This is a genomic window from Bradyrhizobium sp. HKCCYLS20291, assembly GCF_051167715.1.
GTDB lineage: Bacteria > Pseudomonadota > Alphaproteobacteria > Rhizobiales > Xanthobacteraceae > Bradyrhizobium.
Window position 1 is genome coordinate 115343 of sequence record NZ_JBNPTO010000003.1, and the last position, 458778, is coordinate 574120.

Genomic DNA, 458778 nt, shown 5'->3' on the forward strand with positions numbered 1-458778 from the left:
CATAGAGCAGGCTGGCCTTGGCCTGGCGGATCGAAGTGCCGCCCATCGAGCCGGAATTGTCGATCACGAAGATGACGTCGCGCGGCTGCGGGCGCTGCGCTGCTGCCGCGACCGCCGGCGGCGTCACGAAGGCAAGCAGGTAGTCGGCATCGCCGACCTGCTCGTGAAACAGCCCGACCGACGGCATCTTCTCCGACGCCGGCTTCCAGGTCAGCTCGAAGTCGCGATCGGCCGGCACCACGCCCTCGGCCAGGGTGATGACGCGCGTCTTCGCATCAGGGCTGTCGATGGTGACCTGGTGATGGTGGCTCTTGACCTCGCCCAGCGCGAAGCCCGCCTGCAGCCGCACCGTGATCTTCGTCGGATTGACCGGATCATTCTTGACGGGATCGAGCACCTCCGGCGCGATGCGGTCGCGATCCGGCACCGGATCGTTGCTCGCCGCACCCCAGCCGTCGCTGCCCGGGCGCAAATCGACGCTCTGCACGATCGGCTTGGGATTGTAGCGCGGCGCGACCACGAGCGGCACACGCAGGGAGAACGCGCCGCCGCTCGACGCCACCTGCTGCTGATACTCGATCTGCACCAGCACGGTCTCACCGGGGCCGATATTGGCGAGCGAGTTGGTGAAGATGTTTGGCCGCTCCTGCTCGGTCAGCGCGGCGGTCTTGCCCTCGCGCTTGGCCTGCTCGTAGATCACCTTGGCTTGCTGGCGCGGCTTGATATCGCCGACCACGACGCGGTCGCCGACGATCATCTTCAAGGTGTCGACCGCGCTGTCCGGCGGCAGCGGGTAGACGTAGACCGCCTCCATCCATTGCGAGCTGGTGTTCTTGAACAGCTGCGTCACGCGGGCCCGCGCGGTCGGGCCCGACACGACGATGTCGACATCGATGCCGAGCCGCGGCGCCTCGGCATAGCCGGCATCGGACTTGAACAGCAGCGCGCCGGAGCGCGCGTCGCCCGGCCTGGTCAGCGGTGCGAGCGGTCCCTCGGCCGACCAGCCGGGTGTGATGTTGATAAACAGCGCGGTGATGCCGACCAGCGCCACGGCGGCGGCTTGCAGCAGCAGGAACAGCAGCATGGTCACGATCCAGGACCGGACCGGGTGGGCACTGCTGCGAATGTCATAGTCGATCGTTTGGCTCATCGGGGGCTCCGCAACGAACAGAATGGGGCAGGCCGAACCTGAGCGCGGCGCGCGCTCGTCGCGAGCGGAATGGTCGGTCTTGTTCGGCCCGGGTCCGCCGCATCGCGTGCGGTGGTCGCCGCGGCAAAGGCTGGATTGTGCGGGTTTGTGCCGGTTTGTCCGTCTGCTAAAGAGATCGGCGTCACGCGGCAGGGGGCAGGATGTCGATACCGGACAACGAGTTGTCGGACGAGCAGAGCCGGCAGGTGGCGGAGACCATCCGCGAGGAGATCGCGCGCCGGCGGATGTCGCGGCAGACGCTGGCGGAGCAGGCCAAGCTGAGCCTGTCGACCTTGGAGAAGGCGCTCGGCGGCCGCCGCCCGTTCACGCTCGCCACCATCGTCCGGCTCGAGCAGGCGCTCGGCATGTCCCTGCGCAAGGCGCCGAGCGCGCCGGCTGCTGCGCCGGCCACGAGCGGCGGCATTGCGCCTGATAGCCTCGGCTCCTACTCGCGGCGCGCCGTGGAATGGATCGAAGGGACGTATGTCACGCTGCGGCCGTCGTTCGGCGATCGCGAAGCCATCTATGCGTATCGCACCGACATCGTCTGGGACGATGCGGCTTCGTCACTGGTGTTTCGCGAGGGCGCGCGGCTCGATGCGGCGTTTTCGCAGTTCGGCGAGGTCGCCGTGCCCAACCAGTCCGGCTTCGTCTACCTCGTCACCAACCGCCACGGCCAGCATCGCCTGATCACGGTGTCACGCCCGACCATCACCGGCGAGATGTACGGCATCATCACCACGCTGCTCGCCGGTCGCGGCTCGCTACTGACCCCGATCGCTGCGCCGATCGCGCTGCTGCCGCTGCAGAATGTGGTGGAGCCGAGTTTCGGAAGGCTGGGCGCTGACGATCTGCATTATCAGCTGTATCGCGAGCACCTGCGCAAGACCGTCGAGGAGCCGTTCGCGCTGTTCGTGCAAGGCGTGCCGTGAGTCGTTTGCTGACCTAGCCACCGTCATTGCGAGGAGCCAACGGGTCCGCGCAAAGCGCGGCCCGATGACAGGCTCCGCGACGAAGCAATCCAGAGCCGCACACTCGGCCCTGGATTGCGTCGCTGCGCTCGCAATGACGGAGCTTGTGGTGCGCGGCCTGCTTCGACAAACACGCTGTCGTCCCGGCGAACGCCGGGACCCATACCCCCAGGGAGCGGTTTGAGGCGCGCTGGTCATTGGCCTTTTGCCCAACACGCCCGCCGCGGCGTATGGGTCCCGGATCGGCGCCGCGCCGCGCTTCGCGCGTCGTGGCTTGTCCGGGACGACGGCGGTGGGTGAGGCGCAACTGCATCAACACCCACCAGTGTCGTCCCGGCGAACGCCGGGACCCATACCCCCAGGGAGCGGCTTGAGGCAGGGCTGGTCATTGGCCTTTTGCCCAACACGCCTGCCGTGGCGTATGGGTCCCGGATCGGCGCCGCGCCGCGCTTCGCGCGTCGCGGCTTGTCCGGGACGACAGCGGTGGGGAGGGCGGATTTACGATTCAAACAGCCGGGAAGTTGAGGCGCGTGAAATCTGAGGGACGTGTCGGTGCAATCTCGCGGCACATCGTGCCCGAGGTCTGCTCTCAGTTCGTCCCTCGCAAGCAGTGCAGAGGGCGCAGGGAATGCCGGGTGAGGGCCTCACCCATGGCCCGCCTGCGAAAAAAATGCAGGCGGCAGGTACCACAGGCAAAGCCGAACACGCCGGCATTCCCTGCGCGATGGGTTGAACGCTTATACGCAGTCTCCCTGGTGCGCCGGCTTGTTGGCCACCATTCGCGAAAATGCTTGCGCACTACGCGGGACACCAGCTTCGGGGTGTCAGGACGCTGCGACTTCACGTCCGCAAGCGATCGTTCGTCCGCGCCCTCGTCAAGAAGACGCTGCGACCTCCCGCGGCCATCGCTCCCCGCCTCGCGTGTCGTGACGATCGCGCGCAACGCCCCTCCGCAGTGAGGCGGGATGGGGCGAGAGAAACATGAATTCGGTAAAATAGCAAGATATTTTTATTTTACAGAATTCGCGCCGTCTTTGCTGCGCTATAGGCCAACTCGTGCGGCGGTGACGGTAGGCTCCCTCTCCCGTTCTTCACGGGGAGGGTCGGGGTGAGGGGCAGCGGAACGGGAGGTGCTGCTATTGAGAGTGAACTTATGAGTCCGATGGATCTGCGATGCGGCTCCGCTTGTGCCATGCCCCTCACCCGGATTGCTGCGCAATCCGACCTCTCCCCGCAAAGGGCGGGGAGAGGTTGCACCGTTCACGCTGCGCCGCCGGTGGCTCGAGCGAACGGACGAGAGCGGCCGACGCGCAACCTCGCTGCTACCCCCCGACATCCGCGCTGATGATGTCGCCGAACAGATCCCACTTGCCGCCCTTGAACTGCATCATCTTGAGCTGCTCGATCGGTGCAAAATCATTCGGGCCGGTGTTGACCTTGATGCCTGGGATCAGGGTGTCGGGCGCAAAGTCCTTCAGGCTGGCGGCCTGCTTCATGACGTTGTCGCGGGTGAGGTTGTCGCCGCACTGCTTGAGCACCTGGACCATGGTCTGGGCCGCGGCAAAGCCGTAAGCGAGGTTGGCATCGGAGGTGTTGGCGCCCGGCATGTACTTGTCGATGAAGGCCATGAACTTCTTCATGCCCTCGTCGTCCTTCCACTGCGGATCCGACGGGTCCTTGATATAGCCGGCGGACAGCACGCCTTCGGACGCGTCAAGGCCGGCCGGCTTCATCACCGCGCCGATCGAGATCGACACGTCGGTCATCAGGTGCATCGGCTTCCATTCCAGCTCGGCGATCTTCTTGATCGCCTGCGCGGCGAATTTCGGCGTGGAGATGTTGACGAACACGTCGGCGCCGGTGCCCTTGAGCTTGACGATGTGGGAGTCGATCGAGGGCTCCGAGGTCTCGTAGCTCTCCTCGGCGATGATCAGATCCTTTGCCTTGTCGCCGAAGACGTCCTTGATGCCGGCGACGTAGTCCTTGCCGAAATCGTCGTTGGCATAGAAGATCGCGACCTTGCCGTTCGGCTTGTTCTTGAGGATATATTTGGCGAAGATCCGCGCCTCGACGCGGTAACTGGGCTGGAAGCCCATCGTCCAGGGGAATTCCTTGGGATCGTTCCACTTGCTGGCGCCGGTGGCGACGAACAGCTGCGGCACCTTCTTGGCGTTGTGATACTTCTGCACCGCGGTCTGGGTCGGCGTGCCCAGCGCGTTGAACACCAGCAGGACCTCGTCGCTCTCGATCAGCTTGCGCACCTGCTCGACCGTCTTCGGCGGGCTGTAGGCGTCGTCATAGGAGATGAAGTTGATCTTGCGGCCGTTGATGCCGCCCTGATCGTTGATCATCTTGAAATAGGCTTCCTCGGTCTTGCCGATGATGCCGTAGGCCGAGACCGGGCCGCTATAGGTCTCGACATTGCCGATCTTGATTTCGGTGTCGCTGGCACCGGTGTCGTATTTCTTCTGGGCGAGCGCGCTCTGGCTCGCCGCGATGGAGAGCGCGGCTGCGGCTGCGAGAGAGAGCAGAGTCCTGGTCGTCATCGGCAACATTCCCTGGGCTTCCTCTTGGTTGATCGTGTGGTTCGTTGAACGGCGGCGCGATGCGCACAGCCTTGGGTTTATGCAGCCTTGGGTCTATGACGCCTGCTGGACCAGATCGATCGCAGATGCCGTCGCAAAGCTCTTGCGCAAGGTCGGCTTGTGGATCTTGCCGGTGGCGTTGCGCGGCAGCGCGTCGACGAAGCGGACGGTGCGCGGGCATTTGAAGCGGGCGAGGTTGGCCTGGCAGTGGGTGTGGATGTCCGCCTCGCTCAGCGTCTGGCCCGGCTTGACCGCGATGATCGCCATGCCGGTCTCGCCCCATTGCGGGTCGGCGATGCCGATCACGGCGGCCTCGGCGACGGCGCTCAGCTGGTGCAGCACGTTCTCGACCTCGGCCGGATAGACGTTCTCGCCGCCGGAGATGTACATGTCCTTCCAGCGGTCGACGATGTAGTAGAAGCCTTCGTCGTCGACGCGCGTGGCATCGCCGGTGTGCAGCCAGCCGTCGGTGAAGGAGGAGCGGTTGGCATCCGGCCGGTTCCAGTAGCCCGGCGTCACGTTGGGACCGCGCACCCAGAGCTCACCAAGCTCGCCGACATCGGCGTCGGTGCCGTCGGGACGGACGATGCGCACCTCGGTATGCAGCACCGGCTTGCCGGCCGAGCCGGCCTTGCGTCCGGCATCCTCGCGATCGAGCGCGAGCACCGCCGGCGAGGTCTCGGTCATGCCATAGCCCTGCTGGAGCGCGACGCCGCGCGTCTCCCAGGTGTTGAGCAGCGGCACCGGCATCGGCGCGCCGCCGACGCCGCCGATCGTGAGCCGGCTGAAATCGGCGGTCGCGAACGCCGGATGCTGCGCCATGAACTGATAGATCGCGGGCACGCCGAAGAACACGTTGATGCCCTGGGCGGGATCGCTGATCAGCTGCAGCGCCGCGCCGGGATCGAACGCGCGCATGATCAGCACGGTGCCGCCGGCATGCATCACCGGATTGGTGTAGCAATTGAGACCGCCGGTGTGGAACAGCGGCAGCACGGTCAGCAGCACCGAGGACGGGGTGATGTAGGCGGGGCCACCGAGATTGACGCAATTGTAGAACGTCATGCCGTGGGTGATCATCGCCCCCTTCGGCTGGCCCGTGGTGCCAGACGTGTACATGATGGTGGAGATATCATCGAGCGTGACCGGCTCGACCGCGCCGAGCGGTTTTGCGGCGGTGATCGCCTGCTCGTAGCTGCCGCCTGGGCCGTAGCGCAGCGCCGTGGCGACGCCGCACAGCCGGCTCACCGCCAGCGCGGTGTCGGCGAGGTCGTCGTCATGGATCATGACTTTCGGCGCGGCGTCGCCAACGATGAACTGCAGCTCGGGCACGGTGAGGCGGGTGTTGAGCGGCACGAAGACCGCGCCGACGCGGAAGCAGGCGAACTGCACCTTCAGCGTATCGGTGGAATTCAGCGCCAGCACGGCGACGCGGTCGCCCTTGCCGACGCCGCAGGCGTCGCGCAGATGAGCTGCGAGCCGCGCCACACGGGCGTCGAACTCCGCGTAGTTGAAACGCCGGTTGCTGCCGAGATCGACCATGGCGGTCTTCGTCGGCGTCCTCCGCGCATGATGCGCAATCCAGTCGTAGTACCGTACTGGCACGGGGTCCCTCCTCGTGTCCGGCGAGCTGTCGCCGGCTTGCTTGGCCGGCGCGTTCCCGCCCCCGACGATGCAGGGCAGGACGCGCGGCGTTTTTGGTTGCAAGTGGGCCGGTGAGTGCATTGCACTGTCTTGCGTCAAGGCGCTGGTTGGGCGTCACGAAGGCGGGTCGCGCTGCACGCGATTTCGGCAGTCAGCCACTCGACGCAAGGCGATACCGACGCTTCCGGTCATCCTGGCGCCGCAGCAACCAGAGCTTCGGCGGTCATGACGAAAAGCCCGTTCTATACGGCCGAGCACGAGGCCTTCCGCGACGTCGTCAGGCGCTTCGTCGACAAGGAGATCGCGCCGTTCGCGAGCGCCTGGGACGAGGCCGGCGAATTCCCGCGCGCGCTGTATGCGAAGGCGGCCGAGATCGGCCTGCTGGGCTTGGGTTTCCCGGAAGAATTCGGCGGCGTCCCGGCCGACCAGTTCATGAAGATCGTGTCGTCGCAGGAGCTGGCGCGCGCCGGGGCCGGCGGCGTCAGCGCCAGCCTGATGAGCCACACGATCGGCGCGCCGCCGATCGCGCGCGCGGCACGGCCGGAGGTGCGCGCGAGGGTGCTGCCGGAGATTCTTGCCGGGCGGAAGATCTCGGCGCTCGCCATCACCGAGCCGAGCGGCGGTTCCGACGTCGCCAATCTCCGCACCAAGGCGGTGCGCGATGGTGATCACTACGTCGTCAGCGGCGAGAAGACGTTCATCACCTCAGGCATGCGCGCCGACTATATCACCGTGGCCGTGCGCACCGGGGGACCTGGTCCGGCGGGCGTGAGCCTGCTGCTCGTTCCCGGCGATACGCCTGGGCTGACGCGCACCAAGCTGAACAAGATGGGCTGGTGGGCGTCTGATACCGCGACCCTGCATTTCGACGGCTGCCGCGTGCCGGTCGAAAATCTGATCGGCGAGGAGGGGCAGGGCTTCAAGCTGATCATGCACAATTTCAACTCCGAGCGCATGGGCATGGCGGCGAGCTGCACGGCGTTCGCCCGCGTCTGCCTCGACGATGCGATCGCCTATGCCAGGGAGCGCCAGACCTTCGGCAAGCCGCTGGCGCAGCACCAGGTCATCCGCCACAAGCTGGTCGACATGGCGCAGCGCGTCGCGGCGACGCAGGCGATGCTGGAGATGCTGGCGTGGCGGCTCGAACAGGGCGACAATCCCGTCGCCGAGATCTGCATGATGAAGAACCAGGCGACGCAGACGATGGCCTACTGCGCCTCCGAGGCGGTGCAGATCTTCGGCGGCGCGGGGTTCATGCGCGGCATCCGCGTCGAGCGGATCTATCGCGAGGTCAAGGTCAACGCCATCGGCGGCGGCACCGAGGAGATCATGAAGGACCTCGCCAGCCGGCAGATGGGATTGTGAGCCGCGCTCTCTCCACTCGTCATGCCCGGGCTTGACCCGGGCATCCAAGCTGTGCGCCACATCGGAACAACGACGTGGATGGCCGGGACAAGCCCGGCCATGACGTCAAAGAAAAACGACAGGAGCCTGAGGACGAATGCTCTTCACCGCCGACCACGACGAACCGCGTCGCATCCTGCAGAAGTTCATTGCTGCCGAGATCAATCCCCATGTCGACGAATGGGAGGAGGCCGGCATCTTTCCGGCGCATGAGCTGTTCAAGAAGCTCGGCGACCTCGGCTTTCTCGGCCTCAACAAGCCGGTCGAGTTCGGCGGGCAGGGGCTGGACTATTCCTACGCGCTGATGATGGCCGAGGAGCTCGGCGCGATCAATTGCGGCGCCATTCCGATGGCCATCGGGGTGCAGACCGACATGGCGACGCCGGCGCTGGCGCGGTTCGGCTCCGACGAGGTGCGCAAGGAATTCCTGGCGCCGGCGATATCAGGCGACTACGTCGCCTGCATCGGCGTCTCCGAGCCGGGCGCCGGCTCCGACGTCGCCTCGATCAAGACCCAGGCGCGCGCCGACGGCGACGACTACGTCATCAATGGCGGCAAGATGTGGATCACCAACGGCACCCAGGCGGATTTCATCTGCCTGCTCGCCAACACCAGCGACGGACCGGTTCATCGCAACAAGTCGCTGATCTGCGTTCCCATGAAGAGCAAGGGCGTGCAGGTCGCGCGCAAGCTCGACAAGATGGGCATGCGCTCCTCCGACACCGCGCAGATCTTCTTCGACAATGTCCGCGTGCCCAAGCGCAACCGCGTCGGCGAAGAGGGCATGGGCTTCACCTACCAGATGATGCAGTTCCAGGAGGAGCGGCTGTGGGCCGGCGCCGCCTGCCTGAAGGCGCATGAGGCGATCATCAACGCGACCATCGAGTACACCCGCAACCGCAAGGCGTTCGGCCGCTCGATCCTCGACAACCAGGTCGTCCATTTCCGTCTCGCCGAACTGCAGACCGAGGTCGAGCTGCTGCGCGCGCTGACCTATCAGGCCGCCGAGGCGCTGGTCGCCGGCGAGGACGTGACGCGACTCGCGACCATGGTGAAGCTGAAGACCGGCCGGCTGGGGCGGGAGCTCACCGACGCCTGCCTGCAATATTGGGGCGGCATGGGCTTCATGAACGAGACGCCGGTCAGCCGCGCCTATCGTGATTCGCGGCTGAGCTCGATCGGCGGCGGCGCCGACGAGGTGATGCTGACGATCCTGTGCAAGATGATGGGTACCCTTCCGGGCATGGCCAAAGCGGGGAACGCCTGATGATCACGCTGTATCATTGCGACGGCGCCCGCTCGTTCCGCCCGTTGTGGATGCTGGAGGAGCTTGGAGCCAACTACGAATTGAAGATGCTGCCGTTCCCGCCGCGGGTGCTCGCCAAGGAATATCTGGCGATCAATCCTCTCGGCACGATCCCCTTCATGATCGATGGCGAGACGAAGATGACCGAGTCCTCCGGCATCTGTCACTATCTCGGCATCAAGCACGGCCCGACGCCGCTGATGGTTGCGCCTGAGGAGGCCGCCTACGGCGCGTTCCTGAACTGGATGTATTTCTCCGATGCGACGCTGACGTTCCCGCAGACGCTGGTATTGCGGTACACGCAGCTCGAGCCGGAGGAGCGGCGGTCGCCGCAGGTCGCCGCCGACTATGCCAAGTGGTTCCTGGGCCGGCTGCGAGCGGTCGAGGCAGCGACGGCGAATGCCGAATTCCTGAGCGCGGGTCGCTTCACCGCGGCGGACATCGTCATCGGCTATGCGTTGCGGCTGGCCGAGACGCTCGGGCTCGCCAAGGATTTCGGGCCGAATGTCGCCGCCTATTGGGCGCGCCTGCAGCAGCGCGATGGCTACCAGCGGGCGCGCGCCGCCGAGCAGCGCGCCGGCGTGGAGCAGGGCATCAAGCCGCGCGTCCGGCCCTGAGTTGCGCACGTCATTCCGGGGTCGATGCTGCGTGTCGCCCCGGGAATGGCGACCATCTCAAAGCCGTGAGTTAACCGCGACAAAAATCGGCAGTCGTCACCGATGACAGCGGCGCGATTTGCGTTATGGTTCTCGTCCAAAGAAGCGGCCGACAGAGCCGCGCCTCAGGAGGAAGACCATGGATGTGACCCGCCGGGAGTCCGGCCATCTCATGCTGATCACGCCCGAGCGCGTCTTCTACGCCGGGCTGCTCGGCCGACCGCGCCAGCGCTGCTCGGGCGCGTTCCATGTCTATGTCGCGCTGACCGGCAGCCTGCGGCTGCTGGCCGACGGCGAGGAGCGCCGCGGCGAACTGCTGGTGGTGCCGCCCAACAAGCAGCATACGATCGAGAGCGATTATCGCACGGTCATCGTCGTGACGATGGAGCCGGAGAGCGTGCCGCTCGGCATCCTCGACCGTTTCGCCGCTCGTGTCGCCCGCGAGGCCGAGGTTTTTGCCTGCCGCATCCGCGCCGCGTATGAGGAACTGGTGCAGCGCCCGCTGAGCGGCGACGTCACCAGCGCGGTGTTCGACCGGCTCTGCTTCGGCGAGGTGCTGCCGCAGCGGACGCTGGATCCGCGCGTCGTCAAGGCGATCGGCCTGATCAGCCGCTTCTCCGGCGAGCCGGCCACCGCCGAGAGCTGCGCAGCAGCGGTGGGCTTGTCGACCTCGCGCTTCCTGCATCTGTTCAAGGAGGAGACCGACATCTCCTTCCGCTCGTTCCGCGCCTGGAAGCGCGCGCGGCATCTCCTCAACTACGCCAACCAGGATCTCAACCTCGCGCATCTCGCGCAGGACATCGGCTATCCCGATTCGACCCATTTCAGCCATTCGATCCGTCGCTTCTACGGGCTGAAGCCGCGCGCGATCTTCTCCGGCTCGCGCGACCTCGCGATCTACCGCAGCGGCGAGGCCGCACTGACCTGATCCTGTCCCGCTGCGCGCCGCGTCAGCGCCGCGCGCAGCGGAAACTTCGACAGTTCGAGCACGATCAGCGTGGCGATGGCGGCCCCCGCCGTCAGTGCGAGATCGTCGGCGTGCAGCGGCCCGAATTTGAACAGCGCCGCGACCGGTGCCGCGGTCAGGCTGGTCGCGAGCACGGCGATGACGATCGCGATCACCAGCAGCAGCATGCGGTTCGGCCGCAGCAGGGCGTCGCGCAGCGAGCTCGAGAACGAGCGGTTGACGAAGATCAGGCTGACGATCACCGAGACCAGGGTGAAGAACACCAGCGCGCGCAGCTCGTCGTCGGGCAGGCCGTTGCGATGGGCCAGCAGCAGCACTCCGCCGGTCGTGATCACGGCGAGCAGGCCCTGCAGCGCGCCCCACAACACCAGCGGGCGCGGCAGCAGTGCTTCCTGTGGATCACGCGGCCGCCGCCGCATGATGTCGTCCTCCTCGGTCTCGGCCTCGAACACCAGCGAGCAGACGGGATCGATGATCATCTCCAGGAAGGCGATGTGCACGGGGCCGAGCAGCAGCGGCAGGCCGGTGACGAGCGGCAGCAGAGCGAGGCCCGCGATCGGGAAATGCACCGCGAGGATGAAGCTCATCGCCTTGCGCAGATTGTCATAGATGCGCCGGCCCAGCCGGATCGCCTTGACGATCGAGCCGAAATCATCGTCGAGCAGCACGATCGCGGCGGCCTCGCGCGCGACGTCCGTGCCGCGGCCGCCCATCGCGATGCCGATATGCGCCGCCTTCAGCGACGGCGCGTCGTTGACGCCGTCGCCGGTCATCGCGACGATCTCGCCATCGGCCTTGAGCGCCGAGACGATGCGCAGCTTCTGCTCCGGCATGATGCGGGCGAAGGCGGTCGGCGTGCGCGCGGCCTGCGCGAGCGCATCGTCGTCGAGATCAGACAGCTCCGCGCCGGTGATGACTTGCTCGGGATCGAGCCCCGCCTGCCGCGCGATCGCGGCCGCGGTTGCCGGATAGTCGCCGGTGATCATGAGCACGCGGATGCCGGCCGAGCGGCATTCCGCAACGGCACCGGGGACCTCGGCCCGCAGCGGATCGGCGAAGCCGACGAGACCGCAGAAGGTGAACGCGAAGCCTTGCTGCGTCTCGGGCAATTCGTCGCCGGTCCAGTTCGCGCGGGCGACGCCGAGCACCCGCAGGCCTTCCGCGGCGAGCGTTTCGATACGTGCCTGCAGCGCCGTCAACTCGGTGGCGTTCAGGCCGCACAGCTTTGCGGTCGCTTCCGGCGCGCCCTTGGCCGCGACCATGACGATGCCGTCGTGCGACCAGACATTGGTCATCGCGAGCAGATCAGGACGCAGGCCATAGCGCCGCTGCAACGTGGCGCCGGCCGTTGCGTCCACGTCGATCGCCTGTAGTGCCTTCTCCATCGGGTCGTGCGACTGCGGGTCGCAGGCGAGCACCGCGGTGGCGACGAGAGCGCGGAAATCAGTCGTCACAGCACCGGGTGACGCCGTCGCCGGTTGCAGCATTGCGCCGTCAGGCCGTACCAGCCGGGCCACCATCATGCGGTTCTGCGTCAAGGTGCCGGTCTTGTCCGTGCACAGCACGGTGGCGGCGCCCAGCGATTCGATCGCGGCAGCCCGCCGCGTCAACACCCGCGCCTGCGAGATGCGCCAGGCGCCCATCGCCAGGAACACCGTCAGCACCAGCGGAAACTCCTCGGGCAGCATCGACATGCCGAGCGCGATGCCGGCCAGCAACCCCTCCAGCCAGCCGCCACGATACAGCGCATAGAGCACGACCGTGATCGCGACCACGATGCCGCCGCCGATCGCGAACGCCATCACGAGGCGCCGCGTCTGCTGCCGCAGCCGCGGCGTTTCCGTCTCGAGGGTGCTGACCGACTGCCCGATCTTGCCAATCGCGGTGCGCGGTCCTGTTGCCATCACCTCGGCAATGCCGCCGCCGCGCACCACGAGGCTGCCGGAGAACACGAATGGCTGATCGTCGCCGCCGGCCGCAACGGGTACCTTGCCATCTTCGGCCGCAGCCGCCCGCTTGCGCACCGGCACGGATTCGCCGGTCAGCAGAGATTCGTCGGTCAGCAGATCGTCGCACTCCCGCAGCACCGCATCGGCCGCGACGCGATCACCTTCCACCAGCACGATGAGATCGCCGCGCACCACCTCGCGGCCGGCGATGCGGATGCGCTCGCCGTCGCGGATGACGAGGGCACGCGGACTGGAGAGATCGCGTAGCGATTCCAGCACCCGCTCGGTCCGCGCTTCCTGCACGATGGTGATGACGATCGAGGCCGAGGCGAACACGCCGAGCAGCAGCGCCTCGGCCGTATCGCCGAGCGCGAGATAGATCCCGGCGCCCGCCAGCAGCAGGAGCAGCATCGGTTCCCTGAGCACGTCGGCCACGAGGCGCAGGATCGAGCGCGAGCCCGCCTGCGGCAGCTCGTTGAAGCCTTCGGTCTGCAGCCGGCGCGCGACCTCGGCGGCGCGCAGCCCACGCGATGAGATCGGTGCCGGTTGAGTGTCGATTGGCATTGTACGCCCGGTGAGGAGGACAGACAGGAAACCGCCTAGCGTGGACCATCGGCCGCAGGCTTGACGCAAAGCAATACCGGGAATGCGCCGCCGCAACCAGCGAGTCAACGCAAGCAGATCGCGCCGCGGCATCATCATATGGGCCGACAGCAGCACCGCGCGGCGTGCGCGCAAGCCTTCATCGAACGAGTGCCAGAACGACTGCCATGAGCGACAAAGCCGTCATCACCTGCGCGCTGAACGGCGTGCTCACTGACCCGAAGCAGCACAACGTTCCGGTCACGCCGGAGGAGATGGCGCGCGAGGCGCGCCGCGCCTATGACGCTGGCGCCGCCATCATGCACATCCATCTGCGGCAGCAGGCGCCGGGCAAGGGGCATCTGCCGTCCTGGGAGGTGAATGTCTCGCGCGAGATCCAGCAGGCGATCCGCGAGGCCTGCCCCGGCGTGATCATCAATCACACCTCGGGCGTCTCAGGTCCGAACTACCAGGGCGCGCTGGATTGCATCCGCGAGACCCGGCCGGAGATCGCGGCCTGCAATGCCGGCTCGCTGAACTATCTGAAGGTCAAGGCCGACAACAGCTGGGCCTGGCCGCCGATGATGTTCGACAATTCGGTCGAGAAGATCCAGGATTATCTGGCCGTCATGAAGGACGCCAAGACCATCCCGGAGTTCGAGTGCTTCGACGTCGGTATCGTGCGCTGCGTCGGCATGTATCGCCAGACCGGCATGTATTCAGGACCGCTCGAGTACAACTTCGTCATGGGCGTGGCCTCGGGCATGCCGGCCGATCCCGAGCTGCTGCCGATCCTGCTCAAGCTGAAGCTTAAGGAGGCGCATTGGCAGGTTACCGCGATCGGACGCGCCGAGATCTGGCCGCTGCATCAGCGCTGCGCCGATCTCGGCGGCCATCTGCGCACCGGGCTCGAGGACACGTTCTACCTCGGCGACGGCACCAAGGTGACCTCGAACGGCCAGCTGATCGAGGCGATCGCCGCCTGCGCCCGCCGCGCTGGACGCGAGATCGCGAGCCCTGCCGAGGCCCGGCAGATGTTTGGTACATTGAACTGACTGTTGAAGCGCCGTCATTGCGAGCGCAGCGACGTGTCCGCCGAAGCTCGAAGAGCGAAGGCGGAAGCAATCCAGGGGCCAAACAGGAAGTCTGGATTGCCTCGTCGCGGAGCTTGCCATCGGGCCGCGCTTTGCGCGGACCCGTTGGCTCCTCGCAATGACGGCGTCGTTATTCCCCGGGTATTCGCGACGACAAAGCATGGCCATCATCGACAGCACCATCTCTCCCACCGGCGCCGCGTTCCAGGCCAACCGCGACGGCATGCTCGGCCTGATCGCGCGGATGCGCGATCTCGAGGCGCGGACGCGCAATGCGTCGGCGGCGGCGAAGGACCGCTTCCATCAGCGCGGCCAGCTGCTGCCGCGCGAGCGTGTCGCGCTGGTGCTCGATCCCGGCGCGCCGTTCCTCGAACTGTCGACGCTCGCCGGCTACATGTTCGATACGCCGGATCCGGCGAAGAGCGTGCCGGGCGGCGGCGTCATCGCCGGCATCGGCTTCGTGTCCGGCGTGCGCTGCATGGTCTCGGCCAACGATGCCGGCATCGATGCAGGCGCGCTGCAGCCTTATGGACTGGACAAGACGCTGCGCGTGCAGGAGCTCGCGCTAGAGAACAAGCTGCCCTACGTGCAGCTGGTCGAGAGCGCCGGCGCCAATCTGCTGCGCTACCGCGTCGAGGATTTCGTCCGCGGCGGTAACATCTTTCGCAACCTGGCGCGGCTGTCGGCCGCGGGTCTTCCCGTGGTGACCGTGACGCACGGCTCGTCGACCGCGGGCGGCGCCTACCAGACCGGTTTGTCCGACTACATCGTCATGGTCCGTGGCCGCACCCGCGCCTTCCTGGCTGGCCCGCCGCTGCTGAAAGCCGCGACCGGCGAGATCGCGACCGAGGAGGAGCTCGGCGGCGCCGAGATGCACACCTCGATCTCCGGGCTCGGCGACTACCTCGCCGAGGATGATCGCGACGCACTGCGCATCGCCCGCGAGATCATGGCCAAGCTCAACTGGGACCGGTCGTCGCACGAAGCGTCGCCGGCGAAGCCGCCGCGCTACGATCAGGACGAACTGCTCGGCATCATGCCGCTCGATCACAAGCGCCCGGTCGACATGCGCCAAATCATCGCGCGGATCGTCGACGACAGCGACTTCGTCGAGATGTCGCCGAACTATGGTCCAGCCACCGTCTGCGGCCATGCGCGGATCGAAGGCCAGGCGATCGGCATCATCACCAACAACGGTCCGCTCGATCCGGCCGGCGCCAACAAGGCGACGCATTTCATCCAGGCCTGCTGCCAGAGCCGCACGCCGATCCTCTATCTCAACAACACCACGGGCTACATGGTCGGCCGCGCCTATGAGGAGGCCGGCATGATCAAGCACGGCTCAAAGATGATCCAGGCGGTGACCTCGGCGACGGTGCCGCAGATCACGATCTATTGCGGCGCCTCGTTCGGGGCTGGAAATTACGGCATGTGCGGCCGCGGCTTCCACCCGCGCTTCTGCTTCTCCTGGCCGAACGCCAAGACCGCCGTGATGGGCGGCGAGCAGGCGGCGGAGACGATGGCGATCGTCACGGAAGCCGCCGCCGCGCGGCGCGGCAAGCCGGTCGAGCGCGAGAAGCTCGATGCGATGAAGGCCCAGATCGTCGGCGTGTTCGACAGCCAGATGGACGTGTTCGCGACCTCGGCGCGCGTGCTCGACGATGGCGTGATCGATCCGCGCGACACCCGCGCGGTGCTGGCGGAGGTGCTGGCGATCTGCCGCGAGGCCGAGGCGCGCACGCCGCAGCGCATGCAGTTCTCGGTGGCCCGGCCATGAGCGCAGAGGTGAGTGCGATGTCGCGCAGGCCGTTCCACAAGGTGTTGATCGCCAATCGCGGCGAGATCGCGTTGCGGATCATGCGCACGGCGCGCCGGCTCGGCCATGGTGTGGTCGCCGTCTATTCCGACGCGGATCAAGATGCGCCGCATGTGCGCCTGGCCGATCAGGCGGTGCGCATCGGCGCGCCGCCATCAGCGCAGTCCTATCTGAACATCGCCGCGATCATTGCGGCAGCCAAGGCGACCGGCGCCGACGCCGTGCATCCCGGCTATGGCTTCCTCGCCGAGAACGAAGAGTTTGCTCAGGCGTGCAGGGACGCGGGGCTGGTGTTCATCGGCCCGTCGCCGGAGGCGATCAAGGCGATGGGCAACAAGGCCGGCGCCAAGGCGATCATGCAGCGCGCCGGCGTGCCCTGCGTGCCCGGCTATCAGGGCGAGGACCAGGGCGACGACGCGATGCTGCGCGAGGCCCGGCGCATCGGCTTCCCCGTGATGATCAAGGCGGTCGCCGGCGGCGGCGGCCGCGGCATGCGGCTGGTGAGCGAAGCCGATGCGTTTGTCGACATGCTGCGCAGTGCGCGCTCGGAAGCGGCCGCGGCGTTCGGCGACGGCACCGTCATCCTCGAGAAGGCAATCGCCAATCCGCGCCACATCGAGATCCAGGTGTTTGGCGACAGCAGCGGCAACGCCGTGCATCTCGGCGAGCGCGACTGCTCGGTGCAGCGCCGGCATCAGAAGCTGATCGAGGAAGCGCCGTCGCCGGCGGTCGGCCCGGAGTTGCGCGCGCGCATGGGCGCGGTGGCCGTGCAGGCGGTGAAGGCACTCGCCTACGAAGGCGCCGGCACCCTGGAATTCCTGCTCGACGGCGACGGCCAGTTCTACTTCATGGAAATGAACACGCGGCTGCAGGTCGAGCATCCCGTAACGGAGGCGCTGACGGGACTCGATCTGGTCGAGTGGCAACTCCGCGTCGCCGCCGGCGAGCCGCTGCCGCTGCGCCAGGAGCAGATCAGGCTCGACGGCCACGCCATCGAGGTCCGGCTATGCTCGGAGGACGCCGCGCACGACTTCATGCCGCAGTCCGGGCGCATGGCGCTGTGGCAGATGCCGGAGACGATCCGCGTCGAGCACGCGCTGGAGTCGGGCGCGGAAATTCCGCCGTACTACGATTCGATGATCGCCAAGCTGGTCAGCCATGGCGCTTCGCGGGAGGAAGCGCGCGCGCGGCTCATCGTCGCTCTGGAGCAGGCGGTCGCGCTGGGCGTTGCGACCAACCAATCCTTCCTGCTGTCATGCCTGCGGCATCCGGTTTTTGCCGCGGGCAAGGCAACCACCGCCTTCATCGCGGCACATCGTGACGAGTTGCGCGCGCCAACGTTCGATCCGCCGGCGGTTGCGCTCGCGGCGCTGCTGCTGTCGGTCAGCCATCCACTGGCGCATCCCCTCCGCGGCGGCCGCTCGCTGTCGGCAGCCTTCGCGACGCCGCTCCGGTTCGAGCTTGGTGGTGAGGTGAAGGAGTGCGAGCTGCTGCGCGAGCGCGACGGCAGCTATCGGGTGACGTCGGATGGCGCCGAGCATTGCTGCGAGATCGTTTCGCTCACCAGCGAGACGATCCGGGTCCGTCATGCCGGTGTGACGGAAGCCGCGCGCTTCGTGCGCGACGGCGATCGGCTGTACATGCAATCTCGCGGGCAGACGCTGATGCTGCGCGACCTTACGCTGGCCGCACCGCAGTCCACCGCGGTGACCGGCGGCGACGGCAAGGTCCGCGCGGCCTTGAACGGCCGTGTCGTCGCAGTGCTGGTCAAGCCCGGCGATCGCGTTGCTTTGGGGCAACCGGTCGTGACGCTGGAAGCCATGAAGATGGAGCACGTCCACACCGCCGGTCTCGCCGGCACGGTGAGCGCGATCGACGTTGCCGAGGGCGATCAGGTGACGACAGGGCGGATCGTGGCGGAGATTGCGGAGTGAGGGCTGGATCGCCGCGTCGTGTCTAGTCGATCGCAGCAAATCAGCTCCTAATAACACCACCCGCGTGGTTGCCCCTCACCCCGACCCTCTCCCCGTGAAGAACGGGGAGAGGGAGCGCGCTGCCGGTGCGGCGACGGTTCGTATCGCATCGATGATTGGTGGCTGACTCATTGAGGCAGTGTTTGTCGGCGCGCACGGTGCCACCTCTCCCCGCCCTTCTGCGGGGAGAGGTCGGATTGCGTAGCAATCCGGGTGAGGGGCATGGCACTGATGTAGCCGGTGGGAGGTCCATCGGACTCGCAGGCCGGCGCCGCGAAACTGCAGGACCGTGCTTGTTGCAAGGCGGATGTAAAACTAATTAGTATAATGGATACAGTCTGCCGACGGGCAAGCCCGTGCCACCGCTCCCAAAAACCTCACCGCGGCAATTGTCGCCGCAACGTCGCGACCAGGCGGGAGGTCTGGAAGGGCTTCGACAGCAGCGGTGCGGTGGCGAATTCTTCGGGGCACTGGTCGACGGAATAGCCGGTGACGGCGACGAAGGGCACGCCGGCGGCGATCAGGGCGCGGGCGATCGGCGCCGAGGTCTCCTGGCCGAGATTGACGTCGAGCACGGCCACGTCGCAGCGATGCCGCTGCAGCAGATGCAGCGCCTTGCCGACCGTCGGCGCGACGCCGATCACGGCGAAGCCGGATTCCTCGAGCTCGACGGAGAGGTCGAAGCCGATCATGGGATCGTCTTCCACGATCAGCACGTTGATCTTGTCAGCGCCGGACATGGCTGTTGCTGCGGGTGAGACGTTGCAGCGGGCACCGCAGGTGCCAGTGGAGTCCGGACGGTGCAAAGTCGACCTCGACCGTTCCGTCGAGCCCGGCGCGGACCATGTCGGAGATTACGCGGCTGCCGAAGCCGCCATGCTCGGGAGCTGAGACCTGCGGTCCGCCACTCTCGCGCCAATCCATGTCGAACCGATCGCCGTCGTGGCCCCAGGCGAGCGTGATCCGCCCGTCATCGGTCGAGAGCGCACCGTATTTGGCGGCGTTCGTCGCCAGCTCGTGGATCGCCATGCCGATCGCCTGCGCCGCTTCCGGCGTCAGCTCGATCGGCGGCCCGTCGATCGCGATGCGGTTGCCGACCCAATCGGCGAAGGCGCTCAGTTGCGATCGCACCAGGCCGACGATCGGAATGAAGCGCCAGTCGTTCTGGATCAGCAGGTCCTGGTTGCTCGCGATCGCCTGCAGGCGCTCGAGGAAGCGCTCGAGATCGAGCTGGCGGCCGTGGCGGGTCATCTGCCGGGCGATCGCCTGCACCAGCGACAATAGGTTCTTGCTGCGGTGATTGACCTCGGCGAGCAGGGTGCGCAGTTGCTCACGTGTCTGGCGCTTGTCAGTGATGTCGCGCACGATCTTGGACGCGCCGATGATGCGGCCAGCCGAATCGCGCACCGGCGACACCGTGACCGAGACGTCAATGAGCGCGCCGTCCTTGCGCAGCCGGATGGTCTCGAAATTGTCGATCATCTCGCCGGAGAGGACGGTCGTCAGGATGCGGTCCTCCTCGGCTTGGCGTTCCTGCGGAATGATCGTCCGGATCGAGCGGTTGATCATCTCGCGTTCCGAAAAGCCGAAGATGCGCTCGGCGCTCTTGTTCCAGCTGGTGATGGTGCCGTCGAGCGTCTTGCTGACGACGCCGTCCGACGACGAGGCGACGATCGCCGCGAGCATCGCGGCACCGCGCTCCGCCTTGTTCGACAGTGTGACATCGCGAAGGATTTCGGAGATGCCGACGATGGCGCCGCTGCCGGCGCGGATCGGCGAAAACGTCACGGCCACCTCGATCGGCTGTCCCTGCCTGGTCAGGCGCACGGTGTCGAAGCTCTCGATCGATTCACCGGCGCCGACCCGGGCACGCAGCGCACCCGCTTCGTCGGACAGCTCCGGGGGGATGATGTCGGCGATCGGCCGGCCGATCATCTCTGCGGCGCTGAATCCCAGCATCCGCTCGGCGCTCTTGTTCCAGCTGCAAATGATGCCGTCCACGGTCGTGCTCAGGATGGCGTCCGCAGCCGAGTCGACGATCGCGGCCAGATACGCCGTGTCGTCAGAGGCGATGCGTGAGGCGGGGGAGGCGCCGGGCATTCCGTGCACGTCGCAGGCTCCTTGCTAGCAGGTCGACGAGGAAGACGGCGCGCAACCGATTACCAACTTGTTTGTGTACGAATGCAAGGACAATCTCGTTCGCTGCTTGTTGTTGGCTTTTTCCGGCAACGACGACAAAGAGCCTGCCGGCCGTCAGCAGACGCAGAGGTCATGCGACGTGCTCGGAAGACGACGGCGAGTACACGAAACGCGCAATTGACAGATTTGTTCCCGGGGATCCGGCCGAAAGCCACTGCGGGGGTGGGCACTCGCCCTGAATCGACCGGCGGCGCTTGGCGCGGGGTCTCTCCCTCCTGGCTTACCGGCGGCTGCCCAAAACTACTTCCTGAGGCTGAGAATGTAGCCCGCCAGATCCGCCGCATCGGTCGCGGTGAGCGGGTTGTTGGCCATGGTTGCGTGGGGCAGCAGGAGGAACTTGACCAGCATGTCCCTGGTCACGCTCTCCCTGGCGGCGATGGCAACGAACGGCTGGGCGCGGCGGAACCTGGTCGGCTCGGTGCCGACCGCGTGGCAAGCGGCGCACCAGCGCTCGGCAAGCTGGCGGCCGTGATCGACGTCCTCAGCGGCCACAGCGGCCGCGAGCGAGAGCATCAGCAGGATCGTGGAGGCGATGACGCGACGCAACGGCGATCCTCCTCACAGCGGCTGGTCGTCATCGGTCGACGGCTGGCTCTGCAGCGAGACGATGTCGCCGCCGCCATAATCCTCCTCCGGAGGCGGATAGACCCACATGTGGTCGTGCACGTCCTTCACACCCGACACGCTCTTGGCCGCGACGATGGCGGTGGCCCGCTCGCCTTCGCTGCGCACGGCGCCGCTCAGATGGGCGATGCCGTTGCGGACCACGACGTTGAAGCGGCAGTGCTTGCAGGCGGCATGGTCGAGCGAATCGAGGATGGCATTGCGGATCGCGTCATCGTCGGCGCCGGGCACCGGCACGGTCGCCGCCAGATCGGCCAGGGTCTGCACGAAGTCGGTATGCGTCACCATGCCGACCAGCCGGTCGCCGCTGATGACCGGAAGGCGCTTGATGTTGCGCTTCTCCATGGTTTCGGCGATCTCGGCCAGGCTGGCATCCGCACTGACGGTGACCGGCGGCCGGCTCATGATGTCGCCGACGGTGCGGCCATGGGAATGCACGAAGTCGGCGCCGATGCGACCGCGTCCGACCAGCAGATCGAGCCAGCGGCCCTGCTTGCGCTCGGTGCCGAGTTCGGCCCGGCGCAGGAAGTCGCCGTCGGTGACCATGCCGACGAGCCGGCCGGCGGCGTCGATCACCGGCAGGCCGCCGATATGGTTACGGAGCATGATCCGCGCCGCCTCGGCCACCGGCGTACCGGGCGTGACGGTGATCACCGATCGGGTCATGATTTGATGAGCGCGCATGTCGTCATCCATGCAAAATGCAGCGGCCGCAATCGGTGAAGCATAGTCCGGCCGCCGGGCGCGCGCTTGACCAGGATCAACCCGACCGAGCCGTCCTACACGATCCGCGAGGTCTTGTTGCCCCAGTATCGGTCGCGCAGCAGCCTCTTGTAGAGCTTGCCGGTCGGCAGCCGCGGCAGTTCCTTCTCGAAGTCGATCGAGCGCGGCACCTTCTGCCGCGACAGCGACTGCCGGCAGAACGCGATCAGCTCTTCTTCCAGATCGGGACCGGGCGTGATGCCCGACATCGGCTGGATCACCGCCTTAAACCTCCTCGCCGAGATCGGGATTGGGCACGCCGAACACGGCGGCATCGGCGACCTTTGGATGGGTGATGAGCAGGTTCTCGCATTCCTGCGGATAGATGTTCACGCCGCCGGAGATGATCATGAAGGTGGCGCGGTCGGTGAGGTAGAGATAGCCGTCGGCATCGACGTAGCCGACGTCGCCGACCGTGCTCATGGTGCCGTCGGCGGAGCGCGCCTCCTTGGTGCGCTCGGGATCGTTGAAATACTCGAACGGCGAGCCGGTCTTGAACCAGACAGTGCCGGGAGTGCCGACCGGGCAGGGCTGCATGTTTTCATCGAGGATGTGCAGGTCGCCGAACAGCACCTTGCCCACGCTGCCGCGATGCGCGAGCCATTGCTCGCTGTCGCAGGCGGTGAAGCCGAGGCCTTCGGTCGCGCCGTAATATTCGTGGATGATCGGTCCCCACCATCTGATCATGTCCTCCTTGACCTGCGCCGGGCAGGGCGCGGCGGCATGGATCGCGATCTCGAGCGAGGACAGGTCGTAGCGGTTGCGCACCTCCGCTGGCAGCTTCAGCATGCGCGAGAACATCGTCGGCACCAGCTGGGTGTGGGTGATGCCCCATTGCTGGACGAGCTCGAGATAGCGCTCGGGGTCGAACGTCTCCATGATGATGGCGGTGCCGCCGCTGCGGATGGTGAGATTGACCGCGGCCTGCGGCGCGGAGTGATACAGCGGCGCCGGCGACAGATAGATCATGCCCTCGCGATAGCGCCACAGCTTCTCGAGAAAGTCGAAGATCGGCAACTGCTGTACCGGCGGCTGCTCGGGCAGCGGCCGCAGGATGCCCTTCGGCCGGCCGGTGGTGCCGGACGAGTACAGCATCGCCGTGCCCACGCACTCATCGGCAATCGGCGTCGCCGGCAAGCCCGCGGTCGCCTCCGCCAGCCCCACGATGCGGTCGCTCTCGCCCGGACCATCGGCCACGATGCACAGCTCGATGCCCGGCGCCTCCTTGAGCGCCTCGCGCGCGACGTCGAGCTTGGCGACCGAGGTGATCAGGAGCCGCGACTGGCTGTTGTTGAGAATGTAGGCGAGCTCGCCCGCGGTGAGATAGGAGTTCACGCAGGTGAAATAAAGCCCTGAGCGCTCGCCGGCGCCGCATGCTTCGAGATAGCGGCCGTTGTTCTCCATGAAGATCGAATAATGGTCGAGCCGCTTCAGGCCGTGCTGGCGGAGCAGATGCGCCAGCCGGTTCGAGCGCGCCTCCAGCTCGCGATAGGTCACCGCCTCGCCGGTGGAGGCCATGATGAAGGCGGGTTGCAGCGGGCGCAGTTTTGCGTGCTTGCCGGTGTACATGCGTTCTCCCTCCGGGCGCTTGCCGTTCGGCCGCAGCACGGCGCGCGATGGCGGGGGGGCAGGGCATCGCCTTCAGGCCCGACGCGGAATCGCCACGCCGTACGCCCTCAGGCTGTTTCCTTCCACACGCACCATCCCTGCGGGACGGCTCTTTGTTGCTTGGGGAGGAATGTAGCGGAGGAACCCCGCGCCCTCAACATGGCTCTCAGTCCTTGGGCCAGGGCGGGAAGGGATGGGCGCGGCCGGGGTTCTGGCATAACATGAGTACGCATTCCAACGAATGACATCGCAAAACCAAGAAACTCTGGGAGACACCACATGAAATCGGGCTTGCTGGCTTTTGCTGCGGTGGGCGCGCTGCTTTCAGCGGCGCCGGCGTCGGCACAGGTCAAGATCGGCATCCTCAACGACCAGTCCGGCGTCTATGCCGACTACGGCGGCAAATATTCCGTCGAGGCCGCCAAGATGGCGATCGAGGATTTCGGCGGCGAGGTGCTGGGGCAGAAGATCGAGCTGGTCACCGCCGACCACCAGAACAAGCCGGACCTCGCCTCGTCGATTGCGCGGCGCTGGTACGACACCGAAGGTGTCGACATGATCACCGAGCTGACGACCTCCTCGGTCGCGCTGGCGATCCAGGAGCTGTCGAAGGAAAAGAAGAAGATCGACATCGTCGTCGGCGCCGCGACCTCGCGCATTACGGGCGATGCCTGCACGCCCTACGGCTTCCACTGGGCCTATGACACCCGCGCGCTCGCGGTCGGCACCGGCGGTGCGCTGGTCGAGTCCGGCGGCGACAGCTGGTTCTTCATGACCGCCGACTATGCCTTCGGCTACGCGCTGGAAAAGGACACCAGCGATATCGTGACCTCGAAGGGCGGCAAGGTGCTGGGCTCGGTGCGCATCCCGCTGAACTCGTCGGACTTCTCGTCCTTCCTGCTGCAGGCACAGAGCTCGAAGGCGAAGATCATCGGGCTTGCCAATGCCGGCCTCGACACCACCAACTCGATCAAGCAGGCGGCCGAGTTCGGCATCGTCAAGGGCGGCCAGAAGCTCGCCGGCCTGCTGATGACCCTGGCAGAGGTGCACGGCCTCGGGCTCGAGGCGGCGCAGGGCCTGGTGCTGACCGAGGGCTTCTACTGGGATCACGACGACAAGGCCCGCGCCTTGGGCGAGCGCTTCATGAAGCGCACCGGGCGGATGCCGAGCATGATCCACGCCGGCACCTATTCGGCGACGCTGTCCTATCTGAAGGCGGTCAAGGCCGCCGGCACCAAGGACTCCGACGCCGTCGCAGCCAAGCTGAAGGAGCTGCCGGTCGACGACGCCTTCGCGCAAGGCAAGGTGCTCGCCAACGGCCGCATGGTTCACGACATGTATCTGTTCGAGGTCAAGAAGCCGTCGGAATCGAAGAAGCCGTGGGACTACTACAAGCAGCTCGCCACCGTGCCCGGCGACAAGGCGTTCTTCTCCGCCAAGGACAGCGGCTGCCCGCTGACGAAGTAGGCCCGCTCCGCCACCGGTGTCGTCCCGGCCCAGTGCGCAATTGCGCACGCGGAGCCGGGACCCATACCGCGTGATCCATCTTGAGGCAGGCTGAGCGTAGAACCGCCGCGGGCAACAAACACCCGCCGGCGATTATGGGTCCCGGCTCAAGGCCGGGGCGACGGTCGAGTGCGGAGCTGTCAGCCGTGCAGCATCCGCCAGAGGATCGCGGCCAAATCGCCGACCAGCAAAGTGGACGCGGCCAGCGCCTGCACGCCGAAGCCGGGGCCGCGCTTGTCGGCGGCCTTGCTGTAGGACAGCATGTACATCGTGCGGCCGGCGATCCAGACCAGCCCGATCAGCGCGGCGATCGCGTCGCTGACATAGATCGCGAACAGCCATAGCGCCGGCAGGAAGATCGGCAGCCACTCCAGCGTGTTCACCTGAACGCGATAGACGCGCTCGAAATCGGCATTGCCGGTGACGGCGGGCGCCTTGACGCCAAACCTGGCGCGCGCCTGCGCCACCCGCACGGCCATGTAGAAGAAAAGCATCAGTGCGAGCACCGTGACCAGTGCCGTGAAGTGATACATGCGCGGTTCCCCCTTGTAAGCGTCTTCTAATAACCGGTCAGCTCGAGATAGCCCACCCCGCTGTGGCTGCCCCTGAAGCTGATCGGACCTTCCCAATAGGGCACGCGCGTGCCCATCCAGGCCTTTGGATTGAGCGGCATCGAGTCGATGGCGATGCCGAGCGCTGCGATTTCGACGCGCCAGCCCACCGGGAGCTTGCGCTCGCCGATCGCGATCGTCTCCTTCGGTGTCATGACGATGCCGTCGGGACCGAGCGCGCGCGAGGCGCCGTCCGCCGTGATCCAGGTGCCGGATGTGTAGTCGCCATTGCCCTGCCGCATCCGGTACAGCATCAGCTTCTCACCGCCGGCAAAATGCAGTGCGAACCAGTCCCAGCCGCTCTGGTCGGAGGCCAGCGGCTGGCTGCTCCACTCGCGGTCGAGCCAGGCTGACCCGATCACCTCGACCGGATGGTCGTCGAATGTGATGCGGCCGCGGGCGCGGTAGAAAGGCTGGCTGTAGTAGTACGATGCCTGGCCGCGCTCGGACTTGCGGCTGTAGCCGTCGACGCCCTGCAGCACGACGGGACGATCCGCCTCCAGACGCAGCGCGTAGGAGAAGTCGCTTGCGCTCGCGGTCATGTCGAGCGGCGCCAGAATCTGATCGCCGGTCGTAGCCGAGCCGCGCAGTTGCCAATCGTCGATCCAGGCCTGGAATGGCTTGGCCTCGACGCCGGCCTGGCCGACGCCGCCGCGCGCGTACTTCTCGGTCGAGCGGTGGCTGTCAGCGCGCGTCACCGCCGCATGCGCCATCCAGAGCTGCTGATTGTCGAAGCTCTCGCCTTGCGGCCGAGGCCGCGACGCTGAGCGGAACAGCGTCCATTGCAGGCCGTAGGCCTTGCCGCTGGCGTCGCTGAGATTTGCGGTGATGTACCACCATTCGATGCGGTATTCATTGTGCGGCGCGTGGTCGGCGGGAAAGCTGAATTGCTTGCCCGGCGTTACCGGCGCAAAGCCGTCGGGATTGTCGCTCAGCCCGGCAAAGCCCTGCGCGCGAGCGAGGGAGGGTACGGCGAGGAGCCCGAGGCCGCTGATCAACCGCCGTCGTGTGATGATGGAGTTAGCGCTCAATGGTGAAGGTCCTCACCAGTTGGGCCGGCTGCATCCGCGCCAGCCGCAGCACCGGGAGCAGCGAGGCGACCAGCGCCGCGATCAGCGTGACGATCAGCAGCCGCATCAGCTGCAGCGGAAACACATCGAACGGCAGCCGCCAGCCGAACGCTTTCACATTGACGATCGCGATCAGGCACCACGCCACGACGAGTCCGAGCGGCAGCGCCAGCAGTGCGGTGAGGCCGGCCAGCGACAGCGTCTTCAAAAGCTCGACCTCGGCGAGCCGCCGCCGCGTCAGCCCGATCGCCCAGAGCGGCGCGAGCTGCGGCAGGCGGGAGTTCGCCAAGGTCAGCAGGCTCGTCAGCAGCGCAATCGCGGCGACGCCGAGCGTGAAGGTGTTGAGCGCGCCGGTCACCGCAAAGGTGCGCGTGAAGATCTGCTTCGATTCTCGTTTCACGCTGGCCTGATCCACGACGTTGTGGCCATCGAGGCCGAACTTGGTGCCGAGATCGGCGATCAGTCGCGGCACGTCGGCCGCATCAGCACGGACCGCCATGCGGGTGATCGGCGTCGCCGGAAAACGCCGCGTCAGCGCGGCGACGTTGACCGTGACCTGGCCCTTCGGATTGCCGTAGTCGGCATAGATGCCGGCGATGCTGATGTGCCAGTCGCCGGTCGGCGCTGATATGTCGATGCTGTCGCCGAGCGACAGATTGAGCCGTCGCGCCAGCTGCTCGCTGACGAAGCCGGCATCGCCGCGCACCAGTTGCTTCCAGGCGTCGGCGCCGGCCTGCAGCAGCGGCCAGTGGTCGCGATAAGTGGCATGATCGGGCAGGCCGAGCACGTCGATCGGTTCGCCCGCGAGCTGTGTCTCGGCGCGGCCGCCCGGCAGCACCGCCTGTACATCAGGGCGCGCGCGCAGCCAGGTCTGGATTTCACGCGCCTGGGCTTCATCGGCTGCACTGATGTAGATATCAGCGGCGAGCCGGCCATCGAGCCAGACCAGGAAGGTGCGGCTGAACGTCTCCACCATCGTCGCGACGCCGACATTGACGGCAAGCGCCATCAAGAGCGCCATCAGCGCCAGCGACAGGCCGGAGATCTGCTGGCGGCTGTCGGCCCAGAACCATTGCGCCAGCGCCGCCCGCGCGCCGCGCTCGCCCAGCCGCAGCACGAGCTCCAAGATCGCCGGCAGCAACAGCGCGGCGCCGAGCATCATCGCCGCGAGCACGCCGAAGCCAGCCAGCAGCGACTGCCCGAGCCATAGCAGCAGGCCCGCGGCGGCGAAGAGGGCGAGCGCGACGGCGCTCTGCAGCCGCAGCCAGCGCCGCTGCGCCTCCTGCCAGGCGTAGGGCTGCGCCGTCGAAAGGATCGGCAGCCGCATCGATTTGATCAGGCTGGTGGTGGCGGCCGCGAGTGCGCCGGCGATGCAGATGACGAGGCCGGCCAGCCACCACTCGGGCCGTAGGCTCAGCTCGCCCGGCACCTGCGCGCCATAGAGCCCGCGCAGCGACGCTGCGACGTTCGGCAGCAGGGTCGCCGCGATGACATAGCCGCAGACCAGGCCGATGGCGCCCGCGACCAGCGCAAACGCGATGAGCTCGCCGATCAGCACGGCGTTGAGCTGCCGCGCCGATACGCCGCAGGCGCGCAAGGTGCGCAGCACCGGCAGGCGCTGCTCGAAGGCGAGCCCGATCGCGGAGTTGACGATGAACAGGCCGACGACGAACGACAGCAAGCCGAAGGCGGTTAGGTTGAGATGGAAGCTGTCGGTGAGCCGCTCCAGGTCGGTCTCGGCCTCGGGCTCGACCTGCTGCAGACGGCCGCCGGCGAAATCTTGTAACGGCCGGAGCTTGCCCGGTGCCTTGCCGACCAGCAGCCGCGAGATCTGTCCGGGCTTGTCGAGCAGCCGCTGCGCGTCGCTGATGTCGACCACGAGCACGCCCGGCGCGAGCTGCTGCTGCGCCATCAGCGGCGGCATCGCGGCGTCGTTGCTCAGCCGCGGCGTGGCGCCGTCCTTGTATCCGAGATCGGCCAGAGTCTCCGGCGAGATCAGCGTACGATGTGGTGGCGTCAGAAAGGCTTCGAGCTCGCTGCGCCCGACCGTCGGCGCATTGCCGACCTCCTTGGGAATGCTGAATGGCTCGATGCCGAGCAGCCGGATTGAGCGCCCGTCGATCTGCACGCGACCTTCGACCACCGGCGACACCGGCCAGCCGGCGCGGCGCAATTCGGCGAACACGCTCTGTGGCAGCATCTTTCCGTCGCGCGCGACCAGCATCGGCGTGCGCGCGCCGCCGAAGATCGCGGCCGCGCGGTCGTAGGAGCTGCGCGCCTGCTGGTTCAGCGCCTGCACGCCGCTCCACAGCGCGGTGGCCGAGATCAGCCCGATCAGCAAGGTCGCGAGCTGCATCGGATGCCGGCGCCAGTGGCTGAGTAGCACGGCGAGAATCCACAGCGCCCGCCTCATGCGACGCGGCCCGCATGCAGATGGACGTGACGGTCGAGCATCGCGGCGAGCCGCGCGCTGTGCGTCACCATCAGGAAGCCGCAGCCGGTACGCGTGACGAGGTCGCGCGTCAGCGCCATGACCTCGTCGGCGGTGTCCTCGTCGAGATTGCCGGTCGGCTCATCCGCGAGCAGCAGGCTCGGCTTGATCGCCAGCGCGCGGCCGATCGCGACGCGCTGCTGCTGGCCGCCCGACAATTGCTCGGGATAGCGCTTCAGCAGCGGCTTGAGCCCGAGCCGCTCCGCCAATTCGGTGTGCCATGCCGGATCATGCCGCCCGGCGAGCCGCGCCTGGAAGCTGAGATTGTCCTGAACTGACAGGCTCGGCACCAGGTTGAACTGCTGAAACACGAGGCCGAGCTGCTCGCGCCGGATCGCCGCGCGTCCGGCATCGTCGAGTGCGCCGACCGAGGCGCCGTTGAGCACGATCTCGCCGCCGTCGGCCGCGTCGAGGCCGGCAATGAGATGCAGCAGCGTGCTCTTGCCCGAGCCGGATTCGCCGGTCAGCGCCACGCGCTCGCCAGGGGAGACGTCGAGGTCGACGCCGCGCAGAACGTTGATCGGCTCGCCGCCGGATCGATAGGACTTGGTGAGATGACGGACACTGAGCACGAGCATGTCTTGCGGTTGTTGCATCACAGCATAACAAGGGCCGACGCGAACATCACGTGCTCGTTCTCGGCAGGGCACATGATGTGATCACCCAATCAGGTTGCAGCGGTCGCGTCGCGCAGCCCAGGATTGGAAATTCTCGCGCTGCAACAATGACTTAGCTCATGAAGCGGTTGCCCGCGACGATACTTCGTGGGTAGCATCCTCGAACGCCCGAACCACAGAGGCGGATCAAGACGATCACGGGGAAGCACCATGGCGCCCACGACGCTCAAGAGCTCATCGCGCGCGAGCGCGACGCCCACGCCGAAAGGCGCCTGGAAGATGACCTTCCTGCTGTTCCTGTTCATGCTGGTGAACTTCGCCGACAAGATCGTGGTCGGGCTCGCCGGCGTGCCGATCATGACCGAGCTCAATCTCGACGCCGGGCAGTTCGGCCTGCTCGGCTCCGCGTTCTTCCTGCTGTTCTCGATCGCGGCGATCGTGGTCGGCTTCATCGTCAACAAGGTGCCGACGCGCTGGGTGCTGCTGGTGCTGGCGTTGATCTGGGCGGTCGCGCAATTCCCGATGGTCGGCACCGTCGGCTTCACCACCTTGCTGATCTGCCGCATCATTCTCGGCGCCGGCGAAGGGCCGGCGGCGTCGGTCGCGGTTCACGCGGTCTACAAATGGTTTCCGGACGAGAAGCGTGCGATGCCTACGGCGATCCTGTCGCAGGGCTCCGCCTTCGGCGTCATCCTCGCCGTGCCGGCGCTGAACTGGGTGATCGTGAATTACAGCTGGCACCACGCGTTCGGCGTTCTCGGAGTCGTCGGGCTGGTGTGGAGTGCGGCGTGGCTGTGGCTTGGCCGGGAAGGACCGCTGGGCGACATCGAGCTTGCCGGCGTACGCGAGCAGCGCGTGCCCTATCTGCAGCTGCTGACGTCGCGGACCTTCGTCGGCTGCGTCGCTTCGACCTTCGGCGCCTATTGGGCGCTGTCGCTTGGACTGACCTGGTTCACGCCATTTCTGGTCAAGGGGCTCGGCTTCTCGCAGCAGCAGGCCGGCCTCATCTCGATCCTGCCGTGGATCTTCGGTGCTTGTGTCGTGCTGACCACGGGCTGGTTGTCGCAGATGCTGATGGCGCGCGGCGTCTCGACGCGCGTAGCGCGCGGCGTGCTCGGCGCGATGCCGCTCATGATCGGTGGCGTCCTGATGGCGGTGACGCCGCATGTCGATGCGGCCTCGGCCAAGATCGCGCTGCTGGTGGTCGGTTCGGGCCTGTGTGGTTCGATCTACGTCGTCTGTCCGCCGATGATCGGCGAGTTCACCCCGGTCGCGCAACGCGGCGCAGCCATCGCGATCTACGGCGCGCTCTACACGCTCGCCGGCATCATCGCGCCCTTCGTGATGGGCAAGATGATTCAGGCCTCGGGCAGTTTGATGGACGGCTACATGGCCGGCTACACCGTCAACGCGGTCATCATGGTGATCTCAGGCCTGCTGGGCATGGCGCTGCTCTGGCCCGATACCGAACGCGCCCGCCTGCAGGCGCGGCAGGGTGCGGCACCGGAATTTGCGTGATACAACCCCGATATGGGGTCATCAGGAGGCGGCCTCGCGTTCACTCGTCGTGAGGTCCCGCATGATTCGCCTGTTGTCCCATATGCTGCAGTATTGGCGCGGTGCGCGATGCCTGAAGCTCGACGACTTCCCAGGCGCCATCCTCCATTTCAGCAAGGTGATCCGGATCAATCCGCGCAACTACTACGCCTATCACAATCGCGGCGTGGCGTTTCAAGGCTTAAGCAGCTACGCCAGTTCGATCGAGGACTTCAGCCTCGCCCTCAGCCTGAAACCCAGCGCGCATACGTATGCCGCCCGCGGCGTGTCGCGGAAGTTCCTCGGCGACTTCGACGGCGCCATTGACGACCAGACGCGAGCTCTCGCGCTCGACTCCGGGCTTGCCGCGGCTCATGGCGAGCTTGCTTTCCTCCACCACGTAAAAGGCGATCCGGATCGCGCGATCGTCCAGTGCACGACAGCTATCGGCCTCACGCCGAACGATCCCATCTTTCATAGAGGGCGTGGCTATATCCAATTCTGCCGTGGCAAATTCGAAGCTGCGGCAGCGGACATGGAACGATCGCTCGCGCTCCAGTTCGATCCCTATGCGGTCCTGTTTCTTTACCTGTCACTCGTGCGATTGCCGGGGCGCGCGAGGCCCGACCTCGCCGCTATCGCGTCGCGCTGGACTGCAGCGCAGTGGCCTGGACCGGTGTTCGATCTTCTGATCGAGCGTGCGACGGCGCAGCAGGTGCTCAATGCGACCGCAACGGCTCCCGAACAGGCGGAAGCGTATTTCTACATCGGCGAGTGGCATCTCCTGAACGGCCGCAACGACGATGCCTGCGGGGCTCTCGAGATTGCCCTTCGCTCATTGCCGCCGTGGTTCAACGAGCATTCGGCTGCGCAAGCCGAGCTCGCGCGGCTCGCCGACAATGCGGTGGCTGCGGTCGGCTGACGTCTCAGCTCGCTGTGGCCGGCGCTCAACGACCGGCTCCTGCCGGTCGTTGGCATCGCACCGGTTTGCCCAAAGCGGGGCCTTACAACCGGTGTCGTCCCGGGCAAGTCCGGCAACGCGCAGCGTTGGCGGACGCCGACCCGGGACCCATACGCCGCGGCGGATGAGGCTGGGCGGAATCGATCGACCAGCGTGCCTCGAACCACTCCCTGGGAGTATGGATCCCGGATCGGCGCGCGCGCGCCGCGCGCTTGTCCGGGACGACACCGCGTGTGAGGCGCGCGCCGTGCAAGCTCAGGCTACAGCCATCATTGCATCCCGCTCCGCGCTCCCCTGACCAGTCGCCCCGGCCGCGCGCCCGTGGCTTCGCCATGTCGCCGCGTCACAACGCCGGACACGATCGTCGCATCGTAGCCGTCGACTTCCTGCATCAGGCGGCGGCCGCCGACGGGCAGGTCGTAATGCACTTTCGGCGGGTGCAGATGCAGCCGGTCGTAGTCGATCACGTTGACGTCGGCCTTGTAGCCGGGCGCAATCAGCCCGCGATCGTCGAGGCCGACGGAGAGTGCCGTCTTACGTGACTGTACCGCGACCACGAATGGAATCGACAGCTTGTCGCCGCGGCGGCGGTCGCGGGTCCAGTGCGTCAGCAGATAGGTCGGGAAGCTGGCGTCGCAGATGATGCCGCAATGGGCGCCGCCATCGCTGAGGCCGGGTACGCTCGTGGGATCGCGCAGCATTTCATAGGTGGCGTCGAGATTGCCGTCCGAGTAGTTGAGGAACGGCACGTAGAGCATGCCGCGTCCGCCATCCGTCAACATTGCATCATAGGCCAGCTCTTCGGGGCGGCAGAAGCGGGCGCGAGCCTGGGCGCCGAGCGAGCGTTCCGGCGGCTGCTCGTAGTCGGGCGGATCGCCGAGCAGATACATCTTGTCGTAGTTCGGCTTGAAGAACAGCGGGTCGTCGGTGGCGCTGGCCTGCTCGCTCAGGATGGCAGCGCGGAGCTGCGGGTCACGCATGCGTATGACGCGCTCAGCCAATGGCAGGTGCGCGATCGCCTGGTAGCTCGGATGCGTCTGCAGCGGATTGCGCGACAATTCCAGCCCGAGCAGCAGCCCGACCGGGCGCGCCGCGATCTGCGCCGTCACCGACAGTCCGCGCGCGGCGGCGGCGTTGATCTCGGCGAGCGTCTGCCGCCAGCGCTGCGGCGCGCGGTCGTTCTGGGTCACCGAGAACGAGATCGGGCAGTTGGTCTGCTCCGCGATGCGCAGCATCATCGGCAGGTCTTCATGGATGGTGGAGATGTCGAGCACGAATTGCAGCACGCTGCGGCCGGCGCCGTGCATGGCGCTCGCAATCGTCGTCAGCTCGTCCTCGCTGGCCTTGAGCGTCGGCGTGTAGTCGCCGGTCGAGGTGCGATGGTTGAGCGTGCGCGAGGTCGAGAAGCCGAGCGCGCCGGCCTTGACCGCGTCGCGCGCCAGCGCCGCCATGGCGCGGTTGTCGTCGGCGGTGGCCGGATCGCGCCGCGCGCCGCGCTCGCCCATTACATAGACGCGCAGCGCCGCATGCGGCAGCTGGGCGCCGATGTCGAGATCGAAGGCGCGCTTGCCCAGCCACTCCATGTAGTCCGGAAAGCTCTCCCACTCCCAGGGAATGCCGGCCTCGAGCACCGGCTCGGGAATGTCCTCGACGCCCTCCATCAGCTGGATCAGCCGTTGATGATCCGCCGGCCGGCACGGCGCGAACCCGACGCCGCAATTGCCCATGATCGCCGTGGTGACGCCGTTCTGCGACGACGGTGAGATGTCGTGGCTCCAGGTGACCTGGCCGTCGTAGTGGGTGTGGACGTCGACGAAGCCGGGCGTGACGAGCTTGCCGCGCGCATCGATCTCCTCGCGGCCGGAGGCGGCGATTTTGCCGACCTCGACGATGCGCCCCTGTGAGATCGCGACATCGGCCTCGTACATCTCGCCGCCCGACCCATCGGCAACGGTCCCGCCGCGGATCACGAGATCAGGCTGCGTCATGGCGTGTCTTCCCCGGGTGTTGTTATTATGGAGACATCATCGGCGGGCGGGCCGTGATGTCAACACGCGAGAAAAGACAGCAGAGTTGCACGGCAGAGTAAGCGCGGGTGCAAGTAGGTCCGAGGTCATGCCAAGCCCGAGCGCTGCCCATGACTGCGCCCTCGCCCCTTGTGGGAGAGGGCATGCACACTCGAGCAGCGGGCTCGGTTGGGTGAGGGGTATATCTCCACGAGCGTCGGGCGCGGAGATAAACCCCTCACCCAACCGAGTGCGCCGATGAGCCGGTGATGCCCTCTCCCACAAGGGGAGAGGGCGCTGTATCCGGCAGTTTGGACGAACCAACACTTTCCGTAGGGTTGGCAAAGCGACGCCGTCAGGCGTTGCGTGCCCACCGTTGGGAGCTGTGATGTTGGCGAGAATGGTGGGCACGCTTCGCTTTGCCCACCCTACGATGCCAGCGAGCTACGCCTTCGCCTTCTTCGGCTCGGTGAAGAACGCCAGCACGATGGTCAGCAGCATGAACACCACGGAGGTGCCGAACACCCAGCGGGGTGCGTTCATGTCCATGATCCAGCCGAACAGCAACGGGCTGACGACGCCGGCGAAGTTGAAGCCGGTGGAGACGATGCCGAACGCGCGGCCGGCGGCGCCGGCAGGGGCGGCGTTGCGCACCAGCATGTCGCGCGACGGCGCGATCACGCCGCTCATGAAGCCGGCGGTCAGCATGATCGCGACCAGCAGCACCGTCGGCAGGCTGACGAAGGTGATGATCAGCACCAGCACGGCGTTGATCGCATAGGCGACGGCGGCAACCAGGTTGTGATGGCGGATGCGGTCGGCGAGCTGGCCGCCGGCGAGCACGCCGACGGCGCTGGCGCCGAGGAAAGCGGTCAATGCGACGTTCGCTGTCGAGAACGAGATGCCGTAGCCGTTCATGAACGCGACCACGCCGAAGCTGGAGATGCCGGCGTTGGACAGGCTGAGCAGCATGAAGAACACCGTCAGCAGCATCAGCATCGGCGTCAGCAGGCTCGGCTGCTTAACCTTGGAGCCGTCGGCCTGTGTCGGGTGCGGATGCGGCGGCACCTCCGGCACGTTGCCGACGAGCAGCAGCAGTGCGGCGAGCGGACCGACCAGGCCGGCCGCGATCAGCGCGCCCGAGCCGCCGACGGTGGTCACCAGCGCGGCCATGACAGCCGGCGCGACCGCGCCGCCGAGATAGCCGGCGAAGGTGTGCACGCCGAAGGCGCGGCCCATCCGCTTCTCTTCCATATGCGCCGACAGCAGCGCGTAATCCGACGGATGATAGACCGCGTTGGCGAGACCGAGCAGCACTGCCGAAACGACCAGGCTGGCATAGGTGAGGTACAGGCCGAGTATCGCCAAGGACAGGCCGCCGAGCGTGAGGCCCAGCAGCAGGATGCGGCGGGCGCCGGCGCGGTCGACGAGATAGCCGACGGGAGCCTGGGTCAGCGCCGAGACCACGGCGAACACGGTGAGCGGAAAGCCGAGCTCGACATAGCCGACATCGAGCTTGTCCTTCAGATACGGAAACAGCATCGGCAGCACGAGCATGTGCAGATGGCTGACCCAGTGCGCCAGCGAAATCAGCGCCAGCGTGCGCAGCGACGACGCAGCCCGGACCGGAGCACCGGTATGTTGCGATGCGGCGAGAACGTCAGCCATGGTCGATCCGTCGGGCCTTCGGAGTCAGGAATGAAACTTCAGGAATGGAACTGGAGAATTAAAGCGGTCGAGAGCACCGCATGCGGCGCCTCGCCGCAACGATCACACTATCGGCGATTGTGGTTCATTGTCCATGAACGCGACTGCATGGCACGTGCGCGTAGCTCACGCCTGGCCGGCACGAACAGCTCGAATTCATCATTCGCAGGGTCGTTGATCGCCGCCGTGCTCCTGATTCGCGCTGGCAACTTCGGCGCGTGATAGCGACTTCTCGCCATCCGCGAGCCACATTTCGTTGACCGTGCAAGTTGTTGCCAGTGCAACTTGTGTGGCCATGCCGCATGTCCTATGGTCCGGTGTGTGCGTTAGTCGAGCAGTACGAGTTGGTGTGACATGCACGTGCGTGTGCTGAGAGCGTTCGTGCTGCGTCTTGCGCCTTGGCTGTGCGTCCTGCTGCTGTGGTACGCCGTGCGACTGAGCGGCTTCGTCAACGACGTCCTGGTTCCCGCTCCCCAGCAGGTCGCCGCCCGCTTCGTCGATCTGCTGCTGCATCACGGCCTGCTCTACGACATCTTCGCCTCCGCCCGCCGCGTTCTCCTGGGCGTCGCACTCGGTATTCTCGCGGCGGTTCCCGTTGGCTTCCTGATCGGCTGGTATCGACCGGCCCGCAGCTTCGCCGACCCGCTGATCAACTTCTTCCGCGCCCTGCCGCCGATCGCGCTGATCCCGCTGGTGATCGTCTATTTCGGCGTCGACGAGCTCGCCAAGCTGGTGATCCTGTTCTACGCGGCGTTCTTCTCCGGCGTGATCGTGATGTATGAGGGCGTTTCGCAGATCACGCCGCTCTACATCCGCGTCGCGCAGACGCTCGGCGCGAGCGAACTCGAGACATTTCTGAAGGTGATCATTCCGCTCACGGTGCCGCATATCCTGACGGCGCTGCGGGTGGCGCTCGGTGTGACCTGGGCGACACTGGTCGCCTCCGAGCTCATCGCCGCGCAGCGCGGGCTCGGTGCGACGATCCAGAATGCCTCGACCTACTTCCTGCTCGACGTCATCTATGTCGGCATCATCTGCATCGGTTGCGTCGCCCTGATCATGGACACAATCCTGCGCCGGCTCAGCGCGTGGCTGCTGGTCTGGCAGGATCGGGCCGTCTCATGACGAACGAAACCGGAGCACGGCGGGCGCGGTTCGATCACGTGTCGCTGCAGTACGCGACGGCGAGCGGCCCGCTGACGGTGATCGACGACGTCAGCTACGACATCAACGAACGCGACTTCGTCGCCGTGATCGGCCCGTCCGGATGCGGCAAGACCACGATGCTGAACATGCTCGCCGGCTTCCAGAAGCCGACCACCGGGCGCGTCCTGTTCGACGGCGCCCCGGTCGCGGGGCCTGGTCCCGAGCGCGGCGTGATCTTCCAGGAGTATGGCGTGTTTCCCTGGCTCACCGTGCGCGACAACATCGCGTTCGGGCTGCGCCTCAACGCCAACCGGGTCTCGGCGGCCGAGCGCGACGAGATCTGCGCGCATTATCTCGATCTGATGGGGCTGACCGAGTTCGCCGACGCCTACCCCAAGCATCTTTCCGGCGGCATGCGCCAGCGCCTGGCGATCGCGCGCGTCTACGCCGTCAAGCCGCGCTTCCTGCTGATGGACGAGCCGTTCGGCGCGCTCGATGCGCAGACCCGCATCCACATGCAGAACCTGCTGCTTCGGGTGCTGGCGGCCGAACGCAAGACGGTGATGCTGATCACGCATTCGGTCGAGGAAGCCGTCTTCCTGGCGTCGCGGATCGTGATCGTGACGGCGCGGCCGGCGCGCATCAAGGACATCGTCGAGGTGCCGTTCGGCTATCCCAGGGCCGAGCAGCTCCGCGACGGCAAGGCGTTCGCCGAGTTGCGGGCGCGTGTCAGCCGGCTCGTCATGGACGAGTACAACGCGCCGGCCCCACGACGGACCGTTGCAGCAGACTGAGCAACAAGCTTGAGCAACAACAACAAGGGAGGCGTATCATGGATCGGAGACAATTCTTGGTCACGGCGGCCGCGGGCGTGCTTGGCGGCACGGCGCTGGCAGCTCCGGCAATCGCGCAGGCGAAGACCCGCATTCGCGTCGGCTACCTGCACACGCTCGCCGTCGACGGCCAGATCTGGACCGGCATGGACAGGGGCTCGTTCGACAAGCAGGGGCTGGAGCTCGAGCTGCGCCAATTCAACACCGGCCTCGAACTGTTTCAGGCCCTGATCGGCGGCAGTCTCGACGTGCTCGCCACGGGAGCCGTGGTGTCCAACTTCCCGGCGCGTGGCCAGGGCAAGGTGTTCCTGATCAACGACATCGAGGTGGCGACGGCGCAGCTCTGGGTTCGCTCCGACCAGGGCATCACGTCGTTCGCCGACCTCAAGGGAAAGCGGATCGCGACCACCACCGGCACGACCGCGCATGTCTTCCTCGACAAGGCGCTGCGTGCCAACAATGTCGACCCCAAGGAGGTCGAGCTCGTCAACCAGGCCATGCCGGCGGCGGTGACGGCCTTTATCTCCGGCGCGGTGCCCGCGGTCGCGCTCTGGGTTCCGTTCAACATCACGGTGCGCGACAAGGTGCCGGGCGCGGTCAAGCTCACCGATGCCTCGGCCTATTACCCGCAGGCCGCCATCATGGGCGGCTGGGCCGCCAGCAACACTTACTACGATGCCAACAAGGACGCGCTCGCCCGCCTGATCGCGGGATGGGCCGAGGCCAACGATCATCTCATCGCCCATAGCGAGGAGGCGCTGGAAGCGCTGCAGAAGGCACACTACGGCCAGACACCGCTGTCCGACCTGAAGGAGCAGTTCGGCGCCCAGAAGATGTTCACCTCGCAGCAGTGGAAGCCGATGTACGCCGACGGCACCGTGACCAAATGGCTGCAGCAGTCGACCGACTTCTTCATGGCCAATGCCGGCATCAAGGAGTTCACGCCGGCCAGCAGCTATTTCGATTCGAGCCTGTACCTCAAGACGGTGGCGTGATCTGCGCTGAGCTCGTCGTCCAACCGTCGGCGGCGGCCGAACTGCCGCTGACGAGTACTCAGAGGCGAGTACTCAGAAATGACGCGTGAGTGAAGCGCTTACGCGTCGTGTTCTCTATTGTCGCTTGCGCTCGCTCTCCGACCACTCGCGAAATTCGCGAAACAGGCGCTGCTTGTCGGCGACCGTCTCGGGCATCGGCTGTCCCTGCGCGCGGGCTGCCCGGAACTGCTCGAACTGCGCCTGCTGGAGCAGATCCTGCGCCAGGGGAAAGCGCTGCCATCCCGGCAGGTCCCGGCTGACATCGACCTCGCGCCACTTCGGATGCCGCGGCGGCTTCTTCAGGTCGGGCAGGCGTGCAAACAGTTCCTCGACGAATCTCGCGACGCGGCGATAACGCTCGCTGGCCGGCGGCCAATTGTTGGTGATGAGAACGGAATCCACGCTCACGGTCTGCACCGCCTGGGCCGAGTCCATGAGGTTCGGATACAGCGCGGGCTCGAGCTGGCCGGGCTGATACACGTTCTGCAGGCTGCGGCTGTAGGGCACTTCGAGCAGGTGCAGATTGTCGCTGGCCGACAGCCGGGCCAGAAGGTTGGCAGGCTTGCCGGAAAACACCACGGTGGCCGCAAGCTCGCCTTTCTTGATCGCCTCGATCGCGTCGGCCTGGCTGAGGTTGACCTCCTGGACCGAGATGCCGAGCAGTCCGAACACGTCTCGCGCCGTGATCTGCGTCGTCGAACCGGCCTCGGAGAAGTTCACCTTCTTCCTGGCCAGTTCCTCGATCGTCTTGATGTTGCGGCTGGCGACGACGTGCATCTCCTCGGCGAACAGCCGCGTGATGTAGGTCAACCGCGTCTCCAGGTTGGCGCCCAGTTCGCCGGTCGATGCGAAATAGCGCAGCATCTGCGTCGAGGTCAGTCCGATGTCGACACCGCGGAGATAGAGCACGTCGCGGATGTTCTGCGCGCCGCCGAGGCCCACGATCGGAAGCAGCCGCAGATTGTCGTTGTTGAGAACCACGGCGAGATCATGCGTGATGTCGAGATAGGTTTCCTCCGGGCTGCCGGCCACGATCGCCACCGTGTTGGCGTTGAGCTTGGCCTTCCATTGCTCTTCGAGGCGAGGCGCCCGGGCCGGCTCCGGCGCCGCGTTCTGCTCGATCGCCAGCGCGGGCGTGAGCGCGACGCCGGCGATCCCGATGCCTGTGATCGTGAGCAGGGCTGCAAGGATGGCCGCTATGCGCCGCGGGACTCGACGCGCATGAGCGCGCTCGCCGACGCGTGTCACTTTACTGGGCTGTTTGCAGTTTGCACGGTCGATCATCGGACCCTCCAGAGCGTGGATCTGCAGACAACGCAGGCGTGTACGATCAGCGGCGCGCGAAATTGATCGCTGCGCAACCTCTCGGTGCGTAGTGTCGTCGCGCCGGCGAAGATTTAGCGAGATCAAGGCGGTTGTTTGATCGCTCATACAATTTTAAGGGATCAAGTCGACAAAAATAAAGCAGAGATTGAGGCGGTTGTCATGATCAGGCCATACATACCTGAGTTGTTTGATCTGATCGACGCTCGCCGGCGCTCTTGATGTTCGCCGACGAGTCGCGGGGAGAGCGGACGCCGGGGCGCGTCGTCCGCTGGGCATGGTGATGTCGTGGGCACGCAGCCGGTGATGTGGCCGCGGACGACGCATGTGGGGAGACGATTCATGGACCGGCGCAGATTCATAACGACGACGTGCGGATCGCTCGGCTTGGCGGCGGTCGGCATCTCTGCCCCCGCGCTGGCGCTCGCGCAGGCGCGAACGAAGATTCGCGTGGGCCATCTGCATACGCTCGCCGTCGACGGTCAGATCTGGCTGGCGGATCATCTCGGATCCTGGGCGAGGAACGGGCTCGATCCGCAGTTCAAGGAGTTCAAGACCGGCATCGAGCTGTTCACGGCGCTGTCGGCCAACGAAATCGACATGCTGGCCACGGGCGCCGTGATCTCCAACTTCCCCGCGCGTGGCCAGGGCAAGATGTTTCTGGCCAACTCGATCGAGTTCGCCACGGCGCAACTGTGGGTCCGCGAGGACCAGGGCGTCCGCCAGTTCGCCGATCTGCGCGGCAAGCGCGTCGCGACGACGGCCGGAACCACCGCGCACGTCTTCCTCGACAATGCCCTGCGCGAAAACCAGTTTGCGCCGACGGATATCGAGCTGGTGAGCATGCCGATGCCGGAGGCGGTCAATGCCTTCATCAACGGCAGCGTTCCCGCCGTGGCGCTGTGGGTGCCGTTCAACATCGCGGTGCGCGAGAAGGTGACCTGGGCAAAGAAGCTGCTCGATGCGGGCGCCTACTATCCGAGCGCCGCCGTCGTCGGCGGCTGGGCGGCAACGGCCACCTATCTCGCCAACAACCGCCCGGTGCTGGCCCGCGTGATCAAGGCCTGGACCGAGGGCAACGACATGCTGATCGCGCGGTCGAACGACGCGCTCAATGTGTTGCATGAAAAATACTACACCCAGGTGCCCGATCGTGACATGCGCGAGCAGTTCGGCGCGATGCGGGTATTTCCGACTGCGGTGTGGCGTCGGCTCTACGGCAATGGCGCGATCACGGACTGGTTGCAACAGGTGTCGAACTTCTACGCGCGGATCGGAAAGATCGAAAAGCCCGTCGCCGCGATCGACTACTTCGATCCGAGCCTGTTCCTGTCCGTGATCAAGGCATGATGCAGGTGCAATTTAGGAGCGATCAGCGAGCGAGGCCGAATTCAGGCTTTTTCCTAATGATCCTGTTACGAACGTATTTTCCGCCACATTTTGATTTATCTTATGCTATCTTAGCGTGTCTCGTCGCTGTGGGCCGGACTTGACGATTCGGGGTGGGGACTCGCGATGTCTGAGCAGGGCCAATGTCCGGGCAGGGCCGTGTATTGACCTCGCATGAGGTCGTCGTCGCAGATGCACGGCCATGCAGGCCGGACCAACGAGATCACGCTGTCGGGCGCGAATGCCGGGCGTGGCGATCAACCGCCAGAGCGGAGCAGAATGTAGGCGACGCGGCCATGTTGGCTGCTGACGGTTTGATGGCTGACCTTGCGAGACGCTCGATCGCCGCCGTTGCAGGCATTCGCGACCGGCGAGGAAAGGGGGAACTGGCGTGAGTGAGCAGGACGACGACAAATCCCCCAACAGCTTGCGTTACTACGCGCCGCGGCGGTCGCGCGATACGGATGGCCGGGACGGGAACGCTGCAGACCCGCCGGCGGCTGGCGGTCATGCGACCGGAACCTCCGTCTCCAATCCGCTCGATCGCAGCGGAGATCCGTTCACCGAGGCTGTGGCCCGCGTGCAACGGCAGCGCCGCGATCCGAAGTACACGGCCGGGCCAGAACCTGCGGTCAGTCGCCGCGCCCGCCATGCCGGGGTCAGGCTCGCCTTCGCCATCGTGGCGGCCATCGTGGTGGCGCTGGCCTATGTTGCCGTAATCCCGATGTCCGGCATGACCAAGGCGGCCTCGCTGTGGTCGGCATTCAAGACCGCCTACCTGCCAGGCGCCCATGCATCGCTCGCTCCGGCGTTGATCGTGCGTGGCAGCAGTGGTCCGGCGAATGCGCCGCTGGACCTCGGCGTCGTGGTCGAGAAGCCGACACCGGGCATGATGGTGATCATCGGCCGGTTGCCTCTCGGCTCCCGGGTCACCGCGGGCCGGCGCGTCGGTGGCGATGAGTGGCGCATCCCCGCCGGGGACGTGGCCGATGCCGCGATCATTCCACCGAGCGATTTTGCAGGCGAGATGAATCTGCCGCTCGACTTGCGCGATGCCGATGGGACGTCGCTGGTGAAGTCGTTCGTCCACCTCACCTGGGCCGCTCCTCCGAGCGCTGTCCTGGTCACCGGCTCGACGACGCCAGCGCCTGCGGAGCCTAAAGCGGTAGCGCACGAGACTCCGCCGGTGGCCGCGCCGCCACCCCCAGTGGCCGCTGCCATTCCGCCCGTCGATCCCGCGCCGGCATGGACACCCAACGAAGTCGCGGCGTTCGTGCGACGAGCGCAGGAGCTGCTGGCGAGCGGCGAGGTGCAGGCGGCGCGGCTCCAGCTTCTGCGCGCAGCGGAAGCCCGCGATGCGCGCGCGGCGATTCTCCTGGCCAAGACATTCGATCCGGTCTCGCTGAAGCAGTTCGGCGTTGCCGACGCCGGTGCCGATCTGGCACAGGCGCGGATCTGGTATCAGCGCGCCCGCGAATGGGGATCGCCCGAAGCGCAGCGCCAGCTCGATGCGCTGGCGAGCTATCCGCGACGCTGACGATTGCGCGCGCTCAACGCGCGTCCGCCAGCTCTCCGCCGCGGACGAGCGCCGCGCCGCGCTCGCCGATCATCAGGCTCGTGGCATTGGTGTTGGCCGAGGTGATCTGCGGCATCACTGAGGCGTCGATGACGCGGAGCCGCTCGACGCCGCGCACGCGCAGCGCCGGATCGAGCACCGCGTCATCATCGCTGCCCATGCGGCAGGTGCCGACCGGGTGAAACACCGTGCCTCCGGTGGTGCGGGCGAAATCCCACAGGCCGGACGGGGTCGCCACCGCCTCACCGGGCGCGACCTCGATGTCCCACAGCGATCGGAACGACGGCTGCCTGAAGATGTCGCGCAGCATTTGAAGGCCGGCGACGATGGTGTTGCGGTCGATGTCCTCGGCAAAATAGTTCGGCGTGATCGTGGGCTGCGCGAACGGGTCGGTCGAGCGGATCGCCACCCGGCCACGCGATTGCGGATGACATTGCCAGACCGACGCGGTGAATCCCGAATAGGCGTGCAGCGGCATGCCCGGCTTGTCGACCGACAGCGGCATCACGTTGAACTGTACGTCGGGGCGTCCGTCGGCTGCCAGATGCGTGCAGGCGGCGCCGCCGACCTGGCCGGCGCCCGCCGTGAGCGGACCACTGCCGGCGAACAGCCATTGCAGCCCCATCTTGGCGAGCTCGTAGGGATTGCGGACCTGATCGTTGACGGAGATCGGCTGGCGCAGTCGCACGATCATGCGCGCCTGATAATGATCCTGCAGATTGCTGCCGACCTCCGGTGCGTCGGCGATGACGGGAATGCCGAGCGCGCGCAGCAGATCGGCCGGACCGATCCCCGACATCTGCAGCAGCTGCGGCGATTGCAGCGATCCGGCCGCGAGCAGAACCTCGCGATCGGCCGTGGCGGAGACCGCGGTCCCGTCCTTGATCCATTCGACGCCGGTCGCCGATTGTCCGCGGAACGTCACCCGGCTGGCCTGGGCACCGGTGACGACGGTCAGGTTGGCGCGATCCATGACGGGGTGGAGGAAAGCGGTCGCGGCGCTGGAGCGCCAATGGCGGCCGATGCCGAGTTGATAGCTGCCGACACCCAGCGTCTTCGGACCGTTGAAATCGGGATTGCGCGGCAAGCCGAATTCCGCGGCGGCCTCGACCCAGGCTTTCGAGGCGGGATTGCCGGTGCGCAACTCCGAGACGGCGAACTCGCCGAGGCCGCCATGATACTGACTGTCGCCGCCCTGGTAGCGCTCGTAGCGCCGGAAGTACGGCAGCAGATCGTTGTAGCTCCAGCCGCGGGCGCCGGCACGCTCCCAATCATCGAAGCCGGCCGGCTCGCCGCGAATGAAGATCAGGCCGTTGATCGAGGATGAGCCGCCGAGCACGCGGCCGCGCGGCCAGACGATGCCGCGGCCCCCGGTGAGCTCGCTCGGCTCGGTCTCGAACAGGCGTGAGAAACGCTTGTCGTAGATCGTCCTGTAGTAGCCGATCGGGATCTTGAGCCAGAAATTCCGGTCGGCTCCGCCTGCCTCGAGCAGCAGCACGCGGCACGCCGGGTCGGCGGACAACCTGTTGGCGAGCACGCATCCCGCCGAGCCGGCGCCGACGATGATGTAGTCATAACCGAGCGCCGCCATCGCAATGCCTGTCATTCCCAGGTGAGCAGACTCCGTCGACGATCGCCGGCGACCGTCCTCGCCCCGTCTTCAACGCGGACCACACGAACGGACACCGCGCCGTCATCTCACCTTATCGCGCGAAGGTTGATTGTCCATCGCGGCAGGTTCATGACGCCGCGCGCGAGATCGAAGATGGCTGCGGCAGAGGTCTGCTAGCCGCAGATCACCGGTCCGCCGGCCTTCTTCCACGCGTCCAGCCCGCCCTCGATATGCGCCGTGTTGACCAATCCGGCCTCTTGCGCGGTCTGCACCGCCATCGCGGAGCGTTCGCCGTAGGCGCAGAAGAACACGATGCGGCGGCCGGTGGCGGCAGTGACCTCGCGCAGCAGGCCGCCGGGCTGCAGACTGTCGAGGATTCCGGGATAGGGCGCATGCAGCGCGCCCGACAGCGTGCCGTGCTTGGCGCGCTCGGGCGCCTCGCGCAGGTCGACCAACAGCACGTCCGGCCGGCCCAGGCATTCGATCGCCTCGCGCGCCGACAGCGACAGGCCCTGCCGGGCCAGCTCCTCCTGATGCAGGCCGACGCGCATGTTGGCCGGCACCGCGACATCCATCATCGTCGGGTTCGGCAGCTTCAGGCTGGCCATCAGTGTCACGTACTCGTCGACGGATTTTACCTGCAGCCGCGGATTGTAGCGGCGCTCCTCGCCGATGGTGGAGACGGTGTCGCCCTTGTAGTCGTGCGCGGGATAGACCAGCGTGTCCTCGGGCAGTCGTAGCAGCTTGTGGAAGATCGACTCGTATTGCATCCGCGCATCGCCGTTCTGGAAATCGGTCCGGCCGGTGCCACGGATCAGCAGCGTGTCGCCGGTGAAGACGCGATCGTCCATCAGGAAGCTGTAGGAATCGTCGGTGTGGCCCGGCGTGTACATCACGTCGAGGCTGATGCCTTCGATGGCGATCCTGTCGCCCTCGCCGACGCGCATCGCCACCACGTCGGCCTTGGTCTGCTCGCCCATGATGGTGACGCAATGCGTGCGGTCGCGCAGTGCGCCCAGTCCCGTGACGTGGTCGGCATGCAGATGCGTGTCGACGGCCTTGACCAGGCGCAGGTCGAGCTCGCGCAGCAGCTGGCAGTAGCGGTCGACCTTCTCCAGCACGGGATCGATGATGACGGCCTCGCCGCCGCTGCGGCTGGCGAGAATGTAGCTGTAGGTGCCGGAGACGCTGTCGAACAATTGGCGGAAGATCATCGGCGTGTTCTCCGTTGACACTATTGACAGTGTTCCACAGCCATCTGCTTTACAGAGCAACGCAGATATGGCACGGATAACGAAATAAGCTTTGTCGATTGAGCAGTGCAAGAGCGCTGCGGCAACCCGCGATGAATATATTCGATCTGTCGATCTCAAATCCAAAGCAGAAGAAGCGGTCTCAGTCGGCTTGGAATCAGATTTTTCCATATTACGCGGGGTACCCTGACTACTTCGCTCGAAGCATTATTGCGTCTGCTCGACTCAATGATGGTGCAGTCGTCCTCGATCCGTGGAACGGAAGTGGGACTACCACCTATGCCGCGTCGCAGGTGGGTGTTGCGGCGTTGGGGTTGGATATAAATCCCGTAATGGTTGTTATTGCCCGCTCTCGTACGTTGCCTCTCAGTGAAGCCGACAGTCTTCAGCCGCTAGCAGCCGAGATCCTTCGGCGGGCTCAAGGTGAGCAGGTAAATTGCGATGAAGGGGACCCGTTACTTTGCTGGTTTGCCAAAGGAACTGCTGACCGGCTTCGTTCCTTAGAACTAAGCATCCGATCTACTTTGTTGGGCGACCAAACCTTGACGCCTCGAGGAGTAAATTTCGACCGCGTGTCAAGCATTGCGGCAACCTTTTATGTTGCCTTGTTTAACCTAGCTAAGAATCTCGTTGCCGCCTTTCAGTCGTCGAATCCTACTTGGCTTCGTAAGCCAAGGGCTGGCGAGGGGCGGGCCGAGTATGGGCGAGATGATGTAGTCGATGGGTTCAAGGAAAAGATCAAGAGCTTTTCCGACGCTCTATTCGCGAACACTGATCTTCTACGATTTGAGCCTGCACCAGTAGGTACCAAGCTGCATGACAGCACGCTCCCATTCGGAATGGACAGTTGTATTGACCTTGTTCTTACCTCGCCGCCGTACTGTACGCGCATTGACTATACAGCCGCGACCCGTATCCAGTTGGCCGTCCTGTCTCCGCTCCTCGACTCGTCGGTCGATGATCTGAGTCGCAGCATGATCGGTTCGGTCAAGGTTCCAAAAGAGATCGTTCGGATGCGCGCTGAATGGGGGGCGAAGTGCGTGGAATTTCTTGAAAGGGTGCGGGCGCACGGCTCATATGCTTCCGGCACTTACTACTTAAAAACGCACATAGACTATTTCCATAAAATGGATCGATCTTTGTCTAATATCTATTCCTCGCTTAAGAGCGGAGGAGTTGCGGTGCTGGTGGTCCAAGACTCTCACTACAAGGATGTGCACAATGATGTTCCATCTATCCTATCCGAGATGGCGAAGCAGCGAGGGTTGAAGCTGAAGCGAAGGGAAGACTTTGAGGTGAAGACTTCAATGTCTGGCATTAATCCCAGGGCTCGGACGTACAACAAGCGTTGCGCGTCGGTCGAATCTGTTCTCTGCTTTCAGAAAGATTCATAGCGATAGCGAGGGTGCCTTGGCCCGCAGACCAGAGCCGATTGCCAAAACGAGCGAAGAAGTTAGAGCGTTGGACGCGCAGATCGACGTCGAGCGCAACAATCTACGTACCGATAAGATTGATCTTTCTTACGGCGAACTCGCTTCAATGTATGAGCGCCACGAGCTGATTATTACGCCAGAATACCAGCGCTTGTTTAGGTGGGGCGCCGATAAGCAGGCAAATTTTATTGAGTCGCTATTGCTGGGGTTCCCGGTCCCAGCAATTTTCGTTGCGGAAGGAGAAGATGGGGTTTGGGAGTTAGTTGATGGACTGCAGCGCATATCCACTGTCTTTGAATTTATGGGGGTTCGCAGGAGTGTCGAAGGGCAGCTCATTCCTCCTTCCACGCTCAGCTTCTCGGTGAGGGATGACCGTAAATTACCTTTGCTCGATGGTTTCACATATGAAGGTATGTCCTTACGATCTCGTCTTGCTCTGAAGCGGACTTATTGCCGTGTTGAGGTAATCAAGACTGGCAGCGCGCCAAATATGAAATTCGATGTGTTTGAGCGGCTAAATACGGGTGGTTCCAGGTTGGAGCCGCAGGAAATCAGGAATGCGATATTTCGAGCTACTGATCCTGCCTTCATGATCTACTGTGATCAGCTTGCTTCTTTTCCGTCATTCAAGGATCATTTGCTGATATCTGAAAATCAGCGACAGGCGATGTACGATCGTGGATTGGTCCTACGATTCTTTACGTTGAAGAACAATGCCGACAATTTTGATCACGACGTAGAGCCGTTTATTACAAGTTATATCAAGAAGGTTCTCAGGGCAGAAGTGGAATTCGATAGAGATCTCGAGAAAACTAGCTTTGAGCAGACATTCAACCTGATCGCTCGGGCGCTCGGGGATGACTCTTGGCGGCACTTCAGAGATGGATCACACAGGGGTGGCTTTTCTGTATACGTCTTCGATGCGCTTTCTACAGGCGTGGCTAAGAATCTTACCGTGGCCGAGAGGTTGGCGGGGCCTGAACTGGCTAGTCGTTGTCTCGCAATCAAGGAGTCTCCTGATTTCAAAGACAACGTTGGGCCGGGTGCTAATACTCAGGCTAAAATGAAGGCGCGCCTCGAGGTTGCGGCTCGGATAGTAGAGCAGGGTCAGTAATGACCAGAGATGAGTTCGTGCTCACAATGGCGGACGCCGTCGATAGACGCCGCCAAGAAATCAGCTTGATATTACGTGTAGTCTCTAATTCGCATGGCTCAGTTCTGGAGCAGACGGCTTCGGTTATGGCTTTGCCCGTGCTCTATGCTCATTGGGAAGGTTTTGTGAAGGAAGCTGTCGGTGAGTATATTGAGTTCGTCGAGAGACAGCGACTCATTCCTAGCCAGGCCCACCCAACGATTTTTTCGTTTGCAATGAAGAAGCAGCTCAGAGGCTTAATCTCTAGTGGATCAGTGGAGAGGATGACCAATTTCGCCACGTGGGTCATTAGCGCTGCGGTTGCGCCGGTGTGCTTCGATGACAAGAGCATCGTTACAGGCGGAAATCTGTCTTTTAAAAATCTGAAGGAGCTGTGCGACAGTCTAAAAATTGATGTCTTGCGGCTGGATTCGGATCGAAGAAAGATCGACGCTCTAGTAAATCGACGGAATAACGTTGCTCATACTGGACGAGTGCAAAGATTTGATCGGGCCGACGTCGCGGACGACGCCGCGCTCGTTATCGGGCTTATTGAAACATTTGAAGCCATTCTGATAGAGTGCGTGGACGCTAAGCAATATAGGCTTCCTGAGTTGGCGTTAGACGATTAGTAACTTTTAATGGCTGCTAGGTTGCCGACGCAAAGCCGGGATTGCCGTCGACGCCCGACAGTGTGACCTTGTTAGTTCCCACAAGAACCAGCTGGCCGTCGCGCAGATGGTTGGCGACGACGTCCCACACCGGCTTGCCGTCCTGCGCGTTCATCGAGGCCCAGCCGGCAACCTTGTAGCGCTTGCCGGCGGCGAGCGCCTTGCCATTGTCGAGCGTGAGATCCGAGATGCGATGGCCGATCGCCTCGGCTGGTGTGCAGCGGTAGGACAGGCCGCCGACACGCACCATGTCGCCGCCCTGCTGCAGATAGGGATCGGCGTTGAAGAGATTGTCGCAGACGTCCTCGAGCACGTCCTTGATGTCAGCCCCCGTCATCGGCTGCACATAGGTCTCGGGATAGCTGATCGCGGTCTGCGCCAGCACGTCCTCGAGCAGGATGGACTGGCTCGCGAGCATTGTCGTGCCCCAGCGGAACCCCGGCGACAGCGCGATCTCGGCATCGAGTTCGCGGCGCAGCGCAGCGCAGATCAGGTCGTCGGTCGCGCCTTCGAAATTGCCGCGTCGGTACAGCAGCCGGTCCGAGGTCGCGAGCTTCTCGCTCCAGGCCGCGACCTGCGGCTGCTGCGTCTGATCGATCAGCGCCTGCATCGCCGGATCGGGCTTCAACAGCTCCGAATAGACCGGCAGCAGCCGATAGCGCACATCGGCGACACGGCCCTTGCCGATGTCGAGATCGAGCACGGCGACAAACTTGCCGTTCGAGCCGGCATTGGTGACGAGCGTCGTGCCCTTGGCGTTGCTGACGGCGACCGGCTGCGGAATCGCGTCATGGGTATGTCCGCCGAGAATGACGTCGATGCCGGTGACGCGGCTGGCGAGCTTCAGGTCGACATCCATGCCGTTGTGCGACAGCAGGATGACGGCGTCGACCTTGTCGGCGCCGCGCAACGCATCCACCAGCTTCTGCAGCTCCTCCTCGCGAATGCCAAAACTCCAGTCCGGCGTGAAGCGGCGCGGATGGGCGATCGGCACGTAGGGGAAGGCCTGGCCGATCACCGCGATACGCGCGCCGCCGATCTCCCTGATCATGGCCGGCTTGAACACGCGGCCCGAGCCGGCGTCGAACGCCTTGGCGTCGTTGAACGCGGCCTCCTCGGTCAGGAACACGTTCTGCGCCAGGAACTCGCCCTTGAAGCGGGCGAGGTTGGCGCGCAGCGCCGCCTCGCCATAGGTGAACTCCCAATGCCCCGTCATCGCATCGATGCCGAGCAGGTTGGCGGCGCTCACCATGTCCGCGCCGCGCATCGCGTTGGCGAGCCCGGTGCCCTGCCAGAGATCGCCGCCGTCGAGCAGCAGCGAGCGGTGGTCGCCGGCGTCAGCGCGCAGCTTGTCGATCAGCGTCTTCAGATGCGCGAAGCCGCCCATCCGGCCGAACCGACCGGAATATTTCTCGAACTCGAACGAGGTGAAGGCATAGGCCTCGGCGCTGTCCGGCCTGATGCCGTAGCGGTCGAGGAAGGCGCGCTCGACCAGATGCGGCGGCCGTCCCCACATCTCGCCGATGCCGAGATTGACGCTGGGCTCGCGGAAGAACACCGGCCGCAGCTGCGCATGCGTGTCCGTGATGTGCAGGATGCGGGCGTTGCCGAACTTCTCGACGTCGTAGAGGCTGACGGTGTCGGCGGCGCGGGCGCTGCGCAGCAGCGCCGGTGCGGCGAGCGCGGCGGCACCTGACAGTTTCAGAAATTCCCGGCGCCGAATCATGGCTCGCGTCCTAGACCGTGATGCGATTCCATGGAATCGCATCATGATCCATCCCCTTGTTTGAGCATGATCCACTTTTCCGGATCATGTCCTAGCGGATCTCCATCTCCCTCCAGCGCTGCTTCTCGCTGGTGGCCTGGACGATCGAGGCCTTGGCGAGCGCCTCGGCCTCCTGCGCCGACTTCAGCGCCGAATCGAAATTGCCGGACTCGGCTGCCTTCTTCGCAGCGGTCAGTGCGGCCTGTGTCACAGTCCATTGGTTGCGCAGACGTCCGGCTTCCTTGTTGGCGCTCTCGGCCGCCGCGACAGCCGCGAGATAATCGGCTTCCGACGCGGCCCGCGCGGAGCCGGCGCAGACCGCCGACACCATCATGGCGAAGGCGATCTTTTTCATGACGTTTGTTGTCGAGATATTTCTCATGGCCGCGCTCCCGGCCCTGAAACCGGCAGGCCGTTCGACACGTAGGAGAGATAGTATTCGAGGTTGCGGTATTCGTCCGACTGCGGCTCCAGCGGCACGGCGCGCGTCTGGCTGTTGCAGGTGACGAAGCGCCGGCTGATCGTGCCCATGCCGCTCCATTCGGAGCGGTAGATCGGCATCGCGTTGAGGATGCCGAGTGCGGGCGCCAGGATCTCGGCGCGGATGCGCTCGCCCGGGCTCTGCACGTGGCAGCTCGCGCAGGAGAAGTTCAACTGGCCGCGGCGGGTGTAGAAATACTCCTTGCCCTTCTCGAAGGCGTCGAGCGCGCGCGGATCGTCGGGGATCTTGATGTCGAAGCGCTTGCCGCGCGAGGTGAACGCCATGTAGGCGGTCAGCGAGGCCATCTCGTCCTTGACGTAGGAGTAGGGCGGCTCGCCATTGGCCTCGCGGCAGCGGTTCAGTGCCAGCTCGAGCGTGACGACCTTGCCTTCCTTGTCGTCGAAATAGGGATAGTTCTGCCGGATGCCGATGCCGCCGTTCGGGAAGCAGTCGGCGTAGGTCTTGCCGTTCTTGAACGGCTTGGCGAACATCTCCTTGCCGGCGTCGAGCGCGAACTCGTAGGGCGGAAACTGCTCCTTCTCCTCCCACTGCCGCCGCATATCCTCGTTCATCGAATACGGTCCGTTGACGAAATCGTCGAACGCGACCTTCGGGAACTTCTTGCGGTAATAGTCCTGGAACGCCTTGGCGTTGGCGACCGGGTCGGGCTTGTCTGCGGCCGCGACGCCGGCTGCGCCTGTTGCGAGCAGGGCGGTGAACGCAAGCGCGAGGCGCATCGCCCTCATTGGATGGTCGCCGTCAGGCTGTCGGTCGCGCCCTTGCTGTCGACCCAGCTCACCTTGAGCTCGTCGCCCTTGGCTGCGCCCTTGAAGCCGAACTTGACGTAAGGATCCTTGGAGACCGCGGTGCCCCAGTCGGCCAGGAACACGGTCTTGTCCTTGTGCGTGAAGGTGAGCTGCTGGATGTAGTGCGCCGGGATCAGTTCGCCCTTGGCGTCCTTGACCAGACCGGTGTCCATCGGATGCTGGATCAGGGTCTGGACCTCGGCGACGTCGCCGTTCAGGACCGCGCGGACGCGAATGCTCGATGCCATGATCGATCTCCTCCCCTCAACCGCCGCAGCCGCCGACGGTGACCTTCACTTCCTTGGTCGCGCTGTACAGCTTGCCGCCGGATTCGACGAGCGCGATGACGCTGGAGGTCTTGGCCATCTTGAGCCGGTTCGCCACCGCCGGCACGGTGCCGTCGGGGATGTGGTACGACGCCGCCAGCGCGAACGGATTCTCGCTGACCACGAACGAGATCGTGGTCACGTTCGGCAGGCTGGTGGTGACCGAGATCGGCACCACGCCGCCGTTCTCGGCGATCTCCGGCGCATCCAGCTTGATCTTGTCGGAGGCCTCGTGATCCCGGCCATACAGCGCCTTGATCGCGTCGCCGGCGTTCTTCTGCTTGAAGGCGTCGTCGGGATATTTGTTGTCGTTGGTCGCGGCGAAGGCGGGCGTCGCGTGCAGCACGGCGTTGCCGAGACCGATCAGCGCGACGAGGCCGGCGCCTTTCAGGAACAGGCGGCGGTGGACCAGCGGGCCGGGCGAGGCAGTCATGAGAGGGTCTCCAGAACGCGTCAAATCAGAGGGTCTGCAGGAAATCGACGACGGCGCTGATTTCCTGCTCGGTCAGGATGCGGTGGCGGCCGAACGGCGGCATCACCGTCAGCGGATTGCGCTTGGTCTCGTCGGTCAGGATCGCGATCAACTCGGCGCGGTCGTACCTCTCCTTGAGGTTCTCCAGCTTCGGCCCGATCGAGCCGGGCAGGTCGCCGCCCTTGATCTGGTGGCAGGTCAGGCAGTTGCCCTTGCCGCGGTCGAAAGCGATCTTCTGGCCTTCGGCGGCGCCGGATTGGGCGTGAGCGGCGGTGGACACGGCAAACCCGAGCCCCAGCGCCAGGGCGGTACGCATGACGGATGTGATCAAGATGAAGTTCCGACGTCTCGGTGATCCCAGCAATATAGGGGTTGGAAAGCATAAAGACCATCGGCTGACAATGCGGCTATGGTGGCCGGCGCAACGCGGTTAACGGGGGCCGTTCAGGTCGGGGCGGGGAGCTTGGAAATGGCGGAATATGTCGTGGAGTTCGGCAGGGACGGCCGGCCGGTGGAACCGGACGGACGGCTGGATGCCGCCGCGTTCCACCGCAACCACCAGCCGATCTGGGCTGTGCTGGGCCGGCTGCTGGAGGGCCGGACGGGTGACGTGCTGGAGGCGGGCAGCGGCACCGGCCAGCATGCCGTGCATTTCGCCACGCAGCGCCCGGATCTGACCTGGTGGCCGAGCGACCTCAATGACAATCACCTGGCGAGCATCGCGGCCTGGCGGAAGCATAGCGGGCTCGCCAATTTCCGCGACGCCCAGCGTATCGACCTGTCCGATCCGGGCTGGGTCGCCGCGTTCAAGGCCGCCGGCGGGCCTGCGCAGCTGACCGCGATCTTCTGCGCCAATGTCATTCATATTGCGCCCTGGCCGGTGGCCGAGGGCCTGTTCGCCGGCGCCGGGCAAGTGCTGGTGCCGGACGGCCTGCTCGTGCTCTACGGCCCGTTCAAGCGCGACGGCAAGCACACCGCCGTCAGCAACGCGGTGTTCGATACGTCATTGCGCGAGGGCAATCCGGACTGGGGCGTCCGCGACATCACCGATCTCGAAGCGCTCGCGGCGCGAAATGGTCTGGCCTTGCGCGAGACGGTGGAGATGCCGGCCAACAACATGATTTTGGTATTCGCGCGCAGCGCGTGAGTTGCCACGGCTCTGCGTAAGTTGCCGACGGCGCCTCGCCAACCTCCGGTGTCGTCCCGGCGAACGCCGGGACCCATACTCCGCAGCAGGAGTTTGGGGCGCCGACAGTTGTCACGACGATCTCGCGTCACAACTGGACCCTGTGGCTATGGGTCCCGGCGTTCGCCGGGACGACAGCGGTGAGGATCGGCGCCAGATTGCCTGACGGCAGCAAGCAGCCGCTACTCCATCTCCAGCCCCACATGCCGTGCGAGAAAGCGCGTGCCGAGCGTGATGAAGCTGGCGCGTTCGCGGTTGTCGGTGCCGTAGCCGTGGCCGCCGGCGGCGGGCTCGTAGAAGTAGCTGTCGTAGCCCATGGCCTGCAGCTTGGCGGTCATCTTGCGCGCGTGGCCCGGATGCACGCGGTCGTCGCGCCGCGTGGTGGCGATCAGGATCGGCGGATAGGGCTGGCCGGGCTTCGCCGTATGATAGGCCGAGTAGGTCGAGAGCCAGCCCCAATCCTCATCCTTGTCGGGATCGCCGTATTCCGCGATCCAGCTCGCGCCGGCGAGCAGCCTGGTGTAGCGGCGCATGTCGATCAGCGGGATGGTGCAGAACAAGGCGCCGAAGCGCTCGGGATAGCGCACCAGCATGTTGGTGATGAGGATGCCGCCGTTCGAGCCGCCCTGCGCGGCGATGCGCTTCGGCACCGTGACGCCGCGGCGCACGAGGTCGGCGGCCACGGCGGCGAAGTCATCATGCGCGAGCCGCTTGCCGGCGTAGCGGCCGGCATCGTGCCAGGCGGTGCCGAACTCGCCGCCGCCGCGGATGTTGGCCTCGACCAGCGTGCCGCCGCGCTCCAGCCACAGCTTGCCAAGCGCCGCATTGTAGGCCGGACGGATGGTGTGGCCGAACCCGCCATAGGCGCTCATGTACACCGGCGCGTCGCCGGTCGGCTCGGCCGGTCCGGTTTGGGTGTAGGGGATGCGTGCGCCGTCGACCGAGATCGCCTCGTGGCGCGTCACGACGTAGCCGTCTGCGGTGAAGGTGCGCGGCGCTTGCTTCAGCACGGTCGGCGCGCCGAAGGTCTCGATGAGCTGCAGCGTCGGCGGCGTCAGCGGGTCCTGGACATTGGCGAGCAGGTCGCCATGACTTTCCGTTTCCTCGATGTCGAGCCGCCACACATCGACCGTTGCAATCTCCGGCAACCCCGGCAGCAGCTGATCAGACCAGCCCTCGGGCGATGGTGTCCACAACTCGAAGCGCGGCTTGAGCTCGTCGAGGACCGACAGCACCAGCCGGCCGCCAGCCCAAAACAGCCCCTGCAGCGCAAGCCGCGGGCCGGGCTCGAACAAGTGGACGAAGGCGCGCGAGCCCGCAAGAAATTCCGACAGCGGAATGCCCAGCAGCACATCGGCAGAGTGGGTGGCCTCGCCGACCGTCCACGGCTGGCGTAGCTTCACGGCCATCCAGTCGCCATCCACCGTCACCCAGCAATCCGTCGGCAGGTCCAACTTGGTGCGGGCACCGTCGGCGTCGCCGAGCCACAGATGATGGTTGAAGAAGTCGAGCCCCTCGGTGAACCACACCCGCGCCGGCGAGACGCTGCGATCGACGCCAGCGCGCACCCACACCGACTCGCTGTTCTCGGCCGCGAAGATCACCTGCGCCGCCTCGATCGGCTGGCCCCGCCGCCACAGCCGCACTGCGCGGGCATAGCCGGACGGTGTCGCCATGCCCTCGCCGAACGCGCTCGACAGCAGCAGCGTATCGGCATCGAGCCAATCGACACTGCCCTTGGCCTCCGTCAGCGTGAAGCCGTCGGTGACGAAGCGCTTTGTGGTGAGATCGAACTCGCGCAGCACCACCGCGTCACTGCCGCCGCGCGACAGCGCCAGGATTGCGCGCTCATGGGTGGGCGGCAGGCTCGACACCCAGTTCAGCGCCCAGTCCTCGCCTTCGTCGGCGGCGAGGCGGTCGATGTCGAGCAGCACGTCCCATTGCGGCTCCGCCTTGCGGAACTCGTCCAGCGTCGTGCGCCGCCACAGCCCACGCGGATGCGCCGCGTCCTTCCACTGGTTGTAGAGCAGCCCGCCGCGCCGGCTGACGAACGGAATGTTGTCGGGCCGGTCGAAGATCGCCGCCAGCGTGTCGCGATCGCGTTCGAAGCCGGCGCCGCCGAATGCGGCCAGCGTGCGCTGGTTCTGCGCTGCGACGAATTCCAGTGCGCGCGCACCCTCGATGTCCTCGAGCCAGAGATACGGATCGTCATCGGGCGCGGCGAGGGTCGGACGATCGTCGATTGACATGGCTCAAGCTCCGCAGGCGACTTTGACGCGAGAATACCGTTCGCCTGATTAGCCGTGGTGGCCGGGGCTGTCGAATCACGCATCGCGCTGCACGGCTCATCGTGGCCTGCCTTGTCGCTGCATGGCTTGTCTCCGTTGCGGCCGGTTGCCTCCGGCGCTGGCTTCCCGCAATAGTGCCGCCACAGCAGAGCAACAAGGGAGCGCGGCGCGCGCCTTCCGGACAACCCATGATCGACGTGACCGTGACCGAAGACACCTCCGATGATGCCCGAGCGCGCCGCAACGTCGCCCGCCTCGCTGCCGCGCAGGCCCTGACCGGCGCCAACTCGGCCGTGATCTTCGCCACCGGCGCGATCGTCGGCGTCACCATCGCGCCGAACATCGGGCTCGCAACCGTGCCGATCTCGATGTACGTCGTCGGGCTTGCCGCGGGCACCTTGCCGACCGGCGCCATCTCGCGCCGCTACGGCCGCCGCGCCGCCTTCCTCATCGGCACCGGCTGCGGCGTGGTCACCGGCGTGCTCGGCTGCCTCGCCATTTTGCGCGGCTCGTTCGTGCTGTTCTGCCTCGCCACCTTCCTCGGCGGCCTCTATGGCGCCGTCGCACAATCCTACCGCTTCGCGGCCGCGGACGGTGCCAGCGCCGCGTTCCGCCCGAAGGCGGTGTCGTGGGTGATGGCCGGCGGCATCTTCGCCGGCCTGCTCGGTCCGCAGCTCGTGCAATGGACCATGGACGTCTGGCAGCCCTATTTGTTCGCCTTCAGCTATCTGATCCAGGCGGCGGTGGCGCTGATCGCGATGGGCATCGTCGCCGGCGTCGACCTGCCGAAGCCCGCCGCGGCCGACCTGCATGGCGGCCGGCCGCTGTCGGAGATCGTGCGCCAGCCGCGCTTCATCGCGGCGGCGCTGTGCGGCACCATCGCCTATCCGGTGATGAATCTGGTGATGACCTCGGCACCGCTGGCGATGCAGATGTGCGGGCTCACGGTGTCGGATTCCAATTTCGGCCTGCAATGGCACATCGTTGCGATGTACGGCCCGAGCTTCTTCACGGGCTCGCTGATCGCCCGCTTCGGCGCTCCGACCATCGTCGCGATCGGGCTGGTTTTGGAGGCGGTTGCGGCGGTGATCGGCCTGTCGGGCCTGACCGCGATGCACTTCTGGGCCACCCTGGTCGCACTCGGCGTCGGCTGGAATTTCGGCTTCGTCGGGGCCTCCGCGCTGGTGCTGGAGACGCATACGACAGCCGAGCGCAACAAGGTGCAGGCGTTCAACGATTTCCTGATCTTCGGCCTGATGGCGCTGGGCTCGTTCTCGTCAGGCCAGCTGCTCGCCAATTTCGGCTGGTCCGCGGTCAACCTCGTGGTATTCCCGCCGGTGCTGCTGGGCCTGTGCGTGCTGGCGCTGGTGTGGTCGTCGAAGCGCCGCGCGGCGGCGGCGGGCTGACGCTGGCGGAGCGGAAGCTAGCAAGTTCGTCTACGAGAGTGCTGACTATCAAGCGGCACGGGTGGTGCACCCTCTCCCCTTGTGGGAGAGGGTGGCTTTCATGCGCAGCATGAAAGCCGGGTGAGGGGTTGCCACGAACTCAGTCCTGAATGTGCCGCACGAACCCCTCATCCGAGTGAGCTCGTGGCTGGCATTTGTGTAGCCCTCTCCCACAAGGGGAGAGGGCGCAATCATTGGCAGCGCAAATCTGGAAGCACCGTCTGTGCTTCTTACCTTAACTCCGATACCTCGCCTTCCGGCAGGTCGAACTCGAACGCATTCAGCGTCATCGAGACCATCGTGTAGTAGCCGCACAGGCCGATGATCTCGACGACGCCACGCTCGCCGAGCGTTGCGATCGCATTCTTATACAGCGTGTCCGTCAGCCCGTGGCCTTCATGCAGCGACTTGGCGACGTCGTAGATCATCTGCGCCTTGGCATCGGAGAATTCCGGTGTGCGGCGGTCGCGGATGGCGTCGATGATCTTGATGTCCAGCCCGCCGGCCAGTGCCAGGCGCTTATGCGCGTACCATTCGTAATGCGCGGTCCAGTGCCGCGCCGTCACCAGGATCGCGATCTCCGACAGCGCGGCCGGAAACATCGTGTCGTAGCGCAGGAAGGCGCCGAGCCGCGTTGCGTGGCGCGCCATCTCCGGGCTGTTGAGCCAGGCCATCATCGGCGGCGGCGGCGAGCCGCGCTTGCTGGCGATCGACTCGTCATAGGTCTGGCGCTGGTCGGCGCTCATTTCGCCAGGCGAAAGAAGTTTCAGGCGCATGGTCGTTTCCTCGTATTTTCACGCGGCGGCATCATGACCATAGATCACGGCGCAAGGCGAGGCCGCCCGCGGCGACATCGATGTTGAATTCCCTGATGCGCTGAGGTTAGGTCGTTCCAACGACAGCATTCATGGAAACGCGCGAGGACCAGACATGGCAGATCTCGACACATTCCGCCGCGAAACGAGGGCCTGGCTCGAGGCCAATTGCCCGCCCGAAATGCGCCAGCCGATGACCTCCGAGGAGGACACATTCTGGGGCGGCCGCAACGCCAAATTCTCCTCCGAGCCGCAGCGCATCTGGTTCGAGCGCATGCGCGACAAGGGCTGGACCGTGCCGCACTGGCCGCGGGAATATGGCGGCGGCGGGCTCGACGGCGAGGAGGCCAAGATCGTGCGCCAGGAGATGGCGGCAATCGGCGCGCGGGCGCCGATCACCTCGTTCGGCATCTCGATGCTCGGGCCGGCGCTGCTGAAATACGGCACCGACGAACAGAAGCGCGAGCATCTGCCGAAGATCACCGCCGGTCTCATCCGCTGGTGCCAGGGCTATTCCGAGCCGAATGCCGGCTCCGACCTCGCCTCGCTGCAGACCCGCGCCGAGAGCGACGGCGACGACTACATCATCAATGGCCAGAAAATCTGGACGTCGTATGCCAACTACGCCGACTGGATCTTCTGCCTGGTGCGCACCGATCCCACCGCGAAGAAGCATGACGGCATCAGCTTCATCCTGTTCGACATGACCTCGAAGGGCGTCTCGACCAAGCCGATCCTCCTGATCTCCGGCCGCTCGCCGTTCTGCGAGACCTTCTTCGACAACGTCCGCGTGCCCAAGTCCCATGTGCTCGGCACCGTCAATCGCGGCTGGGACGTCGCGAAATATCTGTTGCAGCATGAGCGCGCGATGATCTCCGGCATGGGCGAGCGCGGCGGCAGCCGGCCGCTCGGCCAGGTCGCGGCGGACAGCGTCGGCAGCGATGCACTGGGTCGTCTCGACGATGCGCTGCTGCGGGCCGAGATCGCCACCTTCGACGTCGATGAGGCGGCGCTCGCGGCGGCCGCGGAGCGCATGGTCGATCTCGCCAAGGCGGGGCAGGGCCATCCGGCATTCTCGTCGGCGATGAAGTACTACGGCACCGAGCTCAACAAGCGCCGCCACGAGCTGTTGATGTCATCAGGCGGCATCGATGCGCTCGAATGGGAGAGCGAGCGCTCCGGCGAAGGCGCGCGTCCCCGCGCCTGGCTGCGCACCAAGGCCAACTCGATCGAAGGCGGCACCTCCGAGGTCATGCTCGGCATCGTCGCCAAGCGCATCCTCGATCTGCCGGGGGCGTGACTTGCTTCTCCTCATCCCCGGGGAGCGCGCCCCTTGGCGCGCGTCTCGAAGGATGAGGCCCCACTGTCGGCCTCATGGTTCGAGACGGCGCAAGGGCGCCTCCTCACCATGAGGGTTGAGTGCGAACCGGTCAGACGCAGTTAAGGAAATTCGTCACATGCCTCTCCTCCTCACCGAAGAACAATCCATGCTGCGCGACAGCGCGCGGGGCCTGATCTCCGATCACGCGCCGGTCGCTCATCTGCGCAAGCTGCGCGATCAGCGCGACGCGACCGGCTTTTCCAGGGAGCTCTGGGCCACCTTCGCCGAGATGGGCTTTGCCGGCCTGCTCGTGCCCGAGGCGCATGGCGGCTCGGGTCTCGGCGCGGTCGAGGCCGGCGTCGTGATGGAGGAGATTGGCCGCACCTTGATGCCGTCGCCGTTCCTGGCCACGGCCGTGCTGTCGGCCTCGGCGCTGACGCGTGCCGGTTCAGCGGCGCAGAAGTCGGAGTACTTGCCGAAGCTCGCGAGCGGCAAGCTGCTCGCCGCGCTCGCGCTCGATGAAGGCGCAAAACATCGTCCTCTGCACACCGCGCTGCAGGCGGTGCGCTCGGGCAACGGGTTCAAGCTGAACGGCGCCAAGGCGATGGTGGTCGATGGCCATGTCGCCGATCTGCTGCTCGTCGTCGCCCGCAGCGCCGGCGTGCCGGGCGAGCGCGACGGCCTCACGCTGTTCCTGGTCGATCCCAGGGCCAAGGGCGTCGCGATCGAGCGCACCATCATGGTCGACGCGCACAACGCCGCGCGCATCACCTTCGACGATGTAGAGGTGACCGCGGATCACGTGCTCGGCGATGTCGATGCCGGCGCGGCCGTGTTGAACGGCGTGCTCGATCTCGGCCGCGGCGCGGTCGCCTCCGAGATGGTCGGCCTGAGCGAGGAGGTGTTCGGCCGCACGGTGGCGTATCTCAAGGAGCGCAAGCAGTTCGGCAAGGCGATCGGCGAATTCCAGGCGCTGCAGCATCGTGCCGCGCATCTCTACATCGAGATCGAGATCACCCGCGCCGCCGTGCTGAAGGCGCTGCAGGCACTCGATGCAGATCCCGCAGCCGCGACGGCTGCCGTCGCCGTGGCGAAGGCCCGTGCCGGCGCCACCGCAACGCTCGCGGTGCAGGAGGGCGTGCAGATGCATGGCGGCATGGGCATGACCGACCAGTTCGACATCGGTTTCTTCATGAAGCGCGCGCGGGTGTGCGAGGAACTGCTCGGCGACGCCAACTACCACGCGGCGCAGCTGGCGCAGCTGAGAGGGTATTGAGTCAGGCTGCGCTCGCGCGACGTCACGATCCTCGCAGGATGCAGCCGAGCTGGCGCCACACCCACCGCCGTCGTCCCGGCGAACGCCGGGACCCATAACCACGGAACCAAGTGGTGGGCAGCGCAGGCAGCTCCAGCCTTCGCCAAATTCCGCACGGTGGCTATGGGTCCCGGCTCAAGGCCGGGACGACACCGATTTTGTTGGGACGACATCGGTCCTCATAGGCCATTTGCGTCCCCGTGATCTTCAACTTCGCAGTCTTAGCGATCACCAACAAAGAGCGCGCCGTCGTCGACGGCGCGCTCTCGTTCCATCAGTGATGCATCGGCGCCTTGGCGGGCGGCAGCAGCACCTTGTCGATGACGTGGATGACGCCGTTCGAGGCCATGATGTCGGCCTGCACGACGTGGGCGTCGTTGACCTGCACGCCGAAGAAGGTGCCGTCGACCGACACCGGCTGGCCTTGCGCGGTCTTCACGCTGAGCTTCTTGCCGGCGACGTCGCCGGCCTTCACTGCGCCGGGAATGACGTGATACTTCAGGATCGCGGCGAGCTTGCCCTTGTTCTTCGGCTTTAGCAGGTCGTCGACCGTGCCGGGCGGCAGCGCGGCGAAGGCCGCGTCGGTCGGCGCGAACACCGTGAACGGGCCCTTGCTCTTCAGCACCGGCACGACACCTGCGGCCTTGGCGGCCGCCACCAGCGTCTTGAACTGGCCCGCGCCGACGGCGGTGTCGACGATGTCAGCGGCACGTGCCGCGGTTGCTGACATGGAGAGCGCGCCCAGCATCAACGCGCCGGCCACGAACGAACGGATTCCCAGCGTCATTCGAATTTTTCCCTGTGAACTGAACTGATGAGTTGGCTGATGCGCAAAAGGATTTGCGGCCCTCGTTCTCCCTGTGGTTCAGGGTCGCATCACCCTGACCGAATGGTCGAGGTCGTTACGATCGTTGCGAACGGATGGATTTGAGGCGACGTTCACGAACTCGTGAGCACGATTTTTCTACGGTACGTGATGGTGGGCAGCGCCGTGAATCCGCTGAACTAATCGCGCGATGTCAGCAGACGCGTTGCCCGTCGTGCCATTTGGTCGCAACCCGACGGACGTTGTGTCGTCGGGCAAATCAGCTGCACATTTCCGCTCGTCACGGCCTGCACGAGGGGCGTTTCGCGATCGTCATGAAGCGCGGGCCGTTGATGCGATGGACGCGTCGAATCGCAGCGTGAGTGATCGCGCCGACGAACGATTGTGATGCGGACGTGAAAGCGCGTGGTCCCGGCATCCCGATGCTGATGCCAAACCGGCGGGTGATGATCCCCTGCCGGTGACGGTGGCCAACAAGCCGGTGCACCGAGGAGAGCGCGCCATAGGCGTTAACACCATCGCGCAGGGAAGGCCGGGTTGCCCCGGCTGAGCCTGTGGTTCTGCCGCCTGCATTTTTTACGCAGGCGGACCGCAGGTGCCAGCCGGCACCTGGCCTTCCCTGCGCCCTCGATTTTCCGGAGGGTGGAGAATTTGACAAAGCTCGGGCGCGGGATGCGTCGCGAGGATGATTTCGGCCGCTTCGCTGCCGGCGCTCGTTGTTATGACCGTCAAAAATCGAAGTGATTTATGCAAGCGCAGTGCACATGAATGCGCCCTCTCCCCTTGTGGGAGAGGGCTACACGAAAGCCAACTACGAACTCACTCGGGTGAGGGGTTGGCTCCACACATTCAGGTCTGAGTTCGTGGCGACCCCTCACCCGGTTTCGATGCTTCGCATCGAAACCACCCTCTCCCACAAGGGGAGAGGGTGCACCGAGTTCTGCGCGAAATGGAGCAACGACAGGCGGAGGTCGGATGAAGAGAGCCAGTTCCTACCTGATCGGCGGTGCGTACTGGATGCCGCCGGCGTTCCACAGCTGGTTCATGCCACGCGGGATCTTCAGCTTGGATTCGGTGCCGACGTTGCGCTCGTAGACCTCGCCGTAGTTGCCGACGTGGCGGATGATGCGTGCGGCCCAGTCCTTCGACAGGCCGAGATCCTGGCCATAGGTGCCCTCGTTGCCGACCAGCCGCATCACGTCCGGCTTCTTCGACTTCAGCGCCTCGTCGATGTTCTTCGAGGTGACGCCGAGCTCCTCGGCATTGATCATCGCATACAGCGTCCACTTCACGATCATCATCCAGTCGTCGTCGCGCTGTCGGACGACCGGCGCGAGCGGCTCCTTGGAGATCAGGTCGGGCAGGATGTCGTGATCCCCTGGCTTGGACAGGATCTGGCGCAGCGCATAGAGCTGCGAGACGTCCGCGGTGAAGGTGTCGCATCTGCCGCTGTCATACGCCTTGATGACGTCGTCCAGCTTCGGCAGCTTCACCTCCTCGTATTTCATGTTGTTGGTGCGGAAGTAGTCGCCGAGATTGAGCGCGTTGGTGGTCGCGTCCTGGACGCAGACCTTGCTGCCGTTGAGGTCGAGCGCGGTCTCCAGCTTGCGCGCGCGCGGCACCATGAAGCCCTGGCCGTCATAGTAGGCGACGGCCGGGAAATACAAATCGTAGTTCTGCTCGCGCGCCATCGACCAGGTGGTGTTGCGCGAGAGGATGTCGACCTTGCGGCTCTGCAGCTCCTTGAAGCGCTCGTTGGCGTCGAGCGGGATGAACTTCGCCTTCTTCGGATCGTCGAAGATCGCCGCGGCGACCGCGCGGCAGAAATCGACGTCGAAGCCGGTCCAGTTGCCCCGGTCGTCGGGAATCGAGAAGCCGGGCAGGCCGGCATTGACGCCGCACAGCACCTCGCCGCGGCGGACGGTGCGCTTCAGGGTGCGGGTGTCGTACATCTCATAGGTGACGGCGAGCGCCGCGACGAGCACGGCAACGGCGAGCCCGATCAGCAGGCCGCCTCGGAAAGTGCGCATGATGAATCTCTTTCGGAAAATGTCAGGACAAAGCGATGGCTGAACGTCCGGCGGCAGCGGCCGCCGTCACAGTTCCGGCTTCTGCTTCACGACGACCTTGGTGCCGACCGGGACGCGGTCGAACAGGTCGGCGACGTCGGCATTCACGAGGCGGAAGCAGCCGGAGGAAATCTTGGTGCCGATCGTCCAGGGCTGGTTGGTGCCGTGGATGCGGTACACGGTGGTGCCCAGATACATCGCGCGCGCGCCCAGGGGATTTCCCGGACCGCCGGCCATGAAGCGCGGCAGATAAGGCTGGCGCTGGATCATCTCCGGCGGCGGCGTCCAGTCCGGCCACTCGGCCTTCTTGGTGATCGACAGCAGGCCCTGCCACTGGAAGCCGTCACGTCCGACGCCGATGCCGTAGCGGATGGCGCGGCCACCCGGCTGCACCAGATAGAGGTGACGCTCGGCGGTGGAGACGATGATGGTCCCCGGTGGCTCGGTGGTGCGGAAATAGACGACCTGCTTGCGCCATTCGGGATCGAGCTCGTAGCCGTCATCGGCAACGAGACCGGGCTGGTCGCCGGGGTCTTCGGACTGGGCGAGGCTATGCGACGTGGACAGCGCCAGCGCGATGATGGCGCTGGCCGCACACAGCAGGCGACGGAAACTCGGCATTCAAAGCTCTCCTCAACGGACCCCTGCGAAGCTTGCCCGATCAAATCCACCCGCCAAATTTCAGGGGCAAATTCGCTGCAAAGTCAAGTTGAGCGCAGCCCGCTTGTCGTCATCCGAGCTTCATCCAGAGCCGCAGCAGGACGGCGACCGCGCCGACGCTGGCCACGCCGGCAAGCCACAGGCCTGCAAACCAGGCCAGGCGCTTTGCGAGCGGTGCAGGCTGCTCCGACGGCATCAATGATAGCCGGCGTCGTGGCCGACCTTGCCGCGAAACACCCAATAGGCCCAGGCGGTGTAGCCGAGGATCAGCGGCACCAGCACCAGCACGCCCGGCAGCATGATCAGCTGGCTGCGCTCCGGCGCCGCCGCCTGCCAGATCGTGACGCTTTGCGGCACGATGTAGGGATAGATGCTGATGCCGAGGCCGGCATAGGAGAGGAAGAACAGCGCCAGCGCCAGGAAGAATGGCCAGCCGTCACGCTTCTGGGCGAGATTCTTCAGCATCAGCACGGTGACGCCGACGACGGCGAGCGGCACCGGTGCGGCGAGGAAGATCGTCGGCCGGGTGAACCAGCGGTCCGCATATTGTTGAATGGGGAGCAACGGCGTCGCCAGGCTGACAGCGGCGATCGCGAGCAGCATCAGAAACAGCAGAACCCAGCTGATCCGGTAAGCCTTGTCGCGCAGGTCGTCTTCGGTCTTCAGGATCAGCCAGGTCGCGCCGAGCAGCGCGTAGCCGACGACCAGCGAGATGCCGGTGAGGATGGAAAACGGCGTCAGCCAGTCCCACCAGCCGCCGGCATAGTGGCGGCCCTCGACATGCACGCCCTGCAGGATGGCGCCGAGCGCGATGCCCTGCGCCAGCGCCGCGACCCAGGAGCCGCCGGCAAAGGCGATGTCCCAGAGATTGCGTGTGCTGCGGGTGCGCCAGCGGAATTCGAAGGCGACGCCGCGGAAGATCAGGCCGATCAGCATCGCGATCAGCGGTGCATACAGGGCCGGCAGCAGGATGGAATAAGCCAGCGGAAACGCCGCCATCAGCCCGCCGCCGCCAAGCACCAGCCAGGTCTCGTTGCCGTCCCACACCGGCGCCACGGTGTTGGTGATGACGTCGCGGTCATGCTTGGCCGGAAACAGCGGGAAGAGGATGCCGAGCCCGAGATCGAAGCCGTCCATCACGACATAGATGAACACCGCGAGCGCGATGATGAACGCCCAGAGCGTGGCGAGATCGATGGCGACGCTCATGATCCCGCTCCCTGCACGACACCAGCGGCCGGGGTGATGCCGGCGGATCGAACCGGCTCCGTGCTGCTCGGGCCCGGCTCACCGGGATGCGGCGGCTCGGCCATCAGGCGCAGGATGTACAGCACGCCGGCGGCGAAGATGATGAAATACACGATGATGAAGGCGAGCAGCGACGTGCCCACCGCCGGCGCCGCCAGAGGCGAGACCGAGTCGGCGGTGCGCAACAGCCCGTACACGGTGAAGGGCTGGCGGCCGGTCTCGGTGGTCACCCAGCCGGCGATCACGGCGATGAAGCCGGCCGGTCCCATGGCGATCGCGAAGCGATGCAGGCCGCGATTGATGTACAGCCTTCCGCGCCAGCGCTCCCACAGGCTGAACAGGCCGAGCGCCAGCATCAGCATCCCCAGGCCGACCATGATGCGGAACGACCAGAAGGTGACCGGCACCGGCGGCCAGTCCTGGCGCGGCACGGTGTCGAGCCCGGCCATCGGCGCGTCGATCTGGTGCTTGAGGATCAGCGAGCCGAATTTGGGAATGCCGAGCGCCCATTTCAGCTCGCCCTTGGCCTGGTCAGGCCAGCCGAACAGATACAGCGGCGCGCCGTCCTTGTGGCTCTCGAAATGGCCTTCCATGGCCATGATCTTCACCGGCTGGTGCTCGAGGGTGTTGAGGCCATGCTGATCGCCGACCAGAATCTGCAGCGGCGCGACCAGCGCCGCCATCCACATCGCCATCGAGAACATCACGCGCGGTCCCGGCAGATGCGGATTGCGCAGCAGGTGCCAGGCGCCGACCGCGCCGACCACCAGCGAGGTGGTGAGGTACGCCGCCAGCACCATGTGAACGAGGCGATAGGGGAAGGAGGGGTTGAAGATCACCTTCAGCCAGTCGACCGAGACGAACTGGCCGTCGGCATTCATCGCGTAGCCGGCCGGCGTCTGCATCCAGGAATTGGCGGAGAGGATCCAGAACGCCGAGATCAAGGTGCCCACGGCGACCATCAGCGTGGCGAGGAAATGCAGCTTCGGGCCGACGCGCTTGAGGCCGAACAGCATGACGCCGAGGAAGCCGGCCTCGAGGAAGAAGGCGGTCAGCACCTCATAGGCCATCAACGGGCCGATCACCGGTCCGACCTTGTCCGAATAGACCGACCAGTTGGTGCCGAACTGGTAGGACATCACGATGCCGGAGACGACGCCCATCGCGAATGCGATGGCGAAGATCTTGAGCCAGTAATTGAAGACGTTGAGATAGACGTCGCGGCCGGTCCACAGCCACAGCGCCTCGAGCACCGCGAGGTAGGAGGCAAGCCCGATCGAGAAGGCGGGGAAGATGATGTGGAAGGTGACCGTGAAGGCGAATTGCGCGCGTGCCAGCTCCACCGCATCCAAACCGAACATTCGCACCGTCCGTCATTGCAGGCCGCGCTCGGCCGCTTGGAGCGGAAGATTGCACCTCGAACGGGCGATATCAAATGGTCAAATCGCCCTACGGCGGCATCGAACGGCCGCAAAAGACGAAGACCCGGCGGGGGGGAGCCGCCGGGCCTTCGGAGCAACTGGGGAGGTGGAGGAATTTGCTCGTTCAAAACCGAGATCAGCTGGGGGACTGAGGCCCGGTTGATGGGTAACGTTCTAGCGGCCGAAGTTTTCCGGGTGATTTCGCCGATTGTTTCAATTGTGTCATTCGGCGATTTTCTCGATGTCGTCACGGGAACCCGCCGGGATATCGGCCCCGACGAGAATGAAGCAAGATCAGGCCGCGATGCTGTGGACGCCGGCGCCGCGCAGCAGTTCCGCGAGATGCTTGCGGGCATAGAACATCCGGGTCTTCACCGTCGACTGCGGGATGCCGATGATCTGGCCGACCTCTTCCACGGACTTCTCGTGGTAATAGATCAGGGTGATGATCTCGCGATGCGCCGGCGACAGCTTGGCGACGCAGGCGCGCAGGATGGCGCTGGTGGTGGCGCGCTCGAGCGAGGTCTCCGGCGTATCGCTATCGTCGGCGATCTCGCGCACCTCGTCCTGGTCGATGTCCTCGAAGCGGCGCTGGCGCAGCGCGGTCAGCGCCTTGAAGCGGGCGATCGACAGCAGCCAGGTCGAGACCTGCGAGCGGCCTTCGAACTGCTTTGCGGTGCGCCAGACGTCCAGGAACACCTGGCTGACGAGGTCCTCGGCGATCGTGGTGTCGCGGACGATACGCAGGATGAAGCGATAGACCCGCACATTGTGACGCGCATAAAGCGTGTGCATCGCGGTGCGATCGCCATCGGAAATGCTCTCCAGGAGCATGTCGTCCGTGGTCGCCTGGGCCGCGATGATGCCCTGGCTGGCTGCGGAATTGATGGCAACGACGTTCTGCATGGCACTCTCCCGTTCCGCCGCCCCCTTGCGGCGTTTCGACGGGATGGATTGTTACGGAGCGCCCGTTTCGGGACGTCTGCACCGCAAGGCAAAAATGGTTTCGTGGGGGTGCAGAAATGTTTCGTCACGTCGTGCAGCGCGAAACAGTCGTGGCGGAATTGTGCCTCATTCCAAAATAAGGCGTTTTTCGTTCCGTTCCACGGAAGTGGCCGGAATTCAGCAACCCGACCCGGAGGGTTTTTTGGGCGGCGGTCAGGCCTTCTCGCCGGCCGGCGAAAACAGGTAGCCGCCGCCGCGAATGGTGCGGATCACGGCCGGCTTCGTCGGATCGGGCTCGATCTTGCGGCGGATCCGCATGATTCGCAGGTCCACGGCGCGATCGAACGCCTCCGCGTCCCGGGCATTGGCGAGTTCGAGCAGCCGCTCGCGCGACAAAACCCGCTTCGGGTTGGCGGCGAACACCTTGAGCAGGCCGAATTCGGAGGCGGTCAACGGGTGCTCGTTGCCCTCGTCGTCACGCAGCGCCTGGGCATCGAGATCGAGCCATTTGGTGCCGAACCGCACCAGCTGCGGATCCGGCGCCTTGGCCGGAGCAGCCTCCGCCACTGGCGCAGCGGCGGTTTTGGCCGGCGTGCTGCGGCGCAGCACGGAACGGATGCGGGCCATCAATTCGCGCAGCTCACACGGCTTGGCGACGTAATCGTCGGCCCCGAGCTCCAGGCCGACCACCCGGTCGATCGGGCTTGCGGTGGCGGTCAGCATGATGACCGGGATGTTGGTGCGGCCCTTGAGGTCGCGGATGATCGACAATCCGTCCTCTTCGGGCATGTTGAGGTCGAGCACGACGAGATCCGCCGGACCGGTCTCGATGGCGCTGCGCAGGCTTTTGCCGCCATCACACAGCGTCACGGTAAAACCGTGCATCTTGAGGTAATCACCCACCATCTCGCGGGCAGGGGCTTCATCGTCGACGATGATGATGTGCTGGCTCTGACTCATGACAACTCGGCCGCCGGCAGTGTGATGGTGAAGGTTGACCCCGATCCCGGCCCATCGCTGTTGGCCGTCACGTCGCCACCATGCATGTCGACGATGCGTTTGACAATCGACAGGCCGAGCCCGGTCGAGCTCTCGCCGGCGGTCGGTTTGGCCGAGAGCCGCTGGAACCGCCCGAACAGGCGACCCAGATCTTCCGGCGACAACCCCGCGCCCTGGTCGGTGACGCTGATGACGGTGTTGTCGCCGTCGTCCGCGGCGTGGACGGTGATGCTGCCGCCGATCGGGCTGTATTTGATCGCGTTGCTGAGGAGATTGTCGATCGCCTCGCGGATGCGGTCGATGTCACACATGGTCGACAGATGCGGCGGCGCCGAGACGGCGATCACCTGCTGCTTGTTCAGCGCCAGCGGCTGGTTGGCCTCGGCCACCTCGCGAACCAGCGCTGCGATGTCCACCGGCTCGCGGCGAATGGTGATGTCGAACGCATCGGCCATCGCATCCGAGATCAAATGGTCGACCATCGAGGTCAGCCGCTTGGCGGCATCGCGGATGTGCCCGACCTGGCTGGTGATGCCGTCCTTGGAGGCGCCGGTCGCGATCAGCTCGGTCAGCATCTCGGTGCGGCCGAGGATCACGCCGAGTGGATTCTTCAGGTCGTGGGCGACGGTGCCGAGGATCTCGTTCTTGAAGCCGTTGGCGCGCTGCAGCCGCAGCCATTGCGCCGACAGCCGCCGGTTGGCCTGCGTCAGCGCGCGGGTGCGCTGGGCGACGCGGTCCTCGAGCTGGGTGTTGGCCTCGTGCAGCTGCTGATAGAGGATGACGTTGTCGAACGCGATCGACAGCCGGCTGGAGAAGATCTCGACAAGCGAGCGGTCGGTCTCCGACAGCGGCCGCTCCGCCTGCAGCAGCACCACGACCTCACGGCCGGAGCCGGTGCGGACATAGAGCACGGTGCGGTGGTCGGCAAATTCGTTGTCGCGCTGCCTGAAGGCGGCCTCGACCATCTCGCGCAGATCGGGATCGAGCGAGCGCGAGGTGACTGCGCCGGAGAAGCGGCTGTAGCAGCCGGACCCCGCCAGCACCGAGAAGTCCTCGCCCGGGCTGCCGTCGTCGCGCAGCACCAGCATGCCGGCGCAATCCACGTTGAGCAGCGAGGCCATCTGCGTCAGCACGCCCTCAGCCAGCCGCTGCATCGACTTGAAATCATACAGCGTCGATGCGGCGTCGATGATGATCTCGAGGCCGCGCCGGGTCTGCACCATCCGCTCGAGCTGCTGATAGCTGCGCAGCGCCGCGGTCAGCGAGGTGAACAGCTTGTCGGCCGTCAGCTCGGTCTTGGCCTTGTAGTCGTTGATGTCGTACTGGACGATGACGCGCCGCTCCGGCGCCTGGCCGGGTTGCCCGGTGCGCAGGATGATGCGGACCGTCTCGTTCCTAATCTCGTTGCGGATGTATTCGACCAGTTCGAGACCGGCGACGTCGGTCTCCATGATGACGTCGAGCAGCACGGCCGCGACGTCGGGATGCTCCCGCATCAAGGTGCGGCCCTCAGCCGCCGAATAGGCCGAGAGGATTTCGAGACCCTGGCCGTTCAGACTGTAGTCGGACAGCGCAAAGCGCGTGCCTTCGTGCACCGCATGGTCGTCGTCGATGACGGCGATCTTCCATTTCCGGGCCGAACGGTCTTCCTCGTCGAATCCGGTATCCTCGATCAGGTGGAGGACATCGTCCTGTTCGGCCATTGCGTCGTTCCGTCACCCATTGCTGTCTCGGTGCCGCCCTTGGCGACCCGCGGCATGATAATCCGAAAGGTGGTGCCTTGTCCCTCGCGGGATTCCAGCATCATCCTGCCGCCGAGCTGCTGCGTCACGAGATTGTAGACGATATGCAGACCCAGTCCCGTCCCGCCTTCGTTACGTCGCGTCGTGAAGAACGGATCGAAGGCCTGGCGCTGGACGTCGGGCGGCATTCCGGCGCCGTTATCGGCGAAAATGATCTCGATGTCATCCGTGCCGCGCGGCCGCGCCGTGATCGAGATCGTGCCGGCGCGGCGGTCGGCGAAGGCGTGGTTGACCGCGTTGAGAAACAGGTTGGTCAGGATCTGCCCATACGAGCCCGGATAGCCGTCGACCGGCAGCCCCTCGGGAACATCGATCGACAGCGTGATCGGCGCCCTCTTGAGCACCGGTTTCAGGCTATTGACGATCTGGTCGGTGGCTTCGCTCAGCATGAAGGTCCGCCGCTCGGCATGGGAACGGTCGACGGCGACCTGCTTGAACGACTGGATCAATTCGCCGGCCCGCTGCAGGTTGGCGACCAACTGCTCCGATGCATCGCGCGAGGTGCGCACGAATTCCTCGAGCTGCGACCGGCGCAGGCCGCCTTCAGGGGACCGCAGCGCGGCCTCGAACATCTCGACACGGCGCGCGAAGCTCGAAGCTACCGTCAGGCTGATGCCGATCGGATTGTTGACCTCGTGCGCCACCCCGGCAACGAGTCCGCCGAGGGCCGCCAGCCGCTCGGCGTCGATGAGATTGCGCTGTGCGGCATTGAGTTCGAGCAGCGCGCTTTCGGCCTTCTCCTTCGCGGTGCGCAGTTCGTCCTCGGTCTTGCGCTTGGCGATCGCGTTCTCGCGGAAGATCTCGACCGCCCGGGCCATGGCGCCGACCTCGTCGCGCGCGTCGGTGCCCTGCACCTTGCGATCGTAGTCGCCGAGCGTGATCGCGCGCATCGAGGCCATGATCTGCTGCAGCGGCAGCCGGATCGAGAGTGCGATCAGCACGCCCGCGGACAGGATGATGCCGAGGAAGATCACTGCGATCGACAGCACCCGGCGCGAGATGTCGCGCAGCGTCTTGTCGAAGGTCGCCTGCGCCTTCTGCTCGTGCTGGCGCATCTTCACCGACAGGCCGTCGATGGCGGCGATTGTCTCGGCCTGGCTGGCATCGATGGTGTTGCGCAGCAGCTCGGTGCGGTTGGTCAATTGCTCGGTCAGCTTGGAAAACCCGGCGCGCAGCGCTGCGGTGCGGGCCGCCAGCCGCTGCAGCGCCAGCCGCTGCAGATCGTTGTCGGCGAGGCCGGACATCACCGGGATGGTCTTCTCGATGGTCTCGGTGTTGCGGCGGGCGTCGTCGGCAGAGGCGGGCGCGAGCGACAAATAGTAGGAGTTTGCCGCGACCAGCATCGCGGTGAAGGCCTCCCGGGACTTGCCGAGCGATGGCCAGATCTGCGCATCGCGGTGGCCGGTCGCGCCTTCGATCACCGAGTAGAGTCCGGCGATGTCGCGGGCGGGACCGAGCACCTCCTCCTCATAGGTTTTCGAGATCGTGGCCTGCAGGCCGCGCAATTCGCCGAAGCCGTCGAGGAAGCGCACGGTCACGCGCTCGAGCTCCTCGACCGATCCCGACAGCATCGGGTCGGTCGAGGCGCGCGTCGTCAGCGTGCCGAGCACGGCCTCGCGGAGCAGCAGGATCTCGGCGAACAGCTCCGGGCTCGGCTGGTTGATGTAGCGATGGATCAGGTTCTGCAGCCGGCTGGTTTCGCTCTCCAGCATCGCCAGCACCTTGTCGGACTCGCGCACCTGGCGGACGTCGTCCCAGGCGGTTCCCAGCACCTGCGCGCCGTTCCAGATCAGCGCGGCGAGCACGATCACGACCGCGGAGTTGAGGGCGGCGATGGAGAGAATGCGCCAACGGATCGGCACCGCCCGCAAGGCACGGACGATCCGGGCCCGACCAAATGCAGTCACACCGATCGGTTGCCGCGTAGATCCTCCTCCTTTGTCCGATCGCGCCACGGCACTCTACCTCGCCATCTCCAAAGGGAACTCCGGCGGACGCGGCTTCTGACGCACCTGGCCAGCAGGACGGCGGTTTGCATCGAGCGAGCGCACATTGTGCGTTGCAGCCAAACACGGTCGACGGATCACGCCGCCACGTCCGTGCACAGCCAGCCCGGGCCGCCGCGCGCTCGCCGCGACCTGGGTCTGCACCGGCGTCACGTCGATGATCGGGATCCGCGAATGGCGGGCGCGGTACACAGGCAACATGTTCCCCCTGGTCATGAGGTCGGCCTGAGGACGAAAAGGTTCAAAGCGTCCACGAACAGGTGCTATAAGGCCATTTTGACGCCAAGGCGATACGCGTCAATGGTTCGCCGCAAAGTTGTTGCAGCCATTGGTTGTCGATGGTGGGGTGGCCGGTTGCGGCCGAGTCCCGTCCAACATGCTTGTTGCGTGACCTGCCAGTGCTTGACGTCGCACGACATGATTTGGAGTTGGCTTCGGTGACGTTGGTCAGGCGTGTTGTATGGATCGGCCTGTTTCTCTGCAGCGGCCTCGGCACGGTCTCCGCGCACGCCGCAACCGAGATCATGTGGTGGCACGCCATGTCCGGCCAGCTTGGCAAGCAGCTGGACAAGCTCGCCGCCGACTTCAACGGCTCGCAAAGCGACTATCACATCGTGCCGACCTACAAGGGCACGTATACGGAGACCGTCACGGCTGCAATCTTCGCATTTCGCTCGCGGAGCCAGCCTGCGATCGTGCAGGTGAACGAGATCGCGACAGCCACGATGACCGCGGCAAAGGGCGCGATCTATCCCGTATTCGAGCTGATGCGTGACGAGCAGGAGGCATTCTCGCCGTCAGCCTATCTTCCGGCCGTGACCGGTTATTATGCCGATGCCGACGGCAACATGCTGTCCTTCCCGTTCAATGCATCGACGCCCATCCTGTATTACAACAAGGATCAGTTCCGCGCGGCAGGGCTCGACCCCGAGACGCCACCGAAGACCTGGTCAGAACTCGGCAAGATGGCCAAGCGGTTGCGTGAGCACGGCATGGTGTGCGGCTTCACGACGTCGTGGCCGTCATGGATCAACATCGAGAACTTCTCTGCGTACCACAATCTGCCGATCGCGACGCGCGACAACGGTTTTGCCGGACTGGACGCCGCCCTGAGCTTCAACAATCCCCAGGTGACGCGGCACATCGCGCAGCTCGCGGAGTGGCAGAAGAGCAAGGTCTTCGACTATGGCGGGCGCGGCCAGGCGGCCGAGCCGCGCTTCCAGAAGGGCGAGTGCGGCATCTTCATCGGCTCGTCGGCGACCCGCGCCGACATCAAGGCGAACTCCAAGTTCGAAATCGGCTACGGCATGATGCCGTACTGGCCTGATGTCGCGGGCGCGCCGCAGAATTCGATCATCGGCGGCGCGACGCTGTGGGTGCTGCGCGACCGACCGGCCGCAGAATACAAGGGCGTTGCCAAGTTCTTCGCCTATCTGTCGCGGCCGGACATCCAGGCCGCATGGCATCAGAACACGGGCTATCTGCCGATCACCCAGGCGGCGTTCGATCTGACCCGGACGCAAGGCTTCTACGACCGCAACCCCGGAGCGGCGATCTCCATCGAGCAGGTGACGCTGCATCCGCCGACGCAGAATTCACGCGGCCTGCGGCTCGGCTCGTTCGTGCTGATCCGCGACGCCATCGAGGACGAGATGGAGCAGGCCTTCAGCGGCCGCAAGCCAGCCCAAGCCGCTCTCAATGCGGCCGTCGAGCGCGGCAACCGCCTGCTGCGCCAGTTCGAGCGCGCGAGCCCGGACCGTTGATGGTGGGATTGCCTCGCGTCGCGGATGCCGAGCAGTTGCGGCGCCTGCGTGCCGATGCGGCGCGTTGGCTGCCGGCGGCGCGTGACATCGTCAGATCGCATAGCTATGGCGCAGCGCCGCTCGTGCCATTTGCGGCGGGCACCAATCTGGTCGCGACGCTCGGCGAGGGTGCGATCCTGAAGATCTTCCCAGCCTTTCTTCGCCGACAATTCCTGTCCGAGCGGGCGTCGCTGCGCCTGATTTTCAGGCGCCTGGCCGACGTTGCCACGCCCGAATTGCTGCACGAGGGCGAGCGCGACGGCTGGTCCTATCTGATCATGACACGGCTCGACGGCGTTCCTGCATCCGACGTCTGGCCGCTTCTGGCAGAGCCGGACAAGCAGCATTTGCTCCGGCAGGTCGGCCGCGTGATCGCCGACGTCCAGCGAGTCCCGCCCGGGCAGCTGATGGAGCTTGGCCCGAGCTGGTCGGACTTCCTGCGGGCGCAAGTCGCGGGCTGTCGCAATCGCCATCAGCGGCTCGGGCTGCCGTCGCCGCTGCTGGCGCAACTCGATGATCTCTTGCGGGAAGCGACCGCGCTGCTGCCGCGTGATCCGCAGCCGGTCATCCTGACCGGCGAATACATTCCGGAGAACTTCCTGATCGCAGGCGGCAGCCAGGGCTGGCGCGTGAGCGGGCTGTTCGACTTCGGCGACGTCATGACCGGGTTCGGCGAATACGACCTGCTGGGACCGAGCGCCTTCATGGCCGCCGGCCGTCCGGGACGCGTGCGCGCCCTGTTCGAAGGCTATGGCGTCCCGCCGGCGGGCATCACCTGGCAGCTCAAGCGACGGCTGCTCGTGCTGATGCTGTTGCACCAGCACAGCGATCCGCTCCGGCACATCTGCATCCCGGATTGGGCGTCCAAGGTACGCGACTTCGATGAGCTGCAGGCGCTGATCTGGCCCGATTGAGCGGCGCGGCTCAGCCCTTGGTTTGGATCAGCTTGGCGGCGCGCGCGAGCACGTCGGCCACGGCGGCGAGGCCCGATCCGCCTCCGGCGCCGCCGCCCCAGCCGGACACGTAGCCGCCACCGAGCGCGCGAACCTTGGCCAGCGCGCCCGCAACCAGCGCCCGGCACTGCGAGACGGCGGACAAGGCCTGCGCCTTGGTCGTGGCTACCCGCAGCTTTGCGGCGGCATTGCTGAGGGCGCGGCGCGTCTCCGGCACGCCCGGCGCGGTGATCTCGTTGCTGAGCTTGTCCAGGACGTTGGCAACGCAGTCATACAGCGCCTTGCCACTGTTGGTGGCGCAGCCCGCAAGACCGCCATTCGCGGTCACCGCGGCAGCCGCCATGCCGGCATCGGCGCGCGCCGGCGTGCCGGCGAGCAGGCCCAGTCCCAGCACGGCGAGGACCATCGCCATCACGGTCAGGCGGTGCGATCTTTCCTTGATAGACATGCTTGTCTCGCTGCTGCGTCAGCCCTTGCTCTGGACCAGTTGGATCGCGCGCGACAGCACGCTGGAGATGGAGGTCAGGCCCGTGTCGCCCAGTCCGGTGACGTAGCGGCCGCCGGCCGCGCGGACCTGCTTCAGGTATCCCGATATCACCGACTGGCAGCGCGAGATCGCCGAGATGGCTTGCGCCTTGGAGCTGGCCGCGCGCAATCCGGCTGCGGCCGTCTGCAACGCGCGTTGCGTCTCCGGAACGTTGGCCGCGCCGATGTTGGAAGCCATCCGATCGATCACGTCGGCGACACAGTTGTAGAGGTCCTTGCCCGTCCTGCTTCTGCACATCTCGAGCCCGCCCGCGGCAGTGCTCGCCGCAGCATTCAGAACGGCCGACGCCATGGCTGGTCGTGTCGGCACAGATCCGAGCAGGGTGAACAACGCCAGCATGGCCATCAGCGGCCAAAATCGAGATCGCCGCGCGACGGGCGCGCTCCGAGCGTTTGCTTTCGTCATACCGTCCCCCCCTTGGTGCGCCCCTCACGGAGCCGTCGATGGCATGATCGCGTTGCCGACGAGGAAGTCGCAGGGCACCGTCGTCATCTTTGGCTCTCCCTTGAGCGAAAATAGCCTCTCCCACTGTGATCTGCGACACACAACGCCCCCCGGCGCGTCTTCGACGATCAGCACCGCATACAGCCGGTCGCGCTTCTCGAACGCCTTGAGACTGGTGTCGTCGGGAAAGGTCTGCAGCAACGTCAGAATGCCGTGTCCGCTGTCGCTGTCGGCGGCGATCCCGGCAATGCCGGTGATCGTGCGCGGCTTGCCGTTCTCGATCGATGCGCTGACGAAGACGCCTTCGGCGACGGTGCTGCGCAGGATCTTCTGCTTGATGAAATCGGGTCCCAGTTCAGGGCTCGCGCGCAGCCTGTTCTTCAATGTGGGCGAGAAGTACAGTTTGTCCGTTCCGCCGCGAAAGACGATGGTGGTGCCCTCGGGCCCGCCCGCCAGCAGGTTCTGGAATTCGCGGCCGCTCAGAACCTCGGCCGTCGCCGGAGCGCTCCACAGCAGGAAACTCATCAGCAATATGAAATAAGGTCGCGGCATCAGGCGCTGTGCAATGGAGGCCATGAAGCGGATCATACGTGCTGTCTGCCGTCAATTCGATGAATGGTGGCCGGCTGTCGCGGCTTCGATATAATGCCGACATGCGAACAGGATTTTTCCGCCATTCAGTCTGGTCCATCGCGGCACTCGCGCTCGGGCTCATCTTGCACGGGATCGCGCCAGCTATCGCGGCCGAGGCTCAGAGGAAGATGGTACCTGCGTCAGCGCCACGCGTGGCGCTCGTCGTCGGCAATGCCAACTACGCGCGGCTGCGGCCGCTGGAAAATCCCGGCAAGGACGCCGACCTGATCGCGGAACGGCTTCGGCAGCTTGGCTTCGAGGTGACGCTGAAGACCAATCGCGACCTGAAGGCGATGGGCGAGGATGTCGAGGCTTTCGCGCAGGTCATCAAGCAGCGCGGCCCCGACGTCGTATCGGTGTTCTACTATGCCGGACATGGTCTGGAGAGCGACGGGCTGAACTACCTTGTCCCTGTCGACGCCGACATCAAGCGCAAGGCGGATCTCGCCGGCCACGCCGTGAGCGTCAAGCGCATTGCGGACCGGCTGTCATCGGCCGGCAACCGCGTCAACATCCTGATCCTCGATGCGTGTCGCGACAATCCGTTTCCCGCGGGGGCGTCGACGGCCAACGGGCTGCTCGGGCTGGCCCCGATGGGCGCGGTCTATGGCGCCTTCATCGCGTCCGCCACCGGCTCCGGCAAGGCGGCTTTCGACGGCGACAACGGCCACAGCCCCTATACGCTGGCGTTGGCGCAGGCGATGAGCGCACCCGGCGAGAAGCTGGAGGACGTGTTCAAGAGCGTCCGCCGCCAGGTCCGGCTGGCGACAGCCGAGCAGCAGATCCCGTGGGAATCCACGTCGATCGAGACGGACTTCTACTTCGTGCCACCGGCGCCGCCGCCAAGCCAGGCTACCCAGCTTCTCGCGGCTGCGACCGAGACTGACAACCTTGCGCTGTTCGAACTGCTGGCCGACCGCTTTCCCGACAGCGAGGAGGCCGCGCGCGCCCGCAAGATCCTGGAGCAGCGCCGGGCCGCAGCGGTCGATCGCAAGCCGCCGGACGCCTCGAATGCCGCCGAGGTGCTGGCGAGAGCTCGCCAGGTCCGAACGCCCGAGGCGTTCGATCTGGTCGCCTCACTATTTCCAGACGCGCCCGAAGCCGCCGAGGCGCGCGCTTTGGCGTCCCGATTGCGCGAAGCCGTGGTGCTGGACAGCGCAGGGCCGAGCTTCGAAGGGCGTGAGCTGATTGCCCGGCTTCAGGACGAACTGACCCGGCTCGGCTGTCTCAGTGGACCGCTGAGCGGATCGTTCGATCCATCGACGGTCGGGGGTCTGAGACGGGCCTCGCTGCTGACCGACGAACACTATCTCTGGTACCGGCCGACCATGGCCGCACTCCGGGCCTTGAAAAAGATCGACGCCAAGGAGGGATGCGCGCGTCAGAGGATCGCGGCCGGCCCGCGTTGCCAGCGCATCAACAACGAGGACTACTGCCAGTAGCCATGCCGCCCATCCGGGCAGCCTTCTCCGGGTGCCTACAACATAGTCAAAACTTGATTTTTGTATGCAATGGGCTTGAGGCGCGCTTGCCAACTCGTCGAAAAGTCTAATTTATTCAATAGTTTGTCTTTTCCGCCGGCTTGGCACGAAGCTTGCGAAATCTACTCCCGCCGGTCGTACTCCGTGGGAGCATTTGATGAAGCGTCGCGATTTTCTGAAGTCGGTGTCTGGTCTTGCCGCGGGTGCCGCGCTGCCGATGGCGCCGGCGGTGATGTCCTCCGCCAAGGCCGATGCACGGTCCGAGACGTTGCTCATCGTGTCCGAGGGCGGGCCGAACAATCTGGACATCCATGGCATCGGCACCAACGTGCCGGGCTACGAGGTCTCCTGGAACTGCTACGACCGGCTGATCGGCCACGAGATGAAGAGCGGTCCCGGCGGCGTGCCGTATTACGACCGCGACAAGTTCAAGCCAGAGCTCGCCGAGGACATGACGATCGGCGACATGTCGGCCACCTTCAAGCTGCGCAAGAACGCCAAATTCCACGATGGCACGCCGGTCACCGCCAAGGACGTGAAGTGGTCGCTCGATCGTGCGGTCAGCGTCGGCGGTTTCCCGACTTTCCAGATGAGCGCGGGCTCGCTGACCAAGCCCGAGCAGTTCGTCATCGTCGATGACTATACGGTGCGCGTCGACTTCCTCAGGAAGGACCGGCTGACGATTCCCGATCTCGCCGTCATCGTGCCCTGCATCGTTAACTCCGAACTTGTCAAGAAAAACGCCACTGACAAGGACCCGTGGGGCCTCGAATACACCAAGCAGCAGACGGCGGGCTCCGGCGCCTACAAGGTGACGAAATGGACCGCCGGCACCGAAGTGATCATGGAACGCAATGACGACTGGGTGTGCGGTCCGCTGCCGAAGATCAAGCGCGTGATCTGGCGCATGGTGCCGCAGGCCGGCAACCGCCGTGCGCTGCTCGAGCGCGGCGATGCCGATATCTCCTATGAGCTGCCGAACAAGGACTTCCAGGAGATGAAGTCGAACGGCAAGCACACCGTGATCTCGCTGCCGATCTCCAACGGCATCCAGTACATCGGCATGAACGTGACCAAGCCGCCGTTCGACAATCCCAAGGTCAGGCAGGCGCTCGCCTATGCGATGCCGTACCAGAAGATCATCGACGCTGTCATGTTCGGGCTCGCCAATCCGATGTTCGGCGCCGCGCCCGACAAGGCGACCGACGTCGCCTGGCCGCAGCCGACGAAATACGTCACCGACATGGAGAAGGCGAGGGCGTTGCTGGCCGAGGCCGGCTATGCCAACGGCTTCGAGACGACGATCTCGTTCGATCTCAATTTTGCGCAGGTGAACGAGCCCTTGTGCGTGCTGGTGCAGGAGAGCCTCGCCCAGCTCGGCATCAAGACCACGATCAACAAGGTGCCCGGCGCCAATTGGCGCACCGAGCTGAACAAGAAGGAGATGCCGCTCTTCACCAACATCTTCTCGGGCTGGCTCGATTATCCCGAGTACTTCTTCTACTGGTGCTACCACGGCAACAATTCCGTGTTCAACACGATGAGCTACAAGTCGCCCGAGATGGACAAGCTCATCAACGGCGCGCGCGACGCCGCCGCCACCGGCGACAAGGCGGCCTATGATGCCGACGTGAAGGGCTTCGTCGACCTCGCCTTCGCCGAGGTGCCGCGCATCCCGCTGTACCAGCCGTTCGTTAACGTTGCGATGCAGAAGAACATCTCCGGCTATCAGTACTGGTTCCATCGCCGGCTCGACTATCGCGCGCTGGTGAAGGGGTGAGAGGTGGCGAATGGCGAGTGGCGAATAGGGAGTAGGGAATGGTGAAGGCTCGTCGAGGATCCAGGCCGGGAGGCCGCTACTCGCTATTCGCCAATCACTATTCGCCTGCGCTCCGAGCGGAGCGCCGCGCATGATCGGCCTCATCGCAAAGCGCCTCGCTTTTGCCATCCCCTCGCTGATCGGCGTGGTAATTGTCACCTTCCTGCTCACCCGCGCTTTGCCCGGTGACCCCGCCGCCTATTTCGCCGGTCCTGCCGCGACCAAGGAAGCCGTCGAACAGATCCGCAAGAAGCTCGGCTTCGACAAGCCACTGGTCGAGCAGTTCTTCCGCTACACGGTTGATCTCGCCCATGGCGATCTCGGCAGCTCGCTGACGACGGGCCAGCCGGTCGCGACCGAGATCCGCAACCGCTTACCCGCTTCCGCCGAGCTCACTCTGCTCGGCCTGCTGGTCTCTGTCGCCATCGCGCTGCCGCTCGGTGTGCTTGCGGCGACCCGGCCGGGCTCATGGATTGACCATACCTGCCGCGTCGTCACCACAGCCGGTGTCTCACTGCCGGTGTTCTTCACCGGGCTCGTGCTCGTGTATGTGTTCTACTTCCAGCTCGGCTGGTCGCCGGCGCCGCTCGGCCGTCTCGACGTGTTCTACAGCGCACCGCCAACCATCACCGGCTTCTACTTGATCGACACGTTGATCGCGCGTGATGGCGAAGCGTTCCGCTCAGCGCTCAGCCAGCTGATCCTGCCGGCCGCAACGCTTGCGATCTTCTCACTCGCTCCGATCGCACGCATGACCCGGGCCTCAATGCTGTCGGTGCTGTCGTCGGAGTTCGTGCGCACCGCGCGCGCCTCCGGCCTGTCGCCGTCGACCGTCACGGTCACCTACGCGTTCCGTAATGCGATGCTGCCGGTCATCACCACGCTGTCGATGGTGTTCTCCTTCCTGCTCGGCGCAAACGTGCTGGTGGAGAAGGTGTTCGCCTGGCCGGGCATCGGCTCCTATGCGGTGGAGGCGCTGATCGCCTCCGACTTCGCGCCGGTGCAGGGCTTCGTGCTGACCATGGCGATCATGTACGTGGTCCTGAACCTCATCATCGACATTCTCTATGGCGTCATCGATCCCCGAGTGAGGCTGGAAGGATGAGCACTGTCGCGCCGACAATCGAACCCGCGGCCATATCGGCCCGCACATCCGGGGTCATGGCCCTGATCGGGCACACGCGCTATGTGCTCGCCGAGAACAAGGTCACCGGCTTTGCCTTCGGGCTTCTCGTCGTGATCCTGTTCGCAGCGATCTTCGGGCCGTGGATCGTGCCCTATGATCCGCTAACCAGCGACACCGCCGCGGCGTTGAAGCCGCCCTCGGCTGCGCACTGGTTCGGCACCGACCAGCTCGGCCGCGACATCTTCAGCCGTGTCGTGGTCGCGAGCCGGCTGGATACGTTCATCGCCGTTGCCTCAGTGGCGCTGGTGTTCTTCATGGGCGGCCTCGCCGGCGTCGCCGCCGGCTTCTTCGGCGGCTGGACCGACCGCATCGTCGGCCGCGTCGCCGATACGATCATGGCGTTTCCGCTGTTCGTGCTGGCGATGGGCATCGTCGCCGCGCTCGGCAACACCGTGCAGAACATCATCATCGCCACAGCGATCGTGAACTTTCCGCTCTACGCCCGCGTCGCGCGCGCGGAGGCCAATGTCCGCCGCAATGCCGGCTTCGTGCAGGCGGCGCGGCTGTCGGGCAACAGCGAAATGCGCATCCTGCTCGGCCACATCCTGCCGAACATCATGCCGATCATGATCGTGCAGATGTCGCTGACGATGGGCTATGCGATTCTCAATGCTGCCGGCCTGTCCTTCATCGGCCTCGGCGTGCGGCCGCCAACGGCCGAATGGGGCATCATGGTCGCCGAGGGCGCGTCGTTCATGGTGTCGGGCGAATGGTGGATCGCGCTGTTTCCCGGCGTCGCGCTGATGATCGCGGTGTTCTGCTTCAACCTGCTCGGCGACGGCCTGCGTGACATTGTCGATCCGCAGCGCAGGACGTGAGGCGATGGGCGCGCCACACCCACACTCCGTCATTGCCGGGCTTGACCCGGCAATCCATCCCTTCAGACAGCCCTTCCTTGGCTTGATGGATGCGCGGGTCAGGCCCGCGCACGACGAGCGGGAAAAGTGGAGGCATCGATGACCGCCCAGCCGCTGCTCGACGTTCGCGATCTCACGGTCGAATTCTCCACCCGCCGCGGCATCGTCAAGGCGGTGCAGCATGTCGACATCTCCGTGGCGAAGGGCGAGACGCTCGCGATCGTCGGCGAGTCCGGCTCGGGCAAATCGGTGACGTCCTACGCCGTCATGCGCATTCTCGACCGGGCCGGCCGCATCGCCGAGGGCTCGGTGATGTTCTCCGGCGTCGACGTCAAATCGGCCGACGAGAGCGCGATGCGCGATCTGCGCGGGCGCGAGATCTCGATGATCTTCCAGAACCCGCGCGCGGCGCTGAATCCGATCCGCAAGGTGGGCCAGCAGATCGAGGACGTGCTGAAGCAGCACGCCCAGGCGGCTGCCAGCGATCGCGCCGAGAAGGCGATCGCCGCGCTGGAGCAGGTCAAGATCGCGCGCCCGCGGGAGCGCTATCACGCCTATCCGTTCGAATTGTCGGGCGGCATGTGCCAGCGTGTGGTCATCGCGCTGGCGCTCGCGTGCAATCCGCAGCTCCTGATCGCCGACGAGCCGACCACGGGTCTCGACGTCACGACGCAGAAGGCGGTGATGGATCTCGTCGTCGAGCTGACCAAGAGCCGCGGCATGTCGACGATCCTGATCACGCATGATCTCGGTCTCGCCGCCGCCTATTGCGACCGCGTTGTGGTGATGGAAAAGGGCCGGGTGGTCGAGACCGCCAAGGCCGCCGACATCTTCGCCAACCCGCAGCATCCCTACACACGCAAGCTGATGCGGGCCACGCCGCGGCTCGGTGTCTCCTTGCGGGAGCTGCTGCCGGAGGAGGAGACGTCAGCGTCGTCTCACGCACCCTCCGTCATGGCCGGGCTTGACCCGGCCATCCATCTCGCTTCGCAAGAGTCGTTCAAGGTGATGGACCCCCGGGTCGAGCCCGGGGGTGACGAGCGGAAATCGGGGACGTCGCGCCCGCTCCTCCTCGTCGACAAGCTCGTCAAGGAATATCCGCGCCAGGGCGCCTCGGCGACGTTGTCAAAACTGTTCGGCCGCAAGCCGGCGATCGAGCCTGAGATGTTCCGCGCCGTCGACGGCATCAGCTTCACCGTCGGTCATGGCGAGAGCGTCGGCCTGGTCGGCGAGTCCGGTTGCGGCAAGTCGACCACGTCGATGATGGTGATGCGGCTGCTCGACCAGACGTCCGGCCGTATCAGCTTCGATGGCGAGGAGATCGGCAACATCCTGCCGCAGGCGTTTGCGCGGCTGCCGCTGCGCAGCCACATCCAGATGGTGTTCCAGGATCCAACCGACAGCCTCAACCCGCGCTTCACCGCAGCGCGGGCCATCGCCGATCCGATCCTGCAGCTCGGCGAGATCAAGGGGCGCAATGCGCTCCGTGCGCGCTGCGAGGAGCTCGCGACGATGGTCGGCCTGCCGCTCAACCTGCTCGACCGGTTTCCGCACCAATTGTCGGGCGGCCAGAAAGCGCGCGTCGGCATCGCCCGCGCCATTGCGCTGCACCCAAAGCTCGTCATCCTCGACGAGCCGACTGCGGCGCTCGACGTCTCCGTGCAGGCGGTCGTGCTCAATCTGCTGCAGGACCTCAAGCAGCAGCTGGGCATGAGCTATCTGTTCGTCTCGCATGATTTGAATGTGGTGCGGTTGTTGTGCGATCGTGTGATCGTGATGCGGTCGGGCCGAATCGTCGAGCAAGGCACGTCCGAGCGTGTGCTAGGTGATCCGCAGGACGCCTATACGCGCGAGCTGCTGACGGCGATTCCGCACCCGCCGCTGCCGGCGCATTGAATGCGAGTTTGAGGGAGAGGCTGATGGCCGAAGCTTCGGACGGTTCTTGGGACGACTACATCGACGCGGTCGGACGCGCTCTCGCGCTGCCGATCGAGGACGCCTGGCGGCCGGCGATCCGGGCCAATCTCGAGGTCTCGCTGCGCATGGCGAAGCTGGTCGACGAATTCTCCCTGCCTGATGAAACCGAGCCCGCCAGTGTCTTCACCGCTTGATTCGACCGAGATGTCCGCAATTGCCATCGCTGCCGCGGTGAAGGCCGGCAAGCTTTCCGCCGTGGAAGCGACCGAAGCTGCGCTTGCCTGCATCGCACGGCGCAACGGCGTGCTGAATGCCTTCACCGACGTCACCGCCGAGCGCGCCCGCGCCAAGGCGCGCGAGGTCGACGTGGCGATCGCGGCGGGCAAACCCGTTGGCCCGCTCGCCGGCGTGCCCTATGCGGTCAAGAACCTGTTCGATGTCGCGGGATTGCCGACCCGGGCCGGCTCCAAGATCAACCGCGACCGTCCGGCGGCGGCGCGTGACGCGACACTGATCGAGCGAATGGACGCCGCTGGTGCCGTGCTCGTCGGCGCGCTCAACATGGGCGAATACGCCTATGACTTCACCGGCGAGAACGTTCACGACGGCCCGTCGCGCAATCCGCACGATCCGACGCGGATGAGCGGCGGCTCGTCAGGCGGATCGGGCAGCGCCGTCGGCGGCGGCCTGGTGCCGATCGCGCTCGGCTCCGACACCAACGGCTCGATCCGCGTGCCGTCATCGTTCTGTGGCATCTTCGGGCTGAAGCCGACCTATGGCCGGCTGTCGCGCGCGCGCTCCTTTCCGTTCGTGGCGAGCCTCGATCACCTCGGTCCGTTCGCGCGCTCGGTCGAGGATCTCGCGCTTGCTTACGATGCGATGCAGGGGCCCGATCCGGATGACGCAGCCTGCACGGCGCGCGCGCCGGAGCCGGTCTCTGGCCTGCTCTCGCAGGGGCTCGGCGATCTGCGCATCGCCCTCGCGGGCGGCCATTTTCAGAAGCATCTGTTTCCTGAAGCGACTGAGGCGGTCAGCCGTGTGGCCACGGCGCTGAAGGCGACGGATGTCGTCGAGGTGCCCGAAGCTGCGCGCGCCCGCGCGGCCGCCTACGTCATCAGCACCACGGAAGGCGCCTCGCTGCATCTCGACCGCCTGCGCACGCTGCCCAACGATTTCGATCCCGCGGTGCGCGATCGCCTGATCGCAGGCGCAATGATTCCCGCACCGATGGTCGATCGCGCGCAGAAATTCCGGCGCTGGTATCGCGCGCAGATGCTCGACATCTTCAAATCCGTGGACGTGCTGATCGCGCCCGCGACGCCCTGTATTGCGCCGAAGCTCGGGCAGGCGACCTTCGTGCTCGACGGCGTCGAGCTGCCGGTGCGCGCGAACATCGGCATTCATACCCAGCCGATCTCGTTCATCGGGCTGCCGGTCGTTGCGGTGCCGATTCCGCTCGAGCCCATGCCCATCGGCGTGCAGATCATCGCGGCACCCTGGTGCGAACATATCGCATTGCGTGTGGCCCACGCCTTGCAACAGCTTGGTGTCGCCGCCGCGCCGGCCCCGAGAGGAGTTCTGGAGAATGGAAGTCGATCTGCCTGACGTCGTTGCTGAAGTCACCGCCCAGTTCCAGCTCTATGAACAGGCGCTGGTCAGCAACGATGTCGCCGTGCTCGACCAACTGTTCCGACAGGACTCCCGCACGCTGCGCTATGGCATCGGCGAGAACCTCTACGGTTATGGCGAGATTGCGGCGTTTCGCGCCGCACGTTCGCCGGCCGGCCTGATGCGGCGCACGGCGCGCACGGTGATCTCGACCTACGGCCGCGACACCGCCGTCGCCTCGACCTTGTTCTATCGCGACACCGCGCCCGGCAAGGTCGGGCGGCAGATGCAGACCTGGATCCGGTTTCCCGAGGGATGGCGGATCGTAGCCGCCCATGTCAGCATCATCGACGAAGCAAAAGGCGGCTGATCATGAGCCTGGACGATCTTCCGCCGCGCACGCAGCCGCGGCTCGTTCGCGATTCCGCTCTGCCGCGCACCGATCGTGCGCCGCCTGCGGTCGCCAAGATCACCCGCGCGGAGGAGCTGCGCCTGCAACTCGCCGACGATATCGTGCGCGGCGCATTGGCGCCCGGCGCGCCGCTGGACGAGACCGAGATCGCCAAGCGCTTCAACGTATCGCGGACGCCGGTGCGCGAGGCGCTGCGCCAGCTCGCAGCCTCAGGACTGATCGAGGCGCGCGCGCATCGCGGCGCCGTGGTGGCGCGTCCGTCGATCGACCGGCTCACCGGCATGTTCGAGGCCATGGCGGAGCTCGAAGGCCTGTGCGCGGGGCTCGCGGCGCAACGCATGACGCCGGTCGAGCGGCAGCGGCTTGAGGCCATCCACGAGGAGCTGCGCAATCTCAGCCACGCCGGCAATCCCGAGCGCTTCCACGAGGTGAACGAGCGCTTCCACAACGCGATCTATGCCGGCGCGCACAATGCCTATATCGCCGAGATCACCCTGGCGACGCGGGTCCGCGTGCAGCCGTTCCGCCGCGCCCAGTTCCGCAATCTCGGCCGCCTCGCCAAGTCGCATGCCGAGCACGACCGCGTCGTCGTCGCCATCCTGCGCGGCGACAAGGCCGGCGCGGCGAACGCGATGCGCGCCCACATCGAGCTGGTTCGCGGCGAATACGAGATCTACGCGGTGTCGGTGTAGGTGGTCGTTCGAGCGGTAGGGTGGGCAAAGGCGCTGCCGTGCTCTTTCACCGCGCAAGACAGCTGTGGCGCCGTGCCCACCATCTCACGCCAGATTCGCTGACAGCCGGTGGGCACGCTGCCGCCTTTCGGCGGCCGCTTTGCCCACCCTACGTCTTCATCGCCGATCAGCTCTTCCGCGCCATATACGCGCGCCAGCCGCCGAACTCCGAGATGTCGCGGGCGCCGTCGAGCGCTGCGGGCTCGACGAGGAAGCCCTTGGCGGTGCGGCCGTCGCTAAGCCTGATGGTACCGATCGAGAGCGGCGGCGGAATCAGGTTGACGAACTTGCCGAAGCTCGCCGCCGACAAGGCCCAGAGCTCGACCGCCATGGCGGTGCCTTGCCCCGGCTCGATCCTGAGCATGCCGGGCTTGGGCGGCGTGGTCGAGAGCGCATAGAGCTTGTAGTCGGGCGCGGTGTTCGCCGCTTCGAGCAGGCGGCCGCCGAGGCTGGTCAGCTCGTGGTTGAGCGCCATGCCGGAGAGATGCGCACCGACGACGACGATCGCGATCTCGTCGCCATGCAACGACGATGACACGGGCGCGAGCGGCGGAAGCGGGATCGATTTCGCGCCGACCGGCAGCGCGGTGTCGGCATGGAACGCGCGGCCGAGGCTCGCGAGCGCCGCATCGTGCCCGGCAGGTGCCAGCAGCGTGATGCCGAATGGAATGCCGTCACCGCGCATCGCGGCCGGCACCGCCAGTCCGCACAGGTCGAGCAGGTTGACGAAGTTGGTGTAGGTGCCGAGCCGGCTGTTGAGCAGGATCGGATCGGCGAGCACCTCCGCGGTCGTGTAGGCGGTCGGCGCCGTCGGCAGCACCAGCGCATCGACATCGGCGAAGGTGCGCTCGGCCACCTTGCGTAGCGCCTGCAGGCGATACAGCGCCGCGAACGTCTCGGCCGCGCTGCCGCGCGCGCCGCCGATGGTGATCTCGCGCGTGACCGGATGGATCGCGTCGGGATCGGAGGCCAAGAGATCGCGGATCACGAGATAGCGCTCGGCCACCCAGGGTCCCTCATAGAGCAGCCGTGCGGTCTCGTAGAACGGCTCGAGGTCGAATTCCACGAGCTCGGCGCCGAGCGCTGCGAACCGCGCGACCGCCGCGCCGTAGGCGGCTTCTGCGGTCTTGCCGCCGTAGAAGATCAATTGCCCAGGACGGGGAATGCCGAGCTTCACGCCCTTTGGAAAGGCGGTCACGGCCGCCACCGGCCGGTCGCGCGAGAACGGGTCGAGCGGATCGGGCGCGGCCATCACCGAGAGCGCCGTGACCGCATCGTCGACCGTGAGCGAGAACACCGAGATGCAGTCGAGCGTGCGGCAGGCCGGCACCAGCCCAGCGGTCGAGATCATGCCGAGGCTCGGCTTCAGGCCGACGATGTTGTTGAGCATCGCCGGCACGCGGCCGGAGCCCGCGGTGTCGGTCCCGAGCGACAGCGGCACCAGTCCTGCCGAGACCGCGACCGCGGAGCCGGAGCTGGATCCGCCGGGCACGAGATCGGCGCGGACCGGATTTCTGGGAATACCATAGGGCGAGCGCACGCCGACCAGGCCGGTGGCGAACTGGTCGAGATTGGTCTTGCCGACGATGATCGCGCCGGCCGCGCGCAGCCGCGCCACCGCCGTGGCATCGCGCGCAGGCGTGTAGGCGAAAGCGGGGCAGGCCGCCGTGGTTGGCAGGCCGGCGACGTCGATGTTGTCCTTGACCGCGACCGGCACGCCGTAGAGCGGCAGCGCCGCGGCGTCCTTGTCCGCAAGGGCCTCTGCCTCAGCGAGCGCGGCCTTCTCATCGCGGAGGCTGATGAAGATGGCCGGATCATCGTGCGCGCGGATACGATCGAACGTACGCGCGACCGTGTCCTTCGGCGTCATCAGGCCGGCGCGATGCGCGGCAACGATCTCGGCGATGGTCTCGGTCACGCGGCGCCTCGCGTGTGGATTGCGCCTGAGGTCTGGCTTGCCATCTTCCTATGCTCCCGCACCGCCGATCAGGCTGAGATGGTAGCAAGCGGCGTGCCATTGTGTACATTGCATGCAGCAAGGCTGCTTTGGAAAAACCTTCCCTTTCAGCGGTTTAGAGGCCTGGCTACGCCGGAGATGGCTCGGCGCGTCCTGCAAAGCAGGCGGTTTGCCTATGTTTTGATCAGTCGATCACCCTGCTGCTCCGCGGCGTGCTATCAGTAGCCGCGCCGCCCGGCAGCGCTGCCGGTGATGCGCGCCAGCCGTGTCTCGCTGGCCGAGACGGGGCCGCGTGAGTTTCGGGCGGGAGCCGGCGTCCGGCTGATGCGAGTTCCGCCCGATGACGACGTATCGCCGGCGCTGCTGGGAAAGAACAGCAATGCGACGGTCAAGCCGAGATTGATCAGCGCCCCGGGCCACGTGCCGGCGTGCGACGACGTCGCTGCATAGTCCGGAAACCGGGTGGCGATGACGTAGTCCAGCGCCATGACGGCAATCCAGGCCGGGATCACGCAGACAGGATCCCAGCCGATGTCGCGGAAGCGCATCGCCTGCAGCATCAGGTTCGCGATCAGGAACAGGCCGATCATCACCAAGACCGGCCCGGTAATCGCCAACGCCGACGTGTGCTGAAACGCGGCCGCGAGGCCGAAGGCCACGACGAAGGTGAGAGCGAGCGTGACGATGACGAGGCCGATCGAGGCGAGGAAATAGTGCAGCCGCCCGAGGCGGAGATTGAAACCGAAGATGAACCCCAACATTCCGCCGCATCCCTTCCGCGCCGCGGCGCGACATCGCCCCGTCAATCCATAGCAGCGCGACATTTCCGGCCGGCTTCGCAGATCCATAAAAGTCGAGGCATTGCACGGCAGCAGTCGAATCCGATGAATTCTATCGTTGCCAAAGCAACTATTATGTGGAACGATCGGCCGTGAAGGTGAGGGCGCGGCAGAGCCGTGCCTCGAACAAGGGACGGAGACGCCATGCGCAGCCTGCTTGACGCAGGCGCGACCGCTTGCGTGCGCGCGAACATACCGCCGAGCCGGGCCGGTCGACCACCGCTTGACGGGGTTGATCGACGAGATTCAGCTTGCGCCGGTGACGGTGTCGAGATTGTCGTGGATGCGGCGGAGCAGCGCGATCAGGACCTCCTGCTCGTCCTTGTCGAGGCACGCCAGCAGCCGCCGCTCGCGCTCCAATGCGGCAATGATGACCTTGTCATGGGTCGCACGGCCTTTCGCGGTGAGCGAGATCGAGTGGCTGCGGCCGTCCTGCGGATCGTTGCGGATCGCGATCAGGCCGCGGCTCTTCATCAGGGCCAGGGTGCGGCTCACCGGTCCCTTGTCGAAACCGATCACACTGCAGATGCGCGAGGCCGGAATGCCGGGCTCGATCGCCAGCAGCGACATGATCCGCCATTCCGTGACGTTGACGGCGAAATTGCGCTGGTAGAACGCGGTGGCGCTGTTCGACAGCTTGTTGGCGATGAAGGTGATGAAGGCCGGCACATAGCGGTCGAGATCGAGCGTGAGGCCGTGCCCCTCAGTCTCGCGCGGCCGCGCCTTGCGCGGCGTCCCCTGTTTCTCGCTCATGTCACCAGTCATAGGGATACGAAAAGCCGCATGACAAGGCCAAACTTCGGGAGGTCAGCATGAACCCAACAGGTCTTTCCGCCAGCGCTGTCGCGGCCGCAATCCCGCATCTCGGCATCGATCCGTTCTCGCTCGCCTTCTTCGACGATCCCTATCCGGCGCACCGGGAGATGCGCGAGGCCGGCCCCGTCGTCTATCTCGATCAGTGGAAGGTCTACGGCGTCGCCCGCTACGCCGAGGTCTACGCCGTCTTCAACGATCCCCAGACCTTCTGCTCCAGCCGCGGCGTGGGCCTGAGCGACTTCGCCAAGGAGACGCCGTGGCGGCCGGCGAGCATTATCCTCGAGGCCGACCCGCCGGCGCATACGCGGACGCGCGCGGTGCTGAGCAAGGTGCTGTCACCGGCTGTCATGAAGCGGCTGCGCGACGGCTTCATGGCCGCGGCCGAGGCCAAGGTCGATGAGCTTCTGGCGCGCGGCTCGTTCGACGCCATCCCTGATCTTGCCGAGGCCTATCCGCTGTCGGTGTTCCCCGATGCGCTCGGACTGAAGCCCGAAGGTCGCGACCATCTCATTCCCTATGCGAGCCTGGTGTTCAATGCGTTCGGGCCGCCGAACGACTTGCGCCAGCAGGCAATCGAGCGCTCCGCGCCGCATCAGGCCTATGTCACGGAACAATGCCAGCGCGACAATCTCACGCCCGGCGGCTTCGGCGCCTGCATCCATGCCTTCAGCGACAGCGGCGAGATCACGCCGGCCGAGGCGCCCTTGCTGGTGCGCTCGCTGCTCTCGGCCGGGCTCGACACGACGGTCTACGGCATCGGCGCGGCGGTGTACTGCCTGGCGCGCTTCCCCGATCAGTGGCAGCGGCTGCGCGCCGATCCATCGCTGGCGCGCAACGCCTTCGAGGAGGCGGTGCGGTTCGAGAGCCCGGTGCAGACCTTCTTCCGCACGACCACTGTTGACGTCGAGCTCGGCGGCGTCACCATCCCGGAAGGCGAGAAGGTGCTGATGTTCTTAGGCGCCGCCAATCGCGATCCGCGCCGCTGGGAGCAGCCGGACAACTACGACGTCACGCGCAAGGTCTCCGGCCATGTCGGCTTTGGTTCGGGCATCCACATGTGCGTCGGCCAGCTCGTCGCACGGCTCGAAGGCGAGGCGGTGCTGACCGCGCTGGCGCGCAAGGTCGCGAGCATCACGATGAGCGGCAAGCCGGTGCGCCGCTACAACAACACGCTGCGCGGGCTGGAAAGCCTGCCGGTCACCTTCACTCCAGCCTGAGCGACCCCATGACGACGATCACCTTCATTCATCCCGACAACCGCAGTGAGACCGTGGAGGCCGCGGACGGCGACAGCGTCATGCTGGCGGCGCTGACGCATGGCGTCGACGGCATCGTCGCCGAATGCGGCGGCAACGCGGTCTGCGCCACCTGCCACGTCTATGTCGACGACGCCTGGACGGCGAAGCTCGGTCCGGTCTCCGACGACGAGGATGCGCTGCTGGACGGCACCGCCGCCGAGCGGCTGCCGAACAGCCGGCTGTCGTGCCAGATCAAGGTGCAGCCGGCGCTCGCCGGGCTCGTGATCCGGATTCCGGACCGGCAGAGCTGAGTCTTTCAACAACAAAACAAGAAACACACGGGGAGGGAATTCATGAAACAGCTCAACAGATGCGCCTTGGCGCTGGTGACGTCGCTTGGACTCGCGGCCGGCGCTTCCGCCGGAGAGATCTCGGACAATGTCGTGCGCGTCGGCGTGCTCAACGACATCTCCGGCATCTTCCAGGACACCAATGGCATGGGCTCGGTCGAGGCCGCGCGCATGGCGGCGGAGGATTTCAACGGCGGCGGCAAAGGCATCAAGGTCGAGATCGTCTACGCTGATCACCAGAACAAGGCCGATGTCGGTTCGGCGATCACGCGCAAATGGCTCGATGTCGACAAGGTCGACGCCGTCGTCGACGTGCCCAATTCGGCCGTCGGCCTCACCGTCAACGAGCTGTTGCGCAACAGCCGCATGACGTTCCTGGCGTCTTCGACCGCGAGCTCGGATCTCACCGGCAAGGCCTGCTCGCCGAACACCATTCAATGGGTCAACGACGCCTGGGCAACCGGTAACACCACCGCAGCCGCGATGATGGGCCGCGGCGGCAAGGATTGGTACTTCATCACGGTCAACTACGCGCTCGGCCAGGGCATCGAGGCGGAGGCCACCAACTACATCGAGAAGCACGGCGGCAAGGTGCTCGGGTCGGCCAAGCATCCGCTCGGCACCGCGGATTTCGCGTCCTTCCTGCTGCAGGCGCAGGGCTCCAAGGCGAAGGTGATCGGCCTCGCCAATGCCGGCGGCGATACCATCAATGCGGTGAAGCAGGCCGCCGAGTTCGGCATCCAGCAGGGCGGCCAGTCGCTGGTCGCGTTCCTGCTGTTCATCAACGACATCCACGGCATGGGCCTGAAGGCCGCACAGGGCCTGCAACTGCTCGAAGCGTTTTACTGGGACATGGACGATGACACCCGCGCCTTCGCCAAGCGCTTCGCAGCCCGTCCCGGCATGAACGGCAAGATGCCGAGCGGCAACCAGGCCGGCGTCTACGCATCCACCCTCGCTTATCTCAACGCGGTCGCGGCGACCGCGAGCGATGATGCCAAGGACGTCGTTCCGCAGATGAAGACGTTCAAGGGTAAGGACAAACTGTTCGGTGACGTCACGATCCGTACCGACGGCCGCGTGGTGCATCCGATGTATCTGTTCGAGGTCAAGAAGCCTGACGAGTCGAAGTACCCCTACGACTACTACCGCCTGGTCTCGACGATCCCGGCGGAGCAGGCGTTCCGGCCGATGGCGGATGGTGGGTGCACGCTGGTCAAATAGCCCGCTGCTCCGGGACCCTATGCCAGTTAGTCTCTCGTCATGCCCGGGCTTGTCCCGGGCATCTACGTCTTGCGGCGGACGCCGGCCGACGTGGATGGCCGGGACAAGCCCGGCCATGACGAACCCGCGGAAGCGGCTTTTCTCATCACATTGTGCGCACCCGATGCGGCCCAGCTCTGCTGTGCTGCAGCATCCGTTAACAGGCACTATAGTTCTTGCCTTTGCCCGTTTGCGGGAATTATGGTGCATGGGTTGGCGCGCGACGGGACGCTGCGGCGAAACGCCGCCGCGCGCCGTGCCGTTGCATGCCGATGGTGTAACAACGATAAGAACGATTTGATCAGGGGAGGGAAGACCATGAAGACGAGCTTCTGGCTGGCTGGCGCCGCGGCGCTGCTGTTTTCGAGCACGGCGTTTGCCGGCGACACCATCAAGATCGGCTTCGTTTCGACCTTCAGCGGTCCGACCGCCGTGATCGGCAACGACATGCGCAATTCGTTCGAGCTCGCGCTCGATCATATTGGCCGCAAGATGGACGGCAAGCCGGTCGAGGTGATCTACGAGGACGACCAGCAGAAGCCTGACGTGGGCAAGCAGAAGACCGAGAAGTTGGTGCAGTCCGACAAGGTCGATTTCATCGTCGGCTATATCTGGTCGAACGTGCTGCTGGCCTCGCTGAAAACAGCGGTGGATTCCCAGACCTTCCTGATCTCGGCGAATGCCGGCCCGTCGCAACTCGCCGGCGAATTGTGCTCGCCTTACGTATTCTCGACCTCCTGGCAGAACGACCAGACGCCCGCGGCGATGGGCCTCTACATGAACCAGAAGAACGTAAAGTCGGTGTTCCTGATCGGCCCGAACTACGCGGCCGGCAAGGACATGCTGGCGGGCCTGAAGAGCACCTTCAAGGGCCAGGTGGTCGGCGAGGAATATACGGTGTGGCCGAGCCAGCTCGACTTCTCCGCCGAGCTCTCCAAGGCCCGCGCCTCGGGCGCCGAGTCGATCTTCGTGTTCTATCCGGGCGCGGCCGGCGTGCAGTTCCTCAATCAATACGCGCAGGCCGGCCTCAAGGAGAAGATGCCGCTCTACACCGCCTTCACCGTCGACGAATTGTCGCTGCCGCTGCAGAAGGACAATGCGATCGGCGTCCCCGGCGCCCAGGAATGGGTCAACGACCTGCCCAACCAGCAGAACAAGACCTTCGTCGCCGACTACCGCAAGAAGTACACCGGCCTGCGCCCGACCTATTACGGCGCCCAGGCCTATGACGCGGCGCAGCTGATCAACAGCGCGGTGGTTGCGGTGAAGGGCGACACGTCCAAGAAGGACGCGATAAAGGCCGAGATGGAGAAGGCCAACTTCAAGTCGCTGCGCGGCGGCTTCAAGTTCGGCAACAACCACATCCCGATCCAGAACTTCTATCTGCAGGACGTGGTCAAGGATGCCGACGGCCAGCTGTCGCTGAAGACGGTGGCGACCATCGTCGAGAACGACCAGGACCGCTTCCACGACAAGTGCCCGATGAAGTAAGCAAAAAGAATCCTGGCCGGGCGCGGACCGGCCTGGAATTTGCTTGAAGCTTAAAACATCTTCGTCCTATGATCGAAGGGACGGACATGGCGGCAGCGCCTGCAACGGTTCTGCCGCCGTCTTTTTGAGCGTGAAGTGAGGGGCATGCTTCTCGTCGTCGAACAATTCCTGAACGGGCTGCAGTTCGGACTGCTGCTGTTCCTGCTGGCTGCGGGCCTGACGCTGGTGTTCGGCATCATGGACCTCGTCAACCTCGCCCACGGCTCGCTCTACATGATGGGCGCCTATTTCGCGGCGACCTTCGTGGCCTGGACCGGCAGCTTCGTGCTCGGCGCCGTCCTGGCGCTCGGTGCCACGCTTCTGCTCGGCATCGTGCTCGAATTCACGGCACTGCGCCATCTCTATGGGCGCGACCATCTCGATCACGTGCTCGCGACCTTCGGCCTGATCCTGTTCTTCAACGAGGCGGTCCGGCTGATCTGGGGCCCGGCGGGTCTCGCGCTGCCGCTGCCGTCCTGGCTCGCCTTTCCGGTCACGATCCTGCCCGGCATCCAGTATCCGGCCTATCGTCTCGCCATCATCGTGGTCGCGCTGCTGGTGGCGCTGCTGCTCTATCTCGGAGTGATGCGGACGCGGATCGGCATGCTGATCCGCGCCGGCGCCTCCAACCGCGAGATGATCGGCGCGCTCGGCATCAACATCAAGCTGCTCTACACGCTGGTGTTCGGCCTTGGTGCCGCGCTCGCCGGCCTTGCCGGATTGATGCAGGCGCCGATCCTCACGGTGCAGATCGGCATGGGCGAGAACATCCTGATCCTTGCCTTTGTCGTGATCGTGATCGGCGGCATCGGCTCGATCCGCGGTGCCTTCATCGCCGCGATCATGATCGGCCTGATCGACACGATTGGACGCGCCTTTCTGCCCAACCTGCTGCGCCAAGTGCTGAACTCGGCGTCGGCTTCCACCGCGGCGCCGGCGCTGTCCTCGATGCTGATCTATCTCCTGATGGCGATCGTGCTGGTGGCGCGGCCTGAAGGTCTGTTTCCGGCCAACCGCAGATGAAATCACAGCTCAACGTTTCGACCATCGTAGCCGCCCTGGTCGTGGCCGGCCTGGTGCTGCTGCCGGTCTATTCGAACCTCAGCGGCAACATCTTCATCCTGACGCTGTTCACCCGCATCGTGATCCTGGCGTTGGCGGCCGTCAGCCTGAACCTGCTGATGGGCTATGGCGGCATGATGAGCTTCGGCCATGCCGCCTATCTCGGCATCGGCGGCTACGCCGTTGGCATCCTGGCGCAGGAGGGCATCGGCTCCGGCTGGGCGCAGTTCGCCGTGGCGATCGCGGTGTCGGCGGTCTATGCGGTGGTGATCGGCGCGCTCTCGCTGCGGACCCGCGGCGTCTACTTCATCATGATCACGCTGGCCTTCGCGCAGATGGCCTATTACGTCGCCTCCGGCCTCGCGCGCTACGGCGGCGATGACGGCCTCACCGTGTACAAGCGCAGCGATTTCGGCGGCCTGATCAATCTGGGCAACCGCGTGCAGTTCTATTATCTCTGCCTGTTCTGTCTGCTCGGCGTCGTCGCGCTGGTCTGGCGCATCGTCAATTCGCGCTTCGGCCTGGTGCTGCAGGGCCTGCGCTCCAACGAGCAGCGCATGCAGGCGATCGGCTTCCCGTCGAAGCGCTACAAGCTCGCCTGCTTCGTCATCGCCGGCATGCTGTGCGGGCTGTCGGGCGCGCTGCTCGCCAACAACACCGATTTCGTCAGCCCCGCTGTGATGTACTGGACCCGCTCCGGCGACCTGATGGTGATGGTCATCCTCGGCGGCATGGGCACCTTGATGGGACCGGTCGTCGGCTCCGTCGTGTTCCTGGTGCTGGAAGAGGTGCTGTCGCAGCTCACCGAGTATTGGGCGCTGATCATGGGGCCGCTGCTGCTCCTGATCGTGCTGTTCGGCCGCGGCGGCATCATGGGCATGCTCGGGAGGGTGAACCGTGGCTGAGCCGTTGCTTCGCGTCGACAATCTCGTGCGCCGCTTCGGCGGCATCATTGCCACCGATCACGTCTGCCTTGACGTGTCCAAGGGCGAGATCCACGCCATCATCGGACCCAACGGCGCCGGCAAGACCACGCTGATCAGCCAGCTCACCGGCCACCTCGCGCCGCATGGCGGCCGCATCTTCCTCGGCGGCCGCGACATCTCGCATTTCCCTGCCTACAAGCGCAGCGCGCTCGGGCTGGCGCGCTCGTTCCAGATCACCTCGCTGCTGACCGATTTCACCGCAGCCGACAACGTTGCCCTGGCGGCGCAGGCGCATGACGGCAAGCATTCGTTTCGCTTCTTCGCCAATGCGCGCAAGGAGAAGGCGCTGCGCGATACCGCGCGCGCCGCGCTGGAGCGCGTCGGGCTCGGCCATCGTGCCGATGTTCTGGTGTCGAAGCTCAGCCACGGCGAACAGCGCGAGCTGGAGCTCGCGGTTGCGCTCGCGACCAAGCCGCAAATCATGCTGCTGGACGAGCCGATGGCCGGCCTCGGCGTAACGGAATCCCAGCGCATGGTGAAGCTGTTGGCCGAGCTGCGCAGCGAGGTCTCGATCGTGCTGGTCGAGCACGATATGGACGCGGTGTTCGCGCTGGCCGACCGCATCTCGGTGCTGGTCTATGGCCGCATCATCGCCTCGGGCGCGCCGGATGACATCCGCCAGAACGAGGAGGTCAAGCGCGCCTATCTCGGCGATCAGCACGTGGTGGTCGGCCATGGCTGATCAGAAGGCGGACGGCATGCTGCTCGAGGTCGACGGCATCGAAACCTGCTACGGTCTGAGCCAGGTCCTGTTCGGCCTGTCGCTGGCGATCCGTCCGGGCGAGATGGTCTCGCTGATGGGCCGCAACGGCATGGGCAAGACCACGACGATCCGCTCGATCATGGGCCTGACGCAGGCGCGCGCCGGCATGATCCGCTTCTCTGGCCAGGAAACGCGCAAGCTGCCGTCCTACCGGATCGCCCAACTCGGCATCGGCCTGGTGCCCGAGGGCCGGCAGATCTTCCCGAATCTCACCGTCACGGAAAACCTTGTCGCAGCGTCGACCAACCGGCTCGGCGCGTCGGATCCGTGGACGCTGGACAAGATCCACGCGCTGTTCCCGCGGCTCGCGGAGCGCGGCAGCAACATGGGCAATCAGCTCTCCGGCGGCGAGCAGCAGATGCTGGCGATCGGCCGCGCGCTGATGACCAATCCCAAGCTCCTGATCCTCGACGAGGCGACCGAAGGCCTGGCGCCGCTGATCCGCGAGGAGATCTGGAATTGCCTGTCGCTCTTGAAATCGCGCGGGCAGTCGATCCTGGTGATCGACAAGAATGTCGGTCACCTCACCCGCATCTGCGACCGCCACTACATCATCGAGCGCGGCCGCACGGTGTGGAGCGGCACCTCGGAGCAGCTGATGGCGGAACCGGAACTGCAGCATCGCTATCTCGGGATTTGACGGCGCGCTGCCGGCAAGACGACTTGGATGCGGATTGACTCACGTCAAGATCATGTTGCCTGCGGGTGCGTAGATCTTCCGCAGCCGCGCGGGTGCGCCGATTTTTCGCATTGAGGCGCGGCGGGGACGGGACTATTCTCCAGGGTAGTGTTTTGTTTTGCCTTTTATCAAAGGTTGAGCAAATGCGTGTGCCTCATCTTCGCATGGAAGCACCGAAACGAGCCGTGGCCGGCCTGCGCGGCTTCTGGTCGGACCACTCCGACCTTGAGACGGCGCTGTGCATCGCCTTCATGCTGATCGTCGGAATCATCGTCAAGCTGACGCCGCCAACCTAGGCGCCCGCGCGCTGCGATATCCGAACAGATCTCAACGCTCGAACGGGATGTATCTCTGGTACTCCTTCGGCACCCGGCTGCGGTAGCGCGACGGCACCGTGCCGCTGCGCAACGAGTGCTCGACCTCCTGCCGCGTGGTGCGCGTGCGCTTCTTTTTCGGCGCGGCTGCCTCGCTGGCCGGCTTCGCCTCGCCTGCCTTGTCGGAGGACGCGGCCGGGGCTGGAGCGGTCGGCGTTGCGGCAGGAGCCGAACTGGGGCCGGGGCTCGGGCTGGGTGTGGGCTGGGCCGGCGCATCAGCAGCCGGGGCGCTCTGTGCGACCGCCGCGCCGGATGCGAGGCTCAGAGCCAGGACGCTCGCGACTGCAATCCCCGAGAACTTGATCATATCGACGGAACTCCACACCATGGCGACTGATGAGCTGGCCTCGTAAGGTCGTCCGCCCGTTGCGATGGGTTCATGCAGCATGTGCATGGCCAATGTTCGTCGCGGGCCTCATCGCTCAAGAAGAATTCTGTGTGCCAGCTTTTTGAGCACAGCGTGCCGCCGGTTCCATTGAATCGCAAGCGTTTTTCCCTGGCACGCGGCTTGCTGACCTTGTTGCTCAGAGTTGGCAGCTAGGGTTCCGGTTCTCTTCGAGAGAACGCTGGTCCGAGAGCAGCCGCCAGGGGAGAGCCCTGGTGCACGGCGGGATAAAAACCCGGGAGACCTCAGTGGCCGCGCTTGGCAGGCTCGAGGTTGTTTTTGCCAGTCCGCAGGTCACAAAACCAATGAGGGACTGGACATGTTCAACGCACGAAAACTGTTTGTTGCCCTGCTCGCGGCGTCGACGCTGGCGACCGCATCGTTGTCATCAGCAGCAGCCGAGAAGAAGAAGGAATTCAACATCGCCTGGACGATCTATGTCGGCTGGATGCCGTGGCCCTACGCCGCCGAATCCGGGATCGTCAAGAAATGGGCCGACAAATACGGCATCACGATCAAGGTCACCCAGATCAACGACTACGTCGAGTCGATCAACCAGTACACCGCCGGCAAGTTCGACGGCGTGACCGTCACCAACATGGATGCGCTGACGATTCCCGCCGCGGGCGGCGTCGACACGTCCGCGATCATCATGGGCGACTACTCGAACGGCAATGACGGCGTCGTGCTCAAGAAGGGCAAGACCATGGCCGACATCAAGGGCCAGAAGGTCAACCTCGTCGAACTCTCGGTGTCGCATTATCTGCTGGCGCGCGGCCTTGAGACCGCGAAGCTCTCGGAGAAGAACATCAAGACCGTCAACACGTCGGACGCCGACATCGTCGCCGCCGCGAAATCGCCGGATACGACGGCGGTCGTCACCTGGAATCCGCAGCTGCTCGAAGTGAAGGCGGAGCCCGGCGCCACGCTGGTGTTCGACTCCAGCAAGATCCCGGGCGAGATCGAGGATCTTCTCGTCGTCAACAGCGCGACGCTGAAGGACAATCCGGAGCTCGGCAAGGCGCTGGTCGGCATCTGGTACGAGACCATCGCGCTGATGAAGGATCAGAGCGAGAAGGGCAAGGCCGCGCGCGAGGCGATGGCAAAGCTAAGCGGCACCGATCTCGCCGGCTTCGAGACCCAGCTCAAGACCACCTTCATGTACTACGAGCCGAAGGACGCGCTCGCCTTCATGACCGGGCCGGAGCTGCCGAAGATCATGGACCACGTCCGCACCTTCTGCTTCGACCACAACCTGCTCGGCGAGAACGTGAAATCGAAGGACGCCGTCGGCATCTCCACGCCGACGAAGGCGCTGGGCTCCACGACCAACGTCAAGCTGCGCTTCGACCCGACCTACATGAAGATGGCGGCGGACGGGAAGCTCTGAGCTGTCTGTCGCGCGCAACCGGTCTCAACCCTCATCCTGAGGAGCTCGCGTAGCGAGCGTCTCGAAGGATGAGGCAGGGACTGAGGCCTCATGGTTCGAGACGGCGCTTTCGCGCCTCCTCACCATGAGGGGCAGCTCTGACGCCGGCGCTGCACGTTGATCGTGCGCAGCGTGGTCATGGAGAGGATTGAGGGAGTCTCGCGATGCCGCGTGCGATGAACATCGTTCCGAACCGGGGCAGCCGAATGCTGCTGGCGCTGCTGCCGTTCCTGCTGATCGCGCTGATCTACGTGGTCGGCTCGGCGCAGCGGCGCGCTGACAATCCCGACGACAAGCTGCTGCCGCCGGTCTCGGAGATGGTCGCGACCTCGAAGCGGCTCGCGACCGAGCCGGACCGGCGTTCCGGCGACTACGTGCTGTGGTCGGATACGGCGGCGAGCCTGCAGCGCCTCGCGCTCGGGCTCGGCATCTCCGCAGCCATCGGTCTTACGCTCGGGCTCGCTATCGGATTGCTACCGGTCGCCGGCGCTGGCTTCGGCACCTTGGTCGCGGTGCTGTCGATGATCCCGCCGATGGCGGTGCTGCCGGTGCTGTTCATCGTGTTCGGTCTCGGTGAGCTTTCAAAAGTCGTGCTGATCATCATCGGCGTGACGCCGACCCTGGTCCGCGACCTCTCGCTCGAGGTGCAGAACATGCCGCGCGAGCAGCTGATCAAGGCGCAGACATTGGGCGGCTCGACCTGGCAGGTCGCGATCCGCGTGGTGCTGCCGCAGATCATGCCGCGGCTGATCCAGGGGCTGCGGCTGATGATCGGCCCGGCCTTCCTGTTCCTGATCTCGGCAGAGGCGATCGCCTCCGACGTCGGGCTCGGCTACCGCATCTTCCTGGTCCGGCGCTATCTGTCGATGGACGTCATCCTGCCCTACGTCGTCTGGATCACCTTGCTCGCCTACGTCTTCGACTACGCGCTGGTCTGGTTCGGCCAGCGCGCCTTCCCCTGGGCCTATGCGCGAGCGAGCCACTGATGAGCACGCTGTCCTTCCGCAACGTCTGGGTCGAATACGGCAACCAGGTCGTGCTCGAACGCATCAATCTCGAGATCGCCTCCGGCACCTTCTTGTCGATCGTCGGTCCCTCCGGCGCCGGCAAGAGCACGTTCCTGCGCCTGATCCTCGGCCAGGAGAGACCGAGCCAGGGCGCGGTGCTGCTCGACGGCCAGCCGTTTCCGGCGGAGCCAGGTCCCGACCGCGGCATCGTGTTCCAGCGCTACTCGGTGTTTCCGCATTTGACCGTGCTGGGCAACGTGCTGCTCGGCTATGAGATGGCCGCCAGTCCGCTCACGGCGCGGCTGTTCGGCGTGGCGCGCAAGGACGCGTTGAAAAAGTGCCGCGCGTTGATCGAGGCGGTCGGCCTCGGGCCTCACGCCGACAAATATCCGAGCGCGCTGTCCGGCGGCATGCAGCAGCGGCTCGCGATCGCGCAGGCGCTGGCAAAGCAGCCGCGCGTGCTGCTGCTCGACGAGCCCTTTGGCGCACTCGACCCCGGCACCCGGGCGCAGATGCATGCGCTGATCAAGCCGCTGTGGCGCGAGCACAAGATGACCATCGTGATGGTCACCCACGACATCAAGGAGGCGTTCGGCCTCGCGACGCGGCTGATCGCGCTCGACCGCCCGCGCAAGGATCCGCAGGCGCCGGAGCGGTTCGGCGCGCGCATCACCTACGACCTCGATCTCACCCGCGACAGCCCCGTGCCCGTGCTCGGCTTCATCCGCGCCAACGTGCAGGCGGCGCAATAACAACACCCAGAAGAAACGAAGAAGGAGACTTTCCATGTCATTCCGAGCCATGCGGCGCACCCGCCGTGCCGGCCTGCATCCGCAGCGCACCAGCCTGCGCCGCCATCATCCGGACTTCGACAAGATGGCCACCCAGGGCTGGCAGGCGCTGGAGGCGGAAGGCAAGCTGCCGAGCAATGGCTGGCGCAGGGAGAAGCAATGGGCGCTCGACATGGGCCTGCCCGGCTCCGACAGCCTGACCGATCGCGAGATCCCGACCTTCGCGCGTGGTGAGCTGCCGCATTTCGCGGGCATCAACACCTTCATGAAGGCGCCCTATGTCGAGAACGTCCGCGACGTCGGCAAATACGACGCGGCCGTGATCGGCATCCCGTTTGATTCCGGCACCACCTATCGTCCCGGCACCCGCTTCGGGCCGCAGGGCATCCGCCGCATCTCCGCGCTCTACACGCCCTACAACTACGAGCTCGGCGTCGACCTGCGCGAGCAGATGACGTTGTGCGACGCCGGCGACGTCTTCACCATTCCGGCGAACCTGGAAAAGAGCTTCGACCAGATCAGCCGCGGCGTGGCGCATGTGGCCTCGTCCGGCGCGCTGCCGATCATGCTCGGCGGCGACCATTCGATCGGCTTCCCTTGCGTGCGCGGCATCGCGCAGTGCACCGACAAGCGCATCGGCATCATCCATTTCGATCGTCACATCGACATCCAGGAGAAGGATCTCGACGAGCGCATGCACACCACGCCCTGGTACTGGGCGACCAATCTGCCGAACGTCTCGCCGACCAATCTGGTGCAGCTCGGCATCGGCGGCTGGCAGGTGCCGCGCGAGGGCGTCGAGGTCGCGCGCAAGCGCAACACCAACGTGCTGACCATCGCCGACATCGAGAAGATCGGCCTGGAGAAGACCGCCGAGATCGCGCTGGAGCTGGCCTGGAAGGATGCCGACGCCGTCTACATCTCGTTCGACGTCGACTCCATCGATTGCGGCTTCGTGCCCGGCACCGGCTGGCCGGAGCCAGGTGGCTTCCTGCCGCGCGAGGCGTTGAAGCTGCTCGGCCTCGTCGCGGCTGAAGGCTTGTGCGGGCTCGAGGTCGTCGAGGTCTCGCCGCCCTACGACACCTCGGACATCACCGCGCTGATCGGCGTCCGCGTCGTCGTCGAGGCGCTCGGCTCGATGGTCGCCCATGGCAAGCTCGGCAGCCACAAGCACATCATCAACAAGCCGGTCAGCTTCTGAGGTCCGCGATGCGCCATCATCACCACCATCACGGCCATCATCATCACGACCATGGCCACCAGCATGATCATGATCACCACCATGATCACCACCATGATCACGATCATCCGCCACATGGCCCGGGTCATAACCACCCGCACGGCCATCGCTCCCCGGTGCAATGGCAGACGCCGCATCAGCCGGAGGGCGCCAAGCCGGCGGCGGTGGTCGAGCCCGATCTCGACAAGGTCGAAGCCGCCTTCGTCGACGGCTTCATCGCTGCGCCCGATCCGACCAGCTTCCTGCGGCTTGCGCGCATCCCGTTCGAGATCTTGCGGGAGGGCGAGAGCCTGAAGCTACTCCGCGTCGAGATCGACGCGCTCACCGACGTCGGCAGCCTGACGCCGCATCTCGGCGGCGGCACCTTCCGCTACGATCCGCTGCCGTCGAATTTCATCTCGCGCCGCCGCCGCCTGCGCTTCATCTATTTCGACGGCGCCGGCCTGACGCCGCTGACCTATGCGGAGCTGCGCGAGATCGAATGATCTCAAGGCAGCGGCGTTCGCTTGAGCGCCGCTGCCAGCGCCTCGAAGCGGCCTACGACTTCTGGCAGCACGACCGCGCGCACGGTCGATGCCGCCGCTACGCCGATCAGCAGCACGATCACATATTGCGCGACGAGCAGCAGCGCGAGGCGCCCCAGCCAGGACCTGCGCTGAGTACGTCCGGCAGCGAACGCCGCGTGCCGCGCAAGCGGGGCGGGCAATGGGAGCATCAGCTCATCGTTCTCGGGTGAGGTCTCGGACATCAGCTCAATGGCCCGACAGCATCTGCTCGAGACGCGATTTGAGCTGCTTGTTGGTGCGATCGCGCAGGCGCTGCGCGCGCGCCCATTCCAGCGGAATCACGTCGCGGTCCGGCGCGTCGAAGACGAGGCCGGCACCCTCGCTGTCGCGCCAGACCATGCGGGCCGGCCGTGACCAGCCGCGCCGCTCGATCGCCAGATCGACGCGATCAGGCAGCAGCGCGGACCCGTCGACCTCGAGCCTGACGCCGCGGTCGCTGAAGTTGCGCACGACGCAAGCGAGCGTCGAGCAGCCGGAATTGAAGGTGAGAACCCCGCCATAATAGACGCGCTGGCGGGCCTCGCGACGGCGTTCTTCCATGATACGTCCTCCGATCACTTAACGCTTTATTAAGCAATCAGAGGGTGTGTGGCCACCGTCGGCGGTACTAAAATGACGGCAGTGGTTAATGTGGGGGCTTGTGGTGTCGCGGCCGTCACGCGGGCGGTTTCACCCCCGCGCGAACATCCGCGCCTCGTTGGCGATCACCGGCTTCACCGCGTCGCCGAGCCGTGCGGCCGCAGCATCGACCGACAGCCCCGCCGTATCGACCACCGCATTCGCCCGCGCATACAGCGGCTCGCGGCTCGCCAGAATGTTGCGCAGCTCGACCATCGCCGAGCGGTCGTCGGCCATCGGGCGGAGGTCGCCCTGCTTGCGCACGCGGCCCATGTGCTCTTCGGGCTCGGCCTTGAGCCAGATCGTGTAGAACGCGTTGAGGATGAGGTCGAAGGTCACGGGCTCGGAGACGATGCCGCCGCCGGTCGCCAGCACCATCAGCTCCTTGCGCGCCAGCAGCTGCACCAGCGCGGCCTGCTCCATGCGGCGAAAACCTTCCTGGCCATAGAGCGCGATGATCTCGGCGACCGACAGCCCGTTCTGCCGCTCGATCTCCTTGTTGAGCTCGACGAAGCTCCAGCCGATCCGCTCGGCGAGCATCCGGCCCAGCGTCGATTTGCCGGCGCCGCGCAGGCCGATCAGGGCGATGCCGGAGAACGCGCGCCGCAGCGGCGCTGACGGGCCGCCGGCGAGCAGCTCTTTCACTTGCGCGATCTGGCTCGGGCTCGCCTTCTTCAGCAGGTCGCGGATGACCGGCCAGTCCGGCGGTGGCTCGCCGCCGGGTATGATGTCGTCGAGCGGGGCGTTGATGGCGTTGGCGATGCGGCGCAGCAGCACGATCGAGACGTTGCCCTTGCCGCTTTCGAGCTGGGCGATGTAGCGCTCGGAAATGCCGGAGACCTCGGCCAGCACCTTGCGTGACATGCCGGCGAGACCGCGCATCCGCCGCACCCGCTGGCCCAGCTGGTCGAGGAAATCGGTCTCGGCCGCGGATTGGCCGGCATCGTCCCTGGCAGCGTCGCTGTTGAGCGCCATGTCCCTCTGACTTCTCTTGAAGCGGAAACATAATGCCGGGGAGGATTGACAGCAAGCGATGTTGGTGGCCATCTATGAATTATAATTCAAAAATCCGGGGAGGAATGCCGTGAAGTCGTACAATGCGGTGTCGTGGCTGCTCGACCGCAATGTCGAAGCGGGCCGCGGCGACAAGCTCGCCTACACGGACACTGTCTCCGAGCTGACCTATCGTGGCCTGCAACAGCAGTCCTGTCGCGTCGCCAACATGCTGCGCCGCCTCGGCGTCCGCCGCGAGGAGCGCGTGGCGATGATCATGCTCGACACGGTGGATTTCCCGGCGGTGTTCCTCGGCGCCATGCGCGCCGGCATCGTCCCGGTGCCGCTCAACACGCTGCTGACCTCGGAGCAATACGCCTATGTGCTGGCCGACTGCCGCGCCCGCGTGCTGTTCGTCTCCGAGGCGCTGTATCCCGCTGTGAAGGACATCGTCGGGCGGATGCCCGATCTCGACTGCGTCGTCGTCTCCGGCGCCAATGCGTTCGGCCACAAGCTGCTGTCGGAAGAACTTGCGGGCGAGAGCGATCAGTTCGACACGGTCGCGACTCACGAGGACGAGCCGGCGTTCTGGCTGTATTCGTCGGGCTCGACCGGCATGCCCAAGGGCGTGCGCCATCTGCACGGCAATCTCGCCGCGACCGCCGAGACCTATGCGAGCCAGGTGCTCGGCATCCGCGAAAGCGACGTCTGCCTGTCCGCGGCAAAACTGTTCTTCGCCTATGGCCTCGGCAACGCGCTGACCTTCCCGCTCTCGGTCGGCGCCACCACGATCCTCAATTCCGAGCGGCCGACACCGTCTCTGATGTTCAAGCTGCTCAACCGCTACAACCCGACCATCTTCTACGGCGTGCCGACCTTGTTCGCCGCAATGCTGCACGACGAATCGCTGCGCCACGAAAAGGCGGGCTCCGCCTTGCGCATCTGCACTTCGGCCGGCGAGGCGCTGCCGGAATCCGTCGGCAATGCCTGGAAGGCGCGCTTCGGCGTCGACATTCTCGACGGCGTCGGTTCGACCGAACTCTTGCACATCTTTCTGTCGAATGCGCCCGGCGACATCAAATACGGCTCCTCGGGCCGCCCGGTGCCGGGCTATCAGGTGCGCCTCGTCAACGATGCCGGGCAGGACGTGCCGGACGGCGAGGTCGGCGAGATGCTGGTGCACGCGCCGTCGGCCGGCGAGGGTTACTGGAATCAGCGCCACAAGACCCGCACCACTTTCGAGGGTTATTGGACGCGCACCGGCGACAAATACGTCCGCGATGCCGACGGACGCTACACCTTCTGCGGCCGCTCCGACGACATGTTCAAGGTCTCCGGCATCTGGGTGTCGCCGTTCGAAGTCGAAAGCGCGCTGATCACGCATCCTTCGGTGCTGGAAGCCGCCGTCGTGCCCGACGCCGATCCCGAAGGGTTGTTGAAGCCCAAGGCCTATGTCGTGCTGCGTCCGAGCGTCGACCGTTCGACCCTGCACGATCAGCTGAAGGAGCACGTCAAGCAGAAGATCGGCCCGTGGAAATACCCGCGCTGGATCGAGGTGGTGGACAGCCTGCCGAAAACCGCAACCGGCAAGATCCAGCGCTTCAAGCTGCGCGAGGGGGCTAATTAGTCGTTGGCCTTCCCCTTAGTCGTTGGCCCAACTGACAATGTTCGTCATGGCCGGGCTTGACCCCGCCATCCATCCCGCTGCGACGTAGAAAGACGTGGATGCCCGGGTCAAGCCCGGGCATGACGAAGGAGAGAGTGACCCGTGCAGCTTTCATCGAACGGCTTCCTCACCATCGACTCCTCCGAACTCGAATATCGCCTCATCGGTCCGCAGCCCTCTCGCGCTCCGTGCATCGTGCTGCTGCATGAAGGCCTCGGCTCGGTCGGGCTATGGGGCGATTTCGCCGACAAGCTCCAGGCCGCGACCGGCGCATCGGTGTTCGTCTATTCGCGTGCTGGCTACGGCGCCTCCAGCCCCGTCGCTCTGCCGCGCCCGCTCGACTACATGCAGCGCGAGGCGCGCGATGTGCTGCCGAAACTGCTCGATCAAATCGGCTTCCAACGCGGTCTCCTCGTCGGCCATTCTGATGGCGCCTCGATCGCGGCGATCTATGCCGGCAGCCATGCCGATCACCGCCTCGACGGCATCGTGCTGATCGCGCCGCACGTCATCGTCGAGGACGTTTCGGTCACGTCGATCGCAGCGATCAAGACCGCGTACGAGACCACCGACCTGCGCGCCAAGCTGTCGCGCTGGCACAAGGACGTCGACAACGCGTTCCATGGCTGGAACGGCGCCTGGCTCGATCCGGCGTTCCGGGCCTGGGACATCACCGGCGAACTCGCCTACATCCGCGTTCCCGTCACTGTCATCCAGGGCGTCGACGACCAGTACGGCACCGTCCGCCAAGTCGAGATCATCCAGGAGGAGTGCTACTGCCCGGTCGAGGTGACGATGCTGCCCAGGACCGGCCATTCGCCGCATCGCGAGGCGCCCGAGGCCACCTTGCGCGTCATCGCCGAGTTCGCGGCGGCCACTTTGCCGAGCCCGGCATCACAAACATGAAATAAAATGCATGTTTCGGCTTTTTACCGTAGACGTCAGCCAGAACATGCATTATTTTACATCTCAACGATAAGCACTCCAACGAAGGGTGACTCATGGCCGGGGAAGACCGCGTACTCGCGGGAGGCAAGACGTTCATCGATTTTCAGACCGATCCCTCCCGCTACAAGCATTGGAAGCTTTCGATCGACGGCGACGTGGCGACGCTCGCCATGGACGTCGACGAGAATGGCGGCCTGTTCGAGGGCTACCAGCTCAAGCTCAATTCCTATGATCTCGGCGTCGACATCGAGCTCGCGGATGCCGTGCAGCGGCTGCGCTTCGAGCACCCCGAGGTCAGGGTCGTGGTGCTGCGCTCGGCCAAGCCGCGCGTGTTCTGCGCCGGCGCCAACATCCGCATGCTGGCGGGCGCCACCCATGCCCACAAGGTGAACTTCTGCAAGTTCACCAACGAGACCCGCAACGGCTTCGAGGATTCGTCCGAGAATTCCGGCCAGCGCTTCATCACGGTCGTGAACGGCACCGCCGCCGGCGGTGGCTATGAGCTCGCACTCGCCACCGACCACATCATCCTCGCCGATGACGGCTCGTCCTCGGTGTCGCTGCCGGAGGTGCCGCTGCTGGCGGTGCTGCCGGGCACCGGCGGTCTCACCCGCGTCGTCGACAAGCGCAAGGTGCGCCGCGACCGTGCGGATGCGTTCTGCACGACGGAGGAGGGCGTCAAGGGCAAGCGCGCGGTGCAGTGGCGGCTGGTCGACGAGATCGCGCCGAACTCCAAGGTCGATGCCAAGGTCGCCGAGCGCGCCAAGGAGTTCGCCGCGGCGTCCAAGCGCAACGGCAGCGGCAAGGGCGTAGCACTCACGCCGCTCAAGCGCGTGATCGATGCGTCGAGCGTGCGCTACGGCTTCGTCAATGTCGACATCGACCGCGCCGCCCGCATCGCCACGCTGACGATCTCGGCGCCAGAAGCCGCGCCGCCGGCCGACATCGACGGCATGATCGGGCAGGGCGCCGCGTTCTGGCCGCTGCAGGTCGCGCGCGAGCTGGATGATGCCATCCTGCATCTGCGCATCAACGAGCTCGGCATCGCGATGCTCGTGTTCAAGTCGCAGGGCGAGAACTCCCAGGTCCTGGCCTACGACGCCTTCCTCGAAGCCAACAAGGCGCACTGGCTGGTCAACGAGATCAGGCATTATTGGAAGCGCGTGCTCAAGCGCATCGACGTGACATCGCGCACGCTGGTGACCCTGGTCGAGCCCGGCTCCTGCTTCGCCGGCACCTTGGCCGAACTCGTGTTCGCCTCGGACCGCTCCTACATGCTGATCGGCACCATCCAGGGCGACAACCGTCCCGCGCCGGCGATCGAATTGTCGGCGATGAACTTCGGTCCCTATCCGATGAGCCACGGCCTGACCCGGCTGCAGTCGCGCTTCCTCGACGATCCCAACGGCCTGGAGCGCGTGCACGAGCAGGTCGGCAAGCGGCTCGAGGCCGATGAAGCCGAGGAGCTCGGCCTGGTCACCTTCGCGCTGGACGACATCGACTGGGAGGACGAGATCCGCGTCTTCCTCGAGGAGCGCGCCAGCTTCTCTCCCGACAGCCTCACCGGCTTAGAGGCTAATCTGCGCTTCGCCGGTCCCGAGACGATGGAATCGAAGATCTTCGCCCGCCTCACCGCCTGGCAGAACTGGATCTTCCAGCGCCCCAACGCGGTCGGCGAGGAAGGCGCACTCCGGCGCTACGGCACCGGCGAGCGGCCGCAATACGACATGACGAGAGTGTAAGGGAGCGAATAGCGAGTGGCGAATAGCGAATAGGAGGACGTCACGATCCCTATTCGCTACTCGCCATTCGCTACTCGCCTCCAACGGATAGAAGCCCCCGGGAGGTCTCCATGAACATGAACATCATGAACGTCGACTACTCGACCAAGATTCCCAACAACGTGAATCTCGCCGAGGACCGCCAGGTCCTGAAGGCGCTGGAAGGCTGGCATCCCGGCTATGTCGACTGGTGGAACGACATGGGCCCGGAGGGCTTCCAGCAGTCGCTGGTGTATCTGCGCACGGCCTATTCGGTCGATCCGCGCGGCTGGGCCAAGTTCGACTACGTGAAGATGCCGGACTATCGCTGGGGCATTCTCCTTGCTCCGCAGGAAGAAGACCGCAAGATCCCGTTCGGCGAGCACTACGGCGAGCCGGCGTGGCAGGAGGTCCCCGGTGAATACCGCGCGCTGATGCGCCGCCTGATCGTGATCCAGGGCGATACCGAGCCGGCCTCGGTCGAACAGCAGCGCCACCTCGGCAAGACCGCGCCGTCGCTCTACGACATGCGCAACCTGTTCCAGGTCAATGTCGAGGAGGGCCGTCACCTCTGGGCGATGGTCTATCTGCTGCAGAAATATTTCGGCCGCGACGGCCGCGAGGAGGCCGACGAGTTGTTGCGCCGCCGTTCGGGCGATGCGGATTCCCCGCGCATGCTCGGCGCGTTCAACGAGAAGACGCCGGACTGGCTGTCGTTCTTCATGTTCACCTACTTCACCGACCGCGACGGCAAGATGCAGCTGCACTCGCTGGCGCAGTCCGGCTTCGATCCGCTGTCGCGCACCTGCCGCTTCATGCTGACCGAAGAGGCGCACCACATGTTCGTCGGCGAGACCGGCGTCGGCCGCGTCATCCAGCGCACGGTCGATGCGATGCGTGAAGCCGGCATCGACGATCCCACGGATATCGCCAAGGTGCGCGCGCTCGGCGTGATCGATCTGCCGACCATCCAGAAAAAGCTGAACCTGCACTACACGCTGTCGCTCGATCTGTTCGGCTCGGAAGTCTCGACCAACGCGGCGAACGCCTTCAACGCCGGCATCAAGGGCCGCTATCACGAGACCCAGATTCAGGACGACCACCAGCTCAAGAATTCGACCTATCCGGTGCTCAAGCTGGTCGACGGCGAGATCAAGCGGGTCGACGAGCCGGCGCTGACCGCGCTCAACATGCGCCTGCGCGACGACTACTCGCAGGATTGCATCAAGGGCCTGCTGCGCTGGAACAAGATCATCAGCACGGCCGGCTACGAGTTCCAGCTCAAGCTGCCGCACACGGCCTTCCACCGCGCCATCGGCGAGTTCAAGGATGTCCAGGCCACGCCGGACGGCATCCTGATCGACGAGGCCACGTGGCAGAAGCGCAAGGGCGACTGGCTGCCCTCGACCGATGACGGCGCCTATATCGCCTCGCTGATGAAGCCCGTCACCGAAATCGGCGAATACGCCTCCTGGATCGCGCCCCCGAAGGTCGGCATCGACAACAAGCCGGGCGACTTCGAATACGTGAAGATCGAGACTTGATGAGAGGCGAATAGGGAGTTGCGAGTAGCGAATAGGCTGGCAGCCTATTCGCTATTCGCTATTCGCTATTCGCTATTCGCTATTCGCTATTCGCTATTCGCTATTCGCTATTCGCTATTCGCTACTCGCTATTCGCCATAAGTCAGCTCCAAGCGCCGGCCTCTCCAAACCTCTCCCCGCCCTTCGCGGGGAGAGGTCGGATTGCGCAGCAATCCGGGTGAGGGGCATGGCACATACGCGGCTCAGGCCTCAAATACATCGGACGGGCACGACGGCGTCGCTCAACGCGAGCAGCTGAGCTCTGACGGCTACGCTGCAGATCAGAGGCATCTCCCGTGTGGCTGCCCCTCACCCCAACCCTCTCCCCGTGAAGAACGGGGAGAGGGAGCGCACCGTTCGTGTTGTGAATCCGCTGCCTCAGCTATCCCAGCCTGCGCCCGGAATGCCGGGGTTCGCGTAGACGATGCCGCCGTCCACCGCGATCGTGTTGCCGACCACGTAGTCGCCGGCACGCGAGGCCAGGAAGATCGCCGTGCCCGCCATGTCCTCATCCGTGCCGACGCGACCTGCCGGCACGCGTGCGGCGACCTCGTCGGCGTTGTCGCGGGCGGCCTTGTTCATGTCGGACTTGAACGGCCCCGGCGCGATCGCGGTGACGACGATGTGGTCCTTGATCAGCTTCGCCGCCATCCGCCGCGTCAGGTGGATCAGCCCCGATTTGCTGGCCGCATAAGAATAGGTCTCGAGCGGATTGACGAAGATGCCGTCGATCGAGGCGATGTTGATCACCTTCGCCGGACGAACGGCGCTCGCCGCCGCGCGCAGCGGCGTGGCCAGCGCCTTGGTCAGGAAGAACGGCGTCTTGAGGTTGAGGTTCATCACCTTGTCCCAGCCGCTCTCCGGAAATTCATCGAACTCGGCGCCCCACGCCGCGCCGGCATTGTTGACGAGGATGTCGAGCTTCGGCTCGCGCTTCTTGATCTCGGCCGCCAGCATGTCGATGCCGGCCATCGTCGAGATGTCGATCGGCAGCGCGATGCACTCGCCGCCATATTCCGCGGTCAGGGCCTTGGCGGTCTCCTCGCAAGGCCCAGCCTTGCGCGCGGTGATGTAGACCCGCGCCGCGCCCTGCGCGAGCAGGCCGGACGCGATCATCCTGCCGATGCCGCGCGAGCCGCCGGTGACCAGCGCGATGCGGCCGTCGAGCGAGAACAGATTCTTGAGCATGATGCCTCCCTTTGCTTGTTGGCTGCGCTTGTGGGCGGGACGGGTCGGCACTGTCAAGTGAGACGCAGTCGCACGAATTTGCCGCAATCCGTCCGGGGGAGATGCTGGCTTGGCTATGCCGCGTCGATGCGGCGGAAGCCGTTCCACATGGCGGTGGCGGCGCCGGACGTCAGCACCGGCAGCACGCGGGCGTCCTGGTAGTGCCCGTTCAGCGAGACCCGCGACAAGGCGGTGAGATGATCGGCGCTTTCGGCGAACACCATGCCGGGGCGGGTGGTGACCGCCGTCTTGTAGCCGCTCGCGGCGGCCAGCACGAATTCGCGCTGGGATGCGGCGGCGCGGTCGCCATAGGGATAGGCCATGTGCAGCACCGGCCGCTGCAACTCGGTCTCGATCCGCGTGCGGCTTTCGGTGATCTCGACGCGGGCCGTCTCCTCGGTCTGCTTGGCGAGATTGCAGTGGCTGATCGAATGCGCGCCGATCGTGATCAGCGGCTCCGCCGACAGCGCCCGCAACTCATCCCAGCTCATGCAGAGCTCGCGACAGATCGCCTCCTCGTCGACACCGTGCCGGGTACACAGCGCGGTGATCTCCCGCCGGATGTCGTGCTCGCCCGGCAGCGAGCGCAACCAGTCGTGCAGGCGCTGGAACGCCACGCATTTGGCGGTGGGCGTCGACGCGTCGAGCCGCAACGCGAGGCCGCCGATCGCGACCTCGATGATGTCAGCCTTTGCCACGACCCTCTCCAGCGTGACCCACCACAGCCGTCCCTGGCCTGCGGCGAAGTCGCTGGTGACGTAGATCGTGAACGGCGCATCGAACTCGCGCATCACCGGCAGTGCAAAGTCGCGATTGTTGCGATAGCCGTCATCGAAGGTGAAGCAGGCGAAGCGGCGCGAGAAGTCGCGCGCCACCAGCCGCCGGTGCATTTCGTCGAGGGTGACGATCTCGATGTCATGGTCGCGCAGATGCGACAGCATCTCGCGCAGAAACTCCGGCGTGACCTCGAGATGACAATTGGGTTGGAATTCGGCGCTCGAACGCGGCCGGACGTGGTGCAGGGTATAGATGGCGCCGACGCCCGAGAAGATCGGGCGCAGCCAGACATGCGCGCCGCTCAAATACAGCGCTTCCAGGCCGGCCCGAATAAAGGTTTTGCGAAATCGCCTCATCTGAACTATGCGGCCCGGTGAGTGTCGGGACAAGATTACCGACAAATCGCTGAAGAAAACCTTAGCCCGGACGTCGCAGGATACCGGAAAGCGCGTCGCATTTCCGGTTTGACAGGCATGCAAGGGTTTGTTTTCTCTCTGCTTCCTCGATGCGACGGATGACGAATGCGCGGACTTTTCAGGTGGAGCGGAAAATGGTGGCCCGGCGTCATCCCGCTCGTCGTGCTTTGGGGCTTCGCGGCCTGGACCAGCACCGTTCCCTTGGAAAGTGACCTCGCCAGCCGCAGTTCGGCGGCGCTCAAGGCCGCCGTGCTCGACAGGACCAGCGTCACGGTCGACGGCCGCGACGTCTATCTGCGCGCCAATGCCTTCTCCGAGACCGGGCGGCGTGACGCGGTGGCTGCGGTCGACGCCGTCCCCGGCGTGCGTCTGGTCAACGACGAGACCCGGCTGGTGCCCGAGGCAAAGCCATTCGTGTGGTCCGCCGAGCGCGATGTCGTGCGCGTGACGTTGGGCGGCAACGCGCCGCTGCCGGCGCTCAAGGGCAAGCTCGTGGAGGCGACGCGCGCGGCGCTGCAGGGCGTCGAGGTTGCGGACCAGATGGGTCTGGCGCGCGGCGCGCCGCCGCGGTTCGAGGACGCGGCGCTGCTGCTGATCGGCCAGATCGGCAAGCTGAAGGACGGCAAGTTCACGATCTCCGACAGCGACGTGTCGCTTTCGGGCATGGCCCGCGAGCTTGGCGGGCGCGAAGCCGTCGCCGTGGCGCTCGCCAAACTGCCCGAGGGATTCAAGGTTGCCAGCAACGAGGTCAAGGCGCCGCCTTACGTCTTCCAGGCCTACAAGGACCCGGTCGCGGTCACCGTGACCTTGTCGGGCAACGTCCCCGACGAGAACATCCATGCCGTCGTGGTTGGCTCGTCGTCGCGCAAATTCTTCAGCGAGAAGGTCGTCGACAACCTCAAGAACAGCATCGGCGCGCCGTCGAACTTCGTCAACGCGGTGGTGCCGGCGCTCGGCGCTTTGTCGCGCCTGTCGACGGGCACGCTCGTGGTCTCCGATCGCGACATCAAGATTTCCGGCGACGCCCTGTATGACGCCGCCGCCCAGCAGATCCGCACCGGGCTCAGCAAGGACGTGCCGCAGGGCTGGCAGGTGAAGGCCGACATCACGGTCAAGCCGGCCGCTGCTCCGGTCGATCCGACCGTCTGCCAGCAGCTGTTCGCCGAACTGCTCGGCAAGGCCAAGATCCGCTTCGAGACCGGGCGCAGCGACCTCGACCGGGATTCCACCGGGCTGCTCGATCGTCTGGTCGAGATCGCCTTCCGCTGTCCGGCGGCCAATGTCGAGATCATCGGCCACACCGACGCCGAGGGCGACTCTGCCGCCAACCAGGTGCTGTCGCAGAAGCGCGCCCAGGCGGTGGTGGACTATCTGACCAAGGCCGGGCTGCCGGCGGACCGCTTTTCCGCGATCGGTTACGGCAGCACCCAGCCGATCGCATCGAACGATACCGGCGACGGCCGCGCGCAGAACCGGCGCATCGAATTCGTGGTGAGGTAACGGAATGGCCTATCTGGTTGCCTTCCATTGGGGCTGGCTGGCCGGCGCCTTCGGCATCGGGCTCGGCATGGGCTGGGTCGCCGTGGTGCATCGCGCTCCCGGGGTGTCGCGCCTGGTGATGCTGCTGCTGGCCGCGCTCGCCGCCACCCTCGTCGGGCTGGCCATCGCCTGCCTGATCCCCGGCCGCGCCGGCTACTGGCTCGAGTTGCTGCTGATCCTGTTCGTGCCCTATCTGGTCGGCTGCGCCATCGGCACCTGGTTGCGGGCCCTGGTCGTGATCCGCAGCATGCGGATGAAGTCGGCCGCCTGAGCCCCGGCACGATCCGGACTGCTCGCTGCGCCGCACCATGGCCGCCCTCGACTCCGTGCGGAGACACGAAGGTTTGACGAGCGGCGAGCCTGTCAAAGCGGCAGAGCGCAATTATCGTTGAGCCATGGCCCATCATCGCCGCCGCAGGCCGGGCGACCGGCGCTCCTCACCGAAGTTTAACCCGGGATCCGCAGTGTGGCCGGCGCCGCAGGATTGCCCGATATGCGGCAAAACGGTGCATCGCATTTTCGCGAAGCCTGTTAAGTATAGCCCGGTGGTTGGTTCTGTTCACACGGCCCGTGTTTCCCAATGCACCGAAACGCGCTACCAGGGCGTTGTATGTGCAGACGATGTGCGGCGGCCTCCGGGGCGCCGTGCCGAGCCCGGTCATCGTGTTGTCGTCACGGGTAGAGGTGTAGATGCTTGAAGCCATACGCAGAGCGGCCACGTTCCTGCGCGAGAAGCAAGTCCTGCACAAGCTCGGCGTGCTGATCAGCATCGCTGTCATCGCGATCGCCTGCTACGTCCTCTATCACATGCTGCGTGGCATCGACACCTACGAGGTGCTCGAGGCGATCAAGAGCACCGAGCCGCACCAGATCGCGCTCGCGGCGCTGTTCGTCACTGCCGGCTATTTCACGCTGACGTTCTACGATCTGTTCGCCGTTCGCACGATCGGCCACGACCATGTGCCGTATCGCATCAACGCGCTGGCGGCGTTCACCAGCTATTCGATCGGCCATAATGTCGGCGCCAGCGTCTTCACCGGCGGCGCCGTGCGCTACCGGATCTATTCGGCACATGGGCTGAACGCGATCGACGTCGCCAAGATCTGCTTCCTCGCCGGCCTGACGTTCTGGCTCGGCAACGCCGCCGTGCTCGGCCTCGGCATCAGCTATCACCCGGAGGCCGCCGCCGCGATCGACCAGTTGCCGCCCTGGGTCAACCGCATGGCCGCGATCGCGCTTCTGGTCGGGCTGATGGGCTATGTCGCATGGGTCTGGACCAAGCCGCGCATGGTCGGCCGCGGGCCGTGGACCGTGGTGTTGCCGGGCGGCCCGCTGACCCTGCTGCAGATCGCGATCGGCATCGTCGATCTCGGCTTCTGCGCGCTCGCGATGTACGTGCTGGTGCCGGACGAGCCCAATCTCGGCTTCGTCGTGGTCGCCGTGATCTTCGTTTCGGCGACCTTGCTTGGCTTCGCCAGCCATTCCCCCGGCGGGCTCGGCGTGTTCGATGCCGCCATGCTGGTCGGTCTCTGGCAGATGGACCGCGAGGAGCTGCTGGCCGGAATGCTGCTGTTCCGGATGCTGTATTATTTGGCGCCGTTCCTCATTTCTGTAATCCTGCTGACGTTTCGGGAGGTCATCATCAGCGCCAGGTCGAAACGGCTGCGCCAGGCGGCGCTCAGCCTCGACCCGAGCCCTCCGCCCGAGGCCGCTTATGTGAGAAAGCGCAGCGATTCCGGTGCCTGACGCCATGGGAGACGAATAAGGACGCGATGGCTCTCGACGCTCCCTCCCATTCTTCCCCGACCATCTTCACCCCCTGGCCGGACCGGCTGCGCCACGCTGCGATCATCCTGCTGGCCGCAGCCATCGCGCTCGGCGGCCTGGTGCTGCTCGACGAGCTGCTGCCGATGCGGGCGCTCGCGGTCTTTCTGTGCATCGCGGGGGCGGCCCTGGTGCCCTGGCGGCTGCACAGCGCCGTCACCAAGCGCGAGGAGGAGCGCCACGCCAATCCGGTCGAAGCCCCCGCGGTCAGCGCCGTGGTCGCCGGCATTCCCGTTCCCGCCGTGCTGCTCGACCGCGCCGGGCGTGTGATCCATCTCAACGCCGCGGCGGCGCAGCTCGCGCCCGCGCTGCGCAAGGGCGAACTCGCCCAGTTCGCGCTGCGCACGCCGGAGATCATCACCGCGCTGCGCGAGGCGATCGCCTCGACTGACATCAGGCGCGCGACCTATCACGATCACGTCCCGGTCGATCGCTGGACCGAGCTCATCGTCACCCCGGTGCCGGTGCCGACCGCCTTCGGCGGCGCCGACAAGTGCATGCTGATGACCTTCCACGACCTGACGCCGCTGCGCCGGGCCGAGGAGATGCGCGCCGACTTCGTCGCCAATGCCAGCCATGAGTTGCGCACGCCGCTGGCGGCGCTGTCCGGCTTCATCGACACGCTGCAGGGCCCGGCCAAGGACGACGCCAAGGCGCGCGAGCGCTTCCTCGGCATCATGCACGCCCAGGCGACGCGGATGGCGCGGCTGATCGACGACCTGCTGTCGCTGTCGCGGGTCGAGCTGTCGGCGCATGTGCAGCCCCACACCATGGTCGATGTCGTCGCCATCATCCGTCAGGTCACCGATGGCCTGGAGGCGTTGGCGCGCGAGCGCCAGGTGGTGATCGAGACCAGCCTGCCGGAGGCGCAGGTCGCGATCGCCGGCGATCGCGAGGAGCTCTTGCGCGTGTTCGAGAACCTGATCGAGAACGCGCTGAAATACGGCGCCTCGGGCGGCCGCGTGCTGGTGTCGCTGGAGCAGGCCATCTCGGGCGAGGGCACGCCAGAGGTCCGCGTCAAGGTGCGCGATTTCGGCCCGGGCATCGCGCCCGAACATCTGCCGCGCCTCACCGAGCGCTTCTATCGTGTCGATGTCGGTGACAGCCGCGCACAGGGCGGCACCGGGCTCGGCCTGTCGCTGGTCAAGCACATCCTCAACCGCCATCGCGGCCGGCTCCTGATCGAGAGCGTGCCGCGCAACGGCGCGGCGTTCACCGCCTGCTTCCCGCAGGCGCGAACGGCGCGCTGATCCTGACGGCACCACGCAAAAGGCCCGGCGCAGGCCGGGCCATCCTCGTCAGTTGTGAGTTGATGTGCGAGCCATTCTTAAGGCCTCGCTCATGGCCTCGCGGCCGCGCGCTCAGCGCGTCGGCGACTTCGCCGGCTGGCGGCGACGGTCGGCCGCGGGCTGATAGGCGACGCGCGAATGCTGCGCGCAATAGGGCAGGCCGGCGAGCGCCTTGCCGCCGCAGAAGAAGAAGTCCGGGCTGGAGGGATCGCCCACCGGCCAATGGCAGGTCGCCTCGTTGAGCTCCAGCAGCGACAGCCGCTGGTTCATCGGCACGACGTTGTCGAATGCAACTGGATCGGGCTCCGCCTCGACTTCGAAAACCTGTGCGAGCGCGGTGTTGCCGCGCGCCACCGGGCGCGCCACCCGCATCATCGGCTGGACAGGGCGGGCCGCCTTGCGCTGGCGAGGTGCTGCGGTCGCCGGGCTCTTGGCGCGGCCGGACAGTCCCAGCCGGTGCACCTTGCCGATCACGGCGTTGCGCGTCACGTTTCCGAGTTCCGCGGCGATCTGGCTGGCCGAGAGACCGGCTTCCCAGAGTTTTTTCAGTTGCTCGACGCGATCGTCGGACCAGGTCAATACCGTCATCGAACCTTTCCCTTCGCGTTGCGCCGGCCAATTCTGGGACGGCGCTGCGATCTTTGTCTCAAGAATATCCCTGACGGCAGAATCCCTTATCCCTCGCCGGGCGCGCGTGAAGCGCCCGGACGTTAACGCGAACGAGGAAACTCAAAGAGGGATCAGAACTGCCGCACGAGATGTCGTACTCGACGCTGAAAACGCTACAATATGGCGTGACTCTCGCGCAAGAGTCGGTAACCACCGTCCACACATTCCGGGGTTCCGTGTTCCGCATCTGAGCCGTGTCGGATGTCCGCAATCCCACGGCCGGCGCGGTCGCCGATCAGTCGACGCGTAGTTGACTCCGAGCGCCGCCCGCATACAATAGGTGCACGTGCCGCCTTGAAAAGGCGGCACATTTTGTTTTCCAGGGTGGGGTTCCTGATGCGCGATGGCGCCTGAAGGCGCGTGTCTCGGCCAGCCCGTCAGCTGATGTGATCGCCATGACCACTGTTGCCGCTACGCATCTCCTCCCCGTATTCGCCCGGGTCGATCTGGCGTTCGAGCGCGGCGAGGGCGCATGGCTGATCGCGACCAATGGCGATCGTTATCTCGACTTCACCTCCGGCGTCGCGGTCAATTCGCTCGGCCATGCGCATCCGCATCTGGTCAAGGCGCTGCAGGAGCAGGCGACCAAGCTGTGGCACATGTCGAACCTGTTCAAGAGTCCGGACGGTGAACGTCTGGCCACCAGGCTGTGTGATCAGAGCTTTGCCGACTACGTGTTCTTCGCCAACTCCGGCGCCGAGGCGATGGAAGGCGCGATCAAGATCACGCGCAAATATCACGCCGCCAAGGGCCATCCGGAACGCTACCGTATCATCACGTTCGAAGGCGCGTTCCATGGCCGCACGCTGGCGACGCTCGCCGCGACCGGTTCCGCCAAATATCTCGACGGCTTCGGGCCGCCGATGGACGGCTTCGACCAGGTTCCGTTCGGCGACATCGAGGCGGTGAAGAAGGCGATCGGTCCGCACACCGCCGGCATCCTGGTCGAGCCGGTGCAAGGCGAGGGCGGTGTGCGCACCGCTCCGCTCCCGTTCTACAAGGCGCTGCGGCAGCTCTGCGACGACAACGGCCTCTTGCTCGTTATCGACGAGGTGCAGACCGGCATGGGCCGCACCGGCGATCTGTTCGCGCATCGCTGGCTCGGTGTGACACCTGATGTCATGTCGCTCGCCAAGGCGCTGGGCGGCGGCTTTCCGATCGGCGCAGTGCTCGCGACGGCAGAGGCGGCTTCGGGCATGACCCCGGGCTCACACGGCTCGACCTTCGGCGGCAATCCGCTCGCGGTATCCGCGGCCAACGCCGTGCTCGACGTGATGCTGGCGCCAGGCTTCTTCGATCACGTCCGCAAGATGTCGCTGCTGCTCAAGCAGAAGCTCGCCTCCGTCGTAGACCGTCATCCCGACATCATCTCCGAGGTGCGCGGCGAGGGCCTGCTGGTCGGCATCAAGGCGGTGGTGCCGTCGGGCGACCTGGTGGCGACGCTGCGCGATCAGAAGCTCCTGACGGTCGGCGCCGGCGACAACGTGGTGCGCTTCCTGCCGCCGCTGATCGTCAATGAATCCGAAATCGAACAGTCGGTCGAGATGCTCGAGCGCGCCTGCACGGCGCTGTCGAGTTCTGCGAAGCAGGCGGCCGCATCATGAGCAAGACCATGGCCAACACGCCGCGTCACTTCCTCGATCTCACCGAGATGCCGGTCGAGGAGCTGCGCAACATGCTGGCGCTGTCCAGCAGGATGAAGAAGACGCTGAAGTCCAACGAGCCCGCGAGAAAGCCGCTCGAGGGCAAGGTGCTGGCGATGATCTTCGACAAGCCGTCGACGCGCACCCGCGTGTCGTTCGACGTCGGCATGCGCCAGCTCGGCGGCGAGGCGATCATGCTGACCGGCACCGAGATGCAGCTCGGCCGCGGCGAGACCATCGCCGACACCGCGCGCGTGCTGTCGCGCTACGTCGATGCGATCATGATCCGCATCCTCAGCCACGAGGCGCTGCTGGAGCTCGCCGCGCACGCCACCGTGCCGGTCATCAACGGCCTGACGCGCCGTTCGCATCCCTGCCAGGTGATGGCCGACGTGATGACCTTCGAGGAGCATCGCGGCTCGATCGAGGGCCGCACCGTGGCCTGGACCGGCGACGACAACAACGTGCTGGCGTCCTGGGCGCATGCCGCCGAGCGCTTCAAGTTCAGGCTGAACGTGGCGACGCCGCCGCAGCTGTCGCCGGGCAAGCCGATGAAGGACTTCATCCGCGCCACCAAGGCCGACATCCATCTGAGCCACGACCCCGAGGTCGCCGTCGCCAACGCCGACTGCGTTGTCACCGACACCTGGGTCTCGATGGGCGACAAGGACGGCGAGCACCGCCACAATTTGCTCAAGCCCTATCAGGTCAATGCCAAGCTGATGTCCTTGGCGAAGCCGGAAGCCCTCTTCATGCACTGCCTCCCCGCCCACCGCGGCGAGGAGGTCACCGACGACGTCATCGACGGCCCGCAGTCCGTCGTCTTCGACGAAGCCGAAAACCGCCTGCACGCCCAGAAGGGCATCCTGGCGTGGTGCTTCGGGGAGCGGGCGTAGGACTCGGTGGCGCCACCTCGTCGGTGTCGTCCCGGCCTTGAGCCGGGACCCATACCGCGTGATCGAACTGATTTGCAGCGGTGACTGTTGCTCTGCTTAGTTGGAAGATCGTGGTTCGTCGGTGCGGCTTAGCGTCGGATATCAGACGAGCGACGACCACCAACGTCCCTTGATAGCATCCGCGGTATGGGTCCCGGCTCAAGGCCGGGACGACAGCCGGGGGATGCCCTTCCATTCGTCCCAATAGACCCCAAATACGCCCCATGACAGCCAATCCCCCCGACACCAACATCAACCTCGACACCAGCCGCGCGCCGTCGGCCGTGCCGGTCGACGATGCCGTGCTGCCGTTCGAGGTCGCGGCGCTCGATCTGCGCGGGCGGCTCACCCGCATGGGACCGGCGCTCGACGACATTCTCACCAAGCACGCTTATCCCGCGCCCGTGGGCAAGCTGCTCGGCGAGGCGATCGTGCTGACGACCTTGCTCGGCTCGTCGCTGAAGTTCGACGGCCGCTTCATCCTGCAGACCCAGACCGACGGTCCGGTGTCGTTCCTGGTGGTCGACTTCCAGGCGCCCGACCGGCTGCGCGCCTATGCGCGCTACGACGAGGCGCGTCTCGGCGAGGCCAAGGACTCCGGTGCCCTGCTCGGCAAGGGCCATCTCGCGATGACCATCGACCAGGGCCAGGACATGAGCCGCTACCAGGGTCTGGTGGCGCTCACTGGCGGCAGCCTGGAGGAGGCGGCGCACGAATACTTCCTGCGCTCCGAGCAGATCCCGACCCGCGTCCGTCTCGCCGTCGGCGAGGAGTGGAGCGGCGGCAAGCACCGCTGGCGCGCCGGCGGCCTGCTGGCGCAATTCCTGCCGCAGGCGCCGGAGCGCCTGCGCCAGGCCGACCTGCATCCCGGCGATGCGCCGGAGGGCACCGAGCTGCACGAGGTCGAGGAGGACGAAGCCTGGGTCGAGGGCCAGTCGCTGGTCGCCACCATCGAGGATATCGAACTGATCGATCCGGCGCTGTCGGGCGAGCGGCTGCTGTATCGCCTGTTCCACGAACGCGGCGTCCGCGTCTTCGACCTCGTCCCGCTGCAGGCGCGCTGCTCCTGCTCGCGCGACGCCGTCGCCAACATGCTGAAGAGCTTCTCGTCTCAGGACCGCGCCGACATGGTCAAGGACGACAAGGTCGTCGTGACTTGTGAGTTCTGCTCTTCGGTCTATCAGTTCACCCCGCACGAGGCAGGCGTGACGGAGAACTGAGCTTCGGCGCGAGCTTTGCAGGCTCCAAGCATGGCAGACTAAGTTGGTTCAGCCAGCTGCGCTGTTCGATACAGCGCCCTCTCCCCCTGTGGGAGAGGGCATCTCCGGCCTCTCCGCGAGTTCGATTGGGTGAGGGGTTGTCTCTCCAGGAAAGGTGCTCGTGGAAGCAACCCCTCACCGGACCGCGTTTGCTGCGCTGTCCTACATGCCCTCTCCCACAAGGGGAGAGGGCGCAATCACTGGCATTGCGCGCTAATGCATCATGAGCGAAAAACTGTCGTCGTCATTAGCTATCGCTGCAAGGTCCTCAGTCCGTAGGGTGGGCAAAGCGATGACGTGCGCCCGCAGGGCGCAGGGCGTCGCGTGCCCACCATGGCGAGCAGTGGTTGCGGGCGGTGGGCACGGCGCTGTACATCTCGTGTCTGGGTGCGACCTTCCAGGCGCCTTTGCCCACCCTACGGTTTCCGGCGCCATCGCTATTAGTTGATCTGAGAGCCGTTGCCGCGCCCGACCGCCTTGCCCGTCGCGCTAATCTGTCGCAGCAACAAATCGCTTGTGCCGTCGGGCAAATCACTGGCACATTTCCGCGCGTCCTGTTGCCGCATGAGGGGCGTGTCGCGACCGTCACGAGACGTTGGCAGTGGGATGCGATGGGCGTGTGTCGACGCAGCGTGGTTTAGTCCGCGCCGACGAACGATCGATGCACGCACGGTCAAGTCGCGCGGTCCTGATATCCCGACGCTGATATCAAGCGGGTGTCGATGCCCTTGGGTGTCGCGCTCGTGATGGTGGCCAACAAGCCCGGCGCACCAGGGAGAACGCGAAGCAGCCGTTAAAACCGTTGCGCAGGGAGGGCCGGGTCTGTCCGGCTGGACCTGTGGTACCTGCCGCCTGCATTTTTTTCTGCAGGCGGGCCACGGGCCTCAGCCGAGGCCCGGCCTTCCCTGCGCCCTCATGATCGAGAGGGCGGACGAACGGACATGGCTCGGGCGCGGGATGCGTCGCGAGAACGCGAAGCTGTGACGTCAGTAGGAGAGGGTCGTGCGACTCAAGCTGCCTCAGCAAAAATGGTGTCGTCCCGGCCTTGAGCCGGGACCCATAACCACAGGCGGCTGTGGTGAGACAAGATCGCCGCTCCAGCCATCGCCAAACGGGATCCTGTGGCTATGGGTCCCGGGTCGGCGCATCCGCCAACGCTGGCGCGTTGCCGGATGCTTGCCCGGGACGACAGCGGTGGAGGTCATCGACAGGCGCGGCGGGCCGAAAGAGTGAAAGACGAGAGCGGCATTCAACGAGCTGCACGCACGACCGCGCATCATTCGCACAAAATCCTCGCCCCGCTAGTTCAGCACCCGCTTGCCGCCATCCGGGCTGTCGAGCGAGAACGCCGGCACGGCGATGTCGAACTGTTCGCCGCTGGCGCTCTGCATCTGGTAGGAGCCCGACATGAAACCGGAGGAGGTGGTCAGCGGCACGCCGGAGGTGTATTCGAAGCGCTCGCCAGGGGCGAGCACCGGCTGCTCGCCGACCACGCCTTCGCCGCGCACTTCCTGCTGGCGGCCGACCCCATCGGTGATGATCCAATGGCGGCTGCGCAGCTGCACCGTCTCGTTGCCGGTGTTGGTGATGACGATCGTATAGGACCAGAACCAGCGGCCATCCGCGACCGACGACTTCTCAGGCAGGAAGTTCGGTTCGACGGTCACTTCGATGTGGCGAGTCACGGCGCGGTACATGGAGGCATTGTAGCGGAAAGCCGGACGGGAACCAATCGTAACGCCATCGTGCTTTCAACACAGTTCCAGATTATGGCACCAGAATCGCGGACTCTGTCGTCCGTCCGTCAGCGCGAGCCGTTGCCATGGTGCGAGGCGAGGTTCGCCGGTCGGGCCGGCAGCGTTCCGGGAGCCGTCGATCCGTCTTGCGTCACGCGATCGCTCCCAGCCGTCCGCCAACGCCGAAAAACTGGGCGCGACCCAGCTGACAAGTCCTTCATCGCTTGCGCAAAAACTGCGCAGCCCTACATTTCTCCTGCCGGGCCTGCGGGCTGGCAGCCTTGACGTGGTGCCCGATGACGTCGATTGCCGATCGCCTTGCCGGACCATCGGTCCCCGGAGCCACTGCCGCACCGGCTGCGGACAGCGCTGTGGCCGCGAGCGTCGCCGCGCCTGCCATTGCCGCTGCGCCGGCCGTCGCCTCTGCTCCGGCCATCACCGCGACGCCCGCGATCACCTTCCCGGCCGTCGGCGAGCGTGAGCTCCGGCTCGACCTGTTTCGCGGATTGGCGCTGTGGCTGATCTTCATCGATCACCTGCCGCCCAACCTGCTGACCTGGTTCACGATCCGCAACTACGGCTTCTCCGACGCCACCGAGATCTTCATCTTCATCTCAGGCTACACGGCGGCGTTCGTCTATGGACGGGCGATGCAGGACGCCGGCTTCATGATCGCTACCGCGCGCATCCTGCGCCGCGTCTGGCAGATCTACGTCGCCCACGTCTTCCTGTTCACGATCTTCCTCGCCGAGATCTCCTACGTCGCGACCAGCTTCGAGAACCCGCTCTACACCGAAGAGATGGGGATCATGGATTTCCTGAAGCAGCCGGACGTGACCATCGTGCAGGCGCTGATCCTGCGCTTCCGGCCCGTCAACATGGACGTGCTGCCGCTCTACATCGTGCTGATGCTGTTCCTGCCGCTGATCCTGGCGCTGATGCGCTGGCGCGCGGACCTGACGCTGGCGCTGTCGGTCGTTCTCTACGCGGTCACCTGGGAATTCGATCTTTATCTGTCGGCCTATCCGAACGGTTTCTGGGCCTTCAATCCGTTTGCCTGGCAGCTCTTGTTCGTTTTCGGCGCCTGGTGCGCGCTTGGCGGCGCCCGTCGCATGTCGCGCATCCTGAACTCGCCGATCACGCTCGGCCTCTGCGTGGCCTATCTGGTGGCGGCGTTCTGCGTCACCTTGACCTGGTACATCCCGCAACTCGGCCATCTGATGCCGCGGCAAATCGAGCAATGGATGTATCCGATCGACAAGACCGACCTTGACGTGTTGCGCTTCGCCCATTTCCTCGCACTCGCAGCACTCACCGTGCACTATCTGCCCAAGGATTGGCCGCCGCTGAAGTCGCGCTGGCTGCGCCCGTTGATTGTTTGCGGGCAACACTCGCTGGAGATCTTCTGTCTGGGCGTGTTTCTGGCGTTCGCGGGCCACTTCGTACTTGCCGAAGTGTCTGGCGGCGCCATGATGCACGCGATGATCAGCCTGTGCGGCATCCTCGCCATGTGGGGAGTTGCCTCGCTGATTTCGTGGTACAAGCGTGAGGCCGACAAGGGTGCAGCGCGAAAGGTGACGCGGAGCAACGCCGATATGGCGGGAGGGGGCTGATGAAGTCCGTCTCGTGGTTAAGGTTTGGTATCGCGGCGCTGGCGGCTTCGCTGGCGGTGGCCGCGCGCGCCGAAGACGCGCCGCAGAGCTGCGAGGTGCCGGCCTACCTGCTGACCACCGAGAGCCCGCTCCCGAAGGTTGCAGAAGCCGTCAAGAACGGCCGTACGCTCGATATTCTCGTGATCGGAAGCCGTTCGTCGGTGATCGTCAGCGCGTCCGACGCCAATGCCTATCCGGCCCGGCTGCAGGCCGCATTGAAGGACAAGCTGCCGACACTGACGGTCAACCTCAGCGTCGAGCTGCAACCGAAGAAGACGGCCGAGGAAATCTCGGGCAATCTTGTTAAACTGGTGGAAGGAAAAAGGCCTAATTTGGTCATCTGGCAAACCGGTACGGTCGACGCGATGCGGTCCATCGACCCTGATGAGTTCCGTCAGGCAGTCAATGACGGTGTCGCGACGCTGCAGGATGCGGGGGCTGATGTCGTCTTGGTGAACCTGCAATACAGCCCGCGGACGGAGACGCTGATCTCCGTGCCGCCCTACATCGACAACATGCGGGTGGTCGCGCAGCAGCGCGACGTCCCGTTGTTCGACCGCTTTGCCATCATGCGGCAATGGAACGAGCAGGGCGATTTCGACCTGTTCAATCCGACGCACGGGATCGAGCTGGCCAAGCAGGTTCACGATTGTCTCGGCCGGGCGCTGTCGAAGTTCATCATCGACGCAGCGCATCTCGGGCCGGCGCAGCAGAACTAGGATCCGTCTCGTTCATGACTACCAACTGTCGTCACCGCGTATCCAGGACAAGGGAGAGGCTGTCCGCGATTGCTGCCGTCGTGCTCGCCGTCGCGATCGGCGCGCCGATGGCGCATGCGCAGAGCGCAGCGCCGGCGGCTGAAGCGCAGGACGCCGATCACGCCTCGATCAGCGAGCTCCTCCGGCCGAGCATCGGTCATATCGTGGTTGCCCAGGCCGGCAGCCAGTCGCCCGGTCAGATCGCCGCCGTGCGCCCTGCGGCCAGCAATCCGCCGGCCACGCCGATCCAGCCGGCCACGCCGGAGGCGAGCGCACCCGCCGCAACTGCGCAGCCGGTCGCGGCGGTGCAGCCGCCGTCGCGGAGCATCACCGAGCGGGCCATCGACAAGGTCAAGCAGGTCGCCAAATCGGCTTCCGACATCTTCAACCGCGTGCCTTGCCTGCCGCCGAAGGGCGTGGCAAAGAAGAACTTCATCTCGCTGCCGCACGTCGCCAACAAGCTGGCCTCGGGCCTGCCGATCGTGATCGTCGCGTTCGGCTCGTCATCGACGCAGGGCTACGGCGCAACCACGCCGGACTACAACTACCCCAACCGGCTCGCGGCGCAGCTGCGCCGGCAATATCCGATGGCCGACATCAGCGTCATCAATGCCGGCGTCGGCGGCGAGGATGCGCCGGAAATGATGAAGCGGCTGGAGACGTCGGTGATCGACCGTCATCCGGATCTCGTGATCTGGCAGGTCGGCACCAACGCCGTGCTGCGCGATCTCGACCCGGCCGAAACCGCCAAGCTGGTCGACGACGGCGTCGCCAAGATCCAGGCGGCGGCCTCGGACGTCGTGCTGGTCGACCTGCAATATTCGCCGCGCGTCAATGAGCGGTCGGAGAACGCCAGCCGCATGAACAAGCTGCTCGGCCGCATCGCCGAGCTGCATCACGCCGGCATCTTCCCGCGCTTCGAGGTGATGCGCGACTGGCACGAGCGCCAGGCGATCCCGATCAACGAGTTCGTCATCGCCGACGGTCTGCACATGAGCGATTGGGGCTATGCCTGCTTCGCCCAGCTGCTTGGCGACGACATCATCCGCTCGGTCGGCCAGGTGAAGCTCGGCGTCAACGCGCCGGCCGACGTGTTGACGTATCGGCCGATGTGACGAGGGCGCGAATAGGGAATAGCGAGTAGCGAATAGGGGATGAGGGCTTACTATTCGCTACTCCCTATTCGCCATTCGCTTAAACCGCCATTCGCTACGCGGCCCCGAGGGCCGCGTCGAGATCCGCGATCAGATCATCGGCATGCTCGAGGCCGGCGGAGAAGCGGATGAAGCCCTCGCTGATGCCGAGCTCGGCGCGCGCGTCCGGCGACAGCCGCTGATGTGTCGTCGTCGCGGGATGCGTGACCAGCGTCTTGGCGTCGCCGAGATTGTTGGAGATGCGCGCGAGCGACAAGCCGTTGAGGGTGCGGAACGCGGCGGCCTTGCCGCCCTTGACCTCGAACCCGACCAGGGTCGAGCCGGCGCGCATCTGCTTCCTCACCGTCGCCGCCTGCGGATGGTCCTCGCGGCCCGGATAGATCAGCCGCGAGATCTTCGGATGCGCGGCGAGGAAGTCGGCGACCTTGCCCGCGGTCTCGGTCTGCGCGCGCACGCGCACCGCCAAGGTCTCGAGGCCCTTGAGCAGGACCCAGGCGTTGAACGGCGAGATCGACGGGCCGGTCTGGCGCATGAAGTTGTGGATGTGCTCGGCGATGAACGCCTCCGACGACAGGATGACGCCGCCGAGGCAGCGGCCCTGGCCGTCGATGTGCTTGGTCGCGGAGTACACGACGACGTCGGCGCCGAGCGCCAGCGGGCTCTGCCAGATCGGCGTGGCAAACACGTTGTCGACGATCAGCCGCGCCCCGGCGGCATGAGCGATCTCGGCGATGGCGGGAATGTCGAGCACGTCGAGCGTCGGATTGGTCGGGCTCTCCAGGAAGAACGACTTGGTGTTCGGCCTCACCGCCTTCTGCCACTGATCGAGATCGAGCCCGTCGATCAGAGTGGATTCGATGCCGTAGCGCGGCAGCAGGTCCTCGACGACGTAGCGGCACGAGCCGAACAGCGCCTTCGCCGCGACGACGTGATCGCCGGCACGCAGCGGCGCGAGGATCGCGGTGGTGACGGCGGCCATGCCGGTCGCCGCGGAGCGGCAGGCCTCGGCGCCTTCGAGTTCGATCATGCGGCGCTCGAACATCGCCGTGGTCGGGTTGGAGAAGCGCGAATAGATGAAGCCGGGATCCTCGCCCTTGAAGCGCGCTTCGCACTCCTCGGCGGTGGCGTAGACGAACCCTTGGGTGAGGTAGAGCGCCTCGGCCGTCTCGCCGAATTCGGAGCGCAGGCCGCCGGAATGCACCAGGCGGGTTTCGGGGCGATACTGGGCGAACGACGCCGGGGTCTTCCCGGGGGACTTCGACGCAGGAGAATTGGACATGTGACCTCCATCGTGGCCACCGCGCTCGGCGCGATGGGCACAAAAAAACCGGCCTGGGAAAACTCCTCACGGCCGGGATCACATTCGTCCCCGGCCTGTTTAGCGACTTATTTAACGTGGCTGCAAGCCGGCCGGCTCAAATCACCACGGGATAAGTCGTGCTCATAGTCGCAACCGGCCTTTCCGTCAAGGTGGCCATCGGATAACCGGTCGAAAGACGCTATATTGGCTCACAAGCCGCCGTTCCGGCGCCTGCAAAGGACCAGGTCTTGCCGTTCTCGCTTAGCCCCGACGCCCACGGCATCCTGCCCGATCGCATGATCGTGGCGATGGCCGAGGCTGGCCTGATCATTCCCGAATATGATTTCGTCGAGAGCCAGATCCAGCCGGCGAGCCTGGATTTGCGGCTCGGCGACATCGCCTACCGGGTGCGGGCGAGCTTCCTGCCCGGGCCGGGATCGACCGTCGCCGAGCGGATCGACGAATTGAAGCTGCACGAATTCGCGCTCGCCGACGGCGCGGTGCTGGAGACCAACTGCGTCTACATCGTGCCGCTGCTGGAGAGCCTGGCGCTGCCGAAGGATATCGTCGCGGCGGCCAATCCGAAGAGCTCGACTGGGCGGCTCGACGTGTTCACCCGCGTCATCGCCGACGGCACCCGCCGCTTCGACATGATCGGCGCCGGCTATCACGGGCCGCTTTACGCCGAGATCAGCCCGAAGACGTTCCCGGTGCTGTTGCGCGAGGGCTCGCGGCTGTCGCAGGTCCGCTTCCGCTACCGCGACGCCGTGTTGTCCGAGGGTGAACTGGTCGCGCTGCATCAGGCCGAGCGGCTGGTCGATCGCGACGATGCGGATCTCGCCGGCGGCGTCGCGTTGTCCGTCGATCTGTCCGGCGCAAACGCCAATGGCTATGTTGGCTACCGCGCCAAGCGCCACACCGGCGTGGTCGACGTCGACCGCCGCGCCGGCTATCCAATCGAGGAGTTCTGGGAGCCGATCAAGGCGCGGCCCGACGGCAGCCTCATTCTCGATCCCGGCGAGTTCTACATCCTGGCCTCCAAGGAAGCCGTGCAGGTGCCGCCGGACTACGCCGCCGAAATGGTGCCGTTCGATCCCTTGGTCGGCGAATTCCGCGTCCACTATGCCGGCTTCTTCGATCCCGGCTTCGGCTATGCCGGCGCCGGCGGGCACGGCTCGCGCGCGGTGCTCGAAGTGCGCTCGCGCGAGGTGCCGTTCATCCTCGAACACGGCCAGATTGTCGGCCGCCTCGTCTATGAGAAGATGCTGGCGCGGCCGAACGCGATGTATGGCAGCCGCATCGGCTCCAACTACCAGGCGCAAGGCCTGAAGCTCTCCAAGCATTTCCGCCTCTAGGAACGGCTGCGCGCCGCGCGCGCACCCGCAATGCGTCCACCGCACGGGGCGCTCTCCGGCGGTGTGCTAGGACAGTTCCAACGACAAGGGGCGCCGCGCTGCGCGCGCGGTCGAGCGGGGAGCGAACATGTCCGAGATCGGCTTGGCCGATAGTCCGATCGACGAAGCACGATCCCTGCCGCCCGTCAGACCGCCGGTGCGCAATGCACTGGTCGACGGCCCGATCCTGCGCACGCTGCTGTCGCTCGCCTGGCCCAATATCATCGCGAATTCGGCCGGCGTCTGCGTCGTCATCGCCGAGACCTCCTATATCGGCCGGCTCGGCATCGAGGCGCTGGCGGCGATGGCGCTGGTGTTCCCGCTGGTGATCCTGACCATGACGATGTCCGGCGGCGCCATGGGCGGCGGCGTCGCATCGGCGATCGCGCGGGCGCTCGGCGCCGGCGACACCGAGCGCGCCTCGACGCTGGCGTCGCATGCGCTTTTGATCGCGCTGTCGTTCGGCGCGACCTTCATGGTCGGCATGCTCCTGTTCGGTCCCGCTCTGCTGGAATTGCTCGGTGGCCGCGGCGCGGTGCTGGAGCACGCGGTGGCCTATCTGCAGATCTTCTTCGGCGGCGTCATGCTGCCCTGGCTGATGAATTCCATGGCTGGTATCCTGCGCGGCACCGGCAGCATGAAGCTGCCCTCGCTCATGATCCTGTGCTCGGCGATGCTGCAGATCGTGCTCGGCGGCACGCTCAGTCTCGTGCTGGGGCTCGGCATGCGCGGCGTCGCCGCCGGCGCGCTGCTCGCCTTCAGCGTCAGCATCTCGGTGATGGGCTGGTACCTGTTCTCCGGCCGCGCCCGGGTCAGGCCGAAGGTCCGCGGTCTCACGATCAGTCGCGCCATGTTCGCCGACATCCTCAAGGTCGGCGCGGTCGCCTGCTTCTCGCCGCTGCAGTCGGTGCTGTCGATCACCATCTTCACGCACATGCTGGCCGGGTTCGGCACCGCCGTGCTCGCCGGCTACGGCATCGGCGCGCGCCTGGAATTCATGATGACGACGGTGGCGTTCTCCATCGGCATGGCCTCGGTACCGATGGTCGGCATGGCGATCGGCGCCGAGAAAATCGCGCGCGCCCGCCGGGTCGCCTGGACGGCCGGAATGGTCTCGTTCGTCTCGGTCGGGGCGTTGTCGACACTGATCGCGATCGTCCCGCAAGTGTGGGTCGACATCTTCACCCAGGACGAGAGCGCACGCAGCGCGGGCCGTCACTACCTGCAGATCGCCGCGCCGATGTACGCGTTCATCGGCCTCGCGATCTCGATGTACTTCTCCTCACAGGGGGCGGCCCGCGTCATCGGGCCGGTGCTGGCGCAGACGGTGCGGCTCGTCTTCATTGCCGGAGGCGGCTTCTATCTGCTGCAGCATGCGGCGACGGAAGGCGACTTCTTCATGCTCGCGGCGGCCTCGATGGTGCTGCTCGGCGTGCTGACGCTGGCCAGCGTCATGCTCACCCCATGGGGATCGAAGGCGGCCGTGACCGGGCTGCGCCCGGCCGTGTTGGCGGCCGGCCGCAGCTCTGGTTCGCAACCGCCGCAGCGCATCGGCTGAGCCGCTACGCGCGGGCCTGCTCAACGTGTCCTGCTCAACGTGTCCTGCATCGCCCGCGCGCCGAGCTCCATCTGCTGCTCGATATGGGGCGCGATCTCGTGCGGCAGCACGTCGGTCGTCCAGATCACCCGGCAACGCTCTTCGCCGTCCGGGACAATCTGGAACGAGGCGCTGTGCTGGGTGATGCGCTCATTCTTGATGGCATAGACGAGGCGCCGGCGTTCATTGTTGCAGTCGACCAGTTGCTCGCGCACCACGCTGCCGTTGGCGAAGCTGACGATGCGGACGTCGCCATCGAGCTTGGTGTCGATGACGAAGCCCGGCGCCACCCTGGTATGAACAGCGCCGAAATCGCGCACTGCGTCCCACACGGCAGCCGCCGGGGCTGCGATCGGAATGTCCTTCTGAATCGATGCCATGGCGCTGACCTCACGGACACACGGCTTCGATGTTGTTGCCGTCGGGATCGATGAGGAACGCGGCATAATAGGTCGGGCTGTAGTCCGCGCGCGGACCGGCGCCGCCATTGTCGCTGCCGCCGGCTTTCAGCCCCTCGCTGTGGAATCTGGCGATGGCGGCATGATCGGCGGCGCGAAACGCAATGTGCGCGGCGCCCTTATGCACGCCCTTGTCGAGATACAGCCACAGCGCCGGCTCGCCCTTCGGGCCGATGCCCGCCGAGGTCTCGTCCTTCGAACAGAGGATGTGGCCGAGCGGCGCGAGCGCGGCCGTGTAGAAGCGGACGCTGGCGTCGAGATTGCCGACCCTGAGGCCGATATGATCGTACATCGATGATCTCCAAGCTTCGCATGCGGCTGCCGCACGCGCTTGAGATCATCCAATCAATGGCGGCTCAGACGGTCTTGGAGAATCTTGCGGTCGCCGCGCGACGCCTTGCGAAACTTTGCCGGCGATACGCCGGCAGCGCGCGTGAAGGTGCGGGTGAAATTGGACAGATCGGCAAAGCCCGAATCATAGGCGATCTCGGTGACCGGCGTGTCCTCGTCGCTCAGGCGTCGCGCGGCGCGGCGCAGGCGTGCGCGGATCAGATATTGATGCGGGCTCACGCCGAGCGTGGCGGTGAACAGCCGCAGGAAATGGAACGGGCTGACGCCGGCTTCGCGCGCCGTATCCGCAAGATCGATGGCGCGCTCCGCATTGTCGTCAATCCACAACGCGCTCTCGATCGCGCGCCGGCGATCCCGCGGGCTCGGCTTCGCCGGCCGTTCGACCTCGCCTGACACGGCGGCGACGAAGCGGCTGGCCACGAGATGCCCGACCTCGTCGAGGCCGAGGCTACGCTCCCGCGCGGCCACCGACTGCGCGAGCTCGCCGAGCACGATCAGCTGCGGCAGCGGCGGCACGGCGCCGGCCTGCCAGGCCTGCGCGTCGCCGCCGATCTCGTCGATGACCTCGGCATCGAAGAAGAACGACAGACATTCATCGCCGCAGACATGGTCATGCGTGCACATGAACTCGTCGCCGGGATATCCGACCAGCAGCGAGCCGGTGACCAGCTCGAACAGGCGGCCGCGGTGATGACAGCCGAAGCTGCCCTTGCGCACATAGGACAACGAATAGCCGGCAAACTGCTCGGTGTAGGGACGCTCGCCCGGAACCGCCGCACAGCGGAATTCGGACACGGTCACGTCTCGGCTCTCGAACAGCAGGGTGGCGGTCATCCTGCAAATCTAGAGCATCGCGCGCAAAAGGGGAGAGCCCCCTGCGCGAGAATTCCGCATCGCCTTGGTTTACGACGCGCGCCGCCGATCGACCGTGAGCAGGGCGTCGAACAAGGTCAGGCCGGCCTGCGGCCGCGTGCCTTCCAGTGACAGCAGCCGGCGTTTGGAGATCAGGCCGCTGTTGGTGGACGGCTTGTCCAGGCCGCTGCCGATGTCGCGGACGCGGTGACATGGCACGATCAGGACGAAACTGTTCTTCGTCAGGGCCTGCGCGATGGAGTGGAGCGCCTTCGGCACGTGCAGCTCGTCTGCGAGTTCGTCGGCGCTGCGCGTTGCGCCGCGCGGGATCGCGCGGATGCAATCGTAGACGCGACGATTGAACGGCGACACGCCGTCGAGATCGAGCACGACATCGGTGAAGTCGACATCCTGCCCGCGCAGCATGGCGCTGATGCCCTTGATCGCGAGTTCAGTGTTTGAACAGGGGCGTTGTTCCCGGGCTTCCGGAAACTGCCGGAACAATCGCCCGCGCGTCTCGATTTCCCGCGCCTCCGGCAGCTGCACGCCGGTGATGCCGGCATCGCTCCACGCGACGCCGCAACGGCCGAGGGCCGTATCGAACATCGTATACCCACGCCCCATGACGCCACCTCAACCCCACGCCGCAACCATATCACCGTCACGGTCGCCCGCATCAATTTTGTTAACAATTTGTTAACAGCACGGCGCGACCGGGGCGGGGTTTGCCCTGATTTGGGTCGGGGTTGTCAAGTGTGCTGGTGTGATCACAGCCGATTGGTATCGCAATGTTGGCATGCGGCGCAGCACGGATCGAAGCCGCGATCCTCGCTTCGCCTACCGCCCGCTTACCAGTGGCGGACCGTCGCTGGCGAAATCCGGATCATGCGCAAGCCACAGTTCGAGCAGGCCCAGGAACGTGACGGCGATGCCGATGGTGATGCTGACATGCATCGCCGGCGTATGGACGAAGTCGAGCAGCCAGGGCGCCACGATCAGCCACACGCCCAGCGCAACCTTCAGCCATTCCTCCCAATCGGCGAACGCCATCAGGCCCGCGAGCGACAACGCGACGACGGCTGCGCCGACGATCTCCGCATCGATCCGGCCAGCGGTGCGCACAAAGCCGAACAGCCAGGGCGAGCCGAACAGGAACAGCCCTCCCGCCAGCGTGTAGAGATCGAGCGCCGTCGGACGTGACATGAACGCCGCCGCGCGCGACGTCGCGTTTGCGATTCCGTGGCTCTGCATGACGTCTGCTCCTGGGCCAGGCCGCCTGCGGTGAAGGGCGGCGCCTTCGTTGGGCAGAAGCTGCAAGTCCACCATCCGTTCCGCGCCACGCCGGCGCCGCCGATCACGATCGGGCGACCGGCGGCTGGTCCGCTTCGCACCGGCGTGGGTGCGAAGGTCCGTGTCAACAAGCCGCTTGGCGAAACGCAGCGTCTCGGCTAATCATGGGCCAGCGCGGGCGTAGTTCAATGGTAGAACGGCAGCTTCCCAAGCTGCATACGAGGGTTCGATTCCCTTCGCCCGCTCCAGTTTTCGGCTTGCCGGCTGCATTGCAGTGATTTCGGTCAGCCTGGCGCGACAGAGCCAAGCGCCGCTCCACATCGATCTCCTCGAACTGTTTCGCGCAGACGCGCGCGCGGCCAGGCGCAGCAGCGATGTCGCTTCACGACATGTGCTGGCTGAGCCACGCGCTCTCGCTCCGTCCGCTCGCCGCCGTTCAGGCGGCTTCGGGGACCTTGTCGAGGAAGCCGATGATGCGATGGATGCGGCCGTCCTTCAGCTCAGCGACGTCGCTGCCCTCGATCGGACTGCTCTCGCCGCTCGGGCCGAGCGACCAGCGGAAGCGGACGTAGTCGCCATGGCCGCTGGCCGCCCCGATCAATCGGAAGCTGTAGTCCGGAAAACGCTGCTGCACGCCGGCGACGAGGGCGTCGATGCCGTCATGGCCATCGCTCCGCATCAGCGGATCGACATAGCTCGCATCGGCCGTCCAATGCCGCGTGAGCAGCGCGCGCCGCTGCGCGGGAGCGCGTTCGTTCCACAGCGAGATGTAGCTGTCGGCAATCGTGGCGAGGTCGGTCATCGGTGCTCTCCATGTTGTGAACGATGAGGAGCCGATGATCGCGCCGATCGCGCGTCGAATCGATTACGTCGGACGTCATCTCATTTGGCATGACCAAACTGTAAGTTGCCGATGTCCTGCGCGACGCTTACCAGCGCAGGGTCGGAGCGGGGATGCATTGCATGTTGTCCGATACCTGGAAGCTGATCGCGGTCGCCATCTGTCTCGTGCTGTTCACCGCGGACACGGTGCTCAAGCCGCACGACAAGCCCAATCGCATGGTGTTCTTCGAGCTGCATCGGGGCGACAACCCGGCGATGATCGGAATGATGCGCGACGATCTGATCAAGCTGCCCGGCCGGGGCGCGTCCCGCATCCGCGATGCGCTGGAGCGCGGCGAGACGTTAACGGTCTGGCAATATGCGTTAAGAAAGACTGAAGACGGCAGCTATCAGGAAGTGCCGGAGCGCCAGATCCAGCTCGGTGCCGCCGATGCGCCGATCGTGACGTTCGGCGCCAGCATTCGCCTGCCGGATTAGCTCGCGTGGGGCCGTCGACGCCGATCGGAGGCCCTGGCGACCTCGTCGCGGCCCTCGGATCGGGAGGCCATCATCAACTCGGAGTTGCGACGCCGCCGCCGCGATGAAGGTGGCCGCGCCGGCTTGGACAGCCCAACGGCAGATCGGCATCGGCGCCGGCCGGTGCGTAAGCTGCAGTGCAATGTGATCGCCTCGTCAGCGCCGCCGCGACCGGATTCGCGAGAGGCAGCAGTGTCACCCGCCTGTTGCCAGCCCCGCAATTTCACGGGAAGCCTCTCGTGCACCCGTGACCCCGAAGTCGCGTCACAAAACGAATCAGGCCGGGCTGTTGCCGCGCACGTGGCGCGTTCGCCATGCGAGGAACCAGGGTGAGGCGATATTTTCGCGTCAGCAACCGTGTGGTGCAGCGAGCTTGCAACACTTGACCTGAATTTGGTTCGCACCGCTGCGCCGTCCTGGACAAAAACACGATCTCGCAACACGCTGCATTTGCGATTTGGATTTGGCTTTCGCGTTCCGGTTCTGGGGAGGGCTCGTGATTTCAAGGTCCGCCGCAGTCCATGCATCACAAGAAGCGCATCACTCGACGTGTATCAAAGTCGGTCAGATCGGTTTCGCCGGGTTGAACTGGGGCTCGACATGAAATTCTGGACGGGGTTGCTCGCGGTTGTTCTGTTGCTGTCGGGGGTCGGTGCGAGCCAGGCCGTGGTCCGGATCGCCGATGACCGCGGCGGCCGGATCGGCACCTATGTCGACAAGTATCAGGGCCTGCGATCGTCCGGCGAATATGTGATCATCGACGGGCTGTGCGCCTCGGCTTGCACCATCGTCCTCGGCGCCCTTCCCCACGACAAGATCTGTGTCACCTCGCATGCCAATCTCGGCTTTCATGCCGCCTGGGACTTCGGCGCCAACGGCCGGGCCGTGACCAATCCCGAGGCGACCCAGATGCTGTACTCGATGTACCCGTCGCCGATCCGCCGCTGGATCACCCAGCGCGGCGGACTGACGCCGCGGATGATCTTCCTGAAGGGCAGGGAACTGCAGGCGCTGTACAAGCCCTGCTACATGGATGCGCAGGCGTCGTCGCCGGCCTCCCCGCAGGTCGCGCCGAATGCGCCGGCGATGTCGCCGGCCGCTGCCAAGGCCTCAGCGTCGCACTGACCGGCTGGCTCCGCCGCCTGTGATCGGCCGGGAGCCGGTCACGCTTGCCTCATCGGCTCGCTGGGCCTATCTCAAAGCCTAAGAGGCGGGTCGCGGCTCGTGCCAGATCTGGTCAGCCATGTCTGGCCAGCGATCCGCCAGATGAGCACGTCATCATGCAGCCTCTTTCTGCGCCGCAAGAGATACCGTCCAGCCGGTCAGGCTCTCGTCTGGCGTCCGCGCCGGCGATAGCGGCTGCAGTGGCGGCGGTTGCGCTGCTGGGCGGCGCCGTGGCGCTGTGGGCCCATTACGGGACCGCAGTGTTCTTCGAGATGATCGCTGCAGGCGTTCAGGCTTGCTTCTGAGACAAGAGTGAGGAATTCGGCATGCCGGCCAATGCCACCCGCCCGTTGGTGATCATCGGAGCCTTCGCCGCCAGCCTGGTGGTCGGGCTGTCGCTGATGTTCGTCCTCATGGGCGGCGGCCGCAACATCGCCGCGCCGGCCGCGATCGGCGGTCCGTTCCAGCTGACCGACCAGAGCGGCGAAGCGGTCACCGAGAAGAGCCTGCAGGGCCGGCCGACCCTGATCTTCTTCGGCTTCACCCATTGCCCGGACGTTTGTCCGACCTCGCTGTTCGAGATCTCCGAGGTGCTGCGGGCGATGGGCAAGGATGCCGATGCGGTCAACGCCTATTTCGTCTCGGTCGATCCCGAGCGCGACAATCCGGCGACGATGAAGGACTACCTGTCCAGCTTCGATCCCCACCTCAAGGGCCTGACCGGCGATCCCGAGGTGCTGGCCAAGGTGCTGACCGAATACCGGGTCTACGCCAAGAAGGTCCCGCTCAAGGACGGCGATTACACCATGGACCACACCGCGCTGGTCTACCTGATGGATCGCAACGGCCGGTTCGTTGCGCCGTTCAATCTCAAACGGACGCCTGAGGAAGCCGCGGCGGATCTGAAGAAATACCTTTGAGGGCATTAACGTTCAGCTCGCAGGCGGCCAGCCCGAGCCGAATCCAGCCTCGAAATTGCGCCGGGATGGTCTATAAGGCGCGCTGACCATCGGGACCGCTGATGCCGACCGTCTTGTCACCGACCTTCAGACCCATGAATCCGGCTCGCGTGGCGATGGCGGCGGCGCTGCTGTGTCTGGGTCTGGCCGGTGCGGCTCCGGACGTCCGCGCCCAGGCCCCGGTCAAGCCGCCGGTCGAGGCAGCGCCGCAGGCCGTGCCCGGCTTCTGGGATCCGCGGCGGCGCCCCGAGCGCCCCGATCTGTCGCGCCTCACGGTGATCCGCTTCCTGACTGAGACCGATTATCCCCCGTTCAACTTCACCGGTCCGGACGGCAACCCCGCCGGCTTCAACGTCGACCTGGCGCGGGCGCTCTGCGACGAGATCAAGGTCACCTGCACCATCCAGATGCGCCGCTTCGAGACCCTGCTGGATGCGCTGTCCTCCAACCGCGGCGATGCCATCATCGCCTCGATGGCGGTGACACCGCAGATGCGGGCACGACTCGACTTCTCCGACCCGTACTACCGCGCGCCGGCCCGCTTCGTGTCGCGCCGCGACGCGGTCATGACCGAGATCCGCCCCGAGTTTCTCGAGGGCAAGAAGATCGGCGCCGTCACCGGCACCGCCCATGAGGCCTACCTCAAGGCGATGTTCACCGACGCCGAGATCAAGACCTATCCGAACGACGAAGCGCTACGGCAGGCGCTGCGCCGCTCCGAGGTCGACCTGATCTTCGGCGACGGCATCTCGCTGGCGTTCTGGGTCAACGGCACGGATTCCGGCGATTGCTGCGCCTTTTCCGGTGGACCTTTCGTCGAAAGCCGCTATTTCGGCGAGGGCGTCGGGATCGGGGTCCGCAAGGGCAACGACCTCCTGCGCCAGGCCCTGAACTGGGCGCTGTTCCGGGTCTGGGAAAAAGGCCGCTACACCGACCTGTGGCTGCGCTATTTCTCGATCAGCCCGTTCTGAACGATTCACCCGTAGGGTGGGCAAAGGCGCGCAGCGCCGTGCTCACCACCATCGCGGTGGGCACGCTTCGTTTTGCCCACCCTACGCATATCGAACAACCGGTACTTCACAATGTCCACGATCGATCTCGTCCCGACCAGCCCGAGCGACCTGCGCGCGCTTGCCGAAAATTCCAATGCCTGGCCGTTCGAGCAGGCGAAGGCGATCGTCAACCGGCTGAAGAAGACGCCCAAGGACGAGGTACTGTTCGAGACCGGCTACGGTCCGTCCGGCCTGCCGCATATCGGCACCTTCGGCGAGGTCGCGCGCACCACGATGGTGCGCCACGCCTTCCGCGTGCTGACCGAGGACAAGATCAAGACGCGCCTCATCGCCTTCTCCGACGACATGGACGGCCTGCGCAAGGTGCCGGACAACGTGCCGAACAAGGAGATGCTGGCCACCCATCTCGGCAAGCCGCTGTCGCGCATCCCCGATCCGTTCTCCAACGAATATCCGTCGTTCGCCGCCCACAACAATGCTCGGCTGCGCGCCTTCCTGGACAAGTTCGGCTTCGAGTACGAGTTCGCCTCCTCGACCGAGTACTACACCTCCGGCCGGTTCGACGCGGCATTGCTGCGCATGCTGGAGCGGCTGGAGAAGGTGATGGCGATCATGCTGCCGTCGCTCCGCGAGGAGCGCGCGGCCAGCTACTCGCCGTTCCTGCCGATCTGCCCGCGCACTGGCCTGGTGCTGTACGTGCCGATCGTCGAGCACGACGCCAAGGCCGGCACGATCTCCTATGATGACCCGGAGACCAAGGAGCGGATGACCGTTCCGGTGACCGGCGGCCATTGCAAGCTGCAATGGAAGCCGGATTGGGCGATGCGCTGGACGGCGCTCGGCGTCGACTATGAAATGGCCGGCAAGGACCTGATCGACTCGGTGAAGCTGTCGGGCAAGATCTGCGCAGCGCTCGGCGGCACGCCGCCGGAGGGCTTCAACTACGAGCTGTTCCTCGACGAGCAGGGCCAGAAGATCTCGAAGTCGAAGGGCAACGGCCTGACCATCGACGAGTGGCTGCGCTACGCCTCGCCGGAATCGTTGTCGCTGTTCATGTACCGCGAGCCCAAGGCGGCGAAGCGGCTGTATTTCGACGTCATCCCGCGCAACGTCGACGACTATCAGCAGTTCCTGGAAGGGTTTTCGAAGCAGGATGCCAAGCAGCAGCTCGGCAATCCCGTCTGGCACATCCATTCCGGTAAGCCGCCCAAGGCGGACATGCCCGTGACGTTCCAGCTGCTGCTCACGCTGGTGTCGTCGTCGAATGCCGAAAATGCTGGGACGTTGTGGGGCTTCATCGGTCGCTACCGGCCGGGCGTGACGCCGCAGACCCATCCCAAGCTCGACGCGATGGTCGGCTACGCCATCAACTACTATCGCGACTTCGTCGCGCCGACCAAGACGTTCCGCGAGCCGACGGACGTCGAGCGCGTGGCGCTGCAGGACCTGCGCGATGCGCTGTCGAACCTGCCTGCGGACGCCTCGGCCGAGGACATCCAGAACGTCGTCTACGAGATCGGCCGCCGCGAGCCGTTCCTCGATCACGTCAAGAAGGGCAAGGACGGCCGGCCCGGCGTGTCGCTCGACTGGTTCAACATGCTCTACCAGGTGCTGCTGGGACAGGAGAAGGGCCCGCGCTTCGGCTCCTTCGTCGCGGTGTACGGCGTCAACAACGCGGTCGCGATGATCGACGGGGCGCTGGCGCGCTCGGCGTAATGCCCGAGCCGGTCACCTCACAACTGATGTCGTCCCGGCCTCCGAGCCGGGACCCATAGCCACCGGCCACAGTTTGGCGGAGGCTCTCCGCCACCTTCTAAAACAACTGGGATTCCGCGGTATGGGTCCCGGCTCGGAGGCCGGGACGACAGCGGAGTGCTTGGTGGCGGTCCTCGTCCAAAACGGACTGCGTTCTACATCCCCTGCAGCACGAAGCGGCGGTCGAGCTTCTGTACCGGGCGGGCGTTCATCGGATAGAGTCTGGCGAACTTGGCAACGTCGACCTCCGCGACCTGAATCGGGTCGGCCAGGAGCAGCCATTCGACCACCTCCAAGCAGGGCGGCGTCGTCAACGAGCCGGCATAGCGATAATAGGAGCGGCGCGCCGGCAGCAACATGCTCGGATCGATGCGCGGATCGGCCTTGACCGCCTGGCCTTCCTTGTCCGGCATCGTCATCACGATCTGGCTGAAGGCGGGATTGGGCCGGCCGGTGGTCATCAGCACACCGAGCACGGCAACGCCGCCGGAGGCGGCGCGGTGGACGAAATGCGCCTCCATCGGAAAGTTCTTGCCGCCGATCTGATGCTCGCTCGGCCGATGGAAGTGCACCTGCAGCAGCTTGTAGTTGGTCTCGCCGAGCCTGAGCGTGCCGCTGCCGTCGGCGAAGTTGAGCTGGATGGTGTGGCCATTGTTGACGATGGTGTCGGCGGTCGGCCCCCAGGAGAGCTTGAAGTCGGGCAGCCGGGTGCGGGTCGGATTCTCGATGTCGATCGGCGATTGCTGGCTGCCGATGCTGCAGACCTTGTTGGCGGCGTCGAGGTCGCCCCATCTGGCCGGCCCGGTCGCGCCCTCATAGCTCCAATGCGGCGCACCTTCGGCGGCGAAGCCCGGCGTCGCGCAGACGGGGCAGAGCGCGAGGCCCGCAAGGGCCTTCAAGACGTGGCGGCGGTCCATGACAATCTCCAAAATCGAACGTGGCGCAGGCAGTCGCGCGGCGCGTCACGGATGCTCCTGCTGAGCGCTGGCATGTGGCGCTGCCGGGCACGCGAGGCTTGAGTTCGACGCCCCCTGCCGATACGGTCGGCCGCATCCCCAGACATCAGCAAACTCAAGCTCCAGCCAGGACCGCGCCAAGGTGCCCAAAATCTACAAAATCTGCTCAGCTTCGGCCTGGCGCGAGGCGGAGCGGCAGGGCGTCTACCGCGGCAGCGCCGACGATCTGCGCGACGGCTTCATCCATTTCTCGACCGCCGCCCAGGTGCCGGAAACCGCGCGGAAGCACTTTTTCGGCCAGAGCGCGCTGTTCCTGGTCGAGGTCGAGGCGGACGCGCTGGGCGATCAGCTGCGCTGGGAGCGCTCGCGCAATGACGAGCTGTTTCCGCATCTCTATGGCGAGCTCGATCTCGGCGCGGTGACGGCCGTTCACCAGATGCACAACCGTGCCGATGGCGGGCACGAGATTCCGGGGCTCGTGCCGTGATCCGCGCCTTCGACCAGCTCTCGCTGCCGCTGCTCCGCTGGCTCGATGCCGAGGATGCGCACCGGCTCGCCATCCAGGGCCTGAAGCTGTTGCCGGCCGTCAAGCCGCGGCAGGACGACGCCAAGCTGGCGGTGCGCGCCTTCGGGCTCAACTTCCCCAATCCGGTCGGCATGGCCGCCGGCTTCGACAAGAACGCCGAGGTGCCGGACGCGCTGCTGCGGCTCGGCTTCGGCTTCGTCGAGATCGGCTCGGTCACCCCCAGGCCGCAGAGCGGCAATCCGCGTCCCCGGCTGTTCCGCCTGGAGCGCGACGAGGCGGTCATCAACCGCATGGGCTTCAACAATGACGGCGCCGAGATCGTGCTGCGCCGGCTCGCCGGCCGCGCCAATCAGGGCGGCATCGTCGGCGTCAATGTCGGGGCCAACAAGGATTCCGCCGATCGCGTCGCCGACTACGTCCGGCTGATCGAGACCTTCGCGCCGGTGGCGAGCTATTTCACCGTCAACATCTCCTCGCCGAATACGCCGGGCCTGCGCAACCTGCAGCAGGCCGCGCAGCTCGACGAGCTGCTGTCGAAGGTGCTGGAGGCGCGCGACCGCGTCCGCCGCAAGGCGGGCGATACGCCGGTGCTGCTCAAGATCGCGCCCGACCTCAGCCTCGCCGAGCTCGACGACGTCGTCCATGTCGCGCGCTCGCGCGGCGTCGACGGCATGATCGTGTCGAACACCACGCTCGCCCGTCCCAACAGTCTGCGCGAGCAGCTGCGCGCCAAGGAGCAGGGCGGGCTTTCCGGCCGGCCGCTGTTCCGGCTGTCGACGCGCATGGTCGCCGAGACCTTCGTCCGCGTCGAAGGCGCGTTCCCGCTGATCGGCGTCGGCGGCATCGACACCGGCGGGGCCGCGCTGACCAAGATCCGCGCCGGCGCCAGCCTGATCCAGCTGTATTCCTCGCTGGTCTATAAGGGCCTCGGCCTGGTCGAGAGCATCAAGTCCGATTTGACCTCGACCCTGCTGCGGACGGGGCGGGACTCGCTGTCCGAGATCGTCGGCGCCGATGCCGCCACGATCACCGCCGAGGACTGGCCGGTTTAGGCGCGTTGCGTCCTCGAAAAATCTGGAGCGAACGGGATCGCAAAGCGCGCTGTGCAATACAGCGCCCTCTCCCCTTGTGGGAGAGGGCATGTACGGCCCATCCACGAACTCGGTTGGGTGAGGGGTATGTCTCAGCGAGTGACATTCGCGGAGAGATACCCCTTGTATCTTGAAAATGTGCCAGAAACGGCAGGGGCCGACGCGGTAGCCGCCGCGTCGGCCCTGGAGGGGAGAGCCCGTATGCCCCTTGGCACAAGACCGTGGGTGAGCAAGGTGCCTTCCCTCCATTCTTCACAACCCGAACAGTTGCAAGGTCACCAAGACCGGATGTGCAAGGAAGGGATCGGAAGATGGCACAAATTGTACGATCTGCCGGGATCGATGTCAGCAAAGAATGCCTTGACGTGGAGCTTTGGCCGGAGCGGGACGAGCCTTTGCAGGTTGCCCGGGATGAGGCAGGCTTGAAGGATCTCGTCGCATGGCTTCGAGAACGGCGAGTATCGCGGGTCGGCTTGGAGGCCTCGGGCGGGTATGAGCGCGAGGTCGTCGATGCGCTGGAAGCGGAGGGCTTCGAGGTTGCGTTGCTCAATCCGCTGCGGGTGCGTCGCTTCGCGCAGGCCAAGGGCCGGCTTGCAAAGAACGACCGTGTCGACGCGTTGATCATCGCGCAGTTCACTGCGGTGATGATCGAAGCTCCTGCTCCGAAGCGACGACGCGAGCTGGATACGTTGAGCGAGCACCTGCTGTTCCGTCGCCACCTGCGCAAGGGCATCGACGACTGTACCAACCAGCTCGAGCATCTGCGGGATGCCAAGCTGCGCCGGAAAGTCGAGGCACAACGCAAGAGGTTGCAGACCGAACTGACCGCCCATGACGCAAAGCTGGCCGAGCTCGTCGCCGAGCATGCCGACTGGAGCGAGTTGGCACGGCGGATGCGCACGGTGCCGGGTGTAGGCCCGGTGCTGGCCCAGACGCTGATCGCGCTGTTGCCCGAACTCGGCAGGCTGTCGCGGCGGGCGATTGCCAGCCTGGTGGGGGTTGCCCCGTTCGACGATGACAGCGGCAAGAGAAGTGGCGAGCGCCACATCAAGGGAGGCCGCGAAGCCGTACGTGAGGTCCTGTACATGGCGGCGCTGTCAGCCAAACGGTACAATCCGGCGATTGCCGAGTTCGCGGGACGAATGAGCGGAAAGAAGCCGAAGGTCATCATCGTCGCCTGCATGCGCAAGCTCCTGGTCATCCTCAACGCCATGCTGCGCGACGGGCAGGACTGGCGACAGGCGAAGGCCGCCTGACCTCTTGGGCATCCCTTTGTTCGATCGGACGGCGGCCATCCCTCCGTCCCGACCTGCCGCCGCTAACGCCGGCGCTCGCAGGGACCGTCAATGATGGCCGAAGGCCACCGCCGCAGGCGGCGCCACGCGTCATTGACGGTCCCGAGAACGCTGGCAGCCTGCACACCGATCGGGACACACAGCCCGGGGAAAAACAACACAGTTGCTCACCCAACCGAGTTTGCCGCTCTGCCCTACATGCCCTCTCCCACAAGGGGAGAGGGCGCAATCACGGACACCGCGACATTTTCCGCTACATAGAGCGCTGCGGTGATGATTCTTTGGTCGAAACTCTCTACGTCTCAAACGACATCCTCAGCAGCGCCGGATAGCGTAGGGCCTGGAAGCCGCCGCGGGCGGCGTAGAAGCTGAGCATCGCGATCCACAGGCCGGCATTGCCGAAGCCGCGCAGCGCGAACCAGGTGCCGAGGAACACGATCAGCGCGGCGATCATCAGATTGCGCATGTCGCGCGCCCAGGTCGCACCGATATAGACGCCGTCGAACGCGAAGGCGAACACCGACAGCAGCGGCGAGGCCACCACGAACGGCAGATAGTCGCGCGCGGCGCCGCGCACGGCGGCGCTCGACGTCATCACGTCGATCAGAACAGGCCCGAGCAACACGAATACGACGGCGACGGCCAGCGCGAAGCCGAACCCCCAGATCAGCACCAGCCTTGTGGCACCGGCGAAGGCATCTCTGTTGCGAGCGCCAAAAGCGTAGCCGCAGAGCTGCTCGGCGGCATTGGCGAGCCCGTCGAGGAAGAACGCCGCCACCAGCAGGAAGTTGTTCAGCACCGCGTTGGCCGCGAGCGTGGTGTCGCCGGCGCGCGCACCCTGCGAGGTGAAGAACAGGAAGGCGACGATCATCGCCGCGGTGCGGATCATGATGTCGCGGTTGACCGCCATCATGTGCATCAGCTTGGCGCGGTCGAACAGCAGCGGCAGCGACAGGCCGTCTGTCGTCTTGACCAGCCGGCGCGCCAGCATCAAGCCGATCACCACGCCCACGGCCTCCGCGAGCAGCGCGGCGATCGCGGCACCCGCAATGCCGGCGTCGAGCACCTGCACCAGCAGAACGGTGGCAGCCATGTTGATCAGGTTGATCGCGACCTGGACCGCAAGCGCCAATCGTGCGCGCGCCAGTCCGACCAGCCAGCCGAGCAGCACGTAGTTGGCGAGCGCCAGCGGCGCCGCCCAGATCCGGATCACGAAATAGCTGCGGGCAGCGCCGAGCACTGCATCGCTGCCGCCCATCAGCTCGAAGATGATCGCGGCCAGCGGCGCCTGCAGCGCGATCAGGGCGATGCCGATCAGCGCCGCCAGCCCGAGACCGCGGATCAGCACCCTCAGGATCTCGTCGCTTTCGCCGGCGCCGAGCGACTGGGCGGTGAAGGCCAGCGTGCTGGCGCGCAGGAAGGCGAACAGCCAGAACAGGCAGTCGAAGATCACCGAGGCCATCGCGACGCCGCCGAGCATGGCAGCCTCGCCGAGCCGGCCGATCGCCGTGGTCGAGACGATGCCGATCAGCGGGGTCGTCAGATTGGCGATCATCGCGGGACCCGCGATGTCGAACACCTGCGCTGACGTGACTTTGGCTGAAGCGGTCAAGGGCGGCCCGTGGCATGCGCGCGGTGGCCGCGCGTCGACGTTCTTAGCCGGCTTCCATGCTGGCGAGCTAGATCTCGACGCTCATGCCGTCATGCGCGGTCATGTGAGCGATCTGGTCGCGACGCCGCAGCATGTCGTCGCTCATATGGGTGAGCACGAGCCGCTTCGGCCGGATGTCGGCGAGATGGGCCTCGAGCGCCGCGAGGCTGAGATGGTTCTTCACCGGCTTGTCGAAGGTATAGGCTTCGGCGATGAACAGGTCGGCGTCGCGGCCGAGCGGGATCAGGCTGTCGGTCCATTCGGTGTCGGCCGTATAGGCGACCACGCGCCCCTCGGCCGCGATCCGGTAGCCGAGAAACGGCCCGCCGGAATTGCCGTGCACGACCGCGTAAGGCGTCACCGCGATCTCGCCGAAATGCGTCGTCGTCTCTGCCTGCAGTTCGACGACCGAGAGCTCGAACTTGCGCGGCGTCGCCGGGGAATGCTCGAACAGCGCCTCCATCACCTGCGCCAGCCGCGCCGCGATGCCCGCGGGCCCGGCGATGACCAGCGGCTGCGTCCGCCGCGAGAACTGGGCGTCGAGCAGCAGGAACGGCAGGCCGGCGAAGTGATCGCCATGGAAATGCGTGATCAGGATCAGCGCGACGTCATTGCAGGCGATGCCGAGGCGCTTCAGCGCCGGCAGCGACGAGGCACCGCAGTCGATCAGCAGATTGGTGCGCTCGCCCGTGAGATGAAAGCAGGTGTTGACCCGGCCGCCCGAGCCGAACGCGTCACCGCAGCCGACGAAGCGGAGCTGCATCGGCCGGGTCCGCTAGCGGCCGCGCGGAGCAAACAGCCGCGACAGGAACCAGATCGGGATCACGATCACGGCGCCGAGCAGGAAGTAGCGCCACAGCCAGTTGAAGGCGTCGAAGCCGAGCTCGTAGAGCCGGATGAACAGGAGCCGGATGCTGTGCAGGATATTCAGCGGATCGAAGCCGATCGCCGACAGCACCACGCCGACCAGGATCGACAGCAGGATCAGCCGGAACGCCACCGCGACCGGCGAGCCGCCAAGAAAGCGATACAGGCCATCCGAGCTGCGGGCGCGGGCCGGATAGTCCCTTATGTCGTTCGACATGTCATCGTCTCCAGGCGGGTTCGTCGGATTCGCAAGCCCGACTATAAAGCACGGCAGGGCAGGTGGGGAACCCGCCTCGGCGGCGCAAGCTGGTTACTGGCATTTAATGTTCCCCGCTGCGGCTCGCCTTCCGCTTTCACCGTTGCGCCGTAATGCCAAACATCGTCATGGCCGGGCTTGACCCGGCCATCCATCTCGCGAGAGGGGATGGATGCCCGGGTCAAGCCCGGGCATGACGAGTCACAAATCGTCACCCCCATTTGTGTCGAGAACTGAGAGTCATCCTCACCCCGCCGTCTCGCTCCTCAACATGCGCTCCAGCGTCTCCAGCCGGTCGGCGTCGCGGGGCGGTTTGTCCCAGCGGAGGCGGCTGATGCGCGGGAAGCGCATCGCGATACCGGATTTGTGCCGTGGCGAGCGCTGCAGCCCCTCGAAGGCGACCTCCAGCACCAGGCCCTGCTCGGGCTCGTGCACGACATGCCTGACGGGACCGAACTTCTCGGTCGTGTTGCGGCGGACGAAACGGTCGATCTGCAAGAGCTCCTCGTCGGTGAAACCGAAATAGGCCTTGCCGACCGGCACGAGCTGGTCGCCGGCCTCGCCCGCCGTCCACACACCGAACGTGTAGTCGGAGTAGTAGGACGAGCGCTTGCCGTGGCCGCGCTGTGCGTACATCAGAACGGCGTCGATGATGTGCGGATCGTGCTTCCACTTCCACCATTGTCCCTTCGGGCGGCCCGGCAGATACAGCGCGTCGCGCCGCTTCAGCATCACGCCCTCGACCGCTTCGGCATCGTCGCCGGCGCCGGCCGAGGCGGGATTGGCGCGCGCCGCCTTCAACTCGTCCCAGCTGGAGAAGGCGATCGTGGGCGACAGATCGACGCGCGGATCATCCAGCCGCTTGATGAACCCTTCCAGCCTCACGCGCCGCTCGGCAAACGGCAGTTCGCGCAGATCGTTGTCCTCGTCACCGAGCAGGTCATAGGCGCGCAGATGGATCGAATAGTCCTTCATCAGCTTCGGCGACACCGTCTTGCGGTTCAGCCGCTGCTGCAGCACGTTGAAGCTCTGCACGCGCTTGTCCCGCACCACCAGCAGCTCGCCGTCGAGCGCGCCCGGCAGATGCAGCGACGGCAGCAGGTCCGGAAAGCTCCCGGTGATGTCCTCGCCGCTGCGCGAATACAGCCGCGTCACGACGCGGCCGCCGGCCTCGCGCCCGCTCACCGCCTGCACGCGGATGCCGTCCCATTTCCATTCGGCGATATAGTTGGCCGCATCCATGCTCGCGAAGTCGCTGTCCTCGACGGCATGCGCGAGCATGACCGGGCGGAACGGCGCGGGATCGCGATTGACCGGCTTGTCGCCGCGGCCTTCGAGCCAGGCGAACAGATCGAGATAGGGCGGCGACAGGCCCGGCCAGACCAGCTCGACCTCGTGTGGGTCCTTCTCGCCTAGCGCAGCGGCCGCGGTCTTGGCCAGTCGCGCCGAGATGCCGATGCGCATGGCGCCGGTGACGAGCTTCAACAGCGCCCAGCGCCCGGTCTCGTCGAGCTCGTCCAGCCATTGCGCCAACTGCTTGGGCATCTCGGTCTTGCCGAGCGTGCGCAGCCTGGTGACGACATCGGTCAGCGTGGGTGGCGGCGGGTTGTTGTGGCCGGATGCAGGGGGCGCCGCCTTTGGCCACATCAGCGCGACGGTCTCGGAGAGATCTCCGACATAATCATACGACAGCGCGAACAGAACCGGATCGGTGCGCGCGGCGATCAGGTCGCGGATCAGCGCCGGCTTGGCGTGCTTGAACGACAGCGCGCCGGTCAGCGCTGATAGCGCGTAGCCGCGATCGGGGTCGGCGACCTCGCGAAAATACGACGTCAGCAGGCGCAGCTTGTTGTTGCGGCCGGGCTCGTAGGCGAGCCGGTCGAGCAGCTCGGCGAAGCGGTTCATGCCTCGGCATCCTCCACGGCCACCACCTCGCTCTCCTCCTCGTCGCCATAGCCGACGAGATCGAGCGGCCGCGCCGCGAGCCCCTTGCTCTGGCACCAATGCACCAGCGCGTCCTCCTGGCCGTGGGTGACCCAGATCTCGCCGGCGCCGGTCGCCGCGATGGTCGCGGTGAGCCCGTCCCAGTCGGCGTGATCGGAGATGACCAGCGGCAGCTCGACGCCGCGCTGCCGCGCGCGGGCGCGCACCCGCATCCATCCCGACGCGAAGGCGGTGACCGGATCAGGAAAGCGCCGCGTCCACAGGTCGGAGGTCGCGCTCGGCGGCGCCAAGGTGATGGTGCCGGCGAGCTCGGCCTTCTTGACGCCCTTGACCGGCCGGAGCTCGCCGAGCGCGATGCCCTTGTCCTGGTAGTAGCGCGTGATCTTCTCCATCGCGCCATGCAGGTAGATCGGCGCGTCATAGCCGGCCTCGCGGATCAGCGCGATCACGCGCTGCGCCTTGCCGAGCGAATACGCACCGACCAGATGCGCGCGCTCGGGAAACATCGCGACCGAAGCGAGCAGCTTGTCGACCTCGTGGGAAGCATCGCCATGCCGGAACACCGGCAGGCCGAACGTCGCCTCGGTGATGAAGACGTCGCATGGCACCAGCTCGAACGGCGCGCAGGTCGGATCGCGCGCATCCTTGTAGTCGCCGGACGCCACGATGCAGGTGCCCCCGCAGGACACCTTGATCTGCGCCGAGCCGAGCACGTGCCCGGCCGGGTGAAAGCTGACGGTGACGTCGCCGAGCTTGATCGCCTCGCCATAGCCGATCGCCTGCGTCGAGCCGGCAAAGTTCTCGCCATAGCGCAGCCGCATGATGTCGAGCGTCTCCTGCGTCGCAAGCACCGCGCCGTGGCCGGCGCGGGCATGGTCGGAATGGCCATGGGTGATCAGCGCCCGCTCGACCGGGCGCACGGGATCGATGTGGAAACCGCCGGCCTTGCAGCACAGGCCGGAGGGAACGGGCATCAGGATGTCTTGCGGACGCATGCAGCTCATATAGGTCTCATCGGACGAAAATTCAGTCTGTCCCATTCCCGGCCCGTCATGCGCGGGCTTGACCCGCGCATCCATCTGCTGGAATGACTCGTTCGATGATGGATGGCCGGGTCAAGCCCGGCCATGACGACCCCGTGGTTCCAAGATGCCCCACCGCCTGTTCCTCTCCTCCGGCGACCTGATCGCCGACCGCCGCTACGAGTTCGCCCGCGACCTGCAATTGAAGGGCGATCTGGCCGCTGCCGCCGAGGTGATGGAGCAGGCGATCGAGGTCGCGCCCACATTCGCCTCGGCGTGGTTCGAGCTCGGCCAGATCAGGATCGCGCTCGGCGAAACCGACAAGGCCATCGCCGCCTTCCAGAACGCCGTTGCCGCCGATCCGGATGACCGCCACGGCGCCGGCGTGCGGCTGATGCAGCTCGGCGCGGCGCCGCTCTCGGATATGCCCAAGGCCTATGTGCAGTCGCTGTTCGACCAATATGCGCCGCGCTTCGAGGCGGAGCTGATCGAGCGGCTCAGCTACCGGGCGCCGGCGATCCTGTTCAAGGCCGTGCTGGCGGTGCGTGCTAGCGAGAAGCAGCCGGCCTATTTCAAGCGCGGCATCGATCTCGGCTGCGGCACCGGCCTTGGCGCCGCGGCGTTCGCTGCGAACGTCGACAGCTTCACCGGCATCGATCTGTCGGAGGGCATGATCGCGCAAGCGCGCGCCACGGGCCTCTATGCCGAGCTCGAGGTCGACGACATGACGGCAGGGCTGCGCCGCCAGGGCGATGCCTCGGCCGATCTCGTTCTCGCCGCGGATGCGATGGTCTATGTCGGCGATCTCGCCCCGGTGCTGCGCGAGGCGTCGCGCGTGCTGACATCAGGCGGCCTGCTGACATTTACCGTCGAGACGCATGATGGCGACGGTGTGATCATGGGCAAGGGTCTGCGTTATGCCCATGGCGCGGAATATATCCGTCGCGTCCTGGCCGATGCCGGCTTGAAGTCTTTGCATCTCGCGCCGGCCTCGCCGCGCACCGAAGAACAGCAGCCGGTGCGCGGGCTGGCCGTGGTCGCCGCCCGGACTTGAGTCTACACGCTATTGAATGCGCTGCACGCGCGCGCAATGCGGCAACTTCGCTCTTGCCGCGCGCCTCCCGATGCCAAAAAATGCGTCGATCCAGGGAGGAACAACGAATGAAAAACAATCTGACCCGGCGCGATTTCTGCGCCACCGCGCTCGCGACCTTGGGTGCGTCGACCATCGCGTCGCCCTACGTCTGGGCGGCGGAGAAGAAGTACGACGCCGGCGCCAGCGACACCGAGATCAAGATCGGCCAGACCATCCCGCATTCCGGTCCCGGCTCGCTCTATGGCGTGCTCGGCCGCGTCGGCGAAGCCTATTTCCAGATGCTCAACGAGCAGGGCGGCATCAACGGCCGCAAGGTCAAGTTCCTGACCATGGACGACGCCTACAGCGCGCCGAAATGCGTCGAGGCGACGCGGCGGCTGGTCGAGCAGGACGAGGTGCTGGCGCTGTACGGCTCGCTCGGCACCGCGCCGCAGACCGCCGTGCACAAATATCTCAATTCCAAGGGCGTGCCGCAGCTCATGCTCAACACCGGCGCCTCGAAATGGAATGATCCGAAGAACTACAAATGGACCATGGCCGGCCTGCCGCTGTATCCGACGGAGGCGCGCATTCTCGCCAAGCATGTGCTGAGCGTGAAGCCGGAGGCCAAGGTCGGCATCCTCTATCAGAATGATGATTTCGGCCGCGACTTCCTGGGTCCCTTCAAGAAGGTGCTGGCGGATGCCGGCGGCAAGGCCCAGGTGATCATGGAGCAGACCTATGATCTCACCGAGCCGACGGTCGATTCGCAGCTGATCAATCTGTCGAAGTCGGGCGCCGACGTGTTCTACAACATCTCGACCGGCAAGGCGTCGTCGCAGTCGATCCGGAAGGTCGCCGAGCTCGGCTGGAAGCCGCTGCAGCTGCTGTCGGCCGGCTCGACCGGCCGCTCGATCCTGTCGGCCGCGGGACTCGAGAACGCCAAGGACATCGTCGCGATCCGATACTCCAAGGATGCCGGCGTGCCGCAATGGAAGGACGATCCGGACGTCAAGGGCTTCGAGGCCTTGCGCGCCAAGTACCTGCCCAACATCGATCCCGACAACACCATCGCCTATGCCGGCTATGGCCAGGCGGTGTCGATGGGCGAGATCCTGCGCCGCTGCGGCGACACGCTGACCCGCGAGAACGTGCTCAAGAACGCCACGACGCTGGCCGGCTTCCACTCGCCATTCTTCCTCGACGGCGTCAACTTCGCCTACACGCCCGACGACTACACGCCGATGAAGACGCTCTACATCTCGATCTTCGACGGCAAGGACTGGAGCATCTCCGAGAAGCCGATGACGGAGTAGGGGGGCGGCTGAGCTGGTTCAACATCGTCATTGAGAGCGCGGCTCGCAATGACGATGCGGCCAGAGCGTCGCGTCATTCTCCGCTGTCGTCCCGGCCTTGAGCCGGGACCCATAACCACCGGCTTCGGTGGGACGATGACTGGAAGTTGCGCTTCACTGATGGATTCCGCGGTATGGGTCCCGGCTCAAGGCCGGGACGACAGCGGAGTATGTTGGGACGACGTCCGCCCAATTTCCGGTATCTTCGGAAAAAAATAAACTTCTTGCGCTTTAGCAGAAATCATGATTGTATCCCGCCATCCCGTTCCAAGCCGAGGGGCGTAGCGCGCGATCGTCACGACACGCGGGGCGGGGAGCGGTGGCCGCCGAGATGCCGTAGCGTGAGCGAAGGCTTGCGCGGACGAACGGTGTGCGGCGGACGCGAAGTCGTGTGGTCCTGGCCTCCCGGTGCCGAGGTCAAGTGGATGTCAGCGCGGATGTGCTGCATCGGCGACGGGGTCAATCAGCCGGTCCCCGGGGAGAGCACGAAAGAAGCGTGAAGACCACCGCGCAGGGAAGGCCGGGCGTGCCCGGCTGCACCTGTGGTTCTGCCGCCTGCATTTTTTTCGCAGGCGGGCCGCAGGCGTCAGCCGACGCCTGGCCTTCCCTGCGCCCTCTGCAATTTGGAGGGGCATGCCGATGCATCACTCGGGCGTTATCAGCCGCGAGATCGTGGATGCTTGTTCAGGCTGTTGAGATATGCGGATGAAACGACCACCCGCGGTGATCAAACTCGATGTCGTCCCGGGCAAGCCACGAGCACGCGACAGCGTGATCGTGGCGCCGACCCGGGATCCATACGCCGCGGCGGATGTGGTGGGCAAAAAGCCAATCGCCAGCGTGCCTCAAACCGCTCCCTGGGGTATGGGTCCCGGCGTTCGCCGGGACGACGGCGAAAGTTGATGACGCGGTGGTGCGCCCGATGAATGCGCCAAAACGTGAGGTCTCGCTGCTGCGGCTGCGTCCTCCCTCGACGAACCCCGCATGACTGCCTACCTTCCCCCGGTGCCGCCCCGCATCCGACCAGTCCCGTCCGACGACTCCTCCGCGCTCCCTGACCATTTCACCAAATGGTTCGCGGCGCGCGGCTGGGTGCCGCGGTCGCATCAGTTGGCGCTGCTGGAGAAGGCGCGGGCGCAACGCTCGGCGCTGCTGATTGCGCCGACCGGCGCCGGCAAGACCCTGGCCGGGTTCCTGCCGACTCTCGTGGAGCTCGGACAAAAGCCATCGGCGAGATCCGTCGCCCGTCCTGCCGGGCTGCACACGCTCTACATCTCGCCGCTGAAGGCGCTCGCGGTCGACATCGCGCGCAATCTCGAGGCGCCGATCTCCGAGATGGCGCTGCCGATCAAGGTCGAGACCCGCACCGGCGATACGCCGGCGTCCCGCAAGCAGCGCCAGCGCCGCTATCCGCCGGACATCCTGCTGACGACGCCCGAACAGCTGGCCCTGCTGCTGTCGTCCGACGACGCGCCATTCCTGTTTTCGTCGCTGAAACGCGTGGTGCTCGACGAGCTGCATGCGCTCGTCACCTCCAAGCGCGGCGATCTGCTGTCGCTGGCGCTGGCGCGGCTGTGGCGGCTTGCGCCTGAGATGCGCATGATTGGTCTGTCGGCCACGGTCGCCGAGCCGGAGCAGATCGCGCGCTTTCTGGTGCCACAGCCGGGCGGTGCGACCGCCAGCGCCGATCTGGTCGTCGCCGGCGGCGCCGCGCAGCCGGTGGTCGAGATGCTGGACACGCGCGAGCGGCTGCCCTGGGCCGGCCACACCGCGCGCCATGCGCTCGCCGAGATGTACGAGCTGATCAAGGCGAACAAGACCACGCTGGTGTTCGTCAACACCCGCAGCCAGGCCGAGATGCTGTTCCAGGAGTTCTGGCGCATCAACGACGACAACCTCGCCATCGCCCTGCATCACGGCTCGCTCGATGTCGCGCAGCGCCGCAAGGTCGAGGACGCGATGTCGGCGGGCCGGTTGCGCGGCGTGGTCTGCACGTCCTCGCTCGATCTCGGCGTCGACTGGGGCGACGTCGATCTCGTCATCAATGTCGGCGCACCCAAAGGCTGCTCACGGCTGATGCAGCGCATCGGCCGCGCCAATCACCGGCTCGACGAGGCGTCGCGCGCGGTGCTGGTGCCGGCCAATCGCTTCGAGGTGCTGGAATGCTCGGTCGCGATCGACGCCATCGCCGACAATGCGCAGGATACGCCACCGTTGCGCACCGGCGCGCTCGACGTGCTGGCGCAGCATGTGCTCGGTTGCGCTTGTGGCGAGCCGTTCCTGAGTGACGACCTCTATGCCGAGGTGATCACCGCTGCGCCCTATGCGACGCTGACGCGCGCGGATTTCGACGACGTCGTCGATTTCGTCGCGTCGGGCGGCTACGCGCTGAAGACCTATGAGCGTTTCGCCCGCATTAAGCAGGACGCGAAGGGTCGCTGGCGGGTCACCAACCCCAAGGTGCGGCAGAGCTATCGCCTGAACGTCGGCACCATCGTCGAAGAGGCGATGCTGAAGGTGCGGCTGGTGCGCTCGCGCGCTGGCGGCACCGGGTCGACGGGCGCGATCGCGCGCGGCGGCCGGCTGCTCGGCGAGATCGAGGAGTACTTCATCGAGGGACTGACGCCGGGCGACACCTTCGTGTTCGGCGGCGAGATCGTGCGCTACGAGACGCTCGCGGAGGATCAGGTCTATGTGTCGCGGGCCAACGACAGCGATCCCAAGGTGCCGTCCTACATGGGCGGCAAATTCCCGCTGTCGACCTATCTCGCCGAGCGCGTCCGCGGTTTGCTCGACAACAACAGCGCCTGGTCGCAACTGCCCGTGCAGGTGCGCGACTGGCTGGCGCTGCAGAAGGACGTCTCGCGCATCCCGGCGCGCCGCGAGCTGCTGGTGGAAACCTTCCCGCGCTCCAACAAGCATTATCTCGTCTGCTATCCGTTCGAGGGCCGGCTCGCGCATCAGACGCTCGGCATGCTGCTGACGCGCCGGCTGGAGCGGGCGCGCGCCCGGCCGCTCGGCTTCGTCGCCAACGAATATGCGCTCGCGGTGTGGGGGCTCGGCGACATGTCGCTGATGGTCAAACAGGGGCGTCTCGATCTCGCCGCTTTGTTCGATCCGGACATGCTCGGCGACGATCTCGAGGCGTGGCTGGCAGAGTCGGCGCTGATGAAACGCACGTTTCGCTCCTGCGCGATCATTTCCGGCCTGATCGCGCGGCGTTCGACCACGGAGGAAAAGACGCGGCGCCAGGTGCTGTTCTCGACCGATCTCGTCTACGACGTGCTGCGCCGGCACCAGCCGGATCACATGCTGTTGCGCGCCGCGCGCGCCGACGCTGCCACCGGCCTGCTCGATCTGCGGCGCCTCGGTGATATGCTCACGCGGATCGCGGGCCGAATCACCCATCGCCCGCTCGATCGCGTCTCGCCCTTGGCGGTGCCGGTGATGCTGGAAATCGGCCGCGAATCCGTCTATGGCGAGGCCGCCGACGAGCTCCTGGCCGAAGCCGCCGAGGAACTCGTCAAGGAGGCGATGGGGTAGGCTGGAAAGGGCGAGGCGGACTTTGCAGGGGACACTTTGCGCATCGGACCTGATGACCGTCGCCGGCACTGCGCTGCGCGTCGATCTCTCGGGCGCGCTGGTGTGGGACGAGCAGCGCCTGCTCGTCGTCTCCGACCTGCATCTCGAGAAGGGCTCGAGCTACGCTGCGCGCGGCACCTTGCTGCCGCCTTTCGACACGGTGGCGACCTTGCGCCGCCTGGCCGAGGTCATCGCGCATTACCGGCCGCGCATCGTGATCGCGCTCGGTGACAGCTTCCATGATCGTGACGCGCATACCCGTCTCACCGGAGATGACCGCGCTGCGATCGCCAATCTGCAGGTCGGCCGCGACTGGGTGTGGATTACCGGCAATCACGATCCGGCGCCGCATGGCATCGGCGGCGAGGTCGCCGACGAAGTCGTGATCGGCACGGTGACGTTCCGCCACGAGCCGACCGGCGCGCGCGGCGAGATCGCCGGCCATCTGCATCCCAAGGCGCGGGTGGCGACGCGGGCACGTACGCTGGAGCGGCGCTGCTTCGTCTCCGACGGCGAACGCGCCGTGATGCCGGCGTTCGGCGCCTATGCCGGCGGCCTGAGCGTGCGCGACGCGGCGTTCGCAAAACTGTTCCCGAAGCGCGCCTTCATCGCCCACGTGCTGGGCGACACCAGGCTGCACAGCATCGCTGCGGCGAGGTGTTATTAGTTGCGGGGCCTCGTTACGAGCAGCAGGCAGGTGGTTATGTCCCGCGTCACGCCGAACCTGCTGCCGCTCGAGATCGGCGTGTTCTGCCTCTTGTGGAGCTTCGCCTTCGTCGCCGGCAAGATCGGCGTGACCTATTGCCCGCCGCTGCTGCTGCTGGCGGCGCGGTTCTCGCTCGCAGGCCTCCTCATCCTGATCATTCCCGCGATCCGGGGCGAGCTGCGCATGAGCTGGCGCGATGCGGCCGTGTTCGCCATCATCGGCATCGCCAACAATGCGCTCTATCTCGGCCTGGGCTATACGGGCCTGCAGACGGTGTCGGCCGGGCTCGGTGGCCTGATCGTCTCGGCCAATCCGGTGTTCACGGCGGTGTTCGCCGCGCTGCTGCTCGGCGAACCCTTGACCTTGCGCAAGGTCGCGGGGCTCGCGCTCGGCATCATCGGCGTCGCCATGATCGTCTGGCACCGCATGGCGGTCGGCACCGATCATCTCGAAGGCATCCTCTATACGCTGGCGGCGCTGGCCTCGATGGTCACCGGCACCATCCTGTTCAAGCAGCTCGCGCCGAAGGGCAGCCTGTGGATCGGCAATGGCATCCAGAACCTGTCCGCTGGATTGGTGCTGTGGCCGGTCGCGCTCGGCATCTCCAGCGTCGGCGACGTCGTGCCGAATACGCAGCTGATCGGCGCCTTCGCCTTCCTGGTGCTCGGCGGCTCGATCCTGGCCTATGTGCTCTGGTTCCACCTGCTGAAGGTCTGCGGCGCCACCGCCGCCAGCGCCTATCACTTCGTGATGCCGCCGCTGGCGATGATCTTCGCCTTCCTGGTGCTCGGCGAGCAGGTCGCGCTGCAGGATCTGCTCGGCGTGATTCCGGTTGCGATCGGCATCTATCTGGTGACGCGTGCGCCGGCGACGACGGCGGAGGTCGCGCCATGAGTGTGTCCTCGACGAGCGCGCTAATCCCTTCGGAACACGATCGACGCCATCCATCCGGTCATCAGCGCCATCACCGTCGTGACGAGGCCATAGACGAAGCCGTTCTGACGCGCCGAGCTCGCCACGAACTGCTCGAAGCCGACCTTGACGATCTCGAACGCAGTCTCGGTCTTGGTGACGAGCGCGCCGTCCGCCAGCAGCTTGATCTCGATCTCATAGGTGCCGATCGGAACCGCCGCGGGCAGCGGGATGCCGGTGCGGAACAGCGTCGGGGTGAGGAACGTCACCGCGGACGTGTCCTCGCGGTACAGGCCGTGCTGCGACTGCAGCCGCACGAAGGCGCTGCGGAAGACATCGTTGGGGACGACGTCGGCATAGTCGGGGCCGACGCGCTGGGTCAGCAGCACGTTGGTCAGGCCGAGCTGCTGCCGCCGCTGCACCTCGGGCGCGGCCATCGCATCGAATGGCCGGTTGGCGAACAGCGCCAGATAGCCCGGCACCTTCAGGAATTGCCGCGAGTCGGTGTTGATCCAGATGCCGAATTTGCGCTCCTTGCGCCGCGTCACCATGTCGGCGCGGGGTCCTCGCACGGTGACGACGAGATCGTATGCGGTGCGGCCCGGCGGGGTCTGCGCGTCCTTCTCGACCGAGCCGAACAGCACCAGCTCCTCGCCGGAATAGTTCGGCGTCACCGTGACGCGGTGGTTGGAGACGGAGGCGATCAGGCGCTCGGCGCGTGCCGGCGCGGCTGCGGTGAGCATCAGCAGCAGCAATGTCGTGCTGATGAAACGCAGCGGCGTCATTGGCTCATCTCGGTCTCGCGGATCGTGAACAGGTCGGCGGGCCGGATCACCAGCTCGAACGCGAAGCGGATGCCGACGGCGAGGATCAGCAGCCCGAGCAGCAGCCGCAGCTGCTCGCCGCGGATCATCTGTCCGGCGCGGGCGCCGAACTGCGCGCCGGTGACGCCGCCGACCATCAGGATCAGCGCCAGCACGGCGTCGACCAGATGGTTGCTCATGGCGTGCAGCATGGTCGCGATCATCATGGTGGCCAGCGTCAGCACCATCGAGGTGCCGATCACGGTCGAGGTCGGCACGCGCAGCAGGTAGATCAGCAGAGGCACCAGGATGAAGCCGCCGCCGATGCCCATGACGGCGCCGAGGAAGCCGATCAGGAGGCCGATGCCGATGACGGGGATGACGGAGACGTAGATCTTGGAGCGCTTGAACCGCATCTTCAGCGGCAGGCCATGGATCCAGACATGACTGCCGGGCCGGCGCACCGTGGCGGCGGCGCCGTGGCGCGCCCGCAGCATCGCGCGCAGGCCTTCCCAGAACATCATGCCGCCGACGCTGGTCAGCAGCGCGACATAGGACAGCGCGATCATCAAATCGAGCTGGCCGAGCGAGCGCAGCAGGGTGAAGGTGGAGACGCCGAGCGCGGTGCCCAGCGTGCCGCCGATCATCAGCACCAGCGCCAGCGACGGATCGATGGCCCGCCTTCGCCAATAGGACAGGGCGCCGGAGAACGACGATGCGGCGATGTGGCTGGACACCGAGGCGACGGCGACCGCCGGCGTGATGCCGACGAAGATCAGCAGCGGCGTCATCAGGAAGCCGCCGCCGATGCCGAACATGCCGGACACGAAGCCGACCGCCGCCCCCATGGCCAGCAGCAGGAAGATGTTGACCGGGATGTCGGCGATGGGGAGGTAGATCTGCATCCGCGCGGTCCTGCGAGCGTTCAACCCAAGCAGCCCGCGCATGCGAAGCAGGTGCCAAGGTCTTGCATAACCGAAAATGCCGCCGAAAGGATCAGAGATTCCGGCCCGAGATCGTGCGGTGCGACATCCGGCGCGGCCACGCTGCGGGGGGGCCCGTCACAGCGTCTTGAGCGGGGTGGTCACGAGCTTCATCGCCTCGGCCTCGTTGTTGTCCAGCCAGCGGATGTCGCGGGTCCGCGACATCGCCTCGATGACCTCGGACGAGACGCCCATCCGCGTCATGTAGCCGAGGATTGCACCGGTGACGCGCTGGGTGTCGGCGACGGCATCCGCGCCTTGCGCGGCCGAGGTGAAGCGGTGGACGCCCAGCGCCGAGCCGCCGAGGCCGTAGCGGATCTGCCCGCCGGCGAATGCGAACACGCAGGCGCTGGCGCAGGAGCCAGGCCGGACACGACCGCCATTGTCGGCTACGCCGACGGCGGTGGCGAGGCCGTGGGCGCGGATGATCTCGCCCATCAGAACGCCCTGATCGAGGCTGCCCCCGGGCGAGGACAACAGAACCACGTCGCCGGGCTTGAGATGGGCGTCGTCGATCCGCGCCCGCAGCCAGATCGCGGCAGCCGGCCCGATCTCGCCGCTCACCGCGAGCACGGCACGTGGTTCGCCCAGGCCGCCCATGGCGGCATTGGCGAGCAGCGTGGAGGAGAGGCTCGGCGAGATGAACTGATCCCTCCAGAACGACCAGGCGTCCGGGCGGGACAGGTCGCGATAGGTGCGAATGCCTGCGGTGAGTAGAAGGGTGACGACGATCACCGACGCGATGCGCCCCGAGCGAAAGGCGGCCGGAAGGCCGTTCGTGATCTCCTGCACAACCGGCGGAGGTGGCGGCGTGGCCGGGCCGTTCGCAATGGGCTTCGGGATCACGCGAGGGCCGGTCGGTGACTGCCGGAAGCGCGCGCCATCCTGCGGTTCATTCTCGACTGACACGGGCCGGCACTCCTGCGCGGCGTCCACCATGGCCGCTGTGCAGTCCTATACCGTTCGGCGGCGCGAGACTATGGCGCGCGAGAATCGTTGTTCGGGAATCTGCCGTGCCGCCGGCGCGGGCCGGCAGCAAAACCCGCAAACCTCAGCGCGGAGCCGCCGCAGCCGTCCGCTTGGCCAGCGCGGCCTTGGCCGCAGCCGCCTTGGCGATCGCCTGGTTGCCGTCCCAACCACCGGCCGGCGCTGGGACATTGATCGCATCGTCCGGCTGCGGCTCGACCGTGAAGGTCTGGATCGCGAGCTTGGCAGCCGCGAGCGACTGGACATCGAGCCGCTTGGCGACGTCGTCGCGCTTGCGGCCGGCATCGGCATCACCCTGGGAAGCGGCGAGGCTGAACCATTTGTAGGACTCGGCGAGGTTCTGTTCGACGCCGATGCCGCGGGCATAGAGGATGCCGAGGTTGAACTGGCTGTCGGCAACGCCGCGCTCGGCGGCCTTGCGGAACCATTGCGACGCGCTCTTGTAGTTCGCGCCCTTGCCGCCACCGTCGGCATCGAGCACGGCCAGATTGTGCATTGCCTTGGCGTTGCCGCGCTCGGCGGCGACGACGTAGTAGCGGCGGGCGATGTCCGCGTCCTTCTTCACGCCCAGGCCCTTCTCGTAGAAGGTGCCGAGCCGGAACACCGCGGGAATGAGCCCGGCCTGCGCCGCGCGGTCATACCATTTGGCGGCTTCCTCGTAGTTCGCAGCGATGCCCTTGCCCTCGGCAAGGCGGACGCCGACCTCGTAGGCGGCGGTCGGATCGCCCTTGAGGGCGGCATTGCGCAGCGCCATCCCGCCGACGGCGTCGGGCAGCTTCTCCGAGCTGGGCACCGAAACCAGGCCGAGCTTCTGGCCGTTGGCAGCGGTCGGAATCGTTCCGGTGATGTCGCTCGCTGCCTGCTTCTCGGTGTCCTGCGGGATTGCGAGCATCGCAATCGTCTCGGCCTCCGACGGCATCGCCTTGTTGTAGGACTGGCGATCGATCGGGGTGGGCGAGGTCAGCGATGGACCGCTCTGATCCGGCGTGGCCGGGCGCGGCAACAGGCTGGGCGTGGCGGACGGCATCTGCGCGTGCGGCGCCTCGCTTTGGGTCTCCATCGGAGCGATTGGCGGCGGCGTGCTGCCGCTGTCGAGCAGCGACATCGCGAACTTGAAGGTGCCCAGCACGATCACCACGACGCTGGCGCCGACCAGCAGCGAGCGGATCTTCGATCCGATCGTGGAGACCTCCTCGTCGCCCTCGGCGGTGAGCGCGACCGTCGGCTTGTCCTTGGCCTTCGGCTTGGGAGCCTCTTTCGGCGCAGCTTCCTTCACGACGTCCTTGGCCTTCGGCTTCTCCTTCTTGGCCTTGTCGGCCTTCTTGGCGTCGACCGGCTGCGCTGCGGCCGCAGCCTGCGCCGCGCGGCGGGCGGCGGCGATGAAGCTCGAGGTCGAGACCGGCTCGCGCTTGCCGGCCGGGAGCTCGGTCAGAGCGTCCTCGGAGGCGGCGATCCGTTCCGCGGGCGATGCGGTCCGTCCGAGCGGCCGCGTGCCGGGCTCCAGCGGATGATCCGGCGGCAGTTCGGGCACGATCGTGGTCGGCCGGGCGGCCTGGGCCGCATGGGGTTCGAGGATGTCGGCGATCGCCTTGGGCGGCACCAGCGGCGGCGGCGCGGCCGGCGGAGCAGCAGCGGCGTGGAATTCGCGCGGCGCGGCGGCAAAACCGGCATGGCTGGTGGGCGGATTGACGATCTGCGCAGCGGGCTGCTCGGCCGCAGGGTTCGGCAGTTCGGGCCGGTAGGCGGGCTCGGGCTTGACGGGTTCGGTGTAGCTCTGCGGCGCAGGCGCGCGCGGGGCCGGCATCGGCGGCTCGAGCACCGGGGCCAGCGCTGCGGCCGGGTGGCTCGAGCTGGCGCGCACGTTGCGCAGATCGCCTTCGATCATGGCGAGGCGATCGACGACGTGGCCGAGCGTGTTGTGAACCGCTTCCAGCGAATCCTGAGTGTTGCGATCGGTCTCGGTCTGGCTGAAGCGGATGTCGGACAGCTCGCGCTTGACCATGTCGATCATGCCGCTGTCCTGCGCGGATTCGCGCTGCGACCGGCTCTCCGCGAGCGCGGCGAACGTCGCCTGCTGCCGTTCCAGGTAGCGCAGGATGTCCTGCAGCCCGCCCTCGACGCGGCTCATGTTGCCGCCGCGCGGATCGTTGGCCGCTTCCAGCCGCTCCAGGAGATAGCTGATCCGCTGCTCGAGATGAGCGATGGCGGACGAGCCGTCATTGCCGACCTGCAGCCGGTCGATGCGATCGGACAGGCCGCGCAGCGCGTCTTCGATCTGGGCCGTGTTGTCGGGGGCGGGAGCCGGCGGCTCGCGGCTTTCCAGCGTCGAGGTCAGCGCGGCGATGCGCTGCTCGAGTGCGGCGAAGGAATCGTGGAAGGAGTCGTGCGTGTCGCGCGCTTGTGCGAGCTGATCCACCTTCGAGGACAGCTGCCGCAGATCGTCCGACAACCGCTCCAGCGCATCGTTGGAGGCGACGTTGGACACGATCGCCCGCAACGCGGAAATGGCGTGTTCGAGCTGCTGGACCGTGCCGGGGTCGTCGTTGGCGCGCAGGATCAGGTCCAGCTTGGCGCCGAGATTGCGAATGGCTTCGTCGTAGATGGCGAGCTGCTCGGCCGGCTTCAGCGAGCCGACGACCTCGCGGATGTCCGTCAGCGCCCGTTCGATGCCGGCGAGGGCCTGGCTGTCGACGCCACTCTCGCGATTCTCGTCGATGCGGCGCGACAGCGAGCGGATCTCGTTCTCGATCGACTCGATCGCACGCCGCGGCATGGCCTCGGTGATGGCCAGGCGGATCTCGGCGAGCTCGGTGCGGAAGCCGGCGATCGACTGTTCGACGCCGTCATCGGGCCGCTGCAGCGCCTCGATCTGGCTGGTGATCTTCTGCAGGTGCCGTTCGAGCAGCGAAAAATCCGGGCCCGGTGCAGCCGCCGGTAGCGGCGTCATCAAAGGCGCTGCGGCATGCGCCATTGCGGGCGCGGTCGGCGGCGCCTGATACGGCGGCAGCGGACGCGCCGCGTCGAGCTCGCTCTGACGGGCGCTGATCTCGGCGACGGCAATGTCGAACGAGCCGACGCTCAGCGGCTGTGCAGGCCGATAGATCTGGGCAGCGGCGCGCTCGACGCCGTCGGAACCGCGCGGGCGGTCCTCACCGGCGGGCTTGCGCATCGGCGTCGAGATTTGCGACAGCCGGGCATCGAGGCGGGAAATGGCATCATTGAGCTGGCGGGCGACGCCCTGCTCGTCGCGGGGCGCGTCCTTGCGGGCGCCGGGGCGCGACATCTGCTCGATCTGGCGGGCGATCGAATCGAGCCGCTGGTGAATGTCGGCGACCTCGCGCGCGTCGCGGTTGGCAGGCGGCGTGCTGCGCAGCGGATGGCCGCTGCGGAATTCCGGCGGTGCAGAGGCGCCGAGCGTGGAATTGATCCAGTCGTTCAGCGTCATTCCGGCGCGTTGCGCCGCGGCCTCGGCCCTTTCGCGGACGGACGGGTCGATGCCTTCATTACTCCACGGTACGCGCGAATTCATGTCTCGTCCGGTTCCGCTTCCAGCGCTCCACCAAGCGCCTCCAGCCTCCCCACGCGTCCCGGACTTGAACATGAACGGAACCGCGCAGATCGTCTGCTCCAGGTCCCGACATTTGACTTTTACGGTAAATAACGCGTTAAATTTACCGCCAGCGCGGTCAGAAGTTTTGCGGCTATCGAACTGGACGCGTCAGCCGGCGCTTTCTCGCGAGGTCGTATCGAGCGGCCGCACGCTGCTTGTTCCTGATATCACCGACAATGCGGTGATCGCTTCCTCGCACCATTCGGCCACCATGCGCTCGTGGCGCAGTCCGAGGCGGAGATTGAGCAGCTTGCCCATGTCGGCCGGCGCGACATTGCCGTCGGCATAGTGCTTCTTGAGAATGCGATCGTAGCGCTCGGCGCGGTCGCGATGATGTTCGAGCCGCGCCATCAGGTCGGCCCGGATCGGCGCGATGTCGGCGGCGCCCAACGCATAGAGCCGGACCAGGAGGTCGTCCTTGACCGAGGCCGGCGTGCTCGGCCGCGCCGCCCAGCTGCGGAACGCGGCGCGGCCCTCGGGCGTCAATGTGTAGACGAGCTTGTTCGGCTTGCCGGTCTGCACCACCTCGCGACCCTGGATGTAGCCGCGGTCGCGCAGCCGGGAGAGCTCCCGATAGATCTGCTGATGGTCGGTCTTCCAGAAGAAGCCGATCGAGGAATCGAACGTCTTGGCGAGTTCGTAGCCCGTCATCGGATGTTCGGTGAGGCAGGCGAGGATGGCGTCGCCGAGGGCCATGGCCGGAAATTGCTCCCGTTTTTCTGATCGTTGTCTGCCCCGTTCCACGCTTGACATTATGCACATTGACGCATATGCGTCAATGTGCATATGGGGTGGTTGTGGTGCTGGCCTGTTCCGCCCCGAGGAGACGCCCAATGACAAAGACCGGCCTCGACGGATGGTACGGCTATATGAGGTCTCACGATCTCGGCGCTTTGCGGGAGCTGCTGCATCCCGATGCCGTGTTCGAAAGCCCCGTCGTGCACACGCCGCAGCGCGGCCGCGACATCACCTTCAAATATCTCGCGAGTGCTGAGAAAGTCTTAGGCGGTCCCGGATTCAAGTATGTCGGGGAGTGGCGTAACGCCACGGGCGCGGTGCTCGAATTCGAGAACGAGATCGAGGGCATCAATCTCAACGGCGTCGATATCATCACCTTCGACGATGCCGGCCTGATTACGCATTTCAAGGTCATGGTTCGCCCGCTCAAGGCGATCAACCTGCTGCATCGCCTGATGGGCGAACAGCTGGCTGCCATGAGCTCGCAAGTGACCAAGCCGTCCTGACGTGACCACCGGCCGCAATCACACGGCTGCCGCAAGTCCAGAGAAATCGCTACAGTCCGCGGCCTGCATTGTGTGCCGCGTCCGCAAAAGTTCAGTCTGAACCTCAGCCTTCCTGCCGGAGACGCCGATGCCGATCTACAAAGCCCCCGTGGAAGATGTGACCTTCCTGCTCAACGACGTGTTCCAGATCGACCGCTACGACAATCTGCCGGGCTTCTCCGATGCCTCGGCCGACGTCCGCGAAGCGATCATCGGTGAAGCGGCCAAGCTCGCCGAAGAGGTGCTGCAGCCGCTCAATCGCGTCGGCGATCTCGAAGGCTGCAAGCGCCATGACGACGGCAGCGTAACTACGCCGAAGGGCTTCAAGGACGCCTACAAGCAGATCGTCGAAGGCGGCTGGCTCGGCCTGTCGGCGCCGACCGAATATGGCGGTCAGGGGCTGCCGGTCACGCTCACCCAGACGGTCAACGAATTCCAGTGCTCGGCCAACATGGCGTTCGCGATGTATGGCGGCCTGACCATGGGCGCGACCGCAGCACTCATCGTGCACGGCAACGAGGAGCAGAAGAAGACCTACGTGCCGAAGATGGTGGCCGGCGAATGGACCGGCACCATGAACCTCACCGAGCCGCATTGCGGCACCGACCTCGGCCTGCTGCGCACCAAGGCGGTGCGCCAGGCCGACGGCAGCTTCAAGATCTCCGGCACCAAGATCTTCATCTCGGCCGGCGAGCACGACATGTCGGACAACATCATTCACCTGGTGCTCGCCCGCATCGAGGGCGCGCCAGCCGGCATCAAGGGCGTGTCGCTGTTCGTGGTGCCGAAAATCATGGTCAACGCCGACGGCTCGCTCGGTGCGCGCAACGGCGTCAGCTGCGGCTCGATCGAGCACAAGATGGGCATCCACGGCAACTCGACCTGTGTGATGAACTACGACAACGCCACCGGTTGGCTGATCGGCGAAGAGAACAAGGGCATGCAGGGCATGTTCGTGATGATGAACGAGGCCCGGCTCGGCGTCGCCGTGCAAGGTCTTGCGCAGTCCGAGGTCGCCTATCAGAACGCGGTCGCCTATGCGCGCGAGCGCATCCAGGGCCGTTCGCTGACCGGCGCAAAGGCGCCCGACAAGGCGGCCGATCCGATCATCGTGCATCCCGACGTGCGCCGCACGCTCTTGTCGATCCGCGCCTTCAACGAGGCCGCCCGCGCCATGGTGGTGTGGACCTCGCTGAAGAGCGATGTCGCGCATCGCTCGCAGGATCCGAAGGACCGCCAGGCCGCCGACGATCACATGGGCCTGATGACCCCGGTCATGAAGGGCTACATGACCGACATGGGCTTTGCCAATGCGGTCCAGGCGCAGCAGATGTATGGCGGCCATGGCTACATCGCCGAGTGGGGCATGGAGCAGTTCGTGCGCGATGCCCGCATCGCGATGATCTACGAGGGCGCCAACGGCATCCAGGCGCTGGACCTGGTAGGCCGCAAGCTGCCGCGTGATGGCGGCCGCGCCGTGATGGCGTTCTTCGCCGAGGTCGGCTCGTTCGCCAAGGAGCACGGCGGCAACGATGCGATGAAGCCGTTCATCGCGCCGCTATCGACTGCGCTCGGCCATCTGCAGCAGGCCACGACATGGCTGATGCAGAATGCGATGACCAAGCCGGACAATGCCGGCGCGGCGGCGACGGACTACATGCATCTCTTCGCGCTGGTCACCTTCGGCTACATGTGGGCGAAGATGGCCAAGGTGGCGCAGGACAAGATTGCGGCCGGCGACAGCTCGACCTATCTCACCACCAAGCTGGTCACGGGCCGCTTCTTCATGGAGCGCGTGCTGCCGGAGACGGCGGCGCATCTCGCCCGCCTGCAGGCCGGCTGCGCGACCGTGATGGAACTGCCGGCGGAAGCCTTCTGATTTCGGAACGAAGGCCGGTGCGCACCGCGTGCCGGCCTTCGTCCCATGCTGACAACAACAAATAGAACCAGATGAGGAGGGCGTGATGCCTGAGGCCTTTATCTACGACCACGTACGGACTCCCCGCGGCCGCGGCAAAGCCGACGGTTCCCTGCATGAGGTGACCGCCCTCGCGCTCGCCACCGTGCCGCTGAAGGCGCTCAAGGACCGCAACAACATCCCTGAGGACGCCGTCGACGACGTCGTGCTCGGCGTCGTCGATCCGGTCGGCGAGGCCGGCTCGGATATCGCGCGCTTTGCCGCGCTGAACGCAGGCCTCGGCGAGGCCGTCCCCGGCATCCAGATCAGCCGCTTCTGCGCCTCCGGTCTCGACGCCGTGAACTTCGCCGCAGCGCAGATCATGAGCGGCCAGCATGAACTGGTGATCGGCGGCGGCGCTGAGTCGATGAGCCGCGTCGGCATCGGCGCCTCCGGCGGCGCTTGGCCGATGGATCCCTCGATGGCCGTGCCGGCCTACTTCATGCCGCAGGGCATCTCGGCGGACCTGATCGCGACCAAATACGGCTTCTCGCGCGACGACGTTGATGCCTACGCCGTGCAGAGCCAGCAGCGCGCGGCGAAGTCGTGGGAAGAAGGCCGCTTCAACAAGTCGGTGGTGCCGGTCAAGGACATCAACGGCCTGACCATCCTCGCCAAGGACGAGCACATGCGGCCGTCGACGACGATGCAGTCGCTGGCGCAGCTGCAGCCGTCGTTCGTGCAGATGGCGCAGATGGGCGGCTTCGATGCGGTGGCGATCCAGTCGCATCCCGAGATCGAGCGCGTCAACTACGTGCATCACGCCGGCAACTCTTCTGGCATCGTCGACGGTGCCGGTGCTGTGCTGCTCGGCAGCAAGGAGGCGGGCGCGAAATACGGCATGAAGCCGCGGGCGAAAATCCGCGCCTTCGCCAATATCGGCTCGGAGCCGGCGATGATGCTGACCGGCCCGGTCGACGTCACCGAGAAGCTGTTCGCGCGCTCCGGCATGAAGACCTCGGACATCGATCTGTTCGAGCTCAACGAGGCCTTCGCCTCGGTCGTGCTGCGCTACATGCAGGCGTTCGAGATCGACAAGGACAAGATCAACGTCAATGGCGGCGCCATCGCGCTCGGCCATCCCTTGGGCGCCACCGGCGCGATGATCCTGGGCACCGTGCTCGACGAATTGGAGCGCACCGGCAAGGCCACCGCCCTGGTCACGCTGTGCATCGGCGGCGGCATGGGCACCGCGACCATCATCGAGCGGGTGTGATCGACCTCAGGACGTAGGGTGGGCAAAGCGAAGCGTGCCCACCGTCTTTCGTCATCGACACCGTCGGTGGGCACGGCGCAAGGGCGCCTTTGCCCACCCTACGAATTCCGGACAACGCCGCGCCGACCGGCTGCTGGCACCGAGGGAGCACCACATGGCCTTCAAGAACTTCAAACTCGAAACCGATGCCGACGGCATTGCGCTGATCACCTGGGACATACCGGGCCGTTCGATGAACGTGCTGGACGAGACCTCGACCAACGAGCTCGAGGCCCTGGTCAAGCAGACCACCGCCGACGCCGCCATCAAGGGCGTCGTCATCACCTCGGCCAAGGAGGCGTTCTGCGCCGGCGCCGATCTGTCCATGCTCGAAGGCATGAACCGCATCTATGCGGACGTGCTGAAGAGCAAGGGCGAGGAAGCCGCCAACCAGATGCTGTTCGACACCAGCCGGCGCTTCTCGCAGATCAACCGGTCGATGGAGACCTCGGGCAAGCCGTGGGTCGCCGCGATCAACGGTCTCGCGCTCGGCGGTGGCTTCGAGGTGACGCTGTCGTGCCACTACCGCGTCGCGGCCGAGAATCCGAAGACCCGCCTCGGCCTGCCCGAGATCAAGGTCGGCCTGTTCCCCGGCGCCGGCGGCACCCAGCGCGTGCCGCGCATCGTGCAGCCGCAGGACGCGATGAACCTGCTGTTGAAGGGCGAGGCGCTCACCCTCGACAAGGCCAAGGCGCTGAAGCTGGTCGATGCGATCGTGCCGGCCGCCGATCTCATCAAGGCCGCCAAGGACTGGATCAAGGGCGGCGGCAAGGCGGTGCAGCCGTGGGACGAGAAGGGCTTCAAGCTGCCCGGCGGCCCGGTGTTCTCCAAGAACGGCATGATGATGTTCCCGGCGGGCAACGCCATCTACCGCCGCGAGACCTACGACAACTATCCGGCCGCACGCGCCATCATGAGCTGCGTGTATGAAGGCCTGCAGCTGCCGATCGACGCCGCGCTGCGCGTCGAGTCGCGCTACTTCACCAAGATCCTGCGCTCGAAGGAAGCGGCGGCGATGATCCGCAGCCTGTTCCTGTCGATGCAGGAATTGAACAAGGGCGCGCGCCGTCCGGCCGATGTGCCTGCGACCAAGCTGAAGAAGATCGCCGTGATCGGCGCCGGCTTCATGGGCGCATCCGTCGGCTACGTCTCGGCACGCGGCGGCCTTGAAGTGGTGCTGATCGACCGCGACCAGGAGAGCGCCGACAAGGGCAAGGCGCATGCGCAGGGCGTGGTCGATGGCCTGGTCAAGAAGGGCCGCACCAAGCCGGGCGAGGCCGAGGCGATCATGGGCCGCATCACCGCGACCGCCGACTACGCAGTGCTGAAGGATTGCGACCTCGTCATCGAGGCCGTGTTCGAGGACCGCAAGGTCAAGGCCGAGACCTATGCCAAGGCGCAAGCCTATCTCAAGGACGGCGCGATCTTCGCCTCCAATACTTCGACCCTGCCGATCACCTCGCTCGCCGAGGAGTTCAAGGATCAGGGCCGCTTCATCGGCATCCACTTCTTCTCGCCGGTCGAGAAGATGATGCTGGTCGAGATTATCATGGGCAAGGCCACCAACGACGTCGCGCTGGCGACGGCACTGGACTATGTCCGCACCATCGGCAAGACGCCGATCGTGGTCAACGACTCGCGCGGCTTCTTCGCCAATCGTTGCGTGATGCGCTACATCGCCGAGGGCAACGAGATGTTCCTCGAAGGCGTGCCGCCGGCGATGATCGAGAATGCCGCCAAGATGGCCGGCATGCCGGTCGGCCCGCTGTCGCTGTCGGACGAGGTCGCGCTCGACCTCGGCCTGAAGATCATGAAGGCGACCGAGCACGATCTCGGCCCCAACGCGATCAACCAGGACCACAAGAAGCTGATGGTCGAGCTGGTCGAGAAGCAGGGCCGCTTCGGCCGCAAGAACGCCAAGGGCTTCTATGACTATCCCGAGAAGGGCAAGGGTCAGAAGAGCCTGTGGCCGGATCTGGCCAAGCTGCAGCCGAAGCAGCTCGATCCCGATACGCTCGACGTCGAGGAGCTGAAGCAGCGCTTCCTGGTGGTACAGGCGGTGGAAGCCGCGCGCACCGTCGAGGACCACGTCATCACCGACGTGCGCGAGGCCGATGTCGGCTCCATCCTCGGCTTCGGCTTCGCGCCGTTCACCGGCGGCACGCTGTCCTACATCGACTTCATGGGGACGAAGAAATTCGTCGAGCTGTGCCACGCCTACACGGCGAAGTACGGCTCGCGCTTCGCCCCGCCGAAGCTGCTGGAGGAGATGGCCGCCAAGGGCGAAACCTTCTACGGCCGCTTCCCGCCGAAGAAGGCCGCGGCGTAAGCCCCTACGTTTGCGGGCTCCCGGAGCGCTCAGGCGTTTCCGGGAGTTCGCCCCCGGCGTTGCGGTCGCTGCGCCCTTGAGTCGTCTTTTCCGGTCTTTCGCGCTTATAGTGCGACTATGGCGGACACATTCGACATTGCCAAGCTGACGAAAAAAGAACGGCTCGCTCTGATTGGCGAGCTGTGGGACAGTTTGGCGCCCGAAGACGTGAGTCTGACTCCGGCTCAGGAGGCCGAGCTGGCTAGGCGCATGGCCACTTTCGACGTTGATGCGCAGCGAGCTGTGTCCTGGGACGAGATTGAGGCCAATCTCGATAAGCGGTGACTGAGGATGCCGCGCGTTTTCTTCACGGATGCGGCGCGTGGCGATCTCGAAGACGCCCTGTCATGGTACGAGGCGCATGCACCCGAGATCGTTCCGCGATTTCGTGAGGTGCTGCGAGTGGCAGTCAAAAGGCTAGGCGAGAACCCCAAGCAGTTTCCCGCCTCCTCGCACAAGACCCGGCGGGCGCTGCTTCGGCATTTTCCCTACCTGCTGATCTTCAGTGAAACCGCCAGCGGCCGTCTACGTGGTCGCCGTCTTTCACACGAGCCGCGACCCAAAGGTCTGGCGAAATCGGACATCGTAAGGCGTCGCCTCAACCCCGCTGTCGTCCCGGACAAGCTCGGCAACGCGTCAGCGTTGCCGGGCGCCGATCCGGGACCCACGTCGCAGCAGATGTTTGGCGTCACGACCATCTCGCGCCACACTTGATCCTGTGGTTATGGATCCCGGCGTTCGCCGGGATGACATCTGTTGTGTTGAGGCTGCAAACCTCACATTTCGAAGATCAGCGGGAAAACCCTTACCCCGCCTTCATCAGCCCTTCCTTCGTCAGCGCCTCCTGCACTTTCGGCCGGGCGGCGACGCGGTTCTTGTAGGCGACCAGGTTCGGCATGCCCGAGAGGTCGAACTTCATACGGTCGGCCCAGGTCAGCACGGTGAAAAGATAGCCGTCGGCGACGGTGAAATCTTTGCCCATCAGGTAGTCGCGGCCGGCGAGCTGGCTGTCGATGTATTTGAACTTGGCCATCACGCGGTCCTTGAAGAACGCCTTGGCCTCGTCGGCCAGCACCGGCGAGAACATCGGGCCGAAATTCTTGTGCAGCTCGGACGTGATGAAGTTCAGCCACTCCAGCAGCTTGTAGCGCTCGCCGCTGTCGCGGGCCGGCGCCAGCTTCTTGTCGGCGGCCTGGTCGGCGATCATCTGGACGATGACCGGGCCTTCGGTCACGATTTCGCCGCTCGGCAGCCCCAGGGCCGGCACCTGGCCCTTCGGATTGACCTTGAGGTAATCGTCGCCATTTTCCAGGGTCTTGGCGCGCAGATCGACCTTGACGAGATCGTAAGGCAGGCCCGCCTCGAGCAGGGCGATATGGGGCGAGAGCGAGCAGGCGCCGGGTGAATAATAAAGCTTCATTGTGTATTTCCTCCGTGAGACCGTTGTTGGCCGTGGAACCGGTCGGGGTGTCACACCCGGCCTTAAATGCAATTGCATGGAATAGTCAAGATTGATGCAGCTGCATCGAATGCGCTAGAACGGCGACCAGAGGATACGAGCCGGCCCATGAAACGCAAACCATCGACCGAGGCGACCGCCGCCTGGATCCGCCTGATGCGGGTCCAGAGCCGGGTGCTGGACTGCGTCGAGCAGGAGCTGAAGAAGGCCGGTTTCCCGCCGCTCGCCTGGTATGATGCTCTGCTCGAGCTGTCCCGGGCGCCGTCGGGCGAGCTGCGGCCGGTCGAGCTCGAGCGGCAGATGCTGATCCCGCAATATTCCACCTCCCGCCTGATCGACCGTCTCGTCGACGAAGGTCTGGTCGTCAGGCGCGAATGCAAGATCGACAAGCGCGGCCAGTTCGTCGAGATCACCGAGGCCGGGCGCGACCTGCAGAAGCGGATGTGGTCTGCCTATTCGGCCGCGATCGAGAAGCATGTCGGCTCCAAGCTGTCGGATACCGACGCCGCCAAGCTGTGCTCGCTGCTGGACCGCTTGGGCTGCTCGTGCGGTCAGGCCGCTCCCCTGTCTGCCGGAGAGGGCGCCTCGACCCGATGACCCACTTCAGTTCATTCACATCCGCGGTCCCGCCGGGTCCGCGGACATCCCTCGTACCCTGCGCGACCATCGAAGCGCTCTTCCACCGGAACTCCCATGGCGCGTGACCAGATCGATATGACCCCGCTGCAGTCGCGCGACGAGCTCGTGGCGTGGCTTGCGGCCGGCGTGAAACCGCCCTCCGCCTTCCGCATCGGCACCGAGCACGAGAAGACCCCGTTCACGCTCGACGGCCACCGTCCCGTTCCCTACGAGGGCGCGCGCGGCATCGGCGCGCTGCTGGAGGGCATGAAGCTGCTGCTCGGCTGGGAGCCGATCATGGAGCGCGGCAACATCATCGGGCTCTATGACGTCACCGGCGGCGGCGCGATTTCGCTCGAGCCGGGCGGCCAGTTCGAGCTGTCCGGCGCGCCGGTCGAGACCGTGCACCAGACGCATTCGGAGCTGATGGCGCATCTGGCGCAGGTGCGCGAGATCGCGACCCCGCTCGGCATCGGCTTTCTCGGCCTCGGCATGACGCCGTCCTGGTCGCGCGACGAAATCCCGGTGATGCCGAAAGGCCGCTACAAGATCATGCGAGGCTACATGCCGAAGGTCGGCAGCTACGGCCTCGACATGATGTTCCGGACCTGCACCGTGCAGACCAATCTCGACTTCTCCTCGGAAGCCGACATGGTGAAGAAGCTGCGCGTCTCGGTGGCGCTGCAGCCGATCGCCACCGCGCTGTTCGCCAATTCGCCGTTCACCGAGGGCAAGCCGAACGGCTATCTGTCGTTCCGCTCCGAGATCTGGCGCGACACCGACAATCAGCGCGCGGGCATGATCCCCTGGGCGTTCGAGGACGGCATGGGTTTCGAGCGCTGGGTCGACTACGCGCTCGACGTGCCCATGTACTTCGTCAAGCGCGAGGAGACCTATATCGACGTCTCCGGCACCTCGTTCCGCGATTTCTTCGACGGCAAGAACCCGGCGATGCCGGGCGAGCGTCCGACCCTGTCGGACTGGGCCAACCATCTCTCGACCGCGTTTCCCGAGGTGCGGCTGAAGCGCTATCTGGAAATGCGCGGCGCCGACGGCGTGCCGTGGGGCCGGCTGCCGGCGCTGCCGGCGTTCTGGGTCGGCCTGCTCTATGACGACGCCAGCCTCGATGCGGCGTGGGAGCTGGTCAAGGACTGGACCGCGTCCGAGCGCCAGAACCTGCGCGACGACGTCCCGCGTCTCGGCTTCAAGGCGCGGATCCGCAATCGCTATTTGTTCGAGGTCGCCAAGGACTGCCTGACGCTCGCGCATCACGGCCTGCGCCGCCGCAACCGCGTCGATCAGTCCGGCCGCGACGAGAGCCGCTATTTGGAGCCGCTCGATCACATCATCGATTGCGGCCGCTCGCCCGCCGAGGAGATGCTGGAGAAGTTCAACGGCCCTTGGCACGGCTCGGTCGAGCCGGCCTATGACGAATATGCGTTCTAGCGCGCTGCGTTTCTGGGCCGCACCTCTGTTGGCGCTGGCAGTCCTGAGCGGGCTGGGCGCGGCTCGCCTGATGGCGAAGGAGCGGGTTAACGTGGACCAGAAGATCGAGGCGTTGTCCGACCAGGAGACGTCGCAGCTTCAGAAGCAGAGAGGCTGGGTTCGCGATCACTACGATCCCGGCGCGAGGGACCGCTACGAGACGTTGGAAGGAAAGCTCGCTCTCCTGGACACGATCCTGCGCAAGAACTGGGTGGATGGGAACGAGACGTGGAAGCTCCAGAGCCTCGGCGTCACCTTTGGCGATGCCCTGGCTCAGGAGCTGGGGCTGCGGTGGGTGGCGGTCGAGGATCAATACGGCCGTGATCCGGCGCTCCATGACCAGGGAACAACGATTATCGTGTTTCCGGTGACCTCGATCTCCAAGCGGGTCGAACGGGGTGAGGTCGTCGACGTCCGTCGCCTGTTCAGGGAGGCGTGCGAAGGTGTTGGCCACGCGAGGGTGCAATCGTCCTCCTCGGGCGCCCGCTGACGATACACTCCCTGAATTGACAGCGACGAGGCCCAGAACTGCTCGGTCCGTGTGTCTGAACGTGTCTGGCTCCGTTCATGCGCCGTACAGGTTCGTGGCGATCAAATGGCCGCCCAAAACAGCTTAGAAAATACGAACGTTAACAATGGGTCCAATGGTTCAGCGGCGGCGCCTGGGGCGCCTGATCGGGGCATGGCTGCGCGTCTGCGCGTGCCTGCTCGCGGCTGCCTGCCTGACACAAGCGTCGGCCCAGACCTATTCCGACCGTCCCGGCGGCGACTACATGAGCGCGCCGATCGCCTCGGGTGATCCGGCCGATTGTGCCCTGCTATGCGAGCACGACCGGCGCTGCCGGGCCTGGAGCTTCAACTATCCGACGGTGATGGAGGCCGGCGCCGTGTGCTGGCTGAAGAACAGCGTGCCGGCGCGGGTGCCCGACAATTGCTGCGTCTCCGGTGTGCGTGGGGCAGGGGTCGTCGAGATCCGCAACGATGCCGTCGAGACCTCGATCGACCGCCCCGGCGGCGACTATCGCAGCTTCGACATCAAGACCACCGATCTGAAGGCCAACGACAAGGCCGACAAGTCTCCCGACAAGAGCGGTGACAAGGGCAGCGACAAGGCCGCGGACAAGAAGGACGAGAAGGCCGCCGATGCCGAGGAGATCTGCAAGGCGGCCTGCACCGGCGACAACAAATGCCGTGCCTGGACCTTCGCCCGCCCCGGCTATGCCGGCAAGGAGGCGCACTGTTTCCTGAAGAAGGAAATCAAGCCGCCGCGCCGCCGCGCCGGATTTACGTCGGGTGTCGTCCGCTGACGCCTCGGCCGCTGATGTGCCAGAAAATTCCTGTCCGCGGTCGCGTAACTTTTCACCTGTCCCGCTCGAATTGATCGATGGCACCGCGGCTCTCGCCGCCGCTGCCTGTCGCAACGCAGATCGGGGTTTGCCATGACGTTTTCGCGTAGGTTGTTCGCCACCGCAGCGCTTGCTGCGACAGTCGTCGCCGTAGGGCTCGGGACGGCTTGGGCCATCGAGACCACCCCCTATTCGGACGCCGCCTTCAAGGCAGCGCAGAGCGCCGGGCAGCCGATCCTGATCGAGATCCATGCCGGCTGGTGCCCGACCTGCAAGGCGCAGAAACCGATCATCGACAAGCTCGCGGCCGAGCCCAAATTCAAGGATCTGAAGATCTTCCGCGTCGATTTCGACGACCAGAAGCCGGTCGTGAAAGGGTTTGGCGCACAGATGCAGTCGACCCTGATCACCTTCAAGGGGACGACCGAAACCGGACGCTCCGTCGGCGACACCAAGGAAGCCTCGATCGCAGCGCTCCTCGACAAGAGCCTGTAGTACGCCATGGTCGCGCTGGCGCTGGCCTTCGCGGCCGGCCTGCTCTCGATCCTGTCGCCCTGCGTGCTGCCGCTGGTGCCGATCGTCCTCGGCGCCGCGGCATCAGCGCATCCGCGCGGCGCGCTGGCGCTCGCGGCCGGCCTCGCGCTGTCGTTCACCGGGATCGGACTGTTCATCGCGCTCGCCGGCAGCGGCCTCGGCCTCGATGCCGGCGCGTTTCGCCTCGTCGCGGCGGCCATCATGCTCGCGATCGGTGTCGTGCTGCTGGTGCCGTCCTGGCAGGCGCAACTCGCTGTCGCGGGCGGGCCGGTACAGCGCTGGGCCGACCGGCACTCGCAAGGCTTCGCCGCGTCCGGGGCCGGCGGGCAGTTCATCATCGGGCTGCTGCTCGGCGCGGTCTGGTCGCCGTGCGTCGGTCCGACCCTGGGCGCAGCATCGCTGCTGGCCTCACAAGGCCGCGACCTCCTCGGCGTGACTCTGACGATGTTCGCGTTCGGCTTGGGCGCAGGGCTGCCGCTGGTGGTGCTCGGGTTGGTGTCGCGGACGACCATGACGCGCCTGCGGGCGCGGCTGATGTCCGCCGGCAAGCTCGGCAAGATGCTGATGGGAGCCGCCTTCGCGGTCGTCGCGGTGGCGATCCTCAGCGGCGTGGACAAGCAGCTGGAAGCTTGGCTGGTCGAGAATTCGCCGGCGTGGCTGACGGAGCTCACCACGTCGATCTAGCCAGTGGGATGCGCCGGCAGCGCAACACACTCGCTGTCATTCCGGGGCGTGGCGCGCAGCGGCACGAGCCCGGAATCCATAACCACGATCGTGAGTATGGATTCCGGGCTCGCGCTCCGCGCGCCCCGGAATGACGAGTGGAGAGAGCTGCGGCTCCTTGCAACGCGACTATTCCTCCGCGGCCATCACCGTGATCTCGGGCCACAGCGACTTCCAGCGCGCCGCCTTGGCCGCGTAGTTCGCCACCGAGAAATTGGCCGTATAGTTCGGCCGCACGATCATCTTCGCGATGTCGTCGAGACCTTTCGGCGCGTAAAGCTCGTATCCGTCTGCCTGAGGGCGAAGGCCGACCTGGGTGTTGACCGTTAGGAAGCGGTCGATGCCGTCGGTGGAGCGCGTCACGGCAGGGTAGGGGCGGCCGTGCTTGGCGGGGTACCAAAGATGCACGCGAGCCTGGTTGCGGACTTCGACCTTGGCATCGACGTGGTCGAGACGGGATGCGATCCGCCGGATCACTACATCCTCGGCATCCCACGAGGTGTCGGGATCAAAGTAGAAAATGTCGTAGTCGTTGATGCCGTGACCGACGGAGCGCCTAGTGCGCACGTTCCAGACGGTCTGGGTCAAGCAGCCTGCGACGAGCCACGCATCCGGCAAAGCCATTTCGCGCAGCACGCCGATGAGCATCGCGTTGACGGGATTGCACAGCGATGACGTGACGAAGTCGTCCTCGGTCATGTCCGTGGATAGCACGAAAATACCGTTCGTTCATGGGGACATCACTGCAAGGGAATGCAGACGAATGTGGAAAGCAGCGCGTTCAGCCGCGCTCTTCTGCGGCAAGCGCTCTCTTAGATGCCAATGCGCGCCACTGCCTGCGCAGCAGCGGCTCGACATCCGCGCCCCGCGCTTCGGAGAGGCGCATCAGCACGATCGGATAATCCCGGTAGTGATCGGTGAAATAGAACAGTTTTGGCCGGGTCTCGACCAGCATCGCGCGTTCGTCTTGGGGCACGCCCGGCAGAACGAGGCTGTCGCCGTCCTCCTTCAGCCGCGCCAGCATCTTCTTGCGCACCTTCAGCGCCGGCGTGCCATAGGACGTACCATCCTTGACCTCCGGCCATGCCAGCGCAAAAGCCCTGACATCGTCGAAGGTCACGGGTGCCGTCGCTCAGCGCACGGCCGTGAAGAAGCGATCCAGCCGGAAGCCCGACAGCCAGGCCCAGACCGGCTGGTTCTTGAAGCCGAGATCCCAGGAGCCGACCACCGCGTCGGCGCGGCCGACCAGATTGTCGATCGGCAACAGGCCGACGCCGCCGTCGCGCAGTGAGACGCGGCTGTCGGCAGAGTTGTCTCTGTTGTCACCGAGCACGAACAGCTTGCCGGGCGGCACGGTCACCTCCGGCGTGTTGTCGAGCCGGCCGTTGTCGCGCATCTTGAAGATCAGATGCGACACGCCGTTCGGCAGCGTCTCAACGTAGCGATAGGCCGGCTCGTTGCGGCCGCTGTCGTCCTCGGCATCGCCGATGCCGTCCGCCTTCAGCCCGGCCGCCTGGCCGTTGATGTAGAGCTGGCCCTGGCGCATCTGGATGCGATCGCCGGGCAGGCCGACGACGCGCTTGACCCAGGCCTGCGAGGTGTCTCCCGGCCAGCGGAACACGACGACGTCGCCGCGCTTCGGGGTTTCGCCGAACAGCCGGCCCGTCTCCGGCAGGGTGATCTGCATCGGCAGTGACGAGGTGCCGTAGCCGTAGGGGAATTTCGACGCCAGCAGCGCGTCGCCGATCAGCAAGGTCGGCTCCATCGAGCCCGAGGGAACGTAGAACGGCTCGGCGATCGCGCCCTTGGCGACGAACACGACCATGACGACGGCGGCGAGCTGCGCCAGCTGGCCACCCCAGGTCGTCGTGTCCTTGCGCGCGGCCCTGGTGACGGGCTTGTCCGAAGACGTCTTCTCGAGGCTCATCGGCCCGTGCCTCCAACCGTGATGCGATCCATGCGAAGCGTCGGCTGACCGACGCCAACCGGCACGCCCTGGCCGTTCTTGCCGCAGGTGCCGATGCCGGTGTCGAGCGAAAGGTCGTTGCCGATCATGCTGATGCGATTGAGATCGGTCGGCCCGTTGCCGATCAGCATCGCGCCCTTGACCGGCGCGCCGACCTTGCCGTTCTCGATCTTGTAGGCCTCGGTGCACTGGAAGACGTATTTGCCCGAGGTGATGTCGACCTGGCCGCCGCCGAAATTGACCGCGTAGATGCCGTTCTTCACCGAGGCGATGATCTCGGCCGGATCGCGCTCGCCGGGCAGCATGTAGGTGTTGGTCATGCGCGGCATCGGCACATGTGCATAGCCCTGGCGGCGGCCGTTGCCGGTCGGCGCCATGTTCATCAGGCGTGCGTTCTGGCGGTCCTGCATGTAGCCGACGAGAATGCCGTCCTCGATCAGCATGGTGCGGCTGGTCGGCGTGCCCTCGTCGTCGATCGACAGCGAGCCGCGGCGCGACGACATCGTGCCGTCATCGACCACCGTGACGCCCTTGGCGGCGACCGGCTTGCCCATCAGCCCAGCGAAGGCCGAGGTCTTCTTGCGGTTGAAATCGCCTTCGAGACCGTGACCGACCGCCTCGTGCAGCATCACGCCCGGCCAGCCGGCGCCAAGCACGACGTCCATCTCGCCGGCGGGAGCGGGCACGGATTCGAGATTGACCAGCGCCTCGCGCAGCGCGCCGTCGGCGGCCTCGCGCCAGGCCTTGGTCTCGATGAAGCGCGCATAGGCCTCGCGGCCGCCATAGCCCTTGCTGCCGCTTTCCTGCCGGTCACCCTGGCCCGCGACCACTGACACGTTGACGCGCACCAGCGGCCTGATGTCGCGATAGCTCTCGCCGTCGGGCCGGGTGATCTCGACGACTTGCCACGTCGCGCCTAGGCTGACCGTCACCTGCCGCACCCGCGGATCCTTGTCGCGCAGATAGGCGTTAATCTCGCCGAGCAGCTTGACCTTGCTCTCGAAGCCCGGCGCATCCAGCGGATTGTCGTCGCCATAGAGCCTCACATTGGTGTGCGGCGGCGGGCTGGCGAAGTTGCCGGAATAGCCACCGCGCACGGCGCTGACCGCGTCCGCGGCGCGCATCAGGGCGGGCAGCGACACGTCGGAGGAGTGCGCATAGCCGACCGCGTCGTCCTTGACCGCACGCAGGCCGAATCCCTGGCTGGTGTCGTAGGTCGCCTGCTTCAGGCGGCCATTGTCGAAGGTCAGCGCCTCGGTCTGACTGTATTCGAGATAAAGCTCGCCGTCGTCGGCGCCGGTCAGGCCGCGCGCGATCTCGCTGCGGACCGCGTCGCGATCGAGATTGGCGCGGTCGAGCAGGGAGGTGGTGGCGGGATTCGTCATGGGTCAATCCGTTGTCGGAGCGTTCATTCCAAGATAGTTGTTTTGACGTTGGGGCGCGAGGGGCTGAATGATTACCGAATTGACATGGTTGAGATCGTACCCATCACGGCCGCTCACATCGAGAGCTTTCACCGCACGCTCGATTTCGTCGCGCGTGAACGGCGCTACCTGTCCTTCGTGCAGGCGCCGCCGCTGGAGTCCACGCGTGCCTTCATTCTGAACAATATCGAGCAAGGTTATCCGCAATTCGTTGCGCTGTCGGCCGGCGAGGTGGTCGGCTGGTGCGACGTAACGCCCAAATCAGGGCCGATCGATGCTCGAATTGGGGTGCTCGGCATGGGCCTCATGCCGCAGTTTCGGCAACAGGGCATCGGAACCCGGATGATGGTCGCGGCGCTCGAGGCGGCGCGCCGGACTGGCTTCTCGCGCGTCGAGCTTACGGTCTACCGCGGCAATGCCGACGCGATCCGGCTGTATCAGAAGGCCGGTTTCCTGCTCAAGGCGGTGCAGCCGCGCGAGGCCGGCAATGACGGCTCCGACAAGACGCTGCTGGTGATGGCCCTGGCGCTCGATGGCGCGCGCTGACGCGTGGTTTTGGGGGGCTTTCAACCTGCAGCGAACGCCATGAGCGTCCGTTCGGATGGAAAGCTGTCGTCAGCGCGAAACGCTCGAAGGTCGCTTTTCTGAAGCCCGGTCGACGTCTGCGCCGCCTTCCACACCACCCGGCATGCGCGGCAGTTTCTGCCCCCAGATCACGAGCGCATCGATCAGCGGCTCCAGCTCTTTCCCCGTCGCCGTGAGGGAGTATTCCACTTTGGGCGGGACCTGCGGGTAGACGGTCCGAAGGACGATACCGTCCGCCTCCAACTCCCGAAGCTGCGCAGTCAGCATCTGTTGCGTGACGCCCGCGATGGCACGATGGAGCTCGCCGAAGCGCATCACCCCTCCCATGAGGTGGTAAACGATGTGCAGCTTCCACTTGCCGCCGAGGGCACCGACGGCGCGCACGACTGGGCAGTTCAAGCTGTCTGGAGTGCAGTCCAGTGACGGGTCGTCTTTCACCCTGAATCTCCTTGGTATGATTTTCCATAGTATAACGCAAAGTTATGCGTACTACCGTTTGTTGGGGCAATTCAATACATAACGCTCATTCCCCCTCAAGGAGTGAACGAGATGAAGAAAATCCTGGTTATTGGAGCGACTGGCCCTCAGGGCCACGCGGTTGCCGAGCAACTTCTCGCCGCCGGCTTCAGGGTCCGCGTCCTGGCGCGCGACCCAGCCAAGGCAGGAAGCCTGGCGAGTATGGGTGCGGAGGTCGTCGCGGGCAACCTCGACGACGCAGCCGAAGTCGCAGCCGCCGTCGAAGGGCAGGAGGGAGTTTTCCTCACGGTCGCGTTCTTCACCGGGACCCACGCGCAGGCGAAAAGCGTCATTCAGGCGGCTGCAAAGAAGGGCATCAAGCGCATCGTCTGGAACGTCGCAGGCCGGGTGCAGGAGCAGGACATCGGTAATCCTGCAATCGACAAGTGGCGACTGATCATGGCGGACCTCAAGGCCAGTGGTGTTCCGTTCACCGTCCTTCAGCCAACGGTTTACATGGAGAACTTCCTCAACCCGGCGATCGCGAGGGAGGTCGCCGAGACCGGCGTGCTTGCCTATCCAATGCCAGCTGTCGCTCATACCCAATGGATCAGCCACCAGGATGCGGCTGCCTACACCGTCGCGGCCTTCCGGCGCGCCGACAACGAGAGCATGGTGATCGACGTCAGCGGTCCCGAGGACCTTACCGGTCCGGAGATCGCCAAAAGTTTCGGCAAGGCGCTGGGCCGCGAGATCACATTTCGCGCGATGCCACCCCAGGAATTTGCTGGGACGTTTCCTCCGGAGATGGACCCTGAGCCGATCGTGCGGCATTACTCGAATGTCTTCGCCCATCCCGAGATCATGACGTCCAAAGTCGACCACCGGGCGTCGCTCGAGGTATTGCCGATCACTCCTCTCGCATTCGAGGATTGGGTGCGCAGGTACCGAGGCGCGTTCACCAGAAACTGATCCAAGTGCGGCCAGGCTGCGGTTCCCCGCCCAAGCCTGGCCGCGTCAAACGCGCGCATCCGCCCGCGCACCGGCGCATCTCAATTTCGCGATCAACGTAGCCGCTTGGATGCGGGTTTCCGTTCGATAGTCGTGCTGCCGGCGTGGTGCAAAGGCATGCAGCCAACTCGCTATGGGTTGCAGCGGCCGGGCCGCATCGCCTTCCGTGGCGGGTGCGGCGGGGCTCCACGGGTCTGCGGCATTGCTACTACACGTGCGCGACGACAGCGCGGCAGGAGGGGGCGTCCGGCCGCGAGGGCATAACGGTGTGAAAAAAGCTCGACGCCGCCGTCGATCATCTGGAACGCACGCGGCTCCATCCCGAGCGATCAGCCGGTCAGGGCAGCTTGTCAAAGCCGTCGGCGAGCCCGTTCAGGCTGAGCGGGAAGCCGATGCCTTCCTCCGGTGTCTCGAAGATGATGAAGGTCGCGGTCTTCGCGGTCTTGAGCTGGTTGAGCAGCTTGTCTTCCAGCACGACCTCGGCGACGCAGCCGTTCGGCAGGCAGCGCACGAAGCCGGCGCGGCCGACGTCCTGGTTGTCGAGCTTGAGGCCGAGGCCGGACGGCAGCAGCACGCCGAGCGGCGCGACCACGCGCATCAGCCGGCTCTTCTGGTCGGCGGTCTTGAGCATGATGACGGTGAGGCCGGCATTCGAGCGGTCCTCGGCCACCACGCTCTGGATCAGCGCGCACTGCTCGGCCTGCGCGCCCGGCGGCGTGTCGCAGCGGATCTGCCAGTCGCCATGCACGGAGCGCACCGCGCCCTGCGCGTGAGCCGTGTCCGGCAGGCCGATGGTCGCCGCCATCGTCACCACGATCGCAGCCGCGGCAGAGAGGGCAGCGGCGCTGGCGGTGAGTCGCGCGCGAGCCGCACTGAATCGGCACAAACGGCGCGAGTCATTCGCAGCTGGGGTCGACATGTCAGCTGTCCTGTCCGTTGAAACCCTGGTTCGGGTCAGTGCCATGACAATTTCCTGTGGGTGACCTGCGTGCCCGACGCCATGATACGGCAATGATGGCGTCATGAGGACAGCGTCGTCAGCCTACGGCGCGAAAAGTTACGAAATAAGGCTTCGTCCGGCGACCTGCCGCCGCAGTCTGCCGAATCGGCGTCGCAAACCGCGATGTTCCGTTGCCTACATCGGACACACGGCCTGTCAAGCGCTCGTTGTCCGCGAAACTGCGCGACGTGGCAAGTTCTCGGAAAATTCGCCCGTTGTTGCGGATCGTGCCCCCGGCGAAATCCGGCTTAAGACTGCATTGCGATAGATCAAGAATTATGATTTGAGAAGAAAGATTTCGTCATTCCAGTGAACTGGCCTAGGTGCTTTTCTATGCATCCGCCCGAAGGCCATTTGTCAGGAGAGCGGATCGCACGGCGCGCCTCTCGGAGAGAACTGCGCGCCGCGGGGGAAAGATCTGAAGGGAGCGCGACGACATGAAGATGTCGAAAGGCCAATTGAGTGCCTGCTTGCTGGGCTTGGCCGTGGCGGGCATGACGCTCGTTGGGAGTGGATCGGCGTCTGCTGAAATGGGGCAGCCGGCACCGTGGGAATACAAGCTGCAGGAAGCCGCGACGCCGGTGATGGAGAACATCACCTGGTTCCACGGGCTGCTGCTGACGATCATCACGATCATCACGCTGTTCGTGCTGGCGCTGCTCGTGGCGGTGGTGGTGAAGTTCAACGCGCGCGCCAATCCGGTGCCGTCGCGCACCACGCACCACACGCTGTTGGAAGTGGCGTGGACGCTGATCCCGGTGCTGATCCTCGTCACCATCGCGGTGCCGTCGTTCCGCCTGCTGTTCCTCGAGCTCGACGTGCCGAACGCCGATCTCACCATCAAGGCGACCGGCAAGCAGTGGTACTGGAGCTACGCCTATCCGGACAACGGCAAGTTCGAGTTCGACTCGCTGATGGCCCAGGACAAGCAGCCGCGCCTGCTCGCGGTCGACAACGAGATGGTGGTGCCGGTCAACAAGGTGATCCGGGTGCAGACCACCGGCGCCGACGTGATCCACTCGTTCGCCGTGCCGTCCTTCGGCATCAAGATCGACGCCATTCCCGGCCGTCTCAACGAGACCTGGTTCAAGGCGACCAAGGTCGGCATGTATTACGGCCAGTGCTCCGAGCTGTGCGGCAAGGATCACGCCTACATGCCGATCGCCGTCCGCGTCGTCAGCGATCAGGACTTCGCGGCCTGGATCGAGGACGCGAAGAAGAAATACGCCAGCGCGCCGACGAGCACCTACGCGTCGGCTGCGGGCGTGTCGCAGTAGACCGGCGGGGACGAACGCGAGATTGCAGGGCCGCGTCGCGCGGCCCACGGGGACACTGAGGATTGGACAATGGCGACGAACGTAGCGACCCATACCGGCCATGACGATCACGCGCACGACCATCCGACCGGATGGCGGCGCTGGATCTATTCGACCAACCACAAAGACATCGGCACGATGTACCTGATCTTCGCGGTGTGCGCCGGCATCATCGGCCTCGTGATGTCGGTCGCGATCCGCATCGAGCTGATGTATCCGGGCGTGCAGCTCTTCCACGAGAACCACACCTACAACGTGTTCGTGACCTCGCACGGCCTGATCATGATCTTCTTCATGGTCATGCCGGCGATGATCGGCGGCTTCGGCAACTGGATGGTGCCGCTGATGATCGGCGCGCCGGACATGGCGTTCCCGCGCATGAACAACATCTCGTTCTGGCTGCTGCCCGCCTCGTTCGCGCTGCTCCTGACCTCGACCTTCGTCGAGGGCGAGCCCGGCGCCAACGGCGTCGGCGCCGGCTGGACGATGTATGTGCCGCTGTCGACCTCGGGCCATCCGGGACCGGCGGTGGACTTCGCGATCCTGTCGCTGCATCTCGCCGGTGCGTCGTCGATCCTCGGCTCGATCAACTTCATCACCACGATCTTCAACATGCGCGCGCCGGGCATGACCCTGCACAAGATGCCGCTGTTCGTGTGGTCGATCCTGGTGACGGTGTTCCTGCTCTTGCTGTCGCTGCCGGTGCTCGCCGGCGCGATCACGATGATGCTGACGGACCGCAATTTCGGCACCACCTTCTTCGCCCCCGAGGGCGGCGGTGACCCGCTGCTGTTCCAGCATCTGTTCTGGTTCTTCGGCCATCCGGAAGTGTACATCCTGATCCTGCCCGGCTTCGGCATGATCAGCCAGATCGTCTCGACCTTCTCGCGCAAGCCCGTGTTCGGCTATCTCGGCATGGCCTACGCCATGGTCGCGATCGGCGGCATCGGCTTCATCGTCTGGGCGCACCACATGTACACGGTCGGCATGTCGTCGGCGACGCAGGCCTATTTCGTCGCCGCCACCATGGTGATCGCGGTGCCCACGGGCGTGAAGATCTTCTCCTGGATCGCCACGATGTGGGGCGGCTCGATCGAGTTCCGCGCGCCGATGCTGTGGGCCGTGGGCTTCATCTTCCTGTTCACGGTCGGCGGCGTCACCGGCGTCGTGCTGGCGAATGCCGGCGTCGACCGCGTGCTGCAGGACACCTACTACGTCGTCGCGCACTTCCACTACGTGCTGTCGCTCGGCGCGGTGTTCGCGATCTTCGCCGGCTGGTACTACTGGTTCCCGAAGATGTTCGGTTACATGTACAACGAGGGCGTCGCCAAGGCGCACTTCTGGGTGACCTTCATCGGCGTGAACCTGGTGTTCTTCCCGCAGCACTTCCTCGGTCTGTCGGGCATGCCGCGCCGCTACATCGACTATCCGGATGCCTATGCCGGCTGGAACCTGGTGTCATCGATCGGCTCCTACATCTCGGCGTTCGGCGTGGTGATCTTCATCTACGGTGTGATCGAGGCCTTCATGCGCAAGCAGCAGGCGGCGAACAATCCGTGGGGACCGGGCGCGACCACCCTGGAATGGACCCTGTCGTCGCCGCCGCCGTTCCACCAGTTCGAGGTCCTGCCGAAGGTGCAGTGATCCCGGCTCTCCCGACGCGGCATCATCCGGTGCCGCGTCGGCGTCTACCGGCCGGCGCGCGTCGTTGCGCGCCGCTCCGCGGTGAAGCAGACCGCTTCTGAAAAGCTTTGAATTGAAGTCTGGAATCGTCGTGTCGGTCATTGATCAAAATGCCATTGCGGTCGGCCCGCGGATCTCCGAGGCCGATGTCGGCGACTATCTCGCGCTCTTGAAGCCGCGGGTGATGTCGCTCGTGATCTTTACGGCGCTGATCGGCCTGCTGATCGCTCCCGGCCATTTCCACCCGGTGCTCGCCATCACCTCGCTGCTGTGCATCGCCGTCGGCGCCGGCGCCTCCGGCGCGCTGAACATGGCGCTCGAGGGCGACATCGACTCGCTGATGTCGCGCACCGCCAACCGTCCGATCCCGCGGGGACGCGTCACCCGGCAGGAGGCGCTCGCCTTCGGCATCATCCTGTCGTTCTTCTCGGTGGTGACGCTCGGCATCCTCGTCAACTGGTTCGCCGGCGCGCTGCTCGCCTTCACGATCTTCTTCTATGTCGTGATCTACACGCTGTGGCTGAAGCGCTGGACCGCGCAGAACATCGTCATCGGCGGCGCCGCCGGCGCCCTGCCGCCGGTCGTGGCCTGGGCCGCGGCCACCGGATCGCTGGCGCCGGAGCCGCTGTGGCTGTTCCTGATCATCTTCTTCTGGACCCCGCCGCATTTCTGGGCCCTGGCGCTGTTCCGCACCGACGACTACGCGCGCGCCGGCGTGCCGATGCTGCCGGTCGTCGCGGGTCCCGATGCGACCCGGCTGCAGATCCTGCTCTACACGATCGTCCTGGTGGCAGTCGCGCTGGCGCCCTGGCCGCTCGGCTATTTCGACGCGCTCTATGGCGTGGTCTCGCTCGTGCTCGGCGCCGGCATGCTGTGGCTTGCCATCGAGGTGTTCCGCAAGCGTGAGCGCATCCCCTCGCTGCGCGCCAACCGCAAGCTGTTCGGCTTCTCGATCCTGTATCTTTTCGCGCTGTTCGCGACGCTCGGGCTCGAGGCTGTCGCGCGCATGATCGCGCCGCTGATCTGGTAAGGGAGCGCGGGGCAGGAAGGCATGGCAACCGCGATGACAGATCCGAACGAGTCGGAGGGCATCGTCCTCACCGAGGCGCAGCTGCGCAGCCGCCGCCGCCGCTCGATCGCGATTGCGCTCGCGCTCGGCGTGCTCGTGGTGCTGTTCTTCGCGGTGACGATGGTGAAGGGCCCGATCGTGCTGAAGCGGCCGATGTAGGACGACGATGCAGGACGGTGTGAAGCAGAGCGGGACGATGGCGAGCGACGACCAGACCCCCGAGCAGACCCCTCGGACATCAGCGCAGGCCGCGCCGCGCCGCGGCGTCGGCCGCGATGCGCTGGTTGGCGGCATCTGCGGCGCTGTCGTGGTGCTGATGGTCGGGGCGTCCTATGCCGCCGTGCCGTTCTACAACTGGTTCTGCCGCGCCACCGGCTTTAATGGCACCACCCAGGTCGCGACGTCGGCTCCGTCATCGGCGCCGCTGGCGCGCCGCATCGCCGTCAGGTTCGACTCCAACGTCGCCGGCGGGCTGCCGTGGAAGTTCCAGCCCGAGAAGACCGAGATCGAGGTCGCGATCGGCGAGGTGGTGACGGTCTACTACACCGTGACCAACCAGTCGGCGCGCACCACCATGGCGCAGGCCGCCTACAACGTGACGCCGCTGACCTCGGGCGCCTATTTCCAGAAGATCAACTGCTTCTGCTTCACCGAGCAGACCATGGCGCCGGGCGAGACCCGCGAGATGCCGGTCGTGTTCTATGTCGATCCGGCGATCACCGCCGATCACGAGAACGACGGTCTGAAGACGATCACGCTGTCCTACACCTTCTATCCGGTCCGCGACGCCGCGCCCAAGCCCGTCGCCGCAGGCGAGCCGGACAAGCCGCGGGGCAATCTCTGATGCCGCGGATGTCCGGATTGCGGGACCATCGCTGTTGAACGACTACATGCCGGCACGACCGGCATCGATCTGGGGAGAGACTAGACATGGCTGAGGCGCACGCCAAGCAACACGACTACCACCTCGTCGACCCGAGCCCCTGGCCGTTCGTCGGCTCGGTCTCGGCCTTCATCATGGCGTTCGGCGCGATCGGCTGGATGCACAAGATGTTCGGCGCCGCGCCGATCGTGTTCGGCGTCGGCTTCGTCGGCGTGCTCTACACGATGGCGAGCTGGTGGGGCGACGTCATCAAGGAAGCCCAGTACAAGGGCGATCACACCCGCGTGGTGCAGCTGCATCACCGCTACGGCATGATCCTGTTCATCGCCTCCGAGGTGATGTTCTTCGTCGCCTGGTTCTGGGCGTATTTCAATTCGGCGCTCTATCCGGGCTACGAGGTGCAGGCCACCCGCGACGCGCTGTTCGGCGGCGTCTGGCCGCCCAAGGGCATCGAGACCTTCGATCCCTGGCATCTGCCGCTGCTCAACACGCTGATCCTGCTGACCTCGGGCACGACCGTCACCTGGGCGCACCACGCTTTGCTCGAAGGCGACCGCAAGGGCCTGAAATACGGTCTGATCCTCACCGTGCTGCTCGGCGCCACCTTCACCTGCGTCCAGGCCTATGAGTACGGCCACGCGACGTTCTCGTTCGCCGGCCACATCTACGGCTCGACCTTCTTCATGGCGACCGGCTTCCACGGCTTCCACGTGCTGGTCGGCACCATCTTCCTGCTGGTCTGCCTGGTGCGCGCCTATGCCGGTCATTTCACCCCGAAGCAGCACCTCGGCTTCGAGTTCGCCGCCTGGTACTGGCACTTCGTCGACGTGGTCTGGCTGTTCCTGTTCATCTGCATCTACGTCTGGGGCCACGGCGCCGAGGCGATGGCGCACGGCGCCCATTGAGGCCGTCACGCCGCGTGCGAAACATGTTACAAGGGGGCGGCCGAACGGCCGCCCTTTTTGTTGAGCCCAGGCATGGTGCTCGCTGCAGCCGAGCTTCGGCCCGACCGTCGGCAACATGACAGATGTCGGCGCATCCCGGCATCCGGCCCACTGCGCGGCAGGGCCGCGCCCATCGCGACTTCGAAGGCAGGCAGACATGACCCTCTCGACCCAACCCGTCACCCTGACGCAGACCATCCTGCGCGGCCTCGCCTGCCGCTGCCCGCGCTGCGGCCAGGGCAAGCTGTTCGAGGGCTTCCTCAACCTGCGCAAGCGCTGCGAGGCCTGCGATCTCGACTACGCCTTCATCGACACCGGCGACGGTCCGGCGATCTTCATCATGATGCTCGCCGGCGCCATCGTCGTCGGCGCCGCGCTGATCGTCGAGGTCAAGTACCAGCCGCCGTTCTGGGTCCACGCGGCGCTGTGGGGCCCGCTGATCCTGGTGACGACATTGCTGCCGCTGCGCGCCATGAAGTCGCTGCTGATCGCCCTGCAATTCCACCACAAGGCCGCCCCCGGCCGCCTGGTGGACAAGACGCCGCGATGAGGTTCGGCCTGCTCTTTGAGTTGCGGACCGGCGCGGCATCGGCGGTGCGCTCCCTCGCCCCGTTCTTCACGGGGAGAGGGTTGGGGTGAGGGGCAGCCGCACGAGGAGTGTGTGTGGCGAGACCTGTACCCCCTCACCCGGATTGCATCTGACGATGCAATCCGAGCTCTCAGCGCGAGCGAAGCTCGTCGCGCCCCCGCAAGCGGGGCGAGGTGAGGACCGAGCCCGCTGCGCCATCGTCCTTCAACCAAGACAAAAAAGACCGCGCAAATCGACCGGCCCAATCAGCACATGACCTTCACCCGCTCGCAAACCTCCTCCCGCGGCTTTGCCGCCTTCACCGTCCTGATGGTCGCGCTGTTCATCGGCCTCGGCGTCTGGCAGTTGCAGCGCCGCGCGGCGAAGCATGCGCTGATCGACGCACTCACCGATCGCGTCGCCGCGGCTCCCGTGCCACTGCCGCCGCAAAGCGAATGGCGCACGCTGACGCCGGAGCGCGATGAATTCCGCCGCGTCGGCTTGACCGCCACCTACGCCAGGCTGCCCGACGCGATGGTCTACAGCGCCGGCTCCGCCGTGCGCGAGGATGTCTCGGGCCCCGGCACCTGGGCGTTTCTCCCCGCACGCCTCGCGTCGGGCGAGACGATCGTCATCGACGCCGGCTTCGTCGCCAACACCATGCAGGAACGCAGCATCCAGGACCGCCAAATCGGCAAGCTCGTCACCGGCGAGCCGGTGACGCTGACCGGTTATCTGCGTTTCCCCGAATCCGCCGGCCTGCTCACCGCAGCCGAGAATCGCGACAAGCGTCTGTGGTTCACCCGCGACCACCTCGCCATGGCCAAGGCGCTCGGCTGGGGTGAGGTCGCGCCGTTCTACATCGACCTGGAAACGCCGGTGCCCGACAACGGCATCCCCAAGCCCGGCCCGCTGTCGCCGCATCTGCGCGACGAGCACATGCAATACGCCATCACCTGGTTCTCGCTGGCCGCGGCGCTGCTGGTCGCGTTCGCAGTGTGGGCGAGGGGACGTAGGCCGGCAAAGCAATGATGACTGACGCGGGCGATGTTCCCGCAAAACGGCGCTTGACTTAGAGCGCGCTCGAACCCGTAGCCTGCCTGGCGTCGTGAATGGAGATGAGGCGCGCATGAAGATCGGCGAGCTGGCCAGGCAGTCGGGGCTGACGGCCCACACGATCCGTTACTATGAGCGGATCGGACTGCTGCCCAGAGCTGATCGCGATCATGGGCGCCAGCGGGACTATGACGCATCGATCCTGACCTGGATCGAATTCCTCGGCCGTCTCAAGGCCACGGGAATGCCGATCCGGGACATGCTCCGCTATGCGGAGCTGCGCGCCGGCGGCGCCGCCACGGAGCCGCAGCGGCGCCAATTGCTGGAGCGGCATCGTGAAGCCGTCCGCGCCCGGGTTGCCACGTTGCAGGATTGCCTTCTCGTTCTCGACGGCAAGATCGCCGGCTATGCCGGCAACGAGATCGCCGGCTATGCCGGCAGCGAGAGGACGAATGACCATGACGCAATCCATCCCGAGCCGATCCACCACGATGAGCACGATGCCGGCGGGCGCCGGCACCGATCCGGATCGGCTGGCCCGCGGTCGGCGCGCGCTCGATAGCATCGACGGCGAGGCCGGTCACAACGTGATCGCGGCGCTCGCCGACATCGCGCCCGACTTTGCGACCTACGTGATCGAGTTTCCGTTCGGCGACATCTATTCGCGTCCCGGTCTCGATCTGCGCAGCCGCGAGATCGCAACCATCGCGGCGCTAACCGCGCTCGGCAATGCCAGCCCGCAGCTGAAGGTGCATCTCCATGCCGGCCTCAATGTCGGCCTCAGCCGCGAGGAGATCACTGAGGTGATCATGCAGATGGCGGTCTATGCCGGCTTCCCCGCGGCGCTCAATGGACTGTTCGCAGCGAAGGCGGTGTTCGCCGAGGCCGATGCGAAGGCCGGGACGGCGTGAAACCGCTGTCGGCCGCAATGGAGCCTATGACGACGGAGGCGCGTTCTCGTCGTGTGCGGACGCGGCCCGGACCAGGGCTGCCATCGCGTCGGCGATGGTGGCTCGTATGTCGGGAGCAGCAATGTGACCATCCGCCGTCAGGGCCGTCGGTGGCACCGGTACGGCGACGCAGGCCTCTTCCACGATCACAGCGCCCGCCCGCTCCAGCACCGTGCGAAGGTCCTTGTAGGTCTCCTGCGCGCCGCCGTGGGCCGAGGGGTTGATCCAGCCAATCGGGCGCTGGTAGAGGCTGGCGCCGCCGACCGTCCAGTCGATCATGTTCTTGAAACTGCCCGGCAGCGAGCCGGCATATTCCGGCGTCGACAACATCACCGCATGGGCTTTGCCAAGCAGCATGCGCAAGCGCGCGACCGGCTCGGGCAACGGATCGCAATCGTGGTCGGGATTGAAGTGCGGCAACTCGCTCAACCCGGCATAGATCGTCGGCGTGACGTGGTCCGGGGCCAGTTCAGCCGCGGCGAGGATAGCTGCACTCGAGGCCGAGCGGGCACGCAGGCTGCCGCTGATCAGAACGATGATTGCTCTGCAGGCCCATGGATGGTCGTTCGGCATCGTCACGGCGCTCCTTGCGCTCAAAGCAGCGCGCTCGTTCGTGCTGCGCGGGCAGTCTGGCGGTTGCTCGCCCCCAATCTTCAGATCAATTTACGCGCGAATCGACCGGACGCTCCCGGACACCCGGACCGGCGCGCCAGCTGCTCCATCGAGATCGACGTGCAGGCCGCACGGCACGCCCATGTCCTCGCCCTGACGGATCACGATCGGCCCCTCGGCCGGCCAGCCGAGTTCGCGCAGATAGCCGGCGAGCGCCGCCGCGGCGGCGCCGGTCGCCGGATCCTCGTAGACGCCGCCGAACGGGAACGGATTGCGGGCGTGAAACAGCTGCGGCGTTTCGGCGTGAACGAGCGCGAAGGTGCAGAAGCGTTCGCGCTGCGCCAGCTCCTGGCCGCGGCCAAAGTCGTAGGCGATCGCCGCGAGCCGGCCGCGGTCGCGCAGCGCGATCACCGGATGATCCATCCCGGCATGGGCAACGACCGGCGGAATGCGCCCGTCGAGATCGCCATGCGACAGCCCGAACAGCGCGAGGATCTCCTCGAGCGCCGCGGCCGGCAGAGCGCGCGTCCGCGTCGGCGGCGAGCGAAACGCGGCGCTCCAATCCGTTGCCGAAGAGTGCCCGTCGACGGTGATGTCGGCGTGATTGAGCTGCAAGGCAAAGGAGCCGGAGCTCTTGTGCCTGGCCAGCGCGGCGCCGAGCGCAATGGTCGCGTGTCCGCAGAAATCGACCTCGGCCTGCGGCGCGAAATAGCGCACCCGCCATGTGTCGCCGAGCGGAGCCGCGAACGCCGTCTCGGAGTAGCCGATGTCAGCCGCCATCGCCTGCATCACGGCCGCATCCGGCAGTGCTTGGCAGATCACGACGCCCGCCGGGTTGCCGCCGCGTGAGCCGTCGGTGAAGGCTGCGATGTGCTGGATGATCATCTTGGTCTCTGCTGTGACGATTTCAAAGGAGGGGCAGGCATTGGAAAGCACGTCCATGCATCCCCATCCAGTGATGAATCGATAGTGATTGGCAGGATGGAAATTGATCTTCCAGACTTCCGATTGCGTCTCCGCAAACACTGCCCCTTCCACCCGGTAGGCGAAATGACGTGAGACCAGTCCGCTCGACTCGGTATCCTGCTCGGTACTTAGCGGAAACTCGTCCACAAGACGGACGATGGTGGCGTCGTTGAAGTGAACGCGAAGGACGCATGTCTCGAGGCCCGGAAGGATGAAATCTGCTGAAAGACTGTCGCGGTGCCAGTTCACAGCGACAAGGTCACTGTCATCGCAGGCAAAGCTCACGCCCGCATCGATTGGAAAGTACCTAGGCACGTTCGCTCCGATGCCTTGTTGCGAAGAACCTTTATCCTATCACATTGACGCTGGATGTTCCCCTGCGACCCACGCCGGGCCTCCGTAAAGCTCTTTTCATGACCCAGACGACGATCGTCAACATTCCGAGCCAGCGCATTCACGACTGGGACAGTTTTCATCGTGTGTTTCAGGAGATCCTCGGCTTTCCAGACTTCTACGGCTGCAACATGAATGCCTGGATCGATTGCATGACCTATGTCGATGATCCCGACAGCGGCATGAGCGCCACTACCGTAGCGGAGGGTGAGGTGCTGGTCTTGCGGATTGACGACGCCGCTGGTCTGCAGCGGCGCTGTCCGGAGCACTATCAGGCGCTCCTCGAAGGTACGGCCTTCGTGAATCATCGTCGGATCGGCTGTGGACAGGCCCCCGTGCTTGCCCTGATGCTCAGCGGTTCTTTCTAAGTCTCATCGTCCCGCCCTCACATACGCCCGCTCGCCGGTCTTCGGATCGAACCACACGTCGAGCGTCTCGCCGCTGGTCGGGTCGACGAAACGCTCCTCGGTCTTGACCCAGCCCGGCCCGGGCGGCGCCGAGAGCGCGTCGCGCTTGTAGCCGCCCTGGCGGAAGAAGAACCACACCAGCACGACGGCTGCGATGACCGCGAGCCAGAGCACGAGGGCGATCATCGCGCGGGTTCGATGACCGCCGCGGTGCCGTAGGCGACGATCTCGCTCATGGTCTGGCCGATCTCGGCGCTGTCGAAGCGCATCATCACGATCGCGTTGGCGCCCATCGACGTGGCGTTCTGGACGAGCCGGTCGAGTGCGTGCCGCCGCGCCTCCTCGAGCATCTGCGTGTATTCGTGGATCTCGCCACCGACGATCGAGCGCAGGCTGGCCATGAAGTTGCCGCCGATGCCGCGGCTGCGCACCACCACGCCGAAGCACTGTCCCAGCATGCGCACCGTGCGGTAGCCGGTCACGTTTTCAGTCGTCACGACGATCATGGAAGGCTCCATCTCCTGCCGGCCAGCACGGCCGACGCTCGATTTGACAACGGAGCCGGTGTTCCGGTTCAAGCGAGCCAGGGGCCACGGTCCACGTGCCACGAGCGATGCATCGTTTCCTCTGGAGATCATGCGGCCCCTAAACTCCGCTGTCGTCCCGGGCAAGCGCGACGGCGCGATAGCGCCGGCGTGCGCCGACCCGGGACCCATAACACCGATTGGTTGTGAGGCGGCAGGCTGGAGCGACAGCGTGCCTCACACGGAGGATGGTGGTTATGGGTCCCGGGTCGGCGTCCGCCAACGCTTGCGCGTCGTCGGACTTGCCCGGGACGACAGCGGGGGTTAGGGAGGCCGTGTCAGTCCTCATCGCATGCCATCGTCTCATCTTCGGACTTGAGTTGCCCGACGGGCTGTCGGCACTGGTTCGCGCAGGCGTCGCGAACTAACAAATCTGGCTGCGCTGAACATTTCTTTTTGTCAGCAGATCCAAGGCGATCAAGCCGTCCAGCCCGATCCGCTCGAAAATTCATCTTTCATTTTTTCCGAAACCATGATTGTCTCTCCCCGTCCCGCCTCGGATAGCGAGGGGCGTACGCGTCGTCACGGACGTTGGGGTGGGATGCGATGGACGTGGTGGCAGCAACTGACGAGTGCGGCCGGCACGGACGGCGAAGTCGCGTGGTCCTGACACCCCGACGCTGGTGTCTTGCGGGAGCGCTCAGGCGCTGTCGCTCACGGTGGCCAGAAAGCCCGGTGCACCGAGGAGAGCGCGTATAAGCCGTAACCCATCGCGCAGGGAAGGCCGGGTCGCTCTGGCTGAACCTGTGGTTCCTGCCCCGTGCATTCTTGTTCGCACGGGGGCCGCGGGTGCCAGCCGGCATCCGGTCTTCCCTGCGCCCTCCGTTCAAGGAGGGAGGAATTTCCGCAAAGCTCGGGCGCCAATCGCGCCGCGAGAAGGTGAAGTTGCGCTTTTCGCGAGCTGAAAACGTTCCCGTGCAGGCGCACTCTGTGAGGCAGTCGGCTCCCTCCACGTCATTGCGAGGCGCAGCGACGACGCAATCCAGAGTCCCGCCCACCACCCTGGATTGCTTCGCTTCGCTCGCAATGACGGAGGAACGGCTGGTGCTTTCTACGAGCAGTCTGAAATTGGGGCCGCCTGCGCGGGCGACGACAGCCGTGGGTGGGGGCGGTCCGCCCGGCCCATTTGGACCCGCGCGCCTCCACCCTTGCCGACACACTCACCGTAACCCCGCCGTAACCCACCCCCGCGACCATCCCACCGGCAACAACCGGTTTCGCGGGCGGGGCAAAACCATTATGGTGCCGGACCATGTTGCCGCCGGGCGGTTCCGATTTCGAGTTCAATCAACGGGTTATGGCCTGGTGACGCAGGTCAGGAGAGCGGTTTGACGCGCTATGTTTCGACCCGCGGGGAAGCCCCCGCGCTCACCTTCTGCGATGTGATGCTGACCGGGCTCGCCCGGGACGGCGGCCTCTACGTGCCCGAGACCTGGCCGCAGCTGGCGCCCGCGACCATCGCCTCGTTCTTCGGCCGGCCCTATTGGGAGGTCGCCGTCGAGGTCATCAAGCCGTTCGTCGCCGGCGAGATCTCCGATGCCGAGCTCGGCCGCATGGCCAACGAGGCCTATGCCACGTTCCGCCATCCGGCGGTGGTGCCGCTCGACCAGAGCGCGCCGCATCAGTTCGTGCTCGAGCTGTTCCACGGCCCGACCCTGGCGTTCAAGGACGTCGCCATGCAGCTGATCTCGCGGCTGATGGACCATGTGCTGGCGAAGCGCGGTGAGCGCACCACGATCGTGGTTGCGACCTCCGGCGACACCGGCGGCGCCGCTGTCGACGCCTTTGCCGGCCGCGACAATGCCGACCTGATCGTGCTGTTCCCGCATGGCCGCATCTCCGAGGTGCAGCGGCGCATGATGACGACGTCGGGCGCGGCGAACGTGCATGCGCTGGCGATCGAAGGCCATTTCGACGACTGCCAGGCGATCGTGAAGGGCCTGTTCAACCATCACGCCTTCCGCGATTCGGTGGCACTGTCCGGCGTCAACTCGATCAACTGGGCGCGCATCGTCGCCCAGGTCGTCTACTACTTCACCTCGGCGGTGGCGGTCGGCGCGCCGCACCGCGCCGTCGACTTCACCGTACCGACCGGCAATTTCGGCGACATCTTCGCCGGCTATGTCGCCAAGCGCATGGGCCTGCCGGTACGCACCTTGCGCGTCGCCACCAACGTCAACGACATTCTCGCCCGCACGCTGGCCACCGGCATCTACGAGGTGCGCGAGGTGCATGCGTCGGCGTCGCCGTCGATGGACATCCAGGTGTCGTCGAATTTCGAGCGGCTCTTGTTCGAGGCCGGCGGCCGCGACGCCGGCACGGTGCGGCGGCTGATGGACGGCCTGAAGCAGTCTGGCCGCTTCGTGCTGCCGGATGCGATGCTGGCGGCGATCCGCGCCGATTTCGAGGCCGGCCGCGCCGACGAGATCGAGACCGCGGCCGCGATTCGCGCCGCCTTCCGCGAGGCCGGCGATCTCGTCGACCCGCACACGGCGGTGGCGCTGGCGGTGGCCGACCGCGACGGTACCGATACCTCGGTGCCGAACATCGTGTTGTCGACGGCGCACCCCGCCAAATTCCCCGACGCGGTCGAGGCGGCCTGCGGACAGCGGCCGCAGCTGCCGGTCTGGCTGGAAGGGCTGATGAGCAAGCGCGAGGACATCAGGATCATGCGGAACGACCAGGCCGAGGTGGAGACATTCATCCGCTCGGTCAGCCGGGCCGCCAAGCAGGGAATTGCATGATGGGCGTGGAAGTCACCAAGCTGCCGACGGGGCTGACGGTCGTTACCGACACGATGCCGCATCTGGAGACAGCCGCGCTCGGGGTCTGGGCCGGCGTCGGCGGCCGCGACGAGAAGCCGGACGAGCATGGCATTTCGCATCTGCTGGAGCACATGGCGTTCAAGGGCACGACGACACGCAGCGCGCGCGAGATCGTCGAGGCGATCGAGGCGGTCGGCGGCGACCTCAATGCCGGCACCTCGACCGAAACGACGGCTTATTATGCCCGCGTGCTGAAGGCCGACGTGCCGCTGGCGCTCGACGTGCTCTCCGACATCCTCGCCAATCCGTCCTTCGTGCCGGAGGAGCTGGAGCGCGAGAAGAACGTCATCGTGCAGGAGATCGGCGCGGCGCAGGATACGCCCGACGACGTCGTGTTCGAGCATCTCAACGAGCTGTGCTTTCCGGACCAGCCGATGGGGCGCTCACTGCTCGGCACCGCCAAGACGCTGGAGGCGTTCGACCGCGACAAGCTGCACGGCTATCTCTCGACGCATTATCGCGGGCCCGACATGGTGGTCGCCGCGGCCGGCGCCGTCGATCATCAGCGCGTGGTTGAGGACGTCACCAAGCGATTCGCCAGCTTCAACGGCGGGCCGGCGCCGACGCCGCTGCCGGCGGCGTTCGGCAAGGGCGGCTCCCGCGTGGTGCATCGCGACCTCGAGCAGGCGCATCTGACCTTGGCGCTCGAGGGCGTGCCGCAGGCGGATCCGTCGCTGTTCTCGCTGCAGGTGTTCACCAACATCCTCGGCGGCGGCATGTCGTCCCGGCTGTTCCAGGAAGTGCGCGAGAACCGCGGCCTCTGCTACTCCGTCTACACGTTCCATGCGCCCTACAGCGACACCGGGTTCTTCGGCCTCTACACCGGCACCGATCCCGCCGACGCGCCGGAGATGATGGAGGTCGTGGTCGACATCATCGGCAACGCCGTGGAGACGTTGAGCGAGGCCGAGGTCGCGCGCGCCAAGGCGCAGATGAAGGCGGGATTGTTGATGGCGCTGGAGAGCTGCAGCGCGCGCGCCGAGCAGCTGGCGCGTCACATCCTGGCCTACGGCCGGCCGCAGACCCTGCAGGAGATGATCGCCAAGATCGAGGCCGTCAGCGTCGACAGCACGCGCGATGCGGCGCGGGCGTTGATGGCGCGCAGCAAGCCGGCGGTGGTCGCGCTCGGCAGCGGCAGGGGTCTGGACACGGCGGTGACTTTCGCCGAAGGTCTGACCGGTTCGAAACCGAAGGCCCAGCTACACTGAGCGGCGAAGGCGCGCCGCAGGCCGGCGCGTATCGCGCTCCCGAATTGCGTCGGAATGGTCGGGCAGAGTTCAGGGATTGCCAGGAGCCGAGCTCCGAAACGGAAAGAGCAGGGGGAGCATCACCGATGGCCCTGTTTCGCTTACCATCCAACGGTCCGGCCGCGCTCGCTCCGCGCGGTCAAGGCCTGATGCTGCGCGCGCCGCAGATGGCGGACTATGCGCAATGGGCGCGGCTGCGCGAGATCAGCCGGGATTATCTGACGCCGTGGGAGCCGATCTGGCCGTCCGACGACCTGACCCGCTCCGGCTTCCGCCGTCGCCTCCGCCGCTACGCCGAGGACATCTCAGCTGACCGTTCCTATCCGTTCATCGTGTTCCGCGAATCCGATGGCGCGATGCTCGGCGGCATCACGCTCGCCAATGTCCGCCGCGGCATCGTCCAGGCCGGCACCATCGGCTACTGGATGGGCCAGCCGCACGCGCATCATGGCTACATGACCGCCGCACTGCGGCTGCTGCTGCCGACCCTGTTCGGCGAGCTCAATCTGCACCGGGTCGAGGCGGCCTGCATCCCGACCAACACGCCGTCGATCCGGGTTCTGGAGAAGTGCGGCTTCACCCGCGAAGGGCTGGCGCGCCGCTACCTCTGCATCAACGGGGTCTGGCAGGACCACTACCTCTACGGCCTGCTGCATGAAGACTTCCGGGGTTAGCATTAGTGATCGGGCCGGGGGCGGGAGAGGCCGATCGGGACTGGTTCCGGGCTCTGAAATGGGTATAGACGCCGAGGCTGGACGACCGAGTTGCCGGGGATATCAGACGATGCGACAGACGAGCGTGATCAGGGTTGGAACGTTGGCGGCCGTGCTGGTGGCCATGAGTGTGGCCGGAGCGGCTCCGCCTGCGGCGGCTCAATCCCTGACCGACCGCTTTAAGAACCTGTTCGGGGGCGGCTCCGACGACAAGGGGCAACAGAATCTGCCCGCCAATGGCGGGCCGCCGGTCGATCCGACGGAGGGCCTGACCTGTCCGCCGGTCAACATCCGGGCGGGAGCCTCCACCTATGCCGTCGCCACCCCGGGCAAGCAGGCGGTCGGCAACGACGTGCGGTTTCAGGCCTCGATCACCAGGACGGCGCGGGAATGCAATCTGAACGGCGCCGAGATCGTCGCCAAGGTCGGCATTCAGGGGCGGGTCGTCGTCGGCCCTGCGGGCGCGCCGGCCAGCATCGACATTCCGATGCGCATCGCCGTGGTTCAGGGCGGCGTCGGCGAGAAGGTGATCGCGACCAAATCCTATCGCACCACGGTGCAGATGACCGAGGAGGGCAGCGTGCCGTTCACGATCGTGGCCGAGGACATGGTCTATCCGGTGCCTCCGCCGGGCGCCAATGCCGACAATTACGTCTTCTACATCGGCTTCGATCCGCAAGCCCTGGGCCCGGAGCGGCCGCGCGCCAAGAAGGCGAAGAAGTGAGGGGACGGAGCTTCAAAGCAAAAGGCCGGTGCGAGCGAAGCGCACCGGCCTTTTGAAGATGGTGGGTCGATGACGGAGGGCCGCTCAGTTCAGCTTGCGGCCGACTTCTGCGATGCCCTTGGCGACGAGGTCTTCGCCGAGACCGCCCTTGACCGACTGCGACAGCACGGTCGCGGCAGCCTGGACGGCGGCGTCCGCCGCGGCGGCCCTGACATCGGCCAGCGCCTGGGCTTCGGCCATGGCGATCTTGCTCTCGGCGGCCTTGGTGCGACGGGCGACGAAGTCTTCCATCTTGGCCTTGGCTTCCGCCGCGATACGCTCGGCTTCCGCCTTGGCGCTGGTGACGATCTCCTCGGCCTCACGCTCGGCGCTGGCGCGGCGGGTCTTGTACTCGGCGAGCACCTTGGCCGCCTCGTCCTTGAGCCGCTTGGCCTCCGCCAGCTCGTTCCTGATGCGCTCGCCACGATGGTCGAGCGCCGTCAGAACCATGCGGTGGACACCGAGATAGGCGAACAGGCCCATCAGGATCACGAAAGCTATCGCAACCCAGGTTTCCGGATCAGCGAGCAAATGCATCAGGCTGTTCCCTTCAACGATGCATCGACCGCAGCCTCAACCGTCTTGGCCGCAGGGGCCTTGCCGGTGAGCTGCTGCACGATCGCGCTGGCCGCGTCAGCGGCGATGCCGCGGACATTGCTCATTGCGGTCGCCCGCGTGGTGGCGATGGAGGTTTCGGCCGCCGCGAGCTTGGCCGCGAGGCTGTCTTCCAGCGCCTTGCGCTCGGTCTCCGAGGTGGCCGCGAGCTTCTCGCGGGTCTCGGCGCCGATCGCCTGGGCGCGCGCGCGGGCCGTCGCCAGCTCGCTCTCATATGCCTTCATCGCGGCTTCGGATTCATCCTTCAGCCGCTGCGCATCGGCCAGGTCGCCGTCGATCGACTTCTGGCGGGCGTCAATGACGGCCCCGACCTTCGGCAGCGCCACACGCGAGACGATCACGTACAGCGCCACGAAGGCGATCACCAGCGAGACGATCTGGGAGGGAAAGGTTTCCTTCGAGAAGGGAGGGAAACCATGCCCGCCATCGGCCTCCGTATGGGCGCTTGCGGTGCCCTTGGCCTCGCCGCCCTTGGCTTCGCCATGACTTTCAGCCACGGGCTTCTCCTGTCCGGCTCAGGCCGTCTTAGACGGCGTACAGCAGGAGCAGGGCGATCAGCAGCGAGAAGATGCCGAGCGCTTCGGTCACCGCGAAGCCGAAAATCAGGTTACCGAACTGGCCCTGGGCGGCCGACGGATTGCGCAGAGCGGCCGACAGGTAGTTGCCGAAGATGATGCCGATGCCGGCACCCGCGCCACCCATGCCGATGCAGGCAATGCCCGCGCCAATGTACTTCGCTGCAACCGGATCCATGACGAACTCCTTTGAGAGGTTTGGTAGAAAGGGCCGGATCAGTGGCCCGGATGGATAGCATCGTTGAGATAGATGCAGGTGAGGATCGTGAAGACGTAGGCCTGGAGGAACGCGACCATCAGCTCGAGGCCGGTCAGCGCGACCGTAAGGCCGAGCGGCAGCAGCGCGCCGACCTTGCCGACGAAGCCGAGCGCGCCGAGCATGGTCACGAAGCTCGCGAACACCTTCAACGTCACGTGGCCGGCCAGCATGTTGGCGAACAGACGGACGCTGTGGGAGATCGGGCGGGAGAAGAAGGAGATGATTTCGATCACGACCACCAGCGGCAGGATCACCGCGGGGATGCCGGATGGCACGAACAGCTTAAAGAACTTCAGGCCGTTCTTGTAGAACCCGTAGATGATGACCGTCAGGAACACCAGGAGCGCCAGCGAGAAGGTGACGATGATGTGGCTGGCGATGGTGAAGGTGTAGGGAATGATGCCGACGATGTTCGAGACGAAGATGAACATGAACAGCGAGAACACCAGCGGGAAGAACGTCATGCCGTGCGAACCGGCGCTCGTTCTGATGGTGTTGGCAACGAATTCGTAGGACAGCTCCACCATCGACTGGAAGCGGCCCGGCACGAGCGCGCGCCCGGCGGCCATCATCATGACGGTGATGAGAACGACCGCGAGCAGCATGTACGCGGACGAATTGGTGAAGGCGATCTCCTGATTGCCGATGTGGCCGATCGTGAAGATCTTGTTGAGGTGGAATTGGTGGATCGGATCGATCATCCGCGTGGCGTCTCAGTTGTTCACCGGCCACGCCGGCGCTTTGCAATTCAGCTCGCTGGCCTTCAGCGTTGCGGTCTTTGACGCAGGTCTCACTGGCGGGGCCTGTCGGGAGCTATGCCTGCGGATCTCACCACGTTCAACACGCCGGCGGCGAAGCCGAGCAGGAAAAACACGATGAATCCAAAGGGCGATGTCGACAGCAAACGGTCGAAGCCCCAGCCAAGCACCGCGCCGACGAGGACACCGGCGATCAACTCGGAGGACAGTCGCAGGCCACGCGCCATGGCCGAAGCCCGGGCTGCAGTGTCACCGCTGCCGTTTCCAGGTTGATCAGCCCCGATCTTTCGGCCGTCGCGAATTTCGGACAACCGTTGGTCGAGACTTCCGAGCCTTGCGGAAAGCGCAACCTCATCGGGCGACTTGTCGCGATCTCCGTGTCCGCCGCTCTCGTTCGTGTCATCCGCCATGTGCCATCGCCACGTGTGGAGACCCGACCCGATGCTGCGAGTTGCAGGAAATAGCGCCCCATCGCCCTTTAAAGCCGCGCGGACCATACTGACCGCATCCCCCCAAGTCAAGATTGCGTGTTGAACTGTTAGATGCCTGATTCTGCTCGTTTTCTCGGCTTTTTCGTCAGATCGGTCGTGGCTGTCACTGCGCCGCATCAACAGGGTTGTGTGCAGTTGCGATCTTGCACCTACAGAAGCCGTCTGATCCGATGCCGTCGGCCCCTCGAGACAGCACGGGAACCCGCATGCCGCGCCAGATCGACTATTATTTCTCCCTGCAATCGCCATGGGCCTATATCGGCCACCGGCTGTTTCGCGACATCGCGGCCAGCCACGGCGCCGCCGTCAACCTCAAGCCCGTGATGCTGCTCGATCTGTTCGCCGAGACCGGCGGCCTGCCGCTCGCCAAGCGCCATCCGGCGCGGCAGCGCTACCGCATCGTCGAGCTGAAGCGCTGGCGCGATCGACGCGGGCTCGATTTCCATATCCAGCCGAAGAACTGGCCGTTCAATGCCCGGCTCGCCGACGGCGTCGTCATTGCGGCGCTGCAGGCGGGGCATGATCCGGAGCCGTACCTCGCGCGGGCATTCCCGGCGATCTGGGAGCAGCAGCTGAATCTCGGAGATGCCGAGGTGATCGCGGGCCTCGCGGATGCGGCGGGATTGCCGGGCCGCGACCTCGTGACGCGCGCGGCCGCCGATGCCGTGGGGGCGGCCTATGAGCAGAACCGGCAGGATGCAATCGCCGCCGACGTGTTCGGCTCGCCGGCCTATGTGCTGGATGGCGAAATCTTCTGGGGCCAGGACCGGCTCGAGTTGCTGGCCGATGCGTTGAAATCCGGCCGGTCCGCCTATACGTGCGAACCTTAGGTGCGCGCCGTGGCAGCTGGCCGCACCACGGGCGACGCCATGGCGACGACACAATGTGGGCGTGCATGACGGCCGTCGCGAACGCGTCCAGGAGAGCGAGCCATGAGTCTCACGAAGCCATGTCGACGGCCCCTGGTCGCGCTCCTGGCGTTGAGCTGTCTCGGTGGCGAAGCGTTGGCGACCGAGGAAGTTGCGCCCGAGGGCGGCGACAAGGGCCGCTATACGATGTCGACGACGCCGGACGGCGTGGTCCGGCTCGATAGCAGGACCGGTGCGGTCGCGACCTGCAACAACAACTCCGGTTCCGGCTGGGCGTGCTACGCCGTCCCCGATGAGCGCGCAGCCCTGGACGCCGAGATTGGCCGGCTGCAGGCGGAGAACGAGAAGCTCAAGGCCCAACTCGCCTCGCGCGACCAAAGCATCTCCGGCAAGATCGATGAGCCGCTGCCGAAGGACCAGGCGCTGCCGAAGGCCGATCAATTGAAGAAGTCCGATCCCAAGCTCGACTCGAAGCCTGATTCGAAATCCGCTGATGGCACGCGCAAGCTGGAGATCCCGCTGCCGAGCGACCAGGACATGGAGCGCATGATGGGCTTCCTCGAGCAGGCCTGGCGCCGGCTGCTCGACATGGCGAGCCGGGTGCAGAAGGACGTCTCGGGCAAGATCTGAGACCGGACGCAGGAGGCCGGCGGCATGGCCGCAACATCGACGTCGCGTGGCGCGCCCTCGGCGGTGACCGTCAGCACGGTGGTGACCGCCACGCTGACCGTCCCGACGCCGGGCCGCGGCTTCACCGACCTCACGCGCGACGTCGAGGCTTTCCTGCGTGAGGTTGCTGCGCGCGAAGGTGTCGTGACCGCCTTCATCCGCCACACCTCGGCGTCGCTGACGATCCAGGAAAACGCCGATCCCACCGTGCTGCGCGATCTCACCACGGCGCTGGCGCGGCTGGCGCCCGAGAACGCGGGCTGGGTGCACGACACCGAGGGGCCCGATGACATGCCGGCCCACATCAAGACCATGCTGAGCGCGGTCTCGCTGCAGGTGCCGGTGCAGCACGGCCGCATGCTGCTGGGGACCTGGCAGGCGATCTATCTGATCGAGCATCGCGCGCGACCGCATCGGCGCGAGGTGGTGTTGCAGTTCATCGGCGCGACGTGAGGCCATAAAAAGTAAAACCCTTGGCTTGAAACGCCGAACGGCCGCGGAGCGATCCGCGGCCGTTCGTTCGAAGAGGATGCGAGCGGGGGTGCCGCTCGCATTGGGACCAGAGACCTCAATGGTCCTGGATGTTCACGTCCTTCGTCTCCGGCAGGAAGATGAAGCCGACGATCGCCGTGATCACGGCGAACGTGATCGGGTACCACAGGCCGGCATAGATGTCGCCGGTCGAGGCCACGATCGCGAACGCGGTGGCTGGCAGCAGGCCGCCGAACCAGCCGTTGCCGATGTGGTAGGGCAGCGACATCGAGGTGTAGCGGATCTTGGTCGGGAACAGTTCGACCAGCATCGCGGCGATCGGGCCGTACACCATGGTGACGAAGATCACCAGGATGAACAGCAGGCCGACGATCGCGGCGACCTGCGGACGGAAGATGTCGAACGGATGCGCCATCTTCACGATCGCGGCGTCGCCCGCCTTCGGATAGCCGGCGGCCTGGACGGCGGCAAGGACCGCGGGGTTGCCGGCCTTGGCGTCGGCATAGGGCACGTCCTGGCCGTTGACGGTCACCTTCACGCCGGACCCGGCCGGACCCGAGGTTGTCGAGTACTTCACCGACTGCCCGGACAGGTAGGCGCGGGCGGTGTCGCAGGGCTGGGTGAAGACGCGGGTGCCGACCGGGTTGAACAGGTCGCCGCAGCCGGCGGGATCGGCCACCACTTCCACCTTCACGGTCTCGATCGCCTTCTCCAACGCCGGGTTGGCGTTGCTGGTGATCATCTTGAAGATCGGGAAGAAGGTCAGCGCCGCGATCAGGCAGCCGCCCATGATGATCGGCTTGCGGCCGATCTTGTCGGAGAGCACGCCGAAGACCACGAAGAAGCCGGTGCCGAGCAGCAGCGACCAGGCGATCAGGAGGTTGGCGGTGTAGCCGTCGACCTTCAGGATCGATTGCAGGAAGAACAGCGCGTAGAACTGGCCGGTGTACCAGACCACGCCCTGGCCCATGGTGCCGCCGATCAGGGCGAGCAGCACGATCTTGGCGTTGCTCCAGTTGCCGAACGCTTCCGTCAGCGGCGCCTTCGAGCTCTTGCCCTCTTCCTTCATCTTCTGGAAGACCGGCGATTCGTTGAGGCGCAGGCGGATCCAGAGCGAGACGCCGAGCAGCAGCACCGAGACCAGGAACGGAACGCGCCAGCCCCACTTGGCGAAGTCGGCCTCGCCGATGATGGTGCGGGTGAACAGGATCACGAGCAGCGACAGGAACAGGCCGAGCGTCGCGGTGGTCTGGATGAAGGAGGTGTAGTAGCCGCGCTTGCCGTTCGGCGCGTGCTCGGCGACGTAGGTCGCGGCACCGCCATACTCGCCGCCGAGCGCAAGGCCCTGCAGCAGGCGCAGCGAGATCAGGATCACTGGCGCTGCGAAGCCGATCGTCTCGGCGCTCGGCAGCAGGCCGACGATGAACGTCGACAGACCCATGATCAGGATCGTGACCAGGAAGGTGTATTTGCGGCCGACGATGTCGCCGATGCGGCCGAACACGATGGCGCCGAACGGGCGAACCAGGAAGCCGGCGGCGAAGGCGAGCAGGGCGAAGATGTCGCGGGTGGCCGGCGGATAGGCGGAGAAGAACTGCGCGCCGATGATCGAGGCCAGGGACCCGTACAGGTAGAAGTCGTACCACTCGAAGACGGTGCCGAGAGAGGAGGCCAGAATGACGAAGCGTTCGTCCTTCGTCATGCCTCCCGATCTCGCTTGCGTGGCGACCATTGTTGACATTGGCATTCGCTCCCCAAGATCGTTGTGATGATGGCTTCGTCTCCGCATGCCGGACTTGGACGGCTGTGGTCGCGGAGGCCTTGGGACTTCAGTAACATTGCAGTGAAACTCGCCCCAATACGACTTTCGGCCCTGCCGGCCGGCGCGCGCGGGAAAGGTGGGGACATTGCGGCGGATCAAGTTCGCGGACCGGTCGGCGCGCTATCGATGCTGCGTCGCACAAGGCGCGGATTAACCGCTCGGCCTGCAAGCGGAATTGCACGCTTGCATGCAACCAGCCGGCGGGCGAGTATTTTCGGAAGTCCGAGCGATGCGCGCGTTGCCGGTGTTGCAAGGTCAAGTCTGTTTTCAAGTCAGGATTTAAGTCAAGTTTCATGGCGTCTGCCACCACCCATCTCGTCATCGCCGATGATCATCCGCTGTTCCGCAATGCGTTGCGGCAGGCGGTCGCGAGCGTGCTCGCGGAGGCCGTGGTCGATGAGGCCGGTTCGTTCGAGGACCTCACCGCGCTCCTGGAAAAGGATTCCGAGGTCGATCTCGTCCTGCTCGACCTCACCATGCCCGGCATCTCCGGCTTTTCCGGGCTGATCTATCTGCGCGCGCAATACCCGGCGATTCCGGTGGTGATCGTGTCGGCCAGCGACGACGGCGCGACGATCCGCCGCTCGCTCGATTTCGGCGCCTCCGGCTTCATCCCGAAGCGGTTCGGCGTCGATACCCTGCGCGACGCCATTAAAAAGGTCATGGACGGCGAGGTGTGGGTGCCGGCCGACACCGATCTCGCCGCCGGCGCCGATCCGGAAATGACCAGGCTGCGCGACCGCCTGGTCACGCTCACGCCGCAGCAGGTGCGCGTGTTGATGATGCTGTCGCAGGGCCTGCTCAACAAGCAGATCGCCTATGAGCTCGGCGTCTCCGAGGCGACCATCAAGGCGCATGTCTCGGCCATCCTGCAAAAACTCGGCGTCGAAAGCCGGACGCAAGCGGTGATCGCCGCGGCCAAGATCGCGGGCTCGGCTTGGCGGCAGGACGTGCCGACGGGGAAGTGACGGGCTGATCTTCTTTATGAGCACGCTGCGCATGGCCAATGTGCAGCTCCGGTCTCGGTGCCAAACCCTCTCCATGAACACGCCGCCCATGGAGGATGTGCAGTTCCGGTGTCGGCGCCGGACTCTCATCCGCTTCTCGACCTCTGGTCCTTTGATGATCTCGTTCGAACCAGCCCGCAACCTCCGCAATGCTGCGCGATGCAGTGCCCTCGCCCCTTGTGGGAGAGGGCAGCGCCGGCCGATCCGCAGACTCGGTTGGGTGAGGGGTTCTCTCCGCGAGCGCAATTCGTTGAGAGAAACCCCTCACCCAACCGCGTTTGCTGCTCTGTCCTACATGCCCTCTCCCACCCTGGCGAAGCTTTTGCTTCGCCTTGGGGGCGAGGGCGCAGTCACGGCCGTCGCGCCCGCGGCGAGGTCGATTGTTCACCCGCTTCTTCAAAAGGTTGCTCTCCACAAGCAAGCGGCCAACGTGTTCATGGTCGGTGTGCAGTGCCCTCGGCTTTTGCCCCTCGGGGTGAGGAGCGCCATCGTCGGCGCGAGAGCACAAGACCGGCGCTGAGCGGGAAATCCATGTCATTTGGTCGATCCATCGCGACACACCTTCTCAGCCTCGCGGCGCCATCGGCGTCCGAGCTTTGCTGATCATCCGCCCTCTTGAACAATGAGGGCGCAGGGAAGGCCGGGCGCTGGCCGCGCCCGTGGCCCGCCTGCAGAAAAAAAGCAGGCGGCAGTCACCACAGGTCTGGCCGAACACACCCGGCCCTCCCTGCGCGATGGTTTTGACGGCTGCTCCGTGCTCTCCCCGGGGACCGGCGTTCTTGCCCCCGTCGTCAGCAACATCGTCGTCACCGACTTGGCATCAGCACCGGGATGCCAGGACCACACGGCTTGACCGTGCGCGCCGGATCGTTCGTCCGCAGGACAAACCCGCTGCGACCCGACGCGCCCACCGCATTCCGCGCCCCACGTTCGTGACGATCGCGAGCGCCCCTCATGACGGGCACGGAACGACTCAAGGGGTAGCATGATTTCTGGGAAAAAGAAATAGGCAATCTGCCGGAATTCCGAAGCGCGGTGGGCGAGATCTTGCTGCGCCATTCGGTCATCACGGCAGGTGCCACCGCAGTCCAGCTTATGCAGGCGCCACGGATATGGTCGCAATGGCCTTCAAAACGGCCATTGACGCCGTGTGTGAAAAGTATATTGTACTAGATAATGAATACAGAGTTGATGAAATCGCTGCGGCTGGAGAGCTCCGGCATTCCGATCTACGTCCAGCTTCGCGACCAGATGCTGCGGAGCCTCGGCGCGGGGCTTCTGCGTCCTGGCGACCGGATGCCGACGATGCGCGAGATGGCGGTGGCCCTGAAGGTCGATCTCAACACGGTCCGGCACGCCTATGACGAGCTGGAGCGGATCGGCGCGATCACGCTCGTCAGAGGGCGCGGGAGTTTTGTCGCGCAGCCGCCGCGGCCTCCGAATGCGCGGGCGCTGGCCCAGCAGGTCGACGGCCTTGCCAAGCAGATGCTGGCGACGGCCGCCGCCGCCGGCGTCGATCCGGTCGCGGTGGCGGAACGAATGATCGCACTCGTCAAACAGGAGGCGTCGAATGACTAGCTATTACGGTCCCAAGGGAACCAGCCCATTCGCGATTGTGCTTGCCCTCATGACGCTCGTGCTCGGCCTATGGATCGCCTGGTCCTGGCGCGAAGCCCATTCGATCGTTCCCAACGTGATTGGCGCGGTGCTGATCGTCACCGCGATCCTGATCCCGCTTGCCATCATGATCGCCGACCAGTGGGAGCGGGCCGTCGTGCTCCGGCTGGGGCGGCTCGTGGGCGTTCGCGGCCCTGGCCTGTTCGTCATCGTGCCGTTCGTCGACCAGGTCGCCGTGTGGCTCGACCAGCGCATCCAGACCACCGAGATCAATGCCGAGCAGGCGTTGAGCAAGGACACCGTTCCGGTCAACATCGACGCCGTGGTGTTCTGGCAGATCCATGATCCCGAACGCGTCGCCCTGGAGATCATCGACTACCGGCAGGCGATCACGCGCGTGGCGCAGACCTCGCTGCGCGAGATGGTCGGCTCGTCCCTGCTCTCGACATTGCTGTCCGAGCGCAAGCAGGGCGACCAGTTGCTGCGCGAGGAGATCGGCCGCAAGACGGCGGATTGGGGTGTTTCGGTGCTGTCGGTCGAGATCCGCGACATCGGCGTGCCGCCGGCGCTGCAGGACGCGATGAGCCGCCAGGCGCAGGCCGAGCGCGAGCGGCTCGCTCGCGTGCTGCTTGGTCAAGCCGAGCAGGAGGTCGCGCAGAAGTTCGTCGAGGCCGCGGACACCTACGCCCGCAGCCCGGCGGCGCTGCAGCTGCGCGCTATGAACATCATCTACGAAACCACCAAGGAACGCGGCGCGACCATTCTGATGCCGACGGCCATGGTGGACGCCATGAATCCGGCCACTGCGTTGGGGATCGTCGCCGCGGCGAGCTAGAGTGCGCACGGTGGAACGCTGACGATCACGATCTGCTCAGGGCTGGGCTGTCGCATATGCCGATTTCGAGTCATCGCGACGAGCAACCTGCCAGTTAGACTAGTGACTCCGTCATGCCCGGGCTCGTCCCGCCTGTGCGGCCGAAGCCGCTTCGGCGCGGCGAAGGCCCGGGCATCCACGCCGTTCCCAGAATGCCGACCGACGTGGATGGCCGGTACAAGCCCGGCCATGACGATGTGGAGACAGACGAACGTAAAGCTCCAATCTCCATATGCGATAGATGTATGCTCAGGGCGGATGAGCTGGCCGAACAGGCGAATGCCACCTCGCTCAGCTGAGTTGCCGGTTCTCCCCAGACCAAGGATATCCTTGCCATGACCACCAGCAAGCGTGTCGTGCTCTCCAGCGATCACGCCGCGATTCAACTGCGACAAGCGATCGCCGTCCACCTCGCACGGCACGACTGGGAGGTGATCGATCTCGGACCCGACAAGCCGGACAGCATCCACTATCCCAAGCAGGGTGAAGCCGCCGCGCGGCTGGTCGCCTCCGGGGATTGCCGGTTCGGCATCATCCTGTGCGGCACCGGCCAGGGCATCATGATGGCGGCGAACAAGGTCAGGGGCATCCGTTGCGGCGTCTGCGCCGACACGTTCTCGGCGCGCATGATCCGCCAGCACAACGACGCCAACATGCTGTCGATCGGCGCGCGGGTCGTCGGTGAAGGCCTGGCGCTGGACATCGTCGACGCGTTCCTGGCCGCGTCGTTCGAGGGTGGTCGGCATGCGACGCGCGTGGAGATGATCACGGCGCTCGAAGTGTGACCGCGTCGTCGGCCGGTTCGGCGCAGAGCGGCGAGCGAGTTGCGATAGAGGCGGCGGCTGAAGATCGACGATCTGTCTTGATCGAGCCGGTTGCGCAAGTGATGACCGATCACCTACGATGCCTCGATGACACGCCGCTCCATTCTGGCCGCCACCTTGATCGCGATGTTCGTCGCGCACGTCTCGCCGGCGGCCGCATGCTCGTCCCTGAACGGGCCGCCGTCCGAGGAGCAGTTGTTCGCAAAGGCGACTTCGGTGTTCGTCGCGCATGTGACGTCGGTCGCAGAGATCGCCGCGCCTGACGACGTCAAGAAAGTGTACCCGCAGATCCTCGAGGCTTCGATCCAGACGATCGAGGTGATCAAGGGACAGCCGCCCGCCGAGGCGAAGGTCAAGAGCCTGCCGTTGGGATACGGCAATTGCACTTTGCCGCTGCTGGCGGGTGCCGACTACATCTTCTTCTTTCAGGATCAAGTTTCCTACGTCACCTTCGTGACGGGATCCGCCGGACCCATCTTGAATCTCGGTGGGACGGAGGTGCGCGGGCGACTCGAAAAGTTGCGATCGCTGGCGAAATGAGGCACTTGGCGGAACTGAAATCTTGGTCGTTGCCGATGACAGTCAGGTCCGCTACGCCTGTCCGCGGGAGATGTTTCAAAGGCTGAGCAGCATGGCGGGAACGTGGAGGCCACCTCATGAAGGCTGCCGACAATAGAGCCGACTTCAGATCGTTCGTGGAGATCGTCGTCGCTGGAGACATCGCACGGGCTGTCGACCTGCTCGATGCTCATCCTCAGCTCGCGACGGAGTGCTGCATGCGAGGTGCGTCACGGCAGGGGGCACGGGCGAATTTCTTCGATTGTATCGGGCACTATATCTACGCGGGCGACTCTGCCGTGCACATGGCCGCAGCGGCCCAGCAGTCCCGGATCATCAGCGAACTGATCTCGCGGGGAGCCGACGTCCATGCCCGCAACAGGCGCGGTGCGCAACCGCTGCACTACGCTGCCGATGGCGGGCCGGGTTCACCAGCCTGGAATCCCGAGGCGCAGGTGAAGATCATCGCCGCGCTGGTGCGCGCCGGTGCGGACCCGAACGCGCTCGACAACAGCGGCGTCGCGCCGCTTCACCGCGCCGTACGCAATCGTTGTGCGAACGCGGTGATGGCCTTGATCAAGGCTGGCGCCGATCCGCGTCTGCCCAACAAGAGAGGATCGACGCCGATGCAATTGGCCGGCATGAACACGGGAAAGAGCGGATCAGGGTCGCCCGCCGCCAAGGAGCAGCGGCTGCAGATCGTGCGCATCCTGGAGCAGTACACGACCAGGTAATCGGTCGCCGATGAGCAAGGGACAAACGTGCGCCCGGCAGCGATCGGGATCGCCGCCGGCGAGCGGTCCTAGCGCCGCCGCCTGCTCGATCTCGCCGCGCCTGCAGCGGATCAAGCTACGAACGACGCCTGCATCTATCCTCAGCGATCGTAGTAGCCGTGATGATGATGGTGATGATGGTGACCCCGTCCGATGCTGACGCCGCCGACGCCGGGAATGCCGATGACCGTGCGGTGGTGGTGATGATGATGGTGATCGTGGTAGTGCCGGCGGCCTCTGCGGATGATCACGGTTTCCGCCAGCTTGACCTCGTCCGCGCTGGCCTCGTTCGTCTTTGCCTGGGCGCGTGCGGCGTCGTCGGCCTGCAGCAATGCCAGAGCATTGGGAAGTGGAGCGAGCAACTCCGCGTAGGACGATGCCTGCGGGATGACGGACGCGTTCGCGCTCGGTAATGTATTGGCCTGTGCGCCACCGGCGGTGATCGCCGCGGCTGCGGCTCCGAGCAGTGCGGCTGTCTTCTTGTCCATGTCGGTGTTCTCCCAGGCTGAATCTCAGGACGCCGTTCCACGGCGCCCGAAAGCCCGAACGCGGCCCTCGGCTGCTTTGTTCCGTGCGCTGAACTCCGGACCGGCCATCCGCTGCCCTTGGTATCAGCGCGGCGACGGCGCGGCGGCCGGCGGTGAGTTGAGGAAGGCATCGATCGCCGCGACCGTCGCAGCCGGCTGCTCCTCCATCAGCCAGTGGCCGGAACCGTCGATGACCTGCCCCTGCACGTTGGTTGCGCCGGCGCGCGCCACTGTCGCCATTGTAGCGCCGAAGGATGACGCGCCTCCGACGGCCAGCACCGGCATCGGCAGCTTGCCATGCGCCGCGAGCCATGCGCGGTTGTCGATCGCATCCTGATCGAACGCGGCGAACTGGCTGAAGCCCGCATGCATCCGCCCCGGCCCGGCGTAGAGCTGCGCGTAGTGCACCCGCGCGGCTTCCGGGAAGTTCTTCGGATTGGCCGAGAACTCGTTCCAGAAGCGGTCGAGATAGATGCGCTCGCGGCCTTCGACCAGACGCTCCATGTCCGGCCCGCCGAAGCGGAAGTGCCACAGCAGCGGGTTCTTCAGGATCTCCTCCCACGGGCCGATGCCCGGCACCGGCGCATCCATCAGCACCAGCTTGGTGACGCGGTCGGAGTGCCGGGCAGCCAGCGCATAGGCAACCATGTTGCCGATGTCGTGCGCGACGACGTCGGCGGTGCGGGCGCCGAGCGCGTCCATCACGCCGGTGATGTCCTCGGCCTGGTTGGCCTTCTCAAAGCCCTTGTCGGCGCGGGCGGACAGGCCGAGCCCGCGCAAATCGGGCACGATCACGGTGTGGTTCGCGGCCAGCTTTGCGGCCAGCGGCACCCACATGTCGCCGGTGTCGCCATAGCCGTGCAGCAGCACGACGGCCGGTCCGGAGCCGCCGACCCGGACATGGATCGTCGTGCCGTTGGTCGGGACCTCCTGGGTGCGGAAGCTGGCCGGAAAGTTGCCCGGCGCCTCGGTCGCATCGGCGAGCGCGGCGCTGGCGAGGGCGGTCAGCGCGGTCGCGGCGAGGGCGGTCTGTCGCAGCAAGTGGGGCAGGGTCATCGCGGTGTCCTCTGGGTTGTCGATGCACGCAAAGCTAGACCGGGGCGGATCGCGGTATTAGAGGGTAGTCACGCGAAAGATTTTTGATCTGGACGCAAAGATGATGTTGGCCAGCGCAGACCGCGCCCGGGATCTCGAAGTGTTCTGCGCCGTCGCCGACAGCGGCAGCTTCTCGGCGGCGGGGCGCGGTCTCGGGCTGACGCCCTCAGCCGTCAGCCGCACGCTCGACCGCATCGAGATCAGGCTCGGCGCGCTGCTGCTGCTCCGGAGCACGCGCGCGCTCACGTTGACGGCCGAGGGGCAATCCTATCTCGCCGCTGCCCGCCGCATCCTCGCCGATCTCGACGAGGCCGAGCAGGCGATCGCCGACCAGGGTGCGCCGCGCGGCCGCATCCGGGTCAGCGCCGCGCTCTCGCACGGCCGTCTCTGCATCGTGCCGCTGCTCGGAGAATTCGTCCGGCGCTATCCGAACATCCTGGTCGACATCAATCTCGGCGACCAGCTCGTTGACGTGGCGGCGGGGCAGGCGGACGTGGCGATCCGCGGCGGCCCGCTCGCAGACAGCGCGTTGACCGCGCGCCGCCTCAGCGAGAACGGCCGCAGCATCGTCGCCTCGCCCGACTATCTCGCGCGCTGGGGCATGCCGGAGACGCCCGAGGATCTGCACAACCACAACTGCCTGAACTTCAGCTTCCGCCGCGCCGAGCCGGTGTGGCCGTTCCGGCGCGACGGCGTCGACTATGCGCTGAAGCTGCGCGGCGCCATCGAAGCCAACAGCGGCGACACGCTGACCGAGCTCGCGCTCGATGGCGTCGGCGTCTCGGCAACGCCATCGCCGACGGGCGGCTGGTGCGGCTGCTCGACGCGTTCAATCCCGGCGACCGCGAGGTCTTCCACGCCGTCTTCGTCGGCGGAGCCAACACGCCGGCACGGGTGCGGGTGTTCGTGGACTATCTGGTGGAGCGGATGAGCGAGCGGAGAGTGAGTTAGGGGGCAGGGTTCGCGGCGTGCCGCCCGCCAGGTTGGGAGAGTCCCCGGCGGGCGACCTGCGTGTCGTCGTTGTCAGACCGGCTGCAAGGCGAGATCGACCTTCGGGAAGTCGATGACGGTCTGCGCCACGTTGTTGGTGTAGTTGGTGAGGACGTTGATCGCGACGTTGGCGATGATCTCGATCAGGCGGCCCTCGTCGAGACCTGCGGAACGGGCGGCCGTGATATCGGCATCCGCCACCTGCCCCTTGGCTTCGAGGACGCGGCGCGCGAAGCGGGCGATGGCGGCGTCGGTGGCGTCGTCAGCCGTGCCCTGGCGCGCCTTGCGCAGGCCGTCCGGGGTGAGGCCCGCGCCCTTGCCCATCAGCGAGTGCGCCGCGAGGCAGTACTCGCAGCCATTGGCCTGCGCGACCGTGAGGGCAACGATCTCGCGCTGCCTGGCGCTGAGCGCGCCCTTGGCGAGCGCATCCGAGAAGGCGACATAGCCGTTCAGCGCGGCGGGGGACTGGGCGAAGGTCGAGAACAGGTTCGGCGTCATGCCGATCTTGGCCTTGACGGCAGCAAGGGTGGCGAGGACGCCAGCATCGGCGCGGGCGGTATCGACAACAGCGAGACGGGGCATGGAGGAGATCCTTTTCTGAGTGATGCGGGGTTGCACGCCCCCTCTATGCCGGACTATGGGTGGCATCAGGTGCCAGAAACATTGCAGATCGTCCCATGGATCCGTTTGCCGCGCTGTTCGCCCACGTCACGCCACGGGCCCGGACCTTCTTCGCCGGCAACCTCTGCAACAGCGTGGATTTCCCCGAGGTCGGCCATCTGCACCTGTTCAAGGGCGGCGTCCTGACGCTGACCCAGCCGGGCGCTGCCCACCTCGCCCTGCACGAGCCGACGCTGCTGTTCTTCCCGCGCGGGCGGACGCACCGCTTCGTCGTCGACCCCGAGCGTGGCGCCGACCTCGTCTGCGCAACCGTCGAGCTCGGCGGCGCCGAGGGCAATCCGATCGGCGAGGGCCTGCCCGAGCTCGTGGTGATGCCGCTCGCCGGGCATCCGACGCTCGCGCCGGTCTGCGACCTGCTCATGGCCGAAGGCTTCGCCGACGGTGGCGGTCGGCAGGCGGCGCTGGACCGGTTGTTCGACTATCTGCTGATCCTGATCGTGCGCGATGTCGTCTCTAGCGGCGGCGTCGAGAGCGGCGTGCTCGCGGGACTCGCCGATCCGCGCCTCGCCAAGGCACTGACCGCGATCCACGATGCGCCGGCCAAGCCGTGGACGCTGGAGGATCTGGCCGACCTCGCCGGCATGTCGCGCACACGCTTCGCCGAACTGTTCCGGACGCGCGTCGGCCGCACGCCGATCGACTATCTGACGGCCTGGCGCATGACGCTGGCGCGGCAGTTGCTCGCCAAGGGCAAGCCGGTGAAGAGCGTCGCCGCTCAGGTGGGTTACGACAGCGCCGCAGCGTTCTCGCGTGTGTTCAGCCGGATGTCGGGACTTTCGCCGCGGGAGCTCGCCGGCAAGGTCGGCGGCGGCGAGGTTGGATCCTGATTCTACTCCGCCGCCACCATCTGCTGGATGCGCCACTGCCCGAGCAGCGCGCGCAGCGAGGCCGGCTTCAGCGGCTTGTTGAGGACGGCGATGTTGTCGTCGCGGGCGGCGGCGCGGACGTGGGGGCTGCGGTCGGCGGTGATCAGGATCGCGGGCAGCGCCTCGTTGAAGCGGCGGCGGATGTCGCGGATCGCGGCGATGCCGTTGCCGCGGTCGAGGTGATAGTCGACGAGCAGGCCCGTGACAGCACCGTTGCGCGCCGCGATCGCTTCTTCGGCGGATTCCGGATCTGAGACGGCGATCACCTCGGCGTCCCACGCCGTCAGCAGCGTCTTCATGCCGTCGAGAATGGCGGGATCGTTCTCGATGCAGACGATCAGCGCGCCCGCGATCGGCGTCGTCGCCAGCGGCGTGGCGCTGGTGACGGCGGCGGTGTGGTTGATTGCTTTCGCGATCGGCACCGTGACCGAAAACACCGAGCCGCGGCCGGGCTGCGAGTCCAAGGCGATGCCATGGTCGAGCACGCGCGCGATGCGCTCGACGATCGACAGCCCCAAGCCGAGGCCGCGGGCGATGCGCGCGCCCTGTTCGAGGCGGTGGAATTCCTTGAAGATCTCGCCGCGCTTCACCGGTGGAATGCCGACGCCGGTGTCGTAGACGCCGATCTGCAGCGATTGGCCGCGGCGGCGGCAGCCGACCAGCACGCGGCCCTGCGGCGTGTATTTGATGGCGTTGGAGATGAAGTTCTGCAGCAGCCGGCGCAGCAGCAGGCGGTCGGACTCGACCGGCAGCGAGCACGGCACGAAGACGAGATCGAGACCCTTGGCGCGCGCGGCCGGCGCGAACTCGATCTCCAGCGAGCGCATCAGGTCGGCCATCTTGAAGCTCGACACCGACGGTGTCATCGCGCCGGCATCGAGCCGGGAGATGTCGAGCAGCGCGCCGAGGATCTCCTCGATCGCCTCAAGCGAGTCGTCGATGTTCTCGACGAGGCGCGAATCCTCGCCGGCGGTCTGCCGTTCGACCAGGCTCGTGACATAGAGCCGCGCCGCGTTCAGCGGCTGCAGGATGTCGTGGCTCGCCGCTGCCAGGAAGCGCGTCTTGGAGATGTTGGCGTCCTCGGCGGCGCTCTTGGCGACCGCGAGCTCCGAGTTCAGCCGGGTCAGTTCCTCGGTGCGGTCGCGCACGCGCTTCTCCAGCGTCGCATTGGCGCGTTCCAGCGCCTCGGCGGCCTCGAACGACGGCGTCACGTCGGTGAAGGTGATGACGAGGCCGCCATCGGGCATGCGGTTGGAGCGGACCTCGATCACCATGTGGCGGTCGGCGAGGCGCTCCAGATAGGACTGGCCCTCGGTGGTATAGGCGGCGAGGCGTCGTGCCAGCAGCAGCTCGTCGTTCTCCTCGCTGAGTGCGCTGATCGTGCCGATGAATTCGAGGATCTCGCGCAACGGGCTGCCGATCTGCACCAGATGCGGCGGCAGGCCGAGCAGGTCGACGAACTGGCCGTTGGAGCAGATCAACTGCAGATCGGCATCGAACACCGCGATGCCCTGGCGCACATGGTTGAGCGCGGTCTGCAGGATCTCGCGGTTGAAATGCAGCGCGGCGTGGGAATCGTCGAGCAGCTTCAGCGCGGCCTTGGCCGACACCGTGCGCTTGCGCAGCAGCAGCGACATCACGAGGCGTGACGACGCGGCGCCGATCGAGGAGGCGATCAGGTGCTCGGCGTGGCGCAGCAGCTCGAAATCGGCCGGCGCCGCCGGATCGAGCGGGATGCCGCGCTGGGCGGCGAAGGCTTCGAACGAGGCGCGGGCGCGGTCGGGGCCGAGATACTGGCCGACCGTGCTCTGGATGTCCTGCACGGTCACGGTGGAGCGCCAGCGCCGGAAGCTCGGCGCGCTCGGCGTCAGTTCGGCCGGCACGAACAGATCGGCCTGCAGCAGCTCGATCGACGACGGCTGCCGCGCCAGCGACAGCACGATGTAGGTCAGGAGATTGAGCGACAGGCTCCACAGCACGCCGTGCAGCAGCGGCGGCAGGTCGGTGCCGAGCAGCGCCTGCGGCCGCAGCGCTTCGAGCCCGAACGGGCCGTGCTGGAGAAACAGGATGCCTGAGGTCGATGTGTCGAGGAAGCTCGGGATGAACAGGGTATAGAGCCAAACCGCGAAGCCGACCAGCATGCCGCCCATCGCGCCGCGCGCGGTGGCGCGCCGCCAGAACAGGCCGCCGAAGAAGCTCGGCGCGAGCTGCGCGATGGCCGCGAACGACAGCAGGCCGATCGCGGCGAGCTGGGTGTTGCCGAGCGCGCGATAGTAGAAATAGGCCATCACCATGATGGCGAAGATCGCGATGCGGCGGGTGCCGAGCAGGAAGGCCGCGAAGTCGCGGCCGATCTCGCGCTGCTCCTGGCGCTGCAGCACCAGCGGCACCACGATGTCGTTGCACACCATGATCGACAGCGCGACGCATTCCACGATCACCATCGCGGTCGCCGCCGACAGACCGCCGACGAAGACCAGGATCGACAGCCATTGCGAGTTGGCCTCGATCGGCAGCGCCAGCACATACATGTCGCTGTCAACAGCGCCGAACGGGAAGGTGATGAGGCCGGCGAGCGCGATCGGTATCACGAACAGGTTGATCGCGACCAGATAGAGCGGGAACAGCCAGCGCGCGCGCGACACCTCGGCATCGTCGGCGTTCTCGACCACGCTGACGTGGAACTGGCGCGGCAGCAGCATCGCGGCGCAGAACGACAGCAAGGTCATGGTCAGGAAGCTGCCGATGCCCGGCACGTATTCGAGTGCGCGCTCGGCCTCCGGCGATTTCATGGCGCGCTCGATCAGCTCGACCGGCGAGAACATCACGAAGGTGACGAAGGCGCCGGCGGCGATGAACGCGACCAGCTTGATGATCGACTCGGTCGCCACCGCCAGCATCAGGCCGTGCTGGTGCTCGGTGGCGTCGGTCTGCCGGGTGCCGAACAGCACCGCGAACATCGCCATCGCCAGGGTCACCATCAGCGCCATGTCGCCGACGAACGGGATGTGCGCGAAGGCGCGGTCGTCGATCAGAATGGTTTCGAGCGACGACGCCACCGCCTTGAGCTGCAGCGCGATATAGGGCACCGAGCCGATGATCGCGATCAGCGCCACGGTCGCCGCCACCGCCTGGCTCTTGCCGTAGCGCGCGCCGATGAGGTCGGCGACTGAGGTGATGTTCTGCGACTTGGCGAGATGGATGACCCGGCGCAGCAGCGGCGTGCAGGCGCCGACCATCAGGATCGGGCCGAGATAGATCGCCAGGAAATCGACGCTGTTGCGCGAGGCGAAGCCGACCGAGCCGAAGAACGTCCACGAGGTGCAGTAGATCGCCAGCGACAGCGGGTAGATCAGGCCGGACAGCCGCGACGGCCGCCGCCCCCCGGCCCGGTTGCCGCGGCTGGCGACCAGGAACAGGAAGCCGATGTAGCCGAACGCGGCTGCGATCACGCCCCAATCGTGCAGCATGGTATCGCGTGTCTCCCGCCGTCTCCTTGAGGCTCCGGGACGGCCCCGTTGCCCTGGAAATCTAGCCGTTTGCGGGGGGCGGTGCGACAGCGATCTTGTCGGGACAGCGCGAACCTTGGGTCATCTAGGAGGGAAACCGGCCCCATTCTCCGCCGTCATTCCGGGGCGCCCGTAGGGCGAGCCCGGAATCCATTTTGCCTCATGCTCTGCGGTCCGATGGATTCCGGGTTCGTGCTTCGCACGCCCCGGAATGACGGAGAGAGGGGAGTTACTCCGCCGCCAGCGGCTTCTTGTGCAGCGCCAGACCCAGCCGTTCCCAGACCTGCAGCAGGGCCTCGGCGAGGCGGTCGATCAGGCCGTCGTCGTGGTAGGGCGAGGGTGTGATGCGCAGGCGTTCGGTGCCCTTGGCGACTGTGGGGTAGTTGATCGGCTGGATGTAGATGCCGTGCTGTTCCAGCAGCAGGTCGGAGGCCTGCTTGCACTTCTCGGGATCGCCGACGAACAGCGGCACGATGTGGGTGTCGTTCTCCATCACCGGCAGGCCGGCGGCGGTGAGGATCGCCTTGACGCGCGCGGCGCGGTCCTGGTGGCGCTCGCGCTCCCAGCTCGACGACTTCAGATGCTTGATCGCAGCGGTCGCGGCCGAGCAGATCGGCGGTGGCAGCGCGGTCGTGAAGATGAAGCCCGGCGCGTAGGAGCGCACGGCGTCGATGATCTCGCCCTTGGCGGCGATGTAGCCGCCGAGGCAGCCGAACGCCTTGGCCAGCGTGCCTTCGAGAATGTCGATGCGGTGCATGACGCCGTCGCGCTCGGCGATGCCGCCGCCGCGCGGGCCGTACATGCCGACCGCGTGCACCTCGTCGACATAGGTCATCGCATTGTAGCGCTCGGCGAGATCGCAGATCGCAGAGAGCGGCGCGACGTCGCCGTCCATCGAATACAGGCTCTCGCAGGCGATCAGCTTCGGCCGGTTCGGGCCGGCCGCGATCAAGAGCTGCTCGAGGTGGCCGAGATCGTTGTGGCGCCAGATCTGGCGCTCGCAGCCGGACTGGCGCACGCCCTCGATCATCGAATTGTGGTTGAGCGCGTCCGACAGGATCAGGCAGTCCGGGATCAGCTTGGCGAGCGTGGCGATGCCGGTCTGGTTGGAGACGTAGCCGGAGGTGAACAGCAGCGCCGCTTCCTTGCCGTGCAGGTCGGCGAGCTCGGCTTCGAGCTGCACCAGCGGATGATGCGTTCCAGCGATGTTGCGGGTGCCGCCGGCGCCGGTGCCGACGCGGGTCGCGGTCTCGACCATGGCGCCGACCACCTTCGGGTGCTGGCCCATGCCGAGATAGTCGTTGGAGCACCAGATCACGACGTTGCGCGGACCGTTCGGGGAATGCCAGGTCGCGTGCGGGAACCGGCCGGCGATGCGTTCGAGATCGGCGAAAACCCGGTAGCGACGCTCATCATGCAGACGACCGAGGGCGGCACTGAAGTACTGGCTGTAGTCCATCACGGAACCTGACGTGCTGCGCTGCAATGCAGCGCCTGGAGCGGACCCTCTAAGTGGCGGGGTTCACAGCCTTCTTAGAGCGTTTCCAGATCGGCTGTCGAGCCGGAATCCCACGGCAGGACCTGGGCGTTTTGTCCATGGATAGCCCAATCTGGACGGATCCGCGGTCGCATCGCGGCGGCGCTGCGGCAGCCTCAGGTGGTGCGATAATGCAGCACGCCGTCGACGTCGCGGGCGGTCAGGCGGCCTTCGACCAGCATGTAGTTGACGTGGGCGATCAGCTCGCCGGCGGCGAAGCCCATCTGGTGCGGGTCGAGCACGTGCTTGTGGAACACCACCGGCACGAGCTGCGCCGACGTTCTGGTCTCGTCGCGGCAGGCATCCGCGATCATCCGGCAGCGCTCCTCGTGATGGTCGGCGAGCTGCTTGATCCGGGTCTTCAGGCCGTAGAACGGCACGCCATGGCCGGGCAGCACCAGCACGTCGTAGGGCAGGGTGGTGGTCAGGCTCGCCAGCGAGGCCAGATATTCGCCGAGCGAGTTCTGATGCGGCTCGACCGCCCAGACGCTCACATTGGGCGAGATCTTGCTCAGCACCTGGTCGGCCGACAGGAACAGCTTGTCGGCGGCGCAATACAGCATGACCTGGTCGAGCGCGTGGCCGCCGCCGGTGATGACCTTGAAGCGCCGGCTGCCGATCTCGATCTCGTCGCCATGGGAGATGCGGCGGTAGGACGCCGGCAGCACCGACACGCGCTGCAGATATTCCTGGCCGCGGCCGAGCAGCTTGTCGGTCAGCGTCTCGTCCATGCCGTGGCGGCGGAAGAACAGCCGCTGCGCATTGCGGCGCTCCTCGGTTCCGCGATTCTGGTGATAGACCGATTGCAGATACTCGACCTGCGACATCACCAGCGGGCAATCGAAGCGCTCGACGATCCAGCCGGCGAGGCCGACGTGATCGGGATGCGAATGGGTGACGATCAGCCGGCTGATCTTCACATGCTTCAGCGGGCCTTCGAGCAGCCGCGTCCAGGCGGCGATCGACTCCTCGTTGCCGAAGCCGGAATCCACCGCGACGAAGCCATCGCCGTCCGCGAGCAGGTAGATGTTCACATGGTTGAGCCGGAATGGCAGCTTCAGCCGTAGCCACAGCACGCCGGGGGCGACCTCCACCACCTGGTCCTCACCGGGATGCTGCTCCCAGGGATAGCGCAGGGCTTCGGCGGAGGAGATGGCGGTGTCTGTCTTGGTCATGCCCCATCGATTAACGGCCGCCGCGGGCAAGCGCCAGCCGAAAAACACGGCGGACGTGGCATGCCTGCCTGTCATTCCGGGGTGCGGCAGGCAGGGGCCTCATGGTTCGAGACGCGCCGCAAGGGCGGCGCTCCTCACCATGAGGGGTGAGAGTGTGCATGGGGACCGAGAGTTTGAGCTTCAATCCGTGGCTCGCCGGCCGCAGAGCGGCCTTCACCTCCTCGCCCTGAGGAGCCCGCCGCAGGCGGGCGTCTCGAAGGGCGAGGCCCGGATCGCAACTACGCCGCCCTGATGTTTCTCAGGAACGCGTCGACCTCGGCGCGCAAGGTGTCGGCCTCGCGGCGCAGCGCCTCCGAGGCGCTCAGCACCTCGTTGGCGGAGGTGCCGGCCTGAGCCGAGGCGCTGGACACGCCGGTGATGTTGTCGGAGACCTCGCTGGTGCCTGAGGCCGCCTGCTGAATGTTGCGGGCGATCTCGTGCGTCGCGGTGCCCTGCTGCTCGACGGCGGCGGCGATCGCGGTCGTGACGTTGTCGATCTCGGCGATGGTGCCGCCGATGTTGCGGATGGCCGTCACCGCCGACGAGGCCACCTGCTGCATGCTGGCGATCTGGGTGCGGATCTCGTCGGTGGCCTTGGCGGTCTGGCTGGCGAGGCTCTTCACCTCCTGGGCGACCACGGCGAAGCCACGGCCGGCCTCGCCGGCGCGCGCCGCCTCGATGGTGGCGTTGAGCGCGAGCAGATTGGTCTGCGAGGCGATCGCCTGGATCAGATCGACGACCACGCTGACACGGCTCGCATTGTCGGCGAGGCCCTGCATCGTGGAGTCGGTGGCGCCGGCCTCTTCGACCGCCTTCTTGGCGATCTGCGCCGAGGTCACGACCTGGCGGCCGATCTCCGCGATCGAGGACGACAGCTCCTCGGTGCCGGCCGAGACGGTCTGCACGTTGACCGACGTCTGCTCGGCAGCGGCGGCGACGGCGTTGACCAGCGAATTGGACTGATCGGCGGTCTGCGACATGCTCTGCGCGGTCGTCTGCATCGCCGAGGCGGAGCTTTGCAGATTGCCGAGTGCACTCTGCACCGTCGCTTCGAACTCGGCGATCCGAGCCTCCATGCGACTGGCGCGCTGCGCCTTGGCGGCATTCTCGCGGTCCTGCTCGGCGGCGAGCGTGCGGGCCTGGATCATGTTGTCGCGGAACACCTGCAGGGTGTCGACCATGGCGCCGATCTCGTCGCGATGTTTCGAGGTGGCGATCTCGCTGTCGAGGTCGCCGCTCGACAGCGTCTGCATCGCCTGCTGCAGCCGCTTGATGCGGCGCAGGATGTTGCCGCCGACATAGAGCCAGACGAACAGCACCGAGCCGAGCAGGGTGGCGGCGCCCGCGCCGACCATGCCCAGCGTCCCGAGCTCGATCTGGCGTCCGGCCGTGGTGGTCGCGCCTTCGGTCGACTTGCGCACGCCCTCGACCAGCTGCTGGACGCTGATGTCGAGGCCGACATTGAGCTTGCGCGTCTCCTCCAGCACGGTCTGGCCGTAATCGTTGGCGTCGAGCTCCTTCTCACGGGTCTTGAACACGCGACCCTTGCCCTCGCCGAGCGCGGCGAGCTTCATCGCGGCATCCTGGATGGCCTTGGTGCCGCGGCCGGATGGCAGCAGTTCGAGATTGGATTTCAACTGAGCCAGCGCGTCCTTGAACTGCCGCTCGATCGTGTCGAGCGTGTCGCCGTCATTGGCGGACAGCGCGGCTGCCATCTGCGCCACGATCAGATTGCCGGAGGCCGTCACATTGCCGAGCTGCTCGACGAACCGCGCCGCCGCGGTCGCATCATCAGCCGACACCTCGGCGGCACCTAGCACGGCGTTGAGCTGGGTCTGGGCGTCCAGCATCGGCTCGTTCGCCGCCTTGGTGAACTCCTCCTGCGCCTTGCGCAGCGCGCCATACTGCTGGTTGTGCGTAGCTGCGACGGCCAGCCGCTCGCGGGCCGCCGACACCAGGCTCTGATTGGCCTCGTTGATGTTCTTGATCGTCTCACCGAGCGGCGCCAAGATGCTCTTCTCGGCGCCGAGCGCGATGATCTCCGCGAGCCGCTCCTGCGTGACCTTCTGGATCTCCTGCATCTTCTTCAGGCGGTCGTTGAGGGCGTCCTCGTTCTGCGATCCCAGCAGCGCCGGGCCGAGGCTTGCAAGGCTCGAGCTCTGCGCCAGCAGCTGCAGGCTGGCAGTGAGGCGGGGAATGTCGCGGCCCGACAGCTCGACCATGGTCCCGCCGATCTGCCGCAGCATCAGCCCGGCGGCGACGCTGATCGCGATCGCCATGCCGGCAATCACCGCAAAGGCCGCGAACAAGCTGCCGCGGACACCCCATTTGGGTCGCAGGACTCCGATTGCTCTGCCGATCCCGAACCGAATTGCCATCCTTGTTCCCCCGAACGCACGCGACTTGACGCTGAAACTTTGCGGGCAGTATCGCGGGAGCGAGTTAACAAATGGAGGAAAATACCGTAGCGGGGGCTGATCTTTCTCACAAATCAGCTTTTCACCACGCGGAGTTTAACGCTTTGATCATGATTCGCGGGTCCGCGCCGTGATTGCGCAATCATGGTCACGAGCAAACAACGAAGGCCGGCATCGCTGCCGGCCTTCGTGTCGTTTGTTGTTGTCAGACGCCTGTTGATCAGTAGCGAGCGGCGACTGGCGCGCCCCAATTGAAGCGATAGTTCACGCCGGCCTTGAAGGTGTGATCGTCGGTGGTGAAGCTGCCGGTCGGGACCAGCGCGGCGGGCGCTACGAAGGCGGCGCTGCCGAAATTGTAGTACTGATATTCGGCCTTGGCCGACCAGCTCGGCGCGAACATGTATTCGACGCCGCCGCCGACGGTCCAGCCGTTGCGGTGGTCGCCCGACGTCGCGAAGGCGACCGGGACGCCGGCGAGCGTTACCTTCTCGTTGTTGTCCGAATAGGCGTAGCCGCCCTTCACGTAGACCAGGCCCGGGCCCCAGGTGTAGCCGAAGCGGCCGGTGATCGAGCCGAGGCCGCGCTGGCTGTTGGTATAGACGTAGCCGCCGGGGAACGCCGCGCCGACGCTGCCGCCGACCCAGCTGTACTGGCCTTCGGCACCGATCACCCAGGTCGGTGCGAACTGCCAGTCGGCGCCGACCTGGACGCCGCCCAGGAAGCGGCCGTTCGAGTTGTTGCCGGTGGCAAGGCCGGAGAAATTGTTGTCGCTGGAGAATGCGCCGCCGAGATGGGCGCCGAGATAGAAGCCGGTCCAGTTGTAGATCGGGGCCACGTAGGCCGGCGCCTTGGCGGCGTAGGGATAGGTCCGGGCGCCGAGATCGGCGGCAACAGCGGACTGGGCCGAGGCGAGCGCGGCAAGGGCAACGGTTGCGAACAGGATCTTCTTCATGGCGTGTCTCCAACACTCAACTAACAAGGCTCGCGCATCGCGCGCCGTCGATGGATCGGAGATAGATCGCTTTCGCGTAAAATGCTGTCACCGGCGCAGCACACCGGTCTCGAACCCAACCGGACCAGGACCAAACGTCTTCTCATAGTTAGCAAGGTCCTAACGAGATCAGAGTCCGGCACGAGCGAAGCCTGCAGCTGTGCCGTCGCGGCACAACTGGTTAAGGGGCGTTAAGAGCTTGGTGCAGGGTGGCGACGGCCTCGCGCAGCTGCTCGCGATGAATCACGTCATCCTTCGGCAGCGACGTGATGCTTGCGGCCATCTCGTTCAGAATCGCGGCCAGTAGTCCGTAGTTCAGATGCATGTGAATTGATTTGCGGATTTCCTCGGGCCCCGGCCTCTCCAGGGTCAAGGCCAGTCCGGTGGTTTCGAGACGGGCTTCGAAGCGGGACGAGTGCTCGAACGTGCCGGCATAGAACTTGTCGGGATATTCCAGCGCGATCTCGGCCTTGTCGGGAATCGGTTTCGGCATGATGGCTCCTTGGAGGGCAAGAGCCGCATCCTTGCCCAAGCGCGAGCCGGCCGCCTTGCGCCAGGTCAGGGGCCGGCGAGCGAAGCGCGCAGATGTAGCCACCGGGGGCGCGCGCAGCGCCGAGACCGCAATTCTACGGAGGAGAAAATTTACACAACTTGAACACGACCTGTTCATCCTGACGCGGTTGAATTCGACGCCGGCATTCCCAGCCGTGATCTCGTCAATGGAGACGGGGCTGGCTTACCTTTAACCCCGATCACGGGGTCCAACCGGGAATGATTTGTTCGCCATGAAGACGCGCCTCTCGATTTCCGCGATCATCGCGGTGTTTGGCCTCGTGCTCGCGCTCGGCTTCGGTGCCGTGGTCCTGACCAGCGCCTATGCGCTGCGCGAGCTGAAGGTCGGCGGGCCGCTCTACAGCAAGATCAAGCTGGGCAACGATCTGGTGGCCGACATTCTGCCGCCGCCGGAATATGTGCTGGAAGCCTATCTCGAAGCGACGCTGGCGCTGCGCAATCCCAAGAACGCGGATGAGCACGTCAAGAAGCTGGCGCAGCTCAAGAAGGACTATGAGGATCGCAAGACGTTCTGGGCCGGCTCGGCGCTCGAGCCCGATCTGAAGACGCTGCTGGTCGACCGATCCGATGCCGAGGTCCGCAAGTTCTGGCAGGCCGCCGAAGGCGAGCTCGTCCCGGCGCTGCGCGCCGGCGACATGACGAAGGCCGATGCGGCCTATGCCCGGCTGAGCGGCGCATACGCCGCACATCGCGCCTTCATCGACGTGCTGGTCGAAAAGGCCAACAAGCTGAATTCGGACATCGAAGCCCAGGCCGCGGACCAGGATCGCAGCATCTCTGTCGTGGTCTGGACCGTCGCCGGCATCGTCCTGGCGCTGGTGGTCGGCGGCATGACGGGCCTGGTGATGGGCGTGGTCCGTCCGCTGTCGCGCATGACCGGCCTGATGCGGCGGATCGCGACCGGAGAGCTGTCGGCCGACATTCCCTATTCGCAGCGTGGCGACGAGATCGGGGCGATGGCGCGCGCGCTCAGCATTTTCAAGAACAACGCGCTGGAGAACGGCGAGTTGCGCGACAAGCAGGAGCGTGATCGCACCGAGGCGGAGCAGGTGAAGAAGAGGGCCATGCTCGACATGGCCGAGGTGATCGAGCGCGAGACCGGCACGTCGGTCGAGGCGGCAGCGGGGGCGTCGCGCCAGGTCGAGGCGGTCGCCAGCGGTCTTTCGGACCTCGCCCATGAACTATCGTCGGACGCGCAGTCCGTCGCGGCGGCCTCCGAGCAGTCGCTCGCCAATGCCCAAACCGTGTCGGCGGCGTCCGAGCAGCTCAGCTCGGCGATCCGTGAAATCTCGAGCCAGGTTGCGCGCGCCAGCACCATCACCAAATCGGCCGTCACCGGACGTGAGAAGGCGAAGTCGACGATGATGTCGCTGACCAAGGCGGTCGACAAGATCGCCGAGGTCTCGAACCTGATCGGCGGCATCGCCGAGCAGACCAATCTGCTGGCGCTCAACGCCACCATCGAGGCGGCCCGTGCCGGCGATGCTGGGCGCGGCTTCGCAGTGGTTGCGGCGGAGGTCAAGTCGCTGTCCGATCAGACCGCCAAGTCGACGGAGGAGATCTCGCGCCTGATCGGCGAGGTGCAGACCACCACGCAGGCGACCATCGACGTGGTCGAAGGCATCGGCAGCCAAATTGCCGAGATCGACGAGGTGGCGGCCTCGATCGCCGCCGCGATGGAGGAGCAGCACGCGGCGACCCAGGAAATCAGCCGGTCGGTTCACTCCTCGGCCGATGCCGCGCGCGATGTCTCGGCGAAGATCGGCAATGTCGGCAAGGACGCCGGGATGGTCAACGATCGCGCCGCCGAGGTGCGCGGCGCGATCGGCAATGTGGCCTCCAGCCTGACGGCGCTGAAGGCCACGCTGGTGAAGGTGGTCAGGACCACCACGACGGAGGCGGATCGCCGGCAGTCGCCGCGGCTCAGATCGAGCCTGCCGATCAAGGTCGTCGACGATCGCAAGGGCCCCGTAAAAGCCGATCTGGTGGATATCTCCGAAGGCGGCGCCTGGTTCCGCTTCCAGCCCGAGGGGAGCATCGGCGATCGCGGCGTCATGGAATTCAGCGGCTTCGACGGCAGTGTGGCCTATGAGGTCCGTGGTCGCGACAAGGACGCGCTGCATGTCGAGTTCGAGCCGGGCCAGAACCGCGAGGCGTTCCTGTCGTGGTTCAGGCGGACCTTCGCGCGGCAGGCGGCGTGATGTTACGATGACGAGCGGAAGGCGCGCTCCGGGTGAGCGCGCCTTTTGTCATTTGGAGAGGCGACGCGGGGTTCAGCTCACCGCTTCACCAGATCAGCGATCCGCACCGGGAAGCGCCTGACGCGAATGCCCGTCGCATGCGCCACCGCGTTGGCGACGGCGCCTGCCGAGCCGGTGATGCCGATCTCGCCGACGCCCTTGATGCCGAGCGGGTTCACGAACGGATCGTGCTCCGCGACGGTGAACGCTTCGATCGCCGGTACGTCGGCATTCACCGGCACATGATACTCGCCGAGATTGGCGTTCATGATCCGCCCGGTGCGGCGGTCGGTGACCGCCTCCTCGTGCAGCGCCAGCGAGATGCCCCAGATCATGCCGCCGATCAGTTGGCTGTTCACCAGCTTCGGATTGATGATCCGCCCCGCCGCGAAGGCGCCGACCATGCGCGTCACCCGCACCTGGCCGAGATCGGGGTCGACCTTCACCTCTGCGAAGACGGCGCCGTGCGAATGCATCGCGTATTGCTCGTTGGCGGCCGGATCCGGCACGCCGCTGCCCGAGCCCTCGACTTGGTCGAGGCCCGCGCGCGCGAGGATGTCGGCATAGCTCTCGCCGCGACCCTCGTCGTCACGCCGCAGCAGCCGCCCCTGGCGCGCGATTACGCCCGCATTGCCGGCGCCGAACAGCGGCGAGCGCTGATCCGAGGTGGCCAGTTCGGCGAGCTTGGCGATGACCGCCGCGCCGGCGTTGTGGATCGCGGTTCCAACGGTTGCGGTGTGCGCCGAGCCGCCGGCGATGCCGGCATCGGGCAGATCGGAGGTGCCGGCCTTGAAGGTGACCTGATCGCGCTCCAGCGCCAGCGAGTCGGCTGCGATCTGCGCGAACGCGGTCCATGCGCCCTGGCCCATGTCGTGGGCGCCGCTCTCGACGATGCCGCTGCCGTCGCGCCGGATCACGGCGCGCGCCTGGCCGGCGAACATCAGCGCATGGAACGTCGCGGTGCCCATGCCCCAGCCGACCAGGAAGCCGTCCTTGTCGCGCATCATCCGCGGCTGCAGCGGCCGCTTCCCCCAGCCGAAACGTTCAGCGCCTTGGGTGTAGCAGTCACGCAGCGCCTTGGAGGAGAACGGCTTGCCGGTCGAGGGCTCGACCTCGGCATAGTTCTTCACCCGGAACGCCAGCGGATCGAGGCCGCAGGCCTCGGCCATCTCGTCGACCGCGCTCTCAAGCGCGATCGATCCCGGCGCGATGCCCGGCGCGCGCACGAACAGCGGCGTGCCGGTGTCCATGCGGACTGCGTCGTACGTCGTGGCGATCGCTGGCGCGGCATACAGCGTGTGCGTGAGATGCGCCGCGGACTCGTAGAAGTCCTCGAAGCTCGAGGTCGCGACCCGGGCGTGATGATGAATGCCCGCGAGCTGCCCCGCGGCGCTGGCGCCGAGCCGCAAAGTCTGCCTTGTCGGCGAGCGGTGGCCGAACGGGCCGTAGAGCTGCTCGCGGCGAACGACGAGCTTGACCGGACGCCCGGTCATCTTCGCGGCGAGAATGCCGAGGATCTGCGGGCCGGCGATGAAGCCCTTGCCGCCAAAACCGCCGCCGAGAAACGGGCTGCGGATCAGGATGTTCTCCGGGGCAATCCCGAACAGCTCCGCAAGGCGGCCGCGCATCATCACGAGGCCCTGGGTCGGCGTGTCCACGACGAGCTTGTCGCCCTGCCATTCCGCGACGATGGCATGCGGCTCCATCGCGTTGTGATAATGCGGCGGCGTCTCATACGTCGCCGTGACCTGCTTGTCGCTGCCGGCGAGCGCGGCCTCGACGTCGCCATGGTGGCTCTCGGCGGGAAAGCCCATGCCGACGACCGGCGGCACATAGGCCTTGCTGGCATCGAGGCCGATGCGCGCCGGCTCGGCCTGATAGCGCGGGGCGAGCAGTGCGGCCCCTTCGGTCGCAGCTTCGAGGCTTTCGGCAACCACGACCGCGATCACCTGGTTGGCGTAGCGTACGCGGTCGTTCTGCAGCGCTTCGAATCGGAACGCGAACGGGTTCGGCTTGCCGTCGGGATCGGCAGCCAAAGCAGGACGGTTGGCCGAGGTCATCACCTCGACCACGCCCGGATGCGCCTTGGCCGCGTCGACGTCCAGCGCGGTAACGCGGCCACGCGCGATGCTGGAGACGGCCAGCACCGCATAGAGCAGGCCGGGCGGATTGTTGTCGGCGGCGTAGGTCGCGCGCCCAGTGACCTTGGCGAGACCATCCACGCGCGACAGCGGCTGGCCGATGTTGGAGCCGTGGCGGATGTGGGCGGGATCGCGGGTCGGGTTGAGCTCAGGCGTCATGAAGCACTCCTGGAACGGAGGAGAAGGGAGAGGCCGGCAGCGCCGGCATGCGCGATGGCGTGCCCTGGGCAGCAGCGGCCAGCGCGCGCACGATCAGCTGGCGTGCGAGTGGGATCTTGTAGGCGTTGTCGCCGGAGGCGTTCGCCGCGCCGAGCGCAGCGTCCGCAGCCTGCTCGAACACGCGTGCATCGGCCTTCTGTCCAGCGATCAGAGATTCCGCCTCGTGCGCGCGCCACGGCTTGGCCGCGACGCCGCCGAGCGCGAGACGCGCTTGCCTGATGCTGCCGTCCTCGATCACCAGGCCAGCCGCAGCGGAGACGATGGCGAACGCGTAGGAATTGCGCTCGCGGACCTTCAGATAGCGCGCATGCCTGGCGAAGGCGCGCGCGGCGGCGGGCAGGCGGATCGCGACGATGATCTCGCCAGGCGCGAGCACGGTCTCATGCTCCGGCGTGGTGCCGGGCAACAGATGCAGCGCGTCCAGCGCGACTTCGCGCCGACCGGCCGCGCCTTCGATTTCGACGACGGAATCGAACGCCGCGAGCGGCACGCAGAAGTCGGACGGGTTGGTCGCGATGCAGGCCTCGCTCCAGCCGAGCACGGCGTGCTGGTGGTTGTCGCCATCGCGGGCATCGCAGCCCGCGCCGGGGTTGCGCTTGTTGCAGGCCGACGCCGTGTCGTAGAAATAGGCGCAGCGCGTCCGCTGCAGCAGATTGCCGCCGACGGTCGCAGCATTGCGCAGCTGCGCGGATGCGCCCGACAGCAGCGCCTCCGCCACCGCCGGATAATCGCGCGCAAAGCTTGCGTCATGGGCGAGATCGGCATTACGCACCAGCGCGCCGATCCTGAGATCGCCGCTGCCTGACGTCTCGATCCGCGTCAGCTCCTTGATCTCTGTGATGTCGACCAGCCGCGCCGGCCTGACGACATTGCCCTTCATCAGGTCGAGCAGATTGGTTCCCGAGGCGAGATAGGCCGCGCCCGGCGCGCTGGCCGCCGCGATCGCGTCTGCGACCGTTGTCGGCTTGACGTAATCGAACCGGTTCATGCCGCGCGCTCCTTGTCATTGGCGAGCGTCGCCTGGGCGTCGAGCACCGCCTCGACGATCCCGACATAGGCGCTGCAGCGGCACAGATTGCCGCTCATGCCCTCGCGCACGCGCTCGGGATCATTGCCGGCGTGGCCTTCTTGGATGAGGCCGACCGCGCTCATGATCTGGCCCGGCGTGCAGAAGCCGCATTGCAGGGCGTCGTGGGCGATGAACGCCTCCTGCACGGGATGCAGCTGATCACCCTGCGCGAGGCCTTCGATGGTGGTGATGGCGGCGCCGTCGAGACTGACGGCGAGCGTCAGGCAGGAATTGATGCGGCGGCCGTCGACCAGGACGGTACAGGCGCCGCACTGGCCGCGGTCGCAGCCCTTCTTGGTGCCGGTGAGGTGGAGGCGCTCGCGCAGGAGGTCGAGCAGCGTGACCCTGGGGTCGTCGAGCGCAAGGGTTCGCGGCTCACCGTTGACGGTGAGTCTGACAGTCCAATTCATGCGTTGTTCCGATCGAAGCGATGGCCTAATCGGATCGCAGCGAACGCCGCCTTACGGGCGGTCGTCCGTCCAGATCCAGCGACCGCGGGACGACGAGCTGAGCAAGGTTGGCTGTCCCGGGTGGCAGGTCTAGTTATACGGAGGCATCCTCCGTTTAGCAAGGGGACATGAACGGTCCGTCATCAAGAGCTGGTGAGATGGAGACGAAACCACAAGAGCGCCATCGCAAGCCGCGCGCCGACGCGCAGCGCAACCGCGAGCGCGTGCTGGAGGCGGCCAAGGCGGTGTTCAGCGTCGGCGGCGCCGAGGCCAGCCTGGAGGCGGTGGCACGCCAGGCCGGCGTCGGCATCGGCACGCTGTATCGCCATTTCCCCACCCGCGACGACCTGTTCGAAGCGGTGTATCGCCGCGAGGTCGAGCAGCTCGCCGAGCTTGCCGAAGAGCTGAAGGCCGAGCCGTCGCCGGTCGAGGCGCTCAGGCGCTGGCTGCGCTCGACGGTGCAGTTCGTCGCGACCAAGAAGGGCATGATCGCGGCGCTGGCGATCGTGATGAACGCCAATTCCGAACTCATCGCCTATTCGCAGGGCCATCTCACCCGCTCGATCGGCGCGCTGCTCGTCCGCGCCGTCGATGCCGGCGAGATCCGCAGCGACATCAGCGCAGACGACGTCCTCCGCGCCCTGATCGGCATGTGCTACATGCACGACCAGACCGGCTGGCAACAAAGCGTGCTGCGGCTGCTGGATGTGTTCGTGGACGGGATGAAGGTGGGGAAGCCCAGCGCGACAGCTTCGTCAACTGACGGAAGCTCTTAGCCAACGTTATGCGGCAGGTTCAGTGGCAGTGAAGCAGACCTATCGTGAAGGCGCTGTTTTCCTGGTCCCGCTCAGAGACGGCGGGTTTGCGCGCGGCGTTGTGGCCCGCACGCCGCTGCGGGCTCGCAAGATATTGCTCGGCTATTTCTTCGGACCGCGGCTGATCTCTCGCGAAGCTGCATCCTTTGCGCAACTCGCCGCTCGGGACGCGATCTTGTTTGCTCGCTGCGGAGATCTTCGACCAATTGACGGCTCGTGGCCGGTGCTGGGCGGTCACCCCAGCTGGAATCGTTCGGACTGGCCGTTTCCCGATTTCGTTCGTCGTGATCCGCTGACCTCACGCGCCTATCTCGTCCGCTATCTGGATACGGATCCAAGGAAGATCGAATTTGAACGACCGATCGATCCCGACTGCGACTTGCCTAGGGACGGCCTTTGGGGATCCGGTGCAGTCGAACTGATACTGACGAAGCTGCTCGCGGCTTCTCGTCCGGATGGCGGACGAGCCACGGACCTGTCCTGACCAGGCCTGCACTCGCGTCATCCCGGGGCGTCACCCTCGCAGCCACTCCATCAGCGCCTGCGCCGTTTCCTCCGGCTGCTCGGGTTGCGGCAGGTGGCCGCAATTGTCGAGCACGACCAGCCAGCTGCCGCTGATGCCGTCGGCCATCTCCTTTGACAAGGTGTTGGGAATGGTGTTGTCGGTGTCGCCGGTCAGTACCAGCGTCGGACAGCGGATCGCGGTCAGCGTCGGTCGCGAGTCCGGGCGGCCCATGATCGCGGTGAGCTGCCGGATGAAGCCGAGGACGCCGACCTCCTCGGCCATGTCGTGCACCATCTGGCGCAGCCGCGGATCGTCCTGGCGCGAGGGATGCACGAAGCCTGCGAACAGCTCGTCGACCACGGTGTGATAGTCGCCGTCCTTCGCGCGCGTGATCATGGTGCGGCGGCGTGCGCTCGCCTCCGGCGTATCCGGCCGCGCCTGGGTGTTGATCAGCGCCAGCCTGGAGACGCGCTCCGGCGCCTGGCGCATGATCTCGAAGGCGATGTAGCCGCCCATCGAATGGCCCGCGAGCGCGAAGCGCGGCGGCGCCTCGGCCAGGATGTGGCGGGCGATGCCGGCCATGCTGTCATCGCGGATGTGGTTCGCCACCATGACAGGCCCGAGCCGCCACAGCGCCGGGATCACCGGCGCATAGATGCGGGGCGACGATATCAGCCCGGGCACCAGCACGAGCGGCAGCGCATCAGTCATGGCTCTTCCCCCTGGAACGGCGTTTCGTATGTCGAAGCGGGTGTTGCTCGCCCGTCATGCTATTTACGCGCGAGATGCTGCCGATGTCCAACGAAGTCCTGCGCTTCGCGCTGCGTCGCCGCAGCGACGATCTCGTCTACGGCTTTGCCCGCACGATGTGCCCCGACGGCGGCGCCGGCTTCAAGCGCGCCGACGGTGACTGCCGGCTGCGGCGCTCGCGGCAATCTGATGGCGGCGCCAGCGTTTGCGCCGGGTGCGGCGCATCTGATTACTACCGGTCGGAACGTGCGACGCGTGCAAGTAGCGTGATGTTACCAGCCGGTTACAAGTAATCGTGGCGGTGGGAACCTGGCGCCACGACAATATCACGTCCGTGGCAGCCGGTATGAACGGGCAGCGAGCAGCCATCGAAGCTAATTAGTTGTGGCTGTCGAAAGGCGTCGCCAGGATTCGACCACATGTCGATCTGCAACTAATAGATAGCGTGACGGGATTCGAACTACTTAAGCGCTCATGGCGCGGCGGTACGATATTGGATGACTGAGGTCATCTGAAGATCCGACGATGACAGGGCATGCCGGCGTCATCGCGCGCTGTCGGTTGCCGGATTCGCGCCGGTGTGCGACCGACCTCCTCCGTCGGGGCGCGCCCGAAGGATGCTGGACGATGGTGGGCGGTGTGCCCGTGCTGTCAGGATGGTCTGCCGGACTGGTGCCGTTCGTGCGCCGGCGCTGCCGATCTCGGTGCGCAAGGTTGCGGCTGGTCCCGTGCGGCTTCGTGCGAAGCCGGCACCTTCGATGTCGTCAAACGAGCAGCGGCTGGGCGGCTGCGGCGAGCTTGTTCAGGAGCGGGAGAAAGCGCTCCTTCATCTCGTCGGTCGTGATGCGGTCGACATGCCCGCCGATATTGGCTGCGGCGACGATGCCGCCGTCGTAGCGGCGGACCGGCACCGAGATCGAGCGGAAGCCCTCCTCGGCCTCGCCGTCGACCAGCGAGTAGCCATCGCTGCGAACGGCGGATATCGCTGCGATCAGCGCCGCCTTGTCGGTGACGGTCTGCGGCGTCATCGCCGTGAGCGTCATGCGCTCGATCGCCTCGCGCAACTGGTCGTCGGGCATTCGGCTGAGCAGCGCGCGACCCACCGAGGTACAGTAGGCCGGTAGCCGGTAGCCGATGTCGAGCCCCGTGGAGAACATCCGCGTCGCTGATGCGCGCGCGATGAACACGACCTGATCACCGTCGAGAACGGCAAGCGAGCAGACCTCGCGGGCCTCGGCCGCGGTCGCGTCCATCAGCGGCTGCATCACGGTGTTGATCTGGTTCGATGCGAGGTAGCTCGATGCCAACAGCAGCACGCGCGGCGTCAACGAGAACAGCCGGTCGTCGCCATGCACCAGGCCGGAGGCCTTGAGCGTCAGCAGGATGCGCCGCACCGTGGCGCGGGCGAGACCTGTGAGCTCGGCGGCCTTGCTCAACGTCATCGGCCGACCCTCGCGGCTGAAGGCTTGGATCACCCGCAAGCCGCGATCGAGCGCTTCCACAAACTCCGGACCATCGCCCCGAGCTTGCTTCTTCTCCTCCTCAGTCCGCTTTAGTTTCGGCATCGGCCTGACACGATCCATTGTTGTTGTTCTCGGCCGCAGTGAAGCTGCTGTCCCTTCGCCTCTCGGCTTCGGTTGTAGCTTTTTCACTTGCGCTTCCCCCTAGTTAAAGCGAATCTAATCTTGGCGAACATGTGTTCGTGTAACGAACATTATTAGATGATCGCGTGACGACAACGCCCGACTTGCGACGGAACAGGAGAGACGGCCATCATGATGAGCAAGGAGCAGAACGACCTGATTACGCGCATCGGACTCAACGCGCCTGCCGGTAAACTAATGAGGATGTACTGGCAACCGGCCGCCTTGGTAGACGAACTCGCGGGTGAGCGCCCGGTGCGCGCGGTCAAGCTGCTCGGCCAGGACTTCGTGCTCTTCAAGGATGAGCAGGGCCGTTACGGACTGCTCGACCGCGACTGTCCGCATCGCGGCGCCGATCTCGCCTTCGGCCGTCTCGAGAACGGCGGCCTGCGCTGCGCGTTCCACGGCTGGCTGTTCGACGTCGACGGCGCGTGCCTGGAGACCCCTGCGGAACCAGCCGGCTCGCCGCTGTGCCAGAACGTCAAGCAGCGCTCCTATCCGGTGGTCGAGAAGGGCGGCATCCTGTGGGCCTGGCTCGGCGACGGCGCAGCCCCGGCGTTTCCGGATCTCGACTGCTTCACCGCGCCCGACACCTACACCTTCGCCTTCAAGGGCCTGATCGAGTGCAACTGGCTGCAGGCGCTGGAGGTCGGCATCGATCCGGCGCATGCCTCGTTCCTGCACCGCTTCTTCGAGGACGAGGACACCTCGACCGCCTATGGCAAGCAGTTCCGCGGCGCCTCAGCCGATAGCGAGCTGCCGATGACCAAGGTGCTGCGCGAATATGATCGCCCGATCATCAATGTCGAGCGCACCGAGTACGGCCTGCGCATCATCGCCCTGCGCGAGATCGATGCCGAGCGCACCCATGTCCGCGTCACCAATCAGCTGTTCCCGCATGCCTTCGTGATCCCGATGAGCACGGAGATGACGATCACGCAGTGGCACGTGCCGGTCGATGACGAGACCTGCTACTGGTATGCGATCTTCACCAGCTATGGCGCGCCGGTCGACCGTGCGAAGATGCGGGCGCAGCGGCTCGAGCTCTATGAGCTGCCGGACTATCGCTCGCGCAAGAACAAGAACAACGATTACGGCTTCGACCCGCGGGAGCAGGCGACTGAGACCTACACCGGCATGGGCAACGACATCAACGTGCACGACCAGTGGGCGGTGGAGTCGATGGGCCGCATCCAGGACCGCACCCGCGAGCATCTGGGGCAGTCCGACAAGGCGATCATCCAGTATCGCCGCCTGCTGCGCGAGCAGATCGAGACGGTGGCGCGCGGCGAGGCGCCGATGCTGCATCTCGACGCGTCAGCGGCGCGCAGCGTGCAGGGCCCGGCGACGATGGACGGCATCGGCCCGACCCGCGGCTGGGAGACCTACTGGATGGACGTCGACGTCCGCCGCCGCCGCAACGCCCCCTGGGCCGCCCCGGTGCCTGCTGATATCATCCGCCTCGCGCCGCATCTGAGCGCTGCGGAATAGGCTGGGCGTGTTGGGACATCGATCGGCGATCGTGAGAGAAGAGCGGACGGCAAACGCAGTGCGCTCCCTCTCCCCGTTCTTCACGGGGAGAGGGCTGGGGTGAGGGGCAGCCACGGGCACCGACCGTGCGGAGGCCCCCCTCACCCGGATTGCATCTGACGATGCAATCCGGCCTCTCCCCGCAGGCGGGGAGAGGCGGGGACCGAGCCCGCCGCAACGCTGCGGACTCGATTGCGTAATCAGTCATCCTAATTAGGAGCCATCGTTGAGTTTCGTCGCCAAGCATCAGCTGTGGACCGCCGAGCAGGCTGACGCCGCAGCGCGCATGCGCCGTCTTGCCGAGGAGCACGGCCTCACCACCATCCGCTTCTCCTTCCCCGATCAGCACGGCATCCTGCGTGGCAAGGCGCTCACGGTCGACGCCGCGCTGTCCTCGCTCGAGGACGGCTGCTCGATCACCACGACGCTGCTCGCCAAGGACACCTCGCATCGGACGGTGTTCCCGGTGTTCACCGCCGGCGGCGGCTTCGGCATGACGGAGATGCAGGGCGGCAGCGATGCGCTGATGATCGCTGATCCCACGACGTTCCGCGTGCTGCCCTGGGCGCCCGGCACCGGCTGGGTGCTGTGCGATCTGTATTTTTCCAATGGCGCGCCCGTGCCGTTCGCGACACGCAATCTGTTGCGGTCGACGCTCGCGACGCTCGATTCGTGCGGCTATCAGTTCATGGCGGGCCTCGAAGTCGAGTGCCACATCTTCAAGGTCGAGGATCCCAGGCTTGCGCCCGGTGATGCCGGCGCGCCCGGACAGCCCGGCGTGCCGCCGACGGTCAGCCTGCTGACGCAGGGCTATCAGTATCTCACCGAGCAGCGCTTCGATCAGATGGCGCCGGCGCTCGAGATCATCAGGAGCAATCTCGTCGCGCTCGGCCTGCCGCTGCGCTCGATCGAGCTCGAATATGGTCCGAGCCAATGCGAGTTCGTGCTGCAGCCGGGCATCGGCCTCGCACCGGCGGATACGATGGTGCTGTTCCGCAGCGCCGTGAAGCAGATCTGCCAGCGCCATGGCTATCACGCCACCTTTATGTGCCGGCCGCGCATTCCCAACGTGATGTCGTCGGGCTGGCACCTGCACCAGTCGCTGGTGGCGCGCGACGGCAGCAACGCGTTCATGACGGACGAGACGGAGGGCCTCTCCGAGCTCGGCCGCAACTACATGGCGGGCCTGCTCGCGCACGCCCGCGCGTCGGCGCTGTTCTCGACGCCCACGATCAACGGCTACCGGCGCTACCGCGCCTATTCGCTGGCGCCCGACCGCGCCATCTGGGGCCGTGACAACCGCGGCGTCATGATCCGCGTGCTCGGCGGGCCCCGCGACCGCGCCACGCGATTGGAAAACCGCATCGGCGAGCCCGCCGCCAATCCCTATCTCTACATGGCCTCGCAGGTCGCAGCCGGCCTCGACGGCATCGACCGCAAGCTCGATCCGGGCCCCTCGGCCGACGTGCCCTACGAGACCAAAGCAAGCCTGCTGCCGAAATCGCTGCGCGAGGCGGTCGATGCGCTGAAGGACGACGCGTTCTTCCGCAACGCCTTCGGCGCCACCTTCATCGACTACTACACGTTCATCAAGAACGCCGAGATCGAGCGCTTCAATGCCGAGGTCTCCGACTGGGAGCAGCGTGAATATTTCGAGATGTTCTGATATGCGAAGAGGGCTGAAGCACTGACATGATCGATAGCGACAGCTGCGGACCCGGAAGCATGTTCAGGATATACACTGATTTCAATGCCAGCACGACTGAGGACCTCTGCTGGCTCCTCAAGTTCCGCGAGACCGATTTGGCTACCCAAATCGACGAGCTCGACCTGAAAACGGGAGACCGGATCATCTTGTTTCAGGATGAGGATGACTTCGAAGTCATCGCAACGCTCGATATTCGCTATGTCGACATCCTCGGGCGCGATGCATGGGTTGCGATCCCCGATTGGGACACGCTGGTCAGGAAATAGCGTATCCTTCACACACTCCGCGTCAGGCCGCCGTCGACTCGGATGTTCTGGCCGGTGATGTAGGCGGCGCCGTCGGAGGCCAGGAAGGCGATGGTGGCGGCGATCTCCTCGGCCTTGCCGTAGCGGCCCATCGGCACGGTCTTGCGGCGCTCCTCGGTGGCGGGGAGGCTGTCGATCCAGCCAGGCAGCACGTTGTTCATCCGGATGTTGTCGGCCGCATAGGTGTCGGTGAAGATCTTGGTGAACGACGCCAGCCCGGCGCGGAACACCGCCGAGGTCGGAAACATCGAAGACGGCTCGAACGTCCAGGCGGTCGAGATGTTGATGATCGCGCCGCCCTTCTGCGCCTGCATGATCGGCGCCACCAGGCGTGCAGGACGGATGACATTCAGGAGATAAGTATCGAGGCCCGCGTGCCACTGCTCGTCGGTCAATTCCAGGATCGGCGCGCGCGGGCCGTGGCCGGCACTGTTGACCAGCACGTCGATGCGGCCCCAGCGGCTCATGGCGCCGTCGACCAGCCGCTTCAGATCGTCGTTGGACTTGTTCGACCCGGTGACGCCGAGGCCGCCGAGTTCGGCCGCCAGCGCCTCGCCCTTGCCGGACGAGGACAGGATCGCGACGTGAAAGCCGTCACCCACGAGGCGGCGTGCCGCAGCCGCGCCCATGCCGCTGCCTCCGGCGGTGACCAGCGCGACCTTTTGTCCAGCCATGACGATGACTCCTGCCCATTTTCCAAAAAGCGGATCGACGATGTAGCGGTTTGCGCGGGCAGCGTCGAGCCGTCGGCAGCTGACCTCGACCGCTATCGCGATGGTCATCACCGAAACGGTTCCGCGACTCGGCTTCGCATGTTCGTGATCGTCGTTCGCTCTTCCCGCCGCGCAACCCTGCCTCGCGGAACCCGATCCCGGCGAGCGGCATATCGGATGTGCGCTGATTGGAACGCGCGGCGCCGCGCGACGATGGTGTCGCTTTTGGAAGGGCGGAGCAGGGAAGATGTCAGACCACAAGCCGCAGCGCGATCGCGCGGTCGTCGACAGCGGCGATGCATCCGACCTCTCGACCGAGCATCACGACATCTTCTTTGCCGCGGTCGAGACGACGCGGATGCCGATGATCGTCACCGATCCGCGGCAGAACGACAATCCGATCCTGTTCGCGAATCGCGCCTTCCTCGAAATGACCGGCTATGGCATCGGCGAGATCGTCGGAACCAACTGCCGCTTTCTGCAGGGGCCGGACACCGACCGCGAAACCATCGACGCGGTCAGGACGGCGATCGCCAATCGGCAGGACATTGCGGTCGAGATCCTGAACTACCGTAAGAACGGCGCGGCGTTCTGGAACGCGCTGTTCATCAGCCCGGTCTACAACCGCGACGGCGAGCTCGTCTACTTCTTCGCCTCGCAGCTCGACGTGTCGCGCCGGCGCGATGCGGAAAGTGCGCTGGTGCAGTCGCAGAAGATGGAGGCGATCGGCCAGCTCACCGGCGGCATCGCGCACGACTTCAACAACATCCTGCAGGTGATCATCGGCTATACCGAGACCCTGCAGGGCGCCGTCAGCGAGCTCGCCCCGCGGCATCGCCGCGCCGTCGACAACATCCGCTCCGCCGCCAACCGCGCGGCGACCCTGACGCAGCAGCTGTTGTCGTTCGCCCGCAAGCAGCGGCTCGACAGCCGGCCGATCAACCTCAACAACATGATCGAGACGCTGGTGCAGATGGCTCGGCATACGCTCGGCGAGAACGTTCGCATCATCGTCAAGGCGCAGCCCGGCCTGTGGAACAGCCGCGTCGATCAGACTCAGGCTGAGGTCGCGCTGCTCAACCTGTTCGTCAATGCGCGCGATGCCATGCCGCGCGGCGGCACGCTCACCATCCGTACCGAGAACAAGGAGATCTCCGAGGAGGACGTCGTGCGGTTCGGCGTGCCCAAGGGTGGGCGCTACGTGGCGCTGAAGGTCTCCGATGACGGCGTCGGCATCCCGCCCGACATTCTCGCGCGCGTCGCCGAGCCGTTCTTCACCACGAAGGAGGAGGGCAAGGGCACCGGGCTCGGGCTTGCGATGGTCTATGGCTTTACCCGGCAGTCCGGCGGCAGCACCTACATCCACAGCGAGGTCGGACTCGGCACCACCGTGCAGCTGTTGTTTCCTGCGACCGAGCAGGCGATCGCATTGCCGTCGGTGCGGCCGCAGATGGCGATGGATCGCACCGGCAGCGAGCGCATCCTGATCGTGGAGGATCGTGCTGAAGTGGCCGAGCTCGCGCGCTCGATCCTGGAGGATTTCGGCTATCGCACCGAGGTGGCCGAAAACGCGCACGCCGCGCTGGAGCAGTTGGACCTGTCCGTCCGCTTCGATCTGCTGTTCACTGACCTGGTGATGCCGGGCGGCATGAACGGCACCGTGCTGGCGCGCGAGGCGCGCAAGCGCCAGCCGAAATTGAAGGTGCTGCTGACGACCGGCTATTCCGATGCGGCGGTCGAGCGCGCCGACGCCAACATCGGCGAGTTCGAGATCATCAACAAGCCGTACCGGCGCACCGACCTGGTCCGGCGTGTCCGGCAATTGCTCGACGGCCCCACGGGCGTAACCTGATGCAACGCTTGACCCGGCGACTCCTCGCGTCGAAAGTCGGTCTGGAGAGCGGAGAACGAGCCATGCGTCACGTCACGACCCAGCCAACAGCCGATGTGCCGGCTGTTCGGGCGCGCGGCGAACCGCGCGAACCCGGCGTGGTCGCGGCCGGCGTCTATGCCAATGGCCGCCGCGTCGCCGACATCCCGATCGAAGAGGCCGGCGACTGGAGCAAGCGGCCGGACCACGTGGTGTGGATCGGGTTGCACGAGCCGGATGCGGAGCTGCTGCAGCGCGTCGCCGATCAGTTCGGCCTGCACGAGCTCGCGATCGAGGACGCGTCCAAGGCGCATCAGCAGCCCAAGGTCGAGCGTTATGGCGATGCGCTGTTCGTCGTGGCGCGGACGGCGCAGCTGGTCGACGGCCACATCGTGTTCGGCGAGACTCATATCTTCGTCGGCCCGGGTTTCGTCGTCTCGGTGCGTCACGGCGCCTCGACATCCTACGGCGCGGTGCGCGAGCGCTGCGAGAGCTGCCCGGGCTCGCTCGCCAAGGGTGAGGACTACATCCTCTACGCGATCCTCGATTTCATCGTCGACAACTACCGACCGGTGACCGAAAGCATCATGGCCGAGGTCGAGACGTTGGAGGAGGTGGTGCTGCAGCGTCCGTTGGCGCGCCACGAGGTCGACCGTCTGTATCGCCTGCGGCGCGATCTGCTCAGGCTGCGCCGCGCCGTCGGCCCAGTGGTCGACGTCTGCAAGCGGCTCGAGCATGTCGACAATGTCGCGATCGACGCCGAGATGGCGCCGCTGTTCCGCGACGTGCTCGACCATGCCAAGCGCGCCGAGGAGGATGCGGATTCGCTGCGCGAAATCCTCGCCTTCGTGTTCGAAGCCAGCATGATGGCCGGCCAGGCGCAGCAGACCGACATCGCCCGCCGGCTGACGTCATGGGCGGCCATCCTCGCGGTGCCCACCGCGGTCGCCGGCATCTACGGCATGAATTTCGAGCACATGCCGGAGCTGAAATGGCAATACGGCTACTACGCCGTGCTCGGCTTCATCGCCACGGTGTGCAGCGTGCTGTACTGGCAGTTCCGAAGGCGCGGGTGGCTGTGAGGTCGTCCGACAGCGATCAAGATGCTCAGCGAGCCACAGCGACGGTGCACCCTCTCCCCTTGTGGGAGAGGGTGGCTTCGATGCGAAGCATCGAAGGCGGGTGAGGGGTCTCCATCCGCACGGGAAAACGTGGAGAGAGACCCCTCACCCGGCATGACCGAGCTTCGCTCGATCATGCCACCCTCTCCCACAAGGGGAGAGGGTGCACCTTCGCCGTGGCGAGCGCTGTGATCATTCTCTCGCGGCTAACAGCTACCCCTTCGCAAACTGCCGGTAATCCGGCTCCCTGTGGAACCAGAACTCGTAGCCGCTGACGGCCTTCTGCATGGCGACGTCGTGGATCGGCTGGTTGAGCGGCACCACCGGCACCTCGCGCATGCAGAGGCCGATGAAGTCCTTCACCGTCGCCTCGTACTCCGCCGCATCGGTGGTGAAGCGCGCCTTGTCGATCAGCGCGTCCATGTCCTTGCTCTGGTAGGACGAGATGTTGAAGATCGAATTGCGGCCGTGGAAATTCCAATAGAAGTAGTATTCGGGATAATCGAGCCAGCCCGAGAACCGGTTCAGCGCCATCGGCAACTCCTTCTTGTTGAGCGTCGTGCGCCAGTTGGCTCCGGGGATCTTCTCGATCGACGCTTTGATGCCGATCTTCGCGAGGTTCTCCTGGATCAGGATCGCGGTCGGCTCGCCGACCGTCGCGGTCCCTGCGTCGAGCGACAAGGTCGTCTCGAGGCCCTCCAACCCGGCCTCCTTCATCAGCGCCTTGGCCTTGTCGAGATCGGTGACGTAGGGGAACGGCTGCGGCCAGACCGGCTTGGTCACGTCAGAGGCGCCGCCATACATCGGCACGGCGCGGCCGAAGAAGGCGCTCGACTGGATCTGCTCATAGGGCATCGCCCAGGCGATCGCCTGGCGCAGCTTCACATTGTCGAATGGCGGCTTCGCCGTGTTGAGCGCGACGTACCAGAGCGCGTTGGGAATTGGAACGCCGGTGACCTTGACCTTGCCTTCCTTGATCAGCTGATCGAAATCGCGCGGCGCAAAGCCTGAGGAGAGGTCCGCATCGCCGCGCTCGAGCATGGCGCGCCGCGTGCCCGCGGAGGGAATGTCGCGCGCGATCACGCGCTTGATCTTCGGCAGCGGACCACATTTCCAATTATCGAACCGGCTTAGAATCGTCTCGGTGCCCGGCTTCCAGCTCTCGACCTTGTAGGCGCCGCCGCCGGCCTCGTTGTTCTTCAGCCAGGCCAGCGCCCACGGGTCTTCGGCCGTCGCATTCTTCTTGGCGAGCTCCGAATTGATCACGAAGGGCACGACCACCGCGACGTTGAACAGCAGCATCTTGTCCTTGCGGATGTAGTCGATGCGGAAGGTGTGGTCGTCGACGACGACGAACTGCTCCGGCTTCTCCAGCGATCCCGCCGACATCTGGAAGGTCGGGAAGCCGCCCACCGACACCGCGCGGTCGAACGACCATTTGACGTCCTTCGCCGTGACCGGCGTGCCGTCGTGGAAGGTCGCGTCCTTGCGCAGCTTGAAGGTGCAGGACATGCCGTCGGCGGCGACCTCCCAGGTCTCGGCGAGCTCCGGCGCCAGTACCGTGCGGTCATAGGATACGGTGCCGTCGGGCAGCGTCTTCGCCGCATAGCTGAGCAGCCGGTCGTAGCAATTCCAGGACAGGCCGTTCACGGTCTGGTTCGAGCCGACGCCCTGCATGTCCAGCGAGTTCGGCCCGAGCTCCTGCACCATCAGCAGCGTCTCGGCGCGGCCCTGTGCCAGCGCCATGCGCGGCGCCAGCGTCAATCCGGCGGCGCCAAGGCTGCCGAGCACGATGCTGCGGCGTGTGAAATCGAAATGCGAGCTGCTCATTGGGACCCCCCTGCGATGCGCGAATTGGCTTGGGAGAGGCAAGGCGTGTGCCAGCGGCGACCGCGCGGGCCCCGCGGATTGGTCCCGACATCGCGGGCTTGCTTTGCTAGGCTGATCCGCAAAGGACCCGGCGAGGAGACGAGGATGACAGGTGAACTCGAGGGCAAGGTGGCGGCCGTCACCGGCGCGGCCTCAGGCATCGGTCTCGCCAGCAGCGAGGCCATGCTGGCGGCCGGCGCGCGCGTGGTGATGGTCGACCGCGACGCCGCGGCACTGGCGGCTTTGCGCGCGCGGCATGGCGAGGCCGCCATCCCCATGGTCATCGATCTGCTCGATGCCGCCGATTGCGCCACCCTGCTGCCGCGCGTCATCGATGCGGCCGGCCGGCTCGACATCTTCCACGCCAATGCCGGCAGCTATCTCGGCGGCGACCTGGTCGACGCCGCGACCGACGCGATCGACCGCATGCTGAACCTCAACGTCAACGTCGTGATGAAGAACGTTCGCGACGTCCTGCCGCACATGATCGAGCGCGGCGCCGGCGACATCATCGTCACCAGCTCGCTCGCCGCGCATTATCCGACGCCGTGGGAACCGGTCTATGCGTCCTCGAAATGGGCGATCGACTGCTTCGTGCAGACGGTGCGCCGCCAGGTCTTCAAGCACGGCATCCGCGTCGGCGCGATCTCGCCGGGCCCGGTGGTGACCGCGCTGATCGCCGACTGGCCGGCGGACAAGCTGCGAGAGGCGCGCGCATCCGGCAGCCTGCTGGAGCCGGTGGAGGTGGCCAATGTCATCATGTTCATGCTGACGCGCCCGCGCGGCATGACCATCCGCGACGTCGTGATGATGCCGACCAATTTCGATTTGTAGGACGCGCGCGAGCGCTTGCGTTGAGGGATTGCCGTAAATCTACGGAAAACATCCTAAGCAGAGCCTTAACAATCAAACAGTACGTTCGCCGGGTTCAAACCCGGGATTCAATGATGAAGATCGGCCGCCTCTTCGCTATCTCCATGCTCTCAGTGACGGCCCTGGCCGTGCTTCCCGCCGCACAGGTCGTGATCGAGCAGGCCAGGGCGGTCAACGACAAGGCCGAGGCCATCAGGACCGTCGAGGCCTTCGGCGCCGTGCTGCTCTACGTGCAGGATGTCGTCGGCCATCGCGCGCCCTACATCACGCCGCTGTTCCAGGACACCCAGGCGACGCCGGCGCAGCTCGAAGGCGTGCGCAAGATCAGGCAGTCGTCGGAGGCGTCGTTCGCCAAGGCGCGCGCGCAGCTGGCCAACGTCTCCGACAGCGAGGCGCTCACGCGCGGCCTGGAACAGGCGTCGTCGAAACTGTCCGAGATCCTAGCCAAGGTCGATCCCGCGCTGAGCACGCCCTTGAGCGCGCGCGACCAGGCCGTAATCAAGAGCTTCCTCCCCGGCGTGACCCAGGCGGCGCTTGCGATCGAGCCGATCCTGAACCGGCTGCAGAACCGCATCGCCAATGCGGACGCGTCGCTGACGACGCTGCTCGACGTCGCCCGCACCGCGCAGGATCTGCGCGTGACCGCCGGCGGCCGCGCCGCAGCGCTGTCGCCCGCGCTCAGCGCCCGCCGTGCCGTGACCCCGACCGAGAAGGCGGCGATGGACCGCGCCGTCGGCCGCACCGAAGTCGACCGCGAGCGCCTCGACTCCGGCATCGATCAGCTCGGCAATCCGGAGCGCCTGCTCGCGGCGTTCAAGGAGGCGAGGGATGCCTATTTCACGCGCGCCGTTCCGATCGTGGACAAGGAGATCACAGCCGGACTCGGCGACCTCAGTTATTCGATCAACGCCGATCAGCTCGCCGAGGCCGTGGTCCCCGCCGTGCAGAAATTCTTCGTCGTGCGCGATGCCGCGATCGCCGAGGCCCGCGACCGCGCCGTCGCGGCGCGCGACGCGGCCTATGTGATGCTCGCGCTGGCGACGCTGGTGGTCGCCGCACTCGCCGGCATTCTCGTCTTCGTCACCATGCTGCTGCGCCGCCGCGTCATCAATCCGATCGTGAGCCTGACCGGGCTGATCGGCGAGATGGCCGCGGGACGCGACGACGTCGCCATCCCCGCCGTCGACCGCGACGACGAGATCGCCGCGATGACCGGCTCGCTGCGGACCTTCAAGGAGGCGCTGCTGGAGAAGAAGCGCGCCGAGCAGGAGGCTGCGGCCGAAGCGCAGGCCAAGATCGAGCGCGGCCAGCGCGTCGAGCGTTTCACGCGCGAGTTCGAGGCGGCGATCGGCGAGGTCGTCGGCATCGTGTCGTCGGCGTCGGCCGACCTGGAGCGCTCCGCCGGCTCGCTGACGACGACCGCCGGCCGTTCGCTGGAGCTCGCCACCGTCGTCACCTCGGCGTCGGAAGAGGCCTCGTCCAACGTGCATTCGGTCGCCGCGGCCGCCGAGGAGATGAGCTCGTCGGTCAACGAGATCAGCCGCCAGGTGCAGGACTCCGCGCGCATCGCCAGCGATGCGCTGGCGCAGGCGCGCAAGACCAACGACAATGTCGCCGAGCTCGCCAAGGCAGCGGCGCGGATCGGCGACGTCGTCGAGCTGATCAACGCGATCGCCGGACAAACCAATCTGCTGGCGCTCAACGCCACCATCGAGGCCGCGCGCGCCGGCGAGGCCGGCCGCGGCTTCGCGGTGGTCGCCTCCGAGGTGAAGGCGCTCGCCGAGCAGACCGCCAAGGCGACCGGCGAGATCGGCCAGCAGATCGGCGGCATCCAGGCCGCGACCCAGGAGTCGGTCGGCTCGATCAAGGAGATCGGCGAGACCATCGCGCGGATGTCCGAGATCGCGTCGGCGATCGCCTCGGCGGTCGAGCAGCAGAGCTCGGCGACGCGCGAGATCTCGCGCAACGTCCAGCAGGCGGCCCACGGCACGCAGCAGGTGTCGGCGAACATCGCCAATGTCCGCCAGGGCGCCAACGAGACCGGCTCGGCGTCCTCGCAGGTGCTGTCGGCCGCGAAGTCGCTGTCCGGCCAGAGCAGCCGCCTCCGCGACGAGGTCAGCCGCTTCCTGAGCTCGGTGCGCGCCGCGTAGCACCGGCTTGGTCCCGCGGCATCGATCGCGCGTTCTGAGCGCGCACGCGCTCTCGAGGCGAACTGACGTTCACTCGTCTACGTAGCATCGATGCCCCGTCGCACGGGACGGGGTCGATTATACAGCCGTCGATTGTCTTTTGACGAAGCGCGCGGAACGCGTGGTGTTGTGGCGCTGCCACGATGATCATGCGATCATTTGTTAGGAAATGTTTCAAACTTGTCGGGTGCGTCCGAGTGCCGCATACAACATCATTATAACTAAATGATGGGGCGGACATGACGCGGCTGGGGAAGTTTGGCGGGAGCGCGCTGCTGCTGTTGCTCGTAACTGCAAATGCATCGGCGGCCGATCTCTCGGCAGCCCGTCCTTACGTCAAGGCGCCGGCTGCGGCCGAGGCGTTCTCATGGTCCGGCTTCTACGTCGGTGCCAACGGCGGCTACGGCTGGGCGGGCGCCAGCACGACTGATGCGGTGATCAGGACGTCGACCTCTCACACGGCGACGGGCGGCCTCGCCGGCGCTCAGATCGGATACAACTGGCAGGTTGCGCCGTGGGTGTTCGGCATCGAGGCCGACGGCGATTGGGCCTCCATCAAGGGCAGCGCGCCTTGCCCGAACGTCGGCTTCAACTGCGGGTCGGAGACGCAGGCCCTGGCATCGTTGCGCGGCCGGATCGGCTGGGCGTCCGGGCCGACCCTGCTCTATGCCACCGGCGGTCTGGGCTACGCCAGCGCGCGTTACATGGCGACCACCGGCGCTGCCGGCCTTCCGGTCGTCGGCGTCACCGGGTCCTTCACCAGCGACCGCTGGGGCTGGGCGCTGGGCGGCGGCGTCGAGTATGGCTTCGCGCGGAACTGGAGCGCCAAGCTCGAATATCTGCACTACGGCTTCAACGATGTGACGATGCCGCCGGGCGCGTTGAGCGCGAACCCGGTCAACGCATCCTTGCGTGTCGATACGATCAAGGTCGGCATCAACTATCACTTCGGCGCCAACTGACGCGCCGGTCCGATCGAATCTTTGAGGAGCCCCGGTCCGTCCGGGGCTTCGTCGTTTCGGGACGCGCATTGCGCCACGTGCGACGTCTCGGGAATATCTCCTCGACAGAACGCGCCCGTCACTGCGCTTCAAGGATGGCCGCGGCCGCTGTCCTTCGTTGCTGCATCATCGCGAGCGTCATGAAGGGCGCTGCTCCACGGCGGCGCTGATCGCACCTAACATGCGCCGGCGAATGAGGCCGCTCGCCGGCCGTATCAGCAGCCAGTAGGGCAGGAACATCAGATACGATTTGCGGTCGGGACAATATACCCGCGTCTCGGTGACGAGCCGCGTCATCTCGCCCTCCGGCTCGGCCATGAAGCCGAGCACGAGCTTCGGCGTGCCCGGCGTGTCGAAGGCGACGAACGCCTCAGGCCCGTCGATTTTCACCAGGCCGAAATCGTTGCGCCAGAACTGTCCGATCAATCCGGCGACCATGGCGCGGTCGCCGTCGCGGCCGAGCGGCGTGAAACTCCTCAGGCCGAACGGCTGCGGCGCCGCATGCCGCGCCGGCGCCAGCGCATGCATCAGCCGCGCCGGCGTCTGCCGCAGCGCCATCGCGATGTCGGCGAAGCGGTCGCGCGGATCCCAGCCCTGGATCATGTCGAGCAGCTCACCGGGCGGACAGCGCACCCGCGCCTCGTGCCGTTCGGAGAACTGGTAGTTCGGCAGCAGGCGATCGATCAGGGGCATCGGGGTCTTCCAAGATGCTGCGGCTGGCTCTATCTTCGCATGGTTTTTCGTTCGCGACGATGACCAAGGAGCTCTCCGTCCGGACGGGCCATGCGCAGCGAGCCAACGTCCGAGGGCTGATGGAGCCGCCGCCGATCTCGGGACCAAGCCGCATCCTCGTTCTCGGCGCGTCGGGCGCGGGAAAGTCGACGCTCTCACGTGCCATCGGCAGCCGCGTCGGCTTGCCCGTGGTGCACCTCGATGCGCTGTACTGGACTCCCGGCTGGGTAGCATCGGATGCCGCGAGCTTCCGCGCCAAGGTCGCGACGGCTGCCGCGGGCGATGCCTGGGTGATGGACGGCAACTATTCCAGCTCGCTCGACCTGCGGCTGCCGCGCGCCGAGGTCGTGATCTGGCTCGACCTGCCGCGCCGGATCTATTTTCCGCGCGCGGTGTGGTGGACTCTCCGCGGCTACGGCCGCCCCCGCGCCGACGTCGGTGAAGGCAATCCCGAGCGGTTCGACTGGTCGTTCTTCCGCAACTGGGTCTGGACCTATCCCTCGCGCCGGCCCGGCCAGGCGAAGCTGATGGCCCAGCTGCCGCCGGGCCTGCACGGCATCACGCTGCGCTCGCCCGCCGACGTCAGGAAATTCGTCGCCGGGTTGCCGCAGTCGCTGGTCGTTGGTGCGTCGGATTGCGGTAACACACTCGATAAGCTTAGTGCACTGTCGCGGTGATGCTGGACTGCGCGGCATGGGCTTACGATGATCGTGGACATGATCGTTATGGCTGATGTTTGTGTCAGCTCCTCCGGGCCTTGCCTCCACGTCGTCAAGCCTGGGCCTGTCCCGGGCATCCACGTCATTCCCCGGATGTCGAACGACGTGGATGGCTGGGACGGAGCCCGGCCATGACGGTGTGGAGTGAGCCGAACTCAAGCATGGATCGTCATATACGATAGCCCTGCCGCGTCCTCGGTGATCGGTTCGGGTGCAGCACCTGATCATCAGGCGAGAGCAGCCTGGGGGCAGTTTCATAGAAGGTTGTTTGTCGCTGATCGTCTTCCTGATTGATGTCCACGATTTCCATTTGGAGGCGACGGGAATGCGGTTGCTTATCGATGTCGGCGTGGCCTGTTGGATCGTCCGTGGGCTTTGCCTGGTCACGTGGAACTTGGTCCTGTCAGCTCAACTGCTGAACAATCGCGTGCCCGGCCCGCACGCCATCTTGGGCCGGCGCCAATTCGCATTCCAGACAGACCCGGCCGACTATACGGCGCTCGGACAGGAATATCGTCGAAAGTCGATTCGAGCTGAGATCGTCATGCTCGCCTACGTACCGACCCTCGTTCTCGTTGTCGTACTGGCAAGCGGATCCTGACGCAGTCTAAGCCCATCACTGAGCTTCGTCGTCCCGCATGCCCTCACGCCAAACTTCCGTCGAGCGACTCGCCCGCATGAGCCGTGGCGCTCACAAGTTTAGGGCACTGCTTGAAATTGTCGTGTCTCATGAGGGGGGGCTGTCCAGTCATCATGATCACTGGACGAGGCTGCTGATGAGCATGACACGGATGGAAATACTTACGTGAATCTTTGAGTTGTATCAAAGACCCTTATCAATCCATGTGCCATTCTAAAACTAATGGGGCCTGCATCATCACGTGCTTCAACATCGGGAGTGGATTATGGCTAGAAGCATAGCTGTCGGTCTTGTTATTCTTGCTGTTTCTACATCTGCGGCCTTGGCCGCACATCGTTCGCACCACGCCAAGGGCGCTGCGGTTCCCCAGGCCGGGTCGATCGAGAGTGATCGCGATGAATACGGCAATATGCGTGTCAATCCCGGAACTCCGGGCCTTACCGGCAGCGATGCTGCCCTACATGCAAAAAATCACCGCGATTCCGGCTACAAATCCAAGAGTGACTACAACGCGAATGGAACAATGCGGGTTCACAGCGAAACTCCAGGGGTCCGTGGCAGCAATGCTGCCATACATTCAAAAAGCCACCGCGATTCTGGCTACGATCCCAAGAGTGACTACAACGCAGACGGGACCATGCGGGTGCATTAGTCGTTTCTTGTGACAATGCGATTGGTCCGGAGCGTTCTGCGCTCCGGACCTTAACGCCGACGGGCAAGTATTTCAGAAGTGGCGTTGAGGCGATCGGCTGGTAGCGCCGAGCTGGTAGTGCCGAGTGGACCGAGCTGACACACTGGTCGCTTAGCTTCAAAGTGGGCGTGGCGGGTGTCGTGCAGATAAAGCTAGCCCGGTGACTGCAGTCCTCGCGAATACACCCATTTTTCGATGCGAACATCAAGGTCGTCTTGCGAGACGGTTCTGGAAGAGGAGCTGGATCTCAAGCCAACCGGCCTCAGCCGATCTCGTCGTCCTATCCGCCTTGTCGTTGAAGAGGCATGATCTTGAATTCGCACGGATTGACTAAGAAGCCACCGCATCATGGTTTGCCCCATCGTAGCTGCTTCAAACCGCATCGGGCATACAATTATAGATGACGAGTATGTTCTATCATTTCTTTGTACAGTTTTGTCCGAGGTTGCAATTCTTAAAAGATGGAGGTCTCATCCTGTTTTTGTTGTCGAATCCGACGTCCCTTTGTGAGAATGGCGCGCTGCGGACGACTCGCGTGTTCTCAACAATTCTGTACATTGTTGCGAAATCATCGAAGTGATAAAGGGGTGTCGTCCCGTACGCAGCGCCGAGATTGCAGTTAAGTGCACAGTCGCCGTAATGCTTGGCTGGGTGGCATCTGACGACGCGAGCTTCTGCGCCAAGGTCGCGACGGCTGCCTGGGTGATGGACGGCAACTATTCCAGCTCGCTCGACCTGCGGCTGCCGCGCGCCGAAATCGTGATCTGGCTCGACCTGCCGCGCCGGATCTGTTTTCCGCGCGCGGTGTGGCGGACTCTCCGCGGCTACGGCCGCCCTCGCGCCGACGTCGGTGAGGGCAATCCCGAGCGGTTCGACTGGTCGTTCTTCCGCAATTGGGTCTGGACCTACCCCTCACGCCGGCCCGGCCAGGCAAAGCTGATGGCCCAGCTGCCGCCGGGCCTGCACGGCGTCACGCTGCGCTCGCCTGCCGACGTCAGGAGATTCGTCGCCGGTCTGCCGCAGTCGCTGGCTGTCGATGCGTCGGATGTCGGATCGCGGTGACGTTGCACATAACGCCGGTGCTGTATCTTACGTAATCCATGGAGATGGAAATGACAGAAGCAACTCTCAAGGATTACCACGGTAAAGCTTATGTTTGCATTCACGTAGCTTTGCGTCAGAGGCCAATTCTTCTGGTGGATCACACAAGCGGAGTTTGGCAATTCTTGTGTGGATCCTCCCACGAGCCTTCTGAATGCCGCGTTGTGGGGATTGGGCATCTCTTCGACCTTGATTCTTCATTGACCGAGTTGTTGAGTCTTCCAGACGGTGCAGAGGCAAATCGTGTTGATGCGAGCTCCCCCTGGACTTACAGCCGCAGTCGGTGAAACTCACTAGTGACCAGTGCATTTAACGGTGGGGCTCCATAAGTTTAGTGCAGTCCAGCACTGTCACCGTAATAATTAAGTGCACTGTCAACGAAATGGCCGAAATAGCACCGAAATAGCGCCCCATTCGTGAAGATGCGAAGTCGGTGTGTGCACGGGCTGCTCGATCGCAGGGCGACAGCAGGCGTCGTGTGTCACAACGATGGGAGCTCATTCGGATCAGTCACGCCGGTCGCAGCGGCCTGAGCGTTGCGTTCGTCGTGTCCGTTCAGAAATGTCCGAATGATTTCGACATCCTCACGATCAGTCGCAGCAGGGAGGGCGTTGCGTGCGGCTTGCGCGAGGCTGGCGACGTCGATCAGCGATCCCAGCGCGTCACGCGCGAACGAGAAATTCAGCGCGGTGACATCGGGGCTGGCCGCGCGCAGGAACGGGGCTACTGCGGCCGGCTGTTCCTTCAGCAGACCGGCCAGCCAATTGCGCTGCGCCGGCCGGTTCAGCCGGCCCCATTCGGAAACCAGCGGTGATGCATTCGGCCGCTCGCTCAGCATGACCCGCCAATCGTCGTCGGCTTGGTCCGCGAGACGTGTGGCAAGCGTTTGATCCAAGGCGCGCCAGCTCCCCTCGCCAATCAACGTCGCTGAACGCCGGCTGCGGCTTCGTTCGCGTTCCTGCTCGGCCGCGGCGCGGTGGATCTCTTCCCGGAAATACAAGGCGAGCGACAGCGGCAGGTCCTGGCCCACCTGCGAGATCTCGTAGATCTCGACGTTGCGGGCCGGGTGGTCTTCTGTCCAGGATTGTGCCCAGACGTTCGGCCATAACACCAACTGGGCGATCGTGTAGGCAAGGTCTTGCGGCCGGATCTCCGGCATCTCCTTCAGTTGCGCGCTGGCGCCAATGAGCGCCTGGGCGAGTGTCAGCAGCGTCTTCATGTCGGCCCCGTCGCCTCGTTTCAGCAGAAGCCGCAGCAGCTCACGCGGACTGCGCGCGCAGAGCTCCTTAATCCAGCCGACCGCTTCATCCAGGGAGACCTGCAACAGCTTCTCCAAATCGAGATCACCGATCTCATGATCCGCGAGTCCATAAGAGAAGTATCGATCGAAGTACCGCGGTCTCGCTGCCCCCTGCGGCCGCACCGGGAATGTTATGAACAGCGACGCAATCAGCCTACGTGCGCAGTCGGCTTCGTCGGTTGCAGCGTCGCGCAATACCGCGTCGAGCCGTGCGTCGATGGCCTCCTTGTCGTACATCGAGCGGCGCGTCGGCTCGGCATCGAGCCTTGGATAACCTTCCGGATCGTCCTCCAACGCGAATACGTGCTTGTTGTCGCGGACGCTGGCGTAGAGTTCCGGATACAGTACCCGCAAGCCCTCAATGCCCATCTGGTTGACGACATCGACTTCTCCCTTCAGCATCGGCAGCGCGAACCTCAGCGCATTGCCGTAGCGGATCGCCTGCCGCGGTGTGGTGAGGCGACGGGCAAGGCCGTCGCGGGCCAGCGTCTGGAACAACTGCCAGTCTTCGTCTGGCAATGTGATGGCGGCATGATCACAGGCGGTCCTCGCCTGCTGCTCGACGAAGGCCATCAGCCGCTCGCGCGGAACTGCGGGGAGCGAATAGGGATATTGGACGATCTTCTCCAGGAACTGACGACCGGCATCGCCATCGCTGCCGTATTTCTGGGCGATGGCGCGGCCGACCATGTCGTCGTCAAAGGCGAGTAGATAGACCACGTTGGGAAAGTTGGCGGTGAGCCGCACGATCTTGAGCAGTTGCAGGACTTCGTCGCGATCGAGTCGGTCGAGATCATCGATCAGCACGACGACCTTCTTGTCGGCGGCCCGCATCGCCTCGCGGACGTCGTCGCGAACCTCCTCGATGGTCTTGAGGAAGGCCTTGCCCAACTCCTTGGTGGCTGTGCCGGCGCCGCTCGTCAAGAACCCGAGCACACCGCCGAACTCGGTCAGCATGCGGCCGAACTGCTCACGCGTGCTCTGGCCGCTCCGGCCCATCACGAAGAAGAGTTCCTCGAAGAACCGCTTCAGGAGCGTCTCATTGTCCTTGAAGAGCCACGGATTGAAGGGATGCAGCACGACCTTATCGGCATGCTCCTGCTCCAGGGCCGCCTTCAGGAAGTTGAGCACCGAGGTCTTGCCGGATCCCCATTTGCCGTAAATGCCGATCACAGGCGCGCCATCGCGCGCGTCGAATGTCGCGATCGTGTGTGCCAGCCGCTGGCTGAATGGCCAGCGATTGAACGCATCGTCGTCCTTGTGGACAGCGGGATCGTCGAGCTGTCGGTTGGCCATGAACCCCTCCGGGCACCAATGAAGACCGCAACCATGAGAAAATCGATTGTCTAAACCATACGTCGGAACGGGCATCGCGTGAACGTGTCGCCGTCAGGCTGCGGCTCACTTCTGTTCGGCTTGGCCAGGATCGGTTCTGCGAAAACGGGATAGAATGGCTTCGATGATCCGCAGGAGTGAGGTGAATTCCGGTCGGTGTTGGCGATGCGTGCCTTCGGCGTTCGAAGGTGCTCGGCGACAGCAGCTTGCGAAGCTCCATTCTGAGGCCTCCGATGTCTCTGCGAATGCGCAAACGTCCGTTGCATCCCCGCCATGCCCAAACTGCCCGTCGTGCTAGTTAGCCGCAACAATTCCCCTTGCACCGTCGGGCAAATCACCTGCACATTTTCGGCCGTCCCGTGCTCATCGAAGAGGGGCGTTCGCGAGTCGTCACGAGCGTTGGGTGGGGGATGCGATGGCCGGATCGGGTTGCAAGCTACGCATTCGCGAGCGGACGAACAATTCGATGCGGACGGAGAAGTCGCGTGGTCCTGGCCTCCCGGTGCCGAGGTCAAGCTCGCTGGTGCGCGTCGCGCGCATCGCGGGTGATGGGGGCAATCAAGCCGGTCCCCAGGGAGAGCGCGTATAATTCGTAAGCCCATTGCGCAGGGAGGGCCGGGCGTGTTCGGCCAGACCTGTGGTACCTGCCGCCTGCATTTCTTTCTGCAGGCGGGCCACGGGCGCGGCCAGCGCCCGGCCTTCCCTGCGCCCTTGATCTCGAAGAGGGCGATTCTTCCGCAAAGCTCGGACGCATCAGCGCCGCGAGGCCGATGATGCACATCTGCGATCGCGCACGCGCGGCTTTGCGTGTCGGCGGACGGTGTCGCAAGGTTTCGGAGAGAATGCCCTGGTGCTGCCGGACAGGATTGAACTGTCGACCTCTCCCTTACCAAGGGAGTGCTCTACCACTGAGCTACGGCAGCAAAGGGACTGGCGGGGCCGGCCCGAAGGCTGCGACCGAACGCGGGCGGTTCTTGCCACAAGGTCCCCTCCTGCGCAAGCGCGGCTCGCCCGGTTTTCGGGGAAAGACGCCGGCCCGAGGGGGCAAAATGCAGCGAAGGACCGCCGAATCGGGGCGAAATCGTCGTTCGGGCCGCGATCGGCACCGTTGGCGGCGAGAATCGCCGGAATGGCCATGGGACGTGCCGGCACCTCCCCATCCGGGCAGGCGACGCCGGAAAAGGCGGAACCTACCGTCTGCGTCGCCATCACCCCTTGGCTTTCGCGCCCGCAGCATCAATTGTGCGCGTGGCGAGCAGCGGTATTTGCGACCGGAGGCGGGATGACGGATCAGATCAGCAAGGCGGCGCCGAAGACATCGCGCGAGGAGCGGCTGAAGCAGGCGCTGCGCGAGAATTTGAAGCGGCGCAAGGCGCAGAGCCGGGAGCGCAGCCAAGTGGCGGCAGACGATGCCAGCTCGGACCAGGTCGCGCCTGGCGACCAGGATGATGTGACGCGTTGAGCAGCGTGGAAGTGGGGAGCGTGATGGCAGCGAATGACGGGACGACGGTGAACGCGGCGGCAGAGCCCGCGGATCTGGCGAGGAGTTTCGCCCGCTTCGAGCAGACCTTTCCCGAACTGACCGCGCAGGAGATCACGCGCCTGCGCGGCTTCGGCGAGATCCGGACCTATCGTGACGGCGAGCTGCTGTTCGAGACTGGCAAGCCCGGGCCCGGCATGTTCGTGATTCTCAAGGGCCACGTCGCCATCACCCAGCGCGACGGCCTCGGCCATGTCACGCCGGTCATCGACCAGGGGCCGGGGCAGTTTCTGGCCGAGATCGCCCAGCTCTCGGGCCGCGTCGCGCTGGTCGATGGCTATGCCGAGGGCGATGTCGAGGTCATCCTGATTCCGCCGGAGCGGCTGCGTGCGCTCCTGATCGCCGAGGCCGAGCTTGGCGAGCGCATCATGCGCGCGCTGATCCTGCGCCGGGTCAATCTGATCCAGGGCGGCGCCGGCGGCCCGGTGATGATCGGCCCGCCGCAATCGGCGGCGATCGCGCGGCTGCAGAGCTTTCTCACCCGCAACGGCTTTCCGCACCATCTGCTCGATCCCGCAGATGATCACGACGCCGCCGACCTGATCGCGCGCTATTCGCCGACGCCGGCCGAGCTGCCGCTGGTCGTCGTCTCCGACGGCAGCGTGCTGCGCAATCCGAGCGAGACTGAGCTCGCGCGCCGTCGGCATGATCGGCGGTCCGCGCGGCGAGAAGATCTACGACGTCGCGGTCGTCGGCTGCGGGCCGGCGGGGCTGGCCACCGCGGTGTATGGCGCGTCGGAAGGTCTGTCCGTGGCGGTGCTGGATTCGCGCGCGTTCGGCGGCCAGGCCGGCGCCAGCGCGCGCATCGAGAACTACTTTGGCTTTCCGACCGGGATCACCGGCCTGGCGCTGACCGCACGCGCCTTCAACCAGGCGCAGAAGTTCGGCGCCGAGATCATGATCCCGGTGTCGGTGGCGGCGCTCGATTGCGAGCGCAAGGCCGGCGCCTTCGTGCTGGCGCTGGAGGGCGGCGACGAGGTGCGGGCGCGCTCGGTCGTGGTTGCGAGCGGCGCGCGCTATCGGCGGCCCGGGCTCGACCGGCTCAAGGAGTTCGAGGGGCGCGGCGTCTGGTACTGGGCGTCGCCGATCGAGGCGCGGCTGTGTGCGGGCCAAGAGGTCGCGCTGGTCGGCGGCGGCAATTCGGCGGGGCAGGCCGCGGTGTTTCTGTCGGGCCACGTCAGGAAGGTGCGGATGATCATCCGCGGCGGCGGCTTGGCCGCGTCGATGTCGCGCTACCTGATCGAGCGCATCGAGGCGACGCCGAACATCGAGCTGCTGTTCAACACCGAGGTCGTCGCGCTCGACGGCGGCACTGATACGGGGCTCGAACGCATCACCTTGAAGAGCCGGCTGTCCGGCGAGGAGACGCCCGCGGATGTCAGCAACCTGTTTCTGTTCGTCGGCGCCGATCCGGCCACCGGCTGGCTCGGCGATTGCGGCGTCACGCTCGACCGCGCCGGCTTCGTCGTGACCGGCGCGCAGTCGGAGCAGAATGCGGGGCGGATGGTGTCGCCGCTGGAGACCTCGGTGCCCGGCGTGTTCGCGGTCGGCGACGTGCGCTCCGGCTCGGTCAAGCGCGTCGGCGGCGCGATCGGCGAGGGCGCCCAGGTGGTCGCCGCGCTGCATGGATTCCTGGCCGATCCGCTGGTCCCGCCGGTCTGATTCGGGCGACGGATTGCACGGTCAGGGGATGAATGGACTGAGGATGCGACCTGCCGTTGCGAACCCATCAAATCGCCGTAATGTCGGTCCTGTTGCGCCCATCTCAGCCCGATTTCCCGGCCAGCTCCCATAGGATCAGCATGGATCGCATTCGCATCGTCGGCGGCACCCCGCTTCACGGCACCATCCCGATTTCGGGCGCGAAGAACGCCGCGCTGCCGCTGATGATCGCAGGCCTGCTGACGCCGGAGACGCTGATCCTCGACAACGTCCCGCGGCTGGCCGACGTCGCGCAGCTGCAGCGCATTCTCGGCAATCACGGCGTGGACATCATGTCCGTCGGCAAGCGCCCCGGCGACGGCCAGTATCAGGGCCAGACCCTGCAGATCTCGGCGGCCGACATCATCGACACGACCGCTCCCTATGAGCTGGTGTCGCGGATGCGGGCGAGCTTCTGGGTGATCGCGCCGCTGCTGGCGCGCATGCACGAGGCGCGGGTGTCCTTGCCCGGCGGCTGCGCCATCGGCACGCGGCCGGTCGATCTGCTGATCATGGCGCTGGAAAAGCTCGGCGCCAGCATCGACATCGACGCCGGCTATGTCGTCGCCAAGGCGCCGGGCGGCCTGCGCGGCGGCACAATCGATTTCCCCAAGGTCACCGTCGGCGGCACGCACGTGGCGGTCATGGCCGCCGCGCTCGCCAAGGGCACGACCATCATCACCAATGCCGCTTGCGAGCCAGAGATCACCGATCTCGCCGACTGCCTCAACAAGATGGGCGCGCGCATCAGCGGCGCCGGCACGCCTGTTATCGAAATCGAGGGCGTGGCGTCGCTGCATGGCGCCCGGCATACCGTGCTGCCCGATCGCATCGAGGCGGGCACATATGCGATCGCCACCGCGATGACCGGCGGCGACGTTCGGCTCGCCGGCGCCCGGCCCGAGCTGCTGCAGTCGGCGCTCGACGTGCTCGCCGAGGCTGGCGCGGAGATTTCGAGCGATGCCGAAGGCATCCGTGTTGTGCGCAACGGCCATGGCATCCGGCCGGTGCAGGTCACGACGGCGCCGTTTCCGGGCTTCCCGACCGACCTGCAGGCGCAGCTGATGGCGCTGATGGTGCGGGCGCAGGGCGCCTCGGCGATCACCGAGACCATCTTCGAGAACCGTTTCATGCACGTCCAGGAACTGGCGCGGTTCGGCGCGCGTATCAGTCTGGACGGCGAGACCGCGCGGATCGAAGGCATCTCGACCCTGCGCGGCGCGCCTGTGATGGCGACCGACCTGCGCGCGTCGGTGTCGCTGGTGATTGCCGGGCTGGCGGCGGAAGGCGAGACCATGATCAACCGCGTCTACCATCTTGATCGCGGCTTCGAGCGGCTGGAGGACAAGCTGAAGGCCTGCGGCGCCACCATCGAGCGCATTCGCGAATGAGGGCTTGGCCAAGAGGATGATGTGGTGACCGACCGGCTCAAACTGATCGCGCTCGACGCCGATGATCTCGCGGTGATCTCGGCACATGTGCAGGACGCGCGGGTTGTGCCGGCCGACATCATCTGGCGCCAGGCCGAGAAGCGGCTGGTCATCGGCATGAACCGGCTCGACTGGGACCAGGCGCTGCACGGTGAGAGCGAGCCGCGCCGGCTGCTTTCGGCGTTGCGTTTCGACCGGGTGCTGGCCTGCAAGTCGCGCCGCATCGACCTCGCCGCGCCCGAGACCGCGCTGGAGCTGATCGGCATCGAATTCCATGCCGGCAGCGAGGCTCCGGCCGGCAGCGCGCTCTTGCTGTTCTCCCATGGCGGCGCGCTGCGACTGGATGTCGAATGCCTGGAATGCGAGCTGACCGATCTCGGCCAGGATGATCTCGGCATCGGCGAGATCGACGACGTGCCGCCGCTGTCGGGGTAGGGGCGGGTTCAAAGGGTTGACGGCCCCGCGCTGCCGCGCCATTGAGCAGGGGGTCGGGGGCAGCCACCCCTTCGGAAAGTGCCAGAGATGCCCATTCGCCTGTCCCGCGCCAGCGCCGAGTTCGACGCCCAGTTTCGGCAGTTTCTCGCCGCCAAGCGCGAGACCTCCGCCGACGTCGAAGCCGCCGCCCGCGCCATCGTCGACGACGTCGCCCGGCGCGGCGATGCGGCGCTGCTCGAGGCGACACGCAAGTTCGACCGGCTGGAGCTGACCGCCGCCACGCTGCGCGTCACGCCGGCCGAGATCGAAGCCGCGGTGAAGGCCTGCGATGTGGCGACCGTCGATGCGCTGAAATTCGCCCGCGACCGCATCGAGGCCTTCCATCTCAAGCAGCTGCCCTCTGACCAGCGCTTCACCGACGCAGCCGGTGTCGAGCTCGGCTGGCGCTGGAGCGCGATCGAATCCGCCGGTCTGTACGTGCCCGGCGGCACCGCGGCCTATCCGTCCTCGGTGCTGATGAACGCCATCCCCGCTAAGGTCGCCGGCGTCGGCCGGCTGGTGATGGTCGTGCCGGCGCCCGACGGCAAGCTCAATCCCCTCGTGCTGGCGGCCGCGCAGCTCGGCGGCGTCTCCGAGATCTACCGCGTCGGCGGCGCCCAGGCGGTGGCGGCGCTGGCGCATGGCACCGCGACGATCGCCCCCGTGGCCAAGATCGTCGGCCCCGGCAACGCCTATGTCGCCGCCGCCAAGCGGCTGGTGTTCGGCAAGGTCGGCATCGACATGATCGCCGGCCCGTCCGAGGTGCTGGTCATCGCCGATGACAGCGGCAATGCCGACTGGATCGCCGCCGACCTGCTCGCCCAGGCCGAGCACGACGCCAGCGCGCAATCGATCCTGATCACCGACAGCCGCCGCCTCGCCAATGACGTCGCCCGCGCCGTCGAAGGCCAGCTCAAGACGCTCCCCCGCGCGGCGATCGCCGGCGCATCCTGGGCCGATTTCGGTGCCATCATCGAGGTCGAGCATCTCGACCAGGCCGTGCCGCTGGCGGATGCCATTGCCGCCGAGCACCTCGAAATCATGACCGCCGACCCCGACGCCTTCGCCGCGAGGGTCCGCAATGCCGGCGCCATCTTCCTCGGCGCGCACACGCCGGAGGCGATCGGCGACTATGTCGGCGGCTCCAATCACGTGCTGCCCACCGCGCGCTCGGCGCGGTTCTCCTCCGGTCTCGGCGTGCTCGACTTCATGAAGCGCACGTCGCTGTTGAAATGCGGTCCGGACCAGTTGCGCGCGCTGGGTCCAGCGGCGATGACTCTGGGCAAGGCCGAGGGTCTCGACGCCCATTCACGCTCCGTGGGAATACGCCTCAACCTGCCATGACCCAGAACCCGCCAGGCGACGACCGGACCAATCGCATCGTGGCGGTGACGCTCGACGAGGAGTCGATCGGCCGCTCCGGCCCTGACATCGAGCACGAGCGGGCGATCGCGATCTACGACCTCGTCGAGGAGAATTTGTTCGCGCCCGAGGGCGCCGACGGCAACGGGCCCTTCACCCTGCATCTCGGCATCACTGCTAACCGTCTGATGTTCGACATCCGCAAGCAGGACGGCACGCCCGTCGTGACGCACCTGCTGTCGCTGTCGCCGTTCCGGCGGATCGTGAAGGACTATTTCATGATCTGCGACAGCTATTACAACGCGATCCGCACCGCGACGCCCGACAAGATCGAGGCGATCGACATGGGCCGCCGCGGCATCCATGACGAGGGCTCGCGCACCCTGCAGGAGCGGCTCAAGGGCAAGGTGCGGGTCGACTTCGAGACCTCGCGCCGGCTGTTCACCCTGATCACGGTGCTGCACTGGAAGGGCGAGGGCCAGTGACGCCGCGGGCTCACCATTGCGCGTCCATCCGTCCAGCCAAGGGCGCCTAGCCCGATGGCCGAGGGGCCGCCGCGCGCGCGCCAGCCGCAGGCGGTGCTGTTCGCCTGCGGCCAGAACAGCGTGCGCTCGCCGATGGCCGAGAGCCTGCTGCGCCAGATGTTTCCGCAGGCGCTCTACGTCCGCTCCGCCGGCGTCAAGAAGGGCGAGATCGATCCGTTCGCCGTCGCCGTGATGGCCGAGCTCGGCCAGGACATCTCGCAGCACAAGCCGACCACCTTCGCGGAGCTCGAGGACTGGGAGGGCCTGAACTTCGACCTCATCATCACTCTCTCTCCCGAAGCGCATCACAAGGCCCTCGAGCTGACCCGCACCATCGCGGCCGACGTCGAATATTGGCCGACGCCGGATCCGACCAACACCGACGGCAACCGCGAGCAGAAGCTCGCCGCCTATCGTGAGGTCTGCGACGGCCTGTTCACGCGCATCCGCAAGCGCTTCGCCAAGCCGGGTCCGGCCGCATTGTGAGCTCCGGTTCCCCGGCGAGGTGTCATCGAACCGAAATACCAGCGTTGTCATCAGCTCAAACTCGCCCCGTAGAGCAGGCCCGTCGCAGCCTTGTCCGACCCTAGCGGGTTGTGGAACGGCAGCCCTTCCGATAGGTTCCGCGCGCCCGCCCCAAGCCTTCCGAATCCCTCAGCGAAATCAGCATGCTCGGCCGTCCCAAAATCGTTCTTGCATCCGGTTCGCCGAGGCGTCTGGCGCTGCTCAACCAGGCCGGCATCGAGCCCGACGCGCTGCGCCCCGCCGACGTCGACGAGACGCCGAAGCGCGGCGAGCTGCCACGCGCCTGCGCCAACCGGCTTGCGCGGGCCAAGGCCGATGCGGCGCTGAAATCGGTCCAGCTCGACGACGAGCTGCGCGGCGCCTTCATCATTTCCGCCGATACGGTGGTCGCGGTCGGCCGCCGTATCCTGCCGAAGGCCAATCTGGTCGACGAGGCCTCGCAGTGCCTGCGCCTGCTGTCGGGCCGCAACCACCGCGTCTACACCGCGATCACCCTGGTGACGCCGAAGGAGGCGTTCCGCCAGCGCCTGGTCGAGACCCGCGTCCGCTTCAAGCGGCTCAGCGAGGACGACATCCAGGCCTATATCGGCTCCGGCGAATGGCGGGGGAAGGCCGGCGGCTACGCCGTGCAGGGCATCGCCGGCTCCTTTGTCGTCAAGATGGTCGGCTCCTACACCAACGTCGTCGGCCTGCCGCTGTACGAGACCACGACCCTGCTCGCCGGCGAGGGCTTCCCGATCCGCTTCGGCTGGCTCAACACCGTCGGCGTCTGAGCGCCCGCGTTGCCCGCGCATGACCCTTGCGGACATCCCCGGGCGATTTGTCCGAATCATGCGCCGCGGGGTGCATTCCCCCGCCTGGACGCCTAGATAGCCGCCATGTCCGACGACACCACCACACCGCAGGCCGCAGCGCCCAAGCCGATCCGCCGCTGCCCGGTCTGCAGCCGCCCCGCCGCGGAAGCGTCCCGCCCGTTCTGCTCGCCGCGCTGCCGCGACGTCGACCTGCATCGCTGGCTCAGCGGCTCCTATGTCATCCCGGCCGTCGAGGGCGACGAGGACGACGTCGAATAAGGCCGTATTTCCATCGGCTTGGACCGGCGCTGCCGACCAGCGCGGGCGCCGCCGCGCAACTGCAAAAGGAATGTGAAAACTTACGCTCTGGGCGGTAGACAGCACCGTCCGCGCCCACTATAAACCGCCGGCTCGCAGGGCTTTTCTGCCCCTCACGAGACCTGCCCAGGTAGCTCAGTTGGTAGAGCATGCGACTGAAAATCGCAGTGTCGGTGGTTCGATCCCGCCCCTGGGCACCATCAGCCTCTCCGGCCCCGTTCGTTCCCGTCCGCGCCGGTTCGCTGCCAAGCTAGATTCGCCACAAAATCAGACACTTCGACGTCTATAAAAGCCTGATACGGTTCGCGGCCGTTCGCAGGCATCCGGCTCTTTTGGGTACACTGTAGGTACACTGAATCGGCCAGGTACACTGAAGCGGCTCGCTATTGCGAGGGCGCCTCCCATGGACGAGCTGAGCGATACGAAGATCCGCAACGCGGCGCCTTTGGCCAAGGAATATGCGATGGCCGATGGCCAGGGCCTGAGCGTCGTGGTTCGGCCCAATGGGACCAAGCTCTGGCTTTTCCGCTACCGCTTCGGTGGGAAGCGCAAGAACATGTCTTTCGGCACTTTTCCAACGGTCGGGCTCAAGGCCGCGCGCGAAAAGCGTCATGAGGCGGAGAAGCTGCTCGACCAAGGCTTGGATCCCGTCGCTGTGCGCGAGGCGAACCGCCAGGAGGACGAGAAACTCAAACACACCTTTCGCGCCGTGGGCGAGGAATGGGTAAAGGCGAAGCTCGAGAAAGAGAACAAGGCAAAGGCAACGATCAAGCGGGAGTGCTGGAATCTTGCTCAGCTCTATCGCGAGCTAGGTGATCGCCCACTATCCGAGATCACCCCGCCGGAACTGCTTACAGCCTTGCGCCGCGTCGAGGCCCGTGGCCGCTTCTACACCGTGGGGCGCCTGCGATCGACCGCCTCGCGTGTGTTCCAGTTCGGTGTCGGCGCCTCGTACTGCAGCAGCGATCCCACTCGCGATCTGAAGCACGCCCTCACAAAGGCACCGAAAGGCAACCCTCGCCCAGCACTGACCGATCCGGAAGATGTCGGCGATCTGATGCGCCGCATTGAGGTCTATGAAGCCAAAAATGGCGGACTCGTCCGCTACGCCCTCAAGCTGATCGCCTTGACCATGGTCCGTCCTGGCGAGCTACGGCTGGCCGAGTGGACGGAGTTCGACGAGAAGAATTGCGTCTGGCTGATCCCCGCAGAGAAGATGAAGATGCGCGATGATCACGAGGTGCCGCTGTCTCGCCAAGCCTTGGCTATCCTGGCCGAGTTGCGACCTCTGACTGGCCGCGGTCGGTATTTGTTTTCCCATGACGACGATGTGCCGATGTCCGACAACACGATCAACAAGGCGCTACGGATCATGGGCTACGACACGGGCCCCTCTGGCGACCACTGCGCCCACGGCTTCCGCTCGAGTGCCTCGACTTTGCTAAATGAAGAGGGAATATTCGACGGCGATGTGGTGGAAGCCCAACTTGCCCACGAAACGGATGAAAAGAAGAGGCGGCGCCGCGACGAGGTAGTACGGCGCCAGCTTGCCAAGGGTGACAAGAACAAGATTCGCGGCATCTATAATCGGGCAGCCTATTGGAGCGAACGCGTGCGCCTGATGCAGCATTGGGCCGATCGCTTGGATCGCTTGCGCGAAAGAGCCGCCGAGCCTCTGCGCAAGTCCGCCTAGATCATCGCCCGAGATTCGACGCGTGGCAGCGAGGCGTGATACTCATCGATGCTATCGAGATCAATGAGTGTCTTGCCTCCCATCTTGTAGGCCCTGATACGCTCTTGCGCGATAAGTTCGTAGGCTTTTGTCTTGCCGAATTTGCCATAGCTGCACCCGTGCTTGAAGTCGACGAGACGGCGCTGCTTGATGTCGTTCTTGTCCAATGTGCTCATGGAAGTGCTTAGACCACCTGAGTTTGGGATCGTACACGGGAGGGCTTTCGATCGTAGATGCTCCGGCTTAGAGCTCGGTGCGTTCTTGAGGCAGTCAAGATGCTGCAATTCGCCGATGGAAGAACCCCGAGGCATCTATGCGTGTTTCGGATACAGTGGCGTAGAAATTCGTTGCTCTGGACGCGACCTCCGGCTCGAGAGCGCCAGTGCCTCACGTAGAGTATTGTGATCCTCAAGCTCTCCGAATGCGCGTTCCTATTTTATCAGAAGCGGGCATCCCAGCAGCTCCGGGTTCATGCAAAAAGCACAGCAACACGCTAGACAATATCCAAAGACTGGCACTCGCGCTCGGCATCACTGTAGCCGACCTTCACCGTGAAGAGCGCAGTTGACCGAAGCTTTCGCAGGGCAAGCCGTCGCCATTCTCAAACTCGAAGATTATTGGTCGGCCTTCCTGCGGGGTTTGCATCTCCCCACCGTGTACAACTAACGTATTGGGATCATCGTGCACGAGCACGGTGCTGGCGCTAACTGTTTAACAAGCGCCCAATTTTCGAGGTCCGCCATCAACTGGCGGAGGGGTGTGGTGACGGTAGCGGGTGAAAAATCGTGATCGTCACGCCTGATCAGGCCTGGTCGCCGGCGGGCGTCCAGACGTACGGCAGGATACCTTGTTCCTCTGTCCCAGGCGTCGAGTTCATCAATCGGAAAGAGGACTGCTTTCCCGATCTTGAAGAAGGCGGGCCAACGCGCAGCGCTGGCCAGTTGCGGAGCGTCCCGACGTTCACTGCGCCACGGTCTCGCTCCGAGATTTCCTATGCCGTCAGGTATTTCCGATCTCCCATGCCGTCACTCCAGATCACAATGGTACGACTAGACACTCAAGATCCTGACTAGACATAGAGCCCTGATTAGTCAGGGGTAGCACGGCGGCGAGCAAACGGCGGCGAACAGGCCGGCCAATTGAGTTGCGTCGCCCGCGGCTGACATCCGCCGCGACCGTGGGCACCTATGCACCCGGGGAATTGCCGCCGATTACCTATGTATCTGGCGGGCCAGAGGAGGCGCATATCCGTCGAAGCGTATGCGATATTCTCGAGGGTGGAGAGCGGGTATTCCAGGAGCGCGCGCCGCTTGCGCGTGAAACTCGACCGTTAATCCTCTTCCGAAAAGTCGATCTTGAAATGTTTTTCGAAGCGGGAACGGACTTCAGGCGAAATCTGCTCGTACAATTCCTTCGCCTGGTCGTTGGGGAAATAGCGCAGCCGCGCGATAGCGTATGCATCGTCCAGGGAAATACTCGCAATGATGCAGTATCCCGCCGCGTCGAACTCGCGCGGGTCGAAGAGCTGCGGTACGTCCTTGAGCGCATGTATGCTGCGTTGGGAGAGGCGAAGGCCGCTGCCATCCGCGACCGCATTCGTATATGCTTCGGCCGTCTTTCGCAGGCCTTCGATCTGTCCATTCATCTTGTCCAGCTTTTCCCCCAGCTGCACCAGCGCTAGTTCAACAGGCGATTGCATGATCGCGCTTCGGTTCCAGTCGGCAAGATGAAACGTCGCGGATTGCACCATCGGCGCATCATGAAAGGTGTAGCTGAATCTAAAAGTCACCACGGGTTCGTTTGTTTGCAGGATTTCGATCAGCGAACCGAGATGGAAGTGAAGCTCGGACCGTGGTGCCAGCGCGCGAATTCCACGCTCCCCAAGCGCGCCTAGGCTGTCGCGCTGCATCGAGAAATTTGCCTCAATCTCGCAATGAAGATCGCTGATTATGTCGGTTTCGTGCGCGTTTGTCAGTCGCAAATGAGCAAGAATGCTCTGCGTATGGAGTTCTGCACGCAGAGGCTGGAGCGGGCGTTTAGGCCTGTTGCGCACGTCCTCGATTTCATAGTGCTCCATGACGTCGCAATGCGAGCCGCGTCGCTTATAATACTTGTGGTCGTTGCTTTGATGCGGCGCCTGCGGACTGGGTGATACGTCGATGACGTAAATCGTGCCAGTCGGCGTCGGAGTTCTCGAATTTCTATGGTCTCGACAGCGGGAAATGTGCCGCCGTTGATAATTTGGTAGATCCAATCCCGCTTTGATGGGCCCGGTGTGCCATCGTCGACGCGCACCGGCATCAGGTTCCTCATTTCTATTCCGACGATGAACGTACCACCAGCCGAATTCGCAAGAGCCGAAACCGTCTTGCAGATCTTGTTGGCGTCGCGATTGATCAGGATATCGGACCCCTTGTATTCGAGGTTCACTCCCTCGGGGATTTGCTCGGTGACGATCGCGTGCACGTCATCAAGGGTTTCGTATGATTTGAACACCATGGATCGCGTACGCCTATTTCCAGGATTGAAGTCGGGAGTGGGGACGATAGTTCAGGAGCCGCACTTCGCATCAGAGACGCTGTTTTTCGCTTCAGCCGTTATCTCTTCCCCAGTGAGAGCACCGCTGCGGTTTGTTGACCAACTTCTTTTGCTCACCTGCGGCAGGGTTCTATATATGTTCCTGTGCGAGGTCGAGCCCAATACCCATCTGAGGGCGAATTAGTCCTATAAGTTGTGTATTACGGGGATGGCAGCGGTCCATCTTGTGGCCTTCAACCCCTGGAACCATATTTCGAATATTGCAATCGGGGTAGCGTTTTAGGGGCATTGTCCTTTTCCCATCATCATCGGAAATTCGCATGTGGGCTGACACCGATACTGACATTGACTTCCTGAACTATTCGGAGGTCGCTGAACTCATCGCCGAGATGATTGGCAAGCCCCATTTGCTACCGATGTCGCTGGGTGTCTTCGGGAGCTGGGGGGTCGGGAAGTCGAGCACGCTCCGTTTGGTGGCGAAGGACCTGGATAAGAACAAGGGGAAGTATCTCCTCATCAACTTCGACGCGTGGCTCTATCAGGATTTTGACGACGCACGTGCAGCGCTGATGTCAGTCATTGCCAGCGAGCTTCTGCAGGCCGCGCCGCAATCTCTCACAGCGAAGGCAATGTCGCTGTTCGGCAGGATTAATAAGCTTCGGGCGCTTGGGCTGCTGGCCGAGGGTGGCGCGCTGGCAATGGGTGTACCAACGTTCGGCTTAATCACCCGCGGCCTAGAGGGCGCGCGCGATATCTTAGAAGGAAAAGGCGACCCTGACGACCTTGAGGCGATCAGGAAAGCGGGCGCCGATGCCAAGGAGCAGACATCCGGGCTTTTGAAAAATGTCTCGGAAAAAGGGCCGCCGGAAGAGATCGCTGCCTTTCGGAAGGAGTTCGGCGAAGTTCTCGAAGGCCTCGGCAAAACTCTTGTCGTTTTCATTGACAACCTTGATCGCTGCCTTCCCGAAAACGCCATTCACACGCTGGAGGCCGTGCGGCTCTTTCTGTTCATGCCCAAAACTGCCTTCGTCATTGGCGCCGATGAAGACATGATCCGTCACGCCGTAGCCCGCCATTTCAAGGAGCCGGGAGAAAAACAGGTCACCGACTATCTCGACAAGCTGATACAGATTCCCGTGCGCGTGCCGCGGCTCGGCGTTGAGGAAGTTCGTGCCTACCTCTTTCTGCTCCTGTTTCAAAGCGCGAATTCTGATCCTGCAGCGCAAGAAAAACTGCGGTCATTCTTGATCGAGCGTCTCAGGCGATCATGGACGCATGATCAGCCCTTCGCGATCGACGACGCGCTGGAGAGTGTCAGCAAGAAGGATGATGCGGACCTGCGCCGCGCGCTTGATATGGCCGATCGCATGTCGCCGTTGCTCGCGCACGCAGCGCACGTGCAGGGCAATCCACGCATCGTGAAGCGATTGCTCAACGTCGTCCGTATGCGGGCGTCAATCGCCGCAAAGCGAAAAATGCCCTTGGATGAAGCCATCATCGCAAAGCTCGCGCTTTTCGAGCGCTGCGTGGATACCTCCGCGACCGAAGCGTTGCACGACGCGATCAATGCGGCAGCGGATGGGAAGTTGAAGTTCCTGCAAGGGATTGAAAGCGGAGAGCCAATTGATGAGCACAAGTCTGAGCTTCCCGACAAATGGCAATCGTTCCTACCCTTCATTGCCGATTGGGCGCGGCTAGAACCCAAGCTCGCGGACCTCGATCTGAAGCCGGCGGCCTATCTGGCGCGAGAGACCATCCCCGTTCGCGTTGCATCCGGTGCTGTGTCGCCGGCGGTTACAAAGGCGGCGGAAGAACTCGTTCGGACACCCAGCATGTCATCGCGCGCGGCAGCCGATGCTGTGACGGCCTTGAAGGGTGGGCACGAGACCGCGGCCATGGAAGCCATCGTTACACACATGCGCAAGGACCCCGATTGGACCCGTGTCCGTGCCGATGCCCGAGGCGCGATCCTGCTAGCGCGCGCGTCCGCAGAAGCGGCCAAGGTGGCCACGCGCTTCTTCCGCGATCTTCCGTCAGTCCCGCCATGGCTGCGCTCTATGCTGAAGGATGAAGCCTGGTACGAGGCGTAACGGGATGGGAACGTCAGGATCAAGTAAAGGCCCCAAGAATTCCTCGCCCCTGGTACCGCCCGGCGTAGACGACGAGCCAGGCAAGCCACTCCCCGAACCAGAAGGGCAGCGTTTTCGCGGCTTCCGGACCGAATTCGGAAGAGCGGTCGCTGGCGGCGGAACTGCGACGCTGTTGTCAGCGCTTGGTAAATACACGCGCGATGCAACGCACGGAAGTGCGGTTGGCCCCCGGCGTTTCGGTTCCGCTTACAGCACGGGCGCGTTGCTCGCCGAGACTCTGGCGAATATTGGCGCAGGCGGCACGGGCCAAGGGCCGAGCGGCGTAGATTTTTCAGCGTTGAGAGGGCAGCCGGTCAACGTCGCTGCGCAGGAAATCGCCCGCGCGCTCGCGCCAGAAGACATCGATGCCGATCACATCACGATAGCAATACAAGAAGCAATCACAGAAGTGCTCCCGGACGCTGGCGTATTCGATCCTTCGCTGCTCACGCCGGATTCCCTCGTCCAAATCATGGTAGAGTTTTTTAGCCGCATTCTTTTCATCGAAATTACAAACGTGGCAGGCGATGCGTGGAATCACGCTCCCGATGCGACGCATGCAACGCAGACCGAAGCGGACCTGCTAGAACTGATCCGCGTCGTGGTAGACAAGCACTTCGGACCGCGTGTTGCGCAGGGGCTTAACGGAGCCACGCGCGACGAATTTCGAAGGCTGGAGCGAGCTGCCATGGACGAGGTGTGGCGCGAGTGGGAATGCCAAGCATGACCCGGTTTGTATTCCACATTGATCGCGAGAGCGTTCCAGATGAACCGGATGGCGATGTTCATGTTTGGCTGTACGGGTCGAGCCCGCCACACAAGCACGTCGGTACCGTTGGTGCGCAAGCTTACGATGCCGCGACACGCCTCTCGCTCCAGCCGAGCCGTGCCGCCATGGACCTTCTATCCATCGCGATGGCGGTGACAGCGGCGGACACGTTTATCCTGCGTGCAGACGAGCCGGACGGGTGGCGCCGGACGTTCGAGATGCATCTGCCGCTGAGCGAGCCAGAGCGTTGGATGCCGTTCAAAGCGCATCTGGAACAGACGCTTCGATTTTTGAGTTCCGACCTTTGGCACTTCGAATTTACGCACGGCGGCATGGACCCACCTCCGGTAAGCGATATCAAGAGCCGTAATCGTGTGGTCAATCTTGCGAAGGTCGACTGCGTCGCGCTCTTCTCCGGTGGGCTGGATAGTGCGATCGGTGCGCTCGATCTCATCGCGAAGGGCATACGCCCGCTTCTCGTAAGCCACGCATCAAAAGGAGATTCCGACAAACAGGACGTTGTCGCTGGCCTTCTTCCAAGCGCCTGCGAACGAATGTCCGTCAATAGCTATCCGACCTGGGCTGGTGCCGACGACGATAGCCAGCGTACACGAAGTTTCCAGTTTCTGGCTCTCGCTGCATTGGCTGCAGAAGCCGTCGCTCGCTACCGGAGAGTTTCGAAGACAGACCTTTTCGTTTGCGAAAACGGACTGATCGCCTTGAACCCGCCATTGACCCCCAGGCGGATGGGATCGCATAGCACGCGCACCGCGCACCCTCACTTTTTGGGAAGCGTCCAAAGCTTGCTCGACGGGGCAGGAATTCCTGTCGCAGTTTCCAACCCTTATCGGCACGTCACCAAGGGCGAGATGGCTCTTCCGCATGCGGCAAGCAGTACGTTTGCTCATTTCGCGGCGCAAACCGTGTCTTGCGGCAAGTGGAAGCGCCGAAACCAGCAATGCGGGCGGTGCGTTCCGTGTCTCATTCGGCGAGCCTCCTTGCATGCGGCTGGCGTTCCGGATGGCACCGATTATCAATACCCTGATCTGCAAGCGGTGATGACCGATGAGGATGGCCGCGACGACCTGATCGCGGTACAAGCAGCCCTCATCCGTGGCGACGATGCGGAGCGCCATGTCATGAGTGCCGGGCCATTGCCGGTCGACACGTCTGATCGTCAAGCCTACATCGACGTTGCAGGCCGGGGAATGGATGAGCTTCGCCGATATCTTGCGTCTGAAGGGTTCGCCGTTTGATTGACTTCCACTGCCACCTCGATCTCTTTGACGACCCGCAGAAGCTGGCGGCGGACTGCGAAAAAGCCGGCATCTACGTCTTGTCGGTGACGACCACCCCCAAAGCGTGGCCGAAAACCGCTGCCCTTGGAAGAGGCACGCGGTACATCCGAACGGCTTTAGGACTTCACCCCGAACTTGCGCACGAGCGGTTTAACGAAGTCTCACTCTTTGAGCGTCTGCTCGATGAGACGCGGTACGTCGGCGAAATCGGACTTGATGGATCGCCCGCCTATCGACCGCATGCAGAAGTGCAGCTCAGGGTGTTCGAGCGAATCCTGGCGTCCGCCCAAGATCGTGGCGGCCGAATTTACACTATCCATAGCAGAGGCGCGGCCGATGCCGTGCTGGCGAGCCTTCAGAAACATCGATGCGGGTCTACTGCTGTCTTGCATTGGTTCTCGGGCTCCAAGAGCGAACTGAAGGCAGCCATTGCCCTTGATTGTTGGTTCTCTGTCGGCCCGGTCATGCTGCGGAGCGACAAAGGCAAAGCGCTCGCAGCGCAAATGCCAAGGGACCGGGTACTGACAGAGACGGACGGGCCTTTTGCGCGTAGCGGAAAGCGACCGTTGACACCGGTCGACTCCCAAGTCGCGGTACTAGAGCTGGCTTCCTTGTGGTCGGTGACGGAGGAGGAGGCTGGCTTGCTAATCAAGCAAAATCTCAGGGAGCTGCTCGTGCGCGTTCCAGGCACACCTTGAACCGATAGGGGGCGGTGAATTCAGATGCTCACGACCGAATAACTGCTCAACGGATTGTCGCCGCGCACGCCAGGACCCCGCTAGCGATCCAAGACTTCCTCTGGCGTCAGGTATTTTCGTTCAGCCATTGCCGCACTTCCGATCACGCGGCCATGAATGCAGCAATCGAAGGGCCTGATCGCTCTCGGCAAGCCCGACGTATCTCGGATAGTTAAAGGGAAAGCGAACGGCAGTGCAAAGGCGTATCGTCCACGTCAATCCAGCGTAGCGATGTCCGGTGTGCTCACGAGACTACATGTCGTTCGACGAACGATATCGTCAGCTTTGGGCAAGAAGGCGAAATTTATTTTCCGGATATGTGCGACCGGAGCGCATGCACCCGGCGTCGGAGATCGGGCTATTGGAACGCTTCGCCGAATTCGGTCGGCAGCATCGCGCAGGGGATCTATGAAGGGGCTCGACGACGAGCTCGCCATTCTCAGATCGGAACTTAATCTCCGCGATGTCGAGCCAAAGCTACAGACGCTGACTGCTTTTTCGTGGTTTTCCAGCCGTACTTTGCGACGGAGTGGGCGGTCGCCCCGGTGTTGATGATCGCAAATGCGACCGGCGCATTCTCGCTTTTTGACCCAATCTACTCGCATGGTGCTCGCGCGTGCTCCCCTTCTTCCTGCATGAAAACGCATCTTGGCATGGGGCAGCGGAATGAGCTGCTGTTGAATTTGGCCAAGACCCATGTCTCGTAAGCGGGGTAGGGCATCGAGACGGCAATCCATCTATTCATTCTGCCACCAATTGTGTCGCTCGCCGGAGGCACTCGCGTCCGGGACTGCCGCTTCGCGGCACCGCTATCACTGTCCTGAACGCGGGTGCCTTGTTAACCGGTCTCGCGACTGCACTCGGTCCCGGGTCCCGCCGCTGGTGCAGCGGCCGCTATGCTGACCCTCCTGCGGGTGCCTTCTCTGCCTTCGCTCCGCTACGGCCAGTTTAGGCATGCGGGCTACCCAATTGTCGATGAGCAAAGGTCGCGGGTGCACCAGTGGGAGAGGATTCACGTGGTTTGTTGGCGGACACAGAGCGAGGCGCCCTTAGAATCAGAGTGCAGGCCGGTTTGGCCGTGACGGGTTGGAAGCGGCGAGAGAGTTCCGCCGCGCCCGTCGCGGAGATCCCCGATGCATGGACGGAGAGTTGGAGCTCGTGCCGGTGAGCGCCGGGCGAGCCTCTATGAGGAGATCACGAGCAAGATCATCGGCGAGTTGGAGGCCGGCCGCGTGCCTTGGGTACAGCCATGGGGCACGCGAGCGGCGAAAGCGCAGCTCGCATTGCCGCGGAATGCCACATCCGGACGGCCGTACTCTGGTATCAATGTTCTGATCCTCTGGGGAGCCGTCATCGAGCGCGGGTTTGCAGGACAGAACTGGCTGACGTTCCGGCAGGCGCTGTCCCTCGGCGGCCATGTTCGGAAGGGCGAGCGCGGGACCACGGTCGTCTATGCTGACCGTTTCGTCCCTTCAGATGAGCGGCAGCGCGCTCGCGAGACTGGCGACGAGGTACAGGCCATTCCGTTCCTGAAGCGGTTTACGGTCTTCAACACTGACCAGTGCGACGACCCGCCGAAGGAGGTTGCAATAGCAGCGCCGCCTCCGCCGCCTACCGCTATTGAGCCTGCGGTGGAGAAGCTGATCGCGAACAGTGGTGTCGATTTCCGGATTGGCGGTCACCGGGCGTTCTATGCTCCCGCGGAAGATTTCGCGCAGGTGCCGCCGCCCGCCGCGTTCTTCGAGCCGATCAACTGGCACCGCACGGCCCTGCATGAGCTCGCCCATGCGAGTGGGCATTCGTCGCGGCTGAATCGCGATCTCTCGGGCCGGTTCGGTAGCAGCAAATACGCCTTCGAGGAGCTGATCGCGGAGATCGCGTCCGCATTTAGTTGCGCCGCGCTCGGTATCGTACCGACCGTGCGCCATGCCGATTATATCGGCGCTTGGCTCGATGTCCTGCGCGAGGACAATCGTGCCATCGTCCGAGCGGCGAGCCAGGCAAGCCGTGTGGCCGACTATCTCCTCGGCTTTGCACCGGGGGCGGCCGGGCAGGTCGAGACAGGCGGATCGGACTGCGCGGCTGCCTGAGCGCGGCGCTCCGGGGCCGAGTGGAGGAGAGCAAGAGGGCGAGAGGTGCTCTGCGACGGGTTGAGGGCCTAAGAGAGAGTCTTGGGTCGCCCGTCGTGGAGAACGACCGATGACCAAGGCTACCCAGAAGATCACGCTGTCGCCGTCGCGCGACATTCCCTTCAACAAGCTCGTCCTGAGCCAGTCCAATGTCCGCCGGATCAAGGGTGGCGTTTCGATCGAACAGTTGGCGGAGAGCATTGCCGAGCGGACGCTGCTGCAGAGCTTGAACGTGCGCGCCGCGCTCGACGGCGACGGCAAGGAGACCGGCATGTTCGAGGTGCCTGCGGGCGGCAGGCGCTACCGGGCGCTCGAGCTCCTGGTGAAGCAGAAGCGTATGGCGAAGACGCAAGCGGTGCCGTGCGTGGTGCGCGATTCCGGTTCGGCGCTGGATGACTCGTTTGCCGAAAACGACCAGCGCATCGGTCTGCATCCCCTCGACCAATTCCGCGCGTTCCAGGCGTTGCGCGACAGCGGTATGAGCGAGGAGGAGATCGCGGCGCGGCATTTCGTGCCGGTCGCGGTCGTCAAGCAACGCTTGCGGTTGGCGGCTGTCTCGCCCCTGCTGCTCGATGTCTACGCCGCCGACGGCATGACGCTCGAGCTGCTGATGGCCTTCACGGTCACGAGCGATCATGCGCGCCAGCGGGAGGTGTGGGACAAGGCCAGCCGCTCCGGCTGTGATGCGCCGTACCAGATCCGCCGCCAGCTCACGGAGCAGACTGTTCGGGCCCTTGATCGCAGGGTCCAGTTCGTGGGGCTTGCCTCCTATGAGGCTGCAGGCGGGCTGGTGCTGCGGGATCTGTTCGAGGCCGATGACGGCGGCTGGCTGCAGGATGTCGCGCTGCTCGATCGCCTCGTCGCGGAGAAGCTGCAGACCGAAGCCGAGCGGATCGGTGCCGAGGGTTGGAAGTGGATCGCGGCCGCCGTCGACTTCCCGTTCGGGCATACCGATGGCTTGCGCGAGCTTCACGGAGAGCCGGCCGAGCTCACCGCCGGCGAGCAGTCCACAATCGACGCGCTGAAGGCCGAACAGGCCAAGCTCGAAGCGGACTATGGTCAGGCCGACGAACTGCCCGACGACGTCGACCGGCGCCTCGGTGAGATCGAGGAGGCGCTGCAATCGTTCGAGGAACGGCCCCTGACCTTCCATGAGGCAGAGATGGCGCGAGCCGGCGCGTTTGTCAGCATAGATTCGGAAGGCCGTCTTCGGGTCGCCCGCGGCTTCGTTCGCCCGGAGGATGAGGTCGCCGCGACGAGTGACCATCTGGGTGCCGAAGCTGGGACGGACGCCGATGGCCGGACCGGCATTCCGGATGAGGAGGGCAGGGCAACGGCGCCGGCGATCGTGATCGGCGGCGGCCAGAGCGATGTGCCCGATGAGGAAGGGGAGGATGTCGAACGGCCCTTGCCGGAGCGGCTGATCAGCGAGCTTTCTGCCTATCGCACGCTCGCTCTGCGCGATGCTCTGGGTCAGCAGCCGCAGGTCGCCTTCCAGGCGGTGCTGCACTGCTTTGTGCTGGCGACGTTCTATCCGTTCGGTTCCGCGCTCAACTGCCTGGAGATCTCGCTGCGCAGCCCGAGTTTTCCGGAGCAGCCGCCGGGTCTACAGGACAGCATTCCGGCAAAGGCGATTGCCGCTCGTCACGCGGCCTGGAAGGCGAAGCTGCCTGCCAGCGACAAGGACCTCTGGACGGCACTGACGGCGATGGACGGGACGACGCAGGCCGAGCTCTTCGCGCATTGCGCAGCGCAGGCGGTGAATGCGATCTCCGAGCCGGCCAACCGGGTGCATCAAGGGCGCATGTCCGCGCACGGCATCCGTGGTCGCCTCGACCAGGCGGACCGGCTGTCGCGCGCTGTCGGGCTCGACATGATCAGGGCCGGCTGGAAGCCCACCGTGGACAACTATCTTGGCCGCGTCACCAAGCAGCGCATCCGGCAGACTGTGCGCGAGGCCAAGGGCGAGGCCTCGGCCCAACTCATCGAGCATCTCAAGAAGCCAGATATGGCGCGCGAAGCCGAACGGCTGCTCGATGGCAGCGGCTGGCTGCCGGAGCCGCTGCGAGGAGCAGAGACCGATGTCGCACCGGCAGCAGAAGGCGAGGGTGGTGACAGCCTCCCGGCTTTCCTCAGCGAGGACGAGGAGACGACGGAAGGCGCTGATGAAGTGGAGGAGATCATCGCTGCGGAGTGACCCCGGTCCGGAACGACCCGAGTGTGAAGATTTCGATGATGGAAGCCCGGCCAGGTCGGCCGGGCTTTGTCATGCAGGTCATCAGCGAGCTGAGGCGCAGCGAGAGTGAGAGAGGTGGGGCGGCGCGGGTGAGGTCGCCCGACAAGAGAGAGCGTTCGGCGGCCGTTCCGCATCCTCGCTCTCCCTTGAGGTTCTTTGCCATGGTCACCGAGACGAGCTGCCCTACGGCTCCCTTCGCACTCCTTGCACGCGTCAAAGCCATCCATCGTGCGGCCGAGTTGCTGCTCCAAAACCTTGCCCGCGGCGAGCGCATCGATGCGAGATGCCTGCGCCACGCCATGCAGACCTCCTTTGGCGCCAGTGACGCCGAGGGCGGCTGGGACTGGAAGACGGCCTACGAGGCCTGCGAGATCGCCGCCGTTCTGTTTTTGGCGAAGTACGGTCCCGCGATGATCAAGGCCAGCAATGGCGTGCCCTCCGCCATGCTGCCGATGATTGGCAAGGTCGCAGCGCTTCTGTCGAGCCATTCCAGGCGCTCGATGGAGAGCCAGACCCTTCAGCAGTTCTCGACGCCTCTGCCGTTGGCGCTCGCCGCGGCTGCGGCAGCGCAAGTGACCTCGGCCGATCGCGTGCTCGAGCCGTCCGCAGGGACGGGGAGCCTCGCCATCTTCGCCGAGCTCGCCGGCGGCTCGCTTCTGCTCAACGAGCTCGCTGCAAGCCGCGCCGCGTTGCTCGATCTGGTGTTCGCAGGTTTCACCGTGACGCGCTTCGACGCTGCGCAGATCGATGACCATCTCGATGGGGCCTGCGTCCCGAGCGTGGTCCTGATGAACCCGCCGTTCTCGGCAACGGTGAATGTGGATCGCCCTCAGGCTGATACGACGTTGCGTCACGTTTCTTCGGCGCTTGCTCGGCTTGGAGAGGGCGGGCGCCTGGTTGCCATCACGGCCGCCGGATTTGCGCCAGACAATCCGACCTGGACGGACGCCTTCGTGAGCCTGCAGCAGCGAGGTCGCGTCGTGTTCTCTGCCGCGATCGACGGCTCGGTGTACGCACGACAAGGCACTACGACCGCGACGCGCTTGATCGTGATCGACAAGCAGCCTGCGCCGGATCCTCGCGTGCTTCCGCAGTCGGCGGGAATGGCACCGGATGTCACAACCTTGCTCGACTGGATCACGGCGCTCGTGCCGCCACGGCTGGCGATAGCGGGTCGCTTTGTCGCGGAGGCGGGGGAGCCTGTTGGTCTCCGTGCGAGAGCAGGACGCGTCCCGCCTGCTGCCTGCGAACGTTCACCGGCGCCGACCCACGAGCCTGCCGGCTGCGAGCTCGCCTATGAACTCGTGGATGATCTACCCGCGGACGGACCGCGCCTGACGGAGGCGCTCTATGAGCCGTATCAGCTGCAGTCGATCAGGATCCCAGGCACAAAGCCTCATCCTACGAAGCTGGTGCAATCGGCGGCGATGGCCTCGGTTATGCCGCCCAAACCCACCTATCGGCCGCATGTGCTGCCTCAGCTCGTCAGCAACGGCGTTCTCTCGGAGGCGCAGCTTGAGAGCCTCATCTATGCCGGAGAGGCGCATGGTGGATTCCTGGCAGGCTCCTGGATCATTGATGAGACCTTCGATCAGGTCCGCGCAGCCGGCGACAAAATCGAGGGAGCGATGCGCTTCCGGCGCGGCTGGTTTCTCGGCGATGGGACCGGCGCGGGCAAGGGCCGCCAGGTCGCCGGCATCCTGCTCGACAATTGGCTGAAGGGCCGCCGCCGCGCAATCTGGGTCAGCAAGTCCGACAAGCTGATCGAGGACGCCCAGCGCGACTGGGCGGCGCTTGGCATGGAGCGGCTTCTGGTCACGCCGCTGTCCCGCTTTCGGCAGGGCACGCCCATCCGGCTGGGTGAAGCCATCCTTTTTACGACCTACGCCACGCTACGGACCGATGAGAAGGGCGAGAAGCTTTCGCGCATCCGCCAGATCGTCGACTGGGTAGGGTGGGATTTTGATGGCGTGATCATCTTCGACGAGAGCCATGCGATGCAGAATGCCGCTGGAAGCAGGGGCGAGCGCGGGGAGCAGGCGGCTTCGCAGCAGGGCCGCGCGGGATTGCGGCTGCAGCACGCGCTGCCGAATGCCCGGATCGTCTACGTCTCGGCGACGGGGGCGACGACCGTCCACAATCTCGCTTACGCCCAGCGGCTCGGATTGTGGGGTGGCGCAGACTTCCCGTTCCCGACGCGGGCCGATTTCGTGGCGGCGATCGAGGAGGGCGGGGTGGCCGCCATGGAGGTGATGGCGCGTGATCTCAAGGCGCTCGGCCTTTATACCGCGCGATCGCTGTCCTTCGAGGGAGTCGAATACGAGCTCCTTGAGCACCGGCTCACGGACGAGCAGGTCCGCATCTACGATGCCTATGCCGAGGCTTTCGCGGTCATTCATAACAATCTCGAGGCTGCGATGCGCGCGGCCAATATCACCGGCGCAACCGGGACGCTGAATGCTCAGGCCAAGTCGGCGGCGCGCTCGGCCTTCGAATCCGCCAAGCAGCGCTTCTTCGGGCATCTCCTGACCTCGATGAAGACGCCGACGCTGATCAGTGCAATCAAGCGCGATCTCGAAGCCGGCCATGCCGCCGTGATCCAGATCGTCTCGACGGGGGAGGCCCTGATGGAGCGCCGGCTCGCCGAGATCCCGACCGAGGAATGGGGCGACGTCCAGGTCGACATCACGCCCCGCGAATACGTCCTCGACTATCTCGCCCACTCCTTTCCGGTTCAGCTCTACGAGCCGTTCACCGACGGCGAGGGTAATCTGTGTTCGCGCCCGGTGTTCCGCGATGGTCAGCCGGTTGAGAGCCGCGAGGCGGTGGCACGTCGCGACGAGATGATCGAGCATCTGGCGTCGCTGGCACCCGTATCTGGCGCGCTCGACCAGATCGTGCAGCGCTTCGGCACGGATTTGGTCGCCGAAATCACGGGGCGCTGCAGACGGATCGTTCGGATCCGTGACCGGCTCGCTGTAGAGACCCGGCCGGCCTCAGCCAACCTCGCCGAGGCTGTCGCGTTCATGGACGACCAGAAGCGGATCCTGATCTTCTCCGATGCTGGCGGCACCGGGCGCAGCTACCATGCGGAGCTCTCGGCCAAGAACCGGCGGCTGCGGGTGCACTATCTGCTGGAGCCCGGCTGGAAGGCGGATGCCGCGATCCAGGGGCTTGGGCGGACCAACCGCACCAACCAGGCCCAGCCGCCTCTGTTTCGGCCGATCGCGACCGACGTCAAGGCGGAGAAGCGGTTCCTGTCGACGATCGCGCGACGGCTCGACACGCTGGGGGCGATCACCCGTGGTCAGCGTCAGACCGGCGGGCAGGGGCTGTTTCGCCCGGAGGACAATCTGGAGAGCCCGCACGCGCGAGATGCCCTGAGGCAGCTCTATGGGCTTCTGGCCCGCGGCCAAGTTGGGAGTTGCTCTTTGCAGCGCTTCGAGCAGGCGACGGGCCTGAAGCTCACGGACGAGAATGGCCTGCGCGACGAACTGCCGCCGATCACGACCTTCTTGAACCGGCTGCTGGCGCTGACGATCGAGCTGCAGAACATCCTGTTCACGGTGTTCGAGCAGCTGCTTGCGGCGCGGATCGAGGGGGCGATCGCGTCCGGCACTCTCGACGTTGGTTTGGAGACGCTGCGCGCGGAAAGCTTCGTCATCAAGGAACGGCGCACGATCTACACCCATTCTGCCACCGGCGCAGAGACCCATCTCGTCACCATCACCCAGCGCGACCGCAACCGGCCGATGCCGCTGAACGAGGCCTTGGAGCGGCTGTTGCAACGTCGTGCCGCTCCGGTGCGTCATGATCGGTCCGGACGGACCGCGATCCAGGTGCCGGCCCCGAGCTGGTTGCTCGAAGATGGCGAGATCGAGCAGCGCGTCCATCTGATCGGACCGATGGGGCGCCAGACCCTGTCCGTCGCCAAGCTCGCCGAGCAGGGGTGGGGCGAGACCGTCCGTGAGCAGTTCACGGAGGGCTGGAGCGCGCAGCTCGCGTCCATTCCTGAGTTCACGACCAGCACGATCTATCTCGTCACCGGGCTGCTGCTGCCGATCTGGAAGCGGCTGCCCCAGGATTCCACCCGGGTCTATCGTCTCCAGACGGACGCTGGCGAGCGCATCATCGGCCGCAAGGTCCCGCTGAGCTGGGTGACGACGACGTCAGTAGAGGTGCCGTCGCTCGCGCCGGATGACGCGTTCTCGGCGTTGCTGCGCGACGGATGCGTGCTCGATCTCGCAGAAGGCCTGCAGCTCCGGCGCGTCCGCGTCATGGGCGTCACTCGGATCGAGCTCGCGGGATTCTCCGATGGGCTTAGGGACTGCCTTCGAGCCTTTGGGCTGTTTGGTGAGATCATCGCCTGGAAGCTCAGGATGTTCGTGCCTACGGGCGAGAGCGGCGCTGCAGTCCTCGCCAAGGTGCTGGAGCGGTTTCCAATCGCGGGTGTTCGAGAGCGGGGGCAGCCGTGATGAGCGATGCATCCGAGCTGGCAGGCCGCCTTGCGCATGAAGCCGAGGCGGTGTGCCGTCACTATCTCTCCAACGGCAAGCGGGAGGGACGCTACTGGCTTGTCGGGGACATCAACAACACGCCCGGGCGCTCGCTGTTCGTACGTCTGCATGCGTCATCCAAGGGGGCGGCTGGCAAATGGACCGACGCCGCCACCGGCGAGCATGGCGATCTGCTCGACGTGATCGGCCAGACGTGCGGACTGCGCAGCTTTCGCGAGATCGCCGAGGAGGCGCGGCGGTTCCTGAAGCTGCCACAGTGGCAACGTGAGCCGCCGGTTAGGAGCGCGTACGTCCGGCGCTCCAGAGACCCGGTCAAGGCGGCTCGTCGATTGTTCGCGATGGCCCAGCCGCTCGCTGGGACGCTGGCTGAGGCGTATTTGCGCAATCGCGATATCGACCCGCCCACGGGCGCCGACCCTCTGCGCTTCCACCCGCAATGCTTCTATCGCCCGGATGATGCGATCACAGTCGAGACCTGGCCAGCCCTGATTGCAGCCGTGACCAATCTTGAGGGGCGCATTACCGGCGTTCATCGCACCTGGCTCGATCCTGATGGATTCGACGGCCGACGGCTCGGCAAGGCACCGATTGAGACACCGCGGCGGGCAATGGGTGACCTGTTGGGACACGCCGTCCGCTTTGGCATGGCCGACGACGTCATGGCGGCCGGTGAGGGCATCGAGACCATGCTGTCGTTGCAGACTGTCCTGCCGTCCCTGCCGGTTGCCGCAGCGCTCTCGGCCAACCACCTCGCAACGCTGCTCTGGCCAGCCACGCTGCGCCGGCTCTATGTCGCCGTCGACGCAGATCGGGCTGGCATCACTGCCGCTGAAGCACTGACCGCACGGGCGCTCGACGCCGGCATCGAGGCAATCGCGTTGTGTCCTCGTCTCGAGGACTTCAACGAGGATCTGCGGCTTCTTGGGAAAGCCCAACTCCACGGACTGGTGCGGCGTCAACTCTTGCCGGAGGACGTCGCGCGCTTCGTGGACGGAGACAAGGCTTGAGGCATCGGCTGGATGCAGCTTGTAGGCGCTGCACTCGTCGCTTGTCGCCCGGACATGGGCCTTCTCACCTGTGGCCTCCGAAAGCGCGCCGGGGCCTTCTTCAGAGGCGATCGGACGGCAGACGGTCCGGTCCGGCAATGGCGGTTCGCGGCTATTTTCCGCCGGCCCGCGCGCGGGCCTTTGCATCGCGAGGCAAAATAGCTGCGCCCCGCCATCCTCCGCTGTCGCTCCGGCCCGCTGCTCCCCAAGGGATCACCGGGTTCTGGTCCGGTCCGTCCGCCGTCTTGGAGATCGCTATGGAAGGCCGCGATCGGCGCGGTCAGCGATCACAGACGAGATGACCATGTCCGACCAGCACGACGAGACACACGACCCGCGCCTCTCCCAATCGACGACCGACTACGCCTTGGCCGAACTCCAACTGCACGGCTACCGGCCGTTCGACGACGAGCCAGATCCGCGGCCGCTGCCGGAGGGCAGGGCGATCGCCGGCGCAGTAGCCGACATCTTCGATGCGCTCGTGGCGACACTTTCCGACACCCGCCTCGAGCCCGAGCTGAAAGATCTCCTCTGGTCGACGGTCAACCTGTTCCACCGCGCGACCTTACGCACTGAGCGCGAGCTCGACGACAACGAGCAGGCGCAGCGGACGAGCCAGCGTGAGCAGAACGGCTCAGAGGTCCGCTCCGTGGAGCTCGAGCGCCTGACCTCGGAAGGAGTGTCGCTGGTCGAGCGCCGCAACGCCCTGGAGCTGTTCCGCGACCTTGCCGCCGAGGCCTTCGAGCTGCATACGCGATCACCGTGGCGGCCGCGATCGGGCTCCCAGGTCAACCATCGCACGCTGACGGCGGCCATGATCGACTCTCGCGACTTCCTCGCAGCCAAGCGCCGCGCCGAGACCGAGGTTATGCTGCCGCCGGGGCCGAAGATCGCTCTTACCGGCGGGCCGGACTTCAACGACGTCGCACTCATTTGGGATCGTCTCGACAAGGTTCACGCCAAACACCAGGACATGGTCCTCCTGCACGGTGGCTCGCCGAAAGGCGCCGAACTGATCGCCGCCAAATGGGCGGCAAACCGCAAGGTGCCGCAGATCGCCTTCAAGCCCGATTGGACCAGGCACAACAAGGCTGCACCGTTCAAGCGCAACGACGCCATGCTGGAGACGCTCCCGATCGGCGTCATGGTCTTCCCGGGTTCGGGCATCCAGGGCAACCTCGCCGACAAGGCCCGTCGTCTCGGCATTCCCGTCTGGACCTTCGGCAAGGGCGGCGCGTGAGCGCCGTCAACTCGTCAACCTCATGCGTGGACCACCTCGATCGTTCGCGTGACTCTCCTCAACTTCGTCCAAATCACGATGCATCGTGTTTGGATTGCGCCGCGGTGGTGGTGGAAGGCGCATCCCGTCACAGCTTTGCACGGAGGCCACCACCATGCTCGCGATTGCTCTCATCCTTGGACTGGTCAGCGTCGGGCTTTTGTGCCGTGCGGTGTTCAAGCTTGCGGTCCATGCTCTGCCGTTCTTCGTCGCGGTCACCGTCGGCATGACGGTCCTGAATGCAGGTTGCGGGGGCGGCCTGGCTATTTTGGCCGGCATTGCTGCGGCAGCTTTTACCTTGATGATCGGCCGCGCCCTGTTCCCCTCTTCGACATCCTTGCTGCTACGCGGGCTTGTGGCAGCCGCGTTTCTCGTCCCGGCAGCGATGGCTGGTCGGCAAGTCGCGTTTGCAATTGCTGCCTTGATTGCCGAGCCTTCACCGTTCTGGCGCGAAATCATTGGATGGTCGGGTGCGCTCCTGGTCGCCGGATACGCTCTGCAGCAGTTGCTCAACAACGACCTGTCCCGTCCGTTGCAGTCCGAGCAGGACAGCGATCGGTCTCTCCACTCCTCACGGCTGTGAACCTGGGTTGCGCAGCCCAGCCCCGTGGCTTGAGCAGTCCGCGATGAGGCGTTTGAACGGCGGGATGTGACCGGCTGAGCGGAGGCGGGCGCGTCGCTCTGGAACTTGGGCCCGCGGCGGAACGACACTTCCGGCGCAAGAGATTGGTACCTCGCGTTAGGTAGTCGCGGACACCGGACCTCGATTGGCACGCGCTATTCTTCTCAGGGGTTTCTGATCGTACGCCTGGGTCGTGGCACGTCTTGTATGCCGCGGGTCGCCATGTCTCTCCTGAAGCTGATCGGCTCGCGACGCACCTTGCCTCTTGATGGCTTGATCTGTCCGAAGACCGGCTGCGCCTCGATCGCCTGAGCGCAACGCCGCCGGCCAACTTTCTTCCCCTGGGCGAAGCCGCCCATTCCTCGCGGGACAAGAAAGTTGGCCGGCAGCGTCCTCCGCTGTCGCTTCGGCCCTTCGGGTGCGCCGTCGATCGCCTTCGGCCCGACATGCGCCATCGAGGCTGCGGTGGTCGCGGCCCGAACCAGCCAAGGAGAGACAACATGGCTTCCATCGGTTCCTTCAAGAAGGTCGGCGACGATTTCCAGGGCGAGATCATCACCCTGAGCCTTAAGGCCAAGGGCGTGCGCATCGTCCCCGAAGCCAACCGCTCCAGCGAGAACGCGCCCAGCCACCGCGTCTACGCCGGCCGGGTCGAGATCGGCGCCGCCTGGGCCCGCCGCTCCGAAGAGGGACGCGACTACCTCTCGCTCAAGCTCGACGACCCCTCATTCAACGCTCCGATCTACGCCAACCTGTTCGACGACGAAGGCGGTGAGGGCTACACGCTCCTCTGGTCGCGGCCGCGCAAGGCAGCCGAGTGAAGCTAGATCGTCCCCGTCCGAGTGATCCGGGCGGGGACAATTGATCTGGACCAAATGGCTAGCACTGGCTCGGTAGGTCGCGAAAGCCGGCGGTATTGGCGGCTTCGCGAGGGCCTGCCACTTGCGGCGCAGGAGGGAAGTATGCGTCAGGTCAGTTGCAGGCTAGGGCGTTGGACGCCAGGAGAGACGTGGCGATAGAGATAGTTCGCGCCGCCCAATCATGGAGAGCGACAGATTCCGAGAGAGATCTTTGGACAGGCAATGCCGACTATTTTTCGGCGGTCTTGGTGTCAGTTGCAGGCTGTTGCCTCAACTTTTGCCAGTGCCGCTCCTCCAAAGCGCTGACGATGCTGTGAAGCAGAACGTCAGGACGATTTGTCACCAGCCTTGCGCACTGACTCGCGGCACGGCCACCGGCTGAACCGGAATAGAGCAGGATTCTGGACGTCAGGTGATCCGTATAACCTTGATCGAGGTCGGAAATTGCTTCAGGCAAGCTGAAGCCAGTAGCCTTAGTCTTTCCCTGGAGTAAGTCGCTGTTGAGCGAGGCTAGGTCGACCGTTACGTTCGGCGGCAACTCGAAATAGTGGGCAGGGCACTTGCGTAAAGGTAGAGCCTGATCGCCTTCTCTGACAACATCGGTGATGATGAGGTCCGGCTCCAGGACAGGAACGAAGCGAACCGCGTCACTGGTGTTCTTGACCCTGAACACCTGAATTCCGATGGCCTTAAGCGCATCACGCTCAGGATCGTTGTTTGTGGGATGATCGTCCACCCAGAGGACACGCGAGCCAACGATCGCTGGCGCACTTCGAGCTGCGCGCTCAATCGCTCCCTCGGCGAAAGCGAGATTGGTAACATCCGCCTTGTCTTTTGCGATCCTGGCAACCGCCTGTTCGGCTGAAATTTGGCGCTCGATGCTCCAGCCAAGGAAGCCGACCTTGTTGGCGCTGTTGAGCCACTGAAGCGCATAGGTCTCCACAGCTTCGTGTTTACTCCAGAGCAATCCCAGTACGGCCAGAACAAGCATAAGCTTTCCCAAAGCGGTCAGCGCGTCGACAAACGAAGCGATTTGCGCGCTGAGGGAGGGCGAAGCGGGCTCGGGCGATTGCATGTCACCTTTTCCCTTGGGAGAGCCTTTAATAGAGTTTTCCGACATGCCAATGATTCCGGCTCAATTAATCGGTTAGGTTCGGCTCAAATTGTGCACGCGCTATACCGCGCTGGGCTTATCCGCGAGAGCGGCGATCGTGACGTTAGGGTGGGGCGGTGCAAAACCGGAGATGAAATCGACCGCAGCCTCGACGCTGCTGGTAAAGAGCACGCGGCTCTTGTACTCGGCTGAACCCGCAAACAGGGAATCCAGCAGGGGCTGCACGGGACGGTCAGTACTCCAAGTTGGTCCGAAGAAGACCATCGGACTGAAATAGCCTGCACCCTGCTTGGCCGGGAAAGTATGGTAGTAGTTCTGCGCCGCGTCCTGGAACACCTCCTGTAATGTCCCGGCGCCGCCCTTCACATAGACGATGCCATGCGTTGCCACGGCGAGAAGGCCGTCTTCGCGAATACTGTTCTGGAAGTACTTGGCAATGCCTTCTGCGAACGGGCTGAACGGCTCCTGGCCATATTGATAGGTCGGGATCGATATGCCCGCGCCTTTCCTTCCCTGAGACTTCCAAATTTCAATCGCTGGCTTACTCCAGGCTGCATACTCTTCTACGATCTTGAAGTCGGGCGTGCCATCTGGAGCGAGGATCTTGTTCTGATCGGGGGGCAACGTGAGCACCCCCGCAGCTGCAAAGTCGTTGAGCGCCTTGCGAAGGCCCTCGTCATTTCCGGCAAACAAGGCCCCGAGATGAGTAGCCTCCATGGCACCAGGGCCGCCGCCACTGAGGACCAACATCCCACGCTCGGCGAGCCCCTTGGCAATCTGGGCTGTCAGGGCATAGTCGGAGTCCGGAGTATTGGATCGCGCCATACTATGGCCACCCATGATCGCCGCGACCCGTTTACCATCCAGGACATTGGCTAGATGCTGGGTGATGGTCGCATCGTGCAGCGACCTCATCAGACTCGCCAGGTAATCATCCGGCTGCGCTCCGCCGGCGCGGACATATTCCTGCATGATCCTGAAATCGAGACTGTTGGCGTAGCTTCGGACATCGGCAGGATCGTAGCCAGTGAGCAATTCTTCGGCGGAGTAAAGAGATCGGCGAATGGGATCGAAGGTAAAATTCGGCGTCATAAGCCCTCCAAGGAGGTCGACTAAAATATTGACTTCAGAAATGGGGCTAGAGTTGCATACTAGTTCCCGCCAACTTTAGGTCGCAAGGGGTTTTCATGATCAGAATAGCTTTTTGTGTCGCAGCATTGCTGTCCATTCCCGGCCAGGCGTTCGCCTGGGGGCAGGAGGGACATTCCATCGTCGCCGAGGTTGCTCAGCGGCGGCTCTCGAAGGAAGCGGCCGAAGCCATCAGCAAGCTGCTGTGGCCGGACCCTAACAACCCCCTTCCCGCGTTCTCACTCCCATCCCTGGCCTCAAGCGCAAGCTGGGCGGATGACTACCGCTCCGGCCACGCCGAGACGGGCAAGTGGCACTACATCAACTCTCCGGTCGACACCGCGATCAACTGGCCGGGTGACTGCGGCGCGGGGTGCGTGGTCAGCAAGCTGGAAGACCTCAAGAAGGAGATGCGATGCGAGACCGATCCCGCCAAGAAGATCGATAACCTCAGGTTCGCGGTGCATTTCCTTGGCGACATCCACCAGCCGTTTCACACCGTCAAGGAAGAGGAAGGTGCCAACGGCGTTCACCTGCATATGCTGATTCCTGGAGATATCTGTGAGGGCCGCACCTGCCTTGTGGCGCACGAATGGCAAAACCTGCACGAGGTCTGGGATTCGACTCTAATCACCAAAACCACTTACGCTTGGGGTTCCTACGTCGACGCCCTGGAAAAGGGATGGCTCAAGAACGCAGACGTCGCCAAGGAAGCGCAAGGCTCACCCCTCGACTGGGCAAATGAGGCCCATGCCATCGCCAAGGAGATGTGGGTCGCTGAAGGTACGACGCTGGACCGCAGCTACTACAGGAAGGCGAAGCCGAAAGTAGAGATGCAGTTGGGGCGCGCAGGTCTCAGGCTAGCCCGCTATCTCAATGAGATTTATGCCTCGCCCAGCTGTCCATCTAACTAAATCTGATTCAGAAATCTTCTGGCGGCTGGTTGGAAGGGCGTCCCATGCCGCCCGAAGGCCTCACACGCCTGTTCATGGCTACGGGTGCTGTCGACCTTCTGCTCGCCCGGGTGGCTGCCGGGATAGAAGCCGCAGAACCATTGCCAGGCGGGCGGGCCCATAGGACCTTCCGTACGCTTGGCAATCGTGACGGCCTGGACATCCCCGAAATAGATGCGCCGAAGTCTCCTTCGGTGATTGTGGATCGCGGCGGCGGGTCAGGGTGGTCATGCCCGCATTGATTCCAGCGCAGCGGCTGAAAGGTGAGCCGCTAAGTCTGCGGGCGTAATGCCTGATGTCCCCCAGCACTTGGCTGAAGGGGCTTTTCGGAACTCGGAGGGGAGAGCCAGAACGCTGCTGAGCAGGACCCGACTGCCAAATTTTGAGCACGCTTTGGCATTATCGGGTTCTAATACGTCGCCCCTTCTTGTTGAGATCCACTGTCGGCGGCGTCGGCTTCAAAAGGTCTGCCGGCTCGACGCCGAGGCCAGCCGCGAGAGCGGCAAGCACGTCGATCGAGACGGCATTGCGGCTTCTCTCAACCAAGCTGATATAGGTCCGATCAATATCGGCGCGGTGGGCGAGTTCTTCCTGCGAAACGCCTTTGGTTCGGCGCAAGCGCTTCAAGTTGGCGGCCAAGACGTCTCGGATGTTCATCTCCAAGACAGCACAGGCTTGTCGAGTATTTCACCACGGAGTATTTTCTACAAATCGGGACCAAACGATTGATTACGTTGGCTAATGGTGCCTCGTCTCGGTCTCCTGTAGGGCTGCTCCAGTCTCTCTCGTCGGCAAAAAAAGAGCATTGTGTTTGATTTTGTAGGTTTCTAACCGATGTCCTTTCCTCCCCTCGATCCTGATGTGGCCGATACTGCTCCGACCGAGCCCGTTCTGACGCCGTACGACGAGGAGCACCTCGTCACGTATCTCCGGCTTCTCGATGCAGAGGCGGCCGGCGCCGACTGGGAAGAGGTCGCGCAGATCGTTCTGCACATTGATCCGGTCCGCGAACCCGAACGCGCCCGCCGCGCATTCGACAGCCATCTGGCGCGGGCAAAGTGGTTGTCAGAGGAAGGTTACAACCACTTCCTACGTAGTCCCCCAGAGACCTGAAGTTGTGCAACCAGAGCGGAACTTGATCGTCTCAAGCAATCGTGTAGTTGGTTTGGGCTGTAGTCCGCATCCATTTACCTGCGCGAGTCGAGAATCTCTTCAACAATCTTAAATGGCGCCATCATTGGTCTGTTGCGTTGCAGTCCTAACTTGATGAGGACAGCACGATGGCGGAATTCGATTGGCGCTCACCCAAGGCCTACGCGAACATTCATCGCGCGGACCCTCCAGGCTTCGCTTGGGAGAGTGTTCGCCGATCACCGAACTATCGTGCGCAGTTCTCAACGATAACACATCCTGATCGCAGTGCGCCTGCCAACTTCCGGAAGCATTGGGGGTTGATATTTCGCCGCTGATCCCGCGCTGCCTTTCGATGCCCAGTCCGTGTTCTGGGCACCTGAGCGGTTGTCTACTGTGCTGGCGCTTGTCGAGATCGGCACGCGCGTGCCAGTGGTCACGCCGATCGTAAAACTGCCTTCGTTTGCGCCGGACCAGCTTCGGCGGGCGATGGACGGCTGGCATGTCGTCGTTCGAATCGGCACAAATCAGCATCGCGTGTGGCTGCGCAGGAAGCCGATGAGCACGGTGTCCTACGCAGTGCTGCTGCCGTATGACCGCGACTTCAAGATGCGCCACCATGCCGCCGACCGGCTCTGGCGTGCTCTGCGCGCGCAGCCGCTTGGACCCGCCTCCGACGGCTTGACGGAGCAACGCCGCACGCGCCTGGTGCTGATCTTGCGCGCGCTCGACGGTTGGCAGCAGGGCAATAGTCATCGGACGATTGCGGAAGTGCTGTTCGGCGCAGCGCGCATTCCTGCGCGCGCTTGGAAAACGAGCGAAGTGCGCAGCCTTACCCGACGTCTGGTCGAGGACGGCCTGTCCTTGATCCGCGGGGGATATCGGCAACTCCTGCGACCGCCGCGCAAGGACGAATAGCTTCACGGAAATTGAGGAGGTGGCCGGAAACGGCCCCCTCGATCTGCGGCCTCCCCCTTCGCTGTTCTACGCCTCCATGCTGACCGTCGACGCGCTGCACTACGCGCAAGCGCGCAGGTCTGTCCTGGAGGTTGCCAGATGTCCGATTCCTTAGCCGGTCTTCCGCCGCGCTTTCTTCGTACACCCGAGGCTGCGCGTTATCTCGGCCTGTCCGGCCGCACGCTCGAGAAGCACCGGACCTACGGCACTGGCCCGACCTATCGCAAGATCGGCGGACGCGTCGTCTATGCGCTCGACGACCTCAAGGCTTGGGTTGATCGCGGCACGAAAACGTCCACCGCCGATCCCGGGCAGGGGACGGTCCTGCCGGCGAAGAGGCATGCAGGTCTCGTTCCCTATGCGGGCAAAGAGCGTCGCGTACAGCGCGCTGTGCGCGCGTGAGCATGCGTCATTTGCGCAAATCCGAGCGTGCACAGCTCGATCTGTTTCGCGCGTTGCCGGGCGATCTTGCGCCACGCGATGCGCAGGATCTGATGGCCTATCCCTTCTTCTCGCTGGCAAAAGCCAAGCGTGTGGTGCCGATCGATTTCCGCGCAGGAACCGTCGCGATCCGAGTCGAGGCCGTCCCCGAGCATGGCATGGCGACCATCTGGGACGCGGATGTTCTGATCTGGGCAGCGTCGCAGATCGTCGAAGCGCGAGACGCCGGATTGAAGACATCGCGTCTGATGGCGGCCACGCCGTATGAGATCCTGAACTTCGTCGGGCGCGGCACTGGCGTGCGCGATTACGATCGTCTGAAAGCCGGTCTCGACCGTCTTCAGTCCACAACCGTGCTGACGTCGATCCGTCAGCCGACGGAGCGGCGGCGGCATCGCTTCTCCTGGATCAACGAGTGGAAGGAGACCGCGGATGCGCATGGCAAGCCGTCCGGACTGCAGCTCATCCTGCCGGATTGGTTCTATTCGGGCGTCATTGATGATGCGCTCGTGCTGACGATCGACCGCCAATATTTTGCGCTGACGGGCGGATTGGAGCGCTGGCTTTATCGTCTGGTGCGCAAGCATGGCGGTCATCAGGACGGCGGCTGGAGCTTCGATCTCGGTTATCTCCACGCCAAGTCCGGCAGCCTCTCGCCCCTCAAACATTTTGCATACGACCTGCGCGAAATCGTCCGCCGCCAGACATTGCCTGGCTACGAGCTCGTGCTGTCCCGCGATCCGAACGGAACCGAGCGGCTGAACTTTACGGCCGCCATGACGGACCCCGTCGCTCGGCGCTTCGCCAAGCACCATCCCTCGAGCCGTGCTGGGGACAAGCTGTGAATTGTCTCGTGCTATCGGGGACCGTAAGGCTCGTGCTATGGGGGACCGGATCCTCGTGCTATCGGGGACCAAAATCGGTCTTAAGCCGCTCTGCCGGCTCAGTTTTTCGGCCCCTTAACTTACCTAACTGCAAAATCCTTCGGATTTTGTCTAACGGGCACCGTCAGCGCCGCGTCGTTGGACGCCCGCAGCTTTGGCGTGAGCGGTCCTCAGGGACGCACGAGCAGCAGTCTGTGCGCTCGTGCCGGGCCCTCCAGCGCCTCCCAATCCTGTCCAATCGAGAGATGATCCGATGAGCGAGCTGACGCGCGTCCAGCTGCTATGGCTGCAGGGCAAGATCGAGAACCGCATCCGTTTCGGCCGAACCGTGCAAGAGCTGCGGCTCGATCACTATCGTCGCGTGGTCTCATTCACGCCCGACAGCGTGTTTGCGTTCGTCCGCTGGTCGTCGAATGATTACGGCACGGTGCTGTCGCGGATCGACATCCTGCAGGCTGTCCGCGCCGGCGAGGCCTGCGCGACCGTGCCCTTCGTCGGTCCTGGCGCTGCCATTCTGCTGCAAATATTCGGCTGGCCGAAGGTCGAGCGCGTGCTGCAGCACATCGACGCCATCGAGGCGCTCGGCATCAATCCGGCGGACGTCGCACCAGATCATTGGCGTCACGTTCAGAACCGCTTCACGGCCAACGAACCGCCGCGGCCCTACACGCTTTCGCGGCACCGGGCCTGGCTGCATCGGCGGAGCATCATGCCATGAGACCGCGCTTCTCCATCGCCGTGGCGATGCTTTCCGGCGTGTCGCTTCTGCTCGGAACGAGTGCGCTCGATCCGCAACCGCGCTTGATCTGGAATGCGTCTGAAAGCGTGCCAATCGGCCTCTATGCCGTGCAGCCGGTCCGCGATTGGTACGTCACTGAGCTCGTCGTCGTAAGGCCTCAACAGCAGCTAGCGGTGTTGCTCGCTGCTGGCGGCTACTTGCCGGTCGGCGTGCCGATGCTGAAGCGGATCCTTGCCCTTCCCGGCCAAACCGTCTGTCGCCGCGAGCTCGCGATCAGTGTGGATGATGTCGAGGTAGGAGCCGCGCAACAGACCGATCGCCGGGGCTATCCGCTGCCAGATTGGCAGGGCTGTCGCATCGTTGGCGACGAGCAGATCTTCCTGATGAACTGGCAGTCGGATGTCTCGTTGGACGGCCGATACTTCGGTTTGACGGCGATGTCAGACGTCATCGGACGCGCAGTTCCCGTGTGGACGAGGGAGCCGTGACAATGCGCTCAGTCTGCAGTCCAATTGCAAAACACGCGTCAGATCTGATGCAAAGTAGCCGCGCTCGAATGCGATCTGTGTGTGCGTCGAAGGCTGAATTCTTCGTCTGCAAAGTTCGGCGGGGTGTCGGATTTGGTGTCGATGTCGCTCACATCGAGGCGCGCAATCTCGCGATTTTCATTCTCTATCTCTTTCAAGACCGCCGAGAGTTCTCTGGAGTAGCCGAACCTTCGACGAAAAGCGCAGTCGTACGAGCGAATTGCCGAGAAGGAAGGGAGGCGATTGAGGGCGATGTAAGCGTCCGGCCGCTGCACATGCCTCAGGTCTTGACATGATCAGCCAGGTTCCAGCTCCACGGCAGCAATTCGTCCAGGCGGTTGACGGGATGGCCGTCGATCATCCGCTGCAGGACGTCCCGCAGATAGGCGTAGGGCTCGACGTCGTTCAGCTTGCAGGTCGTGATGAGCGAGCTGACGACCGCCCAACGATGTCCGCCACCATCGCTGCCGGCGAACAGGTGGTTCTTGCGGCCCAGCGTGACAGGACGGATTGCGCGTTCGACCGGATTGGTGTCGAGCTCGACGCGCCCGTCGTTCAGGAAGCGAGTCAGGCCGTGCCAGCGCGAGAGCGCATAGCGGATCGCTTCAGCGAGCGTGCTGCGGCCGGAGACCAGGCGGAGCTGCGCATCGAGCCAGACGTTCAGCGCGTCGACGATCGGTTTGGAGAAGGTCCTGCGTTCGGCAAGACGGTAGTCAGGCGATTGGCCGCGGATGCGCGCCTCGATCGCATAGAGCTCGCCGATCCGGCGCAGGGCTTCTGTTGCCACGGGAGACGCGGTGGCTTCGGCCACATCGTAGAACTTGCGTCGCGAGTGGCTCCAACACGCCGCGAGCGTGATGCCCTCTTTGTCGGCCAATTGCTCGAAGCCGGCGTATCCGTCGACATGCAGGATGCCCTTGAAGGCGGCAAGATGTGCGACTGGTCGCTCGGCCTTGCGGTCGGGTGCGAACAGGTAGATGGCAGCCGGAGGTTCGGGTCCGCCCCACGGCCGTTGCTCACGCGCGTACACCCAAAGCCGTCCCGTCTTGGTTCGTCCGCGGCCAGGATCGAGTACCGGGATCGGCGTGTCATCGGCAAAGAGATGGTTGGAGGCGAACACGTTCTTGCACAGCCGTTCGTGCAAGGCCTCGAGCCACCAGCATGCGCCGCCAACCCAGCCCGCGAGCGTCGAGCGGCAGAGATCGACGCCGTGACGGTCGAAGATCTGCGACTGCCGATAGAGCGGAAGATGATCGCAGTATTTGGCGATCAACACGTGCGAGAGCAGCGCCGGCGTTGCCAGGCCGCCAGCGATCAGCCGTTCCGGCGCGCCGGCTTGCACCACCTTGCTGCAGGCTCGGCAGGCGTATTTGGGTCTGGTTGTGCGCACGACGCGAAGCTGAGCTGGTACCCAATCCAGCATCTCGCTGACGCTCTCGCCGATCAGATGGAGAGTGCCGCCACAGCAGCCACAGACCCGGTCTTGCACGTCGAGCAGAACGTCTTCGCGCGGCAGATGATCGGGCAGCGGACGGCGTCGCGGCGGAGAGTTGGCTTCCGGTGTGACCTTCGGTTGCGCTTCCTCGACGCGGCCAATGTCGCTGTCGAGATCCTCCAGACCGAGTGCAAGCTGGTCGGGATCGATGCGTTCGGAGCTGCGGCCGAACTGCATTCGCTGCAGCTGTTTGATGATGGATTTAAGCCGCTCGATCTCGGTATCGCGATGGTCGATCGCAGCGGCAATGTCGCGCACCAGGCGCTGCAAAAGCTCAGGATCAGACGGGAGATTGGTGAGATCGAGCTGCATGTCCGATGGTACTCGAACACGCTGATTCGTAGAAGAATCGCGACTCAGTTCAGCACCGGTTTTTGCAGATCATCCTGCAATCGCCGGTTTCCAGATGCGCTCTGGCGCGCGCCAGTCGATGCCTTCGATCAGCATCGCGAGCTGCGCCGGGGTGAGCGTGATCGAGCCATCATAGCCCGCCATCACTGGCCATACGAAGCCGCCCTGGTCGATGCGTTTCGTGAACAGACAAAGCCCGTTTCCGTCCCAGAACAGTACCTTCAGAATCGATGCTTTTTTGCCGCGGAAGGCAAACAGATGACCGGAGAACGGATCCTTCTTCAGCGTGTCCTGGACCAGCATTGCGAGGCCGTCCATGCCCTTGCGCATGTCGGTGTAGCCGAGCGCCAGGTACACCTTCACGCCTGCAGGGACGAACATCATTGCGCTGCATCTCCGCTTTCAATCTGCGCCCGCACCGCATCCGGATCGCTGCCTGCGGGAGCGAAGACACGCCGTCCGTCAGCGAGGTCGACAGCCATCATGCCCTCTGGTGGACGCACGAGATCGCGCAGGGCGCGTGCGGCGGGCATGTCGTCGGGCAACACAACACGGGCGAGCTTGGAGCGCCTCTTTTGCGCGATGCCGAACTGCGCGCGCCAGCGGAACAGCAGCCCGGTGACGATCCCATGCTTGCGGGCAACGGCAGAGACCTTGGCGCCCGGCAGCTCGGTTTCCTTGGCGATCGCGAGCTTTTCCTCGTCGCTGAAGAAGCGCCTGGCCGGTGCCTTGGGCGCGGCCGGATCGCCGATTTCGGCGGCTGTCAAGCGGCGTTCGGGCTGTGAGTTCCTAGCACTAGTGCTAACGGCCGGACGGGCGGAGGGGTGAAGATGGGCGCGCCAGTCGATCGTGACCTCGCCCGTGGCCAGTCGGTCGCGCCATTTGCGCAGCGAATGCGGCGACAGCTGCATCGCCGCGGCGTAGGCGCGGAGCTCCATCCCGCTCCAGTTCAGCGCCTCGACATGCATCGCCCAGAACGCCTGAGACGCCCGATTGCGCACATCCGATGTGATCGTGAACCTACGCTGCTTCTGCTTTCGAAGAGCCTGTTGCCGCTCCTCCCGGGCGCGCTCGCGGCGCAATTCCGTCTGATATTTCTCGAGCTTAAGCGCAGTCTCATTGCCGGCCAGCCGCTTCAGCCAACGCCGCAGAGTGTTCTCGGTCAGACGTTGTTGCTGGCAGTATTTGCGGATCCCGAGGCCGCTCCGACGCCACGCTTCGATGTGCAGCGACCACCATTCGCGGCGCGCTCTGTTCTCGAAATGTTTGGATCCCACCGGAGATTCTCCACAGCAGCAGAGAACTCGAAATGGAACGACAACACACGAGGGGGAAGGTGTGCAGAGACCGGACGGTTACAGGGCGATCTTCTAGGGCAAGATAAAAGCGGCTCGCCGGTTGAACGCCAAGCCATTGACATGGCTTGCGTTCAACCGTGCCGGTCGGTCGGAGCGCGTGCTGCGCTCTGCACTTTTAGTAATGAGATCAATGTTGTTTTCAGCACTGTAGTTTTTCCGGGCGCCTTGGGGGGCCGCGCATGAGCACGAACGAGCGCGAGTTCCGCGTCCGGCCTGGGCGCATTCGTCAGGGGCGGAGCGCTAAGGCGAGGAGCTTCATCAATCGCGTGCTGCGCGCGGCGAATGCCGCGGGGCATGTGCCGCCGTTGTCAGTCGTCAACGGACGCCACATGGTGCGGGCTCACTCGACCTTCGGGCGCGGCCGGCTCAGCTTCAGTCGCGAGCGTCTGTTCGCCCCCGTGCGTCGGGTGACAGTCAAGGCGCGGATCGCGAGGCACGCGGGGCGCGCGTTTCGGTCAGCGTCTCTGGCGATCCATCTCGCCTATCTCCAGCGCGATGGCGTCACCCGCGATGGTGAGCCTGCCCGGATGTTCGATGCGGCTGCCGATCAAGCGGACGAGGCTGGATTCGAGGCGAGGGGCAGGGGTGACCGGCATCATTTCCGCTTCATCGTCTCGCCCGAGGATGCGGCCGACATGGTGGAGCTAAGAGCATTCACCCGGGATCTCATGCGGCAGATGGAGGCCGATCTTTCGACGCGGCTGGAATGGATCGCGGTCGATCACTGGAATACGGACAATCCGCATATTCATCTCCTCGTGCGCGGCGTCGACGAGACCGGCGCGGACCTCGTCATCTCCCGTGACTACATCAGCCGCGGCCTGCGCTCGCGCGCCGAAGAGCTCGTTGCGATCGAGCTTGGCCCGAAGCCGGAGCATGAGATCCGCAATGCGCTCGAGAAGGAGATCACGGCGGATCGCTGGACCCCGCTCGATCGCGAAATCCGGATGGCGGCAGACGAGGTCGGCGCCATCGATCTTCGGCAGGAAGCGGCGGGCCTTCCTGATCCCGAGGTGGCCCGGCTCATGCGCGGGCGCCTGCAATATCTGGAACGCTTGGGGCTGGCGAGCGCGGCCGGACCCAACGAGTGGATGATCGAACTCGGGGCGGAGCGGAAGCTTCGGCAGCTCGGCTCGCGCGGAGACGTCATCAAGACGATGCACCAGGCCTTCGCGGCGCGCGGGGAGGAGCGGTCGGTTGCGGATTACGCGATCGAGGGATCCGATGCTGGGTCGCCGATCATCGGCCGGCTGATCGACCGCGGGCTGCACGATGAACTGACCGGTGAAGCCTACGCCGTGATCGATGGCGTTGACGGCCGGGCACATCACGTCCGGTTCCGCGGGGCCGAGGCCTTCGCCCAGGCGCCGCCGGTTGGAGGCATTGTCGAGGTCAGGCGCTTCGGCGGACCGGACGAGGCGCGGCCGACCCTGCTCCTCGCGACGCGCTCGGATCTTGGTCTCGCCGAGCAGATCACAGCGGAGGGCGCCACCTGGCTGGATCATCGTCTGGTCGAACGCGAGCCGATGCCGCTGGCACTGGGCGGGTTCGGAGCCGAGGCCCGGGATGCTCTTCGCGCGCGGGCCGCGCATCTTGCGGATCAGGGTCTGGCGCAGCGGCAAGGCCAGCGCATCATTGTGCAGCGCGATCTCCTGACGACCTTGCGACAGCGCGATCTCGACGTCGTCGGTGCCCGGTTGTCGGCGCAGTTCAATCTGTCGTCTCTGCCGGTGTCGCCAGGGACAGCAGTCGCCGGGACCTATCGCCAGCGGCTGACGCTCGCTTCCGGCCGGTTCGCCATGATCGACAATGGGCTTGGCTTCTACCTGGTCCCGTGGTCGCGGGAACTCGACAGCCGGCTCGGCAAGACCGTCAGCGGCCTCGCCAAGGCCGGCGGCATCGAATGGCAGCTCGGTCGCAAGCGCGACCTGGGGCTCTGATCAGATCAGGAGAACATCCATGCCGGCGACCCGAATCCTCTGGGGCCAAATCCTTGCGGTGTCGTTGATCGTGCTGATTGCGGTCTGGGGCGCGACGGAATGGACGGCCTGGCGGCTGGCGTTTCAGGCGCGGTTGGGACCGCCCTGGTTCTGGCTTGCCGGATGGCCGGTCTATTGGCCGCCGGCGTTCTTCTGGTGGTGGTTCGTCTACGATGCCTATGCGCCCGGCGTGTTCACCGAGGGCGCGGCCATCGCAGCGCTCGGCAGTCTCTTGGCCGTTGCTGCGGCCATCGGCATGTCGCTGTGGCGGGCCCGGGAAGCGCGGATCGTTGCGACCTATGGATCCGCGCGCTGGGCTGAGCCCGGTGAGATCGAGAGAGCCGGGCTGCTTGGTGAGGATGGCGTGGTGCTGGGCCGGCTGGGCCCGCGCTATCTCCGCCATGACGGACCCGAGCACGTGCTGTGCTTTGCGCCGACGCGGTCGGGCAAGGGCGTGGGTCTTGTCGTGCCCTCGCTGCTGACCTGGTCGGGATCAGCGATCGTTCACGACATCAAGGGTGAGAACTGGCAGTTGACGGCAGGCTTCCGGGCGCGGCATGGCCGGGTCCTGTTGTTCGATCCGACCAACCCGAATGCCTCGGCCTACAATCCGCTGCTCGAGGTCAGGCGCGGGGCCTTTGAGGTCCGCGACGTCCAGAATGTCGCCGACGTTCTAGTCGATCCCGAGGGCTCGCTCGACAAGCGGAACCATTGGGAGAAGACGAGTCACTCGCTGCTGGTCGGGGCCATCCTGCACGTTCTCTATGCCGAGGCCGACAAGACCTTGGCCGGCGTCGCAGCCTTCCTGTCCGATCCCAGGCGGCCGATCGAGACGACGCTCATTGCCATGATGGCTACGCCGCATCTTGGTGAGGCTGGTCCGCATCCCGTCATTGCATCGACCGCGCGCGAGCTCCTGAACAAATCGGAGAACGAACGGTCAGGCGTGCTGTCCACCGCAATGTCTTTCCTCGGCCTCTACCGCGATCCCGTGGTGGCCGAGGTCACAGGCCGCTGCGACTGGCGCATCGCGGATCTGATTGGGGGCGATGAGCCGGCCACGCTGTATCTGGTCGTGCCGCCGTCGGACATTTCGCGGACCAAGCCGCTCATTCGGCTCGTGCTGAACCAGATCGGCAGGCGGTTGACCGAGGACCTGCAGGCCCGCGAGCGGCGCCATCGCGTGCTGATGATGCTGGACGAGTTTCCGGCGCTCGGGCGGCTCGACTTCTTTGAGTCCGCGCTGGCCTTTATGGCTGGCTATGGCCTCAAGAGCTTTCTAATCGCGCAATCGCTCAATCAGATCGAGAAGGCTTATGGGCCGAACAACGCGATCCTGGACAACTGCCATGTGCGGGTGAGCTTCGCCACCAACGATGAGCGGACTGCCAAACGCGTGTCGGACGCGCTCGGCACTGCCACAGAGATGCGTGCGATGAAGAACTATGCCGGCCATCGGCTTGCGCCTTGGCTTGGACATCTCATGGTCTCCCGCCAGGAAACGCCGCGGGCGCTCCTGACGCCGGGCGAGGTGATGCAGCTGCCGCCGGCGGATGAGATCGTGATGGTCGCCGGCGCACCACCGATCCGGGCGAAGAAGGTCCGCTACTTCGAGGATCAGAGACTGATCGCGCGCGTTCTCCCGCCCCCAGACACCGTAAGGCCCATGCTGACGCAAGGAGCGGATGCATGGTCGGCGCTGGCGCCGATATCGCCAGCGCTGTCCACATCCGAAGATCCATCGTCCGCCCACGATGATCAAGCCAATGGCGGATTGCGCCGGGAGCCCGAGCTGCCTGAGCACGTCGCGATCGTAAGTGAGGCCACCGTCGTCGATCCGGTAGACGAGTTCTCGGTGGTGCTCGACGATGATCAGGCGCTACTTCCGAATGGTGGCCGCGATCCGACCATGACGGGTGTCGCGCGGCAGGCTGCGCTTGATCCCGGCGACGACATGGGTTTGTGAGGCCGATCTGATGCGTGATCGCATGAATGTCTACTTTCCGCCCGAGCTGTTGAAGCAGATCACCGAGCTCGCCGATCGCAAGAAGCTGTCGCGCTCGGCGATCGTGGAGGCTGCCGTTCTGTCGTTCCTGTCGCCTGATGGGGCGGACCGGCGCGAGGCCGCGTTCACGCGAAGGCTTGATCGGCTGTCGCGCCAGATGCAGCGACTGGAGCGCGACGTCGGGATCCTCGCGGAGACCATGGCGCTGTTCGTCCGCTTCTGGCTGACCGTGACGCCGCCGCTTCCGAACGAGGCTCAGTCGGCGGCGCCAAGGGACGCGAAAGGTTCGAGGGTTTCGTCGAGGCACTCGGCCGGCGCCTCCAGAAGGGCCAGAGCTTCTTGCGGGAGATCCCTGAGGATTTCGTGAGGAAAGCTCCGGAGGCGCCAAGCAGCTGAGAGACGGGTTTCGAACGTCGCCAAGAAGGCGTTTACGCCAGAGCTTCTTTTTCTGCGCCTTGGCGCGAACGCGATGTCGCCGGGGATGTGCTCCAGCGGAGGGCCGCTTATCGACGGACCAAATGGGGTCCGCACGATGAAGAAAAAGATCACGCTGCAGCTTTCCGACGAGATCCTCGGTCGCCTAAAGGGGGCGACTGAGGAGCGATGTGTCAACCGCGCCGTCCTGATAGAGAAGGCCTTGGAGCGCTTTCTCGCCGATCCTGTAGAACCTGCGCCGCAGCAGGATCGCCTTGGTGGCTTGGAGCGGCAACTCGAGAGCATCAAATGCGATCTCAAGGCGCTCAATGACACGGTCGCTCTCCATGCCCGCTATCATCTGGCGCTGACGTCGCTCGGTCGAGATGGCGGTGCTGAAGTGAGTTCCGCCGCGCGCGTCGACGGCTGTCAGACGCATCACGACGGCGAAGATGAGACCCGCGAGCAGGCGAGGGTTGCGGTCTCTGTAGGTCAACATCAGCAAGACGAGGACTTGCCGTTTGGAGCTCCAGCCCGCCGCACACGATCGGCTCTAGGAGTTGCTCCGACCACAGAAGTGTCCTGGGGAATGCCGGCCGCCCAGGAGGGCGGCGAGGATCCCTTTCGCCTTGCATCGGAAGCGCTGCGCTGACGAATCCGGCCCAATCGATCCTGATCGTTCCTTGCCGGACTTCATGTTCGGTCGGAAGGCTGCCGAAGCCAAAACGGGCAGCAATGCCGGTCTCCGGGGTTGGTTCGTTGTTGCTTTGGTCTTCATGCCGTTCGCAGCAGGCTATTTCCTGTCGTACCTGTTTCGCACGATCAATGGCGTGGTCTCCGAGCGCCTCGCCTCCGAGCTTGGACTGAATGCCGCCGACCTCGGTCTGATCACGGCGGTTTATTTCCTGGTTCTTGCGGCCGCCCAAATTCCGGTCGGGATGATGCTCGATCGCTACGGACCACGGCGCGTTCAGAGTGCGCTGCTCGTGGTCGCGGCATTGGGGGCGGCTGGATTCGCGCGGTCGACGGGATCAATCTCGTTGATGACATCACGCGCTGTGATTGGGCTGGGCGTCGCGGCGGCGCTGACCGCTGGGCTGAAGGCGATCGTTCTCTGGTTTCCGCGCGATCGCGTAGCCCTGGTCAACGGCTACATGGTCATGCTCGGTGCTCTCGGCGCCGTCGCGGCGACCTTGCCGGCCGAAGCGGTTCTGGCTCGGACCGGATGGCGCGACATGTTTGACATCCTGGCGGTCGCCACGGCAGGCACTGCTGTCCTGATTTACTTCCTGGTTCCCGAACGCGAAAGCGATGCAGCCGCCGCACCAGCTGGTGGTGGCCTGCGGAGCATCTTGACCGATCGACGTTTCTGGAAGGTCGCGCCGTTGTCGGGAGCATGCATTGGATCTGCCTGGTCGATGCAAGGACTCTGGGCGCCGGCGTGGTTGACCGAAGTGGAGGGCATGGCACGAAGCCAGGTGGTGACGGCGCTGTGTGTAACGGCGATCATGCTGAGCCTCGGCGCGTGGTTGCTCGGCACGCTGGCAAATTGGACGCGCCGCAAAGGGATCAGGTCTGAGACATTGCTGGCGATCGTCGGCGCTATGTTCATCCTGGCCCAGCTGGCTTTGGTATTCCGGCTACCGGTGCCCTCGATCGCTCCCTGGTTGATGATTGCGATCGTGGGCGCGGCGACGGTGCTAAGCTTTGCGATCATCTCAGACTACTTTCCGAAGGAGATGGCTGGGCGCGCGAACGGCGTATTGAACGTCGTCCACTTTGGATGGGGGTTTCTCGCCCAATACGGGACCGGCCTGTTGCTGGCGCAGTGGGCGCAGCATGATGGTCACTATCCGATCTTCGCATATCAGGTGGCTTTCGGTGTGAACGTCGCGCTGCAGTTCGCGGCTTTGGTTTGGTTCGCAATTCCGCGTGGGAAGCGAGAGAGGGAACCGACCAGCCTTCAGCTCGGTCTGGATGTCAACGAGTCCAGCGGACACGATGCTGCGTCTTTCCACGAGCGCCCAATTTTGATCAGCGATCCCGCAACTTCGGGCACGTGGTGAACTGACATCGAACAGGCGCAGATCAGCCGCGATCCTTTGGCGCGGTGCTCTCAGACTTTGCGCTTTCCTACGCCAGAGCACGAACAGGACGGAGCGGTCCTTGCTCCTTGCTTGCTTCTGCATTCTTTGATCACCCGGTCGCGCAGAGCCGATGTTGGTGCTCTCAGGATCGGAGAACGGGGTGGTCGAAGCTCTTCAGACGCAGTTGGTCGCGCGCGGCACGCGCATGCTGCGGACGGCTTTGGGATCGGCCATTGCGAAGCTTCTTGATGATCAGAGCGTCGTCGAGGTGATGCTCAATCCGGATGGCAAGTTGTGGGCCGATCGTCTCGCGTCTGGTTTGGCTGACACAGGTGAAACGCTCCCCGCCGCCGACGCCGAGCGGATTATCCGCCTGGTCGCGCACCATGTCGGAATCGAGGTCCATGCAGGTTCGCCTCGTGTGTCCGCCGAATTGCCGGGGACAGGGGAACGCTTCGAGGGCTTGCTGCCGCCCGTGGTCGCCGCTCCAACCTTTGCGATCCGCAAGCCCGCGGTCGCGGTGTTCACGCTCGACGACTACGTTGCCTGCGGAATCCTAAATCCGGCGCAAGCCTGCAGCTTGCGTCAAGCCGTTCTCGATCGCCGCAACATTCTTGTGGCCGGTGGCACGTCTACCGGCAAGACGACGCTCACCAACGCGCTGCTCGCCGTTATCGCCGAAACCTCAGACCGCGTCGTGCTGATCGAGGATACGCGCGAACTGCAGTGTCGAGCGCCCAATGTGGTGGCTCTTCGCACCAAGGATGGCGTCGCATCCCTGTCTGACCTGGTTCGATCGTCGCTTCGGCTGCGTCCCGATCGCATTCCGATTGGCGAGGTGCGCGGCCCCGAGGCGCTCGATCTTCTGAAGGCTTGGGGCACCGGCCATCCCGGCGGCATCGGTACGATTCATGCCGGTTCGGCACTCGGCGCGCTTCGGCGGCTAGAGCAACTGATCCAGGAAGCTGTCGTGACCGTGCCGCGCGCTCTGATTGCCGAGACGATCAATGTCATCGCGGTGCTGACAGGCCGCGGCCAGGAACGGCGCTTGAGCCAACTCGTCCAGGTCGAGGGGCTCGCTGCGACCGGAGACTACGTTCTCGTGCCCTTGGAGGACCTGTGATGGTGAAGTGGACGGAGCGGTATCTTGCTGGAGCGAGCTGGGTGACCTTAGCGGTCCCGCTCTTACTGGCGTCTCCTGCCTGGGCCGCGGGTTCGAACATGCCCTGGGAGCAGCCGCTCAATCAGATTCTGCTCTCCGTGGAGGGGCCGGTCGCCAAGATCATTGCGGTGATCATCATCATCACGACCGGGCTGTCGCTGGCCTTCGGCGAGACCTCGGGCGGCTTCCGGCGGCTGATCCAGATCGTGTTCGGGCTGTCCATCGCTTTTGCGGCGTCGAGCTTCTTCCTGTCTTTCTTCGCCTTCGGTGGCGGGGTGGTGATCTGATGGAAGAGGAGGTCAAGGGCTTCAGCGCTCCCGTTCATCGCTCACTGACCGAGCCGATCCTGCTCGGCGGCGCGCCGCGTTCGGTTGCGATCGTCAATGGCACGTTGTCGGCCGCGCTCGGGCTGGGGCTCCGGCTCTGGTTCTTCGGACTATTGCTCTGGTTCGTCGGTCACATGATCGCGGTCTGGGCCACGAAGCGTGACCCGTCCTTCATCGAAGTCGTGCGCCGTCATCTGCGCATTCCCGGTCATCTCGGTCAGTGAGGTCAGCCATGTTCAATCTCGCCGAATATCGCCGCACCAACATCCGGCTTGCGGATTTCCTGCCCTGGGCGGCGCTGGTCGATGAAGGTGTCGTCCTCAACAAAGACGGCTCGCTGCAGCGGACGGCGCGCTTCCGTGGACCCGATCTGGAGAGCTCCGTCGCCTCCGAACTGGTCGCTGTCGCTGCCCGTCTCAACAATGCGCTGCGGCGGCTCGGATCGGGCTGGGCGGTCTTCGTCGAGGCGCAGCGACATTCCGCAGGAGCTTATCCGCCTTGCATGTTCCCAGATGCGGCGTCCGCGCTGGTCGACGCCGAGCGCAAGGCGCAGTTCGAGGAGGAGGGGGCTCACTACGAGTCGAGCTATTATCTGACCTTTCTTTATCTGCCGCCACGGGAAGACGTCGCTCGATCCGAGCGCGTGCTCTATGAGGGCCGGCCGCAATCGGATGGCGCCAATGGTCGCGAAATCCTGCGCAGCTTCGTTGACCGTACCGACCGCATCCTGCAACTGATTGCCGGTTTCATGCCGGAATGCGGCTGGCTGGGTGACGATGCGGTGCTGAGCTATCTGCATTCGACGATCTCGACGCAGCGCCAGCGGGTCCGGGTGCCGGAGATCCCGATGCATTTGGATGGGCTGCTTGCAGACCAGCCGCTGACCTGCGGGCTCGAGCCCATGCTGGGATCGGTCCATCTGCGGGTCCTCACCATTGTCGGGCTTCCCTCTGCCACCACGCCGGGGATTCTCGACGATCTGAACGGGCTTGCCTTCCCCTACCGCTGGTCGACGCGCGCGATCATGCTGGACAAGCAGGATGCCGTGAAGCTCGTCACGCGGATCCGCCGGCAATGGTTCGCCAAGCGCAAGTCGCTCGCGGCGATCCTGAAGGAGGTCATGACCAGCGAGGCGGCGAGCCTCGTAGACACGGATGCACACAACAAGGCTATCGACGCTGACGCGGCTCTGCAGGACTTGGGATCCGACGATGTTGGTCAGGCCTATGTCACAGCGACGGCGACCGTCTGGGATGCTGACCCGGCACGAGCGGACGAGAAGCTGCGGCAGGTCGAGAAAGCCATCCAAGGGCGCGACTTTACTTGCATGGCGGAGAGCGTGAACGCCGTCGAAGCCTGGCTCGGCGGCCTCCCAGGGCATGTCTACGCCAATGTTCGACAGCCGCCGCTGTCGACGCTGAACTTGGCCCATATGATCCCGCTGTCGGCGGTCTGGGCCGGTGAGACCCGCGATCATCATCTCAAGGCGCCGCCGCTGCTGTTCGGCCGGACGCAAGGCGCGACACCGTTCCGCTTCTCGCTGCATGTTGGTGACGTCGGCCATACGCTGGTCGTCGGCCCGACCGGGGCGGGCAAGTCGGTGCTGCTGGCTTTGGTGGCCCTGCAGTTTCGCCGCTATCCGGGTGCGCAGATCTTCGCATTCGATTTCGGCGGCTCTATGCGGGTTGCTACGCTCGCCATGGGCGGGGATTGGCACGACCTCGGCGGGGCGTTGTCGGCGGAGACGGAGGCCGCCGTCGCGCTGCAGCCCTTGGCCGGCATTGACGATATCGGGGAGCGCGCCTGGGCTGTCGATTGGATCACCAGCATTCTGGTGCACGAGAAGATTGTCGTGACCCCGGAGGCCAAGGAGCATCTCTGGTCAGCTCTGACCTCGCTGGCGTCGGCGCCGGTCGCGGAACGTACGCTGACGGGACTATCGGTCCTGTTGCAGTCCAACAGCCTGAAGCGGGCGCTCAAGCCCTACTGTCTCGACGGCGCGCAAGGCCGCCTGCTGGATGCCGACCACGAGGCGCTCGGCGACGGATTGGTGCAAGCGTTCGAGACGGAAGGGCTGGTCGGGACAGCCGCAGCGCCTGCGGTGCTGGCCTATCTCTTCCATCGGATCGCCAAGCGCCTCGACGGCCGTCCAACGCTGCTGATCATCGATGAAGGCTGGCTGGCCCTGGATGATGCCGATTTCGCCGGCCAGTTGCGGGAATGGCTGAAGACCCTGCGCAAGAAGAACGCCTCTGTCGTCTTCGCGACCCAGTCTCTCTCTGACATCAATGGTTCGCCGATTGCGCCGGCTATCATCGAGAGTTGTCCGACCCGCATCCTGCTTCCCAATGAGCGCGCCGTCGAGCCGCAGATCACGGCGATCTATCGCCGCTTCGGGCTGAATGATCGCCAGATCGAGCTGTTGAGCCGGGCCGTGCCGAAGCGCGACTACTACTGCCAGTCGCGCCGCGGCAATCGCATGTTCGAGCTTGGGCTGGGGGAGGTCGGGCTTGCGTTTGCCGCCTTATCATCAAAGGCCGATCAGGCCGCCGTTGCGGACGTTCTTGCGGCAGCCGGAAAGGAGGGATTTGCCGCGGCTTGGCTCCAGCACCGGAACGTCGGCTGGGCCGCCGATCTCATTCCGAGCCTCGATAACCTGGAGACACGGGCATGAGGCGGATGTGTCGTTTGGTCGCGTCCATTGCGGCTGTCGCTCTGGTCATCGCCGCGCCGGCGCGGGCGCAGTTGGTCGTCTTCGATCCGAACAACTACGCCCAGAATGTTCTGACGGCCGCGCGCGAGTTACAGCAGATCAACAATCAGATCCTGTCGCTGCAGAACCAGGCCCAGATGCTGATCAACCAGGCAAAGAACCTGGCGAGCTTGCCGTATTCCTCGCTGGCACAGCTGCAGCAGTCGATCGAGCGGACGCAGGATCTCCTGAAGCAGGCCCAGCGGCTGGCCTATGACGTCCAGCAGATCGACCGCGCTTTTGCGACGACTTACGCGCCGGCCAATGGCAACATGTCCAATCAGGATCTCGTCAGCAATGCGCAGGCGCGTTGGCAGACGTCGGTGGCCGCGCTGCAGGATGCGCTCAAGGTCCAAGCCGGCGTCGTCGGCAACCTCGATGCGGTCAAGAGCCAATCGGCGGCGCTGATCGCGACCAGCCAGGGTGCGAGCGGCGCGCTGCAGGTGACCCAAGCCGGCAACCAGATCCTGGCGCTGCAGGCGCAGCAGCTTGCCGATCTCACGGCCGCGGTGGCCGCGCAGGGACGGGCACAGAGCCTCGATACCGCACAGCGCGCGGCAGCCCAGGACCAGGGGCGCGAGCAGCTTCGGCGCTTCCTCGCGCCGGGAGAGGGCTACCAGCCCTCCAACGTGCAGATGTTCCACTGAGGATGAGCCTCTGACCTGCAGGAGCTCGGCTGTCGCTCGAGGGAGATTGGCCCATGGCCGGAACGGGCATCATCGATCAGTTTCTGGAGGCCTTCACGCGATCGATCGATAGCGGCTTCGGGATGCTCGGCGGCGAGGTTGGTTATCTCGCGACGACGCTGGTCGCGATCGATGTGACGCTGGCCGCGCTATTTTGGGCCTGGGGTGGCGAGGACGAAATCATTGCGCGTCTGGTGAGAAAGACGCTGTTCGTCGGCGTCTTCGCCTATCTCATCGGCAACTGGAATAGCCTGGCCCGCATCGTATTCGAAAGCTTCGCTGCCCTCGGCTTGAAGGCCTCCGGGTCTGCGCTGTCGACTGCCGACTTTCTCCGCCCGGGAAAAATCGCCCAAGTCGGGCTCGATGCCGGACGGCCGCTGCTGCAGGCGATCTCGAGCCTGATGGGCTATGTCAGTTTCTTCGAGAACTTCGTGCAGATCGCGGTTCTCCTGTTTGCCTGGCTAGTCGTGCTGCTGGCCTTCTTCATCCTGGCCATCCAGCTCTTCGTGACCCTGATCGAGTTCAAGCTGACGACGCTCGCAGGCTTCGTGCTGATCCCGTTCGGTCTGTTCGGCAAGACAGCCTTCGCGGCTGAGCGAGTGCTGGGGAATGTCATCTCCTCCGGCATCAAGGTCCTGGTGCTCGCGGTCATCTCCGGCGTCGGCTCCACGCTCTTTGCGCAGCTGACGCAAGCGGGGGGCGGCGATCCGCCGACCATCGACAGCGCCATGGCGCTGGTGCTGGGATCGCTGTCGCTGCTTGGTTTGGGGCTGTTTGGGCCCGGAATTGCGAACGGCTTGGTGTCCGGTGGCCCGCAGCTTGGCGCCGGCAGCGCCGCCGGAGCGTCCTTGGCAGCCGGTGGCCTCGCTGTGGCCGGCGTAGGGCTTCTTGCTGGAGCAGGAGGGCTCGCCGGCGGCGCTGTCTCCGGCTCGACCCGAGCTGCTGCATCGCTGCGCGCTGGCGCGTCGAGCCTCTTACGCCACAGCGGCGGCGCAGCTGATGAGGCGGGCAGGACCACGAGTCCATTGCGCGAGAGGGTCGCTGCATCGAATGGCCAGGCAGATCCCTCTCCGCCGTCCGAGGGGAATGGCGCGGCGGCTACCTCGCCCCGCTGGGCACAACGTATCAAGGCGGCGCGTGCCGTTCAGCAGGGGGCGTCCACAACCACGCAAGCGGTGCGCAATGCCGAGCAAGGCGGCCACGGTGGCTCCGTTGATCTCTCCGAGGGGAAATCCTGACATGTTCAAGCGTCCTTCCGTCCACTATGGCCGCACACCCGAGCCGGTCACGCCCTATCAGAAGGCCGCGCAGATCTGGGACGAGCGCATCGGCTCGGCCCGCGTGCAGGCCAAGAATTGGCGGCTGATGGCGTTGGGGTGCTTGAGCCTAGCCGCAGGTCTTGCGTCGGCGCTGATCTGGCAATCGACCCGCGGGACGGTGACGCCCTGGGTGATCGAGGTCGGTCATCTCGGCGAGGTCCAACGTGTCGCGCCGGCGATCGCCGACTATAAGCCCACCGATCCGCAGGTCGCGTTTCATCTCGCCCGCTTCATCGAGGACGTCAGAGGCCTGCCGGCCGACGGGATCGTGCTGCGCCAGAACTGGCTGCGCGCCTATGATTTCACGACCGATCGTGGCGCCGCTGCGCTTAACGACTACGCTCGCTCGAATGATCCGTTCACGAAGCTCGGCAAATCCCAGGTTTCCATCGAGGTCTCCAGCGTCATCCGGGCCTCGCCGGACAGTTTCCGGATCGCCTGGGTAGAACGCCGCTACGAAAACGGCGCGCTGAGCGCAACGGAGCGCTGGACCGCGATCCTGACGATCGTGCTCGCGATGCCCGACAACGCCGATCGGCTGCGTAAGAACCCGCTCGGTGTCTACGTCCAAGCTATCAACTGGTCGAAGGAGTTGTCGCAGTGAGCATGCAGATTGCTGGGTTGTCGCGGTGGACGATCGTGCTTGCGACTATTGTTCCGCTTGCCGGCTGCGTGACGACTGCGCCGCCCAAGATCAGCTATGACAGCGATGTCATGCCCCTGCCGGCACCGCCTCCGGCCGTGGAGGACAGGCCCAAACCGCTCCACTTGCCGCCGCCATGGAAGGTGTCTCTGGGGGGCCGAACTGGTGCCAAAGAGGACGCCGACCCGCTCGATCGCGTCGAGGCAGCCAACAGCGCCGCGAGGGTCGAGCCGCGGAAGCGGGGATACTTCAACGCGGCGCAGATCTATGCCTACAGTCCGGGCGCGCTCTACCAAGTCTACGCCGCTCCGGGGCAGATCACCGACATCATGCTCGAGGAGGGTGAGCAGCTCACGGGCTCCGGTCCTGTCTCGGCCGGCGACACCGTGCGCTGGGTGGTTGGTGACACCGAGAGCGGCGTGGGTGAGACGCGACGGGTCCATATCCTCGTCAAGCCGACGCGGCCTGCAATCGAGACCAATCTCGTCGTCAATACCGATCGGCGCACTTATCTGATCGAGCTGCGATCTCGCGAGAAGCCGTATATGCCGGCCGTCGCCTGGTACTATCCGCAGAATGCCGAGACCCGGGCTCGGCAGGCGGTGATGAGGCCGGAGCTGCCTGAGCCGTCGCAGAGGCGTCTGCGATACCGGATCGAGGGTGATGATCCGCCTTGGAAGCCGGTCAATGCCTATGACGACGGGAGAAAGGTCTATATCGAGTTCGCTCGCGGCATCGTGCAAGGCGAATTGCCGCCTTTGTTCGTCATTGGCTCTGAGGGGGCGCCGGAGATCGTCAACTATCGGACCTTCCGCAATGTGATCATCGTCGATCGCCTGTTTGCCGCCGCAGAACTGCGCCTGGGCGGCGAACAGCAGCAGAAGGTCCGGATCATCCGAACCGAAGGAGCGACCCCATGACGGGTGGGGACGACACGGGTTCGGTTGTGCAAGAAACGTCTGCTGCCGATCAGCGTACAAAGGAGCTGCGGCTCACGGGCGATCCGCCGCGGATCACGCGGCTGTCCCGCAAGGTCCTGGCGGGCGGGAGCGCGCTGGCGCTCCTCCTGATTGGCGGCGCCTTTATCTGGGCGCTGCAGGCTAACAAGCCACGGCAATCTGGTTCGGACGAGCTCTACAGCACCGATCACCACGATGTGGCCGACGGCGTGTCTGCGTTGCCGCGCGATTATGCGAGTTTGGGCAAGGGCACCCCTGTTCTCGGCCCTCCGCTGCCCGGCGATCTCGGACGGCCGATCCTTGCATCACAAGGTCAGGCTGCGCCTTCCACACCCGATCCGGATCAACAGCGCCGAGAACAGGAGACGGAAGCTGCGCGTGTCAGTCGGCTGTTTGCCTCCACCAATGCACACGACGCCCAGCCGCCGGCAACCACAGTTCAGGGCGGCGAACGGCCGGGGATCGCGCCGAATCCGGATGAGTTCCTCTCCCAGAATGGCCAGGAGCGCAAGCTCGCCTTCGTCAACGCTCCTGTCGATCGCCGCACCACCAGTCCGGACCGAGTCACGCGTCCAGCGTCTCCGTTTGTTGTCCAAGCCGGGACCGTCATTCCGGGCGCGTTGATCACAGGGATTCGCTCCGACCTTCCTGGACAGATCACCGCTCAGGTAACCGAGAACGTTTTCGACACACCCTCGGGACGCGCTCTGCTCGTCCCGCAGGGAGCTCGTCTCATCGGCGTGTACGATAGCCAAGTGACGACCGGCCAGACACGCGTGCTCTTGGTCTGGACGAGACTGATCATGCCCAACGGCCGCTCGATCGTGCTCGAGCGTCTGCAGGGAGCCGATGCGGGTGGCTATTCCGGGCTCTCTGATGAGGTCGACAATCACTGGAAGCAACTCATCGGCTCCGCATTGCTTTCGAGCCTGCTGTCGGTGGGCAGCGAAGTAAATGCCGGAGCGAATGCAAACACGAACAATGCAGGGATCATCCAGGCGTTGCGCCAGGGTTTTGGTAACGCGATGAGCCAGACCGGCCAGCAGTTCGTGCGCCAGCAGATGAACATTCAGCCGACGCTGACGATCCGGCCCGGCTTTCCGGTGCGCGTAATCGTCAATCGTGACCTCGTTCTCGAGCCATATCGCGATCGCTAGGGGCCGACAGCATGAAGCTGAAGATTTCGACGCTTCCAGACGACAAGCCGGTTAAGATCTCAGTCGAGCTACCCGCGAGCGTTCATCGAGATCTACAAGCGTATGCGGAGATCATGGCGCGAGAGTCGACCCAAATGCCTATCGAGATCGGGCGACTCGCCGCGGCAATGATCACGCGCTTCATGGCCACCGATCGGGCGTTTGCCAAGTTTAGGCAGTCGGCATCGGAGGAAGGCGAATAGTGGTGATCAGCCCTATTTCTCGAGACCTTCTGCCTGCGCGACGTTACGACAAGAAACAGGCCGGTTACGACCGGTCCGGCTATCCCGATCGAGGTCCCTGCTGAGCCGCCGAATCAGCAAGATTCGATGCGTTCTCTAAGTTCCAAACCTGTGCTGCAGCGCGGGACAATAGCGTGCTGCCGGCCGCATTGGTGATCCCTAGCGCGAAGACCATCTCACGTTTTCCGCAGGCCTGCGGGTATCCGAACTGGTCGGAATCACGACGCCAGGGCGCCGGCCAATATTCACGTCATGAGCAAAGGCCGGCGCGACCGGGTTCTGCCGTTGTGGCGGGAAACGACGGACGCAGTCAAAACCTGGCTCGCCGTCCAGCCGCACGGCTTGGACACGGCGCTGTTCCTCAACGGTTCCGGCCGAGCGATGACCCGCGCGGGGTTCGAGTATATCCTCGCCAAGCACGCCGACATCGCCGTGGTCGCCCTGCCGTCCATAGCCGCAAAGAGGTATCGGAGCACGTTCTGCGCCGCAGCTACGCAATACATATGCTTCAGGCCTCCCATGACATCCGCGAGGTAGCATTATGGCTTGGTCGCGCCAGCCTTCAGAGTACGGAGGCCTATCTACGGTCGGATCCCACGGAGAAACTGGAGGCGCGGAACTCCACGTCGGCACCTAACCTTCGGGCCGGAAAGTTCCGGCCGCCTGACAAGCTGCTGGCTATGCTCAGCGGCAGATAGTGACCCAAAATTATGCGGAGCACCGCGGCCGCGAGCTCCGGTCCACGCCTGGTCAATCCTGCAGGACTCCGCATAATTCTATGCTCCAGATAATTGCGGGACGCCGGCCTCTGCCCGTTGAACACCTCGAGCCGGCGCGCAGGCTCCGTGATAGCAGTACGCTCAGTATCCATTCTAAGCGTTACGATCCAAAACGGACCTTAGACCTGGCAGATCAGGCCGTCACATGAAGGGTGAGGGCAGAACGACGCTTACGACCGAACCGATCACCGACCACGCCAGCTACGCCACTCAACGAGATGAAGTCACCTTAACCGAGGACGGCGGTCGCCCTTGCGTTCCTCTACCGCGCATCGCATGAGCAGCGCGCCGCGAGGGGAAGGAGCAGAGCCGCCCTGCTGCCGCAGCCTCAAGCCGCTCGAACGGATTGCAAGAACGCGCCGACGCCCGATTTCAATCGAGTGCTTTGCTGCGACAAGATGCGCGCCGAGCCAAGGACTCGCGATGATGCAGAGCCTGTCTCATTTGCTCCCCGCTGCACAGCTCCGATATTCGAGGCGACTTCCTGGGTTCCTTGCGCCGCTAGGTGAATATTGCGGGAGACCTCTTGGGTAACCGCCTCCTGCTCTTCGACGGCCGTAGCGATCGCGTTCGCAATCTCCGAAATTCGATCAATAGTTCCGCTGATCTCTTTGATCGCGAGTACAGAATCTTGAGTGGTCGATTGGATACCGCCGATCTGCTGGCTAATTTCGCCGGTGGCTCTAGCCGTTTGCTCCGCGAGGGCTTTGACCTCGGTAGCAACAACGGCAAAGCCTCGTCCAGCTTCTCCCGCACGAGCGGCCTCGATCGTTGCATTCAACGCAAGAAGATTAGTTTGACCAGCAATTGTGTTGATTAAATCGACGACATCTCCAATCCTCGTTGCGGCTTGGGAGAGCGCGTTCACCTGCTCGTTCGTTCGTTGAGTTTGAGAAACGGCGGCGGCAGCAATGTTTGCAGATTCCAGGACGCGTCGGCTGATTTCATTGACCGAAGAAGCCAACTCTTCACTCGCCGCTGCGACCGATCCGACATTCGTCGAGGACGCTTCAGACGCTTGTGAGACGATGGATGATAGTTCCTTCGTGTTTTCGGCAGTTTTCGATAGGCCTTGGGCTGCAAGTTCCAACTCGCCGGAAGCCGATGAGACAGCTTCTATGATCTCGCCTATTTCATTCTCGAAACGTACAGCGAGATCGTTCATTTCAGCCTTGCGCCGTACGTGTTCGATCCGTTCGGCGTCAGCGCGCTCGGTACGCAGCCTTTCGGCTTCGATCATGCCAGCCTTGAAGACTTGGACGGCTTTTGCCATTTGTCCTATCTCATCGTGTCGGTCCTGTCCGGGTACCAACGTAGAACGGTTGCCCGTAGCCAGCTGTGTCATTGTGTCGGTCAGCGAGCTCAGCGGACGGGTGATCGATCTCGCAATAAGGATGGCTGCCGCAACGATTGCAATCGAGAGCAGTGCGCCGCCGATGACAAGGACTCGGAAGACGAACGTGTACTGCTCCTCAGCCGAACGCTCTATGATCCGTGCCGTTTCGCGATGTTTTTCAAGGAGTACTTCTGCGTCCTTCTTAACGCCGTTGAACAGTGGCAGAACCTTCGCAGTGAGATCGACGCCCGCCTGGTCATAGTTACCCGCCGTGATCTGCTGTTCCACGGGTCTCAGGCCTTCTTCAATCAGCTTCGCCTCAGACGCTTCAACGCGAGCGGCGATTTCTGCAAATCGAATGCCCGCTTCAGACGACCGATATTGCCGAAGCGCTTCGCCCATCGTTTTTATGGCGTTGTCCAGCGCATTTGTATGCAAGGAAACTGGGTGATCGTGTCGTTTCGCCGCGGGAAGAATGGGATTATGTTGCACGGCCATTAGAAGCTGGCGGAAGCTCTCTTGCATCGCTTCATTCAGCCGCGAGATCTGTTCAATCGGTTGCAAAGCCTCGGATTCTGTCCGCGCCAGCATCCGCTGTGTTGCCGATGTTGACAAGATGCCGATTGTGCCAATGGCGGTCAGGCCTATAACGCTAATGGCGATTAGCATCGTAATCCGGCTGCCGATCTTAAGACGGGAAAGCATGCTCGACCTTCGTAGTCAGTGTGCTGCTGCGAGGAAGGCATCCTGTCTCTGCATTGGATAATTCCACGTAAAACCTGAGGTGATGTATCGGCTGCAAACGATCCGGACAAATACGGGTGGTGTGTGCGGTCCGTCAATTGTGCAGCAAAGCACATGGCGCTTCAGAGCGCCCGCTCGTCGACGGCCGGTCACGAGCGTGGACAACTGAGGGGCAGCGTGCAGAAGCAGTAGAGGAAATATCGATAGTTCGAGAGTGCTCGTCGGTATGAGCGATGATGAGTGCGTTGGAATTGCGCAGAATGCAGCGAACGAAAGCTCCGAGCCCGGATGACGCTGCAGTTGCCGAAGGTGGTCAGGACACGGAAGCGCTGATGGTGCTAGTCGTGGTATGTATATTCAGACTATGTATGAATAATAAGCGTACTTGCGGTTTTTGTCGCAACGTCTAGCTCGTTCTCTCACAGAGAGAGATCGATATGAAGAGCAGTTTCGTAGTGATGGCCGTCGATCCGCAAGGCCGTCCCGTTGCCCAAAAAACTTGCCGCTGCGGGTTTCTAGGACAGAGCTCTCGTCAGAGATCCCACCAAAGCGGAAGACCTCGCGGTGAGGCCGGCCCGCTTTACCCTCTAGCTATTCTCCGGCAGTGCCAGGGAATTCCACGTCAACTTAAGGAAGAACCTCATGAAGAGCGATATGCGATCTACATCAAGGGCCCTGATCACTGCCGCGGCCGTCGCGATAGCGACCGCTACTGTCGCGCGAGCCGACGATCAGGCTCCTAGAATCACTATGCCCGAGAAAGTCGAATGGTCCGCGATGATTCCCGCGATGGGAAAAAAAGGTCCGGCGATGGCGGTAGTCTTCGGCAAACCCGGAGTTCTCGGGCAACCCTTCGGTGGCTTGTTCAGGGTGCCGGCCGGCGGCGAATCGCCTTCGCACATTCACAACTCTGACTATTGGGCTGTGATGCTTTCGGGGACTGAATCAGCTCGTCAGGGGGCTAAAGACGCGCCTGCACGAATCCCTCCTGGCTCCTGGTGGTTCCAGCCGGGCAAGGCTCAACACGTAAACAAGTGCATGGGACCGGAAGATTGCGTGTTCTTTGTCTACTATAAAGATGGTATGGACTACGTCCCTGCGGAGTCGCATACCAAATAAGCCGAAGACCTAGTTCGAGTCGGCCCTGAGCAGAAACAATTCATTGCAATCTGCGGCGTTACGCTTGTCAACGCCTCAGATTGCGCCTCTTCCGTCGATCCACATGTCCGCGCATATGTATCCAATTCCAACGATTGAAACGCAAGTTGCGCCTCGCGCGATGCCGGATGTGTCTCGCGAGCTGCGACTGGCTCAGCGCCAAAGGTTGCTACCAGGCAGCTATAGTGGAGAACGCCACTCTCAGAAGCAGATCAAGCTAGCTGATCAGCCTCGGCTACCGATCTGGCACGCCCACCCCGGCCCTCTGAAGGTTTTAGGAGTACTGCAGCGGGACCTTTGGCTCATTGACGAAATGGCGAAGCACGATGCAAAGATGTCTGGTGTCATTGTTTCTTACGCTTGGTTGCCAGGGCCAGGCTGGCCTAAGTATCGGCAGATATGCGCGTGTCCCGAAAGCCCAGCCTTTATTGTTGTCGTTGGATAAATCAGAAATCTACTTGGTTCGCCAAGTAAGCGAGTTCTTCGCGGGTTGATACGCGATCCAGTACAGAATTGCGGTGAGGATAGCGGCCAAATCGAACCAGAAGCGCACGATGCGCCTCTTCATAGCGAAGGTGTTCTTCAAGCCCTGGCTCGGAGAACAAGCGGCGCGCCTCTTCATGAATGACCAACGATTCGCTGTGCATGAACGGCATGTAAAGGAATGCCTTCTCATCGACCCGCAGTTCACCGTGATCGGCGCATCGAATTGCTTCCTGGGCAAGGCAAAGCGCATGAGCATCGTGTGAAAACGCTCTGGCCTTGCCACGGTACATATTACGCGAGAACTGGTCGAGGACAATGATCTCCGCAAGCCGACCGCGGATCGTGTGCCGCCACGGAAATAACTCGTTCATTGTCGCCGCTTTGTGCAAAGTGGAGAATTCTTGTCGGATGTGATGATCGAATGCGGGATCTTTCTGCCACCACCGCTCGCTTGATGTCTCATTAAACCAAAAGCTCAGTACCGCTCTTGCATCATCGGGCATTTCCATCCTCGTTTCCGGTGTGTTCTGACAGACGCCGCGGTCGCCGAGACTAGCTGGTTCGGATGATAGGGTGTCTGGCAATCCCGGCGGTTGCGTAGGGCGTGACCGAAATCGTTGCCCAAAGCGAATCTGGCGATCCACTCGAATGTGCTGGAGAGTGCGACAAAGTCACGAGATCTCCGGCAAGGGATCAATGGCGTCGTGCTAATCTAACGGTAGAGCTGGAACTCAGGCCTGGAGTCAGGAATGAACCCGTCCCGGTTTGGCATCTGGACCTTCGGCAGTGTCTTCGCGTCCATCACGTCGCTTGGCTGGATGATCTTAGCTTCCGAGAGGATGTAGGCGACAACCGCATAGACCTCATCGTCCGTCAGAGAGCCCGGAGCGTTGAATGGCATTGCACGCTTAACGTAGTCGAACAGCGTTGTCGCGTGCGGCCAGTAGCTCTCAACGGTCTTGACCGGCGTCTTCGTCGCGAGGGAGCCGCGCCCGCCGATTAATTTGTCTCCGCCGAGGCCGGGCTGTGGAACTCCCTCTAGCCTGTCACCATGGCAGGCACTGCAATTTTCGGCGTAGACCTTCGCCCCTTGTTGCGCCGCTCCGCTACCGGCTGGCAACCCGCGCCCACTCGGTGGAATAGAGAAGAACGCGGAGCGTTCACTCTCGCTGGATGGCGTGCCGAGGCCGAAGCGGGCATCGCTGCCCATTTGGGCGAAGGCATCAAAGGATATGCCGATCGCTATCACCGCACATGTCGCTGCGATCGCGGTGTTCTTACGCATGGACATTGCTTACGCTCCCATCGGCCGCCACAGCCCAGCTTTGGATGGCGTTGAGGTGATAGACGGACGCAAACGGGCCGTTCGAGCCGCGAATTGCGATGAGATCTTTCAAGGTTGGTTGCAGATAGCCTGTTTCATCGGTACAGCGGCTCTGCAAGATCGCAGGCCTGCCGTTCCACATCCAGGGAAAGCTGAACCTTACTGTGCACATTGGTTCGGGCGCGGTGTCAATCCGGGCGGGGTACCAGGATTGGCCGCCGTCTACCGAGACGTCGACGGACTGGATACGGCCGCGTCCCGACCATGCAAGGCCGGTGATGTTGTAGAAGCCCGGTCCGGGCAGCTTCATCTCCCCCGAAGGAAAGGTAACCACGGACTTCGCGTCCATATCGAGCGAGAATAGCCGGGCCTTACCGTTTCCTAAAAGGTCTGTGTATTTGGAGGTCTCTTCGCGCGTCATGAATGGTTTGTCGCTGACCTCGAGGCGGCGTAGCCATTTGATATGGGTATTGCCTTCATAGCCGGGCAGCATGAGGCGGATCGGATATCCTTGCTCCGGACGAATGGCTTCGCCATTCTGTCCGTAGGCAATGAAGGCATCCTTCAGCATTTTCTCGATCGGAATTGAGCGGGTCATGACTGCAGCGTCCGCCCCCTCGGCAAGGACCCACCCAGATCCCTCCTTGATTCCAACTTCCCTCGCGATCGTCGAAAAAGGAACGCCGGTCCATTCCGATGTGCTGAGGAGCCCATGGGTCCCTTGTACAGTCTTTAGCGTTGGTTTGTTCCACTCCGTCAATCCGTTGCCGGAACATTCGATAAAGTGCCTGCGCGTGATTGACGGAAAACGCTTCAGGTCAGCGACTGTGAATCTCTTGGCCGCGTCGACCATTCCGTGCACGAAGAGCTGGTGCCGCGACGGGTCAATGGTGGGAATGCCGCCATGATGCCGCTCAAAGTGCAGGCCCGATGCGGTCAGATTCCCCAACATTCTATCGAGAGGGGTAAATGTCCACGAGGTGTTCTCGTTGGGGGTAGGGTAGCGTTGTCGAACTTCGGTCTCGAATTGCGAGCGCGATCCATAACCACCGTCGGCGGCGGTAGGGCGCCCTTGCTCCTTGGTGGAATCGGCCGGCGCTTCGAAGCGCTGGGCTCCTGGAGGAGCATTGGTATCGGCTGCAGCAGGAAGCGAGCTCAACACGGCGGCGGTCGAGGCGCCCGCGGCTGATCCTACCGCAAAGAGAAAATTGCGTCGATGAAGCGATGAAGACGGAAACATGCCCGTCTTGCATGAACAGTCATCGCCATCAAGCTCAACGCGATCGATGGCGAGGTGCTGCTCCTCTGCTTCGACAATCGCCTCAATTTGGCGACGAGTCAGCTCATCATATTTCACTTGGGTCATTCTCTCCACCGGATACTCTCCCGTCATGAGCGGACAATATCGATGGACTATAAAACTACAAGGATGCGCAATTTTCTGACCTAGTCGTGAAAACAATACCAGTGCGAGTCGCTGCACTCCTGATCGACGTGCACAACGATTGGCGAGGACCTGCAGGCCGGCCGCGGGTACTCGGGCCTGCGGCAAAGTTTATCGTGTTGGTCGGGCGCCGACATCAGCGCTCAAAAGTGGATGCAACAGCCAGGCAGAGCGTTCTGAGGCTGGCCGGCTTGAATGCTTGGCAAGATCGCTGGCGTGGCGCGCCGTAGTGAGGTCGGATGCCGATGGTTCGGCCACGGCGAGCATCCCCGAACCGTGCTCCCGGTGCCGCCTTGCTGATTGCAACCGGCATGACCTCTACACCTGGGCGTGGTGCGAGTGATCTACGATAGATACAGGCATGACCGGCTTTGAGGAGGTGGGTCATGGCAGATGCCACGCATGAAGGCATGCTTGACGGCCGGCAGCAGGGCGGCGTCGGCGCCGAGGCGGCATGAAAATTCAAATGCTTCGCTACCGCCAATGCAAGAATGAGTGAAGCAAGCGGAATACGCGAACCCGGTGGGGACAGCGCAATGCACGATCTCTTCGCGGGAATTTGCGCACGGTCTCATTTGCGAAGCGGCCCTTGATCTGGCTCATGTAACAGGCCTGCGGGACCGATAAGACTGCAGGCTCCAAGCAGCGGGAGGCAGCCGTGCTGGTGTCAGTCATTGATCTTGTCGGAGAAGACCGGCTTTCGTGGCTGGGAGGCCTTCTGGTCGGTAGCATGTTCGGGTTCTTTGCGCAGCGCAGCCGTTTCTGCCTGCGCGCCGCCGCCGTCGAATTTTCGCGCGGCGACGGAGGTCCACGTCTCGCGGTCTGGCTCCTGACCTTCGCGGCTGCTTTGCTCGGCACGCAGGCACTTGTTGCGCTTGGCTGGATCGAAGTATCGGAAGCGCGTCAGCTTGGCCAGCGGGGCAGCATCTCCGGTGCTATCGTTGGCGGTCTGATGTTCGGCTCTGGCATGATCCTCGCGCGTGGCTGCGCGAGCCGGCTGTTGGTGCTGTCTGCCAATGGAAATTTGAGGGCGCTGCTGTCCGGTCTTGTCTTTGTCGTAACGGCGCAGGCCTCTTACCGTGGTCTATTGTCTCCTGCGCGCGAATGGTTAACAAGTCTGTGGCAGGTGGACGGAGGCCAGTCGCGTGACATCATGGCGATGTTCGGCGCCGGCACTCCCGAGAAGCTTGCGTTCGGAGCGTTGTGGCTGCTCGCAGGTCTTACGCTTGCGTTTCGGAGCGAGTTGTCGCGCCGTTTGATCCTCTCCGCTTTTCTGACCTGCGCAGCGGTCGTAGCAGGATGGCTGTTCACCTATCAGCTCGCACAAGCGTCCTTCTCGCCCGTAGCGCTAAAAAGCCTCACCTTCAGTGGTCCCTCGGCCGAGCTATTGATGCTGGTATTGAACAGTGCGTATCTGCGGCTCGGCTTCGATCTTGGTGTCATACCCGGTGTCTTCCTCGGCTCATTCGTCGCTGCAGCGTTGACGCGCGAATTGCGACTTGAAGGTTTTTCGGACGGTCTCGGAATGCGCCGCTATCTCCTCGGTGCGATGTTGATGGGTTTTGGCGCGATGCTCGCCGGTGGTTGCGCCGTTGGGGCCGGGGTAACTGGCGCTTCAGTGTTTGCACTCACCGCCTGGCTTGTGCTCGGCGGTATGTGGTTGGGCGCGGGAGTGACAGACTTCACTTTCGATCGGGCGCCGCAATCGCAATCAACGGCCGATTCGCCTGCATCAAGCAAATGAACCGTATGGTTCCTGGTAACCGCCGATCCGACAACATGAACGCTGTTCATCGATAGCAAGCGCAGATGCTCGCAAAAGCTTGAGATGCGTGGGAACGCTCCCTGGCAATCGAGTTCCGCCGGCTCATGATGCGAAGCGATGACAACTCTGCTCTACTACCACTATACGCGTGGACCTTGGCCGCGCTCAAATGACCAACGTGCCTGCCTTCGCCGCCGCATAGCGCTCGTCAATCGCCCTCCAATTGACGGTGTTCCACCATGCCTTGAGATAGTCGGCGCGACGATTTTGATAGTTAAGGTAATACGCATGTTCCCACACGTCGTTGCCGAGCAGCGCGCGCTTGCCGTCCATCATTGGATGATCCTGGTTTGGACGTGTTTCGATGGCGAGCTCGCCTTCCTTCGACACCGTCACGAAAACCCATCCCGAGCCAAAGACGCGTCCACCCGCTGCATTGAAATCGGTCTGGAGTTTTTCGATACCGCCGAGGTCGCGGTCGATCGCGGCCAGCACGTCGCCATGCGCGTTGCCACCGTTTGGTCCCATGATCTGCCAGAACATGCTGTGATTTGCGTGTGCGCCTAGGTTATTGCGCACTCCGGTTCGGATGGCGTCTGGTATGGCAGCGAGATTTCCCAGCACTTCCGCGATCGGCTTGTCGGCAATCGACGGATTATCCTTGGCAAAGTTATTGAGATTCGTGACGTACGCCTGGTGATGCCGATCGCGATGTATTTCCATCGTCTTCCCATCGATGTGCGGTTCAAGAGCGCTCGCTGCATAGGTCAGGGGATCGACCTTAAAAGGGGCCGACGGTGCAGAGGCGGCCGCTTGCGCAAATACAAGGCGAGGAGAGATGGTGATACCGGTTGCTGCGATGATTAGGTGTCGACGGGACATAGATGACATCGGAGGTCTCCATTGAAGGTTATGAGTCGGAATAAGAGGTCGTCAAGCTGGGAATAGATGGATTCCGGCCGCCGCCTGCCACGGCGGCCTATGAGCCGTCAACGCCAAGAACCGTCCGGGTGGCTAGGTCGATCGGCGTCATGCAACTCCGTTGTTTGTCAGGCGGCCGGTTAGTGCGAAATGACGCGCCGTGCTCGGCTCCGCTCGTTGCGTGAACAATGCAGCGATAAGTGTGTCGGCTCTTCCTGTTCACCGCTCCCTTAGCAAAGTGGAACGCCGGCGGATCGCGCGGAAGCGAGCTCGCCAATGCCGACTGGCGGCTTCGGCGGTTTCGAACGTGACGCGGCATCGGCATTCCAACGCCTCGCAATCCTCACGAGGCTGGTTAAACTAACTCCCGCGGATCTGCTCAAGCAGCGGTGACGGCGGACAAGGTCCCGTTCGCAGCATGAAGCCAACGTCTTCCAGGTTGAGTCGTTTTCCCTAAAGTACGGAACGACGTGCCGGCTACGATCGCGGCCATCATCGATAGGAACGTTTCCCGCGAGCCGATTTCTTGTCTCGGGTTCGACGCCTGGGAAATGACTGATGTCGCTGCGCATCGCGGATTCGAAAGGTCAGAGGTGATTGATCAGTTGGAGACAGTGCAACGATTGCAGGACTGCTGTCCAGAAATGCTAACTGATGCAAGCCATAAATTCAGTAGATATCTTCGGTCGCCTCGCTAGGAGGCAACCAAACGTATCGTGTGCGAGGTTTCATTTTGGAACAAACGTTTCGCTAGTGGCACATTGCTGAGGAGTCTGAAGCTGCTCGACTTCTGAAGAACAATGCGGCTAGACTAACTTCAGTGGAGTAGCTGCGACTGGCGGGCGGCGCCTATGAATGACAAAGCAATCGTCGGAAAAGAGACCTTGCAGTGGGTGCGCGTTGAGCGGCGCTGCCGTAGAACTGGAAAACTCTTCGGCTGCCTCGGGGGCGATATTGCGGGGGCGGCCGGAGCGATTGACGCGCATAGGTCTTACGCGCCCGAGTTCGCTTTCGCCACCGCGCTGTCGCTGTCAAGTTGTGTAGCTAGCGTTTCCGCTATCAAGTACTTGAAGGTAGGAACGTGCGCTACGGGTCAAGGCGATGCGCGAAGGCGCCAGCGTGCTCGTTGGTGGCGGCGCGGCCAACGTCATTCCGTTGCACGTTTGGAATTCGGAGGACTGCAGGGCGGCAAGCGAGTTGCTGCCGAATAGCCGCGCAATCGACATTCAGACAGTCGGCGTCCCAATAGCGGCGCGCGGTACGGTACGCTTGCTGATCACGTCCTCGCCGCATCACACCGATGAGGTGGTCAACCCGTCGATTGCCGTATCGGTCAAGATTTGGAAGAAAAATGGCTTGCCGAGGCAACACCGAGCGGTGACCGTAGAGCGGGGTGTTCTGATGTCATCGTTGTTTACGGCGTATCGGCTGTGCAGCGAACTTGAGGAGAACCGGGGCAGGGGGGGAGTGAATGGTTCGACTAGCAATCCGCAAGATGCGGTCGAGTGTGGTCGTGTGGACCGGTGCAACTGCGTGGGTTCTGTTGACGGCGGTCGTTCTGTACGCGCGGTCAAGCGTGCTCGAAAGCAGCTTCGATCCGCGGGCATTTATCTGCTCGAGCGACAGTGGCGGGGTTCAAGTGGGCGAATTCGCCAGTGGCTCATCGTCACCGTAAGCAAGGGCCGCGGCACACGCTTCGTCAGGTTGGAAAGGTATGGATCACGTATGGCCTACGACGTCAGCATTCCCGGTGCATTCGCCGGTGGTCTACTCTCGTTTGCATCGCCATGCATCTTGCCTCTGGTGCCCCCATTCCTGTGTTATATTGCAGGTACGTCAATGGAGGATCTGTCAAACGAGAAGCTTGACAGATCTCGAATAGTGCTGACTTCGCTTGCGTTCGTGCTTGGATTCACAACGATTTTCGTCGCGCTTGGCGCGACCGCCTCGTTTCTTGGAAAAATAATCTCGTCCAACATCGCGTCAATCGGATATGTCGCGGGAGCAATCATAATTGCGATGGGCCTGCACTTTCTCGGCATCATCAGGATTCCGTATCTTTATCGATCGGTCACTGTGCAGACGGAAGTGTCTCCGGGCACATTTGTGGGTGCTTACGTGATGGGGCTCGCCTTCGCATTTGGTTGGACGCCGTGCGCCGGGCCGATTCTCGCGACGATCCTCTTTATCGCTGGAGCGGAGGATAGCGTTAGTCGAGGTGTGTGGCTGCTGCTTCTTTACTCAGCGGGCGTCGGCTTGCCGTTCATGATCGCCGCGATGTTTGCGAGCTATTTTATGACCCTGGTGGCCCGTTTCAGGCGGTATCTTGGCCTTGTCGAGAAGGTGATGGGTGCAAGTCTGGTTGTCACCGGCGTGGTGTTCATGACCGGACAAATGTCGATGATTTCAGGTTGGTTGTTGGAAACGTTTCCGATCCTCGGATCTATTGGTTAGCCGAAGCGAAAGAACAGCAAGTTGTCGAACGAACGCATTTCGATGAGGACGCGATGAAGAAGGCCGCTGTCGTGTTCTCGAGCCGCCTTGGGTATCAAGCTGAGGCTCGCGGTGGCGCCGTCGATGAGTCTGCGAAATTCGGGGTCCTGCTTGGTGCGATCTGATGCCATTCGATCGCAGCGACGCAGTATGCCTTCATAGACCTCAGCGCTGGACTGGACGGCAGCTGCGATGGATTGTTCGGACAAGTTCGGTGGCGTCGTCTCGTAGACGTACAGCGCGTCCATCGCTCGGTTCGCATCGAGAACGCAGTCGGCCAATAGATAGAGATTGTTTGCGCGGCGAAACTGAGAAAGGGCGTCTCGAATGGAAATCATCTCCCGTTCGGCCGCTTTGAGATTGCCGTGATCGACGTATTCCACGGCCTTTTCAGTGTGGTACGAGACTTGCTCGAGTGTCGAGCCAAAGAGTGGATTACTCCGGAAAGCGTCAGGGGTGTTTGCTCGAACGGATTTGGTGAGAGTTATCCAAGCGGCACGTACTTGGTCGACCTCAAGGCCGCCCAAGTCGGCGTTGCCTGTACGTAGATAGCTGGCGGCAAGACGGTAGTGGGAAGCAACGTCGTCTACCGCAGCGCTGAAAGCTGCCAGATCGTTCGCCATGCCGATGGATGAGGAAAGGCCGAACGCAATTGCGGTGATCGTTAGCCGGGCTCGGATACGCATGAAGAATCTCCCCGTCATTTGCGGGCCCTCCGCCCGAAGAAGTACGTCGAAGTGCTCTTTTCAGCTGGGCGCGTACAGCAATGACATCTATCAATGATCGTGAAAGACTCAAGTCCTTGTGCACTCGGTCGGTGCTCTCCAACAGTTGAGCGGAAGGAAGCGAAATGACCATCTCACGGCGTAAGGTGCTTGCCGCAAGCTCGGCACTGCTGCTGTCGTCGTTCAAGCCAACCGTCGCTGCGGTTCTGAACGAGGACGGGATGTATTCGGAGCCGTGGTTCCTCAATACCATGCTGGAGCTGTCGGATGATCTCGGCGATGCAGCGAGCAATGGCAAGCGGTTCGCTATTCTTTGGGAACTCAGGGGCTGCCCGTATTGCAAGGAAATGCACCTTGTCAACCTGGCCGATGCCAAGGTGGCCTCGTACATCGAGGCGAATTTTTCCATATTGCAACTTAACATCATAGGCAGTCGAATTGTTACGGATTTCGATGGCGCCAAACTCTCCGAGAAGCAGTTCGCACAGAAGTACAACGTGCGGTTCACTCCTACCATCCAGTTCTTTCCCGAAATTGCGGCTGACTTATCCTCCAAGGATCCCGGCCAGCGGGAAGTTGCACGGATGCCAGGATACGTAAAGGGTGAGCATTTCCTGGCGATGTTTCGCTTCGTCCGGGACAAAGCATATGAGCGGGAAAACTTTAGGAGCTACGTCAATAATCAGGCACGCTGAGTTCGAAGCCTGATTGGAATTCCGGGGCAAGCCATAGATGAGCTATCGGCGTCGGGACGAGGAAAGCCAGGCGCCGCTAAAGCGTGCTCGCGACAAGCTCAATGTTTCATATCGAAACGTGGCGTTTCACGCCATGGAACGAGCGTGGCGGTCGGGTCCGCGACCAAATCGAATGAGGGGCTGGGTCGCTGACGCCGAGATGCTGTCGCAGGTCTCGCAGCCGCGGGATTTCAGCTTTTCGGCAGGTTGAAAAGAAGGCGATGCCGATTTCGGCCCGTCGCGATGCACTTAACCGCCGCCAGCGAAATTGGCACGAGCATTGCTGAACTGATGCTTAACTAAAAAATTGTCAATTTGCAGGGGGTAGGTGACCAGGATGCGGCATTTGGCATTCTCGTTGTTCGTTCTTTCAACGATCACAACGTCAAGCGTTTGGGCCGAGGATCTCACCGCCATTCGCGTCGACAAGGATTCGATCGCGCAGCCCTTAACCTCGCAGCCGGGAAATCCAAAGAACGGCGCCGCCGCCATGGCGGACCGCAAGCTTGGAAACTGTCTGGCATGCCACAAGGTGGCGCAGATGAAGTCCGAGCCGTTTCATGGCGATGTCGGGCCAGCGCTCGACGGAGTTGCCGGCCGATGGAAGGAAGGGCAGCTCCGCCTGATCGTGGTGAACCCCAAGGTACTGTTCGAGGACACGGCGATGCCTGCGTTCTATCGGACTGCCGGCATGCATCGGGTGCGCGGGGAGTTTCAGGAAAAGCCAATGCTAACTGCTCAACAGGTGGAAGATGTCGTCGCATATCTGACGACGCTCCGGGATTGAGTGTAGCGGGTCATATCAAAACAAACGAGGTTCACCATGATCCAACTAACGCGGCGCGGCGCTCTGAATGTCAGTCTGGGAGCCACGGCGGTGGCGCTATTCGGACGAATTCCGGTCGCCATTGCGACTCCTGAGGAGACGGCTCAAGCCATCTCAAAGTTCACCAGTGGGGCTACTCCTAAGGCAGGCAAAGTAAGTCTAACCGTGCCGGAAATTGCCGAGAACGGAAACACGGTGCCTTTGTCGGTTTCGGTGGAGAGCCCGATGACAAAGGAAAGCCATGTGAAGTCGGTTCTGATCGTAGCGGATGGAAATCCACTTCCTGGTGTTGCGACGTTTTACTTCTCCCCCATGTCCGGCAGGGCCGATACCGCCACACGCATCCGCCTCGCGCAGACGCAAAATGTCATTGCCGTCGCGCAAATGAGCGATGGGACGTTCTACATGGATCAGAAGACCGTCAAGGTGACCATCGGTGGTTGCGGCGGCTAACGAACTCCAATCACAGGATTGAAATATGGCTCAGGATGTCAGGCCCCGTATCAAGCTACCCAAGACGGTGAAGAAGGGCGAAGTCATTCAAATTAAGACACTGATCTCCCATCAAATGGAGTCGGGACAACGCAAGGATGCCCAGGGGAAGACGATTCCCCGGCAGATCATCAACAAGTTTGCGGTCACGTTCAATGGAATGGCCGTGTACTCGGCGGACATCGCGCCGTCGGTTTCAGCCAATCCCTACTTTGAGTTCTCGGTCAAAATCGACGAGCCCGGCACCTTTGCGTTTACTTGGACCGATGACGATGGCTCGGTCTACAAGGACGAGCAGACTATCGCGACTACGTAGCGGTGGTGCGCCGTCGTCTTGGTTTGAAACGGAAGTTCTCTCGTAAGATAGGAAGGCAGGATGTTCAATCGCGTCAAACGTTTCGGATTGGTGATTGCCGCGATCGGGGTATCATCTGCCCAGGTCGGCTTTGCGTGCGCCAATGACATGAAGAGTATCAAGGCGCCGGCCGGCCATCCCCTGCCAGAAATTATCTCGGGATTCGAGTTCCGTTCCAAGGAAACGCAAGACGTCCAGAAGGACGAGTTTCAAAATCCCGGCATGCTCTGGGTTGAGCGTGGTTCGCGGTTATGGGCAACTGTGGAGGGCGCAGCCGGAAAATCGTGCTCGTCGTGTCATGGAGACGCAGCTAAGTCCATGGCGTCGGCCGGCGCGGCCTATCCAAAATGGAATGAGAAGAAGGGCAAGCCGGTCAACCTGGAGCAGCAGATCAATATCTGCAGGACCGACAACATGAAGGCCGAACCTTGGGAATTCAAGGCGGAGGCCCTCACGTCGATGACGACGTTCATCAAGACGCAGTCGAAAGACGTGGCCGTCAGCGTCAAGGTCGACGGACCGATGACTCCCTGGTTTGAAAAGGGGAAGCAACTCTATTACCAACGTAACGGTCAGCTGGATATGTCGTGCGCCAGCTGTCACGAGAAGCACTACGGGCAGTTTTTGCGCTCCGATTATTTGAGCCAGGGGCAGACGAATGGATTCCCGACCTATCGGTTGGCCTCACAGACAATGATTCCGCTCCACGAGCGGTTCGCCGGCTGCATGTTTGACATTCGCGCCGAGCCATTCAAGCCAATGTCGGACGAGTTCCTGGCGCTTGAGCTCTATATCGCTTACCGCGGAATTGGTTTGCCAGTCGAAACGCCGGCGGTGCGCAATTGAATCGTCGGAGTCCTGGCGACGGTTGAGGAGCTTGCGGGTCGGATGATTTGCCGAAGGGTAACGTGCCGGGATCCAGCACGCTCACTAAGGCTGCGGCGCGACAGCTCCACGTTGCCCGTGCCGACTAGGAGTATCGACGCTGGCCTCGGGCTGATAGAGCGGGCGCTTGGCAATTCGTATCGATCGAACCGCGCGGCTCGATGCTGATCGAGCTAGCAACGGACCTTGTTCGGTCGATTGACGAACGTCGCTTTTGACGATGAGGGGCAACGTGAAGGTACTCATCGAGTGGCTATTGTTGCGCTGGCTGCCCGTTACAGTGCTTCTTCTGGTGGGACCGGCCGCCGTCGCGGCTGACCGAGAGGCACATCAGCATCGCCTGATAATTCAAGTGACTACCGACGATCCGGTCTTGATGCGCCTCGCATTGGACAATGCAGTTAACGTAGATCGCCACTACAGCGAGCTTGGCGAGGAGGTCGAAATGGAGATCATAGCTTACGGCGCAGGTCTTCACATGCTTCGCGAGGACTCGTCGCCCGTGAAAGCACGGATCAGGTCGATCAGCGAAAGTCTACGAAGCATTCGCTTCGTCGCCTGCGGCAATACGATCCGCACGATGGAGCGCAACGAGGGAGGGCCCGTCCGTCTCGTTCCGCAGGCCGAGGTGGTCGATGTTGGCGTGGCGCACATTATGGAGCTGCAGGAAAATGGATGGAGCTATGTTCGTCCGTAGCAGAACTGGCGCAGGAAGGAGCGCATGCGTGCGGTCGGTCCGGGTTATGTTGCCGTTCGTGGTGCTACTGACGCTGCTGGGCCCGTCGACGCGCGCGGGTGCACACTCGGATTCCAGTGTATTTGGCGGCGACGAAGAACTGAAGCAGGCATCTGGCGCCGCGTACCGTGACGATGTCTATCCCGCGCTGGTGCGGATCGACCCCCGGCACGTGCGAGACGTCGTCTTGAAGGTCAATGCGAGGATCACCAGTCTTCGCAATCTCTATTCGGGTCGAAAGGTTAAAAAGGGCGATGTTTTGATGACATTTGATAGTCCGGAGCTCGAGACTATCCAACGGTCTTTCATCGAAACGGTCCGGAACTTCGACGCGGTTCAGGCCTTCAGCATCACGGGGAAAGAGAAAGTAATAGAGGCACGTACCAACTTGGAGTGGCGCGGATTGTCTGCCGCCGACGTTCAGGCGATTGAGCAAAAGGGAGAGGCCGTGAAGGCCATCACCGTGCTTGCGCCGGTGGACGGCTACCTAATGGAGCTTCTGGTTGTCAACGGGGAGATCGTAAACGCAGGGGCGCAATCCGGATTGTTCAGTTCAGCCGGAGCGGTCGTCGCAAGGATTGCCGACGAGAGGGCATTTGTCATCGAGGCAGATGTTCCGGCCCAGAAGGCGGAAAAATTGTCTGTCGGCATGCAGGTCAGATTCTCTGCCGGCGGAGAAGCGCCCGTCGTCGCCGGCTTGGTGGAGCAAATCTCTCCTATTGTGGCTCCTAACCAAACCCGCCAGGTTCGCATCACGCCCGACCTCACGCTGCAAACATCCTCGTTGCAGGAAGGGGCGCAAATGCGCGTAACCTTCGGGGACAGCCATGACTAGACTTGGAGTTATTGTCGGCTTGACGGCTGGTTGCGCTTTGCTGACGTCGGCGATCGCACACGACGTGCCCTCAACGACCCACAGGCCGAAGCAGAATGCCGACAAGGCAATCCCGCCGGGAGTGACGGACGCGCTCGTCACCCCGTGTAACGCTTCCAGCTTACTGCGGCTGGAGGTGGCCGTATCAGGCAAGCAAACGAGACTGTATCCGACATTCGGCCGTGTCGTGGCCAATCCTTCCGCCGTCATAAACGTCAATGCTTATCTGAGCGGCCAGATAAGCGAAATCTTCGTGCGGCCCAAGTCCATCGTGCTCAAGGATGAGTTGATCGCCACGATCTCGAGCCCAGACTTCCTTCTGACGCAGAAAGCCTACCTCGCGCTCCTAAGCAATGACGAGCAGCAAAGCATTCTCAAGGAAGAAGGGCGGCTGCCCAATTTTCTTTCGGATGCTCGAGACAACCTAATATGGTGGGGCATGAGCGACGAGGAGATTGATAAATTGACGAAGAGCGGAGAGGTGGTCGAAAGCATCTCGGTTCGTGCTCCTCAGGACGGAATTGTTACCGATGTCTTCGTTCAGCCCGGCCAAATCATCAATGCCGGCGACAAGACGATGCAGAATTTCGTGGTCCTCGGTAAACCCCTGGTTCGCATGGTGCCGCTGTCGGCGCCTGATTGGATTGAGGTTTACTTGCCATCCGATCGCGTTGGGCTCGTAAAGCCTGGCGAGACGGGCGTAAGAATAGGGTCGGTGGGCGGCGCTGCTGCGACCTTCACGATCAGCGATGTGCTTTTTGACGTCGACCGATCCAACATGATGTCGCGCGCGATCATCCGTCTGGGTCAAGGTCCCAAGACGTTTGCCTTGGGGCAAACCGTCCAACTTGAGATCGACGGTGGGGGCGCTGACGGAATCTGGATATCCCGACAAGCCGTAAGCAGCCAGGGATTGGATCCGGTGGTTTTTGTGGAAATGAAGCCAGGCGTTTTCCAACGTCGCTCAGTGAAGGTCCTGGAGACGACGGATGATTTCATTCGCTTGTCGAATGTAACGGCAGGAGAGCGCGCGGTGACTACAGGCAAGATGATTCTGGAGGGTGCCTATCGATTGCAAAGCCGGGATGCACACGATCACGGAAGCTGCGAGTCTTGAGGAGCAGCGAGCGTGTTTGATCGAATCATTGCATGGTCGTTGCAGAACCGCATCATCGTACTGCTTCTATACGTAGTCACGGCGGGCATAGCGATTGTGCTCATACCGACGATGTCCGTGGATGTATTTCCGGAGTTTGCGCCGCCGCAGGTCCAGATACAGACCGAGACGCAAGGACTGTCCGCGAAAGACACCGAAGCGCTGGTAACCGTTCCCATCGAGGTCGTCCTGCGAGGCATGCCTGATGTCGCCCAGGTCCGTTCGAATTCGTCGATCGGCCTTTCGCGTATCACTGTGGTCTTCCGCAGTGGCATCGACGTATTCCGGGCGAGGTCGATTGCTCAAGAACGGCTTCAATTGGTGAAGCCCCAGTTGCCGGCCGGAATCTCCGTTCCTGAACTGATGCCGACCACTTCCGCGGTAAGCTGGCTGCAGAAATTCGCCTTGATCGACTGGTCTCCTTCGGCGGATAACCAGCGGTTGAGGAGCCTCGTCGATTGGGACTTGAGAAACCGTCTTCTTTCTCAGCCCGGCGTGGCCTCGATGGTCTCGATCGGCGGGGGAGTACGGCAGTATCAGGTCGAGGTCGACGTCACAAAACTCAACAGTTTTGGGTTACCGTTCTCCAGCGTTGTTGAGGCCGGCCGACAGACGAATATCGTTGCGTCTGGTGCATTTGTCTATCCTACGCGTGAAGAGGAGTACTTCCTTCGAGCGAACGGTTTGGTCAACCGTCTCCAGGACATCGGACTGACCGCAATTGCGGTTCGCGACGGCGTTCCGATAACGTTGAACGACATTGCAAAAGTGAAGATTGGGGACGAACTGAAGCGCGGCGATGCCCAGGTATTCGGAACGAACGCGGTTGTAGGCACCATCTCGAAGCAGTGGGGTGCCGACACGCTTGGAACGACGAGACATATAGAAGAGGCATTGCGGGAGTTCTCTAAAGCGCTTCCATCGGACATTCAGCTCATTCCCGATGTATTTCGGCAAGCCAGTTTCATCGAGCGATCGATCAGCAACTTGCAAGACGCGCTGCTTCATTCGTCGATCGTCGTCGCTCTGGTCCTGTTTCTGTTCATGGCCAGGTGGCGGCCGACGATCATCAGCTTGATTGCGATCCCGGCCTCCCTGATGATAGGTGGGCTCGTGTTGTGGGTCCTAGGCGCCGGCATCAACGCACTTACGTTGGGTGGCCTTGTCTTTGCAGTCGGCGAAGTCGTCGACGACTCCATCATCGATGTTGAGAACATAGTGCGGCTTCTTCGCGAACACGAGGATACGAAAAGCGACGAGCCGAAGTTGTCCGTTGTGCTACGGGGATCCCGGGAAATCAGGAATTCCGTCGTATTCGCAACCTTGATCGTGATCGTATCGTTTCTCCCGATATTTGCGCTGTCGGATATCGAGGGGCGTATCTTTGCGCCGATGGCGATCGCGTACATATCGGCGGTGGCCAGCTCTCTGCTGGTGGCCCTCACCCTTGTTCCGGTTCTCTGCTATTACCTGCTCGCGCACGGCACCGTACATGTACGGTATCGGGGCAGCCTCCTAACCAGAACCCTGAAACGTCACTATCAAAAATCGCTCGACTGGGCGATTGCCCGCACCGGCTTCCTGCTTGCGTTCAGCGTTATCGTCAGCGTAGCCGCCGTTCTGCTTACCTTTTCGCTGGGGCGGTCCTTCTTGCCGGAGCTTGCCGAGGGAAACATTGTCATTGCGACAACGATGAATCCCGGGACCTCTCTCGAGGAGAATATGCGTGTCGGCCGCGCCATCACGTCGACCTTGAACGATATTCCAGAGATCAAGAGTGTCGCGCACAGAGCGGGTCGATCCCGGCTCGACGAGGATGCCCAACCGGTGAACTTTGCCGAATACGACGTGGCACTGCAGGGATCGGTGACGGATGCAGCTCGGGTGATGAGACGAATCCGGGAAAAGCTGTCAAAAATGCCCGGCTTGGTTGTGAACGTGTCTCAGTTCATAGTGCATAGAATGCAGGAGATTTTGTCCGGTGTCCGGGCGGAAGTCGTAGTCAAGATATTTGGCTCGGATATTGGCGAGCTGCAGGAGAAGCAGCATGAAGTCATGAACGCGGTGGCGGGAATTGCGGGAATCGTCGATCTGCAAGCCGAGCCGATGATTTTGGGGCCTGGCATCGACGTTCGGGTCGATCGCCGTGCCGCCTCCCTGCACGGACTCACTCCACTGGACGTCACACGGCAGGTCGGGGAAGCAATGAATGGTGTGTCAGTCTCGCGTATCCTGGAAAACGACAAGGCTTTCGATCTCGTCGTTCGAGCGGATGAAAGGAGTCGCAAGAACATTGAGTCGATCGGTGACTTTTCCTTGAGAAGCCCGCAAGGTGCGATCGTTCCGCTCCGTCAGCTGGCAACGATTTCCGAAGTGCGCGAACCGTTCTTCATCAACCGAGACGACGGAGCGCGGCGCGCGGTCGTGCAATGGAACATTCAGGGGCGGGACCTGAACAGCGTGGTGCAGGAAGCGCGTGCGATGATATCGGACAAGGTATCGCTCAAGCCGGGTATGACGATCGAGTTCGGCGGAGACTACGTCGCGCAGCAACGGGCAACCCGAAACTTGCTACTTTACGGCGCCGCCGCATTCGCCTTGATATGCGTACTGATGTTCGCGGCGTTCAGACGAACGTTGTTGGCGGGCCTTGTGCTATTGAACCTGCCGTTTGCGGCGGTTGGCGGTGCGATCGCTCTGGTTGTTACCGGCAGTACGTTGAATATACCGTCGCTTGTCGGCATGATCGTCCTCATCGGCATCGCCGCGCGCAACAGTATTCTTCTCTTGTCGCGGTACGAACAGCTTTCCGACAGCGGCTTGACCGACGCGGGGGCGATCGCGCGAAGCGGTGCGTCTGATCGTATGTTGCCGATCATGATGACGGCGTTGACGACCGGTCTGGCTGTAGTACCATTGCTGCTCGGAGATCCGGTTGGCAAGGAATTGCAGCGACCGATGGCGATAGTGCTGTTGGGCGGGATGGCGTCGTCGACGCTGCTGAGTCTGTTCGTCCTGCCGGCGAGCTATGTGTGGATTTCCAGCAGATGGCCCGAGCTACGTGGCTCTCGTAAAAAGGCTGCAGGTGTTGATGTCTGAAAGCGGGTGTTTGGGTTCGTTGGGGCTGACGCGGCGGATCGGACTAAGAATGGTCGTTTCTGGGAGCTGACGGTCGTGGAATTGTCTGGGCTTCTTCCCCACGCTCACTTGCTCAGGTTGGGCCTCAACGTTGAGGTCCATGCATTTGTTGAACTGTTTTGCGGTGTTGTCTCGTTTCTCATAGCGGGCCTCCTTTTTGCCACCACGGTTCATAATCGGAGACTGCCTACCGCATTGTTCGGGATGGCGTTCTTGCTGAGCGGGACGCTGGATACGCTGCATGCTGGAACCAATCCAGTCACTACAACTGAACTATTTATAGTATTTCACACGTTGTCGACGTCGTGCGGAGCGATATTCATGATCGCTGGCGTGATGGTTCAGCTACATACAAGCTACAGGACTAATAACCTGAAGGTAGAGCTGCGGGTTGTCGGTTTTCTTGTGCTGGCGTTGGCGTGCATTGTTGCGTTTTCTCTTCTTTTCGATAATCCGACCAACGAAAAGTCATTTGACGATACGACACAAATTGTACATTTGCTTGCCGGTGCACTGTTTGTCGTGGCAGCCTTTGCTTCATTCAATTCCTATTTGGCAAGCAGGGAGGCCCTCTGGCTCGTAATCGCCGGAGAACTGCTCGTTCTGTCAGTAAGCGTTCTTCTGTTCAGGCTCTCGTCTCTCTGGAGTGAGGTGTGGTGGCTCTGGCACTTCGTCAAGGCGCTGTTCTATGTTGGTGCTCTGCTCATCATCACAGTGCAATTTGCACTGATGGTCCGGCGAAACGAGCTGTCGCGCCAGGCGCTGGCTGAAAAGCATGTTGAGCTGGCTCACGCTCATGCCCGCCTCGGCAATCTCGTGGGTGGCCTGCAAGTGAGGAACTGGATGACGAACAAGGCAACGAGTGCGTTCGGCCTTGACGCCACACTCGCTGTCATCGCGAGCGCGTTGCGGACATATCTCGATGTGCAGCACATCAATCTCGTCCTCTTTGCTCCGGTTGACGAAGTAGATGAAAATCAGTGCCGGTTCGGGTACGTCAGAGATGACTGGCGCGTATCGGTCGTTCCGAGGCCGGTGAAACCAAACGAACGCGATCTCTCGACCTCCAAGACATGGCTGTCGCGTCACTCTGGCGAGGATACGACGGAGTTGCAGTTCACGCTGCGCGCGAATGACCAGCGGTTGGGATACATCAGCGTTCCTGTATCGAACATGGCGCTGGTGGAGGAGCGATGGGATCACCTTTCCGATTTGGCCGCCGAGATGGGGCAGATCTTCTATAACACCCTGATCTACGAGCAGTTGATGCAGGAGAGCATGTTTCGCGAAGGGCTGTTTCGAATCGTACTAGAATTGCGCTCCACGCTGGAGCAGAAGCGATTGAGGATGTTGTTTTGCGATAGCGCTGCTAGTCTGTTGGACAGCGATAGTGCCGCAATATTGGTCAAAGGGGAAAGCGGTCGCGAGATCGGGATAGAATCGTGCGGGAGACATCATTCTGCAGTCGCCGATGGAATGGGTCCCTGGCTGTCACAGCGGCTAGAGCAGCCTGGTTCGGTGGAGCTGAAGCCGGTTGGCTGGGTGACCGGGCGGGATGCTACCGCGGAGGATCATCTACCAACCGGATTGCCGAGTTGCGTGGAAGGGACAGACACCGCAGCGCATGCCATGTTCCCGCTGGTCGAGGACGGTCATTTGGTCGGTGCGGTTGTCGTATCTCGATGCAACTCGATAAGGTTTAGCAATGCTACGCTTCAGAAGGGGCAGTTGCTGATCCAGCAACTCGAGCTTGCGCTAGAAAATGCGAAGAGCTGCGACAATCTGCGCCAGGCAAATCTGCGTCTGCGCAAGACGGAAAAGCGCAAGTTGGTGGCAGAGCGGCTTTCAGCGCTGGGTGAAGTGGCAGCTACGGTTGCTCACGAGATTCGAAATCCGCTCGGTGCAATCGTGAATTGCGCGACGGTCCTGCGTAGCGTGGTCCCGGACCATCCGAAGGCTCAGACTGCATTGATGATTATTGAGGAAGAAACCCAGCGCCTTGAAAGGCTTATCAAGAATTTTCTGAATGTTGGAAAGCCGGCTGGAACAGTCGCTTTGCAGCTGATGTCGGTGAGGGATCATTCGAGAAAAATCTGCAATGTCGTGCGCAAGCACGTTGATAGCCGCAAGCTGCCGATCGCCGTTTCGTGCGAGTTCAGAGGGGATGATCGTCTTGTTCTTTTCGACGCGGACGGTTTTCGTGAGGTCTTGATGAACCTCATGCTCAATGCGGTTCAGGCAATCGATGCCGAAGGCCATGTGGTGGTCAAGGCCCGTCAAAAGCCAACGCATTTCTTCGTGGTCGTGCTGGATAACGGCAGGGGTATCCTGCCATCGCGGCGCGAACAGTTGTTCGAGCCGTTCGTTACCGAGCGATCCGAGGGGGCGGGTCTTGGCCTGGCGATCGTGCGCCGATTGATACACGGGTGGGGTGGGACGATCAGGATCTGGGGCGCCCTCGGTGGCGGGAGTTGTTTTGCGGTGCTGGTTCCTCTCTGCAACGACGGCCACGACCGAGTGGGGCATGCCGAAGAGTTTCGTATCGTCGCAAGCGCGTAACAGTTTTGCGGAAGGAAGCCCATGACGCGCGTATTGATTGTGGACGATCAAAGTGGTGCGAGGCGAAGCCTTGCGCTTTTGCTGGAGAATGCTGGCATAGGGTCGGTGCAGGCCGGCGACGGCGTAGAAGCGCTCAGAGCGCTTGAGGTCGGTTCGTTCGATGTCGTTATCTCCGATCTTCGGATGGATAACATGTGCGGAATTGAGTTGTTGAAGGCGATCAGGCGTAAGGAACCAGATCTGCCGCTTATCCTGGTCACGGCCTACGGAACGGTGGAATCGGCGGTCGAGGCGATGCGCCTAGGTGCCTACGATTATGTGACTAAGCCGTTTCGGGAGAAGGATATTCTGGAGAAGATTCACAATGCCCAGCAGAGTCGCCATCTGCAGATGGCAGCCGGTGTGCAGGGCGGAGCCAAGACGGAGGATGTTCGGCCAGATCGTAGTGATGGCTCAGACCGCCTGATCGTTACCGGCGCAGAAATGCAGGCGATCGCCACGCGTATTGAGCGTGTGGCAAGGACTGACTTGAGTGTCTTGATCACCGGTGAAACCGGTACCGGCAAGAGTCGATGTGCAAGAAATATATGTGAGCTCAGCCACCGGGCGTCAAAGAGATTTGTCAGCATCAACTGCGCAAGCCTGCCCGAGCAGTTGCTCGAGAGCGAGCTGTTTGGGCATGTGAAAGGCAGCTTCACCGGGGCCACCCAGAAGCGCATAGGCCTGTTCGAGGAGGCCGATGGCGGAACAATATTCTTTGACGAGGTGGACACGCTCTCGCAAGGTACGCAGGCAAAGCTTCTCAGCGTGCTCCAGGATCGGGAGATCCGTCCCGTCGGTTCAAATCGCGCGCGACGGGTCGACGTTCGCGTCATTTCGGCAGCTAACCGGAACCTGGAAACTCTCATCGCCAGAGGGGAATTTCGCGCGGACCTCTACTACCGTCTCAACGGAATTCGGATACATCTGCCTTCCTTGCGCGAGCGCGGGGACGACTTGCGTATTCTGGTCGAACGGCTGCTGGAAAGGTACGTCAAAAGGTACGGCCGAAAGCCGTTGACGATGACGCCCGCAGCGCTGAATCTTGTGCTTAGCTATTCGTACCCGGGAAATATACGACAACTCGAGAGTTTTATCGAACAGATGGTCGTATTCGCAGCTGCGGAGGGAGTGATAGATTCCGATGCGTTGCCCGAGGAGTTGAGTTTGGTCGAAACGTCTGCTGCGGCCGACGTCGATTTGAGCTTGGGGAAATCCGAGCGAATAATGATTGAGGCCGCCCTGTCGGGTAGTCAAACGCTAAGTGACGTTGCACGAAGGCTAGGGATTGGTCGGACCACCCTCTGGCGGAAGATTCGCCAACACAATATTCAACGGTCATCCGCACCCAAGTCCATCAATGGTAGTACCGAGATCAAGTCGTCAAACTGACACGTTAGAAAGTTTGGCGCCTGTTTAGTCCTCCGTTCGGGTACGCGCCCGGGTTGTGCTCCCTCGTTCGAGTTAGCGAACGCTATTCCGATTGCGCCTGGCGGTTCACTCTGAAACGAGGTGTCGTTTCGATTGGAACGAGACGGCGCCACGGCTGATGCCGCTCCAGCATGGACGGCAAGCCCCAATCGTCCGAGGGTCCCTCTGCGATCGCAAAACGCGCGACTCTGCGCTGGTCGCCTAGTGGATGGTTTGAAATACACCGTGGTATGGCCCTTGCAACATGGCAGCTGCGATCAGCCCGCCTTTGTTCAAGGGGCGGCGATTGGGGAATGAAGAAATAGCGGAGGAGGGAAGCTCGAGATGCGACGGCATTGTTTTGAGAAGGGGTGTATTCGCATGGTGCCTTTGAGCCGTTCTGTACGGCGGCTTATCGTTATCGCGACGCTCTCGGTGCTAGCGGCTGGCACACAAGTTCTTGCCGACAGCAAGGATGGGATATTTCCGTCGGCGGACCAAGTTGGAGGACAAGTCTTTCCGACCGGTCTGAAGCAGGGAGACGCCTTTCCGACCGACATTGACGTGTTCGATGAGGCATCCAAGAAAGTCGACTTTGCCTCAGCGATCAAGGGCAAACGCACCCTGGTGACGTTCTTCATTTCGGCGGCGCCGGCCTCCGTAAGCGAACTCGGCAAAATTTTGGCGGCAGTCGAGGGTGCAAAGCAGAATACGCAAGTGATGTTCATCAATGCGGACACCGTCGGCGTTGCCCTTGAGGGTGGCGCCGGTACAGCAATAGCTGAAACCGTCCGGACGGTTACCTTGATCAAGCGCGAAAACAATCTCACGGCGTCGATGTTCGTCGCTCCAAATGACGCCCTCAGTCCAGCGGGCTTGTCCAATCGACTTGGATTTCGAGGGTTGCCGACCAGCTACCTCATTGGTGCGGACGGCAATGTCGAGAAGGTTTTTATCGGACAGCACGCCTGGAATCGTGGCGACATCTGAAGCAACTGTTTTCTGAGGAAACAAGCATGAGCATTTCACGACGAAACTATCTGCGCGGTATGGGCGCAGGCGCGGCAGCCGCCATGATGGGTGGGTCGGGCTTGTCGTCCAAGGCCTTCGGTGCCGTGGGCGACATGTCCAAGGAAGCGCAACATTCCCTGTTCAGCAAGTTCAAGGGGAATGTCATCCTGCTTCCGGGCAAGTATAACGGCACGGTGGGCGCACTCGATCTGGCCGGCCCGGAAACGTTGGCTTGGTACAACTATGGCCTGCATGGCATCGACATGCCAATCCCGCACCACATCGCCGCGATGCCCTCAGCGGACCCGTATAAGGGATTTGACTTCTATCAGACGATGCAGCCGCCGGGTGCACCTTACGTGAACGAAAATTCGCCGCAGTGGCGCGATCGCGGTGACTTCAAGATGTTCAAGATGCGGTACGACGGATCAGGAACTCAAAATTCGATTCGAGTCGTAAACGACATCTCCGCGACCACGGGTATGGCCTTGGGCGTTCACGTGTCGATCGGAGTAGGGGCCAATGCGCAGAAATATGTAGCCTTCGCCGACGGCCAGAAGGATATGGTGTTGATCACGACGATCGATGACAATCCCAAGATCGTCAAGGCGTTTCGCGTGGACTACGATCCGATAGCGCGTCAAGTCAATGTCGCTCACGTCTTCCCCGACAGTTCGACCCAGAAGTTCGATTTCCAGGGACGGAAAGGTATGAAGACCTCTCACGAGGCAATGCTTGGTGAGGAGTTGATGCCGGCCGATCCGACCGCCGTGTTTGTGGATGCCTTTACGTGGCATCCGACGTTGCCCCTGGGCGCTATCCTGGTCCGTCGCCACGGCTGCTGTGTGATCGTCAATACCGAGACCTGGGAGCCGCTCGCGATGTTGTCGACGGCCAAGGGATCGCCGGATAACTTTCCGCTGGTCAAGCAGTCGGGATACACCTGGACGTTCTCTCTTCCGGCTGTGCTTACCCCGCTGCACGAAGCGGGCTTTATCACGAGCGGACAGTACTTCTTGGCATGCAACAACGTGCTCCAGAACAATATCGCTGTATACCGGTCTGAGGATCCGGACCCGCGCAAGTGGAAGAAGGAAAACTTCGTGGAAGGGTTCGGGAACAAATACCTTCCGCTTCACATGGGCAATGTGCCCGACTCTCGCTGGGCTTTCTTTACGATTTGGGCGCGCAAGCCAAATAACGGGTTTATCTGCAAGGTGGACCCGAAGACGTGGCAGGTTGTGGCGAAGTGGGACACCGGTCCCGACCCGCACACCTGTGATTGTACCGTTGACGGCCAGTATATGACCACGGTCTATAGTGGGAACCAAGGCGGCCAATCCGGTCTCGTCGTTATCCACGCTGACTCCAATGAGGTTGTCGCACGTCTACCGAGCGCTGCCGGGCATCACGATCACGTCGTGGTGCCGGAATCCTGGGAAGGTATGAAGGCGTCTCGCAGTACGTCCGTCTAGTTGCGCCGGCTAACCCGCCGACCGTGTTGGCGGGTTAGTCAATCCACACCGCCCGAGGAGATCTCTATGTTCGCGTTGGATAGAAACGGGAAATTTCGAGTTTATCGCATCTTGGTTGCGCTAGCGTTGGTTGCTGGCTCAATCCACCTTGCAGGAAACTCGGCAGTAGCTCACACCGACGAGCAGATGGCAGCTATGGTAGGCGACCATGGCGGGCAAATCCGCGCGTCAGGTAACCATCACTTGGAGCTCACGTCGGAGAGCGGCGCCATCCATGTCTGGGTGACCGATCATGGCAACACGGCCGTCCCGACCGAGAAATTCTCCGGAAAGGCAACGATCTTGGTCGGCGAAAAGCGGCTGGTTGTCTTGCTAACTCCGGCTGCAAAGAACGAAATGCGCGGAAGCGATCCTGGCATCGTGAATGGCGAAATGCGTGTCATTCTTGACATATCGATGCCTGACGAAGAGCCGCTGCAAGCGCGGTTTCAGCTGGGGAGACATTGAGTCGTTCAATGTCGGTCGGATACCAGGGCAGGTAGACATGAGTCGGATCGCCTATATGAGCCATCTTGGCCGTTTCAGTGCTCTGATCGTGCTGGCCTCTACCAGCGTCGTGACGGCCGACGAAAAAAACGCAACTGCCCGCGACCAGCTTCTGAGCACCAACGCGTGCAAGGGCTGTGATCTCGCCGGAGTGGACTTGTCGGGCCTCAACCTGATCGGCGCATCCCTTCGGGGAGCACGTCTCCCTGGAGCGAACCTCAAAGGATCGGCGCTTACTGGTGCGGATCTTCAGAACGCCATTCTTGATGGTGCAGACTTGAGCGGCGCGATCCTGGCTGACGCCAATCTGAGGAGTGCCAGGCTGCGAAACGCAACGCTGGATGAGGCGCATCTTATGATGGCTTCGTTGGCTGGCGCTGACCTCAAGTCCGCCAGTCTTGTCGGTGCGCACCTGAATCAGACTGACCTGGAAGGTGCCGACTTGAGCAATGCAGTTCTCCGGGGGAGCGATCTCTATTCGGCTCGGCTGTTCTTCTCCAGTCTTAGGGGAGCGAACCTTGTCTCGGCGGATCTTACGTCGGCCGACGTGGCTGAAGTTGACGCATTTGGCGTGATTTCAGACGAAAGTACCACTTGTCCAGGACACACCAGCGGACCCTGCTGGTCACGAGACCAATAAAGCGATTGGACGCGAACTATCGGCCTTGTGGCTTTTAACGTCGTTCACTTGGCCTAATTTGCTATGCCACATCCTTCTGCGCGCACGACCGGGCCGTGCCCCATAGCGTACTGGTCGGAGTTCTCGAGATTCTGCGGATCGGCGGCTAGTCCGGGATCATGCCGGTGGCGATTGAAGGTGTTTCGGCCGCAGGGCGGAGCGCAAGCGGCGCAGGAAAAACCTCGTGACGGAGATCGGCGAGCAAAAGCGTTTGCGGCGGCTCCGGCGTTCTGCCGCATCAATCGCACTTGCGCTTCAACTCAAGACCGAAGAGGCAGATGACGCCATCGGTGCGTCGGCAATCGAAGTTGGCCTCGAACTGGCGTCGTTGCAACGGGGGGGGGCAGACTTGCCGCCTGGCCCGGACACCGATTGTTCCGTGGAATCACTACAATTCGTCAGGCGGAAGGCCGAGGTCAACAAAGCCGTATTGCCGCGGGATAAGCCGAAAGAGTCGGAAGAGGTCGATCAGTTGCTGACGAAGAGAACGAGAAGAAGCCGAAATAGGGGGATCCGAGAATCGCGCCGGTGCAGACCGCGGCTTCTACCGGCTCCGTCGCCGCCGAGGCTACCGCAACGCCGAGTTCCGAAGCTATTCCGGAGGGCTGGCGTTCTATCGTGCCGAAGGTCGGCTCGTGCGAGAGCGCCTGCGCCCGGCCTCGCAGAAGGAGCTGGCGCCCATCTCGACGAGCACAAAGGCTATCCGAAGGAGCGGCAGCAGAAATACGCTGAAATCCAGGTTCGGGTCGGGTGCTCTCGACTGATAGGGGCAAGACCTGACGCCAGCGTACTCCGTAATGATTGACGCTGTTGCCGTCTCCGGACCGCGACGCACCGGAAACATGACCGGCGAAGCACGTTTATTCAACTCACGTCCGAATTGGAGTATGTGTGACCGATGATATTTGGCAGTTGCAAGAAATTACTGTTCTTGTGGGGAACGCTATTGCTGGCCGGTCTCCCGGCTTGTGACGTCGCTCGCGCGGCTGAACTTGTCATGTTCGAGCAGGAGGGGTGTCCCTGGTGTCGCCGATGGGACGAGGATATCGGCAAGATCTATGAGAAGACCGAAGAAGCTCGGTTGATGCCTCTGCGGCGCATAAGAATTTACGACCCCAGCCAGGGCAATATCGTTCTGCAACGACCTGTGAGATATACGCCGACGTTTGTTGTGGTTGACCGTGGTCGCGAGGTTGGGCGCATCACCGGCTATATCGATGACGCGGCTTTCTGGGGGCTGCTCGGAAAGTTGGCTGAGAAGGTTGAGAGCCCATCAAATCGTGCACCCTGAGGTCGTTGTCCTCACACTGAAAGAACACCACGAGCTTTATTCTTTCGCCAAAGTGGACGAAAAATTTAAGGGGCCTTCTCGCCTGCATGGAGAGCGGCCGTCTCGCTCTCCGTAACTGTGGGTCGAGAAACGCCGGAGCCGCCGGCAGGTGTTTCAAGCGTCGGGTTCGTTTAGAATCGCCAGGGGCGACAGGTGTGGTTCAGTGTTCAGTGTTCCGTGTTTCAGCTTGAAATTCGTCGTTCCAGGTGAAACGAGGCGAAGATCCTGTTTTCGGAATGGGGGTAGCCACAAACTGCGTCGATGTGCCCTGCGGCGCGAGACCGCTGCTCGCCTGTTCCCCCTTGTTAGCGGGATCGAAAGCGCGCGCTGGCGGGATGAGGCTGGCGCAGTCTCTTCCCGTAACCGCTCACCGCGAGGCCCGAGCCGGCAGCGATCGCGTTGGCATGCGGATTGCTGCGTTGCCTGAGGGGAATAGGGGGCGGAGCGCTCGATGAAGCGAAGGTATCTGATGGGGCGGCTGCTCGGCACATCCGTCATTGGTCTTCACGTAATCATCCTTCGTGGCTACCGAGGTACGAAGCAAGCATGATATCGAAACGCGAATTCCTTCAGGCGACTGCGGCCGCTTCCGCCATGCTGATTGGTGGCGGCGTCGGTTCAGTCGGCAAAGTCGCAGCTCAGCAGCGTCTGACGCAGGCGGACATCCTTCGCTTCGATGCGCTTGGTACGCTGACTATCCTCTATGTCGCGGACACGCACGCGCAGCTGATGCCGCTGCAGTTCCGCGAACCGTCCGTCAATCTCGGCGTAGGTGAGGCCAGAGGGCAACCGCCACACATCACGGACGCTGAATTCCAGAAGTATTTCAAGATTGCGGCTGGGTCTCCCGATGCGTTTGCATTGACGTCGGACGATTTCGTCTCGCTCGCCAGAAACTACGGGCGTATGGGCGGCATGGATCGCGTCGCGTCACTGATCGCGGCGGTGAGGGCCGAGCGCGGCGAGAACAACGTGTTGCTGCTCGACGGCGGAGATAGCTGGCAGGGTAGTTGGACCTCGCTACAGACCAAGGCGCAGGACATGGTCGACGTGCTTTCGGCGCTTCGCGTCGATGCCATGGTCGGGCATTGGGAGTTCACCTACGGCGCTGAACGCGTAATGGAGATCGCGAAGAAGGCTCCTTTCGCGTTTTTGGCGCAGAACGTCCGCGATAGTGAATGGCAAGAGCCCGTTTTCGAAGCGCGCAAGATGTTCGAACGCGGCGGAGTTAAGGTTGCAGTGATTGGGCAGGCATTGCCGAGAACTGCAGTGGCAAATCCGCGATGGATGTTTCCCAAATGGGAATTTGGAATTCGCGAGGAAGAACTGCAAAAGCAGGTGGAGGAGGCGCGCGGGGCTGGCGCGTCCGTCGTCGTGCTACTTTCTCATAACGGATTCGACGTCGATCGGAAGCTTGCCGGACGCGTGAAGGGTCTGGATGTCATTCTGACTGCTCACACCCATGACGCGATGCCGGGGTTGCTGCGGGTGGGAAATACGGTTCTGGTCGCGGCGGGCTCACACGGCAAGTTTGTGTCACGGCTCGACGTCGACATCAAAGACAGAAAGGTTGCCGGCGTTCGCTTCAAGTTGATGCCGGTATTCTCTGACGCGATCAAACCCGATCCGATGATGGCGTCCCTGGTCGAGAATATCCGTGCCCCGTTCGCGAAGGAACTAGCCCGCCCGATCGGGAAAACTGAGTCGTTGCTTTATCGGAGGGGAAATTTCAATGGGACGTTCGACGACTTGATCTGTGAAGCGATGATTTCCGAGCGCGATGCGGAAATTGCGCTGTCGCCAGGTTTCAGGTGGGGTGGAACGTTGCTTCCGGGTGAAACGATTACATGGGAGCACATTACCAACGCAACCGCAATCACTTATCCAAACTGCTATCGAAACCAGATGACCGGCCTGCAGCTGAAGGACGCGCTGGAGGATATCGCGGACAACATCTTCCATCCCGATCCGTACTTTCAGGGAGGCGGCGACATGGTTCGCATCGGAGGGGTTGGTTACGCGATCGATATTTCCAAGCCGATGGGATCGAGGATCTCGCAGATGACGCACCTGAAGACCGGACAGCCGGTCGACGCGGCCAGGACGTATTCGGTGGCCGGCTGGGCCAGCATCAATGAAGGTACGCAAGGGCCGCCAATCTGGGATGTACTCGCATCGCACGTCTCGAAAGCAAAGGCGATCAACATCTCCCCCAGTTCAGCCGTACGCGTCATTGGGGCCTGAGCCGGCAAAATCATGCGATGAAGAAAGGTGAAGCTCCATGAATGAGAAGCTATTGCGAAATCTCGTCAATCGCCGCAGCTTCTTGTCTGCTGCCGGAGTTGCCGGAGCTGGGATTGCAGTGCCGCGGAATGCGGCGGCGGAAGCCGCCGCCAAGCCCGATCCGCTCATCACGGAAGTGCAGGACTGGCAGCGCCATCTGGGCGACGGTGTAGATAAGCGTCCCTACGGATCGCCGTCGAAGTTCGAGAAGAATGTGATCAGGCGCGATGTCTCGTGGCTAACGGCGTCTGCCGAATCGTCGGTGAACTTCACGCCCCTCCATGAAATGGACGGAATCATTACTCCATCGGGGCTGTGCTTCGAACGACATCACGGGGGAATTGCCGAGATCGATCCGGCCAAACACCGCCTGATGATTAACGGACTCGTCGAAAAGCCGTTGGTGTTCACGATGGACGACATCAAGCGGATGCCCCGCACGAACCGGATATACTTCCTTGAATGTGCGGCCAATTCGGGAATGGAATGGCGCGGCGCTCAGTTGAATGGTTGCCAGTTTACACACGGAATGGTCCACAACGTGATGTACACGGGTGTTCCGCTGAAAGCGATACTCGATGAAGCCGGCCTGCGGCCCAACGCCAAATGGCTGATGCTCGAGGGTAGCGATGCTTCGGGTATGAACCGATCACTCCCGATCGAAAAGGCGTTGAGTGATGTGCTCATAGCGTTCGGAATGAACGGTGAGGCGCTCCGCCCCGAACAAGGCTACCCGTTACGGGCGGTGATCCCGGGTTGGGAAGGAAACCTTTGGGTGAAATGGTTGCGCCGCATCGAGGTCGGAGACCTGCCCTGGCAGACGCGCGAAGAGACATCGAAGTATACCGACCTGCTGGCCGATGGCAGATCACGTAAACATACCTTTATTATGGATGCCAAGTCGGTGGTGACGAATCCATCGCCGCAGGCTCCGCTCAGATTCAGGGGGCGTAACGTTCTGAGTGGACTCGCTTGGTCAGGGCGCGGCCCGATCAAGCGGGTAGACGTATCCGTTGATGGAGGCCGCAATTGGCAGACGGCGCGCATCGACGGCCCGGTGTTCGACAAGTCCTTGACGCGATTCTACGTCGACTTTGAATGGAATGGTGAAGAGCTGATGGTGCAATCGCGTGCCATAGATTCGACCGGGTACGTGCAGCCAAGTAAGGATGAACTCCGGAAAATACGCGGCGTCAATTCAATCTACCACAATAACGGCATCCAGACCTGGCTGGTACACGGCAACGGAGATACCGAGAATGTCGAGCTGGTCTAAGCTGCTCTCTGCGGGCCTTTTTCTCGTCGTATCGGTCAGCGGCGTATTCAACTCAAGTTCGGCGGAAAGTCCTCGCAGCGCTGCTGCCGCGGCGAACCCTGCCAGCAAGATGGGGTTGGGGCGGCAAGCTCTTCCGGAAGAAGTTGCGGCCTGGGACAATGATGTGCGGCCCGATGGCAAGGGGTTGCCGGTGGGTCGCGGCACGGTGAAGCAGGGCGATGAACTCTACCAGGAGCGCTGCGCATCTTGCCATGGCGAGTTTGGTGAGGGTGCCGGTCGCTGGCCTGTGCTCGCCGGTGGGCACGGTTCTCTGAAAGCAGATCGCCCGGAAAAGACCATAGGCTCGTTCTGGCCGGATCTCTCGACCGTCTACGATTACATCAAGCGGGCGATGCCATATGGAAACGCGCGTTCGTTGACTGACGACGAGGCTTACGCGCTGGTGGCCTATCTTCTCAACCTCAATGACATCATAAAGGACGAAAATTTCGAGCTAAGCGACAAGAACTTCAACTCGATAAAATTGCCGAACGCATCCGCGTTCTTCGAAGATGATCGTGAAAATTCGGAAAAGAAGTTCTGGAATAAGGACCCCTGCATGAAAAACTGCCGTGGCGTTCCCAAGGTCACTGGCAAGGCAATCTCGATTGACGTGACCCCTGATGGGAAATCAGGACCTAAGGTCGAGTGAGCGTAAGCCGGACCAATAGACAACCCGTGATCGCGCTAAATGATGACCCGACGTTTCCTGCCGGCTGCTGCCATCTTTGAAGAAACGACCATGTCGGCAAGAGTACAGGACGCCGTCGCCGGCCGAGAAATTCTTCAACATGTGCCGTCGCCGGTTACAACGGACCCGCAGCGACTTCGGGGTCGAGCATGCTGGCGAGCGGAAGGACGAAGAACGACATCATGACATTTAACCGAAGATCTGAGATGCCGTATTGCCTGACGCGTCGCGATGCCGGCCGGTTAGTCGTCGGCGCCGTTGCAGCATTGGCCGCATGGCCGTCCTCTTCGCAAGCGTTCAAGCGCTTCGCATTGGGCGCGTCAGATCTTGCGGTCATAAGTGACGGCTACCTGGAGTTGCCCGCAGCCTTCAGCTTCCCGAACGTTCCGGAAGCCGAACGGTCGGCGGTGCTGGCAGCGAACAAACTTTCCCTTGATACGCTCAAGCCGGATTGTAACGTTACGCTACTCCGCGCCGGACAGCGAATTGTGCTATTTGATGTTGGATCCGGCGCCCATTTCATGAGAAGTGCGGGCAAGCTTCTTGGCAATCTTCAGGAGTCGGGTATTGATCCCGTCAGTATCACGGATGTGGTGTTTACTCATGGTCACCCGGATCACTTGTGGGGTTTGACCGATGAATTTGATGAGCTTGTATTTCCGGCAGCCACGTACAGAATGAACGAGGCGGAATGGAACTACTGGCTGGATCCCGACACGCTGGGAAAAGCTCCGGAAGATCGTAAGGCATTTGTCGTAGGCGCCAAAAAACGGCTTCCTTTGATAAACGACCGGCTGAAGTTGTTTAAGGCGGGTGCTGAAATCCTACCAGGCATCGAGGCGATCGGGACGCCGGGACATACCCCCGGACACACCTCGTTTTTGCTTCACCACGGCTCCGATCCCGTGCTTGTCGCAGGCGACGTGCTGTCGAGCACGATATCGTTCACTAATCCTCACTGGCATGGCGGTACAGATCATGACCCGACGATGGCGGTACAGACCCGCAAGCGTCTGCTCGACAGGATAGCGAACGACAAGGTAAGGATAGTTGGCTTCCACCTTCCGCATCCCGGAGACGGTATCGCGAAGGCCGAAGGCGCCGCCTATCGGTTTTTGCCTTTAGGCTGACTAATTTTGAGCGTCACATGCGCGCATGTGGCGGCTAAGTGATTGCTGATCGGGATGCAACGGCGCATCGAGGAATACCAAAGCCCGGATTTACGAAACAACGATGCCGACTCCCGCCAAGGTCAAGGATCTGACGGCCCTCCTTGAGCAATCATGCAATGATGGTACGAGGGCAGTCGAGCCCATTGCTGCTGTGAAGATATCCGCAGTTAGTTAGCCCAGCGCAGGGCCGAAAATCGGCGAGTACTGTTGCTCAACGAACGGACGAACGTCTCAGTGGAATCGTCGGCGACGAATGATCGATTGTTGATTCGAGCTATCCTCACCGGCGCACATCGCGCCGGTGCTGGAGTTTTGCCGCGATGTCAGGCCGCGCGAACCGAATTCAAAAACGTACCAACTCCGGACTTCAGGCGAATGCTCTGGTCGGACAACGCGCGGGCCGAAAGAAGTACTTGCGAGGAGGCGGACCCGGTCTCGTTGGCACCGCGCTGCACATCTCCGATGTTCGACGCGACCTGTAGCGTTCCGTGCGCCGCCAGATGAACGTTGCGCGAGACCTCTTGCGTAACGGCCTCCTGCTCCTCAACGGCCGTCGCGATTGCCGTCGCTATCTCCGATATGCGGCCGATGGTGGCGCTTATCTCCTGAATGGCAATAACGGAGTCGCGAGTCGTCGCTTGGATGCTGCCGATCTGCTGGCTGATCTCGCCCGTGGCCCTAGCGGTCTGTTCAGCTAGCGCCTTGACCTCGGTTGCCACAACCGCGAATCCGCGTCCTGCGTCACCCGCGCGTGCGGCTTCGATCGTGGCGTTCAAGGCCAACAGATTGGTTTGGCCAGCGATCGTATTGATCAAATCGACCACATCGCCGATGCGGGTCGCGGCGTGAGACAGAGCATGGACCTGCTCATTCGTGTTCTGAGCCTGACCGACCGCAACAGACGCGATCGCGGCGGATTCTTGCACGCGACGGCTTATCTCGTTGACCGAGGCGGCCAGTTCTTCGCTCGCGGCAGCAACCGACCCAACGTTCGCTGATGATTCGTTGGAGGCCTGCGAAACGATCGCGGACAAATGTTGTGTGCTCTCGGCGGTGTTCGATAGCCCACGAGCGGCCACCTCGAGCTCACCGGAGGCCGAAGAGACGGCATTCACGATTTCACCGATTTCGGCCTCGAAGCGCTTCGCAAGCTCTTGCATTTCCGCTCGACGTCGCTGACGTTCCGCTCCGTCGGCATCCGCCCGCTCCCTGCGAAGACGTTCCGCCTCAATCATGTTGTCTTTGAAGAACTGAACGGCTCTGGCCATCTCGCCGATCTCATCCTTGCGATCCGGACCGTGCACCGGCGCGGAATGATCGCCGGTCGCGAGGACCGTCATCGTTGCCGTGAGCGAGCCAAGCGGACGGGTAATCGACCTGGCAATGAAGATAGCGCCACCGACCATGATGACGAACGCCAGAGAACTGCTGATCATCAGAACTCGAAAAACTAGAGTGTACTGCTCCTCTGCGGACCGTTCGATTTCCCTTGCCGTTTCCCGGTGCAGTTCGAGCAGCCTTTCGGCGCCCTTCTTCACCTCGTTGAAGAGGGGGAGAACCTGCGTCGTAAGATCAATCCCGGCTTGATCGTATTCGCCCGCCAGGATTTTCTGTGCAATCGGCTTGAGGCCTTTTTCAATCATCTTTGCTGCGCTAACCTCGACGTGCGATGCGATATCGGCGAACCGTGTACCCGCGTCCGACTGCCGATAGTCGCGAAGCGACTGATTCATTGTTTTGATCGCATTTTCCAGAGCGTCCGTATGCAAAGACGCCGGATGGTCATGGCGCTTGGAAGCCGGAAGAACGGGGTTGTGCTGAACCGCCATGAGAACCTGGCGGAATGTCTCCTGCATAGATTCGTTCAGCTGTGAAATCTGCTGGATCGGCTTCAGCGCATCGCGTTCGGTACGAGACAACATCCGTTGCGTGGCTGACGTCGACAGCACTCCGATGACGCCGACGACAATCAGGCCAATAACGCTGATCACGATCAGAACTATGATGCGGCCGCCAATCTTAAAATTGAAAAACATAGTTTTCGTCCGCTCTGGTGTTGGTGAAGGTAGCTAACGTTTCCATACATTCGATAAGACTGTGTGAAGCATAGAGCCTGAAAAGCGTCGGCGTCGCTCGAGCAAAGTTGAAATGAGAAGAGCCAAGAAAATTCGACTGTTTCAATCGCAGTTTCAAATTGAAACGTCCGCTTTGTGCGGATTTGATCGGTCGGTTTCCATGTAACGGTTAGAGCCACGTACAGCTTCGGAACTTTGCTGGACTGAGGCGCCCAGCCAACCCGCTGACTTGGTTCATTTGTCGCGTTGGAAGCGCGGATTGAATTCCGCAGATGTCTTTATGCCATTAGCCAACTGAGTTTCACTTTGGCAGGGCAGTTGCACTACCGGGAGACTAAGCAGCCCAGGGAGCGCTGCTAATATGAGTTCGATCAAACACTCGCGCTCTCCAAGGCGAACCGGCTCCCTGATCCGGTTACCATGCCGGGACCGGATCCACTGCTCCGTCGCCCCAACCGGGGGGCGACGGGGCATTTTCAATCAAGACGGTGGGATGAAACGTCGCAGGCTGTTTGCCATCGAACAGTTTTCCGAGCGCACCCGATACGTTGACCCGATGAGTACGCCGCGAGGGTCCCTGACGGCGATGCGCGCCTAGTTGCGCGCAGGTCCTCATCCAGCAGAGGGATCTTCCTTGGCCGAATTGCTCGTCTTTCAGCCCGCCGAGCCACGTCGGATCACAGAACTAACAGCCCCAAGCCGTACGCCAGCGACACGGCATTCGCCGCCGCGCCACGGGCGCGCCTGGCGTCATGCGGGACACTCAAAACGCTTCGCTCCACGCATTCGGCGAATGAAAGTAAGTACGGCGCAAGTCAAGAGTATTCGAGTTCAAAATGTTTCGTGTTGAAACACGCGTTCCAAGCGAAATGCCCGATCGAGCACTGGGAGACGTTCGGCTCCTTCATGCCGGTCCTAGCCGCGTTGCGGCCTTCGGCCATCCATGGCACGCGCTGTGATCGTCGCTCAGATGCCGAGGCGATCAAGTTGGCATAGTCGTTGCTGAGGCACAGATGAAAGATTTGGAGGGGTCTTCAATGAAACGCCGAGACCTGACTGAGAAGCTGCTCGACATAAAACGCGAGAAGCATTGGAGCTGGAGGCACATATGCGACGAGATCGGGGGGCACTCCGAAGTCCTCATCGTAGGCGCCATCCTTGGGCAGATGAAGTTGACAAAGCCGCAAGCTGCGAATGCCGCACGCTTGTTCGGCCTTTCCAGCACCGAGCAGTCAATGCTGAACGAAGTGCCCATGCGAGGGGAGGGGGTTACCATGCCGCCAACTGATCCACTGATCTATCGGCTGTACGAGCTTGTGATGGTGAACGGGCCGGCCTGGAAGGCACTCATCGAGGAGGAGTTTGGAGATGGCATCATGTCTGCCATCGACTTCGACATGGTGATGGAGCGGCTGCCGAATCCAAAGGGAGACCGCGTCAAGATCGTGATGTCGGGCAAGTTCCTGCCTTACAAGTACTATAACGCAAGCGGTAACAATCAGGAGTACGGCTACAAGGAGGAATGAACGCGACGAACCACGCCGAGCCTTCGGGCTAGAGGCCCCCTGTGCCCTGGCACCGCTCTCAAGCGCCCGGGTGTCGTTCCCGCTCATTACGGGGTAGCTGTTGACCGACGTGAGAGCGGCTTATGGACTATATCAAGCTTGGGGACGTTATCGCCTCCATGATCCACGTCAGCGAGAGAAAGCTGACACTCAGGACGCGAGATCTCCCGATCCAGGGCGCGCCGTTCGGAGCCGCAACCACCCTTTCCGCGACGTTCATCCGCTAGGGCGCGTCGGGCGAGGGCATGAGGTAGCGAACACCGTGCTGTTCGCGTGTTCTGATCTCGCGGGCTTTTTTATCGCGGCCACGGATACTGCGGTCGACGGAGAGTGCACAGTCGTCGGGCCTGATCAAGGTCGTGGGCCCCACCCTCGGATGAGTGGAGAGTGCTCATCCTAGAGCATGCTGTTTTTATACGGAAACATACCCTGAGTTTCTGAGATAGTTTGCGCACTCCTTTTCCGAGAAGAGATCGAGGAGATCTCCTGCTTTTCGCCAAGTCGCTTCGATGGTGCGAGGTTCTGCATCTCGCATCAGGTGCTTGAGTTTGGCGAAGACCTGCTCGATCGGATTGAGGTCAGGACTGTAGGGAGGCAAGAAGAGCAGGTGCGCTCCTCTTGCGCGGATGAGGGCGCGAGCTCCCCTTCCTTTGTGGCTTCCGAGATTGTCGAGAATCACGACATCTCCCTTGACCAAGGTCGGAGCCAGTTCTCTCTCGACATAGAGCGTGAAGAGTTCGCCGTTGATCGGACCATCGATGACCCAGGGTGCTGAGATCCGATCGCAGCGCAGTGCTGCGATAAATGTCATCGTTTTCCAGTGACCGAACGGCACAGATGCCTCAAGCCGCTGCCCGCACGGTCCCCAACCACGCAGCGGGGCCATATTGGTCTTGATCCAGGTCTCATCGATAAAGACCAGGCGCGACACATCGATCTTGCCTTGGTGAGCTTTCCAGCGTGATCGCTTACGAGCGATATCAGGACGATCCTGCTCCGCCGCCCGTATCGTTTTTTTTGAAGCTCAGGCCTTCGGCGTGGACGAAGGTCCACACGGCCCGCACATCGGTCCGGATGCCACGCTCGGCCAACTCAGCTATTAACTTGCGCAAGGTGAATGGACCGGAACGGATACGTTTGCGAAGCCATTCGGCATGGGCCCCGGATAAGGTCCGCTTCTTGTGGCCACCGATTTTTCCCGGAGCGACGCCTCCAGTCTGCTGTCTGAGGTTCTTCCATTTACTGATGCAGGACGGGCTGATCCGGAGAGCCTGCGCAATCGAGCGGACCGTCTCGCCTGCATCAGCACGCGCTAGCGCGCGTTCGCGAATGTCTTCCGAATAGGGCCGTGTCATCCATGCTGGCCTCCGGCTTCCAGCATGGAATTTGAATCAGAAGTTGCCCGACTCGGGAATCCCGATTCCGCCAAAAAACATCATGCTCTAACGGCCTGTTGTGGCTTCACTCAACCTAGAATCTGTTCGAACGCTGCTGCAGCCGGGACCTCGATACGTCCGGGCGTCTTCAACTGCCAAAGGGTGCGTTGGATGGAGAGGTCGATCATTGGTACAATCTTGAGCCGGCCAAGATTAAGTTGATCGGAGACTGTTGCCCTGGAAACAATGGCAACGCCGAGACCGGCAGCGACTGCATGCTTGATTGCCTCAGTGCTGCCGATCTCGAGTGTCCGCCTGGGCTCGATCCCTGTTGAAGCGAGCGCCTGACTCACCACCTCCCGACTTCCAGAGCCAGGCTCGCGCACGATCAGAACTTCGTGCCTAAGCTCGGCTGCTCGAATGCTGTGCTCGACTTTCGCAAAGCGATGTTGGGGTTCAACGATCAGGCTCATTACGTCGGTGCGCCAGGCACGTTTATCAAGTACAGTATCCTCAACCGGGCCTTCAACCAGCGCGATCTCGATGTCATGCGCGAGCATGAGGTCGGCGACATCGCGCGTGTTGGCGATCAGGAGGTGAAGATCGATTCCCGGATACGTTCGGTGAAATAGCCCGAGGTGTTCCGAGATCATGTAGGTCGCGATTGTTGTAGAAGCGCCGATGCGAAGTGATCCACTATCGAGACTGCGTAGCGACTGCAGCTCCTCCTCTGCTGCACGCTCGACTGAAAACATCTGGTCGGCATGCCGAGCAAGCGCTTGGCCCTCACGGGTGAGTCGCACGCCTTTTGGTGTACGGTCGAGCAATCGGCAGCCCACCTGAAGCTCGAAATCGCGCACGCCCTTCGAGATCGATGGTTGGCTGATATGCAAGGTTTCGGCGGCGCGCGAAAAACTTCCCGTCCGCGCCACGGTGGCGAATAGACGGAGAAGATGGAGGTTCAAGGACATAACTTTCCTCTATCGGCCTAGACAAAAAAGATACTATGCGATTGAGCAGAACGATGCATAAGAATCTTCTCCTTGAGGAGAAGTTCGTGTCATCTGATCAGCAGTCGGTGGCCAGCCGCAGTGCCAGGGCGCGTTTGAGGCGTCATGCAAGCTTGATTCCTGGCCTTCTGCTTTGCCTCGCCGTATGCATCGTCTCGATTGGCCTTGAGTTCTTCGAACGACGTTTGTTCGCGCACCCGTATGTGGAGGCGCTTGTGCTCGCGATTCTGCTAGGTATGGCTGTACGCAGTTTCTGGAAGCCTTCCGAGTGTTGGCAGGCCGGTATCGCCTTTAGCGCGAAGCGGCTACTTGAGATTGCGGTGATGCTGCTCGGCGCCTCCATAAGCCTCTCTGCAATCGCATCGTCGGGGGGCGAGTTGCTCGCCGCAATTGCCGCAGTAGTCGTTATCGCTCTTTGCCTGAGCTTCGGGCTATGTCGGCTGCTGGGTCTGCCTACACGGCTTTCGATCCTTATCGCCTGCGGCAACTCAATTTGCGGCAATTCGGCAATTGCCGTCGTCGCGCCCATCATTTCCGCCGACGGTGACGACATCGCCTCATCGATCTCCTTCACCGCTATTCTTGGTGTGTTGACGGTACTCGGTCTGCCGCTGCTGATTCCGCTTCTCCAATTGTCAGCTAAACAATACGGCATCCTTGCGGGCCTTACCGTTTACGCTGTGCCGCAAGTGCTCGCCGCAACCCTGCCGGCCGGGCTCGTTAGCGCCCAGATCGGTACGCTCGTTAAGCTGATGCGCGTTCTGATGCTTGGACCGGTTGTCTTGATCCTTTCATTGTTCGCCTCACGATTTGACGACGAGGGAAACCCCAGAACCAGCATCGGTTTCGTCCGCCTCGTGCCTTGGTTCATCCTTGGCTTCCTGGCGCTAGCAACGGCGCGCTCTATCGAGCTGGTGCCTGCAGTCTTCGTCGGTTGGCTCACCGCGACTTCCGGTTTCCTCACGGTCGTGTCGATGGCTGCTCTTGGCCTCGACGTTGACGTCCGAGTACTTGCAAACGTAGGAGTGAGAGCCGCTGCTGCTGTCAGTCTGTCCTTGCTGCTTCTGCTCGCTATCAGCGTCGTCGTCGTCCATTGGCTTGGCTGAGCGATCACACTTGGACTGACCGAGCTTCCGCTCTGGCGAGTGTTCTCGGAGTGGTCGTCAATCACGTACCGGCCGCCGATCCGCCAGACATCCCCTAAACTGCATCACAAGTGAGTCAGAGCCAAATCTGAACGCCAATTGACACGCCGCGTTCAGACAATGACGCAATGCGGACTTGGCGACCTGCCGTGCAGAATGTCGATGACCGTTTGCGCAGCAATTCTATTGGTGCGCAACAACCCCTCGTTGCTGGATCCGGCCGCGTGCGCGCTCGCTAGGACATTGGGGAGGCTGACGAGCTCCTGGAGCCTCGGATGGCGCATGGAATCGGCCTCACCATCGAAAACGTCCAGCCCCGCCCCTGCGAGGCGGCCCGATTTCAGCATGCAAATGAGAGCTTCCTCGTCGACTAGGCCGCCACGTGCTGTGTTGACAAGGATGGCTCCCGGCTTCATGGCAGACAGTGTTGCCTCATTGAACAGGCCGAGAGTCTGGCCCGTAAGGGGCAGATGGAGGCTGACATAGTCAGAGCGGCTCAACAGCTCTGGAAGTTCGACGAAGCGCGCTCCGAGGCTCGCGGCGGCCTCTCTGTTTGGGAATGGATCGTAAGTAAGCACGGTCGCATCGAACCCGCGAACCCTTCGCGCCACCGCCTGAGCGATCCGCCCGAAGCCGACTAGGCCGACCGTCTTCTCGAATAATTCCGTGCCGACGAGAGGTGACCATTTTCCCGCTTCGATGGCGAGATGGCCTTCCCGCAAGCGTTTGGCCAACGACAGCATCATGCCCACCGCATGGTCCGCAACAGCTGGCTCGTTTCCGCCGGGGGCGATCACGACTCGGCGGCCGAGCTCGCGCGCCGCGTCGGTATCGACGGTGTCGTACCCGACCCCGCGCCGCGCGATGACCTTCAGATTTTGGTGTTCGAGCATGAGATTGCGTGTCACAGGGGCAGTGCCGACGATCCAGGCGTCGACCCCGCTCAGCAGCTGGCGTAGGGCGCCCGCATCAAGCGTGTCGTCCTGGATATGGTCAGCAAGACCCGTGCGCCGCACGAGGCACTCGTTGTCTCGCAACAAGCGCTCGGCGGTCTCATCGAAGAAGCGCGTTGAAACGAGGACATTAAAGGACATTCGCTGCTCCACGTGGTTCCGTCGTTTGACAAAAGCCGTCCTCTGCCGGTCTTAGGCGGCACCAGCAGGACTCATTTGATAACGTCCGCTGCGCTACTAGAGGAAAGCGCAGCGAGCCGATCTATGCGTAGAGGTGGCCCGCCGATTTTTCGTTGGCGCGGACGGTGAAACCGATCAGAACGAGGCCTATGAGGCCAGAGAGCACCAGGATATAGGCTGGTGTGTAAGTGTTGCCGGTGGCGCTGATCAACCAGGTCGCCAGGTACGGACCACCGCCGCCCCCGACGACCGCTCCGACACTGTGTCCAAAGGCGACGCCCGTATGGCGGACTTCGGTCGGAAAAAGCTCCGGCATCGTCGAATAGGTCCCAGCCTGACAAAGAGCGTAGGGTATGATGCCGATTAAGAGGCCGAGGAGAGCAAGCGTGAAGGATTTTTGATTCATCAGCGCAAATTCAGGTATGGTGACGACCACATAGGTCGCGTACGACCAGAGAAGGAGTTTCTTGCCGCCGATCTTCGTTCCGATGCTGCCCGCGACGGGGATTAGTGCCGATGCGAGCAGAACTGCAAGCAAGACAATGGTCGCGGCCTCGGCTTTGCTGAAGCCGAGCACCTCGCTGAAATAGACGGCAACGAAGACTGTACCGATGTAAGTCCCAAGGTTTTGTACCGCGGATATCAGCGTGACTTTGGCAAGCGCCCACGGGAAGACCTGGAACACGTGCTTCAGCGGCGTCCTTGTAGTTTTGTTGGAAGCGACAAGGCGGGCATATTCGGGACTATCCTCAATCTGAAGCCGCATCCAGATCGTTAGAATTGCGAGCGGCGCGGCCAGCAGGAATGGTACTCTCCAGCCCCAGTCGGCCATGCTCTGTTTTGAAAGAGAGACTGCCATGATCGCAGCAAGAGCCGCGGCCAGCCCCTTTCCTAATTGCGCGACTGAAGGGATGAACGAGATGTAGAGCGCCCGGCGATCGGGGGGCGCCCATTCGCGAATATACGATGCGGCGCCACCGATTTCGCCGCCGGTGGAAAACCCCTGTAGCATGCGCATGAGGATCAACAGAAAAGGGGCAGCAACGCCGATCGCATCGTAACTTGGTAGCAAACCGGTGGCCGCTGAGGCCGCGCCCATCAGCGTAATGCTTGCGATCAAGCTGATACGCCGGCCACTCACGTCCCCAAGGCGCCCGAAGAACCACGCGCCTACTGGGCGGACGAGAAAGGCCAGTCCGAAGATGGCCAGCGTATCCAGCAGATTTACGAGGGGATCGGCTCTCGGGAAAAACACCGCGGCGATCGTGGCGGCAACGTAGCCGTAGATGCTGAAATCGTAGTATTCGATGAAGGTGCCAAAGACCGCCACCGCTGTCGCTCGCTTGTACTTGGCCTTGTACTCGCCTGAACCGTTCGGCGCCTCGTTCACGTTATCCTCCTCTTCTTGAATTCCGTCCCCGGCAGTGGTTGTAGATGAACGCTTCTGTCCATCGAATGCGCGCGTCCACGCACGTCGGCGCTGGATCCGGTTGGGCCGTGATCCGTTGGCGTCAAAGCGATGCGACGTGCTTCAGCAGCCGCGCTGTGCGGCTACGTCTTGGCATAAGCGCCGGTATAAGTCCCCGCGTGGATGGAATTTATGATCGCCTCTTCACGTGCGATCTGCGCGTGCACGGCAGCCGCAAGCTCCTTCGCGACCGCGATGGAGAAGGTAACGACGCCATCCGCGTCGCCGACGACGATGTCCCCGGGAGAAACGACGGTTCCTTCGATGGCGATCGGCACGTCGATCTCGCCCGGGCCATCCTTATACGGTCCGCGATGGGTCACGGCCTTGGCGAAGCAAGGAAAGTCAGACGCTGCAAAGGCCGCGCAGTCCCTGATCGCTCCGTCAATGACGAAACCGGCGACGCCGCGGCTTTCCGCGATATTCTTCATGATGTCGCCGACGAGTGCACGGGACGTGTCGCCTTCTCCTGCGACCACGATCACCTCGCCAGGTTTGACGAGATCGAGCATCTTGTGAATCGTCAAATTATCGCCTGCCCGGGTACGGACCGTTCTTGCGCGGCCAATCAACCGGCCCGAGCGATGATAGGGTTTCAACCCGAAGAAGCCCGGCAAGCGCTGAAGGTTGTCACTGATCACGGCCGTCGGAACGTCTCGGAATGCGTCCAAAACGTCAGGCTCGAATGTGGTGTCCAAAGCTTGCAAATGTCCCTCCCAATTTTGTTGCCTCCATTGATGAACGCCAACGAACGGGAAGAAAAGCGATTTATTTTCCCAACGATTGTGTCGTTTTACGACAGTGTCATTCGTTCCCAGCTGAAGTCACTAAGCGATCTTCCGGGAGTATCCGGCAGTCGTCGAATACTGGGCAACCTCCATGATGCAGTCGCGGAGGATTGGCAGCAGCGCACGACGGTCGTCTTCGCGCTGCATGAAGCAGTAGGGTAAAGTAGGCAACGGCGGATCGCTGCGAAATGTCAGGAGAGCGCCGCCCTGAACCCACGGCCGCATGAACGACTGCGGCAGAAAGCTGAGACCCACATCTGCAATCGTAAGCCCGATGATGGCCATCAAGCTATTGCTCGCCACGATTCGCTCTATCCGAAGGCCTTGTGCCGCCGCCCAGGCATCGAATGCCTGAGTCAGTCCGGAGCCTTCCGTCATCGTGATGACGGGGTGTCGAGAGAGATCCTTCGATTTCAGAATTTTGCCGGCTCTGAATCTTCCGGGTGCTGCTATCCATGCGAACCGGACATCCCCGACCTTATAGGAGGTGATGCTCGAATCTTCGGGTGGCCCAGGGACGATCGCGAAGTCTAGTTCGCCCCGCACCACTTGACGCTCCAATCGGCGTCCCAGATCGACATGGGGACGTAAGGCGAGGCCTGGATGGTCTTTGCGCACCCGAGCCACGAAATTCGGCAACCATGTCAGCGCGCCGAGCTCGCTGATGCCGAATCTACATGTTCCACTCAGCCGGGCCGGTGCATCGAGAGCGCCTCGGGCGCTCTCCTTGAGCTCCAGCATCTCGGCGGCCAGGCGTAGCAGCCGATGGCCCGCCTCCGTGAGATGAGCCCGCTTTCCGGACCGGCTGAAAAGCTCTGCTCCCACCCAGGCCTCGAGTTCCGCGATGCGCTTCGACAACGACGATTGAGTGACGTGCACGCGCTGTGCTGCCAGAGCGAAGCTGCCCAGGGTCGCCGCGAAATAGAAGGCCTCAAGTTGCTTCAGCGTCATGTCGTAAAACTATCCCAGCCGCGCTCTCCGAACAGCCTGATTTCGTTCAAAGGGACGGACGAACCAGCAGAACCAATCATCCGGTCGAGCCGCCAATGTGCGTAAGAAGGCGGCGTGCAGCTCTCGGATAGCTCTCACTTCCTCGCCTGTTTCTTTGCAGTGGAAGAGCCGCGTCGTGCTGTCGCATGATCTCGCGGCGCAACCTGGCGAAAGGCCTCTACCAGAGGATCGTGAAGCACCAACGATCCCGACGTTCGCCGCGTGATCAGCGCGAGCGTCCGATCAAGCGGCCTGCCCAGACTTTCGGTCCAGACGACCCGTCCTTGACCATAGCGCAGTGCCTCCGGTTTGGGAATGATCGCCACTCCCATGTTGAGAGCCACGAGCTCAATGATTGCTTCCAGCGAGTCTAGCACCATGCCTTCGCGGATCTCGATCGACCTATCGGCCAGGAAGGCATCGACCAGTTGCCCGATGCCGGTCCGCGGCGCGAAGCGAATGAAAGGGCGCGTGCGGAGCAAGTTGATGGACAGCTGCCGACGTTCCGACTTTGCCGCAACGAGCACGAAGGGGTCGACCAGGATTGGCGTAACCGCGAACGCATTGCCCAGGTCTTCGGTTCCCGTCACAACTGCCGCATCGAGCCGGCCGTCGGCGACCCTGTCCACCAGATCGATCGAGAGCGCGCTTTCGACCCGTAGTTTGAGTTGCGGAAATGCACTCATGAGATGCTTCGCAACAGCCGGGAGCAGGCGGATGCTTGCGGTCGCGACGACGCCGAGCGCCAGCTTTCCCGAAAGCGGCTGGTTGTTCCGCAACACGATCGGAAGGTCCTCATAGGCCGTGACGATATCCCGTGAAGCATCCGCCAACGCAAGCCCCTCCCGGGTCAATCTCGGCGGCCGTGTGGAGCGGTCAAATAGAGCGACTTGGTAGATTTCCTCCAATTGCTTCATCTGCATGCTGACCGCAGACAACGTCATGTTGAGTTCGCGGGCGGTCTCCTGGAAGGAGCGACCGTCACGTATCCAGAGAAGAGTCTTGAGGGCTCGGATCGACATCGGCGTTATGTTAAATGAAATTGAATATAAACGCCAATATATCTAGATTGCCTTGATGTGATTTGTGTCGTGTCCTTCTTGACCGAAGGAGATCAATCACATGGACGCCAAGCCACCGCGTGCTGCCGATATTCTCGCGCGCCGCCTCTACGAGGCCGGATGCAGGCATGCGTTCGGAATGCCCGGAGGCGAGGTCCTCACCATGGTCGACGCGCTGGAAGCGGCCGGGATCTCCTTCCATCTCTGCAAGCATGAGAACTCCGCGGGATTCATGGCGGAAGGGGCCTATCATAGGACGGGAGCGCCCGGAATCCTCGTCGCGACCGTCGGCCCGGGCCTTGCAAATGGTCTTAACGTGGTTGCGAATGCGCAGCAGGACCGGGTGCCGCTGATCGTGATCTCCGGCTGTGTCGATGCCGACGAAGCCTTGACCTATACGCATCAAGTGTTCGATCATCGCGCTGTTCTTGCGCCGATCACCAAGGCGACCTTTACCCTGACGGCTGATGGCGCTGACATCATCGCCGACAAGGCGGTGCTGATGGCCATATCGGCAAGGCCTGGCCCTGTCCACATCGACATCCCGATCTCGGTTGCGGATATGGCTGTACCGCGACCGCTCGTATCGCGCCATCGGCCGGTGGCTAAGGTTGCGCCCGCCGAGGGCACGGACCTGACGCGCGGGCGTGCCTGGCTTGGCGAGGCGTCGCGGCCGGTCATGATCGTCGGCCTTGATGCGTTGAACGACGGCGCGGAAGAGCAGATACGCAGCTTCGCCGAGACATTCGGTGTTCCTGTCATCACCACCTACAAGGCGAAAGGCATTCTGCCGGAGGACCACCCGCTGGCGCTCGGCGGCGCCGGATTGTCGCCGCTCGCCGACAAGTTCCTGGTCGAATTCGTCAAGGAAGCTGATCTCATCCTTCTCGTCGGCTATGACCCGATCGAGATGCGCATCGGATGGCGCGACGTGTGGGATCCGGCGAAGCAGCGTGTCCTCGAGTTCGCGGCGGCACGCAACGACCATTACATGCACCACGCCACGCTCGCCTTCATCTGTGACGTAGCCGAAGGGCTCCGCGCGGTCTCTAGTGGCGTCAAACCGTGCAAGACCTGGGCGGCCGCCCGCGCCGCCGATCTTGGGCGAGCGCTCGGCGATGCATTTGCCAGTCAAGGCAAATGGGGCCCCGCGGCGGTGGTTGAAACGGTGCGCTTGGTCTTTCCTAAAGAAACCGTCGCAACGGTCGATTCCGGCGCACATCGCATCCTCTTGTCGCAGCTCTGGGAGGTCTATCAGTCACGGGGGCTGCTCCAGTCCACGGGACTGTGCACCATGGGCTGTGCGCTTCCTCTCGCGATGGGTGCCAAGATCGCCGATCCGTCGCGACCGGTTGTGGCGTTCACCGGTGATGCAGGTCTGCTCATGGTGGTTGGCGAACTATCTACGATGGCCGAGTTGCGGATACCCGTGACCGTCATTGTATTCGTCGACGCCTCCTTGAGCTTGATTGAAATGAAGCAGCGCGGGCGGCAGATGGGTAATTTGGGCGTCGATTTTGGCCGGCACGATTTTGCAGGGATCGCAAAGGCGTTCGGCGGTGTTGGTGTGACGGTTTCAGATCGCCCATCGCTCGAGCGGGCGTGTCGCGAGGCGGCGGCACGCACGGACGGCTTCACCTTGATCGCTGCGACAATCGATAGGCGGGCTTATGACGGACTTATCTGACACGTCTGGCTGTCTTGCGGGACTACGTATTCTCGATCTGTCCCGCATTCTCGCTGGTCCGACCTGTACTCAGATCCTGGGCGATCTCGGCGCCGATGTGGTCAAGGTCGAGAAGCCGAACGATGGCGATGACACCCGCAAATGGGGGGCGCCCTTCGTCACTGGGACAGATGGCATGCCGACCGCAGAATCGGCGTACTATCTTTGCGCGAATCGCAACAAACGATCGGTCGCGCTGGACATTGGTACGGAAGAGGGCAAGCGAACCGTCCTTGCTCTCATATCCCGATCGGACGTTCTGGTTGAAAACTTCAAAGCCGGGGGGCTCGCGCGATATGGCCTCGACTACGCTAGTCTAAGCCAGCGATTTCCGGGCCTGATCTATTGCTCGATTACCGGATTCGGGCAGAGCGGCCCGTATTCTTCAAGGCCCGGCTATGATCATGTCGCCCAGGCCATGGGCGGGATCATGAGTTTGACCGGAGACCCAGATGGCCCGCCCATGAAGGTTGGCGTGGGAATCGCTGATGTCACAACCGGCCTCTATGCGACAATAGGCATTTTGGCTGCTCTACGACATCGCGACAAAACGGGCCTTGGCCAACATATCGATTGCTCGCTGCTCGATACGCAGGTTTCTTGGCTGATCAACGAGGCGACGAATTACTTTCTGAGCGGCCAACAGCCGCTTCGGAAAGGCAATGCGCATCCTAACATTTGTCCCTACAACGTCTACCGGACACAGGACGGGCACGTCGTATTGGCCGTTGGCAACGACGCGCAGTTCCAAAGATGGGCGGAGATAGCACATGTCCCCGACCTCCTTCGGGACCCTCGTTTTGCTACCAACGCTGCCCGGCTCGGTAATCGGGTCGCCCTCGAGTCGATCGTGATGGAGTGCATGGGGTCTCGTCTCTCTTCCTTCTGGATCGATGCGCTTGAGCAGGCGGGTGTTCCCTGCGGTCCCGTAAACACAATCGAGCAGGTGTTTGCCGATCCGCATGTTCTGGCCCGCCAGATGAAGATCACGATGGCTTACGACAGCGCGCGTGACGGACAGATCAATCTATTGGGAAGTCCGCTGAAGCTCTCCAGGACTCCGGTGGGATACCGCCGCCCACCACCACGCCTTGGCGAACATTCAAACGAAGTGCTGGCCGAATTGGACGTACCCAACGAGTGATCTCGCCCGACCTCGCAACCACAATCGGAATTGACGATGAATAACGTTGCCCAACGGATGGGACGCATCAATCCTTCGCCGATCCTTTCGGTCGTGGCCAAGGCGGCGGAACTGAAAGCGCAAGGCATCGACGTGGTTGATCTGTCGATCGGAGAGCCGGATTTTGAGACGCCGGACAACGTCAAGCAAGCGGGAATCGCGGCTATTCAGACCGGCGCGACGAAGTACACTTCGATCACCGGACTGCCTGATCTTCGCAAGGCAATCGCCGAGAAGTTCAAACGGGAGAATGGCCTCGACTACGCGGTTCAGGAGGTCACGCATGGCTGCGGCGGCAAGCAGGTCATCTTCAATGCCATGCTGGCTACATTAGATGAGGGCGATGAGGTCATCGTGCCGGCGCCCTATTGGGCAAGCTATCCGGACATCATTCGACTGGCGGGCGGGCAGCCGGTCATTGTGCCCTGTGGCCAGGAGGCTGGTTTCAAGCTGATGCCCGAGCAGCTTGCTGCTGCGCTCGGCCCGCGGACGCGTTGGCTCATTCTGAACTCGCCATCCAACCCGACCGGAGCGGTTCTGGATGATGATGAGCTGGCTGCTCTGGCGGCCGTCCTGCGCAAGCATCCCGACGTGATGATTCTATCCGATGAGATCTATGAACACATCCTTTACGACCGCCGGGCATATGCGTCATTTGCCGCGCTGTTTCCGGATCTGCGCGATCGAACGCTGACGATGAACGGCGTCTCAAAGGCCTATTCGATGACCGGCTGGCGCCTCGGATATGCTGCAGGCCCCCGCGCCTTGATCCAGGCCATGAACGACGTACTTGGACATACGGCTACGCACACCTCCACGATCACCCAATATGCGGCCATTGAAGCGCTTCGGGGCCCACAGCAAATCGTTGCGGAGCGCTGCCGTGCCTTCGAGCGCCGGCGGGATCTGATCGTTGGTCTGCTCAATGATATTCCCGGCATCCGCTGCCTTGCCTCGGCAGGAGCGTTCTATGTCTATCCCTCGGTCGCCGGTCTGCTTGGCTCGGTTCGTCGCGATGGTCGTTCCTTGCAGAATGATCAGGACGTCGCGCTGTATTTTCTCGAGGAGGCACATGTCGCGACCGTGCATGGCGCCGGATTCGGACTGTCGCCGCATCTGCGTCTGTCCTACGCGACCTCGGAAGAAGCGATCGGGAATGCATGCCGACGAATGGCGGCTGCTGTTGCGAAGCTCAGGGGTGGGGAGCGCAAGTGAGCCGGATCTCTCCCACGATCTCCTTTGATGCGCCGGGCAAGCACGCTGGTTTCCTGCGCCTGCCGCACTCCACGCACGAGTCGGCCTACGGCTGGATCCCGATACCGATTGTCTGCGTGGTCGGCTCGCCCGGACCGACCGTGCTGCTTATCGCCGGCAATCACGGTGACGAGTATGAAGGCCAGGTGGCGCTGGCCGAGCTTTGCAGGGCGCTCGATCCGGCGGACCTACAAGGACGCGTGATCATTCTGCCGGCCGCAAACTTTCCCGCGGCCATGGCCGGCCGGCGAGTCTCGCCGATCGATGGCGGCAACCTCAATAGAAGCTTCCCCGGTAGCGAGGGCGGCTCGCCGACGGAGATGATCGCCGATTTCATCGAAACCAAGCTGCTGCCGCTGTCGGACTGTGTCATCGATCTGCATTCCGGCGGGAGCTCTCTGCAGTATTGCCCGACAATCCGTGCCCGTTCAAATCCCGATCCCGGGATCATGGAGCGTACGTTGACGCTGCTGCGGGCGTTCGGAGCTCCCTATGGCTGTATCTTCAAGCCGCTTTCCGGCGAGAACCGCACCATGGCCGCGGCTGCGGCACGCTCCAATGTCCCTTATCTCTGTGTCGAGATCGGTGGGGGCGGCAGCATTCAGCAGGACTATCTGGCGCTCACGAATGCGGGCGTGAACAGGATCCTGGCTGTCTCGGGGATAGCGAAAGGCGAGGCCGATCCTCCGGGTAAGACTGAGATCCTTTCGGTCAATGGTTTCGACAATTATGTCTATGCCCCCGAAAACGGGCTGTTCCAGCCCCTCGCCGAGCTTGGTGACGTGGTCATGGCAGGTCAGCTTGCTGCTCGCATGCACTTCCCGGACACACCATGGCGAGAGCCGGCCGCCGCCACATTCCAGACTGCCGGACGCGTTCTATGTAGGCGATTTCCAAGTCTCACCAAACGCGGTGACTGTCTCTACGAGATAGGAGTGGGGGCTTAGTCAGTCGCCCGGAGCTATCCCATGCTCGTGGGAATTGACTGCCGTCCTGTGAAATCGAGCCAATGATCGTTGAAACGCCTTGGAGTGAGTTGCTCCAATCATCCAGTCGCCCGATAGAGGACTAACTCATGGATATGAAGCTCTCGTCGGAGCAGTTGAAGCTCCGAAATGTCGCTCGCGAACTTGCCGAAGCCGAATTCGCTGCCAGGGCTGCGGAAGTCGATCGGACTGAGGCCTATCCCTTTGACAATGTGGCCGCCCTCAAGGCGGCCGGATTCATGGGGTACACCATTCCGAAGGCATATGGCGGGCGCGGCGGCAGCTATTTCGAGGCGGTGCTTATCATCGAAGAAATGGCTCGCGTTTGCGGTGCCACCGGTCGGATTACCGTCGAAGCGAACATGGGAGCGATCTCGGCCGTCATGCAATACGGCACCGAGAAACAGAAGCGGTTGGCTGCCGATCTTGTGCTTGGCGGCGACAAGCCAGCGATATGTATCACCGAACCGAATGCCGGATCAGCGGCGACTGAAATGACGACGCGTGCCGACAAGCGCGGAGATACCTACGTGATCAATGGCAAAAAGCACTGGATCACCGGGGGAGGGGTTTCAAAGCTTCATTTAGTATTTGCCCGGGTCTTTGATGAGGCTGGAGTAGAGCAGGGCATCGGAGGCTTCATCGCGTTGGCCGGCACCCCTGGCTTGGTCGTCGGCAAGCGCGAGCCGGCGATGGGGCTTCGCGGAATCCCCGAGACGGAGCTTCTTTTTGAGGGTATCGAGGTGCGTGAAGACATGCTCGTTCTGCCGCCGCGCGGCCTGCGTGGCGGGTTTGCTGATCTGATCAATGCCTATAATAGTCAGCGGGTCGGGGCTGGTACGGTGGCCCTCGGAATCGCCCAAGGCGCTTTCGAGAAGGCGGTGACCTTCGTAAAGGAGCGCGAGCAATTCGGGCGGCCGCTCGCGGAATTTCAGGGACTGCAGTGGATAGTGGCCGACATGGCCGTGGCCCTCAATGCAGCACGGCTTTCCCTTCATCAAGCCGCATCGATCGCCGACCCGTTTCCGGATCCTCTCTTGGCCGCACAGGCCAAGATCATCGCTTCGGAAACAGCTAACGTGGTTACCAATCAGGCGCTACAACTCCATGGCGCTCGCGGATACTCGCGCGATTACCCCCTGGAACGCGCGGTCAGAGACGCACGCATGTTCACGATTGCGGGTGGCACGGCGCAAGTGCTGAGGACGCTGGTTGCCTCGAGGGTGCTCGACATGAAGAGTCCGCAGACGCGTGGCGGCTACATCAAGCCGCTCACCTCTCATTGCGCCGCAGTAGAGTGAGAGCGGCCCGAAGCGGCACTCGCCCTCATCCGGTTAGCAGATCGCCCCGGCTTTGTAGCGGTCATGACTGCAGAGATCATATCAGGCTAGCCGTAGCGCGGCCTTTTGGAGGAGAATGCGTTGAGGAGAAGTAGCGGCAATGTGAGACCCATTCAGGCCTCCCCCAGAACCGCGGTAGAAGCTCGCTTTGCTCCAACGCGGCGCCTGCCACGCAGCCTGGCTCTGCCGCTCAAGCTGATCCTTGGCGAGGTCCGTAGCGCGACAGCTCGGTTTCAAGCGACACGGCAAGCGACAAGCCGTTGTGCCGGTCGCTGCCGGTGAGTAGTCTGTACCTCGGGAGAGCAGGTGATCCACTGAAGGAGAATTGACCGGGACCATGAGCGTGGTGGACAAAGGAAATCAACTGGATGGTGAGTTGCATTGCCAGAGCCGGCAAGGGTTTGTGCAGCGCATCTACTCACCGCATTCGATCGCCGCGATCGTGTCTGAGCTAGGCACGCAAGGTGTCGAGGCATCGCTGGCTCTGGACGGCACGGGCTTGAGCGAGGCTGAGCTTAAGGCTCATACCACTCAGGTCTCCTATAAGCAGCTCGATCTCGTCATCCGGAATGCGCTTCGTTTGTCGCGCGACCCAGGCGTCGCGCTTCGCGCTGGCCGGCGCATGCACATTACGGCGTACGGCATGTACGGATATGGGCTGTTGAGCAGCCCCACGTATGCGGATGCTCGCGAGTTAGCCAATCGCTACGTCAGGGTAATCGGTCCGTTTTGCGATGCCGTTTCGTCGTGCGACGGCACGACGGTGCTCTGTACCATCGAGCCGCGGCATTGGCCGCACCCGACCGACGACCTCCACCGGTTCGCTGTCGAATTTGCGTTGTCGGCACATCTGACGACGGCCAGGGATCTGGCCGGGCCATCGTTTGCCTTCTCGGGCATTTGTGTTGCTTACGCCGCGCCGGCACATGCCGGCGCGTATGAAGAGCTGTTCGGATGTCCTGATCACGCTCGACCATGTGACGCTCTATCCGCAGATGGCGGGAATGCTCGGCAAGACGCGGCTGCGGAAGCTGGTGGTCGGGAGCCTCGCCGAGATGACCGCGGCGCCGGACGCGGTCGTCGCCCAGATGAAGGCCGGGAAGCAGGTGAGCGACGTCAGCTGGGACGAGAGCCACATCAGCTTCGCTGACCTGCTCGACAATGATGGCGCGTTCGAAACCCACCCGATTGCCGATCCGCGAGAAACCATCGCCGTGCTGCAGTATACAGGCGGCACCACCGGGCTGCCGAAGGGCGCGATGCTGACGCACGGCAATCTTTCGGCCGCATGCCAGCAATACAAGGAGACCACGCGCGGCGAGCCGCCGGTGCTCGTCGAAGGGCAGGAGCGGTTGCTGGCGGTGCTGCCGCCCTTCCACATCTACGCGCTGACCGTGAACGTGCTGTTCGGCCTGCTGTACGGCATGGAGATCGTCCAGCATGTTCGGTTCGATCCGCAGGCGGCGCTGGCCGAAATCGCGCAGAAGCAAGTCAGCGTCTTCTGCGGCGTGCCGACGATGTTCACCGCGCTGATCAACCACCCGGAGACGCCCAATCACAGCCTGCGCTCGCTCAAATATTGCGGCTCGGGTGGAGCCCCACTGCCGCTCGAAGTCGCGCAGCAATTTGCTTCGATCACGGGATGCCAGCTGACCGAAGGCTGGGGCATGACCGAGACCTCGCCGAGCGGTACGTTCACGCCGGCTCAGCCGGGCGCGATGCGCAAGGCAGGCTCCTGCGGCATGCCTTCACCCGGCATCATCATCAAGTTTCTCAGTGTCGATGACCCCACGCAATATGTCCCGCTCGGCGAGCGCGGCGAAATCTGCATCAAGGGGGCCAACGTCATGAAGGGCTACTGGAACAACCCTCAGGCGACCGCCGAGGTGACCACGTTCGATGGCTTCATGCGCACGGGCGACGTCGGCTATATGGACGAGGACGGCTTCATCTTCATCGTCGATCGGACCAAGGACATGCTGCTGTGCAGCGGCTACAACGTCTATCCGCGGGTGCTGGAAGAAGCGATCTACAAGCATCCCTCCGTTGAGGAGGTCGCGGTGATCGGCATTCACGACACGTATCGTGGCCAGTCTCCGAAAGCCTTCATCAAGCTGAAGGCAGAAGCGGAGGCACTTTCCCTCGGCGAGCTGCAGAGCTTTCTGAAAGACAAGCTCGGCAAGCACGAAATGGTTCAGGCGCTCGAAATCCGTGCCGAGCTGCCGAAGACTGCCGTCGGCAAGATTTCGAAGAAGGATCTGTATGACGAAGAGGCGCGCAAACGCGCCAGTTACGACGAACAGCCTTCTTCGACCTAACCCAGAATAACTTTTTTGGACTAACGAAATATCGGACGCCGTGCTCGTTCGACATCGCAGAGGAGCGATCAGGAATGGACCAGCTCAGCAGCATGGACGCTTCGTTCCTGCATCTGGAGACGCCGGAAACGCCGATGCATGTCGGCAGCTTGATGATATTCGAGCTTCCAGAGGGATATCAGGGCGACTACTACGAGGACGTCAAGGCGCTGCTCGGCAAGCGTCTGCATCTGGCCTCCGTGCTGTGCCGCAAGCTGGCGCAGATGCCGTTCGAGCTGGCCGAGCCGGTGTGGATCGAGGATGACGACATCGACCTCGACTACCATGTGCGCAGCGTGACGCTGCGCCGTCCAGGGACCATGGCGCAGCTCGAGCAGTTGGCTGCGCGGTTGCACTCCACGCTGCTCGATCGCAGCCGTCCCTTATGGGAAATGTACGTCATCGAGGGGTTGGAGAACGGGCAGGTCGCCTTCTACACCAAGGCCCATCACAGTGGCGTCGACGGCAAGGCCGGAGTCGAAATCGCTAAGGTACTCTACGACGTCTCGCCGCAGATGCGCGAAGTGCCACCACCACGGCGCAAGCGCAACACAGGAGGCTATCAGCTCGGTATGACCGAATTGCTGCAGGCCGCGGTCGCCAACTCGGTCCAGCAATATCGCAAGCTGGCGGATCTCCTGCCGACGGCGGCAAAAGCAATGGCCGCGGCTGCGAGCGTCGTGGCCAGCCAGCGTTCGGCCGGCGGCGCGCGTCCCCTAAACCTCGGGCTCGCCCCGAAGACGGTCTTCAACGACTCCGTCACCAATCAGCGATCCTACAGTACGCTGTCGCTGCCGCTGGCGGATGTCAAAAAACTCGGCCGGCGGGTCGGTGGCACCGTGAACACCATCGTGATGGCAATCTGCAGCAGCGCATTGCAACGGTTCCTTACGGAGCGCGATCTGCTGCCCAAGGAATCGTTGATTGCCATAGTCCCAGTGAGCCTGCGCGCCGAGGGCGACAGTGCCATGAACAACCAAGTATCGATGGTTCGTGTCGACCTGGCGACCGACATCAAGGAGTTGCCAGAGCGCTTCAAGGCGATTCACGCTTCGTCGGAAGCGGCCAAGGCGGTGGTGCGGGAACTGAAGCCAGTGCTCGGGGTGGATGTGCCGATCACGGGCTCGCCGTGGCTGATGACTGGGCTCGCTTCGCTGCTCGGGCGCTCCAACCTCGCGAGCCGCACGCCCGCGGCCGGCAACGTTCTGATCTCCAATGTGCCCGGCCCGTCGATGACGCTCTACATGGCCGGCGCACGGATGGTGCACTACTTTCCGGTCTCGATTCCGTTTCACGGCAGCGCGCTCAACATCACGGTACAGAGTTATGCCGGGTTGCTCGAGTTCGGGCTGACGGCCTGTCGCCGTATTTTGTCGCAGGACGAATCCTATGAGCTCGTCGAGCATCTGCGGTCCGCGCTACGCGAGATCGAGGCGTTACCTCCGGTCGAGCAGACGCCGGGCGCGGCGACAGCCGCATAATCTAGTTCAAGGGAGAACGAGCATGCATGCTATCGACGCGACCGGGTCGTCACCGGGAATGTCATCGGAGAGTGAGGAACTCAAGGCAGCTTTTTCGCGCGTCAGCTGGCGCCTAATCCCGCTGCTGTTGATCGCCTACATGATCGCCTATCTTGACCGCATCAACATCGGCTATGCGCAGCTCCAGATGAAGCAGAGCCTGCCGTTCGACGAGGCCGTCTACGGCCTCGGCGCCGGCGTGTTCTTCATCGGCTATTTCCTGTTCGAGGTGCCGAGCAATCTGCTTCTGGAGAAGATCGGCGCACGCAAGTCGCTGCTCCGCATCATGGTGCTCTGGGGCGTGACCGCGGCGGCGATGATGTTCGTTTCGACGCCGCTACAGTTCTACGTGCTGCGGTTCCTGCTCGGCGTCTTCGAGGCGGGGTTCTTTCCCGGCGTCATCCTCTACTTCACCTACTGGTATCCGTCGGTGCGGCGAGGTCAGGTGATCGCCACGTTCATGTCGGCGACTACTATCGTCTCGGTGATCGCGGGACCGTTGTGTGGCGCCACACTGAAATATTTCGACGGCTTCGGCGGCCTTCACGGCTGGCAATGGCTGTTCGTAGCGCAGGGACTGCCCGCGGTCGCGCTCGGTCTGCTGGTCTATCTGCTGCTCGAAGACAAGCCTACGAACGCGTCCTGGCTCTCGGATCGCGAAAAACAACTGCTCGGCGACAGCTTACGGCAAGATGCGACACGCGCACAAGGCAATCCGGCCGGCGGCTTCGGAGGCATGTTGAAGGATCCGAAGGTCTATCTGCTGTCGCTGGTCTATTTCTGCCTTCTGGGCGCAACCTATACCATGGTGTTCTGGTTGCCGACCCTGATCCAGAGCTGGGGTGTCAAGGATCTGTTTCTGGTCGGCATTTATGCGGCGATTCCGAACGCGGTCGGCGTTATCGGCATGATCCTGATCGGCCGCCATTCGGACGCATGGAAGGAACGCCGCTGGCATTTTGCAGCTTGCGTCGCGGTCGCAGCTGTCGGCCTGTTCGTCACCACGCTGCTGCAGGGCAGTCTGGTGGGCTCGGTGTTGGCGCTGTCCCTTGCGGTCATCGGGATCGCATCGGCGACGCCGCTGTTTTTTGCGCTGGTCAGCGAGTATCTCCCGGCAGCGACGGTCGCCGGCGGCCTTGCGTTGATCAGCAGCCTCGGCAATCTCGGTCCTGCCGTCAGCCCGTCGATCAACGGGCTGATCGTCAGGAGCACCGGTGACAATACCTACAGCATGTATTTTGTGATCGCACTCTATTTGGTGTCGGGGGCGCTATTGCTGTTGGTGAGCCAACGGCCTTTGCCCATGGGTGTAGCCACGCCTGCGCACGCGGGTTAGTAGGGCAGCGCGCGGCTGAGCTTCTGGCTGATCCATTGGTGGATCGCGTGCTGTTGCGGGGAGAGCGGGAGGACACCAACCGTCCCCCGTCTCCTACTGCCAGTTGTCGCAAGTCCCTAGATGCCGGCTTACGAGATATCCCTCCTGAGCAGGATCCATCATATCAGCCAGTCCCTTTCCGAAGCGCTTTCGCCTACTGCATGGCCACGACACTTGCACAACAATAGGCGCGCCCCAGAATGCAACCCGTGTAAGGCTTCGCGACATGGGTCAATAGACGGAATTTTCGGCTTCTGGATCAGACTTTTGGCCTCAGTCTCAACGATTGTCATTGTCTCATCACCGACAGCAACTCATCACCGCAACAACCGCGTCAGGCGACGGGTTACGGCTTGTCCTCAAAACTTCGAAAAGGAGAAGGCCGCTCACCGATCGACCCATGAATATGTCAGATTGCAGTGTCACGGCCCGCCAAGCTCGTCGTCTCCGACGTCCATGAGGGTATCAAAGCTGCGGTCGGAAAGAATCTCGACGCACCTGGCAGCGCTGCTCGTACACTTCATGCGCAACGCGCTGGCGATGCTGGCAGGAGCGCACGACGCGGGGTCTCCGCCCTCATTGCCACCGCGTCTGAGGACGACGCCGAAGCGGCGCGAACGCACTGGCGGCGCGTCGCCGATCAACTGCGCCCCAAATTACCCAAGCTCGCGGTCTTTCTCAATGAGGCCGAGACCGACGCGTCGGCCTAAATGAGCTTCCCAGTTGCCCACCGAGTCAAACTGCACTCGACCGTTCCGCTCGATCGCTTCAATCGCGAGGTCAAGCGACAAACGGAGGTCGGCATCTTCCCCAACGGGGACGCCACTACCCGCCTGGTCGGCGCCGTCCTGCTCGAACAGAACGAGAAGGCGGCGGCTCAAAGCAGGCGCTCATGACGCTGGAAACCATCGTCTTTGGGCGATGGCCCCGACGTCAGCCTTCCGGCATTCGCCAGCTGACCCATCCGGCCCACGCCGGCGAACGCGGTGAATCGCAGCCAGCTACGCCACACTCAGGGAAAGGATTCCGCGCAGCCGAGCGAGGGGCACGAGCCGTCTCGCTCGCCTCCGCAAACGTTCCACTTCAGAACATCGGATTATTGTTTGCGCGCTCATCGGGCATTTGGATCATTGCATCCCAGTGCTCGGCCAGCTTTCCATTTTCGATGCGATAAATATCGATGAAGCGCCATTCTTTTCCGGCCATTTCATAGCGCGAATGAAGAATGACGATGTCGCCGTCAGCGACCACATGCTTGAATTCTATTTGCTGCTTTGGCACGCCCTGCGAGGCCAGCATCTGGACGAGCTGCTTCACCCCATCCGGGCCATCGGCAATCGTTGGATTGTGCTGAACAAAAGTCTTGCTCATGCATTCATCTACCGCTGATGCATCCAGGTCACCGAAAATGCGTTGGTAGGCGGAGGTGACGATTGTCTTGTTGTCCGCGCTCATTGCTGAGCTCCTTCGAGAAATGAACATGGTGTGGGCAGTGAAGCTACTTTTCCGCAGCTTTCTGCGTGAAGATTTATTTGCCCCAGAACTTGTCTTCCTGTTCGGGGTCAGACGAGAAGAGCCAAACCTCGACGATCTTGCCGTCAACGATGCGCAAGAGGTCGATGCCAGGCTGGTTGAGCGTGGCGCCTTCGCGTCGGGCTGAGAACTCGATCTCGATGGCGACAAGATCGCCATTGGAGAGATAGCGGTGGGCATGAGTAATGGCGAAGGTGCCTCCGGACGCTGCCATCATCGCGCCGAACATTGCGCCGAACTCGCCGATGCCGTTCTTGACGCCGGAAAACTGGTTGGCGCCGGGCTGGTGCCAGACAAGCTGGGGTGAGATAATGCTGCCAAGAGCCGCCTGATCTCCAGTCTGAACGGCTTTGATGTAGTTCTTTGCGATATCGATGTTGCTCATTTGGCCACCGTTGTTGAAACGAAGTTGATCCCTTCAGCCAGCATTGCCCGCCGCTCGTTGTGTTTCTCTGCCGACAATTGCCTGCCGCTTCTGGAGGAAGTTGGGCGTTGATGTGTGATATCTAATGGAAAAACTCGCGGTGCTGCTGGTGAAAATGCGCAAAAAAGAGATACATATTGGACATTCGTAATATCGGGAGTGCTTGGATTGACAAAAGTCGCGGGAGATATCTCCTGGCTGGGATATTCACCCCCGGGTCGCAAGCTCGACATGGAAGTCTTTCCGTTTTCCGACATCTTGCGACGGACGAATCCGGCCGTCGTCCGGGCCCCCCATCGTTACGAATTTCACTTGCTACTCCTGGTGACCGAAGGTGTGCCGACGCAAGTGGTGGACTTTGAGCCGGTACAATGTGCTCCCGGTTCCATTCTCATCTTGCGTCCCGGTCAGGTGCACAGTTTCGGTCCCGATCTGGACTGGGAAGGATGGCTGGTTCTCTTTCTTCCGGAGTTTGTGCCGACCGTCTCCGATGTTCCTGCGGATCTTACGCCGGGAAGAATGCTGGAACGCTTGCCCGAACACATCAGGCTTGACCCAAAGGCCTTTCGGGCGACGAACGACGCCATCGTCACGATGGCCGATGAAGCGCGAAGCGACGTCCAGGCCGAAATCGTTCACACACTCCTCAGATACCAGCTATGCACACTTATCCTGCGGCTTCATCTGCTTAACGGGGAACGCGGCATGGCTGGCGCGCAGCGTAGCTCGTCACTGATGCGTTTTGTGAAATTTAGGGAATTGCTGGAGGCAAACTATTCCAGCTGGCATCAAGTTGCCCCTTATGCAAAGGCGCTCGGGTGCACCGAGAAGAGTGTCAATCGTGCTTCAAGGGAGGCGACGGCGCTTGGCGCGAAGGAATATATTGCGCGCCGGGTTATCCTCGAGGCCAAGCGGCTCCTGGCGCACACGGACAGGCCCATTTATTTGATCGCCGAGAGCCTCGGCTTTGATGAAGCCACCAATTTCTCAAAGTTTTTCCGAAAGTACGTCGCGCACTCTCCCGTTGAATTCCGCGCCCTATATCGCTGATCCATCTTGGTCATGTTCGCGCTGCGTGTTGATCGGTAGCGCTGCGCCCGACGTCGTCCGGCAAGGCGCTGGCCCAAGCTTCGAGTGCATCGGTTACCGCTTCGAGTTTGGCGCCAAAAGGCGTCAGAGCATATTCCACTTTTGGTGGCACCACGGGATGGACCGTTCGTGTGATGATTTTGTCAGCCTCAAGCTCGCGCAACTGAGCCGTAAGCATCTGTTGGGTTACATCCGGAATGGCCCGGCGCAACTCGCCGAATCGCTTCGTTCCCTGCATTAGTTGGAAGATGATGTACAGCTTCCATTTCCCCGCAAGCAGGGAGACTGCGCGCGTGACGGGACAGGCCGGGCCTGGCTCGCAGGTGGGCTTTGAGCTGGTCATCTCAGCCTCCTTAGTATGAAAATCCATAGTATGTCTGAAAATTATGCGTTCTTGTGATTCTGAAGGTAACGATCAAATCTCGCGGTATCAAGCAACGAGAGGAGATCGCGGTGAAAAACATTCTGGTTATCGGGGCGACGGGGCCGCAGGGACGACCGGTCGCGGAGAAACTGTTGGCAGCGGGTTTCATGGTTCGTGCCATGGTGCGCGATCCGGCCAAGGCGGCGGATCTTGCGGCCAAGGGGATAGAGGTCGTGAAGGGCGACCTCGACGATCCTGAGAGCGTTGATGCGGCTGCAAAAGGACAGGACGGTGCATTTATGCTCCTATCCTTCTTTTCCGGGACTGCTGCGCAAGCCAACAACGTGATCGCTTCGGCAAAGCGTGCAGGCATCCGGCAGATCGTTTGGAACGCGACAGGCCCCGTCCTGCCCTTCGACACGGGCAATCCCTCGATCGACTTCCGTCGTCCGGTTCTATCCGCTCTGCAGGACAGCGGTATCTCGTTCGTGGCGCTGCAGCCAACCGTCTACATGGAAAATTTCCTGATTCCGGCCATCGCAACCGAATTGGCAGAAAAGGATGTACTGGCTTATCCGATGCCCGAGGCAGTGAATTGCCAATGGATAAGCCACCAGGATGCTGCCGCGTATGTTGTCGCAGCGTTTCGGCGCGGCGCGATCGGGAGCCTCACCCTTGGAATCAGCGGACCGGAGAAGCTGTCGGGCTCTCAGATCGCTGAGCGGATGGGCAAGGCCCTCGGGCGCAAGATCGCCTTTCGCCCGATGCCCCCCGAAGAGTTTGCCAAGGCCGTTGCTTACGGCGGCAACGAAGACGCCATCGTCGGGTACTACAGCGCGGTTTTCCAGAATCCCGAGATGATGAGCACGAACGTAGATCACCAGGCGGCACTCGACCTCTTACCCATCGCGCCGATGTCCATCGAAGATTGGGCGCGAATGTATGCGAGCGCCCTGAGCAAGCATTAGCCGATCAACAGACGCTGGAGCGAACAACCATGAAAATGACAGTATCTACCCTGGCGCTGGCCGTCTCAAGCCTGCTTATGCTTGGAGCGACAACGACCCGCGCCGTGTCCCAGGTGAATGCACCCGCACCGACAATCACTGCGCCTGAAAATGTCAAATGGTTTCCGATGATCCCCCAAATGGGCGACAAAGGCCCGGCTATGGCTGTTGTTTCTGGTGAGCCAGGCGTCATCGGCAAGCCGTTTGCGGGCCTGTTCCGAGTGCCCGCAGGCGGTGTTTCACCTACGCATATTCATAGCTCGGACTACTGGGCCGTGATGTTGAGCGGTACCGAATCCGCCCGGGTTGCACCTGACAACGAAGCGAAGCCGATTGCTCCGGGCGGGTACTGGTTCCAGCCCGGTAAGGCCGAGCATATCAACAAGTGCCTTAGCAAAGAGGACTGCGTGTTCTTCGTCTACTATCCGAACGGGATGGATTATATTCCGGTTGAACACTAATCCTTGAGTCTTGCGAAAGAAAAAGGCTGCGGCCCCGGTAACCCCGGGCCGCAGCCGCTCGTCAGACGAGAAGCCGCTTATGCCCAATCTCTATCGAATGTTCGTACGCCCCGAGGGTATTGATGGCGAGCGGGGTATCGATTTGATGGAGCAGTTAGGTGATGGAATGGCCAATGAAGCAGTTGCAAATCTCAGGCTCACACCAACCGACGAAGTAATCGAGATCGGGTTTGGTCCCGGAATAGCACTGCAGATTCTGGTACAGACAGTGCCGCAGGGTCATGTGACCGGGGTTGATCCATCAAGGTTGATGCACCGACGCGCTGGTCTCAGAAATGAGACCGCGATCCGCGCAGGACGGATAAAATTGATCGAGGGAACGGTAGATGCGCTGCCTTTCGCCGCCGCCTCGTTCGATGCGGCGCTGGCAATGGACAATCTGCATTTTTGGCCCGACCGGCTGGCGGGACTCAAGGAACTGAGGCGCGTCCTGCGGCCCGGCTCGCCGTTCCTCTGCTCGTTCACACCGCCTTCAGGTGGCAGTACGGTCGGTCTGGCGAAGGACATGGTAGCCGCTAGTTTCGTTGACATCGAACAAGTGGCTTGCCTGAAAGGCCAGGCAATCGTCTGTCGAGTACCTAGATAACTGCACCGTAGTCCATTTTCGCTAGTTGAGCATCATGGTCAACGCAACTCACATTTCCAAGCTTTGCGCGCAGAGTTGATTTCGGTACTCCCCTGTTCTGTTTGCGCTCCGCATCCGCGGCCGCACATGCGTAGCACGCAGGCCCTGTGAGGAACGAGCGTCTTTCACGCGCAATGAGCGATCGGTCGTGAGAGATCGGAGTCGGCGGAGTGGAAGGGGTGCATAGCGCCCTCGTCCAAAAATCTCGTTAGGACCTCAACATGCGGTCGAATATCCAAATTTTGTCCCTTCAACCAATCGTCGCTGAAGTAGGTGTCGGTATAGCGATCACCGCCGTCGCAAATTAGAGAGACGATTGAACCGCTGTCCCCCTTGGCAAGCATCTGCGCAGCGATGCAGCAGACCCCGTAAAAATTCGTTCCTGTAGAGCCTCCAACGCGCCGGAATAGCCGATCAGACAGCACCCGCATGGCAGCGATCGAGGCGGCGTCCGGAATCTTTATCATGCAATCGATCACCTCCGGAACAAACGAAGGCTCGACACGGGGGCGGCCGATACCCTCGATACGGGATGGCGCGTCGCACGTGACCTCGCGATCGGCGGTTTTGAATGCTTCGAAGAAGGCGGAGCGTTCAACGTCAACGACACAGAGTCCGGTGTGAAAATTCCTATAACGAATATATCGACCTAACGTCGTCGCCGTTCCGCCCGTGCCAGCGCTCATCACAACCCATTTCGGCTCCGGGAATTGCTCGTCGGACATCTGATTGAAAATGCTCTCGGCAATATTGTTATTGCCGCGCCAATCAGTCGCGCGTTCAGCGAATGTGAATTGATCAAGATAGTAGCCGCCGGTCTGCTTCGCTAAGCGTTGCGCCACGTCGTAAACCTTCGACGCGTCGGAGACGAACTGACATTCTCCTCCAAAGCGCCTAATGGCTTCAACTTTCTTGCTGCTCGTCATGCTCGGCATCACGGCGATGAACGGAAGGTCGAGGAGATTGGCGAAGTAAGCCTCGCTCACGGCCGTTGAGCCGGACGATGCTTCGACAAGCGTCGTACCTTTACGTATCTTGCCGTTGCAAATTCCGTAGAGGAAAAGCGAGCGTGCCAGACGATGCTTTAGGCTTCCCGTCGGGTGCGTCGTTTCGTCCTTCAGGTAAATTGCAATATTGCGTAAACCCCTGAAGATCGGATTGACCAGATGGGTGTCGGCCGATCGCCTCCTATCGCCGTTCAAGATTTCGAGAGCGTGCCTTGTCCACTCACGATCAGATTGAGACTTGAGCAACATCCGGGCCTCACGAAAGCGCGACGATGGCGTCGATTTCAACAGCTGCATCTTTCGGCAACGCCGAGACCTCGTAACAAACCCGCGCGGGGTACGGTTCGATAAAGAAGCGTGCGTACACCTCGTTCACGGACGAGAAGGTCGACATATCCGTTAGCATAATGGTCGTCTTTACGGTCCGGTTGAGCGAAGTCCCGGCCGCTTCAGCGACGGCCTTTATGTTGAGGAGGCATTGCAGGGCCTGTTCGCTCGCCTCCCTCGCATCAATGGTGCCAGTCCGAGGATCGATCGGAAGCTGCCCGGAGACAAAGAGCAGTCCGCCGATGGCGTAGCCCTGAGAATAGGGACCGATCGCCGCGGGGGCGGTTGCAGTGTGTACACGCGTCATCTGAGTTCGTCCTAGGTTGGTGGTCTGGCGGCGGCGTTCTGGTAGCGAACGTGCTGGTCTCACTCCGCCGGCCCGGTATGCTCACCCGGCATGATCATAATTGCGCGATAGGAAAGCCGCGACCGTAGTCAACGCCAAGGCAGCGGCAACGTAGATGGCGACTGCTGTGGGGCTTTGATACTCTTTCAGGAGCGCGGCCGCGATTAGCGGCGCGAGTCCTCCGCCAAATATTCCTGCGAGCTGGTAGCCCAACGAGATGCCGCTGTAACGCACGTGCGTCGGGAATAGCTCCGAAATCAGAGCGGCCAATGGGCCGTACATCAGCGCCCAGAACGTCATCGCCACGCAAATCGCGGTGGTGATCAGGAGCGGATCCTTTGTTCCAAGCAATGGGAAGAAGAGGAATATCCAGACAATTGCGCCGATTGAGCCGACCAAGAAGATCGGCTGCCTGCCGAAGCGATCGGAAAGCGATGCGAACCAGGGTATCGTGAACATCTGTATCGCAGACGCGACGAGAACCCCCTGAAGAGCGACTGACCTGCTCAAGCCCAGCGTCCCGGTGACATAGGTAAGAACGAACAGCGAGAAGATGTAAAAGGCGACGTCGGTGCCGATTCTGATAAAGCACGCCACAAAAAGAGATCTTGGGTGCCCTTTGATCAGGTCGATCAGCGGCCTGGAGCTCGTCCGCTTTTCGCCAGCAAGCGCCATGAATTTTGGCGACTCGTCAATGCCGGACCGTACCCATAGCGCTACCGCGATCAGAATCCCGCTTAGCAGGAAAGGCACCCTCCAACCCCACGACAGAAATTCCTTTTCTGGCAGCATAGCGGACATGGCCGCGATCGCCCCTACCGAAAGCAGATTGCCTGCCGGGACGCCGATCTGGGCCCAACTCGTCTGCAGTCCTCGGCGTTGCGAGTCTCCATGTTCCGCGACCATGAGGACGGCGCCACCCCACTCGCCACCCAGCGCCAATCCTTGAGCCAATCGAAGGATGACAAGCAGGCAGGTCGCGACAACGCCGACTTGGTCGTACGTAGGCAGCAGTCCGATCCCGACAGTAGCCAAGCCCATCAGCAACATTGTCAGCACGAGAATGCGTTTGCGACCCAGCGTATCTCCGTAGTGACCGAAGATCAGGGCGCCCAAGGGACGTGCAATGAAGCCGGCTGTGAACGTCCCAAAGGACAACAGCACGCCAACGGCTGGATCAAAGCTGGGGAAGAAAAGCTTGTTGAAAACGAGGGCCGCAACGGTGCCGTAGATGAAAAAATCGTACCATTCGAGCGTAGTCCCCAGAAAAGAAGACCAGATAACGCCCCGGACCTTCTTCGAAGATCCAGCTTCACCTACAAATTGCACCATGCCCATGTCTCCCCTGGCGGCGGGTCTTCGTGAGGTTCCCGCAAGTCCAGAGGCTACCTGCACAGAAGCAAGGGGTTAGGTCGTATATATGCGTATACTGCTGCTCAGATAAGCTCCATAGCGCGAGCATTGAAGCTCGGCTGCCGCTCGATCGCGCCGGAATCGTCGTCCGACATCACCCTGAAATCGCTGATCAGAACGATCTCCCCATCGGAAAGCTGTGCGGGAATCCAGTATGAAACGCAAAGTTTCTCGACGCCTCCGCCAATCGGCATCCAGGGATTGCAGACCTCTATGCTGGCTAGATCGCCGTCGAAAAAGCCGAACTCGATCGCCAATTTCCAATGACGCTCGAGCGGCTCGGTAAAGAAAGGTCTATAGTTCGCAGTCGCGAGAAAGGACTGGTTGACTCCGTGAAGCGCGGCGGCGCTACGTGAAGCAGCTAGGTTTTGCCCATGCCTGTTCGCGATCTTGACTGCGAACGGTGAATGCAAAACGTTCTGCATTATGAAATGATCGGAGTTAATGCCGCGGCCGAAAATCAGCGAACGTAGTCGCTTCTGAAAGCCCAGATCGGGCTCGTGAACCCCACGTTCCCAACGCGAAATTGTCGCCTGCTCTACACTGAGGATTTCAGCGAGCGCGATTTGTGTCAGGCCATTGTTGCGGCGATACCGCTTAAGTTGACTTGCCCAGTGCATGCGCTTCCTCCTGTTCGGTTTTGATGGTTCCAGCGGCTTGGGGCGACGTAGCCCAACGGCATCATGCAAGAAACGAACCGAAAATCGAGCAGAAAAATGTCGCCCACCTCGCTCTACGGCGGGATGCGACCGCGTATTGGAGCCATTTGCCACGGGGGCGCAGCATTCAGCCGATGGGCATACGAATATATACGCGCTGGCAAACCGACGGGCGAAGAAATCATCTTCCGTGAGCTTACGAAAGCCGCGAGGAAAAGATGAAAAAGACCAGTTCGACTGCTCGGGCAAATGTCGGAGGCTATCTTTTCGGCATCGATCGAGGTGGCACTTTCACAGATATCGTCGCTTGGGCCCCGAATGGCGACGTGCGTGTCAAGAAGATACTTTCCAATCGGGTAAACAACCTCGAAGATTCCGCCATTAGCGGAATCCATGAAATCCTCGGACTTTCCAAGGGCGATCAGATCGGGCCTGACCTCGTCGAAGCGGTGTGCATGGGCACTACCGTCGGCACCAACGCCCTTCTGGAGAGGCAGGGAGCGCCAACGGTGTTTGTCACGACATCGGGCTTTAGAGATGCGCTCCGGATCGGATATCAAAACCGACCAAAATTGTTCGATTTGAACATACAGCTGCCGTCACAGCTCTATTCCTCAACTGTCGAGGTTGATGAACGAGTGGACGTCCATGGCTCTGTGCTTGTCAGTCTCAACGAAGCAAGAGTGCGGCGTGACCTCGAGAGCGCCTATGCCATGAACTACAGAGCGTGCGCGATCGCCTTCATGCACGGGTACAGGTTTCCCGAACATGAGATGGCCGTTGCCCGTATCGCTCGTGAAATTGGGTTCACGCAGATTTCTACATCTCATGAATGCAGCGGGATGATCAAGTTCGTAGGACGAGCGGAAACTGCGGTTGTCGATGCCTATCTCACGCCGATTTTGAGCGCTTACAAGAAGAAACTGGACGATGCGCTGGGGGCGGTGCCGCTATTCTTCATGCAGTCCAACGGCGGTTTGATCGAGTCCTCCCAATTCAAGGGCAAGGATTGTGTTCTGTCAGGGCCCGCCGGCGGGATCGTGGGCGCGGTGGCCACCTGCAAGGCGGCCGGCATCGGCAACGTGATCGGCTTCGACATGGGCGGAACGTCTACGGACGTTTGGCACTATGCCGGCCATTTCGAGCGCACGACAGAGAGCCAGATCGCCGGCGCGCGCGTTCGCTCACCGATCATGATGATTCATACCGTCGCAGCCGGTGGCGGGTCGATCATCTCCTTCGACGGGAGGCGTTTTAAGGCGGGTCCGAAGTCGGCTGGCTCTGTACCGGGGCCGGCGTCGTATCGGAACGGGGGCCCGCTCACGGTCACAGATTGCAATGTCTTACTCGGCCGTATCCCGCCTCGACATCTTCCCAACATCTTCGGTCCGAACGGGGATCAACTGCTGGACGAAGTGAGGCCGAACGAGCTGTTCGACGAGCTGACCCTAAGAGTGAACGCGGACGCTACAGACGCAAAAACGAAGTACGATTGCGCAGAGGGCTTCCTCGACATTGCGGTCGAAAACATGGCGAACGCCATCAAGAAGATCTCGACAGAGCGCGGGTATGACCTCTCGAAGTATACTCTCTGCTGCTTCGGTGGAGCCGGAGGTCAGCATGTCTGCAAGGTCGCCGAGAAACTCAATATGAGCAGCATCTTCATCCATCCCCTAGCCGGCGTGCTTTCGGCATTTGGCATGGGGATCGCCGATATTCGCGCGATGGAAGCCGCAACAGTGGAAAGGGTGTTCGACGCGAACGAGAGGAATTGGCTGCCGTCGCTAATGGCAGGTCTCGAAGACAAGGCAAAGGCGAAATTGGTATCGCAGGGTGTTAGAAGCGCGGATATCGTTGTCATCCAGCGAGCGGTCGTCCGCCACAAAGGCGCCAGTTCAGGTCTGGAGGTCGTGTTCGAGTCCCTCGCAACCTTGCGCCAGACTTTCGAGGCCCTTCACGAGAAACACTACGGATTCGGGCTCCCGCATTCTGACGTCATTATCGAGTCCGTCACGATCGAAGCCGCTGGCTCGCATCGCCCGGCAATCAAGGCAGCCGCGGCAATCGCTACGGCGACCGGAAGCGGCGCGGTGGCTTTCGATCGTACCAGGATGTACGCAAACGGGCGCTTTCAGGATGTACCCGTCTACAAGTATGATCAACTGGGACTAGACTCGGAAGTTGTCGGCCCTGCAATCATCATAGACCCGTTCTCAACCACTGTCGTCGACGTCGACTGGCGGGCGATCAAGGACGCTACTGGCGCCCTCAAGATCGACTATGTTGGAGAGGCGCGATCAACTTCTGTCGATCCGCATAAGGCCGATCCAATCCATCTAGAGCTATTCAACAATCGCTTCCGTTCGATCGCGGATCAGATGGGCCACGCCCTGGCGAATTCCGCCCATTCGGTGAACATCAAGGAGCGTCTGGATTTTTCTTGCGCCATCTTCGACAAGAGCCGCAACCTCATCGCAAACGCCCCGCACATTCCGATCCATCTTGGCGCGATGTCGGAGAGTGTAGACGTCGTTGCGCGGGAGTTCGGCGACGGTATGGAGCCTGGCGATCTGTTCGTCCTCAATTCGCCCTACAAGGGCGGGGCGCATTTGCCGGACGTCACGGTCGTGATGCCTGTGTTCAACGCAGATGGTAGCGAGGTTCTATTCTACACGGCAGCGCGCGGCCATCAGGCGGATATCGGGGGCAAGACGCCAGGTTCTCTCCCTCCCGACAGCAGAGACATATACGAGGAAGGCGCTCTCATCGAGCCGATGCGCCTCGTTCACAAAGGAGCGTTCGCCCATGACGAGCTGCTTCGTCTGCTGACGACGGCTCGATATCCGGCACGAAATCCGAAGCAGAACATTATCGACTTGCAGGCGCAGGTTGCTTCCTGCATCCGCGGCGGCGATGAGTTGAAGCGTTTGATCCTGGAATATTCGGAGGCCGTTGTGGCTGCCTATGGCGGCTTCATCCAGGATGTTTCGGAACAGGAGCTAAGAGCGATCATCGACCAAATTCCGGAGGGGGCATTCACTTGCAAGCATGATATGGGCCATCACGTTTCTGTCCGCATCACGGTGGACAAGGAGAAGAGAAGCATCAAGGTCGATTTCACAGGAACAAGCCCTCAGGTCGAGACAAATTTCAATGCGCCACCGGCGATCGCGAGGTCCGCGACGCTGTATGTATTCAGGACGCTGATCGACAGGGATATACCTCTCAACTCAGGGTGTCTGCGGCCGATCGAAGTTGTAATTCCGCCAAAATCGTTGCTCTCTCCGGAACACCCCGCGGCGGTGTCGTCTGGCAACCCAGAGACTTCGGTGCTGGTGACGGACGCTCTCTACGGTGCGCTCGACATAGTAGGCGGATCGCAGGGAACCATGAATAATTTCACCTTCGGCAATGACACGTATCAATATTACGAGACGATTTGCGGCGGCGCAGGAGCTTGTAACGGCTTCGATGGCGCGTCGGCGGTTCACACCCATATGACGAACTCGCTGATGACAGACCCGGAAGTATTCGAGCTACGGTTCCCGGTTCTGCTAGAGGAGTTCAGCATCCGTGAGGGCTCTGGCGGGAAAGGTCAGTGGTCGGGAGGCGAGGGCACGAAGCGACGTGTACGCTTCCTCGCGGCGCTGGACATGGCGATTGTATCAAATCGCCGGGTTATAGCCTCGGCCGGTGCGAAAGGTGGCGATCCCGGAGCGATCGGAGAACATCGCGTTGTGAGAGCTGACGGTGCGATCACAAATCTGATCAGCTGCGACGCCACTCATATGAACGTCGGGGATGTCTTCGAGATCCTGACCCCCGGCGGGGGTGGCTACGGCGCCAGGCAGGACTAGCCCGGATATCTCGCCGAAAACGACGCATCGAGGCGCTGAATCAGCGAAAGGTCTCTACGAGGAGGACGTTCAGTCGATCCGGAGAGCACCCCGCTGCCGACAGATTGTAGCGCAGATCTATTCGAATTTGCACCTGTTCGGCGGAGGGGTACCTCGAAAGACGGGAAGTTGTGGCTGGCATCGACGATGGGGCGATCGCGTCGGATGCCGGCCGATTGCTGCTGGGGGGGCACGGATTGCGCGATCGGACTGGCGCATCGATCGCCGGGGTGCTTCCACGACGAGCGTCGCCAGGACTTGATCGAGCACGAGGTGGCGACGTTCGGTTCGTCAACGCATGTTCGGCATCGCGCTCGGATGCGAGGATATCAATGGCACGATGAGCTGCGCCCCCGACGCGAAGACGGCCGTGTTGGCCGGTTAGCGGCTAATCGACACCGGCCCGAGTTGAGCCAGCTGCATCGACCAATGTGCATTCGGTCGGTGCCCGCGACCGAGGAGATGACCTTCTCCATCGACGAGATCAGCCGTCAGGTCGAGGTCTCCGCGCAGATCGCAGGCGACGCGATGGAGCAGGCGCGGCGGACACAACGAACGTGTCGGCGAACCCGCCAAGGAGGCGGCGCGGATCGGCGACGTGAACTCCCCAAACTCATTGTGTCGGCCGCCCCGATCGCACGGGTGGGCGTGTTGCGAAGTGCCTATGGTTGATCGTCCAGCAGGTCCGCTTTGGGAAGCTCGGCCAACGAGACGATGTCGGACGTTGAGGTTTATCGCGTGCCCACCTTGGGCCTCGGCGATATGGGGCACATGGCGAACGAATGGCGGTATCGAAGCCAGCGGCTAGATTGAAACAACTTGTGAAGACCCCCGCCCTACAGAAAGCTCTAGGTACACTGACGGGTACACTATGGAGAATGATAAACAAAATCTATGTAAGATCAGCGAGATGAGCAAATGTTCGATTCCGCCCCTGGGCACCACGCTTCGCCCTTCGGGCTACGCGTGGCGCAGCCGCAAGTAGCCCGAAGGGCGAAGCGTGCCCGGCGTAGCCCTTTGGCGAAGCCGGGCGTTTGAGCCCCCCCAAGTCTCGCTTGAGCCCCGCTCTCTGATCTCCGATCAACCCTGTCAAACAGCCTGCTGCACGTCGCAGCTTCGCTCCCGCCCATGCGGCCACGATCTCGCAGGCCTGATCGCCCCGAGCTGTGCTGCAATCTGGCGTCCTCTTGAAAGAGAGGGCGCAGGGAAGGCCGAGTGCCGACTGGCACCCATGGCCCCCGTGCGAAAGAAATGCACGGGGCAGGAACCACAGGCTCAGCCGGAAACAACCCGGCCTTCCCTGTGCGGATGGGCTTCCGGCTGCTCCGTGCTCTCCCAGGGGACCGGCTTGCTTGCCCCCGTCATCGACATCGTCGCCGACCAAGACACCAGCGTCGGGGTGTCGGGACCACACGGCTTGACCGTCCGCAAAACGACGTTCGTCCGCACCCCCAAGGAGATGCTGCGTCGCCCCGCGTCCACCGCTCCCCGCCGCAACGTCCCGTGACGATCGCGATACGCCCCTCTCAGTGCGGGCGGGATGGCTGGATAAGACCACTGATTTGGGGGCGGTGTCAACAATTTTTCTGGTATTCAGAATTTGCGGCCAGCGCAACCGGTCGACCTTACGTGGTGGCGGACATCAGATTCGCGGATATCGTTCAATTATGCCAAGCGCAGCGAGCGGCCTTTGCTTGGAGTCTGCTCCAGGCGGAGCACAGAAAAATGCAGCGTCACCATGATCCCAAATGCCGTCCAAGTAAACGTCACGCGGAAATGGGGGTGATCTTGATGTCAGTGCCGCTGCGGCAGAGATTCAGGAGCTCTACACCCGGGAGGCTGAGGGTTTTAGGCTCCCCAAGCGCCTGTCAAAATGACCGCGACACCTGAAATGATCACGAGGACCGTTCTGCCATACTCGATCCAACGAGAACTGAACAGCCTCCAAGGTCCGAACTAGCAAAAAGCCACGGATTGACGTAAAATCTTGCTCAAAGGTCGATCGTGCATCGATCGCACATTCCCACATGTAGGGCTTTCAGAATGGTTTGGTGTGGATTCGATCCAAAGATGGAGTCAGGGCTCGTGGAGTACGCCGATGGCGTGGCTTCAGCAATCAAGGCTAAGGCCAGACAAACAGGCCGCAGCCTAACTGCTCAGATCGCTGTGGAACACGATCAGCTATTCATCTTGACGCAAAACCTCAAGGAGCAGAGGGAATTGCTACTCCCTGGCTCATATGAGCGGAAGAGATGCGACGCATTTCTCGGATTGGCGGCATTCACGAGTCATCTGATACCGAAAACTGAGGATGTTTCGGCCGAGAGTTTTGACGAAGACCTCCGACGATGTGCGAGCGATATCGCGGATTGCATTTCTTCGTTTGATTCTGACTACGAGGCGCAGCTTCCAAGTCTTTCTTTCGTTGAACGCATTATTTCAAGTGTTAATAGCTTCATACAGCGCGGGAGGAATAGCCTCCCAAAGAGTTCGCAGTCACGATTGCGCTCGAATAGCGCTCGTTAAAATTTCCTAAATTTCGTGCTAGGCTTAGTTGGGGGGCAAATGACAATAGCAGCAGTGATGTTCGGGCTAATTCTGGCGTTTGCTCCCTATTTGTACTACGAGTTCAATAAGGTTCGGAAGCGCTCCGCAAGCGCAAACGTTTTAGACTACGAAGACGGCAGAAATGTAAGTAATGATGAGATTGATAGAGCTAGCAAAGTCAATAATTCGAACATTGCCTGTGATTTTCAGTTATTGACGGTTTATCCTAATGTGCTTTTTGGCGTGATCGGAAATTTCTTTGTTCCTATATTAAATGCCATTAGTTTCTTTGTGGGCGGATACATGCACTGGAAGTTTTTAGAGAAAGGGCATGCTGTCTTTAAATCGAATGCAAGCCTACATTCTTTCATAGGAAACGCTCACTCTCTAGGCTCGTCACGCTCAGTTTTAGCGTCGATTTCTCTAGTTGGATTTGGCCTCCTCATCGCATTTGAGCTTACGTTTTTGGCGCACTTTCTGCACGGAGTTCTTGGCTTTGGGAGGCTCTATTTTTATTTGTTTGTTTTCATGATTTGCTTCTTTCTGATTTGGTTCACATTCAAAGGTGGCCAGAAGACTGCGCTGCAATCAGACCAATGGTATTTGATTGTTGCCTATATCGGAATCCATTCACTTATCTTTGCATTGGCCCAGAAAGGTCTTAATGGTGACGGCTTGCAGCCTACATTGGTTGTAGCCCTATGCCTAATGACAATCGCAATAGTGCTTAGATTTCGCGATATGATAAAGTATCGAGAAACGCCTCGGCAGACCCTGCTGATAAACTCCGTCGTATGCCTAGCAACAGGCCTCACAGTTTGGGCAGCCTTTAGTGCTGTGCAACCGTCAAAATTTTCTTCCGAATTTAGCTACAAAAAGTTCTCTGCATTCACGCAGGATATGACTTGGTCTGCGATCACTACAATGATGATGGCAGCAGTAGCTCCTGCACTTGTATTTCGCTATGTAGATTTTTCTCTATGGCTGCGGAATAGAGCTATATATCGCGATCTAGGCTCAGCGCAGATTGTAGATGCCAAGAAAAGACTGCCCGGAACTAGAGGTTACTTTGTCGAAGCTGCTTTAACTTATGTTTTGCCCCTCCTGGTTGGTGCCTTCTTGTCGGACCAGAACGCAGAGCTAAGGAAGATCGCTGAGAATCCTGCGCAAGACGTCATGACAGAGGCAACTCGAAATTTGCTTGCAGACGGCTCGAGTTTAGTTGTCTTGTGCGCTGCTCTATTTTTGTCGGGTATAATCGCTATCGCAATGAGTACGCTGAATACGTTGTTTGTGGCGAGTGCTGCGCTCTATGGGATGGATATGAAGCGGTCTGAGAGCGTCGATGCTCGAGCACGTTTCATGTGGTGTTTGGGGGGGCTGATATCAGTATTGGTGATCGCCATCGATCTTCTGACGCAAAACGTTACGCAAATTGTAGGTGCAATGATCGGGGCGATAGGAGTGCTAATGGCGCTCGCCCCCCTCGTTACTTTTCCGATGTTTTGCGGCATAGCGCTGCATACAGATGGATGGCGTAGACTTGTGTTTTGGGCGGTGCCAGCCTCTGGCGTGGGCTTTACGTTGTTTTTTGTTATATATGCTGGAGTGGCGGCTGTCGAGCCCACGGATGCGTACTACTGGATTGCTGCGCCGGGGGCGCTATTAGTCAGCGGTGTCGTATATCTGTGTGGGTTAGGTATATGTGGTTCTAGGATTATCGCGACTGCTGGAAGCGACTACTAGCGGGTTGCCCGCATATTGAATAACGATCTCGATGTTTCGGTTGGCTTGGGGGAGAGGATGAGCTGGCTTGAACTGTCACTGGAAGACTTGGTGGTTTTGTCCTTGATTGCATTTTCCGCATACCGCTTCTTGGATATGAGGTCGCTTGTCTATAAGTATGAGCAGAATAAATTTCAGACACTTCGTGCGAGACCGAGGATCCGTGGTGTTAGCCCAAGAGCGGACGAAAGTCGCGACAAGTGCCGACGAGGAAAGAGAATTTACTACACAATGGCGAAGTATAACGATTTTGTCAGCACCATTGTTTTCTTTTTCGCTCTTTGTGCGGTGATTTGGATTGGCACGGTACCATCTGCCAAAGCAGGTTGGACGGCCATGTTCTCAGCCGGACTTGGAACGATCGTTTCCATTCTTAACTTCATTTATGAGCGTGCTCGAGCACTCGTTCTTTCATAGCATTACGGCGACAGTGCCGGACTGCACCCCTCAAGTGAGACACGACAATTTCAATGACAGAGGGTGAAGTTCATCGTGTTTTGTTTTGCGCGAAGGCGGCCTCGAACTCAAGAGGAGATCGAGCCAATGCGTCCATGTCGGCAAATGCGACAGCAAGCCTCTTTACGTGCCCGGTTATCGCGTCTACTTCAAGGACCTGATGCAACGAGTTGTTGCTAAATGAGGTTCTTGCGCTCTCGACGGCCTATGCGAAGCCCCTGCCGCAAGATGCAGGTCAGCCTCCTCCGGCTCAGGGACAATGCCGCCTGCGAGAGCAGGAGACAGGGACACGGGGCCTCCCTGGAGCCGTTCGGCGTCCTGCAGAACCTGCCGCAGTCCCGTACTGGCGCGAACGCGATCGAGAACTACTGGTGAGACTTCGATCGAGGCAGCTTCGATGGCGTGCCCGTGCAGCGACGTCGTCGGTCCGAGCGGCTTGACCGGACAGCCATGAGCCGCGATGACGTTCTGAAACACCCAGCTGGGCATCACGCCGAGATAGGATGTGATCCCGTGGACCACGCCGAATTCCTGACAGGCCTGTATCAGTTGACCGATGACGCGGCGCCGTCTGACGGCGCCGAGCGCGCGATCGCAGCCGAAACGCGACGCCTCCCAGACCTGGTCGGAGTGCGGCAGCAGGCCTTCGACCAGGTCGGGCCACAACTGCTCGACCATGTAGGGGCGCGTGGTCGGTATCAGACGCGCGGTGCCCAGAGCCTGATCGTGCTCGTCGACGACGATGATGTAGGTCGCCGCCGGCGTATCGAATTCATCATACTCCATGCACTCATGATGAGGCACCGACCAGCCCTGACGCTCGACGAACATCCTGTAGCGCAGCCGATGGTGCGAAATCCACGCCTCGCCATGGCGATGGACGGTCTCCCACCTGATCGAAAGCGTACGCATCGGCATTTTCCAGCAGGCCACATGACGATGAGGCGCAGACTAATCGGCACAGCGTCAGCCAGCGAGCTACCTAGTCGAGTAGCTGCTCGTTCTGAACCGGCCGCGCCGCCGTATCCGGCGACAACGTCTGTTGGTGCTCCAATATCATTTACAATTAAATGCAATGCTGAGTTGTAATGTGGCGGAGTTATTGACTTGTGCGAGGCTTACCGTGGTTGCACGGAACGGGTCATCCTGAATTAGCAGGCGCTGCCTGAGCGGCCGGTGCTGTGTGCGAAGACAGAAGCCTTCGCGTGGATCGATTCATCGCATGGGATCGTCAATTGCCCGACAGCGTGTATGATGGAAAATTCTACCTCAAATTGTGATGAAGTTCTGGACGAGCAGGCGCCTGCTTCTCGCCGTGGTGAAGGCCGGGGGGCGAGAGCGGACCGTTGCCGATCGCGACGTTGGAACGGATTCGCATTCTCGATCACATCTGGCCAGTCGTTCGTGCAGCTTTGGCTGCCGTGAGGTAGCCATGGACCTCTTCAGCTTCATCGATTGTGCGAACCGCACGCAGTCGCTGTCGGACCTGTTCGATCTTCTCGTCTGTTCTGCTGCCGCTGAAGGCTTCGGCGAGGTGGCTTATGGCGCCCTGAACTACGAAGAGACCGTGCGTTTGACAGAGCTGCCGATGCCGGCGATCGCTCTCAATTTTCCGCTTGATTGGTGCAAGCACTATTTCCAGCGAAAGTACCACGAGATCGATCCGGTCGTCAGGCGAGCGGCGGCTCACAGCGGACCCTTCACGTGGGATCAGCTGCTGAAGCAGAAGGGGCTGCAAGCTGCGGAGCGATCGGTCATTCACGAAAGCCGTGAAGCGGGCCTCGACCACGGGGTGAGCGTGCCATTGTTCGGGCCGTCGGGACGCATCGCCGTTCTGTCCTTTGCATCGCGCTTCGCTGACGCTGATCCTGTCCGCCAGACACGGCATCTTCATGCCCTGGCGTGTCAGTTCCATGTTGCGTTCGGCGCGCTGTCCCGACCGGTGATGGACAATACGGCGATCAAGCTGTCGCTGCGCGAACGCGAATGCCTGAAATGGACCGCGGACGGAAAATCCTCCTGGGACATCGGAATCATTCTCAACATCAGCGAAAACACCATCAACTTCCATTTGAAGAAGGCCATGAGGAAGCTTGGCACGAACAGCCGGACGGTTGCCGTCGTGAAGGCGATCAGGCTCGGTCTGATCGAGATCCCTGGGTTATCCGGTTCGTCCATTTCGGAGTGGATCGACGGCGCCGATTGAAGCCACCCCGCACAGCCATTGCAGCGAAGCGACGTTCCGCGGCCGGCGTGGAAGCGCACACGGTGCGCGTTCGCGTCATGAGGCCAGCACAGGAGGCCAGCACAGTTTGCCCTGCACGGTCCGCCCTGCACGATGTCCCGCCCGTCCGCCGCCAGAGGTCGGGCCCTGATCTGGATCCACGGCTGAGCTCACCAGAAGCCCATAACGCCACAGAATGGGCCTCCCTGATTTCGGACTTTGACAGAGCTGCAGGACTCTTCCAGCCTGAGAACTGGGATGAGGGGCGAGGTGGCGGATGACGTGCGTCCAGCTGAAGTATGTCGGCCTATTGGCCGTGTTCCTCGCGATCACGGTGAACGCCGCCGGTGATCTGTCGGCAGCCGAGACCGCGCCGGGGGGCACCCTGCAAATCGGCGCTGGCGGATCGGACGTCACCACGCTGGATCCGCATCGCGCGACGACCAGCACCGACAAGCCGGTGATCGGCTTGATGTTCAACGGACTTGTTCGCTTCAAGCCAGGGAGTGCCGACCCCAAGGATCTCGAGCCCGATCTCGCCGAACGCTGGGAGACGTCGACGGACGGGCGAGTCTTGACCTTCTTCATCCGCAAGGGTGTCAAGTTTCACGGCGACTGGGGCAGCCTCACCGCAGACGACGTCGTCTACTCCCTGACACGGGCTGCAGACTCCAGCCGGTCGAGCTTCGCTGCGGACTTCGCTCCGGTGGAGGGCATCACCAAGGTCGACGAGCATACGGTTCGTATCGCCCTGAAGTACCCGGATCCGAACTTTCTCGGCCGCTTGTCCAACTATCACGGCGGAAACATCGTCTGCAAACGGGCAGCCGAGGAGCTCGGAGACAAGTTCGCCGCGCACCCGGTCGGCACGGGCCCCTTTGCGTTTTCCGAGCATGAAACACAGCGGCACGTCAAGCTGGCCGCAAACGAGGGCTATTTCCGCGGCCGGCCGCAGATCAGCACCATCATGTACCGTACGATCCCCTCCGACAGCGCCCGCGAGCTCGCGTTCTCGTCCGGAGAGCTCGATGTCATCCAGGGGCGGCGCGAGCAGCGCTGGGTCGATACCACCCGCCAGCGCGGCAACATGGTCGTCGATGTCTTCCGTCCAGGAGAGTTTCGGACGCTGCACATCAACACCAGCATTCCGCCGCTCAACGACCTCAGGGTCCGACAGGCGATCGCTGCTGCTGTCAATTTCGACGATCTCGTGCAGTTCGTCGGCAAGTCCGTCAGTCTGAAGGGCTGCTCGGTCGTGCCGCCAGGCTACATCGGAGAGGACTGCTCAGCAGGTGCCTACGGCTACGATCCGGTCAAGGCCAAGGCGCTTCTGGCCGAAGCGGGCCACGCGGACGGCCTGACGCTCAAGGTCGTCGTGTCCAACATCTCCGCCATCCTGCCAACCATGGAAATCATCCAGCGCCAGCTCGCAAAGGCCGGAATCAAGCTCGATATGAGCGTCGTCGATCACGCCACCTATCAGAGCCAGATTCGCGGCAATGCCAGCGCCCTGGTGTTCTATGGCGCCGCCAGATTTCCGGTCGCCGACACCTATCTGACCGAGTTCTATCATTCGCGCTCGAGCATTGGGACGCCGACGGCGGTCGCGAATTTCTCTCATTGCGACGTCGCAGATGCCGAGATCCAGGCGGCGCGCGTGGAAGGCAGCGTCGAGCGGCAGCAGGAGCTGTGGAAGGAGGCTCAGCGCAAGATCCATGACGCTGTCTGCTCTGTTCCGCTGTTCGAGCTTCAGCAGGTCTGGGGGCACAGCAAGCGCGTCAACTACGGCTACGAGCTCAAGGGAGCCATGAACCTCGGGCCGCCGATCACCGAGACGACGACGCTCATGCCGCGCTGAGGGATTCCTGCGAGAGCCGTGCAGCCGTGGTGCGCGCTTGCTGGAGGAACGCCTCGACGAGATGCGCATTGCGGCTATCGCGCATGCGACACAGCTGGAAATCGTAGGGCAAGGCCGGCTCGAAGCGTCTGATGGCCAGACGGTCCCGAAGCCCGCTGAACATCAGGGGATGCATCAGCGAGACGCCAAGACCGGCGGCCACGAACTCGCAGAGGGTCGGCGAGACATTGGCGACGAGCACAATGCGGGGTCTGACATTGTAGGCGTCCAACATGGTCGCAATGCACTGACCCGCCTGACTCTCGGGATCGAAGGAGACGAACGGAATATCGTCGAGATCGTCCGGCTCGACGACATTCTTCAGGGCCAGGGGATGGTCGATGGGCATGATGCAGACGAGCGGGTGCTGGGTCAACGGCTCGGCAATGACATAGGGGTTGTCGATCCGCGAGCTGACGAGACCGACATCGAGCTTGCGCGTGACCAGCCAGTCCACGATCCATTCCGAGCTGCGTGATTTGACCGAGCAGAACACGTTGGGGTGTTGCTGCAGAAAACCCATGGTCGCCTGCTGGATGAACGAGCGCGACAACGCCGGCAGGACTCCGATCAGGAGCTGACCCTGCTCCTCGCGGCGGATCGCCTCGACGGCATTCTCCACTTGGCGCACACCGGCGAAAATCCGATCGATCTCCTTGTAGAGCCGCATGCCGCGCTCGGTCGGAGCAAGGCGGCCTTTGACGCGGTCGAACAAATTGAGCCCCGTATCCTCTTCGAGATGAGCGATCAGTTTGCTCATCGCGGGTTGAGAGATGTTGAGGATCAAGGCGGCTCGGCTGATCGAGCCGCTCTCGATCACCGCCTTGAACGCCTCGACCTGTCTCAGATTGATCTGACGCGCCATCCCATAACCCTGAAGAATACAGCCAAAGATATTCGACTTTGACCAAATATCTCTTTTTACCGTCATATTGGGCAAGAGGAAATCTGATGCATCCTGACATAATAGTCGTCGGCGCTGGCACGGTCGGTGCTGCGATCGCATATGGGCTCGCGCGACGGCAACAGCGGGTGCTGGTGCTCGACGGCGACGATCGCGACCATCGCGCGGCGCGGGCGAATTTCGGCCTCGTCTGGCTGCAGGGCAAGGGCCAGAACATGCCGGCCTATCAGCAGCTGTCACGCCGCAGCGTCGACATGTGGTCCAACTTTGCGTCGGACCTCACGGATCTCGCCGGACTGGACCTTCAGCACGAGCAGAATGGCGGCTTGGCGTTCTGCCTCGGAGAGGACGCGTTCGAGAAGCGCCGCTCCGACCTGCAAAGGTTGCACAATCAGCTCGGCGGAGCGGAGGCGGATTGGCAGATGCTCGATCGCGCCGAGCTGACCAAGCTGCTTCCACGGGTTCGATTGGGGCCGGACGTGGCTGGAGCGAGCTTCGGCCAGCGGGACGGGCATACCAATCCACTGCAGCTGCTTGCGGCGCTTCACGCCGCAATTCTCCGTCTCGGCGGAGATCTGCGGCGCAACGCTGCGGTGCGGCAAATCGTACCGAGCGAGGCAGGCTTCACGGTGGCCTTTGGAACCGAGACCGTCAGCGCGCCGCGCCTGCTGATCGCTGCGGGCCTCGGGTCTCCGGCGCTTGCACGCCAGGTGGGTCTTGAAACGCCGCTGCGGCCTCAGCGCGGGCAGATCCTGGTGACCGAGCGCCTCGAACCTTTTCTGCCTCTGCCGACGAGTGGCTTGCGCCAAACCCGGGAAGGCACCGTGATGATTGGCGCAACTCATGAGGAGACCGGGTTTGATAGCTCGGCGACGGCGGCTGCCGCGGCAGATCTCAGCCGACGGACGCTTCGCATCGTGCCGAGCCTGGCCGACGCGAAGTTGGTCCGGCAGTGGGCTGGCTTGCGCATCATGACCCCCGACGGGTGCCCCGTCTATGCTCAATCGCAGCAGCATCGGGGAGCCTTCGTCGCGCTGTGCCATTCAGGCGTCACGCTGGCGGCGCTGCATTCCACCGTCCTGGCCGATGCGATCGTGGCCGGGCAGCTGCCCGGTTCACTCGATGTCTTTCACCAGAGCCGCTTTGATGTTTCGCAAGCTGCATGAGCCGGCCGAGACCGTGACCATCTATCTCGAAGGCAAGCCTGTTCTGGCCGAGCCAGGCGAAAGCCTGGCAGCCGTCCTGCTTCGGCAGGCTGTCGCCTGGTCTCGCCCCACGCCGGTGAAGGGCAGCAGGCGGGCTCCCTATTGCATGATCGGCGCCTGTTTCGACTGCCTTGCCGAGGTCGATGGAGTTGCCTCGGTTCAGACCTGCATGACGCCGGTGCGTGAGGGCATGACCGTCGAGCGTCAGCAGCGCAAGCGGTGCCTGCCGTCATGAGCGCAGCCGATGTTCTCATCGTGGGGGCTGGCCCAGCCGGCATGACAGCGGCCGTGACGGCGCGCCGCTACGGCATGAACGTCGTGGTCGTCGACGATCAAGCTGCGCCTGGCGGGCAGATCTGGCGCGCGGTCGAAACCCAGTCAGCGACAGCAAGAGGGGCCATCCTTGGGAGAGCTTATCAGGATGGAAAGGCGACCACCGACGCCTTCCGCGTCAGCGGCGCTCGCTACGAGCCTCGTACACAGCTCTGGCAGGTCGAACCCGGCTTTCGCGCCTTTGTGACCCATGATGGCAAAGCCCGGACAATAGAGACGCGGGCCATTGTCCTTGCGACCGGAGCCCAGGAGAGGCCTGCTCCGTTCCCAGGCTGGACGCTGCCGGGAGTCCTCACGGTCGGGGCCGCTCAGGTTCTGCTGAAAACGGCTGGCCAGATTCCCGCGAAGCCAGTGTGGGTCGCAGGCTGTGGCCCGTTGCCGCTGCTCTACATCGTTCAGTTGCTCAATGCCGGAGGTCAGATCGCCGGCTATCTCGACACGACACCGGCCGGGAGCCATTGGGCTGCGCTCCAGCATCTGCCGCAGGCGTTACGTGCGAGTGGAGTGCTCCTCAAAGGGCTCGCCTGGAAGACCCTCCTTCGGTACAGGCGCGTGCCCGTCGTCCGCCGCGTCGTCGACCTCCAGGCGCACGGATCGGACCGGATCGAATCGCTCAGCTATCGGACGGCCGATGGGCAGACGGAGACCGTTCCCGCGGATCATCTGCTCGTGCATGAAGGCGTCGTTCCAAACGTTCATGTGCCGCTCGGGCTGGGCTGCGCCGTTGAATGGCATGACCAGCAGGATTGCTACGTGCCGGTTCTCGATCGATGGGGTGAAACGTCCAAGGCCGGTATCTTCGTCGCCGGTGACGGCGCGGGCATTGCCGGAGCCAGGGCCGCGCAATATCGTGGCGCGCTCGCAGCCCACAGGCTGGCCGACAAGCTTGGCTATGCGGATGAGCAGAACGTGATGAAGGACGCATCGCCCGTTCAGAACAGTCTGGCGCGCGAACTTGCATTGCGGCCCTTCCTCGACACCCTGTTCAGACCCCGCTCCCAAATCTTCAGCCCGTCCGATAACACCGTCATATGCCGGTGCGAGGAGGTCACTGCGGGAGATATCCGCGCGATGGCGCAGATCGGTGGCTGCGGCCCGAACCAGATCAAGGCCTTCACACGCGCGGGGATGGGCCCCTGCCAGGGGCGGCAATGCGGGTACACCGTGACACGTATCCTCGCGGAGCTGGAGAATCGTCCTGCAAGCGAGATCGGCTTCTATCGCGTCAGGCCTCCGCTCAAGCCCGTGACGCTCGGAGAGCTCGCGACTCTCGATCAAGAGGAGGAGGTGCTGTGAGGCTCTCTCATTGTCCGCCGACAAGAGTTCAGTTCCCTCAGCCGGTCTTCTCTTCGCGAACGAGCGAGACAACCGAATGATCAGCTTCGCCTTCAAGCGGCTGTTGCTCGCGATTCCCACTCTGCTCGTGATGCTGACAGCAATCTTCGTGCTGGTACGTCTTGTTCCGGGCGACGCCGCATCGGTCATCCTCGGCGATCAGGCCACCGAAGCCTCGCTTCGGGCGATGCGAACCCGGCTCGGGCTCGATCAGCCGATCCAGATCCAGTATCTTCATTTTCTTGGAGACGTGCTCACAGGAAACCTCGGGCAGTCGCTGAGCAGCGGCCGGACTGTCGTTCAGGAGGTCTTGCTGGTGCTGCCCTCCACGATCCAACTGACCTTGGCCGCCATCCTGATCGGGGTCGTGCTGGGTCTGCCGCTCGGAATTCTGGCGGCGCTCGGCCGCAACAGCTGGATCGATTACGTCTCGCGGCTAGTCTCGTTGGTGGGCCTGTCGTTCCCCGCGTTTGTGTCGGGCATCCTCCTGCTCATCGTGTTCGCAATCCATCTGGGCTGGTTCCCGGTGCTCACGTCCGACAGCACCGATCCCCTCGAGCGGCTGCGAAGCCTCGCCTTGCCTGCACTGAATCTCGGCCTGATCCTGATGGCCTATGTGGTGCGTGTCACGCGGTCATCCATGCTGGGCGTGCTGGGCGAAGACTACATTCGGACAGCGCGCGCGAAGGGCGTCACGCCCACGCGCCTTATCATGCGACATGCTCTGCGTAACGGCCTCATCCCGGTCGTGACCGTCGTCGGCCTCTACTTCGGGAAATTGATCGGAAACTCGGTGCTCACGGAAATCATCTTCAACCGGCCCGGCCTTGGCAAGCTGATCTTTGGTGCGCTCAATTCGCGCGACTACACGCTGCTCGAGGGCCTGATGATCATCTTTGCCATCTGCGTCATCGTCGTGAACACACTGACCGACGTGACCTATGGGCTCATCGATCCGCGGGTGAAATACAAATGACGATCGAGGTCGTATCGGTTGCAATGCCGCAGCCCAGTCGCCTGTGGCTGACTTTCTCCAAGAATCCTCTGTTCTGGCTCGGCGCGCTGTTGCTTGGGGCAATCGTGTTGGTCGCGATATTCGCGCCCGTGATTGCGCCTCACGATCCGCTCGAGCAGAACATCGTTGCCAGGCTTGAGCCGCCGTCCGCGGAGTTTCTGCTCGGAACCGACAATTACGGCCGGGATGTCCTGTCGCGCCTGATCTATGGCAGCCGCATCTCTCTGATGGTCGGCTTCGTCGCCATCCTGATCGCGATGACGGTTGGTTGCACGATCGGGATCGTCGCAGGCTATGTCGGAGGCGCGCTGGATCAGCTCGTGATGGGCGTGCTCGATGTCATGCTGTCGTTCCCGGCTCTGCTGCTCGGCCTGATGATCGCGGCAATGCTCGGCGCCAGTCTGCAGAATCTGATCATTGCGATCGCCATCACTGAGATCGCGCCGTTTGCAAGGGTCGCCCGCGCGCCGACCATTGCCTTGAAGCAGCAGGACTTCGTGATGGCCGGCCGCGCGCTTGGATTTGGACCCGTCCGGATCATGGGGGTTCATATTCTGCCCAATCTCATTTCCGACGTCGTGGTGATGAGTTCTTTGTGGATGGCGTCCGCAATACGCACGGAAGCGTCCCTGAGCTTCATCGGGCTGGGCGTTCCGCCGCCGACGCCGACCTGGGGCAGCATGATTCGCGAAGGGTTCGACAATATCCTCGACGCCTGGTGGCTCGCGGTGTTCCCGAGCCTTGCGATTCTCCTGACCGTGCTCGCCCTCAACCTGTTGGGGGACGCTCTGCGGGACGCCATCGATCCAAAGCTTCGGGGGGAATAGACCGTATGACATCCTTTCCTAGGCCAGCTCTCGATCTGCGCGATCTGCGGACCGAGTTCAGGATTGGTGGCCGCTGGTACCCGGCAGTGCGGAATGTCTCGGTGTCGCTGATGCCAAATGAGACGCTCGCGGTCGTCGGTGAATCGGGCTGTGGCAAGAGCGTCACCGCCCTGTCGATCCTGCGGCTGCTTCCGCATGCCGGTGCGCGCATTCAAGGCGGCGAGGTGCTGTTCGAAGGCCAGGATCTGGTGACCTTGTCCGAGCGGGACATGAGCGGCATCCGGGGCAATTCGATCGCGATGATCTTTCAGGAGCCGATGACGAGCCTCAACCCGACCATGACCGTGGGAGACCAGATCGCGGAGGCGATCCTCATTCACAGGGGAGGATCGCGCATGGCGGCCAAGGCCGAGGCGCTGCGGCTCCTGGAGGAGGTCAAGATCCCGTCGCCCAAGAGCCGGCTCGACGAATATCCGCATCAGTTCTCGGGAGGAATGCGCCAGCGCGTCATGATTGCCATGGCACTCGCCTGCCACCCCAAGATCCTCTTGGCTGACGAGCCGACCACGGCTCTGGACGTGACCATCCAGGCGCAGGTGCTCAGCCAGCTTGAAGAGCTCAAGCAGGCCTATGGCATGTCGATGCTGTTCATCACGCATAATCTTGGCGTCGTGGCACAGATCGCCGACCGTGTCGCCGTGATGTATGCGGGAGAGATCGTGGAGCTCGCGAGTGTCGAGGCCCTGTTCGCGAAGCCGATGCACCCCTATACGGCAGCGCTGCTGCGGGCGATGCCCCGGGCTGATCGGGCGAGTGAAAGTCTGGAGCCGATTCCTGGCAGCGTTCCCGCTCTCTCAGCAGTGCCGACAGGCTGCGCCTATGCGCCACGCTGCCCGTTCAAGGACCGCAGCTGTACCGAACTGCACCCGGATCTCGTCTCGTCAGGTGATCCCGGACATTTGGTGCGCTGTCCCGTGCGGCCGGTCGGAGGAGTACATTGATGACGTTCCTGGGCAGCGGCGAATTCGTCGTGATTAATCTTTCAAAGAACTTCGTGAGACACGGCGGTTCCGGCGGCAAGGTCGTTCGGGCGGTCGATGACGTCTCATTTCGTATTCCAAAGGGATCCTCGCTCGGCCTCGTCGGCGAGTCCGGTTGCGGCAAGTCGACGGTCGCCCGCGCGATCCTTCGTCTCATCGAGCCGGACAGCGGGTCCGTCGTGTTCGACGGCATCGATGTCCGGGCTGCAAAAGGCGCTGCCTTGCGCGCGCTGCGGCGCCGGATGCAGATCGTCTTTCAGGATCCCTATTCCTCGCTAAATCCCCGCCGAACAATTCGCCAGACGTTGGAAGAGCCCCTTCGCGTCCATCTGCGCAGCTCAGCCAAGGAAATCCGTGAGAAGGCCGAAGCTGCGATGGTTGAGGTCGGGTTGCCCCGAGAAGCAATGGAACGCTATCCGCACGAGTTTTCAGGCGGTCAGCGACAACGGATTGGCATTGCAAGGGCGCTGGTCTTGGATCCCGAACTGGTCGTCGCCGACGAGGCCGTGTCCGCCCTCGATGTTTCCGTACAGGCGCAAATTCTTCGACTGCTCGAAGGGCTTCGCGAGCGTCGCGGCCTGTCGTTCCTGTTCGTCTCGCACGATCTCGGGGTTGTCCGTCACTTCTGCGACCGGGTCTGCGTCATGTATCTTGGGCGTATCGTCGAAGAGGGGCCAACGGTGGATGTTCTCGACCGTCCGTTGCATCCATATACGAGGCTCCTGCGCGACAGCTATCCCGTACCGGATCCCAGGGCACGCCGGCCTTTGATGCAGATCGTGGGCGAGGTGCCCTCTGCGACCAATCCGCCTCCGGGCTGTGGCTTTCATCCGCGTTGCGCGCGAGCGCAAGGTCCATGCTCCGCCGAGAAGCCGCAATTGGAGCCCTCGGGAGATGACCGGTCCACGGCGTGCTACTTCCCGGAAACAAGCGATATAGCGTGGGGCAACCTGCGCATCGGAGCTCGATAACGAAAAGCGCGCCAAGAACCTCAGCGGCGAGCTTGGCGTGTCGTGCTCCTGAGATGGATTAAGGTGGATCAGCGCGACCTCGTCAGAAGGTGAGCGACAGGGCCGCTGCCTCGATCAACGGCGCGCTGGGACGATCCGATCCGACCGATCCAGCTTCTGCGCGCGGTCGGCCGGCTCTGGTCGTGGAACGTAGGTGGCAGGTCCGTCGGGGGCGAAGTCAACGGAGTAGCCTAATCCGCGGACCGTACGGATATAGTTTGGCTCGCCACGTTCACAAAGAGCCTTGCGGATGCGGCTGATGTGCACATCGATCGAGCGCACGGCGTTCTCCTGGGTATGTGCTCGGATGCTGGACAGGATCTGCTCCCGGGAAAACACCTTCCGGGGGCTTTCGAGCAGATGTTGCAGGATCCGATATTCGACAGGGCACAGTCGAATGCAGCGTGACCCGCGGGAGACGCGGTGCGCTTCGGACTCCATGACAATGTCGGCAAATCGAAGCACTCTAGGGCTTGAACAGGCCGGCTCTCGCAGAAGCCCATGCAGCCTGTCGATGAAGATGTCCGGAAGAAAGGGCTTCAATATGAAGCTCGCCCGATCCATCTGGACGCATGCCTCGTCAGGGTGAGGCGACATGCCTGCCATGATCAGCGTCGGGACATCCCGCGTTGCCGGGGCGCGGTGCAACCGTTCGAGCGCGCCGGCGACGCGATCTCCGCACGACACATCGTCCACGGCGATCAAGTCGGTCCGCATGTTGCTGGCGGACGCAATCGCTTCGGTCACGTTGTCGGTCAATGCGCAGTCGAACCCGTTGCCCTCGATGATGTATTTGAGGAGACTCGTGAAGCCCTTGTCGCCCACCAGCAGGATACGTGGTCTCGAGGGCATGGACATGGGCCGGATTTCGTCAGGAGCAGGCATGTGGTCGGGCTGGTCGACATCAGATCCGATTGCGCAGCCAGTTGCGACCGCAGATTCTTTGACTTGATTTTGAGCTGAAGTCTCGGCTGGATTTACAGAACTGTGAAAACCCTGTGCCAGCTCGTTGCCATCGGCGAGGGCTGCTCTCTGCGCCATTCCGGTCTCCATCAGGTGTTCGCTGGCCGCTTCACTAGAGCAGCTTCTGTCGGGTCCGACAGCTACCAAGCCGGATAGGGGGGCGGGACTTCGACAGCTTTCGGAGGTAGGTCGGAACCGGCTCAGTGAAGCGGTGATGAAAGGTTGGTCATGGGCGGCGCTCGTCATCGCCGAACAAGCAGGAGTTTGTCCTCCGGACCTGACGACCTCTACCAAGGTTGGTAGTGGCGAGGTTTGCTCAGTCGCCCTAGCACTGTGGCGCAGGCTCTTCGTGCCGCGGCCGGCGGCTCGTCATCGAGCTTTGGTGCGTCCAATCGAGGGATCCGCGATATGAGTCTCGGAGAGGCGCAGGTGATCAGTCGCATCGGGTTCATGCAAGGCGACCTGATGGAGCCGGCTGACAGGCGCAGACGAGGCTTTCTCACCGATTGTTGGCGCGAGGAATTCCCGATTGCCCAAAAAGTCGGCTTCGGCTTGATCGAGTGGAGGATCGGTGACGAGCCGATCCTGATGAATCCTCTGATGTCGGTCAGCGGACGAGATCAGATGCGATGGCTCAGTCGCGAGTGCGGCATTTCAATCCCGTCTGTGTCTGCCGATTTCATGATGCAAGCGCCTTTGTATACTGTCTCCGGCCGGGAGCATCGTGCGCGGCTCGACCTGCTCGGCGCTGTGATCGAGGCGTGCGCCGAGATCCGGATCAAGCTTGTTGTGATGCCCCTCCCTCGTGGTCGACAACAGCTATCGTCCCGTGAGGCGGTGGCGCTTCGGTCCGCTTTGGACAGGCTCGATCCGCTCCTCGAAGCTTGCGGGGTCGTCCTCGCGCTCGATTCCGATCTCGATCCGCCGCTATTGGCGTCGCTTGTCCAGCAATACCCCAGCGACCGGCTCGGCATCACATACACAATCAGATGCCAAACCTCGGTCGGCGCTGATACCCATGAGGCACTTGCCGCTTACGGCAGCCGGATCGTCAACGTTCACCTCAAGGACTGGAGCTTGAATAGGGACTGCGCTTCGCCGTCCCGTGAGCGAAGCAACCTGGCCAGCAGGCTCAATCAGCTGAGACACGCTGGATATCGGGGCGACGTCATTCTTCAACCGCTATCCGGCGACTGTCGAGCAGCATTGCTTGCCCAGTATGGCGCCATGGCCGCCAGCTGGTGGAGCTTCGGCGGACCTGATCATCCCAGTCTTGCTCCAGGGATGGTAGAAGCGAGCGAAGGTCTGCAGCAGCTGGCACATTCGCAGTGAGCTTGGACATCGACGCCACGCGGTGACGAATTCGGCGCGCTCATTTGCGCTTGTCATCAGGCAGTAATCCTGACTGCGGAGTCGTGACCGAGTTCCCGGGGCCGGCATCGGGCTTAATAGCCAGCAACTATAAAAATGAAAGCGGCCTCTGGATTGCGCAAGCAAGAGAGGCGCGCGATTTTTTTCGTTTCTGATCTACCAATCATCAGTAATTGAGGCGCGTACGTTAAGGAGATGCGTCTGAATGATTACTGGATTATTATATTGACCAGACCGTGCGGCTCCAAGAATACTCGAACTACGTTAGGTTGTGTCATGGAGCGGCGACATGCAGACATCGGTTTCGATCATTGGTGCCGGGAATTGTGGGTGTGCTTTCGCGGCCGATCTCGCCAGCAGAGGCGCAAGCGTATTGTTGTACGCGCATCCCGAACACCGCCGGCACGCGGAGGCCATCGAACGCAACGGCTATCTGGAAGCCGAGCTCAAGATCGAAGGCCGCTTTCATCCTGAGGTCTCCTCAGACATGGCTGACGCCGTCCGCTTCTCCAGATTCATCGTCATCACGGTCCCGTCATACGGCCACGACGACGTCCTGAGCGAGCTCGCGAAGTTCGACCTCAGCAAGCACGTCGTGATTTCGATCACGGGCAACTTCTTTGCTCTCACGGCGCGCAGGCAGATCAACGCGCGTTACATCCTCGAAACCGCCACGGCGCCCTACGCCTCCAGAATGCAGGATGGAAAGGTGATGGTGATGGGCATCAAGAGCATCATGCCGATCGCCGCGATGCCGGTCGACATCAGTGAAGCGTTGCGCGACGAGATCGGCACGATCTTTCCGATGCCGCTGGAGTGGCGCAGCAATGTTCTCGAGATCGGGATGACGTGCATCACCGGAGTGATTCATCCGACGCCGGCGCTCATGAACGCGGGATGGATCGAGACGCGAAAGGGAGATTTCTATTTCTATCGTGAAGGGATGTCGGCGTCGGTTGCCCGAGTGATAGAGCAGGTCGACAGGGAGAGAATGGCGATCGCCAGGGAATTCGGCTTCGAGCCGCAATCGGTCGTGGCGATCATGAACAGCTACTACGACCAGGCCTTCGGAAGTTTCCGCGAGTTCGCCAGAGAGACGGTCGAGCACAACACGACGAAGATGGCGCCGAAGCACCTGCGCGAAAGGTTCGTCGTGCAGGACGTGCCGTATGTTCTGGTTCCCTGGTTCGAGCTGGGCGTCAAGGTCGGGCTCCATTCCACGGCGATCAAGTCGATCATCGATCTCGCCTCCATCGTCAACGAGACGGACTATATGGCGACCGGCCGAAACTTGCGCAGGCTGGGGCTGGACGCGGCGTCCAAGGACCAGGTGATCGAAGCCTTCAGCGCGCCGATCATGCCCTGGGGTGATGAGCTTCGCCGTATCGCCTAGATCCCGGCTGTCTCACGATGACGAGGCTCGTATGACCATCATCATCAGCCGGCAGGACGCGCCAAAGAGCTCGGCCTCATCGCACCTGCCGGCGATCGGCTATAAGGTGCTCTCGGCAGCAGTGCTTGCCGTCATGTTCGCCTTGATCAAAAAACTGGGTAGCCATTACCCCGTCGGACAAATCGTCTTCGTTCGCAGTTTCTTCGCTCTGCTGCCGATTCTCTGGCTTGTCCGGCATCTCGGAGGTTATCGCCTGCTCCGCACCGAGCGGCCGGGCGCTCATCTGCGCCGCTCCGCCGCCGGGCTTTGCTCATTGTTCTTCAGCTTCACGGCGGTCGGAATGCTACCGCTCGCGACCGCGACCGCGCTGGGCTACGCAGCACCATTGTTCATTACGCTGTTTGCCCTTCCCTTGCTCGGCGAGAGCATCCGCCTTTATCGGCTTGTTGCCGTCGTCGTGGGATTCGGCGGCGTGCTGCTGATGGCGCATCCAGATGCCCATGGACTGTCCTCGGGAGTCATGGTCGCGTTGGCCGGTGCGGTGGCAACCGCCCTTGCCCTGATCTCCATCCGCAAGATGCGGGACACCGAGACCAGCATGGCCATTGTGTTCTATTTTTCGCTGTCGGGGACGCTGGTCGGCGCCGCGACGCTGCCGTTCTCCGCAGTCTGGCCGAGCCAGACGGACTTGCCGATCCTGGTCGCGATTGGTGTCCTGGGGGGCGCGGCCCAGATTCTGCTCACCAAGTCCTACCAGATGGCGCCCGCGAGCGTCGTTGCGCCCTTCGAATATGCCACCTTCATCTTTGCCTTTCTGCTCGGTCTCCTCGTCTGGCGTGAGATGCCGGCTCCGATCGAACTGGCCGGGATCGCGATCGTGATCGCCTCCAACATCCTCATTGCGATGTACGAGCAGCTGGCGGGAGTGCCGTCAAAGTTTCGCTTACCCAGCAGGTGGCAGGACGCGACGACGATCCGGGCCAAAACCGACTGAAAGCCTGCGCGGCAGTTGGCTCGACCCATAACTTCGGCGAATAGGGGCTCACACAATTTGACTTTGACTTCCTGCGGCCATTCGCGAGGAAGATGCTCCAACGTCAGCTTCGTGCCAGTTCGACCGAGTTCAGTTGACCAATCGCGACTTTGAGAGCGGCGCAACTCGTCCGATCAGCAGACATGTGACGACCCTGGAGGCCCTATGACATACACCGCTGCCGAGCAGTTGGCCGAATGGGTCAGCGCAAGTAAGGTTCCAGACGAAGCCCAGATCGGCGCGGCGAAATGCGTGTTCGATGTGATGACAGCGGCGATAGCCGGCTGTCAGACGCCAAATGCGATGGCTGTACGCCGGATAGCGCGTGCGACTTGGGGCCAGGGGCAGGCCGCGGTGTGGTTTTCAGGGGAGCGGTCAACGGCCGCGGGGGCAACCTTTGTCAATGCGGCCTGCGCGTGCTCGCTTGATCTCGATGATGGTCACCGTGCAGCGTCTGGGCATCCCGGCGCAGCGATCATTCCGGGGGTCTTGTCACTGCTTGGCAGCCCGTCTCTGGACGCGCAACGGGCTCTTGCCGCCATCGCGATCGGATACGAGATCGGCGTTCGTATTTCTGCTGCCCGGGATCTGCGAAGCGTTCCGACGGTGAACAGCGGCCTTTGGAGCGGTCAGGCCGTTGCCGCAGCAATCGGCTGGCTGAGAGGGCTGTCGCGTAGCCAGATTGCCCACGCGATCTCAATTGCCGGCACAACAGCACCGAGTCAGTCGGCCACGCCATACACCCGGTTCAGAGGCAACAGTGTCAAGGAGGGGATCCCATGGGGAGCCGCCAATGGCATTCTGGCGATCGATCTGGCTGCGCAGGGCTTTACCGGGCCGGTCGACATTCTGGACAGTTCTGAACGCTATGATCGCGCACGGCTGCTCAACGGGCTCGGAACGAGCTGGTTGATCAACAGCACCTATTTCAAGCCTTACAGTTGCTGCCGCTGGATTCACGCGCCGATTGACGCGCTCCTCGCTTTGCTGAAGGATCATGACATTGCTCCGGGAACCATCGTCGACATCGATGTGGAGACCTTCGGAAGGTCGTTGACCCTGAGCAACGAGGTGGCGCCTGTAACGCTCGAGGGTGCGCAATATAGTCTTCCGTTCTGCCTTGGTGTCGCCGCGACGCGCGGCGCCTCGGCGCTGCTGCCCCTGAGCAGCGAGTCGCTGACGGATCAAAGCGCCATCGAGATCGCCGGGCGCGTGCGGATGACCGTCAATCCTGAATTCGAGCTCATGTTTCCGGCGGCTGTCCCTGGGCGGGTTCGCATCAACACAACGTCGGGCACCTTCGAGCGGACGGTGTTGGCTCCCAAGGGTGAGCCCACGAACCCGATGAGCTGGGACGACATCGGGGCGAAGTTCCAGGCCATTGCCGCTGGACGCGTCGATGCTCGTGTCGCAGCTGGGATTCCAAAAGCGATTGACGCGTTGCGAAGGGGAGATGCCGCGCCCCTGCGGGCGATGCTGGAAGCAAGGCTGTTCGCCAGCCCGGATGACGTGTCGCCGGCCGAGCGGCTGGAGCTTGCTCAATAGGCCACGAGAAGAAAAGCCGGCAGGCATAGCGTCTTGAAAACGCCGGCCGATGCGTGGCCATCGGGCCGAGCGTCGCAACGACTGTTCCCTGATCTGCAGCGCCGGAGTTTTCGCTGGAGCACGCTTCGACCGGTGCCATCTCGAGGCGCGCTGGGAGGTGTCCCAGTCGAACCTTGTCTTCGGCAAAGCTCCCGGAGTGTCTAAGCGCAGCTACGCCGCAGAAGCTCGGCCATCTGCAGCAGCTCCGGCAACCTCGCGTCGCATGCAGACGAAGCATTTTTGACGGGCCCGAAACCTGGTGTCTGGACCTTCGAGCCTTTGGCCCAGCGGAGCGACCATCGCAAGACCACCAATCTCGGTAGCTCGCCAAGTGACGGCCGTCGTGGCATGAGTGGCCCAATGGGTGGATCACGGCTGCTACGTGCGGACTCATCGCCGCGGATGGCAGGCTTCGAACCACAGCTCGATTTGTCTGTCGCCAGGCGAGCGCGCCGCGCAGATCAGTTGAGGCGATGCTCTGGTGCAACTCGAACTTATTGATTACGGCCTGATGCCGATATTGTATTGATGTTAATACGACTGAGCGATATCGTTTGACCTCGTAGACGCAGAGGGGGCGGCGTCTGCACGGTGCATGTCGATCCTTGCAGCCGACGGGTTGTCGGCGACCCCTGCACCGACCGGAAATCTCGGTTTGGAGATCGGTGATGTCTCTTGACGAAACATTACAGATATTGGCGACCGTCGGGCCGGGTGGTCCGACACTCGATCGGCAAACCATCGAAAGCAATCCCGATGCGGTGCTGGTTGCCCTTGGCCGCAGCTTCGAAGCGCTCTCCGCTGAGCTTGCATCGCTGCAGCAGCAGGATGAGCACGCAGCTCCTTGCTGTGATGCACAAGCGCACCTCTCTGCTGTGATCGCGCCCGGCGTGGAGCGTATCGAAGCGGTGTTGAGCTCGCTCGCCCCAATCGAGCGGGCCATCATGGCGATTCCAGCCACGACGGTGGTCGGCCTGGGTGTCAAGGCACGCCATGCTGCACATGTGCTATCCAACTACTGGATGGACGCGCCCGAGAGCCTCGACTGGGATGCCCGGACCGTCCGCCACCTCATTGAATCGGCGTGCTCCGTTGCCGGGGTGAAATTGAACTAGGCTGCGAACAGTCCCGTAGCTGCGAGTCGGTTGATCGCGGCTGGGGGCGCCATGAAGCGCCTTCGGCAGACGAGGCCTTCAATGCTGAGGCGGACATCGTGAGCCTCAGGGGCGGCGCGCAATAAGGACCTGGGACTCGATGACTTCCAGGATATGGCCGTCGGTCGACAGGAACAGATCGTTGCTCGATCACACCGATTCTCGTGAGCTGCTCAAAGGGCGATACGAGCAGAATTGGCTCATGGCGCAGGCGCTCGGGTGCAAAGCCGACGCTTCTGTTGGTAAAGCGATCGACCACATCGGAGTAGCGCTTGTACCAGCTGTTCTGTGGCACATCGGGACGGACGTCGTTGAACAGCATGACCGCGCCATCCTCATCGATCAATGCGTCGAGCTTGCGCAGCGTCTCGGCCCGGTCCATCCAATGAAAGGCACGCCCGATCGCCACCGCGCGAAACCGGCCGAGCTGCGGGCCGAGGCTGCCTGAGCTGCCCTCGATCCAGTCGATATCGAGGCCTGCTGCGGTGCCAAGGGCGGAGGCGGCCTCGAGCATCGCGGGCTCCGGATCTATCCCGATCACCTGCCCGACCAGAGGCGCGAATGCGATGCCGAGCCACCCTGGTCCACAGCCGAGGTCCATCAGGCGGTGCTGCTTCGTTAGACGGAGGTGATCCGCGACGGCCAGTATCAGCGCAGGCGCATAGTTCGGCCGTCCGGCCACGTAGTGCGGGACTGTCGATCCAAAGCGGGGAAGGGAGCGCGAAGCTGGTTCGGACGTCATCTGTCTCTTTCAGGCGGCTTACGGAGGCGGATGTTGGGTGACGTCTCTCGGTAGGCGGTCCGCTGACAGCGGACCGTGGTGATAAAACAGGGAAGGCTCCCAGCTTCGCCCGGCGATCAGGCGGGATGCGTGGGATTGGCGCCTCCCGGGTCGCTAGAAGTCCTTCAATGGCATGCGAAGCTCGTAGGTTGCGGGTGGGGCCAGGAGCTCGAAATGCTGGATCGGCCGCCCGGCGCTGTCAAAATGAATGCGCACGACCTTCAAGAGCGGCGCGCCGATCGCGACATTGAGTCGTGCAGCGACGATGGGGTCGGCTGCGGCTGCCGTCACAATCTGCTCGCCGGACGCGAAGGTGATGCCGAATCGCTGCAGAATGGCATAGAGCGAACCGCCTTCCATGTCGTCGGGACCAAATTGCCGTCCGATCGCCTCCGGAATGTATGTCGTGACCTGCATGATTGGCCACTCATTCATGTAGCGAATTCGAACTGTTCGCTGGAACAGGTCTTCGGCCTGAGCCTGGAAGTGCTCGCGAACGTGCCGAGGCGCCGGCTTGAATTCGAATTCCACGACATGAGCCCTCGTCGTGCGCACGATCTCACGATTGCGGGCCGCGAGGTCCATCATGGGAACGGTGAGAGGCTCTGGTCTTGCCAGCTCGCGGACGAACGTCCCGATTCCCTGCCGACGCTCGATCAGACCAAGTTCATCGAGCGTGTCCAGAGCTGCCCGGATCGTCACGCGCGAGACGCTGAAGAGCGTAGCGAGTTCCGCCTCCGGGGGGAGCGCTTCGCCCGGTGCATAGCGACGTTCCGCGATCTCATCCTGCAGAACCAGGAACACTTGATGGTGAAGCGGGATATCACGCCGGCGTCGCGCCAGCAGCAACGCGCGCTCTTTCGAGGATGTGGGCTTGCCTGCCAACCCCGCCTTCCGCAGTCGCTTTTTTGCGACAGAAGCAGAAGTGGCCATTTGCTGCGGAAGTCGCGACGCCACAGCCTAGCCTCGATGCCACATTGCCGCGGGTGTGTTCATCGGGCTGAAGCTCTCCAAGCTGCTATCGTGATGATAGCGTCTGGTGAGCCTTCTCAACGAATTTGTTGGTAAATGTCTGTGCGAGGTCGACCTGCACGCCACGTAATTGTGGGTCGACGGTCGACAAAACGCGAAATGCAATGTTCGCGCCCTCGGCGCTGAACCTGCCATCGGGCGAGAACATATCTCGTGTCCCGCGGATGGACGTGAGAAAAACATCCCGATTAGGCTGGGCCCATTCCTCGGGGAGCGCATCGGCGATGTCTTCGGCCGATGCACGATCGATCCACTGCAGGGCCCGCACCATGGCGAGAGCGATAGCCTCCATTGTCGCGGGATTCCGCTCGATGAAGTCTGACCGCGCGTAGATCGTGCCGGACGGATAGAGGCCGCCAAAAATGCCGATCGTGCCCGCGTTGGTTCGGGTATCGGCGACCAGCTTGACGTCGCCTGCGAGCGTCAGCGCCGTCAGCGCCGGCTCTCCTGTCACGACCGCATCCACAGCGCCGTTGCGAATTGCGGCCACGGCGCCGGTGCCGCCACCCACACTGACGAAGGAAATATCGGCCGGTGAGACACCGGCTTGCAGGGCGAGGTACTCCACCATGAACTGCGTCTGCGATCCGAGCGCCGTAACCCCGATCGTCATACCTCTCAGGCTGCTAGGATCGCGGTAGTCCTTGGCTTTCTCCTTTCGCAGCGCCAAGGCGAAGGTTGGATGCCTGCCGAACAGAACCACTCCGACAATCTTCTGACCCTTCGCATGCATCTGAATCGTATGGTCGAAGGCGCCGGCGGTGAGTTCCGCGCTTCCCCCCACAAGCGCCTGGAGCGCCTTGGATCCGCCGCTCACGTCAAGGATCTCGGGATCGAGACCCGCATCCCTGAAATATCCGAGCCGTTCGGCAAGCGTGACGGGTGCGTATTGGAGGAAGGTTCTCCCGCCGATCGTGATCCTGACCCCTGTCGTCTCGACGGAGGTCCCGGCCCAGGCCAGGCCCGGCGAACCACACAACGCCAATAGCGGAAGCCTCAGAAGATCACGTCGTTGCAACACTGGCCGGGTCTCGCGAGACTTTGACGGAAATGTGCGCCGGCTGAGAATTCCTTTCTCATCATCCGGACGACTCGCGAACCATACGAATGATCATCCGCATGAGCAAGGCAAAAGCTCGCTGAGGTTGTATTGCGGGTTTACACGCAGGGCGAGTACGCGGGCACTGGATCGTTCTGCTCGGCAAGAACAACAGGGCACTCCAAGCGGTTGCCGAGAAGGCATATCGGCTATGCGTTGGCCAGGGCTGAGAGGCAATCGTCTGATCATTTGAAACGCGCTCGCCCTGGCGCGAGTCGCGCTCTCTCATCCGATCAACCCTGTCAAACAACCCACCGCTCTCGGCAGCGTTGCCGACGCCCAAGCCGCCGCGATCTCGCGACCGGATCGGCCCGAGCTCTGCTGCAGTCGGCGTCCTCATCGTCTGAGAGGGCGCAGGGAAGGCCGAGTGCCGACTGGCACCCGCGGCCCCCGTGCGAGAAAAATGCACGGGGCAGGAACCACAGGTTCAGCCGGATCAACCCGGCCTTCCCTGCGCGATGGGCTTCCGGCTGCTCCGTGCTCTCCCAGGGGACCGGCTTGCTTGCCCCCGTCATCGACATCGTCGCCGACCAAGACACCAGCGTCGGGGTGTCGGGACCACACGGCTTGACCGTCCACGGCACGACGTTCGTCCGCACCTCCAATGAGATGCTGCGTCGCCCCGCGTCCACCGCTCCCCGCCGCAACGTCCCGTGACGATCGCGATACGCCCCTCTCAGTGCGGGCGGGATGGCGGCATCAAACCACTGATTTGGGTACGGCGTCAACAAGTTTTCTGGTATTCAGAATCTGCGGCCAGCGCAGTCGATCGACCACGCGTGGTGGTGGACATCAAGCTCGCGGATGTCGCCCCTTGTGCCAAGCGCAACGAGCGGCTTACGCTGTAGCATACGTCAGGTGGAGCCGAGAAAAATGCAGCGTCACCGACCGATCCCGTCAGTGTCCCCGAAGGCGCGGATCTGCCTCCTTATCCTGAGCTGTTTTGCAACTGCTTTGACGTCTGTGATGGCGGAGCCGTTGGTGCCGTCAAAAACCCGCACGATCACCATCCGCTCCCAGCCGGCCGACGACGGCAGCGCGCAACTGTCACCGCCCGCCGCCAGCTTCAAGCTCCTCACCATCAAACCAAGCCAGCCAAGATCGGAAAATGGCGGCGAGAGAGGGAGCGTACGGTCATCTGATAACATGCAGTCCGGAAACATCTCCTCCGAGGACCTTCACAAGATCCGCACGTTTCAGGTCAGGCAAGCGCCCGGCAACCTGGATGACGGATATCGCCATCTTGTCCCCCCGACACGGGTGCCAACGGGAGCCGCATCGGAGTGATGGTCGCATCGTAAATCCTATTTGATGATCGGAATCTGCGGGTCGAGAAACATGCTCCCTACCTTCCGATTCTCAGCTTGATCTTTCAGTACTCCTTCTACGGTACGGAGGTCGCCGGGAAACCACGTCGTGACTGGAAACACTGGGAGCTTTAGGCAGACGATATCCCATTATCGATAGTTGTATTGATTGAGATGTGTCAGTTCGCACAATTCCGGATGAACTGGAGGGCTGTTGATGCTCATCATGAGGCCAAAAGGCGGAAACGCAATCTCGGAGAATAGGTGCTGTTGCGAGCCTCGCTTCATCATAGTGATTCCCGATTGGCGGATGCACGTTGAATAAGTAGGATGATGTAGGTAGGCGAAGAAACGGAGCTGCGGCGGGATGCGTCGTTCCTCCCGTTCGAGGACGAAGCGTGCTAGGTCGGGGTTTCTTCTGCTGCAGTCCGGGCCCACATGCCGAGCAGAACATTGCAGCGATCTGCTTTAGGAACCGGAGCGGAAACATTCCGTACTGGTAGGCAAGACCGCTCATGTTTCCTTGCGATCGATAGAGGCGGTACATCGCCTGTCGCGCGACATCGACGTACGTCGTGCCGTACCATGCTCCAGTATCGCTATTGCACTTGCCGCAAAGCGAATATTGGCCTGCGCCGCGCTGCTTGTATTTGCCTTCTTCGATCCGTTCGCCCGGGGACCATGTTCCGTTGATCAGGCCGCTTATATTGGCCTCGAAAGCTCGGCGATCGTTGAATGCCGCTTCAGGCGGAATATGCCCGAAGGAGAGCTTTCCGTTTACGCCGGAGATGCAGCAGTCTCCGATTTTCTTATCCATTAGATCTACGTTTTTCCTCCAGCCCGTCAGTTGACTATCCAGCGTCGGTTATGAACTGCGCTCAGCCGGGAAATGATACTCACGCGTTGACGTCCGCGCCGGTTGATGCCGAGTTTTTGTGCTTCACCAACGCGGAATGATACTGGATTTGTCTTCAGCTTCCGTATCAAACTCCGTCATAGAACAGAATGGGAGCGGGAGTTGGAGTTCGTGGCCACGCATTTGTAGTGTACAAGCACATGCGGCTGGTGGTTGCCAATCTCGGACCGCTCGGCGCCGTAATGCTTCTCAGTAGCTTTCTTCGTACTGCTGGCCTCGACCTTATGGTATTTGCTTTTCGGAAAAGGGTGCACTTGAAAAATGGACATTGCTACCTCTCCTTGGCGATCTTCGGCAGGATGTAGGAGGCCCCATCCGGTTGGGTGTTAAGGTGCCAGTGCACTTAATACGGTACCCGCGCGCTCATATGTTAAATGCACTGTCACGATAGTGCTAGGCCACCATAGTGCTGGGTGATCGACCGCAGGCTTTCACCGTCAACACCCGGCTATGAAGATCTTTGTGCTCCGTCGCGCTCAATTGGCTGTAGTGGCGTGCCATGCTTATCCTCGGTATATGCACTGGGTGTTGCACTTCAAACTGGGATCTGCCGTCATAAGTTGAATGCACAGAGTCGCCGGAGTATGCGCCTTTGACTCGGGGTTGCGGAAGTGATGATCTACACCGGATGGCAGGGTGGTCGAGGCAAGCCAATCATACGCACCCAGGGAGGCGATGATGAACGGCAACAGCAACAAGCTCGTGGCGGAGGCGATCGGGACGTTCTGGCTCACCTTCGGAGGTTGCGGCAGTGCGGTGATTGCGGCTGGGGTGCCTAATGTCGGGATCGGCCTGCTGGGCGTGGCGCTGGCGTTCGGGCTCACCGTGGTGACCATGGCCTATGCGATCGGCCACATCTCGGGCTGCCACCTCAATCCGGCTGTTACGGTGGGGCTGGCCTGCGGCGGGCGGTTTCCGGCCGGCCTGATCGTGCCCTACATCATTGCGCAGGTGATTGGCGCCATCGTCGGTGCGGCCGTGTTGTATGCGATTGCGAGCGGGGCGCCCGATTTCAGTCTCGCCGGCGGCTTTGCCGCCAATGGCTATGCGGAGCATTCGCCTGGCAAGTATGGGTTAGGGGCCTGCCTGCTCAGCGAGTTCGTGCTGACGATGATGTTCCTGTTCGTGATCATGGGCGCGACGCATGGCAAGGCGCCGGTCGGATTTGCGCCGCTGGCGATCGGGCTCGCGCTGACGCTGATTCATCTCATCAGCATTCCCGTCACCAACACGTCGGTCAATCCGGCGCGCAGCACTGGACCGGCACTGTTCGCCGGCGGCTGGGCGCTGGCGCAACTCTGGTTGTTCTGGGTGGCGCCGCTGCTCGGTGGCGCGGCCGGCGGGTTCATCTATCGCTGGCTGACCCCGGAGCCGGCGGGCGAGGTGACCGGGCAGACCGCGATCCCGAAACGCGTCTAGGGGAATCTCCTCTCGCGATCCGATGAGGCCATGGTTCCGTCGTGCCAGGATACGGATGATGGGAGGCGGCCGGCTACTTCGTCAGATGCGCCGAGGCGATTGCCTGCTGAAACAGGGCGGTCAGCGCGGCGCTGATGCTGCCGCTGGAATCGACCTCGTAGTAATAGCCGGAACTGGCGCAGGACTTCATGACGGTGCCGATGTCGTCGCGCCACGGCGCGATGTAGGTCGTGTACCAGGCGTTATTGGTGATCGCCAGGTAGGTGGTATAGAGCACCGCGATCTTGATGCCGCGCGCCTTCAGCGTTGTGCAGGTCTCGATGTTCAGCGGCTCCTGGCAGCGGCCGCCGGAGACCGTCGTCTTGCTGCAGGTGCTCGGATAGTAGTAATCGGCGACGCCGTCGGAGATGAAGAACAGCCATTTTTGCGGGTTCGTCGAGGAGCCGTCGCCCTGCGTCGGGATCACTCCGTTCATGGAGGACAAGGCGCCGTCGAAATCACTGCACATGTCGTTGTTGTACCCGCTGTAGGGAATGGTCATCAGATCGAGCGTGCCGACCGACGACTTCACCGAGGACAGGCTCGAGGACAGGCTTGCGACGGTCGTCAGGCCCAGCGCGCCGCAGTCGCTGCCCAGGCTGTAGACCGCCATGCGGTACTGGTTGCTGACGACCTGGCTCGAGGTCGCCGTGTCCGTGAGCGATTGCGTCGCGCTGCGGACCACGTCGATCCGCATCGTGACACCCGCGTTCTTGGCGATCGTATAATAGCTGCTCGTCTGCAGCTTCTTCTTCGAGCTCGACGTGTAGGTGTCGTGGCAGGCGAAGGCGCACGTGTCCGACGTCAGGCCCTGCAGCGTCGTCATGTCGGCGGTGGTTGCGCCCAGGCCCTGCGACGGCGAATTGTCGAGCAGCACGTAGAAGTCCATGTAGGTCGGGAACGAGGCGGACGCCGACGACGAGGCCGAGACCGTCATGGTCGGAAACCCGAACATCGACATGAACGCCGTTTTCACCGCGACGCTTGCGGTGCCGGTCACGGTTCGGGCGTTGACGCCGTCGGTGACGGTGACGGTGAACGCACTTGCACTGAGGTTGTGCGCCGCCATCTGACCATTGAACATGCTGGTCGCCGCGGTCTTGGCGGCCGACGCGGTGTCGCGCATGGCCGTATAGCTGGTCGCCGCGAGCATCGCAGCGTCGATCGAGGTCGACAGTTTCGCCTGGGCGCGCACGGCCATCGAATAGTCGGTCGCCGCGCCGACGAAGGCGACGATCGGCAGCAGCGCCAGTGCGAAGATGATCGCGATGTTGCCGTTCCGGTCACGGCCGAAACGTGACAGGAGTCCGAGGTAGGGGTATCCGGCCAGCACGCCACGCTCCAACGGTGAGGGATGGTGGTGCGATAATGCGGATCAACGATTGCTCAGAAATTGATTGAGTTGCCGAGATACTGTTACGCTGCATTTCTGATTGTCATCGGCGCATCGATAGAAATGCTTTGAAATGAACGAGCCGGCGGCGCGGCGGCAGGCACCGTCTCCGGCGCGCCGGCCGCCCAATGCCGGCTGAGCTTGATGCTTCGCCTGTCGTGGATGGGTCGGACGAGGTTGACGGCGAAGTGCCGGGCGACGGCCAAGCAGGCGGCGCCAGTTCAGGTGCGGACTGCAGGACTCCACGTGACGGTTGCGAGATCTGGTTTTGCGCGCGATCGAATAGGGAGTCCGGCCCTCGCTCGCCCGGAAGTGGCAGCCGCGCCACAGGCAGCCCGTGAAATTGCGGGCGATTGTCATCCCGGTATGGGAAGTTATCGCTGAATGCACTACCCACGATCGATGTTCCCGCGCGAGGAACCGGTCCGAGGCGTTTGATGCAGCGAGTTCCGCTTCTAGCCCTGCCGTTTGTGCCGCTGGTCCTCTCGCCGTTCGATGCGGCCTGGGCCGCCTGCAGCCCTGCGGCCGGCAACGGCGTCATCGCGACCTGCACGGGCACCACGACCAACCAGGACGGCACCAACGGGTTCGGGACCGGCACCGAGACCGGCGCCAGCGTGCTGGTGCTGTCAGGCGCGTCGGTCACTGGCAGCACGGGAGTCAACAGCTTCGGGGTGGCGCTGGGCAATGGCGCCGTCGTGACCAACGCCGGCAGCGTGGGCGGCTACGGATCGCAGATCAGCGTCGGGACATTTATCACCGGCGACGGCAAGGTGACCAACTCCGGCGCCATCACCAGCCAAGGCCACACGGTCTATGGCGTCTTCATCATCGGCGATGGGACAGTCACCAACACCGGCAGCATCGCCGCACTTGGCGCGTTTGCGTCCAATACGAGCGGCGTGGGAGTCCAGATCGGCGGCACCGGCAGCGTCATCAATTCCAATACGATCCGGGCCACGGGCTACTACGCCTACGGCGTCCGCGGCGGCAGCAGCGTGACGAATGCGGGAACGATCGAGGCGAATGGCATTTACCGCGCTGCCGGCATTCTTCTCCCCGGCAACGGCACCGTGACGAACACCGGCCAGATCGTCAGTAACAGCCTCTACAATGCTGCCGGAGTCCTTCTCGGTTCTGGTGCGGTGACGAATGCAGGCAGCATCGTCGCCAATGGCCCGGGGACGGCATACGGAATTCAGATCGCAGGCGACGGTCTTGTCACCAACACCGGCACGATTTCGGCGATGAGTTCCGGCGTCGGCTACGGCGTCAACATCGTCGGTGACGGCACGGTCATCAATACCGGCCGCATCGAAGCCACCGCCGGCTGTGGCTGCGGCGCTCACGGCATCTTTGTCGGCGGCGACGGCAATGTGATCAACAGCGGCAGCATCATCGCGAACGGACCGGCCGGCGTCGGCATTCAGATCCTTGGCACCGGCACGATCAGCAACTCAGGCCTCATCGCCGGTCCCACCACGGCCATCGCGTTCAACGGCGTCGACAACACGCTCAACCTGCTGCCGGGCTCGACTATCATCGGCGCGATCGATCTCAATGGCGCCGGTGACACCGTGAACTTCCGCACCGGCAACCAGAACCTGACGTTCAACACGCTGGCGGGCGTCACCGTAACCTCCAACGTGCCCTATGTGATCAGCGGCAATCGCGTCGTCACCATCGATCCGACCCCGTTTGCGCTCGGCTGGCGCACGCTCGGCGATGTCACAGGCGCGGTGTCGGGCGCGCTGCCGCAGTTCGGTAGTGGCCCTGGTGGGAGCAGCACGCCGCTCGGCTTTGCGGCGCCAGACGCGCCGTCGCGGATCGAGCAGGCGTTCGCGGCATTGCCCGGGCTGTCGGCCTATGCCGGCGACGGCATCGCCTTCAAGGCGCCGACCGTCGCCTATGCCGACGGCTGGACGGTGTGGTCGCGCGGCTTTGCCGGCGTGCGCAGCCAGCCGGGCGACGGCGCGCTGGCGTCGGCCCGCAACGAATTCTATGGCGGCATGGTCGGCTTCGACCGGCAGGTCAGGCCCGACCTGCGGCTCGGCGCGTTCGCCGGCGCCGGCCATACCACGACCGGCATCGCCAATGGTGCGTCGGGCGCCAGCGATCTCGGCTTTGCCGGCCTCACCGCGCGCTTCGCGATGGGCTCCGCCTTCCTCAATGCCACGCTGCAGGGCGGCGCCATGCGGGCCAGTATCAGCCGCATCGTCAACAACAACCTGGTCGCGAACGGGCTCGAAAACGCCGTCGCCAACTACAACGGCTGGTATGTCAGCCCCGAGGCGCAGATCGGCACTCATATCGGGCTCGGCCGGATGGCGGATGCCGTGTACACGCTGACGCCGAGCCTGAAGCTGCGCTATCTCTACGGCGCCTTCGGCGGCTACACCGAAACCGGAACCACCGCGCCGCTGACGGTGGGCGCGCGCAGCGTCAACGTGCTCGACGAGCGCGGCGAACTGAAGCTGACGCGGACCGTGAGCTTCTCCGCGCAGACCGCGCTGGCGCTGTCGGCCTTCGCCGGCCTGCAGGGCAGCCAGCTGATGGGCGGCGCCACGGTTCCGGCCACGCTGCTCGGCCAGGCGATCCCGTTCGCCACCCCCGGCAAGACCAATCTGTGGGGCGGCTATGGCGGCAGCGGCCTGGAATGGCGCATCGGCCATGTCGGCGTCTACGCCGCCGGCGAATACCTGGCGCTGTCCGACGGCAGCCATGTCGTCTCCGGCCGCGGCGGATTGCGGGTCGCGTTCTAGATTTCTGCTCCGAGAGCGATCGCCGCAGCGCGCTGACGTCGCCGCGGCCGCGTGCGATTGACAATGCCGCCCCGCCAACCGAGACAGCAGGGATGAACGCGATGTCGGACACCTCGGCAGCGGCGCAGCCGGCCGCATCGGCCTGCGCCTGTGGCAGCGGCCTGCCGGACGACCGCTGCTGCGCGCTGGACTGGAGCGCCGCGCCGGCGGCGCCGCAACCGGTCCCGGAATTCGACGCCGCGCAGCTGGCGGCGAGGGCCGGCGACATCGCGGTCGCCGAGCGCATCGTGCTCTCGGTGCTGATGCGGCTGCCGCGCCATATCGGTGCGCTCGATCTGCTCTATCAGATCCGCTTCGCCCAGCAAAAGCTGCCCGCCGCCGAGGCGCTGCTCGCCCGCATCGTGCGGCTCGATCCCAACAATCTGCTCGCCACCCAGGCGCTGGCGCAGCTCATGTTCGAGCGCGGCGCGCTGGCCGAGGCCGAGCATCATGCCCGCAACGCGGTGCGGCTGGCGCCGACCGATCCGCGCTCGCACAATCTGATGGGCATGATCATGACCGAGGCCAACCGGCCGCAGATCGGCGAGTATCATTACCGCCGCGTGCTGGAGCTGTCAGGCCGGCGTGATGCGATCGTGCTCGCCAACCTCGCCTGGAACCTGAAGAACCAGGGCCGTATCGAGGAATCGCGCCGGCTCTACGCGGAGTCGGTGACGCTCGCGCCCGACATCTACCAGACGCTGTATGGCTGGGCGCGGATGGAGGAGACCGACCGCAATTTCGCCCGCGCCGGCGAACTGCTCGATGCCGCCGAACGCGTCGCGCCAACTAATTCCAACACGCGCCTCGCGCGCGCCATCCTGCATGGCCGCACCAGGGACTACGACAAGGCGATCGCGATCCTCGACGACATCGAGCAGCGCCGCGACGGCGGCGGGCTGGGCCCGGCCGAATGGACCGAGAAGGGCCTGCTGCTCGACAAGATGGGACGCTTCGACGACGCCTTTGCGGCCTTCCGCGAGGGCAAGCGCACGCTGCGCGAGCTGACCGGCCTGTCCTATCTCGCCGACGAGGCGGGCTCGCTCGCCGCCCGGCTGCGCAGCTTCTTCATCGGAGGGCGGCTGCAGATCCTGCCGCGGGCGGCGACGCGAACCGACGTGGCGCAGCCGATCTTCATCGTCGGCTTTCCGCGCTCCGGCACCACCATGGTCGAGCAGACCCTGAGCGCGCATCCCAAGATCACCGCCGGCGACGAGCTGCCGATCATCAACGAGATCACCGCGCTGATGCCGCGCATGCTCGGCAGCCCGCTCGCCTATCCCGAGGCGCTCGCCGATCTCTGGCTCGGCGACCAGGTCGAGGGGCTCGACAATCTGCGCGACTACTACCTGCAGCGTGCGCGCCAGCTCGGCGTGATCCGCAAGGGCGCGCAATGGTTCACCGACAAGATGCCGCTGAACGAGACCCATCTCGGCCTGATCGGGCTGATCTTCCCGAAGGCGCCAATCATCCATCTGCAGCGCCATCCGCTCGACGTCGTGCTCTCGGTCTATTCCAACCACCTCACCCACGGCTATTACTGCGCCTATGACCTCGAGAGCATCGCCCGGCACTACGTGCTGATCACGGATCTCGTGCAGCACTATCTGTCACAGATGCAGCTGCGCTATCACGCGGTGCGCTACGAGGACATCATCGCCGATCAGGAGACCGAGGTGAGACGGATGTTTGCCTTCATCGGCCTGCCGTTCGACCGCCGCTGCCTGTCGTTCCACGAGAACCGCCGCTATGCCCGCACCGCCAGCTACGCCCAGGTAACCGAACGCCTCTACGACCGCTCGCGCTTCCGCTATCGCCCATATCTGAAGCACCTCGCGCCGGTGATCCCGATCCTGGAGCCCGCGATCCTGCGGCTCGGATATGAAATCTAGCGAGGACAGGCGGCCGTGCAGGAGCGCCGCATCCTCCGCAAGGCCTCTCGCGCCGGCATTGCGAGCCGGTTGATGTCGATGTGACCTCTCTCACAGCCCGCCGCGCGGCTATGCGGCAAGATGGTCCCATATGTTCCTGGTACGCTGAACAAGGGATGGACTGACATGCGCGGGAGTGACTCAGCCAAGGGATTTGCAGTCGTTCTGGCGGTAACCGTCGCCGGATATCTGTCCACGACCTATGTCGACCACCGCTTTGCCGCGCGCGATGCCGCCGCGCTCGAGACGACGAGCCCGTCGCCAAAATCGTCCGCTTGCGTCGACAAGGATGGCCGATGGCACAATTGGCCATGGGCGAACGTTCCGGCGCTCTCACCGCCGTGTCGCGGCAACAGCCAGACGGACAAGCCGTAGCGGTTCTCGCCGCCGGCTATCCGAAGCCGAGTCATCTGCTGGAGGCTCTGCTCGGGGCAGGCTTCCTTAAACGTGCACGGAGAGCGTGACCGGCAAAACGGCAGTTCGGAATCGAACGCCGCGCTTACACCTTCATGTCGATGACGACACGGCTCATCTCGTCACTCGCCTTCAGCACCTTGGCGTTGGCGGCGAAGCTGTATTTGGCGACGAGCTGGCTGATCATCTCCTCGGCGAGGTCGACATTGGGCGCGGCCACGAGGCCGTCCTTGTTGGCGAACGGCGCTGACGGCTGGTAGCTCGCCGAGGTCCCCTGGCTCGCCTTGGTGATCGTCGCCTGCGTGCCGCCGCCGGCGACGTCGCTCTGCACCAGTTGGAGCGGATCATAGGCCTTGGGCGCGCCGGCCGGCAGCGTGCCGTCGGCATTCGGCAATGCGCCGGTGCTCATCGCATTGGCGACGTTCGAGGCGGACACCTCGAGCCGCTGCGAGGCCGCCTTCATGCCGGAAACTGCTATGGTCGCGATGGGGCTCATGGGATGCTTGCTGACGGGAACGACGCGTCAGCTAAACCCGGGGCTTGCAAAGCGAGCGTGAAGACCGCCGAAGGCCTTCGAGTGACCGGGGTAAGATTTCGTTCACCATCGGCCGGCTGCGATCACATCAGCGCGGCCGGTCCCGCGACGGCGGTCAGCCGCCGCGTTTCCATGGTGGATTGACTGAGGCTGCGCTTACGAACGGCTGCCTTTCGCGGTAAATTCGCGAGCTAAGGAGATTTCCGATGGCCAAATCAGGCGCGAAACCAGCCGGTCTCGACGACCATGCCAAAAAGCTCGCGGCCGGGTTCGCCAAGGGGCGGCTGCCCCAGCCGACGCCGGAACTCGAGCGCTTCCTGCTGACCCATTCCGCCGAGATCTTCGCGGCGGCCGAGGGCGTATGCCGCAACATGCCGCCGGCCGGCGACGATGAAGCGCTCGGCATCGGCTACCTGTTCCTGCTGCAGATGCTGCTGGCCGGCCTGAACGAGCGGGCGAAGCGGGGTGCCAAGGACGCGGCCGATCTGATCGCGCGCTTCCAGGCCGATCTGGCGGCGCAGGCCAAAGCCGGGGAGATCGGGGGCACGCTTCTCGCTTATCTCGGCGGCGCGCTGCAGCAGGCCGGGATCGCCGCATCTCCCGAGCTCACCGCCGCCTCGGCCGAGCTCGGCGACGAAGATGATGACGACGTTCTGCCGGGCGATATCGTCTCGGTGCTCGACGATATCCTCGAGGCCTGTGACGGCGATCCGTTCGAGATGGTGTCCGCATTCGCCGCGAGCGGGCATCTCATGCCCGACGACGCCAAGATCGCGCTGGCCGCCCAACTGGCGCAGAACGAGCGACCGGAGGCCCGTGCTGCCGCGGTGCTGTTCCTGCTGGGCGGCAGCGCGGCCGTGCGCAAGGCCGCCGCAGCGGCGCTGGTCGAGCAGGCGTCGACCCTGTCGCCCGTCGACCTCCGGCGTTTGGTTGCGATGCGCAACTGGCGTCCGGAACGCGAGCGCGCCGGCGTCGACGTGATCATCCAGAAGGCTCGCGCGGCCGGCGTGGCCTGCGCACCCTGGGCAAAGGGCGCAGTCGACAAGCTGAAGTCCAGTGCGACCGACGGCTCCGGCACGCAACTGCTGCTGGCGGTGTCGCCCGTCGACCGCAAGACGCAGCAGATCGCGACAATTTTCACCTGCGATGGGATCTCCGAGGCGATGGCCAGCGAGCCGCAGCCGCTCCAGGCCGTCAAGGAGATCATGGCCGGTCTGGCAGCGCATGGGCCGATGCTGGACGTCAGCCGGGCCTTTGTCGACCGCATGATCGGTCATCATCTCGGGCTCACCGTCGAGCGCGGTGGGGTGCCGCCGGCGGGGCTGCTGCAGGCCGCCGAGACGATCGGCGGCGCCGAATGGCAGCCGGCTCCGATCGACTATCGCGAGCTGCTGAACGAACTGATCGCAGACCTGCCGGACGATTTGCGAGCGCCCGAAGACGTCGCGATGGCCCTGGCCGACAGCGGCGACATCGCCGAGCTCGACGGCATCGAGGATTCCTGGTTCGAGGACGATGCCGAGTTGGAGGAGAAGGTGAAAAGCGCCAGCCTCCGTGCGCGCGAGAAGCTTCCTGCCAAACTACTGCAGGACAATGGCGCCATCGGCGCGCAGCGGGCGCGCTGGGCCGAGCTGTTCGTGATGACGGCGCTATGGATGCGCGAGGGACCGCGCGACGAATGGCTCGCCTGGGCCGATCTCGCCGTGATCGCACGCGCCGTGCTCGACGGCCACGATCTCGCTCAGATCGGGTTGATGCGCAACATTGCCGAGCGCACGGTCGCCTGTTTGGCGCGCGACGACGATGATGACGATCTCGACGAGGTGTTCTGATCCTCGCGCAGCAGCGCCAAGGCACCAGGCACATCCTCGGTCGCCGAGACCAGCAGATATTCGCCGCGTGTGCCGCCGGTGATGACGACCGCACGCTTCGGACACAGGCCGAAGCAGCTCGTCAGAACGACCCGCGCGGGTTTCTCTCCGCTGCTGCGGCCGCGCCCCGACTTCACAGCACGCTTGATCGCGGTCTTGATGGCCTTCGGATCATTGCTGCGCTTGAGGCATTTGCGGCACACGAACACCGGGCCGGGGCGGCGGGACTGGACGATGCGGAGGCTCATGCCGTCTGAGCTAAGTCGCTGCCACGGCTGGTGCATCCCCCGTCGGTGCGGAGCCGCCATGCGCTTCGGCGCCAAATGGCTGCGAGCTATTGCCCATGATCGGAGCATATGATCTGGTTCGAGTTCGGGTGAGCGTGTCCTCTGGGGATGGCCGTGCGGGCCGGTTCCCGGTGCCCTGGCAGCCATGCCATAGTGCGGCGCCCCCAAGGTCCGGCCCATCATGCTCTGGGACAGCGCGGGCTTCGACAGGGAGATTTTTGCGGCGTCATGGCGGCCAGCGACAGCGACAAATCACGGCTCGACGACGCCGCCCGTGCCGGCTGGCTGTATTTCATCGCCGGTCACACCCAGGACGAGATCGCCCGGATGCTGCAGGTGTCGCGGGCCTCGGCGCAGCGGCTGGTGTCGCTGTGCCTCGCAGAGCGGCTGATCACCTTCCGGCTTGAGCACCCGATCGCCTCCTGCATGGCGCTCGCCGCCCAGCTGAAGGAGCGGTTCGCGCTGGTGCATTGCGAGGTGGTGCCGACCGATCCGGCCGCGCCGGCGGGAGCGGCAGGGATCGCCGAGCGCTGCGCCAACCTGCTCGAGACGACTCTGCGCACCGAGACTCCCGTCATCATCGCGCTCGGCACCGGGCGCGCGGTGCGGGCCGCGGTCGAGCGCGTGACGCCGGTCGACCGGCCCGAGCACCAGATCGTCTCGCTGGTCGGAAACATCCTGGCCGACGGCTCCGCGAGCTTCTTCGATACAGTCGGCCGGCTCGCCGACCGCACCGGCGCGCGGCACTATCCGATGCCGCTGCCGTTCCTGATGGGCAGCGAGGACGAGCGCGACCGCATGGTGACGCTCGATGCCATCGCCAAGGTCAAGGCGGTCGCCGACAAGGCCGATCTCAAGCTCGTCGGCATTGGCCAGATGGACCAGAAGGCGCAGATGCATGTCGACGGTTTCGTCACCCGCGACGAACTGACCGAGATGATGCGGTTGGGTGCCATCGGCGAGATCACCGGCTGGGCCTATGATGCGAAGGGGCGGCTGATCGATGGCGGCACCAACTGCCGGCTGACCAGCATTCCGCCGGATGTGCCCGCCCGCGCCATGACGATCGCCGCGGCACTCGGGCCGGCGAAGATCCCGGCGATCCGTGCGGCGCTGGCGGGCCGGCTGATCAACGGCCTGATCACCGACGAGGCCACGGCTCGCGCCATTCTGGCGTGAAGGTCGCGCACCTTTCTCCTCTCGTTATTCCGGGGCATTCGCGTCAGCGAATGAGCCCGGAATCCATAACCCCAGGCTAAGGTTTGGAGGCGAGATGCCCACGACAAGGGTGCCTCGCACTCCTCCCTGTGGGTATGGGTTCAGGCTCGCGCTTGCGCGCGCCCCGGAACGACGCTGGGCGAGCAAACAGGCATCATCTCCGGCAGTTTTCTTCAACCTCACGGCAATGTCATCTGGCAATGCACAACCTGTGGGCGCCGACGCATGCTTGACAAAGTCTGACCAGTGATGTGAACATCAGCTCAGCCCGTGAGCATATGTTCAAAAGACACGGGAATGGGAGGAGACCGTGAAGACCATCTTCACTCGGACGAGCACGCTTGCCGCCTTGATGGGCGCCGCGCTGCTGACCACCGTACCCGCATTGGCCGAGACGACCCTGACCATCGCCACCGTCAACAACGGTGACATGATCCGGATGCAGGGCCTGACGGGCGAGTTCACCAAGGCCAATCCCGACATCCAGGTGAAATGGGTGACCTTGGAAGAGAACGTGCTGCGCCAGCGTGTCACCACCGACATCGCCACCAAGGGCGGGCAGTTCGACATCCTCACCATCGGCACCTACGAGGTGCCGATCTGGGCCAAGAAGGACTGGCTGGTGCCGCTAGACAAGCTCGGCGCCGACTATGACGCTGGTGACATCCTGCCGAAGATCAAGGACGCGGTGTCCGTCGACGGCAAGCTCTACGCCGCGCCGTTCTACGGCGAGAGCTCGATGGTGATGTATCGCACCGACCTGTTCGAGAAGGCCGGGCTGAAGATGCCGGAGAGCCCGACCTGGGACTTCGTGATCGACGCCGCCAAGAAGCTGACCGACAAGCAGGCCGGCACGTTCGGCATCTGCCTGCGCGGCAAGGCCGGCTGGGGCGAGAACATGGCGTTCCTGACCGCGATGTCGAACTCGTTCGGCGCGCGCTGGTTCGACGAGAAATGGCAGCCGCAGTTCAACACGCCGGAATGGAAGAAGACGCTGTCGACCTATGTCGACCTGATGAAGGAGGCGGGACCTCCCGGCGCCAGCTCGAACGGCTTCAACGAGAACCTCGCGCTGTTCAACTCCGGCAAATGCGGGATGTGGATCGACGCGACGGTGGCGGCCTCGTTCGTCACCAATCCGAAGGAGTCGAAGGTGGCCGACAAGGTCGGCTTCGCGCTAGCACCGAACACCGGCCTCGGCAAGAACGCCAACTGGCTGTGGGCGTGGAGCCTTGCCGTGCCCGCCGGCTCCAAGAAGGTCGATGCGGCCGAGAAGTTCATCGCCTGGGCGACCAGCAAGGACTATCTGAAGCTCGTCGCCTCGAAGGAAGGCTGGGCCAACGTGCCGCCGGGCACGCGCACCTCGCTGTACAAGAACGAGGAGTATCTGAAGGTCGCACCGTTCGCGAAGCTGACGCTCGCCTCGATCGATGCGGCCGACCCGAGCCATCCGACGGTCAAGCCGGTGCCCTATGTCGGCGTGCAATACGCCGCCATCCCTGAATTCCAGGGCATCGGCACCGCCGTCGGTCAGCAGTTCTCCGCGGCACTCGCCGGCTCGATGACCGTCGATGCGGCCTTGGCTGCGGCGCAGTCGTCCACCGAACGCGAGATGAAGCGCGCCGGCTACATCAAATAGGCGCGTCACGTCATCAGCTCGACACCAAACTCCTCCCGAGCTGATCACTGGCGGCCATCCCTCCCCACAAGGGGTGGCCGCATTTTCTCTCACGAGGCAGACGCGACCCGTAGGGTGGGCAAAGCGCAGCGTGCCCACCGCGTCACGGCAAGATTGAAGATGGTGGGCACGGCGCTTTCGCGCCTTTGCCCACCCTACGGACTACGGCCCTGGATGAGTTCGGCAAGCTCGGTGCGAATGACTGCGCCCTCTCCCCTTGTGGGAGAGGGCATGTAGGACAGCGCAACGAACTCGGTCGGGTGAGGGGTATGTTTCCACAAGTATTGCTCGCGGAAAGATACCCCTCACCCAACCGCGCACGTGGATGAGCCGGCGATGCCCTCTCCCACAAGGGGAGAGGGCGCATTCATGGACCTCACGTCCGTCTCTGAAGCTTCAAGTGCTGCGCTACGGCGGGCAGGTCGCCTTGCTCGCAACAACGACAAGATCTATCGAGTGAGGACCATCAGTCATGGCCACCCGACAAACTCAACTGCTCGCCCGGGCGCTGATGTCGCCGGCCGTGATCCTGCTGTTCATCTGGATGATCGTGCCGCTGGCGCTCACGATCTACTTTTCCACGCTGCACTACAGCCTGCTCGATCCCGGCTCCGAGAGCTTCGTTGGCCTGGAGAATTTCGAATACTTCCTCACCGATCCTGCCTTCCTCGCCTCGCTACAGAACACGCTGATTCTCGTCGGTTCGGTGCTGCTGCTCACCATCGGCCTCGGCATTCCTCTGGCCATCCTGCTCGACCAGCCCGTGATCGGCCGCAACTTCATCCGCCTGATGGTGATCGCGCCGTTCTTCGTGATGCCGACCGTCAGCGCGCTGGTGTGGAAGAACCTCTTGATGCATCCGGTGTCCGGCCTGTTCGCGTGGATCGCGACCTCGCTGGGCTTCACACCGATCGACTGGTTCACCGACGCGCCGCTGCTCGCGGTGATCTTCATCGTCGCCTGGCAGTGGCTGCCGTTCGCGACCCTCATCCTGCTGACGGCGCTGCAGTCGCTCGACGAGGAGCAGAAGGAGGCCGCCGAGATGGACGGCGCCAGCGCGCTGTCGCGCTTCATCTACCTGACCCTGCCGCATCTGGCGCGGCCGATCACGGTGGTGATCCTGATCGAAACCATCTTCCTGCTCACCGTGTTTGCCGAGATCTTCGTCACGACCGGCGGCGGGCCCGGCCTGCAGACCACCAACATCGCCTTCCTGGTCTATTCGCAGGCGCTGATCCAGTTCGACGTCGGCACGGCCTCGGCCGGCGGCCTCGTTGCGGTGGTCATCGCCAACATTGTCGCCTTCTTCCTGGTCCGCGTCGTCGGCCGCAATCTGGAGGCGTGAGCCATGGCGCGCAAGGTCACCGGACGTCACGTCGTGATCTCAACGGTCGGCGCCTGGCTCGCCGGCTTCGTGATCTTCTTCCCGATCCTGTGGATGGTGCTGGCGAGCTTCAAGACCGAGCTGGAGGCGTTCGCGACGCCGCCCTCGTTCCTGTTCTTCCATTGGACCACCGAGAACTACGCCACCGTGCAGGAGCGCAGCGACTATCTGCATCACGCATTGAACTCTCTGATCGTCGCCGGCGGCTCGACCTTGATCGCGATGCTGATCGCCATTCCCGCGGCGTGGTCGATGGCGTTCTCGCCGACGAAGCGCACCAAGGACATCCTGCTCTGGATGCTCTCGACGAAGATGATGCCGCCGGTCGGCGTGCTCGTGCCGATCTACCTGATCTACAAGAACATGGGGCTGCTCGACACGCGCACCGGGCTGGTCTTCATCCTCTGCCTCGGCAATCTGCCGATCGTGATCTGGATGCTGTTCACCTACTTCAAGGAGATCCCGAAGGACATCCTGGAAGCGGCGCGGATGGATGGCGCCACGATCGGGCGCGAGCTGATCTACGTGCTGACGCCGATGGCGATCCCAGGCCTCGCCTCGACCCTGCTGCTCAATCTGATCCTTGCCTGGAACGAGGCGTTCTGGACCTTGAACCTGTCGACCCTGGAAGCGGCGCCGCTGACCACCTTCATCGCCTCCTATTCGAGTCCGGAGGGCCTGTTCTGGGCGCGGCTGTCGGCGGCCTCCACGCTCGCGATCGCGCCGATCCTGATCATCGGCTGGTTCAGCCAGAAACAGCTCGTGCGCGGGCTGACCTTCGGCGCAGTGAAGTAACGGAAGGGCTGAATCATGGGACGGATCACGCTTGAGGGTGTGCAGAAATCGTTCGGGCCGGTCCACATCATCAAGGGCGCCGATCTCGACATTCCCGACGGCGCCTTCGTGGTGTTCGTCGGCCCGTCCGGCTGCGGCAAGACCACGCTGCTGCGGCTGATCGCGGGGCTGGAAGACGTTTCTGGCGGCCGCATCCTGATCGACGGCAACAACGTCGTCGACGTGCCGCCGGCCAAGCGCGGCCTGTCGATGGTGTTCCAGTCCTATGCGCTGTATCCGCATATGAGCGTGCGCGGCAACATCGCTTTCGGCTTGAAGATGGCCGGGCTGCCGAAGGCCGAGATCAACCAGAAGGTCGAGGCCGCCGCGGCGACGTTGAACCTCACGCCCTATCTCGACCGCAAGCCGCGCGAGCTCTCCGGCGGCCAGCGCCAGCGCGTCGCCATCGGCCGCGCCATCGTGCGCGAGCCCAAGGCGTTCCTGTTCGACGAGCCGCTCTCCAATCTCGACGCCGCGTTGCGCGTGCAGATGCGGCTCGAGGTGACGCGGCTGCAGAAACAGCTCGGCACCACGGCGATCTACGTCACGCATGACCAGGTCGAGGCCATGACCATGGCCGACAAGATCGTGGTGCTGAACGCCGGCCGCATCGAGCAGTATGGCTCGCCGATCGAGCTCTACCAGCGGCCCGCCAATCTGTTCGTCGCCAGCTTCATCGGGTCGCCGAAGATGAATCTCATCACCGGCCCGGAAGCGGGCAAGCACAACGCCACCACGATCGGCGTGCGGCCCGAGCACATCGGCATCGTCGACGACGGCGGCGAGGGCTGGCCCGGCAAGGTCGTCATCGCCGAGCATCTCGGCAGCGATACCTTTCTTTACGTCGATGCAGGCGCGCTCGGAACGCTGACGGTGCGCGTGGTCGGCGAGAAGCGCCTCCGTGCCGGCGATGCCGTGACGCTGCGTCCCGAGCCGAACCGCATCTATCGTTTCGATGCCGACGGCCATTCGATTTTCGCATGAGAGGTGACGTCCCCTCCGGACGTCAACGACAACAACGGACCACGACGATGTATCTGGAAAAATTCAAGCTGAACGGCAGGACCGCCCTGATCACCGGCGGCGCGCAAGGCATCGGGCTTGCCTGCGTCGAGGCGCTGGCGGAGGCGGGCGCGCATGTCGTGATCGCCGATCGCGATGCCAAGGCCGCGGCGGATGCGCAGGCCGCGATGAAGGCCAAGGGCTTCTCGACCGAGACGGCGCTGATGGACGTGACCAATTCGGCGCAGGTGAGCGCGGTGGCCGACGATCTCGCGGCGCGCCACGGCAAGGTCGACATCCTCGTCAACAACGCCGGCATTGCCCGCAGCGAGACGCCGGCTGAGACGGTCACCGACGAGCATTGGCTGAACGTGCTCGACGTCAACCTCAACGGCACCTTCTGGTGCTGCCGGGCGTTCGGCAAGCACATGCTGGCGGCCAAGAGCGGCGCCATCGTCAATATCGGCTCGATGTCCGGCTTCATCGTCAACAAGCCGCAGGAGCAATGCTTCTACAATGCCTCCAAGGCCGCGGTGCACCATCTGACCAAGTCGTTGGCCGCCGAATGGGGCGCGCGCGGCATCCGCGTCAACGCGGTCGCGCCGACCTATATCGAGACGCCGCTCAACGCCTTCGTGAAGAGCAATCCGCGGATGTACGATGCCTGGATCGGCGGAACCCCGATGGCCCGGATGGGGCAGGTCGAGGAGATCGCCTCGGTCGTGCTGTTCCTGGCCTCCGAGGCCGCAAGTTTGATGACCGGCAGCGTCGTCGTTGTCGATGGCGGCTACACTTGCTGGTAAGCTCCCGTCAAATTTGACGGGAGCGAAACATGGTCCAGGCGTTTGTCGGGGGGGCCTCGATCGGGGGGGCCTTTGTCGGTGTCGATGTCGGCACAACCAGCACGCGCGCCGGGATTTTTGACGAGACTGGCCGCCTGCTTGCCGCGGCGCGGCATCCGATCCAGACTTGGCATGAGGCCGGCGATGTCGTCGAGCAGTCCTCCGACGACATCTGGCGCGCCTGCTGCGCCTCCGTCAAAGCCGCGATCGCGGAAGCGGCCATCGCCCCGGAGCTGATCAAGGGCATCGGCTTCGACGCCACCTGCTCGCTGGTGGTGCTCGATCCCCAGGGCGAGCCGGTCACCGTCAGTAGCTCCGGCAATTCCGCCCGCAACGTCATCGTCTGGATGGATCATCGCGCGCTGACGGAGGCGCGCGACATCAATGCGACCGAAGACGACGTGCTGCGCTATGTCGGCGGCTCGATCTCGCCGGAAATGGAAATGCCGAAGCTGCTCTGGCTGAAGCGGCACTTGCGTCCGAGCTTCGATCGGGCCGGGCACTTCTTCGATCTCGCCGACTTCCTCACTTGGCGCGCGACCGGCTCGTTGGCGCGTTCGATGTGCACGGTGACCTGCAAGTGGAACTACCTCGCGCACGAGACGCGCTGGAGTGCGGACTACTTCCGGCGCATCGGTCTGGAAGACTTCGTCACGGAGGACTACGCGCGCATCGGGACGGAGATCGTGGCGCCCGGTACGCTGCTCGCCCAGGGGCTGACGCGCACTGCTGCGGCGGAGCTGGGCCTCGTTGCCGGCACGCCCGTCGGCGCTGCGCTGATCGACGCCCATGCCGGCGGCATCGGCGCGATCGGCGGTCGCGCGGCTGATGGCGGTGAGGTCGATGTCTGCGACCGCCTCGCCTACATCATGGGGACCTCCGCCTGCATCATGGCGACCACGCGTGCGCCGTCCTTCGTGCCCGGCGTGTGGGGGCCGTATTATCAGGGCATGGTGCCCGGCTTCTGGCTCAACGAGGGCGGCCAGTCCGCCGCGGGAGCCGCGATCGACCATCTGCTGCGCTCGCATCCGGCATCGCCGGAGGCCGCCGCAGCGGCCCGTGCCGAAGGGCTCGACGTCATCAGCTTTCTCGAAAAGCGGATCATGGCGCGCGCATCCAGCGTCGGCGCGGCCGCGCTGCTGGCCCGCGACGTCCACATCCTGCCCGAGTTTCTTGGCAACCGCTCGCCCTATGCAGACCCAGACTCACGGGCTGTCATCGCCGGCCTCGATCTCGATGCCGACATCGGCGCGATGGAGCGGCTGTTCGTCGCGGGCTTGTGCGGCCTCGCCTACGGGCTCGCCGACGTCATCGACGCCTTTGCCGCCAATGGCGTCACTAGCCGGACGCTGGTCATGGCTGGCGGCGCCTCGCGCAGTCCGCTGGTGCGCCAGATCATGGCCGACACGACCGGGCTCTCGGTGGCGCTGCCCGGCACGCAGGAGCCGGTGCTGCTTGGGGCGGCCATGCTCGGCGCCGTCGCCAGCGGGGCCTTCCGCTCGATCGGCGATACGATGGCCTCGATGTCCACGCTCGGCCGCCTCAGCGAGCCGACGGACCCCGCAATGGCCGACTTCCATCGCCGCAAGCGCCGTATCCACGGCATGATGCGGACGCTTGATCGCGACAGCCGTTCCGTGATGCATGGGGCCGGTGGGGAGGCACGAGGATGATCCTGAGCTGCGGCGATGCGCTGATCGATTTCGTTCCGGCAAAATTGGCCGATGGGCGCGATGTCCTGCGGCCGGTGGTCGGCGGCTCGTGCCTGAACGTGGCGGTCGGCTTGGCGCGGCTGGGCGCGCCGACCGGCTTCGTCGGTGGCATCTCCACCGACCTGTTCGGAACCATGGTCGCGGCGCACGCGGAAGGCTCCGACGTCGACCTCCGCTATGCGACCCGCAGCGCTGACCAGACCACGCTGGCCTTCGTGCGTCATGTCGGCGGCGAGGCGCAGTACGCGTTCTATGATGCCGAAACCGCGGCACGGAAATGGACGTTCCGGCCGGGCAGCATCCCCTTCGCCGACATCGACGCCATCCATGTCGGCTCGACGACCCTGATCCACGAGCAGGGCGCACGCGAGACCCGCGCCATGATGGCGGCCACCCAGGGCGCGGTGACGATCTCTTTCGATCCGAACTGCCGGCCGAACCTCGTGACCGACAAGGCCGCCTATGTGGCCGGCATGGATGAATTCGCCGCGCGCGCCGACCTGATCAAGATGTCGGATGTCGATTTCGACTATCTGCACGGCCATGACGATTACGCCGCAAGGGCCGCGGCGCTGCTGGCGCGCGGCACGGGCCTGGTTGTCATCACCCGCGGCCCCAAGGGGGCACTCGGCTGGCATGCTCAAGCGGGGGCGGTGGAAGTTGCGGTCCCCAAGGTTAACGTCGTCGATACGATCGGCGCCGGCGACACCTTCCAGGCCGGGATGCTGTTCGCGTTGCGCAAGCTCGGCCGGATCGGCCGCGAGGCGCTCAGGGGCCTGAGCGAAGCCGAGTTGCGCAAGGTGCTCGCCTTTGCCGGCGCCTGTGCCGCCGTCACCTGCACGCGCGAGGGCGCCGACCCGCCGCGCTGGAGCGAGATGGCTGCAACCTGGGATCGCCTGGGCTGAAGCTCCCCATTGCACTCCGCATTGGGAACTGGTTGGCTATTTCTCCGTCATATGAGAGGACCGGAAGCCGACGCGACACCTCGCTGCGGCCGGCACGGACCCGCGAAGTCGTGACGCGACAACGAGTTGCAGGGAGGAGAAACATGGCACCAGCCGCCAGGACCGAACCGCTGTCCCGTCATGCGCTGGCCTTCGTGCTGGCCGGCGGACGCGGCAGCCGCCTGCTGGAGCTGACCGACCGGCGCGCCAAGCCCGCGGTCTATTTCGGCGGCAAGTCGCGCATCATCGATTTCGCGCTGTCGAACGCCGTCAATTCCGGCATCCGGCGCATCGCGGTCGCCACGCAATACAAGGCGCATAGCCTGATCCGCCACCTGCAGATGGGCTGGAACTTCTTCCGGCCCGAGCGCAACGAGAGTTTTGACATTCTCCCGGCCAGCCAGCGCGTCTCCGAGACCATGTGGTACGTCGGAACGGCCGATGCGGTGTACCAGAACATCGACATCATCGAGACCTACAACACCAAATACATCGTCGTGCTGGCCGGCGACCACATCTATAAGATGGACTACGAGCTGATGCTGCAGCAGCATGTCGATCAGCGCGCCGACGTCACCGTCGGCTGCCTGGAGATGCCGCGCGAGGAATCCTCCGGCTTCGGCGTCATGCACATCAATGAGGACCACACGATCCGCGACTTCATCGAGAAGCCCGCCGATCCGCCGCCGATGCCCGGCAAGCCGGACAAGTCGCTCGCCAGCATGGGCATCTACGTGTTCGACGCAAAATTCCTGTTCGAGGAGCTGAAGCGCGACGCCGCCGATCCGAACTCCAACCATGATTTCGGCCGCGACATCATCCCTTACATCGTCAAGAACGGCCGCGCCGTCGCGCATCAGTTCTCGCGCTCCTGCGTCCGCGCCGCCTCCGACCAGGGCAGCTATTGGCGCGACGTCGGCACGGTGGACGCCTATTGGGCTGCAAATCTCGACCTGACGGATGTCGTGCCCGAGCTCGATCTCTACGACCGTTCCTGGCCGATCTGGACCTATTCCGAGATCACGCCGCCGGCCAAGTTCGTCCATGACACCGATGGTCGCCGCGGCGAGGCGACCTGCTCGCTGGTGTCCGGCGGCTGCATCGTCTCCGGCGCCCAAGTGCAGCGCTCGCTGCTGTTCACCGGCTCGCACCTGCACTCCTACGCCAAGCTGCACAATGCGGTGCTGCTTCCCTACGTCGACGTGGCCCGCCATGCCCGCCTGACCAACGTCGTGGTCGATCGCGGCGTGCAGATCCCGGAAGGCCTTGTGGTCGGCGAGGATCCGGAGTTCGATGCCAAGCGGTTCAGGACGACGGAGAGCGGCGTCACCTTGATCACCCAGCAGATGATCGACGGGCTCAATTCATGACGCCGTTGCGCGTTCTGTCGGTCGCGTCCGAAGTCTATCCGATCGTGAAGACCGGCGGCCTCGCCGATGTCGTCGGCGCGCTGCCCTGGGCACTGCTCGCCGAGGATGTCGAGGTCCGCACGCTGATCCCTGGCTATCCCGCCGTGATGAAGGCGCTCGAGCAGGCCAGCGAGATCAGCTCGCTGCCGAACTTCTTCGGCGGCAACGCCAGGCTGCTCGGCGGCAGCCATGGTGCGCTCGACCTGTTCGTGCTCGATGCGCCGCATCTCTACGACCGCGAGGGCAATCCGTATCTCGGGCCCGACGGCAAGGACTGGCCGGACAACCCGTTCCGTTTCGCGGCGCTGGCGCGTGCGGCGTCCTATATCGGCCTCGGCGCGGTGCCGAGCTTCGTGCCCGATGTCGTCCATGGCCACGACTGGCAGGCGGGCCTGGTGCCGGCCTATCTGCTCTACAGCCACCGGCCGCATCCGGGCACGGTCATCACCGTGCACAATCTGGCGTTCCAGGGTCGTTTCCCGCGGCATTTCCTGCCGCCGCTCGGCCTGCCGCCGGAATCGTTCTCGATCTACGGCCTCGAATATTACGGCGATATCAGCTTCCTCAAGGCTGGGCTGCAGTTCGCCGACAAGATCACGACGGTGTCGCCGACCTATGCGCAGGAGATCCAGAGCGACGAGCACGGCATGGGTCTCGGTGGCCTGCTGCGCCAGCGCTCGTCGGACCTCGTCGGCATTCTCAACGGCATCGACACGACCGTGTGGGATCCCGCCAGCGACCCGGCCATTGCCTCGCATTTCGGCATCGAGAAGCTCGAGGCGCGGGCGCCGAACAAGGCCGCGCTGCAGACCCGCATGGGCCTGCAGATCTCGCCCGAGACGTTCCTGCTCGGCGTCGTCAGCCGGCTGACCTCGCAGAAGGGGCTCGACCTGCTGCTGTCTTGCCTGCCGACCCTGACCAGCGCCGGCATCCAGCTGGCGCTGCTCGGCGATGGCGAGGCCGAGCTGCGCGAGGCGTTCCGCGCGGCTGCCGCGCGCTATCCCGGACAGATCGGCGTCCTCATCGGCTATGACGAGCAGCTCGCGCATCTGATCCAGGCTGGCTGCGACGCCCTGGTCGTGCCGTCGCGGTTCGAGCCGTGCGGCCTGACGCAGCTCTGCGCCCTGCGCTACGGCGCGCTGCCGATCGTCACCGCGGTCGGCGGCCTCGCCGACACCGTGATCGATGAAACGGAGGCGGGTGTCGCGGCGACGGGATTCAAATGCGCGGCCGTGACAGCCGAAGCCCTCGACCAGACCCTGCGCCGCGCCGCCGCCGCCTTCTACGCCGCCCGCAGCAACGCCTCGAACTGGACCCGCATGCAGCTCAACGCGATGCTCACCGACGTCTCGTGGCGGCATCGGGCAGGGCGCTATGCCGAGCTGTACCGGCAGATCGTCGCGCAGCGGAAGCCGGCGGGGTAGCACATCGTCGCGCCGAGCAACCGTGCGGATGATTTACTCCGTCATGCCCGGGACAAGCCCGGCCATGACGACGCGGAGACAGACCGGTACAAAACTCCGGCGCTCGTAAGCCCGCCGCTTGTAGGACAGGGCAGGAACCGTCGCCTCGGCGAGTGCATCGGTCTGATCAGCAATTTGGTAGGCCCACCCAGCGTTCTGTTCATGCCTATCGCGCTGGACGCATCCACGGTGTGCGCCGATAGTCACGCCACATCCCTGACAACGCTGCGCGAGACCTCATGTCCGATACAAATCCTTCAGCCTCCTTCGACCTCATCATCCGCGGCGGCACCGTCATCGATGGCACGCGGGCGCCACGGTTCGAGGCTGATGTCGGCATCAAGGACGGCCGGATCGTTGCGATCGGCGCGCTCGACGGCCGGACCGCCGCCCACGTGATCGACGCCCGCGGCCGCATCGTTGCGCCGGGCTTCATCGACGCTCATACCCATGACGACAGCGCGGTGCTGGTCGATCCCGGCATGACCTGCAAGGTGTCGCAGGGCGTGACATCGGTCGTGACAGGCAATTGCGGCGTCAGCATTGCGCCGCTGAAGCCGGACACGCCGCGGCCGATGCCGCTCGGCTTGCTGTCGCCCGGCGATGGGCGGATCGCGGAGTATGAGTCGTTTGCGGACTATGTGGCGGCACTGCGCGCGGCGCCCGCCGCCGTGAACGTCGCGCCGATGGTCGGGCATACGGCGTTGCGCGCCTCTGTCGTCAGTGATCTCGGCCGCGCCGCCACCGCGGAGGAGGTTGCGGAGATGCGCGGCCATGTGCAGGAGGCGCTCGACGCCGGCGCCATCGGCGTCTCGACCGGGACGTTCTATCCGCCGGCGGAGGCGGCGCCGACCGAGGAGATCATCGCGGTCTGCCGCCCGCTCTCCGGCAGCGGCGGCGTCTATGCGACGCACATGCGCAACGAGGCCAACGATGTGGTCAAGTCGCTGGAGGAGAGCTTTGCCATCGGCAAGGCGCTCGACGTCCAGGTCGTGATCTCGCACCACAAGGTGGTGGGGCCGGCGAACTTCGGCCGCACCCGGGAGACGCTGCCGCTGCTCACCAAGGCGATGAGCTGCCAATGCGTCGCGCTCGACTGCTATCCTTACAACGCCTCCTCGACCATGCTGCACACCGATCCGGCCAAGCTGCAGGTGAAGGTCGTCGTTGCGGCGTCAGGTCCGCATCCCGAGGTCGCCGGCCGCGATCTCGCCGACATCGCAGCCGAATGGGGTGTCGACCGGCTCGAAGCCGCGAAGCGGCTGCAGCCGGCCTCCGCGATCTACTTCTCGATGGACGAGGCCGACGTGCGGACGATCCTCGCTTTCGAGCCGACCATGATCGGCTCCGATGGCCTGCCGTTCGGCGAGCGGCCGCATCCGCGGCTCTGGGGCACGTTCCCGCGCGTGCTCGGCTACTACTGCCGGGAGCTCGAGCTGTTCTCGCTGGAAACGGCCGTATGGAAGATGAGCGGCCTGACCGCGCAGAATTTCGGCATCAAGCATCGCGGCACGCTGGCGATCGGCAACCATGCCGACATCACGATCTTCGACGCAACGAGCGTGCGCGACGCCGCGACTTATGACGAGCCCTGCGTGCCGGCCGCCGGCATCGAAGCGGTCATCGTCAATGGCGCGCTGACGTGGTGGCAGGGCGCGCACCAGAACGCGCGCGCGGGCCAGGTGATTGCGCGCGCAGGATTGCAGTGAGCTAGGCTGCAATGGCCATCGCGCGCGCGAACTCCGGATAGCATTCGGCGAGCTCGTCGAGGATCCGGCCGCGGATCAGCTCGACCGTCGCCCGATCGGGCGCAGGCGTCGGCGGCACGATCTCCGGCACCTCGTAGTCGAAGCCGGTGCGGTCGCGGACATCCTCGGCCGTGTAGCCCGGATGCACCGAGCGCAGCCGGAAGCCGCCACGCGCGCGATCGAAATCGAACAGCGCCAGATTCGTCAGCAGCGCGTGCGGCCCGCCGCGGCGCTTCACCTCGGGTGTCGTTGCGGCCGCGCTCACGAAATCCACCTTCGGCACCAGCACGCGCGGCGAATGCTCCTCGCGGAACAGGATGACGCGCGGGATCAGATGATAGAGATAGGCCGAGCCGAACGAGCCGGGCCAGCGCACGTCCATGCGCGGATAGTCGCCGGTGCCGACCAGGTTGATATTGCCCGCGCCGTCGATCTGGCCGCCGCCGAGGAAGAACGCGTCAACGCGGCCCTGCGCGGCGCAGTCGAACAGCTCGACGCCGCCATTGGTGAAGAAATTGTGCCGGCTCGAGCCGAGGATCGAGATGCGCACCGGCGGCTTGCCGGCCTGCGCGTTGCGGGCGCGCAGCAGCATGGCGCCGGCCGCCGGGATCGGCGACGAGGCGCCCACGGCGACATGGCGGATGCCGTCGAGCAGGTCGGCGATGACGGTGATCAGCAGCTCTTTCCGCGCGCGTTCGTCCTGCATGGTCACGCCACTTCCTTGCTGCGGCCCAGGAAGGCGGAGAGATAGGCGCGAAACCCTTCGTCGCTGCGGGCCATCGCGGCGTAGCGCGCAAGCTCGGCGCCATCGGTCTCGTATTCGTCCCACAGCGGCAGCGGCCAGGCGCCGTTCTCGGCAACCGCGATTGCATCGACATAGAGTGCCGGCAGCACCCCGGCCGCGGAGTCCTCGGTGGCCATCAGATCGCGCTCGACGATGCGCTCGACGGTGACCAGCGTGCGCCTGGCGGCATAGGCCATGGTCGCGAGCTCGCGGTAGCGGCCGATGCGGACATTGCCGAAGCGGTCGGCCTCCGGCGCATGGAACAGCGCGACGTCCGGCGTGATCGCGGGCACCACGACCACCTTGCCGGCCTCGCCGACCGGGCTGTCGATCACCTTCCAGTCGGGGCGCACCTCAAGCAGGTCGCTGCCGATGATGCCGGCGATCGGCATGAACGGCACGCCCTTCTGCCCCGCGAGCAGGCCGGCATGGATGGCAGGGCAGGTGGCGTCGCGCAGCTTGATGCTGCCGTCGCGTACCGCCGCGACGAAGCGCGGCGCGCCGCCGGCCTCGCCGAGCGAGACGGCGCTGGTTTCCACCACTGTGGCGACGCCTGCGCCGATCAGCAGATCCGCCTGCAGGCCCGAGATCGGCACGCAGACCAGATGCAGGCCGGTGAGGCCTGCTTCGATCATCTCCGCGGTCGCGGCCATCGAGACGCCGGCGCGGTCCACGGGTATCGCCACCGACTGGCCCGGTGCGATCGACGCCACCAGCGCCTGCAGGCCGATCATCTCCGTCATCGGCGTATCCTCCTGTTTGCTTTGACGTCGTGTATGGCGACGCCTCGTATGGCCGTCAGCCTAGGCTGGCGATGGTCGATCCGCGAACGATCAGCTGCGGTCGCAGCACGATGTGCTCGGCCGCCGCTGCGGGATCGGCGACCCGCGCCAGCAGCAGCCGCGCGGCCGCTTCGCCCATGTCGCGCTGGGCGATCCGCACCGTGGTGAGCGGCGGCGCGACCATGTCGACGAACGGCATGTCGTTGTGACCGACGACGGAGACGTCGCGCGGGCAGCTCAAGCCGAGTTCGGCAAGCGCGTCGTAGACGCCGAGGGCGAGCAGGTCGTTGGCGGCGACGATCGCGGTTGGCCGCGTCCTGCGCGCCAGCAGCCGCAGCGCAGCCTCGCGGCCATCCGCGCGCGTATAGGTGTCGGCGATCTCGATCGGCGCATGGCGCGCCGGCAATCCGGCGTCATGGACGCTCGCCTCGAAACCCGCGCGGCGCCGGGCGCCGGTCGAGATCTCCTGCGGGCCGGCGACGTGGCCGATACGCTGATGGCCGAGCGCGACGAGATGCTCGACGGCAAGCCGCATGCCGGCGGCGTCGTCACTAGCGGCGGAGGGCAGCATGCCGGCGGCATCGACGCGATTGAGCAGCACGACCGGCAGCGCCGTGTCCAGGCAATGCTTCACGACGTCGTCGCGCAAGCTCACCGTCGCCAGCACCAGACCGTCGACGCCGCGGGCGATCAGGCGGTCGACGAGGTCCTGCTCCGAGCCTTTGCAGCCGACGTCGACGACGATCGTGGCATAGCCCTCCGCATTGAGGTGATCGGCGATGCCGGACAGCACCGGCGGAAAGCCGGGGTCGGCGATGTCAGGCGCGAGCACGCCGATCAGCCCGCTGCGTCCCGTGCGCAGACCCTTGGCGGCCATGTTGAGGCGATAGCCGAGCGCGTTGGCCGCAGCGCGGATGCGGTCGGCGACATCGGTGGCGACGAGGTGCTTCATCGCCGGGCTCAGCGCGCGCGAGACCGTCGACGGATGGACGCCGCAACGCGCCGCCACGTCCTTGATCGTCGGGCGCGCGGGGGCGGCTGTCCGCAGGCCTGTCGCGGGTCGCAATGTGTGCTTCATTCCCAACCCCTGGTATCGCAGCGCAGCGACGTTTTCACCGATCCTACCTTGACACCCTTAACGTGCATGCAATAAATCCGGCTCTGCAATCGATTGCAATAACTTAATGGGGAACGTCCACATGACAGCCAGCGCGCTGAAGCCGCATCTGGTCAGCCCGGAGCATCTCGACCCGCATTGGCGCTGGAGCCGGGCGATCCCCTCGCACGGCCATGTCTCGGTGGATTTCGAGCGCCGCGTCGATTTCGATCGCCTCAGGCGGTACCGGCTGGCGCGGGCGCGGATGGCCCTGAAGAACTCGGGCTGTGGTGCGCTGCTGCTGTTCGACGTCAACAACATCCGCTACGTCTCCGGCACCAAGATCGGTGAATGGGAGCGCGACAAGCTTTGTCGCTTTGCGCTCCTGGCGGGCGATGGCGAACCGATCGTGTGGGATTTCGGCTCGGCCGCCGTGCATCACCGCATCTTCTGCGACTGGCTGGCGCCGGAGAACTGCCGCGCCGGCATGCTAGGCATGCGCGGCACCGTGCCGCCGGCGGTCGGGCTGATGAAGGCCCACGCCGAGGAGGTGATGAGCCTGCTGCGCGCGGCCGGCGTTGCCGACATGCCGGTCGGCGTCGACCTCGCCGAGACCGCGATGTTCTTCGAGCTGCAGAAGGCCGGCATGAAGGTGGTCGACGGCCAGCAGGTGATGCTGGATGCGCGCGAGATCAAGAACATCGACGAGATCATGCTGCTCAACCAGGCCGCGGCCATGGTCGACGGCGTCTATCACTCGATCTACGAGAACCTGAAGCCGGGCGTGCGCGAGAACGACATCGTCGCGCTCGCCAACAAGATGCTCTACGAAATGGGCTCGGATGACGTCGAGGCGATCAACGCCATCTCCGGCGAGCGCTGCAATCCGCATCCGCACAATTTCACCGACCGCATCCTCCGCCCGGGTGACCAGGCGTTCTTCGACATCCTGCAGTCCTATCAGGGCTACCGCACCTGCTACTATCGCACGTTCAATGTCGGCCGCGCCACGCCGGCGCAGCACGACGCCTACAAGCAGTGCCGAGAATGGCTCGACAACGCGATCGCGCTGATCAAGCCGGGCGTCTCGACCGACACCGTCGCCAAGGTGTGGCCGAAAGCCGAAGAGTTCGGCTTCCCGTCGGAGATGGCGGCGTTCGGCCTGCAGTTCGGCCACGGGCTCGGTCTTGCCCTGCATGAGCGCCCGATCATCTCGCGGCTGGTCTCGCTCGACAATCCGATGGAGATCAAGACCGGCATGGTGTTCGCGCTCGAGACCTACTGCCCGGCCACCGACGGCTTCTCGGCCGCGCGCATCGAGGAGGAGGTCGTCGTCACCGACAAGGGCTGCCAGGTGATCACGCTGTTCCCGGCGGAAGAGCTGCCGATCGCCAACCGCTACTGAGCGAAGCAAAGGTTCAAGGGAGTGAAGCAAATGGCAGCCACACATTCGCTCGGCTGGATCGGCATGGGGCGCATGGGCTACCCGATGGCCGAGCGCCTGCTCAAGGCCGGGCACAAGGTGTCGATCTTCAATCGCACCCGTGCCAAGGCGGAGCCGCTCGCGGCCAAGGGCGGTGTGATCGTCGACCACCCGAGCGACCTCGCGTCGTGCGACATCGTGTTCACGATGGTGTCGACGGGCAAGGACCTCGAACAGGTCTATTTCGGCAGCAACGGTCTCGTCGCCTCGAGCCTCGGACCGCGTCCCAAGATCCTGGTCGACTGCTCGTCGATCGGCATCGAACAGTCGGAGGCGATCGCCGCCAAGCTGAAGCGGCTCGATTGCGAGCTCGTGCGCGCGCCGGTGTCGGGCAACGGCAAGTGCGTCAAGGCCGGCAAGCTCTCCTCGGTCGTGTCGGGTCCCAAGGCTGCGTTTGACACCATCGAGCCCTATCTCGCCAAGATCGCCGTCGCCGGTGTCTCCTATGTCGGCGAGGGCGAGCTCGCGCGGATCTGCAAGATCGCGCACAACGTCTTCCTCGGGGTCGTGATCCAGAACCTCGCCGAGATCACCATCCTGGCGCAGAAGGCCGGCGTGCCGCGCCACGCCTTCCTCGACTTCATGAACGCCAGCGTGATGGGCTCGACCTTCACCAAGTACAAGAGCAACGCGCTGGTCAATCTCGACTGGACCACGACCTTCACGCCGCCGCTGCTGCGCAAGGACCTCGATCTCGGCCTGGCTGCCGGACGACAGCTCGACGTCGCGATGCCGGTGACGGCGGCGGCGCGCGAGGCGTTGCAGGCCCATGTCGGCGCCGCCTCGCGGCAACCTGATCCGGCCGCCTATCTCGAGAAGGATTTTGCGGCGCTGCTGGAGACCGTCGCGCTCGCCGCTGGCGTCAAGCTGCAGCCGGAGAACGTGCCGATGCCAACCGGGCTGGAGACGGAGGGATAACCTGCCTCAACCCGCTGCTAGCGCCCGCCAACGCGAATCGCGTGCAGAGGGGCGGCGGTGCAGGCGAGCATCCAGCACCTCGCGGGCCTTTGCCAGCGAACCGCTGCGGATCAGGGCCAGGATGTAGGTGTCCTCGATCACCTCGCGTTGCGCGTGGCTGCCGCCGATGCGCGCGAGATCGCCGATGACAGGCGTCAACTCCCGCGCGCAGCTGCGCCAGTTCTCTTCGGCAAAGGCGCGCAGGGCTCGCAGCATGTGCGGCACGATGCGGCCGGCGGGGAGCATGCCCTCGGCCTGCCGTCGCTCGATCGCGGCGAGACGCCCCTTCAGCGCTGCCGTGTCGTTGGTGGCGGCAGCGATCATCATCAGGTGCATCTCGATGAAGGCGAGCGTTGAGCCGGTGAAACGGGGACTGGCATAGGACGCAACGTCGGCCCACGCGCCATCCGGCACGGGATTGTTCTCCGCCATCAACCGCCACAGCAGCGAGGCGCAGTCGGACAGCGTATTCAGCGGCGGCGCGGTGTCCATCGTCGGCACCAGCACGTCGGTATAGACCTTGAGCGCCCCGGCGGCGTCGCCGCGGTCCAGCGCGCCGAGCGCCTGGTGCCAGCAGATGTGACCGTGCAGCATGCCGGTGCGGTCATAGTCGCCGATCCAATCGTTCACGAGCGCATCGGCCTGGTCCAGCGCGCCGGCTTCGAACATCGCGTGCAGCAGCGCGTGCACGGCATAGGCGTTGCGCCGGCGCAGCGCGAAGCTGCGCTCGGTGACGGCGCGCCCTTGGCTGACGTCGCCTGCCTCGGTGAGCGCCCAGCCGTGGTTGGACATGAACCACCAATCCTCGCCGTAGTCGGCGGCAAAGCGATCGCAGAGGTCGCGGCGGGCGGCGTCATGATCGGCGCGGCCGGAGAAGGCGAGCAGGCCGAAGGCGCCGAGCGGCAGCGCCATGATCATGGCGTCGCGCGGCCAACTCGCCAGATGGGTCAGTGTCGACGGCAGCGCCTCAGTGCCGCGGCCCTCGATGGTGAGCACCAGGGTCGCGACATGGCTCTGCTCGCGCTCGGTGCCGCGCTTGGCGATGAGGTCACGCGCCCGCTTGATGGTCTGCAACGCGGCCTCGCGCTGCATGTAGATCGCATGGATGCGGGCGCGCGCGGCATGCGCCAGCGCGAAGTCCGGATCGAGCATGATCGCGCGTTCGAGCGCATCCGTGGCGCCCGGCCAGAAGGCGAGCAGCAGATCGATGCCCTCGCGATAGGCGGCGGCCGCCTCGGCGGAAGATGTCGACAGCGGCAGGCCGTAGCGATCCTCCTCCATGTCAGCCCACCCGCGGCCGGCGGCCTTCGATCGGATAGGCCGGATCATTGTAGCCGGGGGACGAGGCGTGGCCGGTGACCACCAGGCGATCGATCAGCGCCTCGTCGTCGGCCGCAAACGGATAGTCCAGCGCGCGGATGTAGTCGTCCCACTGCGCCTCGGTGCGCGGACCCGCGATCACCGAGCTGATGAAAGCCGAGTTCAGCACCCAGGCGACGGCGAACTGGCCGGGCGCAAAACCCTTGGCTTCGGCGTGGCGCTTGATCTCCTGCGCCAGCTTCAGCGATTCCGGGCGCCACTCCGTTTGCATCATTCGTGTGTCGTTGCGGCCCGCGCGCGTCTCCTTGTCGGGCGGCGCATCGGGATTGTACTTCGCAGTCAGTACGCCGCGCGCCAGCGGGCTGTAGGGCACGACGCCGAGGCCGTAATAGCCGCAGGCCGGCAGATGCTCCACTTCAGGCATCCGGTTCATCGCGTTGTAGTAGGGCTGGCTGACCACGGGACGGTCGATGCCGTCAGCGTCGCAGAGATTGCAGATCTCGGCGAGCCGCCAGGCGCGGTAGTTCGACACGCCGAAATAGCGGATCTTGCCGGCGCGCATGAGGTCGCCGATGGCGCGCACCGTCTCCTCCAGCGGCGTCGCGTGGTCCTCCTTGTGCAGGTAGTAGATGTCGATGTGCCCGGTGCCGAGCCGCTTCAGGCTCTCGTCCGCGGCCTGCAGCACCCAGCGCCGCGACAGCCCGGCGCGGTTGGGATCGTCGCCCATCGGATTGGCGAGCTTGGTGGCGACGATCCAGCGGTCGCGTTCGGCGGCGATGGCGCGGCCGACGACCTCCTCGGAGGCGCCCTTGTTGTAGGCATCGGCGGTGTCGATGAAATTGATGCCGGCGTCACGCGCCCTCGCGATGATGCGCCCCGAGGTCGGCTCGTCGGTCGGGCCGCCGAACATCATCGTGCCCAGGCAGATCGGCGACACTTTCAGGCCGGAACGGCCGAGCTGGCGATATTGCATTGCTTGCCTCATTTCGAACCATCACCACCCGCGGGTGGGGATAGGTACGATAGCTCTCTCAGCGCGTCATTGCGAGCGCAGCGAAGCAATCCAGGGGCTCGGGTGGGACTCTGGATTGCTTCGTCGCGGAGCCTGTCATCGGGCCGCGCATTGCGCGGACCCGTTGGCTCCTCGCAATGACGGAGAAAGCGCCTCATTCGCTCTTCAGGATCTTGAACACGCCCGAGGCCATCGCGACCACGCGGTTTGCGGCGGTGACTTCGGTGGTGATGAACACCAGGCTGCGGGTGATGCGTACCACGTGCGGCCGCGACACCAGCGTCTCGCCGATCTTGCCGGCCTCGACGAAATGGGTGTCGAACTGGACGGTGGCCATGTGCTCCTTGCCTGCGGCGTAGCGGGCGGTCATGCCGCAGCTGCGGTCGGCCAATGTCATGATCACGCCGCCCTGCACCAGGCCACGGCGGTTGTGATGCTTGTCCTCGGTCACGATGGCGTATTCGTGGGCGCCGTCGGCGATCCGCTGCCACAGCGGGCCGATCAGATGCAGGAAGCCCGAGGTGTCGACGATCTCCCAGCCGTCGGACTTCATGCGCGCCGCGGCCGATTTCGTCATTTCGAACACCCCTTCGATCAGTGCCGCGGGCCCGGCACGTGGCCGTTTCATCCGCTGCGGGGCTGGTGTAGTCAAGCTGCATGGCCATGCCGTTCGACGATGCCACCAGGCGGAAAATTGCGACGTGCTGTGCGTCTTTCGAGCGCTTGGACCCGATCGCGCCGACACCGCCGCTGAAGCGCGCTGCAGTGGCGATTGCATTGGCCCCGCATCACAAGACCGGCGCAGCGACGCTGCTGCTCACCTTGCGCGCAGCAGGCCTGCGCAGCCATGGCGGCCAATGGGCGCTGCCCGGCGGCCGCTGCGATGCCGGCGAGACGCCGGTCGAAGGGGCCCTGCGCGAGCTCGCCGAGGAGTTGGGATTGACGCTCGCGCCGGACGACGTGCTGGGACTGCTCGACGACTATCCGACCCGGTCCGGCTATCTGATTACCCCTGTCGTCGTCTGGGCGGCCAATGGCCGCACACTCCGGCCGAATCCGGATGAGGTTGCCGAGGTGCATCGGATCGACCTGGATGCGATTGCGGTTGATGACGCGTTCGACTTCACGGCGATTCCCGAGAGCTCGCGGCGCGTGATTCGTTTTCACGCCCGCGAAGGCTTGATCCATGCCCCGACGGCGGCGCTGATCTATCAGTTCCGCGAGGTGCTGGCCGGACGCGACACCCGCGTCCACGATCTGGAACAGCCGGTGTTTGCCTGGAAGTAGCCGAGGTTTCGGCTAAAAGGGCAGCATGCTCGATCAGCCGATTCGCAAGCTTGCCCTGATTCTCGCCTGCGCGGTCGCAGGCGCACCGCCGTTGCTCGCCGGGGAACCCGAGCCGGTCGCAGCCCCGCGTGACGCCTTCGCCCAGATGGCCTCGCCGGCGGCGATCGCGGACTATCAACGCAAGCTCGCCGAGTACCAGGCGGCGCGCGCGGCGTTCGACCAGGAGGCGGGCGCCTATTGGAAGGCGATTTCAGACAAGCGCCGCGCCCGCAATGCCAAGCGCCGCGACCGGCAGCCGATCGGGCTCGATGACTACGTGCTCGAGCAGCCGCCGGTGTACGCCGGGCCGAAGCGGCCGGTGAATCCCGAGCCGGAGCCGGAGGGCGAGCCGCGCGAGCGCAAGTACATTCCCGTTGTTGCCGATCTCCTGAAGGCCGCGCAGGAGCACTTTCAATGGTCGCCGCAGCGGCCGACCAACGACGTCGACTTCAAGCGCGCCTATGCCCGCTTTGCCGCGACCTCGGGCCTGACACGCGAGCAGGCGGTTCGGGTCTATTCGTTCGAGACCGGCGGCAATGGCCGTCACGACTCGCAGTCCGGCTTCAAGGGCAACCGGGCAATCTCGACCGCGATCGGCTACAATCAGCTGCTCACGACCAACACGGTCGAACTGCTGGCGGAGCAGGGGCCGTTGTTCATCCGCGTGCTCGGCGAGCGCGTGGCGCAGACCTCCGGCCCGGGCCGCGCCGCGTTGGAGCACAAGCTCGCCGTGCTGAAGAAGATGGTCGCCGTCGCGCGCTCGGTGCCCGACGAATGGTCGGCGCATGAGAAGATCGGCAACACCGAGCAGGGCTGGGCGATGCATGCGATGGTGCTCGACATCGATGTCGGACCGATGCTGCAGACCCACAAGCTGCTGACGTCGGTGCTGTTCGCGCGCGCCAAGGGCTACACGCGGCCGCTCTCGGCCGCCGAGCTCGAGATGATGAACCTGACCGGCGACGGCACCGGCTTCGACATGGTGACCATGCCGCTCGAGATGCGCGACCAGGTCCCGACCGCCAACTTCTTCCAGCGCGGCGGCTACGAGCGCAACCCGGTCGCCGTCCGCCACAACACGGTGGCGAAGCTGCTCGCGGTCACCGATTCCCGGATGGATTCGCTGAGCAGCCTGCCCGGGGCGAAGGAGCTGGCGGCGGCGTTCTGAGGCGGTGGGGCAGGCGCTATCGCGCTCCACATTCCGTTGCGCCCGACATTCCGCTGTTGTCCCGGGCAAGCCTTGACGTCGCATCGCGACGCCGAGGCGCCGACCCGGGACCCATAACCACAGGAGGTCGTGGTTGCGAAGATCGTAGCTCCAGCGAACTCGACAACCGAGGGCGGTGGCTATGGGTCCCGGCGTTCGCCGGGACGACTCTGTTAGAGTGGTGCGCTCGCGTTGGCCCAATGGGCCAACTCACTCGTCCGCGCCGAACGAGAAGCTGCCGTCGCCTTCGAGATAGGACCCCGTCCGCATGTAGAGCTGCCCGTTCTGGCCGATGAAGAACAGCGTGCCCCGGGGCACCTTCTTGGCGCCCTTCAGCAGCATGTCGGCGTTCTTGGTGCCCATCCTGTAGGCGAGCGTCTTGCCGTCCTTGCCGTAGGCGTAGCCCATGTCGGCCTTCAAATCCCAAGGCTCGGGCGGCGCCGCATGGCCGGCCGTGGTCAGCGCGCAGAGGGCTCCGGCTGCAATAAGGGCTTTCAGAACCAGGCTCGTCATATGTCCTCCTCCAATCTCGAATAACTTTCGAACAAATCACGAACGGGTCGCTGCGTTGAGGCACCGCGTCCGATCTCGCGGGATTTCCCACCCGCTGCTCTCGCGATTATCCTGCAGCGTGGTTTACAAGCATAGGCCAAGAAAACGCTTTGGGGATGATTCGAATGAGCCTCGTCACGAAGATTGGTTGTATCGCGGGATTGTTGCTGGTGACGTCGGCATCGGTCGCCCAGGCCGACGATTTCAAGCTGTCGAACAACCAGCGGATCGCCTGCAGCCGCGGTCTCTCCGCCGGCAAGCTGAACACGGCGGTCTGTAAGTCCTACGCCTACGTCTTCAACGTGAAGACCTCGGAATATTTCCGCTGCCAGGTGTCGCTGTCGCTGACCCGGGACAACAAGGAGGTCATCAACGTCCAGACCGACGGCGGCTGCACCAAGAAGCCGCGCGTGTTCGACGCCGATTCGAAATACGAGTTCGACGCCACCGAGACCGAGCCGGCGAACACCAATTCCTTCTTCGGCAATGGCGGCTATTCGATCTGGGTGGCGGACACCACCCAGCAGAAGGTGCGGGGCTGCATCACGATCTCCTCCGGGCTCGGCTCGGACATCTCCAAATGCCTCGACATGACGTTCCAGTGAGGCGCAGCCCGGTTGAGGCATCCGTCCCCGGGGACGCGGTTGCGAACCTGGCGGCGAGGCGCGAGGTCTCATCAATGCAAGGTTGATCGGCGCGGCCGCATTGTTCCAGGCGTGCGCCCCCGCTCGGCAGACGGCCACCCGCCAGCCTTTCGGATGGGTTGACCGCGCGCCTGCATCCGTCCAATTTGCCGGCAAAATCAATGGGAGGATCAATGCGCTTTTCGAAATTCTTTGGCACTGCAACCGGTCTCATTCTGGCCGCCGCCTGCGTGCTGGCAGCACCCGCCGCGCAGGCGCAGAGCTTCATCAACGTGCTGACCGGCGGCACCTCGGGCGTCTATTACCCGCTCGGCGTCGCGATCGGGAAGATCTACGGCGACAAGATCCCGAACGTGAAGACCCAGGTGCAGGCCACCAAGGCCTCGGTTGAGAACCTGATCCTGCTGCAGCAGGGCCGCGGCGAGCTCGCCTTCGCGCTGGGCGACTCGCTGAAATCGGCCTGGAACGGCGAGGAGGAGGCCGGCTTCAAGTCCAAGCTCGACAAGCTGCGCACCCTCGGCGCGATCTACCCGAACTACATCCAGATCGTCGCGACCGCCGATTCCGGCATCAAGACGCTGGCGGACCTGAAGGGCAAGAGCTTGTCGGTCGGCGCGCCCAAGTCGGGCACCGAGCTGAACTCGCGCGCGATCCTCACGGCCGCCGGCATGAGCTACAAGGATCTCGGCAAGGTCGAATATCTGCCGTTCGCCGAATCTGTCGACCTTATGAAGAACCGCCAGCTCAGCGCCACCTTGCAGTCGGCCGGCCTCGGCGTCGCCTCGCTGAAGGATCTCTCGACCTCGTCGCCGATCACGGTGGTGGCGGTGCCGAAGGAGGTGGTCGACAAGATCGGTGCGCCGTTCGTGGCCGCGACCATCCCGGCCAACACCTATACGGGGCAGGACAAGGACGTGCCGACGGCGGCCGTGATCAACTATCTCGTCACCAGCACGGCCGTGTCGGACGATCTCGCCTATCAGATGACCAAGCTGATCTTCGAATCGCTGCCTGAACTTGCCAATGCGCACGCCGCCGGCAAGGAGATCAAGCTGGAGACGGCGGCGCAGGACAGCCCGGTGCCGCTGCATCCGGGCGCGATCCGTTACTACAAGGAAAAGGGCGTCCTCAAGTAAGGACGCTGCACGCCGGGTCTGCATCGCGGGCCGGATCGTTCGCCACCGACTGCGCGGGAGGTGTCCCGCGCAGTCTTGTTGTTCAGGCCGGGCGGCAAGGGCTGGCCGGCCGAGGGGCGTCTCGAGGGACTCATGACGATTGAAGCCGTGAACATGGAAACGCCCGTCAAGGTCGAGTTCGACAATTTCGAACACGGCTTTCCGGAAGGTTTTGGTCCCGGCCGCTGGGGATATCTCGCCTACGGTATCGGTCTCGCCTTCGCGGTGTTCCAGCTCTATGTCGCGGCCTTCAACTATTTGCCGAGCCAGGTCGTGCGCGGCGTGCATGTCGGCTTCCTGCTGCTCCTGACCTTCGGACTGATCGGAAACTTCACGGCAAAGACCGATGCCGGCCGCATCGCCGGCTGGGCGGTCGGCGCCATGGGCTTCCTTTGCGGCCTCTACCAGTGGATCTTCTACGCCGATCTCATCGCCCGCGACGGCGATCCCACGCGCGTCGATCTCGTCGTCGGAACGCTGCTGGCCGTGCTGATCTTCGAAGGCACGCGCCGCCTGATGGGCCTCGCGCTGCCGCTGATGTGCGGCGCCTGCCTGCTGTACTGGTTCTTCGGCCAGTATCTGCCGTCACCGCTCAATCATCGCGGCTATGATTTCGATCAGATCGTGACGCATCTCTCCTTCGGCACCGAAGGCTTCTATGGCGTGCCGATCTACGTCTCCGCCACCTACATCTTCCTGTTCATCCTGTTCGGCTCGTTCCTCGAACATGCCGGCATGATCCAGCTGTTCACCGACGTCTCGCTTGGCCTGTTCGGCCGCACCCGCGGCGGCCCGGCCAAGGTCGCGGTGTTCGCCTCGGGCATGATGGGTACGATCTCCGGCTCCGGCGTCGCCAATGTGGTGACCGTCGGCCAGTTCACGATTCCCTTGATGATCCGGTTCGGCTATCGCCGCGCCTTCGCCGCTGGCGTCGAGGCCACCGCGTCGATGGGCGGCCAGATCATGCCGCCGGTGATGGGCGCAGTCGCCTTCATCATGGCAGAGACCTTGGGCGTGGACTACTCGGTCATCGTCAAGGCCGCCGTGATCCCGGCCATTCTGTATTTCGCCTCCGCGTTCTGGATGGTGCATCTCGAGGCCGGCAAGCACGGCCTGACCGGGATGAAGCCATCGGAGATCCCGAGCGCCTGGAAGGCGCTGGTGGCGCGCTGGTACCTCGTGCTGCCGCTGGCTGCGCTGGTCTACATGCTGTTCGA

At 63.9% G+C, this 458778-nt stretch carries 403 protein-coding genes, 3 tRNA genes, 9 pseudogenes and 2 riboswitches (2 of these 417 only partly in view); of the genes and pseudogenes, 263 read left to right on the plus strand and 152 right to left on the minus strand.

From position 1 onward, the window contains the following. On the minus strand, positions 1–1150 hold the 5' portion of the coding sequence (locus ACQR07_RS08435) for a marine proteobacterial sortase target protein (RefSeq protein WP_434901862.1). Its footprint begins 1118 nt before the window's first position; only the first 1150 of its 2268 coding nucleotides appear in the window; the start codon lies at positions 1148–1150; its stop codon lies off the left edge, out of view. Between the two features lie 200 nt (positions 1151–1350). Between ACQR07_RS08435 and ACQR07_RS08440 the strand changes: the two genes are divergently transcribed. Continuing rightward, positions 1351–2121 carry a helix-turn-helix domain-containing protein gene (locus ACQR07_RS08440; protein ID WP_434901863.1) on the plus strand — a complete coding sequence of 257 codons (771 nt, stop codon included), beginning with the start codon at positions 1351–1353 and terminating at the stop codon, positions 2119–2121. A 1361-nt stretch (positions 2122–3482) separates the two neighbouring features. Here ACQR07_RS08440 and ACQR07_RS08445 read toward each other — a convergent pair. Next, entirely contained in the window at positions 3483–4715 is a 1233-nt protein-coding gene (locus ACQR07_RS08445) for an ABC transporter substrate-binding protein (RefSeq protein WP_434901864.1), read from the minus strand. A gap of 84 nt (positions 4716–4799) precedes the next feature. After that, positions 4800–6350 (minus strand): acyl-CoA synthetase, encoded by a 1551-nt coding sequence (locus tag ACQR07_RS08450; RefSeq protein ID WP_434901865.1) that lies wholly within the window; start codon positions 6348–6350, stop codon positions 4800–4802. Positions 6351–6614: 264 nt separating this feature from the next. On the opposite strand from ACQR07_RS08450, the gene ACQR07_RS08455 reads away from it, so the two are divergent. The 4 genes from ACQR07_RS08455 to ACQR07_RS08470 all read left to right on the plus strand — a co-directional run bounded on the left by ACQR07_RS08455 (position 6615) and on the right by ACQR07_RS08470 (position 10683). Continuing rightward, positions 6615–7754 (plus strand): acyl-CoA dehydrogenase family protein, encoded by a 1140-nt coding sequence (locus ACQR07_RS08455; RefSeq protein ID WP_434901866.1) that lies wholly within the window; start codon positions 6615–6617, stop codon positions 7752–7754. Between the two features lie 136 nt (positions 7755–7890). Further along, the gene (locus ACQR07_RS08460; protein ID WP_434901867.1) at positions 7891–9060 is read left to right on the plus strand and encodes an acyl-CoA dehydrogenase family protein; all 1170 of its coding nucleotides are present in this window, start codon (positions 7891–7893) and stop codon (positions 9058–9060) included. Continuing rightward, a complete protein-coding gene (locus ACQR07_RS08465) occupies positions 9060–9716 on the plus strand; it encodes a glutathione S-transferase family protein (protein WP_434901868.1) in 657 nt (218 codons plus the stop codon). Before ACQR07_RS08460 ends, ACQR07_RS08465 begins: the two co-directional genes overlap by 1 nt. Positions 9717–9894: 178 nt before the next feature. Further along, entirely contained in the window at positions 9895–10683 is a 789-nt protein-coding gene (locus tag ACQR07_RS08470) for a helix-turn-helix domain-containing protein (RefSeq protein WP_434866135.1), read from the plus strand. On the opposite strand, the gene ACQR07_RS08475 is transcribed toward ACQR07_RS08470, so the two are convergent. Further along, a complete protein-coding gene (locus ACQR07_RS08475; protein WP_434901869.1) occupies positions 10653–13235 on the minus strand; it encodes a cation-translocating P-type ATPase in 2583 nt (860 codons plus the stop codon). The genes ACQR07_RS08470 and ACQR07_RS08475 overlap by 31 nt on opposite strands. Before the next feature lie 206 nt (positions 13236–13441). On the opposite strand from ACQR07_RS08475, the gene ACQR07_RS08480 reads away from it, so the two are divergent. The 3 genes from ACQR07_RS08480 to ACQR07_RS08490 all read left to right on the plus strand — a co-directional run bounded on the left by ACQR07_RS08480 (position 13442) and on the right by ACQR07_RS08490 (position 18097). After that, entirely contained in the window at positions 13442–14308 is an 867-nt protein-coding gene (locus ACQR07_RS08480; protein ID WP_434901870.1) for a 3-keto-5-aminohexanoate cleavage protein, read from the plus strand. A gap of 199 nt (positions 14309–14507) precedes the next feature. Next, positions 14508–16124, plus strand: a complete 1617-nt coding sequence (locus ACQR07_RS08485) for an acyl-CoA carboxylase subunit beta (RefSeq protein WP_434901871.1) — start codon at positions 14508–14510, stop codon at positions 16122–16124. 17 nt (positions 16125–16141) lie between these two features. Then, positions 16142–18097: an acetyl-CoA carboxylase biotin carboxylase subunit gene (locus tag ACQR07_RS08490; RefSeq protein WP_434902267.1), complete on the plus strand. Its 1956-nt coding sequence runs from the start codon at positions 16142–16144 to the stop codon at positions 18095–18097. A 416-nt stretch (positions 18098–18513) separates the two neighbouring features. Here ACQR07_RS08490 and ACQR07_RS08495 read toward each other — a convergent pair whose 3' ends face one another. The 5 genes and pseudogenes from ACQR07_RS08495 to ACQR07_RS08515 all read right to left on the minus strand — a co-directional run bounded on the left by ACQR07_RS08495 (position 18514) and on the right by ACQR07_RS08515 (position 23290). Then, a complete protein-coding gene (locus ACQR07_RS08495) occupies positions 18514–18876 on the minus strand; it encodes a response regulator (protein ID WP_434901872.1) in 363 nt (120 codons plus the stop codon). Then, positions 18863–20245 carry a PAS domain S-box protein gene (locus tag ACQR07_RS08500; protein ID WP_434901873.1) on the minus strand — a complete coding sequence of 461 codons (1383 nt, stop codon included), beginning with the start codon at positions 20243–20245 and terminating at the stop codon, positions 18863–18865. Before ACQR07_RS08500 ends, ACQR07_RS08495 begins: the two co-directional genes overlap by 14 nt. 330 nt (positions 20246–20575) lie before the next feature. Beyond that, entirely contained in the window at positions 20576–20848 is a 273-nt protein-coding gene (locus tag ACQR07_RS08505) for a c-type cytochrome (protein ID WP_434902268.1), read from the minus strand. Positions 20849–20893: 45 nt separating this feature from the next. Then, positions 20894–21643 carry a CBS domain-containing protein gene (locus ACQR07_RS08510; protein WP_434901874.1) on the minus strand — a complete coding sequence of 250 codons (750 nt, stop codon included), beginning with the start codon at positions 21641–21643 and terminating at the stop codon, positions 20894–20896. Between the two features lie 95 nt (positions 21644–21738). Then, a pseudogene (locus ACQR07_RS08515) lies at positions 21739–23290 on the minus strand (AMP-binding protein). 318 nt (positions 23291–23608) lie between these two features. On the opposite strand from ACQR07_RS08515, the gene ACQR07_RS08520 reads away from it, so the two are divergent. Continuing rightward, positions 23609–24796, plus strand: a complete 1188-nt coding sequence (locus ACQR07_RS08520) for an ABC transporter substrate-binding protein (protein WP_434866126.1) — start codon at positions 23609–23611, stop codon at positions 24794–24796. Between the two features lie 179 nt (positions 24797–24975). Here the strand turns inward: ACQR07_RS08520 and ACQR07_RS08525 are convergent, their stop codons facing one another. Genes ACQR07_RS08525 through ACQR07_RS08540 form a run of 4 tightly spaced genes read right to left on the minus strand, consistent with a single transcriptional unit; the run spans position 24976 to position 29585 of the window. Then, positions 24976–25368: an MAPEG family protein gene (locus ACQR07_RS08525; RefSeq protein WP_434901875.1), complete on the minus strand. Its 393-nt coding sequence runs from the start codon at positions 25366–25368 to the stop codon at positions 24976–24978. A gap of 26 nt (positions 25369–25394) precedes the next feature. Further along, on the minus strand, positions 25395–26477 hold the full coding sequence (locus tag ACQR07_RS08530) for a lipocalin-like domain-containing protein (RefSeq protein WP_434901876.1): 1083 nt from the start codon (positions 26475–26477) through the stop codon (positions 25395–25397). Beyond that, positions 26467–28929 carry an FtsX-like permease family protein gene (locus ACQR07_RS08535; protein WP_434901877.1) on the minus strand — a complete coding sequence of 821 codons (2463 nt, stop codon included), beginning with the start codon at positions 28927–28929 and terminating at the stop codon, positions 26467–26469. The genes ACQR07_RS08530 and ACQR07_RS08535 overlap by 11 nt, the downstream gene beginning before the upstream one ends. Further along, a complete protein-coding gene (locus ACQR07_RS08540) occupies positions 28926–29585 on the minus strand; it encodes an ABC transporter ATP-binding protein (RefSeq protein WP_434901878.1) in 660 nt (219 codons plus the stop codon). The genes ACQR07_RS08535 and ACQR07_RS08540 overlap by 4 nt, the downstream gene beginning before the upstream one ends. Before the next feature lie 249 nt (positions 29586–29834). Between ACQR07_RS08540 and ACQR07_RS08545 the strand changes: the two genes are divergently transcribed. After that, entirely contained in the window at positions 29835–31142 is a 1308-nt protein-coding gene (locus ACQR07_RS08545) for an MFS transporter (protein ID WP_434901879.1), read from the plus strand. A gap of 61 nt (positions 31143–31203) precedes the next feature. Further along, positions 31204–32082 carry a tetratricopeptide repeat protein gene (locus ACQR07_RS08550; protein ID WP_434901880.1) on the plus strand — a complete coding sequence of 293 codons (879 nt, stop codon included), beginning with the start codon at positions 31204–31206 and terminating at the stop codon, positions 32080–32082. Between the two features lie 308 nt (positions 32083–32390). On the opposite strand, the gene ACQR07_RS08555 is transcribed toward ACQR07_RS08550, so the two are convergent. Both ACQR07_RS08555 and ACQR07_RS08560 read right to left on the minus strand, forming a co-directional pair. Next, positions 32391–34109 (minus strand): N-acyl-D-amino-acid deacylase family protein, encoded by a 1719-nt coding sequence (locus ACQR07_RS08555; RefSeq protein ID WP_434901881.1) that lies wholly within the window; start codon positions 34107–34109, stop codon positions 32391–32393. Positions 34110–34571: 462 nt separating this feature from the next. Further along, a complete protein-coding gene (locus ACQR07_RS08560; RefSeq protein ID WP_434901882.1) occupies positions 34572–35795 on the minus strand; it encodes an MFS transporter in 1224 nt (407 codons plus the stop codon). Positions 35796–35825: 30 nt separating this feature from the next. Between ACQR07_RS08560 and ACQR07_RS08565 the strand changes: the two genes are divergently transcribed. The 4 genes from ACQR07_RS08565 to ACQR07_RS08580 all read left to right on the plus strand — a co-directional run bounded on the left by ACQR07_RS08565 (position 35826) and on the right by ACQR07_RS08580 (position 38808). Continuing rightward, positions 35826–36056, plus strand: coding sequence for a hypothetical protein (locus ACQR07_RS08565; RefSeq protein WP_434901883.1), 231 nt, complete (start codon positions 35826–35828; stop codon positions 36054–36056). A gap of 159 nt (positions 36057–36215) precedes the next feature. Next, entirely contained in the window at positions 36216–36959 is a 744-nt protein-coding gene (locus tag ACQR07_RS08570) for an ABC transporter permease (RefSeq protein WP_434902269.1), read from the plus strand. After that, entirely contained in the window at positions 36956–37774 is an 819-nt protein-coding gene (locus ACQR07_RS08575) for an ABC transporter ATP-binding protein (RefSeq protein ID WP_434901884.1), read from the plus strand. The genes ACQR07_RS08570 and ACQR07_RS08575 overlap by 4 nt, the downstream gene beginning before the upstream one ends. A gap of 38 nt (positions 37775–37812) precedes the next feature. Next, positions 37813–38808, plus strand: a complete 996-nt coding sequence (locus ACQR07_RS08580; protein WP_434901885.1) for an ABC transporter substrate-binding protein — start codon at positions 37813–37815, stop codon at positions 38806–38808. 114 nt (positions 38809–38922) lie between these two features. Here the strand turns inward: ACQR07_RS08580 and ACQR07_RS08585 are convergent, their stop codons facing one another. Further along, the gene (locus ACQR07_RS08585) at positions 38923–40131 is read right to left on the minus strand and encodes a TAXI family TRAP transporter solute-binding subunit (RefSeq protein ID WP_434901886.1); all 1209 of its coding nucleotides are present in this window, start codon (positions 40129–40131) and stop codon (positions 38923–38925) included. A gap of 381 nt (positions 40132–40512) precedes the next feature. Between ACQR07_RS08585 and ACQR07_RS08590 the strand changes: the two genes are divergently transcribed. Next, on the plus strand, positions 40513–41520 hold the full coding sequence (locus ACQR07_RS08590; RefSeq protein ID WP_434901887.1) for an ABC transporter substrate-binding protein: 1008 nt from the start codon (positions 40513–40515) through the stop codon (positions 41518–41520). Between the two features lie 430 nt (positions 41521–41950). After that, positions 41951–43096, plus strand: a complete 1146-nt coding sequence (locus ACQR07_RS08595) for a hypothetical protein (protein WP_434901888.1) — start codon at positions 41951–41953, stop codon at positions 43094–43096. Between the two features lie 13 nt (positions 43097–43109). On the opposite strand, the gene ACQR07_RS08600 is transcribed toward ACQR07_RS08595, so the two are convergent. Both ACQR07_RS08600 and ACQR07_RS08605 read right to left on the minus strand, forming a co-directional pair. Then, on the minus strand, positions 43110–44726 hold the full coding sequence (locus ACQR07_RS08600; RefSeq protein WP_434902270.1) for a GMC family oxidoreductase: 1617 nt from the start codon (positions 44724–44726) through the stop codon (positions 43110–43112). 194 nt (positions 44727–44920) lie between these two features. Next, entirely contained in the window at positions 44921–45961 is a 1041-nt protein-coding gene (locus ACQR07_RS08605) for an MBL fold metallo-hydrolase (protein ID WP_434901889.1), read from the minus strand. Between the two features lie 131 nt (positions 45962–46092). Between ACQR07_RS08605 and ACQR07_RS08610 the strand changes: the two genes are divergently transcribed. The 3 genes from ACQR07_RS08610 to ACQR07_RS08620 are packed head-to-tail and all read left to right on the plus strand — an operon-like array spanning position 46093 to position 49197. After that, positions 46093–47394, plus strand: a complete 1302-nt coding sequence (locus tag ACQR07_RS08610; protein ID WP_434901890.1) for a DNA methyltransferase — start codon at positions 46093–46095, stop codon at positions 47392–47394. A gap of 16 nt (positions 47395–47410) precedes the next feature. Further along, positions 47411–48547: a DUF262 domain-containing protein gene (locus tag ACQR07_RS08615; RefSeq protein ID WP_434901891.1), complete on the plus strand. Its 1137-nt coding sequence runs from the start codon at positions 47411–47413 to the stop codon at positions 48545–48547. Continuing rightward, on the plus strand, positions 48547–49197 hold the full coding sequence (locus tag ACQR07_RS08620; RefSeq protein ID WP_434901892.1) for an MAE_28990/MAE_18760 family HEPN-like nuclease: 651 nt from the start codon (positions 48547–48549) through the stop codon (positions 49195–49197). Before ACQR07_RS08615 ends, ACQR07_RS08620 begins: the two co-directional genes overlap by 1 nt. Before the next feature lie 16 nt (positions 49198–49213). Here ACQR07_RS08620 and soxB (ACQR07_RS08625) read toward each other — a convergent pair whose 3' ends face one another. The 6 genes from soxB (ACQR07_RS08625) to soxX (ACQR07_RS08650) all read right to left on the minus strand — a co-directional run bounded on the left by soxB (ACQR07_RS08625) (position 49214) and on the right by soxX (ACQR07_RS08650) (position 53402). Continuing rightward, entirely contained in the window at positions 49214–50962 is a 1749-nt protein-coding gene (soxB, locus tag ACQR07_RS08625) for a thiosulfohydrolase SoxB (protein WP_434901893.1), read from the minus strand. Between the two features lie 91 nt (positions 50963–51053). After that, entirely contained in the window at positions 51054–51356 is a 303-nt protein-coding gene (locus ACQR07_RS08630) for a hypothetical protein (protein WP_434866109.1), read from the minus strand. A gap of 23 nt (positions 51357–51379) precedes the next feature. After that, positions 51380–52228 carry a sulfur oxidation c-type cytochrome SoxA gene (gene soxA / locus ACQR07_RS08635; protein WP_434901894.1) on the minus strand — a complete coding sequence of 283 codons (849 nt, stop codon included), beginning with the start codon at positions 52226–52228 and terminating at the stop codon, positions 51380–51382. Continuing rightward, positions 52225–52536 carry a thiosulfate oxidation carrier complex protein SoxZ gene (soxZ, locus tag ACQR07_RS08640; RefSeq protein WP_434901895.1) on the minus strand — a complete coding sequence of 104 codons (312 nt, stop codon included), beginning with the start codon at positions 52534–52536 and terminating at the stop codon, positions 52225–52227. Before soxZ (ACQR07_RS08640) ends, soxA (ACQR07_RS08635) begins: the two co-directional genes overlap by 4 nt. Positions 52537–52552: 16 nt before the next feature. Continuing rightward, complete coding sequence (gene soxY / locus ACQR07_RS08645) at positions 52553–53047, minus strand: thiosulfate oxidation carrier protein SoxY (protein WP_434901896.1); 495 nt, start codon at positions 53045–53047, stop codon at positions 52553–52555. Positions 53048–53072: 25 nt separating this feature from the next. Beyond that, the gene (soxX, locus tag ACQR07_RS08650) at positions 53073–53402 is read right to left on the minus strand and encodes a sulfur oxidation c-type cytochrome SoxX (RefSeq protein ID WP_434901897.1); all 330 of its coding nucleotides are present in this window, start codon (positions 53400–53402) and stop codon (positions 53073–53075) included. Positions 53403–53555: 153 nt separating this feature from the next. Here soxX (ACQR07_RS08650) and ACQR07_RS08655 point away from each other — a divergent pair, with 153 nt between their 5' ends. Continuing rightward, on the plus strand, positions 53556–54233 hold the full coding sequence (locus ACQR07_RS08655; protein ID WP_434901898.1) for a DUF938 domain-containing protein: 678 nt from the start codon (positions 53556–53558) through the stop codon (positions 54231–54233). Between the two features lie 221 nt (positions 54234–54454). Here ACQR07_RS08655 and ACQR07_RS08660 read toward each other — a convergent pair whose 3' ends face one another. Beyond that, positions 54455–56521, minus strand: coding sequence for a prolyl oligopeptidase family serine peptidase (locus tag ACQR07_RS08660; protein ID WP_434901899.1), 2067 nt, complete (start codon positions 56519–56521; stop codon positions 54455–54457). A gap of 227 nt (positions 56522–56748) precedes the next feature. On the opposite strand from ACQR07_RS08660, the gene ACQR07_RS08665 reads away from it, so the two are divergent. Further along, positions 56749–57966 (plus strand): MFS transporter, encoded by a 1218-nt coding sequence (locus ACQR07_RS08665; RefSeq protein ID WP_434901900.1) that lies wholly within the window; start codon positions 56749–56751, stop codon positions 57964–57966. 269 nt (positions 57967–58235) lie between these two features. Here ACQR07_RS08665 and ACQR07_RS08670 read toward each other — a convergent pair whose 3' ends face one another. Beyond that, positions 58236–58781: a carboxymuconolactone decarboxylase family protein gene (locus ACQR07_RS08670; protein ID WP_434901901.1), complete on the minus strand. Its 546-nt coding sequence runs from the start codon at positions 58779–58781 to the stop codon at positions 58236–58238. 154 nt (positions 58782–58935) lie between these two features. On the opposite strand from ACQR07_RS08670, the gene ACQR07_RS08675 reads away from it, so the two are divergent. Both ACQR07_RS08675 and ACQR07_RS08680 read left to right on the plus strand, forming a co-directional pair. Then, positions 58936–60120, plus strand: coding sequence for an acyl-CoA dehydrogenase family protein (locus tag ACQR07_RS08675; protein ID WP_434901902.1), 1185 nt, complete (start codon positions 58936–58938; stop codon positions 60118–60120). 157 nt (positions 60121–60277) lie between these two features. Beyond that, complete coding sequence (locus tag ACQR07_RS08680; RefSeq protein ID WP_434901903.1) at positions 60278–61417, plus strand: acyl-CoA dehydrogenase family protein; 1140 nt, start codon at positions 60278–60280, stop codon at positions 61415–61417. A gap of 313 nt (positions 61418–61730) precedes the next feature. Here ACQR07_RS08680 and ACQR07_RS08685 read toward each other — a convergent pair whose 3' ends face one another. From ACQR07_RS08685 to ACQR07_RS08730, 10 genes are all read right to left on the minus strand, one after another. Beyond that, on the minus strand, positions 61731–62186 hold the full coding sequence (locus tag ACQR07_RS08685) for a fasciclin domain-containing protein (RefSeq protein ID WP_434866630.1): 456 nt from the start codon (positions 62184–62186) through the stop codon (positions 61731–61733). Positions 62187–63274: 1088 nt separating this feature from the next. Beyond that, positions 63275–64312 (minus strand): amino acid ABC transporter substrate-binding protein, encoded by a 1038-nt coding sequence (locus ACQR07_RS08690; RefSeq protein ID WP_434901904.1) that lies wholly within the window; start codon positions 64310–64312, stop codon positions 63275–63277. 66 nt (positions 64313–64378) lie between these two features. Next, positions 64379–64972, minus strand: a complete 594-nt coding sequence (locus ACQR07_RS08695) for a L,D-transpeptidase (RefSeq protein WP_434901905.1) — start codon at positions 64970–64972, stop codon at positions 64379–64381. 109 nt (positions 64973–65081) lie between these two features. Further along, complete coding sequence (locus tag ACQR07_RS08700; RefSeq protein WP_434901906.1) at positions 65082–65207, minus strand: DUF2474 family protein; 126 nt, start codon at positions 65205–65207, stop codon at positions 65082–65084. Then, complete coding sequence (gene cydB, locus ACQR07_RS08705; RefSeq protein ID WP_434901907.1) at positions 65207–66220, minus strand: cytochrome d ubiquinol oxidase subunit II; 1014 nt, start codon at positions 66218–66220, stop codon at positions 65207–65209. Before cydB ends, ACQR07_RS08700 begins: the two co-directional genes overlap by 1 nt. Beyond that, the gene (locus tag ACQR07_RS08710; protein ID WP_434901908.1) at positions 66217–67620 is read right to left on the minus strand and encodes a cytochrome ubiquinol oxidase subunit I; all 1404 of its coding nucleotides are present in this window, start codon (positions 67618–67620) and stop codon (positions 66217–66219) included. Before ACQR07_RS08710 ends, cydB begins: the two co-directional genes overlap by 4 nt. A gap of 354 nt (positions 67621–67974) precedes the next feature. Further along, the gene (locus ACQR07_RS08715) at positions 67975–68586 is read right to left on the minus strand and encodes a sigma-70 family RNA polymerase sigma factor (protein ID WP_434866094.1); all 612 of its coding nucleotides are present in this window, start codon (positions 68584–68586) and stop codon (positions 67975–67977) included. A gap of 252 nt (positions 68587–68838) precedes the next feature. Next, positions 68839–69585 (minus strand): response regulator, encoded by a 747-nt coding sequence (locus tag ACQR07_RS08720; protein ID WP_434866093.1) that lies wholly within the window; start codon positions 69583–69585, stop codon positions 68839–68841. After that, positions 69582–71327, minus strand: coding sequence for an ATP-binding response regulator (locus tag ACQR07_RS08725; RefSeq protein WP_434901909.1), 1746 nt, complete (start codon positions 71325–71327; stop codon positions 69582–69584). The genes ACQR07_RS08720 and ACQR07_RS08725 overlap by 4 nt, the downstream gene beginning before the upstream one ends. Continuing rightward, entirely contained in the window at positions 71297–73288 is a 1992-nt protein-coding gene (locus ACQR07_RS08730; protein ID WP_434902271.1) for a sensor histidine kinase, read from the minus strand. Before ACQR07_RS08730 ends, ACQR07_RS08725 begins: the two co-directional genes overlap by 31 nt. 587 nt (positions 73289–73875) lie before the next feature. On the opposite strand from ACQR07_RS08730, the gene ugpB reads away from it, so the two are divergent. Both ugpB and ACQR07_RS08740 read left to right on the plus strand, forming a co-directional pair. Beyond that, positions 73876–75195 (plus strand): sn-glycerol-3-phosphate ABC transporter substrate-binding protein UgpB, encoded by a 1320-nt coding sequence (gene ugpB, locus ACQR07_RS08735; protein WP_434902272.1) that lies wholly within the window; start codon positions 73876–73878, stop codon positions 75193–75195. Continuing rightward, positions 75195–76148 carry an aminoglycoside phosphotransferase family protein gene (locus tag ACQR07_RS08740; RefSeq protein WP_434901910.1) on the plus strand — a complete coding sequence of 318 codons (954 nt, stop codon included), beginning with the start codon at positions 75195–75197 and terminating at the stop codon, positions 76146–76148. The genes ugpB and ACQR07_RS08740 overlap by 1 nt, the downstream gene beginning before the upstream one ends. 10 nt (positions 76149–76158) lie before the next feature. Here ACQR07_RS08740 and ACQR07_RS08745 read toward each other — a convergent pair whose 3' ends face one another. The 3 genes from ACQR07_RS08745 to ACQR07_RS08755 all read right to left on the minus strand — a co-directional run bounded on the left by ACQR07_RS08745 (position 76159) and on the right by ACQR07_RS08755 (position 77766). After that, a complete protein-coding gene (locus tag ACQR07_RS08745; protein ID WP_434901911.1) occupies positions 76159–76635 on the minus strand; it encodes a hypothetical protein in 477 nt (158 codons plus the stop codon). Between the two features lie 18 nt (positions 76636–76653). After that, positions 76654–77025: a hypothetical protein gene (locus tag ACQR07_RS08750; RefSeq protein ID WP_434901912.1), complete on the minus strand. Its 372-nt coding sequence runs from the start codon at positions 77023–77025 to the stop codon at positions 76654–76656. 138 nt (positions 77026–77163) lie between these two features. After that, complete coding sequence (locus tag ACQR07_RS08755) at positions 77164–77766, minus strand: hypothetical protein (protein WP_434901913.1); 603 nt, start codon at positions 77764–77766, stop codon at positions 77164–77166. Positions 77767–77963: 197 nt separating this feature from the next. Here ACQR07_RS08755 and ACQR07_RS08760 point away from each other — a divergent pair, with 197 nt between their 5' ends. From ACQR07_RS08760 to ACQR07_RS08800, 9 genes are all read left to right on the plus strand, one after another. Continuing rightward, positions 77964–79253: a caspase family protein gene (locus ACQR07_RS08760; RefSeq protein ID WP_434901914.1), complete on the plus strand. Its 1290-nt coding sequence runs from the start codon at positions 77964–77966 to the stop codon at positions 79251–79253. 196 nt (positions 79254–79449) lie between these two features. Next, positions 79450–81072, plus strand: coding sequence for an ABC transporter substrate-binding protein (locus tag ACQR07_RS08765; RefSeq protein ID WP_434901915.1), 1623 nt, complete (start codon positions 79450–79452; stop codon positions 81070–81072). Positions 81073–81202: 130 nt separating this feature from the next. Continuing rightward, complete coding sequence (locus tag ACQR07_RS08770) at positions 81203–82216, plus strand: ABC transporter permease (protein ID WP_434901916.1); 1014 nt, start codon at positions 81203–81205, stop codon at positions 82214–82216. Beyond that, positions 82213–83115 (plus strand): ABC transporter permease, encoded by a 903-nt coding sequence (locus ACQR07_RS08775; protein WP_434901917.1) that lies wholly within the window; start codon positions 82213–82215, stop codon positions 83113–83115. The genes ACQR07_RS08770 and ACQR07_RS08775 overlap by 4 nt, the downstream gene beginning before the upstream one ends. A 138-nt stretch (positions 83116–83253) precedes the next feature. Then, complete coding sequence (locus tag ACQR07_RS08780; RefSeq protein ID WP_434901918.1) at positions 83254–85050, plus strand: dipeptide ABC transporter ATP-binding protein; 1797 nt, start codon at positions 83254–83256, stop codon at positions 85048–85050. A gap of 23 nt (positions 85051–85073) precedes the next feature. After that, positions 85074–85265: a DUF4089 domain-containing protein gene (locus tag ACQR07_RS08785; RefSeq protein WP_434901919.1), complete on the plus strand. Its 192-nt coding sequence runs from the start codon at positions 85074–85076 to the stop codon at positions 85263–85265. A gap of 10 nt (positions 85266–85275) precedes the next feature. Then, complete coding sequence (locus tag ACQR07_RS08790; RefSeq protein ID WP_434901920.1) at positions 85276–86676, plus strand: AtzE family amidohydrolase; 1401 nt, start codon at positions 85276–85278, stop codon at positions 86674–86676. Then, positions 86657–87049: an oxalurate catabolism protein HpxZ gene (gene hpxZ, locus ACQR07_RS08795; RefSeq protein WP_434901921.1), complete on the plus strand. Its 393-nt coding sequence runs from the start codon at positions 86657–86659 to the stop codon at positions 87047–87049. Before ACQR07_RS08790 ends, hpxZ begins: the two co-directional genes overlap by 20 nt. Positions 87050–87051: 2 nt before the next feature. Next, positions 87052–87783: a GntR family transcriptional regulator gene (locus ACQR07_RS08800; RefSeq protein ID WP_434901922.1), complete on the plus strand. Its 732-nt coding sequence runs from the start codon at positions 87052–87054 to the stop codon at positions 87781–87783. A gap of 166 nt (positions 87784–87949) precedes the next feature. Here the strand turns inward: ACQR07_RS08800 and atzF are convergent, their stop codons facing one another. From atzF to ACQR07_RS08815, 3 genes are all read right to left on the minus strand, one after another. After that, positions 87950–89740: an allophanate hydrolase gene (gene atzF / locus ACQR07_RS08805; RefSeq protein WP_434901923.1), complete on the minus strand. Its 1791-nt coding sequence runs from the start codon at positions 89738–89740 to the stop codon at positions 87950–87952. A 257-nt stretch (positions 89741–89997) separates the two neighbouring features. After that, positions 89998–90540, minus strand: coding sequence for a DUF805 domain-containing protein (locus ACQR07_RS08810; protein WP_434901924.1), 543 nt, complete (start codon positions 90538–90540; stop codon positions 89998–90000). A gap of 324 nt (positions 90541–90864) precedes the next feature. Beyond that, a complete protein-coding gene (locus ACQR07_RS08815) occupies positions 90865–91371 on the minus strand; it encodes a MarR family winged helix-turn-helix transcriptional regulator (protein ID WP_434901925.1) in 507 nt (168 codons plus the stop codon). 59 nt (positions 91372–91430) lie between these two features. On the opposite strand from ACQR07_RS08815, the gene ACQR07_RS08820 reads away from it, so the two are divergent. The 9 genes from ACQR07_RS08820 to ACQR07_RS08860 all read left to right on the plus strand — a co-directional run bounded on the left by ACQR07_RS08820 (position 91431) and on the right by ACQR07_RS08860 (position 99601). Next, entirely contained in the window at positions 91431–92651 is a 1221-nt protein-coding gene (locus tag ACQR07_RS08820; protein WP_434901926.1) for a cytochrome P450, read from the plus strand. A gap of 8 nt (positions 92652–92659) precedes the next feature. Then, on the plus strand, positions 92660–92983 hold the full coding sequence (locus tag ACQR07_RS08825) for a 2Fe-2S iron-sulfur cluster-binding protein (RefSeq protein ID WP_434901927.1): 324 nt from the start codon (positions 92660–92662) through the stop codon (positions 92981–92983). 42 nt (positions 92984–93025) lie between these two features. After that, positions 93026–94246 carry an ABC transporter substrate-binding protein gene (locus ACQR07_RS08830; protein WP_434901928.1) on the plus strand — a complete coding sequence of 407 codons (1221 nt, stop codon included), beginning with the start codon at positions 93026–93028 and terminating at the stop codon, positions 94244–94246. A gap of 357 nt (positions 94247–94603) precedes the next feature. Beyond that, positions 94604–95776: an ABC transporter substrate-binding protein gene (locus ACQR07_RS08835; RefSeq protein ID WP_434901929.1), complete on the plus strand. Its 1173-nt coding sequence runs from the start codon at positions 94604–94606 to the stop codon at positions 95774–95776. Between the two features lie 144 nt (positions 95777–95920). After that, positions 95921–96838 carry a branched-chain amino acid ABC transporter permease gene (locus ACQR07_RS08840; protein ID WP_434901930.1) on the plus strand — a complete coding sequence of 306 codons (918 nt, stop codon included), beginning with the start codon at positions 95921–95923 and terminating at the stop codon, positions 96836–96838. After that, the gene (locus ACQR07_RS08845) at positions 96835–97782 is read left to right on the plus strand and encodes a branched-chain amino acid ABC transporter permease (protein ID WP_434901931.1); all 948 of its coding nucleotides are present in this window, start codon (positions 96835–96837) and stop codon (positions 97780–97782) included. Before ACQR07_RS08840 ends, ACQR07_RS08845 begins: the two co-directional genes overlap by 4 nt. Next, entirely contained in the window at positions 97775–98545 is a 771-nt protein-coding gene (locus ACQR07_RS08850; RefSeq protein WP_434901932.1) for an ABC transporter ATP-binding protein, read from the plus strand. Before ACQR07_RS08845 ends, ACQR07_RS08850 begins: the two co-directional genes overlap by 8 nt. Before the next feature lie 16 nt (positions 98546–98561). Continuing rightward, positions 98562–99266 (plus strand): ABC transporter ATP-binding protein, encoded by a 705-nt coding sequence (locus tag ACQR07_RS08855; protein ID WP_434902273.1) that lies wholly within the window; start codon positions 98562–98564, stop codon positions 99264–99266. A gap of 203 nt (positions 99267–99469) precedes the next feature. Beyond that, positions 99470–99601, plus strand: coding sequence for a transporter (locus tag ACQR07_RS08860; RefSeq protein ID WP_434866067.1), 132 nt, complete (start codon positions 99470–99472; stop codon positions 99599–99601). A 31-nt stretch (positions 99602–99632) separates the two neighbouring features. Here the strand turns inward: ACQR07_RS08860 and ACQR07_RS08865 are convergent, their stop codons facing one another. Then, positions 99633–99986 (minus strand): hypothetical protein, encoded by a 354-nt coding sequence (locus tag ACQR07_RS08865; RefSeq protein WP_434901933.1) that lies wholly within the window; start codon positions 99984–99986, stop codon positions 99633–99635. Between the two features lie 219 nt (positions 99987–100205). Next, a riboswitch (guanidine-I (ykkC/yxkD leader) is annotated at positions 100206–100308 on the plus strand. Positions 100309–100383: 75 nt separating this feature from the next. Between ACQR07_RS08865 and ACQR07_RS08870 the strand changes: the two genes are divergently transcribed. The 5 genes from ACQR07_RS08870 to ACQR07_RS08890 all read left to right on the plus strand — a co-directional run bounded on the left by ACQR07_RS08870 (position 100384) and on the right by ACQR07_RS08890 (position 105016). Next, positions 100384–101454, plus strand: a complete 1071-nt coding sequence (locus ACQR07_RS08870) for a putative urea ABC transporter substrate-binding protein (RefSeq protein ID WP_434901934.1) — start codon at positions 100384–100386, stop codon at positions 101452–101454. Positions 101455–101657: 203 nt separating this feature from the next. Next, a complete protein-coding gene (locus ACQR07_RS08875; RefSeq protein WP_434901935.1) occupies positions 101658–102479 on the plus strand; it encodes an ABC transporter permease in 822 nt (273 codons plus the stop codon). Further along, complete coding sequence (locus ACQR07_RS08880; RefSeq protein ID WP_434901936.1) at positions 102479–103252, plus strand: ABC transporter ATP-binding protein; 774 nt, start codon at positions 102479–102481, stop codon at positions 103250–103252. Before ACQR07_RS08875 ends, ACQR07_RS08880 begins: the two co-directional genes overlap by 1 nt. Before the next feature lie 34 nt (positions 103253–103286). Continuing rightward, the gene (locus ACQR07_RS08885; RefSeq protein ID WP_434901937.1) at positions 103287–104492 is read left to right on the plus strand and encodes an agmatinase family protein; all 1206 of its coding nucleotides are present in this window, start codon (positions 103287–103289) and stop codon (positions 104490–104492) included. Between the two features lie 155 nt (positions 104493–104647). Continuing rightward, positions 104648–105016, plus strand: a complete 369-nt coding sequence (locus ACQR07_RS08890; protein WP_434902274.1) for a hypothetical protein — start codon at positions 104648–104650, stop codon at positions 105014–105016. Between the two features lie 2 nt (positions 105017–105018). On the opposite strand, the gene ACQR07_RS08895 is transcribed toward ACQR07_RS08890, so the two are convergent. From ACQR07_RS08895 to ACQR07_RS08905, 3 genes are all read right to left on the minus strand, one after another. Then, positions 105019–105279, minus strand: a complete 261-nt coding sequence (locus tag ACQR07_RS08895; RefSeq protein ID WP_434901938.1) for a hypothetical protein — start codon at positions 105277–105279, stop codon at positions 105019–105021. Between the two features lie 4 nt (positions 105280–105283). Further along, positions 105284–105637 (minus strand): PilZ domain-containing protein, encoded by a 354-nt coding sequence (locus ACQR07_RS08900; RefSeq protein ID WP_434901939.1) that lies wholly within the window; start codon positions 105635–105637, stop codon positions 105284–105286. A gap of 129 nt (positions 105638–105766) precedes the next feature. Then, on the minus strand, positions 105767–106690 hold the full coding sequence (locus tag ACQR07_RS08905) for a helix-turn-helix transcriptional regulator (RefSeq protein ID WP_434901940.1): 924 nt from the start codon (positions 106688–106690) through the stop codon (positions 105767–105769). 127 nt (positions 106691–106817) lie between these two features. Between ACQR07_RS08905 and ACQR07_RS08910 the strand changes: the two genes are divergently transcribed. The 4 genes from ACQR07_RS08910 to boxB all read left to right on the plus strand — a co-directional run bounded on the left by ACQR07_RS08910 (position 106818) and on the right by boxB (position 112626). Then, positions 106818–108335, plus strand: a complete 1518-nt coding sequence (locus ACQR07_RS08910) for a benzoate-CoA ligase family protein (RefSeq protein WP_434902275.1) — start codon at positions 106818–106820, stop codon at positions 108333–108335. 141 nt (positions 108336–108476) lie between these two features. Beyond that, positions 108477–109280, plus strand: coding sequence for an alpha/beta fold hydrolase (locus ACQR07_RS08915; RefSeq protein WP_434901941.1), 804 nt, complete (start codon positions 108477–108479; stop codon positions 109278–109280). A 95-nt stretch (positions 109281–109375) separates the two neighbouring features. Further along, on the plus strand, positions 109376–111064 hold the full coding sequence (gene boxC, locus ACQR07_RS08920; RefSeq protein WP_434901942.1) for a 2,3-epoxybenzoyl-CoA dihydrolase: 1689 nt from the start codon (positions 109376–109378) through the stop codon (positions 111062–111064). 110 nt (positions 111065–111174) lie between these two features. Then, on the plus strand, positions 111175–112626 hold the full coding sequence (boxB, locus tag ACQR07_RS08925; protein WP_434901943.1) for a benzoyl-CoA 2,3-epoxidase subunit BoxB: 1452 nt from the start codon (positions 111175–111177) through the stop codon (positions 112624–112626). Positions 112627–113043: 417 nt separating this feature from the next. Here boxB and ACQR07_RS08930 read toward each other — a convergent pair whose 3' ends face one another. Then, positions 113044–113853: an SDR family oxidoreductase gene (locus ACQR07_RS08930; protein ID WP_434901944.1), complete on the minus strand. Its 810-nt coding sequence runs from the start codon at positions 113851–113853 to the stop codon at positions 113044–113046. 113 nt (positions 113854–113966) lie between these two features. Then, entirely contained in the window at positions 113967–115025 is a 1059-nt protein-coding gene (locus tag ACQR07_RS08935; RefSeq protein ID WP_434901945.1) for a polysaccharide deacetylase family protein, read from the minus strand. 165 nt (positions 115026–115190) lie between these two features. Here ACQR07_RS08935 and ACQR07_RS08940 point away from each other — a divergent pair, with 165 nt between their 5' ends. The 4 genes from ACQR07_RS08940 to ACQR07_RS08955 all read left to right on the plus strand — a co-directional run bounded on the left by ACQR07_RS08940 (position 115191) and on the right by ACQR07_RS08955 (position 119698). Then, on the plus strand, positions 115191–116585 hold the full coding sequence (locus tag ACQR07_RS08940; RefSeq protein WP_434901946.1) for an OmpA family protein: 1395 nt from the start codon (positions 115191–115193) through the stop codon (positions 116583–116585). A 4-nt stretch (positions 116586–116589) separates the two neighbouring features. Next, positions 116590–116895, plus strand: coding sequence for a hypothetical protein (locus tag ACQR07_RS08945; protein WP_434901947.1), 306 nt, complete (start codon positions 116590–116592; stop codon positions 116893–116895). A gap of 419 nt (positions 116896–117314) precedes the next feature. After that, positions 117315–118370, plus strand: a complete 1056-nt coding sequence (locus tag ACQR07_RS08950) for a lysylphosphatidylglycerol synthase domain-containing protein (protein WP_434901948.1) — start codon at positions 117315–117317, stop codon at positions 118368–118370. A gap of 26 nt (positions 118371–118396) precedes the next feature. After that, on the plus strand, positions 118397–119698 hold the full coding sequence (locus ACQR07_RS08955) for an ATP-binding protein (protein WP_434901949.1): 1302 nt from the start codon (positions 118397–118399) through the stop codon (positions 119696–119698). Positions 119699–119809: 111 nt separating this feature from the next. Here ACQR07_RS08955 and ACQR07_RS08960 read toward each other — a convergent pair whose 3' ends face one another. After that, a complete protein-coding gene (locus ACQR07_RS08960; RefSeq protein WP_434866049.1) occupies positions 119810–120325 on the minus strand; it encodes a GcrA family cell cycle regulator in 516 nt (171 codons plus the stop codon). Between the two features lie 476 nt (positions 120326–120801). On the opposite strand from ACQR07_RS08960, the gene ACQR07_RS08965 reads away from it, so the two are divergent. The 3 genes from ACQR07_RS08965 to ACQR07_RS08975 all read left to right on the plus strand — a co-directional run bounded on the left by ACQR07_RS08965 (position 120802) and on the right by ACQR07_RS08975 (position 124204). Further along, the gene (locus tag ACQR07_RS08965) at positions 120802–122010 is read left to right on the plus strand and encodes an aspartate aminotransferase family protein (RefSeq protein WP_434901950.1); all 1209 of its coding nucleotides are present in this window, start codon (positions 120802–120804) and stop codon (positions 122008–122010) included. A gap of 8 nt (positions 122011–122018) precedes the next feature. Beyond that, positions 122019–122945, plus strand: a complete 927-nt coding sequence (gene argF / locus ACQR07_RS08970; protein ID WP_434902276.1) for an ornithine carbamoyltransferase — start codon at positions 122019–122021, stop codon at positions 122943–122945. A gap of 263 nt (positions 122946–123208) precedes the next feature. Next, positions 123209–124204: an Hsp33 family molecular chaperone gene (locus tag ACQR07_RS08975; protein WP_434901951.1), complete on the plus strand. Its 996-nt coding sequence runs from the start codon at positions 123209–123211 to the stop codon at positions 124202–124204. A 1340-nt stretch (positions 124205–125544) separates the two neighbouring features. On the opposite strand, the gene apaG is transcribed toward ACQR07_RS08975, so the two are convergent. Continuing rightward, positions 125545–125940: a Co2+/Mg2+ efflux protein ApaG gene (gene apaG, locus ACQR07_RS08980; RefSeq protein ID WP_434901952.1), complete on the minus strand. Its 396-nt coding sequence runs from the start codon at positions 125938–125940 to the stop codon at positions 125545–125547. 335 nt (positions 125941–126275) lie between these two features. Here apaG and ACQR07_RS08985 point away from each other — a divergent pair, with 335 nt between their 5' ends. From ACQR07_RS08985 to ACQR07_RS08995, 3 genes are read left to right on the plus strand one after another with little or no spacing between them, the layout of a single operon-like run. Next, positions 126276–127592 (plus strand): OpgC domain-containing protein, encoded by a 1317-nt coding sequence (locus ACQR07_RS08985; protein WP_434866044.1) that lies wholly within the window; start codon positions 126276–126278, stop codon positions 127590–127592. After that, a complete protein-coding gene (locus tag ACQR07_RS08990) occupies positions 127592–128350 on the plus strand; it encodes an SGNH/GDSL hydrolase family protein (RefSeq protein ID WP_434901953.1) in 759 nt (252 codons plus the stop codon). The genes ACQR07_RS08985 and ACQR07_RS08990 overlap by 1 nt, the downstream gene beginning before the upstream one ends. A 14-nt stretch (positions 128351–128364) precedes the next feature. Beyond that, positions 128365–129504 carry a GDSL-type esterase/lipase family protein gene (locus ACQR07_RS08995; RefSeq protein WP_434901954.1) on the plus strand — a complete coding sequence of 380 codons (1140 nt, stop codon included), beginning with the start codon at positions 128365–128367 and terminating at the stop codon, positions 129502–129504. Positions 129505–129598: 94 nt separating this feature from the next. On the opposite strand, the gene ACQR07_RS09000 is transcribed toward ACQR07_RS08995, so the two are convergent. Next, complete coding sequence (locus tag ACQR07_RS09000) at positions 129599–130822, minus strand: O-succinylhomoserine sulfhydrylase (protein WP_434901955.1); 1224 nt, start codon at positions 130820–130822, stop codon at positions 129599–129601. Between the two features lie 78 nt (positions 130823–130900). Then, a riboswitch (SAM riboswitch) is annotated at positions 130901–130980 on the minus strand. Between the two features lie 111 nt (positions 130981–131091). On the opposite strand from ACQR07_RS09000, the gene ACQR07_RS09005 reads away from it, so the two are divergent. Together ACQR07_RS09005 and ACQR07_RS09010 are read left to right on the plus strand one after the other, a co-directional pair. Continuing rightward, the gene (locus tag ACQR07_RS09005; protein WP_434901956.1) at positions 131092–132198 is read left to right on the plus strand and encodes a 2'-deoxycytidine 5'-triphosphate deaminase; all 1107 of its coding nucleotides are present in this window, start codon (positions 131092–131094) and stop codon (positions 132196–132198) included. A 127-nt stretch (positions 132199–132325) separates the two neighbouring features. After that, positions 132326–133795, plus strand: coding sequence for an MATE family efflux transporter (locus ACQR07_RS09010; RefSeq protein WP_434901957.1), 1470 nt, complete (start codon positions 132326–132328; stop codon positions 133793–133795). 20 nt (positions 133796–133815) lie between these two features. Here the strand turns inward: ACQR07_RS09010 and ACQR07_RS09015 are convergent, their stop codons facing one another. From ACQR07_RS09015 to ACQR07_RS09035, 5 genes are all read right to left on the minus strand, one after another. After that, positions 133816–134214 carry an SRPBCC family protein gene (locus ACQR07_RS09015; protein WP_434901958.1) on the minus strand — a complete coding sequence of 133 codons (399 nt, stop codon included), beginning with the start codon at positions 134212–134214 and terminating at the stop codon, positions 133816–133818. Between the two features lie 10 nt (positions 134215–134224). After that, on the minus strand, positions 134225–134584 hold the full coding sequence (locus tag ACQR07_RS09020) for a VOC family protein (RefSeq protein WP_434901959.1): 360 nt from the start codon (positions 134582–134584) through the stop codon (positions 134225–134227). A gap of 53 nt (positions 134585–134637) precedes the next feature. Continuing rightward, positions 134638–135477, minus strand: a complete 840-nt coding sequence (locus ACQR07_RS09025) for a helix-turn-helix transcriptional regulator (RefSeq protein ID WP_434901960.1) — start codon at positions 135475–135477, stop codon at positions 134638–134640. Positions 135478–135546: 69 nt separating this feature from the next. Beyond that, on the minus strand, positions 135547–136119 hold the full coding sequence (locus ACQR07_RS09030) for a methylated-DNA--[protein]-cysteine S-methyltransferase (protein ID WP_434901961.1): 573 nt from the start codon (positions 136117–136119) through the stop codon (positions 135547–135549). A gap of 213 nt (positions 136120–136332) precedes the next feature. Continuing rightward, positions 136333–136746, minus strand: coding sequence for an SPW repeat protein (locus ACQR07_RS09035; RefSeq protein WP_434901962.1), 414 nt, complete (start codon positions 136744–136746; stop codon positions 136333–136335). Between ACQR07_RS09035 and ACQR07_RS09040 the strand changes: the two genes are divergently transcribed. Both ACQR07_RS09040 and ACQR07_RS09045 read left to right on the plus strand, forming a co-directional pair. Beyond that, positions 136735–136947: a hypothetical protein gene (locus tag ACQR07_RS09040; protein ID WP_434901963.1), complete on the plus strand. Its 213-nt coding sequence runs from the start codon at positions 136735–136737 to the stop codon at positions 136945–136947. The two genes, ACQR07_RS09035 and ACQR07_RS09040, sit on opposite strands and share 12 nt — an antisense overlap. 12 nt (positions 136948–136959) lie before the next feature. Then, a tRNA-Gly gene (locus ACQR07_RS09045) sits at positions 136960–137033 on the plus strand. A gap of 188 nt (positions 137034–137221) precedes the next feature. Here the strand turns inward: ACQR07_RS09045 and ACQR07_RS09050 are convergent. Next, positions 137222–137587, minus strand: a complete 366-nt coding sequence (locus tag ACQR07_RS09050; RefSeq protein ID WP_434901964.1) for a nuclear transport factor 2 family protein — start codon at positions 137585–137587, stop codon at positions 137222–137224. Between the two features lie 161 nt (positions 137588–137748). On the opposite strand from ACQR07_RS09050, the gene ACQR07_RS09055 reads away from it, so the two are divergent. From ACQR07_RS09055 to ACQR07_RS09075, 5 genes are all read left to right on the plus strand, one after another. Then, complete coding sequence (locus ACQR07_RS09055) at positions 137749–138105, plus strand: hypothetical protein (protein ID WP_434901965.1); 357 nt, start codon at positions 137749–137751, stop codon at positions 138103–138105. Positions 138106–138744: 639 nt separating this feature from the next. Beyond that, positions 138745–139269: a hypothetical protein gene (locus ACQR07_RS09060; RefSeq protein ID WP_434901966.1), complete on the plus strand. Its 525-nt coding sequence runs from the start codon at positions 138745–138747 to the stop codon at positions 139267–139269. Between the two features lie 365 nt (positions 139270–139634). Next, positions 139635–140228, plus strand: a complete 594-nt coding sequence (locus ACQR07_RS09065; protein WP_434901967.1) for an SCO family protein — start codon at positions 139635–139637, stop codon at positions 140226–140228. Positions 140229–140383: 155 nt separating this feature from the next. Beyond that, positions 140384–141238: a transporter substrate-binding domain-containing protein gene (locus tag ACQR07_RS09070; RefSeq protein ID WP_434902277.1), complete on the plus strand. Its 855-nt coding sequence runs from the start codon at positions 140384–140386 to the stop codon at positions 141236–141238. A 111-nt stretch (positions 141239–141349) separates the two neighbouring features. Further along, positions 141350–142996 (plus strand): lysine--tRNA ligase, encoded by a 1647-nt coding sequence (locus ACQR07_RS09075; protein WP_434901968.1) that lies wholly within the window; start codon positions 141350–141352, stop codon positions 142994–142996. A 194-nt stretch (positions 142997–143190) separates the two neighbouring features. On the opposite strand, the gene ACQR07_RS09080 is transcribed toward ACQR07_RS09075, so the two are convergent. Beyond that, the gene (locus tag ACQR07_RS09080) at positions 143191–143952 is read right to left on the minus strand and encodes a carbonic anhydrase (protein ID WP_434901969.1); all 762 of its coding nucleotides are present in this window, start codon (positions 143950–143952) and stop codon (positions 143191–143193) included. Positions 143953–144133: 181 nt separating this feature from the next. Between ACQR07_RS09080 and ACQR07_RS09085 the strand changes: the two genes are divergently transcribed. The 3 genes from ACQR07_RS09085 (at position 144134) to ACQR07_RS09095 (ending at position 146864) form a co-directional block, all read left to right on the plus strand. Further along, on the plus strand, positions 144134–144478 hold the full coding sequence (locus ACQR07_RS09085; RefSeq protein ID WP_434901970.1) for a DUF952 domain-containing protein: 345 nt from the start codon (positions 144134–144136) through the stop codon (positions 144476–144478). Then, positions 144475–145569, plus strand: a complete 1095-nt coding sequence (locus ACQR07_RS09090; protein ID WP_434901971.1) for a quinone-dependent dihydroorotate dehydrogenase — start codon at positions 144475–144477, stop codon at positions 145567–145569. The genes ACQR07_RS09085 and ACQR07_RS09090 overlap by 4 nt, the downstream gene beginning before the upstream one ends. A gap of 350 nt (positions 145570–145919) precedes the next feature. After that, on the plus strand, positions 145920–146864 hold the full coding sequence (locus tag ACQR07_RS09095; protein WP_434901972.1) for an IS110 family transposase: 945 nt from the start codon (positions 145920–145922) through the stop codon (positions 146862–146864). 334 nt (positions 146865–147198) lie between these two features. Here ACQR07_RS09095 and ACQR07_RS09100 read toward each other — a convergent pair whose 3' ends face one another. From ACQR07_RS09100 to ACQR07_RS09120, 5 genes are all read right to left on the minus strand, one after another. After that, the gene (locus ACQR07_RS09100) at positions 147199–148482 is read right to left on the minus strand and encodes an MATE family efflux transporter (protein ID WP_434902278.1); all 1284 of its coding nucleotides are present in this window, start codon (positions 148480–148482) and stop codon (positions 147199–147201) included. Positions 148483–148582: 100 nt separating this feature from the next. Next, positions 148583–149317 (minus strand): MBL fold metallo-hydrolase, encoded by a 735-nt coding sequence (locus ACQR07_RS09105; protein WP_434901973.1) that lies wholly within the window; start codon positions 149315–149317, stop codon positions 148583–148585. 12 nt (positions 149318–149329) lie between these two features. Next, positions 149330–149638, minus strand: coding sequence for a DUF6460 domain-containing protein (locus ACQR07_RS09110; protein ID WP_434866024.1), 309 nt, complete (start codon positions 149636–149638; stop codon positions 149330–149332). 285 nt (positions 149639–149923) lie between these two features. Beyond that, positions 149924–151582: an ATP-dependent DNA ligase gene (locus ACQR07_RS09115; protein WP_434901974.1), complete on the minus strand. Its 1659-nt coding sequence runs from the start codon at positions 151580–151582 to the stop codon at positions 149924–149926. Further along, complete coding sequence (locus ACQR07_RS09120; RefSeq protein WP_434902279.1) at positions 151579–152616, minus strand: ligase-associated DNA damage response exonuclease; 1038 nt, start codon at positions 152614–152616, stop codon at positions 151579–151581. The genes ACQR07_RS09115 and ACQR07_RS09120 overlap by 4 nt, the downstream gene beginning before the upstream one ends. Positions 152617–152770: 154 nt before the next feature. Here ACQR07_RS09120 and ACQR07_RS09125 point away from each other — a divergent pair, with 154 nt between their 5' ends. The 5 genes from ACQR07_RS09125 (at position 152771) to ACQR07_RS09145 (ending at position 160255) form a co-directional block, all read left to right on the plus strand. After that, entirely contained in the window at positions 152771–153697 is a 927-nt protein-coding gene (locus tag ACQR07_RS09125; protein ID WP_434901975.1) for a methyltransferase domain-containing protein, read from the plus strand. A gap of 107 nt (positions 153698–153804) precedes the next feature. Then, on the plus strand, positions 153805–155034 hold the full coding sequence (locus ACQR07_RS09130) for an ABC transporter substrate-binding protein (protein ID WP_434901976.1): 1230 nt from the start codon (positions 153805–153807) through the stop codon (positions 155032–155034). 1044 nt (positions 155035–156078) lie between these two features. After that, complete coding sequence (locus tag ACQR07_RS09135) at positions 156079–158616, plus strand: ligase-associated DNA damage response DEXH box helicase (protein WP_434902280.1); 2538 nt, start codon at positions 156079–156081, stop codon at positions 158614–158616. Positions 158617–158668: 52 nt separating this feature from the next. Beyond that, positions 158669–159322 carry a ligase-associated DNA damage response endonuclease PdeM gene (gene pdeM / locus ACQR07_RS09140; protein WP_434901977.1) on the plus strand — a complete coding sequence of 218 codons (654 nt, stop codon included), beginning with the start codon at positions 158669–158671 and terminating at the stop codon, positions 159320–159322. A 36-nt stretch (positions 159323–159358) separates the two neighbouring features. Beyond that, positions 159359–160255, plus strand: coding sequence for a DMT family transporter (locus tag ACQR07_RS09145; protein WP_434901978.1), 897 nt, complete (start codon positions 159359–159361; stop codon positions 160253–160255). A 20-nt stretch (positions 160256–160275) separates the two neighbouring features. Here ACQR07_RS09145 and ACQR07_RS09150 read toward each other — a convergent pair whose 3' ends face one another. The 5 genes from ACQR07_RS09150 to ACQR07_RS09170 all read right to left on the minus strand — a co-directional run bounded on the left by ACQR07_RS09150 (position 160276) and on the right by ACQR07_RS09170 (position 167352). Further along, the gene (locus ACQR07_RS09150; RefSeq protein ID WP_434901979.1) at positions 160276–161058 is read right to left on the minus strand and encodes a TIGR02186 family protein; all 783 of its coding nucleotides are present in this window, start codon (positions 161056–161058) and stop codon (positions 160276–160278) included. After that, complete coding sequence (locus ACQR07_RS09155; protein WP_434901980.1) at positions 161055–161981, minus strand: sulfite exporter TauE/SafE family protein; 927 nt, start codon at positions 161979–161981, stop codon at positions 161055–161057. The genes ACQR07_RS09150 and ACQR07_RS09155 overlap by 4 nt, the downstream gene beginning before the upstream one ends. Before the next feature lie 156 nt (positions 161982–162137). After that, positions 162138–162968 carry a hypothetical protein gene (locus ACQR07_RS09160; RefSeq protein WP_434901981.1) on the minus strand — a complete coding sequence of 277 codons (831 nt, stop codon included), beginning with the start codon at positions 162966–162968 and terminating at the stop codon, positions 162138–162140. A gap of 142 nt (positions 162969–163110) precedes the next feature. Continuing rightward, positions 163111–166575 carry a hypothetical protein gene (locus ACQR07_RS09165; protein WP_434901982.1) on the minus strand — a complete coding sequence of 1155 codons (3465 nt, stop codon included), beginning with the start codon at positions 166573–166575 and terminating at the stop codon, positions 163111–163113. A gap of 189 nt (positions 166576–166764) precedes the next feature. Next, on the minus strand, positions 166765–167352 hold the full coding sequence (locus ACQR07_RS09170) for a PadR family transcriptional regulator (RefSeq protein WP_434901983.1): 588 nt from the start codon (positions 167350–167352) through the stop codon (positions 166765–166767). Between the two features lie 137 nt (positions 167353–167489). On the opposite strand from ACQR07_RS09170, the gene ACQR07_RS09175 reads away from it, so the two are divergent. The 6 genes from ACQR07_RS09175 to ACQR07_RS09200 all read left to right on the plus strand — a co-directional run bounded on the left by ACQR07_RS09175 (position 167490) and on the right by ACQR07_RS09200 (position 174233). Continuing rightward, a complete protein-coding gene (locus ACQR07_RS09175; RefSeq protein ID WP_434901984.1) occupies positions 167490–167900 on the plus strand; it encodes a nuclear transport factor 2 family protein in 411 nt (136 codons plus the stop codon). Positions 167901–168027: 127 nt separating this feature from the next. Then, positions 168028–169818 (plus strand): acyl-CoA dehydrogenase C-terminal domain-containing protein, encoded by a 1791-nt coding sequence (locus tag ACQR07_RS09180; RefSeq protein ID WP_434901985.1) that lies wholly within the window; start codon positions 168028–168030, stop codon positions 169816–169818. An 85-nt stretch (positions 169819–169903) separates the two neighbouring features. Continuing rightward, on the plus strand, positions 169904–171112 hold the full coding sequence (locus ACQR07_RS09185) for an acetyl-CoA C-acetyltransferase (RefSeq protein ID WP_434901986.1): 1209 nt from the start codon (positions 169904–169906) through the stop codon (positions 171110–171112). 154 nt (positions 171113–171266) lie between these two features. Then, entirely contained in the window at positions 171267–173480 is a 2214-nt protein-coding gene (locus tag ACQR07_RS09190) for an FAD-dependent oxidoreductase (RefSeq protein WP_434901987.1), read from the plus strand. Positions 173481–173597: 117 nt separating this feature from the next. Beyond that, positions 173598–173804 carry an addiction module protein gene (locus tag ACQR07_RS09195; RefSeq protein ID WP_434901988.1) on the plus strand — a complete coding sequence of 69 codons (207 nt, stop codon included), beginning with the start codon at positions 173598–173600 and terminating at the stop codon, positions 173802–173804. Between the two features lie 6 nt (positions 173805–173810). Then, positions 173811–174233, plus strand: a complete 423-nt coding sequence (locus ACQR07_RS09200) for a type II toxin-antitoxin system RelE/ParE family toxin (RefSeq protein ID WP_434901989.1) — start codon at positions 173811–173813, stop codon at positions 174231–174233. 91 nt (positions 174234–174324) lie between these two features. Here ACQR07_RS09200 and gstA read toward each other — a convergent pair whose 3' ends face one another. Further along, positions 174325–174939 (minus strand): glutathione transferase GstA, encoded by a 615-nt coding sequence (gstA, locus tag ACQR07_RS09205; RefSeq protein ID WP_434901990.1) that lies wholly within the window; start codon positions 174937–174939, stop codon positions 174325–174327. Positions 174940–175086: 147 nt separating this feature from the next. On the opposite strand from gstA, the gene ACQR07_RS09210 reads away from it, so the two are divergent. From ACQR07_RS09210 to ACQR07_RS09235, 6 genes are all read left to right on the plus strand, one after another. Then, positions 175087–175575, plus strand: coding sequence for a MarR family winged helix-turn-helix transcriptional regulator (locus tag ACQR07_RS09210; RefSeq protein ID WP_434901991.1), 489 nt, complete (start codon positions 175087–175089; stop codon positions 175573–175575). A gap of 96 nt (positions 175576–175671) precedes the next feature. Continuing rightward, on the plus strand, positions 175672–177042 hold the full coding sequence (locus tag ACQR07_RS09215; RefSeq protein WP_434901992.1) for a glutamate--cysteine ligase: 1371 nt from the start codon (positions 175672–175674) through the stop codon (positions 177040–177042). Further along, positions 177023–177571, plus strand: coding sequence for a DUF3806 domain-containing protein (locus ACQR07_RS09220; protein ID WP_434901993.1), 549 nt, complete (start codon positions 177023–177025; stop codon positions 177569–177571). The genes ACQR07_RS09215 and ACQR07_RS09220 overlap by 20 nt, the downstream gene beginning before the upstream one ends. 154 nt (positions 177572–177725) lie before the next feature. Then, positions 177726–178388 carry a PAN domain-containing protein gene (locus ACQR07_RS09225; RefSeq protein WP_434902281.1) on the plus strand — a complete coding sequence of 221 codons (663 nt, stop codon included), beginning with the start codon at positions 177726–177728 and terminating at the stop codon, positions 178386–178388. A 132-nt stretch (positions 178389–178520) separates the two neighbouring features. After that, the gene (locus ACQR07_RS09230; protein ID WP_434901994.1) at positions 178521–178922 is read left to right on the plus strand and encodes a thioredoxin family protein; all 402 of its coding nucleotides are present in this window, start codon (positions 178521–178523) and stop codon (positions 178920–178922) included. Positions 178923–178928: 6 nt separating this feature from the next. After that, positions 178929–179645 carry a cytochrome c biogenesis CcdA family protein gene (locus tag ACQR07_RS09235; protein ID WP_434901995.1) on the plus strand — a complete coding sequence of 239 codons (717 nt, stop codon included), beginning with the start codon at positions 178929–178931 and terminating at the stop codon, positions 179643–179645. A 168-nt stretch (positions 179646–179813) separates the two neighbouring features. On the opposite strand, the gene ACQR07_RS09240 is transcribed toward ACQR07_RS09235, so the two are convergent. The 4 genes from ACQR07_RS09240 to tldD all read right to left on the minus strand — a co-directional run bounded on the left by ACQR07_RS09240 (position 179814) and on the right by tldD (position 183035). Continuing rightward, positions 179814–180383 (minus strand): nucleotidyltransferase family protein, encoded by a 570-nt coding sequence (locus ACQR07_RS09240; RefSeq protein ID WP_434902282.1) that lies wholly within the window; start codon positions 180381–180383, stop codon positions 179814–179816. Between the two features lie 82 nt (positions 180384–180465). After that, positions 180466–180804 (minus strand): MmcQ/YjbR family DNA-binding protein, encoded by a 339-nt coding sequence (locus ACQR07_RS09245; protein WP_434901996.1) that lies wholly within the window; start codon positions 180802–180804, stop codon positions 180466–180468. A 12-nt stretch (positions 180805–180816) separates the two neighbouring features. Further along, the gene (lepB, locus tag ACQR07_RS09250) at positions 180817–181611 is read right to left on the minus strand and encodes a signal peptidase I (protein WP_434901997.1); all 795 of its coding nucleotides are present in this window, start codon (positions 181609–181611) and stop codon (positions 180817–180819) included. Further along, positions 181608–183035, minus strand: coding sequence for a metalloprotease TldD (tldD, locus tag ACQR07_RS09255; protein WP_434901998.1), 1428 nt, complete (start codon positions 183033–183035; stop codon positions 181608–181610). Before tldD ends, lepB begins: the two co-directional genes overlap by 4 nt. A gap of 84 nt (positions 183036–183119) precedes the next feature. Here tldD and ACQR07_RS09260 point away from each other — a divergent pair, with 84 nt between their 5' ends. After that, positions 183120–183620 (plus strand): GNAT family N-acetyltransferase, encoded by a 501-nt coding sequence (locus ACQR07_RS09260; protein ID WP_434901999.1) that lies wholly within the window; start codon positions 183120–183122, stop codon positions 183618–183620. 69 nt (positions 183621–183689) lie between these two features. Here ACQR07_RS09260 and ACQR07_RS09265 read toward each other — a convergent pair whose 3' ends face one another. After that, positions 183690–184097 (minus strand): winged helix-turn-helix transcriptional regulator, encoded by a 408-nt coding sequence (locus ACQR07_RS09265; protein WP_434902000.1) that lies wholly within the window; start codon positions 184095–184097, stop codon positions 183690–183692. Positions 184098–184208: 111 nt separating this feature from the next. Between ACQR07_RS09265 and ACQR07_RS09270 the strand changes: the two genes are divergently transcribed. Beyond that, positions 184209–185087, plus strand: a complete 879-nt coding sequence (locus ACQR07_RS09270; protein WP_434902001.1) for an SDR family oxidoreductase — start codon at positions 184209–184211, stop codon at positions 185085–185087. Positions 185088–185463: 376 nt separating this feature from the next. On the opposite strand, the gene ACQR07_RS09275 is transcribed toward ACQR07_RS09270, so the two are convergent. Further along, positions 185464–186090 (minus strand): invasion associated locus B family protein, encoded by a 627-nt coding sequence (locus tag ACQR07_RS09275; protein WP_434902002.1) that lies wholly within the window; start codon positions 186088–186090, stop codon positions 185464–185466. Positions 186091–186563: 473 nt separating this feature from the next. Between ACQR07_RS09275 and coxB the strand changes: the two genes are divergently transcribed. The 10 genes from coxB (at position 186564) to ACQR07_RS09325 (ending at position 194556) form a co-directional block, all read left to right on the plus strand. Beyond that, positions 186564–187403 carry a cytochrome c oxidase subunit II gene (gene coxB / locus ACQR07_RS09280; RefSeq protein ID WP_434902003.1) on the plus strand — a complete coding sequence of 280 codons (840 nt, stop codon included), beginning with the start codon at positions 186564–186566 and terminating at the stop codon, positions 187401–187403. A 69-nt stretch (positions 187404–187472) separates the two neighbouring features. Further along, positions 187473–189086 carry a cytochrome c oxidase subunit I gene (gene ctaD, locus ACQR07_RS09285; RefSeq protein ID WP_434902004.1) on the plus strand — a complete coding sequence of 538 codons (1614 nt, stop codon included), beginning with the start codon at positions 187473–187475 and terminating at the stop codon, positions 189084–189086. A gap of 130 nt (positions 189087–189216) precedes the next feature. Beyond that, entirely contained in the window at positions 189217–190155 is a 939-nt protein-coding gene (locus ACQR07_RS09290) for a heme o synthase (RefSeq protein ID WP_434902005.1), read from the plus strand. A gap of 21 nt (positions 190156–190176) precedes the next feature. Then, on the plus strand, positions 190177–190353 hold the full coding sequence (locus ACQR07_RS09295; protein ID WP_434865995.1) for a CoxF protein: 177 nt from the start codon (positions 190177–190179) through the stop codon (positions 190351–190353). A 37-nt stretch (positions 190354–190390) separates the two neighbouring features. Beyond that, positions 190391–191038 (plus strand): cytochrome c oxidase assembly protein, encoded by a 648-nt coding sequence (locus tag ACQR07_RS09300; RefSeq protein ID WP_434902006.1) that lies wholly within the window; start codon positions 190391–190393, stop codon positions 191036–191038. An 86-nt stretch (positions 191039–191124) separates the two neighbouring features. Next, on the plus strand, positions 191125–191982 hold the full coding sequence (locus tag ACQR07_RS09305; protein ID WP_434902007.1) for a cytochrome c oxidase subunit 3: 858 nt from the start codon (positions 191125–191127) through the stop codon (positions 191980–191982). A 196-nt stretch (positions 191983–192178) separates the two neighbouring features. Further along, positions 192179–192571 (plus strand): DUF983 domain-containing protein, encoded by a 393-nt coding sequence (locus ACQR07_RS09310; RefSeq protein WP_434865993.1) that lies wholly within the window; start codon positions 192179–192181, stop codon positions 192569–192571. A 291-nt stretch (positions 192572–192862) separates the two neighbouring features. After that, positions 192863–193621 carry an SURF1 family protein gene (locus ACQR07_RS09315; protein WP_434902008.1) on the plus strand — a complete coding sequence of 253 codons (759 nt, stop codon included), beginning with the start codon at positions 192863–192865 and terminating at the stop codon, positions 193619–193621. 97 nt (positions 193622–193718) lie between these two features. Then, positions 193719–194207, plus strand: a complete 489-nt coding sequence (locus tag ACQR07_RS09320) for a MerR family transcriptional regulator (protein WP_434902009.1) — start codon at positions 193719–193721, stop codon at positions 194205–194207. Continuing rightward, a complete protein-coding gene (locus ACQR07_RS09325) occupies positions 194146–194556 on the plus strand; it encodes a carboxymuconolactone decarboxylase family protein (protein WP_434902283.1) in 411 nt (136 codons plus the stop codon). Before ACQR07_RS09320 ends, ACQR07_RS09325 begins: the two co-directional genes overlap by 62 nt. 24 nt (positions 194557–194580) lie before the next feature. Here ACQR07_RS09325 and ACQR07_RS09330 read toward each other — a convergent pair whose 3' ends face one another. Both ACQR07_RS09330 and ACQR07_RS09335 read right to left on the minus strand, forming a co-directional pair. Continuing rightward, complete coding sequence (locus tag ACQR07_RS09330; protein WP_434902010.1) at positions 194581–195168, minus strand: NADPH-dependent FMN reductase; 588 nt, start codon at positions 195166–195168, stop codon at positions 194581–194583. 90 nt (positions 195169–195258) lie between these two features. Then, positions 195259–196092, minus strand: coding sequence for a PhzF family phenazine biosynthesis protein (locus ACQR07_RS09335; RefSeq protein WP_434902284.1), 834 nt, complete (start codon positions 196090–196092; stop codon positions 195259–195261). A 494-nt stretch (positions 196093–196586) separates the two neighbouring features. Between ACQR07_RS09335 and ACQR07_RS09340 the strand changes: the two genes are divergently transcribed. After that, positions 196587–196934: a barstar family protein gene (locus ACQR07_RS09340; protein ID WP_434902011.1), complete on the plus strand. Its 348-nt coding sequence runs from the start codon at positions 196587–196589 to the stop codon at positions 196932–196934. Positions 196935–196937: 3 nt separating this feature from the next. Here ACQR07_RS09340 and ACQR07_RS09345 read toward each other — a convergent pair whose 3' ends face one another. Further along, the gene (locus tag ACQR07_RS09345; RefSeq protein WP_434865986.1) at positions 196938–197159 is read right to left on the minus strand and encodes a hypothetical protein; all 222 of its coding nucleotides are present in this window, start codon (positions 197157–197159) and stop codon (positions 196938–196940) included. Then, positions 197156–197479: a YbjQ family protein gene (locus ACQR07_RS09350; RefSeq protein ID WP_434902012.1), complete on the minus strand. Its 324-nt coding sequence runs from the start codon at positions 197477–197479 to the stop codon at positions 197156–197158. The genes ACQR07_RS09345 and ACQR07_RS09350 overlap by 4 nt, the downstream gene beginning before the upstream one ends. Positions 197480–198885: 1406 nt before the next feature. On the opposite strand from ACQR07_RS09350, the gene thrC reads away from it, so the two are divergent. The 4 genes from thrC (at position 198886) to ACQR07_RS09370 (ending at position 203066) form a co-directional block, all read left to right on the plus strand. Continuing rightward, on the plus strand, positions 198886–200301 hold the full coding sequence (gene thrC, locus ACQR07_RS09355) for a threonine synthase (RefSeq protein WP_434902013.1): 1416 nt from the start codon (positions 198886–198888) through the stop codon (positions 200299–200301). Next, positions 200301–201590, plus strand: a complete 1290-nt coding sequence (locus ACQR07_RS09360) for a M16 family metallopeptidase (RefSeq protein ID WP_434902285.1) — start codon at positions 200301–200303, stop codon at positions 201588–201590. The genes thrC and ACQR07_RS09360 overlap by 1 nt, the downstream gene beginning before the upstream one ends. 125 nt (positions 201591–201715) lie before the next feature. Next, complete coding sequence (locus ACQR07_RS09365) at positions 201716–202303, plus strand: GNAT family N-acetyltransferase (protein ID WP_434902014.1); 588 nt, start codon at positions 201716–201718, stop codon at positions 202301–202303. Between the two features lie 142 nt (positions 202304–202445). Then, on the plus strand, positions 202446–203066 hold the full coding sequence (locus tag ACQR07_RS09370) for a hypothetical protein (RefSeq protein ID WP_434902286.1): 621 nt from the start codon (positions 202446–202448) through the stop codon (positions 203064–203066). A gap of 84 nt (positions 203067–203150) precedes the next feature. Here ACQR07_RS09370 and ACQR07_RS09375 read toward each other — a convergent pair whose 3' ends face one another. The 5 genes from ACQR07_RS09375 to ACQR07_RS09395 form a co-directional block, all read right to left on the minus strand. Next, entirely contained in the window at positions 203151–203642 is a 492-nt protein-coding gene (locus ACQR07_RS09375; protein ID WP_434902015.1) for a F0F1 ATP synthase subunit B family protein, read from the minus strand. Then, positions 203642–204217, minus strand: a complete 576-nt coding sequence (locus tag ACQR07_RS09380) for a F0F1 ATP synthase subunit B family protein (protein WP_434902016.1) — start codon at positions 204215–204217, stop codon at positions 203642–203644. The genes ACQR07_RS09375 and ACQR07_RS09380 overlap by 1 nt, the downstream gene beginning before the upstream one ends. 28 nt (positions 204218–204245) lie before the next feature. Next, a complete protein-coding gene (locus tag ACQR07_RS09385) occupies positions 204246–204473 on the minus strand; it encodes a F0F1 ATP synthase subunit C (protein WP_006615622.1) in 228 nt (75 codons plus the stop codon). Between the two features lie 38 nt (positions 204474–204511). After that, on the minus strand, positions 204512–205255 hold the full coding sequence (locus ACQR07_RS09390; RefSeq protein WP_434902017.1) for a F0F1 ATP synthase subunit A: 744 nt from the start codon (positions 205253–205255) through the stop codon (positions 204512–204514). A gap of 89 nt (positions 205256–205344) precedes the next feature. Continuing rightward, positions 205345–205722, minus strand: coding sequence for an AtpZ/AtpI family protein (locus ACQR07_RS09395; RefSeq protein WP_434902018.1), 378 nt, complete (start codon positions 205720–205722; stop codon positions 205345–205347). Between the two features lie 287 nt (positions 205723–206009). Between ACQR07_RS09395 and ACQR07_RS09400 the strand changes: the two genes are divergently transcribed. From ACQR07_RS09400 to ACQR07_RS09410, 3 genes are all read left to right on the plus strand, one after another. Beyond that, complete coding sequence (locus ACQR07_RS09400) at positions 206010–206633, plus strand: 2-hydroxychromene-2-carboxylate isomerase (protein ID WP_434902019.1); 624 nt, start codon at positions 206010–206012, stop codon at positions 206631–206633. A 102-nt stretch (positions 206634–206735) separates the two neighbouring features. Then, entirely contained in the window at positions 206736–207302 is a 567-nt protein-coding gene (locus ACQR07_RS09405; protein WP_434902020.1) for a hypothetical protein, read from the plus strand. 24 nt (positions 207303–207326) lie between these two features. Next, the gene (locus ACQR07_RS09410) at positions 207327–207794 is read left to right on the plus strand and encodes a secondary thiamine-phosphate synthase enzyme YjbQ (RefSeq protein ID WP_434902021.1); all 468 of its coding nucleotides are present in this window, start codon (positions 207327–207329) and stop codon (positions 207792–207794) included. A gap of 115 nt (positions 207795–207909) precedes the next feature. Here the strand turns inward: ACQR07_RS09410 and ACQR07_RS09415 are convergent, their stop codons facing one another. Then, complete coding sequence (locus ACQR07_RS09415; protein WP_434902022.1) at positions 207910–209535, minus strand: MFS transporter; 1626 nt, start codon at positions 209533–209535, stop codon at positions 207910–207912. A 413-nt stretch (positions 209536–209948) separates the two neighbouring features. On the opposite strand from ACQR07_RS09415, the gene ACQR07_RS09420 reads away from it, so the two are divergent. From ACQR07_RS09420 to ACQR07_RS09445, 6 genes are all read left to right on the plus strand, one after another. Beyond that, the gene (locus ACQR07_RS09420; RefSeq protein ID WP_434902023.1) at positions 209949–210623 is read left to right on the plus strand and encodes a response regulator; all 675 of its coding nucleotides are present in this window, start codon (positions 209949–209951) and stop codon (positions 210621–210623) included. A gap of 1230 nt (positions 210624–211853) precedes the next feature. Next, positions 211854–212240, plus strand: a complete 387-nt coding sequence (locus tag ACQR07_RS09425) for a GntR family transcriptional regulator (RefSeq protein ID WP_434902024.1) — start codon at positions 211854–211856, stop codon at positions 212238–212240. After that, positions 212233–213114 carry a slipin family protein gene (locus ACQR07_RS09430; protein ID WP_434902025.1) on the plus strand — a complete coding sequence of 294 codons (882 nt, stop codon included), beginning with the start codon at positions 212233–212235 and terminating at the stop codon, positions 213112–213114. Before ACQR07_RS09425 ends, ACQR07_RS09430 begins: the two co-directional genes overlap by 8 nt. A 374-nt stretch (positions 213115–213488) precedes the next feature. Then, positions 213489–213938: a ribose 5-phosphate isomerase B gene (rpiB, locus tag ACQR07_RS09435; RefSeq protein ID WP_434902026.1), complete on the plus strand. Its 450-nt coding sequence runs from the start codon at positions 213489–213491 to the stop codon at positions 213936–213938. 126 nt (positions 213939–214064) lie between these two features. After that, positions 214065–214517 carry a hypothetical protein gene (locus ACQR07_RS09440; protein WP_434902027.1) on the plus strand — a complete coding sequence of 151 codons (453 nt, stop codon included), beginning with the start codon at positions 214065–214067 and terminating at the stop codon, positions 214515–214517. Positions 214518–214633: 116 nt separating this feature from the next. Beyond that, positions 214634–215269, plus strand: coding sequence for an ankyrin repeat domain-containing protein (locus ACQR07_RS09445; protein WP_434902028.1), 636 nt, complete (start codon positions 214634–214636; stop codon positions 215267–215269). A gap of 140 nt (positions 215270–215409) precedes the next feature. Here the strand turns inward: ACQR07_RS09445 and ACQR07_RS09450 are convergent, their stop codons facing one another. Together ACQR07_RS09450 and ACQR07_RS09455 are read right to left on the minus strand one after the other, a co-directional pair. Continuing rightward, positions 215410–215796: a hypothetical protein gene (locus ACQR07_RS09450; protein ID WP_434902029.1), complete on the minus strand. Its 387-nt coding sequence runs from the start codon at positions 215794–215796 to the stop codon at positions 215410–215412. A 123-nt stretch (positions 215797–215919) separates the two neighbouring features. Next, positions 215920–216891 (minus strand): alpha/beta fold hydrolase, encoded by a 972-nt coding sequence (locus ACQR07_RS09455; RefSeq protein WP_434902030.1) that lies wholly within the window; start codon positions 216889–216891, stop codon positions 215920–215922. A gap of 100 nt (positions 216892–216991) precedes the next feature. Here ACQR07_RS09455 and ACQR07_RS09460 point away from each other — a divergent pair. Beyond that, positions 216992–217881: pseudogene (locus ACQR07_RS09460) on the plus strand (LysR family transcriptional regulator). Between the two features lie 72 nt (positions 217882–217953). Here ACQR07_RS09460 and ACQR07_RS09465 read toward each other — a convergent pair. Then, positions 217954–218502, minus strand: coding sequence for a carboxymuconolactone decarboxylase family protein (locus ACQR07_RS09465; protein ID WP_434902031.1), 549 nt, complete (start codon positions 218500–218502; stop codon positions 217954–217956). A gap of 95 nt (positions 218503–218597) precedes the next feature. Between ACQR07_RS09465 and ACQR07_RS09470 the strand changes: the two genes are divergently transcribed. Next, positions 218598–219428 (plus strand): AraC family transcriptional regulator, encoded by an 831-nt coding sequence (locus ACQR07_RS09470; RefSeq protein ID WP_434902032.1) that lies wholly within the window; start codon positions 218598–218600, stop codon positions 219426–219428. 2 nt (positions 219429–219430) lie between these two features. Here ACQR07_RS09470 and ACQR07_RS09475 read toward each other — a convergent pair whose 3' ends face one another. The 6 genes from ACQR07_RS09475 to ACQR07_RS09500 form a co-directional block, all read right to left on the minus strand. After that, positions 219431–222937 (minus strand): PAS domain-containing hybrid sensor histidine kinase/response regulator, encoded by a 3507-nt coding sequence (locus tag ACQR07_RS09475; protein ID WP_434902033.1) that lies wholly within the window; start codon positions 222935–222937, stop codon positions 219431–219433. Between the two features lie 268 nt (positions 222938–223205). Continuing rightward, positions 223206–224435, minus strand: a complete 1230-nt coding sequence (gene hemA, locus ACQR07_RS09480; RefSeq protein WP_434902034.1) for a 5-aminolevulinate synthase — start codon at positions 224433–224435, stop codon at positions 223206–223208. A gap of 194 nt (positions 224436–224629) precedes the next feature. Further along, the gene (locus tag ACQR07_RS09485; RefSeq protein ID WP_434902035.1) at positions 224630–225688 is read right to left on the minus strand and encodes an MBL fold metallo-hydrolase; all 1059 of its coding nucleotides are present in this window, start codon (positions 225686–225688) and stop codon (positions 224630–224632) included. A 278-nt stretch (positions 225689–225966) separates the two neighbouring features. Next, positions 225967–228105 carry a methyl-accepting chemotaxis protein gene (locus ACQR07_RS09490; protein ID WP_434902036.1) on the minus strand — a complete coding sequence of 713 codons (2139 nt, stop codon included), beginning with the start codon at positions 228103–228105 and terminating at the stop codon, positions 225967–225969. A gap of 259 nt (positions 228106–228364) precedes the next feature. After that, positions 228365–229096, minus strand: coding sequence for an outer membrane protein (locus tag ACQR07_RS09495; RefSeq protein WP_434902037.1), 732 nt, complete (start codon positions 229094–229096; stop codon positions 228365–228367). A gap of 220 nt (positions 229097–229316) precedes the next feature. Continuing rightward, positions 229317–229628 (minus strand): hypothetical protein, encoded by a 312-nt coding sequence (locus ACQR07_RS09500; RefSeq protein ID WP_434902038.1) that lies wholly within the window; start codon positions 229626–229628, stop codon positions 229317–229319. Between the two features lie 292 nt (positions 229629–229920). Here ACQR07_RS09500 and ACQR07_RS09505 point away from each other — a divergent pair, with 292 nt between their 5' ends. After that, positions 229921–231909, plus strand: a complete 1989-nt coding sequence (locus ACQR07_RS09505; RefSeq protein ID WP_434902039.1) for a methyl-accepting chemotaxis protein — start codon at positions 229921–229923, stop codon at positions 231907–231909. A 77-nt stretch (positions 231910–231986) separates the two neighbouring features. Here the strand turns inward: ACQR07_RS09505 and ACQR07_RS09510 are convergent, their stop codons facing one another. The 3 genes from ACQR07_RS09510 to ACQR07_RS09520 are packed head-to-tail and all read right to left on the minus strand — an operon-like array spanning position 231987 to position 235787. Next, positions 231987–234248: a xanthine dehydrogenase family protein molybdopterin-binding subunit gene (locus ACQR07_RS09510; protein ID WP_434902040.1), complete on the minus strand. Its 2262-nt coding sequence runs from the start codon at positions 234246–234248 to the stop codon at positions 231987–231989. Continuing rightward, positions 234238–235296: an FAD binding domain-containing protein gene (locus ACQR07_RS09515; RefSeq protein WP_434902041.1), complete on the minus strand. Its 1059-nt coding sequence runs from the start codon at positions 235294–235296 to the stop codon at positions 234238–234240. The genes ACQR07_RS09510 and ACQR07_RS09515 overlap by 11 nt, the downstream gene beginning before the upstream one ends. After that, positions 235293–235787, minus strand: a complete 495-nt coding sequence (locus ACQR07_RS09520) for a (2Fe-2S)-binding protein (RefSeq protein ID WP_434902042.1) — start codon at positions 235785–235787, stop codon at positions 235293–235295. Before ACQR07_RS09520 ends, ACQR07_RS09515 begins: the two co-directional genes overlap by 4 nt. A 197-nt stretch (positions 235788–235984) precedes the next feature. Between ACQR07_RS09520 and ACQR07_RS09525 the strand changes: the two genes are divergently transcribed. Beyond that, positions 235985–236602 (plus strand): TetR/AcrR family transcriptional regulator, encoded by a 618-nt coding sequence (locus tag ACQR07_RS09525; RefSeq protein WP_434902043.1) that lies wholly within the window; start codon positions 235985–235987, stop codon positions 236600–236602. Between the two features lie 28 nt (positions 236603–236630). Then, positions 236631–237125: an immunity 26/phosphotriesterase HocA family protein gene (locus ACQR07_RS09530; RefSeq protein ID WP_434902044.1), complete on the plus strand. Its 495-nt coding sequence runs from the start codon at positions 236631–236633 to the stop codon at positions 237123–237125. A 30-nt stretch (positions 237126–237155) separates the two neighbouring features. Here the strand turns inward: ACQR07_RS09530 and ACQR07_RS09535 are convergent, their stop codons facing one another. Then, on the minus strand, positions 237156–237857 hold the full coding sequence (locus tag ACQR07_RS09535) for an alpha/beta fold hydrolase (protein WP_434902045.1): 702 nt from the start codon (positions 237855–237857) through the stop codon (positions 237156–237158). Positions 237858–237940: 83 nt separating this feature from the next. Here ACQR07_RS09535 and ACQR07_RS09540 point away from each other — a divergent pair, with 83 nt between their 5' ends. Continuing rightward, on the plus strand, positions 237941–238189 hold the full coding sequence (locus tag ACQR07_RS09540; protein WP_434902046.1) for a hypothetical protein: 249 nt from the start codon (positions 237941–237943) through the stop codon (positions 238187–238189). A gap of 471 nt (positions 238190–238660) precedes the next feature. On the opposite strand, the gene ACQR07_RS09545 is transcribed toward ACQR07_RS09540, so the two are convergent. Continuing rightward, positions 238661–239461: an IclR family transcriptional regulator domain-containing protein gene (locus ACQR07_RS09545; protein ID WP_434902047.1), complete on the minus strand. Its 801-nt coding sequence runs from the start codon at positions 239459–239461 to the stop codon at positions 238661–238663. A gap of 210 nt (positions 239462–239671) precedes the next feature. On the opposite strand from ACQR07_RS09545, the gene ACQR07_RS09550 reads away from it, so the two are divergent. From ACQR07_RS09550 to ACQR07_RS09560, 3 genes are all read left to right on the plus strand, one after another. After that, positions 239672–241030, plus strand: a complete 1359-nt coding sequence (locus tag ACQR07_RS09550) for a Rieske 2Fe-2S domain-containing protein (RefSeq protein ID WP_434902048.1) — start codon at positions 239672–239674, stop codon at positions 241028–241030. 265 nt (positions 241031–241295) lie between these two features. Beyond that, entirely contained in the window at positions 241296–242735 is a 1440-nt protein-coding gene (locus ACQR07_RS09555) for a glutamine synthetase family protein (protein ID WP_434902049.1), read from the plus strand. A gap of 26 nt (positions 242736–242761) precedes the next feature. Then, positions 242762–243043, plus strand: coding sequence for a hypothetical protein (locus tag ACQR07_RS09560; RefSeq protein WP_434902050.1), 282 nt, complete (start codon positions 242762–242764; stop codon positions 243041–243043). Positions 243044–243051: 8 nt separating this feature from the next. Here the strand turns inward: ACQR07_RS09560 and ACQR07_RS09565 are convergent, their stop codons facing one another. Further along, positions 243052–243756, minus strand: a complete 705-nt coding sequence (locus ACQR07_RS09565; protein WP_434902051.1) for an SDR family oxidoreductase — start codon at positions 243754–243756, stop codon at positions 243052–243054. A 286-nt stretch (positions 243757–244042) separates the two neighbouring features. Between ACQR07_RS09565 and ACQR07_RS09570 the strand changes: the two genes are divergently transcribed. Then, a complete protein-coding gene (locus ACQR07_RS09570; protein WP_434902052.1) occupies positions 244043–245647 on the plus strand; it encodes a hybrid sensor histidine kinase/response regulator in 1605 nt (534 codons plus the stop codon). A 62-nt stretch (positions 245648–245709) separates the two neighbouring features. Further along, positions 245710–246747 (plus strand): magnesium/cobalt transporter CorA, encoded by a 1038-nt coding sequence (gene corA, locus ACQR07_RS09575; protein ID WP_434902053.1) that lies wholly within the window; start codon positions 245710–245712, stop codon positions 246745–246747. A gap of 252 nt (positions 246748–246999) precedes the next feature. On the opposite strand, the gene ACQR07_RS09580 is transcribed toward corA, so the two are convergent. Next, positions 247000–248616, minus strand: coding sequence for an ABC transporter substrate-binding protein (locus tag ACQR07_RS09580; RefSeq protein ID WP_434902054.1), 1617 nt, complete (start codon positions 248614–248616; stop codon positions 247000–247002). 144 nt (positions 248617–248760) lie between these two features. Between ACQR07_RS09580 and ACQR07_RS09585 the strand changes: the two genes are divergently transcribed. The 3 genes from ACQR07_RS09585 to ACQR07_RS09595 all read left to right on the plus strand — a co-directional run bounded on the left by ACQR07_RS09585 (position 248761) and on the right by ACQR07_RS09595 (position 252679). Then, on the plus strand, positions 248761–249489 hold the full coding sequence (locus tag ACQR07_RS09585) for an SDR family oxidoreductase (protein WP_434902055.1): 729 nt from the start codon (positions 248761–248763) through the stop codon (positions 249487–249489). Positions 249490–249602: 113 nt separating this feature from the next. Further along, positions 249603–251678: a methyl-accepting chemotaxis protein gene (locus ACQR07_RS09590; RefSeq protein ID WP_434902056.1), complete on the plus strand. Its 2076-nt coding sequence runs from the start codon at positions 249603–249605 to the stop codon at positions 251676–251678. Between the two features lie 278 nt (positions 251679–251956). Then, positions 251957–252679, plus strand: a complete 723-nt coding sequence (locus tag ACQR07_RS09595; RefSeq protein ID WP_434902057.1) for an outer membrane protein — start codon at positions 251957–251959, stop codon at positions 252677–252679. A 177-nt stretch (positions 252680–252856) separates the two neighbouring features. Here the strand turns inward: ACQR07_RS09595 and ACQR07_RS09600 are convergent, their stop codons facing one another. Next, positions 252857–253411 (minus strand): hypothetical protein, encoded by a 555-nt coding sequence (locus tag ACQR07_RS09600; protein WP_434902058.1) that lies wholly within the window; start codon positions 253409–253411, stop codon positions 252857–252859. 59 nt (positions 253412–253470) lie between these two features. On the opposite strand from ACQR07_RS09600, the gene ACQR07_RS09605 reads away from it, so the two are divergent. The 4 genes from ACQR07_RS09605 (at position 253471) to ACQR07_RS09620 (ending at position 256562) form a co-directional block, all read left to right on the plus strand. Beyond that, positions 253471–254127 carry a topology modulation protein gene (locus tag ACQR07_RS09605; protein ID WP_434902059.1) on the plus strand — a complete coding sequence of 219 codons (657 nt, stop codon included), beginning with the start codon at positions 253471–253473 and terminating at the stop codon, positions 254125–254127. Between the two features lie 310 nt (positions 254128–254437). Further along, positions 254438–254770: a hypothetical protein gene (locus tag ACQR07_RS09610; protein ID WP_434902060.1), complete on the plus strand. Its 333-nt coding sequence runs from the start codon at positions 254438–254440 to the stop codon at positions 254768–254770. 304 nt (positions 254771–255074) lie between these two features. Next, the gene (locus ACQR07_RS09615; RefSeq protein WP_434902061.1) at positions 255075–255461 is read left to right on the plus strand and encodes a hypothetical protein; all 387 of its coding nucleotides are present in this window, start codon (positions 255075–255077) and stop codon (positions 255459–255461) included. Between the two features lie 690 nt (positions 255462–256151). Next, entirely contained in the window at positions 256152–256562 is a 411-nt protein-coding gene (locus tag ACQR07_RS09620; protein ID WP_434902062.1) for a hypothetical protein, read from the plus strand. Between the two features lie 520 nt (positions 256563–257082). On the opposite strand, the gene ACQR07_RS09625 is transcribed toward ACQR07_RS09620, so the two are convergent. Then, positions 257083–259272 (minus strand): KAP family P-loop NTPase fold protein, encoded by a 2190-nt coding sequence (locus tag ACQR07_RS09625; protein WP_434902063.1) that lies wholly within the window; start codon positions 259270–259272, stop codon positions 257083–257085. 812 nt (positions 259273–260084) lie between these two features. Next, positions 260085–260159, minus strand: a tRNA-Thr gene (locus tag ACQR07_RS09630). Positions 260160–260518: 359 nt separating this feature from the next. Between ACQR07_RS09630 and ACQR07_RS09635 the strand changes: the two genes are divergently transcribed. The 11 genes and pseudogenes from ACQR07_RS09635 (at position 260519) to ACQR07_RS09685 (ending at position 269597) form a co-directional block, all read left to right on the plus strand. After that, entirely contained in the window at positions 260519–260698 is a 180-nt protein-coding gene (locus ACQR07_RS09635; RefSeq protein WP_434902064.1) for a hypothetical protein, read from the plus strand. 23 nt (positions 260699–260721) lie between these two features. Next, positions 260722–262438, plus strand: a pseudogene (locus tag ACQR07_RS09640) (FAD-dependent oxidoreductase). 140 nt (positions 262439–262578) lie between these two features. Next, complete coding sequence (gene murA, locus ACQR07_RS09645) at positions 262579–263868, plus strand: UDP-N-acetylglucosamine 1-carboxyvinyltransferase (protein ID WP_434902065.1); 1290 nt, start codon at positions 262579–262581, stop codon at positions 263866–263868. Positions 263869–263892: 24 nt separating this feature from the next. Next, complete coding sequence (locus ACQR07_RS09650) at positions 263893–264342, plus strand: DUF2948 family protein (RefSeq protein WP_434902066.1); 450 nt, start codon at positions 263893–263895, stop codon at positions 264340–264342. Positions 264343–264429: 87 nt separating this feature from the next. Next, the gene (gene hisD / locus ACQR07_RS09655; RefSeq protein WP_434902067.1) at positions 264430–265725 is read left to right on the plus strand and encodes a histidinol dehydrogenase; all 1296 of its coding nucleotides are present in this window, start codon (positions 264430–264432) and stop codon (positions 265723–265725) included. Beyond that, a complete protein-coding gene (locus tag ACQR07_RS09660; protein ID WP_434902068.1) occupies positions 265722–266228 on the plus strand; it encodes a UPF0262 family protein in 507 nt (168 codons plus the stop codon). Before hisD ends, ACQR07_RS09660 begins: the two co-directional genes overlap by 4 nt. A 54-nt stretch (positions 266229–266282) precedes the next feature. Continuing rightward, positions 266283–266753 (plus strand): low molecular weight phosphatase family protein, encoded by a 471-nt coding sequence (locus ACQR07_RS09665; protein WP_434902069.1) that lies wholly within the window; start codon positions 266283–266285, stop codon positions 266751–266753. A gap of 182 nt (positions 266754–266935) precedes the next feature. After that, entirely contained in the window at positions 266936–267565 is a 630-nt protein-coding gene (locus ACQR07_RS09670) for a Maf-like protein (RefSeq protein WP_006613056.1), read from the plus strand. 105 nt (positions 267566–267670) lie between these two features. Then, positions 267671–267865, plus strand: coding sequence for a DNA gyrase inhibitor YacG (yacG, locus tag ACQR07_RS09675; RefSeq protein ID WP_434902070.1), 195 nt, complete (start codon positions 267671–267673; stop codon positions 267863–267865). Positions 267866–268028: 163 nt separating this feature from the next. Continuing rightward, positions 268029–268104: transfer RNA gene (locus tag ACQR07_RS09680), tRNA-Phe, on the plus strand. 203 nt (positions 268105–268307) lie between these two features. Then, a complete protein-coding gene (locus ACQR07_RS09685; protein WP_434902071.1) occupies positions 268308–269597 on the plus strand; it encodes a tyrosine-type recombinase/integrase in 1290 nt (429 codons plus the stop codon). Here the strand turns inward: ACQR07_RS09685 and ACQR07_RS09690 are convergent. Continuing rightward, on the minus strand, positions 269594–269812 hold the full coding sequence (locus ACQR07_RS09690; RefSeq protein ID WP_434902072.1) for a hypothetical protein: 219 nt from the start codon (positions 269810–269812) through the stop codon (positions 269594–269596). The two genes, ACQR07_RS09685 and ACQR07_RS09690, sit on opposite strands and share 4 nt — an antisense overlap. A gap of 1019 nt (positions 269813–270831) precedes the next feature. On the opposite strand from ACQR07_RS09690, the pseudogene ACQR07_RS09695 reads away from it, so the two are divergent. Continuing rightward, positions 270832–270970, plus strand: a pseudogene (locus ACQR07_RS09695) (AAA family ATPase); the annotation flags it as partial. Here ACQR07_RS09695 and ACQR07_RS09700 read toward each other — a convergent pair. Together ACQR07_RS09700 and ACQR07_RS09705 are read right to left on the minus strand one after the other, a co-directional pair. Continuing rightward, the gene (locus tag ACQR07_RS09700; protein WP_434902304.1) at positions 270967–271713 is read right to left on the minus strand and encodes a hypothetical protein; all 747 of its coding nucleotides are present in this window, start codon (positions 271711–271713) and stop codon (positions 270967–270969) included. The pseudogene ACQR07_RS09695 and the gene ACQR07_RS09700 sit on opposite strands and share 4 nt — an antisense overlap. Beyond that, on the minus strand, positions 271608–272135 hold the full coding sequence (locus ACQR07_RS09705) for an AlbA family DNA-binding domain-containing protein (protein ID WP_434902073.1): 528 nt from the start codon (positions 272133–272135) through the stop codon (positions 271608–271610). Before ACQR07_RS09705 ends, ACQR07_RS09700 begins: the two co-directional genes overlap by 106 nt. A gap of 359 nt (positions 272136–272494) precedes the next feature. Here ACQR07_RS09705 and ACQR07_RS09710 point away from each other — a divergent pair, with 359 nt between their 5' ends. From ACQR07_RS09710 to ACQR07_RS09760, 11 genes are all read left to right on the plus strand, one after another. Beyond that, positions 272495–274264, plus strand: a complete 1770-nt coding sequence (locus ACQR07_RS09710; RefSeq protein ID WP_434902074.1) for a KAP family P-loop NTPase fold protein — start codon at positions 272495–272497, stop codon at positions 274262–274264. Between the two features lie 4 nt (positions 274265–274268). Next, positions 274269–275030, plus strand: coding sequence for a hypothetical protein (locus ACQR07_RS09715; RefSeq protein ID WP_434902075.1), 762 nt, complete (start codon positions 274269–274271; stop codon positions 275028–275030). Next, positions 275027–276328: a Qat anti-phage system QueC-like protein QatC gene (qatC, locus tag ACQR07_RS09720; RefSeq protein ID WP_434902076.1), complete on the plus strand. Its 1302-nt coding sequence runs from the start codon at positions 275027–275029 to the stop codon at positions 276326–276328. Before ACQR07_RS09715 ends, qatC begins: the two co-directional genes overlap by 4 nt. Then, positions 276325–277068, plus strand: coding sequence for a Qat anti-phage system TatD family nuclease QatD (gene qatD / locus ACQR07_RS09725; protein WP_434902077.1), 744 nt, complete (start codon positions 276325–276327; stop codon positions 277066–277068). Before qatC ends, qatD begins: the two co-directional genes overlap by 4 nt. Positions 277069–278240: 1172 nt before the next feature. Beyond that, positions 278241–279197 carry an ArdC family protein gene (locus ACQR07_RS09730; protein ID WP_434902078.1) on the plus strand — a complete coding sequence of 319 codons (957 nt, stop codon included), beginning with the start codon at positions 278241–278243 and terminating at the stop codon, positions 279195–279197. A gap of 109 nt (positions 279198–279306) precedes the next feature. Beyond that, positions 279307–281433: a ParB/RepB/Spo0J family partition protein gene (locus ACQR07_RS09735; protein WP_434902079.1), complete on the plus strand. Its 2127-nt coding sequence runs from the start codon at positions 279307–279309 to the stop codon at positions 281431–281433. Positions 281434–281633: 200 nt separating this feature from the next. Then, a complete protein-coding gene (locus ACQR07_RS09740; RefSeq protein ID WP_434902080.1) occupies positions 281634–285947 on the plus strand; it encodes a strawberry notch-like NTP hydrolase domain-containing protein in 4314 nt (1437 codons plus the stop codon). Further along, positions 285944–286996, plus strand: a complete 1053-nt coding sequence (locus ACQR07_RS09745; protein WP_434902081.1) for a DUF7146 domain-containing protein — start codon at positions 285944–285946, stop codon at positions 286994–286996. Before ACQR07_RS09740 ends, ACQR07_RS09745 begins: the two co-directional genes overlap by 4 nt. Positions 286997–287339: 343 nt before the next feature. After that, positions 287340–288275, plus strand: a complete 936-nt coding sequence (locus ACQR07_RS09750; RefSeq protein WP_434902082.1) for a DUF2493 domain-containing protein — start codon at positions 287340–287342, stop codon at positions 288273–288275. A 154-nt stretch (positions 288276–288429) separates the two neighbouring features. Next, positions 288430–288897, plus strand: a complete 468-nt coding sequence (locus ACQR07_RS09755) for a hypothetical protein (protein ID WP_434902083.1) — start codon at positions 288430–288432, stop codon at positions 288895–288897. Positions 288898–289436: 539 nt separating this feature from the next. Continuing rightward, positions 289437–289757, plus strand: coding sequence for a DUF736 domain-containing protein (locus ACQR07_RS09760; RefSeq protein ID WP_009032057.1), 321 nt, complete (start codon positions 289437–289439; stop codon positions 289755–289757). A gap of 268 nt (positions 289758–290025) precedes the next feature. Here the strand turns inward: ACQR07_RS09760 and ACQR07_RS09765 are convergent, their stop codons facing one another. Both ACQR07_RS09765 and ACQR07_RS09770 read right to left on the minus strand, forming a co-directional pair. Next, positions 290026–290916 carry a hypothetical protein gene (locus tag ACQR07_RS09765; protein WP_434871254.1) on the minus strand — a complete coding sequence of 297 codons (891 nt, stop codon included), beginning with the start codon at positions 290914–290916 and terminating at the stop codon, positions 290026–290028. Between the two features lie 54 nt (positions 290917–290970). Then, a complete protein-coding gene (locus ACQR07_RS09770) occupies positions 290971–292002 on the minus strand; it encodes an LOG family protein (protein ID WP_434902084.1) in 1032 nt (343 codons plus the stop codon). A 95-nt stretch (positions 292003–292097) separates the two neighbouring features. Here ACQR07_RS09770 and ACQR07_RS09775 point away from each other — a divergent pair, with 95 nt between their 5' ends. Further along, positions 292098–292952: a S1/P1 nuclease gene (locus ACQR07_RS09775; RefSeq protein ID WP_434902085.1), complete on the plus strand. Its 855-nt coding sequence runs from the start codon at positions 292098–292100 to the stop codon at positions 292950–292952. A 438-nt stretch (positions 292953–293390) separates the two neighbouring features. Here ACQR07_RS09775 and ACQR07_RS09780 read toward each other — a convergent pair whose 3' ends face one another. Then, positions 293391–293648 (minus strand): helix-turn-helix domain-containing protein, encoded by a 258-nt coding sequence (locus ACQR07_RS09780; RefSeq protein ID WP_434902287.1) that lies wholly within the window; start codon positions 293646–293648, stop codon positions 293391–293393. Positions 293649–293825: 177 nt separating this feature from the next. Here ACQR07_RS09780 and ACQR07_RS09785 point away from each other — a divergent pair, with 177 nt between their 5' ends. From ACQR07_RS09785 to ACQR07_RS09815, 7 genes are all read left to right on the plus strand, one after another. Then, positions 293826–294104: a DNA -binding domain-containing protein gene (locus ACQR07_RS09785; protein ID WP_434871251.1), complete on the plus strand. Its 279-nt coding sequence runs from the start codon at positions 293826–293828 to the stop codon at positions 294102–294104. 167 nt (positions 294105–294271) lie between these two features. Then, positions 294272–294460, plus strand: coding sequence for a transcriptional regulator domain-containing protein (locus ACQR07_RS09790; protein WP_434902086.1), 189 nt, complete (start codon positions 294272–294274; stop codon positions 294458–294460). 58 nt (positions 294461–294518) lie between these two features. After that, positions 294519–295040 (plus strand): DUF2285 domain-containing protein, encoded by a 522-nt coding sequence (locus ACQR07_RS09795; protein WP_434902087.1) that lies wholly within the window; start codon positions 294519–294521, stop codon positions 295038–295040. Between the two features lie 138 nt (positions 295041–295178). Continuing rightward, positions 295179–295481 (plus strand): helix-turn-helix transcriptional regulator, encoded by a 303-nt coding sequence (locus ACQR07_RS09800; RefSeq protein ID WP_434871248.1) that lies wholly within the window; start codon positions 295179–295181, stop codon positions 295479–295481. A gap of 2 nt (positions 295482–295483) precedes the next feature. Beyond that, positions 295484–296365 (plus strand): replication initiator protein A, encoded by an 882-nt coding sequence (locus tag ACQR07_RS09805; RefSeq protein WP_434902288.1) that lies wholly within the window; start codon positions 295484–295486, stop codon positions 296363–296365. A gap of 292 nt (positions 296366–296657) precedes the next feature. Further along, complete coding sequence (locus ACQR07_RS09810) at positions 296658–297122, plus strand: DUF2840 domain-containing protein (RefSeq protein ID WP_434902088.1); 465 nt, start codon at positions 296658–296660, stop codon at positions 297120–297122. Next, a complete protein-coding gene (locus tag ACQR07_RS09815; protein WP_434902089.1) occupies positions 297119–297631 on the plus strand; it encodes a S26 family signal peptidase in 513 nt (170 codons plus the stop codon). Before ACQR07_RS09810 ends, ACQR07_RS09815 begins: the two co-directional genes overlap by 4 nt. A 319-nt stretch (positions 297632–297950) precedes the next feature. On the opposite strand, the gene tnpC is transcribed toward ACQR07_RS09815, so the two are convergent. From tnpC to tnpA (ACQR07_RS09835), 4 genes and pseudogenes are all read right to left on the minus strand, one after another. After that, complete coding sequence (tnpC, locus tag ACQR07_RS09820; protein ID WP_434902090.1) at positions 297951–299477, minus strand: IS66 family transposase; 1527 nt, start codon at positions 299475–299477, stop codon at positions 297951–297953. A gap of 69 nt (positions 299478–299546) precedes the next feature. Continuing rightward, positions 299547–299873 carry an IS66 family insertion sequence element accessory protein TnpB gene (tnpB, locus tag ACQR07_RS09825; protein WP_434902091.1) on the minus strand — a complete coding sequence of 109 codons (327 nt, stop codon included), beginning with the start codon at positions 299871–299873 and terminating at the stop codon, positions 299547–299549. A 23-nt stretch (positions 299874–299896) separates the two neighbouring features. Beyond that, positions 299897–300598, minus strand: coding sequence for an IS66-like element accessory protein TnpA (gene tnpA / locus ACQR07_RS09830; RefSeq protein ID WP_434902289.1), 702 nt, complete (start codon positions 300596–300598; stop codon positions 299897–299899). A gap of 81 nt (positions 300599–300679) precedes the next feature. After that, positions 300680–300793, minus strand: a pseudogene (tnpA, locus tag ACQR07_RS09835) (IS66 family insertion sequence element accessory protein TnpA); the annotation flags it as partial. Positions 300794–301053: 260 nt separating this feature from the next. On the opposite strand from tnpA (ACQR07_RS09835), the gene ACQR07_RS09840 reads away from it, so the two are divergent. The 15 genes and pseudogenes from ACQR07_RS09840 to ACQR07_RS09910 all read left to right on the plus strand — a co-directional run bounded on the left by ACQR07_RS09840 (position 301054) and on the right by ACQR07_RS09910 (position 316605). Continuing rightward, positions 301054–302814: a relaxase/mobilization nuclease domain-containing protein gene (locus tag ACQR07_RS09840; RefSeq protein ID WP_434902092.1), complete on the plus strand. Its 1761-nt coding sequence runs from the start codon at positions 301054–301056 to the stop codon at positions 302812–302814. Between the two features lie 19 nt (positions 302815–302833). Beyond that, complete coding sequence (locus tag ACQR07_RS09845; RefSeq protein ID WP_434902093.1) at positions 302834–304819, plus strand: conjugal transfer protein TraG; 1986 nt, start codon at positions 302834–302836, stop codon at positions 304817–304819. A 10-nt stretch (positions 304820–304829) separates the two neighbouring features. Further along, positions 304830–305254 (plus strand): annotated as a pseudogene (locus tag ACQR07_RS09850) (CopG family transcriptional regulator). A 136-nt stretch (positions 305255–305390) separates the two neighbouring features. Next, on the plus strand, positions 305391–305924 hold the full coding sequence (locus ACQR07_RS09855) for a hypothetical protein (RefSeq protein ID WP_434902094.1): 534 nt from the start codon (positions 305391–305393) through the stop codon (positions 305922–305924). 43 nt (positions 305925–305967) lie between these two features. Further along, positions 305968–307338: an MFS transporter gene (locus ACQR07_RS09860; RefSeq protein ID WP_434902290.1), complete on the plus strand. Its 1371-nt coding sequence runs from the start codon at positions 305968–305970 to the stop codon at positions 307336–307338. 226 nt (positions 307339–307564) lie between these two features. Continuing rightward, positions 307565–308482 (plus strand): P-type conjugative transfer ATPase TrbB, encoded by a 918-nt coding sequence (trbB, locus tag ACQR07_RS09865; RefSeq protein WP_434902291.1) that lies wholly within the window; start codon positions 307565–307567, stop codon positions 308480–308482. After that, positions 308482–308808 (plus strand): TrbC/VirB2 family protein, encoded by a 327-nt coding sequence (locus ACQR07_RS09870; protein ID WP_434902292.1) that lies wholly within the window; start codon positions 308482–308484, stop codon positions 308806–308808. Before trbB ends, ACQR07_RS09870 begins: the two co-directional genes overlap by 1 nt. Continuing rightward, positions 308808–309071, plus strand: coding sequence for a VirB3 family type IV secretion system protein (locus ACQR07_RS09875; RefSeq protein WP_434902095.1), 264 nt, complete (start codon positions 308808–308810; stop codon positions 309069–309071). Before ACQR07_RS09870 ends, ACQR07_RS09875 begins: the two co-directional genes overlap by 1 nt. Positions 309072–309079: 8 nt before the next feature. Next, positions 309080–311521, plus strand: a complete 2442-nt coding sequence (trbE, locus tag ACQR07_RS09880) for a conjugal transfer protein TrbE (protein ID WP_434902096.1) — start codon at positions 309080–309082, stop codon at positions 311519–311521. 5 nt (positions 311522–311526) lie between these two features. Beyond that, positions 311527–312246 (plus strand): P-type conjugative transfer protein TrbJ, encoded by a 720-nt coding sequence (gene trbJ, locus ACQR07_RS09885; protein WP_434902097.1) that lies wholly within the window; start codon positions 311527–311529, stop codon positions 312244–312246. Between the two features lie 53 nt (positions 312247–312299). Then, on the plus strand, positions 312300–313523 hold the full coding sequence (trbL, locus tag ACQR07_RS09890) for a P-type conjugative transfer protein TrbL (protein ID WP_434902098.1): 1224 nt from the start codon (positions 312300–312302) through the stop codon (positions 313521–313523). 1 nt (position 313524) lies between these two features. After that, positions 313525–314208: a conjugal transfer protein TrbF gene (trbF, locus tag ACQR07_RS09895; protein ID WP_434902099.1), complete on the plus strand. Its 684-nt coding sequence runs from the start codon at positions 313525–313527 to the stop codon at positions 314206–314208. A gap of 2 nt (positions 314209–314210) precedes the next feature. Beyond that, entirely contained in the window at positions 314211–315167 is a 957-nt protein-coding gene (gene trbG, locus ACQR07_RS09900) for a P-type conjugative transfer protein TrbG (RefSeq protein WP_434902293.1), read from the plus strand. Further along, positions 315164–316363 (plus strand): TrbI/VirB10 family protein, encoded by a 1200-nt coding sequence (locus ACQR07_RS09905; RefSeq protein WP_434902100.1) that lies wholly within the window; start codon positions 315164–315166, stop codon positions 316361–316363. Before trbG ends, ACQR07_RS09905 begins: the two co-directional genes overlap by 4 nt. Before the next feature lie 11 nt (positions 316364–316374). Further along, positions 316375–316605 carry a DUF2274 domain-containing protein gene (locus tag ACQR07_RS09910; RefSeq protein WP_434902101.1) on the plus strand — a complete coding sequence of 77 codons (231 nt, stop codon included), beginning with the start codon at positions 316375–316377 and terminating at the stop codon, positions 316603–316605. A 1146-nt stretch (positions 316606–317751) separates the two neighbouring features. Here the strand turns inward: ACQR07_RS09910 and ACQR07_RS09915 are convergent. Next, positions 317752–319464 carry a methyl-accepting chemotaxis protein gene (locus ACQR07_RS09915; RefSeq protein WP_434902102.1) on the minus strand — a complete coding sequence of 571 codons (1713 nt, stop codon included), beginning with the start codon at positions 319462–319464 and terminating at the stop codon, positions 317752–317754. A 789-nt stretch (positions 319465–320253) separates the two neighbouring features. On the opposite strand from ACQR07_RS09915, the gene ACQR07_RS09920 reads away from it, so the two are divergent. Continuing rightward, positions 320254–320622 carry a DUF4437 domain-containing protein gene (locus ACQR07_RS09920; RefSeq protein ID WP_434902103.1) on the plus strand — a complete coding sequence of 123 codons (369 nt, stop codon included), beginning with the start codon at positions 320254–320256 and terminating at the stop codon, positions 320620–320622. 485 nt (positions 320623–321107) lie between these two features. Here ACQR07_RS09920 and ACQR07_RS09925 read toward each other — a convergent pair whose 3' ends face one another. The 3 genes from ACQR07_RS09925 to soxC (ACQR07_RS09935) all read right to left on the minus strand — a co-directional run bounded on the left by ACQR07_RS09925 (position 321108) and on the right by soxC (ACQR07_RS09935) (position 323711). Then, positions 321108–321656: a DUF924 family protein gene (locus ACQR07_RS09925; RefSeq protein WP_434902104.1), complete on the minus strand. Its 549-nt coding sequence runs from the start codon at positions 321654–321656 to the stop codon at positions 321108–321110. A 203-nt stretch (positions 321657–321859) separates the two neighbouring features. Further along, positions 321860–322438, minus strand: a complete 579-nt coding sequence (locus ACQR07_RS09930; RefSeq protein WP_434902105.1) for a c-type cytochrome — start codon at positions 322436–322438, stop codon at positions 321860–321862. After that, positions 322425–323711 carry a sulfite dehydrogenase gene (gene soxC / locus ACQR07_RS09935; protein ID WP_434902294.1) on the minus strand — a complete coding sequence of 429 codons (1287 nt, stop codon included), beginning with the start codon at positions 323709–323711 and terminating at the stop codon, positions 322425–322427. Before soxC (ACQR07_RS09935) ends, ACQR07_RS09930 begins: the two co-directional genes overlap by 14 nt. Positions 323712–324573: 862 nt before the next feature. Here soxC (ACQR07_RS09935) and ACQR07_RS09940 point away from each other — a divergent pair. Further along, positions 324574–325659 (plus strand): YeeE/YedE family protein, encoded by a 1086-nt coding sequence (locus tag ACQR07_RS09940; RefSeq protein WP_434902106.1) that lies wholly within the window; start codon positions 324574–324576, stop codon positions 325657–325659. A 186-nt stretch (positions 325660–325845) separates the two neighbouring features. On the opposite strand, the gene ACQR07_RS09945 is transcribed toward ACQR07_RS09940, so the two are convergent. Next, a complete protein-coding gene (locus ACQR07_RS09945; protein WP_434902107.1) occupies positions 325846–326571 on the minus strand; it encodes a superoxide dismutase in 726 nt (241 codons plus the stop codon). 1131 nt (positions 326572–327702) lie between these two features. Between ACQR07_RS09945 and ACQR07_RS09950 the strand changes: the two genes are divergently transcribed. Beyond that, complete coding sequence (locus tag ACQR07_RS09950) at positions 327703–329055, plus strand: cytochrome c biogenesis protein CcdA (RefSeq protein WP_434902108.1); 1353 nt, start codon at positions 327703–327705, stop codon at positions 329053–329055. On the opposite strand, the gene ACQR07_RS09955 is transcribed toward ACQR07_RS09950, so the two are convergent. After that, the gene (locus ACQR07_RS09955) at positions 329052–329780 is read right to left on the minus strand and encodes a hypothetical protein (protein WP_434902109.1); all 729 of its coding nucleotides are present in this window, start codon (positions 329778–329780) and stop codon (positions 329052–329054) included. The genes ACQR07_RS09950 and ACQR07_RS09955 overlap by 4 nt on opposite strands. 164 nt (positions 329781–329944) lie before the next feature. On the opposite strand from ACQR07_RS09955, the gene ACQR07_RS09960 reads away from it, so the two are divergent. The 20 genes from ACQR07_RS09960 (at position 329945) to ACQR07_RS10055 (ending at position 353483) form a co-directional block, all read left to right on the plus strand. Further along, complete coding sequence (locus ACQR07_RS09960) at positions 329945–330514, plus strand: SoxW family protein (RefSeq protein ID WP_434902110.1); 570 nt, start codon at positions 329945–329947, stop codon at positions 330512–330514. Between the two features lie 376 nt (positions 330515–330890). Then, entirely contained in the window at positions 330891–331340 is a 450-nt protein-coding gene (gene soxX, locus ACQR07_RS09965) for a sulfur oxidation c-type cytochrome SoxX (protein ID WP_434870175.1), read from the plus strand. A gap of 36 nt (positions 331341–331376) precedes the next feature. Continuing rightward, entirely contained in the window at positions 331377–331832 is a 456-nt protein-coding gene (soxY, locus tag ACQR07_RS09970) for a thiosulfate oxidation carrier protein SoxY (protein WP_434902111.1), read from the plus strand. A gap of 25 nt (positions 331833–331857) precedes the next feature. Continuing rightward, positions 331858–332187, plus strand: coding sequence for a thiosulfate oxidation carrier complex protein SoxZ (soxZ, locus tag ACQR07_RS09975; RefSeq protein WP_434902112.1), 330 nt, complete (start codon positions 331858–331860; stop codon positions 332185–332187). A gap of 60 nt (positions 332188–332247) precedes the next feature. Next, positions 332248–333072, plus strand: coding sequence for a sulfur oxidation c-type cytochrome SoxA (soxA, locus tag ACQR07_RS09980; protein ID WP_434902113.1), 825 nt, complete (start codon positions 332248–332250; stop codon positions 333070–333072). A 271-nt stretch (positions 333073–333343) separates the two neighbouring features. Beyond that, a complete protein-coding gene (locus ACQR07_RS09985; protein ID WP_434902114.1) occupies positions 333344–333808 on the plus strand; it encodes a hypothetical protein in 465 nt (154 codons plus the stop codon). Positions 333809–333854: 46 nt separating this feature from the next. Continuing rightward, the gene (locus tag ACQR07_RS09990; protein WP_434902115.1) at positions 333855–334682 is read left to right on the plus strand and encodes an efflux RND transporter periplasmic adaptor subunit; all 828 of its coding nucleotides are present in this window, start codon (positions 333855–333857) and stop codon (positions 334680–334682) included. Next, entirely contained in the window at positions 334675–335838 is a 1164-nt protein-coding gene (locus ACQR07_RS09995) for an efflux RND transporter periplasmic adaptor subunit (RefSeq protein WP_434902116.1), read from the plus strand. The genes ACQR07_RS09990 and ACQR07_RS09995 overlap by 8 nt, the downstream gene beginning before the upstream one ends. Before the next feature lie 12 nt (positions 335839–335850). Continuing rightward, the gene (locus ACQR07_RS10000; protein WP_434902117.1) at positions 335851–338976 is read left to right on the plus strand and encodes an efflux RND transporter permease subunit; all 3126 of its coding nucleotides are present in this window, start codon (positions 335851–335853) and stop codon (positions 338974–338976) included. 360 nt (positions 338977–339336) lie between these two features. Beyond that, complete coding sequence (locus ACQR07_RS10005) at positions 339337–341574, plus strand: sensor histidine kinase (protein ID WP_434902118.1); 2238 nt, start codon at positions 339337–339339, stop codon at positions 341572–341574. A gap of 21 nt (positions 341575–341595) precedes the next feature. After that, positions 341596–343005: a sigma-54-dependent transcriptional regulator gene (locus tag ACQR07_RS10010; protein WP_434902119.1), complete on the plus strand. Its 1410-nt coding sequence runs from the start codon at positions 341596–341598 to the stop codon at positions 343003–343005. A gap of 399 nt (positions 343006–343404) precedes the next feature. Then, positions 343405–344013 carry a hypothetical protein gene (locus tag ACQR07_RS10015; protein WP_434902120.1) on the plus strand — a complete coding sequence of 203 codons (609 nt, stop codon included), beginning with the start codon at positions 343405–343407 and terminating at the stop codon, positions 344011–344013. 26 nt (positions 344014–344039) lie between these two features. After that, a complete protein-coding gene (locus ACQR07_RS10020) occupies positions 344040–345509 on the plus strand; it encodes a hypothetical protein (protein ID WP_434870186.1) in 1470 nt (489 codons plus the stop codon). 66 nt (positions 345510–345575) lie between these two features. Then, the gene (locus ACQR07_RS10025) at positions 345576–346016 is read left to right on the plus strand and encodes a hypothetical protein (protein WP_434902121.1); all 441 of its coding nucleotides are present in this window, start codon (positions 345576–345578) and stop codon (positions 346014–346016) included. A gap of 37 nt (positions 346017–346053) precedes the next feature. Further along, positions 346054–346695: a pentapeptide repeat-containing protein gene (locus tag ACQR07_RS10030; protein WP_434902122.1), complete on the plus strand. Its 642-nt coding sequence runs from the start codon at positions 346054–346056 to the stop codon at positions 346693–346695. 1036 nt (positions 346696–347731) lie between these two features. Next, positions 347732–348025 carry a hypothetical protein gene (locus ACQR07_RS10035; protein WP_434902123.1) on the plus strand — a complete coding sequence of 98 codons (294 nt, stop codon included), beginning with the start codon at positions 347732–347734 and terminating at the stop codon, positions 348023–348025. Between the two features lie 585 nt (positions 348026–348610). Continuing rightward, complete coding sequence (soxB, locus tag ACQR07_RS10040) at positions 348611–350308, plus strand: thiosulfohydrolase SoxB (protein WP_434902124.1); 1698 nt, start codon at positions 348611–348613, stop codon at positions 350306–350308. Positions 350309–350345: 37 nt separating this feature from the next. Beyond that, on the plus strand, positions 350346–351623 hold the full coding sequence (gene soxC, locus ACQR07_RS10045) for a sulfite dehydrogenase (RefSeq protein WP_434902125.1): 1278 nt from the start codon (positions 350346–350348) through the stop codon (positions 351621–351623). Then, on the plus strand, positions 351607–352314 hold the full coding sequence (locus ACQR07_RS10050; protein ID WP_434902126.1) for a c-type cytochrome: 708 nt from the start codon (positions 351607–351609) through the stop codon (positions 352312–352314). The genes soxC (ACQR07_RS10045) and ACQR07_RS10050 overlap by 17 nt, the downstream gene beginning before the upstream one ends. 188 nt (positions 352315–352502) lie before the next feature. Beyond that, complete coding sequence (locus ACQR07_RS10055) at positions 352503–353483, plus strand: MBL fold metallo-hydrolase (RefSeq protein ID WP_434902127.1); 981 nt, start codon at positions 352503–352505, stop codon at positions 353481–353483. Positions 353484–353848: 365 nt separating this feature from the next. Here the strand turns inward: ACQR07_RS10055 and ACQR07_RS10060 are convergent, their stop codons facing one another. Further along, complete coding sequence (locus ACQR07_RS10060) at positions 353849–355561, minus strand: methyl-accepting chemotaxis protein (RefSeq protein WP_434902128.1); 1713 nt, start codon at positions 355559–355561, stop codon at positions 353849–353851. A 1076-nt stretch (positions 355562–356637) separates the two neighbouring features. Here ACQR07_RS10060 and cynS point away from each other — a divergent pair. Beyond that, complete coding sequence (gene cynS, locus ACQR07_RS10065; RefSeq protein WP_434902295.1) at positions 356638–357126, plus strand: cyanase; 489 nt, start codon at positions 356638–356640, stop codon at positions 357124–357126. Positions 357127–357248: 122 nt separating this feature from the next. Then, a complete protein-coding gene (locus ACQR07_RS10070) occupies positions 357249–357392 on the plus strand; it encodes a hypothetical protein (RefSeq protein ID WP_434902129.1) in 144 nt (47 codons plus the stop codon). Between the two features lie 185 nt (positions 357393–357577). Here ACQR07_RS10070 and ACQR07_RS10075 read toward each other — a convergent pair. Together ACQR07_RS10075 and ACQR07_RS10080 are read right to left on the minus strand one after the other, a co-directional pair. Then, a protein-coding gene (locus tag ACQR07_RS10075) for an IS630 family transposase (RefSeq protein ID WP_434902130.1) occupies positions 357578–358520 on the minus strand; the annotation gives its coding sequence in 2 pieces (ribosomal slippage) (positions 357578–358183 and positions 358185–358520; 942 coding nt in all). 110 nt (positions 358521–358630) lie between these two features. Next, positions 358631–359512 carry a LysR substrate-binding domain-containing protein gene (locus ACQR07_RS10080; protein WP_434870196.1) on the minus strand — a complete coding sequence of 294 codons (882 nt, stop codon included), beginning with the start codon at positions 359510–359512 and terminating at the stop codon, positions 358631–358633. A gap of 53 nt (positions 359513–359565) precedes the next feature. Here ACQR07_RS10080 and ACQR07_RS10085 point away from each other — a divergent pair, with 53 nt between their 5' ends. After that, positions 359566–360657, plus strand: a complete 1092-nt coding sequence (locus ACQR07_RS10085; protein WP_434902131.1) for a YeiH family protein — start codon at positions 359566–359568, stop codon at positions 360655–360657. Between the two features lie 152 nt (positions 360658–360809). On the opposite strand, the gene ACQR07_RS10090 is transcribed toward ACQR07_RS10085, so the two are convergent. The 5 genes from ACQR07_RS10090 to ACQR07_RS10110 all read right to left on the minus strand — a co-directional run bounded on the left by ACQR07_RS10090 (position 360810) and on the right by ACQR07_RS10110 (position 366097). Beyond that, positions 360810–361790 (minus strand): phosphoglycerate dehydrogenase, encoded by a 981-nt coding sequence (locus ACQR07_RS10090; RefSeq protein ID WP_434902132.1) that lies wholly within the window; start codon positions 361788–361790, stop codon positions 360810–360812. Between the two features lie 121 nt (positions 361791–361911). Next, the gene (locus ACQR07_RS10095; RefSeq protein WP_434902133.1) at positions 361912–363219 is read right to left on the minus strand and encodes an MFS transporter; all 1308 of its coding nucleotides are present in this window, start codon (positions 363217–363219) and stop codon (positions 361912–361914) included. A 161-nt stretch (positions 363220–363380) separates the two neighbouring features. After that, positions 363381–364004 carry an RraA family protein gene (locus tag ACQR07_RS10100; RefSeq protein WP_434902134.1) on the minus strand — a complete coding sequence of 208 codons (624 nt, stop codon included), beginning with the start codon at positions 364002–364004 and terminating at the stop codon, positions 363381–363383. Positions 364005–364124: 120 nt separating this feature from the next. After that, positions 364125–365036, minus strand: a complete 912-nt coding sequence (locus ACQR07_RS10105; protein WP_434902135.1) for a LysR family transcriptional regulator — start codon at positions 365034–365036, stop codon at positions 364125–364127. 134 nt (positions 365037–365170) lie between these two features. Next, positions 365171–366097 (minus strand): LysR family transcriptional regulator, encoded by a 927-nt coding sequence (locus ACQR07_RS10110; RefSeq protein WP_434902136.1) that lies wholly within the window; start codon positions 366095–366097, stop codon positions 365171–365173. Between the two features lie 100 nt (positions 366098–366197). Between ACQR07_RS10110 and ACQR07_RS10115 the strand changes: the two genes are divergently transcribed. The 10 genes and pseudogenes from ACQR07_RS10115 to ACQR07_RS10160 form a co-directional block, all read left to right on the plus strand. Then, positions 366198–367823 carry a thiamine pyrophosphate-binding protein gene (locus ACQR07_RS10115; protein ID WP_434902137.1) on the plus strand — a complete coding sequence of 542 codons (1626 nt, stop codon included), beginning with the start codon at positions 366198–366200 and terminating at the stop codon, positions 367821–367823. Further along, positions 367807–369006, plus strand: coding sequence for a CaiB/BaiF CoA transferase family protein (locus tag ACQR07_RS10120; protein ID WP_434902138.1), 1200 nt, complete (start codon positions 367807–367809; stop codon positions 369004–369006). The genes ACQR07_RS10115 and ACQR07_RS10120 overlap by 17 nt, the downstream gene beginning before the upstream one ends. Before the next feature lie 36 nt (positions 369007–369042). Next, on the plus strand, positions 369043–370260 hold the full coding sequence (locus ACQR07_RS10125) for a pyridoxal phosphate-dependent aminotransferase (protein WP_434902139.1): 1218 nt from the start codon (positions 369043–369045) through the stop codon (positions 370258–370260). Beyond that, positions 370257–371246: a succinylglutamate desuccinylase/aspartoacylase family protein gene (locus ACQR07_RS10130; protein WP_434902140.1), complete on the plus strand. Its 990-nt coding sequence runs from the start codon at positions 370257–370259 to the stop codon at positions 371244–371246. The genes ACQR07_RS10125 and ACQR07_RS10130 overlap by 4 nt, the downstream gene beginning before the upstream one ends. Positions 371247–371374: 128 nt before the next feature. Continuing rightward, positions 371375–372586, plus strand: coding sequence for a 3-sulfinopropanoyl-CoA desulfinase (gene acdA, locus ACQR07_RS10135; RefSeq protein ID WP_434902141.1), 1212 nt, complete (start codon positions 371375–371377; stop codon positions 372584–372586). A gap of 376 nt (positions 372587–372962) precedes the next feature. Next, positions 372963–373526, plus strand: a pseudogene (locus ACQR07_RS10140) (AraC family transcriptional regulator ligand-binding domain-containing protein); the annotation flags it as partial. A 25-nt stretch (positions 373527–373551) separates the two neighbouring features. After that, positions 373552–374943, plus strand: a complete 1392-nt coding sequence (locus ACQR07_RS10145; RefSeq protein WP_434902142.1) for an AMP-binding protein — start codon at positions 373552–373554, stop codon at positions 374941–374943. A gap of 92 nt (positions 374944–375035) precedes the next feature. After that, entirely contained in the window at positions 375036–376463 is a 1428-nt protein-coding gene (locus tag ACQR07_RS10150) for a WS/DGAT/MGAT family O-acyltransferase (RefSeq protein WP_434902296.1), read from the plus strand. Positions 376464–376485: 22 nt separating this feature from the next. After that, on the plus strand, positions 376486–377838 hold the full coding sequence (locus ACQR07_RS10155) for an MFS transporter (protein ID WP_434902143.1): 1353 nt from the start codon (positions 376486–376488) through the stop codon (positions 377836–377838). A gap of 464 nt (positions 377839–378302) precedes the next feature. After that, a pseudogene (locus tag ACQR07_RS10160) lies at positions 378303–378836 on the plus strand (transposase); the annotation flags it as partial. Between the two features lie 124 nt (positions 378837–378960). Here ACQR07_RS10160 and ACQR07_RS10165 read toward each other — a convergent pair. Further along, on the minus strand, positions 378961–379332 hold the full coding sequence (locus ACQR07_RS10165; protein WP_434902144.1) for a nuclear transport factor 2 family protein: 372 nt from the start codon (positions 379330–379332) through the stop codon (positions 378961–378963). A gap of 73 nt (positions 379333–379405) precedes the next feature. Further along, the gene (locus tag ACQR07_RS10170; protein ID WP_434902145.1) at positions 379406–379795 is read right to left on the minus strand and encodes a nuclear transport factor 2 family protein; all 390 of its coding nucleotides are present in this window, start codon (positions 379793–379795) and stop codon (positions 379406–379408) included. Positions 379796–380002: 207 nt separating this feature from the next. On the opposite strand from ACQR07_RS10170, the gene ACQR07_RS10175 reads away from it, so the two are divergent. Continuing rightward, positions 380003–380884: an AraC family transcriptional regulator gene (locus ACQR07_RS10175; protein WP_434902146.1), complete on the plus strand. Its 882-nt coding sequence runs from the start codon at positions 380003–380005 to the stop codon at positions 380882–380884. Between the two features lie 10 nt (positions 380885–380894). On the opposite strand, the gene ACQR07_RS10180 is transcribed toward ACQR07_RS10175, so the two are convergent. Further along, positions 380895–381266: a winged helix-turn-helix transcriptional regulator gene (locus ACQR07_RS10180; protein WP_434870217.1), complete on the minus strand. Its 372-nt coding sequence runs from the start codon at positions 381264–381266 to the stop codon at positions 380895–380897. 110 nt (positions 381267–381376) lie between these two features. On the opposite strand from ACQR07_RS10180, the gene ACQR07_RS10185 reads away from it, so the two are divergent. The 3 genes from ACQR07_RS10185 to ACQR07_RS10195 all read left to right on the plus strand — a co-directional run bounded on the left by ACQR07_RS10185 (position 381377) and on the right by ACQR07_RS10195 (position 383401). Further along, positions 381377–382255, plus strand: coding sequence for an SDR family oxidoreductase (locus ACQR07_RS10185; protein WP_434902147.1), 879 nt, complete (start codon positions 381377–381379; stop codon positions 382253–382255). Between the two features lie 29 nt (positions 382256–382284). Next, positions 382285–382755 carry a hypothetical protein gene (locus tag ACQR07_RS10190; protein WP_434902148.1) on the plus strand — a complete coding sequence of 157 codons (471 nt, stop codon included), beginning with the start codon at positions 382285–382287 and terminating at the stop codon, positions 382753–382755. A 79-nt stretch (positions 382756–382834) separates the two neighbouring features. Further along, positions 382835–383401, plus strand: coding sequence for a class I SAM-dependent methyltransferase (locus ACQR07_RS10195; protein WP_434902149.1), 567 nt, complete (start codon positions 382835–382837; stop codon positions 383399–383401). Between the two features lie 164 nt (positions 383402–383565). On the opposite strand, the gene ACQR07_RS10200 is transcribed toward ACQR07_RS10195, so the two are convergent. The 4 genes from ACQR07_RS10200 to ACQR07_RS10215 form a co-directional block, all read right to left on the minus strand. Further along, positions 383566–384696, minus strand: coding sequence for a PLP-dependent cysteine synthase family protein (locus ACQR07_RS10200; RefSeq protein WP_434870287.1), 1131 nt, complete (start codon positions 384694–384696; stop codon positions 383566–383568). Between the two features lie 7 nt (positions 384697–384703). After that, positions 384704–385081: a RidA family protein gene (locus ACQR07_RS10205; RefSeq protein WP_434870221.1), complete on the minus strand. Its 378-nt coding sequence runs from the start codon at positions 385079–385081 to the stop codon at positions 384704–384706. A gap of 81 nt (positions 385082–385162) precedes the next feature. Further along, entirely contained in the window at positions 385163–386452 is a 1290-nt protein-coding gene (locus ACQR07_RS10210; protein WP_434870222.1) for an MFS transporter, read from the minus strand. A 104-nt stretch (positions 386453–386556) separates the two neighbouring features. Next, positions 386557–387153, minus strand: a complete 597-nt coding sequence (locus ACQR07_RS10215) for a helix-turn-helix domain-containing protein (protein WP_434902150.1) — start codon at positions 387151–387153, stop codon at positions 386557–386559. Positions 387154–387410: 257 nt separating this feature from the next. On the opposite strand from ACQR07_RS10215, the gene ACQR07_RS10220 reads away from it, so the two are divergent. From ACQR07_RS10220 to ACQR07_RS10235, 4 genes and pseudogenes are all read left to right on the plus strand, one after another. After that, positions 387411–391049, plus strand: a complete 3639-nt coding sequence (locus ACQR07_RS10220; protein WP_434902151.1) for a hydantoinase B/oxoprolinase family protein — start codon at positions 387411–387413, stop codon at positions 391047–391049. Positions 391050–391504: 455 nt separating this feature from the next. Next, positions 391505–391689: pseudogene (locus ACQR07_RS10225) on the plus strand (hypothetical protein); the annotation flags it as partial. A 1964-nt stretch (positions 391690–393653) separates the two neighbouring features. Continuing rightward, positions 393654–395381, plus strand: a complete 1728-nt coding sequence (locus tag ACQR07_RS10230; RefSeq protein ID WP_434902152.1) for a hypothetical protein — start codon at positions 393654–393656, stop codon at positions 395379–395381. Between the two features lie 57 nt (positions 395382–395438). Next, positions 395439–395837: a hypothetical protein gene (locus ACQR07_RS10235; RefSeq protein WP_434902153.1), complete on the plus strand. Its 399-nt coding sequence runs from the start codon at positions 395439–395441 to the stop codon at positions 395835–395837. A 183-nt stretch (positions 395838–396020) separates the two neighbouring features. Here the strand turns inward: ACQR07_RS10235 and ACQR07_RS10240 are convergent, their stop codons facing one another. Continuing rightward, positions 396021–396794: an acyl-homoserine-lactone synthase gene (locus tag ACQR07_RS10240; RefSeq protein WP_434902154.1), complete on the minus strand. Its 774-nt coding sequence runs from the start codon at positions 396792–396794 to the stop codon at positions 396021–396023. 514 nt (positions 396795–397308) lie between these two features. Here ACQR07_RS10240 and ACQR07_RS10245 point away from each other — a divergent pair. Both ACQR07_RS10245 and ACQR07_RS10250 read left to right on the plus strand, forming a co-directional pair. Further along, positions 397309–398082 (plus strand): helix-turn-helix transcriptional regulator, encoded by a 774-nt coding sequence (locus ACQR07_RS10245; RefSeq protein WP_434902155.1) that lies wholly within the window; start codon positions 397309–397311, stop codon positions 398080–398082. A 295-nt stretch (positions 398083–398377) separates the two neighbouring features. Further along, the gene (locus ACQR07_RS10250) at positions 398378–399958 is read left to right on the plus strand and encodes an ABC transporter substrate-binding protein (protein WP_434902156.1); all 1581 of its coding nucleotides are present in this window, start codon (positions 398378–398380) and stop codon (positions 399956–399958) included. On the opposite strand, the gene ACQR07_RS10255 is transcribed toward ACQR07_RS10250, so the two are convergent. Next, positions 399945–400928 carry a LysR substrate-binding domain-containing protein gene (locus ACQR07_RS10255; protein WP_434902297.1) on the minus strand — a complete coding sequence of 328 codons (984 nt, stop codon included), beginning with the start codon at positions 400926–400928 and terminating at the stop codon, positions 399945–399947. The two genes, ACQR07_RS10250 and ACQR07_RS10255, sit on opposite strands and share 14 nt — an antisense overlap. Here ACQR07_RS10255 and ACQR07_RS10260 point away from each other — a divergent pair. The 7 genes from ACQR07_RS10260 (at position 400901) to ACQR07_RS10290 (ending at position 407627) form a co-directional block, all read left to right on the plus strand. Next, positions 400901–402067, plus strand: a complete 1167-nt coding sequence (locus tag ACQR07_RS10260; RefSeq protein ID WP_434902157.1) for an NAD(P)/FAD-dependent oxidoreductase — start codon at positions 400901–400903, stop codon at positions 402065–402067. The two genes, ACQR07_RS10255 and ACQR07_RS10260, sit on opposite strands and share 28 nt — an antisense overlap. After that, positions 402048–402341 carry a (2Fe-2S)-binding protein gene (locus ACQR07_RS10265; RefSeq protein WP_434902158.1) on the plus strand — a complete coding sequence of 98 codons (294 nt, stop codon included), beginning with the start codon at positions 402048–402050 and terminating at the stop codon, positions 402339–402341. The genes ACQR07_RS10260 and ACQR07_RS10265 overlap by 20 nt, the downstream gene beginning before the upstream one ends. Next, the gene (locus ACQR07_RS10270; protein WP_434902159.1) at positions 402338–403735 is read left to right on the plus strand and encodes an FAD-dependent oxidoreductase; all 1398 of its coding nucleotides are present in this window, start codon (positions 402338–402340) and stop codon (positions 403733–403735) included. Before ACQR07_RS10265 ends, ACQR07_RS10270 begins: the two co-directional genes overlap by 4 nt. A 76-nt stretch (positions 403736–403811) precedes the next feature. Then, positions 403812–404750, plus strand: a complete 939-nt coding sequence (locus ACQR07_RS10275; protein WP_434902160.1) for an ABC transporter permease — start codon at positions 403812–403814, stop codon at positions 404748–404750. Then, entirely contained in the window at positions 404747–405616 is an 870-nt protein-coding gene (locus ACQR07_RS10280; RefSeq protein ID WP_434902161.1) for an ABC transporter permease, read from the plus strand. The genes ACQR07_RS10275 and ACQR07_RS10280 overlap by 4 nt, the downstream gene beginning before the upstream one ends. A 5-nt stretch (positions 405617–405621) precedes the next feature. Beyond that, the gene (locus ACQR07_RS10285; RefSeq protein WP_434902162.1) at positions 405622–406617 is read left to right on the plus strand and encodes an ABC transporter ATP-binding protein; all 996 of its coding nucleotides are present in this window, start codon (positions 405622–405624) and stop codon (positions 406615–406617) included. Beyond that, positions 406617–407627, plus strand: coding sequence for an ABC transporter ATP-binding protein (locus tag ACQR07_RS10290; protein ID WP_434902163.1), 1011 nt, complete (start codon positions 406617–406619; stop codon positions 407625–407627). Before ACQR07_RS10285 ends, ACQR07_RS10290 begins: the two co-directional genes overlap by 1 nt. A gap of 114 nt (positions 407628–407741) precedes the next feature. On the opposite strand, the gene ACQR07_RS10295 is transcribed toward ACQR07_RS10290, so the two are convergent. Then, positions 407742–408707 (minus strand): winged helix-turn-helix transcriptional regulator, encoded by a 966-nt coding sequence (locus ACQR07_RS10295; protein WP_434902164.1) that lies wholly within the window; start codon positions 408705–408707, stop codon positions 407742–407744. Between the two features lie 330 nt (positions 408708–409037). Between ACQR07_RS10295 and ACQR07_RS10300 the strand changes: the two genes are divergently transcribed. The 5 genes from ACQR07_RS10300 (at position 409038) to ACQR07_RS10320 (ending at position 415125) form a co-directional block, all read left to right on the plus strand. Beyond that, complete coding sequence (locus ACQR07_RS10300; RefSeq protein ID WP_434902165.1) at positions 409038–409961, plus strand: sugar phosphate isomerase/epimerase family protein; 924 nt, start codon at positions 409038–409040, stop codon at positions 409959–409961. Positions 409962–410271: 310 nt separating this feature from the next. Continuing rightward, a complete protein-coding gene (locus ACQR07_RS10305; protein WP_434902166.1) occupies positions 410272–411393 on the plus strand; it encodes an NAD/NADP octopine/nopaline dehydrogenase family protein in 1122 nt (373 codons plus the stop codon). A gap of 31 nt (positions 411394–411424) precedes the next feature. Continuing rightward, a complete protein-coding gene (locus tag ACQR07_RS10310) occupies positions 411425–412387 on the plus strand; it encodes a DMT family transporter (protein WP_434902167.1) in 963 nt (320 codons plus the stop codon). A gap of 204 nt (positions 412388–412591) precedes the next feature. After that, entirely contained in the window at positions 412592–413971 is a 1380-nt protein-coding gene (locus tag ACQR07_RS10315) for an MmgE/PrpD family protein (RefSeq protein WP_434902168.1), read from the plus strand. Positions 413972–414678: 707 nt separating this feature from the next. Then, complete coding sequence (locus ACQR07_RS10320; protein ID WP_434902169.1) at positions 414679–415125, plus strand: hypothetical protein; 447 nt, start codon at positions 414679–414681, stop codon at positions 415123–415125. Here ACQR07_RS10320 and ACQR07_RS10325 read toward each other — a convergent pair. The 4 genes from ACQR07_RS10325 to ACQR07_RS10340 all read right to left on the minus strand — a co-directional run bounded on the left by ACQR07_RS10325 (position 415082) and on the right by ACQR07_RS10340 (position 419146). After that, complete coding sequence (locus tag ACQR07_RS10325; protein WP_434902170.1) at positions 415082–415906, minus strand: class I SAM-dependent methyltransferase; 825 nt, start codon at positions 415904–415906, stop codon at positions 415082–415084. The genes ACQR07_RS10320 and ACQR07_RS10325 overlap by 44 nt on opposite strands. Positions 415907–416059: 153 nt before the next feature. Next, on the minus strand, positions 416060–416830 hold the full coding sequence (locus ACQR07_RS10330) for a GntR family transcriptional regulator (protein WP_434902171.1): 771 nt from the start codon (positions 416828–416830) through the stop codon (positions 416060–416062). 133 nt (positions 416831–416963) lie between these two features. Further along, positions 416964–417998 (minus strand): ABC transporter substrate-binding protein, encoded by a 1035-nt coding sequence (locus ACQR07_RS10335; RefSeq protein WP_434902172.1) that lies wholly within the window; start codon positions 417996–417998, stop codon positions 416964–416966. Between the two features lie 959 nt (positions 417999–418957). After that, entirely contained in the window at positions 418958–419146 is a 189-nt protein-coding gene (locus ACQR07_RS10340) for a hypothetical protein (protein ID WP_434902173.1), read from the minus strand. Between the two features lie 1831 nt (positions 419147–420977). Between ACQR07_RS10340 and aqpZ the strand changes: the two genes are divergently transcribed. Then, positions 420978–421718, plus strand: coding sequence for an aquaporin Z (gene aqpZ, locus ACQR07_RS10345; RefSeq protein WP_434902174.1), 741 nt, complete (start codon positions 420978–420980; stop codon positions 421716–421718). A gap of 73 nt (positions 421719–421791) precedes the next feature. Here aqpZ and ACQR07_RS10350 read toward each other — a convergent pair whose 3' ends face one another. After that, a complete protein-coding gene (locus ACQR07_RS10350; RefSeq protein WP_434902175.1) occupies positions 421792–423090 on the minus strand; it encodes a TadE/TadG family type IV pilus assembly protein in 1299 nt (432 codons plus the stop codon). Positions 423091–423587: 497 nt separating this feature from the next. On the opposite strand from ACQR07_RS10350, the gene ACQR07_RS10355 reads away from it, so the two are divergent. The 3 genes from ACQR07_RS10355 (at position 423588) to ACQR07_RS10365 (ending at position 428257) form a co-directional block, all read left to right on the plus strand. Then, on the plus strand, positions 423588–425912 hold the full coding sequence (locus tag ACQR07_RS10355) for an autotransporter outer membrane beta-barrel domain-containing protein (RefSeq protein WP_434902176.1): 2325 nt from the start codon (positions 423588–423590) through the stop codon (positions 425910–425912). Between the two features lie 101 nt (positions 425913–426013). Continuing rightward, positions 426014–427843: a sulfotransferase gene (locus tag ACQR07_RS10360; protein ID WP_434902177.1), complete on the plus strand. Its 1830-nt coding sequence runs from the start codon at positions 426014–426016 to the stop codon at positions 427841–427843. Positions 427844–428008: 165 nt separating this feature from the next. After that, positions 428009–428257, plus strand: a complete 249-nt coding sequence (locus tag ACQR07_RS10365) for a hypothetical protein (RefSeq protein ID WP_434902178.1) — start codon at positions 428009–428011, stop codon at positions 428255–428257. 124 nt (positions 428258–428381) lie between these two features. Here the strand turns inward: ACQR07_RS10365 and ACQR07_RS10370 are convergent, their stop codons facing one another. Next, positions 428382–428792, minus strand: a complete 411-nt coding sequence (locus ACQR07_RS10370; protein ID WP_434902179.1) for a flagellar basal body rod protein FlgC — start codon at positions 428790–428792, stop codon at positions 428382–428384. A 245-nt stretch (positions 428793–429037) separates the two neighbouring features. On the opposite strand from ACQR07_RS10370, the gene ACQR07_RS10375 reads away from it, so the two are divergent. After that, positions 429038–430663, plus strand: a complete 1626-nt coding sequence (locus tag ACQR07_RS10375) for a hypothetical protein (RefSeq protein ID WP_434902180.1) — start codon at positions 429038–429040, stop codon at positions 430661–430663. On the opposite strand, the gene ACQR07_RS10380 is transcribed toward ACQR07_RS10375, so the two are convergent. Further along, the gene (locus tag ACQR07_RS10380) at positions 430573–430950 is read right to left on the minus strand and encodes a hypothetical protein (RefSeq protein ID WP_434902181.1); all 378 of its coding nucleotides are present in this window, start codon (positions 430948–430950) and stop codon (positions 430573–430575) included. The genes ACQR07_RS10375 and ACQR07_RS10380 overlap by 91 nt on opposite strands. A 267-nt stretch (positions 430951–431217) precedes the next feature. Between ACQR07_RS10380 and ACQR07_RS10385 the strand changes: the two genes are divergently transcribed. The 11 genes from ACQR07_RS10385 to ACQR07_RS10435 all read left to right on the plus strand — a co-directional run bounded on the left by ACQR07_RS10385 (position 431218) and on the right by ACQR07_RS10435 (position 445184). Next, positions 431218–432168, plus strand: a complete 951-nt coding sequence (locus tag ACQR07_RS10385) for a sugar-binding transcriptional regulator (RefSeq protein ID WP_434902182.1) — start codon at positions 431218–431220, stop codon at positions 432166–432168. A gap of 391 nt (positions 432169–432559) precedes the next feature. Beyond that, complete coding sequence (locus ACQR07_RS10390; RefSeq protein WP_434902298.1) at positions 432560–433846, plus strand: ABC transporter substrate-binding protein; 1287 nt, start codon at positions 432560–432562, stop codon at positions 433844–433846. 511 nt (positions 433847–434357) lie between these two features. Next, positions 434358–435230, plus strand: coding sequence for a carbohydrate ABC transporter permease (locus ACQR07_RS10395; RefSeq protein ID WP_434902183.1), 873 nt, complete (start codon positions 434358–434360; stop codon positions 435228–435230). A gap of 3 nt (positions 435231–435233) precedes the next feature. Beyond that, the gene (locus ACQR07_RS10400; protein WP_434902184.1) at positions 435234–436064 is read left to right on the plus strand and encodes a carbohydrate ABC transporter permease; all 831 of its coding nucleotides are present in this window, start codon (positions 435234–435236) and stop codon (positions 436062–436064) included. A 15-nt stretch (positions 436065–436079) separates the two neighbouring features. Further along, positions 436080–437087 (plus strand): ABC transporter ATP-binding protein, encoded by a 1008-nt coding sequence (locus tag ACQR07_RS10405; protein ID WP_434902185.1) that lies wholly within the window; start codon positions 436080–436082, stop codon positions 437085–437087. 47 nt (positions 437088–437134) lie between these two features. Next, the gene (locus tag ACQR07_RS10410) at positions 437135–437908 is read left to right on the plus strand and encodes an SDR family NAD(P)-dependent oxidoreductase (protein ID WP_434870535.1); all 774 of its coding nucleotides are present in this window, start codon (positions 437135–437137) and stop codon (positions 437906–437908) included. A 29-nt stretch (positions 437909–437937) separates the two neighbouring features. Continuing rightward, positions 437938–439620, plus strand: coding sequence for an FGGY-family carbohydrate kinase (locus tag ACQR07_RS10415; protein ID WP_434902186.1), 1683 nt, complete (start codon positions 437938–437940; stop codon positions 439618–439620). Continuing rightward, complete coding sequence (locus tag ACQR07_RS10420) at positions 439617–440564, plus strand: carbohydrate kinase family protein (protein WP_434902187.1); 948 nt, start codon at positions 439617–439619, stop codon at positions 440562–440564. The genes ACQR07_RS10415 and ACQR07_RS10420 overlap by 4 nt, the downstream gene beginning before the upstream one ends. Positions 440565–440707: 143 nt before the next feature. Further along, positions 440708–441973, plus strand: a complete 1266-nt coding sequence (gene glgC / locus ACQR07_RS10425; RefSeq protein ID WP_434902188.1) for a glucose-1-phosphate adenylyltransferase — start codon at positions 440708–440710, stop codon at positions 441971–441973. Further along, entirely contained in the window at positions 441970–443436 is a 1467-nt protein-coding gene (gene glgA, locus ACQR07_RS10430) for a glycogen synthase GlgA (RefSeq protein WP_434902189.1), read from the plus strand. Before glgC ends, glgA begins: the two co-directional genes overlap by 4 nt. A 278-nt stretch (positions 443437–443714) precedes the next feature. Continuing rightward, on the plus strand, positions 443715–445184 hold the full coding sequence (locus ACQR07_RS10435; protein WP_434902190.1) for an N-acyl-D-amino-acid deacylase family protein: 1470 nt from the start codon (positions 443715–443717) through the stop codon (positions 445182–445184). 1 nt (position 445185) lies between these two features. Here ACQR07_RS10435 and ACQR07_RS10440 read toward each other — a convergent pair whose 3' ends face one another. Genes ACQR07_RS10440 through ACQR07_RS10450 form a run of 3 tightly spaced genes read right to left on the minus strand, consistent with a single transcriptional unit; the run spans position 445186 to position 447867 of the window. Further along, positions 445186–445929: a CoA-transferase gene (locus ACQR07_RS10440; RefSeq protein ID WP_434902299.1), complete on the minus strand. Its 744-nt coding sequence runs from the start codon at positions 445927–445929 to the stop codon at positions 445186–445188. A gap of 2 nt (positions 445930–445931) precedes the next feature. Continuing rightward, entirely contained in the window at positions 445932–446750 is an 819-nt protein-coding gene (locus ACQR07_RS10445; RefSeq protein ID WP_434902191.1) for a CoA transferase subunit A, read from the minus strand. Positions 446751–446805: 55 nt separating this feature from the next. After that, positions 446806–447867 (minus strand): LacI family DNA-binding transcriptional regulator, encoded by a 1062-nt coding sequence (locus tag ACQR07_RS10450; RefSeq protein WP_434902192.1) that lies wholly within the window; start codon positions 447865–447867, stop codon positions 446806–446808. Positions 447868–447988: 121 nt separating this feature from the next. Here ACQR07_RS10450 and ACQR07_RS10455 point away from each other — a divergent pair, with 121 nt between their 5' ends. Both ACQR07_RS10455 and ACQR07_RS10460 read left to right on the plus strand, forming a co-directional pair. Continuing rightward, positions 447989–449290, plus strand: coding sequence for a M24 family metallopeptidase (locus ACQR07_RS10455; RefSeq protein WP_434870527.1), 1302 nt, complete (start codon positions 447989–447991; stop codon positions 449288–449290). 30 nt (positions 449291–449320) lie between these two features. After that, positions 449321–450286 (plus strand): NAD(P)-dependent oxidoreductase, encoded by a 966-nt coding sequence (locus tag ACQR07_RS10460; protein WP_434902193.1) that lies wholly within the window; start codon positions 449321–449323, stop codon positions 450284–450286. A 6-nt stretch (positions 450287–450292) separates the two neighbouring features. Here ACQR07_RS10460 and ACQR07_RS10465 read toward each other — a convergent pair whose 3' ends face one another. The 3 genes from ACQR07_RS10465 to ACQR07_RS10475 form a co-directional block, all read right to left on the minus strand. Then, on the minus strand, positions 450293–451606 hold the full coding sequence (locus ACQR07_RS10465; RefSeq protein ID WP_434902194.1) for a tetratricopeptide repeat protein: 1314 nt from the start codon (positions 451604–451606) through the stop codon (positions 450293–450295). A gap of 1 nt (position 451607) precedes the next feature. Then, positions 451608–452618 (minus strand): aldo/keto reductase, encoded by a 1011-nt coding sequence (locus ACQR07_RS10470; protein ID WP_434902195.1) that lies wholly within the window; start codon positions 452616–452618, stop codon positions 451608–451610. A 193-nt stretch (positions 452619–452811) separates the two neighbouring features. After that, positions 452812–453234, minus strand: a complete 423-nt coding sequence (locus ACQR07_RS10475; protein WP_434902196.1) for a PaaI family thioesterase — start codon at positions 453232–453234, stop codon at positions 452812–452814. Positions 453235–453314: 80 nt separating this feature from the next. Here ACQR07_RS10475 and ACQR07_RS10480 point away from each other — a divergent pair, with 80 nt between their 5' ends. Together ACQR07_RS10480 and ACQR07_RS10485 are read left to right on the plus strand one after the other, a co-directional pair. Then, positions 453315–453944 carry an NUDIX hydrolase gene (locus tag ACQR07_RS10480; RefSeq protein WP_434902197.1) on the plus strand — a complete coding sequence of 210 codons (630 nt, stop codon included), beginning with the start codon at positions 453315–453317 and terminating at the stop codon, positions 453942–453944. A 25-nt stretch (positions 453945–453969) separates the two neighbouring features. Beyond that, positions 453970–455151, plus strand: a complete 1182-nt coding sequence (locus ACQR07_RS10485; RefSeq protein ID WP_434902198.1) for a hypothetical protein — start codon at positions 453970–453972, stop codon at positions 455149–455151. A gap of 249 nt (positions 455152–455400) precedes the next feature. Here the strand turns inward: ACQR07_RS10485 and ACQR07_RS10490 are convergent, their stop codons facing one another. Beyond that, positions 455401–455703: a hypothetical protein gene (locus ACQR07_RS10490; RefSeq protein WP_434902199.1), complete on the minus strand. Its 303-nt coding sequence runs from the start codon at positions 455701–455703 to the stop codon at positions 455401–455403. 164 nt (positions 455704–455867) lie between these two features. Between ACQR07_RS10490 and ACQR07_RS10495 the strand changes: the two genes are divergently transcribed. From ACQR07_RS10495 to ACQR07_RS10505, 3 genes are all read left to right on the plus strand, one after another. Further along, a complete protein-coding gene (locus ACQR07_RS10495; RefSeq protein ID WP_434902200.1) occupies positions 455868–456347 on the plus strand; it encodes a hypothetical protein in 480 nt (159 codons plus the stop codon). 212 nt (positions 456348–456559) lie between these two features. Continuing rightward, positions 456560–457522, plus strand: coding sequence for a TAXI family TRAP transporter solute-binding subunit (locus tag ACQR07_RS10500; RefSeq protein ID WP_434902201.1), 963 nt, complete (start codon positions 456560–456562; stop codon positions 457520–457522). 153 nt (positions 457523–457675) lie between these two features. Further along, positions 457676–458778, plus strand: the 5' portion of a protein-coding gene (locus ACQR07_RS10505) for a TRAP transporter permease (RefSeq protein ID WP_434902300.1). Its footprint extends 991 nt past the window's final position; 1103 of the gene's 2094 nt are visible here — the first part of the coding sequence; it begins with the start codon at positions 457676–457678; the stop codon falls past the right edge of the window.

Coding starts and splice junctions, on each gene's coding strand:
- ACQR07_RS08440 (WP_434901863.1), top strand. CDS start 1,351: ATGTCGATACCGGACAACGAGTTGTCGGACGAGCAGAGCCGGCAGGTG.
- ACQR07_RS08445 (WP_434901864.1), bottom strand. CDS start 4,715: ATGTTGCCGATGACGACCAGGACTCTGCTCTCTCTCGCAGCCGCAGCC.
- ACQR07_RS08455 (WP_434901866.1), top strand. CDS start 6,615: ATGACGAAAAGCCCGTTCTATACGGCCGAGCACGAGGCCTTCCGCGAC.
- ACQR07_RS08460 (WP_434901867.1), top strand. CDS start 7,891: ATGCTCTTCACCGCCGACCACGACGAACCGCGTCGCATCCTGCAGAAG.
- ACQR07_RS08465 (WP_434901868.1), top strand. CDS start 9,060: ATGATCACGCTGTATCATTGCGACGGCGCCCGCTCGTTCCGCCCGTTG.
- ACQR07_RS08470 (WP_434866135.1), top strand. CDS start 9,895: ATGGATGTGACCCGCCGGGAGTCCGGCCATCTCATGCTGATCACGCCC.
- ACQR07_RS08475 (WP_434901869.1), bottom strand. CDS start 13,235: ATGCCAATCGACACTCAACCGGCACCGATCTCATCGCGTGGGCTGCGC.
- ACQR07_RS08480 (WP_434901870.1), top strand. CDS start 13,442: ATGAGCGACAAAGCCGTCATCACCTGCGCGCTGAACGGCGTGCTCACT.
- ACQR07_RS08485 (WP_434901871.1), top strand. CDS start 14,508: ATGGCCATCATCGACAGCACCATCTCTCCCACCGGCGCCGCGTTCCAG.
- ACQR07_RS08490 (WP_434902267.1), top strand. CDS start 16,142: ATGTCGCGCAGGCCGTTCCACAAGGTGTTGATCGCCAATCGCGGCGAG.
- ACQR07_RS08495 (WP_434901872.1), bottom strand. CDS start 18,876: ATGTCCGGCGCTGACAAGATCAACGTGCTGATCGTGGAAGACGATCCC.
- ACQR07_RS08505 (WP_434902268.1), bottom strand. CDS start 20,848: ATGCTCTCGCTCGCGGCCGCTGTGGCCGCTGAGGACGTCGATCACGGC.
- ACQR07_RS08510 (WP_434901874.1), bottom strand. CDS start 21,643: ATGCGCGCTCATCAAATCATGACCCGATCGGTGATCACCGTCACGCCC.
- ACQR07_RS08520 (WP_434866126.1), top strand. CDS start 23,609: ATGAAATCGGGCTTGCTGGCTTTTGCTGCGGTGGGCGCGCTGCTTTCA.
- ACQR07_RS08525 (WP_434901875.1), bottom strand. CDS start 25,368: ATGTATCACTTCACGGCACTGGTCACGGTGCTCGCACTGATGCTTTTC.
- ACQR07_RS08535 (WP_434901877.1), bottom strand. CDS start 28,929: ATGAGGCGGGCGCTGTGGATTCTCGCCGTGCTACTCAGCCACTGGCGC.
- ACQR07_RS08540 (WP_434901878.1), bottom strand. CDS start 29,585: ATGCTCGTGCTCAGTGTCCGTCATCTCACCAAGTCCTATCGATCCGGC.
- ACQR07_RS08545 (WP_434901879.1), top strand. CDS start 29,835: ATGGCGCCCACGACGCTCAAGAGCTCATCGCGCGCGAGCGCGACGCCC.
- ACQR07_RS08550 (WP_434901880.1), top strand. CDS start 31,204: ATGATTCGCCTGTTGTCCCATATGCTGCAGTATTGGCGCGGTGCGCGA.
- ACQR07_RS08555 (WP_434901881.1), bottom strand. CDS start 34,109: ATGACGCAGCCTGATCTCGTGATCCGCGGCGGGACCGTTGCCGATGGG.
- ACQR07_RS08560 (WP_434901882.1), bottom strand. CDS start 35,795: ATGGCTGACGTTCTCGCCGCATCGCAACATACCGGTGCTCCGGTCCGG.
- ACQR07_RS08565 (WP_434901883.1), top strand. CDS start 35,826: ATGAAACTTCAGGAATGGAACTGGAGAATTAAAGCGGTCGAGAGCACC.
- ACQR07_RS08575 (WP_434901884.1), top strand. CDS start 36,956: ATGACGAACGAAACCGGAGCACGGCGGGCGCGGTTCGATCACGTGTCG.
- ACQR07_RS08580 (WP_434901885.1), top strand. CDS start 37,813: ATGGATCGGAGACAATTCTTGGTCACGGCGGCCGCGGGCGTGCTTGGC.
- ACQR07_RS08585 (WP_434901886.1), bottom strand. CDS start 40,131: ATGATCGACCGTGCAAACTGCAAACAGCCCAGTAAAGTGACACGCGTC.
- ACQR07_RS08590 (WP_434901887.1), top strand. CDS start 40,513: ATGGACCGGCGCAGATTCATAACGACGACGTGCGGATCGCTCGGCTTG.
- ACQR07_RS08600 (WP_434902270.1), bottom strand. CDS start 44,726: ATGGCGGCGCTCGGTTATGACTACATCATCGTCGGCGCCGGCTCGGCG.
- ACQR07_RS08605 (WP_434901889.1), bottom strand. CDS start 45,961: ATGATCTTCCGCCAATTGTTCGACAGCGTCTCCGGCACCTACAGCTAC.
- ACQR07_RS08610 (WP_434901890.1), top strand. CDS start 46,093: ATGAATATATTCGATCTGTCGATCTCAAATCCAAAGCAGAAGAAGCGG.
- ACQR07_RS08620 (WP_434901892.1), top strand. CDS start 48,547: ATGACCAGAGATGAGTTCGTGCTCACAATGGCGGACGCCGTCGATAGA.
- soxB (WP_434901893.1), bottom strand. CDS start 50,962: ATGATTCGGCGCCGGGAATTTCTGAAACTGTCAGGTGCCGCCGCGCTC.
- ACQR07_RS08630 (WP_434866109.1), bottom strand. CDS start 51,356: ATGAAAAAGATCGCCTTCGCCATGATGGTGTCGGCGGTCTGCGCCGGC.
- soxA (WP_434901894.1), bottom strand. CDS start 52,228: ATGAGGGCGATGCGCCTCGCGCTTGCGTTCACCGCCCTGCTCGCAACA.
- soxZ (WP_434901895.1), bottom strand. CDS start 52,536: ATGGCATCGAGCATTCGCGTCCGCGCGGTCCTGAACGGCGACGTCGCC.
- soxY (WP_434901896.1), bottom strand. CDS start 53,047: ATGACTGCCTCGCCCGGCCCGCTGGTCCACCGCCGCCTGTTCCTGAAA.
- soxX (WP_434901897.1), bottom strand. CDS start 53,402: ATGCGTACCGCCCTGGCGCTGGGGCTCGGGTTTGCCGTGTCCACCGCC.
- ACQR07_RS08655 (WP_434901898.1), top strand. CDS start 53,556: ATGGCGGAATATGTCGTGGAGTTCGGCAGGGACGGCCGGCCGGTGGAA.
- ACQR07_RS08660 (WP_434901899.1), bottom strand. CDS start 56,521: ATGTCAATCGACGATCGTCCGACCCTCGCCGCGCCCGATGACGATCCG.
- ACQR07_RS08665 (WP_434901900.1), top strand. CDS start 56,749: ATGATCGACGTGACCGTGACCGAAGACACCTCCGATGATGCCCGAGCG.
- ACQR07_RS08670 (WP_434901901.1), bottom strand. CDS start 58,781: ATGCGCCTGAAACTTCTTTCGCCTGGCGAAATGAGCGCCGACCAGCGC.
- ACQR07_RS08675 (WP_434901902.1), top strand. CDS start 58,936: ATGGCAGATCTCGACACATTCCGCCGCGAAACGAGGGCCTGGCTCGAG.
- ACQR07_RS08680 (WP_434901903.1), top strand. CDS start 60,278: ATGCCTCTCCTCCTCACCGAAGAACAATCCATGCTGCGCGACAGCGCG.
- ACQR07_RS08685 (WP_434866630.1), bottom strand. CDS start 62,186: ATGTCAGCAACCGCGGCACGTGCCGCTGACATCGTCGACACCGCCGTC.
- ACQR07_RS08690 (WP_434901904.1), bottom strand. CDS start 64,312: ATGCGCACTTTCCGAGGCGGCCTGCTGATCGGGCTCGCCGTTGCCGTG.
- ACQR07_RS08695 (WP_434901905.1), bottom strand. CDS start 64,972: ATGCCGAGTTTCCGTCGCCTGCTGTGTGCGGCCAGCGCCATCATCGCG.
- ACQR07_RS08700 (WP_434901906.1), bottom strand. CDS start 65,207: ATGCCGTCGGAGCAGCCTGCACCGCTCGCAAAGCGCCTGGCCTGGTTT.
- cydB (WP_434901907.1), bottom strand. CDS start 66,220: ATGAGCGTCGCCATCGATCTCGCCACGCTCTGGGCGTTCATCATCGCG.
- ACQR07_RS08710 (WP_434901908.1), bottom strand. CDS start 67,620: ATGTTCGGTTTGGATGCGGTGGAGCTGGCACGCGCGCAATTCGCCTTC.
- ACQR07_RS08715 (WP_434866094.1), bottom strand. CDS start 68,586: ATGCAGAACGTCGTTGCCATCAATTCCGCAGCCAGCCAGGGCATCATC.
- ACQR07_RS08720 (WP_434866093.1), bottom strand. CDS start 69,585: ATGAGTCAGAGCCAGCACATCATCATCGTCGACGATGAAGCCCCTGCC.
- ACQR07_RS08725 (WP_434901909.1), bottom strand. CDS start 71,327: ATGGCCGAACAGGACGATGTCCTCCACCTGATCGAGGATACCGGATTC.
- ACQR07_RS08740 (WP_434901910.1), top strand. CDS start 75,195: ATGGTGGGATTGCCTCGCGTCGCGGATGCCGAGCAGTTGCGGCGCCTG.
- ACQR07_RS08745 (WP_434901911.1), bottom strand. CDS start 76,635: ATGTCTATCAAGGAAAGATCGCACCGCCTGACCGTGATGGCGATGGTC.
- ACQR07_RS08750 (WP_434901912.1), bottom strand. CDS start 77,025: ATGGCGTCGGCCGTTCTGAATGCTGCGGCGAGCACTGCCGCGGGCGGG.
- ACQR07_RS08755 (WP_434901913.1), bottom strand. CDS start 77,766: ATGATCCGCTTCATGGCCTCCATTGCACAGCGCCTGATGCCGCGACCT.
- ACQR07_RS08765 (WP_434901915.1), top strand. CDS start 79,450: ATGAAGCGTCGCGATTTTCTGAAGTCGGTGTCTGGTCTTGCCGCGGGT.
- ACQR07_RS08770 (WP_434901916.1), top strand. CDS start 81,203: ATGATCGGCCTCATCGCAAAGCGCCTCGCTTTTGCCATCCCCTCGCTG.
- ACQR07_RS08775 (WP_434901917.1), top strand. CDS start 82,213: ATGAGCACTGTCGCGCCGACAATCGAACCCGCGGCCATATCGGCCCGC.
- ACQR07_RS08780 (WP_434901918.1), top strand. CDS start 83,254: ATGACCGCCCAGCCGCTGCTCGACGTTCGCGATCTCACGGTCGAATTC.
- ACQR07_RS08785 (WP_434901919.1), top strand. CDS start 85,074: ATGGCCGAAGCTTCGGACGGTTCTTGGGACGACTACATCGACGCGGTC.
- ACQR07_RS08790 (WP_434901920.1), top strand. CDS start 85,276: ATGTCCGCAATTGCCATCGCTGCCGCGGTGAAGGCCGGCAAGCTTTCC.
- hpxZ (WP_434901921.1), top strand. CDS start 86,657: ATGGAAGTCGATCTGCCTGACGTCGTTGCTGAAGTCACCGCCCAGTTC.
- ACQR07_RS08800 (WP_434901922.1), top strand. CDS start 87,052: ATGAGCCTGGACGATCTTCCGCCGCGCACGCAGCCGCGGCTCGTTCGC.
- ACQR07_RS08810 (WP_434901924.1), bottom strand. CDS start 90,540: ATGTTGGGGTTCATCTTCGGTTTCAATCTCCGCCTCGGGCGGCTGCAC.
- ACQR07_RS08815 (WP_434901925.1), bottom strand. CDS start 91,371: ATGAGCGAGAAACAGGGGACGCCGCGCAAGGCGCGGCCGCGCGAGACT.
- ACQR07_RS08820 (WP_434901926.1), top strand. CDS start 91,431: ATGAACCCAACAGGTCTTTCCGCCAGCGCTGTCGCGGCCGCAATCCCG.
- ACQR07_RS08825 (WP_434901927.1), top strand. CDS start 92,660: ATGACGACGATCACCTTCATTCATCCCGACAACCGCAGTGAGACCGTG.
- ACQR07_RS08830 (WP_434901928.1), top strand. CDS start 93,026: ATGAAACAGCTCAACAGATGCGCCTTGGCGCTGGTGACGTCGCTTGGA.
- ACQR07_RS08835 (WP_434901929.1), top strand. CDS start 94,604: ATGAAGACGAGCTTCTGGCTGGCTGGCGCCGCGGCGCTGCTGTTTTCG.
- ACQR07_RS08840 (WP_434901930.1), top strand. CDS start 95,921: ATGCTTCTCGTCGTCGAACAATTCCTGAACGGGCTGCAGTTCGGACTG.
- ACQR07_RS08845 (WP_434901931.1), top strand. CDS start 96,835: ATGAAATCACAGCTCAACGTTTCGACCATCGTAGCCGCCCTGGTCGTG.
- ACQR07_RS08855 (WP_434902273.1), top strand. CDS start 98,562: ATGCTGCTCGAGGTCGACGGCATCGAAACCTGCTACGGTCTGAGCCAG.
- ACQR07_RS08860 (WP_434866067.1), top strand. CDS start 99,470: ATGGAAGCACCGAAACGAGCCGTGGCCGGCCTGCGCGGCTTCTGGTCG.
- ACQR07_RS08865 (WP_434901933.1), bottom strand. CDS start 99,986: ATGATCAAGTTCTCGGGGATTGCAGTCGCGAGCGTCCTGGCTCTGAGC.
- ACQR07_RS08870 (WP_434901934.1), top strand. CDS start 100,384: ATGTTCAACGCACGAAAACTGTTTGTTGCCCTGCTCGCGGCGTCGACG.
- ACQR07_RS08875 (WP_434901935.1), top strand. CDS start 101,658: ATGCCGCGTGCGATGAACATCGTTCCGAACCGGGGCAGCCGAATGCTG.
- ACQR07_RS08880 (WP_434901936.1), top strand. CDS start 102,479: ATGAGCACGCTGTCCTTCCGCAACGTCTGGGTCGAATACGGCAACCAG.
- ACQR07_RS08885 (WP_434901937.1), top strand. CDS start 103,287: ATGTCATTCCGAGCCATGCGGCGCACCCGCCGTGCCGGCCTGCATCCG.
- ACQR07_RS08895 (WP_434901938.1), bottom strand. CDS start 105,279: ATGTCCGAGACCTCACCCGAGAACGATGAGCTGATGCTCCCATTGCCC.
- ACQR07_RS08900 (WP_434901939.1), bottom strand. CDS start 105,637: ATGGAAGAACGCCGTCGCGAGGCCCGCCAGCGCGTCTATTATGGCGGG.
- ACQR07_RS08905 (WP_434901940.1), bottom strand. CDS start 106,690: ATGGCGCTCAACAGCGACGCTGCCAGGGACGATGCCGGCCAATCCGCG.
- boxC (WP_434901942.1), top strand. CDS start 109,376: ATGGCCGGGGAAGACCGCGTACTCGCGGGAGGCAAGACGTTCATCGAT.
- boxB (WP_434901943.1), top strand. CDS start 111,175: ATGAACATGAACATCATGAACGTCGACTACTCGACCAAGATTCCCAAC.
- ACQR07_RS08930 (WP_434901944.1), bottom strand. CDS start 113,853: ATGCTCAAGAATCTGTTCTCGCTCGACGGCCGCATCGCGCTGGTCACC.
- ACQR07_RS08935 (WP_434901945.1), bottom strand. CDS start 115,025: ATGAGGCGATTTCGCAAAACCTTTATTCGGGCCGGCCTGGAAGCGCTG.
- ACQR07_RS08940 (WP_434901946.1), top strand. CDS start 115,191: ATGCGCGGACTTTTCAGGTGGAGCGGAAAATGGTGGCCCGGCGTCATC.
- ACQR07_RS08945 (WP_434901947.1), top strand. CDS start 116,590: ATGGCCTATCTGGTTGCCTTCCATTGGGGCTGGCTGGCCGGCGCCTTC.
- ACQR07_RS08950 (WP_434901948.1), top strand. CDS start 117,315: ATGCTTGAAGCCATACGCAGAGCGGCCACGTTCCTGCGCGAGAAGCAA.
- ACQR07_RS08955 (WP_434901949.1), top strand. CDS start 118,397: ATGGCTCTCGACGCTCCCTCCCATTCTTCCCCGACCATCTTCACCCCC.
- ACQR07_RS08960 (WP_434866049.1), bottom strand. CDS start 120,325: ATGACGGTATTGACCTGGTCCGACGATCGCGTCGAGCAACTGAAAAAA.
- ACQR07_RS08965 (WP_434901950.1), top strand. CDS start 120,802: ATGACCACTGTTGCCGCTACGCATCTCCTCCCCGTATTCGCCCGGGTC.
- argF (WP_434902276.1), top strand. CDS start 122,019: ATGGCCAACACGCCGCGTCACTTCCTCGATCTCACCGAGATGCCGGTC.
- ACQR07_RS08975 (WP_434901951.1), top strand. CDS start 123,209: ATGACAGCCAATCCCCCCGACACCAACATCAACCTCGACACCAGCCGC.
- apaG (WP_434901952.1), bottom strand. CDS start 125,940: ATGTACCGCGCCGTGACTCGCCACATCGAAGTGACCGTCGAACCGAAC.
- ACQR07_RS08985 (WP_434866044.1), top strand. CDS start 126,276: ATGACGTCGATTGCCGATCGCCTTGCCGGACCATCGGTCCCCGGAGCC.
- ACQR07_RS08990 (WP_434901953.1), top strand. CDS start 127,592: ATGAAGTCCGTCTCGTGGTTAAGGTTTGGTATCGCGGCGCTGGCGGCT.
- ACQR07_RS08995 (WP_434901954.1), top strand. CDS start 128,365: ATGACTACCAACTGTCGTCACCGCGTATCCAGGACAAGGGAGAGGCTG.
- ACQR07_RS09000 (WP_434901955.1), bottom strand. CDS start 130,822: ATGTCCAATTCTCCTGCGTCGAAGTCCCCCGGGAAGACCCCGGCGTCG.
- ACQR07_RS09010 (WP_434901957.1), top strand. CDS start 132,326: ATGTCCGAGATCGGCTTGGCCGATAGTCCGATCGACGAAGCACGATCC.
- ACQR07_RS09015 (WP_434901958.1), bottom strand. CDS start 134,214: ATGGCATCGATTCAGAAGGACATTCCGATCGCAGCCCCGGCGGCTGCC.
- ACQR07_RS09020 (WP_434901959.1), bottom strand. CDS start 134,584: ATGTACGATCATATCGGCCTCAGGGTCGGCAATCTCGACGCCAGCGTC.
- ACQR07_RS09025 (WP_434901960.1), bottom strand. CDS start 135,477: ATGACCGCCACCCTGCTGTTCGAGAGCCGAGACGTGACCGTGTCCGAA.
- ACQR07_RS09030 (WP_434901961.1), bottom strand. CDS start 136,119: ATGGGGCGTGGGTATACGATGTTCGATACGGCCCTCGGCCGTTGCGGC.
- ACQR07_RS09035 (WP_434901962.1), bottom strand. CDS start 136,746: ATGCAGAGCCACGGAATCGCAAACGCGACGTCGCGCGCGGCGGCGTTC.
- ACQR07_RS09050 (WP_434901964.1), bottom strand. CDS start 137,587: ATGACCGACCTCGCCACGATTGCCGACAGCTACATCTCGCTGTGGAAC.
- ACQR07_RS09055 (WP_434901965.1), top strand. CDS start 137,749: ATGTTGTCCGATACCTGGAAGCTGATCGCGGTCGCCATCTGTCTCGTG.
- ACQR07_RS09060 (WP_434901966.1), top strand. CDS start 138,745: ATGAAATTCTGGACGGGGTTGCTCGCGGTTGTTCTGTTGCTGTCGGGG.
- ACQR07_RS09065 (WP_434901967.1), top strand. CDS start 139,635: ATGCCGGCCAATGCCACCCGCCCGTTGGTGATCATCGGAGCCTTCGCC.
- ACQR07_RS09070 (WP_434902277.1), top strand. CDS start 140,384: ATGGCGGCGGCGCTGCTGTGTCTGGGTCTGGCCGGTGCGGCTCCGGAC.
- ACQR07_RS09075 (WP_434901968.1), top strand. CDS start 141,350: ATGTCCACGATCGATCTCGTCCCGACCAGCCCGAGCGACCTGCGCGCG.
- ACQR07_RS09080 (WP_434901969.1), bottom strand. CDS start 143,952: ATGGACCGCCGCCACGTCTTGAAGGCCCTTGCGGGCCTCGCGCTCTGC.
- ACQR07_RS09095 (WP_434901972.1), top strand. CDS start 145,920: ATGGCACAAATTGTACGATCTGCCGGGATCGATGTCAGCAAAGAATGC.
- ACQR07_RS09105 (WP_434901973.1), bottom strand. CDS start 149,317: ATGCAGCTCCGCTTCGTCGGCTGCGGTGACGCGTTCGGCTCGGGCGGC.
- ACQR07_RS09110 (WP_434866024.1), bottom strand. CDS start 149,638: ATGTCGAACGACATAAGGGACTATCCGGCCCGCGCCCGCAGCTCGGAT.
- ACQR07_RS09115 (WP_434901974.1), bottom strand. CDS start 151,582: ATGAACCGCTTCGCCGAGCTGCTCGACCGGCTCGCCTACGAGCCCGGC.
- ACQR07_RS09120 (WP_434902279.1), bottom strand. CDS start 152,616: ATGCGTCCGCAAGACATCCTGATGCCCGTTCCCTCCGGCCTGTGCTGC.
- ACQR07_RS09125 (WP_434901975.1), top strand. CDS start 152,771: ATGCCCCACCGCCTGTTCCTCTCCTCCGGCGACCTGATCGCCGACCGC.
- ACQR07_RS09130 (WP_434901976.1), top strand. CDS start 153,805: ATGAAAAACAATCTGACCCGGCGCGATTTCTGCGCCACCGCGCTCGCG.
- pdeM (WP_434901977.1), top strand. CDS start 158,669: ATGACCGTCGCCGGCACTGCGCTGCGCGTCGATCTCTCGGGCGCGCTG.
- ACQR07_RS09145 (WP_434901978.1), top strand. CDS start 159,359: ATGTCCCGCGTCACGCCGAACCTGCTGCCGCTCGAGATCGGCGTGTTC.
- ACQR07_RS09150 (WP_434901979.1), bottom strand. CDS start 161,058: ATGACGCCGCTGCGTTTCATCAGCACGACATTGCTGCTGCTGATGCTC.
- ACQR07_RS09155 (WP_434901980.1), bottom strand. CDS start 161,981: ATGCAGATCTACCTCCCCATCGCCGACATCCCGGTCAACATCTTCCTG.
- ACQR07_RS09165 (WP_434901982.1), bottom strand. CDS start 166,575: ATGAATTCGCGCGTACCGTGGAGTAATGAAGGCATCGACCCGTCCGTC.
- ACQR07_RS09170 (WP_434901983.1), bottom strand. CDS start 167,352: ATGGCCCTCGGCGACGCCATCCTCGCCTGCCTCACCGAACATCCGATG.
- ACQR07_RS09175 (WP_434901984.1), top strand. CDS start 167,490: ATGACAAAGACCGGCCTCGACGGATGGTACGGCTATATGAGGTCTCAC.
- ACQR07_RS09180 (WP_434901985.1), top strand. CDS start 168,028: ATGCCGATCTACAAAGCCCCCGTGGAAGATGTGACCTTCCTGCTCAAC.
- ACQR07_RS09185 (WP_434901986.1), top strand. CDS start 169,904: ATGCCTGAGGCCTTTATCTACGACCACGTACGGACTCCCCGCGGCCGC.
- ACQR07_RS09190 (WP_434901987.1), top strand. CDS start 171,267: ATGGCCTTCAAGAACTTCAAACTCGAAACCGATGCCGACGGCATTGCG.
- ACQR07_RS09195 (WP_434901988.1), top strand. CDS start 173,598: ATGGCGGACACATTCGACATTGCCAAGCTGACGAAAAAAGAACGGCTC.
- ACQR07_RS09200 (WP_434901989.1), top strand. CDS start 173,811: ATGCCGCGCGTTTTCTTCACGGATGCGGCGCGTGGCGATCTCGAAGAC.
- gstA (WP_434901990.1), bottom strand. CDS start 174,939: ATGAAGCTTTATTATTCACCCGGCGCCTGCTCGCTCTCGCCCCATATC.
- ACQR07_RS09210 (WP_434901991.1), top strand. CDS start 175,087: ATGAAACGCAAACCATCGACCGAGGCGACCGCCGCCTGGATCCGCCTG.
- ACQR07_RS09215 (WP_434901992.1), top strand. CDS start 175,672: ATGGCGCGTGACCAGATCGATATGACCCCGCTGCAGTCGCGCGACGAG.
- ACQR07_RS09220 (WP_434901993.1), top strand. CDS start 177,023: ATGACGAATATGCGTTCTAGCGCGCTGCGTTTCTGGGCCGCACCTCTG.
- ACQR07_RS09225 (WP_434902281.1), top strand. CDS start 177,726: ATGGTTCAGCGGCGGCGCCTGGGGCGCCTGATCGGGGCATGGCTGCGC.
- ACQR07_RS09230 (WP_434901994.1), top strand. CDS start 178,521: ATGACGTTTTCGCGTAGGTTGTTCGCCACCGCAGCGCTTGCTGCGACA.
- ACQR07_RS09235 (WP_434901995.1), top strand. CDS start 178,929: ATGGTCGCGCTGGCGCTGGCCTTCGCGGCCGGCCTGCTCTCGATCCTG.
- ACQR07_RS09240 (WP_434902282.1), bottom strand. CDS start 180,383: ATGACCGAGGACGACTTCGTCACGTCATCGCTGTGCAATCCCGTCAAC.
- lepB (WP_434901997.1), bottom strand. CDS start 181,611: ATGAGCCTCGAGAAGACGTCTTCGGACAAGCCCGTCACCAGGGCCGCG.
- tldD (WP_434901998.1), bottom strand. CDS start 183,035: ATGACGAATCCCGCCACCACCTCCCTGCTCGACCGCGCCAATCTCGAT.
- ACQR07_RS09260 (WP_434901999.1), top strand. CDS start 183,120: ATGGTTGAGATCGTACCCATCACGGCCGCTCACATCGAGAGCTTTCAC.
- ACQR07_RS09270 (WP_434902001.1), top strand. CDS start 184,209: ATGAAGAAAATCCTGGTTATTGGAGCGACTGGCCCTCAGGGCCACGCG.
- ACQR07_RS09275 (WP_434902002.1), bottom strand. CDS start 186,090: ATGGCACTGACCCGAACCAGGGTTTCAACGGACAGGACAGCTGACATG.
- coxB (WP_434902003.1), top strand. CDS start 186,564: ATGAAGATGTCGAAAGGCCAATTGAGTGCCTGCTTGCTGGGCTTGGCC.
- ctaD (WP_434902004.1), top strand. CDS start 187,473: ATGGCGACGAACGTAGCGACCCATACCGGCCATGACGATCACGCGCAC.
- ACQR07_RS09295 (WP_434865995.1), top strand. CDS start 190,177: ATGGCAACCGCGATGACAGATCCGAACGAGTCGGAGGGCATCGTCCTC.
- ACQR07_RS09300 (WP_434902006.1), top strand. CDS start 190,391: ATGGCGAGCGACGACCAGACCCCCGAGCAGACCCCTCGGACATCAGCG.
- ACQR07_RS09305 (WP_434902007.1), top strand. CDS start 191,125: ATGGCTGAGGCGCACGCCAAGCAACACGACTACCACCTCGTCGACCCG.
- ACQR07_RS09310 (WP_434865993.1), top strand. CDS start 192,179: ATGACCCTCTCGACCCAACCCGTCACCCTGACGCAGACCATCCTGCGC.
- ACQR07_RS09315 (WP_434902008.1), top strand. CDS start 192,863: ATGACCTTCACCCGCTCGCAAACCTCCTCCCGCGGCTTTGCCGCCTTC.
- ACQR07_RS09320 (WP_434902009.1), top strand. CDS start 193,719: ATGAAGATCGGCGAGCTGGCCAGGCAGTCGGGGCTGACGGCCCACACG.
- ACQR07_RS09325 (WP_434902283.1), top strand. CDS start 194,146: ATGCCGGCGGGCGCCGGCACCGATCCGGATCGGCTGGCCCGCGGTCGG.
- ACQR07_RS09330 (WP_434902010.1), bottom strand. CDS start 195,168: ATGCCGAACGACCATCCATGGGCCTGCAGAGCAATCATCGTTCTGATC.
- ACQR07_RS09335 (WP_434902284.1), bottom strand. CDS start 196,092: ATGATCATCCAGCACATCGCAGCCTTCACCGACGGCTCACGCGGCGGC.
- ACQR07_RS09340 (WP_434902011.1), top strand. CDS start 196,587: ATGACCCAGACGACGATCGTCAACATTCCGAGCCAGCGCATTCACGAC.
- ACQR07_RS09345 (WP_434865986.1), bottom strand. CDS start 197,159: ATGATCGCCCTCGTGCTCTGGCTCGCGGTCATCGCAGCCGTCGTGCTG.
- ACQR07_RS09350 (WP_434902012.1), bottom strand. CDS start 197,479: ATGATCGTCGTGACGACTGAAAACGTGACCGGCTACCGCACGGTGCGC.
- ACQR07_RS09360 (WP_434902285.1), top strand. CDS start 200,301: ATGGGCGTGGAAGTCACCAAGCTGCCGACGGGGCTGACGGTCGTTACC.
- ACQR07_RS09365 (WP_434902014.1), top strand. CDS start 201,716: ATGGCCCTGTTTCGCTTACCATCCAACGGTCCGGCCGCGCTCGCTCCG.
- ACQR07_RS09375 (WP_434902015.1), bottom strand. CDS start 203,642: ATGCATTTGCTCGCTGATCCGGAAACCTGGGTTGCGATAGCTTTCGTG.
- ACQR07_RS09385 (WP_006615622.1), bottom strand. CDS start 204,473: ATGGATCCGGTTGCAGCGAAGTACATTGGCGCGGGCATTGCCTGCATC.
- ACQR07_RS09390 (WP_434902017.1), bottom strand. CDS start 205,255: ATGATCGATCCGATCCACCAATTCCACCTCAACAAGATCTTCACGATC.
- ACQR07_RS09395 (WP_434902018.1), bottom strand. CDS start 205,722: ATGGCGGATGACACGAACGAGAGCGGCGGACACGGAGATCGCGACAAG.
- ACQR07_RS09400 (WP_434902019.1), top strand. CDS start 206,010: ATGCCGCGCCAGATCGACTATTATTTCTCCCTGCAATCGCCATGGGCC.
- ACQR07_RS09405 (WP_434902020.1), top strand. CDS start 206,736: ATGAGTCTCACGAAGCCATGTCGACGGCCCCTGGTCGCGCTCCTGGCG.
- ACQR07_RS09410 (WP_434902021.1), top strand. CDS start 207,327: ATGGCCGCAACATCGACGTCGCGTGGCGCGCCCTCGGCGGTGACCGTC.
- ACQR07_RS09415 (WP_434902022.1), bottom strand. CDS start 209,535: ATGACGAAGGACGAACGCTTCGTCATTCTGGCCTCCTCTCTCGGCACC.
- ACQR07_RS09420 (WP_434902023.1), top strand. CDS start 209,949: ATGGCGTCTGCCACCACCCATCTCGTCATCGCCGATGATCATCCGCTG.
- ACQR07_RS09425 (WP_434902024.1), top strand. CDS start 211,854: ATGAAATCGCTGCGGCTGGAGAGCTCCGGCATTCCGATCTACGTCCAG.
- ACQR07_RS09430 (WP_434902025.1), top strand. CDS start 212,233: ATGACTAGCTATTACGGTCCCAAGGGAACCAGCCCATTCGCGATTGTG.
- rpiB (WP_434902026.1), top strand. CDS start 213,489: ATGACCACCAGCAAGCGTGTCGTGCTCTCCAGCGATCACGCCGCGATT.
- ACQR07_RS09440 (WP_434902027.1), top strand. CDS start 214,065: ATGACACGCCGCTCCATTCTGGCCGCCACCTTGATCGCGATGTTCGTC.
- ACQR07_RS09445 (WP_434902028.1), top strand. CDS start 214,634: ATGAAGGCTGCCGACAATAGAGCCGACTTCAGATCGTTCGTGGAGATC.
- ACQR07_RS09450 (WP_434902029.1), bottom strand. CDS start 215,796: ATGGACAAGAAGACAGCCGCACTGCTCGGAGCCGCAGCCGCGGCGATC.
- ACQR07_RS09455 (WP_434902030.1), bottom strand. CDS start 216,891: ATGACCCTGCCCCACTTGCTGCGACAGACCGCCCTCGCCGCGACCGCG.
- ACQR07_RS09465 (WP_434902031.1), bottom strand. CDS start 218,502: ATGCCCCGTCTCGCTGTTGTCGATACCGCCCGCGCCGATGCTGGCGTC.
- ACQR07_RS09470 (WP_434902032.1), top strand. CDS start 218,598: ATGGATCCGTTTGCCGCGCTGTTCGCCCACGTCACGCCACGGGCCCGG.
- ACQR07_RS09475 (WP_434902033.1), bottom strand. CDS start 222,937: ATGCTGCACGATTGGGGCGTGATCGCAGCCGCGTTCGGCTACATCGGC.
- hemA (WP_434902034.1), bottom strand. CDS start 224,435: ATGGACTACAGCCAGTACTTCAGTGCCGCCCTCGGTCGTCTGCATGAT.
- ACQR07_RS09485 (WP_434902035.1), bottom strand. CDS start 225,688: ATGACCAAGACAGACACCGCCATCTCCTCCGCCGAAGCCCTGCGCTAT.
- ACQR07_RS09490 (WP_434902036.1), bottom strand. CDS start 228,105: ATGGCAATTCGGTTCGGGATCGGCAGAGCAATCGGAGTCCTGCGACCC.
- ACQR07_RS09495 (WP_434902037.1), bottom strand. CDS start 229,096: ATGAAGAAGATCCTGTTCGCAACCGTTGCCCTTGCCGCGCTCGCCTCG.
- ACQR07_RS09500 (WP_434902038.1), bottom strand. CDS start 229,628: ATGCCGAAACCGATTCCCGACAAGGCCGAGATCGCGCTGGAATATCCC.
- ACQR07_RS09505 (WP_434902039.1), top strand. CDS start 229,921: ATGAAGACGCGCCTCTCGATTTCCGCGATCATCGCGGTGTTTGGCCTC.
- ACQR07_RS09510 (WP_434902040.1), bottom strand. CDS start 234,248: ATGACGCCTGAGCTCAACCCGACCCGCGATCCCGCCCACATCCGCCAC.
- ACQR07_RS09515 (WP_434902041.1), bottom strand. CDS start 235,296: ATGAACCGGTTCGATTACGTCAAGCCGACAACGGTCGCAGACGCGATC.
- ACQR07_RS09520 (WP_434902042.1), bottom strand. CDS start 235,787: ATGAATTGGACTGTCAGACTCACCGTCAACGGTGAGCCGCGAACCCTT.
- ACQR07_RS09525 (WP_434902043.1), top strand. CDS start 235,985: ATGGAGACGAAACCACAAGAGCGCCATCGCAAGCCGCGCGCCGACGCG.
- ACQR07_RS09535 (WP_434902045.1), bottom strand. CDS start 237,857: ATGACTGATGCGCTGCCGCTCGTGCTGGTGCCCGGGCTGATATCGTCG.
- ACQR07_RS09540 (WP_434902046.1), top strand. CDS start 237,941: ATGTCCAACGAAGTCCTGCGCTTCGCGCTGCGTCGCCGCAGCGACGAT.
- ACQR07_RS09545 (WP_434902047.1), bottom strand. CDS start 239,461: ATGCCGAAACTAAAGCGGACTGAGGAGGAGAAGAAGCAAGCTCGGGGC.
- ACQR07_RS09550 (WP_434902048.1), top strand. CDS start 239,672: ATGATGAGCAAGGAGCAGAACGACCTGATTACGCGCATCGGACTCAAC.
- ACQR07_RS09560 (WP_434902050.1), top strand. CDS start 242,762: ATGATCGATAGCGACAGCTGCGGACCCGGAAGCATGTTCAGGATATAC.
- ACQR07_RS09565 (WP_434902051.1), bottom strand. CDS start 243,756: ATGGCTGGACAAAAGGTCGCGCTGGTCACCGCCGGAGGCAGCGGCATG.
- ACQR07_RS09570 (WP_434902052.1), top strand. CDS start 244,043: ATGTCAGACCACAAGCCGCAGCGCGATCGCGCGGTCGTCGACAGCGGC.
- corA (WP_434902053.1), top strand. CDS start 245,710: ATGCGTCACGTCACGACCCAGCCAACAGCCGATGTGCCGGCTGTTCGG.
- ACQR07_RS09580 (WP_434902054.1), bottom strand. CDS start 248,616: ATGAGCAGCTCGCATTTCGATTTCACACGCCGCAGCATCGTGCTCGGC.
- ACQR07_RS09585 (WP_434902055.1), top strand. CDS start 248,761: ATGACAGGTGAACTCGAGGGCAAGGTGGCGGCCGTCACCGGCGCGGCC.
- ACQR07_RS09590 (WP_434902056.1), top strand. CDS start 249,603: ATGAAGATCGGCCGCCTCTTCGCTATCTCCATGCTCTCAGTGACGGCC.
- ACQR07_RS09595 (WP_434902057.1), top strand. CDS start 251,957: ATGACGCGGCTGGGGAAGTTTGGCGGGAGCGCGCTGCTGCTGTTGCTC.
- ACQR07_RS09600 (WP_434902058.1), bottom strand. CDS start 253,411: ATGCCCCTGATCGATCGCCTGCTGCCGAACTACCAGTTCTCCGAACGG.
- ACQR07_RS09605 (WP_434902059.1), top strand. CDS start 253,471: ATGACCAAGGAGCTCTCCGTCCGGACGGGCCATGCGCAGCGAGCCAAC.
- ACQR07_RS09615 (WP_434902061.1), top strand. CDS start 255,075: ATGGCTAGAAGCATAGCTGTCGGTCTTGTTATTCTTGCTGTTTCTACA.
- ACQR07_RS09625 (WP_434902063.1), bottom strand. CDS start 259,272: ATGCCCGTTCCGACGTATGGTTTAGACAATCGATTTTCTCATGGTTGC.
- ACQR07_RS09635 (WP_434902064.1), top strand. CDS start 260,519: ATGACGGATCAGATCAGCAAGGCGGCGCCGAAGACATCGCGCGAGGAG.
- murA (WP_434902065.1), top strand. CDS start 262,579: ATGGATCGCATTCGCATCGTCGGCGGCACCCCGCTTCACGGCACCATC.
- hisD (WP_434902067.1), top strand. CDS start 264,430: ATGCCCATTCGCCTGTCCCGCGCCAGCGCCGAGTTCGACGCCCAGTTT.
- ACQR07_RS09660 (WP_434902068.1), top strand. CDS start 265,722: ATGACCCAGAACCCGCCAGGCGACGACCGGACCAATCGCATCGTGGCG.
- ACQR07_RS09665 (WP_434902069.1), top strand. CDS start 266,283: ATGGCCGAGGGGCCGCCGCGCGCGCGCCAGCCGCAGGCGGTGCTGTTC.
- ACQR07_RS09670 (WP_006613056.1), top strand. CDS start 266,936: ATGCTCGGCCGTCCCAAAATCGTTCTTGCATCCGGTTCGCCGAGGCGT.
- yacG (WP_434902070.1), top strand. CDS start 267,671: ATGTCCGACGACACCACCACACCGCAGGCCGCAGCGCCCAAGCCGATC.
- ACQR07_RS09685 (WP_434902071.1), top strand. CDS start 268,308: ATGGACGAGCTGAGCGATACGAAGATCCGCAACGCGGCGCCTTTGGCC.
- ACQR07_RS09690 (WP_434902072.1), bottom strand. CDS start 269,812: ATGAGCACATTGGACAAGAACGACATCAAGCAGCGCCGTCTCGTCGAC.
- ACQR07_RS09700 (WP_434902304.1), bottom strand. CDS start 271,713: ATGGAGCACTATGAAATCGAGGACGTGCGCAACAGGCCTAAACGCCCG.
- ACQR07_RS09705 (WP_434902073.1), bottom strand. CDS start 272,135: ATGGTGTTCAAATCATACGAAACCCTTGATGACGTGCACGCGATCGTC.
- ACQR07_RS09710 (WP_434902074.1), top strand. CDS start 272,495: ATGTGGGCTGACACCGATACTGACATTGACTTCCTGAACTATTCGGAG.
- ACQR07_RS09715 (WP_434902075.1), top strand. CDS start 274,269: ATGGGAACGTCAGGATCAAGTAAAGGCCCCAAGAATTCCTCGCCCCTG.
- qatC (WP_434902076.1), top strand. CDS start 275,027: ATGACCCGGTTTGTATTCCACATTGATCGCGAGAGCGTTCCAGATGAA.
- ACQR07_RS09730 (WP_434902078.1), top strand. CDS start 278,241: ATGCATGGACGGAGAGTTGGAGCTCGTGCCGGTGAGCGCCGGGCGAGC.
- ACQR07_RS09735 (WP_434902079.1), top strand. CDS start 279,307: ATGACCAAGGCTACCCAGAAGATCACGCTGTCGCCGTCGCGCGACATT.
- ACQR07_RS09740 (WP_434902080.1), top strand. CDS start 281,634: ATGGTCACCGAGACGAGCTGCCCTACGGCTCCCTTCGCACTCCTTGCA.
- ACQR07_RS09750 (WP_434902082.1), top strand. CDS start 287,340: ATGTCCGACCAGCACGACGAGACACACGACCCGCGCCTCTCCCAATCG.
- ACQR07_RS09755 (WP_434902083.1), top strand. CDS start 288,430: ATGCTCGCGATTGCTCTCATCCTTGGACTGGTCAGCGTCGGGCTTTTG.
- ACQR07_RS09760 (WP_009032057.1), top strand. CDS start 289,437: ATGGCTTCCATCGGTTCCTTCAAGAAGGTCGGCGACGATTTCCAGGGC.
- ACQR07_RS09765 (WP_434871254.1), bottom strand. CDS start 290,916: ATGTCGGAAAACTCTATTAAAGGCTCTCCCAAGGGAAAAGGTGACATG.
- ACQR07_RS09770 (WP_434902084.1), bottom strand. CDS start 292,002: ATGACGCCGAATTTTACCTTCGATCCCATTCGCCGATCTCTTTACTCC.
- ACQR07_RS09775 (WP_434902085.1), top strand. CDS start 292,098: ATGATCAGAATAGCTTTTTGTGTCGCAGCATTGCTGTCCATTCCCGGC.
- ACQR07_RS09780 (WP_434902287.1), bottom strand. CDS start 293,648: ATGAACATCCGAGACGTCTTGGCCGCCAACTTGAAGCGCTTGCGCCGA.
- ACQR07_RS09785 (WP_434871251.1), top strand. CDS start 293,826: ATGTCCTTTCCTCCCCTCGATCCTGATGTGGCCGATACTGCTCCGACC.
- ACQR07_RS09790 (WP_434902086.1), top strand. CDS start 294,272: ATGGCGGAATTCGATTGGCGCTCACCCAAGGCCTACGCGAACATTCAT.
- ACQR07_RS09800 (WP_434871248.1), top strand. CDS start 295,179: ATGTCCGATTCCTTAGCCGGTCTTCCGCCGCGCTTTCTTCGTACACCC.
- ACQR07_RS09805 (WP_434902288.1), top strand. CDS start 295,484: ATGCGTCATTTGCGCAAATCCGAGCGTGCACAGCTCGATCTGTTTCGC.
- ACQR07_RS09810 (WP_434902088.1), top strand. CDS start 296,658: ATGAGCGAGCTGACGCGCGTCCAGCTGCTATGGCTGCAGGGCAAGATC.
- ACQR07_RS09815 (WP_434902089.1), top strand. CDS start 297,119: ATGAGACCGCGCTTCTCCATCGCCGTGGCGATGCTTTCCGGCGTGTCG.
- tnpC (WP_434902090.1), bottom strand. CDS start 299,477: ATGCAGCTCGATCTCACCAATCTCCCGTCTGATCCTGAGCTTTTGCAG.
- ACQR07_RS09840 (WP_434902092.1), top strand. CDS start 301,054: ATGAGCACGAACGAGCGCGAGTTCCGCGTCCGGCCTGGGCGCATTCGT.
- ACQR07_RS09845 (WP_434902093.1), top strand. CDS start 302,834: ATGCCGGCGACCCGAATCCTCTGGGGCCAAATCCTTGCGGTGTCGTTG.
- ACQR07_RS09855 (WP_434902094.1), top strand. CDS start 305,391: ATGAAGAAAAAGATCACGCTGCAGCTTTCCGACGAGATCCTCGGTCGC.
- ACQR07_RS09860 (WP_434902290.1), top strand. CDS start 305,968: ATGTTCGGTCGGAAGGCTGCCGAAGCCAAAACGGGCAGCAATGCCGGT.
- trbB (WP_434902291.1), top strand. CDS start 307,565: ATGCTGCGGACGGCTTTGGGATCGGCCATTGCGAAGCTTCTTGATGAT.
- ACQR07_RS09870 (WP_434902292.1), top strand. CDS start 308,482: ATGGTGAAGTGGACGGAGCGGTATCTTGCTGGAGCGAGCTGGGTGACC.
- ACQR07_RS09875 (WP_434902095.1), top strand. CDS start 308,808: ATGGAAGAGGAGGTCAAGGGCTTCAGCGCTCCCGTTCATCGCTCACTG.
- trbE (WP_434902096.1), top strand. CDS start 309,080: ATGTTCAATCTCGCCGAATATCGCCGCACCAACATCCGGCTTGCGGAT.
- trbJ (WP_434902097.1), top strand. CDS start 311,527: ATGTGTCGTTTGGTCGCGTCCATTGCGGCTGTCGCTCTGGTCATCGCC.
- trbL (WP_434902098.1), top strand. CDS start 312,300: ATGGCCGGAACGGGCATCATCGATCAGTTTCTGGAGGCCTTCACGCGA.
- trbF (WP_434902099.1), top strand. CDS start 313,525: ATGTTCAAGCGTCCTTCCGTCCACTATGGCCGCACACCCGAGCCGGTC.
- trbG (WP_434902293.1), top strand. CDS start 314,211: ATGCAGATTGCTGGGTTGTCGCGGTGGACGATCGTGCTTGCGACTATT.
- ACQR07_RS09905 (WP_434902100.1), top strand. CDS start 315,164: ATGACGGGTGGGGACGACACGGGTTCGGTTGTGCAAGAAACGTCTGCT.
- ACQR07_RS09910 (WP_434902101.1), top strand. CDS start 316,375: ATGAAGCTGAAGATTTCGACGCTTCCAGACGACAAGCCGGTTAAGATC.
- ACQR07_RS09915 (WP_434902102.1), bottom strand. CDS start 319,464: ATGCTTTCCCGTCTTAAGATCGGCAGCCGGATTACGATGCTAATCGCC.
- ACQR07_RS09920 (WP_434902103.1), top strand. CDS start 320,254: ATGCCCGAGAAAGTCGAATGGTCCGCGATGATTCCCGCGATGGGAAAA.
- ACQR07_RS09925 (WP_434902104.1), bottom strand. CDS start 321,656: ATGGAAATGCCCGATGATGCAAGAGCGGTACTGAGCTTTTGGTTTAAT.
- ACQR07_RS09930 (WP_434902105.1), bottom strand. CDS start 322,438: ATGTCCATGCGTAAGAACACCGCGATCGCAGCGACATGTGCGGTGATA.
- soxC (WP_434902294.1), bottom strand. CDS start 323,711: ATGTTTCCGTCTTCATCGCTTCATCGACGCAATTTTCTCTTTGCGGTA.
- ACQR07_RS09945 (WP_434902107.1), bottom strand. CDS start 326,571: ATGTCATCTATGTCCCGTCGACACCTAATCATCGCAGCAACCGGTATC.
- ACQR07_RS09950 (WP_434902108.1), top strand. CDS start 327,703: ATGCGCGAAGGCGCCAGCGTGCTCGTTGGTGGCGGCGCGGCCAACGTC.
- ACQR07_RS09955 (WP_434902109.1), bottom strand. CDS start 329,780: ATGCGTATCCGAGCCCGGCTAACGATCACCGCAATTGCGTTCGGCCTT.
- ACQR07_RS09960 (WP_434902110.1), top strand. CDS start 329,945: ATGACCATCTCACGGCGTAAGGTGCTTGCCGCAAGCTCGGCACTGCTG.
- soxX (WP_434870175.1), top strand. CDS start 330,891: ATGCGGCATTTGGCATTCTCGTTGTTCGTTCTTTCAACGATCACAACG.
- soxY (WP_434902111.1), top strand. CDS start 331,377: ATGATCCAACTAACGCGGCGCGGCGCTCTGAATGTCAGTCTGGGAGCC.
- soxZ (WP_434902112.1), top strand. CDS start 331,858: ATGGCTCAGGATGTCAGGCCCCGTATCAAGCTACCCAAGACGGTGAAG.
- soxA (WP_434902113.1), top strand. CDS start 332,248: ATGTTCAATCGCGTCAAACGTTTCGGATTGGTGATTGCCGCGATCGGG.
- ACQR07_RS09990 (WP_434902115.1), top strand. CDS start 333,855: ATGTTGCCGTTCGTGGTGCTACTGACGCTGCTGGGCCCGTCGACGCGC.
- ACQR07_RS09995 (WP_434902116.1), top strand. CDS start 334,675: ATGACTAGACTTGGAGTTATTGTCGGCTTGACGGCTGGTTGCGCTTTG.
- ACQR07_RS10005 (WP_434902118.1), top strand. CDS start 339,337: ATGATCGCTGGCGTGATGGTTCAGCTACATACAAGCTACAGGACTAAT.
- ACQR07_RS10010 (WP_434902119.1), top strand. CDS start 341,596: ATGACGCGCGTATTGATTGTGGACGATCAAAGTGGTGCGAGGCGAAGC.
- ACQR07_RS10015 (WP_434902120.1), top strand. CDS start 343,405: ATGGTGCCTTTGAGCCGTTCTGTACGGCGGCTTATCGTTATCGCGACG.
- ACQR07_RS10020 (WP_434870186.1), top strand. CDS start 344,040: ATGAGCATTTCACGACGAAACTATCTGCGCGGTATGGGCGCAGGCGCG.
- ACQR07_RS10025 (WP_434902121.1), top strand. CDS start 345,576: ATGTTCGCGTTGGATAGAAACGGGAAATTTCGAGTTTATCGCATCTTG.
- ACQR07_RS10030 (WP_434902122.1), top strand. CDS start 346,054: ATGAGTCGGATCGCCTATATGAGCCATCTTGGCCGTTTCAGTGCTCTG.
- ACQR07_RS10035 (WP_434902123.1), top strand. CDS start 347,732: ATGTTCGAGCAGGAGGGGTGTCCCTGGTGTCGCCGATGGGACGAGGAT.
- soxB (WP_434902124.1), top strand. CDS start 348,611: ATGATATCGAAACGCGAATTCCTTCAGGCGACTGCGGCCGCTTCCGCC.
- soxC (WP_434902125.1), top strand. CDS start 350,346: ATGAATGAGAAGCTATTGCGAAATCTCGTCAATCGCCGCAGCTTCTTG.
- ACQR07_RS10050 (WP_434902126.1), top strand. CDS start 351,607: ATGTCGAGCTGGTCTAAGCTGCTCTCTGCGGGCCTTTTTCTCGTCGTA.
- ACQR07_RS10055 (WP_434902127.1), top strand. CDS start 352,503: ATGCTGGCGAGCGGAAGGACGAAGAACGACATCATGACATTTAACCGA.
- ACQR07_RS10060 (WP_434902128.1), bottom strand. CDS start 355,561: ATGTTTTTCAATTTTAAGATTGGCGGCCGCATCATAGTTCTGATCGTG.
- cynS (WP_434902295.1), top strand. CDS start 356,638: ATGAAACGCCGAGACCTGACTGAGAAGCTGCTCGACATAAAACGCGAG.
- ACQR07_RS10070 (WP_434902129.1), top strand. CDS start 357,249: ATGGACTATATCAAGCTTGGGGACGTTATCGCCTCCATGATCCACGTC.
- ACQR07_RS10080 (WP_434870196.1), bottom strand. CDS start 359,512: ATGTCCTTGAACCTCCATCTTCTCCGTCTATTCGCCACCGTGGCGCGG.
- ACQR07_RS10085 (WP_434902131.1), top strand. CDS start 359,566: ATGCATAAGAATCTTCTCCTTGAGGAGAAGTTCGTGTCATCTGATCAG.
- ACQR07_RS10090 (WP_434902132.1), bottom strand. CDS start 361,790: ATGTCCTTTAATGTCCTCGTTTCAACGCGCTTCTTCGATGAGACCGCC.
- ACQR07_RS10105 (WP_434902135.1), bottom strand. CDS start 365,036: ATGACGCTGAAGCAACTTGAGGCCTTCTATTTCGCGGCGACCCTGGGC.
- ACQR07_RS10110 (WP_434902136.1), bottom strand. CDS start 366,097: ATGTCGATCCGAGCCCTCAAGACTCTTCTCTGGATACGTGACGGTCGC.
- ACQR07_RS10115 (WP_434902137.1), top strand. CDS start 366,198: ATGGACGCCAAGCCACCGCGTGCTGCCGATATTCTCGCGCGCCGCCTC.
- ACQR07_RS10120 (WP_434902138.1), top strand. CDS start 367,807: ATGACGGACTTATCTGACACGTCTGGCTGTCTTGCGGGACTACGTATT.
- ACQR07_RS10125 (WP_434902139.1), top strand. CDS start 369,043: ATGAATAACGTTGCCCAACGGATGGGACGCATCAATCCTTCGCCGATC.
- acdA (WP_434902141.1), top strand. CDS start 371,375: ATGGATATGAAGCTCTCGTCGGAGCAGTTGAAGCTCCGAAATGTCGCT.
- ACQR07_RS10145 (WP_434902142.1), top strand. CDS start 373,552: ATGCCGGCGCGTATGAAGAGCTGTTCGGATGTCCTGATCACGCTCGAC.
- ACQR07_RS10150 (WP_434902296.1), top strand. CDS start 375,036: ATGGACGCTTCGTTCCTGCATCTGGAGACGCCGGAAACGCCGATGCAT.
- ACQR07_RS10155 (WP_434902143.1), top strand. CDS start 376,486: ATGCATGCTATCGACGCGACCGGGTCGTCACCGGGAATGTCATCGGAG.
- ACQR07_RS10165 (WP_434902144.1), bottom strand. CDS start 379,332: ATGAGCGCGGACAACAAGACAATCGTCACCTCCGCCTACCAACGCATT.
- ACQR07_RS10170 (WP_434902145.1), bottom strand. CDS start 379,795: ATGAGCAACATCGATATCGCAAAGAACTACATCAAAGCCGTTCAGACT.
- ACQR07_RS10180 (WP_434870217.1), bottom strand. CDS start 381,266: ATGACCAGCTCAAAGCCCACCTGCGAGCCAGGCCCGGCCTGTCCCGTC.
- ACQR07_RS10190 (WP_434902148.1), top strand. CDS start 382,285: ATGAAAATGACAGTATCTACCCTGGCGCTGGCCGTCTCAAGCCTGCTT.
- ACQR07_RS10195 (WP_434902149.1), top strand. CDS start 382,835: ATGCCCAATCTCTATCGAATGTTCGTACGCCCCGAGGGTATTGATGGC.
- ACQR07_RS10200 (WP_434870287.1), bottom strand. CDS start 384,696: ATGTTGCTCAAGTCTCAATCTGATCGTGAGTGGACAAGGCACGCTCTC.
- ACQR07_RS10205 (WP_434870221.1), bottom strand. CDS start 385,081: ATGACGCGTGTACACACTGCAACCGCCCCCGCGGCGATCGGTCCCTAT.
- ACQR07_RS10210 (WP_434870222.1), bottom strand. CDS start 386,452: ATGGTGCAATTTGTAGGTGAAGCTGGATCTTCGAAGAAGGTCCGGGGC.
- ACQR07_RS10215 (WP_434902150.1), bottom strand. CDS start 387,153: ATGCACTGGGCAAGTCAACTTAAGCGGTATCGCCGCAACAATGGCCTG.
- ACQR07_RS10220 (WP_434902151.1), top strand. CDS start 387,411: ATGAAAAAGACCAGTTCGACTGCTCGGGCAAATGTCGGAGGCTATCTT.
- ACQR07_RS10230 (WP_434902152.1), top strand. CDS start 393,654: ATGACAATAGCAGCAGTGATGTTCGGGCTAATTCTGGCGTTTGCTCCC.
- ACQR07_RS10235 (WP_434902153.1), top strand. CDS start 395,439: ATGAGCTGGCTTGAACTGTCACTGGAAGACTTGGTGGTTTTGTCCTTG.
- ACQR07_RS10240 (WP_434902154.1), bottom strand. CDS start 396,794: ATGCCGATGCGTACGCTTTCGATCAGGTGGGAGACCGTCCATCGCCAT.
- ACQR07_RS10245 (WP_434902155.1), top strand. CDS start 397,309: ATGGACCTCTTCAGCTTCATCGATTGTGCGAACCGCACGCAGTCGCTG.
- ACQR07_RS10250 (WP_434902156.1), top strand. CDS start 398,378: ATGACGTGCGTCCAGCTGAAGTATGTCGGCCTATTGGCCGTGTTCCTC.
- ACQR07_RS10255 (WP_434902297.1), bottom strand. CDS start 400,928: ATGACGGTAAAAAGAGATATTTGGTCAAAGTCGAATATCTTTGGCTGT.
- ACQR07_RS10265 (WP_434902158.1), top strand. CDS start 402,048: ATGTTTCGCAAGCTGCATGAGCCGGCCGAGACCGTGACCATCTATCTC.
- ACQR07_RS10270 (WP_434902159.1), top strand. CDS start 402,338: ATGAGCGCAGCCGATGTTCTCATCGTGGGGGCTGGCCCAGCCGGCATG.
- ACQR07_RS10275 (WP_434902160.1), top strand. CDS start 403,812: ATGATCAGCTTCGCCTTCAAGCGGCTGTTGCTCGCGATTCCCACTCTG.
- ACQR07_RS10280 (WP_434902161.1), top strand. CDS start 404,747: ATGACGATCGAGGTCGTATCGGTTGCAATGCCGCAGCCCAGTCGCCTG.
- ACQR07_RS10285 (WP_434902162.1), top strand. CDS start 405,622: ATGACATCCTTTCCTAGGCCAGCTCTCGATCTGCGCGATCTGCGGACC.
- ACQR07_RS10290 (WP_434902163.1), top strand. CDS start 406,617: ATGACGTTCCTGGGCAGCGGCGAATTCGTCGTGATTAATCTTTCAAAG.
- ACQR07_RS10295 (WP_434902164.1), bottom strand. CDS start 408,707: ATGGCGCAGAGAGCAGCCCTCGCCGATGGCAACGAGCTGGCACAGGGT.
- ACQR07_RS10300 (WP_434902165.1), top strand. CDS start 409,038: ATGAGTCTCGGAGAGGCGCAGGTGATCAGTCGCATCGGGTTCATGCAA.
- ACQR07_RS10310 (WP_434902167.1), top strand. CDS start 411,425: ATGACCATCATCATCAGCCGGCAGGACGCGCCAAAGAGCTCGGCCTCA.
- ACQR07_RS10315 (WP_434902168.1), top strand. CDS start 412,592: ATGACATACACCGCTGCCGAGCAGTTGGCCGAATGGGTCAGCGCAAGT.
- ACQR07_RS10320 (WP_434902169.1), top strand. CDS start 414,679: ATGTCTCTTGACGAAACATTACAGATATTGGCGACCGTCGGGCCGGGT.
- ACQR07_RS10325 (WP_434902170.1), bottom strand. CDS start 415,906: ATGACGTCCGAACCAGCTTCGCGCTCCCTTCCCCGCTTTGGATCGACA.
- aqpZ (WP_434902174.1), top strand. CDS start 420,978: ATGAACGGCAACAGCAACAAGCTCGTGGCGGAGGCGATCGGGACGTTC.
- ACQR07_RS10355 (WP_434902176.1), top strand. CDS start 423,588: ATGCAGCGAGTTCCGCTTCTAGCCCTGCCGTTTGTGCCGCTGGTCCTC.
- ACQR07_RS10360 (WP_434902177.1), top strand. CDS start 426,014: ATGTCGGACACCTCGGCAGCGGCGCAGCCGGCCGCATCGGCCTGCGCC.
- ACQR07_RS10365 (WP_434902178.1), top strand. CDS start 428,009: ATGCGCGGGAGTGACTCAGCCAAGGGATTTGCAGTCGTTCTGGCGGTA.
- ACQR07_RS10370 (WP_434902179.1), bottom strand. CDS start 428,792: ATGAGCCCCATCGCGACCATAGCAGTTTCCGGCATGAAGGCGGCCTCG.
- ACQR07_RS10375 (WP_434902180.1), top strand. CDS start 429,038: ATGGCCAAATCAGGCGCGAAACCAGCCGGTCTCGACGACCATGCCAAA.
- ACQR07_RS10380 (WP_434902181.1), bottom strand. CDS start 430,950: ATGAGCCTCCGCATCGTCCAGTCCCGCCGCCCCGGCCCGGTGTTCGTG.
- ACQR07_RS10385 (WP_434902182.1), top strand. CDS start 431,218: ATGGCGGCCAGCGACAGCGACAAATCACGGCTCGACGACGCCGCCCGT.
- ACQR07_RS10390 (WP_434902298.1), top strand. CDS start 432,560: ATGGGCGCCGCGCTGCTGACCACCGTACCCGCATTGGCCGAGACGACC.
- ACQR07_RS10395 (WP_434902183.1), top strand. CDS start 434,358: ATGGCCACCCGACAAACTCAACTGCTCGCCCGGGCGCTGATGTCGCCG.
- ACQR07_RS10400 (WP_434902184.1), top strand. CDS start 435,234: ATGGCGCGCAAGGTCACCGGACGTCACGTCGTGATCTCAACGGTCGGC.
- ACQR07_RS10405 (WP_434902185.1), top strand. CDS start 436,080: ATGGGACGGATCACGCTTGAGGGTGTGCAGAAATCGTTCGGGCCGGTC.
- ACQR07_RS10410 (WP_434870535.1), top strand. CDS start 437,135: ATGTATCTGGAAAAATTCAAGCTGAACGGCAGGACCGCCCTGATCACC.
- ACQR07_RS10415 (WP_434902186.1), top strand. CDS start 437,938: ATGGTCCAGGCGTTTGTCGGGGGGGCCTCGATCGGGGGGGCCTTTGTC.
- ACQR07_RS10420 (WP_434902187.1), top strand. CDS start 439,617: ATGATCCTGAGCTGCGGCGATGCGCTGATCGATTTCGTTCCGGCAAAA.
- glgC (WP_434902188.1), top strand. CDS start 440,708: ATGGCACCAGCCGCCAGGACCGAACCGCTGTCCCGTCATGCGCTGGCC.
- glgA (WP_434902189.1), top strand. CDS start 441,970: ATGACGCCGTTGCGCGTTCTGTCGGTCGCGTCCGAAGTCTATCCGATC.
- ACQR07_RS10435 (WP_434902190.1), top strand. CDS start 443,715: ATGTCCGATACAAATCCTTCAGCCTCCTTCGACCTCATCATCCGCGGC.
- ACQR07_RS10440 (WP_434902299.1), bottom strand. CDS start 445,929: ATGCAGGACGAACGCGCGCGGAAAGAGCTGCTGATCACCGTCATCGCC.
- ACQR07_RS10445 (WP_434902191.1), bottom strand. CDS start 446,750: ATGACGGAGATGATCGGCCTGCAGGCGCTGGTGGCGTCGATCGCACCG.
- ACQR07_RS10450 (WP_434902192.1), bottom strand. CDS start 447,867: ATGAAGCACACATTGCGACCCGCGACAGGCCTGCGGACAGCCGCCCCC.
- ACQR07_RS10455 (WP_434870527.1), top strand. CDS start 447,989: ATGACAGCCAGCGCGCTGAAGCCGCATCTGGTCAGCCCGGAGCATCTC.
- ACQR07_RS10460 (WP_434902193.1), top strand. CDS start 449,321: ATGGCAGCCACACATTCGCTCGGCTGGATCGGCATGGGGCGCATGGGC.
- ACQR07_RS10465 (WP_434902194.1), bottom strand. CDS start 451,606: ATGGAGGAGGATCGCTACGGCCTGCCGCTGTCGACATCTTCCGCCGAG.
- ACQR07_RS10470 (WP_434902195.1), bottom strand. CDS start 452,618: ATGCAATATCGCCAGCTCGGCCGTTCCGGCCTGAAAGTGTCGCCGATC.
- ACQR07_RS10475 (WP_434902196.1), bottom strand. CDS start 453,234: ATGACGAAATCGGCCGCGGCGCGCATGAAGTCCGACGGCTGGGAGATC.
- ACQR07_RS10480 (WP_434902197.1), top strand. CDS start 453,315: ATGGCCATGCCGTTCGACGATGCCACCAGGCGGAAAATTGCGACGTGC.
- ACQR07_RS10485 (WP_434902198.1), top strand. CDS start 453,970: ATGCTCGATCAGCCGATTCGCAAGCTTGCCCTGATTCTCGCCTGCGCG.
- ACQR07_RS10490 (WP_434902199.1), bottom strand. CDS start 455,703: ATGACGAGCCTGGTTCTGAAAGCCCTTATTGCAGCCGGAGCCCTCTGC.
- ACQR07_RS10495 (WP_434902200.1), top strand. CDS start 455,868: ATGAGCCTCGTCACGAAGATTGGTTGTATCGCGGGATTGTTGCTGGTG.
- ACQR07_RS10500 (WP_434902201.1), top strand. CDS start 456,560: ATGCGCTTTTCGAAATTCTTTGGCACTGCAACCGGTCTCATTCTGGCC.